General features: G+C 68.0%; 396 protein-coding genes, 1 tRNA gene, 1 pseudogene and 2 riboswitches (2 of these 400 running past the window's edge). Of the genes and pseudogenes, 227 read left to right on the top strand and 171 right to left on the bottom strand.

Features of this window, described 5'->3' with window-relative positions:
* From ACVCL3_RS08410 to ACVCL3_RS08400, 3 genes are all read left to right on the top strand, one after another.
* A protein-coding gene (locus ACVCL3_RS08410; RefSeq protein WP_447100992.1) for a LysM peptidoglycan-binding domain-containing protein crosses the window boundary here: on the top strand, positions 1-23 show its final stretch. Its footprint begins 292 nt before the window's first position; the window shows 23 of its 315 coding nt (coding positions 293-315); its start codon lies beyond the left edge, outside the window; its stop codon occupies positions 21-23.
* Positions 24-280: 257 nt separating this feature from the next.
* Positions 281-811 carry a hypothetical protein gene (locus ACVCL3_RS08405; RefSeq protein WP_447100991.1) on the top strand — a complete coding sequence of 177 codons (531 nt, stop codon included), beginning with the start codon at positions 281-283 and terminating at the stop codon, positions 809-811.
* 235 nt (positions 812-1,046) lie between these two features.
* A complete protein-coding gene (locus tag ACVCL3_RS08400) occupies positions 1,047-3,272 on the top strand; it encodes an NADP-dependent isocitrate dehydrogenase (RefSeq protein WP_447100990.1) in 2,226 nt (741 codons plus the stop codon).
* Positions 3,273-3,290: 18 nt separating this feature from the next.
* On the opposite strand, the gene ACVCL3_RS08395 is transcribed toward ACVCL3_RS08400, so the two are convergent.
* Together ACVCL3_RS08395 and ACVCL3_RS08390 are read right to left on the bottom strand one after the other, a co-directional pair.
* A complete protein-coding gene (locus ACVCL3_RS08395) occupies positions 3,291-4,235 on the bottom strand; it encodes an aldo/keto reductase (RefSeq protein ID WP_447097256.1) in 945 nt (314 codons plus the stop codon).
* Between the two features lie 102 nt (positions 4,236-4,337).
* On the bottom strand, positions 4,338-4,535 hold the full coding sequence (locus tag ACVCL3_RS08390) for a hypothetical protein (RefSeq protein WP_447100989.1): 198 nt from the start codon (positions 4,533-4,535) through the stop codon (positions 4,338-4,340).
* Between the two features lie 108 nt (positions 4,536-4,643).
* Between ACVCL3_RS08390 and ACVCL3_RS08385 the strand changes: the two genes are divergently transcribed.
* From ACVCL3_RS08385 to ACVCL3_RS08370, 4 genes are all read left to right on the top strand, one after another.
* Entirely contained in the window at positions 4,644-5,564 is a 921-nt protein-coding gene (locus ACVCL3_RS08385) for a LysR substrate-binding domain-containing protein (RefSeq protein WP_395116321.1), read from the top strand.
* Positions 5,565-5,637: 73 nt separating this feature from the next.
* Positions 5,638-6,750, top strand: a complete 1,113-nt coding sequence (locus ACVCL3_RS08380) for an S-(hydroxymethyl)glutathione dehydrogenase/class III alcohol dehydrogenase (protein ID WP_447100988.1) — start codon at positions 5,638-5,640, stop codon at positions 6,748-6,750.
* Positions 6,751-6,984: 234 nt separating this feature from the next.
* Positions 6,985-7,944, top strand: a complete 960-nt coding sequence (locus ACVCL3_RS08375; RefSeq protein ID WP_395116324.1) for a class I SAM-dependent methyltransferase — start codon at positions 6,985-6,987, stop codon at positions 7,942-7,944.
* Between the two features lie 23 nt (positions 7,945-7,967).
* On the top strand, positions 7,968-8,504 hold the full coding sequence (locus tag ACVCL3_RS08370) for a pseudouridine synthase (protein WP_447097251.1): 537 nt from the start codon (positions 7,968-7,970) through the stop codon (positions 8,502-8,504).
* A 61-nt stretch (positions 8,505-8,565) separates the two neighbouring features.
* On the opposite strand, the gene ACVCL3_RS08365 is transcribed toward ACVCL3_RS08370, so the two are convergent.
* The gene (locus ACVCL3_RS08365) at positions 8,566-9,363 is read right to left on the bottom strand and encodes a TatD family hydrolase (RefSeq protein ID WP_447100987.1); all 798 of its coding nucleotides are present in this window, start codon (positions 9,361-9,363) and stop codon (positions 8,566-8,568) included.
* Positions 9,364-9,567: 204 nt separating this feature from the next.
* On the opposite strand from ACVCL3_RS08365, the gene ACVCL3_RS08360 reads away from it, so the two are divergent.
* The 13 genes from ACVCL3_RS08360 (at position 9,568) to gspD (ending at position 25,351) form a co-directional block, all read left to right on the top strand.
* Positions 9,568-11,160: a M4 family metallopeptidase gene (locus tag ACVCL3_RS08360; RefSeq protein ID WP_447100986.1), complete on the top strand. Its 1,593-nt coding sequence runs from the start codon at positions 9,568-9,570 to the stop codon at positions 11,158-11,160.
* 134 nt (positions 11,161-11,294) lie between these two features.
* The gene (locus ACVCL3_RS08355) at positions 11,295-13,745 is read left to right on the top strand and encodes an ESPR-type extended signal peptide-containing protein (protein WP_447100985.1); all 2,451 of its coding nucleotides are present in this window, start codon (positions 11,295-11,297) and stop codon (positions 13,743-13,745) included.
* Positions 13,746-13,894: 149 nt separating this feature from the next.
* Positions 13,895-15,625: a type II secretion system ATPase GspE gene (gene gspE / locus ACVCL3_RS08350; RefSeq protein WP_447100984.1), complete on the top strand. Its 1,731-nt coding sequence runs from the start codon at positions 13,895-13,897 to the stop codon at positions 15,623-15,625.
* Between the two features lie 114 nt (positions 15,626-15,739).
* Positions 15,740-16,957: a type II secretion system inner membrane protein GspF gene (gene gspF / locus ACVCL3_RS08345; protein WP_447100983.1), complete on the top strand. Its 1,218-nt coding sequence runs from the start codon at positions 15,740-15,742 to the stop codon at positions 16,955-16,957.
* Positions 16,958-17,314: 357 nt separating this feature from the next.
* On the top strand, positions 17,315-17,683 hold the full coding sequence (locus ACVCL3_RS08340) for a type II secretion system protein GspG (RefSeq protein WP_246031223.1): 369 nt from the start codon (positions 17,315-17,317) through the stop codon (positions 17,681-17,683).
* A 134-nt stretch (positions 17,684-17,817) separates the two neighbouring features.
* Positions 17,818-18,228: a GspH/FimT family pseudopilin gene (locus ACVCL3_RS08335; protein ID WP_447099537.1), complete on the top strand. Its 411-nt coding sequence runs from the start codon at positions 17,818-17,820 to the stop codon at positions 18,226-18,228.
* Between the two features lie 140 nt (positions 18,229-18,368).
* Positions 18,369-18,737 (top strand): type II secretion system protein, encoded by a 369-nt coding sequence (locus ACVCL3_RS08330; protein WP_447099538.1) that lies wholly within the window; start codon positions 18,369-18,371, stop codon positions 18,735-18,737.
* Positions 18,734-19,396 (top strand): prepilin-type N-terminal cleavage/methylation domain-containing protein, encoded by a 663-nt coding sequence (locus tag ACVCL3_RS08325; RefSeq protein ID WP_447100982.1) that lies wholly within the window; start codon positions 18,734-18,736, stop codon positions 19,394-19,396. The genes ACVCL3_RS08330 and ACVCL3_RS08325 overlap by 4 nt, the downstream gene beginning before the upstream one ends.
* On the top strand, positions 19,393-20,265 hold the full coding sequence (locus ACVCL3_RS08320) for a general secretion pathway protein GspK (RefSeq protein WP_447097245.1): 873 nt from the start codon (positions 19,393-19,395) through the stop codon (positions 20,263-20,265). The genes ACVCL3_RS08325 and ACVCL3_RS08320 overlap by 4 nt, the downstream gene beginning before the upstream one ends.
* On the top strand, positions 20,262-21,416 hold the full coding sequence (locus tag ACVCL3_RS08315; protein WP_447100981.1) for a type II secretion system protein GspL: 1,155 nt from the start codon (positions 20,262-20,264) through the stop codon (positions 21,414-21,416). Before ACVCL3_RS08320 ends, ACVCL3_RS08315 begins: the two co-directional genes overlap by 4 nt.
* Entirely contained in the window at positions 21,413-22,051 is a 639-nt protein-coding gene (gene gspM, locus ACVCL3_RS08310; RefSeq protein WP_447097243.1) for a type II secretion system protein GspM, read from the top strand. Before ACVCL3_RS08315 ends, gspM begins: the two co-directional genes overlap by 4 nt.
* Positions 22,048-22,770 carry a hypothetical protein gene (locus tag ACVCL3_RS08305; protein ID WP_395116344.1) on the top strand — a complete coding sequence of 241 codons (723 nt, stop codon included), beginning with the start codon at positions 22,048-22,050 and terminating at the stop codon, positions 22,768-22,770. The genes gspM and ACVCL3_RS08305 overlap by 4 nt, the downstream gene beginning before the upstream one ends.
* Before the next feature lie 4 nt (positions 22,771-22,774).
* Positions 22,775-25,351 carry a type II secretion system secretin GspD gene (gspD, locus tag ACVCL3_RS08300; protein ID WP_447097242.1) on the top strand — a complete coding sequence of 859 codons (2,577 nt, stop codon included), beginning with the start codon at positions 22,775-22,777 and terminating at the stop codon, positions 25,349-25,351.
* 71 nt (positions 25,352-25,422) lie between these two features.
* On the opposite strand, the gene ACVCL3_RS08295 is transcribed toward gspD, so the two are convergent.
* Complete coding sequence (locus ACVCL3_RS08295) at positions 25,423-28,554, bottom strand: diguanylate cyclase (RefSeq protein WP_447101509.1); 3,132 nt, start codon at positions 28,552-28,554, stop codon at positions 25,423-25,425.
* Positions 28,555-28,765: 211 nt separating this feature from the next.
* Between ACVCL3_RS08295 and hrpB the strand changes: the two genes are divergently transcribed.
* The 13 genes from hrpB (at position 28,766) to fabB (ending at position 46,368) form a co-directional block, all read left to right on the top strand.
* A complete protein-coding gene (gene hrpB / locus ACVCL3_RS08290; RefSeq protein ID WP_447100980.1) occupies positions 28,766-31,390 on the top strand; it encodes an ATP-dependent helicase HrpB in 2,625 nt (874 codons plus the stop codon).
* Positions 31,391-31,630: 240 nt separating this feature from the next.
* On the top strand, positions 31,631-34,243 hold the full coding sequence (locus ACVCL3_RS08285) for a bifunctional diguanylate cyclase/phosphodiesterase (RefSeq protein WP_447100979.1): 2,613 nt from the start codon (positions 31,631-31,633) through the stop codon (positions 34,241-34,243).
* Between the two features lie 90 nt (positions 34,244-34,333).
* Positions 34,334-35,575: an NnrS family protein gene (locus ACVCL3_RS08280; RefSeq protein WP_395116352.1), complete on the top strand. Its 1,242-nt coding sequence runs from the start codon at positions 34,334-34,336 to the stop codon at positions 35,573-35,575.
* Between the two features lie 303 nt (positions 35,576-35,878).
* A complete protein-coding gene (gene nirK / locus ACVCL3_RS08275; protein ID WP_447100978.1) occupies positions 35,879-37,393 on the top strand; it encodes a copper-containing nitrite reductase in 1,515 nt (504 codons plus the stop codon).
* A gap of 2 nt (positions 37,394-37,395) precedes the next feature.
* The gene (locus ACVCL3_RS08270) at positions 37,396-38,160 is read left to right on the top strand and encodes a formylglycine-generating enzyme family protein (protein ID WP_447100977.1); all 765 of its coding nucleotides are present in this window, start codon (positions 37,396-37,398) and stop codon (positions 38,158-38,160) included.
* Between the two features lie 10 nt (positions 38,161-38,170).
* Entirely contained in the window at positions 38,171-38,743 is a 573-nt protein-coding gene (locus ACVCL3_RS08265) for an SCO family protein (protein ID WP_447100976.1), read from the top strand.
* Between the two features lie 189 nt (positions 38,744-38,932).
* Complete coding sequence (locus ACVCL3_RS08260; RefSeq protein WP_447100975.1) at positions 38,933-40,180, top strand: alginate export family protein; 1,248 nt, start codon at positions 38,933-38,935, stop codon at positions 40,178-40,180.
* Between the two features lie 68 nt (positions 40,181-40,248).
* Entirely contained in the window at positions 40,249-40,539 is a 291-nt protein-coding gene (locus tag ACVCL3_RS08255; protein ID WP_395116363.1) for a DUF2249 domain-containing protein, read from the top strand.
* Positions 40,520-41,773 (top strand): hypothetical protein, encoded by a 1,254-nt coding sequence (locus tag ACVCL3_RS08250; RefSeq protein ID WP_447100974.1) that lies wholly within the window; start codon positions 40,520-40,522, stop codon positions 41,771-41,773. The genes ACVCL3_RS08255 and ACVCL3_RS08250 overlap by 20 nt, the downstream gene beginning before the upstream one ends.
* A gap of 274 nt (positions 41,774-42,047) precedes the next feature.
* Complete coding sequence (gene nadA, locus ACVCL3_RS08245) at positions 42,048-43,073, top strand: quinolinate synthase NadA (RefSeq protein ID WP_447100973.1); 1,026 nt, start codon at positions 42,048-42,050, stop codon at positions 43,071-43,073.
* A complete protein-coding gene (locus tag ACVCL3_RS08240) occupies positions 43,070-44,518 on the top strand; it encodes an FAD-binding protein (protein ID WP_447097233.1) in 1,449 nt (482 codons plus the stop codon). Before nadA ends, ACVCL3_RS08240 begins: the two co-directional genes overlap by 4 nt.
* Positions 44,519-44,642: 124 nt before the next feature.
* Positions 44,643-45,158 carry a 3-hydroxyacyl-[acyl-carrier-protein] dehydratase FabA gene (gene fabA, locus ACVCL3_RS08235; RefSeq protein ID WP_395116372.1) on the top strand — a complete coding sequence of 172 codons (516 nt, stop codon included), beginning with the start codon at positions 44,643-44,645 and terminating at the stop codon, positions 45,156-45,158.
* Between the two features lies 1 nt (position 45,159).
* Positions 45,160-46,368, top strand: coding sequence for a beta-ketoacyl-ACP synthase I (gene fabB, locus ACVCL3_RS08230; protein ID WP_447100972.1), 1,209 nt, complete (start codon positions 45,160-45,162; stop codon positions 46,366-46,368).
* A 122-nt stretch (positions 46,369-46,490) separates the two neighbouring features.
* Here the strand turns inward: fabB and ACVCL3_RS08225 are convergent, their stop codons facing one another.
* Entirely contained in the window at positions 46,491-46,856 is a 366-nt protein-coding gene (locus ACVCL3_RS08225) for an ArsR/SmtB family transcription factor (protein ID WP_447100971.1), read from the bottom strand.
* A gap of 127 nt (positions 46,857-46,983) precedes the next feature.
* Between ACVCL3_RS08225 and ACVCL3_RS08220 the strand changes: the two genes are divergently transcribed.
* From ACVCL3_RS08220 to ACVCL3_RS08195, 6 genes are all read left to right on the top strand, one after another.
* Positions 46,984-47,190 carry a YgaP family membrane protein gene (locus ACVCL3_RS08220; protein ID WP_447097230.1) on the top strand — a complete coding sequence of 69 codons (207 nt, stop codon included), beginning with the start codon at positions 46,984-46,986 and terminating at the stop codon, positions 47,188-47,190.
* Between the two features lie 18 nt (positions 47,191-47,208).
* Complete coding sequence (locus tag ACVCL3_RS08215) at positions 47,209-47,592, top strand: DUF302 domain-containing protein (RefSeq protein WP_447100970.1); 384 nt, start codon at positions 47,209-47,211, stop codon at positions 47,590-47,592.
* A gap of 95 nt (positions 47,593-47,687) precedes the next feature.
* Positions 47,688-48,977, top strand: a complete 1,290-nt coding sequence (locus ACVCL3_RS08210; protein WP_447100969.1) for an NAD(P)/FAD-dependent oxidoreductase — start codon at positions 47,688-47,690, stop codon at positions 48,975-48,977.
* Positions 48,978-49,081: 104 nt separating this feature from the next.
* Positions 49,082-50,167, top strand: a complete 1,086-nt coding sequence (locus ACVCL3_RS08205; RefSeq protein ID WP_447101508.1) for an efflux RND transporter periplasmic adaptor subunit — start codon at positions 49,082-49,084, stop codon at positions 50,165-50,167.
* Positions 50,164-53,427 carry an efflux RND transporter permease subunit gene (locus ACVCL3_RS08200; RefSeq protein ID WP_447100968.1) on the top strand — a complete coding sequence of 1,088 codons (3,264 nt, stop codon included), beginning with the start codon at positions 50,164-50,166 and terminating at the stop codon, positions 53,425-53,427. Before ACVCL3_RS08205 ends, ACVCL3_RS08200 begins: the two co-directional genes overlap by 4 nt.
* An 83-nt stretch (positions 53,428-53,510) precedes the next feature.
* A complete protein-coding gene (locus ACVCL3_RS08195) occupies positions 53,511-54,008 on the top strand; it encodes a DnrO protein (RefSeq protein ID WP_447100967.1) in 498 nt (165 codons plus the stop codon).
* 20 nt (positions 54,009-54,028) lie between these two features.
* Here the strand turns inward: ACVCL3_RS08195 and ACVCL3_RS08190 are convergent, their stop codons facing one another.
* The 4 genes from ACVCL3_RS08190 to ACVCL3_RS08175 form a co-directional block, all read right to left on the bottom strand.
* Entirely contained in the window at positions 54,029-55,228 is a 1,200-nt protein-coding gene (locus tag ACVCL3_RS08190) for an acetate/propionate family kinase (RefSeq protein ID WP_447100966.1), read from the bottom strand.
* Between the two features lie 10 nt (positions 55,229-55,238).
* Positions 55,239-56,210 (bottom strand): bifunctional enoyl-CoA hydratase/phosphate acetyltransferase, encoded by a 972-nt coding sequence (locus ACVCL3_RS08185; protein ID WP_447100965.1) that lies wholly within the window; start codon positions 56,208-56,210, stop codon positions 55,239-55,241.
* Between the two features lie 102 nt (positions 56,211-56,312).
* On the bottom strand, positions 56,313-57,113 hold the full coding sequence (locus tag ACVCL3_RS08180; protein ID WP_447100964.1) for a universal stress protein: 801 nt from the start codon (positions 57,111-57,113) through the stop codon (positions 56,313-56,315).
* A 138-nt stretch (positions 57,114-57,251) separates the two neighbouring features.
* Positions 57,252-57,986 carry a cyclic nucleotide-binding domain-containing protein gene (locus tag ACVCL3_RS08175; protein WP_447100963.1) on the bottom strand — a complete coding sequence of 245 codons (735 nt, stop codon included), beginning with the start codon at positions 57,984-57,986 and terminating at the stop codon, positions 57,252-57,254.
* 227 nt (positions 57,987-58,213) lie between these two features.
* On the opposite strand from ACVCL3_RS08175, the gene ACVCL3_RS08170 reads away from it, so the two are divergent.
* On the top strand, positions 58,214-58,501 hold the full coding sequence (locus tag ACVCL3_RS08170; RefSeq protein ID WP_447100962.1) for a toxin-antitoxin system TumE family protein: 288 nt from the start codon (positions 58,214-58,216) through the stop codon (positions 58,499-58,501).
* A complete protein-coding gene (locus tag ACVCL3_RS08165) occupies positions 58,498-58,836 on the top strand; it encodes an HVO_A0114 family putative DNA-binding protein (protein ID WP_447100961.1) in 339 nt (112 codons plus the stop codon). Before ACVCL3_RS08170 ends, ACVCL3_RS08165 begins: the two co-directional genes overlap by 4 nt.
* 89 nt (positions 58,837-58,925) lie before the next feature.
* Here ACVCL3_RS08165 and ACVCL3_RS08160 read toward each other — a convergent pair whose 3' ends face one another.
* The 4 genes from ACVCL3_RS08160 to ACVCL3_RS08145 form a co-directional block, all read right to left on the bottom strand.
* Positions 58,926-59,708, bottom strand: a complete 783-nt coding sequence (locus ACVCL3_RS08160; protein WP_447100960.1) for a prephenate dehydrogenase/arogenate dehydrogenase family protein — start codon at positions 59,706-59,708, stop codon at positions 58,926-58,928.
* Positions 59,705-61,660, bottom strand: coding sequence for a pyridoxal phosphate-dependent decarboxylase family protein (locus tag ACVCL3_RS08155; protein ID WP_447100959.1), 1,956 nt, complete (start codon positions 61,658-61,660; stop codon positions 59,705-59,707). The genes ACVCL3_RS08160 and ACVCL3_RS08155 overlap by 4 nt, the downstream gene beginning before the upstream one ends.
* On the bottom strand, positions 61,657-62,061 hold the full coding sequence (locus ACVCL3_RS08150) for a SirB2 family protein (RefSeq protein ID WP_447097219.1): 405 nt from the start codon (positions 62,059-62,061) through the stop codon (positions 61,657-61,659). The genes ACVCL3_RS08155 and ACVCL3_RS08150 overlap by 4 nt, the downstream gene beginning before the upstream one ends.
* 73 nt (positions 62,062-62,134) lie before the next feature.
* Entirely contained in the window at positions 62,135-64,417 is a 2,283-nt protein-coding gene (locus ACVCL3_RS08145; RefSeq protein ID WP_447100958.1) for a nitric-oxide reductase large subunit, read from the bottom strand.
* 165 nt (positions 64,418-64,582) lie between these two features.
* Between ACVCL3_RS08145 and ACVCL3_RS08140 the strand changes: the two genes are divergently transcribed.
* Positions 64,583-65,248, top strand: a complete 666-nt coding sequence (locus tag ACVCL3_RS08140) for a DUF2238 domain-containing protein (protein WP_447097217.1) — start codon at positions 64,583-64,585, stop codon at positions 65,246-65,248.
* A 28-nt stretch (positions 65,249-65,276) separates the two neighbouring features.
* Here the strand turns inward: ACVCL3_RS08140 and ACVCL3_RS08135 are convergent, their stop codons facing one another.
* Together ACVCL3_RS08135 and ACVCL3_RS08130 are read right to left on the bottom strand one after the other, a co-directional pair.
* Positions 65,277-66,125 (bottom strand): universal stress protein, encoded by an 849-nt coding sequence (locus tag ACVCL3_RS08135; RefSeq protein WP_447100957.1) that lies wholly within the window; start codon positions 66,123-66,125, stop codon positions 65,277-65,279.
* Between the two features lie 27 nt (positions 66,126-66,152).
* The gene (locus ACVCL3_RS08130; RefSeq protein ID WP_447100956.1) at positions 66,153-66,725 is read right to left on the bottom strand and encodes an N-acetyltransferase family protein; all 573 of its coding nucleotides are present in this window, start codon (positions 66,723-66,725) and stop codon (positions 66,153-66,155) included.
* A 269-nt stretch (positions 66,726-66,994) separates the two neighbouring features.
* Here ACVCL3_RS08130 and ACVCL3_RS08125 point away from each other — a divergent pair, with 269 nt between their 5' ends.
* Both ACVCL3_RS08125 and ACVCL3_RS08120 read left to right on the top strand, forming a co-directional pair.
* On the top strand, positions 66,995-67,558 hold the full coding sequence (locus tag ACVCL3_RS08125) for a cytochrome b (protein WP_447100955.1): 564 nt from the start codon (positions 66,995-66,997) through the stop codon (positions 67,556-67,558).
* A gap of 264 nt (positions 67,559-67,822) precedes the next feature.
* Positions 67,823-69,010 carry a ferredoxin reductase family protein gene (locus ACVCL3_RS08120; RefSeq protein WP_447107251.1) on the top strand — a complete coding sequence of 396 codons (1,188 nt, stop codon included), beginning with the start codon at positions 67,823-67,825 and terminating at the stop codon, positions 69,008-69,010.
* 142 nt (positions 69,011-69,152) lie between these two features.
* Here the strand turns inward: ACVCL3_RS08120 and ACVCL3_RS08115 are convergent, their stop codons facing one another.
* The 6 genes from ACVCL3_RS08115 to ACVCL3_RS08090 form a co-directional block, all read right to left on the bottom strand.
* Complete coding sequence (locus ACVCL3_RS08115; protein WP_447100953.1) at positions 69,153-70,841, bottom strand: cbb3-type cytochrome c oxidase subunit I; 1,689 nt, start codon at positions 70,839-70,841, stop codon at positions 69,153-69,155.
* Complete coding sequence (locus tag ACVCL3_RS08110) at positions 70,841-71,800, bottom strand: c-type cytochrome (RefSeq protein WP_447100952.1); 960 nt, start codon at positions 71,798-71,800, stop codon at positions 70,841-70,843. The genes ACVCL3_RS08115 and ACVCL3_RS08110 overlap by 1 nt, the downstream gene beginning before the upstream one ends.
* Complete coding sequence (locus ACVCL3_RS08105) at positions 71,797-72,048, bottom strand: hypothetical protein (protein ID WP_447100951.1); 252 nt, start codon at positions 72,046-72,048, stop codon at positions 71,797-71,799. Before ACVCL3_RS08105 ends, ACVCL3_RS08110 begins: the two co-directional genes overlap by 4 nt.
* Positions 72,049-72,243: 195 nt before the next feature.
* On the bottom strand, positions 72,244-72,747 hold the full coding sequence (locus ACVCL3_RS08100; RefSeq protein ID WP_447100950.1) for a hypothetical protein: 504 nt from the start codon (positions 72,745-72,747) through the stop codon (positions 72,244-72,246).
* A 52-nt stretch (positions 72,748-72,799) separates the two neighbouring features.
* Positions 72,800-74,137 carry a hypothetical protein gene (locus ACVCL3_RS08095; protein WP_447100949.1) on the bottom strand — a complete coding sequence of 446 codons (1,338 nt, stop codon included), beginning with the start codon at positions 74,135-74,137 and terminating at the stop codon, positions 72,800-72,802.
* Between the two features lie 207 nt (positions 74,138-74,344).
* A complete protein-coding gene (locus tag ACVCL3_RS08090; RefSeq protein ID WP_447100948.1) occupies positions 74,345-75,736 on the bottom strand; it encodes an MBL fold metallo-hydrolase in 1,392 nt (463 codons plus the stop codon).
* Positions 75,737-75,886: 150 nt separating this feature from the next.
* Here ACVCL3_RS08090 and ACVCL3_RS08085 point away from each other — a divergent pair, with 150 nt between their 5' ends.
* From ACVCL3_RS08085 to ACVCL3_RS08060, 6 genes are all read left to right on the top strand, one after another.
* Positions 75,887-77,305 carry a diguanylate cyclase gene (locus tag ACVCL3_RS08085; protein ID WP_447100947.1) on the top strand — a complete coding sequence of 473 codons (1,419 nt, stop codon included), beginning with the start codon at positions 75,887-75,889 and terminating at the stop codon, positions 77,303-77,305.
* Between the two features lie 66 nt (positions 77,306-77,371).
* Positions 77,372-77,644 carry a PepSY domain-containing protein gene (locus ACVCL3_RS08080; protein ID WP_447100946.1) on the top strand — a complete coding sequence of 91 codons (273 nt, stop codon included), beginning with the start codon at positions 77,372-77,374 and terminating at the stop codon, positions 77,642-77,644.
* A 30-nt stretch (positions 77,645-77,674) separates the two neighbouring features.
* Positions 77,675-78,271, top strand: a complete 597-nt coding sequence (locus ACVCL3_RS08075) for a cytochrome b/b6 domain-containing protein (RefSeq protein WP_447100945.1) — start codon at positions 77,675-77,677, stop codon at positions 78,269-78,271.
* Positions 78,272-78,275: 4 nt separating this feature from the next.
* Positions 78,276-78,950, top strand: coding sequence for a winged helix-turn-helix domain-containing protein (locus ACVCL3_RS08070; protein WP_447100944.1), 675 nt, complete (start codon positions 78,276-78,278; stop codon positions 78,948-78,950).
* On the top strand, positions 78,947-80,326 hold the full coding sequence (locus ACVCL3_RS08065; RefSeq protein ID WP_447100943.1) for an ATP-binding protein: 1,380 nt from the start codon (positions 78,947-78,949) through the stop codon (positions 80,324-80,326). Before ACVCL3_RS08070 ends, ACVCL3_RS08065 begins: the two co-directional genes overlap by 4 nt.
* Positions 80,327-80,357: 31 nt before the next feature.
* Positions 80,358-80,780: an OsmC family protein gene (locus ACVCL3_RS08060; RefSeq protein WP_447097206.1), complete on the top strand. Its 423-nt coding sequence runs from the start codon at positions 80,358-80,360 to the stop codon at positions 80,778-80,780.
* A gap of 195 nt (positions 80,781-80,975) precedes the next feature.
* Here the strand turns inward: ACVCL3_RS08060 and ACVCL3_RS08055 are convergent, their stop codons facing one another.
* The 15 genes from ACVCL3_RS08055 to ACVCL3_RS07985 form a co-directional block, all read right to left on the bottom strand.
* Positions 80,976-81,449, bottom strand: coding sequence for a cytochrome c (locus ACVCL3_RS08055; RefSeq protein WP_447097205.1), 474 nt, complete (start codon positions 81,447-81,449; stop codon positions 80,976-80,978).
* A gap of 63 nt (positions 81,450-81,512) precedes the next feature.
* The gene (locus tag ACVCL3_RS08050) at positions 81,513-82,367 is read right to left on the bottom strand and encodes an LOG family protein (RefSeq protein ID WP_447097204.1); all 855 of its coding nucleotides are present in this window, start codon (positions 82,365-82,367) and stop codon (positions 81,513-81,515) included.
* The gene (locus tag ACVCL3_RS08045; RefSeq protein ID WP_447097203.1) at positions 82,364-83,779 is read right to left on the bottom strand and encodes an MBL fold metallo-hydrolase RNA specificity domain-containing protein; all 1,416 of its coding nucleotides are present in this window, start codon (positions 83,777-83,779) and stop codon (positions 82,364-82,366) included. Before ACVCL3_RS08045 ends, ACVCL3_RS08050 begins: the two co-directional genes overlap by 4 nt.
* 72 nt (positions 83,780-83,851) lie before the next feature.
* Positions 83,852-84,334, bottom strand: a complete 483-nt coding sequence (locus ACVCL3_RS08040) for a hypothetical protein (protein WP_447097202.1) — start codon at positions 84,332-84,334, stop codon at positions 83,852-83,854.
* 85 nt (positions 84,335-84,419) lie between these two features.
* Positions 84,420-85,937: an efflux transporter outer membrane subunit gene (locus ACVCL3_RS08035; RefSeq protein WP_447097201.1), complete on the bottom strand. Its 1,518-nt coding sequence runs from the start codon at positions 85,935-85,937 to the stop codon at positions 84,420-84,422.
* A 30-nt stretch (positions 85,938-85,967) separates the two neighbouring features.
* Positions 85,968-87,086 (bottom strand): ABC transporter permease, encoded by a 1,119-nt coding sequence (locus ACVCL3_RS08030; RefSeq protein ID WP_447100942.1) that lies wholly within the window; start codon positions 87,084-87,086, stop codon positions 85,968-85,970.
* A gap of 5 nt (positions 87,087-87,091) precedes the next feature.
* Positions 87,092-88,258, bottom strand: coding sequence for an ABC transporter permease (locus tag ACVCL3_RS08025; RefSeq protein WP_447097199.1), 1,167 nt, complete (start codon positions 88,256-88,258; stop codon positions 87,092-87,094).
* Positions 88,255-90,024 carry an ATP-binding cassette domain-containing protein gene (locus ACVCL3_RS08020; RefSeq protein ID WP_447100941.1) on the bottom strand — a complete coding sequence of 590 codons (1,770 nt, stop codon included), beginning with the start codon at positions 90,022-90,024 and terminating at the stop codon, positions 88,255-88,257. The genes ACVCL3_RS08025 and ACVCL3_RS08020 overlap by 4 nt, the downstream gene beginning before the upstream one ends.
* Before the next feature lies 1 nt (position 90,025).
* Positions 90,026-91,051, bottom strand: a complete 1,026-nt coding sequence (hlyD, locus tag ACVCL3_RS08015) for a secretion protein HlyD (protein ID WP_447100940.1) — start codon at positions 91,049-91,051, stop codon at positions 90,026-90,028.
* 31 nt (positions 91,052-91,082) lie between these two features.
* The gene (locus ACVCL3_RS08010) at positions 91,083-91,508 is read right to left on the bottom strand and encodes a hypothetical protein (protein WP_447097196.1); all 426 of its coding nucleotides are present in this window, start codon (positions 91,506-91,508) and stop codon (positions 91,083-91,085) included.
* Between the two features lie 49 nt (positions 91,509-91,557).
* The gene (locus ACVCL3_RS08005) at positions 91,558-92,166 is read right to left on the bottom strand and encodes a TetR/AcrR family transcriptional regulator (RefSeq protein WP_447100939.1); all 609 of its coding nucleotides are present in this window, start codon (positions 92,164-92,166) and stop codon (positions 91,558-91,560) included.
* 211 nt (positions 92,167-92,377) lie between these two features.
* Positions 92,378-94,903 carry a cation-translocating P-type ATPase gene (locus ACVCL3_RS08000; protein WP_447100938.1) on the bottom strand — a complete coding sequence of 842 codons (2,526 nt, stop codon included), beginning with the start codon at positions 94,901-94,903 and terminating at the stop codon, positions 92,378-92,380.
* Between the two features lie 22 nt (positions 94,904-94,925).
* A complete protein-coding gene (locus tag ACVCL3_RS07995; RefSeq protein ID WP_395116436.1) occupies positions 94,926-95,363 on the bottom strand; it encodes a universal stress protein in 438 nt (145 codons plus the stop codon).
* A gap of 25 nt (positions 95,364-95,388) precedes the next feature.
* Positions 95,389-96,150, bottom strand: coding sequence for a glucose 1-dehydrogenase (locus ACVCL3_RS07990; RefSeq protein WP_447100937.1), 762 nt, complete (start codon positions 96,148-96,150; stop codon positions 95,389-95,391).
* A 108-nt stretch (positions 96,151-96,258) separates the two neighbouring features.
* Positions 96,259-97,377, bottom strand: a complete 1,119-nt coding sequence (locus ACVCL3_RS07985) for a PLP-dependent cysteine synthase family protein (RefSeq protein WP_395116440.1) — start codon at positions 97,375-97,377, stop codon at positions 96,259-96,261.
* 242 nt (positions 97,378-97,619) lie between these two features.
* Here ACVCL3_RS07985 and ACVCL3_RS07980 point away from each other — a divergent pair, with 242 nt between their 5' ends.
* Both ACVCL3_RS07980 and tpx read left to right on the top strand, forming a co-directional pair.
* Positions 97,620-98,057 carry a CopD family copper resistance protein gene (locus tag ACVCL3_RS07980; RefSeq protein WP_395116442.1) on the top strand — a complete coding sequence of 146 codons (438 nt, stop codon included), beginning with the start codon at positions 97,620-97,622 and terminating at the stop codon, positions 98,055-98,057.
* A 25-nt stretch (positions 98,058-98,082) separates the two neighbouring features.
* A complete protein-coding gene (gene tpx, locus ACVCL3_RS07975) occupies positions 98,083-98,583 on the top strand; it encodes a thiol peroxidase (RefSeq protein WP_395116444.1) in 501 nt (166 codons plus the stop codon).
* A gap of 194 nt (positions 98,584-98,777) precedes the next feature.
* Here tpx and ACVCL3_RS07970 read toward each other — a convergent pair whose 3' ends face one another.
* Together ACVCL3_RS07970 and azu (ACVCL3_RS07965) are read right to left on the bottom strand one after the other, a co-directional pair.
* Positions 98,778-99,185 (bottom strand): group III truncated hemoglobin, encoded by a 408-nt coding sequence (locus ACVCL3_RS07970; protein ID WP_395116446.1) that lies wholly within the window; start codon positions 99,183-99,185, stop codon positions 98,778-98,780.
* 88 nt (positions 99,186-99,273) lie between these two features.
* Positions 99,274-99,720, bottom strand: coding sequence for an azurin (gene azu / locus ACVCL3_RS07965; RefSeq protein WP_395116448.1), 447 nt, complete (start codon positions 99,718-99,720; stop codon positions 99,274-99,276).
* Between the two features lie 141 nt (positions 99,721-99,861).
* On the opposite strand from azu (ACVCL3_RS07965), the gene fdxA reads away from it, so the two are divergent.
* Both fdxA and ACVCL3_RS07955 read left to right on the top strand, forming a co-directional pair.
* Entirely contained in the window at positions 99,862-100,185 is a 324-nt protein-coding gene (fdxA, locus tag ACVCL3_RS07960) for a ferredoxin FdxA (protein ID WP_395121338.1), read from the top strand.
* 187 nt (positions 100,186-100,372) lie between these two features.
* Entirely contained in the window at positions 100,373-102,682 is a 2,310-nt protein-coding gene (locus tag ACVCL3_RS07955; RefSeq protein ID WP_447100936.1) for a nitric-oxide reductase large subunit, read from the top strand.
* Positions 102,683-102,753: 71 nt separating this feature from the next.
* Here the strand turns inward: ACVCL3_RS07955 and gap are convergent, their stop codons facing one another.
* Entirely contained in the window at positions 102,754-103,755 is a 1,002-nt protein-coding gene (gene gap / locus ACVCL3_RS07950) for a type I glyceraldehyde-3-phosphate dehydrogenase (protein ID WP_447100935.1), read from the bottom strand.
* Positions 103,756-103,927: 172 nt separating this feature from the next.
* Between gap and ACVCL3_RS07945 the strand changes: the two genes are divergently transcribed.
* The 4 genes from ACVCL3_RS07945 to ACVCL3_RS07930 all read left to right on the top strand — a co-directional run bounded on the left by ACVCL3_RS07945 (position 103,928) and on the right by ACVCL3_RS07930 (position 107,971).
* Complete coding sequence (locus ACVCL3_RS07945) at positions 103,928-104,758, top strand: S1/P1 nuclease (RefSeq protein WP_447100934.1); 831 nt, start codon at positions 103,928-103,930, stop codon at positions 104,756-104,758.
* 45 nt (positions 104,759-104,803) lie between these two features.
* Complete coding sequence (gene pyk, locus ACVCL3_RS07940) at positions 104,804-106,276, top strand: pyruvate kinase (protein ID WP_395116456.1); 1,473 nt, start codon at positions 104,804-104,806, stop codon at positions 106,274-106,276.
* 94 nt (positions 106,277-106,370) lie between these two features.
* Positions 106,371-106,811: an energy transducer TonB gene (locus ACVCL3_RS07935; RefSeq protein WP_395116458.1), complete on the top strand. Its 441-nt coding sequence runs from the start codon at positions 106,371-106,373 to the stop codon at positions 106,809-106,811.
* Between the two features lie 155 nt (positions 106,812-106,966).
* Positions 106,967-107,971 (top strand): class I fructose-bisphosphate aldolase, encoded by a 1,005-nt coding sequence (locus ACVCL3_RS07930; RefSeq protein ID WP_395116460.1) that lies wholly within the window; start codon positions 106,967-106,969, stop codon positions 107,969-107,971.
* A gap of 96 nt (positions 107,972-108,067) precedes the next feature.
* Here the strand turns inward: ACVCL3_RS07930 and ACVCL3_RS07925 are convergent, their stop codons facing one another.
* Positions 108,068-108,646, bottom strand: a complete 579-nt coding sequence (locus ACVCL3_RS07925; protein ID WP_447100933.1) for an outer membrane protein — start codon at positions 108,644-108,646, stop codon at positions 108,068-108,070.
* A gap of 181 nt (positions 108,647-108,827) precedes the next feature.
* Positions 108,828-109,427, bottom strand: coding sequence for an outer membrane protein (locus ACVCL3_RS07920; RefSeq protein WP_395116464.1), 600 nt, complete (start codon positions 109,425-109,427; stop codon positions 108,828-108,830).
* A gap of 255 nt (positions 109,428-109,682) precedes the next feature.
* On the opposite strand from ACVCL3_RS07920, the gene tkt reads away from it, so the two are divergent.
* Positions 109,683-111,692: a transketolase gene (gene tkt, locus ACVCL3_RS07915; protein ID WP_447100932.1), complete on the top strand. Its 2,010-nt coding sequence runs from the start codon at positions 109,683-109,685 to the stop codon at positions 111,690-111,692.
* Positions 111,693-111,821: 129 nt separating this feature from the next.
* On the opposite strand, the gene ACVCL3_RS07910 is transcribed toward tkt, so the two are convergent.
* Both ACVCL3_RS07910 and ACVCL3_RS07905 read right to left on the bottom strand, forming a co-directional pair.
* Positions 111,822-112,475, bottom strand: a complete 654-nt coding sequence (locus tag ACVCL3_RS07910) for an HAD hydrolase-like protein (RefSeq protein ID WP_447097186.1) — start codon at positions 112,473-112,475, stop codon at positions 111,822-111,824.
* Complete coding sequence (locus ACVCL3_RS07905; RefSeq protein WP_395116470.1) at positions 112,475-113,659, bottom strand: phosphoglycerate kinase; 1,185 nt, start codon at positions 113,657-113,659, stop codon at positions 112,475-112,477. The genes ACVCL3_RS07910 and ACVCL3_RS07905 overlap by 1 nt, the downstream gene beginning before the upstream one ends.
* A 181-nt stretch (positions 113,660-113,840) precedes the next feature.
* On the opposite strand from ACVCL3_RS07905, the gene maiA reads away from it, so the two are divergent.
* Entirely contained in the window at positions 113,841-114,503 is a 663-nt protein-coding gene (gene maiA / locus ACVCL3_RS07900) for a maleylacetoacetate isomerase (protein ID WP_395116473.1), read from the top strand.
* A 122-nt stretch (positions 114,504-114,625) separates the two neighbouring features.
* Here maiA and ACVCL3_RS07895 read toward each other — a convergent pair whose 3' ends face one another.
* Entirely contained in the window at positions 114,626-115,738 is a 1,113-nt protein-coding gene (locus tag ACVCL3_RS07895) for a PilT/PilU family type 4a pilus ATPase (RefSeq protein ID WP_395116475.1), read from the bottom strand.
* Between the two features lie 72 nt (positions 115,739-115,810).
* On the opposite strand from ACVCL3_RS07895, the gene ACVCL3_RS07890 reads away from it, so the two are divergent.
* The 5 genes from ACVCL3_RS07890 to glmS all read left to right on the top strand — a co-directional run bounded on the left by ACVCL3_RS07890 (position 115,811) and on the right by glmS (position 121,030).
* On the top strand, positions 115,811-116,395 hold the full coding sequence (locus ACVCL3_RS07890; protein ID WP_395116477.1) for a DUF4398 domain-containing protein: 585 nt from the start codon (positions 115,811-115,813) through the stop codon (positions 116,393-116,395).
* Positions 116,392-117,051, top strand: coding sequence for a hypothetical protein (locus ACVCL3_RS07885; protein ID WP_395116479.1), 660 nt, complete (start codon positions 116,392-116,394; stop codon positions 117,049-117,051). The genes ACVCL3_RS07890 and ACVCL3_RS07885 overlap by 4 nt, the downstream gene beginning before the upstream one ends.
* A gap of 332 nt (positions 117,052-117,383) precedes the next feature.
* Positions 117,384-117,611, top strand: a complete 228-nt coding sequence (locus ACVCL3_RS07880; protein ID WP_136257589.1) for a YdcH family protein — start codon at positions 117,384-117,386, stop codon at positions 117,609-117,611.
* Between the two features lie 151 nt (positions 117,612-117,762).
* A complete protein-coding gene (locus ACVCL3_RS07875; protein ID WP_447097185.1) occupies positions 117,763-119,133 on the top strand; it encodes a pyridoxal-phosphate dependent enzyme in 1,371 nt (456 codons plus the stop codon).
* 67 nt (positions 119,134-119,200) lie between these two features.
* On the top strand, positions 119,201-121,030 hold the full coding sequence (gene glmS / locus ACVCL3_RS07870) for a glutamine--fructose-6-phosphate transaminase (isomerizing) (RefSeq protein WP_447100931.1): 1,830 nt from the start codon (positions 119,201-119,203) through the stop codon (positions 121,028-121,030).
* Here glmS and ACVCL3_RS07865 read toward each other — a convergent pair.
* The 4 genes from ACVCL3_RS07865 to ACVCL3_RS07850 all read right to left on the bottom strand — a co-directional run bounded on the left by ACVCL3_RS07865 (position 121,017) and on the right by ACVCL3_RS07850 (position 129,705).
* A complete protein-coding gene (locus ACVCL3_RS07865) occupies positions 121,017-122,597 on the bottom strand; it encodes a glycoside hydrolase family 30 protein (RefSeq protein ID WP_447100930.1) in 1,581 nt (526 codons plus the stop codon). The two genes, glmS and ACVCL3_RS07865, sit on opposite strands and share 14 nt — an antisense overlap.
* A gap of 54 nt (positions 122,598-122,651) precedes the next feature.
* Entirely contained in the window at positions 122,652-124,679 is a 2,028-nt protein-coding gene (locus tag ACVCL3_RS07860) for a glycoside hydrolase family 3 protein (RefSeq protein WP_447100929.1), read from the bottom strand.
* A gap of 407 nt (positions 124,680-125,086) precedes the next feature.
* Positions 125,087-127,609 carry a TonB-dependent receptor gene (locus tag ACVCL3_RS07855; RefSeq protein WP_447107250.1) on the bottom strand — a complete coding sequence of 841 codons (2,523 nt, stop codon included), beginning with the start codon at positions 127,607-127,609 and terminating at the stop codon, positions 125,087-125,089.
* A gap of 77 nt (positions 127,610-127,686) precedes the next feature.
* Positions 127,687-129,705: a tetratricopeptide repeat-containing sulfotransferase family protein gene (locus ACVCL3_RS07850; RefSeq protein ID WP_447100927.1), complete on the bottom strand. Its 2,019-nt coding sequence runs from the start codon at positions 129,703-129,705 to the stop codon at positions 127,687-127,689.
* Positions 129,706-129,994: 289 nt separating this feature from the next.
* Here ACVCL3_RS07850 and ACVCL3_RS07845 point away from each other — a divergent pair, with 289 nt between their 5' ends.
* The 3 genes from ACVCL3_RS07845 to ACVCL3_RS07835 are packed head-to-tail and all read left to right on the top strand — an operon-like array spanning position 129,995 to position 134,484.
* Positions 129,995-131,065, top strand: coding sequence for an aromatic ring-hydroxylating oxygenase subunit alpha (locus ACVCL3_RS07845; protein ID WP_395116493.1), 1,071 nt, complete (start codon positions 129,995-129,997; stop codon positions 131,063-131,065).
* 43 nt (positions 131,066-131,108) lie between these two features.
* Positions 131,109-132,419: an APC family permease gene (locus ACVCL3_RS07840; protein WP_447107249.1), complete on the top strand. Its 1,311-nt coding sequence runs from the start codon at positions 131,109-131,111 to the stop codon at positions 132,417-132,419.
* A 4-nt stretch (positions 132,420-132,423) separates the two neighbouring features.
* Positions 132,424-134,484, top strand: a complete 2,061-nt coding sequence (locus ACVCL3_RS07835) for an oxidoreductase (RefSeq protein ID WP_447100925.1) — start codon at positions 132,424-132,426, stop codon at positions 134,482-134,484.
* A gap of 84 nt (positions 134,485-134,568) precedes the next feature.
* On the opposite strand, the gene ACVCL3_RS07830 is transcribed toward ACVCL3_RS07835, so the two are convergent.
* The 5 genes from ACVCL3_RS07830 to rfbB all read right to left on the bottom strand — a co-directional run bounded on the left by ACVCL3_RS07830 (position 134,569) and on the right by rfbB (position 139,667).
* Entirely contained in the window at positions 134,569-135,981 is a 1,413-nt protein-coding gene (locus ACVCL3_RS07830; RefSeq protein WP_447100924.1) for a mannose-1-phosphate guanylyltransferase/mannose-6-phosphate isomerase, read from the bottom strand.
* A gap of 248 nt (positions 135,982-136,229) precedes the next feature.
* Positions 136,230-137,180 carry a dTDP-4-dehydrorhamnose reductase gene (rfbD, locus tag ACVCL3_RS07825; RefSeq protein ID WP_447100923.1) on the bottom strand — a complete coding sequence of 317 codons (951 nt, stop codon included), beginning with the start codon at positions 137,178-137,180 and terminating at the stop codon, positions 136,230-136,232.
* Positions 137,177-137,734, bottom strand: a complete 558-nt coding sequence (gene rfbC / locus ACVCL3_RS07820; RefSeq protein ID WP_447100922.1) for a dTDP-4-dehydrorhamnose 3,5-epimerase — start codon at positions 137,732-137,734, stop codon at positions 137,177-137,179. Before rfbC ends, rfbD begins: the two co-directional genes overlap by 4 nt.
* Positions 137,731-138,621, bottom strand: a complete 891-nt coding sequence (rfbA, locus tag ACVCL3_RS07815) for a glucose-1-phosphate thymidylyltransferase RfbA (RefSeq protein WP_447100921.1) — start codon at positions 138,619-138,621, stop codon at positions 137,731-137,733. Before rfbA ends, rfbC begins: the two co-directional genes overlap by 4 nt.
* Positions 138,618-139,667: a dTDP-glucose 4,6-dehydratase gene (gene rfbB, locus ACVCL3_RS07810; RefSeq protein WP_447100920.1), complete on the bottom strand. Its 1,050-nt coding sequence runs from the start codon at positions 139,665-139,667 to the stop codon at positions 138,618-138,620. The genes rfbA and rfbB overlap by 4 nt, the downstream gene beginning before the upstream one ends.
* Before the next feature lie 179 nt (positions 139,668-139,846).
* Here rfbB and ACVCL3_RS07805 point away from each other — a divergent pair, with 179 nt between their 5' ends.
* The 9 genes from ACVCL3_RS07805 to ACVCL3_RS07765 all read left to right on the top strand — a co-directional run bounded on the left by ACVCL3_RS07805 (position 139,847) and on the right by ACVCL3_RS07765 (position 152,601).
* Positions 139,847-141,013: a cystathionine gamma-synthase gene (locus ACVCL3_RS07805; protein WP_447100919.1), complete on the top strand. Its 1,167-nt coding sequence runs from the start codon at positions 139,847-139,849 to the stop codon at positions 141,011-141,013.
* Positions 141,006-141,860 (top strand): ABC transporter permease, encoded by an 855-nt coding sequence (locus tag ACVCL3_RS07800; protein WP_447100918.1) that lies wholly within the window; start codon positions 141,006-141,008, stop codon positions 141,858-141,860. Before ACVCL3_RS07805 ends, ACVCL3_RS07800 begins: the two co-directional genes overlap by 8 nt.
* Positions 141,850-143,178 carry an ABC transporter ATP-binding protein gene (locus ACVCL3_RS07795; protein WP_447100917.1) on the top strand — a complete coding sequence of 443 codons (1,329 nt, stop codon included), beginning with the start codon at positions 141,850-141,852 and terminating at the stop codon, positions 143,176-143,178. Before ACVCL3_RS07800 ends, ACVCL3_RS07795 begins: the two co-directional genes overlap by 11 nt.
* Positions 143,178-145,454, top strand: a complete 2,277-nt coding sequence (locus tag ACVCL3_RS07790; RefSeq protein ID WP_447100916.1) for a GT99 family glycosyltransferase N-terminal domain-containing protein — start codon at positions 143,178-143,180, stop codon at positions 145,452-145,454. Before ACVCL3_RS07795 ends, ACVCL3_RS07790 begins: the two co-directional genes overlap by 1 nt.
* 13 nt (positions 145,455-145,467) lie before the next feature.
* A complete protein-coding gene (locus ACVCL3_RS07785) occupies positions 145,468-146,214 on the top strand; it encodes a glycosyltransferase (RefSeq protein WP_447100915.1) in 747 nt (248 codons plus the stop codon).
* Positions 146,215-146,217: 3 nt separating this feature from the next.
* Positions 146,218-147,741 carry a glycosyltransferase family 4 protein gene (locus ACVCL3_RS07780; protein WP_447100914.1) on the top strand — a complete coding sequence of 508 codons (1,524 nt, stop codon included), beginning with the start codon at positions 146,218-146,220 and terminating at the stop codon, positions 147,739-147,741.
* A gap of 289 nt (positions 147,742-148,030) precedes the next feature.
* Positions 148,031-150,181, top strand: coding sequence for a glycosyltransferase (locus ACVCL3_RS07775; RefSeq protein ID WP_447100913.1), 2,151 nt, complete (start codon positions 148,031-148,033; stop codon positions 150,179-150,181).
* On the top strand, positions 150,178-151,224 hold the full coding sequence (locus ACVCL3_RS07770) for a hypothetical protein (RefSeq protein ID WP_447100912.1): 1,047 nt from the start codon (positions 150,178-150,180) through the stop codon (positions 151,222-151,224). The genes ACVCL3_RS07775 and ACVCL3_RS07770 overlap by 4 nt, the downstream gene beginning before the upstream one ends.
* Before the next feature lie 564 nt (positions 151,225-151,788).
* Positions 151,789-152,601, top strand: a complete 813-nt coding sequence (locus ACVCL3_RS07765) for an FkbM family methyltransferase (RefSeq protein WP_447100911.1) — start codon at positions 151,789-151,791, stop codon at positions 152,599-152,601.
* 179 nt (positions 152,602-152,780) lie between these two features.
* On the opposite strand, the gene galE is transcribed toward ACVCL3_RS07765, so the two are convergent.
* Entirely contained in the window at positions 152,781-153,794 is a 1,014-nt protein-coding gene (galE, locus tag ACVCL3_RS07760) for a UDP-glucose 4-epimerase GalE (RefSeq protein WP_447100910.1), read from the bottom strand.
* A gap of 465 nt (positions 153,795-154,259) precedes the next feature.
* Between galE and ACVCL3_RS07755 the strand changes: the two genes are divergently transcribed.
* Positions 154,260-154,790 (top strand): hypothetical protein, encoded by a 531-nt coding sequence (locus ACVCL3_RS07755; protein WP_447100909.1) that lies wholly within the window; start codon positions 154,260-154,262, stop codon positions 154,788-154,790.
* Between the two features lie 81 nt (positions 154,791-154,871).
* On the opposite strand, the gene ACVCL3_RS07750 is transcribed toward ACVCL3_RS07755, so the two are convergent.
* The 12 genes from ACVCL3_RS07750 to ACVCL3_RS07695 all read right to left on the bottom strand — a co-directional run bounded on the left by ACVCL3_RS07750 (position 154,872) and on the right by ACVCL3_RS07695 (position 166,719).
* A complete protein-coding gene (locus ACVCL3_RS07750) occupies positions 154,872-156,650 on the bottom strand; it encodes a hypothetical protein (RefSeq protein WP_447100908.1) in 1,779 nt (592 codons plus the stop codon).
* Positions 156,651-156,811: 161 nt separating this feature from the next.
* Positions 156,812-157,945, bottom strand: coding sequence for a dTDP-4-amino-4,6-dideoxygalactose transaminase (rffA, locus tag ACVCL3_RS07745; protein ID WP_447100907.1), 1,134 nt, complete (start codon positions 157,943-157,945; stop codon positions 156,812-156,814).
* Between the two features lie 34 nt (positions 157,946-157,979).
* Positions 157,980-158,345 (bottom strand): EamA family transporter, encoded by a 366-nt coding sequence (locus ACVCL3_RS07740; RefSeq protein WP_447100906.1) that lies wholly within the window; start codon positions 158,343-158,345, stop codon positions 157,980-157,982.
* Position 158,346: 1 nt separating this feature from the next.
* Positions 158,347-159,573 carry an acyl-CoA reductase gene (locus ACVCL3_RS07735; protein WP_447100905.1) on the bottom strand — a complete coding sequence of 409 codons (1,227 nt, stop codon included), beginning with the start codon at positions 159,571-159,573 and terminating at the stop codon, positions 158,347-158,349.
* Entirely contained in the window at positions 159,570-160,658 is a 1,089-nt protein-coding gene (locus ACVCL3_RS07730) for a LuxE/PaaK family acyltransferase (RefSeq protein ID WP_447100904.1), read from the bottom strand. The genes ACVCL3_RS07735 and ACVCL3_RS07730 overlap by 4 nt, the downstream gene beginning before the upstream one ends.
* On the bottom strand, positions 160,655-162,079 hold the full coding sequence (locus ACVCL3_RS07725) for an AMP-binding protein (RefSeq protein WP_447100903.1): 1,425 nt from the start codon (positions 162,077-162,079) through the stop codon (positions 160,655-160,657). The genes ACVCL3_RS07730 and ACVCL3_RS07725 overlap by 4 nt, the downstream gene beginning before the upstream one ends.
* 2 nt (positions 162,080-162,081) lie before the next feature.
* Positions 162,082-162,825, bottom strand: coding sequence for an SDR family NAD(P)-dependent oxidoreductase (locus tag ACVCL3_RS07720; protein ID WP_447100902.1), 744 nt, complete (start codon positions 162,823-162,825; stop codon positions 162,082-162,084).
* A 2-nt stretch (positions 162,826-162,827) separates the two neighbouring features.
* Entirely contained in the window at positions 162,828-163,064 is a 237-nt protein-coding gene (locus ACVCL3_RS07715; RefSeq protein ID WP_447100901.1) for an acyl carrier protein, read from the bottom strand.
* Positions 163,065-163,072: 8 nt separating this feature from the next.
* Positions 163,073-163,840, bottom strand: coding sequence for a GNAT family N-acetyltransferase (locus ACVCL3_RS07710; RefSeq protein WP_447100900.1), 768 nt, complete (start codon positions 163,838-163,840; stop codon positions 163,073-163,075).
* Positions 163,837-164,814, bottom strand: a complete 978-nt coding sequence (locus tag ACVCL3_RS07705) for a glycosyltransferase family 2 protein (protein ID WP_447100899.1) — start codon at positions 164,812-164,814, stop codon at positions 163,837-163,839. Before ACVCL3_RS07705 ends, ACVCL3_RS07710 begins: the two co-directional genes overlap by 4 nt.
* 40 nt (positions 164,815-164,854) lie before the next feature.
* On the bottom strand, positions 164,855-165,799 hold the full coding sequence (locus tag ACVCL3_RS07700; protein ID WP_447100898.1) for an electron transfer flavoprotein subunit alpha/FixB family protein: 945 nt from the start codon (positions 165,797-165,799) through the stop codon (positions 164,855-164,857).
* A 173-nt stretch (positions 165,800-165,972) separates the two neighbouring features.
* Positions 165,973-166,719, bottom strand: a complete 747-nt coding sequence (locus tag ACVCL3_RS07695; RefSeq protein ID WP_447100897.1) for an electron transfer flavoprotein subunit beta/FixA family protein — start codon at positions 166,717-166,719, stop codon at positions 165,973-165,975.
* 291 nt (positions 166,720-167,010) lie between these two features.
* Here ACVCL3_RS07695 and ACVCL3_RS07690 point away from each other — a divergent pair, with 291 nt between their 5' ends.
* Positions 167,011-167,997 (top strand): glycosyltransferase, encoded by a 987-nt coding sequence (locus ACVCL3_RS07690; protein WP_447100896.1) that lies wholly within the window; start codon positions 167,011-167,013, stop codon positions 167,995-167,997.
* The gene (locus ACVCL3_RS07685; RefSeq protein WP_447100895.1) at positions 167,990-168,922 is read left to right on the top strand and encodes a glycosyltransferase family 2 protein; all 933 of its coding nucleotides are present in this window, start codon (positions 167,990-167,992) and stop codon (positions 168,920-168,922) included. Before ACVCL3_RS07690 ends, ACVCL3_RS07685 begins: the two co-directional genes overlap by 8 nt.
* A 160-nt stretch (positions 168,923-169,082) precedes the next feature.
* On the opposite strand, the gene ACVCL3_RS07680 is transcribed toward ACVCL3_RS07685, so the two are convergent.
* On the bottom strand, positions 169,083-170,693 hold the full coding sequence (locus ACVCL3_RS07680; protein ID WP_447100894.1) for a 4Fe-4S dicluster domain-containing protein: 1,611 nt from the start codon (positions 170,691-170,693) through the stop codon (positions 169,083-169,085).
* A 336-nt stretch (positions 170,694-171,029) separates the two neighbouring features.
* Here ACVCL3_RS07680 and ACVCL3_RS07675 point away from each other — a divergent pair, with 336 nt between their 5' ends.
* The 8 genes from ACVCL3_RS07675 (at position 171,030) to ACVCL3_RS07640 (ending at position 179,629) form a co-directional block, all read left to right on the top strand.
* A complete protein-coding gene (locus tag ACVCL3_RS07675) occupies positions 171,030-172,430 on the top strand; it encodes an amidase (protein ID WP_395116538.1) in 1,401 nt (466 codons plus the stop codon).
* Positions 172,431-172,677: 247 nt separating this feature from the next.
* The gene (cysD, locus tag ACVCL3_RS07670) at positions 172,678-173,589 is read left to right on the top strand and encodes a sulfate adenylyltransferase subunit CysD (RefSeq protein WP_447100893.1); all 912 of its coding nucleotides are present in this window, start codon (positions 172,678-172,680) and stop codon (positions 173,587-173,589) included.
* Positions 173,589-175,457 carry a sulfate adenylyltransferase subunit CysN gene (gene cysN / locus ACVCL3_RS07665; RefSeq protein WP_447100892.1) on the top strand — a complete coding sequence of 623 codons (1,869 nt, stop codon included), beginning with the start codon at positions 173,589-173,591 and terminating at the stop codon, positions 175,455-175,457. Before cysD (ACVCL3_RS07670) ends, cysN begins: the two co-directional genes overlap by 1 nt.
* Before the next feature lie 79 nt (positions 175,458-175,536).
* Positions 175,537-176,637, top strand: coding sequence for a glycine cleavage system aminomethyltransferase GcvT (gene gcvT / locus ACVCL3_RS07660; RefSeq protein ID WP_447100891.1), 1,101 nt, complete (start codon positions 175,537-175,539; stop codon positions 176,635-176,637).
* Between the two features lie 84 nt (positions 176,638-176,721).
* Positions 176,722-177,117, top strand: coding sequence for a glycine cleavage system protein GcvH (gcvH, locus tag ACVCL3_RS07655; protein ID WP_395116546.1), 396 nt, complete (start codon positions 176,722-176,724; stop codon positions 177,115-177,117).
* Positions 177,118-177,246: 129 nt separating this feature from the next.
* Complete coding sequence (locus ACVCL3_RS07650) at positions 177,247-177,543, top strand: hypothetical protein (RefSeq protein ID WP_447100890.1); 297 nt, start codon at positions 177,247-177,249, stop codon at positions 177,541-177,543.
* A gap of 183 nt (positions 177,544-177,726) precedes the next feature.
* Positions 177,727-178,278 carry a met regulon transcriptional regulator MetJ gene (metJ, locus tag ACVCL3_RS07645; RefSeq protein WP_395116550.1) on the top strand — a complete coding sequence of 184 codons (552 nt, stop codon included), beginning with the start codon at positions 177,727-177,729 and terminating at the stop codon, positions 178,276-178,278.
* Between the two features lie 331 nt (positions 178,279-178,609).
* On the top strand, positions 178,610-179,629 hold the full coding sequence (locus tag ACVCL3_RS07640; RefSeq protein WP_447100889.1) for an energy transducer TonB: 1,020 nt from the start codon (positions 178,610-178,612) through the stop codon (positions 179,627-179,629).
* A gap of 276 nt (positions 179,630-179,905) precedes the next feature.
* On the opposite strand, the gene ACVCL3_RS07635 is transcribed toward ACVCL3_RS07640, so the two are convergent.
* A complete protein-coding gene (locus ACVCL3_RS07635) occupies positions 179,906-181,186 on the bottom strand; it encodes a serine hydrolase domain-containing protein (RefSeq protein WP_395116554.1) in 1,281 nt (426 codons plus the stop codon).
* 55 nt (positions 181,187-181,241) lie between these two features.
* Here ACVCL3_RS07635 and ACVCL3_RS07630 point away from each other — a divergent pair, with 55 nt between their 5' ends.
* Both ACVCL3_RS07630 and ACVCL3_RS07625 read left to right on the top strand, forming a co-directional pair.
* Positions 181,242-181,829 carry a LemA family protein gene (locus ACVCL3_RS07630; RefSeq protein ID WP_447097150.1) on the top strand — a complete coding sequence of 196 codons (588 nt, stop codon included), beginning with the start codon at positions 181,242-181,244 and terminating at the stop codon, positions 181,827-181,829.
* A 50-nt stretch (positions 181,830-181,879) separates the two neighbouring features.
* Positions 181,880-183,757, top strand: a complete 1,878-nt coding sequence (locus ACVCL3_RS07625) for a M48 family metallopeptidase (RefSeq protein WP_447100888.1) — start codon at positions 181,880-181,882, stop codon at positions 183,755-183,757.
* Positions 183,758-183,866: 109 nt separating this feature from the next.
* Here ACVCL3_RS07625 and ACVCL3_RS07620 read toward each other — a convergent pair whose 3' ends face one another.
* Positions 183,867-185,489, bottom strand: coding sequence for a GMC family oxidoreductase (locus ACVCL3_RS07620; RefSeq protein ID WP_447100887.1), 1,623 nt, complete (start codon positions 185,487-185,489; stop codon positions 183,867-183,869).
* 79 nt (positions 185,490-185,568) lie between these two features.
* On the opposite strand from ACVCL3_RS07620, the gene ACVCL3_RS07615 reads away from it, so the two are divergent.
* Complete coding sequence (locus tag ACVCL3_RS07615; protein ID WP_447101507.1) at positions 185,569-186,834, top strand: NTP/NDP exchange transporter; 1,266 nt, start codon at positions 185,569-185,571, stop codon at positions 186,832-186,834.
* A 28-nt stretch (positions 186,835-186,862) separates the two neighbouring features.
* Here ACVCL3_RS07615 and ACVCL3_RS07610 read toward each other — a convergent pair whose 3' ends face one another.
* Positions 186,863-187,291: a CBS domain-containing protein gene (locus tag ACVCL3_RS07610; RefSeq protein WP_395116563.1), complete on the bottom strand. Its 429-nt coding sequence runs from the start codon at positions 187,289-187,291 to the stop codon at positions 186,863-186,865.
* Between the two features lie 84 nt (positions 187,292-187,375).
* Entirely contained in the window at positions 187,376-188,104 is a 729-nt protein-coding gene (gene mtgA / locus ACVCL3_RS07605) for a monofunctional biosynthetic peptidoglycan transglycosylase (RefSeq protein ID WP_447100886.1), read from the bottom strand.
* 83 nt (positions 188,105-188,187) lie between these two features.
* Here mtgA and hslO point away from each other — a divergent pair, with 83 nt between their 5' ends.
* A complete protein-coding gene (hslO, locus tag ACVCL3_RS07600) occupies positions 188,188-189,087 on the top strand; it encodes an Hsp33 family molecular chaperone HslO (RefSeq protein WP_395116567.1) in 900 nt (299 codons plus the stop codon).
* A 9-nt stretch (positions 189,088-189,096) separates the two neighbouring features.
* On the opposite strand, the gene ACVCL3_RS07595 is transcribed toward hslO, so the two are convergent.
* On the bottom strand, positions 189,097-191,997 hold the full coding sequence (locus ACVCL3_RS07595; protein WP_447097144.1) for a bifunctional diguanylate cyclase/phosphodiesterase: 2,901 nt from the start codon (positions 191,995-191,997) through the stop codon (positions 189,097-189,099).
* Positions 191,998-192,272: 275 nt separating this feature from the next.
* Here ACVCL3_RS07595 and ACVCL3_RS07590 point away from each other — a divergent pair, with 275 nt between their 5' ends.
* On the top strand, positions 192,273-193,193 hold the full coding sequence (locus ACVCL3_RS07590; RefSeq protein ID WP_395116571.1) for a hypothetical protein: 921 nt from the start codon (positions 192,273-192,275) through the stop codon (positions 193,191-193,193).
* A gap of 125 nt (positions 193,194-193,318) precedes the next feature.
* Here the strand turns inward: ACVCL3_RS07590 and ACVCL3_RS07585 are convergent, their stop codons facing one another.
* The 5 genes from ACVCL3_RS07585 to ACVCL3_RS07565 all read right to left on the bottom strand — a co-directional run bounded on the left by ACVCL3_RS07585 (position 193,319) and on the right by ACVCL3_RS07565 (position 197,879).
* Positions 193,319-194,227: a DUF4097 family beta strand repeat-containing protein gene (locus tag ACVCL3_RS07585; RefSeq protein ID WP_447100885.1), complete on the bottom strand. Its 909-nt coding sequence runs from the start codon at positions 194,225-194,227 to the stop codon at positions 193,319-193,321.
* 20 nt (positions 194,228-194,247) lie between these two features.
* Positions 194,248-194,676 carry a hypothetical protein gene (locus tag ACVCL3_RS07580; protein ID WP_395116575.1) on the bottom strand — a complete coding sequence of 143 codons (429 nt, stop codon included), beginning with the start codon at positions 194,674-194,676 and terminating at the stop codon, positions 194,248-194,250.
* Entirely contained in the window at positions 194,673-195,218 is a 546-nt protein-coding gene (locus ACVCL3_RS07575) for an RNA polymerase sigma factor (RefSeq protein ID WP_395116577.1), read from the bottom strand. The genes ACVCL3_RS07580 and ACVCL3_RS07575 overlap by 4 nt, the downstream gene beginning before the upstream one ends.
* A 175-nt stretch (positions 195,219-195,393) precedes the next feature.
* The gene (locus ACVCL3_RS07570; protein WP_447100884.1) at positions 195,394-197,178 is read right to left on the bottom strand and encodes a phosphoenolpyruvate carboxykinase (GTP); all 1,785 of its coding nucleotides are present in this window, start codon (positions 197,176-197,178) and stop codon (positions 195,394-195,396) included.
* 122 nt (positions 197,179-197,300) lie between these two features.
* Positions 197,301-197,879 carry a TetR/AcrR family transcriptional regulator gene (locus ACVCL3_RS07565; RefSeq protein ID WP_395116579.1) on the bottom strand — a complete coding sequence of 193 codons (579 nt, stop codon included), beginning with the start codon at positions 197,877-197,879 and terminating at the stop codon, positions 197,301-197,303.
* 113 nt (positions 197,880-197,992) lie between these two features.
* Here ACVCL3_RS07565 and ACVCL3_RS07560 point away from each other — a divergent pair, with 113 nt between their 5' ends.
* The 3 genes from ACVCL3_RS07560 to ACVCL3_RS07550 are packed head-to-tail and all read left to right on the top strand — an operon-like array spanning position 197,993 to position 201,869.
* Positions 197,993-198,892, top strand: a complete 900-nt coding sequence (locus tag ACVCL3_RS07560; RefSeq protein WP_447100883.1) for an alpha/beta fold hydrolase — start codon at positions 197,993-197,995, stop codon at positions 198,890-198,892.
* Between the two features lie 17 nt (positions 198,893-198,909).
* On the top strand, positions 198,910-201,360 hold the full coding sequence (locus tag ACVCL3_RS07555; protein WP_447100882.1) for an acyl-CoA dehydrogenase: 2,451 nt from the start codon (positions 198,910-198,912) through the stop codon (positions 201,358-201,360).
* 35 nt (positions 201,361-201,395) lie between these two features.
* Complete coding sequence (locus tag ACVCL3_RS07550) at positions 201,396-201,869, top strand: hotdog fold domain-containing protein (RefSeq protein ID WP_447100881.1); 474 nt, start codon at positions 201,396-201,398, stop codon at positions 201,867-201,869.
* 3 nt (positions 201,870-201,872) lie between these two features.
* Here the strand turns inward: ACVCL3_RS07550 and ACVCL3_RS07545 are convergent, their stop codons facing one another.
* From ACVCL3_RS07545 to ACVCL3_RS07520, 6 genes are all read right to left on the bottom strand, one after another.
* Positions 201,873-202,778, bottom strand: coding sequence for a CPBP family intramembrane glutamic endopeptidase (locus tag ACVCL3_RS07545; protein WP_447100880.1), 906 nt, complete (start codon positions 202,776-202,778; stop codon positions 201,873-201,875).
* A 77-nt stretch (positions 202,779-202,855) separates the two neighbouring features.
* Positions 202,856-204,457, bottom strand: a complete 1,602-nt coding sequence (locus ACVCL3_RS07540; protein ID WP_447100879.1) for a peptide chain release factor 3 — start codon at positions 204,455-204,457, stop codon at positions 202,856-202,858.
* Positions 204,458-205,015: 558 nt separating this feature from the next.
* Positions 205,016-205,756 (bottom strand): hypothetical protein, encoded by a 741-nt coding sequence (locus tag ACVCL3_RS07535; protein ID WP_447100878.1) that lies wholly within the window; start codon positions 205,754-205,756, stop codon positions 205,016-205,018.
* Entirely contained in the window at positions 205,749-206,297 is a 549-nt protein-coding gene (locus tag ACVCL3_RS07530) for a hypothetical protein (protein ID WP_447100877.1), read from the bottom strand. Before ACVCL3_RS07530 ends, ACVCL3_RS07535 begins: the two co-directional genes overlap by 8 nt.
* A gap of 246 nt (positions 206,298-206,543) precedes the next feature.
* The gene (locus ACVCL3_RS07525; RefSeq protein ID WP_447100876.1) at positions 206,544-206,894 is read right to left on the bottom strand and encodes an HVO_A0114 family putative DNA-binding protein; all 351 of its coding nucleotides are present in this window, start codon (positions 206,892-206,894) and stop codon (positions 206,544-206,546) included.
* Between the two features lie 138 nt (positions 206,895-207,032).
* Entirely contained in the window at positions 207,033-208,436 is a 1,404-nt protein-coding gene (locus ACVCL3_RS07520; protein ID WP_447100875.1) for a M20/M25/M40 family metallo-hydrolase, read from the bottom strand.
* A gap of 131 nt (positions 208,437-208,567) precedes the next feature.
* A riboswitch (yybP-ykoY riboswitch) is annotated at positions 208,568-208,706 on the top strand.
* A gap of 33 nt (positions 208,707-208,739) precedes the next feature.
* Here ACVCL3_RS07520 and ACVCL3_RS07515 point away from each other — a divergent pair.
* On the top strand, positions 208,740-209,306 hold the full coding sequence (locus ACVCL3_RS07515) for a manganese efflux pump MntP (protein WP_447100874.1): 567 nt from the start codon (positions 208,740-208,742) through the stop codon (positions 209,304-209,306).
* Between the two features lie 39 nt (positions 209,307-209,345).
* Here ACVCL3_RS07515 and ACVCL3_RS07510 read toward each other — a convergent pair whose 3' ends face one another.
* The 9 genes and pseudogenes from ACVCL3_RS07510 to ACVCL3_RS07470 all read right to left on the bottom strand — a co-directional run bounded on the left by ACVCL3_RS07510 (position 209,346) and on the right by ACVCL3_RS07470 (position 220,045).
* Positions 209,346-210,734 (bottom strand): M20/M25/M40 family metallo-hydrolase, encoded by a 1,389-nt coding sequence (locus ACVCL3_RS07510; protein WP_447100873.1) that lies wholly within the window; start codon positions 210,732-210,734, stop codon positions 209,346-209,348.
* Positions 210,735-210,812: 78 nt separating this feature from the next.
* Complete coding sequence (locus ACVCL3_RS07505; RefSeq protein WP_447099594.1) at positions 210,813-211,493, bottom strand: winged helix-turn-helix domain-containing protein; 681 nt, start codon at positions 211,491-211,493, stop codon at positions 210,813-210,815.
* 38 nt (positions 211,494-211,531) lie between these two features.
* Positions 211,532-212,917 (bottom strand): annotated as a pseudogene (locus ACVCL3_RS07500) (sensor histidine kinase); the annotation flags it as partial.
* Between the two features lie 99 nt (positions 212,918-213,016).
* Positions 213,017-214,894 (bottom strand): potassium transporter Kup, encoded by a 1,878-nt coding sequence (locus tag ACVCL3_RS07495; RefSeq protein ID WP_447100871.1) that lies wholly within the window; start codon positions 214,892-214,894, stop codon positions 213,017-213,019.
* 268 nt (positions 214,895-215,162) lie between these two features.
* A complete protein-coding gene (gene fusA, locus ACVCL3_RS07490; protein ID WP_447100870.1) occupies positions 215,163-217,292 on the bottom strand; it encodes an elongation factor G in 2,130 nt (709 codons plus the stop codon).
* Between the two features lie 235 nt (positions 217,293-217,527).
* Entirely contained in the window at positions 217,528-217,974 is a 447-nt protein-coding gene (locus ACVCL3_RS07485) for a hypothetical protein (RefSeq protein WP_395116610.1), read from the bottom strand.
* A 211-nt stretch (positions 217,975-218,185) separates the two neighbouring features.
* Positions 218,186-218,869: a M24 family metallopeptidase gene (locus tag ACVCL3_RS07480; RefSeq protein ID WP_447097127.1), complete on the bottom strand. Its 684-nt coding sequence runs from the start codon at positions 218,867-218,869 to the stop codon at positions 218,186-218,188.
* The gene (locus ACVCL3_RS07475; RefSeq protein WP_447097126.1) at positions 218,866-219,219 is read right to left on the bottom strand and encodes a DUF1304 domain-containing protein; all 354 of its coding nucleotides are present in this window, start codon (positions 219,217-219,219) and stop codon (positions 218,866-218,868) included. The genes ACVCL3_RS07480 and ACVCL3_RS07475 overlap by 4 nt, the downstream gene beginning before the upstream one ends.
* 79 nt (positions 219,220-219,298) lie before the next feature.
* Complete coding sequence (locus tag ACVCL3_RS07470; RefSeq protein WP_395116616.1) at positions 219,299-220,045, bottom strand: 2OG-Fe dioxygenase family protein; 747 nt, start codon at positions 220,043-220,045, stop codon at positions 219,299-219,301.
* A gap of 178 nt (positions 220,046-220,223) precedes the next feature.
* Positions 220,224-220,340, top strand: a riboswitch (SAM riboswitch).
* An 86-nt stretch (positions 220,341-220,426) separates the two neighbouring features.
* Between ACVCL3_RS07470 and metX the strand changes: the two genes are divergently transcribed.
* The 3 genes from metX to ACVCL3_RS07455 all read left to right on the top strand — a co-directional run bounded on the left by metX (position 220,427) and on the right by ACVCL3_RS07455 (position 223,799).
* Positions 220,427-221,437, top strand: a complete 1,011-nt coding sequence (metX, locus tag ACVCL3_RS07465) for a homoserine O-succinyltransferase MetX (RefSeq protein ID WP_447100869.1) — start codon at positions 220,427-220,429, stop codon at positions 221,435-221,437.
* 92 nt (positions 221,438-221,529) lie between these two features.
* Positions 221,530-222,720, top strand: a complete 1,191-nt coding sequence (gene metB, locus ACVCL3_RS07460; protein WP_447100868.1) for a cystathionine gamma-synthase — start codon at positions 221,530-221,532, stop codon at positions 222,718-222,720.
* Complete coding sequence (locus tag ACVCL3_RS07455; protein WP_395116620.1) at positions 222,717-223,799, top strand: homoserine dehydrogenase; 1,083 nt, start codon at positions 222,717-222,719, stop codon at positions 223,797-223,799. The genes metB and ACVCL3_RS07455 overlap by 4 nt, the downstream gene beginning before the upstream one ends.
* A 9-nt stretch (positions 223,800-223,808) precedes the next feature.
* Here the strand turns inward: ACVCL3_RS07455 and ACVCL3_RS07450 are convergent, their stop codons facing one another.
* From ACVCL3_RS07450 to ACVCL3_RS07440, 3 genes are all read right to left on the bottom strand, one after another.
* Positions 223,809-224,396 carry a YceI family protein gene (locus ACVCL3_RS07450; RefSeq protein WP_447097122.1) on the bottom strand — a complete coding sequence of 196 codons (588 nt, stop codon included), beginning with the start codon at positions 224,394-224,396 and terminating at the stop codon, positions 223,809-223,811.
* A 145-nt stretch (positions 224,397-224,541) separates the two neighbouring features.
* A complete protein-coding gene (locus ACVCL3_RS07445; RefSeq protein ID WP_395116624.1) occupies positions 224,542-226,206 on the bottom strand; it encodes an APC family permease in 1,665 nt (554 codons plus the stop codon).
* Positions 226,207-226,443: 237 nt separating this feature from the next.
* Complete coding sequence (locus ACVCL3_RS07440; RefSeq protein WP_447100867.1) at positions 226,444-227,826, bottom strand: L-serine ammonia-lyase; 1,383 nt, start codon at positions 227,824-227,826, stop codon at positions 226,444-226,446.
* Between the two features lie 67 nt (positions 227,827-227,893).
* Here ACVCL3_RS07440 and ACVCL3_RS07435 point away from each other — a divergent pair, with 67 nt between their 5' ends.
* Entirely contained in the window at positions 227,894-228,127 is a 234-nt protein-coding gene (locus ACVCL3_RS07435; protein ID WP_447100866.1) for a glutaredoxin family protein, read from the top strand.
* A 101-nt stretch (positions 228,128-228,228) separates the two neighbouring features.
* On the opposite strand, the gene ACVCL3_RS07430 is transcribed toward ACVCL3_RS07435, so the two are convergent.
* The 5 genes from ACVCL3_RS07430 to ACVCL3_RS07410 form a co-directional block, all read right to left on the bottom strand.
* On the bottom strand, positions 228,229-229,590 hold the full coding sequence (locus ACVCL3_RS07430; protein WP_447097115.1) for a DUF697 domain-containing protein: 1,362 nt from the start codon (positions 229,588-229,590) through the stop codon (positions 228,229-228,231).
* 8 nt (positions 229,591-229,598) lie between these two features.
* Positions 229,599-230,147, bottom strand: coding sequence for a YceI family protein (locus ACVCL3_RS07425; protein ID WP_136257514.1), 549 nt, complete (start codon positions 230,145-230,147; stop codon positions 229,599-229,601).
* Positions 230,144-230,722: a cytochrome b gene (locus ACVCL3_RS07420; RefSeq protein WP_447100865.1), complete on the bottom strand. Its 579-nt coding sequence runs from the start codon at positions 230,720-230,722 to the stop codon at positions 230,144-230,146. Before ACVCL3_RS07420 ends, ACVCL3_RS07425 begins: the two co-directional genes overlap by 4 nt.
* The gene (locus ACVCL3_RS07415; protein WP_447100864.1) at positions 230,719-231,330 is read right to left on the bottom strand and encodes a YceI family protein; all 612 of its coding nucleotides are present in this window, start codon (positions 231,328-231,330) and stop codon (positions 230,719-230,721) included. Before ACVCL3_RS07415 ends, ACVCL3_RS07420 begins: the two co-directional genes overlap by 4 nt.
* Before the next feature lie 185 nt (positions 231,331-231,515).
* A complete protein-coding gene (locus tag ACVCL3_RS07410; protein WP_447100863.1) occupies positions 231,516-232,517 on the bottom strand; it encodes a polyprenyl synthetase family protein in 1,002 nt (333 codons plus the stop codon).
* Positions 232,518-232,649: 132 nt separating this feature from the next.
* Between ACVCL3_RS07410 and ACVCL3_RS07405 the strand changes: the two genes are divergently transcribed.
* The 3 genes from ACVCL3_RS07405 to ssb all read left to right on the top strand — a co-directional run bounded on the left by ACVCL3_RS07405 (position 232,650) and on the right by ssb (position 235,660).
* Positions 232,650-233,852 (top strand): MFS transporter, encoded by a 1,203-nt coding sequence (locus ACVCL3_RS07405; protein ID WP_447097110.1) that lies wholly within the window; start codon positions 232,650-232,652, stop codon positions 233,850-233,852.
* Between the two features lie 148 nt (positions 233,853-234,000).
* A complete protein-coding gene (locus ACVCL3_RS07400; protein ID WP_447097109.1) occupies positions 234,001-234,987 on the top strand; it encodes a DedA family protein/thiosulfate sulfurtransferase GlpE in 987 nt (328 codons plus the stop codon).
* Positions 234,988-235,150: 163 nt separating this feature from the next.
* Complete coding sequence (gene ssb / locus ACVCL3_RS07395; protein WP_447100862.1) at positions 235,151-235,660, top strand: single-stranded DNA-binding protein; 510 nt, start codon at positions 235,151-235,153, stop codon at positions 235,658-235,660.
* A gap of 57 nt (positions 235,661-235,717) precedes the next feature.
* On the opposite strand, the gene ACVCL3_RS07390 is transcribed toward ssb, so the two are convergent.
* The 5 genes from ACVCL3_RS07390 to ACVCL3_RS07370 form a co-directional block, all read right to left on the bottom strand.
* A complete protein-coding gene (locus ACVCL3_RS07390) occupies positions 235,718-237,022 on the bottom strand; it encodes a S8 family serine peptidase (protein WP_447100861.1) in 1,305 nt (434 codons plus the stop codon).
* Positions 237,019-237,654, bottom strand: a complete 636-nt coding sequence (locus ACVCL3_RS07385) for a zf-HC2 domain-containing protein (RefSeq protein WP_447100860.1) — start codon at positions 237,652-237,654, stop codon at positions 237,019-237,021. Before ACVCL3_RS07385 ends, ACVCL3_RS07390 begins: the two co-directional genes overlap by 4 nt.
* A complete protein-coding gene (locus tag ACVCL3_RS07380) occupies positions 237,651-238,235 on the bottom strand; it encodes an RNA polymerase sigma factor (RefSeq protein ID WP_395116689.1) in 585 nt (194 codons plus the stop codon). Before ACVCL3_RS07380 ends, ACVCL3_RS07385 begins: the two co-directional genes overlap by 4 nt.
* 76 nt (positions 238,236-238,311) lie before the next feature.
* Complete coding sequence (locus tag ACVCL3_RS07375; protein ID WP_447100859.1) at positions 238,312-239,124, bottom strand: hypothetical protein; 813 nt, start codon at positions 239,122-239,124, stop codon at positions 238,312-238,314.
* Positions 239,125-239,404: 280 nt separating this feature from the next.
* Positions 239,405-240,763 carry a cytochrome C gene (locus tag ACVCL3_RS07370; RefSeq protein ID WP_447100858.1) on the bottom strand — a complete coding sequence of 453 codons (1,359 nt, stop codon included), beginning with the start codon at positions 240,761-240,763 and terminating at the stop codon, positions 239,405-239,407.
* Between the two features lie 226 nt (positions 240,764-240,989).
* On the opposite strand from ACVCL3_RS07370, the gene ACVCL3_RS07365 reads away from it, so the two are divergent.
* The 15 genes from ACVCL3_RS07365 (at position 240,990) to ACVCL3_RS07295 (ending at position 256,053) form a co-directional block, all read left to right on the top strand.
* Positions 240,990-241,427, top strand: a complete 438-nt coding sequence (locus tag ACVCL3_RS07365; RefSeq protein ID WP_447100857.1) for a sugar 3,4-ketoisomerase — start codon at positions 240,990-240,992, stop codon at positions 241,425-241,427.
* Positions 241,412-242,077 carry an acetyltransferase gene (locus ACVCL3_RS07360; RefSeq protein WP_395116697.1) on the top strand — a complete coding sequence of 222 codons (666 nt, stop codon included), beginning with the start codon at positions 241,412-241,414 and terminating at the stop codon, positions 242,075-242,077. The genes ACVCL3_RS07365 and ACVCL3_RS07360 overlap by 16 nt, the downstream gene beginning before the upstream one ends.
* 6 nt (positions 242,078-242,083) lie before the next feature.
* On the top strand, positions 242,084-243,037 hold the full coding sequence (locus ACVCL3_RS07355; RefSeq protein ID WP_447100856.1) for a hypothetical protein: 954 nt from the start codon (positions 242,084-242,086) through the stop codon (positions 243,035-243,037).
* Positions 243,024-243,956, top strand: coding sequence for a GNAT family N-acetyltransferase (locus tag ACVCL3_RS07350; RefSeq protein WP_447100855.1), 933 nt, complete (start codon positions 243,024-243,026; stop codon positions 243,954-243,956). The genes ACVCL3_RS07355 and ACVCL3_RS07350 overlap by 14 nt, the downstream gene beginning before the upstream one ends.
* On the top strand, positions 243,956-245,113 hold the full coding sequence (locus tag ACVCL3_RS07345; protein WP_447101575.1) for a DegT/DnrJ/EryC1/StrS family aminotransferase: 1,158 nt from the start codon (positions 243,956-243,958) through the stop codon (positions 245,111-245,113). The genes ACVCL3_RS07350 and ACVCL3_RS07345 overlap by 1 nt, the downstream gene beginning before the upstream one ends.
* Entirely contained in the window at positions 245,110-246,363 is a 1,254-nt protein-coding gene (locus tag ACVCL3_RS07340) for an O-antigen translocase (RefSeq protein WP_447100854.1), read from the top strand. Before ACVCL3_RS07345 ends, ACVCL3_RS07340 begins: the two co-directional genes overlap by 4 nt.
* Positions 246,360-247,289 (top strand): glycosyltransferase, encoded by a 930-nt coding sequence (locus tag ACVCL3_RS07335; RefSeq protein WP_447100853.1) that lies wholly within the window; start codon positions 246,360-246,362, stop codon positions 247,287-247,289. Before ACVCL3_RS07340 ends, ACVCL3_RS07335 begins: the two co-directional genes overlap by 4 nt.
* Positions 247,286-248,446 (top strand): hypothetical protein, encoded by a 1,161-nt coding sequence (locus ACVCL3_RS07330; RefSeq protein WP_447100852.1) that lies wholly within the window; start codon positions 247,286-247,288, stop codon positions 248,444-248,446. Before ACVCL3_RS07335 ends, ACVCL3_RS07330 begins: the two co-directional genes overlap by 4 nt.
* A gap of 10 nt (positions 248,447-248,456) precedes the next feature.
* A complete protein-coding gene (locus tag ACVCL3_RS07325) occupies positions 248,457-249,275 on the top strand; it encodes a Wzz/FepE/Etk N-terminal domain-containing protein (protein WP_447100851.1) in 819 nt (272 codons plus the stop codon).
* Positions 249,276-249,419: 144 nt separating this feature from the next.
* A complete protein-coding gene (locus ACVCL3_RS07320) occupies positions 249,420-250,304 on the top strand; it encodes a class I SAM-dependent methyltransferase (protein ID WP_395116711.1) in 885 nt (294 codons plus the stop codon).
* Positions 250,305-250,308: 4 nt separating this feature from the next.
* A complete protein-coding gene (locus ACVCL3_RS07315) occupies positions 250,309-251,529 on the top strand; it encodes an amidohydrolase family protein (protein ID WP_447100850.1) in 1,221 nt (406 codons plus the stop codon).
* 2 nt (positions 251,530-251,531) lie between these two features.
* Positions 251,532-252,233, top strand: coding sequence for a class I SAM-dependent methyltransferase (locus ACVCL3_RS07310; protein ID WP_395116715.1), 702 nt, complete (start codon positions 251,532-251,534; stop codon positions 252,231-252,233).
* Positions 252,234-252,258: 25 nt separating this feature from the next.
* On the top strand, positions 252,259-253,776 hold the full coding sequence (locus tag ACVCL3_RS07305) for a B12-binding domain-containing radical SAM protein (protein ID WP_447100849.1): 1,518 nt from the start codon (positions 252,259-252,261) through the stop codon (positions 253,774-253,776).
* A 4-nt stretch (positions 253,777-253,780) separates the two neighbouring features.
* Complete coding sequence (locus tag ACVCL3_RS07300) at positions 253,781-254,917, top strand: glycosyltransferase family 4 protein (RefSeq protein ID WP_447100848.1); 1,137 nt, start codon at positions 253,781-253,783, stop codon at positions 254,915-254,917.
* Positions 254,914-256,053, top strand: coding sequence for a glycosyltransferase family 4 protein (locus ACVCL3_RS07295; RefSeq protein ID WP_447100847.1), 1,140 nt, complete (start codon positions 254,914-254,916; stop codon positions 256,051-256,053). The genes ACVCL3_RS07300 and ACVCL3_RS07295 overlap by 4 nt, the downstream gene beginning before the upstream one ends.
* Here ACVCL3_RS07295 and ACVCL3_RS07290 read toward each other — a convergent pair.
* From ACVCL3_RS07290 to ACVCL3_RS07280, 3 genes are read right to left on the bottom strand one after another with little or no spacing between them, the layout of a single operon-like run.
* Entirely contained in the window at positions 256,015-256,953 is a 939-nt protein-coding gene (locus ACVCL3_RS07290) for a methyltransferase domain-containing protein (protein ID WP_447100846.1), read from the bottom strand. The two genes, ACVCL3_RS07295 and ACVCL3_RS07290, sit on opposite strands and share 39 nt — an antisense overlap.
* Before the next feature lie 30 nt (positions 256,954-256,983).
* Positions 256,984-258,201, bottom strand: a complete 1,218-nt coding sequence (locus ACVCL3_RS07285; protein WP_447100845.1) for a nucleotidyltransferase family protein — start codon at positions 258,199-258,201, stop codon at positions 256,984-256,986.
* A complete protein-coding gene (locus ACVCL3_RS07280; RefSeq protein ID WP_447100844.1) occupies positions 258,176-259,690 on the bottom strand; it encodes a B12-binding domain-containing radical SAM protein in 1,515 nt (504 codons plus the stop codon). Before ACVCL3_RS07280 ends, ACVCL3_RS07285 begins: the two co-directional genes overlap by 26 nt.
* 236 nt (positions 259,691-259,926) lie before the next feature.
* Between ACVCL3_RS07280 and ACVCL3_RS07275 the strand changes: the two genes are divergently transcribed.
* From ACVCL3_RS07275 to ACVCL3_RS07265, 3 genes are all read left to right on the top strand, one after another.
* A complete protein-coding gene (locus ACVCL3_RS07275; protein WP_447100843.1) occupies positions 259,927-260,949 on the top strand; it encodes a serine kinase in 1,023 nt (340 codons plus the stop codon).
* A gap of 106 nt (positions 260,950-261,055) precedes the next feature.
* Positions 261,056-261,667, top strand: a complete 612-nt coding sequence (locus ACVCL3_RS07270; protein ID WP_447100842.1) for a peroxiredoxin — start codon at positions 261,056-261,058, stop codon at positions 261,665-261,667.
* Between the two features lie 188 nt (positions 261,668-261,855).
* The gene (locus ACVCL3_RS07265; protein ID WP_447100841.1) at positions 261,856-263,607 is read left to right on the top strand and encodes an ATP-binding cassette domain-containing protein; all 1,752 of its coding nucleotides are present in this window, start codon (positions 261,856-261,858) and stop codon (positions 263,605-263,607) included.
* Between the two features lie 179 nt (positions 263,608-263,786).
* Here ACVCL3_RS07265 and ACVCL3_RS07260 read toward each other — a convergent pair whose 3' ends face one another.
* On the bottom strand, positions 263,787-263,972 hold the full coding sequence (locus tag ACVCL3_RS07260; protein ID WP_447100840.1) for a hypothetical protein: 186 nt from the start codon (positions 263,970-263,972) through the stop codon (positions 263,787-263,789).
* Between the two features lie 606 nt (positions 263,973-264,578).
* Between ACVCL3_RS07260 and ACVCL3_RS07255 the strand changes: the two genes are divergently transcribed.
* Both ACVCL3_RS07255 and ACVCL3_RS07250 read left to right on the top strand, forming a co-directional pair.
* Positions 264,579-265,400 carry a hypothetical protein gene (locus tag ACVCL3_RS07255; protein ID WP_447100839.1) on the top strand — a complete coding sequence of 274 codons (822 nt, stop codon included), beginning with the start codon at positions 264,579-264,581 and terminating at the stop codon, positions 265,398-265,400.
* 17 nt (positions 265,401-265,417) lie between these two features.
* Complete coding sequence (locus tag ACVCL3_RS07250) at positions 265,418-266,143, top strand: hypothetical protein (protein WP_447100838.1); 726 nt, start codon at positions 265,418-265,420, stop codon at positions 266,141-266,143.
* Positions 266,144-266,289: 146 nt separating this feature from the next.
* On the opposite strand, the gene ACVCL3_RS07245 is transcribed toward ACVCL3_RS07250, so the two are convergent.
* From ACVCL3_RS07245 to fucP, 5 genes are all read right to left on the bottom strand, one after another.
* Positions 266,290-268,272: a M1 family aminopeptidase gene (locus tag ACVCL3_RS07245; RefSeq protein ID WP_447100837.1), complete on the bottom strand. Its 1,983-nt coding sequence runs from the start codon at positions 268,270-268,272 to the stop codon at positions 266,290-266,292.
* A 73-nt stretch (positions 268,273-268,345) separates the two neighbouring features.
* Positions 268,346-270,739, bottom strand: coding sequence for a GH92 family glycosyl hydrolase (locus tag ACVCL3_RS07240; RefSeq protein WP_447100836.1), 2,394 nt, complete (start codon positions 270,737-270,739; stop codon positions 268,346-268,348).
* Between the two features lie 21 nt (positions 270,740-270,760).
* On the bottom strand, positions 270,761-271,960 hold the full coding sequence (locus tag ACVCL3_RS07235; protein WP_447100835.1) for an AGE family epimerase/isomerase: 1,200 nt from the start codon (positions 271,958-271,960) through the stop codon (positions 270,761-270,763).
* Positions 271,957-272,949 carry a carbohydrate kinase family protein gene (locus ACVCL3_RS07230; RefSeq protein ID WP_447100834.1) on the bottom strand — a complete coding sequence of 331 codons (993 nt, stop codon included), beginning with the start codon at positions 272,947-272,949 and terminating at the stop codon, positions 271,957-271,959. The genes ACVCL3_RS07235 and ACVCL3_RS07230 overlap by 4 nt, the downstream gene beginning before the upstream one ends.
* A complete protein-coding gene (fucP, locus tag ACVCL3_RS07225; RefSeq protein ID WP_447100833.1) occupies positions 272,939-274,258 on the bottom strand; it encodes an L-fucose:H+ symporter permease in 1,320 nt (439 codons plus the stop codon). Before fucP ends, ACVCL3_RS07230 begins: the two co-directional genes overlap by 11 nt.
* Positions 274,259-274,412: 154 nt before the next feature.
* Between fucP and ACVCL3_RS07220 the strand changes: the two genes are divergently transcribed.
* The 4 genes from ACVCL3_RS07220 (at position 274,413) to ACVCL3_RS07205 (ending at position 280,652) form a co-directional block, all read left to right on the top strand.
* Positions 274,413-276,710, top strand: coding sequence for a GH92 family glycosyl hydrolase (locus ACVCL3_RS07220; RefSeq protein WP_447100832.1), 2,298 nt, complete (start codon positions 274,413-274,415; stop codon positions 276,708-276,710).
* A 66-nt stretch (positions 276,711-276,776) separates the two neighbouring features.
* A complete protein-coding gene (locus ACVCL3_RS07215; protein WP_447097098.1) occupies positions 276,777-278,573 on the top strand; it encodes a sensor histidine kinase in 1,797 nt (598 codons plus the stop codon).
* Positions 278,570-279,016, top strand: a complete 447-nt coding sequence (locus ACVCL3_RS07210; protein ID WP_395116774.1) for a response regulator — start codon at positions 278,570-278,572, stop codon at positions 279,014-279,016. The genes ACVCL3_RS07215 and ACVCL3_RS07210 overlap by 4 nt, the downstream gene beginning before the upstream one ends.
* A gap of 76 nt (positions 279,017-279,092) precedes the next feature.
* Entirely contained in the window at positions 279,093-280,652 is a 1,560-nt protein-coding gene (locus ACVCL3_RS07205) for a response regulator (protein WP_395116776.1), read from the top strand.
* Between the two features lie 150 nt (positions 280,653-280,802).
* On the opposite strand, the gene ACVCL3_RS07200 is transcribed toward ACVCL3_RS07205, so the two are convergent.
* On the bottom strand, positions 280,803-282,197 hold the full coding sequence (locus tag ACVCL3_RS07200; RefSeq protein WP_395116778.1) for a sigma-54-dependent transcriptional regulator: 1,395 nt from the start codon (positions 282,195-282,197) through the stop codon (positions 280,803-280,805).
* 91 nt (positions 282,198-282,288) lie between these two features.
* Positions 282,289-283,932, bottom strand: a complete 1,644-nt coding sequence (locus ACVCL3_RS07195) for a sensor histidine kinase (protein WP_395116780.1) — start codon at positions 283,930-283,932, stop codon at positions 282,289-282,291.
* Between the two features lie 299 nt (positions 283,933-284,231).
* On the opposite strand from ACVCL3_RS07195, the gene sucC reads away from it, so the two are divergent.
* From sucC to ACVCL3_RS07180, 3 genes are all read left to right on the top strand, one after another.
* Positions 284,232-285,395 (top strand): ADP-forming succinate--CoA ligase subunit beta, encoded by a 1,164-nt coding sequence (gene sucC, locus ACVCL3_RS07190; protein WP_447099541.1) that lies wholly within the window; start codon positions 284,232-284,234, stop codon positions 285,393-285,395.
* A gap of 14 nt (positions 285,396-285,409) precedes the next feature.
* Positions 285,410-286,282, top strand: a complete 873-nt coding sequence (gene sucD, locus ACVCL3_RS07185; protein WP_395116784.1) for a succinate--CoA ligase subunit alpha — start codon at positions 285,410-285,412, stop codon at positions 286,280-286,282.
* 183 nt (positions 286,283-286,465) lie between these two features.
* The gene (locus ACVCL3_RS07180; RefSeq protein ID WP_447100830.1) at positions 286,466-288,136 is read left to right on the top strand and encodes an NAD+ synthase; all 1,671 of its coding nucleotides are present in this window, start codon (positions 286,466-286,468) and stop codon (positions 288,134-288,136) included.
* Between the two features lie 88 nt (positions 288,137-288,224).
* Here the strand turns inward: ACVCL3_RS07180 and ACVCL3_RS07175 are convergent, their stop codons facing one another.
* Positions 288,225-289,091, bottom strand: a complete 867-nt coding sequence (locus tag ACVCL3_RS07175) for an outer membrane protein assembly factor BamD (RefSeq protein ID WP_447100829.1) — start codon at positions 289,089-289,091, stop codon at positions 288,225-288,227.
* A gap of 70 nt (positions 289,092-289,161) precedes the next feature.
* Here ACVCL3_RS07175 and rluD point away from each other — a divergent pair, with 70 nt between their 5' ends.
* On the top strand, positions 289,162-290,136 hold the full coding sequence (gene rluD / locus ACVCL3_RS07170; protein WP_447097095.1) for a 23S rRNA pseudouridine(1911/1915/1917) synthase RluD: 975 nt from the start codon (positions 289,162-289,164) through the stop codon (positions 290,134-290,136).
* 74 nt (positions 290,137-290,210) lie between these two features.
* On the top strand, positions 290,211-290,960 hold the full coding sequence (pgeF, locus tag ACVCL3_RS07165) for a peptidoglycan editing factor PgeF (RefSeq protein ID WP_447100828.1): 750 nt from the start codon (positions 290,211-290,213) through the stop codon (positions 290,958-290,960).
* Here the strand turns inward: pgeF and otsA are convergent.
* The 3 genes from otsA to otsB are packed head-to-tail and all read right to left on the bottom strand — an operon-like array spanning position 290,951 to position 294,964.
* On the bottom strand, positions 290,951-292,360 hold the full coding sequence (gene otsA, locus ACVCL3_RS07160; protein ID WP_447097093.1) for an alpha,alpha-trehalose-phosphate synthase (UDP-forming): 1,410 nt from the start codon (positions 292,358-292,360) through the stop codon (positions 290,951-290,953). The two genes, pgeF and otsA, sit on opposite strands and share 10 nt — an antisense overlap.
* Positions 292,360-294,165, bottom strand: a complete 1,806-nt coding sequence (locus ACVCL3_RS07155; RefSeq protein WP_395116796.1) for a glycoside hydrolase family 15 protein — start codon at positions 294,163-294,165, stop codon at positions 292,360-292,362. The genes otsA and ACVCL3_RS07155 overlap by 1 nt, the downstream gene beginning before the upstream one ends.
* Entirely contained in the window at positions 294,125-294,964 is an 840-nt protein-coding gene (gene otsB / locus ACVCL3_RS07150; protein ID WP_447100827.1) for a trehalose-phosphatase, read from the bottom strand. Before otsB ends, ACVCL3_RS07155 begins: the two co-directional genes overlap by 41 nt.
* A 160-nt stretch (positions 294,965-295,124) precedes the next feature.
* Here otsB and clpB point away from each other — a divergent pair, with 160 nt between their 5' ends.
* Positions 295,125-297,710: an ATP-dependent chaperone ClpB gene (gene clpB, locus ACVCL3_RS07145; protein WP_395116800.1), complete on the top strand. Its 2,586-nt coding sequence runs from the start codon at positions 295,125-295,127 to the stop codon at positions 297,708-297,710.
* A 113-nt stretch (positions 297,711-297,823) separates the two neighbouring features.
* Here clpB and ACVCL3_RS07140 read toward each other — a convergent pair whose 3' ends face one another.
* Positions 297,824-300,244, bottom strand: a complete 2,421-nt coding sequence (locus ACVCL3_RS07140; RefSeq protein WP_447100826.1) for a TonB-dependent receptor plug domain-containing protein — start codon at positions 300,242-300,244, stop codon at positions 297,824-297,826.
* Positions 300,245-300,593: 349 nt separating this feature from the next.
* The gene (locus ACVCL3_RS07135; protein WP_395116804.1) at positions 300,594-301,322 is read right to left on the bottom strand and encodes a CsgG/HfaB family protein; all 729 of its coding nucleotides are present in this window, start codon (positions 301,320-301,322) and stop codon (positions 300,594-300,596) included.
* A 425-nt stretch (positions 301,323-301,747) separates the two neighbouring features.
* On the opposite strand from ACVCL3_RS07135, the gene ACVCL3_RS07130 reads away from it, so the two are divergent.
* From ACVCL3_RS07130 to ACVCL3_RS07045, 18 genes are all read left to right on the top strand, one after another.
* The gene (locus ACVCL3_RS07130; RefSeq protein ID WP_447097089.1) at positions 301,748-302,071 is read left to right on the top strand and encodes an FmdB family zinc ribbon protein; all 324 of its coding nucleotides are present in this window, start codon (positions 301,748-301,750) and stop codon (positions 302,069-302,071) included.
* A 128-nt stretch (positions 302,072-302,199) separates the two neighbouring features.
* Complete coding sequence (gene aspS / locus ACVCL3_RS07125) at positions 302,200-303,963, top strand: aspartate--tRNA ligase (protein WP_447100825.1); 1,764 nt, start codon at positions 302,200-302,202, stop codon at positions 303,961-303,963.
* A gap of 49 nt (positions 303,964-304,012) precedes the next feature.
* Positions 304,013-304,711 carry an esterase/lipase family protein gene (locus ACVCL3_RS07120; protein ID WP_447097087.1) on the top strand — a complete coding sequence of 233 codons (699 nt, stop codon included), beginning with the start codon at positions 304,013-304,015 and terminating at the stop codon, positions 304,709-304,711.
* Between the two features lie 39 nt (positions 304,712-304,750).
* Complete coding sequence (locus ACVCL3_RS07115) at positions 304,751-305,485, top strand: YebC/PmpR family DNA-binding transcriptional regulator (protein ID WP_395116812.1); 735 nt, start codon at positions 304,751-304,753, stop codon at positions 305,483-305,485.
* A gap of 33 nt (positions 305,486-305,518) precedes the next feature.
* The gene (gene ruvC, locus ACVCL3_RS07110; protein WP_395121347.1) at positions 305,519-306,040 is read left to right on the top strand and encodes a crossover junction endodeoxyribonuclease RuvC; all 522 of its coding nucleotides are present in this window, start codon (positions 305,519-305,521) and stop codon (positions 306,038-306,040) included.
* Entirely contained in the window at positions 306,037-306,633 is a 597-nt protein-coding gene (gene ruvA, locus ACVCL3_RS07105) for a Holliday junction branch migration protein RuvA (RefSeq protein WP_447097085.1), read from the top strand. The genes ruvC and ruvA overlap by 4 nt, the downstream gene beginning before the upstream one ends.
* Before the next feature lie 15 nt (positions 306,634-306,648).
* Positions 306,649-308,565, top strand: coding sequence for a potassium transporter Kup (locus ACVCL3_RS07100; RefSeq protein WP_447100824.1), 1,917 nt, complete (start codon positions 306,649-306,651; stop codon positions 308,563-308,565).
* Positions 308,566-308,666: 101 nt separating this feature from the next.
* Complete coding sequence (ruvB, locus tag ACVCL3_RS07095) at positions 308,667-309,716, top strand: Holliday junction branch migration DNA helicase RuvB (RefSeq protein WP_447100823.1); 1,050 nt, start codon at positions 308,667-308,669, stop codon at positions 309,714-309,716.
* On the top strand, positions 309,709-310,128 hold the full coding sequence (gene ybgC / locus ACVCL3_RS07090) for a tol-pal system-associated acyl-CoA thioesterase (RefSeq protein ID WP_447097083.1): 420 nt from the start codon (positions 309,709-309,711) through the stop codon (positions 310,126-310,128). Before ruvB ends, ybgC begins: the two co-directional genes overlap by 8 nt.
* Positions 310,129-310,168: 40 nt before the next feature.
* Positions 310,169-310,852 (top strand): protein TolQ, encoded by a 684-nt coding sequence (gene tolQ / locus ACVCL3_RS07085; protein ID WP_136260021.1) that lies wholly within the window; start codon positions 310,169-310,171, stop codon positions 310,850-310,852.
* Between the two features lie 13 nt (positions 310,853-310,865).
* Positions 310,866-311,318, top strand: a complete 453-nt coding sequence (gene tolR, locus ACVCL3_RS07080) for a protein TolR (RefSeq protein WP_447100822.1) — start codon at positions 310,866-310,868, stop codon at positions 311,316-311,318.
* Complete coding sequence (tolA, locus tag ACVCL3_RS07075) at positions 311,305-312,246, top strand: cell envelope integrity protein TolA (RefSeq protein WP_447100821.1); 942 nt, start codon at positions 311,305-311,307, stop codon at positions 312,244-312,246. Before tolR ends, tolA begins: the two co-directional genes overlap by 14 nt.
* Positions 312,243-313,571, top strand: a complete 1,329-nt coding sequence (gene tolB / locus ACVCL3_RS07070) for a Tol-Pal system beta propeller repeat protein TolB (RefSeq protein WP_395116824.1) — start codon at positions 312,243-312,245, stop codon at positions 313,569-313,571. Before tolA ends, tolB begins: the two co-directional genes overlap by 4 nt.
* Positions 313,572-313,820: 249 nt before the next feature.
* On the top strand, positions 313,821-314,330 hold the full coding sequence (gene pal / locus ACVCL3_RS07065; protein WP_395116826.1) for a peptidoglycan-associated lipoprotein Pal: 510 nt from the start codon (positions 313,821-313,823) through the stop codon (positions 314,328-314,330).
* Positions 314,330-315,169, top strand: coding sequence for a tol-pal system protein YbgF (ybgF, locus tag ACVCL3_RS07060; protein ID WP_395135990.1), 840 nt, complete (start codon positions 314,330-314,332; stop codon positions 315,167-315,169). Before pal ends, ybgF begins: the two co-directional genes overlap by 1 nt.
* A gap of 7 nt (positions 315,170-315,176) precedes the next feature.
* A complete protein-coding gene (queE, locus tag ACVCL3_RS07055; protein ID WP_447097079.1) occupies positions 315,177-315,869 on the top strand; it encodes a 7-carboxy-7-deazaguanine synthase QueE in 693 nt (230 codons plus the stop codon).
* A 103-nt stretch (positions 315,870-315,972) separates the two neighbouring features.
* Entirely contained in the window at positions 315,973-316,659 is a 687-nt protein-coding gene (queC, locus tag ACVCL3_RS07050) for a 7-cyano-7-deazaguanine synthase QueC (RefSeq protein ID WP_447100820.1), read from the top strand.
* A gap of 76 nt (positions 316,660-316,735) precedes the next feature.
* A tRNA-Lys gene (locus ACVCL3_RS07045) sits at positions 316,736-316,811 on the top strand.
* A 37-nt stretch (positions 316,812-316,848) separates the two neighbouring features.
* On the opposite strand, the gene ACVCL3_RS07040 is transcribed toward ACVCL3_RS07045, so the two are convergent.
* From ACVCL3_RS07040 to ACVCL3_RS07025, 4 genes are all read right to left on the bottom strand, one after another.
* A complete protein-coding gene (locus ACVCL3_RS07040; protein WP_447100819.1) occupies positions 316,849-318,747 on the bottom strand; it encodes an ATP-binding protein in 1,899 nt (632 codons plus the stop codon).
* A 126-nt stretch (positions 318,748-318,873) separates the two neighbouring features.
* On the bottom strand, positions 318,874-319,584 hold the full coding sequence (locus ACVCL3_RS07035) for a TVP38/TMEM64 family protein (RefSeq protein ID WP_395116836.1): 711 nt from the start codon (positions 319,582-319,584) through the stop codon (positions 318,874-318,876).
* Positions 319,581-320,141, bottom strand: a complete 561-nt coding sequence (locus ACVCL3_RS07030) for a nucleoside deaminase (protein WP_395116838.1) — start codon at positions 320,139-320,141, stop codon at positions 319,581-319,583. Before ACVCL3_RS07030 ends, ACVCL3_RS07035 begins: the two co-directional genes overlap by 4 nt.
* Positions 320,142-320,151: 10 nt before the next feature.
* Complete coding sequence (locus ACVCL3_RS07025; protein WP_447100818.1) at positions 320,152-321,900, bottom strand: glutamine--tRNA ligase/YqeY domain fusion protein; 1,749 nt, start codon at positions 321,898-321,900, stop codon at positions 320,152-320,154.
* A gap of 113 nt (positions 321,901-322,013) precedes the next feature.
* Here ACVCL3_RS07025 and ACVCL3_RS07020 point away from each other — a divergent pair, with 113 nt between their 5' ends.
* From ACVCL3_RS07020 to folE, 14 genes are all read left to right on the top strand, one after another.
* Complete coding sequence (locus tag ACVCL3_RS07020) at positions 322,014-322,283, top strand: putative signal transducing protein (RefSeq protein ID WP_395116842.1); 270 nt, start codon at positions 322,014-322,016, stop codon at positions 322,281-322,283.
* 100 nt (positions 322,284-322,383) lie between these two features.
* Complete coding sequence (gene ldcA / locus ACVCL3_RS07015; protein ID WP_447100817.1) at positions 322,384-323,334, top strand: muramoyltetrapeptide carboxypeptidase; 951 nt, start codon at positions 322,384-322,386, stop codon at positions 323,332-323,334.
* Positions 323,335-323,373: 39 nt separating this feature from the next.
* A complete protein-coding gene (ribH, locus tag ACVCL3_RS07010) occupies positions 323,374-323,838 on the top strand; it encodes a 6,7-dimethyl-8-ribityllumazine synthase (protein ID WP_136259631.1) in 465 nt (154 codons plus the stop codon).
* A complete protein-coding gene (nusB, locus tag ACVCL3_RS07005; protein ID WP_447097073.1) occupies positions 323,835-324,281 on the top strand; it encodes a transcription antitermination factor NusB in 447 nt (148 codons plus the stop codon). The genes ribH and nusB overlap by 4 nt, the downstream gene beginning before the upstream one ends.
* On the top strand, positions 324,281-324,826 hold the full coding sequence (locus ACVCL3_RS07000; protein WP_395116848.1) for a GNAT family N-acetyltransferase: 546 nt from the start codon (positions 324,281-324,283) through the stop codon (positions 324,824-324,826). Before nusB ends, ACVCL3_RS07000 begins: the two co-directional genes overlap by 1 nt.
* 30 nt (positions 324,827-324,856) lie before the next feature.
* On the top strand, positions 324,857-325,825 hold the full coding sequence (gene thiL, locus ACVCL3_RS06995; RefSeq protein WP_395116850.1) for a thiamine-phosphate kinase: 969 nt from the start codon (positions 324,857-324,859) through the stop codon (positions 325,823-325,825).
* Positions 325,822-326,343 carry a phosphatidylglycerophosphatase A family protein gene (locus tag ACVCL3_RS06990; protein ID WP_395116852.1) on the top strand — a complete coding sequence of 174 codons (522 nt, stop codon included), beginning with the start codon at positions 325,822-325,824 and terminating at the stop codon, positions 326,341-326,343. The genes thiL and ACVCL3_RS06990 overlap by 4 nt, the downstream gene beginning before the upstream one ends.
* A gap of 246 nt (positions 326,344-326,589) precedes the next feature.
* Entirely contained in the window at positions 326,590-327,699 is a 1,110-nt protein-coding gene (locus ACVCL3_RS06985; protein WP_447100816.1) for a catalase family peroxidase, read from the top strand.
* Entirely contained in the window at positions 327,696-328,262 is a 567-nt protein-coding gene (locus ACVCL3_RS06980) for a cytochrome b (protein ID WP_447097070.1), read from the top strand. The genes ACVCL3_RS06985 and ACVCL3_RS06980 overlap by 4 nt, the downstream gene beginning before the upstream one ends.
* A 103-nt stretch (positions 328,263-328,365) precedes the next feature.
* Entirely contained in the window at positions 328,366-328,944 is a 579-nt protein-coding gene (locus ACVCL3_RS06975; protein ID WP_447100815.1) for a lipocalin family protein, read from the top strand.
* A complete protein-coding gene (locus tag ACVCL3_RS06970; RefSeq protein ID WP_447100814.1) occupies positions 328,941-329,702 on the top strand; it encodes a hypothetical protein in 762 nt (253 codons plus the stop codon). The genes ACVCL3_RS06975 and ACVCL3_RS06970 overlap by 4 nt, the downstream gene beginning before the upstream one ends.
* Positions 329,703-329,720: 18 nt before the next feature.
* Entirely contained in the window at positions 329,721-331,250 is a 1,530-nt protein-coding gene (locus ACVCL3_RS06965) for a cryptochrome/photolyase family protein (protein WP_447100813.1), read from the top strand.
* Between the two features lie 49 nt (positions 331,251-331,299).
* Positions 331,300-332,334 carry a ferrochelatase gene (hemH, locus tag ACVCL3_RS06960; protein ID WP_447100812.1) on the top strand — a complete coding sequence of 345 codons (1,035 nt, stop codon included), beginning with the start codon at positions 331,300-331,302 and terminating at the stop codon, positions 332,332-332,334.
* A 177-nt stretch (positions 332,335-332,511) separates the two neighbouring features.
* Positions 332,512-333,183: a GTP cyclohydrolase I gene (gene folE / locus ACVCL3_RS06955; RefSeq protein ID WP_447100811.1), complete on the top strand. Its 672-nt coding sequence runs from the start codon at positions 332,512-332,514 to the stop codon at positions 333,181-333,183.
* Positions 333,184-333,257: 74 nt separating this feature from the next.
* Here folE and ACVCL3_RS06950 read toward each other — a convergent pair whose 3' ends face one another.
* Both ACVCL3_RS06950 and ACVCL3_RS06945 read right to left on the bottom strand, forming a co-directional pair.
* Positions 333,258-333,926 carry an oxidoreductase gene (locus ACVCL3_RS06950; RefSeq protein WP_447100810.1) on the bottom strand — a complete coding sequence of 223 codons (669 nt, stop codon included), beginning with the start codon at positions 333,924-333,926 and terminating at the stop codon, positions 333,258-333,260.
* Between the two features lie 163 nt (positions 333,927-334,089).
* Positions 334,090-334,815: an SDR family NAD(P)-dependent oxidoreductase gene (locus ACVCL3_RS06945; RefSeq protein WP_395116868.1), complete on the bottom strand. Its 726-nt coding sequence runs from the start codon at positions 334,813-334,815 to the stop codon at positions 334,090-334,092.
* Positions 334,816-335,050: 235 nt separating this feature from the next.
* Between ACVCL3_RS06945 and ACVCL3_RS06940 the strand changes: the two genes are divergently transcribed.
* Positions 335,051-335,818 carry a MipA/OmpV family protein gene (locus ACVCL3_RS06940; RefSeq protein ID WP_447100809.1) on the top strand — a complete coding sequence of 256 codons (768 nt, stop codon included), beginning with the start codon at positions 335,051-335,053 and terminating at the stop codon, positions 335,816-335,818.
* Between the two features lie 90 nt (positions 335,819-335,908).
* Here ACVCL3_RS06940 and ACVCL3_RS06935 read toward each other — a convergent pair whose 3' ends face one another.
* Positions 335,909-336,805: a LysR family transcriptional regulator gene (locus ACVCL3_RS06935; protein WP_447100808.1), complete on the bottom strand. Its 897-nt coding sequence runs from the start codon at positions 336,803-336,805 to the stop codon at positions 335,909-335,911.
* A 104-nt stretch (positions 336,806-336,909) separates the two neighbouring features.
* On the opposite strand from ACVCL3_RS06935, the gene ACVCL3_RS06930 reads away from it, so the two are divergent.
* The 8 genes from ACVCL3_RS06930 (at position 336,910) to azu (ACVCL3_RS06895) (ending at position 345,679) form a co-directional block, all read left to right on the top strand.
* Positions 336,910-338,496 (top strand): proton-conducting transporter transmembrane domain-containing protein, encoded by a 1,587-nt coding sequence (locus tag ACVCL3_RS06930; RefSeq protein WP_447100807.1) that lies wholly within the window; start codon positions 336,910-336,912, stop codon positions 338,494-338,496.
* Positions 338,497-338,506: 10 nt separating this feature from the next.
* A complete protein-coding gene (locus ACVCL3_RS06925) occupies positions 338,507-341,023 on the top strand; it encodes a YbcC family protein (protein ID WP_447100806.1) in 2,517 nt (838 codons plus the stop codon).
* Positions 341,020-342,024, top strand: a complete 1,005-nt coding sequence (locus ACVCL3_RS06920) for an L-threonylcarbamoyladenylate synthase (RefSeq protein WP_447100805.1) — start codon at positions 341,020-341,022, stop codon at positions 342,022-342,024. The genes ACVCL3_RS06925 and ACVCL3_RS06920 overlap by 4 nt, the downstream gene beginning before the upstream one ends.
* Positions 341,969-342,937, top strand: a complete 969-nt coding sequence (gene cysD, locus ACVCL3_RS06915) for a sulfate adenylyltransferase subunit CysD (protein WP_447100804.1) — start codon at positions 341,969-341,971, stop codon at positions 342,935-342,937. Before ACVCL3_RS06920 ends, cysD (ACVCL3_RS06915) begins: the two co-directional genes overlap by 56 nt.
* Positions 342,938-342,954: 17 nt before the next feature.
* Entirely contained in the window at positions 342,955-343,779 is an 825-nt protein-coding gene (locus ACVCL3_RS06910) for a DUF6671 family protein (protein ID WP_447100803.1), read from the top strand.
* A 360-nt stretch (positions 343,780-344,139) separates the two neighbouring features.
* Positions 344,140-344,766, top strand: coding sequence for an OmpW/AlkL family protein (locus ACVCL3_RS06905; protein WP_447100802.1), 627 nt, complete (start codon positions 344,140-344,142; stop codon positions 344,764-344,766).
* 62 nt (positions 344,767-344,828) lie between these two features.
* Positions 344,829-345,035 carry a hypothetical protein gene (locus ACVCL3_RS06900; RefSeq protein WP_447100801.1) on the top strand — a complete coding sequence of 69 codons (207 nt, stop codon included), beginning with the start codon at positions 344,829-344,831 and terminating at the stop codon, positions 345,033-345,035.
* Positions 345,036-345,064: 29 nt separating this feature from the next.
* Positions 345,065-345,679: an azurin gene (gene azu / locus ACVCL3_RS06895; protein ID WP_447100800.1), complete on the top strand. Its 615-nt coding sequence runs from the start codon at positions 345,065-345,067 to the stop codon at positions 345,677-345,679.
* A gap of 36 nt (positions 345,680-345,715) precedes the next feature.
* Here azu (ACVCL3_RS06895) and aroB read toward each other — a convergent pair whose 3' ends face one another.
* Positions 345,716-346,834: a 3-dehydroquinate synthase gene (aroB, locus tag ACVCL3_RS06890; protein WP_447100799.1), complete on the bottom strand. Its 1,119-nt coding sequence runs from the start codon at positions 346,832-346,834 to the stop codon at positions 345,716-345,718.
* Positions 346,831-347,388, bottom strand: coding sequence for a shikimate kinase (locus tag ACVCL3_RS06885; RefSeq protein WP_447100798.1), 558 nt, complete (start codon positions 347,386-347,388; stop codon positions 346,831-346,833). The genes aroB and ACVCL3_RS06885 overlap by 4 nt, the downstream gene beginning before the upstream one ends.
* A 35-nt stretch (positions 347,389-347,423) precedes the next feature.
* On the opposite strand from ACVCL3_RS06885, the gene ACVCL3_RS06880 reads away from it, so the two are divergent.
* From ACVCL3_RS06880 to ACVCL3_RS06870, 3 genes are all read left to right on the top strand, one after another.
* The gene (locus ACVCL3_RS06880; protein ID WP_447100797.1) at positions 347,424-348,257 is read left to right on the top strand and encodes an NAD-dependent epimerase/dehydratase family protein; all 834 of its coding nucleotides are present in this window, start codon (positions 347,424-347,426) and stop codon (positions 348,255-348,257) included.
* 32 nt (positions 348,258-348,289) lie between these two features.
* A complete protein-coding gene (locus ACVCL3_RS06875; RefSeq protein WP_395116893.1) occupies positions 348,290-348,631 on the top strand; it encodes a YbjQ family protein in 342 nt (113 codons plus the stop codon).
* Between the two features lie 109 nt (positions 348,632-348,740).
* Positions 348,741-348,944, top strand: a complete 204-nt coding sequence (locus ACVCL3_RS06870) for a dodecin family protein (RefSeq protein ID WP_395116895.1) — start codon at positions 348,741-348,743, stop codon at positions 348,942-348,944.
* Positions 348,945-348,983: 39 nt separating this feature from the next.
* Here ACVCL3_RS06870 and ACVCL3_RS06865 read toward each other — a convergent pair whose 3' ends face one another.
* Positions 348,984-349,814 (bottom strand): kinase, encoded by an 831-nt coding sequence (locus ACVCL3_RS06865; protein ID WP_395116897.1) that lies wholly within the window; start codon positions 349,812-349,814, stop codon positions 348,984-348,986.
* A 212-nt stretch (positions 349,815-350,026) separates the two neighbouring features.
* Between ACVCL3_RS06865 and pdxH the strand changes: the two genes are divergently transcribed.
* Positions 350,027-350,614, top strand: coding sequence for a pyridoxamine 5'-phosphate oxidase (pdxH, locus tag ACVCL3_RS06860; protein ID WP_395116899.1), 588 nt, complete (start codon positions 350,027-350,029; stop codon positions 350,612-350,614).
* A complete protein-coding gene (locus ACVCL3_RS06855; RefSeq protein WP_447097050.1) occupies positions 350,611-351,054 on the top strand; it encodes a secondary thiamine-phosphate synthase enzyme YjbQ in 444 nt (147 codons plus the stop codon). Before pdxH ends, ACVCL3_RS06855 begins: the two co-directional genes overlap by 4 nt.
* Positions 351,055-351,060: 6 nt before the next feature.
* Here ACVCL3_RS06855 and ACVCL3_RS06850 read toward each other — a convergent pair whose 3' ends face one another.
* The 6 genes from ACVCL3_RS06850 to ACVCL3_RS06825 form a co-directional block, all read right to left on the bottom strand.
* Entirely contained in the window at positions 351,061-353,328 is a 2,268-nt protein-coding gene (locus tag ACVCL3_RS06850; RefSeq protein ID WP_447100796.1) for a molybdopterin cofactor-binding domain-containing protein, read from the bottom strand.
* Entirely contained in the window at positions 353,325-353,855 is a 531-nt protein-coding gene (locus ACVCL3_RS06845) for a (2Fe-2S)-binding protein (protein ID WP_447097048.1), read from the bottom strand. Before ACVCL3_RS06845 ends, ACVCL3_RS06850 begins: the two co-directional genes overlap by 4 nt.
* Positions 353,856-353,968: 113 nt before the next feature.
* Positions 353,969-355,297 (bottom strand): APC family permease, encoded by a 1,329-nt coding sequence (locus ACVCL3_RS06840; RefSeq protein WP_447100795.1) that lies wholly within the window; start codon positions 355,295-355,297, stop codon positions 353,969-353,971.
* Between the two features lie 69 nt (positions 355,298-355,366).
* Positions 355,367-356,254 (bottom strand): PhzF family phenazine biosynthesis protein, encoded by an 888-nt coding sequence (locus tag ACVCL3_RS06835; protein ID WP_447100794.1) that lies wholly within the window; start codon positions 356,252-356,254, stop codon positions 355,367-355,369.
* A gap of 101 nt (positions 356,255-356,355) precedes the next feature.
* On the bottom strand, positions 356,356-358,260 hold the full coding sequence (locus ACVCL3_RS06830) for a S53 family peptidase (protein ID WP_447097045.1): 1,905 nt from the start codon (positions 358,258-358,260) through the stop codon (positions 356,356-356,358).
* 89 nt (positions 358,261-358,349) lie between these two features.
* Positions 358,350-358,580 carry a hypothetical protein gene (locus tag ACVCL3_RS06825; RefSeq protein WP_447097044.1) on the bottom strand — a complete coding sequence of 77 codons (231 nt, stop codon included), beginning with the start codon at positions 358,578-358,580 and terminating at the stop codon, positions 358,350-358,352.
* On the opposite strand from ACVCL3_RS06825, the gene ACVCL3_RS06820 reads away from it, so the two are divergent.
* The 4 genes from ACVCL3_RS06820 (at position 358,579) to murD (ending at position 365,800) form a co-directional block, all read left to right on the top strand.
* Positions 358,579-360,096, top strand: coding sequence for a fumarate hydratase (locus tag ACVCL3_RS06820; protein WP_447100793.1), 1,518 nt, complete (start codon positions 358,579-358,581; stop codon positions 360,094-360,096). The two genes, ACVCL3_RS06825 and ACVCL3_RS06820, sit on opposite strands and share 2 nt — an antisense overlap.
* Positions 360,097-360,429: 333 nt before the next feature.
* The gene (locus ACVCL3_RS06815) at positions 360,430-362,994 is read left to right on the top strand and encodes a bifunctional aspartate kinase/diaminopimelate decarboxylase (RefSeq protein ID WP_447107256.1); all 2,565 of its coding nucleotides are present in this window, start codon (positions 360,430-360,432) and stop codon (positions 362,992-362,994) included.
* A gap of 122 nt (positions 362,995-363,116) precedes the next feature.
* Positions 363,117-364,445: a UDP-N-acetyl-alpha-D-muramoyl-L-alanyl-L-glutamate epimerase gene (gene murL, locus ACVCL3_RS06810; RefSeq protein ID WP_447101574.1), complete on the top strand. Its 1,329-nt coding sequence runs from the start codon at positions 363,117-363,119 to the stop codon at positions 364,443-364,445.
* A complete protein-coding gene (gene murD / locus ACVCL3_RS06805) occupies positions 364,445-365,800 on the top strand; it encodes a UDP-N-acetylmuramoyl-L-alanine--D-glutamate ligase (RefSeq protein ID WP_447100791.1) in 1,356 nt (451 codons plus the stop codon). The genes murL and murD overlap by 1 nt, the downstream gene beginning before the upstream one ends.
* A gap of 413 nt (positions 365,801-366,213) precedes the next feature.
* On the opposite strand, the gene ACVCL3_RS06800 is transcribed toward murD, so the two are convergent.
* Together ACVCL3_RS06800 and ACVCL3_RS06795 are read right to left on the bottom strand one after the other, a co-directional pair.
* Positions 366,214-366,642, bottom strand: a complete 429-nt coding sequence (locus ACVCL3_RS06800) for a type II toxin-antitoxin system death-on-curing family toxin (RefSeq protein WP_447100790.1) — start codon at positions 366,640-366,642, stop codon at positions 366,214-366,216.
* Between the two features lie 9 nt (positions 366,643-366,651).
* The gene (locus ACVCL3_RS06795) at positions 366,652-366,873 is read right to left on the bottom strand and encodes an AbrB/MazE/SpoVT family DNA-binding domain-containing protein (RefSeq protein ID WP_447097039.1); all 222 of its coding nucleotides are present in this window, start codon (positions 366,871-366,873) and stop codon (positions 366,652-366,654) included.
* A gap of 208 nt (positions 366,874-367,081) precedes the next feature.
* Here ACVCL3_RS06795 and ACVCL3_RS06790 point away from each other — a divergent pair, with 208 nt between their 5' ends.
* The 17 genes from ACVCL3_RS06790 (at position 367,082) to ACVCL3_RS06710 (ending at position 387,409) form a co-directional block, all read left to right on the top strand.
* Positions 367,082-368,053, top strand: coding sequence for a potassium channel beta subunit family protein (locus tag ACVCL3_RS06790; RefSeq protein ID WP_447100789.1), 972 nt, complete (start codon positions 367,082-367,084; stop codon positions 368,051-368,053).
* Between the two features lie 85 nt (positions 368,054-368,138).
* Positions 368,139-368,339, top strand: coding sequence for a hemin uptake protein HemP (gene hemP / locus ACVCL3_RS06785; RefSeq protein ID WP_447100788.1), 201 nt, complete (start codon positions 368,139-368,141; stop codon positions 368,337-368,339).
* Between the two features lie 2 nt (positions 368,340-368,341).
* Positions 368,342-368,947: a hypothetical protein gene (locus ACVCL3_RS06780; RefSeq protein WP_447100787.1), complete on the top strand. Its 606-nt coding sequence runs from the start codon at positions 368,342-368,344 to the stop codon at positions 368,945-368,947.
* Positions 368,948-369,129: 182 nt separating this feature from the next.
* Complete coding sequence (locus tag ACVCL3_RS06775; protein ID WP_447100786.1) at positions 369,130-370,401, top strand: efflux RND transporter periplasmic adaptor subunit; 1,272 nt, start codon at positions 369,130-369,132, stop codon at positions 370,399-370,401.
* A gap of 126 nt (positions 370,402-370,527) precedes the next feature.
* Positions 370,528-371,238 (top strand): ABC transporter ATP-binding protein, encoded by a 711-nt coding sequence (locus ACVCL3_RS06770; RefSeq protein WP_447097033.1) that lies wholly within the window; start codon positions 370,528-370,530, stop codon positions 371,236-371,238.
* Positions 371,239-371,309: 71 nt separating this feature from the next.
* Positions 371,310-372,620 carry an ABC transporter permease gene (locus ACVCL3_RS06765; protein ID WP_447100785.1) on the top strand — a complete coding sequence of 437 codons (1,311 nt, stop codon included), beginning with the start codon at positions 371,310-371,312 and terminating at the stop codon, positions 372,618-372,620.
* Positions 372,621-372,630: 10 nt separating this feature from the next.
* The gene (locus ACVCL3_RS06760) at positions 372,631-373,872 is read left to right on the top strand and encodes an ABC transporter permease (protein WP_447100784.1); all 1,242 of its coding nucleotides are present in this window, start codon (positions 372,631-372,633) and stop codon (positions 373,870-373,872) included.
* 49 nt (positions 373,873-373,921) lie between these two features.
* Entirely contained in the window at positions 373,922-375,238 is a 1,317-nt protein-coding gene (locus ACVCL3_RS06755) for an ABC transporter permease (protein WP_447100783.1), read from the top strand.
* A 90-nt stretch (positions 375,239-375,328) separates the two neighbouring features.
* Positions 375,329-376,585: an ABC transporter permease gene (locus tag ACVCL3_RS06750; RefSeq protein WP_447097029.1), complete on the top strand. Its 1,257-nt coding sequence runs from the start codon at positions 375,329-375,331 to the stop codon at positions 376,583-376,585.
* A gap of 116 nt (positions 376,586-376,701) precedes the next feature.
* The gene (locus ACVCL3_RS06745; RefSeq protein WP_447100782.1) at positions 376,702-378,009 is read left to right on the top strand and encodes an ABC transporter permease; all 1,308 of its coding nucleotides are present in this window, start codon (positions 376,702-376,704) and stop codon (positions 378,007-378,009) included.
* Positions 378,010-378,020: 11 nt separating this feature from the next.
* Positions 378,021-379,250: an ABC transporter permease gene (locus tag ACVCL3_RS06740; RefSeq protein WP_136256885.1), complete on the top strand. Its 1,230-nt coding sequence runs from the start codon at positions 378,021-378,023 to the stop codon at positions 379,248-379,250.
* Positions 379,251-379,367: 117 nt separating this feature from the next.
* Positions 379,368-380,690, top strand: a complete 1,323-nt coding sequence (locus ACVCL3_RS06735) for an ABC transporter permease (protein ID WP_447100781.1) — start codon at positions 379,368-379,370, stop codon at positions 380,688-380,690.
* An 86-nt stretch (positions 380,691-380,776) separates the two neighbouring features.
* Positions 380,777-381,988 (top strand): ABC transporter permease, encoded by a 1,212-nt coding sequence (locus ACVCL3_RS06730; protein ID WP_447100780.1) that lies wholly within the window; start codon positions 380,777-380,779, stop codon positions 381,986-381,988.
* 180 nt (positions 381,989-382,168) lie between these two features.
* Positions 382,169-383,995: a DUF885 domain-containing protein gene (locus tag ACVCL3_RS06725; protein ID WP_447100779.1), complete on the top strand. Its 1,827-nt coding sequence runs from the start codon at positions 382,169-382,171 to the stop codon at positions 383,993-383,995.
* A gap of 184 nt (positions 383,996-384,179) precedes the next feature.
* A complete protein-coding gene (locus ACVCL3_RS06720; RefSeq protein ID WP_447100778.1) occupies positions 384,180-385,523 on the top strand; it encodes a sigma-54-dependent transcriptional regulator in 1,344 nt (447 codons plus the stop codon).
* A 67-nt stretch (positions 385,524-385,590) separates the two neighbouring features.
* Positions 385,591-385,926, top strand: coding sequence for a hypothetical protein (locus tag ACVCL3_RS06715; protein ID WP_395116949.1), 336 nt, complete (start codon positions 385,591-385,593; stop codon positions 385,924-385,926).
* A gap of 64 nt (positions 385,927-385,990) precedes the next feature.
* Positions 385,991-387,409 (top strand): sensor histidine kinase, encoded by a 1,419-nt coding sequence (locus ACVCL3_RS06710; protein WP_447100777.1) that lies wholly within the window; start codon positions 385,991-385,993, stop codon positions 387,407-387,409.
* Here ACVCL3_RS06710 and phoU read toward each other — a convergent pair whose 3' ends face one another.
* The 5 genes from phoU to pstS form a co-directional block, all read right to left on the bottom strand.
* On the bottom strand, positions 387,410-388,156 hold the full coding sequence (phoU, locus tag ACVCL3_RS06705) for a phosphate signaling complex protein PhoU (protein ID WP_395116953.1): 747 nt from the start codon (positions 388,154-388,156) through the stop codon (positions 387,410-387,412).
* Between the two features lie 143 nt (positions 388,157-388,299).
* Positions 388,300-389,094 carry a phosphate ABC transporter ATP-binding protein PstB gene (gene pstB / locus ACVCL3_RS06700; protein ID WP_395116955.1) on the bottom strand — a complete coding sequence of 265 codons (795 nt, stop codon included), beginning with the start codon at positions 389,092-389,094 and terminating at the stop codon, positions 388,300-388,302.
* Positions 389,087-389,953, bottom strand: a complete 867-nt coding sequence (gene pstA, locus ACVCL3_RS06695) for a phosphate ABC transporter permease PstA (protein WP_136256896.1) — start codon at positions 389,951-389,953, stop codon at positions 389,087-389,089. Before pstA ends, pstB begins: the two co-directional genes overlap by 8 nt.
* Positions 389,953-390,960 (bottom strand): phosphate ABC transporter permease subunit PstC, encoded by a 1,008-nt coding sequence (pstC, locus tag ACVCL3_RS06690; RefSeq protein WP_395116957.1) that lies wholly within the window; start codon positions 390,958-390,960, stop codon positions 389,953-389,955. The genes pstA and pstC overlap by 1 nt, the downstream gene beginning before the upstream one ends.
* Before the next feature lie 146 nt (positions 390,961-391,106).
* On the bottom strand, positions 391,107-392,141 hold the full coding sequence (gene pstS / locus ACVCL3_RS06685) for a phosphate ABC transporter substrate-binding protein PstS (RefSeq protein ID WP_395116959.1): 1,035 nt from the start codon (positions 392,139-392,141) through the stop codon (positions 391,107-391,109).
* 260 nt (positions 392,142-392,401) lie between these two features.
* Here pstS and ACVCL3_RS06680 point away from each other — a divergent pair, with 260 nt between their 5' ends.
* A complete protein-coding gene (locus ACVCL3_RS06680) occupies positions 392,402-393,655 on the top strand; it encodes a porin (protein WP_447100776.1) in 1,254 nt (417 codons plus the stop codon).
* Positions 393,656-393,813: 158 nt separating this feature from the next.
* Here ACVCL3_RS06680 and ppk1 read toward each other — a convergent pair whose 3' ends face one another.
* The 5 genes from ppk1 to phoB form a co-directional block, all read right to left on the bottom strand.
* Positions 393,814-395,922: a polyphosphate kinase 1 gene (gene ppk1, locus ACVCL3_RS06675; protein ID WP_447100775.1), complete on the bottom strand. Its 2,109-nt coding sequence runs from the start codon at positions 395,920-395,922 to the stop codon at positions 393,814-393,816.
* Between the two features lie 28 nt (positions 395,923-395,950).
* Positions 395,951-396,514: a phosphatase PAP2 family protein gene (locus ACVCL3_RS06670; protein WP_447100774.1), complete on the bottom strand. Its 564-nt coding sequence runs from the start codon at positions 396,512-396,514 to the stop codon at positions 395,951-395,953.
* Complete coding sequence (locus tag ACVCL3_RS06665) at positions 396,489-397,634, bottom strand: glycosyltransferase family 4 protein (RefSeq protein WP_447100773.1); 1,146 nt, start codon at positions 397,632-397,634, stop codon at positions 396,489-396,491. Before ACVCL3_RS06665 ends, ACVCL3_RS06670 begins: the two co-directional genes overlap by 26 nt.
* Positions 397,635-397,947: 313 nt before the next feature.
* The gene (gene phoR, locus ACVCL3_RS06660; RefSeq protein WP_447100772.1) at positions 397,948-399,228 is read right to left on the bottom strand and encodes a phosphate regulon sensor histidine kinase PhoR; all 1,281 of its coding nucleotides are present in this window, start codon (positions 399,226-399,228) and stop codon (positions 397,948-397,950) included.
* Positions 399,229-399,245: 17 nt separating this feature from the next.
* A complete protein-coding gene (gene phoB / locus ACVCL3_RS06655) occupies positions 399,246-399,950 on the bottom strand; it encodes a phosphate regulon transcriptional regulator PhoB (RefSeq protein WP_395116970.1) in 705 nt (234 codons plus the stop codon).
* Between the two features lie 173 nt (positions 399,951-400,123).
* On the opposite strand from phoB, the gene ACVCL3_RS06650 reads away from it, so the two are divergent.
* Genes ACVCL3_RS06650 through ACVCL3_RS06640 form a run of 3 tightly spaced genes read left to right on the top strand, consistent with a single transcriptional unit; the run spans position 400,124 to position 402,810 of the window.
* Positions 400,124-401,077, top strand: coding sequence for an SPFH domain-containing protein (locus ACVCL3_RS06650; RefSeq protein WP_210772072.1), 954 nt, complete (start codon positions 400,124-400,126; stop codon positions 401,075-401,077).
* 15 nt (positions 401,078-401,092) lie between these two features.
* Entirely contained in the window at positions 401,093-401,539 is a 447-nt protein-coding gene (locus ACVCL3_RS06645; RefSeq protein WP_447099432.1) for an NfeD family protein, read from the top strand.
* The gene (locus ACVCL3_RS06640) at positions 401,536-402,810 is read left to right on the top strand and encodes a threonine/serine exporter family protein (protein ID WP_395116974.1); all 1,275 of its coding nucleotides are present in this window, start codon (positions 401,536-401,538) and stop codon (positions 402,808-402,810) included. Before ACVCL3_RS06645 ends, ACVCL3_RS06640 begins: the two co-directional genes overlap by 4 nt.
* Positions 402,811-403,080: 270 nt before the next feature.
* Here the strand turns inward: ACVCL3_RS06640 and ACVCL3_RS06635 are convergent, their stop codons facing one another.
* The 3 genes from ACVCL3_RS06635 to ACVCL3_RS06625 all read right to left on the bottom strand — a co-directional run bounded on the left by ACVCL3_RS06635 (position 403,081) and on the right by ACVCL3_RS06625 (position 405,816).
* On the bottom strand, positions 403,081-403,401 hold the full coding sequence (locus ACVCL3_RS06635) for an H-NS histone family protein (RefSeq protein WP_395116976.1): 321 nt from the start codon (positions 403,399-403,401) through the stop codon (positions 403,081-403,083).
* 213 nt (positions 403,402-403,614) lie between these two features.
* Positions 403,615-405,315, bottom strand: a complete 1,701-nt coding sequence (locus ACVCL3_RS06630) for a proline--tRNA ligase (RefSeq protein ID WP_447100771.1) — start codon at positions 405,313-405,315, stop codon at positions 403,615-403,617.
* A gap of 69 nt (positions 405,316-405,384) precedes the next feature.
* Positions 405,385-405,816, bottom strand: a complete 432-nt coding sequence (locus ACVCL3_RS06625; RefSeq protein WP_395116980.1) for a DUF4124 domain-containing protein — start codon at positions 405,814-405,816, stop codon at positions 405,385-405,387.
* 109 nt (positions 405,817-405,925) lie between these two features.
* On the opposite strand from ACVCL3_RS06625, the gene ACVCL3_RS06620 reads away from it, so the two are divergent.
* From ACVCL3_RS06620 to rimI, 3 genes are read left to right on the top strand one after another with little or no spacing between them, the layout of a single operon-like run.
* Complete coding sequence (locus tag ACVCL3_RS06620) at positions 405,926-406,708, top strand: CDP-alcohol phosphatidyltransferase family protein (RefSeq protein ID WP_447100770.1); 783 nt, start codon at positions 405,926-405,928, stop codon at positions 406,706-406,708.
* The gene (locus tag ACVCL3_RS06615) at positions 406,705-407,172 is read left to right on the top strand and encodes a hypothetical protein (RefSeq protein ID WP_447100769.1); all 468 of its coding nucleotides are present in this window, start codon (positions 406,705-406,707) and stop codon (positions 407,170-407,172) included. Before ACVCL3_RS06620 ends, ACVCL3_RS06615 begins: the two co-directional genes overlap by 4 nt.
* A 3-nt stretch (positions 407,173-407,175) precedes the next feature.
* The gene (rimI, locus tag ACVCL3_RS06610) at positions 407,176-407,658 is read left to right on the top strand and encodes a ribosomal protein S18-alanine N-acetyltransferase (protein WP_447100768.1); all 483 of its coding nucleotides are present in this window, start codon (positions 407,176-407,178) and stop codon (positions 407,656-407,658) included.
* Between the two features lie 114 nt (positions 407,659-407,772).
* Here the strand turns inward: rimI and ACVCL3_RS06605 are convergent, their stop codons facing one another.
* From ACVCL3_RS06605 to proC, 4 genes are all read right to left on the bottom strand, one after another.
* Positions 407,773-410,640 carry a valine--tRNA ligase gene (locus ACVCL3_RS06605; protein ID WP_447100767.1) on the bottom strand — a complete coding sequence of 956 codons (2,868 nt, stop codon included), beginning with the start codon at positions 410,638-410,640 and terminating at the stop codon, positions 407,773-407,775.
* A 115-nt stretch (positions 410,641-410,755) separates the two neighbouring features.
* Positions 410,756-412,291, bottom strand: coding sequence for a hypothetical protein (locus tag ACVCL3_RS06600; protein ID WP_447100766.1), 1,536 nt, complete (start codon positions 412,289-412,291; stop codon positions 410,756-410,758).
* A gap of 580 nt (positions 412,292-412,871) precedes the next feature.
* Complete coding sequence (locus tag ACVCL3_RS06595) at positions 412,872-413,447, bottom strand: YggT family protein (protein WP_447100765.1); 576 nt, start codon at positions 413,445-413,447, stop codon at positions 412,872-412,874.
* Positions 413,444-414,268, bottom strand: a complete 825-nt coding sequence (gene proC / locus ACVCL3_RS06590) for a pyrroline-5-carboxylate reductase (protein WP_447100764.1) — start codon at positions 414,266-414,268, stop codon at positions 413,444-413,446. Before proC ends, ACVCL3_RS06595 begins: the two co-directional genes overlap by 4 nt.
* A 352-nt stretch (positions 414,269-414,620) precedes the next feature.
* On the opposite strand from proC, the gene ACVCL3_RS06585 reads away from it, so the two are divergent.
* Both ACVCL3_RS06585 and ACVCL3_RS06580 read left to right on the top strand, forming a co-directional pair.
* Positions 414,621-415,658 carry a type IV pilus twitching motility protein PilT gene (locus ACVCL3_RS06585; RefSeq protein ID WP_395135988.1) on the top strand — a complete coding sequence of 346 codons (1,038 nt, stop codon included), beginning with the start codon at positions 414,621-414,623 and terminating at the stop codon, positions 415,656-415,658.
* A gap of 154 nt (positions 415,659-415,812) precedes the next feature.
* The gene (locus ACVCL3_RS06580) at positions 415,813-416,982 is read left to right on the top strand and encodes a PilT/PilU family type 4a pilus ATPase (protein ID WP_136256917.1); all 1,170 of its coding nucleotides are present in this window, start codon (positions 415,813-415,815) and stop codon (positions 416,980-416,982) included.
* Positions 416,983-417,050: 68 nt separating this feature from the next.
* On the opposite strand, the gene ACVCL3_RS06575 is transcribed toward ACVCL3_RS06580, so the two are convergent.
* From ACVCL3_RS06575 to gshB, 7 genes are all read right to left on the bottom strand, one after another.
* On the bottom strand, positions 417,051-417,461 hold the full coding sequence (locus ACVCL3_RS06575) for a BON domain-containing protein (RefSeq protein WP_395116995.1): 411 nt from the start codon (positions 417,459-417,461) through the stop codon (positions 417,051-417,053).
* A 249-nt stretch (positions 417,462-417,710) separates the two neighbouring features.
* A complete protein-coding gene (locus tag ACVCL3_RS06570; protein ID WP_447100763.1) occupies positions 417,711-419,495 on the bottom strand; it encodes a hypothetical protein in 1,785 nt (594 codons plus the stop codon).
* Positions 419,496-419,767: 272 nt separating this feature from the next.
* Positions 419,768-420,694 carry an aspartate carbamoyltransferase catalytic subunit gene (locus ACVCL3_RS06565; RefSeq protein WP_447099427.1) on the bottom strand — a complete coding sequence of 309 codons (927 nt, stop codon included), beginning with the start codon at positions 420,692-420,694 and terminating at the stop codon, positions 419,768-419,770.
* A gap of 32 nt (positions 420,695-420,726) precedes the next feature.
* Entirely contained in the window at positions 420,727-421,176 is a 450-nt protein-coding gene (ruvX, locus tag ACVCL3_RS06560; protein ID WP_447100762.1) for a Holliday junction resolvase RuvX, read from the bottom strand.
* Positions 421,173-421,742: a YqgE/AlgH family protein gene (locus ACVCL3_RS06555; protein ID WP_447100761.1), complete on the bottom strand. Its 570-nt coding sequence runs from the start codon at positions 421,740-421,742 to the stop codon at positions 421,173-421,175. Before ACVCL3_RS06555 ends, ruvX begins: the two co-directional genes overlap by 4 nt.
* Before the next feature lie 35 nt (positions 421,743-421,777).
* Positions 421,778-422,647 carry a TonB family protein gene (locus ACVCL3_RS06550; RefSeq protein WP_447099425.1) on the bottom strand — a complete coding sequence of 290 codons (870 nt, stop codon included), beginning with the start codon at positions 422,645-422,647 and terminating at the stop codon, positions 421,778-421,780.
* The gene (gene gshB / locus ACVCL3_RS06545) at positions 422,644-423,621 is read right to left on the bottom strand and encodes a glutathione synthase (RefSeq protein ID WP_447099424.1); all 978 of its coding nucleotides are present in this window, start codon (positions 423,619-423,621) and stop codon (positions 422,644-422,646) included. Before gshB ends, ACVCL3_RS06550 begins: the two co-directional genes overlap by 4 nt.
* A gap of 385 nt (positions 423,622-424,006) precedes the next feature.
* On the opposite strand from gshB, the gene pilG reads away from it, so the two are divergent.
* The 8 genes from pilG (at position 424,007) to ACVCL3_RS06505 (ending at position 438,816) form a co-directional block, all read left to right on the top strand.
* A complete protein-coding gene (pilG, locus tag ACVCL3_RS06540; protein ID WP_395121350.1) occupies positions 424,007-424,372 on the top strand; it encodes a twitching motility response regulator PilG in 366 nt (121 codons plus the stop codon).
* 22 nt (positions 424,373-424,394) lie between these two features.
* Positions 424,395-424,766, top strand: a complete 372-nt coding sequence (locus ACVCL3_RS06535; protein WP_395117009.1) for a response regulator — start codon at positions 424,395-424,397, stop codon at positions 424,764-424,766.
* Positions 424,763-425,302: a chemotaxis protein CheW gene (locus ACVCL3_RS06530; protein ID WP_395117011.1), complete on the top strand. Its 540-nt coding sequence runs from the start codon at positions 424,763-424,765 to the stop codon at positions 425,300-425,302. Before ACVCL3_RS06535 ends, ACVCL3_RS06530 begins: the two co-directional genes overlap by 4 nt.
* A gap of 134 nt (positions 425,303-425,436) precedes the next feature.
* On the top strand, positions 425,437-427,467 hold the full coding sequence (locus ACVCL3_RS06525) for a methyl-accepting chemotaxis protein (RefSeq protein WP_395117013.1): 2,031 nt from the start codon (positions 425,437-425,439) through the stop codon (positions 427,465-427,467).
* A gap of 103 nt (positions 427,468-427,570) precedes the next feature.
* Positions 427,571-433,432, top strand: coding sequence for an Hpt domain-containing protein (locus tag ACVCL3_RS06520; RefSeq protein WP_447100760.1), 5,862 nt, complete (start codon positions 427,571-427,573; stop codon positions 433,430-433,432).
* Positions 433,425-435,206: a chemotaxis protein CheB gene (locus tag ACVCL3_RS06515; RefSeq protein WP_447100759.1), complete on the top strand. Its 1,782-nt coding sequence runs from the start codon at positions 433,425-433,427 to the stop codon at positions 435,204-435,206. The genes ACVCL3_RS06520 and ACVCL3_RS06515 overlap by 8 nt, the downstream gene beginning before the upstream one ends.
* Complete coding sequence (locus tag ACVCL3_RS06510; protein ID WP_395117019.1) at positions 435,203-435,736, top strand: chemotaxis protein CheW; 534 nt, start codon at positions 435,203-435,205, stop codon at positions 435,734-435,736. The genes ACVCL3_RS06515 and ACVCL3_RS06510 overlap by 4 nt, the downstream gene beginning before the upstream one ends.
* A 182-nt stretch (positions 435,737-435,918) precedes the next feature.
* Positions 435,919-438,816 carry a TonB-dependent receptor gene (locus ACVCL3_RS06505; protein ID WP_447099421.1) on the top strand — a complete coding sequence of 966 codons (2,898 nt, stop codon included), beginning with the start codon at positions 435,919-435,921 and terminating at the stop codon, positions 438,814-438,816.
* Positions 438,817-438,822: 6 nt separating this feature from the next.
* On the opposite strand, the gene ACVCL3_RS06500 is transcribed toward ACVCL3_RS06505, so the two are convergent.
* Entirely contained in the window at positions 438,823-439,572 is a 750-nt protein-coding gene (locus ACVCL3_RS06500) for a 16S rRNA (uracil(1498)-N(3))-methyltransferase (RefSeq protein WP_447100758.1), read from the bottom strand.
* 51 nt (positions 439,573-439,623) lie between these two features.
* Entirely contained in the window at positions 439,624-440,994 is a 1,371-nt protein-coding gene (locus ACVCL3_RS06495) for an adenosylmethionine--8-amino-7-oxononanoate transaminase (protein ID WP_447100757.1), read from the bottom strand.
* A 65-nt stretch (positions 440,995-441,059) separates the two neighbouring features.
* On the opposite strand from ACVCL3_RS06495, the gene ACVCL3_RS06490 reads away from it, so the two are divergent.
* From ACVCL3_RS06490 to mazG, 5 genes are all read left to right on the top strand, one after another.
* The gene (locus ACVCL3_RS06490; protein WP_395117027.1) at positions 441,060-441,857 is read left to right on the top strand and encodes a type II secretion system protein N; all 798 of its coding nucleotides are present in this window, start codon (positions 441,060-441,062) and stop codon (positions 441,855-441,857) included.
* A complete protein-coding gene (locus ACVCL3_RS06485) occupies positions 441,854-442,630 on the top strand; it encodes an inositol monophosphatase family protein (protein ID WP_395117029.1) in 777 nt (258 codons plus the stop codon). The genes ACVCL3_RS06490 and ACVCL3_RS06485 overlap by 4 nt, the downstream gene beginning before the upstream one ends.
* Before the next feature lie 23 nt (positions 442,631-442,653).
* Positions 442,654-443,211 carry an ADP compounds hydrolase NudE gene (gene nudE / locus ACVCL3_RS06480; RefSeq protein WP_395117031.1) on the top strand — a complete coding sequence of 186 codons (558 nt, stop codon included), beginning with the start codon at positions 442,654-442,656 and terminating at the stop codon, positions 443,209-443,211.
* A gap of 2 nt (positions 443,212-443,213) precedes the next feature.
* On the top strand, positions 443,214-444,020 hold the full coding sequence (cysQ, locus tag ACVCL3_RS06475) for a 3'(2'),5'-bisphosphate nucleotidase CysQ (protein WP_447100756.1): 807 nt from the start codon (positions 443,214-443,216) through the stop codon (positions 444,018-444,020).
* Positions 444,021-444,114: 94 nt separating this feature from the next.
* Complete coding sequence (mazG, locus tag ACVCL3_RS06470; RefSeq protein WP_447100755.1) at positions 444,115-444,918, top strand: nucleoside triphosphate pyrophosphohydrolase; 804 nt, start codon at positions 444,115-444,117, stop codon at positions 444,916-444,918.
* A 49-nt stretch (positions 444,919-444,967) separates the two neighbouring features.
* Here mazG and ACVCL3_RS06465 read toward each other — a convergent pair whose 3' ends face one another.
* Positions 444,968-445,462 carry a hypothetical protein gene (locus ACVCL3_RS06465; RefSeq protein ID WP_395117037.1) on the bottom strand — a complete coding sequence of 165 codons (495 nt, stop codon included), beginning with the start codon at positions 445,460-445,462 and terminating at the stop codon, positions 444,968-444,970.
* Between the two features lie 138 nt (positions 445,463-445,600).
* On the opposite strand from ACVCL3_RS06465, the gene ACVCL3_RS06460 reads away from it, so the two are divergent.
* Positions 445,601-446,380: a DUF4097 family beta strand repeat-containing protein gene (locus ACVCL3_RS06460; RefSeq protein WP_447100754.1), complete on the top strand. Its 780-nt coding sequence runs from the start codon at positions 445,601-445,603 to the stop codon at positions 446,378-446,380.
* A gap of 132 nt (positions 446,381-446,512) precedes the next feature.
* Here the strand turns inward: ACVCL3_RS06460 and ACVCL3_RS06455 are convergent, their stop codons facing one another.
* The 3 genes from ACVCL3_RS06455 to ACVCL3_RS06445 are packed head-to-tail and all read right to left on the bottom strand — an operon-like array spanning position 446,513 to position 450,843.
* Positions 446,513-447,652: an SLC13 family permease gene (locus ACVCL3_RS06455; protein WP_447100753.1), complete on the bottom strand. Its 1,140-nt coding sequence runs from the start codon at positions 447,650-447,652 to the stop codon at positions 446,513-446,515.
* Between the two features lie 6 nt (positions 447,653-447,658).
* On the bottom strand, positions 447,659-450,145 hold the full coding sequence (locus ACVCL3_RS06450; protein ID WP_447100752.1) for an ABC transporter permease: 2,487 nt from the start codon (positions 450,143-450,145) through the stop codon (positions 447,659-447,661).
* Positions 450,142-450,843 carry an ABC transporter ATP-binding protein gene (locus ACVCL3_RS06445; RefSeq protein WP_447099413.1) on the bottom strand — a complete coding sequence of 234 codons (702 nt, stop codon included), beginning with the start codon at positions 450,841-450,843 and terminating at the stop codon, positions 450,142-450,144. Before ACVCL3_RS06445 ends, ACVCL3_RS06450 begins: the two co-directional genes overlap by 4 nt.
* Between ACVCL3_RS06445 and ACVCL3_RS06440 the strand changes: the two genes are divergently transcribed.
* From ACVCL3_RS06440 to ACVCL3_RS06430, 3 genes are all read left to right on the top strand, one after another.
* Entirely contained in the window at positions 450,842-451,468 is a 627-nt protein-coding gene (locus ACVCL3_RS06440; protein WP_395117046.1) for an arylesterase, read from the top strand. The two genes, ACVCL3_RS06445 and ACVCL3_RS06440, sit on opposite strands and share 2 nt — an antisense overlap.
* A gap of 87 nt (positions 451,469-451,555) precedes the next feature.
* Complete coding sequence (locus tag ACVCL3_RS06435) at positions 451,556-452,287, top strand: response regulator transcription factor (RefSeq protein ID WP_395117047.1); 732 nt, start codon at positions 451,556-451,558, stop codon at positions 452,285-452,287.
* A 19-nt stretch (positions 452,288-452,306) separates the two neighbouring features.
* On the top strand, positions 452,307-453,335 hold the full coding sequence (locus tag ACVCL3_RS06430) for a sensor histidine kinase (protein WP_447100751.1): 1,029 nt from the start codon (positions 452,307-452,309) through the stop codon (positions 453,333-453,335).
* A 69-nt stretch (positions 453,336-453,404) separates the two neighbouring features.
* On the opposite strand, the gene ACVCL3_RS06425 is transcribed toward ACVCL3_RS06430, so the two are convergent.
* Positions 453,405-454,244 carry the 3' portion of a 3-oxoacid CoA-transferase subunit B gene (locus ACVCL3_RS06425; protein ID WP_447099411.1) on the bottom strand. 522 nt of this gene lie beyond the right edge of the window, so 840 of the gene's 1,362 nt are visible here — the last part of the coding sequence; its start codon lies beyond the right edge, outside the window; its stop codon occupies positions 453,405-453,407.

The following is a 454,244-nucleotide window of genomic DNA, read 5'->3' as shown; positions in this document are numbered from 1 at the left end:
TGAAGATTCCGGCGAAGCCGTGATCCTCACGCGGCCAAGGCGACGCGCCGACATCGCGCGTTCAGCTGGCCGCCTCAAGCTGAACGGCGCACCGCGGTGCTGATGGCCTGCTCACGAGCCGTTTACCGCGCCGCCGTTACCTCTGGTCGCCAGCTTCCCGCAGTGCCTTGGTGAAGTCTCGTGTTCGACGCGCTTGGCGACGAACTCCCAACCCGGATCGGACCCAAGCCAGACGGGTCCGTGCAACCCCGGGCTTTCAGCGATGAAAAGAGGTGCCCCCATGAAAACTACCCGACAACCCCTGATGCTTGCCGCGTCGCTGGCCGCAGCACTGGCGCTGAGCGCGTGCGGCAAGAGTGAGCCGGCCTCGCCGGTGCCCTCCAGTCCGCCGCCGAGCGGAACGGCAGCGTCCACCTCGCCGGAGCCACCGGCATTTCCGCCCCCGGCCACCAGCACGGGCTTGGCCAATGAGAGCGCCGTCGCGGCCGTGAGCTTCGCCTCGCTTGAAGTGGGTTCGAGCGTCGACGCCAACCACAAGGTCGTGGCCACGGCCACCAGCTTCGCGCCGAAGGACACCATCTACGCGTCGGTCGAGACCACGGGTTCGGGCCACGCCACGCTGACGGCCCGGTGGCTCGGCCCGCGGGACCAGGCCTTGCACGAGGACAGCAAGGAGCTCGATGCGTCCGGCCCGGAAACGACGGCCTTCATGATCAGCCAGCCGGAGGGCTTCCCGCAGGGCGACTACAAGATCGAGATCTCGCTGGACGGGCAGCCGGTGGCGAGCAAGGACTTTTCCGTGAAGCCATGACGCTCCCTGCGTCTGGCCGCCGAAAGGGACGCGCTCGCCGCGTCCCTTTCGTTTTGCGGTGGAAAGGTCGGCGGGCATGACGACATGAAGGCGGCGCGCTTTCCCGTGGCACGCTAAAACGCGACAATGGGCAGATTGCACGCGCGATGATCGGGTCTTTCGCCGCCGCGATGACGCCGAGCGTGCAACGACATCCATCCCGCGCCACGCGGCAGCAGAGAGGTTCACTCATACCATGTCCACGTCGTCCAAGATCATCTACACGCTGACCGACGAAGCCCCGTTCCTCGCCACGCAGTCGCTGCTGCCGATCATCGCTGCCTTCGCCGGCACCGCCGGCATCGCGGTGGAGACGCGCGACATCTCGCTGGCCGGGCGCATCATCGCGCTGTTCCCCGAGCGCCTGCGCGAGGACCAGCGCATCGCCGACGACCTCGCCGAGCTGGGCCGTCTGGCCACCACGCCGGAGGCGAACATCATCAAGCTGCCCAACATCAGCGCCTCGATGCCGCAGCTGAAGGCCGCGATCAGGGAATTGCAGGGCCAAGGCTACGCGCTGCCGGATTATCCCGACGAGCCGAAGGACGCCGACGAGAAAGACATCAAGGCGCGCTACGACCGGGTCAAGGGCAGCGCGGTGAACCCGGTGCTGCGCGAGGGCAACTCCGACCGCCGCGCGCCGGTTTCCGTGAAGAACTACGCGCGCAAGCATCCGCACCGGATGGGCGCGTGGAGCACGGATTCGAAGACCCGCGTGGCGCACATGGACGGCGGCGATTTCTACGGCAGCGAGAAATCCGTGACCGTGGAGCATGCCGGCAGCGTGCGCATCGAGTGGTTCGGCAAGGACGGCAGCCAGGTCGTGCTGAAGCCGAAGACGACGCTGCTTGCCGGCGAGATCATCGACGCGGCGGTGGTGTCGCGCCGCGCGCTGGCCGCGTTCATCGACGCGCAGATCGCCGATGCAAAGAAGCAGGGCGTATTGTTCTCGCTGCACCTCAAGGCGACCATGATGAAGGTCTCCGACCCGATCATGTTCGGCGTGGCGGTGGGCGAGTTCTACAAGGACGTGCTGGTCAAGCATGCCGACGCGCTGAAGCAGACCGGCTTCAACCCGAACAACGGCATCGGCGACCTGTACGCGCGCCTCGGCAGTCTGCCGGAGGCGACCCAGGCGGCGATCAGGGCCGACCTCGATGCCGAGTACGCGCAGCGTCCTGCGCTGGCGATGGTGAACTCCGACAAGGGCATCACCAACCTGCACGTGCCCAGCGACGTGATCATCGACGCCTCGATGCCGGCGATGATCCGCGACTCCGGCAAGATGTGGAACGCGAAGGGCGAGCTGCAGGACATCGTGGCGGTGATCCCCGACCGCAGCTACGCCGGCGTCTACCAGGCCACCATCGAGGACTGCAAGGCGCATGGCGCGTTCGATCCGGCCACCATGGGCAGCGTGCCGAACGTGGGCCTGATGGCGCAGGCGGCCGAGGAATACGGCTCGCACGACAAGACCTTCCAGATCGCTGGCGACGGCGTGGTGAAGGTGATCGACGAGGCCGGCAAGGTGCTGCTGCAGCATGACGTGGAAGCCGGCGACATCTGGCGCATGTGCCAGACGAAAGATGCGCCGATCCAGGACTGGGTGAAGCTGGCGGTGAGCCGCGCGCGGCACACGCCGGCGGTGTTCTGGCTGGACCCGCAGCGTGCGCACGACCGCCAGGTGATCGCCAAGGTCGAGCGCTACCTGAAGGACCACGACACCAGCGGCCTGGACATCCGCATCATGGATCCGGTGGCGGCCACGAAGTTTTCGCTCGAGCGCATCCGCCAGGGTCTGGACACGATCTCGGTCACCGGCAACGTGCTGCGCGACTACCTCACCGACCTGTTCCCGATCATGGAGCTGGGCACCAGCGCGAAGATGCTGTCGATCGTGCCGCTGATGGCCGGCGGCGGCCTGTTCGAGACCGGTGCCGGCGGCTCGGCACCGAAGCACGTGCAGCAGTTCCTGGAAGAGAACTACCTGCGCTGGGATTCGCTCGGCGAGTTCCTCGCGCTGGCCGCCTCGCTGGAACACCTCGGCAACCGCCACGGCAACGCCGAGGTGGACGTGCTGGCCAAGACGCTGGACCAGGCCAACGGCAAATTCCTCGACACCGACAAGTCGCCCTCGCGCAAGGTCGGCGGCATCGACAACCGCGGCAGCCACTTCTACCTCGCCATGTACTGGGCACAGGCACTGGCGGCGCAGGACGTGAGCGCCGCGCTGAAGGCGAGGTTCGCGCCGCTGGCCAAGGCGCTGACGGAGAACGAGGCGACCATCGTCGACGAGCTCGCCCGCGTGCAGGGCAAGCCGGTCGACATCGGCGGCTATTACCACCCGGACCGGATGAAGGCCGGCGCGGCGATGCGGCCCAGCGCCACGCTCAACACGGCGCTGGGGTTGTTGTCCGCGTGATGGCGTGATCGCGGCGGATCAGGCGCTGGCCTGATCCAGCGCCGCGATCTCGTCGGCGCGCAGCGAGAGCTGCAAGGCGCCGAGCAGTTCGTTCAATTGCGTCACGCTGGTGGCGCTGGCGATCGGCGCACTGATGCCCGGGCGCGCCATCAGCCAGGCCAACGCCACCTGGGCCGGCGTGGCGTGATGGGCGGCGGCCACCGCGTCCAGCGCAGCCAGCACGCCGAGTCCGCGCGGATTGAGGTGGGCGCGCACGCCACCGCTGCGTGCCGGATGGCCGGCGAGGTCGGCCGCCTGGCGGTACTTGCCGCTGAGGAAACCGCTGGCCAACGCGTAGTAGCAGATCACGCCGATGTTTTCGCGGCGGATCAGCGGTTCCAGTTCGGCCTCGTAGCCGCGGCGGCTGACCAGGTTGTATTCCGGCTGCAGCACGTCGTAGCGCGGCAGGTTGTGCTGCCTGGATACGGCCAGTGCGTCGGCGAAGCGTTCGGCGCTGTAGTTGGAGGCGCCGATCGCGCGCACCTTGCCCTGCTCGATGAGTCGCGCGAAGCCGCCCAGGGTGTCGGCCAGCAGCACGCTGGCGTCGTCCTCGTGCGCGAAATACAGGTCGATGTGATCGGTCTGCAGCCGCTGCAGCGAACCCTCCACCGCCTGCTGCAGGTTCACTGGCGCCAGCCCGCGGTGCCGCGTCCATTTGCCGACCTTGCTGGCGATCACCACCTGGTCGCGCTTGCCGCTGCGCCGCAGCCACTTGCCGATGATGGTCTCCGACTCGCCGCCGTGGTTGCCCGGCACCCATGCCGGGTAGACGTCGGCGGTGTCGATCAGGTTGCCGCCGCCATCGACGAAGGCGTCCAGCAGCTCGAACGCGCGCGGCTCGTCCACCGTCCAGCCGAAGACGTTGCTGCCGAAGGCAAGCGGCGCGATCGAAAGGGAGGTGCCGCCGAGTGACCGCTGTTGCATGGAACGCCTCTCCTGGTAACGAGCATGGAAAAAGGCGCGCGACGGTTGTCGCGCACCTTCATTCACATGGTGCATTCCAGACCGCATTCAAGCCGCGGATGGCTAGTGCGGCGCCACGATGCGCGGCCACACGGCGGCGCAGCAGGCCAGTGCCGCGGCCTTGGCGTCGCGGCTGGCGGGTGCTGCGGGGGCCTCGGTATCGGTCGTGTCGGCGGCCGGGGTTTCCGCGCGCCATTCGAGGTCGTCCTTGTGCAGCAGGTGGCCGTGCAGGAACAGCAGATCTTTCCAGATCGAGCTCATGGGGTGCCTCCTCGGGAGGGTGTCAGGCTTGGGGTGTGCTCAAGATACGCGCGCGGACAAGCGCCAAAAAGCGATATATTCGCAAGCCAGACTTGAGAGATATTCAAGATGGGCAAGCTGCCGCTGGGACTGCTGCAACAGTTCGTGCTGATCGCCCGCCAGGGCAATCTGTCGCGCGCGGCGCGCGAGGCGAACCTCACCGTCAGCGCGCTCAGCCATCAGATGAAACAGCTGGAGGAGCGGCTGGATCGGCGCCTGTTCGAGCGCGGGCCGCGCGGGGTGACGCTGACCGTCGACGGCAACTGTTTGCTGGAAGCGGTGGGCGAGCACGTCGACGGCATCGAGCACGCGCTCGGCGCCTATCGCACGCGCCACCACGACGCGCTCACGCTCAGCGCCAGCCCCGGCATCATGTCGAGCTGGCTGGTGCCGCGGTTGCCGAAACTGGTCGCTGCGTATCCGGAGCTGGAGCTCAGCCTGCAATCCGGTTCGACCCTGGTGAACTTCGCGCGCGAACCGGTGGACGTGGCGCTGCGTTACGGCCGCGGCCAGTGGCCGGAGCTCCTCTGCGAAAGGCTGTTCGGCGAATGGATCGCACCGGTGGCCGCGCCCGCACTGGTCGCGCGGATGGCCGGCGTCGATCCGCACGATTTGTCGCGCTGGCCGCTGCTCGGCGAGCCCGGCGAATCGACCCGCTGGAGCGACTGGTTCGGCCGCACCGGCGGCACGCCGCCGAAACGCTACGTGGCGCAGTTCGACAGCCTCGACGCGCTGCGCCATGCGGCGCTGGAGGGTCTCGGCGTGGCGCTGGGGCGGATGGTGACGTCGAAGTCGCTGATCGACGCCGGCCGCCTGCAGGTGCTGGGCAACAGCTACCTGGCGGTGAAGGAGGCCTATTGGCTGGTGTATCCGCCGCGCTCGCAGGAGCACCGCGGCCTGCAGCGCTTCCGCGACTGGCTGCTGGCGGAGGCGGCCGAATACCGGGGGCAGATGTCGAGCTTCCGGCCCGACGACCTGGCGGTCGATTGACGCAGTTGCGCAAAGTGGCTGAAAACAGGCCATCATCGCGGCTCGTTGCCGATCCATTGCGAGGAGTCGAACCATGAAATCACGTGCCGCCGTCGCCTGGGCCGCCGGCCAGCCGCTCTCCATCGAACAGGTCGACGTGGCCAGCCCGAAGGCGGGCGAGGTGCTGGTGCGCATCGTCGCCACCGGCGTGTGCCACACCGATGCGTTCACCTTGTCCGGCGACGATCCGGAAGGGCAGTTCCCGGTGATCCTCGGCCACGAGGGCGGCGGCATCGTCGAGGAAGTCGGCGCGGGCGTGACCTCGCTCAAGGTCGGCGACCACGTGATTCCGCTGTACACGCCCGAATGCGGCGAGTGCAAGTTCTGCCGCTCGGGCAAGACCAACCTGTGCCAGAAGATCCGCGTCACCCAGGGCCGGGGCCTGATGCCCGACGGCACCTCGCGGTTCTCGCTCGACGGCAAGCCGCTGCTGCACTACATGGGCACCAGCACGTTCAGCGAGTACACCGTGCTGCCGGAAATCTCGCTGGCGAAGATCAACAAGGCCGCGCCGCTGGAAAAGGTCTGCCTGCTCGGCTGCGGCATCACCACCGGCATCGGCGCGGTGCTCAATACGGCGAAAGTGGAACCCGGCGCCTCCGTCGCGGTGTTCGGCCTGGGCGGCATCGGCCTGTCGGTGGTGCAGGGCGCGGTGATGGCCAAGGCCGGACGCATCATCGCGATCGACCGCCACCCGGAAAAGTTCGCGATGGCCAAGGCGCTTGGCGCCACCGACTGCATCAACGTGGCCGACTACCCCGACACGCCGATCCAGCAGGTCATCGTCGAGCTCACCGATGGCGGCGTGGACTACTCGTTCGAGTGCATCGGCAACGTGCACGTGATGCGCTCGGCGCTGGAGTGCTGCCACAAGGGCTGGGGCGAGTCGATCATCATCGGCGTGGCCGGCGCGGGCCAGGAGATCAGCACGCGGCCGTTCCAGCTGGTCACCGGCCGGGTGTGGCGCGGCTCGGCGTTCGGCGGCGTCAAGGGTCGCTCGCAACTGCCCGGCTACGTCGACCGCTACCTGGCTGGCGAGATCCACATCGACGAGATGATCAGCCAGGTGCTGCCGCTGGAGCGCATCAACGAGGCGTTCGAGCTGATGCACGGCGGCAAGGTGATCCGCTCGGTGATCCAGTACTGAGCCGTTCTTGCGGGCTGCGGGATGCCGTAGAATGGGTGCGCGAGAGGGGCGGGCGCACGGCTCGCTTCCACCTGTCCACCTGGTCTGCACGGTCTTTCCGCCATATTGGCCGCCATCAACCGCTTTGTGCTCCACCTGCCCCGCGACGGCCTCGGCCGGAGGCGGGCAGTCGCGTGGCGCATTCGAACCACCACTGCATCGCGTCCGGACGGCCTGCGGGCCAGGGAGTCAACGATGAACCAAGCGAATCCTGCCAACTCTTCGTCCCGCGCACGATCGCGGCCGCGTTTCGCCTGGCTGCTGATCGCCGCGCTGGCGCTGCCGGCATGTGCGCAACAGGTGGCGCCGGGCGCCTCCACCGAAGCGGACCAGCCGGCCGATGCGCTGGTGCCGCCGACCAGCGCCAGCGATTTCACTGCCTCGCAACTGGACCAGGTGCTGGCGGGCAGCTGGCGTTCGCCGGCCAACCGTGCGCGTGACGTCTATCGCCATCCCAAGGCGACCTTGCAGTTCTTCGGCGTGCAGCCGGACCAGACGGTGATCGAGATCACCCCCGGCGGTGGCTGGTACAGCGAGATCCTGGCGCCGCTGCTCAACGACAACGGCCACTACATCGCCGCAGTGACGGCGCCGCGACGTGACGCCGAGGCGCGCCGCGACGACAGTGCGCTGCATCGCCTGTTCGCCGCCGATCCGGCGCACTACGGCAACGCGAAAATCATCGAGTTCGATCCGCACGCGCCGGTGTTCGGCCCGCCCGCCTCGGCGGACACGGTGCTGACCTTCCGCAATGTTCACAACTGGGTCCAGGCAGGTACCGCGCCGGCCATGTTCAAGGCGTTCTTCGCGGTGCTGCGGCCCGGCGGCGTGCTGGGCGTGGCCGACCATCGCGCCGCGCCGGGTGCCAGCCTCGAATCGGTGAAGGGCAGCGGCTACCTGCCCACCGACTACGTGGTGAAGCTGGCCGTCGAGGCTGGTTTCGTGCTCGACGGCAGCAGCGAGGTCAACGCCAATCCGCAGGACACGCACGACCATCCCAAGGGCGTGTGGACGCTGCCGCCCACGCTGACCCTGGGCGAGCAGGATCGGGCGAAGTACCAGGCCATCGGCGAGTCGGATCGCATGACGCTGCGCTTCGTCAAGCCGACCGCGCCGACGAGTGCCGCCACTGCCGCCGCCACGTCCGCCCGGTAATCCGGGCGGTCGCTGCACCCGTCATGCTGCTGGCGCTCAACAAGCCGTACGGCGTGCTCTGCCAGTTCACCGACCGCGAAGGCCGCGCCACGCTGGCCGATTACGTCGCGCAAACGGACGTCTATGCGGCTGGACGGCTGGATCGCGACAGTGAAGGTCTGCTGCTGCTCACCGACGACGGCGCACTCGCACACCGGCTCACCGACCCGCGCCACAAGCAGGCCAAGACCTATCTGGCCCAGGTCGAAGGTTGCATCGACGAAGCCGCGCTGGCCGCGCTGCGCCGTGGCGTGAGGTTGAACGACGGCCCGACCCTGCCGGCCGAGGCCGCCTTCGCCGCCGAACCGGACTGGCTGTGGCCGCGCGACCCGCCGGTGCGCTTCCGCCAGGCGATCCCCACCAGCTGGCTCAGCCTCACCCTGCGCGAAGGCCGCAACCGTCAGGTGCGTCGCATGACCGCCGCGGTCGGCTTTCCGACCTTGCGGCTGATCCGCGTGCGCGTCGGCGACCACACGCTGGATGGCCTGGCCCCCGGCGAGTCGCGCGTGCTGACGGTGTAGGGCGGGCGCTGCCCGCCGCTCTTCACTCTTCGGGACGCGGAATCCGGCGGGCAGTGCCGCCCTACGCCAGCGGCGGCAATCCGAAGAACGCCTCGGCGGTCGCCGTGCTGTTCGCGGCGGTGACTTCCGGACTCTCGCCGCGATCGCGGGCGATCTCCTCGCAGATGTGCCTCAGGTACATCGGCTCGTTGCGCCGATGCACCGGCGACGGACGCACCGTGCGTGGCAGCAGGTAGGGCGCGTCGGTCTCGATCATCAGGCGGTGCGCGGGGATCTCGCGCACCAGCTCGCGCAGGTGGGTGCCGCGGCGTTCGTCGCAGATCCAGCCGGTGATCCCGATGTGGCAATCCAGTGCGAGGTAGTCGCGCAGCGCCTCGCCGGTGTCGGTGAAGCAGTGCACCACCGCGCCGGGCACCTTGTCGCGCCAGCGCCGCAGCAGCGCGACGAAATCGTCGTGCGCATCGCGCTGATGCAGGAACAGCGGCTTGTGCACATCCGCCGCGACCCGCAGTTGGCGCTCGAACACGGCCAGCTGGACCTCGCGCGGCGAGTAGTTGCGGTTGTAGTCCAGTCCGGTTTCGCCGACCGCGCGCACCGCCGGGTCGCGCGCCAGCTCGCGCAGCAGCGCCTCGGTGGCGTCGTCGAAGTCGATCGCGTGGTGCGGATGCACGCCGGCGGTGGCGAACAGGCGGCCGGCGTGGTCGTGTGCCAGGGCCAGCGCGTGGCGGCTGCCGTCGGCAGAGGCGCCGGTCACGATCATCCGGCTCACGCCGTGCTCCTGCGCACGCGCCAGCATGGCGTCGAAGTCGTGCCGGAACGATTCGTGGCCGAGATTGGCGCCGATGTCGATGAGCTGCATGAAAGGCCTGCGGGAAGCGTGAAGCGGGCGACGAAAAACACCAGTGTGGACAGGTTCTCGGAATTTTTCCAATTGACGGGCCGTGCGCCACTCTCCTACGGTCGCCGATTCGCCGCTCCGGGGAGGGCGGCGGAATCCAGCTGACCGTGCTGCGGCGCCTGCGCACCGCCACGGCAGATCGTCTGAATGTTTTGGGGGATGGAAATGCTCAACAAGAAACTCGTCGCTGCCCTGGTCCTGGCTTTGGGTGGCGCCACCGCCGCGTCGTGCATGGCCGCAACGCCGCTGCACATTCGCGCCGGTGCGATGGGCCGGATCGCGCCTGCAACGCTGGCGAACCGACTGGGCCTGGGGACGGACGCCTCGTTCCAGGCGGATCGCCAGCTGCGCACCGCGCACGGCACGCTGAAATCGCGCGAGCGACAGACCTGGCGTGGCGTGCCGGTTTACGGCCGCAGCGTGGTGGTGGAACGCGACACGCGCGGCGCGGTGCTGTCGGTGGCGGGCTCGGCCGAGCGCGACATCGGCGCGCAACTCGCTTCGGCGCAGCCGCGGCTGACGGCCGCCGCCGCTACCGCCGCGCTGCGCCGGCACATGGGCGATACCGGCCTGGCGGCACGCAATGTCGACAGCGAGTTGTTCGTCTATCCGCAGGCCGGTCGCGCGCCGCGGTTGACCTATCGCGTGTCCTACGTGCTGGACAACCACGGTCAGCCATCGCGGCCGACCGCGATCGTCGACGCCGACACCGGCGCCGTGCTCAAGCAGTGGGACGGGCTCGCCCACGGCCGGCGTCCGCCGGGCGGCGGCAGCACGCCGGTCGCGGTCACCGCCACCGGCCCGGGCGGCAACGCGCTGACCGGCTCGTACAACTACGACAACTCCGGCCCGGGTCGCGAGCGCCTCGATGCGGTGCGCATCGGCAGCGTGTGCTACCTGCAGGACGCCGACGTGGCCACCTACAACCTGGCCGGCGGCCAGCGCGTCACGCAGTGGTCGTTCGGCTGTGCCGGCAGCAATCCGGCGCTGTGGGTGAGCCAGGGCGACGCGATCAACGGCGCATATTCGCCGATCAACGATGCGCATCATTTCGGCGGCGTGGTGCACGACATGTACTCGACCTGGTTCGGCGAGCCACCGCTGAAGAACACCGACGGCTCGGCGATGCAGCTGTCGATGTGGGTGCACTACGGCACCAACTACGAGAACGCGTTCTGGGACGGCCGCGAGATGGTGTTCGGCGACGGCGACCAGTACTTCTTCCCCTTCGTGGTGCTGGACGTGACCGGGCACGAGATCAGCCACGGCTTCACCGAGCAGCATTCGGGGCTTGAATACACCGGCCAGTCCGGCGGCATGAACGAGGCGTTCTCCGACATGGCCGGCGAGGCGGTGAAGTACTTCGACCGCGGCAGCAACGACTTCATGGTCGGCGCGGACATGGTCAAGCCGGCCACGGTGCCGCTGCTGGGCATGGCGGCGCTGCGCGACATGTGCACGCCGAGCAACGATGGTGCGTCCATCGACAGCGCGCGTGATTACAACGACTCGCTCGACGTTCATTACAGCAGCGGCGTGTACAACCGCGCGTTCTGCCTGCTGGCCAAGACCAGCGGCTGGAACACGCGCAAGGCGTTCGAGGTGTTCCACGACGCCAATGCGCTGTACTGGAGCCCGGCCGAAACCTTCGACGGCGGCGCCTGCGGAGTGGAACAGGCCGCCACCGACCGTGGCTATGCCGAGGCCGACGTGGCCGCTGCCTTCAACGCAGTGGACGTGGCCTGCGCCGCACCCTGAACCGGCCCGTTCGGGCCGAATCCGCCACCGGGCGTGACCGGCGCAAGCCGCACGCCCCGGTGGCTGCACATCACACGCCAGGCACCGCCACGCGCATCGTCGCGCGGGCGGCGCCGCACAGGAATCTCAAAATCATGAACACGATCTACAGCAAGATCTGGAATGCCGCGCTGGGCGCGGTGGTGGTGGTATCGGAGCTGGCCTCGCGGCGCGGCCGTCGCGGCGGTTCGCGCCTGCGCCTGGTCGCCGCCGGCGTGCTGGCACTGGCGCTGGCGCCGCTGACGATCCACGCGCAGACCGCAGCCGCGAGCTGCACCTACACCGTCGACGGCGTCACCACCACGGTGCCGGCCACGCCCACCGGCGACGGCGCCTTCGTCTGCGGCGTGGATGCGGTCGCCAGCGGCGACAACGCCAGCGCATTCGGCTCCCACGCCAGCGCCACCGATGGTTCCGCCACGGCGGTGGGCGGCGACTATGTCGATACCGACGGCACGGTCTACAGCACCGAGGCGAGTGCCTATGGCGCGACCGCGTTGGGCGCCGGCGGCGGCGCGGACGGCGTCGACAGCACCGCGGTCGGCTCGCTGGCGTACGCCACCGGGCAGGGCGCGTTCGCCGGCGGCGCCAACTCCGGCGCGGATGGCTACAACAGCGTGGCGCTCGGCGCCAACGCGCAGGCATCGGACCGCGGCGGCATCGCGATTGGCGGCGGCGATCCGGACCCGGCCAATGGCTTCCTCGCCACCGAAGCCCAGGGTGAGGGTTCCATCGCCGTCGGTTCGCTGGCGGCTGCCGAAGGGCGCGGCGCGATCGCGCTGGGCTACCAGACCGTCGGCGTCGGCGACAACGCCACCGCCACCGGCAACGGTGCCTGGGCGCAGGGCGCCGGCGCAACCTCGGTCGGCGGCGCGGCCTACACCGGCGCCGACGCGGCCACCGCGGTAGGCAACAACGCCACCGCGCTGGCGCAAGGCGCGTTGGCACTGGGCGCAGACAGCCATGCCGAAGGCGTGTTCTCGATCGGCATGGGTACGCAGGACAGCAACGGCTACGGCGGCGCCATTGGCGAACAATCGCTGGCGCTGGGCTACGACAGCGGCGCGCTGAATGCCGGCACGGTCGCGCTGGGCGGCTACAGCGTTGCGCCGGGCTTCCTGGGCACGGCGCTGGGCTACAACTCGATGGCCATCGGTGACTACTCCCTGGCCAGCGGCACGGGTGCAGCGGCCAGTGGCGCCAGCAGCGTGGCGGTGGGCGAGAACTCGGCGGCCAGCGGCGACGAGAGCGTGGCCGTGGGTGGCAGCGCCGTCGGCGGGCAGTTCTTCACCGAGGCATCGGGCGTCGGCGCGACCGCGCTGGGCGCCGGCAGTTACGCCACCGGCGACTATGCCGCGGCGTTCGGCTGGCTGGCCGGCGCCGACGCGGTCAACGGCACCGCGCTGGGTTCGGGCGCGTGGGTGCAGTCCACCGCCGACAACGCGGTGGCGCTGGGCGCGCAGTCGCTGGCCGATCGCGCCGACACGGTGTCGGTGGGCAGCGCCGGCTTCGAGCGCCAGATCACCAACGTGGCCGCCGGTACCCAGGGCACCGATGCGGTGAATCTGGATCAGCTCAATGCGCTGCAGGCGCAACTCGACCTGACCGGCGCCGCGCTGGGCGACAATACCGCCGCGATCACCACCAACACCGCGGCGATCGGCGCGTTGGACGGCCGCGTCACCACCATCGAGGGGCAGATCGGCGATCTGCGGCAGAGCACGATGGAGCTGGGCGCGGTGGCGATCGATACGGTCGGCGACGGCAGCGACGACGCCAACGTGCTGGCCGGCTCCAGGGGCCTGGCGATCGGTTCGGCAGCCTCCGCCGGTGGCGATCATGCCACCGCGATCGGCGGTGACAGCCTGGCCGCCGGCGCGAACGACACCGCGATCGGCGGCAATGCCAGGGTGAACGCCGACGGCAGCACCGCCGTGGGCGCCAACAGCACGGTCGCGGCGAGCGCCACCAACGCGGTGGCGCTGGGCGAAGGCGCCTCGGTGACCGCTTCCGGCGCCGTCGCGCTGGGCCAGGGTTCGCTGGCCGATCGCGCCAACACGGTGTCGGTGGGCACGGCCGCGAACAACCGCCAGGTCACCAACGTGGCGGCCGGCAGCCAGGCCACCGACGCGGTCAACGTGGGCCAGGTCGAGCAGGCGCTGGTGACGGCCAAGAGCTACACCGACGCCAACGCGCAGCAGACCCTGCGCAGCGCCAACGCCTATGCCGACGCCAAGTTCGCCAACGTCGCCTCCACCGCCGACGTGAACGGCTTGCGCGACCAGATGAACGACCGCTTCCACGGCGTCGACAAGCGCATGGACCAGGTCGGCGCGATGGGCACGGCGATGGCGCAGATGGCGTTCAGCACGCAGGGCATCAACACGCCCAACCGGCTGGGCGTGGGTGTGGGCGGCTACCGCGGTGAAGCGGCGTTGTCGGTCGGTTATTCGCGGCAGCTGTCGCCGCGCGCCAACCTGACCTTCGGCGCGGCGGTGAGCGGCAACGAGGCATCCGGCGGCGTGGGTGTCGGCTTCGGCTGGTGACACGGTGGGGACGGCGGGCGGTCTGATGCCCGTCGTCCCCGTTTCGCGGTGGGTAATGCCCCGCAGGCTCCGTTGTGATACCAATGGCGTTTTCCGCGCGGTGTCGGGGGGCGCCGCGTATCGGGCATGCATTGAACGTGAGGTGACGGATGTCGGCAGCCATCGAGCCGGCGGGTGGCGGGGCAGGCGTGGGCGATGACCGCGAGGCCGCTGTCTGCGCCTGGCTGGTCGCGCGCGGCCGGCTGAAGGATTCCGACCTGGGCCGCGCACGGCGCCTGCACGAGGAATCCACCGAAGGTACGCTCACCACGCTGATGGCGCGGTTGGGGCTGGTTTCCGAACGCGACCTGGCCGAGGCCTGGGCCGAACTGCTGCAGGTGCCGCTGCTGGCCGCGCGCGACGCGCCGGAATTGCCGCCGGCCGAGCTGGAACTCTCGTTGCGCTTTCTCAAGCAGCAGCACGTGGTGCCCGTGCAGGAAGGCAGCGACGGGCTGGCCCTGCTGGTGGCCGATCCGGCCGATCCGTATCCGCTGCACGCGGTCGAGCTGGCCGCCGGACGCCCTGTCGCACTGCGCGTGGGGCTGCGTTCGGAGATCGACGGCCTGATCGAGCGCTATTACGGCTCCGGCCGCTCGGCGATGGGCACCATCGTGGAGAACCTCGACGGCAGCGCCGCCGAGGAGGACGACGTCGAGCACCTGCGCGACCTCGCCTCCGAGGCCCCGGTGATCCGGCTGGTCAACCTGATCCTGCAGCGCGCGGTGGAGCAGCGCGCCTCGGACGTGCACATCGAGCCGTTCGAGAACCGGCTGAAGGTGCGTTACCGCATCGACGGCGTATTGCATGAAGTGGAGGCGCCGCCGTCGTCGTCGACCGCGGCGGTGATCTCGCGCGTGAAGATCATGGCGCGCCTCAACATCGCCGAGCGCCGCCTGCCGCAGGATGGCCGCATCCAGCTGCGCGTGCAGGGCAAGGAGCTGGACCTGCGCGTGTCCACCGTGCCGACCAGCTTCGGCGAGTCGGTGGTGATGCGCATCCTGGACCGCGAATCGGTGGTGTTCGATTTCGAGTCGCTGGGTTTCACCGACAGCTTCAAGCAGCGCTTCGTCGAGGTGCTGAACAAGCCGCACGGCATCCTGCTGGTCACCGGCCCCACGGGCTCCGGCAAGACCACCACGCTGTACACCGCGCTGAGCCAGATCAATACCAACGACGTGAAGATCATCACCGTCGAGGACCCGGTCGAATACCAGCTCGAAGGCATCAACCAGATCCAGGTGAAGCCGCAGATCGGGCTGGATTTCTCCGGCGCCCTGCGCTCGATCATGCGCCAGGACCCGGACGTGATCATGATCGGCGAAATGCGCGACCTGGAAACCTGCCGCATCGCGATCCAGTCCGCGCTTACCGGCCACCTGGTGCTGTCCACGCTGCACACCAACTCGGCCGCCGGCGGCGTCACCCGACTGCTCGACATGGGCGTGGAGGATTACCTGCTCGGCTCCACCATCAACGGCATCCTGGCGCAGCGCCTGGTGCGCCGGCTCGATCCGGAAACTGCGATTGCCTACGAGGCCTTGCCCGAGGTGATCGCGCAGTTCGAACTGGAGAAATACACCGACGAACGCCCGATCCGCCTGTGGAAACCCGGCACCAGCGCGACCAACCCCAGCGGCTACCGCGGCCGCCGCGCGATCATGGAGTTCCTCACCATGAGCGACCCGCTGCGTCGCCTGGTGATGCAGCGCGCCAGCGAGGGCGAGATCGAGAAACAGGCCCGCGCCGAAGGCATGCGCACCATGTACGAGGACGGCATCGCCAAGGCCGTCGCCGGCATCACCACGCTGGAGGAGGTGATGCGTGTCACGCAGGAGGGCTGAGAATCGGGAATCGGGAATAGGGAATAGGAAGAGCAGGGGCCGCAAACTCGCGGCGACCCGCTTTTCCCATTCCCTATTCCCTATTCCCCATTCCCGGCTGGCGGAGCCAGCCAAGTGAGCCAGTTCCGCTACAAGGCCGTCAACGACGCCGGCGAAACGCTGCAGGGCCAGATGGAAGCGGGCAGCGTCGACGAGGTGATCGCACGGCTGCAGGACCAGGGGCACACGCCGCTGGAGGCGCGCTCGGCGGAGGGCGCGGCGACCGGCAGTGGCTTGGCCGGCATGTTCAAGCGCGGGCCGTTCACCGGCGACCAGCTGGCGCTGTTCACCCATCAGCTGGCGACCCTGCTCGGCGCGGGCCAGCCGCTGGACCGCGCGCTGACCATCCTGCTCGACCTGCCCGAGGGCGAATCGGCGAAAAAGCTGATCGAGCGGGTACGCGACCGCGTGCGCGGCGGCACCACGCTGTCCGCGGCGCTGGACGAGGAGCACGGCGTATTCCCGCGTCTGTACATCAGCCTGGTGCGCGCCGGCGAGGCGGGCGGTTCGCTGGAGGAAACCCTGCGCCGGCTGGCCGACTACCTGGAGCGCGCGCAGGCCTTGCGCGGCAGCATCACCAACGCGCTGATCTATCCGGCGTTCCTGATGGTCGGCGTGCTCGGTTCGCTGGTGCTGCTGCTGGCCTACGTGGTGCCGCAGTTCGTGCCGATCTTCCAGGACATGCAGGTGCCGATCCCGTGGATCACCTCGGCCGTGCTGGCGCTGGGCAACCTGCTGGCGGACTGGTGGTGGCTGATCGCGGTACTGCTGATCGGCGGCGGGCTGGTGTGGCGCGCGCGGCTGCGCGATCCGGCGGTGCGGCTGGCCTGGCACACGCGCCTGCTGGGGCTGCGCGTGATCGGCCCGCTGCTGCTCAAGGTCGAGACCGCGCGCATCGCCCGCACCCTGGGCACCTTGCTGCGCAACGGCGTGCCGCTGCTCGGCGCGCTGACCATCGCGCGCCAGGTCACCGGCAACGTTGCGCTGGACGCGGCGCTCGGTGCGGCGCACGAACAGGTCAAGGGCGGTGCCGGCCTGAGCCTCGCGCTGGGCCAGTCGAAACTGTTCCCGCGCCTCGCGCTGCAGATGGTGCAGGTGGGCGAGGAAGCCGGCCAGCTCGACGGCATGCTGCTGAAAGTGGCCGACACCTTCGAACTGGAATCGCGCCGCTCGATCGACCGCCTGCTCGCCGCGCTGGTACCCGCGCTGACCATCGTGATGACCGTGCTGGTGGGCATCATCATGGCCGCCATCCTGCTGCCGCTGCTGAGCATGACCAGCAGTATTCAGTGATTGAGAGCAGGGAATAGGGAATGGGGAATAGGGAATAGGGAATGGGGAATAGGGAATAGGGAATAGGGAATGGGGAATAGGGAATAGGGAATAGGGAATAGGGAATAGGGAATAGGGAATAGGGAATAGGGAATAGGGAATAGGGGAGTACGAAGCAGTTGGGTTTTTCGATTCAGTGATGGAGAGAACGTGATGGTGATGTCTTTGGTGTCGATGGAACGGAGAGTTGGAGATCGGGAGCGGGGAGGCGGGAATGCGGCAGGCTCCCGAGCGCGCCCTATTCCCTATTCCCCATTCCCTATTCCCGGGCGAAGCCGCGGGCGCACGCAGCGCGCCGGCGGCTTCACCCTCCTCGAAATGCTCGCCGTAATCGCGCTGATCGGCATCGTGGCGGTGGCGGTGATCACCAAGGTCATCCCCAGTTTCGACAAGGGCAAGTACAAGACCGGCAAGATCCAGTTGAGCACGCTGTCGCAGGACATCGACAACTACATGCTCGACAACGGCACGCCGCCGCAGCAGCTGGTCGACCTGGTGAAAAAGCCCGGCAACGCGCCCAACTGGCAGGGCCCGTACGCCAAGGAGTCGCAGCTGAAGGACCCCTACGGCCACGACTACGGCTACCAGTACCCCGGCCAGCACGGCAAATACGACCTCGTCTTCTACGGCGAGGATGGCAAGCCCGGCGGCGACGGGCTGAATGCGGATGCCGGGAACTGGCAATGAAGCCGGGAATAGGGAATAGGGAATGGGGAATGGGAAGAGCGACGTGCTCGAGCGCTCTTCCCATTCCCTATTCCCCATTCCCTATTCCCTGCCGTGGGCGCGCGCAGCGCGCCACCGGCTTCACCCTCCTCGAAATGCTCGTGGTCATCGTGCTGATCGGGTTGGCGGCGGTGGCGGTGTCGGTGTCGGTGACGCGGGGGCTGGCCGGGGCGCGGGTGCGCGCGGCCAGCAGCGAACTGGCCGGGGCGTTGCGCGCGACGCGGGCGCAGGCGATCGTGCATGCCGACGAGCAGGTCTTCGACGTCGATACCCGCGCCAACAGCTACCAGGGTGCCAGCCATCGCGACGTCGCCCTGCCCAAGGGCCTCAAGGTCAGCATCACCAGCGCAAAGGAAGACCGCCCCGACGACCATACCGGCCGCATCCGCTTCTTTCCCGACGGCAGCTCCACCGGCGGCCGCATCACCTTGAAAGCCGGCCAGCGCGAATGGCACGTCAACGTGTCGTGGCTGACTGGCGAGGTGCGGGTGGTGGATCAGCCATGAGGGCGGGGAACAGGGAATCGGGAATAGGGAATAGGCAAAGCAAGTTGCCGCGGGGCCGTGGCTGTTGCTCTTCCCATTCCCTATTCCCTATTCCCCATTCCCGGCGCGCTCCGCGCGCCAACGGCTTCACCCTCCTCGAAGTGATCGCCGCGATCGCCCTGCTGGCGATCGCGTTCACCGTGTTGATGCGGGTGGCGGGCGGCTCGATCCGCCTGAGCGAGAATGCCGCCGACCACAGCGAGGCGGCGTTGTGGGCGCGCAGCCTGCTCGACACGGCGTTCACCAACGAGCCGGTGCGGCCGGGCAGCACGTCCGGGCGGTTCGACCAGCGCTTTCGCTGGCAGTTGAACGTGGCGCCGTGGCGTCCGGGCTCGACGCCGGCGCAGGCACCGCTGCAGCTCTATCAGCTCGATCTGGAAGTCAGCTGGGGTCCGGCGGTCCATCCGCAGGTGGCCCATTTCCGCACCCTGCGGCTGGCCGCGGCGGAGCCGGCGCAGGCGCAGCCATGAAGAAGTGCGCCGCCGGCTTCACCCTGCTGGAAATTCTCGCCGCGCTGGTGCTGCTGGCGCTGCTGCTGCTGGGCGTGTACTCGGGCATCGCCAGCGCCAGTCGCAGCGTGCGCTCGGGCACCGCCGCGATCGAGCGGATGGACCAGCTGCGCGCGGCACAACAGTTCCTGCGTCGCGAACTGGCGCAAAGCCTGGCTGCGCCGATCAGCCGCACCGATCGTGGCGAGCCGGTCTATTTCCAGGGCGACGCGCACGAGATGCGTTATGTCGCGCCGCTGCCGGGCTACCTCGGCAAGCTCGGGCCGCAATTGCAGCAGTTGCAACTGGTCGACGACGGCGCCGGCGGCCTGCGCCTGGAGCTGCGCCTGGCCCTGCTGCCGCCCGATGGCGGCCCGCCGCAGGCGCTGGGTGAGCCGCAGGTGCTGTTCGACCACATTCGCGCAGGCGGCTTCCACTACCTGGGCACCGATGCCGACGGCAGCGCCTTGCCGTGGGCAGGCGAGTGGACGGCCGACCGCTCGCTGCCGCAAGTGGTGCGCATCGAGCTGCAGCCGCAGGGCCGCGCCAGCTGGCCGCGGCTGGACATCCCGCTGCGCATCGAACCGCTCGACGCCGGCGGGCCGTTGCGCATCCACGTACTGCGACGTACCCTGCCATGAGCGGCCGTCTGGAAAACGCGTCCAGCCAGCGCGGGGTCGCCCTGCTGCTGGTGCTGTGGGCGTGCACCTTGCTGGCGATCCTGCTCGGCGGTTACGCCGCGCTGGCACGCACCGAGGGCTTGCAGGCGCGCTACCAGTTCGCCGGCACGCAGGCGCACTACGCCGCGGAGGCCGGTCTGATGCGCGCGATCTACGGTCTGCAGGACCCGCGCATCAAGCAGCGCTGGATCGGCGACGGGCGGCCTTACCCGTTCACCTACGACCACGCCAGCGTGGTGGTGCGTGCGATCGACGAGGACGGCAAGGTCGATCTCAACAGCGCCACGCCGGAGGTGCTGCAGGGCCTGCTGCATGCCGCCGGCTTGCGGCCGCGCGAGGCCGGCGAACTGGTCCGCCACATCGTCGACTGGCGCAGCCCGCCCAGCCTCGCCGGTGAAGTGGACAGCCAGCGCGCCGCCTATGCCGCCGCCGGTCGCGACTACGGCCCGCGCCACGGCCCGTTCGTCACCGTGGAGGAGCTGCAACTGGTGCTGGGCATGACCCCGGCGCTGTACCGCCAGCTGGCGCCGGTGCTGACGATCTGGTCCGGCAGCCCCAGCCCCAACCCGAACACCGCGCCGCCGCTGGCGCTGGAGGCGATTCCCGGGATGACTCCGCAGCAACTGGCCGCGATCCGCGCCACCCGGGCGAAAAACGCCAGCGATCCGAGTCTGGCTCTCAACAACGGAACCACGCATAGTATCGAGTCCGTCGCCACCCTGGCCGACGGGACGAGCGCGGTGTTGCGCGCGACGATCCGCATGCAGCCGGGGCAGGCTGGCGAGAAGCCTTACGCCGTGTTGCGCTGGCAGGAGGGAAAGTCCGAATGAGTACGGCGATGCCGTCGCTGCAGCCGGGTTGGGAGCGCGTTCGCCGCCAGTGGCGCGCCTCGCCGCTGCCGGGCTTTCTTGCCTGGTGGGGCGGCGAACTGCGCGCGCTGCTGCCGCCGCGCTGGCGCAGCTGGTTCGGCAGCGGCGCAGACTGGTATCTGCTGCAGGTCGAGGGCGAGACCTGGTCGCTGCGCCGGCGTGGCCATGCCGAGGTGCTGGCGCAGTGGAACGAGGCGGTCGAGGATCTGCCCGGGCGCAGCTTCGGCGCGGCGCTGGCACAGGTCGATCGCGAGGATCTGCGCGTCGCCCTGCTGCTGCCGTCCGCCCAGGTGCTGCGCCGCAGCCTGTCGTTGCCGCTGGCCGCGCGCGACAACCTGCACCAGGTGGTCGGTTTCGAGATGGATCGGCAGACCCCGTTCGGCGTGGCGCAGGTGTATTACGCCGTGCGCGAACTGAACGCGACGGCCGCCGGGCGCTGCCAGGTGGAACTGGTCGCGGCGGCCCGCGCCGGCGTCGATCCGCTGCTCGCGCGCCTGCGCACGCAGGGCATCGCGGTCGATGCGGTGGACGTGGCCGCGGCCGACGGTCGCCTCGGCGTGAACCTGTTGCCGCCGGAGCAGCGCCCGCGCCGCGCGCATCCGCGGCGACGGCTCAACCTGATCCTTGCTGCCGGCGTGGTGTTGCTGTTGCTGCTGGCCGGCCTCGAATGGCGGCACAACCGCGAGGTCGCGCTGGCCACCATGCAGGACCAGGTCGCCGCGATGCGCGGCGAGGCGGCGCAGGTCGCCTCGCTGCGCCAGCAACTGCAGGACAACGCCGGCGCCGCCGGTTTCCTCGCCCAACGCAAGAAGAACACCGTCGGCATGCTGGAGCTGCTGCGCGATGCCACCGCGCGCCTGCCCGATGGCACCTGGCTGGAGCGCCTGAGTGTCGATGCCACCGGCCAGATCGGCATGCAGGGGCAGAGTCAGCAGGCGGCCAAGCTGCTCGACGCCTTGAAGGATTCCAGCGTGATCACCGATGCCGGCTTCCAGGGCAGCATCCAGCCCGACGCCGCCACCGGCAAGGAGCGCTTCTACCTCACCGCGCGCATCAGGCAGGCCGCGGCGGCCAGGCCCGCGCCGACCGCCGACGGCGGGGACACGCCATGACGCGCCCGACCCTCGCGCCGCGCGAACGCCGCATCGTTGCGGTGGCGCTGCTGCTGCTGGCGGTCGCGCTGGCTTACCTGGTGCTGCTGCACTGGTGGTTCGTCGCGCCGCTGCGGCAGATCCACGAGGAGATGGCGCACCTGCGCGACACGCACAGCCGCTACGCCGCCGCGATCGCGGAGAAGCCGGCGCTGCAGCGCCGGCTGGACGAGATGGGCGCGGGCCAGGCCGCCAGCGACGCGTTCCTTGCCGCCAGCGATCCGAACAATGCCGCCGCCGACCTGATGCAGCAGGTGGTTGACGTGGTCGGCCGCAACACCGGGCGCGGGCGCTGCGTGGTGAGCCAGAAGATGCCGTTGCCGACGCCGCCGACGTCGGCCGGCGAGCCGTATCGCAAGGCCGCCGTCAGCATCAGCCTGAGTTGCGACATCGAACCGCTGGCGGCGGTGCTGCAGGCGCTGGAGCAGGGCCGGCCGTACCTGTTCGTCGACGACCTCAGCATCTATCGCAACCCGGTCGCCGCACAGCGCGAGCAGGGCGCGCCGCTGGAAGTGCAGTTCACGCTCTCCGGTTACGTGCGCCCCTCGGCCGGCGCGCCGATGCCCGCCGATGCCGATGCCGGAGCCGCGCCATGAACGCCGCCCAGCAACGTCGACTCACTCCCGTGCTGGCCGGCGTGGCCGTGCTGTTGGGCGTGCTGCTGCTGATGCTGCTCGGCGGGGTCGGCCGCGCCATTCGCTGGACGGCGCCGCGCACGCTGTCGCCGCTGCCGCCGGCCGGCAGCGCCGACCTGCCGCAAGCCGTGCCGCTGCAGCAGTTCAGCGTGGTGTGGAGCAAGCCGCTGTTCAATCCCGACCGCAAGCCGGTGGCGCATGCCAGCGAGGGCGGCAGCAACCTGGGCGACCTGGAGCTGACCGGCATCATCATCACCCCCAGCCTGCGCATGGCGCTGCTGCACGACAAAAACGGCAACCACGAGATCCGCCTGCGCCAGGGCGAGAGCCTGCCCGACGGCAGCGTGACCCTGGTCGAGGTGCAACAGCGTTCGGCGGTGTTCGATTCGGCCGCCGGCCGCACCGAACTGAAACTGCCGGCCGGCGCGCCGATCGACCAGGTTCGCGGCGACGCCGCACCGGATCGCGACCGACCGCCGGCGGCGGGCGCCTCGATGCTGCACCCGCAGCCCGATGCCTCGGCGCGACCGCACTTCGAATCCGGTCCCGGGCCCGCCCGCTCGTCCATGGCGCCGGCCGCCTCGAACAGCCCATCCCGGTCGACGCTGGAACAACTGCGTCGCACCATCGAAAAACGTCGTGCGGAACGCGCTGCCGCGTCCCACGAAGGAGAGCACTGAACCCATGCCTCGCCGATTCCTCATGCGCACCGCGCGCACCGCCATCCTGGCCGCCGTGGTCGCACTCGCCGGCTGCGCCAGCCTCCCGCAGCCGCGCGACGACGGCGCGCTGCAACGCGAAGCGATGGCCGGCACGCACGCCCCGGTGCCTGCGCCGCTGCCGCTCAACCGCGACCTGGCCGCGCCCACCGCCGCGCCGCCGGCGGCCACCATCAGCGCCGGCAGCGGGCAGTTCGTGCGGCCCTCCGCACTGGTCACGCCGCGCAAGAGCGCCACCGGCAAGGATGCGGTCACCTTCAACTTCGAGAACCAGCCGGTGCAGGCGGTGGTCAAGGCGATCCTCGGCGACCTGCTCAAGCAGAACTACACCATCGTGCCGGGCGTGGAGGGCAACATCTCCTTCTCCACCGCCGAGCCGGTCGAGCAGGAGCAGGCGCTGCCGATCCTGGAAACCCTGCTGGGCTGGACCCACAACGCGCTGGTCAAGCGCGCGGGCGGTTACGTGGTGTTGCCGGAGAAGGATGCCGTCGCCGGCAACCTGGTGCCCAGCCTCGGCGCGGCCGCGCCCGGCGGCGGCCTGCAGGCGCGGCTGTTCCCGCTGCGCTACATCTCCGCCACCGAGATGCAGAAGCTGGTCAAGCCGTTCGTGCGCAAGGATGCGGTGCTGCTGGTCGATCCCTCGCGCAACCTGATCGTGCTGGCCGGCACGCCGCAGGAGCTGGCCGACGACGAGCGCATGATCCGCACCTTCGACGTGGACTGGTTGCGCGGCACCTCGGTGGGGGTGTTCAACCTGCAGTACGCCCGCGTCGCCGAGCTGATGCCCAAGCTGGATGCGTTGTTCGGCGAACACGGCAGCACGCCGCTGGCCGGCATGCTGCGCTTCATCCCGATCGAGCGCACCAATGCACTGGTGGTCATCAGCACCCAGCCCGACTACCTGCGCGAAGTGGGCGAGTGGGTCGCCAAGATCGATGCCGGCGGCGGCAACCAGCCGCAGCTGTTCGTCTACGACGTGCGCAATCTCAAGGCCTCCGACCTGGCCCGTTACCTGGCGCAGATCTACACCAACGGCGCCGGCAGCGGTGGCGACAACGGCGGCCAGGTCGGGCCGGGCCTGAGCAGCGGCACGCTGGGCAGCGCCGACAACGTCAACGCCAACCCGCTGGGCAGCACCGCCGGCAGCTTCGGCAACACCGGCACCGGCGCGGTCGGCGGCGGCGCGATGAACGGCGCCGGCAGCGGCGGCTTCAACAGCGGCGGCGAGAGTCGCGACGGCAGCGGCAACGGCCAGCCGGGCGCGATGTCCGGCGGCATGGCGACCAGCTTCGGCAACAGCGGCGGCAACGCGGAAACCAGCCAGCAATATGCCTCCAGCGACGGCAGCGTGCGGATCAGCTCGGTAGACAGCAACAACCAGTTGCTGATCCGCGCCCGCCCCTCGCAGTGGGAGGAGATCAAGCGCGCGATCGACAAGCTCGACAACGTGCCGCTGCAGGTGCAGATCGAGACGCGCATCCTGGAAGTCAGGCTCACCGGCGCGTTCCAGTTCGGCGTGCAGTGGTACCTGAAGGGTTTCGTCGGCAGCACCGTCGACAACAACGGCAACTTCATCCCCGGCTCCACCACCGCCAGCCAGTACGGCGCGCTGGGAGTGGGCGGGCCGGCGTACGGCGGCCAGCCGTTCTTCTACTCCTTCCTCAACTCCAACATGCAGGTCGCCGTGCGCGCGATGGAGACCAGCGGCAACACCAAGACGCTGTCGGCGCCCTCGATGGTGGTGATGAACAACCAGGTCGGCGCGATCCAGGTGGGCGACAGCATTCCGATCAACCAGACCACGGTCAACACCGGTATCGGCACGGGCACCAGCTACAACTCGGTGGACTATCTCAACACCGGCGTCATCCTCAAGGTTCGCCCGCGGATCAATCCCGGCGGCTTGGTCTACATGGACGTCAGCCAGCAGGTCAGCCAGCGCGATTCCTCGCAGCAATTGGTCAACGGCAACCCGTCGATCTCGCAGCGCGCGCTGTCCACCCAGGTCGCGGTGCAGAGCGGCCAGACCGTGCTGCTCGGCGGCCTGATCCAGCAGGACGAGGGCGTCACCAACACCGGCATCCCCGGCCTCAACCGCATCCCCGTCATCGGCCGGTTGTTCGGCAACACCAACCGCAACCGCGACCGCACCGAACTGATCGTGCTGATCACCCCGCGCATCATCCGCAACAGCGACGAGGCCAAGCAGGTCACCGACGAGTACCAGGAGAAGTTCGAGTCGCTGGCGCCGCTGCGCCAGGGCGGCGAGGCGAGCGCCGCGAGCGTGACGCCGGTGGCTGCCGCACCCGCGCCGAGCTGGCCCGAGCAGTTGCAGCAACATGCCGAGCTTGCGCTGGGCAAGGCCGACTACGCGAACGCGGAGCGCCTCGCGATGCAGTCGTGGCAGCAGGGCACGCGCCAGGGCAGCCTGTGCGAGCGCAACTGGCAGGTGATCGCCCAGGTGCGCCAGCACAACCAGGATGCCGCCGGTGCGCAGACTGCACGCCAGAGCCAGCAAGCCTGCCGCCAGCCGTCGCCCTGAGAGCGTGTGAAAAAATCCCCCGCCTGCTGCGGACATCGCCGAACGCCCCTGGCGGGGGCCGCGCCGTTGAATCAGCCTGGGGCGGCCACGTCATCGAGCGACAGGACGGACAGGTAGCCTTTGGCGACCAGCACGTCCAGATCCACCGTGATTTCCCCTGGGTCGGTGGCCAAGGCCGCATCCGTCGGGACAACCCCGACCCAGCGGTTGCGGCCATCGCGTTTGGCCCGATACAGGCACTGATCGGCCAGGTTGACCACGTCCTCCCAGCCAAAGTTGTGCTTCGATGCGGCAAACACCGGGTACGAGGCAAAGCCGACCGAACATGTGCGGTGTATCGTCAAGCCGTTGCCGAGGTCGAAGGGATGATCGGCGACCATGGTGCGGATCCGGTCGGCAACGACGGGGCCGAAGGCATTGTTGGCGAAGCGCGCGACGATGAGGAACTCCTCGCCGCCCCAGCGTACCGGGGTGTCCGTCTCGCGCGTCGCCGCGACAAGAATGTCCCGCAGCTGCGCCAGGACGCGGTCGCCGGCAGCGTGCCCGTAGCGATCGTTGACCTCCTTGAAGTGGTCAAGATCCATCATCAGGAACAGCAGATTGATGTTGGCGTCGGCGTGATCGGCATAGCCCAGGGCGAGGTTCCGGTAGTTGCGCTGAACCGTGGCGATGTCCTTGTCGACATGGTCGATGACGTAACGCCGGTTTCTGAGTCCGGTCAGTGCGTCGGTAATCGTCTGATCGACCAGCGCGGAGTTGGCGCACTCCAGCGCTTCGGTACGTTCCTCCACCAGCTTTGTGAGCGCCTGGTTTCGTCGACGCAGCGTGCGCAGACGCCAGCGCATGGCCCCCTTGGCGACAAGCAATAGCAGGGCGCACCACGTCAGGTAAGCCCACCAGCTGCGATACCAGGGCGGCAACACGCGAAAGCTGAAGTTTGCCTCGCTGCCGAGACCGCCATAGGCGTCGCGCGCGCGAACGCGAAAACGATAGGTACCCTCGGGCAGGTTGGTGTAGTCGCGATAAGTTTCGTTGGTCCACGCCGACCAAGTGTTATCCATGCCCTCGAGCATGACTTGGTATCGCTCGGCAGCACCCATTTCGAAGTCGGGTTGCGCGTAGTCGAAGCGCAAGCTGTTCTCGCGCCAATCCAGCTCGGCGGGGGCAACCCTGCCGGCCCCGCCCCAGAGCAGTTTCCCGCCGTGCGTGGCGACGTTCCGCAGCAGCGTCGCGGCAGGTGTCGCGTAGTCTTTTTGCCTGTGGGGATCGTGGCGATAGAGACCGTCGTTCGTGCCCACCCAGATCACGCCATCCGGTTCCGACGTCAGGGCGAACACCGTCTTTCCCGACAACGCCTGCAAGGGGCGCTCCTGCCAGTGATAGCGGCCTTGGGCGTCGGCCACGGCGACACCCAGCGCCTTGAGGTGGCGGGCAGGGTCGACCGTGTACATCCACACGCTGCCGAACGCATCCTGCTCAAACTTCCAGACTTGCCGGGTGCCGGACCCGAACAACCCGGAGAAGCGTTCGTCCGGCACCAGCGCGCGCCCGCTCGCGTCGAGTTTTTGAATGCCTGAGGCCGTACCGAATCGGATGTCGCCGTTGACAAGGCCAAGAGTGACGAAACGAGGTTCCTCCGGATGGGTCACACTCGGCTGGAGCCTTTCCATCCGGGGTGATGTTGCTGGCCGCGCCTGTCCGGAGAGATCAAGCCTTGCCGCACCTTCATCCATGAAGCCGATCCACAAGGTGCCGGCGGCGTCCGCGAGCAGCGAATGGATTTCGCCCGCCACGACCTTGCCCTCGTCGACCAGCCTGCCCGATGCAAACCGCATCGACAGCAAACCGTCACGCTGGCCTGCCAGCAAACGGTCATCGTGCGGGGCAACGCGCGCCAGGGTGAAGGAAAACTCTCGCGAGAGTTGCCGCGCCGCACGGTTCCCATCGACCTCGAAAAGACCTTGCGCGCTGGCAACCAGCAAGGACCCATCCATGTCCAGGATGTCCCAGACCTGGCCATGGATGCCCGCAACCCGAGTGAACCGGGCCTTCGTCTCGTCGAGTCGGAACAGACCCTTGGCCGTGCCTGCGTACAAGGTGCGTCCATGGCGGTGGATCGCCATGACCGAACCGTCCAGGCCGCTCATGCGGGTGAAACGGGTCAGCGGCGAACCCACTTCGACCCGCGCCAGGCCATTGTCCAGCGCGAGCCAGAGCCCGGCGTCGCGATCCTGGGTCATGCCGTAGACGGTGTCGCCGATGAGACCTTCTGCCATGCCGATACGGCCCACTTCGTCGCCCTGGCGGTCGAGCAGCATCACGCCACCCTGCAGCGTGGCAACGGCGAGCCGGCCGTCGGCAAGCCACTGCGCGCCGTAGATCTGATCGGCTTTGAGCGCTTCGGCGTTGCGGGTGGACCAGGGACGGTAGGCATGCCCGTCGAAGATCGACCATCCGGCCTGCCGGCTTCCGATCAGGATGGACGCGGGTTTTCCCGCCTCGGCCCAGGGAACCATGGCGTAGATCCTGTCGGTCGCGAATCGCGCGCCGCCCTCGACCCGTTCCAGCCGACCGGCCACCAGCTTCTCCAGCCCCTGGTCCATTTGCTGGATGTACAACTGGTGATCCAGGTAATAGGCGAGGTGGAACTCGGTTTGTGCCTTCCACACCCGTACCTTGCCGGAGGCCAGATGGAACAGCCGGCTGCTGGTCGCAAAGTAGATTCCATCGTCGCCAGGCAGTACGTTCCACACGTCGGCGAAATCGTTATCCTCCGGCGGTATCCGATCGAGCAGCGACACGTAGTGCATGCGACCCGCGGCGTCCGGCGCGAGATATCCGAAATCGCCAACGCAGCCGACGTAGACGCGTCCCCGCGCATCGGTGGCCAGTGAGCGCACCGTGCTCTGGCGGGGAACCGCGATGTGCCGCCACTGGGTGCCATCGAACTCCAGCACGCCATCGTCGCCATTCCCGACGTAGATGATTCCCCGTGCGTCCTGCACCACGGCCCAGTTCTGCGGGTAGCCGCCGTAGTCCTCGGGATTGAAGTTCTTCAGCAGCGGCAGGCCGATCGGGCGTGCGGACAGAGGCGCGACATCAGGCGCCGGGGGCGCGGCCCAGGCTGCGGCTGCGAAAACCCAAAGGCCCCCAAACAGGCAACGCAGGAAGCGAAGGCGCCGCCCCTTGCTGGATGGTGGCATGGTGAACAATCGGGATACTCCTGGTTCCATGAAAACGTGTGGCGACCCATGAGCGGTTAGCCCAATCAGTACATCGGCCACCTGAAGCCACGCTTGAGGCCAGCTCGCGGGCAGTACCCCTGCTCTCGCGAATCCCGAATCCCGACGCGGGAGCATCGCTCGCGAGCGGCTCCTGGCTGTCCTGGTGGGGCGGGCCTTTATCATGCAGCGGATGACTGCGCCCGATTTCCCGATCCTCCCGTTGCTGCCCGAGATCCGCGCCGCGCTCGCGGCAAATCCGCGGCTGGTGCTGGAGGCGCCGCCCGGCGCCGGCAAGACCACTCAGGTGCCGCTGGCCCTGCTCGATGCGCCGTGGCTGGCCGGCCGCAGGATCGTGATGCTGGAACCGCGCCGTCTCGCCGCGCGCGCCGCCGCGCAGTTCATGGCGACGCAGCTCGGCGAGCCGGTCGGGCAGACGGTGGGCTACCGCATTCGCTTCGAGTCGAAGGTGAGCGCTGCCACCCGCGTCGAGGTGGTCACCGAAGGCATCCTCACCCGGCTGATCCAGGCCGATCCCGAACTGGTCGGCATCGGCGCGATCATCTTCGACGAGTTCCACGAGCGCCACCTGGCCGGCGACCTCGGCGCCGTGCTCGCGCTCGACGTGCAAGCCACCTTGCGGCCGGACCTGCGCCTGCTGCTGATGTCGGCCACGCTGGATGGCGAGCGCATCGCCGGCTGGCTCGACGCGCCGCGCCTTTCCAGCCCCGGGCGCAGCTTCCCGATACGCATCGAACATCCGCCGGCGCGCGCGCAGGAAAGCGCCGAGCAGCATCTCGCCCGCACCGTGCGCCAGGCGCTCGATGAAACCGACGGCGACGTGCTGGTCTTCCTGCCCGGTCGGCGCGAGATCGCGCGAACGCAGGCGCTGCTGGAGAGAATGCTCCCCTCCCCCTTCGGGGGAGGGGTTGGGGGAGAGGGTGCGGTCGGAGCCGAGCGCCCCGCTCCGCCCGTACCCTCTCCCGCCCCTAAAGGGGCACCCTCTCCCGGAGGGAGAGGGGAACAAATCGACATCGTGCCCCTGCACGGCGAGCTGTCCCTCACCGAGCAGCAATACGCCCTGGCCCCGGCCGAACCCGGCACGCGCCGCATCGTGCTGGCCACCAACGTGGCCGAATCGAGCATCACCTTGCCCGGCATCCGCGCGGTGGTCGACAGCGGCCTGGCGCGCGAGCCGCGCTTCGATCCGCACTCCGGCTTCACCCGGCTGGAGACGGTCACCATCTCGCAGGCCTCGGCCGATCAGCGCGCCGGCCGCGCCGGTCGCGTCGCGGCGGGCGTGGCGTATCGGCTGTGGCCGCAGAGCCGCTGGCTGGAGCGCAGCCGTGGCGCGGAGATCGCACAGGCGGAGCTGTCCGGCCTGGCGCTGGAGCTGGCGGCCTGGGGTGTCACGGCGGCGGATGGCGGCGACCTGGCCTGGCTCGACCCGCCGCCGCCCGGCGCGCTGGCCCAGGCGCGCGAACTGCTGCAGGCACTCGATGCGCTCGACCGCGACGCATGCATCACCGCGCTGGGTCGGCGCATGCTGGAGCTGGGCGCCAGCCCGCGGCTGGCCGCCGCGGCGCTGCGCGCGCCGCACGAACAACGCGCCGTGGTCGCCGACCTGCTGGCCCTGCTGGAGGCGCGCTCGCCGTTGCGCGGGGCGCAGGCGCGCAACGACGATCTGCGCGTGCGCGTGGCCGCCTTGCACGCCTGGCGCGACCGCCGCGGCGGCGCGCCGCGCGGCGAGGTCGACGCCGGCGCGCTGGCCGCGATCGAGCAGGCCAGCAAGGGCTGGCGCAGACGTCTGGACGTCCGAACCGCGGCCACCGGCGTACCCGACAGCCACGCCGTGGGCGACCTGCTGGCGCACGCCTTCCCCGACCGCGTCGCCCATCGCGATGGCGACGATCCGCGCCGCTACGTGCTGGCCAACGGCCGCGGCGCCCGCCTGCACGAACACACGGCGCTGCTCGGCGAACCCTGGCTGGTGGTGACCGACCTGCGGCTGGAGTCGCGCGACAGCCTGGTGTTCAGCGCCGCGCCGCTGGACCCGCGCACGCTGGAGCGCGACTTCCCCGCGCATTTCACCCGCGAACGCACGCTGCGCTGGAACGAGCAGCGCGGCGCGGCCGAGGCGTTCGAGGAAAGCCGCTTCGGCGCCATCGTGCTGAGCCGCCACAGCGTGCCGGTGCGCCCGGCCGATGCCTTGCCGGCCATGCTGGCGGCGATCCGCGCGCGCGGCCTGGACGCGCTGCCGTGGAGCGACCACGCCCGCCGCCTGCGCGCGCGCATGCAGGCCTTGCGCGCATGGCTGCCCGAGCGTGGGCTGCCCGACGTGTCCGACGCAAACCTGCTGGTCACGCTGGAACAGTGGCTGGCGCCGTACCTGCATGGCAAGCACCGACTCGACGCCCTGGGCGCGGAGGAGTTGTCGCAGGCGCTGGCGTCGCTGTTCGACCATTCGCAGCGCCAGCTGCTGGACGCCCAGGCACCGGAACAAGTCGTGGTGCCCAGCGGCCAGTCACGCCGCCTGGAATACGCCGGCGCCGACTCGCCGGTGCTGGCCGTGAAACTGCAGGAACTGTTCGGCCTGGCCGACACTCCGCGCGTCGGCGGCGGCCGCATCCCGGTCACCCTGCACCTGCTCTCCCCCGCCGGCCGCCCGATCCAGGTCACCCAGGACCTGCGCGGCTTCTGGGAACGCACCTACCCCGAGGTGAAAAAGGAACTCAAGGGCCGCTACCCCCGCCACCCCTGGCCCGACGATCCATGGACGGCGCAGGCCACGCATCGGGCCAAGCCGCGGGGAAGGTGAGGCCGGCCAGCAACAGCTCAATCATCCGCCCCTGCGGCCGATAGCCGGGAAGGGGGAGATTCCGCCGGTCGACATGGGCGGGGACCCTGCGGCCGTGCGCTTTTCATCTGGCGCGCGCATTCTGCTCCTGTAGCATCGAACACACTGGACCCCATGGCAGCGGAATTGCCACAGCTTATGGATCTCCACGAGCTCCATCCAACGCGAACGGATCGCCGGACCGGCGGTGCGTTCGAGCCCGTGGCTGTGGCAGCTTCGGGCTGGCGCCGCAGCGCCCTGTGGTGGAGCTTGCTCGCCTTGCTGGCGGGCCTGGCGCTGGCCTTCGCGGCCCACCTGCAACAGCAGCGGCGGCATCTCACCGAGCAGTCGCTGGTGCGTGGCGAGATGGCGGGCAAGACCTATGCAGCCCTGCTGAACCGCCTGCACGAGTCCGAATCGCTGCTGCGCGCGGTGCAGACGCTGTTCCTCTCCTCGGACGAAGTCAGCGAGACCGAGTTCACCAACTTCTACGACAACATGCGCCCGCACGTGCAGTTCCCCGGCCTGCTGGCGCTGGCCTACGCGCAGCGCGAGAGCGGCCCGCAGGGCGAGCATTTCATCACTAGCTGGGTGCAGCCGCGCAAGGGCAACGAGGCCGTGGTCGGCCTCGACGTCGCGGCGCAACCGAGCAACCTGGCTGGGCTGCTGGCGTCGCGCGACAGCGGCGAGGTGGCGTTGTCCGCGCCGTTCCGCCCGGTACAGCAGACCGGCGCCGGCGCACCGGACGGGTTCACCATGCGCCTGCCGGTGTTCAGCCCGGGCGATCCGCCGCGCACCATGGCGCAGCGCCGCGAGCGCATGCGCGGCTCGATCGCGGTGTCGTTTCGCATCAGCAAGCTGCTTGGCAACGTGCTGCAGCCGGACGTGGGGCGGCAGCTGCGGCTGACCTTGCACGACGTCACCGACCCGGCGCGCGCAGTGCCGATGTTCGATTCCGCGCCCGCGGCGGCGACCGGCGACGACTTCCGCTTCGAGCGCCGGCTCGCCTATGGAGGGCGCGTGCTGGACGTGGTGATGCGCTCGCGCCCGATGCGCCCGACGGCGTTCGACTGGAGCCAGTCGGCGCTGCCGGTGGGCGTGCTGGCCAGCGTGCTGCTGGCCATGCTGGTGTACTCCATGGTCAACACGCGGCAGCGCGCGCTGGAACTGGGCTGGCAGATGAGCCGGCGCTACCGCGAGAGCGAGGAGCGTTTTCGCGCGCTCAACGAGTTGTTGCCGGCGCTGGTGATGCTGGCCGATGCCGACGGCGGGCGCATCACCTACGCCAATCAGGCGTCGCGCAATCGCCTCGGCGACCGCATCATCGATCAGCGCCTGCCCGAACTGTTCGACGACGACGACCTGCACCGGCAACTGCAGGCGCGCGACACCAGCGGCTGCGGCCGGATGGAGGCGCAGTTGCGGGACGCCGGCGGCGAGCGCTTCTGGGCCAGCGTGGCGGTTTCGCGGGTGGAGCTGGGCGGCCACGCCAAGCTGCTGCTGGTGGCCAGTGACATCAGCGAGGAGCGCCAGCTCAACCAGTTGCTGAGCTACCAGGCCAGCCACGACGTGCTGACCGACCTGTACAACCGCCGCGAGTTCGAGCACCAGCTGCAGGCGCTGCTGGCGGCCGGGTCGTTCGCCTCGCCGGTCGCCGCCCTGCTGTACGTGGACCTGGATCAGTTCAAGCTGGTCAACGACACCTCCGGCCACCCCGCCGGCGACCAGCTGCTCACCCAGCTGGCGATCGTGATGCGCCGGCAGCTGGGCACGGGCGACGTGCTGGCGCGGCTCGGCGGCGACGAGTTCGGCGTGCTGCTGACCGGCGTGGCCGACCGCGAGGAGGCCGAGCGCAGCGCCGAGCGCATCCGTCGCTGCATCGACGGTTACGTGTTCATCTGGGAGCAGACCAGCTACATGGTCAGCGCCAGCATCGGCGGGGTGGTGATCGACCACTCCGGCGTGTCGGCCCGCGACCTGCTCGCCCAGGCCGACACCGCCTGCTACATGGCCAAGGAGATGGGCCGCAACCGCGCGCATTTCTACTCCGGGCGCGACGACCAGACCGTGCGCCGGCGCAGCGAGATGGACTGGGCCAACCGCCTGCGCTGGGCGATCGACGAGCGCCGCCTGCAGCTGGCCTACCAGGAGGTGTGGCCGCTGCCGCCCGGCAGTGGCCGGCCGGGCATCGAGATGCTGCTGCGCTTCCGCGAGGAATCAGGCGAACTGATACTGCCCGGCGTGTTCGTGCCGGCGGCCGAGCGCTACGGACTGATGCCGCTGGTCGATCGCTGGGTGATCGAGACCACGCTGGCGAATTTCGACCGGCTGCATCCGGACGGCAGCGCGATGGAGATGGTGGCGATCAATCTCTCCGGCGCCAGCATCGAGGACACCGCCCTGGTCGAGGACATCATCGACTGGTTGCGCCGCTACCGCGTGGAGCCCGCGCAGGTGTGCTTCGAGATCACCGAGACGGTGGCCGCGCGCAGCCTCTCGGCGGTGGCGCGCTGCATGGCGCAGCTGCGCGCCGCCGGCTGCCGCATCGCGCTGGACGACTTCGGCGCCGGCATGTCCTCGTTCACCTATTTGAAGCACCTGCCGCTGGACATCATCAAGATCGACGGCAGTTTCGTGCGCGACATGCTGACCGATCCGGTCAGCCACCTGATGGTCAAGGCGGTCACCGACATCGGCCACCGGCTGGGGCTGGAAGTGGTCGCCGAGTGGGTCACCGACACGCCTACCGTGCAGGCGCTGACCGCGCTGGGCGTGAATCGCGTGCAGGGCTTCGGCCTGCACCGGCCGGAGCTGGCGCTGTTCCAGCGCGAGTGAGGGCGTCGGGCCGGGGCTGATGCAGGTCATGGGGCCGGCATGCATGGCTGTGGCACGATGGAAAGTCATTCGCATTCGCGGGATCACGCCATGTCCGACCAGCCCTCCACCTCGTCGCCGCTTGCCGACATTCCCCGGCTGCTGGCGGCGGCGCCGCACCGGCCGCTGTTCCTCGCCGGCACCGTCGCGGTGATGTTGAGCATGGCGTGGTGGGCGCTGGAGCTGACCTCGCTGCGGTTCGGCCTGGCTGGCTGGCCGCAGCCGTCGATCCCGCCGCTGTATGCGCACGGCGTGCTGATCCAGTACGGCCTGTTCCCGCTGTTCATGTTCGGCTTCCTGATGACCACCTTCCCGCGCTGGCTGGGTCGCCCGGACCTGCCGCGCACGCGGTTCCTGCCGGTGGCCGGCTGCCTGTTCGGCGGCTACGTGCTGGCGCACGTGGGTCTGCTGGCGCTGCCGCGCGTGCTGGAGCTGGGCGTGCTGCTGATGCTGCTCGGCTACGCGATCGGCGTGTGGACGCTGGCCGGCGTGCTGCGTGCCTCGGTGGCCGAGCGCAAGGGGCATGCGCGCTCGTGCCTGGCGGCGCTGTCGCTCGGCACGCTGGGGCTGGCGATCTTCCTCGCCTACCTGTTCGGCGCGCCGGCGGAGTGCGCGCTGCTGGCGGTCAGGATCGGCACCTTCGGCCTGCTGCTGCCGATCTATTTCACGGTGATGCATCGCATGCTGCCGTTCTTCACCGGCAACATGGTCAAGGGCTATGCGGTGGTGCGCCCGGACTGGAGCATGCCGGTGGTGTGGATGCTGCTGCTGGCGCACCTCGTGCTGTCGTGGCGCGGCGTGCTGGGCTGGCTGTACATGGTCGACGTGCCGCTGGCGCTGGTGTTCGCCTGGCACTCGCTTACCTGGCGGCCGTGGCGGGCGATGCACCCGGGCCTGCTGGCGGTGCTGCACCTGGCATTCGCGTGGCTGCCGGTGGCGTTCGTGCTGTTCGCGGTGCAGGACGTGGTCTACGCCACCAGTGGCCAGTTCATCCTCGGCCGCGCGCCGCTGCATGCGCTGGGCATCGGCTTCTTCGGCTCGATGCTGGTGGCGATGGTGACCCGCGTGACCATGGGCCACTCCGGCCGGCCGCTGCAGATGGGCGCGGTGCCGTGGCTGTGCTTCGTGCTGCTGCAGGTGGTGGCCTTGCTGCGCATTCGCGCCGAACTGGGTGGCGACATGTACCTGTGGCTGGTGATCGCCGCCTACGGCTGGCTGCTCGCCTTCCTGCCGTGGGTGCTGCGCTCGGCGTGGATCTATCTGACCCCGCGGGTGGACGGCAAGGCGGGGTGATGGCGGAGCGCGGGCTGCGGCCTTCGCTTCGCGAGGTCGGCGAGCCTTCCCGGTTTCTGCAGGTTCTCCATGCCGTACCGCTCGCCCGCCGGTTGCCGCAATTCTCCCCGCCGTCATTCCCGCTTTTGCGGGAATGACGGCGTCGGGGATACGGCGATTCTTGCGGGTCAGGCGCGTCGGCTGAAACCGATGTGGCGCGGTGACGCAGCGGGCGGGTTTCGGGGAGTCTTTTGACGCCGGTCAAATGGCGGCGGGTTTTGCCGGGCATGCTTCGCGCAGGCACAACCAACGGGAAGATCCCCCATGTCGCGTCCGCTGTCCACCGTTCTTGCCGCTCTCGCCGTGTTCGCGCTGGCGGCCTGCTCCGACAAGCCCCCGGCGTCGCCCGCCGCGGCCACCCCACCGGCCAGCACCTCGGTGGCTTCCCAGCGCGGCGATTTCGGTCCGCCGCAGGGTGAGCCAATCAAGGCGGTGCTGACCAGCCCGCCGCACGTGCCGCCACCGATCCATCGCAACTACCCGGCGAAGGTCATCGTCGAGCTGGAGGTGATCGAGAAGGAGATGCCGATTTCCGAAGGCGTCAGCTACACGTTCTGGACCTTCGGCGGCACCGTGCCGGGCAGCTTCATCCGCGTGCGCCAGGGCGACACGGTGGAGTTCCACCTGAAGAACGCGCCGGACAGCAAGATGCCGCACAACATCGACCTGCATGGCGTGACCGGGCCGGGCGGTGGCGCGGCGTCCAGCTTCACCGCGCCGGGGCATGCCTCGCAGTTCACCTTCAAGGCGCTGAACCAGGGCATCTACGTCTACCACTGCGCCACCGCGCCGGTCGGCATGCACATCGCCAACGGCATGTACGGGCTGATCCTGGTCGAGCCGCCGGAGGGCCTCGCCCCGGTCGATCACGAGTACTACGTGATGCAGGGCGATTTCTACACCACCGGCAAGTACCGCCAGAAGGGCCTGCAGCCGTTCGACATGGAGAAGGCGATCGACGAGCACCCGACCTACGTGCTGTTCAACGGCAAGGAAGGCGCGCTCACCGGCGACAACGCCCTGACCGCCAAGACCAACGAGACGGTGCGCCTGTTCATCGGCAACGGCGGTCCCAACCTGGTCTCCAGCTTCCACGTGATCGGCGAGATCTTCGACAAGGTGCAGCCCGAAGGCGGCACGGAGGCCCAGCACAACGTGCAGACCACGCTGATCCCCGCCGGCGGCGCGGCCACGGTGGAGTTCCACACCGACGTGCCGGGCAGCTACGTGCTGGTCGACCACTCGATCTTCCGCGCGTTCAACAAGGGCGCGCTGGGCATCCTCAAGGTCGATGGCCCGGAGAACAAGCTGGTCTACTCGGGCAAGGAGGTCGACTACGTCTACCTGGGCGACCGCTCGGAGCCGAACCTCAAGGCGGTGAGCGTCGCGGCCAAGGCACATGCGGCCGGCACGCTGACCAAGGAGGAGCAGATCGCCGCCGGCAAGCAGTTGTTCACCGGCACCTGCTCGGTCTGCCACCAGGCGAATGGTGAAGGTCTGGCCAACGTGTTTCCGCCGCTGGCGAAATCGGATTACCTGGCGGCTGACCCGAAACGCGCCATGACCATCGTGACCCACGGCCTGACCGGCAAGATCACCGTCAACGGCCACGAGTACGACTCGGTGATGCCGCCGATGGCGCAGCTGACTGACGACGAGGTGGCCAACATCCTCACCTACGTGATCAACAGCTGGGACAATCCGGGCGGCCAGTACAGCAAGGAAGACGTGGCCAAGGCGCGTGCCGAAGCCGGTCCGCAGTCGGCCCCGGAGCACTGAGCATGCGCACGCGGCTGGCCCTGGCATGGCTCGGCCTGATGCTGGCACTCCCGGCAGCGGCGGCGGAGTACGCCGCACTGCCGGGAGGCACGTTCACCAGCGTGCTGCCGGCCGACGGCAAGGCGGCCGCGGCGCAGGTCGCACCGTTCCGCCTGCGCACCGAGCTGGTCACCAACGGCGAGTACCTGGCCTTCGTGCAGACGCACCCCGAATGGCGACGCGACAAGGTTGCCGGCATCCTCGCCGACGCGCGCTACCTGACCCAGTGGGCCGGTGCCGACGAACTTGGCGAGCAGGCACTCCCGCGCCAGCCGGTGACGCGGGTGAGCTGGTTCGCCGCGCAGGCGTATTGCGAAAGCGAAGGCGCGCGGCTGCCGAGCTGGTACGAGTGGGAGTTTGCCGCGGCGGCGGACGCCAGCCGTCGCGACGCGCGGGCCGACCCGGCCTGGCGCGAGAACATCCTGGGCTGGTATTCGCGGCCATCGAACGCCGCGCTGCCCGCCGTCGGCGGTACGGCCAACGTCTACGGCGTGCGCGACATGAACGGCCTGGTGTGGGAGTGGGTCGACGATTTCAACGCGCTGATGGTGGCCAGCGACAGCCGCCAGCAGGGCGATCCCGACCTGCTGAAGTTCTGCGGCGCCGGCGCGATCAGCCTGCAGGAGAAGGAGAACTACGCGGTGCTGATGCGCATCGCGATGCTCTCCGCGCTGAAGGCCGCCGATACCACCAACAACCTTGGCTTCCGCTGCGCGAAGTCGAACTGAAGGAGCGGCGATGAAACATCTTCTGCCCGTGCTGGCCCTGCTGGCCGTGCTGTTCGGCGGCCGCGCCGAGGCCGCCCCGCCGCTGCCCGGCGACTCGGTCTACAACCTGCCGGTGCAGCTGACCACGCAGGACGGCCGGCAGCAGATGCTGGCCGAACGCCGCGGCCGGCCGCAGCTGGTCACCATGTTCTACACCTCGTGCCAGATGGTCTGCCCGATGATCATCGACAGCCTGCGCCTGACCCGCAATGCGCTCGACCCGGCCACGCGCGCGAAGATCGACCTGCTCGCGGTGAGCTTCGACCCGGCGAAGGACGACGTGGCCACGCTCAAGACCTATGCCGAGAAGCGCAAGCTGGACCCGCGCATCTGGACCCTGGCCCGCGCCGAGCCGGCGCAGGTGCGCCAGCTCTCCGGCGTGCTCGGCCTGCAGTACCGGCAGTTGCCCGACGGCGAGTTCAACCACTCCAGCGAACTGATCCTGCTCGACGCCGAGGGCCGCATCGCGGCGCGCACCACGGTGATCGGCCGGCTCGATCCGGCCTTCGTCAAGGCGATCGGGGAGACGGTGGACAAACCCTGAGGCGACGATCATCGGTGGACGTCCAGACGTCCATCCTTCACCGGAAACGCCGCCGTCATGGCGGCGTTTTCGAGTGATTGCGCGGCGTGTTGTCACAGTCGCCCCTTTCCGGATGCAGACCTGACCGCGGTCAACGGATCGCCGCGTCGCGGTCGGCAGACTGCGCGCATCCACCAAGGGGAACACACGATGAGAACGACGAGCCGAATGCTTTGCGCCAGCGGCCTGCTGGCGGCCGCGATCGCCATGCCCGCCGCCGGGGCCGCCATCACCCCGACGCCGCCGGCGGCGGCGCCGCTGCAGCTGGAATGGGATGCGCGACTGCGCCACGAACAGGTCGACGACGACGCCTTCAGCCGCGATGCGAACGCCACCACCTTGCGCCTGCGGCTGGGCCTGCGCGCCAGCTTCGGGGAAGGCTGGAGTGCGCTGCTGGAAGGTGCCGGCGTGGCCGCGGCCAACGAGCACTACAACAGCGGCGCGAACGGCCGCACGCAGTATCCGGCGATCACCGACCCGCGTGGCAGCGAACTCGACCAGGCCTGGCTGGCATGGCAAGGCGACGTGTTCGGCGCCACGCTGGGGCGCCAGCGACTGCTGCTGGACAGCCAGCGCTGGGTCGGCAACAGCGGCTGGCGCCAGCACGAGCAGACCTTCGATGCGCTGGCGCTGCAATGGCAACCGCTGGACAGCGTGACCGTGCGCTACGACTGGCTCGATCGCGTGCATCGGGTGGCCGGCCGCGACGCGCTCAATCCGCTGGCGCGCGAGCGCGCTCTGGACACGCACCTGCTCAACGCCGCATGGGTCCGCGGCGCGCAGCAATGGGTCGGCTATGCCTACCTGCACGAGGACCGCGACGTGGCCAGCGCATCGAGCGCCACCTGGGGCGCGCGCTGGAGCGGCAAGGCGCTGCACGACGGCAACGGCGCGGGCTGGACGCTGGAAGCGGCGCGGCAGCGCGACTACGCCAACAATCCGCTGCATTTCGCGCACAACTACTGGCTGCTGGAACCGACCTGGACGCAGGGCGGCATCACCGCGAAGCTGGGCTGGGAACATCTGGGCGGCAACGGCCAGCATGCGTTGCAGACGCCGCTGGCGACACTGCACGCGTTCAACGGCTGGGACGATCAGTTCAACGTGACGCCCGCCGGCGGCCTGGAGGATCGCTACGTCGGCGCCGCCGGCAAGTTCGGTCGCAGCGGGCTGGCCGGCAAGCTGGCCTGGGTGGTGGCCTACCACGACTACCGCGCGGATCGCGGCGGCCGCTACGGCAGCGAGTGGAACGCATCGCTGAGCCTTCCGCTGATCGCCGGCCTCGACGCCATGCTCAAGCTGGCCGACTATCGCGCCGATGGTCTCGGTCGCGACAATGCGCGGGTGTGGCTGCAGCTGGAATGGCGCGGTCGGCAGGCGCTGGCGGGCGCGCGTTGAGCGTCGCTGGCGCGGCTGCGTTGACCCAGGTCAGCGCGCCCGCGCCCCTGCTGCGTTGAGATGGCCGCATGCCTGTCTCTCCACCGCCGGCCCACCACGACCACGCCACCGACGATGGCACCACCATCGCGCTCGACCTGCGCGCGCTGCCGGCGCCGGAGCCGATGATGCGTGCGCTGGAGGCAGCCGATGCGTTGGCGCCGGGGCAGACGCTCGAGCTGCTCACCCCGCTGCTGCCGACACCGCTGCTCGACCTGCTGTCCGGTCGCCGTCTGCATGTCCGTGCGGAGATGCTGCCCGCCGGCGGCGCGCGCGTGCGGATCCATCGCCCGGACGACGATGGCCCGACTGGCGCTTGACCAGGCGCCGCCGGCATCGTTGCCGCGGCGGTTCCTGCTGAGTGCGCCGCTGTGGGGCGTGCTCGCCGGCGTGCTGCTGCTCGTCGACGGCGACGTTGCGCTGCGCACGCGCTGGCAGCCGGCCACGCTGGCGCTGGTGCACGTGTTCACCCTGGGCGTGTTCGGCAACGTGATGTTCGGCAGCGTGCTGCAATTCCTGCCTGCCGCCGCCGGCGTGCGGGTGCGTGGCGGCGCGCGGCTGGGGCGATTGCTGCACGCCGTGTTCAACCTCGGCGTGCTGTTGCTGGTGGCCGGCCTGCACGAAGGCTGGCGCGGCGCGCTGCGCGGCGGTGCCGTGCTGTTGCCGCTGGCGTTCGCGACGTTGGCCGGGATGACCATGCCCGGCCTGTGTGTCGCCGCGGGTCAGCGGCTGCTGCGCGCGGGCATCGGCGCGGCGATCGGCTTCGGCGTGCTGACCGCGCTGCTCGGCGCGCTGTTGGCGCTCGCGCTGGTCGACGGCACGACGCTGTCGATGGCGGCGCTGGTGGACGTGCACGCCAGCTGGGGCGTGCTGGGCTGGATCGTGCTGCTGCTGGCCAGCGTGGCGCGGATCGTGATGCCGATGTTCCAGGGCACGACGGCGATGCCGGAGCGGGCGCAGACCCTGTGGCTGGCCAGCGTGCTGCTGATGCTGCCGGCCGCGGCATGGTGGCGCTGGGCCCGCGACGACGGCCGCTGGCTGCTCGCCACCGTGGCGGTGCACGTCGCGCTGTTCGCCGGCGCTGCGTTGTGGCTGCAGTGGCGCTCGCCGCGCGTGCGTCGCGCACCTTTGCTGTGGAGTTGGCGCGGCGGCCTGATCGTGCTGGCGCTGGCCGCCGTGCTGCTGACCGGAGGCGCTCGCACCGCCGTGCTGGCGGCGACGCTGGGGCTGGGCATCGCGCTGCCGCTGCTGCTTGCCGGCATGGCGCTGGAGATCGTTCCCTTCATCGGCTGGATCGACCTGCACCGACGCTGCGGCCGCGGCCTGCAGTTGCCCGGCGTGCAGCGGTTGCTGCCCGACAGCGACAAGCTCGGCGTGCTGCTGGCGCAATGGCCGCTGCTGCTGTTGCCAGCCGCGGTGCTGTGGCCGTCGCCGTGGCTGGCGCGTGCGGCCGGCGTGGCGCTGGCGTGCGCGTGGCTGGGCACGTGGTCGGCGTTGCGCGGCGTGCACCGGCGCGCCGAGGCATTCGTGGCGGCGTTGCCGCAGCACCCGTGAGCGGAAAGCGTCCGACGTCATCGCGGTGGTGCGTCGGTTGCGGTTGACCTCGATCAAGGCGCGCCCGCGCGGTTGCCGGCGATGATGCGCGCCATCATGCCAAGCCTCTCGTTGCGTCGCTCCGTTCTCCCGCGCCTGCGGCCGCCGCCATCGCGGTTCGTCTCGCGCCCGCACATCGGGTTGCACTGCCTTGCGCGCATCGCGGCTCGTCGGGCGGACTGAACCGGCCAGCTGCGCCCTCGGATACTTCGCCCACCCTCCACCGCGGATCGCCATGCACGACCTCGCCGCCGTCCCCGTGCCTGTCTGGCGCGATGAACTCGAACACGAATACGCCGCGCTTGCCGAGCGGCTCGAACCGCTGGTGCCGTGCCTGGAGATCCCGCTGCACCTGCCGTGGATCGACGCGATCAACAAGCTGAAAAAGCAGCGCGGCGCGGTGATCATGGCGCACAGCTACCAGTCGCCGGAGATCTTCCACGGTGTGGCCGACATCACCGGCGACTCGCTCGGCCTGGCCCAGGCCGCGGCCGAGTGCGAAGCCGAGCTGATCGTGCTGTGCGGCGTGCACTTCATGGCCGAGACCGCGAAGATCCTGGCGCCGCACAAGACCGTGCTGCTGCCCGATCTCGAAGCGGGCTGCTCGCTGGCCTCCTCGATCACCGCCGCCGACGTGCGCGCATTGCGCGCGCAGCACCCCGGCGTGCCGGTGGTGAGCTACGCCAATACCTCCGCCGCGGTGAAGGCGGAGTCCGATGCGATCTGCACCTCGGCGAACGCGGTGCAGGTGGTGGAGGCGATGGGCGCGCCGAAGGTGATCTTCCTGCCTGACGAATTCCTCGGCCGCCACGTGGCCAAACAGACGGCGGTGGAAATCATCCTGTGGCACGGCCGCTGCGAAGTGCACGAGCGCTTCACCGCGCAGGAAGTGCGGCACGTGCGCGAGCAGTTCGGCACCCGGGTGGTGGCGCATCCGGAATGTTCGCCCGAGGTGCTGGCCGAGGCCGACTTCGTCGGCTCCACCACCGCCATGGGCAAGTGGCTGGCGCGCGAGAAGCCGGCCCGGGTGGCGATGGTCACCGAGTGTTCGATGGCCGACAACCTCAAGTCGCAGTTCCCGCAGACCGAGTTCATCAAGCCGTGCAACCTGTGCCCGCACATGCAGCGGATCACCTTGCAGAACATCTACGCCTGCCTGCGCGACCTGCGCCACGCGATCGAGATTCCCGCGGACGTGAGCGTGCGTGCCCGCGCGGCGCTGGAACGCATGCTCGTCGTCGGCCGGCGCGAACGCGTGTGAGGCGAGCGCACCTGCCGATCGTGGTGGTGGGCGGCGGCGTGGCCGGGCTGGCGACCGCGCTGGCCGCGGCGCCCGCGCCGGTGCGCCTGCTGTGCCGCGCCCACGACGGTTGCGGCAGCGCCACGGCGCTGGCCCAGGGCGGCATCGCCGCGGCGCTCGATCCGCATGACAGCGCCGCCGCCCACGCTGCCGACACGCTCGCCGCGGGCGCGCAGCACAACGACGCGGCGATGGTCGCGTGGCTGACCGCCGCGGCACCGGCGGCGATCGACTGGCTGCAGGCGCAGGGCGTGGTCTTCGATCGGACGGCGGATGGCGCGCTGCAACTGGGTCGCGAAGGCGGCCATGCAACCGCCCGCATCGTGCACGCCGGCGGCGATGCCAGTGGCGCGGCGGTGTTCTGCGCCTTGCGCGAGCAGGCGCAGGCGGCCAGCCACGTGCAGTGGCGCGGCGGCGTCGATGTCGATGGCTTGTTGCTGCGCGGCGGTCGCGTGGTCGGCGTGCGCACGTGCGACGAGCGCGGCCGCCACGAACAGGTCGAGGCGGCGGCGGTGGTGCTGGCCACCGGCGGCATCGGCGCCCTGTACGCGCGCACCAGCAATCCGCCGGGTGCCGATGGCGCGGGCCTCGCGCTCGGCCTGGCCGCCGGCGCGGCGGCGCGCGACCTCGAGTTCGTGCAATTCCATCCCACCGCGCTCGACGTGCCCGGCCACTGCCTGCCGCTGCTCACCGAGGCGCTGCGCGGCGCCGGTGCGCGATTGCACGACGATACGGGCACTGCGCTGATGGCCGGCGTGCATCCGCTCGGCGACCTGGCGCCGCGCGACGTGGTGTCGCGGCGCGTGGCTGCGGCGCAGGCCGCCGGTGGCCGCGCCTGGCTTGACGCGACGGCGGTGGAGGGCGCCTGGGAGCAGCGTTTTCCCACCGTGCTGGCCGCGTGCCTGGCGCATGGCATCGATCCGCGCCGGCAGGCGTTGCCGGTGACGCCGGCGGCGCACTTCCACATGGGCGGGCTGGCCACCGATGCGGACGGACGCACCAGCGTGCCGGGTCTGTACGCCGTGGGCGAGGTGGCCTGCAATGGCGTGCACGGCGCCAACCGGCTGGCCAGCAATTCGCTGCTCGAAGGCGTGCTCTGCGGACAGCGGCTGGGTCACGGCTTGCGTGCGGCTGCCGCCGCGGACGTCGGCGTCGGCCCGCTGCGCGTGATCGAACGCGGCGCCAGCCTGCCGCCGGCAGAGCTTGCCGGTTTGCGTGCGCTGCTGTGGCACGCGGCCGGTCCGCGGCGCGAGGCGGGTGCATTGCGCGACGCCTGGCGGATCGGCGCGGCGCTGGCCGACTCCGGCTGGCAGGCACGCCTGGCCAAGGCGCTGCTGCGCGCGATGCGCCTGCGTCGACGCTCGCTCGGCGCACACTGGCGTGAAGATCGCGGCTGCCCGTCCTGATGCCTGCGGACGTCGTCGCGAAGGCTTCACGATGCGCTGGCGTACGGCCGTCGCACGCGTCGCACGTCAAGACAGGACGGCGTCCAACTGGCACACTTGGCATTCCCCCACCCCCGAGCATTTCATGACACGTCCTTCCTCTTTCGACTACGAGCAGCTGCGCGCCTGCGGGCGCGGCGAACTGTTCGGCGACGACAACGCGCGGCTGCCTTCGCCGCCGATGCTGATGTTCGATCGCATCACGCACATTTCCGAAGAGGGCGGCAGCCACGGCAAGGGCTGCATCCGCGCCGAAATGGACATCCATCCGGACCTTTGGTTTTTCGGTTGCCACTTCATCGGCGACCCGGTGATGCCCGGCTGCCTGGGCCTGGATGCCATGTGGCAGCTCAGCGGTTTCTACCTGCCGTGGCTGGGCGAACCCGGCCGCGGCCGCGCGCTCGGCGTGGGCAACGTGAAGTTCTCCGGCCAGGTGATGCCCACCGCCAAGCTGGTGCGCTACGAGATCGACATCCGTCGCGTGATGCGCGGCAAGTTGCGGCTGGTGATCGCCGACGGCAAGACCTTCGTCGACGACCGCCTGATCTACGAGGCCAGCGACATGCGCGTGGGCCTGTTCCAATCCACCGAGGGTTTTTGACATGCGTCGCGTGGTGGTGACGGGCATGGGCATCGTCTCGTGCCTTGGCAACGATCTGGAAACGGTGGCTGGCGCCTTGCGCGACAGCCGCAGCGGTATCCGCGCGATGCCCGAATATGCCGAGCTGGGCATGCGCAGCCATGTGGCGGGCGTGCCGAACATCGACCTGGAGGCGGTGATCGATCGCAAGCTGAAGCGCTTCATGGGCGACGCGGCGGCGTATGCGTACGTGTCGATGCGTTCGGCGATGGCCGATGCCGGGCTGGATGCCGATCAGGTGCGCAACCCGCGCATCGGCGCGATCGCCGGCTCCGGCGGCGGTTCGCCGCGCTGGCAGATCGAGACCGGCGACCTGCTGCGCAACAAGGGCGTGCGCAAGATCGGCCCGTACATGGTGCCGCGCACGATGTGCTCCACGGTGTCGGCCACGCTGGCCACCACCTTCGGCATCCTGGGCCTGAGCTATTCCATCTCCGCCGCCTGCGCCACCTCGGCGCACTGCATCGGCGCGGCCGCCGACCTGATCCGCCACGGCGCGCAGGACGTGGTGTTCGCCGGCGGCGGCGAAGAGGAACACTGGGGCATGACCTCGCAGTTCGACGCGATGGGCGCGCTGTCCAGCCACCACAACGACACCCCGGCCAGCGCCTCGCGTCCCTACGACACCACCCGCGACGGCTTCGTCATCGCCGGTGGCGGCGGCATGCTGGTGCTGGAGGAGTACGAGCACGCCAAGGCACGCGGTGCGCGCATCCACGCCGAGCTGGTTGGCTACGGCGTCACCTCCGACGGCGCCGAGATGGTCGCGCCGTCCGGCGAGGGCGCGGTGCGCTGCATGCAGATGGCGCTGGCCGACGTCAAGGCGCCGGTCGACTACCTCAACACCCATGGCACCGCCACGCCGCTGGGCGACATCGTGGAACTCGACGCCGTGCGCGCCGTGTTCGGCGACGCGGTGCCGCCGCTGTCCTCGACCAAGGCGCTGACCGGCCACTCGCTCGGTGCTGCCAGCGTGCACGAGGCGATCTACAGCCTGCTGATGCTCAAGGACGGTTTCGTCGCCGGCTCGGCCCACATCACCGACCTCGACCCCCGCGCCGAAGGCTTCCCGATCCTGCGCGAAAGCCGCGACGCCACGCTGAACACGGTGATGTCCAACAGCTTCGGCTTCGGCGGCACCAACGGCACGCTGGTGTTCGCCAGGGTCTAGACAGCTCTGCTCGCCCCTCTGCCCGGCTGATGGAGGGTGGCGAGCGAGGAAAGTTCTTCTTGAGGCGAGCCGGGGCAGGGCGCATGCCCCGCATTGGGAGCATTCTTTTCCCCGCGCACGCTTCAGCGACGCCGCGCCGTGCCGCCTCGTTTCTTCGCCGCCTTGCGCGCCGCGGGGGCGCAATAGATCCCGTACAGCGTGCCGATGACCGCCTGCGCCGGGCCCGGCGGCAGCGAGTACCACACGGTCTGCGCTTCGCGCCGGGTGTCGACCAGGCCTTCCTCGCGCAGCCGCGCCAGGTGCTGCGACAGCGCCGACTGGCTCAGCTCCGGCAATTGCTCGTTGATCTGGCCGACCGACAGTTCGCCGTCGGCGAGCAGGCACAGCATGCGCAGGCGTTGCGCGTTGCCCAGCGTCTTGAGCAGGCGCGACGCCTCCTCGGCATTGGCCTGCATCAGTGTCATGTCGGTGCGGGAAGACGTGTCCATGGGGATTCGGGTCCGCTGCAGTTTGGCGGCTTGACTTTACCACGCCATACTAATTAAGCTATTTCTAATTTAGAAATAGTTGTTGATTCGCGATGTTCGCGGACAACCGCCAACCGAGGAGTTCAACATGAATGTCGATCGCATCGTGATGGGGTTCGCCGGCAGCGTGGTGCTGGCCGGTATCGCGCTGGCGCATTTCGTGGCGCCGGGCTGGATCTGGCTGTCGGTGTTCGTCGGCGCCAACCTGCTGCAGTCCTCGTTCACCGGCTTCTGCCCGCTGGCGATGATCTTGCGCAAGCTGGGGCTGAAGCCCGGCTGCGCGTTTCCTTCCTGACCCGAGCGAGGCCACGCCATGTACCACATCGTCGAGACATCCAAGGGCTTCGAGCAGGCCGCGGCGGATCTGGCCACCGCCGTCGCCGCGCACGGCTTCGGCGTGCTGCACGTGCACGACCTGGGCGGCACCTTGCGCGGCAAGGGCGCGGAGTTCGGCCACGAGTGCAAGGTGTTCGAGGTGTGCAACCCGCGCCAGGCCGGCCGCGTGCTGGCCAACGACCTGCGGCTGAACATGGCGCTGCCGTGCCGGGTGTCGGTCTACACGGAGGAGGGCAAGACCTGGATCGGCATGATCCGGCCGACGCCGATGCTCGGCATGCTCTCCAGCGATCCCGCGCTGGCGGCAATCGCGCGCGAAGTGGAGCAGACCCTGGTGAACGTCATCGCCGAGGCGGCGTAGCGCCGGCGAAGCGGCCTTTGAATTGACCAGGCTCAAATCCCTTGCGGTGCCGCCGGCGCAAGCTGTCGGCACCCTCAATGCAGGAGTTAGTCACCATGAGCGACGTCGTCATCCTGGGGTCGGGCCTGGGCGGCACCAGTGCCGCCTATGAGATCAAGGCTGCACTGGGCGATGCCCACCGCGTCACCGTGGTCGGCGAAGGGCGCCTGTTCTCCTTCACGCCATCCAACCCGTGGGTCGGCATCGGCTGGCGGCAACCGGCCGACGTGCAGCTCGATGCGGCCGCGGCGATGGCACGGCACGACATCGCCTTCATCGATTCGCCGGCCAGCGCGGTGCGCCCGGCCGACAACCTCGTGGTGCTGGCTGACGGCCGCGAACTGAGGTACGACTACCTCGTCGTCACCACCGGCCCGCGGCTGGCGTTCGACGAGATCCCCGGGCTGGGCCCGGTCGACGGCTACACGCAGTCGGTCTGCACCACGCCGCACGCGACCGCCGCGTGGCAGGCGTACCGGCAGTTCCTGGAGAACCCCGGCCCGGTGGTGGTCGGCGCGGCGCAGGGCGCCAGCTGTTTCGGCCCGGCCTACGAGTTCGCGCTGATCCTCGACACCGACCTGCGCCGGCGCAAGTTGCGCGACCGCGTGCCGATGACCTTCGTCACCAGCGAGCCGTACATCGGCCACATGGGCCTGGGCGGGATCGGCGATTCCCGCGGCCTGCTGGAGCGTCAGTTGCGCCAGCGTCACATCAAGTGGATCTGCAATGCGCGGATCGACAAGGTGGAGGACGGCAGCATGCACGTCAGCGAGGCCGACGCGCATGGCCAGACAGCGGAGCAGCACGTGCTGGCATTCCGCTACGCGATGGTGATCCCCGCCTTCACCGGCGTGGCCGCCGTGCGCGGCGTCGAGGGTCTGGTCAATCCGCGCGGCTTCGTGCTGATCGACAAGCACCAGCGCAACCCCACCTTCCGCAACGTGTTCTCCGCCGGCGTGTGCGTGGCGATCCCGCCGGTGGAGGCTACCCCGGTGCCCACCGGCGCGCCGAAGACCGGTTTCATGATCGAGTCGATGGTCAGCACCCTGACCGAGAACATCAAGGCGGACATCGAGCACCGGCCGGCCACGGCGGAAGCGACCTGGAACGCGGTGTGCCTGGCCGACATGGGCGACAGCGGCGCGGCGTTCGTGGCACTGCCGCAGATCCCGCCGCGCAACCTGACCTGGGCGAAGGAGGGCAAGTGGGTACATCTGGCCAAGGTGGCATTCGAGAAATACTTCATGCACAAGATCCGCACCGGCAATACCACGCCGGTCTACGAGAAGTACGTTATGAAGGCGCTGGGCATCGCGCGCATCCGGCCCGGCACGGGCGGCGAATGAGTACTCCCCGCGAACCGCTGACGGAAGCACGCGATGCAAACCCGCCATCCCGCCTGGCGTGTCGCGCGCGCCCACGCCGACCCGCGTTGCGAGGTCGCGTCGTGATGCGCGCGCTGCGCCCGGCCATGCTTGCGCTCGCGCTGGCCGCGCTGGCCGCGCTGGCCGCGTGCGGGCGCACGCCGGCGCCGCCGGCTGCCACGGCACCGCCGCCGCTGGCCGCGCTGACCGTGCACCTCGAAACAACGCACGACGAGCAGGCCTGGGATGGCGTGGTCGAGGCGGTGCACGAGGCGGTGATCTCCGCGCAGACCAATGCGCGGGTGGTCGAGTTGCCGCATGACGTCGGCGATGCCGTGCGCAAGGGCGACGTGCTGGTGCGTTTCAGCGACGTCGAGCAGAAGTCCGCAGGGCGCGCCGCGCAGGCGCAGATCGCCGCGGCGCAGGCGGCGTATACCGAGGCGGATACGTCCTACCGGCGCTTCGCCGGGATATTCGAGAAAGGCTTCGTTTCCAAGGCGCAGCTCGACGCCGAGCGTGCCCGTCGCGACGCCGCGCTGGCGGCGCTGCAGTCGGCCCGCGCGCAGTCCAGCCAGGTCGGCCAGCAGCTCGATTACACGGTGCTGCGCGCGCCGTACGACGGCATCGTCACCCGCCGCTACGTGCAGGTGGGTGAGGCGGTGCAGTCGGGGCCGCCGGCGCCGCAGCCGCTGATCGCGCTGGCCTCGCTGCAGGATCTGCGGGTCGGCGTGCAGGTGCCGCAGAGCGCGATCGCCGCGATCCGCCGCTACCACGCCGCCGAGGTGGTGCTCGACGACGGCCGCCGCGTGGCGGCCGGCAAGCTCACCGTGTTTCCCTATGCCGACCCGCAGACGCACAGCTTCCGCGTGCGACTGGAACTGCCCGGCGACGGTGCCGGCCTGGTGCCGGGCATGACGGTGAAGGTCGCCTTCGCCAGCGGCGAGGCGAAGCGATTGCTGCTGCCGATGAGCGCGCTGGTGCAACGTGGCGAGCTGGTCGGCGCGTACGTGCTGGGCGCGCATGACGTGACGCTGCACCAGTTGCGCCTTGGCCATCGCCACGGCGATCGCGTGGAGGTGCTGGCCGGGCTGGACGACGGCGAGCGCGTCGCCACCGATCCGGCCGCGGCGGCGCGCTGGCTGGTCGCGCAGCGACGCGGGGACGCGCCGTGAGCGGGCCTCGGCTCGGCTTCTCCGGCCGTATCGCGCGCGCGTTCCAGGATTCGCCGCTGACCCCGATCCTGGCGATCGCGGCGCTGCTGCTGGGGCTGGTCGCGGTGATGATCACGCCGCGCGAGGAAGAGCCGCAGATCGACGTGACCATGGCCAACGTGATGGTGCCGTTCCCCGGCGCCGACGTGCGCGACGTGGAGAACCTGGTGGCGTTCCCGCTGGAGCAGAAGCTGGCGGAGATCGAGGGTGTCAAGCACGTCTATTCGCTGAGCCGGCCCGGCATGGCGGTGATGACGGTGGAGTTCCAGGTCGGCGTGCCGCGGCAGGCGGCGATCGTGCGGCTGTACAACCAGGTGTTCCAGAACCAGGGCCTCGTGCCGCCCGGCCTCGGCGTCGGTCCGCCGCTGGTGCGGCCGATGGGCATCGACGACGTGCCGGTGATGGCGCTCACGCTGTGGAGCGACGACCCCGCGCAAGGCCCGGTGCAGCTGGCCGAGGTGGCGCATGCTCTGGAGACCGAATTGAAGCGCGTGCCCGGCACGCGCGACGTCTACACCATCGGCGCGCCGACCCGCGCGGTGGTGGTGCAGCTGGACGCGGCGAAACTGGCTGCCTACGGCATGACCGCGGGCGACCTGTCCGGTGTGCTGAGGGCAGCCAACACGGTGACCCAGGCGGGCGACCGGGTGAGCGGCGACCGCGATGTGCCGGTGACCGCCGGGCGTTTCCTCGCCGACGCGGCGGAGGTGTCGCAGCTGGTGATCGGCCTGAAGAACGGCCAGCCGGTGTTCCTCTCCGACGTGGCCACGGTTCGTCCGGGCGCGGACCTGCCCGACAGCTACGCCTGGTTCGGCGCGCCGGCGGGCCGGGCCGGGCCGGCCACCGGCCACGCGCCGGCCGTGACCATCGCGGTGGCGAAGAAGCCCGGCACCAACGCCGCCGACATCACCGGCGCGATCCGCCAGCGGCTGGCCGCGCTGCGCAACGTGGCGATTCCCGCCGACGTGCACGTGGTGGTCACCCGCGACTACGGCCAGACCGCCACCGACAAGGCGGACAAGCTGATCCACAAGCTGATCTTCGCCACCTTGTCGGTGGTGCTGCTGGTGCTGCTGGCATTGAGCTGGCGCGCGGCGGTGGTGGTCGGCAGCGCGGTGATCGTCACCCTGGCGCTGACCCTGTTCGCCTCGTGGGCGATGGGCTTCACCATCAACCGCGTCTCGCTGTTCGCGCTGATCTTCTCGATCGGCATCCTGGTCGACGACGCCATCGTGGTGGTGGAGAACATCCACCGGCACATGGCCGGATCGGAGACGACTCGGGGCGGACGCACCTTGCGCGAGGCGATCCCCGAGGCGGTCGGCGAGGTCGGCGGGCCGACCATCCTGGCCACCTTCACGGTGATCGCCGCGCTGCTGCCGATGGCCTTCGTGTCCGGCCTGATGGGGCCGTACATGCGGCCGATCCCGATCAACGCCTCGGCCGGCATGCTGCTGTCGCTGGCCGTCGCGCTGGTGGTCACGCCGTGGCTGGCGCTGAAACTGCTCGGCCACCAGCCGCATGCCGAGGCCGCGCCGGCGGGCGCCGACGGCGCGCACGACACGCGCCTGCACCGCACGTTCCGACGGCTGATGCTGCCCTTCCTCGATGGCCCCCGCGCGCCGCGCCGACGGCACCTGCTGTTCGCCGCGATGGGCGCACTGGTGCTGGGGGCGGTGGGGCTGGTGGTGGTCAAGGCGGTGGTGCTGAAGATGCTGCCGTTCGACAACAAGTCCGAGTTCCAGGTGGTGGTGGACATGCCCGAGGGCAGCACGCTGGAGCGCACCAACCGTTTGCTCGGCGAGCTGGCGCAGGCGGTGGCCAAGCTGCCCGAGGTGAAGGACTGGCAGGGCTATGCCGGCACCGCGTCGCCGATCACGTTCAACGGACTGGTGCGCCAGTACTACCTGCGCAGCGGCCCGATCGTGGGCGACCTGCAGGTGAACCTGGTCGACAAGCACGAGCGTTCGCGGCAGAGCCACGCCATTGCGCTGGCGGTGCGCCCGGCGCTGGCGCAGATCGGCGCGCGCTACGGCGCCTCGGTAAAGGTGGTCGAGGTGCCGCCCGGGCCGCCGGTGCTGGCGCCGATCGTGGCCGAGGTCTACGGCCCGGACTACGCCACCGTGCGCAAGGTGGCGCTGGGGCTGGAACAGGATTTCAGGGCCAACCCGGACATCGTCGACGTCGACACCAGCGTGGAGGCGGATGCGCCGCGCGACGTGCTGGTGGTCGATCGCGCCCGCGCGGCGCGGCTGGGGCTGGATCAGGCGAGCATCGCGCAGGCGCTGCGCACCGCCTTGTCCGGCGACGACGCCACCTGGCTCATGGACGGCCAGGCGAAGTACGCGGTGCCGATCCGCCTGCGCCTGGGCGCGGGCGACCAGGCGTCGATGGAGCAGCTGCTGGCGCTGCGCGTGCGTGCGGCCGGCGGTGCGCTGGTGCCGTTGTCCGAGGTGGTCCGCGTGCAGCCGGCGCAGCGCGAGCAGGCGATCTGGCACAAGGACCTGCTGCCCTATGCCACCGTTACCGGCGACGACGCCGGCAGCACCGACAGCCCGCTGTACGGCATGTTCTCGCTGGTCGGCAAGCTCGGCCACGACAAGGTGGCGGGGCAACTGCTGCAGCAGCACTTCATCGCGCAGCCGACCGATACCACCGACGCCGCGGTGAAGTGGGATGGCGAGTGGCAGATCACCTACGAGACGTTCCGCGACATGGGCCTGGCCTATTCGGCGGGCCTGCTGCTGATCTACCTGCTGGTGGTCGGCCAGTTCAAGAGCTACCTGGTGCCGCTGATCATCATGGCGCCGATCCCGCTGACCGTGATCGGCGTGATGCCCGGGCATGCGCTGGTGGGTGCGCAGTACACCGCCACCTCGATGATCGGCATGATCGCGCTGGCCGGCATCATCGTGCGCAACTCGATCCTGCTGATCGACTTCATCAACCACGCGCTGGCTGCCGGCAGTCCGTTGCGCGAGGCGGTGGTCGAAGCCGCGGCGGTGCGCGCCAAGCCCATCATGCTGACCGGGCTGGCGGCGATGATCGGCGGCTTCTTCATCATCGACGATCCGATCTTCCAGGGCCTGGCGGTGTCGCTGATCTTCGGCATCCTGGTCTCCACCGCGCTGACCCTGCTGGTGATCCCGCTGCTGTACTACGCCTGGCTGCAGCGGCGCGCCGGGCCGGATGGCCGATTGTCGCAGGCGCCGCCGGCTTGACCCCGGTCAGGCCGGAGTGCGGGCGCCGGGCGCTAGCATGCATGTGTCCGCGGCGTCCGCGCCGCCAAGCCGGAGATATCCGCATGAAAGCTGCACGCATTCTTCTCGCCAGCGCCTGTGCGCTCGGCCTTGCCACTGCGGCCCAGGCCGGTCCGCAACACGCCCACGCCGAGCACGACAGCCACGCGGCACACGCCGCCACGCAGGTGCCGGCGCAGCGCTGGACGCCGGATGCCCCGCTGCGCGCGGGCATGCGCCGCGCGCACACCGCGGTGGCCGAGCTGGCCCACTACGAGATGGGCCACATGAGCGCGCCGATGGCGGTCGATCGCGCCACCGAGGTGGAGAGCGCGGTGACCTACATGTTTGCCAACTGCAAGCTGTCGGCCGAGCCCGATGCCGCGCTGCACGGCATCCTGGTGCCGCTGCTCACCGCCGCGCAGGCGTTGAAGGCCGACCCGGCGAAGGTGTCCGCGGTGGCCGACATGCGCGCGGCGATCGCGCATTACCCGCAGTATTTCGACGATCCCGGCTGGGACAAGCCGGTGCCGGCCGAGCACGTGATGCACGACGAGCCCTGACCGTCGCGCGACGCCTGTAGTCAGCCGATGCTGCCGAGTACCGCGGCGGCATCGCGCGCGGCGATCCATTCCTCGTTGGTCGGCTCGACGCCGACGATCACGCGACTGCCGTCGGCGGAGACGATCGGCGCGTGCGCGGTGTTGCGGTCCTCGTCCAGCGCGACGCCGAGGAAGGCGAGATCGCGGCACACGCGTTCGCGCACGAAGGCGTTGTGCTCGCCCACGCCGGCGGTGAACACCAGCAGGTCGAGTCCGCCAAGCACGGCTGCCAACGCGCCGACCTCGCGCACGATGCGGCGCACGTAGAGTGCAAGCGCCAGGCGCGCGCGTTCGCCGGGCTCGCCGTCGTCAGCTTCGTGCTGCACGATCACGCGCGGCTCGGCGGAAATGCCGGAGACGCCGAGCAGGCCGCTGCGGTGGTAGAGCAGGTGGCCCACCTGTTCGAGCGAGAGCTGCTCGATCTCCATCAGGTACAGCAGCGCGCCGGGGTCGAGCGCGCCGGTGCGCGTGCCCATCATCAGGCCGTCGAGCGCGGAGAAGCCCATCGTGGTGGCGACGCTCTCGAGGTTGCGCATCGCGCACAGGCTGGCGCCGCTGCCCAGGTGCGCGACGATGGTGCGCCCGCGTGCGGCCTCGCCGTGGCGTTCGGCCAGCGCGGTCGCCATGAACGCATACGACAGGCCGTGGAAACCGTAGCGGCGCAGGCCGCGCTGCCAGGCATCCCACGGCAGCGGCAGGATCTGCTCGACCGTCGGCATGGTGTGATGGAAGCCGGTGTCGAAACAGGCCACCTGCGGCAGCTCGGGCGACTCGCGCAGCAGGATCTCGATCGCCTCCAGCGCGAACGGCTGGTGCAGCGGCGCCAGCGGCACGTAGCCCGCCAGGTCGGCCAGCACGCCGGCATCGATCCGCGTGGGCTCGAAGTAGCGGCTGCCGCCGTGCACCACGCGATGCGCGACCGCGGCGAGGCGACGGCCGTCGAGGCGCGCGTCCACGCGCTGCAGGATCAGCGTGAGCGCCGCGCGGTAGGGATGGGCCTCGTCGAGGGCAATCGCGAACGGCGCGACGCCGGTTTCGCCGAAGTCCGGCGCCGGGCCGCCGATGCCCTGCACCTTGCCATTCCACAGCGGCTGGCGCGGCAGCGGATCGGTCGCGGCGTCGAACAGCGCGAACTTGATGCTCGACGAGCCGCAGTTGAGGACCAGGATCAGGGGCGTCATGGCGGACGGCTCAGGGCGGAGCGGTGCGGTAGTGGTGCGCCAGCATCAGCGCGATGGCGCACGAGGCAAGCCGCGAGCGGCGCGAATCGGAGCGGCTGGTGAGCACGATCGGCACGCGCGCGCCCAGCACGATGCCGGCGCTGTCGGCATGGCCCATGTATTCCAGCTGCTTGGCCAGCATGTTGCCGCTTTCCAGATCAGGCACCACCAGGATGTCGGCCCGGCCCGCCACGGCCGAGACGATGCCCTTCACGCGCGCGGCCTCGGGCGAGACCGCGTTGTCGAACGCCAGCGGGCCATCCAGCAGGCCGCCGCTGATCTGGCCGCGGTCGGCCATCTTGCACAGCGCCGCCGCATCCAGCGTGGAGGGCATGCGCGGGTTGACGGTTTCCACGGCGGCCAGGATCGCCACCTTCGGCTCGGCCACGCCGAGGACGTGGGCGAGGTCGATCGCGTTGCGCACGATGTCGGCCTTGTCCTCCAGCGTCGGCGCGATGTTGATGGCCGCGTCGGTGATGATGAACGGGCGCGGATAGGCGGGCGTTTCCATCACGAAGCAGTGGGTGATGCGCCGCTTGGTGCGCAGCCCGGCGGCGCTCGGCACGATCGCGGCCATCAGCTCGTCCGAATGCAGGCTGCCCTTCATCAGCGCATCCACCTCGCCGCGGCAGGCCATCGCCGCGGCTTCGGCCGCGGCGGCGTGGCTGTGCGGCACGTCGATGCACTGGATGCCGTCCAGGTCGATCCCGGCTGCCGCGGCAGCGGCCTGCAGCCTGGCGCGCGGGGCGACCAGCACCGGCCGGATGATGCCGGCATCGCGCGCGTCGATCGCGCCGGCGAGGCTGAGTGCGTCGCAGGGATGGACGACCGCCATGCGCACCGGCTCCATCGCCTGCACGTGGGCAATCAGGCGTTCGACCCCGCGCAGCACGGGCTGCGCCGACGGCGCATGAACGGTGCTGGCAGGCTGGCTGCGGCTCATGGTGTGTCCCTGGGTTTTGGCGTCGACGATCGGCTTGCGGCACCGATGCATGGACGCTAGCTGAAGAGGCGCGGCGCGCGCAAACCGGCCTGGACCGGCGATTCAGTGCGCGAGGAACAGCGGCAGGCTCGCGTTCCTGAGCATCCAGCGCGTGACGCCGCCCATGGCCAGCTCGCTGAGGCGCGAGCGGCCCCAGGCGCCCATCACCAGCAGGTCGGCATCGAATGCCCGGGCGGCGGCCAGCAGCGCGGGGCCTTCGTCGTGTTCGGCCGGGAACGGCTGCCATTGGGCCTCGATGCCGTGGCGCGCGAACCAGCCGCGCAGCGGCAGCGGCGGCGGACTGATGCCGGGCAGGCCGCCGCGCTCGCCGTCGAGCACCCGCACGGCGGATGCCTGCGCCAGCAGCGGCAGCGCCGCCTTCACCGCCTGCGCGGCTTCGCCGGAGCCGTTCCATGCGATGACGATGCGCTGCGCCTGCAGCGTGTGGCTGCCGAGGTCGGGCACCAGCAGCATCGGTGAGCTGCGGGCGAACAACGCGCGGGTGACATCGTCGCCACCGAGCGCGGCATCCGGGTCGCCGACCTTCAGTTCGCCGATCATGAAGTCGGCCAGCCGCGAGCGCTTGGCCAGTGCCTGCGCGGAGATGCCGCGCATCACTTCCCATTCGCCCTCGACGACCGCGCTTCGGCACTGCTGCAGCCACCAGTCGCGTCGGGCCAGCGCCGCCTGTTCCTCGGCGGCCAGCACGTCGATCACGTCCGGTATCGCCATCAGCGAAGGGCACACCGCGACCACCTGCAGCCCGGTGACGAAGGCGCTTTGGCGCTTGGCCAGCGCCAGCGCCGCGCCCGGCCACGACGGGTTGTCCGAGGTTCCGCCCACGTTGACGATGATGTCCAGCACGATCTCTCCCGCACCGGCCGTGATGGCCGGGCACGCTGGCATGCTCTGGCCGATGGCGCCGCGCGGTTTTGACCGTGGTCAAACCCCGGCACGAAAGCGGCGTGACCGGGCCGGTGGCGCGCCGCGGGACCCGACGGCCTACGCCATGTCGATGTCGCCGCCGCAAAGTTCGTCGAGCAGGTCGCGGCGCAGGATCTGCACCGACTTGCGATTCACCGAGAGGATGCCGGCCGATTCCATCTTGCCGAACAGCCGGCTGACCGTCTCCAGCGCCAGCCCGAGATAGTTGGCGATGTCCTCGCGCGACATCGGCAGGATCAGCGCCAGCGGGTCGCGCGACAGGCGCGCATAGCGGTCGGACATGCGCCGGATGAAGAACGCCAGCCGCCGCTGCGCCTGCTGCTTGCCCATCAGCACCAGGTGGCTCTGCTCGTTGACCAGCGCGCCGCTGATCACCCGCATCAGCTGGTGGTTCAGCGCCGGCAGGTTGGCGGTGGCCTCCTGCAACTGGGCGTAGCGCAGTTCGCACACGCTGGAGCGTTCCAGCGTCTGGGCGGTGCACGGGTAGTGCTCGTTGATGAGGCCGCCGATGCCCATGATGTCGCCGGGCAGGTGGAAACCGAGGATCTGCACGTCGCCTTCGGAACCTTCCACGAAGGTCTTAAGCGCACCGGCACGCACCACGTACAACGCGCTGAACTTGCGCCCCTGCGGGAACAGCGTCTGCCCGCGATCGAGCGGCAGCATGTCGTGCGCGGAGGCGTTGAGCGTGTGCAGGTCGCCCGCGCTGAGTCCCACCGGCAGCTGGAAATCGTGGATCGCGCAGTAGCCGCAGTTGCGCCTGAGCTCGTCAAGATCTGGATCTGATGTCATGCCGTTCGACGCCATCACGCGTTCATTCGCCCTCCGGCCCGCACGTGGAACCGACCCTGCCGCGCCATCTCGGGTGGCGGACGGCTCAGGTTAACCGTTCCCGCGGCCAGGCGTGCACATGGCAATCAGTCGCACCCGGGAAGCAAGGCCCGCGCGGCTTCCGTCGCGCGATGCAGTGGCGTTGGAGCAATTGCCAACATTGTTCCGGTGTTGGTACTCTGGCCAACATGAAGGCCGAATTGCTGTTGCGCGAACGCCAGGCGTTGGCGACCACGGCCTTCGTGGAAATGGTGGTGTGGCGTCTGCGGCAGCCCGTTCCGGGCAGCACCCATCTTTTCAAGTACAGGCTGGCGCTGATCACAAACGGTGCTTGTGTGTTGCGTTACGACAACGAGAGCGGCAAGGGCGATCACAAGCACGTCGATGGGCGTGAAGTGGCCTGTCGCTATCGCGACCTGGCGGCCTTGCAGGAAGATTTCTGGCGGGATGTGGAGGCATGGGAGTCCGAATCATGAAAACCGTCACCCTGGGTGTTTCGTCACGTGCCGCCAGCAAGCGGCGGCTCGCAGGCGCCCTGGCCGGGCAGGCGCAAGGCGAGTTCATCGCCTTCGCCTCGGTCGAGCTGCTGTGGAAGGTGCTTACCGCCAAGCGCTGGGAGATCCTGCGCGCCTTGACCGGGCAAGGCGAACTGTCCATCCGCGAGGTTGCCCGTCGCGTGGGGCGCGACGTGAAAAGTGTGCACGGCGACGTGACGGCGCTGATCGACGCCGGCGTATTGGATCGCGGCAAGCAGGGCGTGTGCTTCCCCTATGACGCGGTGCATGTGGAGTTCACCTTGAAAGCCGCCTGACGCAAGCCCCCACGAAATCCATCAGTCAATGAGCGTGGCCAGCTGTCGCCGCCTGGCGTGCGGATACCTTGTTCATGAACAACGCCGACTCAACCGGGTGGCGCAGCGATGGCCAAGGTGTCGGGATCGTCGTCTGCCAGCAGCTGCCGGTGGATGCGCTCCAGTTCGCGCAGCAGGCTTTCGCGCGCTTCGGCGGCGTACGGATTTTCTCGCTGGATCGCGCCGAACAGGTGGCCGGCATCGCCGCGCACCGCCTCCAGCATGCGCTGCAGGCCCTGGAACGACGGCGGCGCCATCGCCATGCCCTCGTCCACGCCCATGCCGATCAGCCCCTTGGCGATGAAGAACGCCAGCGCGTGCGTGCCGGCCATGGCGCGGTCGTGGCTTGCCGGGTCCTGCACGATGACCTCGCAGTCCAGCGCGCGGAACAGTTCGCCGGCGCGCGCGGCAGCTTGCGGGTGTGCCGCGGCGGGGCACAGCACCACGCGGCGCGGGTGGTCGCCACGGGCCAGGCTGATCGGACCGAACAGGGGATGCGTGCCGAGGTGCGGGATGTCCATGCCGAGCAGCTCGTCCATCAGCGCGCAGGGATGCAGCTTGACGCTGCCCACGTCAAACACGGTCTGCCCGGCGTGCAGCAACGGGCGCAATGCCAGCAGCGCGGCGCGCAGCTGCGGCACCGGCATGGCCAGCACGATCCAGCTGGCGTCGGCAGTTGCCGCGACCAGCGAGGGTGCCGCCAGCTCCGCCGGCACCGTCGCATGCGGGTCGAACACCTGCACCGGATGGCCGGCCTGCAGCAGCAGTTCGGCGAAGGCCTTGCCGAAGCGGCCGTAGCCGAGCACGGCCACGCGCGGCAGCGCGGCGCTCACGGCGGCGCGACCGGCGTCGCAAGCAGGCTGCGCACGCGGCGGGCGAGGAAGTCGAAATAGCGGTCGATGTAGCTGATGCCGTTCTCGTGGTCGAGCAGGAACGGGTTCATCAGCGTATGGCGCAGGATCAGCAGGCGGTCGTCGTCGGCGACGAAGCTGGCCGAGTCCAGCCCGAGTGCGGCAAAGATGCGTGCGGTCTGCGCCGTGCCGAGCATGTCCGCACGCAGGCTGGTCACCGAGCCGAAGAACTCCTTGGTCTGCAGTGGCTGGCGCGGATCGCAGCGCAGTTCGTCGTGCAGCGCGCGCACGAAGGAGTTGGCCGTCGCCACCGACGTGTTGCCGCGCGGGTTGAGCGCGAGGCAGACCAGGTTGCTGTCCGGCGCGAACGGCACCAGCGCGTGCACGCCGTCGGCCAGCTCCAGCGCGAAGCGCTGCGCACGCGCGTGGAAGGTCTCGGCGGCGCGCACGGTGGCACGCGGCAGGGCGCCGAAGTGGGCATGGTCCAGCGGCAGCACCTTGTGCGTCACGTACACCGCGGCCGCCGCGGCGCCGGATTTGGAACCTTCCGGGATGAACTGGCCGAGGCTGCGGTAACGCGCCAGGTAATCCTTCGGCGTGCCGCCGTGGAATACGTAATCCGCCCGTTCTGCCAGCAGCGCCATCGCGCGGTGGTCGCGGCAGACGAAGGCACCCGAGCCGTAGGGCAGGTAGCCGAGCTTGTGCGGGTCGACGGTGGCCGAGTCGGTATCGCCCAGCGCGGCGAAGGCGGCGTGCACTGCCGGCGTGGGGAACTGCACGTAGTCGGCGGCCATCTCATCGCGTGTGCGCAACGAGCCGTCCTCGTGGCGGAACACGGTGGCCAGGTAGCCGCCCCAGGCGGCGTCGACGTGCACGGCGAAGTCCAGCCCGCGCCCGCGTGACGCCTGCCGTGCGGCCAGCACGGCGTCGATCGGGTCGATGGTGCCGTACTCGGTGCCGCCGAGCACGGCCACGCACATCAGCACACTCTGGCGTTCGCGCGCGCAGCGTTCCAGCGTGTCGCACAAGGCGGCGCCGTCCAGCCGCATGCCGTCGGTGGGCAGCAGTTCGAGCTGGTCGCGGCCGAGGCCGAGCAGCTTCAGCCCCTTGCTCCACGAGTAGTGCGCGGTGACCGGCGCCAGCACCAGCGGGACCTTCAGCTGCACATGCGCGGCGAAGAAGCCGACCAGGCCGCGCTGTTCGATGCGCTCGCGCTCGACGCGCCGCAGCCAGCGCGAACGTTCGACCGGCGTCTGCGCGGCGAGCCAGGCTTGCCACGCCGTCAGCAAGGCGATGCTGTCGGCCTGGGTGAGGTTGAAGGCGCTCCAGTCGTCCGTCGGCAGGTCGAGATCCGGCACCTGCGCCGCGCGCAGCGCCACCGGGCATGCCTTCAGCGCCAGCGCCAGGCGCAGCGCCTGGTAGTTGGCCAGGGTGCCGCCGGAGGTGAGATGGCCGAACGCGCAGGCGTCCTGCGCCGGATCGTGCGGGTAGCCGAGCATGCGCGCCAGCTGCAGGCCGGCCTGCACCTCCATGTCGACGGTGACCGGGGCGGCGTCCTCGCTGACGTTGTTGGGGTTGTACGGCAGCGTGAGCATCTGCGCGGCCAGCCCCGGCAGCAGCAGGTCGCTGGCCATGTGCCCGATGTAGCGCGGGCTGTGGAACGGCACCGACTTCTTCAGCGCGGCGGAGAGCTGGTGCAACTCGCGGCGCATGCGCGATTCGAAGGCGAGGTAGTCCGGGTGGTGCGCGGCGCCGGTGCCGATCGCCGGCGGATCTTCGGGGTGGAAATTGCGCCGCCAGTACACGTGGTCGCGCAGGAACTCCACCAGCATCTTCTCCAGCAGCGTGTCGTTCTCGCCGTAGGGGCCGAGGAAGCACGCGTCCAGCGTGTGGTCGCGCGAGACGTCGTGGTTGAACGGCTGGGCCGCGCTCATGCCAGCCATCCGTGCAGCCAGCCCAGCGGGTGGTGCATGCGCGCGACGCCGAGCATCCAGGTATAGGTGGCCAATGCAGCCACGTAGAAGATCATTCGGGCGCGCGGCGCATGCACGCGCTTCATCGCCAGCATGGCCAGCGCAACGTAGGCAAGCAGCAGGATCAGCTTGACCGTGAGCCAGCCGTTGGCGAACAGCGCACCGGGCAGGATCGATACCAGCATCAGCGCGGCGGTCAGCAAGACGGTGTCGATGGTGTAGCTGAGCAGGCGCAACGGCGCGCCCTGCGCCACGCCGGCCAGCCGCGTCTGTGCCATCAGCCCGCGCAGCGCGAACAGGCCGCCGCTGAGCAGCACGCAGAGGATGTGGACGGCCTTGATCTGGGGGTAGAACTCGATCATTTCGGCGCCGGGATTCGTGATTCGGGACTTGGACAAGCATCAGGGCGCGCCATGTGGCGCGCCCTGATGTGGGTCATGCGCTCTCGGACGCTGCGTCCGGCAGCGGCGTGGCGGCGACCCGTCGTTTCGGCCACAGCCACAGCGAGGCGACGAAGCCGGCGATCAGCATGGCGCCGATGGCGAACACGGTGTCGCCGGGCACGCGCATCCACACCAGCAGGTGGATCAGCGGACGGTCCATGAACTCGGCCGAGCGGGCGAACCAGTAGCCGTGCTCCAGCACCGCCTTCAGTTGCAGGATGCCCAGCGGCAGCAGGGTCAGCACGGCCATCAGGCCCAGGCCGAGGTTGAGTGTCCAGAACGAACCCTTCAGCCAGCCCTCGCGCCATTCGGCCTGCGGCTTGATGCCGCGCAGGCAGAACAGCATCAGGCCCATGCCGAGCATGCCGTAGACGCCGAACAGCGCGGTGTGGCCGTGCGCGGCGGTGAGGTTGAGGCCCTGCATGAAGTACAGCGCGATCGGCGTGTTGACCAGGAAACCGAGCAGGCCGGCGCCGACCAGGTTCCAGAAGCTCACCGCCACGAAGAACATGATCGGCCAGCGGTAGCGCGCCATCCACGGCGCGGCGTGCTGCTTCTTCCAGGTGTCCCAGGCTTCCAGCCCGATCAGCGCCAGCGGCACCACTTCCAGCGCCGAGAAGCTGGCGCCGAGCGCGATCACCGCGGTGGTGGTGCCGCTGAAGTATAGGTGGTGCAGCGTGCCCAGCACGCCGCCGGCCATGAACACGATGGTGGCGAACAGCACGCTGGTGGTCGCCGTGCCCACGCGCAGCAGGCCGAGGCGCACGAACAGGTAGCTGATCACCGCGGTGGCGAACACCTCGAAGAAGCCTTCCACCCACAGGTGCACCACCCACCAGCGCCAGTACTCGACCATCGCGATGTGGGTGTGCTCGCCCCACATCAGGCCGGCGCCGTAGAGCAGGCCGATCGCCACGGTGGAGAGAAACAGCAGGCCCACGATGGAGGCGCCTTCCCTGCCGCCGCGCATCGCCGGCCACAGCGCGCGGCCGACCAGGAACAGCCACAGCATCAGGCCGATGAACAGGAAGATCTGCCAGAAGCGGCCGAGGTCGACGTATTCCCAGCCCTGGTGGCCGAACCAGAAGTTCTTCGACAGGTCCATCTTGTCCATCACCGCCATCCACTGGCCGGCAAACGAGCCGACCACGATGACCAGCAGGCACACCCACAGGAAGTTCACCCCGAGCCGCTGGTATTTCGGCTCGTGGCCGGAGATCAGCGGCGCGATGTACAGGCCGGTGGCCAGCCACGCGGTGGCGATCCACAGCACGGCCAGTTCGGTATGCCAGGTGCGGGTGAGGGCGTAGGGCAGGTAATTCGCCAGCGCGAAACCGTAGGCCTGCTGGCCTTCCACCTGGTAGTGCGCGGTGGTGGCGCCGAGCAGGATCTGCACCAGGAACAGGCCGATCACCGTCCAGAAATACTTGGCGGTGGCCTTCATCGACGGCGTGGGTTTCAACTCGGTGAGCGGATCGCGCGCGGGGATCGGCGGCAGCGGCTCATGGCTCACCTGGCGCGCGTGGTGCCAGCCGAGCAGGCCGATGCCGAGGATCAGGAACAGCACGCTGAACACCGACCACATGAAGTTGGCCGCGGTCGGCGTGTTGCCGGCCAGCGTGTCGTGCGGCCAGTTCTGCGTGTAGCTGATGGCGCTGCCCGGGCGTTCGGCCGCGGTGGCCCAGCTGGCCCACCAGAAGAACGCGGTGACTGCGCGGCGCTGGTCAAGCTCGGCGATGGTGTTGTCGCGCATCGCGTAGGTTTCGCGCAGCTTGGCGGTGGCCGGGTCGTTGCTGAACAGGCTCATGTAATGCGCGCCGACCACCAGCATCGCCTGCGCGCGCAGCGGGGAGACGTAGATGGTGCCCTTGGCCGGGTCCCAGGTGTTGGTGCGCAGCTCGCGCTGCACGCGCGAGCGCAGTGCGGCCTGTTGCGGCGCGTCGAGTTCGGCGTAGGAGCCGGCGCCTTCGTCGCGCGCCAGCAATTCCAGCATGGCCACGCCTTCGCGGTGCAGCCAGTCGGCGCTCCAGTCCGGCGCGAGCAGCGCGCCGTGGCCCCAGATCGAACCCAGCTGCTGGCCGCCGATGCGCTGCCAGACCTGCTTGCCCAGCTCGATGTCGTCGCCGGTGAACAGGGTCTCGTTGCCGCTGGTGACCACCGCCTGCGGCAGTGGCGGTGCGTACTGGTGCACCTGGTCACCCACCCACAACAGCACGCCAAACGAGGCGATCAGCAAGGCCGCCAACCCCAGCCAGAGTTTTCGAGTACTGCTCATTGCGCGACTCCCTGAAAGATGCGCGCATGCTCATTGACGGCTGCCGGATCGCTCTTGATGCAGGTCAAGCGGTCCAGCGCTCGCCGTGCGCGAATTGTCGCGGCCGGCGCCCGGGCGCGTGGCATCATCGGCACGACGCATGACGCGGAGGGATGGCACACAGCAATGAACGAACGACCCGGATCGAAGGACGCCCGTTTTCCACTGCTGCTGCTGGCCGCCTTCCTGGTCGTGGCGGTGGCGCTTGCCATCGCGCCGCACTATCGCCAGGACTGGTTGCTGGAGAACCTGCTGGTGATGCTGGCGTTGCCGGCGCTGGTGCTGGGGTTCCGCCGGCTGCGCTTTTCCGATGCCAGCTACGCGGCGCTGTTCGTGTTCCTCGTGCTGCACGAGATCGGCGCCCACTACACCTATGCCGAAGTGCCGTGGGATCGCTGGTTTGCCGCGCTGTCCGGCTTCTCGCTGCACGACGCGCTGGGCTTGTCGCGCAATCCTTTCGACCGCGCCATCCATTTCGCCTACGGCCTGCTGCTGACGCCGGCGGTGGTGGAACTGGTCGCTGCGCGCACGGTGTCGCCGGGCGCGTGGCGCTGGATCGTGCCAGTCAGCATGGTCACCGCCAGCTCCGCCTTGTTCGAGCTGTTCGAATGGGCTGCGGCGGTGTGGTTCGGCGGCGACCTGGGCGTCGCCTACCTCGGCACCCAGGGCGATCCGTGGGATGCGCAGCAGGACATGCTCCTCGCCCTGCTGGGCAGTGTCGTCACCGTGGTCGTGCTGGCGGTCGTGAGCGAGCATCGCCGCCGGCGGGCCGCTGCATCCGCCAACCAATAGCGCCTGCGCCGCTGCGGCGGCACGTCGGCTAGTGCTGCATCAGCACCGGGATGGTGGCTTCCTCCAGCACGCGCCGGGTGGCGCCGCCGAACACGCGTTCACGCATGCGCGAATGGCCGTAGGCACCCATCACCAGCAGGTCGGCGTCGATGTTGCCGGCTTCCTGCAGCAGGATTTCCCCGGCCATCGCCGAGGAGGCGCGGACGTAGCTGGGCCGGGGCGTGATGCCGTGACGCAGCAGGTAGACGAACGGGTCGAAGCGCGGATACGCATCGTCGCCGTTGCCCGGGTCGCCGTCGACCAGGGTCACCTGTTTCGCCACCTTGAGGAACGGCAGCGCGGCGTGGATTGCGCGGATCGCCTCGGTGCTGCCGTTGCAGCCGATCACGATGCGTTTGAAGCGGATCTCCCGCCGCCACTGCGGAGGCAGGACCAGGCACGGCACGCCGCAGGACAGGATCGCTTCACCGAGAATGTCGAGCAGGCCCGATGCGTGCACCATGTCGCGTTCGATCACCGCCAGGTCGTGCCGTGCGCCGAGCCGGCGCAAGGTCGACGCGATGTCGGTCCGGGCGATGACCCAGTCGGCGTTGCGCAAGCCGGACTGGCGTGCAAAGGCTGCGAAGGCGGCGTGCTCGTCGGCGGATTCGATGCGCGGTTCGAGCAGCAGGCCGAGCACGGTGGGCTCGCTGCCGGCTTTGCCGCCGGCGGGTTTGCGCAGCGCCGGGTCGATGAAGCATCCGGTCAGGTTGGCCTCCCAGCGCAAGGCGATGGCGATGGCGGCGACGGCAGCCGGGCTCCACGGCTCGGTCGCGGTCACCAGCGCGAGGATGTCGCCCGGGCGCGTCGTGCGCGGTATTTGTTCGGTGCTTGTCATGGCGATGCGGCCCGGGTTCGGCGTCGTTCAAAGATCCAGGGTGTGGATCACCTGCGTGCCGTCGTCCGGGTCGAGCCGGCGCTGGAAGCCGAGGTAGCCGGCCAGTTCGCGCATCGGTTCGTTCTCGGCGGCATCGATCGAGAGCATGGTGCGGAAGCCGTTCTTGCGCGCAATGTCGATCAGGCGCCGCATCAACAGCACGGCGAGGCCGCGCTGGCGCCAGTCGTCGGCCACCGTCACCGCGCATTCGCACTGCTTCTCGTCGCCGCTGGCGCCGTAGCGGCTGACGCCGACCATGCGCAGTTCGCCGTTGTCGTGGGCGAGCGCGACGAAGGCCATGCGGCTGCGCTGGTCGACGTCCATCAGCTGGTCGAGCAGGGCCGGGCTGGCTTCCTTCAATTTGCCCAGAAAGCGGAAGCGGCAAGCCTGCTCCGACAGGCGCTTGATGAAAGCCGTTTCGCGTTGGCGATCCTCCGGGCGCAGCGGGCGGATCAGCACCGGGCTGCCGTCGTTCAGGGTCTCGATCCAGTGGGTGCCTTCGATGGCGCCGAACGGCGTGGCGGAAGCGGTGTGGTGGTCGTCGGAACGGATCTCGGACATGGGTGGCTCCCGGTGGTGCAAGGTGATGCTCATTCGTGCCGGATGGACGGCCACTCGGCGCAGCCTTGCCGAATCAGTTCTACGCCGGGTCGTGCGGGTCCGAGTTGACCGCGGTCAATTTGGACAGGCGCGCGGGCATGCGGCAATCGGCCGCTGCCGTGGCGCTTTTCGTGCGCATTTGACCGGGATCAAACCACGCTGACGCCGTTCATCGCAGGCTGCGGGCATCGGCCAGATCGAGGCCGCCGAAACAACCTGCGGAGATCGCCATGAACTGGAAGAACACCACCGACCGTTACGGCTCGCTGTCGATCGGCATGCATTGGCTGATGCTGCTGTTGCTGGTTGCCGTGTACGCATGCATCGAACTGCGCGAGCTCTACCCGCGCGGCAGCGACCTGCGCGAGGGGCTGAAGACCTGGCATTTCATGCTGGGCCTGTGCGTGCTCGCGCTGGTCTTCGTGCGGCTGGCGATCCGCCTGGTGTCGGGCCCGATCCCGCCGATCCGGCCGGCACCGCCGGTGTGGCAGGAGCGCCTGGCCGCGCTGATGCACCTGGCGCTGTACGCCTTCCTGATCGCGATGCCGCTGCTCGGCTGGCTCACCCTCAGCGCTTCGGGCAAGCCGATCCCGTTCTTCGGACTGCAGCTGCCGGCGCTGGTGGGTGCGGACAAGGCGCTTGCCGATTCGCTGAAGGAGATCCACGAAACGATCGGCACGATCGGCTACTACCTGGTCGGCCTGCATGCGGTGGCCGCGCTGGTGCACCACTACGTGAATCGCGACGACACCTTGCGACGCATGCTGCCAGGACGGGGCGGACAGGCCTCGTGAGGCCATGCGCCGACGCCGCCGGCCCCGGCGGCGGACACGGCACGCGGCGAGCGTCGGCGGCCTGCGAAGTACTCCTGCATCGCGACGGCTGCAAGGGGCCACATGCGTAACCTCAAGCGTGCATTCTGGGGGACGCTCGCCTTCCTGGTCCTGCCGTGGCTCGTCGTCGAGCCCACCATGTTCCGCTCGGGCACCTTCTTCGGCCTGCGCGACGCGATGGTGCAACTGACGGGTTTCGTGGCGATCGGGTGCATGAGCCTGGCGATGGTCCTGGCGCTGCGGCCGCGATGGCCCGAGCAGTGGCTGGGCGGCCTCGACAAGATGTACCGCATGCACAAATGGCTCGGCATCGCCGCGCTGGTCGTTGCCATCATCCATTGGCTGTGGGCGCAGGCGCCGAAATGGGCGGTGGGTTGGGGCTGGCTGGAACGCCCGGCGCGTGGCATGCGGGGCAAGCCCGACAACCCGGTGGCGTCCCTGCTGTCGAGCCAGCGCGGCGCCGCGGAGAGCGTGGGCGAATGGGTTTTCTACGTCGTCGTCGTGCTGATCGTGCTGGCCCTGATCCGGCGTTTTCCGTATCACTGGTTCTACCGGACGCATCGCCTGCTTGCCGGCGGCTGGCTTGCCCTGGTCTTCCATGCAGTCGTGCTGTTGAAGTTCGGCTACTGGGCGACGCCGCTCGGCTGGCTGACTGCGGTGTTGCTCGCCTGCGGCAGCTGGGCGGCCATCGTGGTGCTGTTGCGCCGGGTGGGCACGCGCTCGCAGGTGGAGGGGAGGATCACCTTGTTGCACCATTTCGACGGGGTGGATGCGCTCGAAATCGAAACCGAGGTGCAGGGGTGGCCGGGCCACAAGCCGGGCCAGTTCGCCTTCGTCACCGCGGACCCCGCCGATGGCGCGCACCCCTACACCATTGCCTCCGGCTGGCGGAAGGAAATCCCCAGGATCACCTTCGTGGTCAAGGATCTGGGCGACCATACGCATCGCCTGCACGAGAGGCTGCGCGTGGAGCAGGCCGTGAAGGTCGAGGGTCCGTATGGGTGTTTCACGTTCGACGACGGCCGCCCGCGCCAGATCTGGGTCGGCGGCGGCATCGGCATCACCCCTTTCATCGGGCGCATGAAGCACATGGCGTGGCAGAAAGAGGATCGGGATTGGCCCGAAGGCCAGAAGATCGATCTCTTCCACAGCACCGCGGATGTCGATGAGGAAGCACTCGACCGGCTGGCGGGTGACGCCCGCTCCGCCAACGTGCGGCTGCACGTGCTGATCGACGCGCGCGACGGCTACCTGACGGGCGAGCGCATACGGGCCGCCGTGCCCGAATGGCGCGAGGCGAGCATCTGGTTCTGCGGGCCGACAGGCTTCGGCGACGCATTGAAGCGCGATCTGGCCGGGCAGGGATTTCCGGTGGAGCGGCATTTCCACCGGGAGTTTTTCGCGATGCGCTAGGTCGCCACCGCCACCGCTGTCGGTGCGATGGCGCCGGTGAACGTGCGGCGGAAGGCGGTGACCGGGACCAAGGGAAAAGGCCGCGGGGTCTCCCCCGACGGCCTTCCCCATTGCTCCTTGCCACCGTTTCCGGTGTCAGCGCTCAGCCCTGCGCCGGCAGTACCCGCAGTAGCGGCGACATCGCCGGTGCGCTGGCCCGCGCTTCCAGCGAGGCGAGGAAGCGCCACACGAACAGCAGGGTCACCAGCAGCAGCCCCGGGTAGCCTACGCCGGCCAGCACGTAGGGCAGGGTGGGGTCGCCCGCCACGCGCACGTGCGGCAGGTTGAAGCTGAGCAGGCCGAGCGTGATGATCGTGCCGAACAGCCACATCAGCATCAGCCAGATGCCCGCTTCGAAGCCGGTCAGTGGCCGCCGCCAACCGGTGGCCGGGCGTGCGACGGACTCGGCGTCGATGGCGACCTGCGTGCGCACGCGCCGGCCCAGGGTGAACAGGTCGTAGGCGAGCACCCCGGCGCCGGTGGTCAGCACCAGGCCGAACAGCGGCAGCATGACCTTGTAGGTGGTCATCGCACGGTTGACGTCGCCGCCGAACCAGTCCAGCCCCAGGATGCGGTAGACATACACCTGCACCGTGCCACCGATGGCGAAGGCGAAACCCATGCCCAGCACGCCGATGAACACCAGCCAGAAACCGAGCTTGCCCAAGCGCTGGTCGAAGTTCGTCACCTTGCGCAGGATCGGCGTGGCGTAATACGCCGCGGCGATGCCGAGCATGCCGAAGGTGCCGAACAGCGCCAGGTGCGCGTGCCCGGCGGTGACCCAGGTGCCGTGCGACCACACGTTGGTCAGCGCGAAGGTCATCACGAAGCCGAGGATGCCCGCGCCGACCAGCTCCAGCACGGTCGAGCCGAGCAGGAAGTAGAACGCCGGCGCGTTCTCCAGCGGGCGCTTGTTGGTGTGCGCGTCCAGGTAGATGTGCCAGAAGCAGAACACCAGCGGCAGCGGCTCCAGCGCGCTGAACAGCGAGCCCCAGAACTGCCAGAACTCCGGCGTGCCGATCCAGAAGTAGTGGTGCGCGTTGCCGATCAGCCCGGACAGCCACACCAGCGCGATGCCCCAGAACACCGCGAAGCCCACCGACTTCACGTCGGCCTTGAACATCAGCACCAGGAAGTAGCCGATCAGGCTGATGTGGATCACCTCCCACACGCCTTCCACCCAGTAGTGCACCACGAACCAGCGGAAGTATTCCTGCAGGTCCAGCCGCGCCACGTAGAACAGGCCGAACACCCACACCACCGCCAGCGCGCCGACGCCCAGGCCCAGGCCCCAGTGCACCTCGTTCCATTCACGCACGCGCGGGAACGTGCGCAGCACCACGAAGGCCAGGATCAGGAAGCCGACCAGGATCAGCAGCCCGGCGATGCGCCCGGCCTCGAGATACTCCAACCCCTGCTGCAGCCACGGTTGCCCCAGCCACCAGCCGGCGATGCCGCGCTCGGCCAGGAACTGGGTGAAGAAGTTCCAGATCACGATGCCGATGACCGCGTAGAACAGGAACTTGATCAGCCACGGCGCCACCATCTCGCGCTTGGCCAGCAGCGGCCCGACGAACAGGATCGCGCCGATGAAGCCGCAGACGATCCACATGATGCCGAGGTTCAGGTGCTCGGCGCGGGCGACGTTGAAGTTGAGCCAGCCCTGCAGGATGGTCGGGTCGACATGCTGCGCGGCCAGGATCATGCCGTAGATGACCTGCACCACGAACAGCACCAGCATCAGCATGAAGAAGCGCAGGCTCAGTCGTTGGGTTTGGTATTCGATCTGCATCACTGCTTCTCCAGCGTGTGGAGGTAGGCCACGATGGCGTCGACTTCATCGCTCTTGAGCAAACTGTCGTAGGCCGGCATGACGCCCGGCGGGTAGCCCGCCACGATCTTCGCGTCCGGCTGGCGGATCGACTCGGCCAGGTAGGCATCGTCGGCGGTGACCTTGCTGCCGTCGGCCAGGCTGACGCTGGACCCATGCAAGCCACCCCAGCCCGGGCCCACCAGCTTCTTGTCGTCGCTGGCATGGCAGGCCACGCAGCCGTAGTCCTTGACCAGTTGCGCGCCGAGCGCGGCGGGGTCGCTGGCCGCTGCCGGCGTGGCCGCCGCGGCGGGCGCGGCCTGCGCCAGTGCGACGGTGCCGTGCGCCAACTGCAGGCGGTGGTCCAGTGCGCCGGCTTCGACCTTCGGTGGCCAGCCCTCGGTATTCATCGCCGAGGTGTACTTGAGGTAGGCGATCAGCTGGCCGATCTCGTCCTTGCTCAGCGGCAGGTTCGGCATCAGCGTGGTACCGCCACCGCGCCGCTCGATGCGCGTCGCCGCGCCGGGATATTTCTGCAGGTAGGCGTCGATGGCGTCGGTACCGGTATCGGCAACCTGGTTCGGATCGAGCAGCTGCGCACGCACCGCTGCCTCGGTCGGCCAGCCGCCGGCCGACGGCAGGAACGCCGCCAGCCATGCCGGCCCGGCATGCTTGTACACCTCGGTGAGGTCCGGCCCCAGGTAGGCGCCGTTGCCGACCATGGTGTGGCAGCCCATGCAGTTGTAGGCCTGGAACACGCGTTTGCCGTCGTTGGCCTGGTACGACCCGAACGTTACCGTGTCGGGAACCGCCTGGCCGCGCGAAGGCAGGAAGGAGAACACCGACAAGGCGATGAAGACCAGCGCCATGATGCCCAGCAAAACCAGCGCGCCGCGGCGCCGTGGCTTTTCGCAACTGCTGTCGCCTGATCCGCAGCTCATGGCCGGCCTCCCTTGTCGTCGACGGAAGGCGGCGTGGCCTGGGTGTCATGCAGGAACAGGATGCGCAGGCTGCCGATGAACACGTAGAACACGTACACCGCCAGCACGAAGCCGACGGCGAAGTAGATCCACCAGGCGAGCTGCGATTCGGGCCAGTACTCGAAGTCGCGCCAGAATGGCCAGGACAGCCAGAACGCCGCCACGCAGGCCAGCACCGAAAGCGTCAGATCCGAAATCCGCTGCGACATGCGATTCTCCCCCACGGTCGGTTCGAGCCTTGCCGGGAAATCTCGTACACCGCGCGTTCCTCCCCCGAGGACTCCGCGTCAGTCGTGCCGACTATAGGAAGGGCGGCAGGCGCCGCCTTTGATCCAGGTCAAGCGAAGCGGCGTTTGCATGCCGCAGTGGCTGGAATCGGGAATCGAAAATCACGGGAGCGCTACTCAGTCGCCTGGCTCCGTGCCGCTGCCGGACTGCAGGATGCGTCGACGCACGCGCTGTTCTTCCGCCGGGCTGATCAGCCCTTCGTCCAGCAACTCCTGCAGCACTTGCAGCTGACGCAGGCGTCGTTGCGGCAAGGTTTGCGGCGACGCGGGGGGCTGCGCCGCCGTTGGTGCCGAAGTCGGTGCCGGGCGCGGCACCGGCGCCGTTCTTGCGGCGACGCAATCCAGGCGCAGGTGCAGATCCTGCTTGAGATCGCCCAGTGTCACGCGGTGCTGCAGCGGTTCGCAGCCGGCGTGGCGCAGCGTGACCGTGCCGTAGAGCGCGGCGCGCGCATCCGGGTAGTTGTTCGGGTAGATGTCGCGCTCGCTGACGGTCAGCGGCGTGGTGCCGGCAATGCCGCCGATCAGTTCGACCTCGGCCGCCGAGGGTGTCGACTCGATGCGCAGCGTGCCGACCTGCAGCGCCTGCGCGTGCACGCCGGCACTGGCGGCAAACAGCAGCACGGCCGCGCCGGCGTGTGCGCGTGATCGTATCGGGTGGCCGTGGGCGTGCATGTCAGAACGCGGTGTCGAAGCCGAAGAGGATGTAGTTTTCGCGGCTCAAGTGGCCGGTGAAGTAGGGGCCGGTCGGCTGGGTCTTGTTCTTGAAATCGACGTTGAGCTCGATGATGCCCTTGACGTTGCGCATGAAGTAGTACGACGCGGTCAGGCTCAGGCTGTTGATGTCGATGCCTTCGTAGATGGTGTTGGTGCGCGCGAGGTCGCCGGCGCTGGCGCGGTTGTACAGTGCCGAGAACGCCCAGCGGTCATTGGGAATCCAGTCCACGCCGGCGAAGCCGCCGCTCCAGCGATAGTTGCGTGTGGGATCGGCATCGAGAAAACCGTCCCAGCTGTTCCACAGGTACTGCGCGTACCAGTGGATATCGGCACCGGTGTCGCCGGACGCGTCGAGGCCGACGATGCGTTTGTCGGTGTTGCGCTGGCTCGTGTCCATGCCGGCCGGGCCGGCGGCGCCGTGCTGCTTGCCCACGGCGCCGAAGACGCCCACGGCCACCGGGCCGATGTCGGTACCGATGTGGGCGAAGGTGGTTTTGGAGCTGTCGTTGTCGAACATCCGATCCGGCCGCGAATAGCCGGCGCCGTTGATCTTGAAGTTGTCGGTGATGCCGTTGCCGTTGGTGAAGCCGAGGTCGATGCCGAACGGCCCGACGTCACGGTCGAACAGCACGCCGCGATCGTAAGTGATGCCAGCCATGCGGTAGACCATGTAGTCCTGGAACGGCAGGCGGATCTCGCGCGGGAACATCGAGTCGGACAGCGAGAACTGGCCGAGCATCATGCCGATACCGCTGCCGAGGATGTCGGCGTGGCGGAACCAGGCGTCCTCCACCACGACCTCGCCGTTGCCGCCCTTCTCCGCCATGATCGCGTAGAAGTAGTAGGTGATGTTCTTGCTCAGTGGCGCGCTGGACAGCAGCTTGAGCAGGTACGGTGACTGGAAGTCCGTCGCCGCGGACTGGCGGGCGCCGCTGATCGGGTCGATCGCCTTGCCTTGGCGGCCCTGCACGTAGGCCTGGGCGCGGATGGCCAGCGGCACGTGGTCGGGCAGGGCGAGCCGGTCATCGCCGAGCTGGGCGGCGGTTTCCATCCAGTTCGGCAGGCGCATGTTGTTCTTGGCGAAGACCTCGCCGAACTTGTTGAGGCGAGGGAAGGCGGAGTGACAGGCGGCGCAACTCAAGTTGTAGCGACGCGCGAACTCCGGCATCGCCGAGGCATTCCGCGTCGGCAGGATGGCCAGCCACGCACCCAGCAGCAGCCACGGCACGGCGCGCCACGCGGATCGGATCGGCTGCGCGCGCACGACGTCATGGCCGGGCGCTGGAACATGCACCATGGCACGGAGGTCATGGCGCGCAGGGAGGCGCGGGAGATGGATCCGCTTCATCATGATTTGCCCTCGAAGCCGTCGGGACGGCCGCCTTCCCCTCGGATCGACAGGCGGCGGATACAGTCTGTGCGGATACAGCCGGCGTCTCTTTGACCAGCGTCAACTGCGCGGCATGTCGTGGCGTCGCACATCCATGCCGGCGGTCTGCGGAACTCAGTCGATCTTGATCGGCTCGTGCGGCCCGGGCAGTTGGCAGACGATGCCGCGCGCGCCCAGCGCGTCCTGCATCGCGTGCATGCCGCGGCCGTATTCGCCATGCACCAGGAACACCTTGCGCCGCGGCGCTTCGCCCAGCCAGTCCAGCAGGGTGGGCTGGTCGGCGTGGGCGGAGAAGCCGTTGATCGTCCACACCTGCGCGCGCACCGGGATCTCCTCGTTGAACACGCGCACGCTGGCGGCGCCGTCGATGATCCGCCGCGCCAGCGTGCCCTCCGCGGCGTAGCCGACGAACACCACGCTGCTGCGCTCGCGCCACAGGTTGTGCTTGAGGTGGTGGCGCACGCGGCCGCCGTTGCACATGCCCGAGCCGGCCAGGATGATCGCGCCGCCGTCGACGTTGTTGATCGCCATCGACTCGGCCGTCTCGCGGGTGAAATGCAGGCCGGGCATGGCGAACGGATCGCCGTGCCGCAGTTCGTCCAGGAAGCCGTCGTCGAAGCATTCCGGGTGGCGGCGGAAAATCTCGGTGGCGGAGATCGCCATCGGCGAATCGAGGAACACCCGCACGTGCCGCGGGATCTCGCCGTCGCGGATGCCGCGGTGCAGGTAGTAGAGGATTTCCTGGGTGCGCTCCAGCGCAAAGGTGGGGATCACCACGTTGCCGCGCCGGTTCACCGTGTCGCGGATGGCACGGTACATCTCGTCCACTGAATCGGGCACCGAGCGGTGCGGGCGGTCGCCGTAGGTGCACTCCATCACCACGTAGTCGGCCGGCGGCGCAGGCGTCGGGTCGCGCAGCAGCGGGCGGCCCGGGTTGCCGAGGTCGCCGGAGAACAGCATGCGGCGCTGCTGCCTGCCGTCGTCCAGTTCGAGCAGGATCGAGGCCGAGCCGAGGATGTGGCCGGCGTCGAGGAAGCGCGCGCTGACGCCCTCGACGACGGGCACGGTGTCACCGTAGCCGACATCCGGACCGAAGAAATCCAGCGCGTGCAGCGCGTCGTCCAGCGTGTACAGCGGCGGCGCCACTTCTTCGCCGCGGCGGTTGTTGCGCTGGGCGCGGCGGGCGTCCTCTTCCTGGATGCCCGCCGAATCGAGCATCACCACCCGTGCCAGTTCGCGGGTGGCGGCGGTGGCGAGGATGCGGCCGCGAAAGCCCTGGCGCACCAGCAGCGGGATGCGCCCGCAGTGGTCGAGGTGGGCGTGGGTGAGCAGCAGCACGTCGATGCCGGCCGGGTCGAAGCCGAACGGTTCGGCATTGGCCCGTTCGACCTCCTCGCTGCCTTGGAACATGCCGCAGTCGATCAGCACGCGGCGGTCGTTGCAGGTGACCAGGTGGCAGGAGCCGGTGACCTGCTTGGCGGCACCGTGGCAGCTGTAAATGAGCATGATTTCCTCGACGGTGCGGGCGGCTGGCGCAGACTCTGGCAGGCCAGGCCAGTCGTCGGATTGATCGTCGTCAAATCGGGTGCCTGCCGACTATGCCATGGTCGGTCCGGTGCCGGCGTACTGCCGAGCTTGCGGAAGGCTCGCCGGAGTATGGGGGTGACGATGTTCACCGTGCCGTTCCATCACGATCTCGCTGTCGTACGGGGGTTCCTGAGCTTCTCGCGTGCATCTGCGCTGCTGGTCTGCGGGGCCGCGCTGATCGTGCTGGCCGGCTGGTGGTCGCAGCGTCCGCTGCTGACCACGATGTGGCCGGGACAGCCGGCGATGAGCGCGACTGCGGCGGTCGGATTCGTGTTGTGCGGAGGCTCGCTGCTGCTCAGCCACCATCCGGTGCCGTCGTGGTCCGGCATGGGCCGCTGGCTGTCGTTGGGCGTGCTGGCGCTCGGCGCGGCGACTCTGGCGGAGTATCTGTGGCTGGTCGACTTGCGTATCGATCGCCTGCTTGGCGAGCTGTCGGCTCGCGACTCCGGGCGCATGGCCGAACCGGTTGCGGCGGGCTTCGTGCTGCTCGGTGCGCTGGGCCTGCTGCCGGCGCAACGCTGGCCGCGCCTGCGCGACGCGCTGGCCCTGGTCGCGTTGGTCATCGCGATGAGCGGGCTGGCCTCCTATGGCATTGCGCTGGCCGGCAAGGGCGCCACGCCGTTCGGGCGCATGCCGCTGCACTCCACTTTGTTGCTGCTGCTGGCGACGCTCGGCTGGCTGTGCGCCTCGCCCACGCTCGGGCTGACCCGCGTGGCCACCGCCGACACGCTGGGCGGCGCCCTGGCGCGGCGGCTGCTGCTGCCGGCCTTGCTGCTGCCGGCGGTGTTCGCGTTCGTGTTCGAGTTGCTGCAGTCCTGGCTGGGCCTGCCCGAAGCGCTGGCCTTCGTGTTCGTGGCGCTGTTCAGCGGCGGTGCCGTGGCCGGCCTGGTGTGGTGGGTGGCCACCCTGTTCGACAAGCTGGAACGCCAGCGCCGCGAAAGCATCGCGTTGCGCAACGATGCCGGCACCGACATCCTCACCGGGCTGCCCAACCGGCGCGCGCTCGACGAGGCGCTGGCCGGCCTGCTGCGCGGGCAGCGCGAGCACGACACGACGTTCTCGCTGCTGATGCTCGATCTGGACCGCTTCAAGACCTTCAACGACGACTTCGGCCACCTGGCCGGCGACCAGGTGCTGCGCATCACCGGCCACCTGCTGCGCGCGGCGCTGCGCCCGGCGGACATGGCCGCGCGCTACGGCGGCGAGGAGTTCGTGCTGCTGTTGCCGGGTGCCGACGTGGACGGAGCCAGCGACGTGGCGGCGCGCCTGCTCGACGCGTTCCGCGATTTCGCGTGGCCGCATCGCAAGGTGACGGTCAGCATCGGCGTGGCGCAGGCGGTCGCTGGCGACGCCGCGGAGGATCTGATCCGGCGCGCCGACTCCGCGCTCTACGATGCCAAACGCGGGGGACGCGACCGTGTGGTGGCCCTCGCGCTGCCGCCGGCGTCGCGCGCAGGAACCTACCCGCGCGCCGCCTTGGGTCCTTAAGACCCACGTAAGCCTTCCCGGTTGCAATGCTCCCCAAGGCAATCCTGCCGATACCGGAGACACACCATGAAGCGCATCGTCATCGCCCCGTTGTTCCTCGCCGCCGCCGTGCTGTCGGCGTCCGCCTTCGCCGCGCCCCAGTGCACCACCGCGCCGCGCGCGCAGTGGCTGACCGAAGCGGCCATGAAGCAGAAGGTGCTCGACCAGGGCTACACCATCAAAGTGTTCCAGGTCTCGGGCAACTGCTACGAGATCTACGGCAAGGACAAGGCGGGCAGGAACGTGGAGATCTACTTCGACCCCACCGACGGCCGCATCGTCAAGAAGAAGGGCGGTTGATCATCACCTGACTCGAGCGAGGACAAGTCCATGCATGCCACGGTCAAGGTCTGGGACCCGCTGGTACGGGTGTTTCACTGGTCGCTGGCGGGCTTGTTCCTCGCCAACTTTTTCACCGAGGACGGCGAGCTGGTCCACCGCGGGATCGGCTACGCCGTGCTGGTCCTGCTCGCCGTGCGTTTCGTGTGGGGTTGGGTCGGCACGCGGCACGCGCGCTTCAGCGACTGGGTGCGCGGCCCGCGTCGCGTGCGTGATTACCTGCGCGAACGCCTGGCCGGTCGCTCGCGGCGGCAGCTGGGACACAACCCGGCAGCCGCGGTGATGATCCTGGCGCTGCTGGCCGGCGTTCTGCTGGTCGGCGTCACCGGCTGGCTGCAGACGACGGATGCCTTCTTCGGCACGCCGTGGCTGGAGGAGCTGCACGAGGCGCTGGCCTGGGGCGTGCTGGGGCTGGTCGTGCTGCACGTGCTGGCCGCGCTGGGCGAGAGCGTGCATTACGGCGAAAACCTGGTCGCCGCGATGATCCACGGCCGCAAGCGCGCGCTGGGGCAGGATGCCGCAGCCGACGAAAAGACGGCGCCAGTTGCCGCAAGTCAAATGAGCGGACCCAGCGCGCGACAAGAATGAGGCCATGCGCATCCTGCTAGCCGAAGACGACCGGGCACTGGGGCAGGCGCTGGCCGACGGCCTGCGCCAGCTCGGCCATGTGGTGGACTGGATCACCGACGGCACCCAGGCGGCTGCCGCCCTGAGCGACACCGCGTATGCCGCCGCGATACTCGACTGGAACCTGCCGCGCAGCAGCGGCCCGGCGATCATCGCCGACATGCGCCGCCGCCAGGACGCCACCCCGGTGCTGCTGCTGACCGCGCGCGACGAACTGGCCGACCGCGTCGCCGGGCTGGATGCCGGCGCCGACGATTACGTGGTCAAGCCGGTGCATCTGGACGAACTGGCCGCCCGCCTGCGCGCCTTGCTGCGGCGGGCCGACGGCCAGGTCGAGCCGGCGATCCGCGTGGGCGCGCTGGAAGTCACCCCGGCCGCGCGCAGCGCCACGCTTGCCGACGCGCCGCTGGAGCTGACCGCCCGCGAGTACGCGTTGCTGGAAATGCTGGTGCGCCATCCCGGGCGGGCGTATTCCCGCGAGCAACTGGAAGACGCGCTGTACGGCTGGGACCGCGAAGTGGCCAGCAACGCGGTGGAAGTGCACATCCATCACCTGCGCCACAAGCTGGGACCGGGCTGGATTCGCACCCTGCGCGGCATCGGCTATGCCATCAACCCGCCCGGCGGGGTCGCCGCGTGATCCGCCCCTCGCTCAACCGGCGGCTGGTGCTGCGGCTGCTGGCCGGCATCGTGCTGGTGTGGTGCGCCGCCGTCGGCTGGCTGGGCTGGCGCAGCCTGCACGAGGTCGACGAAATCTTCGACCAGATGCTGGTGCGCACCGCCGCCAGCGTGTTTGCGGTGATGCCCGACGACATCGCCCGCGGCGGCGCGGTGCGTCTGCCGGACAAGCCGCTGCTCGACTCGGACGACACCGCCCAGCGCCCGGCCATCGTGCTGCGCGATGCGCGCGGCGAACTGCTGGTCGAGAGCGCCGAGCTGCCGCTGCTGCGTTTCGATCCGGGCGACGCGCATTTCCATTCGGTCGTGCACGACGACCGACGCTGGCGGGTGTTCCAGCGCTGGGATGCGCAGCATCGGTACTGGGTCCAGGTCGGCGCGCCGCTGGACGAGCGCGACGAGCTGCTGCGCAAGCTGCTGGCGCCGGCGCTGCTGGCCTTGCTCGCGCTGCTGGTGCTGGTGCCGCCGATCGTGTTCGCCGGTTTGCGCAGCGGGCTGAAACCGCTGCGCCGGCTGGCGCGCGGCCTTTCCGCCGGCGCCGATCCGGCCGCCGCCTCGCTCACCGACGCGCGGGTGCCGGTCGAACTGGCGCCGTTCACCGAGGCGATCGACAAGCTGGTCGATCGCCTGCGGCGCAGCCTGGAACACGAGCGCCGCTTCACCGCCGACGCCGCGCACGAATTGCGCCACCCGCTGGCAGCGCTGCGGCTGGAACTGGACCTGGCCGGGCGCGGCGACGATGTGCCCGCGCGCGCGCAGCACCTGCAGCGCGCGCAGGAGGCGCTGGACCGCATGCAGCGACTGGTGGCCCAGCTGCTGATGCTGGCGCGGGTCGAGAAGCTGGCCGAGCTGGCCGACGCCGGCCCGCTGCGCCTGGCGAGCGTGGCCGAAGCGGCCTTGCGCGACGCCAGCGAGCGCGCGGCGGCACGTTCCATCGAGCTGTCGCTGGACCACGACGGCAACGATTTCGTGCTGGGCAGCCGCAGCCTGCTCGACATCCTGGTGCAGAACCTGCTGGACAACGCGCTGCGCCACGTGCCCGAGCACGGCCAGGTGAACGTGCGTGTCGGCGGACGCGACGAACAGGTGACGCTGGAGGTGAACGACAACGGCGGCGGCTTCGCGGACGCCGCCGTGGCACGACTGGGCGAGCGTTTCCACCGCCCCGAAGGCAGCATCGGCGAGGGCAGCGGCCTGGGGCTGTCGATCGCCTGGGCGATCGCCCGCCTGCACCACGGCGAGCTGGCCTTCGGCCGCTCCGCGCTGGGCGGCGCGCAAGTCAGTTTCAGCCTGCCGCGCGTGGCAACCGACGCGGCGCATGCGCCCGGCTACGTTTGATCCATCGGCCGTCTCATTCCGGAGAACTCCCATGACCGAACCCGCTGGCAAGCTGAGCTTCCACGTCATTGCCCATCGCCTCGATGCCCACGGCAGCGTCGCCCGCTGCAAGAGCGCCGAACTGTCGCTGGACACGGCTCTGTCCGGTCGCCTCGATGCGTTCAACCCGGCCGAACTGCTGCTGGCCGCCTTGTCGGCCTGCATGATCAAGAGCATCGAGCGGGTCACGCCGATACTGAAGTTCCAGTGGCGCGGGGTCGAGGTGCGCGTGCACGGCGTGCGCCAGGACGTGCCGCCACGGCTGGAATCGATCGACTACGAGATCCTGGTGGACAGCGACGAGAGCGAGCAGCGGCTGGCTCTGCTGCACGACAACGTGCGCAAATACGGCACCGTGTTCAACACGGTGGCGCCGGGTACCCGTCTCGCCGGCGTGCTGCGACGGGCCGGCTGAAGCGCGGACCCGTCGCCGTTGTTGTCCTGCGCTCGGTCGCCCGGTGCCGCCGGCGGCAACCACGGTCGACAGCGTAACGAGTTCGGCCGTATGGACGTCTGTTTGCTGCGTCGTCGGCGGCCTGCGGCCGGTCCGGCCGGGCAACCGGCCAGCAGCGTCGCCGGCATGGCGGTGGACAGGGCCCGTGCGGGCCGCTCAGCGTTGACCGTGGAAGTGCTCGCGGAACGGCTGGCGGAATTGCCGGTGGCAGCCCAGGCAGGCGCCCTGCACGTTGGCGAACGCCGCGATCGTCGCAGAGCCGTCCTGCCGTTGTGCGGCCTGTGCCAGCTGCTGCGCGGCGTCGTGGGCCTGGCGGTCGTAGTCGCGGAAGTGGCCGGCGTCCTTGCCCATGAAGGCGAGGATGCGCAGCTTCTCCGCCAGCGGCGGTTGCGGATGGTCGGCGATGCGCGCGGCCCGTTGCGCCACCGCCGGCCAGTCCTCGCGCGCGATGCCGTCGGTGACGCCCTGCATGTCCTTGCCCAAGTCCTGCATGATCGTGGTCAGCGCCAGCGGCGTGGCCTGCTTCGGCGTATCGGCCGCACTGGCCGGCGGCGGCAGACTGCCGGCCAGCAGCGCCAGCAGGGCGACGGCGGCGGCATGGGGCATCGTGGTGCGTGGCGTGAAAGGCATGGGCGGTCTCCTTCGGGGGTTGGATGTTGGGCATCGGCATGGCGCCGGTCGCGCTGGCCGCGCTCAGGCCGGCGGTTCGCCGCCGTAGAACGCATGGATGGCAGCCACGGCCTGTTCGGCGTTTTCCACCACGCTGAGCAGTTCGGTGTCGTGGGGGTCGAGCATGCCCTGTTCGACCAGGAACTCGAGGTCGCAGGCGCGGCGCCAGAAGGCGCCGCCGACCAGCACGATCGGCAGACGCGGCATCTTGCCGGTTTGCACCAGGGTCAGCACTTCGAACAATTCGTCCAGCGTGCCGAAGCCGCCGGGAAAAGCGACGAGCGCCTTCGCGCGAAGCATGAAGTGCATCTTGCGCACGGCGAAATAATGGAAGCGGAAGGCCAGCTCCGGGGTGATCCAGCTGTTGGGCCGCTGTTCGTGCGGCAGCGTGATGTTGAGTCCGATCGAGCGGGCGCCCGCCTCGCAGGCGCCGCGGTTGGCCGCTTCCATGATGCCCGGCCCGCCGCCGGTCACCACCACGAAATCGCGGCGACCCTCGCACTGGAAACGGCACGAGACGATTTCCGCGAAGCGGCGCGCTTCCTCGTAGTAGCGGGCGCCGGCCAGCCGGCGGCGGGCGGCGGCGAGTTCGCGCGCCAGCTCCGGCTCGTCCGGATGGGCCTGCGCGTGGGCCGCGAGCCGCACCACGTCGGCCTGGGCCTGCTCGGGCGAACAGGTGCGTGAGCTGCCGAGGACCACGACAGTGGAACGGATGGCGTGTCCGTGCAGCGCGATTTCCGGCTTGAGCAGTTCCAGTTGCAGGCGCACGCCGCGCAGCTCGTCGCTGGCGAGGAACGCGACGTCTTCCTGCGCCAGCCGGTAGGCCTCGCCGTGCACGATCGCCTCTTGCCGCCGCTTGCTCTCGTCGCTGCCGTTCATGCCGGGACTCCGCTGCCGTGCCAGTGCACCTGCTGGCCCGCCGCAGGGACGGTCACGTTCCAGCCGGGGCGCACACGCAGCCCGCTGGCCAGCGCCTGCGCCGCCGTCTCCTCGCCATGCACCACGAAGGTCTGCGCCGGCGCCCGCGCGAAGCCGGCGGCCCAGGCCAGCAGCGCGTGCCGGTCGGCATGCGCGGACAAGCCGCCGACGGTATGGACCGAGGCGCGCACCGGGATGTCCTCGCCGAAGATCCGCACCTGGCTGGCGCCGTCTACCAGCCGCCGGCCCAGCGTGCCCTGGGCCTGGAAGCCGGTGATCAGCACGCTGCATTCGGCCCGCCCGAGGTTGTGCCGCAGGTGGTGCTTGATGCGGCCGGCGGTGCACATGCCACTGGCGGAGATGATGATGGCGCCGGAGCGGATATGGTTGAGCGCGATGGATTCCTCCACGCTGGCGGTGAAGTCGAGATAGGGCAGATCCTTGCCGAGCGCGTGCCAGTGGGCGAGGCGGGTGGCGTTCTCGTCGAACAGGTCCAGGTGTCGCCGGGTGATCCGGGTGGCCTCGGCGGCCATCGGCGAGTCGACGAAGATGCGCAGGTCGCGCAACCTTCCGTCCCGGCTCAGCCGGTGCAGGTGGTAGAGCACCTCCTGGGTGCGGCCCACCGCGAAGGCCGGCACGATCACGTTGCCGCGGGCAAGGGTGCGCTCGACCACCCCGACCAGCTCGTCCTGGGTGGCGGCAAGTTCCTTGTGCAGGCGGTCGCCGTAGGTCGATTCGACGAACAGCAGATCCGCTTCGGCGATCGGCGTCGGGTCGCGCAGGATCGCCCGGCCGGGTTGCCCGAGGTCGCCGCTGAACACCAGCTTGGTGGTCCGCTCGCCTTCGCTGATCCAGACCTCGAGGATCGCCGAACCCAGGATGTGGCCGGCATCGCGGAAGCGGCAGCGGACATCCGCGTGTGGCCGCAACTCGCGCCCGTAGCCGTGGGGCTGCACTTGGCGCAGGCAGGCGTCGGCGTCGCGCAGGGTGTACAGCGGTGCGACGATGGCCTGCGCGTCGCGCGCGCCGCGGGCGCCACGCTGCGCGCGCAGCGCCTCCATTTCCTGGATGTGGGCGCTGTCCGGCAACATCACCTGCAGCAGGTCGGCGGTGGCGGCGGTGGCATGGATCGTGCCGCGGAAGCCGGCGCGCGTCAGTTTCGGCAGCAGGCCGCTGTGGTCGATATGCGCGTGCGTCAGCAGGACGAAATCGATCGTCGACGGTTCGAACCCGAACGCTTGCTGGTTGCGCCGGGCGGCTTCGCGTCCGCCCTGGAACATGCCGCAGTCGACCAGGAAGCTCGTCGTTGCGGTCTCCACCAGGAAGCATGAGCCGGTGACCTCGCGGGCGGCGCCGAGAAAGGTGATCTGCATGGAGGCGGTTCTCCGGATTCGTTCAGTCGCGCCGGCGGCAAGGCTGCCCGGTGGTAGCCGGCGATCGGGCGGTCAGGGTGGCGTGGCCTGGGTGGATGCCTGGTCGGGTGATCCCCGGTCGGCGGCTGGGTTGGCTGTCAGCGGCTGCCAGTCCGGGTCCGCGAAGTAGCGCGGGTACAGTTCGAGCGCGTCGAGCAGTTGCGGCAACCCGTCGGCGGCGAGCACGCGGCCGAGCAGCAGGCGCAGGTTGGCGTCCACGCCGTCGCCGCGCGGAGGGTGGTCGACGATGGCGGCCACGCTGTCCTCGATCGATGCGGTGGCGGCGCGGGATTGCCGGGCCGACAGCGAACCCTCGGCCTGCGCCTGCTGCATCCACAGTGCGACGGCGCGGATGCGCCGCATGCCTTCGCGCAACGCGGCATCGGCAGGCCAGCGCTGGCCGTGGTCGAGCTGGAGCTGGCGCCGGGCGGTAGCTTCGGCGTAGTGCGCGTCGCCGGCCACCGCCTGCGCGAAGGAGGGCGGGGCCCCGGCCAGCGCCGTGAGCAGCAAGGGCACGAGCAGGGTCCTTTGCGAATGGCCGTCCGTCCGGCATGCACCGTCGCGGCGCCGGCAGTATCCGCGCAGGTGTCGCGGTTGCCTGTCACCCATGGGGCGGCACCTCCTGCCGTGCCGGCGACCGCGGCGCGGCCTTGCCCTGGCTGCGGCTGCCGGCATCGCCGGCGGCGGGGTCCCAGCCGCCGCCCAGCGCCTTGAACAGCGCCACCAGGTCGACGGCGGCAGCGGTATGCGTGCGCGCATAGCCGTCCTCGGCGTCGCGCAGCACGCGCTCTTCGGCCAGCAGGTCGGTCAGCGCGATGTCGCCGGCGGCGTAGCGTGCCTGCGCGTGGGCGTAGCTGCGCCGCGCGGCCTCGAGGGCGGTCCGCTGCAGCCGTACCGCCTCCACGCCGAGCCGGTAGTCGCCGAGCGCGCGCTCCGCGTCGCCCAGCGCGGTCAGCACGGCCTTCTCGTAGGCGAGCGCGGCCTGCTGCTCGCGTGCCTCGCTGGCTCGGATCTGCGCGCGCACGCGGCCGCCATCGAACACGCGCCAGGAGATCAGCGGCATGATCGAGAAGCGCTGGCTGGCCGAGTCGAACAGCTGGCCCGCCTGCAGCGCCTGGAAGCCGCCGCTGGCGCCGATCGACAGCTTCGGGAACAGCTCCGCCGTCGCCACGCCGATGTCGGCAGTGCGTGCGGCCAGGCGTCGCTCGGCCGCACGCACATCCGGCCGGCGGCGCAGGATGTCGGCGCGCTGGCCGACCGGGATCGGCGCCAGCGTGATCGGTGCCGCGGCGGTATCGAGCAGGGCCAGCTCGCGCTCGGGTGGCGCACCCAGCAACACGCCCAGGCCCAGCGCCGCGGCACGCGCGCGCGCCTGGATGGCAGGCAGGCCGGCTGAGGCGGCGTCCAGCCGCGCCTGCGCGGCATCGACATCGGCCTGCGCCGCGTCGCCCGCACGGAAGCGTTGGCCGACCAGGTCCGCCGCCTGCGCGAGCGCCTGCACCGAAGCTTCGCGCGCGGCCAGCTCGCGTTGCGCGCCGCGCAGGGTAAGGTAGCTGCGCGCCACTTCCGCGGCGACGCTGATGCGTACGCCGGCGGCATCCTCCTGCGCGGCCTGCATGCTGGCCGCGGCGCTCTGCACGGCGCGCCGGGTGGCGCCGAAAAGGTCAATCTCCCAGCCGGCGTCGAAGCCGGCGTCGTGGATGGTCTGGTCCCGCGCCAGTCCGGGAATGGCGCCGATCGGCAGCGGACCGTTCTTGCTCTGCCGGCGCCGGGTCACGCTGGCGCCAGCGCCGACGGTCGGCGCGTAACCGCCGGCCGCGCGATCGCGCAGGGCGCGTTCCTCGGCGATGCGCGCCAGCGCCTGGCGCAGGTCGGGATTGTCCGACAGCGCGGTGGCGACCAGCCGGTCCAGCGTCGGGTCGCCCAGCGTCGTCCACCAGGTCGACAGGCCAGTCGGTGCTTGCGCGCCGGCGACCGGCTGCGTCCAGCCGCGGCCGGTGTCCACCTTCGGCGGCCCGCGGTAGTCGGGGCCTGCCGCGCACGCGCCGAGCAGCAGCGTGCCCAGCGCGATGGCTGCCGCGCGTGGTGCGCCGTAGCGGCGATTCGATGAGCGGGTCATGGCAACTCCTTCATGCATGGCTTGGGGTGGTCACTGCAGGCGGCTGCGCACCAGCGCCGTGGCCAGGGTCAGCGTGACCAGCGCGATCACCGCCAGCGGCCAGAGGTTGGCGAGGACGTCCGCCGCCGGCATCGCCTTGAGGAAGGTGCCTTCGACGATGACCAGGAAGTGGGTGAGCGGGATGGCCTGCGCCATCCATTGCAGCGCCGCCGGCATGTTCTCCACCGGCGTGGCGAAGCCCGACATCAGCACCGCCGGCACGCCGATGGCGAAGGCGCCGAGGATGGCCTGCTGCTGCGTCGCGCTGACCGCGGAAATCATCAGTCCGATGCCGACCACCGACAGGATGAACAGCATCAGGCTCGCCAGCAGCAGGGCGAACGAGCCGGTAAAGGGGATGCCGAACAGGAACACGCCGGCGCTGATCATGAACAGGCCGAGCAAGGTGCCGATCGCCAGTGCCGGCAGCGATTTGGAAATGATGATTTCCGGCGTCGAAGTGGGCGATACCAGCAACTGGTCGAACGTGCCCAGCTCGCGCTCGCGCGCGATCGACAGCGAGGTGATCAAGAGCGCGCTGAACAGCGCCAGGATGCCGGTCAGGCCCGGCACGATGAACCAGCGGTAGACCAGGTTCGGGTTGAACCAGTGGCGCACGACCACCGGCGTCGGCGCCTGCGTGCCCGGCACGACGGCGGCGCCGACTTCGGCGGCGATGGTCGAGAGATAGGCCACGGTGATCTGGCCGGAGTTGCTGCGCCGGCCGTCGACCAGCACCTGCGCACGGCCGCTGCCGCCGGCGGCGATCGTGCGCGAGAAATCCGCCGGGATGGCCAGCGCCGCGATGATCTCGCCGCGGTCGATCAGTTCGTGCAGCTGCCGCTGGCTGTCCGCGTGCCGGACGTGGCTGATGAAGCGGGCGCTGTCCAGCCGCTGCATCAGCTCGAGCGACCAGCGGCCGGCGTCCTGGTTGTAGACGGCGATATCGACGTTGCGCACTTCGAGCGTGGCGGCGAAGGCGAACACCAGCAGCTGCAGGATCGGCGGCACGAATACCACCATGCGGCTGCGCGGGTCGCGCAGGATGCTCAGGATTTCCTTGACGAACTGCGCGCGCAGGCGGGTGAAGCTGAGCAGGGAGCCGGACATGGGCGCTACTCCAGGTTCTTGCGCGTGGCGCGCTTGGCCAGCACGAAGAACACCGCGCCGATGGCCGCCATGGCCAGCAGGTTGGGCACGAATACCGCCCAGATGTCGCCGGCGAGGAACACCGTCTTCAGCGATTCGACGAAATAGCGCGCCGGGATCAGATGGGTGACGGCGCGGATCGGCGCCGGCATGGCGTCGATCTCGTACAAAAAGCCCGACAGCATGAAGGCCGGCAGGAAGCCGGTGAACAGTGCAATCTGTGCCGCCAGGAACTGGTTGCGCGCCAGCGACGAGATCAGCAGACCCTGCCCCAGCGCCGGCACCATGAACACCGCCGACAACAGCAGCAACGCCGCCAGCGAGCCGCGCAGCGGCACACCGAAGGCGTACACCGCCAGCGCCGCGGCGCCCAGCGTGGACAGCATGCCGAGCACGAAATAGGGCAGGAGCTTGCCGATCAGGATCTCGACCACCGACGCGGGCGTGGACAGCACCGCCTCCATCGTGCCGCGCTCCCACTCGCGCGCCACCACCAGCGCCGTGAGCATGGTGCCGATGATGGTCATGACGATGGCGATGGCGCCGGGGATCAGCGCGCGGCGGCTTTCCAGCTCGGGGTTGAACCAGTAGCGCGGCTCCAGCGCCACGGCCTGCGCGGGCGAGGCGGCGCCGCGCCCGGCGCGCCACGACTGCACCACGCCACGGGCGTAGTTCTCCACGTAGTTGGCGGTGTTGGGGTAGGAGCCGTCGGTGATGATCTGCACCAGCGGCTCGCGGCCGCGCCGGGCCAGGCGCTGCTCGAAATCCTGCGGGATCACCACGTAGCCGCGCAGCGCGCCGGAGACCAGCTGGTCGGCCACCTCGCGCCGGTCGTGCGCGAAATGCACGTCGAGGAAACGGGTGCCCGAAAAAGCCGCGGCCAGGGACTGCGCGGAGGCGCCGGGAGATTCCAGCACCACGCCGACGCGCACCTGTTTGGCGTCCAGCGACACCGCATAGGCGAACAGCAACAGCAGCACCACCGGCAGCACGAACGCGATCAGCAGCGTCGAGGGGTCGCGCAAGGCCTGATGGCTTTCCTTGACCACCAGGGCCATCAGCCGCCGCCGGTCGAAACGCCGCGAGCCGGCCGGCAGCGCGCCATCCCCGAGTTTGTGCCTGGCGGCGTTCATGCGGCCGCCTCCGTTTCGCGTTCGGCCGATTCCACCAGATGGATGAAGGCATCCTCCATGGTCGGGTCCGGCCGCTGCGGGGTGATCGCCATGCGCTTGAGCGCGTCGGGCGTGTCCAGCGCGATCAGGCGCGCACGCGAGAGCATGGCCACCCGGTCGCAGTATTCGGCCTCGTCCATGAAGTGGGTGGTGACCATGATGGTCACGCCTTTGCGTGCCAGCCCGTTGATGTGGGTCCAGAACTCGCGCCGGGTGATCGGGTCCACGCCCGAGGTGGGCTCGTCCAGGAACAGCACGGGCGGGCGGTGCATCAGCGAACAGGCCAGCGCCAGGCGCTGCTTGTGCCCGAGCGGCAGCGAGTCGGGCGTGGCGGACAGCCAGCCGCCGAGATCGAAGGTGGCAATCATCTCCTCGATGCGCTGGCGTCGCGTGTCGCCTTCCAGCTGGTACACGCCGGCCGAGAACTCCAGGTTCTGCCGTACCGAGAGCAGGCCGTAGAGCGAGAACTTCTGCGCCATGTAGCCGAGGCGGCTCTTGGCCGCGCCGGTGGCGCGGCGCAGGTCGAGGCCCACCACGTGCGCCTCGCCCGCGCTCGGCTTGAGCAGGCCGCACAGCATCTTGAAGGTGGTCGATTTGCCGGCGCCGTTGGGACCGAGCAGGCCGAAGATCTCGCCCTTGTGCACCTCGAAGCTGACGTCGTCGGTGGCGGTGAAGGCGCCGAAGCGCTTGGTGAGGTGGCGGCAGGAGACGGCGATGTCGGAGCCCAGTTCGACCGGCGGCAGCCGCTCGGCCAAGGTCGAGGTGCCGCCGGGGCCGCCGCCGAGCAGGTCGATGAAGGCGTCCTCGAAGCGCGCCGGCACCGGCGCCAGTTCCACCCGCGAGCGCTCGGCCAGCGCCTGCACCTGCTGCGCGCCGGCGCCTGCGCGCAGCACCACGCGCACGCCGGCGCCCTGGATCACGCCATCGCTCACGCTGGGCAGGTCGAGCGCCTCGGTCAGTACCGCGCGGCGCTCGGCGCCGACGTTCTCGAGGCGGAAGCTGCGACCTTCGAGCTGCGCGGTCAGTTCCTGCGGCGGCCCGTCGAACAGCAGCTGTCCCTGGTTCAGCAGCAGCACGCTCTCGCAGCGCTCTGCCTCGTCGAGGTAGGCGGTGGACCAGACCACCGCCATGCCCTCGTCGGTCAGCGCCTGCACCATGCGCCACAGATCCTGCCGGCTGACCGGGTCGACGCCCACCCCCGGCTCGTCCAGCAGCAGCACCTTGGGCCGCGCCATCAGCGCGCAGGCCAGGCCGAGTTTTTGTTTCATGCCGCCGGAAAGCTTGCCGGCCAGGCGCGCGGTGAAGGGCCCCAGCCGGGTGAATTCGAGCAGCTCGTCGAACAGCTCGGTGTTGTGCTCTGCGTCCATGCCGCGCAGGCGCGCATAGAGGCGCATGTTCTCCATCACGGTCAGGTCTTCGTATAGGCCGAAGCGCTGCGGCATGTAGCCGCTGGCGACGTGGATGGCGTCGTTGTCCTTGACCACGTCGAAACCGGCCAGGGTGACGCTGCCGGCGTCGGGGACCAGCAGCCCGGTCATGATCCGCATCAACGTGGTCTTGCCGGCACCGTCGGGGCCGACCAGGCCGGTGAGGCGGCCGTAGCGGATCGTGGCGCTGAGGCCGCGCAGCGCCTGGACCTCACCGAAGCGCTTGCCGACGCCGTCGATCACCACCGCGGCATCGTGCTTGCCGGGTTGCGAGGCAACGCTGGCAGGCTGCGGACCCATCTCAGTGCCCCCGCGCGGGCTGGCTGGCGGTGTCGACGTCGACCGTCACCGGCATGCCTTGGCGCAGGCCCTCGTCGGCGTCGGACACCACCACGCGCAGGCGGTAGACCAGGTCGGTGCGCAGGTCGGCGGTCTCCACCGTCTTTGGGGTGAATTCCGCGCGCGGCGAGATGAAGCCGATCTGGCCGTGATAGACGGTCGCCGAGGAATCGGTGTGCACGCGCACTTTTGTGCCCGATGCGATGCGGCCCAGGTCCGCCTCGCCGACATACGCGCGCAGGTACACCGGGTCGCGCAGGCTCAGGCTGTACACCGGCATGCCGCTGGCCACCATGCTGCCCGGTTCGCGCACGCGGGCGATCACGATGCCGTTGCTGGGCGCGATCAGCGTCGCATCGGCCACCGCGGTGCGCGCCTGGCTCAGGGCGGCGGCGGCCGCGGCCACGCGCGCCTTGCCGGCGGCGATGTCCTCGCTGCGGAAGCCGGCGCTGGCCAGCGCCAGCGCCGCCTGCGCGGCGGCCAGCTTGGCGGCGGACTGGTCGCGGGTGGCGCGCGCGGCGTCGGCGGCGCGCTGGCTGCTGGCGCCCGATTCGAGCAAGGTGCGCTGGCGCTTGAAGTTGCGCTCGGCCTCGGTGGCGCTGGCCTGCGCCTGGCGCACCTGCTCGCGCACTTGGGCGATTTCCTGCGGTCGGTTGCCGCGATGCAGCTTGTCCAGTTGGGCCTGCGCGGCCTGGAGTTCGGCTTCGGCCGCCGCCAGCTTCTCGCGGTAAGGCGTGGCGTCGAGCTGCGCCATGACGGCGCCGGCGGTGATGGTGTCGCCTTCGTCAAAGGCCATGTCAGTCAGGCGGCCGGACTGACGAAAGGCCAGCTCCACCTCGCGGATGTCGACGTTGCCGTACAGGCGCAACACGTTCGGATTGCCGCGGTCGCGCAGCAGCCAGAACGCCAGGATGCCGCCCAGCGCGATCACCATGACGGCGATGGCGATCCAGCGGGTTTTTCCAGTGGGAAGGCTCGGAGTTTTCATCGCGACGGTTTTTCCACGTGAGAAGAGGTGTTCAGTGCGCGTGCGCCACCGGCGCCGCGCTCACCGACAGACGCCGGGCCAGCACCGCAATGCCGAGCCACACCAGCGTGCGCAAGGTCATGGCGACCGGCGTGCGACGCTCCCACGCGCCGCCCAGGGCCACATGCAAGCCGAAAGCGAGGAAGACCAGCGCCGTCGCCAGCGCGATGGCGAGCGCCAGCCATGCCGCCCAGCGCCGGCATCGCCACAGTCCGATCCCGGCGACGACGTAGGCAAACCCGGCCAGGAAATTGAACCAGAGCACGAACGGCACGTAGTGGCCGGCGGCCTGGCGCGCGGCGCCGTCGACGAACAGCACTGCCGCACCTTCCCTGAGGGTCAACAGGCCGAAGCCGATGGCGAGCAGGGAAAGCAGCCAGGTCCAGATGCCGCGGTGCTGGTGGGTAGTCATGGTCATGGCTCTCGGTTCGTGGGGGGGAACGTTCGCTTGCAGGAGGGGGATCGCTTCAGTCGGCGCGCGCGATGCCGCGGCGGTAGATCGCAAACGCGCCCGCCGCTTCCTTGCGCATGTGGCGGGTGTCGCCGGCCAGCAGGGCCTGCATCACCAGGCCCTGGATGCTGCCGATGAACAGCGTGGCCGCCGCGGCCGGGTCCAACTGCGGATCCAGTTCGCCGGCGGCTTGGCCATCCTCGATCAGGGCACGCAGGCGCTCGCCGTAGCGGCGGATCATGGTCTGGACCATGCGCTTGGCGGCGGTGCTCTCGGCCCGCTGCAGTTCGCCGAACAGCATGCGCGGCACGCCGGCGTGTTCGGCGACGAACGCGATATGCGCCATGAACATGGCTTCCAGCGCGGCCAGCGGGCTGGCCGCGTTGCGCGCGGCGCGCTCGACCCGTGCCAGCAGGTGGTCGGCCACCCACTCCATCGCCGCCTGCCAAATCGCGTCCTTGTTCGGGAAGTGGCGGAACAGCGCACCCTGGGTCAGCTTCATCGAGCTGGCGATCGCCGCGGTGGTGATCTCGCTGGGGTTCTGCTCGGCCGCCAGCTTGATGACCGCCTCGACGGTGACTGCGCGGCGCTCGTCGGCAGGCAGGTGCTTGCGCTGAATGTCCATCGTGCTGGCTCGCCAGAAGTAAGTGAGTAATTACTATCTTATTGCGACCGGGATCGTTGTCAAGCGCTGTCGGTGCGGGCTTCGCGGCTTGAGTGTTCGCCGGGGCGACGGCCTTGCGGCGGACCGCCGGCGCATCGCGTGCCGGCGGTCCGGAGGCTGGCGATGGCGAGCGGCGTTCGGCCGTTGGCGACGCCGGGCGCAAGCGCCCGCTTCAGCGCACCGCTGCCTGGCGCAGCCTTCCGCGCGCCGTGCGACGCAGCAGTTCCAGCCAGGCAATGGTGGCGGCCAGCATGGCGGCACTGGCGAGCAGCATGGGGACGCCTGGTGCCGCCAGCCCCATCACGCCGCGGAAGAACGGCACGCCGATCACGCTCGCCAGCATCAGCGCCACGGCACCGAACATCCGCGGCAGCCAGGGGTTGCGCGCCGGCATGCGGCTCAGCGCCGGGCGGGACAGGTCGCGGTTGGCCAGGGTCAGCAGGAACAGCCCGACCACCAGCGCGACGAACACCGCGCTGCGGCAGGAGGCTGCGTCCAGGCCCTGGCCCAGCAGCAGGCCATAGCCGAGCAGCAGGATGCCGGCGAAGCCGAAGCCCTGGATCACCGCGTAGCGCAGGTTGGCGGCGGCGAACGGGGAGTCCGATGGCGCGCGCGGCGGCCGCTGCATGATGTCGTCGGCGGCGGGGTCGGCCTCGTACACCACCGAGCAGGCCGGGTCGATCAGCAGTTCCAGCAGCACGATGTGCACCGGCATCAGCAACACCGGCCAGTGCAGCAGGGTCGGCACCAGCGCCAGCGCGATGATCGGCATGTGCACGGCGAACACGAAGCGGGTGGCCTTGGTGATGTTGTCGTAGATGCGCCGGCCCTGGCGGATCGCGTTGACGATGCTGGCGAAGCTGTCGTCCAGCAGCACCAGCGCGGCCGCCTCGCGTGCCACGTCGGTGCCGCGCTCGCCCATCGCCACGCCGACGTCGGCGGCCTTCAGCGCGGGCGCGTCGTTGACGCCGTCGCCGGTCATCGCCACCACCTCGCCGCCTTCGCGCAGCAGCTGCACCAGGCGCAGTTTCTGCTCCGGCTTGAGCCGCGCGCACAGGTCGACGCAATGCAGGCGTTCGCGCAACGCGGCGTCGTCCAGTGCAGCCATTTCCACGCCGGTGATCACCTCGGCGCGCTCGCTCAAGCCCACCTCGCACGCGATCGCCCGCGCGGTGGCCGGGTGGTCGCCGGTCATCATGACGATGCGGATGCCGGCGCTGCGGCATTCGGCGATCGCCGCCGGCACTTCCGGCCGTGGCGGGTCGACGAAGCCGAGCAGGCCGAGGAAGCGGAAGTCGAAGTCGTGCTGGCTTTGCGGCCACGCTTCGCCGTGCCACTCGCCGCGGGCCACGCCGAGCACGCGCAGGCCGCGCTCGGCCATCCCCTCGACCTGGCGCAGGATGGCCGCCGCGTCAGTGGCGGCCAGATGGCACAGGTCGATCACCGCTTCCGGCGCGCCCTTGGTCGCCAGCAGGTGCGTGCCGCGCGCGTCGCCGCGGAACACGTGGGTCATCGCCAGGATCTCCGGCGACAGCGCGTACTCGAATTCCGGCGCCCACTCGGCGTGCACGTGCTCGGTATCGGTGAGCCAGTGCAGCCCGAACTGCTGGATCGCCTTCTCCATCGGGTCGAACGGGTCGGCCGGCGTCGCCAGCATGGCGAACTCGACCAGCGCATGAAACGGCTCGGGCAGCTCGTGCGCGTCCTGGTCGTGCGTGCTGCTGTCGATCAGGCGCATTTCGGCGACCTGCATGCGGTTCTGGGTCAGCGTGCCGGTCTTGTCCACCGCCAGTACCGAGATCGCGCCCAGCGCTTCCACCGCGGGCACGCGGCGCGTCAGCACCTTGTGCCTGGAGATCCGCCACGCGCCCAGCGCCAGGAACACGGTGAGGATCACCGGGATCTCTTCCGGCAGGATCGCCATGGTCAGCGCGATGCCGGCGAGCACGCTCTGGAGCAGGCCGTGGCCGTCCCACAGCCAGCCGAGCAACGCGTACGCTGCGGCCAGCAGCAGGCCGCCGACGGTGAGGTTGCGGATCAGCCGGCGCGAGGCCTGTTGCAGGCCGGACACCGGTTCGACGGTGTCAGCCAGCGCCTGACCGATGCGGCCGACTGCGGTGGCACTGGCGATGGCGCGGACCTCGGCGACACCGACGCCCTTGGTCGCCACGGTGCTGGCGAACAGCTGGCCGGTATCCTCGCCGGGGAGCTTGGTGACCGGCACCGCCTCGCCGGTGAGCAGCGATTCGTTGACGTCGAGATGGCCGTCCAGCAGCACCGCGTCGGCGGCGATGCGATCGCCCTCGTGCAGCACCAGCAAGTCGCCCACCACCACTTCGCGGCCGGGAATGCGCTTTTCCTCGCCGCCGCGGATCACCAGCGCGCGCGGTGCGGACAGCTCGCGCAACGACTCCAGCGCCCGCTGGGTCTTGCGCTCCTGCGCCAGCGTGATGCCGATCACCACGAACACGAACGACAGCAGGAACGCTGCCTCGGCGCGGTCGCCCAACGCCAGATACAGGCCGCCGGCAACCAGCAGCATCAGGAACATCGGCTCGGTCAGCACGCCGCCGACGATCGCGAGCATGCTCCTGGGGGCGCTGCCCGGCAGCAGGTTCGGGCCGTGTGCCGCCAATCGGCGCGCCGCCTCGGCCGGGTCGAGGCCGCGGCGGGCGGGCGGCGCTGTCTTCCCGTTCACGCCGCGGCCCGCCGGCCGTTGCTCAACGGCAAACCAGCACCGGCACGTCGCCGTTCAAGATCACCTTGTGCGTCTCGCTGCCCAGCAACAGCCGGTCGAAGCCGCGCCAGCCGTGCGAGGCCATCACGATCAGGTCGCACTGCTGCTTGCGCGCGGCGCCGACGATGGCCGAGTAGGGACGCGCATCGATTTCGTGGCTGCCTTCGCAGGCAACGCCGGCGGCCTGCGCCCGCCCGCGCACGTCGGCCAGGTAGCGTTCGGCGTTGGCGATCGCCTCGCGGGTATAGCCCGGCTCGTTGGCCACGACGAACTCGGCGAAGTAGACCGAGGCGGGGAAGGGCGCGATGACGTGGAATGCGTATACGCGGGCGCCGAGTCTGGCAGCCAGTTCGATACCGGTGTCGACCGCCCGCAGCGACAGCTCGGACCCGTCGGTGGGCAGCAAAATGTGCTTGAACATGGTGGAGTCCTCCAGCAGTGGATGGTCAGTGGCAGGTGTAGCCGCCGTCGATGACCAGCTCGCTGCCGGTCACGAATTTCGATTCGTCGGACGCCAGGTAGACCACGCCCCAGGCGATGTCGTCCGGCTCGCCCATGTGGCCCAGCGGGTGCAGCGCGCCGACCTCGCGCCGGTGTTCGGCCGGGTCGCCGCCCATCGAGGCGATGTGCTGCTCCACCATCGGCGTCCAGATGAAGCCGGGATGGATCGAGTTGACCCGGATGCGGTCGGCAGCGTACAGCATCGCGTCGGTCTTGCTCATCAGCCGCACCGCGCCCTTGGACGCGTGGTAGGGCGGTGAATCCGGCGCGCCGACCAGGCCGTAGATCGACGACAGGTTGATGATGCTGCCGCCGCCGGCCGCGCGCAGCGGCGCGATCGCGTGCTTGGTGCAGAAGAACACGCCCTTCACGTTGATCGCCTGCACCCGGTCCCACTCGGCTTCGGTGATTTCGTGAGTCGGCTTGTTCGCGCCGGCGATGCCGGCGTTGTTGACCAGGACGTCCAGACGTCCAAACGCCGCGACCGTGCCGGCTATCGCCGCGGCCACCTCGGCCTCTACCGCCACGTCGGCGTGGAAATAGCGCGCGCCCTCGCCGAGTTCCGCGGCCAGCTGCTGGCCCGGCCCGTCCTGCATGTCGACCAGCGCCACTTTCGCGCCGGCTTCCAGCAGCCGGCGCGCGCAGGCGGCGCCGATGCCCACGGCGGCGCCGGTCACCAGTGCCACCTTGCCGCTCAGTCTGCCCATCGCCGTGTCTCCCGTGAAATATGGAAGCCAGCATGGGCCGGCTGCGGGTGGCCGGTGTTGACCATGGTCAAATCGGCCCGGCGGTGCCTGCGGCGGATTGGCGCGGCGTCAGGCGGAGGCTGTCCGGCGCAGCGGCGCGCAGCCGGTCTCGATGCTGTGGCGCAGCGACGCCTCGCTGTGCGAGCGGTCGATGCCGTGCGCGGTCAACCAGTGCGGGTCGAACAGGGTTTCGGCGTAGCGCTCGCCGCGATCGCACAGCAGGCTGACGATGCTGCCGCGCTGGCCTTCGGCGCGCATCGTGGCCGCCAGGGTCAGGCAGGCGACGAAGTTGGTGCCCGAGGAGCCGCCGTAGCGATGCCCGAACAGCTCGCCGAGCAGCCACGCGCCGGCGATGGAGGCTTCGTCCGGCACGCCGATCACGTGGTCCACCACCTCGAACACGAAGCCCGGCTCGACCCGCGGCCGGCCGATGCCTTCGATCAGGGTGGGGCGGCTGGCCACGGCGCTGCGGTCGTTGCTTTGCCAGCCGCACACGAAACCGCTGCCGACGGGGTCGGCGATGCACAGCCGGGTGTGCAGGCGGCGATAGCGCAGGTAGCGGCCGATGGTGGCCGAGGTGCCGCCGGTGCCCGCACCGCAGACGATCCAGTGCGGCTCGGGCGAGCGCTCACGGGCGAGCTGGCCGATGATCGACTCGGCGATGTTGTTGTTGCCGCGCCAGTCGGTGGCGCGCTCGGCCAGGCCGAACTGATCCAGGTGACAGGCGCCGCGCGCCGCGTGCTCGGCGGCGCGCGCATGCACCTTGGCGGGGTCGTCCACCAGGTCGACCTCGCCGCCCAGCGCCTGCACGTCGCGGATTTTCCCCGGCGCGGTGCACGCCGGCATCACCGCGACGAAACGCAGGCCGAGCAGGCGCGCGAACCAGGCCTCGGAGATCGCGGTGCTGCCGGAGGAGGCGTCGACCACCGTCTGGTCCGGGCCGAGCCGGCCGTTGCACAGCGCGTACAGGTACAGCGAGCGCGCCAGCCGGTGCTTGAGGCTGCCGCTGGGATGGCTCGCCTCGTCCTTGAAGTAGAAGTCGATGCCGTGGAAGCCGGGGAAGTTGAGTTTCAGCAGGTGCGTGTCGGCCGAGCGCGCGGCTTCCTGGGCCAGACATTCGAGTGCTTCGTGGACCCAGCGCCGCCCGGTGTGGCGCAACGGATGGATGAGCGGGACGACACTGTTCACGCGGAGCCTCGACTTGCCATGGGTGGCGAAAGAACGCGAATGCCGACAATCGGCAGGGGACATGCTCGCGGCGGCGCGCGGCGGCGGCCCTGATGCAGGTCAACCGCGATGGCGGCGACGCGGGGCGGATTGTCACAGACCGGTGCAGCGGCTGCGCCGCCGGCACCGGTTGATGCAGGTCATGGCCGGCGCCGCCTGGGCGGCGGATGCTGGGCGTTGGTTCTTTCTCATGGCCAACGCGCATGCTTGCCTGGTATCCGTGGATCGTCCTGCTGCACCTGGCCTGCGCCATCGTGTTCGTCGGTGCGGTGGCGTTCGAGGTGATCGTGGTGGAGTCGCTGCACAAGCACTTCGACATCGTCACCATGCAGCGCATCGAGCAGGCGGTGATGGCGCGGGTACGGCGCTACATGCCGGTGGTGGTAGTGCTGCTGTTCGCCAGCGGTTTCATGCTGTTCGACATCCGCTGCGACGGCTTTGCCTGCGTCGGCTCGCGCTTCGGCAACTGGCTGCTGCTCAAGGTGGTACTGGCGTTTGGCGTACTGGGCGTGTTCGTCAACGCGATGTGGGCCATGCGCCACGGGAAGATGGACGTCTGCCGGTTCAAGCACACCCACCGCATCGTGCTGGCGCTGATGGTCGGCATCGTGTTTCTGGCCAAGACCATGTTCTACTTGTAGCCTTTCACAAAGCAGGAGTCGCACCATGTCCACAGTTACCCTCCACGGCAAGCCGGTTCGCGTCGACGGCAGCTTTCCCGCGGTCGGCGCGGCCGCACCGGCGTTTTCGCTGGTGGCGGGCGACCTTTCCGACGCCGGGCTGTCGCGTTTCGCCGGCAAGCGCAAGGTGCTCAACATCTTCCCCAGCGTCGACACGCCGACCTGCGCGGCCTCGGTGCGCCACTTCAACGAGGCCGCGGGCAAGCTCGACAACACCGTGGTGCTGTGCATTTCCGCCGACCTGCCGTTTGCGCAGAAGCGGTTCTGCGGCGCGGAAGGGCTGGACCAGGTGGTCAACCTGTCGATGATGCGCGGCCGCGCATTCCTCGCCGATTACGGCGTGGCGATCGCCGACGGCCCGCTGGCCGGCCTTGCCGCCCGGGCAGTGGTGGTGCTGGACGAGCACGACAAGGTGCTGCACACCGAGCTGGTGGGCGAGATCGGCGACGAGCCGGATTACGCCGCCGCGCTGAAAGCGCTGGGCTGAGCAGGACTTTCGCTTGCCTGTGAGTAGGGCGGGCACTGCCCGCCGAGGCTGGCCGCGCATCTTGTCGAAGAGCCGGCGGGCAATGCCCGCCCTACGCTGAATGCTGTAGCGCACCCTGTGCGCGATGCTCCTGGTAGACGTCGCGCAGAGGGTGCGCTCCTGCAATGGCCTTGCGCGAATCGGGGTGTGGCCGATCAGCGATGGATGCCGATCACAGGCACACCGAACGGCTTCGCTTCGGGATGCAGGCCCAGGCCGTACTTCAAACTGCGGCCGATGCGCTGGGCGTACTCCAGCATGTGCTCGGCGTGGACCGGATCGAGTTCCTCGCCGCAGGTTTCACGCCACAGTGCCAGCCAGCGATCGAAATGCTCGGCGCGGATCGGGTGCGGGCGGTGTGCTGCCATCGGGTTGCCGCGATAGCTGCCCGCACGCAGCGCCACCGAACACCAGAACGAGGTCAGCAGGCGCTTGTGCTCGTCCCAGTCGTGCACGGCTGCATTGAACACCGGGCCGATCTCCGGATCGCGCCGCACCTTCTCGTAGAAGTGGTCGACCAGCGTGGCGATGGCGGTTTCGTTGAAGGGCTCGGCTGGGCTCATGTCGGGGCAGGGTGCACGAAACGGACGCATGACGCAGAAAAGGCGCACCCGGCCATCTCGGCCGGGCGCGCTGCCGTTGCGGCAAAGCTTACTTGCCGAGGCTCAGCGTGCCCTTCATCAGGGCGGCATGGCCGGGGAAGGTGCAGAAGAACGCGTACTGCTCGCCGGCCTTGAGCTTGGCCACGTTGATCGTGGCGGTGTCGCTCTCGCCGGCGCCGATCAGCTTGGTGTGGGCGATGATACGGCTGTCACCGGGCTTCTCGTAGCTGTTGGCCGCGCCGGCCTTCATGCCGTCGGCGACCACGCCGGCTTCATCCGAGGCGTGCGACAGCACCCAGTTGTGGCCCATCGCGGTGACCGGCAGCTTGCCGGTGTGCTTGAGCGTGACCTTGAAGGTCTTGCAGGTACTCGGCACGGTGATGGTCTTCTTGTTGAACTGCATCGCATCGCTGCCCTCGATGGTGGTGGCGCACTCGGCAGCCATCAGCGGAGTGGAGAGCAGCCCGAGCAGGGCAACGGCAATCAGTTTGCGCATGGTGTCGCTCCTTGGGGAAGATGAGGAATCGGAAGGATTCTGCGTGGGCGGCGACCGTGGCACACTGATCTGGATCATGGTCACGGCAGCAGTTGCCGCGGACACTGTAGTTACCGCGGCGAGGCTGCGGAAGGAGGCATGATGACGCACGTCGTCACCGACAACTGCATCAACTGCAAGCACACCGACTGCGTCGAGGTGTGCCCGGTCGATTGCTTCCACGCCGGGCCCAATTTCCTGGTGATCGATCCCGACGAATGCATCGACTGCACGTTGTGCGTGGAGGAGTGTCCGGTCGGCGCGATCTTCCCCGAGCTCGACGTACCGGCCGGGCAGGAGATCTACATGTCGATCAATGCGGAGCTGGCGAAGGAATGGCCGGTGCTGACCAGCAAGATCCCGTCGATGGAAGACGCCGACAAGTGGGACGGCGTACCGAACAAGCTGCCGCTGCTCAAGCGCTGAGTCCACCCGGCACGTCGCCCTGCTGCGGGGGAGCAAAAAGGTTTATGGTAGGCGGGCGATGCGTTGACGGGGGAACCAGAACCACCGCATCGATCCGCGCGAGCCGGTTCGACACGCAGGGCGGGAGCGTTTCGCCGCCTGGTTGCGCCACAGGCTTGCGCGCACTCATCTTGCCGGAGGAGCGACGATGAACGAGGCAGCGCAACCCTTGACCGACGACGATACCGAACTGTCACCATGGTGGCTGCGAACGGTGGCGATCGTGCTGGTGTTCGGCTTTGCCGGATTGCTGGCGATCACCTCGCTGGCCTATCGCAACGCGCCACCGATTCCCGCGCAGGTGGTCGATGCCCAGGGCACGGCCCTGTTCAGCGGTGACGACATCCGCGACGGCCAGGCGGTCTTTCTCAAATACGGCCTGATGGACAACGGCAGCATCTGGGGACATGGCGCGTACCTCGGGCCGGATTACTCCGCCGAGGCACTGCACCGGCTGGGCGTGGACACCGCGGCGGCGATCGCCGGCAAGCAGTACGGCAAGCCTCCGGGCGAGCTGGATGCCCAGCAACTGGCGGCGGTGCGTGGGCAAACGGCGGTGGTCCTGAAGACCAACCGCTACGATGCGCAAACCGGCGTGCTGCAGCTGACCGATGCCGAAGCCGTCGCCTACCGGCAGCAGATCGGCTACTGGACGGACTATTTCAAGGACCCGACGAAAAACGGGGGACTCAAGCCGGGCCTGATCAGCGATCCGGTGGAGTTGCACCAGTTCACCGCCTTCGTGACCTGGGCGGCGTGGGCCTCGGTGGCGACGCGGCCGGGCACGGAGGCGTCGTATACCAACAACTTCCCCTACGACCCCAGCGTCGGCAACGTGGCCACCGGCAGTGCCTTGCTGTGGAGCGCGCTGAGCCTGCTGGTGCTGCTGGCCGGCATCGCGACCGTGCTGCTGGCGTTCGGCAAGTTCGACTACCTGGGCTGGATCAGCCGCGGCCACCACGTGCACCCGCAGCTGTTGCCGGGGCAGGTCGGCGCGGGCCAGCGGGCGCTGATGAAGTTCTTCGTGGTGGTGGCCTTGCTGTTCCTGATGCAGACCCTGGTCGGCGGCGGCGTGGCCCACTTCCGCGCCGACCCGGGCAGTTTCTACGGCTTCCAGCTGGAGAACATCTTTCCCAGCAACCTGCTGCGCACCTGGCATCTGCAGACGGCGATCTTCTGGATCGCCACCGCGTATGTCGCCGCCGCCCTGTTCCTCGGCCGCTCGCTGCGTGCGCCGGATGACGAGCCGCGCTGGCTCGCCGGCTGGGTGCACCTGCTGTTTGCCGCCTTCGTGGTGGTGATCGGCGGCAGCCTGCTCGGCGTGTGGGCCGGCATCGAACAGAAGCTGGGCCATCTGTGGTTCTGGTTCGGCGACCAGGGCTGGGAGTACCTGGAACTGGGCCGGTTCTGGCAGTACCTGCTGGTGGTCGGCCTGCTGGCCTGGTTCGTCATCCTGTGGATGCTGGCACGCCCGCGTGCGGTGGCCAACGAGGCGGCACGCCCGCTGGCGAAGATGTTCATGTTCGCGGCCGTCGCCATTCCGGTGTTCTACGTGCCGGCGCTGTTCTTCGGCGCGAAGACCAACTACACGGTGGTCGATACCTGGCGCTTCTGGATCATCCACCTGTGGGTGGAAGGCTTCTTCGAGTTCTTCGCCACCACGGTGGTGGCGCTGACCTTCTACCAACTGGGCCTGACCCGACGCAACGTGGCGCTGCGGGTGATCTACCTGGATGCGATCCTGTATTTCCTCGGCGGCCTGATCGGCACCGGGCACCACTGGTACTTCACCGGCCACACGAACTTCAACATGGCCTTGTCGGCCCTGTTCTCGGTGCTCGAGGTGGTGCCGTTGACCCTGCTGACGCTGGATGCCTGGGATTTCGTGCGTACCACCCGCGGCGACTGCGCCGTGTGCGGCAAGTCGGTCAGGGTGCCGCACAAGTGGACGTTCTACTTCCTGATGGCGGTGGGCTTCTGGAACTTCGTCGGCGCGGGCATGTTCGGCTTCTTCCTCAACCTGCCGATCGTCAGCTACTACGAAGTGGGCACCCAGGTCACGCCGACCCATGGCCATGCGGCACTGATGGGCGTGTTCGGCATGCTGGCGATCGCGCTGATGGTGTTCTGCCTGCGCCAGGTCAGCAGCGACGCGCGCTGGCCGGGCATCGAGAAGTACGTCAAGGTGGCCTTCTGGGGGACCAATATCGGCCTGATGCTGATGATCCTGATGAGCCTGTTCCCCAGCGGGGTGATGCAGCTGTGGGACGTGGTCGAGCACGGCTACTGGCACGCGCGCAGCGTGGAGTACATGGCCACGTCGCGTTCGCACCTGGTGGAGTGGCTGCGCCTGCCCGGCGACCTGATCTTCATCGGCTTCGGCGCGATTCCGCTGGTGATCGCCTCGGTCAAGGGCTGGCTCGGCGTGCGGGCGGACGCCCGGGCACAAGCGCGCTGAGCCGCCGCCGCACATGAAAAAGCCCGCGCCGACGATGTCGGCGCGGGCCTCGCGGATCGCGTGGGAGGCGACTACTTCGCGACGACGCGCACCATCTCCAGGCACTTGTTGGAGTAGCCCCACTCGTTGTCGTACCAGCTGACCAGCTTGACGAAGCTGTCGTCCAGCGCGATGCCGGCGTCGGCGTCGAAGATCGAGGTGCGCGCGTCGCCGCGGAAATCGGTGGCCACCACCTTCTCCTCGGTGTAGCCCAGGATGCCCTTCAGCGCGCCTTCGCTCTGCGCCTTCATCTCGGCCTTGATTTCCTCGTAGGTCGCCGGCTTCTCCAGCTCCACCGTGAGATCGACCACCGACACGTCGGAGGTCGGCACGCGGAAGCTCATGCCGGTGAGCTTCTTGTTGAGCTCGGGGATCACCACGCCGACCGCCTTGGCCGCGCCGGTGGACGACGGGATGATGTTCTCCAGGATGCCGCGGCCGCCGCGCCAGTCCTTGTTGCTCGGGCCGTCGACGGTCTTCTGCGTCGCGGTGGCGGCGTGCACGGTGGTCATCAGGCCGCGCTTGATGCCCCATTTGTCGTTGAGCACCTTGGCCACCGGCGCCAGGCAGTTGGTGGTGCAGCTGGCGTTGGAGATGATCGCTTCGCCCTTGTAGGTCTTGTCGTTGACGCCGTAGACGAACATCGGCGTGGCGTCCTTCGACGGCGCGGACAGGATCACCTTCTTCGCGCCGGCGTCGATGTGTTTCTGCGCCGATTCCTTGGTCAGGAACAGGCCGGTGGATTCGATCACCACTTCGGCGTTCACCTCGTTCCACTTCAGGTTGGCCGGGTCGCGCTCCCGGGTCAGGCGGATGCGCTTGCCGTTGACCACCAGGTGGTTGCCGTCGACCTCCACGTCGCCATCGAAGCGGCCGTGCACGGAGTCGTGCTTCAGCATGTAGGCCAGGTAATCGGGCTCCAGCAGGTCGTTGATCGCCACGATCTCGATGTCGTTGCCGAAGTTCTCCACGGCGGCGCGCAGCACGTTGCGACCGATGCGGCCGAAGCCGTTGATGCCGACCTTGATGGTCATGAGGGAACGTCCTCCTGAAGGATGCCGCGAGCGCGGCGGAAAGAACGCCGATTTTACCGCCATTTCCGGGTGCCTGCCTGCCCCGCGGGCCGTGGTGCGCGCCGGCGGCGGCAAAAAGCCGCAGTGCTCTGTGGCAGACTGCGGCGATCCCTCCCTTGCCGGAATGACTCGCATGAGCTTCGCCCGTCGCGCCACCACCGCCGTGCTCGCCTGCCTGCTGGTTACGCCGGCGCTGGCGTGGGGGCCGCTCGGCCACAGCGTGGTCGCCGAGCTGGCGCAGCGGCACTTGAGCCCCGCTGCGGAAGCCGAGGTCCAGCGCCTGCTGGCGCCGGAGCATACCGATTCGCTGGGCGACGTCGCCAACTGGGCCGACCAGATGCAGGACGATCCGGCCATGGCGAATCTGTGGAGGCAGACACGCAGCCAGCACTACATCAATTTCCGCGGTGGCCCCTCGTGCGACTACGTGCCGCCGCGCGATTGCCGCGACGGTCGCTGCGTGGTGGCGACGCTGCAGTACTACGTGGGTGTGCTGGGCGACCGCAGCAAGCCGGACGCCGTGCGCCGCCAGGCGCTGAAGTTCGTGGTGCATTTCGTCGGCGACGTCCACCAGCCCTTGCATGCCGGCTATCGCGAGGACAAGGGCGGCAACACCTATCAGGTGCAGTTCGACGGCAAGGGCAGCAACCTGCACCGGGTGTGGGACTCCGGCATGCTCTACACCCGTGGTCTGGACTGGCAGCAGTACGCGCAGCGCCTGGATTCGGCGGTGCCGGTGCCGTTGCCGGCGCCGAGTGCGCCGCTGGACAACCCCTACGCGCAGTGGGCGCAGGAGTCGTGCCGGATCACCGCCGAGGCCGGCTTCTACCCCGTCGGCCACAAGATCACCCCGGGCTACGTGTCGACCTGGCTGCCTGTGGCCGACCGCCGCCTGCGCGAAGCCGGCCGTCGCCTCGCGCAAGTGCTCAACCTGGCGCTCGGCGCCGGTTCCGCTGCGCGTTGAGCGTGGACCGGCGGCGCGGCGTGACGATTCTGCTAGGCTCAGCTGATGCTCATTTCCAAAATCCGCCGCACCAAGATCGTCGCCACCCTCGGCCCGGCCACTGACGCACCGGGCGCGCTGCGCAAGCTCATCGACGAAGGCGTCGACGTCGTGCGCCTCAACCTCTCGCACGGCGCGCCCGATGATCACCGCGCCCGCGCGCGGGCGGTGCGCGAAGCGGCCGAGGCTGCGGGCCGCGAGGTCGGCGTGCTGGCCGATCTGCAGGGGCCGAAGATCCGCATCGAGACCTTCGCCGACGGCCCGGTGCAGCTGGTCGAAGGTGCCAGCTTCGTGCTCGATTGCCGCCCCGGCGTGCCGCCCGGCGACGCCACCCGCGTGGGCGTGAGCTATTACGGCTTGCCCGATGACGTGAGCGCCGGTGACGTGCTGTTGCTGGACGACGGCCTGGTGGGGCTCACCGTGCGCGAGGTGGTCGGCAGCGAAGTGCGCTGCGAGGTGCTGGTGGCCGGCAAGCTGTCCAACCGCAAGGGGCTCAACCGGCAGGGCGGCGGGCTTTCCGTCGACGCGCTGTCGGACAAGGACAAGGCGGACATCCAGCTGGCCGCCGAGATCGGCGCGGATTTCCTCGCCGTGTCCTTCGTGCGTTCGGCCGACGACATGCACCAGGCCCGCCGCCTGCTCAAGCTGGCCGGCGGGCGTGCCGCGCTGGTGGCCAAGATCGAGCGCGCCGACGCCATCCCGGTACTGGGCGAGATCATCGACGCCTCCGACGTGGTGATGGTGGCGCGCGGCGACCTGGGCGTGGAGATCGGCGATGCCGAGCTGCCCGGCCTGCAGAAGAAGATCATCCGCGAGGCAGTGCAGCGCAATCGCGCGGTGATCACCGCCACCCAGATGCTGCAGTCGATGGTGCGCTCGCCGATCCCGACCCGCGCCGAAGTGCTCGACGTGGCCAATGCCGTGATCGACGGCACCGATGCGGTGATGCTGTCGGAGGAAACCGCCGCCGGCGCGCATCCGGACAAGGCGGTGGCCGCGATGACGCGGATCTGCCTCGGCGCCGAGCGCCAGTTCGAGCCCAAGGACGACCTCTCCGCCGGCGGCCACCGGCTCGACCGCACCGACCAGGCGATCGCGCTGGCCGCGATGATGCTGGCCGGCCAGCTCGGCGTACGGGCGATCGTGGCACTGACCGAATCCGGCGCCACCGCGCAATGGCTGTCGCGCTACCGCAGCGCGGTGCCGATCTACGGCATGTCGCCGTCGGCCTCCGCACGGCGGCGCATGCAGCTGCTGCGCGACGTGCAGCCGGTGGAGTTCAGCCACGGCGAGAAGCAGAGCATGGCCGCTTCCACCCGCGCCGCGGTGCGCCTGCTGTTCGAACAGGACAGGCTGGTCCAGGGTGACAGCGTGGTGATCACCTACGGCGACCGCGTCGGCCACGTCGGCGGCACCAACACGCTGAAGCTGCTCGCGGTCGGCCCCGACGGCACCATCGACAGCCTGCGCGACCTGTGAAGCCTGAACCGGCCGCGTCGCCGCGACATCGTTGACGCTGGCGCGGCGTGCAGGCAGCTACACTGTGGCCATCGACACGTTGCCGGAGCCTGCCATGAACATCCCGTTTTCCTCCGTGTGCCGCGGCGTGCTGTTCGCGCTCGCCCTGGGCGCCGCAGCGCCGGTGCTGGCGCAGACGGTCAAGATCGACCAGCAGGACTTGTACCGCTACTGGATCCTGCTCAACACCCAGGTGCAGATGGATGCGCCCAACAGCGGCCTCAACCTGGACAAGCCCGGTTGCGTGGCGGTGACCTACACCATCGGTTCCGATGGCGTGCCGATGGACGTGCAGGTGGCCAAGGTGGAGCCGAAGAGCGACCTCGGCCCGATGGCGCGCAGCGCAGTGGCCAATTTCCGCTACGGCCCGTCGCTGAACAACAACATCCACCAGCCGGTGGCCACGTATTACATCGTGGTGTTCAACGGTCCCAAGGACCCGGCCGCGCGCGCCCAGCTGATGGCCCCGTGCAAGCTGCCCGGCTACCCGGCCTGAGCTGAGCCGGCAGTGCCTGCGGGGTGCGGCGTCGTTTCGGCCCGTCGTGGCCCGGATCTGGCCTATAATCGACGTTTTTCACCATGCCGCTTCGTTCTCGAGGCGGCGCCCACCATGGGTGGCCGGGCATCGCCCCCACCATCGCGGAGTCACCAATGAGCATTGAAGATCTCGAAAGCGTCGCCCTGGCGATGGTTGCGCCCGGCAAGGGCATCATCGCGATCGACGAGTCGACCAACACCATCCGCAAGCGCTTCGAGGCCGTCGGCATCGAGAACACCGAGGAGAACCGGCGCGCCTACCGCGAGTTGCTGCTGACCACGCCGGGCCTGTCCGAGCACATCTCCGGCGCGATCCTGTTCGACGAGACGATCCGCCAGTCCACCAAGGACGGCGTGCCGTTCACCCAGGTGATGAAGAAGAACGGCATCATCCCCGGCATCAAGGTCGACAAGGGCCCGCAGCCGCTGGCCGGTTTCCCCGGCGACGTGGTCACCGAAGGCCTCGACGGCCTGCGCGAACGCCTGCAGGAATACGCGAAGCTGGGCGCCCAGTTCGCCAAGTGGCGCGCGGTGATCAACATCTCCGAGGAAAACCCCAGCTCCACCGCGATCGAGGCGAACTGCCACGTGCTGGCTCGTTACGCCGCGCTGTGCCAGGAGGCCGGCCTGGTGCCGATGGTCGAGCCCGAAGTGATCATGGACGGCGACCACACCATCGAAGTCAGCTACGAAGTGCACGAAGCCGTGCTGCGCAGCCTGTTCAATGCGCTGTACGAGCAGAACGTGATGCTGGAAGGCACCATCCTGAAGGTCAGCATGGTCATCCCCGGCAAGGATTGCGAGGAGCAGGCCGAGATCGGTGAAGTAGCCGAGGCCACCGTGCGCGTGCTCAAGTCCACCGTGCCGGCAGCGCTGCCGGGCATCGTGTTCCTTTCCGGTGGCCAGAGCGACCAGCAGTCCACTGCACACCTCAACGCGATGAACCAGATCGGCCCGCACCCGTGGCCGCTGTCGTTCTCCTACGGCCGCGCGATGCAGCAGGCCGCGCTGCAGTTGTGGTCGAAGGACCTGAAGGGCAATGTCGCCGACGCGCAGAAGATCGTTCACGCCCGCGCCAGGGACAATGGCCTGGCGGCGCTGGGGCAGTGGAACGGCTGATTGCCTTTCAGGCGGGGAATAGGGAATAGGGAACAGGGAATCGGCAGAGAAGAAAAGGGCGCCTTGCGGCGCCCTTTTTGCGTCACGCGATGGAGTTCAGAAGCGGTACTCGGCGCTCACCGTGTAGATGCGGTTGCCGATGTCCAGGCCCTGCTTGGAGATGCTGTAGTAATCGAAGTTGGCGCCGATGCTCCAGCTCTTGTTGATGTCGTAGCCGGTGCCGACGCCGGCATACCAGCCCAGCGACTGCCTGCTGGCCTTCTCGTTGAACGAGTTGGCCGGATCGCTGGACTGCGCCGTGCCGTGCAGCTTCCACACGAAGGCGCCGCCGCGCGCGGAGATGTACCAGGCGTCGGTCGGGTTGAAGTGACCGTTGATGCCTGCGGTCCAGCCGTCACCCGAGAGTTTGGCGTAGGTGGTGCCATCGCGGCTGCTGATGCTGCCGAGGTCGGTGTAGCCCGCCTCGAAGCCGATGAACTGGGTGCGGTAGCCGGCGTTGAGAATGACGGCCGTGCCGTGTTCGCTGCCGAGGTCGTAGTTGTCCAACGTGGCGTGGTAGCTCACGCGACCGGCGCCGAGGTTGACGAAACCGCCGGTGAGATCCTTTGCCTGCACGCTGGCCGTGGCCAACGTCGCACCGGCCAGAGCGGCCAGCGTCAAGAGTGAGTTTTTCATTTGAAATCCCCTGTTGTGGTGTTTCCCGATCTTTCCTGTCGCAGTCCTGCGCGTCGGGACGCAAGGCGCCAACCACGTATTTTATATGTGGCGCAGTTCGCATAAAGAAAGAGAGCGCCCTCAGGCGCCCTCTTCTTGTAGGTGAACATCCCGACGCGATGTCGGAATCAACCTCTGCGGATCAGAAGCGGTATTCGGCGCTGGCCGAGACCATGTCCGTGCTGAGGTTCACGTGGTCCTTGCTGGCGTCGAAGTAGTCGTAGTTCACGCCCACGCTGAGCTGCGGGGTGATGTTGTAGCCGATGCCTGCGCCGGCGTACCAGCTGTTGTCGTCCAGGCTCTTGCGGATCGGGTTCACGTCGTTGTTCATGCCGTGACCGGTCCAGCTGTACAGGCCCGCGCGACCGCTGAGGTACCAGTTCGGGGTCATGTCCAGCCGGGCGTTGGCGCCCACCGTCCAGCCGTGCAGCTGCGACTTGTTGTCGGCGATCACCGGGTCGCTGTTGAAGATGTTCTTGGCGTGGATGTTGCCCAGGTCGTTGTAGCCCACCTCGGCGCCCAGCGCGAAGTTCGGCGCCAGCGACCAACGGTAGCCGCCGTTCAAGGCATAGCCGGTGTCATGGCCGTCGTACGGCCCATGGTTGATCGCGGTGCGGCCGATGTTGCCGTTGACGAACCAGCCGGCGTTGTCGGCGGGCGCGTTCTGCGCGAAGGCGGCGGGGACGGCCACCAGGCCGGCAGAGACGAGAGCGAGGGCGAGCAGTGTTTTCTTGGTTTTCATGGATGAGGCTCCAATGGTCAGGACAGTTGGCCCCGGATGGGGAGGGCCGTTTGTCGAATGCGCCCCGCCCAAGACGGGCGGCGACACGAAGACTTAGATGGGTGGTGCCCCGAAAGATTCAATACTCATTAGTTCAGTATTAAGCGCAGATTAAGCCGGCCGAATGTGGGCCGTGCCTCGGGCCGTGTCCGGCGCGCGACACCGCGCGACCGGATCGGCGACAATGGACGCTTTTGCACCCTCCGGAGACGCCTGATGACCACCCGCCGCGAACTCGCCAACGCCGTGCGAGCCCTTGCCATGGACGCCGTGGAAGCGGCCAAGTCCGGTCATCCGGGCATGCCGATGGGCATGGCCGACCTCGCCGAGGTGCTGTGGAACGACTTCCTGCAGTTCAATCCGGCCAACCCGAAGTGGCCCAACCGCGACCGCTTCGTGCTGTCCAACGGCCACGGCTCGATGCTGCAGTACGCGCTGCTGCACCTGACCGGCTTCGACCTGCCGATGGACCAGCTCAAGCGCTTCCGCCAGCTGCATTCGAAGACCGCCGGCCACCCGGAAGCCAGCGAAACGCCGGGCGTGGAGACCACCACCGGTCCGCTCGGCCAGGGCCTGGCGAATGCGGTCGGCTTTGCGCTGGCCGAGAAGGTACTGGCGGCGCATTTCAACCGTCCGGGCCACGATGTGGTCGATCACCACACCTACGTCTTCCTTGGCGACGGCTGCCTGATGGAAGGCATTTCGCACGAAGCTGCCTCGCTGGCCGGCACCTGGCAGCTCGGCAAGCTGGTGGCGATCTACGACGACAACGGCATCTCCATCGACGGCGAAGTGCACGGCTGGTTCACCGACGACACCTCGGCGCGCTTCGAGGCCTACGGCTGGAACGTGATCCGCGGCGTGGACGGGCACGATGCCGAAGCGATCAAACAGGCGATCGCCAAGGCCACCGTACAGCACGACAAGCCCACCCTGATCTGCGCGAAAACCGTCATCGGCTTCGGTGCGCCGCACAAGCAGGGCAAGGAGGAAAGTCACGGCGCGCCGCTGGGCAAGGACGAGATCGCCGCCGCGCGCGAGCAGCTGGGCTGGAAGTACCCACCGTTCGAGATACCGGCCGAGATCTATGCCGGCTGGGATCACAAGGCCAAGGGCGCCGCCGCGGAGCAGGCGTGGAACGACGCCTTCGCGCAGTACGCCGCCGCGCATCCGCAGCTGGCCGCCGAATTCGAGCGCCGCATGCGCGGCGAGCTGCCGGCCGACTGGGCCGCGAAGTCGCAGGCGTTCATCGACAAGCTGCAGGCCGACGGTCCCGAAGTGGCCTCGCGCAAGGCTTCGCAGATGAGCATCGAAGCGTTCGCGCCGCTGCTGCCGGAGCTGATCGGCGGCTCGGCCGACCTGGCCGGCTCCAACCTGACCAAGTGGAAGGGCAGCCTCGACGCCGCCACCGGCGACAGCGCGGACGGCAAGGGCAACTACGTCTATTACGGCGTGCGCGAGTTCGGCATGACCGCGATCGCCAACGGCGTGGCGCTGCATGGCGGCTTCATCCCGTACGACGCGACGTTCCTGGTGTTCTCCGACTACGCGCGCAATGCGGTGCGCATGAGTGCGCTGATCCCGGCGCATGCGATCCACGTTTACACGCACGACTCGATCGGCCTGGGCGAGGACGGCCCGACCCATCAGCCGGTGGAGCACATGGCGAGCCTGCGCTACATCCCGAACAACCAGCTGTGGCGTCCGTGCGATGCGGTGGAATCGGCGGCGTCGTGGAAGGCGGCGATCGAGCGCAAGGGCGCGCCGTCGTGCCTGATCTTCTCGCGGCAGAACCTCAGGCACCAGCAGCGCAGCGCACAGCAGGTGGCCGACATCCTGCGCGGCGGCTACGTGCTGTCCGATCCGCTGGACACGAAGTTCCAGGCGATCCTGATCGCCACCGGTTCGGAAGTGGAACTGGCGATGGAGGCGTCGCGCGCGCTGGCGCAGCAGGGCGTGGCCGTGCGCGTGGTGTCGATGCCGTGCACCGAGGTGTTCGACGCGCAGCCGCTGGAATACCGCGAAGGCGTGCTGCCGCTCTGGTGCCGCGCGCGCGTGGCGGTGGAAGCGGCCACCGCCGATTTCTGGCGCAAGTACGTGGGCCTGGACGGCGAAGTGGTCGGCATGACCACGTTCGGCGCCTCGGCGCCGGCGCCGCAGCTGTTCGAGCACTTCGGCTTCACCGTGGCGCACGTGGTCGACGCGGTGAAGCGCGTCGTCAAATAAGGCTACTCGCGGTCGCCTCCCGGTGATCGCGGGAATGCCTGTGCGAGCGCCTCATTCGGTAGGGCGGGCACTGCCCGCCGTTCTGCCTTATCCAGCGACCGAAACAAAAGCCGGCGGGCGGTGCCCGCCCTACGGAGCGGCCGCCGGGATTTCCAGCAAGGCGGCCAGTTCGTCCGGCGTTGCCGCAATGGCGTGGGCGCCGGCCTGTTCCAGTTCCGCGCGGCTGCCGAAGCCCCAGAGCACACCGAAGCCACGCACGCGGTTGGCGACGGCGCCGTCGATGTCGAAGTGGCGGTCGCCGATCATCACCGTGTCGGCCGGGTCGGCGCCGAAGTCGGCCAGTGCCTCGCTGATCATCGTGGCCTTCTCGCTGTGCGCGCTGTCCGGGTGCGGGCCGTACAGGCGCAGGAACGCGTCGCCGAACGGCAGGTGGGCGAGGATCGGCGCGGCGTGGCGGTGCGGCTTGCTGGTGACCACGGCGAGCTGGTGGCCGGCGCCGCGCAGCCGCTCGATCAGCAGCTCGATGCCCGGATAGATCTCGTGCTCGCGCCAGCCGAGCGTGTTGAAGCGCTCGTGGTAGTACGCCACCGCCGCCTCGATGCGTTCGGCGTCGTGGTCCAGGAGCGGCGCGAAGCTGTGCCGCAGCGGCGGGCCGATCCAGCGGCGCAGTTCCGCATGTGCCGGCGCGGGCACGTCCAGCCGTGCCAGCGCATGCTTCACGCAGGCGGTGATGCCGTGCTCGGAATCGATCAGGGTGCCGTCGAGATCGAACAGGCAGAGCATTACTTCGCGGCTCGCGCCTTCAACGCGGTGACCGCCGGCAGTTCCTTGCCTTCGAGGAATTCCAGGAACGCGCCGCCGCCGGTGGAGATGTAGGAGACCTGGTCGGCGATGCCGTACTTGTCGACCGCGGCCAGCGTGTCGCCGCCGCCGGCGATCGAGAACGCGTTCGACGCCGCGATCGCGCGCGCCAGCGTTTCGGTGCCCTTGCCGAACGCGTCGAACTCGAACACGCCGACCGGGCCGTTCCACACCACGGTGCCGGCCTTGGCGATCAGGGCGGCGTAGAGTTCGGCGGTCTGCGGGCCGATGTCGAGGATCATCTCGTCCGCACCGACCTGGTCGACCGGCTTGATCGTGGCCGGGGCCTGCGCGGAGAACGCCGGCGCCACCACCACGTCGATCGGCATCGGCACTTCGGCGCCGCGTCGTTTGGCGTCGGCCAGCACCTTCTTCGCCGCGTCGAGCAGATCCATCTCCACCAGCGAGTTGCCGACCGAGTGTCCCATCGCGGCGATGAAGGTGTTGGCGATGCCGCCGCCGACGATGAGCTGGTCGACCTTGCCGATCAGGTTGTCCAGCAGAGTCAGCTTGGTCGACACCTTGGAGCCGGCCACGATCGCCAGCAGCGGATGCGCCGGGTGCTCCAGCGCCTTGCCCAGCGCATCCAGCTCGGCGCACAGCAACGGGCCGGCGGCGGCGACCGGGGCGTACCTGATCACGCCGTGGGTCGAGGCTTGTGCGCGATGCGCGGTGCCGAACGCGTCCATCACGAAGATGTCGCACAGCGCGGCATATTTCTTCGCCAGCGTGTCGTCGTCCTTGCCCTCGCCGACGTTCATGCGGCAGTTTTCCAGCAGCACCACCTCGCCGGCGGCCACCTCCACCCCGTTGACCAGGTAGTCGGCCACCAGCCGCACCGGCTGGTCGAGTTTGCTGCTCAGCCACAGCGCCACCGGCGCCAGCGAGGATTCGGCGTCGAACTGGCCTTCCTTGGGCCGGCCCAGGTGCGACATCACCATCACCTTCGCGCCGGCGTCGCGGGCGGCCAGGATCGTCGGGAGGGCGGCGTCGAGGCGCTGGGTCGAGGTGATCCGGCCCTGTTCGTCGATCGGCACGTTGAGATCTTCGCGGATCAGCACGCGCTGGTTGCGCAGGTCGAGGTCGCTCATGCGGATGACGGACACGGCACAACTCCGTTGGATGGTGGGGGCTAGCCAGAACCGGCTGCAACCGCCTATTGTCCGGTGGCCGCGGCAGTGATGCAAACGCGGCCTGGCGAGGCACGCCGGGCCGACGACACGCGGGCGCGCGCAACGGCTGCACTTGTGGCTAAACTGCAGGCTATCCACGCAGGGGGGACCGCTCATGGCGACCGGCTTGGTGCTCTACAGCTACTGGCGTTCCAGTGCTGCCTATCGCGTGCGCATCGCGCTGAACCTGAAGGGCCTGGACTACGAGACGCGTCCGGTGCACCTCGTGCGCGACGGCGGCGAGCAGCACACGGCGCAATACCAGGCGCTGAACCCGCTCGAATCCGTGCCGGTGCTGTGCGACGGCGACCGTGTGCTGACCCAGTCACTGGCGATCATGGAATACCTGGACGAGATGCACCCGGAGCTGGAGACCGCGCTGCTGCCGGTCGACGCCCGCGGCCGCGCCCAGGTGCGCGCGCTGGCCATGGCGGTGTGCTGCGACATTCACCCGCTGGGCAACCTGCGCGTGCTGCAGCATCTGGAGAAGGAGTTCGGCGCCAGCGAGGAGCAGCGGGCAGCCTGGTCGCGGCACTGGATCGATGCCGGCTTCAAGGCGATCGAAGCCATGCTGGCGGAGAGCGCCGCCACCGGCCGCTACTGCCACGGCGAAACCCCGAGCATGGCCGATGCCTGCCTGATCCCGCAGGTCTACAACGCCATTCGCTGGAAACTGCCGCTCGACGACTACCCCACCATTACGCGCATCCACGCCGCCTGCAACGAGCTGGAAGCGTTTCAGCGTGCGGCGCCGGAGGCGCAACCCGACGCACCGTAAGCCGGGAATAGGGAATGGGGAATAGGGAATAGGAACTGCAAGAGCAGGAGCCGCGCTCCGCGCTTGGTTTTTCCGATTCCCGATTCCCGATTCCCTATTCCCTATTCCCTATTCCCGGCCCTTCAGAACCCCATCCCGTACGGGTCGTTGCCGGCCAGTTCGGCGCTGCTGTTGCCGCCTTCGGCGAGGCGGATCTTGAGGGCGAGGCCATCGCGGGAGTCGGATTTGCTGAGGGCCTCGTCCAGTTCCACGCGGCCTTCCTTGTACAGCTTGTACAGCGACTGGTCGAAGGTCTGCATGCCTTCCTGCAGGCTGCGATCCATGGCGTCCTTGATCTCGTGGATCTGGCCGCGGCGGATCATGTCGCGGATCAGCGGCGTGTTCAGCAGCACCTCGGCGGCCGGGATGCGGCGGCCGTCCTTGCCGATCACCAGGCGCTGGCTGATCACCGCGCGCAGGTTCAGCGCCAGGTTCATCAGCACGTTCTTGTGCGCCGATTCGGGGAAGAAGTTGAGGATGCGCTCCAGCGTCTGGTCGGAGTTGTTGGAGTGCAGCGTGGCCAGGCACAGGTGGCCGGTCTCGGAGAAGGCAATGGCCGCCTCCATCGTGTCGGTGTCGCGGATCTCGCCGATCATGATGACGTCCGGCGCCTCGCGCATCGCGTTCTTCAGCGCCTCGTGGTAGCTGTGCGTGTCCAGCCCGACCTCGCGCTGGTTGACGATCGAGCGCTTGTGCCGGTGCAGGTATTCGATCGGGTCCTCGATGGTGAGGATGTGCCCGGGCGACTGCGAGTTGCGCTGGTCGATCATCGCCGCCAGCGTGGTCGACTTGCCCGAGCCGGTGGCGCCCACCACCAGGATCAGTCCGCGCGGCTCCATGATCAGGTCGCGGAAGATCGGCGGCAGCTGCAGCTGCTCGATCGAGGGGATCTCGCTCTTGATCGCGCGGATCACCATGCCCACTTCGCCGCGCTGCTTGAAGACGTTGATGCGGAAGCGGCCGGCTTCCTTCACCGCCAATGCCATGTTCAGTTCGAGGTTGCGCTCGAACTGCGGCACCTGGCCCTCGTCCATCAGCGAATAGGCGATCTTCTTGACCATGCCGCTCGGCAGGCCGGTATTGCCCAGCGGATAAAGCTTGCCCTCGACCTTGATGTTCACCGGGGCACCGGTGGACAGGAACATGTCCGACGCGCCCTTGTCTACCATGAGCTTGAGGAAGTAGCCGATGTCCACGTTTTACCCCTGGGTTCCCGATGTACATTGCATTGCACGATTATGCCTGCCCACAATACGCTGCAACACACCATGAGGACTGTGATGTACTTCTTTTCCCCATCGGCCGCGCTCGCGCGCCGCATGCGCGCGGCGGCCACCATGCTGGCGCTGACCCTGGCCGTGGCCGGTTGCGCCACGGCGCCGCCGCCGAATGACGCGATGAACCTGGCCCAATACCAGCTGCAGGCCGCCCGCGACGCCGGCGCGGCGGATTACGCGCCGGTCGACCTCGGTTTCGCGCAGGACAAGTTCCAGCAGGCGCAGGAGGCGATGGCGGCGCGCAAGTTTGCCGATGCCGCGAACCTCGCCGAGGAATCCGGCGCCGATGCCGAACTGGCGCGGGTCAAGGCGCGGCTGGGCGCGGCCCGTGCCGAGATGCAGGGCAAGCTGCAGGAAAACACCCGCCTGCGCAGCGAGGGCGAGCAACTGGCCGCCCGGCAGCAGCAGATGGAACAGGCGATCCCGGCACCCGCCGCCGACTCTTCCGCGCCGTTGCCGGTGGGCGACATGCCGGCGCCTTCGGCCTCGGTGCTCTCCGCGCCGGTCGACGGCACGCCGATCCCCGGCAATGACGATCCCGCGGCCGCCAGCAGCATTCCCGGAGGCCAGCCATGAAGCGCCTTGCCCAACTGCTCGCTGGCGCCGGCCTGGCGCTGGCCCTGGTCGGTGCCGCGCAGGCACGCCAGGACGACATCGACATCAACCGCCTGCGCGGCAGCCTGGACCAGCTTGCCAACGATCCCGGCCTCGGCCATTACGCCCTGTCCGAACAGGCGCGAGCCCGCGAGGCGATCCGCGCGCTGGAGGAGGCCGGACGTGGCGACCGGCCGCATGCCTTGTACCTCGCCGAGCGCCGCGTCGACCTGGCCAAGACCGCCGCGCAGTTGCAGGACGCCCAGGTCAAGCTGAACCAGCTCGATCGCGAACACGACCAGATCCTGCTCGCCAACAGCCGCCGCGAGGCGGACATGGCCCGGCTGGAGCTGGCCCGGCAGCGCCTGCAGAACCAGTTGGCGCAGGAGGAGGCCGCGCGCCTGCAGCAGCAGGGCATCGAATATTCGCAGCAGGCCGAGCAGGCGCGGGCCGAAGCCGAGCGGGCCAAGAAGCTGGCCGCGGCACAGAGCAAGGTGGCGCGGGCGGCCCGCCGCGAGGCGGCGCTGGCGGCGCAGGCGGCCAAGGCGATGCGCGCGCAGATGGACGATGGAAACACCCCGCCACCGGCTCCCGCCGAGCAGAAAAAGCCCACCCGCAAGCACTCCGCGGGGCACTGAAACGGCGCCGGGCGGCGCTTTGCCGCGGCGCCTCCACGGGCTGCGGCCAGCCGCCGCCCAATGCCTGCAAAACACTGTTTTGACAGGTATTTAATGCACCGACCGAAGTGTGATCCGACGCCTTGCGCCGGCCAGATCGGCGGAGTAGGGTCAAAGCCCCGGGAGGCATCCAGGCCACCGGGGTCAACGACCTGAATCATGCGCCCATCCCACGTTCAGATCCCCACCTGCGTTCCGGTTGACCGGCGTGGGTCGCGGGTGTGCGCCGATTCAGCTGTCGGCGGTCCGCCAACGTGGCGGCAACCGTCCGTTCACTCGCAGGAGGTCGGATCATGTTCGAAAACCAGCAGCGCGATGATGTCGAGGCATTGATGAAGGCGGACGCGGAGTTCCGCCGGCTTTATCAGCACCATCGGGAGCTCGACAGCAAGGTGCACGACGCCGATATCGGCGTGCTTCCCATCGACGACGCCACCCTCGCCGGCATGAAGAAGGAGAAACTGCTGGCCAAGGCGCGGCTTGAACGCATGTGGGCCGACAGGGCGCACCTCATCCACTGACGCAACGGTTCGCTGGCGCGGCCCCGGGTCTTCCCTGAAACAGTCATCGGGAAGATTGCCGGGGCCGCAGCGTATCCGGCGGCTCGGTTATCATGGGGGTTCTGCGGCCACGGCTTTGCGCCGACGCCGCCACGCCAGCGACGGAGCCCCCATGACGGTTCACCAGAGTGTCCTCGAACTGATCGGACACACCCCGATGGTTCGCGCGAGGCGCCTCGATACGGGTGCGTGCGAATTGTTCCTGAAACTCGAGAGCGCCAACCCCGGCGGCTCGATCAAGGACCGCATCGGCCTGTCGATGATCGAGGGCGCCGAGAAGGACGGCCGCATCCGCCCGGGCGACATCCTGGTCGAGGGCACCGCCGGCAACACCGGCCTGGGCCTGGCCCTGGTCGCGCAGCAGAAAGGCTACCGCCTGATCCTGGTGGTGCCGGACAAGATGAGCCGCGAGAAGATCTTCAACCTCAAGGCGATGGGCGCCGAGGTGGTGCTGACCCGCTCCGACGTGGCCAAGGGACACCCCGAGTACTACCAGGACATGGCCGAGCGGATTGCCCGCGAAACGCCCGGCGCCTACTTCATCAACCAGTTCGGCAACCCCGACAACCCGGCCGCGCACATCGCCAGCACCGGGCCGGAAATCCTCGAACAGATGGACGGCAAGGTGGATGCGGTGGTGGTCGGCTGCGGCTCGTCCGGCACGCTGAGCGGGCTGTCGAAGTTCTTCGCCGAACACTCGCCGCAGACCGAGCTGATCCTGGCCGATCCGGTCGGCTCGATCCTGGCGCAGTACATCAACGAGGGCACGCTCTCGACCAAGTCGGCGAGCTGGATGGTCGAAGGCATCGGCGAGGATTTCCTGCCCTCGATCAGTGACTTCACCCGGGTGAAGAAGGCCTACGCGATCTCCGACAAGGAGAGCTTCCTGACCGCGCGTGAGCTGCTGGCGAAGGAAGGCATCCTGGGCGGCTCGTCGACCGGCACTCTGCTTGCCGCGGCGCTGCGCTACTGCCGCGAACAGACCACGCCGAAACGCGTGGTGACCCTGGTTTGCGACACCGGCAACAAGTATCTTTCCAAGCTGTACAACGACTACTGGATGCTCGACAACGGCTTCATCGAGCGCGAGCAGCACGGCGACCTGCGCGACCTTCTGCTGCGCCCGTTCGCCCAGCGCGACACCGTGGTGGTCGGCCCCAACGAGCTGCTGATCACCGCCTACAACCGCATGAAGCTGTACGACGTGTCGCAGTTGCCGGTGATGGACGGCCGCAAGCTGGTCGGCATCGTCGACGAGTCCGACGTGCTGATGCACGTGCACGCCGACGAGACGCGCTTCCGCGACCCGGTGTCCACCGCGATGATCGCCGACCTGCACCGGCTCGACGTGCGCTCGCCGATCGAGTCGCTGCTGCCGGTGTTCGAGCGCGGCCACGTGGCCATCGTGGTCGACGGCGACGATTTCCTCGGCCTGATCACCCGCATCGACCTGCTGAACTGGCTGCGCCGCAAGGTGAATTGACCGGCCGCGCCAGGCACTTTCAAAACAGCCCGGGGCGACCCGGGCCAGAACCGAAGGAAGCTTCGCCATGTGTGGAATCGTTGCCGCCGTAGCCCAACGCGATGTCGCCCCGCTGCTTATCGCCGGCCTGAAAGCGCTCGAATACCGGGGCTACGACTCCTCCGGCGTGGCCGTGCTCGACCACGGCGCGATCCGCCGCGTGCGCGCCAAGGGCAAGGTGCGCGAGATGGAGGCGCTGTACCTGGCCGACCCGCTGTCCGGCGGCACCGGCATCGCGCATACCCGCTGGGCCACGCATGGCGTGCCGAACGAGGCGAACGCGCACCCGCACATCGCCGGCCGGGTGGCGATCGTGCACAACGGCATCATCGAGAACTACGCCGGCCTGCGCGCCGAGCTGCAGGCCGCCGGCCACGTGTTCACTTCGGAAACCGACACCGAGGTGATGGCCGCGCTGATCGACCGACGCATCGGCCAGGGCCAGAACCTGCGCGAGGCGGTGCTGGCCACCGTGCGTGAACTGGAGGGCGCCTATGCGATCGCCGTGCTCAGCAGCGAGGAGCCCGACCGCGTGGTCGGTGCGCGCCGCGGCGCGCCGCTGCTGGTGGGCGTCGGCATCGGCGAGAACTTCCTCGGCTCCGATGCGCAGGCGCTGATCCAGGTCACCAACCGCATGCTCCACCTCGACGAGGACGACGTGGTCGAGATCACCCGCGACAGCGTGCAGGTGTTCGCGCTGGACGGCACGCCGGTCGAGCGCAAGGTGTACGAGAGCGAGCTGTCCACCGACGCGGTCGAGCGCGGCGAGTACCGCCACTACATGCAGAAGGAGATCTTCGAGCAGCCGCGCGCGGTGGCCGACACGCTTGAAGCGCGCATCGGCCCGCACGGCGTGCTGCCGAACATCTTCGGCATCGACAGCGAGGCGCTGCTCGCCGCCACCCGCGGCGTGCACATCATCGCCTGCGGCACCAGCTACCACGCCGGCCTCGTCGCCAAGTACTGGATCGAGGAATTCGCGCGCCTGCCGGTCGCGGTGGAGGTGGCCAGCGAGTACCGCTACCGCGAGACCGTGGTGCCGCCCGGCACGCTGTTCCTGGCAATCTCGCAGTCGGGCGAAACCGCCGACACGCTGGCCGCGATGCGCGAGTCGCGCCGACGCGGCTACCTCGGCACCCTGGTCATCTGCAACTCGCCGGAGTCGTCGCTGGTGCGCGAGGCCGACCTCAAGCTGATGACCCGCGCCGGCCCCGAGATCGGCGTGGCCTCGACCAAGGCGTTCACCACGCAGCTGGCCGGCCTGGCGCTATTGGCGCTGGAGCTGGCGCGCCGCAACGGCCTCGACGCGTCGCGCTACGCGGCGCTGTGCGAGGAGCTGCAGCGCCTGCCGCGCGCGATCGAGAACGCACTGAAGCTGGAGCCGGCGATCATCGACCTGGCCGGCGATTTCATCCATCGCCAGCATGCGCTGTTCCTCGGCCGCGGCGCGCACTACCCGGTGGCGCTGGAAGGTTCGCTCAAGCTCAAGGAAATCTCCTACATCCACGCCGAGGCCTACCCCGCCGGCGAGCTCAAGCACGGCCCGCTGGCGCTGGTCGACGAGAACATGCCGGTGGTGGCGGTGGCGCCGAACGGACCGCTGCTGGACAAGCTGAAATCCAACCTGCAGGAAGTACGCGCCCGCGGCGGTCGCCTGATCGTGTTCGCCGACGGCTCCGCCGGCATGGACGACACCGCCGGCAACGGCGTGACCCTGCGCGTGGAATCCGGCGGCAACTTCATCGCCCCCGCCGTGTTCACCGTGCCGCTGCAACTGCTCGCCTACCACGTCGCCGTGCTGCGCGGCACGGACGTGGATCAACCGCGCAACCTGGCCAAGTCGGTCACCGTGGAGTAGGGCCCGATCCGCCGGCGCTGCCCGGCGTGGCGGGTGGCGTGATCGTGGCAGCCGTGGCCGGCTTGGCCGCGACGGCTCCCGGTTGCCACACGAAGGTCGCCACGCTTTCCGCCGGCATGGTGTAGCGGAAGTCGAGCCCGCCCTGCTGCACGGAGACTTCGTGCGGCACGGTCTTGCCGTTGACCAGTACCAGCACGATCGATCCGCCGTCTGGGTTGCGGAAGGCGACGTTCTTGATGTCGTTGCCGGTGTCGGTGGACCAGATGCGCACCGCGCCGGGGTGGATGAAGCGGCTGTAATGGGCGAACGCGTAGTACTCGTCGTTGCGGCTCACCGCGCCGCTGCGCGAGTCGATCGTGACGATGCCCTTGCAGGTGTCGCAGCCGCCGAAGTGCGGGCCGTAGTTTTCGTCCAGCGCAAGGTTCCAGTACACCACGCCGCGCGCCCAGTTGCGCAGGCCGCCGAGCAGCAGGTCGCGCGCGAACCAGAGCAGTTCGCCGTGCTTGCTGGATTCCCAGTCGCCGCCGGAACACTCGGTGATGTAGGCGTCCTTGCGCGGAAAGGAGTGGTGCACGTCGCTCTGCGCGCCGGGCGTGCCGCGGTAGCAGTGCCAGGCGATGCCGTCCAGGTAGCGGGCGGCCTCGGCGTCGTAGAGCACGTCCAGCGGTTGCTGCGGTTCGTCCCAGTTGTGGTCCCAGCCGAAGATGTGCGTGGGCGGCTTGCGCCCGGCCAGCGCGGGGCCCAGGTACTGCGCGATGATGCGCGCGCGCTGCCCGGCGGAGAGCAGCATGCCGGGGTAGGTCAGCGGCACGAAGCCGGGCTCGTTCTGCAGGGTCAGCGCGAAGATCGGGATGCCGTAGCTGCGGTAGGTGTCGACGTACTTCACCAGGTACTGCGCATAGGCCGCCTCGTACTCTTCGAGCAGGCTGCCGCCGATCAGGTTGGCGCTGGTCTTCATCCACGCCGGCGCGCTCCACGGCGAGGCGATGATGCGCAGCTGCGGGTCGATCGCCAGCGTCTCCTGCACGGTGGGGATGAGGTAGGGCACGTTGGCCGCGACGTTGAAATGCTGCAGCTCGGGGTCGACCTCGCCGGCGGGCATGTCGTCCAGCGTGTACGGTTGCAGCGAGAAATCCGAGGCGCCGATGGTCAGCCGGACCATGTTGAAATCGAGCCCGGGCGGCGGGCCGAACAGTTCGAGCAGCAGCGCGTGGCGCGCCGGTGCGCTCAGCTTGTTCTGCAGCAGCCAGGCCGAGGCGTCGGTCAGTGCCGCGCCGAAGCCGACGATGGACTGGTAGGTCTTGCTGGTGTCGATGACCACGTCGGCAGGCGTCGATGTCGCGTTGCTGGCCGGCACGTCGGCCTGCCGCGCCAGCCGCAGGCGGCGATCCTGCGTGCTCAGCCACAGCTCGATGCCGGGGCCGCTCGGTTGCGCGACCGGCGCGGCGGGGAGGACGATCGGCGCTGCCGGGCGCTGCGCCACCCGCAGCGCGAGCAGCGCCAGCAGCGAGATCAGCGCGAACGACGCGATGGCGAACCAGCGCGGGACACCGCGAGCGTCATCCATGCAGCATGCCGGCCGGAGGCGTGGTCTGGGGCGGCATGGGGGAGACGCCGGTCGTCACGGCGTGCCCGGCTTGGCACAGGCGTGGATCGCCGACCAGGTGGGCAGCGTTTCCACCTCGTGCGCCGCCGCGTAGCGCAGCCCGTAGCCGGGAGCGAACAGCCAGGCCCGGTCGTGGTCGGCGCTCTGGTACGGGCAGGGCAGGCCGGGCCAGGGCATCGGCAGCGTGCCGTGGAAATCGTGCGGCCCTGCGCCACCGGCGTGGGCGAACAGCACGTCCGCCACGCCGCCGCCTTCGGTGCCCGGCAGCCACGCTGCGACGAAGGCATCGGACAGGTTGAGCAGGTCGTTGACGAACAGCGGTCGCCCGGACACGAACACCGTCACCACCGGCTTGTGCGCCTTGGCCACGGCCTGCAGCACGGCGAGATCCTCCGGGTAGCGATCGCTGTGGCGCAGCGTGGCCGGCAACGTGATGTCGCCTTTCATCTCCGCGTACGGGGTTTCCCCGATCACCGCCACGATGGCGTCGAAGGGTGCAAGGTCGATGCCGGCGGCGGTCGGGCTGTAGCTGACGTTCGCGGCGCCGTCGGCGGCGCGGATGCCGGCCAGGATCGTCTCGCCGTGCGGGAAGTCGGCGTTGCCGTTGTCGTTGCCTTGCCAGCTCAGCGACCAGCCGCCGGCCTGATTCGGCAGGCTGTCGGCGCTCTTGCCGACCACCAGGATCTTCGCGCCGGCCCGCAGCGGCAGCGCGCGGTGGTTGTTCTTCAGCAGCACCAGCGATTCGCGTACCGCGCGGCGCGCCAGCTCGCGATGCTGCAGGGCGGTGGCGTCGCCGGCGCCTTGGCGCTGCGAGGGCCGCTTGCCGAACAGGCCCATGCGCAGCTTGGCGCGCACGATCCGGCTGACCGCGTCGTCGATGCGGCTGATCGGGATCTGGCCGTCCTCGACCTGCCGGGTGGTGTTGGAGATGAAGGCCTGCCAGTCGTCGGGCACCATCACCATGTCGATGCCGGCGTTGATCGCCTGCGCGCAGCTGGCGTTGTTGCAGCCGGGCAGCTGGCCGATCGCGTTCCAGTCGGATACCACGAAGCCGTCGAAGCCCATCTTCTCCTTGAGCACGCCGGTGAGCAGCGCGCGGGCGCCGGACATCTTGCCGTAGTCGATCCCGTCGGCCACGTCGTCCCAGCTGTTGTAGGACGCCATCACGCTGAGCACGCCGGCGCGCAGCGCGCCGAAGTAGCCGGCGCCGTGCACGTTGATCATGTCCTGCCGGCTGACCCGGGCCTGGCCCTCGTCGACGCCGTTCCAGGTGGCGCCGTCGCCGATGAAGTGCTTGGCGGTGGCCATCACGTGGTGATCGTCGAAGTCGCCCTGCAGCCCGGTGACATAGGCGCGCGCGTACTCGCGCACCAGCGGCGCCTCGCTGGAAAAGCTCTCGTAGGTGCGGCCCCAGCGCACGTTCTGCGCCACCGCCAGGGTCGGCGCGAAGGCCCAGTCGATGCCGGTGGCGCGCACCGCCCTGGCGGTGGCCCGGCCGATCGCCTCGACCAGCGCCGGGTCGTGCGCCGCGCCCAGGCCGATGTTGTGCGGGAACAGGGTGGCGCCGAACACGTTGTTGTCGCCATGCACCGCGTCGGTGCCCCAGACCACCGGGATCTGCACCTTCGCATCGGTGGCCATCGAGGCGTCGCGGTAACGGTCGGCCAGGGCGAGCCAGTCGCCGACGCCGGCGTGCTTGTTCTTCCCCGGCCAGGAACCGCCGCCGTTGAGCACCGAGCCGATGTAGTACTGCTTCACCTGCGCCGGCGTGATCGACTTGATCTCGGCCTGGGTCATCTGGCCGATCTTCTGCGCCAGCGTCATGCCGGCCACGATCGCGCGCACGCGCTGCTCCAGCGCCGGGTCGGCACCCGACGGGCCGCGTATCGACGGCCAGTCCCGGTAATGGGTCGGGCCGGGCGGGGCGTCGGCGACCGGCGCCTGATGCGCTGGCGAGGGGCCGGTATCGGCGGCGGGGGCGCTGCCGGCGCAGGCCAGCAGCAGGGGCAGGGAGAAAAACCACGGGCAGCGGATACGAACCATGGGAAAGCCTCATCGCGTGGACCATCGCCCGGCAAGATCCTCGCGCGCGCGGCGCAGGCAGGGGAACGATGTCGTCAGCGCCACTTTAGCGCGCTCGCGGATCGACGGATTCGACGCTGCGTCACATCAGGCGCGCCCGATGGCGCAAGCAGGGCGCCGCCGGTGCGCGGCCGGTCACGCGCCATCGCCGCACCGACACGGCCGGTGCCCGGCATGAGCGGGGCACCGGTGTGTCGCGGATGGCTTGCGGAAGGCCTGGGCCACCGGCTTCTTGCTCGTCATTCCTGTGAAGGCAGGAATCCAGTGCCTTGACGCCGCATGGCTCGGATGCACTGGATCCCGGCTTGACCGGCCCTTCGGCCGTTGAAAAGCGCCTCGCCGGGATGACGAGCAAGATCAGGGCGTCCTCAGAAGTCCTGCTTGAAGCGGATGCCGATGGTGCGCGGCAGGCTGTAGCCGGTGTAGACCTGACCGTTCGGGTACTGCGCCACCACGCCGTGCGCGCCGCAGACGTCGACGCCGCACTCGGTGTACTTGTATTGCGCGGCGCGCTTGTCGAAGGCGTTGTTGATGTAGACGTCGGCCGACCAGCTGCCTTTCTGCACGCCGGCGGACAGGTCCAGCGTGTTGTACGCGGGCAGGTCGCCGAGCAGCGCGCGTTCGCTCAGGCGAAGGTCGGTCGTGCGCTTGCCGACGTGGACCAGCGCCGCCTGCACGAACGCATCGCTGTCACCGAGGGTGAAGCTGTAGTGCGCGATCAGGTTGCCCTTGAACTTCGGCGTGATCGGCAGCTGGGTGCCCTTGGGTGCCAGTGGCCCGGACACCACGCTGCCGTCCTGCGGATTGAGCGAGCCGGGCGGGCAGTCGGTGATCGGGCGTCCGCTGGCGTCGGTGAAGCCGCAATAGTTGGCGGTGAGTCGCGCGCGGTACAGCGCCCAGCCGGCGGTCAGCTGCAGGTTGTAGGTGGCCTGCCAGTTCAGTTGCGACTCGAGGCCTTCGATGCGCGCGGAGTTGGCGTTCTTGATTTCGGTGAGGCCGTTCGCGCCCAGGATCGGGAACTGGAAATCGTTCCAGGTTTCGCGGAACACCGCACCGTTGAAGGACACCCGGTTGTCCAGCCACGAGGTCTTCCAGCCCAGCTCCTGGTTGATCAGGAAATCGGCATGGTACGGCAGCAGGGTGCCGCGCCGGTTGACGCCGCCGGGGCGGAAGCCTTCCGAGCGGGTGGCGTAGATCATCTTGGTGTCGCTGATGTTCCAGGTCAGGTTGAACTTGGTGAGGTTGCCGCTCTCCTTCACCCGCTTGTCGAAGTCCAGGCACGGCGCGCCCATGAACGGCTCGGGCGACACGCAGGCGGCCTCGCCCTGGCTGGAGGAGAAGCCCGCGCCGTAGCCGAAGTAGCCGTACAGCTGGTTGCTGGTGCGGTAGTAGCGCTCGCCCACGGTGCCGGTGAGCACGTCGGGGATGAAATCCCACGACAGTTCGCCGAACAGCGCCTCGTCGCGGTCGTAACGCATCTGCCGGGTCAGCCAGATGGTGTCGCTCCAGCCGGTGACGGAGATCGCGTCGGCCAGGCCGTCGACCTGGTAGTTCTGCAGGATGTCGTGCTTCTGCTTCTGCCAGAAGGCGCCGGCGACCAGGCGCAGGCGATCGTCCGCCGGCGAGACCAGGCGCAGCTCGTGGCTGCTGTTGGTGTAGCCGTCGCGGTCGCTGATGTGCTGCGAAGGATTGACCAGCGCGCCGTTGTTGTCATAGAAGGACGCGCCGGAGCCGTACAGCGCGTCGTACCAGAAGCCGTAGTCGCTGTAGTCGGTCTGTTCCTCCTGGTTGCGCTTGAGGTGCGCGTAGGCATAGGTCAGGTCGAAGTTGCCGATCTTGCCCTGCACGGTCAGCGCACCCTGCCACCAGCGGTCGTTGACGCGCTCGGGGTAGAAGTGCGTGACCGCCAGGTCGCCCACCGCCGGGTCGCTGGCGAAGTTGCCGTGCGAGATGGTCTGCTGCCCCATCAGCATCGGCGTGATCGACCAGTTGTCGTCGAGGTCGACCTTCAGCGCGGCGCGCGCGCCGGTGATGTTGGCGTCGTTGTAATTGTCCTTGGCATGGCCGACGCACTGGAACGCCGACGAGGGCGAGGTTCCGCTCGCCGTGCAGTCGGGCGCGTTGCTGATGGTGATGCCCGAGGTGGGGAAGGTGCGCGAGCCGGCCTTGTTGTCGATGTAGCCGGCGTCGTGCTCGCGCCAGCCGACCAGGCGGATCGCGGCCTTCGAGTTGATCGGCAGGTTGAGCATGCCCTCGGCCGTGTAGCCGATGCCGCCGTGCGCGAGCGTGTCCACGCCCAGGCTGTAGCTGGCCGCGTAACCGCTGGGGTCGGGCTTGTTGGTGATGATGCGCAAGGCGCCGGCCTCGGCGCTGGCGCCGTACAGCGTGCCCTGCGGGCCGGCCAGCACCTCGATGCGGGCGATGTCGTACATGTGGATGTCGAGCGGACCCTGGATCGTCGTCACCGGCTGGTCGTCGAGGTACACGCCCACGCTCGGCTGCGAGCCGGAGTGGTTGGTATTGCCGCCGCTGGTCACGCCGCGCATGTAGATCGAGACGAAACCGGGGCCGGTGGCGATGCCGCCGCCGCCCTGCTGGAACGTCACGCTGGGCAGGTACTTCACGTAGTCGTCGAAGCTCTTCACGTGCAGCGCTTCGAGCTGGTCGGTGGCCAGCACGTCCATGCTGATCGGCACCTTCTGCAGGTTCTCCGTGCGCTTCTGCGCGGTCACCGTGACCACGCCGAGCGTGGTGGTTTTCTGTTTTGCCGATGACGTGGTGTCGGGCGGCGTGGACTGCCCGGTGTCCTGCGCCACGGCGGGTGCCGCCATGGCGAGGCAGATGGCGGCTGCCAGCGGCAACCGGATCAACGTCGCCCGCCGGGCGTTCATGACCTGTCTGGACCTGCTTGTGTGCATGCGATCTCCCCTTGTCCGGTGAACGGCAAACCAACCAAACCCCCAACCTTTCAGATGAACCCTGGCACCTCGGGATAGCTGTGCAGCACCGGCCCGAGGGCGCGTTCCAGCGGTCCCAACCACGGCGCAAACCGGCGCCAGTGGTCCACGCCTTCGCGATAGATCGGTCGGCGCACCTGCTCCGAACTGGCGGTGTGCACCGGCCGCGGGTTCTCGAAGAAGCGCAGGCACGCGTCCTCGAACGGCAGGCCGCAATAATCGAGCAGGCGGCGAACCTCGCCCTCGGTGTCCGCCACCATGCGCTCGTAGAACACGCGGTGGATGCGCCCGGGCAGCACCGTGTCGAAGTGCGCCATCAGGCGGACATAGTCGCGGTAGTAGCGCCCGACATCCTCGAGGTCGTAGCTGAAACTCTGCCCGCGCGCGAAGTGCTGCTTGAACGCCGAGAAGCAGCACGCCTGCGGATGCCGGCGCGCGTCGATGATCTTTGCATTCGGCAGCATGAGGTGGATCAGGCCGACGTGCATGAAGTTGTTCGGCATCTTGTCGATGAACAGCGGTGCCGCGGTCTTGCGCTGGATGCGGGTGTGCGCGAGGTAGTGCTCGCCGAGCGCGCGCAGCGCGTCGGCGTCGAGCGCGGCCAGCGCATCGTGGTAGGGCGTCGCGCTGTCGCCCTCGCCCTGCCGGCGCAGGCTGCGGGAGATCGAGGCGACTTCGGGCAGCTCCATCGTGCCTTCGACCTGGCTGTGGCTGGACAGGATCTGCTCGATCAGGGTGGAGCCGGCGCGCGGCAGCCCGACCACGAAGATCGGATCGCGCGCCGGGCAACCCATGCCCGCGCGCGTGGCAAAGAACTCGCCGGTGTAGTGCGCGCAGGCGCGGGTCACCCGTGCGCTGGTCTCGTCCGCGCTGTAGTGCAGTTGCGCGCGGCGGATCGCGTTGCCGCGGGCGTAGTGGGCGAACGACTCCGCGCAGGCGTCGGCGTCCTCGCGCGCCTTGCCCATGGCGAACTCCAGGTGCAGGCGGTCCTCGTCCGACAGGTCGCTGCGCGCCAGCTGGTCGCTCATCGTGGCGAGGTCGGCCGCGCTGAAGCGGAAGGTCTTGAGGTTGGCCAGGCTCCACCAGACTTCGCCGAAGGAGGGCAGGCGTTCCACGCTGTGCCGGTAGGCGGCGATCGCGCGGTCGCCGAAGCCGGCGGTCTTCAGCGCGTGGCCGTAGCTCATCCACAGGCGCGGGTTGTCGGGGTAGCGCTGCACCAGGTCGGCGTAGATCGCGATGGCCGGCTCGTAATCGCCGATGCGGCACAACACCACCGCCTTGAGGTTGCGGTAGGCCGGGTGCTGCGGGTCGTTCGCCAGCAGGTGTTCGATCTGCGCCAGTGCCTGCTCGGGCTGGTTGCTGCGATGCAGGACCATGGCGTAGTGCTGACGTGCGGCGTCGAAACCGGGGGCCAGTTCGAGGCAGCGTGCGAGCAGGTTCAGCGCATCCTCGTTGCGGCCCACGCGGGCGGCGACTTCGGCGAACATGCGGATCGCCGCGACGTCGGTGGGCGCCTGTTTGAGATGCTCGCGCAGCAGCGCCTCGGCCTGCGGGATGCGGCCTTCGGCGAGCGCCACAGCGGCGCCCATCAGGCGCGGGTCGTGGGTGGAATGCAGCACGTGCCGGGCGTAGGCGGCGTCGGCCGCGTCCTGCTCGCCGGCTGCCATCAGGTGGTCGCCGAGTTCGCGCCAGGCTTGCGGCAGGTCGGGTTTCAGGGCGACCGCGCGGCGCAGCGCGGCGATCGCCTCCTCGCCGCGGCCGAGCCGGCCCAGCACCACGCCCAGGTCGAGCTGCAGCGCCGCCCATGTCGGTTGCGACGGCGCCAGCGGAAGCAGGATGTCGAGCGCGGCCTGGGCATCGCCCTGGCGCAAGTGCGCGGCTGCCAGCAGTTGCAGCGCCAACGGATGCGCGCCGGCCACTTGCAGGATCTCCTCCAACTGCTCCACTGCCAGCGCGGGGTCGCGTTGCAGCAGCCGCTCCGCGTGCGCCAGCGCCTGTTCCAGCGTGCCGCTGGCCGACGCCGCGATCATGCGTCGCCTCGTCGCGGCGACGAAAACGGCCCACGCGGTGCGATGGGGCGAAGTGGCGACAGCAGTACGGCGCCTGGCATGGACGGCAGCGGCTTCTCGCAGGTTTCACCGCAATCTACAACCGAATCCGGCCGGTAGATAGGGGTGCCGGATCGTACCGGCCGGCCGGGCGTCAGTGCGGTTGCCGCCGGTTCGGCACAAGCGCTAGGCTCAGCGGGGCGCCCCTGCCGGGACGGGCGGGCGGCGCCGGCCGGGTTGTTTGCGGCCATCCAACCGGGGACAGCAATCCATGCACACCGACACCGTCGCTGAACCGCTCGACCGCGCGCACGCCTTGCCCGCGCGCTACTACGCGGGGGAGGCGATGCTGGCGATGGAGCAGCGCGCGGTGTTCGCGCGCAGCTGGCAACTGGTCGCGCAGCAGGGGCAGCTGGCCGGGCCCGGTGACCACGCGGTCGAACAGGTCGCCGGCGTGCCGTTGCTGCTGGTGCGCGGCGAGGACGGCGTGCTGCGTGCCTTCCCCAATGTCTGCCGCCACCGCGCCGGTCCGCTGGCGCTGTGCGACGGCAAGGGCGCGCGGGCGCTGCACTGCAAGTACCACGGCTGGACCTACACCCTCGACGGCCAGCTGCGCAGCGCGCCGGAAATGCAGGGCGCCGCCGATTTCCGCGTGGAGGACATCCGCCTGCCGCCGTACCGCGTGCACGAGTGGCAGGGGCTGGTGTTCGTCGCGCTGGACGAGGAGGTGCCGCCGTTCGAGCAGGTCTATGGCGGCATCGCCGAGCGCATCGCGCCGATCGACCTGGCGGCGATGCGCTACCTGCGCCGCGACACCTACGACATCGACTGCAACTGGAAGGTCTATGTCGACAACTTCCTCGAGGGTTACCACCTGCCGCACGTGCATCCGGGCCTGTCGAAGGTGCTGGACTATCGCGCCTACGACACCGAGCTGTTCGCGTGGCACTCGCTGCAGTCCTCGCCATTGCGCAACAGCACCGACATCTACGGCGACGGCGAGGCGTTCTATTACTTCGTCTACCCCAACGTGATGCTCAACATCATGCCCGGCCGGCTGCAGACCAACCGCATCCTGCCGCTGGGTCCGGATCGCTGCCGCATCGTGTTCGACTACTACTACGCGCAGGACGCCGCGGCGCAGGCGCGCATGGAGGCCGACCGCAGCTTCAGCGACGAGGTGCAGAACGAGGACATCGGCATCTGCGAAGCGGTGCAGCGCGGGCTGGCTTCCGGCGCCTACCGTCCGGGCCGGCTCAACCCGAAGCGCGAGAGCGGCGTGTGGCATTTCCAGAACCTGTTGCGCGCGGCATACGCGGGACCGGCCGGCGAGTCGGCATGAGCGCGCCGGCCGTGGCGGTGGCGGGATGGAGCAGCTAGCCGCCATGCACGATCGCCAGCGGATCGGCTTCTGGACCTGTACCGCGCTGGTGGTCGGCAACGTGATCGGCATGGGCATCTTCCTGCTGCCGTCCTCGCTGGCGCCGTACGGGTTCAACGCGCTGATCGGCTGGGGCATCACCCTGCTCGGTTGTCTCACCCTGGCGCGGGTGTTCGCGCACCTTTCCGCGGCGCTGCCGGGCGCGGACGGTCCCTACGGCTACGTGCGCGAGACGCTCGGGGACCTGCCAGCCTACATGGCGATGTGGGCCTACTGGGTTTCGCTGTGGCTGACCAATGCCGCGCTGGCCACCGGCGTGGTCGGCTACCTCACCGTGGTGGTGCCCGGCCTCGCGGAGGTGCCGTCGATGGCGTTCGCACTGGCGCTGGTGTGGCTGTTCGTGCTGGTCAACCTGCTCGGCGTGCGCACCGGCGGCGTGGTGCAGATCGTCACCACGGCGCTGAAATTGCTGCCGATGCTGGCGATCGCCGCGCTCGGCGGCTGGGTGCTGCTCAGCTCGCCGGGCAGCTACGTGGCGCATCCGCCGACCACGCCGGTGAGCTTCGGCGGCGTGATGGCGGCCTCCACCATCGCGCTGTTCGCGATGCTCGGCATCGAATCGGCCAGCATTCCGGCCGAGCGCGTCGACGACCCCGGTCGCACGATTCCGCGCGCGACGATGGCCGGCGCGGTGGTGGTCGCGGCAATCTACCTGGTGGTCTGCGCGGTGCCGCTGCTGCTGATCCGGCAGGACGTGCTGGCCAGCGCCGGCGCGCCGTTCGCGTTGTTGATGGAACAGTTCGGCGCGGCCGGCTCCGGCCGCTGGCTGGCACTGTTCGTGGTGGTCAGCGGGCTCGGTGCGCTGAACGGATGGACCCTGCTGGCCGGCCAGCTGACCCGCACCATGGCTGCCAACGGCGTGCTGCCGTCGCTGCTCATGCGCGGCAACCGGCACGGTGCACCGACGACCGCGCTGGTGGTCACCGGCGTGCTTGCCTCCGTGATGGTGTGGATGAGCTACAGCAGTTCGCTGGTGGCCGCGTTCACCTTCATCACGCTGCTGGTGACCGCAGCGAACCTGCCGCTGTACCTGGCCTGCGCGCTGGCGCTCGCGGTGTTGTGGCGGCGTGGTGCCGCGCCGTGCCGCGGGCGTGGCGTGCTGCTGGTCGCCCTGATCGCCACGCTGTACGTGGTCTATGCCTTCATCGGCATCGGCGGGGCGCCGTTCGTCTACGCCCTTGGCCTGATCGCGGCCGGGTTGCCCCTGTATTTTTTCATGCGACGTCGTGGCGCGACCGCGGCGACCAAGGCCTGAACCCATGCGCGACCCGCGTTACGACCCCCTGTTCACCCCGCTCAAGATCGGTCCGGTGACCGCGAAGAACCGCTTCTTCCAGGTGCCGCATTGCAACGGCATGGGCCACGCGATGCCGCTGGCGCATGCGGCGATGCGCGAGGTGAAGGCCGAGGGCGGCTGGGCGGTGGTCTCCACCGAGGAGTGCGAGATCCACCCCAGCGGCGATCTCACCCCGTACGTCGAGGCGCGGCTGTGGGACGACCGCGACATCCCCGCGCTGGCGCTGATGTGCGACAAGGTGCATGCGCACGGCGCGCTGGCCGCGCTGGAACTCACCCACAACGGACCCACCGCCTCCAACCTCTATTCGCGCGAGGTGCTGATCGCGCCGTCGCACCAGCCGACCAAGTACGGCTACCCGCACCAGGCGCGGGCGATGACGCAACACGACATCCGCGAGTACCGCCGCTGGCATCGCGAGGCGGCGATTCGTGGCCGGCGCGCGGGCATGGACATCATCTACGTCTATGCCGCGCACGACCTGTCACTGGCCATGCACTTCCTGCAGCGCCGGCGCAACCAGCGCAGCGACGCATACGGTGGCTCGCTGGAGAACCGCGTACGGCTGCTGCGCGAAGTGCTGGTGGATACGAAGGAAGCGGTCGGCGACACCTGCGCCGTGGCGCTGCGCTTCGCCACCGAGGAACTGCTGGGGCCGGGCGGCGTCGAACTGGCCGAGGCGAAGGAGATCGTCGCCATGCTGGCCGAGCTGCCCGACCTGTGGGACGTGAACCTTGCCGCCTGGTACAACGACTCGGTGCCCTCGCGCTTTGCCGCGGAGGGCGCGCAGGAGCCGTTCATCGACTTCGTGAAGCAAACCACCAGCAAGCCGGTGGTGGGCGTGGGCCGCTTCACCTCCCCCGACACCATGGTGTCGCAACTCAAGCGCGGCGTGCTGGACCTGATCGGCTGCGCGCGCCCGTCGATCGCCGACCCGTTCCTGCCGCGCAAGATCGAGGAAGGTCGCGTCGACGATATCCGCGAATGCATCGGCTGCAACATCTGCGTCTCCGGCGACATGACCATCTCGCCGATCCGCTGCACGCAGAATCCGACCATGGGTGAGGAGTGGCGCAAGGACTGGCACCCGGAACGCATCGCGCCGAAACGCTCGGCGGCGCGCGTGCTGGTGGTCGGCGCCGGCCCTGCCGGGCTGGAAGCGGCGCGTGCGTTGGGCCAGCGCGGCTACGAGGTGAGCCTGGCCGAGGCGCGCAAGGAACTCGGCGGCCGCGTCACCCGCGAATCGCGCATGCCGGGCCTGGCCGAATGGGCGCGCGTGCGCGACTGGCGCGTCGGCCAGATCCGCAAGCTGGCGAATGTGGCCGTCTATCTCGATTCCGCACTCACGGCGCAAGACGTGCTCGACTTCGGCGCCGACCACGTGGTGCTGGCCACCGGCTGCCACTGGCGCCGCGACGGCTACGGCCGCAGCCACGGCGCGGTCATCGACGGCTTCCCCGACAACCCGCGCGTGTTCACGCCCGACGACCTGATGGACGGCCGTCTGCCCGAGGGCCGTGTGGTGGTGTTCGACGACGACGGTTTCTACTACGCGGGCATCGCCGCCGAAACCTTGCGCCTGCGCGGTTGCGAGGTGACGTATCTGACGCCGGAAGACAGCGTCGCGCCGTGGAGCCAGCACACGCTGGACTACCGGCATATCCGCAAACGGATGGCCAAACTCGGCATCGAGGCGATCGTGTCGCACGACATCGTCGGCTACGCCGGCTGCACGCTCAGCGTCGAAAACGTGTGGGACCACCAGTGCCGCGACCTGGCCTGCGACGCCATCGTCACCGTGACCGCCCGCCTGCCGGACGATGCGCTGTACCAGCAACTGCGGGAACGCGAAGCGGAATGGCCCACCGCCGGGTTGCACTCGCTGCGCTGCATCGGCGACGCCGAGGCCCCCGGCCTGATCGCCCATGCGGTCTACGCCGGCCACCGCTACGCGCGCGAACTGGAAGAACCTGTTGCCGCCGGCGTCCCGTTCAAGCGGCACTTCCACGTCGCAGAGACATAGGGGCGCACTTTGTGCGCGTTGCCTTTGCGCACGTGACGAGGAGCATCGCGCACAAGGCGCGATCCTGCAGAGTCCTGGGTGCCCTCACGCCCGGCCGTAGACGTCGTCGTAGCGCACGATGTCGTCTTCGCCGAGATAACTGCCGGATTGCACCTCGATCAGTTCCAGCGTCACCTTGCCCGGATTGCGCAGACGGTGCTTGCTGCCCAGCGGAATGTAGGTGCTCTGGTTTTCGCCGAGCAGGAACACCTTGTCGTCGCAGGTGACCTCGGCAGTGCCGGAGACCACGATCCAGTGTTCGGCGCGATGGTGGTGCTTCTGCAGGCTCAGCGAGGCGCCGGGCTTGACCTGGATGCGCTTGACCTGGAAGCGTTCGCCCGCCTCCAGCGAGTCGTAATTGCCCCACGGGCGATGCACCACGCGATGCAGCGAATGCTCGCTGCGGCCGGCGGCCTTGAGCTGTTCGACGATCTTCTTCACGTCCTGTGCGGCGTCACGGTGCGCCACCAGGGTGGCGTCCGGCGTGGTCACCACGATCAGGTCGTCGACACCGACGGTGGCAAGCAAGTGGCGATCGTGCGAGCGGAGCAGCGAGTTGCGCGTGTCCACGGTCAGCGTGTCGCCCTCGCGCAGGTTGCCCGCGGCGTCCTTGTCGCCGGTGAGCCACAGCGCCGACCACGAGCCGATGTCGCTCCATCCGCAGCTGACCGGTACCACCGCGGCGCGCGCGGTCTTTTCCATCACCGCGTAGTCGATCGAATTGTCCGGCACCTGTGCGAACGCGTCGCGATCGATGCGCACGAAGTCGAGATCGGCCGTGGCCTTGGCATGTGCTGCGCGCACGGCCTCCAGCATCGCCGGCGCGTGTGCGGCCAGCTCCTCCAGATAGCGTGACGCCCTGAACAGGAACATGCCCGAGTTCCAGTCGTAGCCGCCGTCGGCGAGGTAGGACTCGGCCTTGGCGAGACTGGGCTTTTCGACGAACTGCCCGACGCGGAAACCATGCCCGTCGATCGCCTCGGCACGGCGGATGTAGCCGAAGCCGGTCTCCGGGCGATCCGGGCGGATGCCGAACGTGGCCAGCCAGCCGTCCTTCGCCAATGGCATTGCCTGCGCCACCGCAGCGGTGAATGCGGCGGTGTCGCCGATCAGGTGATCGGCCGGCAGCACCAGCAGCAATGCGTCGGGATCGTGCTGCAGTGCCTGCAGCGCGCCCAGCGCGATCGCCGGCGCGGTGTTCCGTGCCAGCGGTTCCAGCATGATCGTGGCGCCTTCGATGCCTGCTTCCAGCAACTGGTCGGCGGCGAGAAAGCGGTGATCCTCGCTGGCCACCACGATCGGCGCGGCCACCTCCGGCAGCGCGCGGGTGCGCGCGACGGTCTGCTGGAACAACGTGCCCTTGCCGGCCAGTTCGAGGAACTGCTTGGGCAGGTTCTTCCGCGATACCGGCCACAACCGGGTGCCGCTGCCGCCGCTGAGGATCAGGGGAATCAACATGAGTTCGACGTTCCTGGCCGGATGTTACGTGTAGGAGCGCACCCTGTGCGCGATGTATCTTCATCACGTCACGAAAAGCGTCGCGCACAGGATGCGCTCCTACGCAGGGAGAGCTGTGCGGATTGCTCATTATGCCGCAACGTTCCCGCCGCGTAGGGCGGACACTGCCCGCCGGCAGGCCTTCGCGGGCCTGCGCGAAAGCGGCGGACAATGTCCGCCCTACGCGACAACGCGCGACAGCAATCGGATTACGGCGACCGGGGACCGTCGAACTTGCTGCCGAGCTGATCCATCACCCGGAGCATGCCGTCGCGCCAGTCTGGCAGCGGCGAGGCAAACCGCCGCTGAAAATCGGTGTTGTCCAGCAACGACCACGCCGGACGCACCGCCGGCGTCGGGTAGTCGGTGGTGGCGATCGCCACTACGCGCGGCGGATTTGGAAGCAGCCCGCGTACTCGCGCTGCGTCGAAGATTGCACTGGCGAAACCGTGCCATGTCGTCGCGCCGCTGGCGACCAGATGATGCGTGCCGATGAGCGATTCACGTGCCGCGCGATCCGACGTCATCCAGCGATCCAGCGCGGCGAGCGTGCCGTCGACGATCAGCCCGGTATCGGTCGGTGCGCCGTGCTGGTCGGCAACCACGCGCAGCTCGTCGCGCTCGGCTCCGAGGCGCAGCATGGTGCGCAGGAAATTGTGCCCGTGCGCCGCGTAGACCCACGCGGTGCGGAAGATGAAATGGTCGGCACCGCTTTCCTGCAACGCCCGTTCGCCCGCCAGCTTGCTGCGGCCGTAGGCGCCGAGCGGGCCGGCGGGCGCGTCGACGGCGTAGGGTTGCGACTGGTGGCCGTCGAACACGTAGTCGGTGGAGTAGTGGATCACCAGCGCACCATGCGCTGCCGCCCAGCTGCCGAGCACGCCGACCGCCTCGCCGTTGACGCGAGTGGCCAGCGCTTCTTCCTGTTCGGCACGATCCACCGCGGTATAGGCCGCGGCGTTGACGATGACGTCAGGGCGCAGGCGGTCGAGCACGGCGGGGAGCGATGCGGGGTCCGACAGGTCGGCGATCTTGCCGAGGCCGCCGGTCGTCAACACGCCATCACGGCATGCCGCGGCCAGCTCGCCGCGCGCGGCCAAACCGCCTTGATCGAGGAACGTACGGCCCAACTGGCCGTTGGCGCCGAGCAGCAGAATCTTCATGACACGTAGACCGGCAACCGCTCCGGCGGCACATCGGCAAGCAGCGGCGTCTTGCCGTCCTTGTCCGACAGCAAGGGCGCGCTGACCGGCCAGTCGATGGCCAGCGCCGCATCGTTCCAACGGATGCCGGCGTCGGCCTTCGGGTCGTACAGCGCGGTGCACTGATAGGTGAATGTGGCGAAGTCGGAGACCACGCAGAAGCCGTGCGCGAAACCTTCCGGTATCCAGAAGTGGCGGTGGTTGTCGGCGGTGAGCATCACGCCGACCGATTGTCCGAACGTGGGCGAGCCGCGGCGGATGTCCACCGCCACGTCGTAGACCTCGCCCTCGAGCACACTGACCAGCTTGGCTTGCGGGTTTGGCCATTGGTAGTGCAGGCCGCGCAATACGCCGCGTGCCGAGCGCGATACGTTGGATTGCACGAAATCGACGTCGATGCCGGCGTCTGCCCAGCGGGCCTTGTTGTAGCTCTCGTAGAAGAAGCCGCGGGCGTCGCCGAATACCTGGGGTTCCAGGATCAGTGCGCCGGGCAAGGCCGTCTCGATCACTTTCATCGTATGGACGCTTGCCGAGTCAATTGCTGCAGGTACTGTCCGTAGCCGGTCTTGGCCAGCGGCGCGGCCAGCGCCAGCAACTGCTCGGCATTGATCCAGCCGTTAAGGTAGGCGATTTCCTCTGGACAGCACACCTTGAGGCCCTGCCGGTTCTCGATCGTCTCGATGTAGTTGCCCGCCTCCATCAGCGACTCATGCGTGCCGGTGTCCAGCCAGGCGAAGCCGCGGCCCAGCTGCTCCAGGTGCAGCGAGCCGTCCTCGAGGTAGCAGCGGTTGAGATCGGTGATCTCCAGTTCGCCGCGCGGTGAGGGTTTCAGCGCGGCGGCGTAGTCGCACACCCGCGCGTCGTAGAAGTACAGGCCGGTCACCGCGTAATGCGATTTCGGCTGGGCAGGCTTCTCTTCCAGGCCCACGACCTTGCCGGTGGTGTCGAACTCGGCCACGCCATAGCGCTCGGGGTCTTTAACCCAGTAACCGAACACCGTGGCGCCGTGCTCGCGCGCGGCGGCACGCTTCAGGCGCTCGGTGAAGCCGTGGCCGTAGAAGATGTTGTCGCCCAGCACCAGGCAGCTCGGCTTGCCGTCGATGAAGTCGCGGCCGATGGTGAACGCCTGCGCCAAGCCGTCCGGCGAGGGCTGCACCGCGTAGCGGATGTCCAGTCCCCACTGTGAACCGTCACCGAGCAGGCGCTGGAACATCTCCTGCTCGTGCGGCGTATTGATGATCAACACCTCGCGGATGCCGGCCAGCATCAACGTGGCCAGCGGGTAGTAGATCATCGGCTTGTCGTACACCGGCAGCAGTTGCTTGCTCACGGCGCGGGTGATCGGGTGCAGCCGGGTGCCGGAGCCGCCGGCGAGGATGATGCCTTTCTGCGAGTTGCTCATGAGCCGAGACGCTCCATCCGGTAGCTGCCGTCGAGCACGCGCTGTACCCATGGCTGATGCGAGAGATACCAGTCGACCGTTTGCGCGATGCCGCTTTCGAAGGTCTGCGACGGTTTCCAGCCCAGTTCGCCCTGCAACTTGCTGGAGTCGATCGCGTAACGGCGGTCGTGGCCGGGACGGTCCTTGACGTAGGTGATCAGCGACTCGCGCGCGCGACCGTCGGCCAGTGGCCGGCGCGCATCGAGCAGGGCGCAGATCGTCTTCACCACGGCGATGTTTTCGCGCTCGGCATTGCCGCCCACGTTGTAGGTTTCGCCTACCCGGCCCGCCTCAAGCACGCGCCGGATCGCGCTGCAGTGGTCCCCCACGAACAGCCAGTCGCGGATGTTCCTGCCGTCGCCGTAGACCGGCAGGGGCTCGCCGGCCAGCGCCTTCTGGATCACCAGCGGGATGAGCTTCTCCGGGAACTGGTACGGCCCGTAGTTGTTCGAGCAGTTGGTGGTCAGCACCGGCAGCCCGTAGGTGTGGTGGAACGCGCGTACCAGGTGGTCTGAGGCAGCCTTCGAGGCGGAGTACGGCGAGTTCGGCGCGTACGGCGTGGTTTCGGTGAACTTGCCCTCGGCGCCCAGCGAGCCGTACACCTCGTCGGTGGATACGTGCAGGACGCGAAACGCCTCGCGCGCCGCGCCTTCGAGCGAGCGCCAGTAGTCGCGTGCGCACTCGAGCAAGCCCAGCGTGCCGACCACATTGGTCTGCACGAATTCGGCGGGGCCGTCGATGGAACGGTCCACGTGCGACTCGGCGGCAAAATTGATGATCGCGTCGGGCCGGTGTTCGACCAGCAGCCTGGCCACCAGCGCGCGGTCGCCGATGTCGCCGTGCACGAACAGGTGGCGGTCATTGCCCTGCAGCGAGGCCAGCGTATCCGGGTTGCCGGCGTAGGTGAGCTTGTCCAGATTGACCACGCGCAAGCCGTCGGCCACCGCCTGCAGCACGAAATTCGCACCGATGAAACCGGCGCCTCCGGTGACGAGCAGGGTTTTCATGAATCACGCATTCCCTTGGTGAGGAAGCGTCTATTGTGTCATGGCGACCGTGCCCGCCGACATGCCGCGCGGCGGCAGGCCGGCCAACGTTAAGGCAAAGCGCGGCCGCGCAGGTACAATACGCGATCCCTCACGCGGCACCGGCCTTCGCCGGCGCTGCCCTGCCTGCGATGCCTGCCATGCCCAAGATGACGCCTGTTACCCCCCACGGACTCGGAACACGCGCGATCCACGCTGGCCAGCATCCCGATCCCAGCACCGGCGCCATCATGACGCCGATCTACGCCACTTCCACCTACGTGCAGGAAAGCCCGGGCAAGCACAAGGGCTACGAATACTCGCGCACGCAGAACCCCACGCGCATGGCCTACGAGCGTTGCGTGGCGGATCTGGAAGGCGGCGTGGCCGGTTTCGCCTTCGCCTCCGGCCTGGCGGCGGCGGCAACCGTGCTGGATCTGCTCGACTCCGGCAGCCACGTGATCGCGATGGACGACCTCTACGGCGGCACCTATCGCCTGTTCGAGCGGGTGCGCCGGCGTTCGGCCGGGCTGGATTTCAGCTTCGTCGACCTGAACGACACGGCCGCGCTGAAAGCGGCGCTCAAGCCCAACACCCGCATGATCTGGGCCGAAACCCCGACCAATCCAATGCTGAAGCTGGTCGACCTGGCCAAGGTCGCCGCGTTCGCAAAGAAGCACGGCCTGATCCTGGTGGTGGACAACACCTTCTGCTCGCCGATGGTGCAGCGGCCGCTGGAATACGGCGCCGACCTGGTGCTGCATTCGGCCACCAAGTACATCAACGGCCACTCCGACATGGTTGGCGGCATTGTCGTGGCCGGCAGCAAGGAACTGGCCACCCAGATGGCCTTCCTGCAGAACTCGGTCGGCGCAGTGGCTGGCCCGTTCGATGCCTTCCTCGCCATGCGCGGCCTGAAGACGCTGCACCTGCGCATGCGCGAGCACTGCGCCAGCGCACTGGAACTTGCCACCTGGCTGCAGAAGCACCCGGCGATTGAGCGGGTGATCTACCCCGGCCTGAAAAGCCATCCGCAGCACGCGCTGGCCAAGCGCCAGATGCATGGCTTTGGCGGCATCGTCACGATCGAGGTGAAGGGCGGCCTGAAGAAGGCACGGCGCATGCTGGAGCGCTGCGAGCTGTTCGCGCTGGCCGAGTCGCTCGGCGGCGTCGAGAGCCTGATCGAGCACCCCGCCATCATGACCCACGCCTCGGTGCCAGTGGCCATCCGGCGACGACTGGGAATTAGTGATGGATTGGTGCGGCTCTCTGTCGGCGTCGAAGACATCGAAGACCTGAAAGCTGAATTGGAGCAAGCACTTGCCTGATCTTTCTCAAATTCCGCCACCAAGTCGTCGATCAAGCTGGTCATTGCCGATGCCTTGGCAGATATTCAGGCCGTTGCGGCATCATCGCTATTTGCTTCAGCAACTCGTGCAGAAGGAAATATACGGCAGGTACCGTCGATCAAGATTCGGCCTCCTGTGGATACTGGGGCAACCCCTGTTGTTGCTGCTTGGCTACACGTTGGTATTTGGCGTGTTCCTGAAGGCTCGTTGGGGCGGTGCCGGCAACAGTAGCGAGTTCGCACTGGTGCTTTTCTCGGGTTTGATCTTCTACAACTTCTTCGCTGAGGTGATTTCCCGATCCACCGGGTTGATAAATGGCAACATCTCATTTGTAAAGAAAATGGTATTCCCTTTGGAAACATTGAATTGGTCGGTGGCGTTGGCAGGCGCCGTCCATGCTGGTTTCAGCATGCTGGTCTGGATTGTCTTCAGCTTGATCATCCATGGTTCCGTCCCGCTGACCACACTGTGGGTTCCGGTAATCTTCGTGCCTGTGTTTCTGTTTTCATTAGGTTGCGGCTGGTTACTGGCCGGTTACAGCGTGTTTCATCCAGATACCGAACACATTGTGCCTGTGTTGCTGCTATTGCTTATGTTTCTGTCTCCACTTTTCTATTCCGTTGAAACGCTGCCGGCGAAATTCCACATCGTGATGGATCTCAATCCGCTTACCTATGTGTTCGAGCAGGCGCGCAGGGTGATGATTGCCGGAAAGGCGCCGGAATTTCGCGTAATGGGTATAGGGACGCTTGTTTCCATTGGCGTCGCCTGGTTGGGGTTGATTTCGTTCATGGGTAACCGGGAGAAGTTTGCCGATGCCATCTGACGCCATCATCTCCGTCAAGGGATTGAGCAAACGCTACTATTTTTCACATACCCACCAATGGTCGTTGTTGGGGCGAAGTGCTCCTCCGGCACGACAGGAAACGGGCTACCAGGCGCTGCACGACATAAACTTCGAAGTGCGCGCCGGCGAGTCAGTAGGGGTGATTGGGCGTAATGGCGCTGGCAAGAGCACGCTGCTACAGATTCTTACTGGAACGCTTCAGCCCACCGACGGGAAAGTCAGGGTTCAAGGGCGCGTGTCGGCGCTTCTCGAGCTTGGTGCCGGTTTCAATCCTGACTTCACGGGGCGCGAGAACGTGTTCTTGACGGGTGCGGTTCTGGGCATGTCGCGTGTAGAAGTCCAGCGCAAGTTCAAGACCATCGTCGACTTTGCTGACATCGGCGAATTCATTGACCATCCGGTAAGGACGTACTCGAGCGGCATGTTGGTACGGCTTGCGTTTGCTCTGCAGGTACACGTCGACCCGGACATTCTCATTGTAGACGAGGCGCTGAGCGTCGGGGACATCTTTTTTCAGCAGAAGTGCATCAACAAGATTCGCGAAATCCTCAGCAGGGGTGTGACCCTGTTTTTCGTTTCTCACGGATTGAATTCAGTCAAGAGTCTGTGTGGTCGCGCGATCTATCTTGATCATGGTCGGATGATCGCAGACGGGCCAGCGGACGAAGTTTGCGATCAGTACCAGAATTCTCTGACCAGCTACTCGCGGCGCGACTGGGAGCAGGCGGTGGCGGTAGCACGCATGGAAGGAGGCGACCATCCCATCGAACTACAGCGGATCGGAGAGGAAAACTCGCTTGCTGACCATGACTTCGAATCGCGCCTGTCGCAACGGTCCGGGTCCGGCGAAGTTCGCTTCGTCGGCATGCGTGTGTTTGACCACCAGGACCAGGCGATCTTGTCCTTGGAGCAAGGTGGCCCGGTTCGAATTCGCGCAGAATTGCATGCCTTTGAAGATATTCCCGAGGGCGCGACGATTGGCATCCTGTTGCGTGACGCCAATGGCATTGACTTGATTGCCTTCAACTCGAATTTCTATCGGCAGCGACTGCCGGCGCTACGCGCGGATGGTCGCTATATCTGGGAGATCGACGTGGACCTGCCGCTTGCACGCGGCTATTACTCCTTGCACACCGGTATCAAGCCCGATGCAGCCAGTGGCTATTTCTATGATCGCTGCTTCAATGCCGCAGTGCTGGAGATCCGCGGGAATCCCGTTACATGGGGTGACTACGGCGGCCGCCTGATTCATTCTCCCTCCACGACACGGATGTTGGAACTCGGACTGGTCGACTGATGTTCGTCTCATTTCTACTTCCGAAAATCGATCGTGGCGCTGGCCCGCTATATCACTGGGTGATGTTGGCGCAGATGTCCCGTTTCCGGCCAGACGAAATCGTTTTCCTTGGTGACGAACAGTACTTCGACGAATCGGTTGTCCCCTTTGGTGAGACGCTGCAGATCAGTGGCTTTCGTTTTCGTTGCCCAGACAAGGAGGAGTTTGCCAGCTATCAGAAAGTAAGCCTTGATTCCGCGCGTCTGGACAGTCTTTACGACCATGATCGCAGCCATCTTGACGTTTTTCGCGAGGTGCTGTGCGAACCACAGCAGGTCCTGATTGAGTGCATTGAGGATGGCTTGTCCAAACTTCGCGGGGGCGCAGGTGGCGAGGTGGAGGCATTTCTGAGTTGGTGCAATTGCCCTTCGCTTGGTCGCGTGGCCGAAGCGCGAGGTGTGCCCGTGATCCACAATGAGCTGGGTCCTTTGCGCCTTCCGTTGTATCACAACACTGCATACTTTGATTTCGAAGGGGTCAATGGCAATACCAGTGCGTCTCGTTGGGTCGATAGTCATTGGCTGAGCGAGCAGATGCGCGGTGCCGAATTGCTGGAGCCTGATGCGCTGCGAGGCCTGCTTGTGCGAGATGTGCCGCGTGCACAGGACTTTATTGGTTCTTCCGAACGTTTTCGGATCGGCGTGGCGCTGCAGGTCCAGGATGACTCCAATTGCATTGCGTTCAATCAGGGTTGGAATGAACTGCGTCTGATCTACGACGCCATAACCAGGTGTCCACCGGACCAAGTCCTGATTCGTCCGCATCCGCATGCACGCTTTGTGTATCACGGCGGACTCGGCGTTACTGACAGCTCGAGTGACTCTCTGGAGTTTCTCGGCAAAATCGACCGATTGCTGGCGATAAATTCGAGCGTGCTGGCCGAGGCGGCGCTCTGGGGCGTTCCGTTTGAGGCAAAAGGTGACAGTCCGGTAGTCCGCCTGGGGCAGGGTGGGCCAGATGGCGAATTGATCGCCCCAGCCGATCGTACCTTGTGGATGAACGCTTTCTTCCTGGCCTACCTTGTTCCCGCCGAAGCGCTGTTTGATCGGGACTATTATCGGTGGCGACTCGCGGCGCCGAGGACCCTTGGCGAGTGCCATCAACGCCATTTGCAATATCTTGACGCGTCAAAGCGGGTGCAATTGCCCGCACTCGCTGCATCGATGGATGTGGATGAATCGCGGCACAGCCCGGTACGCATGCCCGCTGCCTGGACTCAGCAAGCCAGTTTGGACGCTCGTGCGACCCGTGCGGAGCTTGAGCTTTCCCGGTTGCATGAAGAGATCAGGCAGGCTGGTAGTCGATATGAGCAGCTTGAAAAAGGCTATGTGGAACGAGGGGACCGGTGCGTCGAATTGGAGACGCGCTGTGGGGCATTGGAACTGGACCATCGCGCACTGCAGGACGAGCTTGCCGCTCTGAAAGACCACAACAGGCAGCTGGAGGAGGACCATCGTGCGTTCGTAGATGCCAATGGTGATCGTCAAGATCGCTGCCTGGAGTTGGAGAAAGAATGCAGGGATCTGCAGCAGCGGAATTCCGACCTTCAAGGTGAGCAAGCTGAATTGAAGGAGCGCAATGGAGAACTGGAGGAAAAGCTCGCTGCATTGGCCAAGACTCACGCCGAGCTCCACATTCGGTGTTCGCAGCTGGATGAGCAGTGCAAGGGTCTGCGCGCAACACACGGCGACCTCCAGCGTGAACATGCAGGCGTTGTGGCGCGTCATGAGCAACTGAAACGCGAATATGGATCGCTGGAAGCGGGCCATGCCGATTTGGATCGTTGCTACACGGACCTGAAAGGTCAGCACGGGGAGCTGCAGAAGTCGCAGATCGAACTGCAGGGTAGCTATGCGTTGCTGGAAAATCGCCTGGCTGCGGAGCGGTCCTGGCGGAGTGAGGCCGAGCGCATCTGGGATGAGCACGAATGGATGCGGAACCGGGTTGGTGATCTGGAACGATCAATGGGCCAGAGCCAGGGTCAGCTGGAGGCGGTCAATCGCGAACGGGACAACCTCGTCAATGAGTTGAACAAGCTGAGGCAATCGCGTGACGAGTTGATTCAACACTGCGCCGTGACAGACCAGCGTCGGCGAGAGATGGAGGCGGAATTGGCGGAGATCGAAGGAAAGTATGCCGGTGTGGAAATCCAGCTGTCCAAGCTCAAGGAACAACTTCACAACATGCCGTTGTCGCTTCGAGATCGCCTGCGTGGACGGTTGAGCCACTTGTTCTGAAGGAGAGCTGCCAATGATTGGCGCCGCAGCAAGTTCAACACAATCAGACGTGTGTGCGGTGATCACATTTCACCAGGAAGGCGTGCTTGCCCACCAGACCTTGCTATCGATCGAGCGTTGCCGGCGGTATGCCGAGCGTTCTGGTATATCGGTAGAGTTCGTGATTACCCTGGATACGGCTGATGCCGAGACGGTGCGTGTTGTAACCAGTCATCCGGCCCTGCGTGCGTGCGACGAGATTCATCACGTGAGCTATGGAGATCTTTCAACGTGTCGCAATCATGCAATTGCGCATTCCCGCAGCCGTTACGTGGGCACTTTCGACGGAGATGACTATTTTTCCGAAAATTGGATCAAGCATTGCGTGCGAATGCTTCGGGCCGGCGGTGAGAACAACATACTCCACCCGGAAATAATCGTTGCGTTTGGAGCATGGAATGCGTTTTGGCGGCAGATTGATCAAACCAGCGAGTTCTTTCGTCCGGGAGCACTGCTCACTTCAAACTACTGGAATGCTTGCGCTTTCGCGGCACGACGGGTATTTGAAACGTGTCCCTACCATGTGTCCCGGGTTGGTGAGGCGGGCTTTGGTTTCGAAGACTGGCATTGGAATTGTGAAACCATCGCGCATGGCTTCGTTCATCGTCTGGCGTCCGGGACGGTGCGATTCGAACGCCGCAAACGCGGTGGGTCATTGAACGTGGCGCATCAGCAGGCCAGTGCTGTTATTCGGCCATCTGCATTTTTTGACCAGCTGTAAGCCATGTATCGTCAGTTCCGCGCTGCATACCATTTTGTCGACAAGCTGCTGTTGTCGCGCATGTCTGTGCGTCGGCAACTGGCTCTCAAAGGGCGCGTGCTGAAGTGGGCTCGCGCCATGTTCCCGGCGCGGAGTCTGGTGCAGCACCCCGGGCAGTTGATTGAACGCCATGGAACGGACGGAATGGGGCCGTCCTGGCGATCGCCGGCGTTGCCAGCCTGGGTAAAGAAAGAGATGTTGGCACTTGCTGATATCGACCCTTCGCTGCATCCCGATGGGCCGCTCTTGGGTCATGTCTCGTTCTATTCGGCAGCCTGGTGCTATGACGAGCCAGGGCAGATATACACCGAGCTCAGGAATGCGATTCAGAGCGCTGTCGACATCGTGATTGCGGTGCCTTGGCTCAAGACGGGCGGCGCGGACCTGGGTGCGCTCCACGTGGCCAATACGCTGGCGGACGATCTGGGGCAACGGGTGCTTGTGCTTGCGACGGAAGACGCCACTTCACCATGGGCCGGCCGTCTTTCGCCAAGAGTTCAGTTCTTGTCCATGGGTGGCAGGCTGAACGGGATTGATGCCGGACATCAGATAGATGTCCTTGTTCGCCTGCTCCTGCAGCTGAGGCCTTCGGTATTTCATGTGATGAACTCCCGACTCGCATGGGATGCCGTGGCTCGCAACGGGTTGGCGCTGCGCCAGCAGATGAAACTCTACGCGTCTTTGTACTGCGATGATTTTGATGAGAGCGGCATGCCGGTAGGCTATGCACGCGCCTACTTGCCACGGTGTCACTCAATGCTGGAGGCCGTCGTCACCGACAACCAGAGGACCTGGCGCACCTGGGTCGCCGAGATGGCTGTGCCTGAGTCCTTGTTCAGGGTGCTGCCGTATCCGGCGCCCCATTCCGTGCACGAGGGCGGCATCGCCGGTTCTGCGCAAGGCAAGGCTCTTTTGTGGGCTGGTCGTCTTGACAGGCAGAAACGTCCCGACGTGCTGGCGCGCATTGCCCAGGCACTACCGAGCTACCGATTTGATGTTTACGGCGCAAGTGTCTGGCAGCCCGCTGACATAGCGGATTTGCACAACCTGCCAAACGTTTGTCTGCACGGACATTACGAGTGCTTCGATGACCTCGTCAGGCCCGATCACGTGGCGTTTATCTACACCAGCGAGTGGGACGGCATGCCCAACATTCTCATGGAGGCTGCTGCCGCCGGCTTGCCTGTCATAGCGCCTAATGTAGGTGGCATTCCGGATTTCATTGATGAATCAGCGCTGGTAGAGTCTTGCGAAGATGCGGCAGGATACGTAGCTGCCATCCAGCGTTTCGTCGCGAACCCATCGCTGCGCGCGTCAGCTGTCGCAGCGATGCGCGAGAACATCACCAGGACACGACGCAGAGAAGCCTTTGTCGCCAGATTGTCTGAGCTGATGGACCTCGCGACCAAAGCGGACGAAAATGGCGATGGGCCGACCACTGATGGGGGCGTGGCAGGAACTGAAGGAGATGTGCCCGTGAGCGGCTAGTGTCGCTGAACGCGTGAAATGCATGGGGAAATTGCCGAGTGCATGCGTTCAGCGGAAACGTGAAGATCGGCGGTGGTCGCGCACGTCGTGCGCGTTTTCGTTGAACACGAGTCCCGCGCCCGCAGCGAACATGCGAGCGTGATGGCGTTCAATGACGCCGTCGAGCTACTTGGACGTCATTGCCCATACATGTGGATGAAGTCGCTGTGAGCGTCCAGTGATTGGCAGGCCAAATGTTGGCAGGCATCGGGAAGCTGACGTTGTTAAGGATCAGAATGGATGAATTACGATGGATGGAATAGAAATGGGCCCAATAGATGTCACTGTAGTTCTCAATATGCATCGAGAGGCGCTTCTGCTTGCGCCGACCCTGCACTCGCTGCAGCGGTGCGCTGAGACGGCCCGATTGCGCGGCATCAGTGTGGAACTTGTGGCAGTTTTCGACCGCGCGGATGACGCCACTCGCGAGGTGTTTCATTCTGTCGAGCTTCCGGCCTTCTGTCGCGTCGAGGTGGTGGAGGTTTCCGTAGGTTCCCTCGGCCTTGCCAGAAATGCAGGTATAGCTTGTGCCCGTGGCGAGTTCGTCTGGACGTCGGATGGTGACGATCTGGTGTCGCCCAACTGCATTGTGGCGTTGCTGGATACGGCGCGGTCGCATGCGCATGGCAAGGTGGCGGTTTTCCTGGAATATCTGTGTGCGTTCGGCGACAACTACTTCAACTGTCGCTACGTAGGTTCCGAATACCTGACTGCTGCGGATTTTGCGTATCAACACCCATACGTGTCGCGAATCTTCGTAAACCGTGCGGTCTTCGAGTTGATTGGCTACGACGATCTGCCCGTGACATCGGGATTCGCCTACGAAGACTGGTACATGAATTGTGAGTTGCGCGCCATGGGGTATGACATGGCAGTTGCTCCGGGCACGGCATTCTTCTACCGGCAACGTGCGGGGAGCCTGTTGCGTCAGGCGGATGCAGCTTCGGCACGGTTGATTCCGCCCAGCCGCCTGTTCGACGTGCCGCACTTTCTGGCCGATATGCGGGCAAGTCGTGAAAGGGCCGGGGATTGGCACAAGTTCATGGACCGCCGTCAACAAGTCTTCGACAGCGACAATACCAGGAGCTTCTTCCAGTCCAGGGTCCTGATTGAATATCTCCGGGAGGCAGCTTCCCTGGAACCGGAAATAGAGCCAGCGAGGGTGGAGTCGGCGCACAGCTATTGTCCGTTGCCGTGGAATCGCAAGCATTGGGGCATGCAGCTGGAGAGTTTCTACCGAATGCTGGGCAGCGAACAATTTACCGATATTGTGCTGTTGCCGTGGCTGAAGCCGGGCGGAGCGGAAAAGTACATCCTGCATATCCTGGATGAAATTGCAGAGCAACAGCCAGACGCAAAGATGTTGGTGATCGCAGGCGAGTCCACCAACGGTCATGAGTGGGCGACAAAGCTCCCCTTGTCTGCCGTTTTCGTTGACGTCTACAATGCTTTTCCGCTGCTTGACGATTCTTGCCGCGATGCGATGGTGATGAGGGCCATGCTTGCCGTGTCGGTGGAGGGGGCCCGGCTGCATATCAAGTCGTCGGTGTTCGGGCACCGCCTGTTCGATGCGTATGCCTCCGTGCTTGCGGGCAGGTTCAGGCCCATCTACTACCGTTTTTGCGACGACATCACGCAGTGGCGAGGCAGGTCTTTCCGCGGTCCGTGGGGTATCAAGGTCATGCGTCGACACCTTCCGAGTTATTGGAAAGTGGTGAGCGACTGTGTTGCCACCGTGCGGGCTGATGAGCTGGTTCTGGGGACGCTGCAATCCAAGTACGAAACGGTCTATACACGCTGTGAAACGACTTCTTCGCCCAAGGAACCGACTGGGCCGCGGCGTCGATTGCTCTGGGCATCGCGTATCTGTCCGCAAAAGTGCCCGGAGCTGCTTCCGTCCATTGCCCGGCTCCTGAAGGAGCGAGGCCTGGACGTCGCCATTGATGCATACGGCAGTCCGGACGCGGGTATTGATCCCGAGGCCGTATTTCAGACTGAGTCGTCCGGCATCAAGTACCGCGGAAGTTTTGCCGGGTTCCATGAGCTTCCCGTCGGGTCGTACGATGCATTTCTGTACACCAGCGGTTACGACGGCCTCCCCAACATCCTGCTCGAAGCCTTGGCTGCGGGCTTGCCGGTTATCGCCCCGAATGTCGGAGGCATTGGAGAAGCCGTCAAGACCGACGTCACCGGCTGGTTGATCGAAGGAGGCGACGAGCACTGTCTTGTGCATGGATATGCCCGCGCAGTGAGCGAGCTCTATGAAAACCGGGAGGCGGCTGCACTGATGTCGGCCAACGGTCGCCGGCTTGTCGACACCCAGCATGGAGCAGCAGCCTTTTCGGCACGTGTGGCCGAAGTCTTTGCTCTGTGCAAGGCCGGGGCAAGGGAGCTCGCTTGAACTCCATGCAAGTCTATCTGTACGCAGACGACACGAGCGCCGAACTGCTTGCGGCGGCACGTCCGAAAGCACTGGTGATGGGCGGAGATTTCGACCATGGACAGCTCGATGAGACCGGTCCGCGTGTCGGCCCGGTTTCAGGGGGCAAGGCAATGAGTGCGCCCGCGACCGTCGCATTGTGTGCAGTGGACGTGGCTTCCATGAGGAGGGAAGTACCGGCGCTCCGCCTGAAACAAAATGCTGACGCTCTGGTCTTTGCCACCAAGTCTCCGATACCCCCGGATCTGAGCCGGGAACTGGGACTGTGTTTGGTTGGTGACTTGGGGCGACTCTCGCGCATAAGCGTTCACGGAAACGGGTGTCTCGACACGGTCTTTGGTGATTTCATCGTGACGCTCGTCGCCAGACGGTGGCAGCTTGATGAGGCGTGCAACGGCACAGTCGGGGAAGTTGACTTGCGCCGTCACGCCTCCGACGAGCGGGCCTCCACGACAGGTAAACATGCGGATCAGGATGGCAGGGGAGGCGTTCAGTCCTCCTTCGCCACGTTGGGTCCGTTGGCACAAGTGCGCGCGTTGTCCCTGCGACTGCAAGCTTGCAATGACCGACTGAGCATCGTCGGTCAGGACGCTCGTTATTTCCGCGGTCAGTTGGCCCGAGTCGACGCAGATCTGCAAGCAGCCTTGTCTCGTGAGCGGGACTTGTCCGAACGCCTACAGGCCCATAGTGAACAACTTACTGTCGTGGGCAATGACGCACGCTACTTTCGTGACGAATGCTTGCGGGCACAAGCGGCACTGCTGGACCTCTCGGCGCGGGAAAATGAACTTGCCACGCGCATGCAGGACGTGTTGCGCAGCCGCTCCTGGCGCTGGACGCGGTTGTTCAGAGGCGTTGCCCGTTTCGTCAAGACCGGTCGTTTCAATTCGGCGGGAACGGTGGGACTCTTCGGCGCCGCGCAGACAATAGGACGCAAAGTACCCATGCCACAGTCATGGCGTTCGCTTCTCGGGCGGCTGCTCGCAAAATTCCGGCGACGTTGAGGCATGTCGGGATAGAACAGTCATGGCTGGCCATCACGACCGACCGTCACGTTCGCGCCGCCGCTGCGATGCTAACGGTACTGGGCCGGTATCCTATGGCCCTGTCCCCAAGTTTTGGCCGACATAAGCTCGCCAGCATTTGGCTAGGTCAATGCCGGTGAGTGAGCCAACAAGTGGTGGAGTCGAGCGGGTCGTGCGTGGCGCACACCTGCGGCGCCGCGACTACAGACGCGGAGGTGCGAGCGAGTCGACTGATCAGCGGCGATCGAGACGATCTTTGACATATCGAATACGCTGAACCACCGTTCTGCGCACTCTCTCACGAAAAATTCGTTTTGGTTCGGGAGACAAGCCGTCGCGTGCCCACATGAGCGGCGACTGGTTCCAGACGAAATGAAATCGGGGGGGGCGCCGGAGTTATCGGTGGCTTGACCGCTGGTGCGGCCGCTGGTCTCGGATCCGCGTCGCCAGGAACACATCGTAAGTCCGCCCGCTCACGCCGTTTCCTGAAACGCAGGTGCGGCAACGGATAATTGCAGCACCCTTTGGCCCAGCGAGTGAACAATGCACATCGACGATCTTCAGCCCTTTCTGCGCCAAACGGGATATGTCACGTTCGATTTCCCGGGCTCAAGCATCGTCCTTGACCTGAGAAACAGGCATGAACGGTGCTATGCGGCAAAGTTGCTGATGAACGTTCGTTACCCACAGTCGGACATTGACAGCGAGATCTTCCGGGTGCTCGTTCATGAGGGTGACCGCGTCCTGGATGCTGGCGCGAACATCGGCTTCACGGCACTGGAACTCATCCAGGTGGGGGCGTCCAAGGTACTGGCCGTGGAACCCGTGCCAGAACTCTTCGATCGCCTGAAGAAACTGGGGCTCCCCTCGATCGAACCTATCCAGTCTGCCATTTCGGCCAAAGCCGGGCGCACCAGCATCACCGTCTCGGCAACACACAATCAAGGGTCAAGCATCAAGCCCGAAATGATTGCCCTGTTTCCGGGAGTATTTGGAGACATTCCGGCGACACACGAGGTCGAAGTCTGCACTATTGACGACCTGAGCGACGCCCATGGTGCTACGGATATCTGGAAACTGGATATCGAGGGTGCAGAGATCGATGCTCTGGAAGGAGCTTGTGCGACGCTTCTACAATCACCCCCGCGCGCCATTGTCGTGGAGCTTTACGACCAGTTTTTGTCGGAGTTCGCGGCGCGAATCAGTCCAACGCATCCGTTCGGTTATCGGGCGTTCTTGCGACGTGATGACTACCGGCTGGTTTTCATGCCTGTCGACCATCCGCCGGGCGAGCAGTTCGAGAACACGAGCCCGATGTATGTATTCACCCGCCAGCGGCTGGATGCGGCCGATTAGCCAAAGCGAATCGGTAGCTCTGCGCACGCACCCACGATGCAGAGCGACGTCACGCTTCGCGGTGCGATTTCAGCGCACGCGTGAGTTTCGCCTGGATTCTGGCCCAGCCCGCCGTTTGTGCCCGGTGAACCTGGTCGAGGCCGTTCGGCATCTGCAGTTTGAGCCAGGCTCTCCCGTTGTCAGCTTGGCTTGCCGTGCGCGCGGAAGTTTTGCCAGCGCCAGGCATCGGCACACATCTGGCCGAGATCGCGCTCGGCCCGCCAACCCAGCAAGAGATGGGCCCGTGCAGGATCGGCGTAGCAAGTCGCGACATCACCCTGGCGGCGTGCAACGATCCGCGTGGGCACTGGTCGACCACTGGCAGCTTCGAACGCCCTCACAACTTCCAGGACGCTGCATCCCTGTCCTGTGCCGAGGTTCACGGTAAGGCTCTGCTGTTCTCGACAGAGGTAATCCAGCGCGTCGACGTGGGCAATGGCCAGATCGACAACGTGGATATAGTCGCGTACGCCGGTGCCATCGCAGGTGGGATAGTCGTTTCCGAAGACCTGGAGATACTCGCGTTGGCCGGCAGCGACCTGGGCGACATATGGCATCAAATTGTTGGGGATGCCGGCGGGATCTTCGCCGATCAGGCCGGACGGATGGGCTCCCACCGGATTGAAATAGCGCAGGGTTGCCGCATGAAAGTCTGGATCTGCCGACGTCAAGTCAGATATGAGTTGCTCGCAGACAAGTTTGGTGCGGCCATAAGGATTGGTAACGCGGGTGGCCGCTGTTTCGGGAATGGGGCAGGCATCCGGTTCACCATAGACCGTCGCCGAAGAGCTGAACACAAAATGTTTGGTGCCGGTGGCCTGCATGGCCTGGAGCAGGCCCAAAGTCCCACTGATGTTGTTGTCGAAATAACGCAAAGGTTGCTCACAGGACTCACCCACTGCTTTCAGTGCAGCGAAATGGATAACTGCCTCAATGCGTGCACTGCTCAGGAGCTGACCCACCGCTTCCTTGTCACGAATGTCACCGATCGTGAGTTGCGGCTTGCGACCGCTGATATGGGCAATCCGCTCAATCACGTCGGCTTTGCTGTTCGACAGGTTGTCGAGAATGAACACCTCATGGCCACGTTCGAGCAGCTCGACGCAGGTATGCGACCCGATGAAGCCGGTGCCCCCAGTGACCAGAACTTTCATTCATTTCTCCACGATGATATGACCTTGCTCGTCGACAAGGTTCAGGTGTTTTCAATCAGGATCGCGTCTGCGCGGGCACTCGAGATAACCAATGCGCCGTGTTCAAAGCTTACAAGTACGGCAGAGCTGGCGGTTGCTTCGGTGGGGAAGCGGATGGGTTCGATTTCGTTCAGATCTACCCGACAGATTTGCCCCCAAAAGCGCTACGATAACCGGCCTGTACGAGGTCCAAATGGTAATTGTCGACATGACCGAGAATTATGCGGTGCATCCCGTGTCAACGCAACGCGACTCGATGGCGGTGCTGCCAGCGGCCCGTGTCCTACATCAAGCGGCTTCTTTCGTACCTCGAACACCACGCGGCATGATTCGCGCAATGCACTGCATCGGTGTATTGGCTTGTTCGCATTGACCAATTTACGGCGACCAGAGCTTGGTTGCCATCATCACTCCAGGAGATCAGGCATGAACGGTTCCATCAAGTCAGTTGTTGCGCTCGCCGCATTGACAGTCGGCCTCGCTGCTTGCAGCGGTGGCCAGGAGGCGCCGGCGGGTGGCGGCCCTGCTGATGCACATTCCAGTGCAGCTGCAGTGCAAGCGGCGCCGATAGCTCAAGGTGCGGTCCAGAGGGATTATCCGTCCGCGAGCGAAGAGGCGGCAATGAAGTTGGACTATCCCGTGTTCCTGGCCTACGGACCGGATTCAGCGCGTATCACCGCGTTCTTTCCTGGTGCCAGCACTCGCCCGGTGTCAGTCAAGTTGGCGCCGAACGAGCCCGGATATGGCCTGACGTCCGAAGGCACTGAATGTGCGTTCCCCATCGACTACGCGTTGAGGTCGGCTGATGGTCAGGAATTGGTGAGCGGCGAGTACAAGGGAGAGGCTATGACGCTGGCTGGCTGGGGCGCAGACAAAGGTGTGGCGGTGCTGAGCTTGCACATGAGCGATAGTGCGAAGAATAACTTTGGTTGCAATATTGTCGTCAAAAAGAAATAACATTCACTTCTTGATCTGGAAGGTAGAGTGATCTGCGACTTCTGATGTTCAGCGATGGCGGCCCTGCTACGTGAGCTCGCTTCACCTTCTCGTGACGACGACGTTACAAGCGTAGTTGTTCGTGGCGCCCTTAGCCATCCGCAAACTAAGTATGCCTATACCCGCGATTGAGGTCCATTGTGGTAGTTCAACTGCGGCAGGTTCCTGAAATTCACCAGTAGCCAATCGTTCTCCGGACTTGCCTACGAGCCGGTACTCCACTGGAAATGCACAGGTGGTTCCCTCGAATCTTAGGGTATATCCGGCGTTGTTTGGCGCCAGCTTCACGGATACGGGTGATTTACTGGTCTCAGGAAAAAATGGAGTAATTCGTACCGAATCAGCTCCATAGGGAAGAAACAGTGGGTAACTGAGCTTGAGCGCAGATTCTTCGGCAGCGGTAGGGTAGTTCCGTTCGTAATAGCCGCCAGTACCATTGCGATCAAATACCAACGCTAGTTTACCGTCCAGTACAAGAAGTGGGGTTGGTTGAATGTCATTAGACTCCAGGTATCTCTGAATCCTTTCGCAAAATTCCATGGAGCATTCGTTTATCTTGATACCGTAACGCTTCAGCATAGACATTCTGAATGCTGGCATTGCATTTTGCGGCCAAAGGCTGTGTAAATCGTGAACTCGGCGCGGGTCACCTACGACAGTGACTTCGGAGATGTTTGTCATGGCTTGGTATTGCTGGATCCACGCGGCCAAGTGCGCTTGGTACTCAGCCGCGGGCTGGTTTTGACGGTAGAGGTTCCACCAGCTGGTCCCTCCCGCGAATACCAGTACAGCTAAAAGAACCGATCCGGCGTATCGGTGGAAAAGTGGTGCCTCCCCAGCGAGCAGTGCGCAAAGGAGGCAAGTGGAAAGCCATAACCAGATCGCCGACCGGGTTGGCATTGCGGTGCCTGAGACCAGGGTGATACCAAGTTCGATACCGCAGATCAAGACGATGGCGAGCAGAATCGAAATTGCTTTACTTCGAGTTGTTTCCTTGTACAACAGTGTGAGTGCGGCGAACCCTCCGCAAATGATACTCAGCCAATAGCTATGGAGTAATTCAGTCCAATATTGAATGTACAGCGTCAAGTTGGCGAGCAGGTCAGTCAAGTCGTGGAGTGGGCGAGGGTTTCGCCAAGAGGCAACCTTGACTCCAAAGTAGTCATGAAAAATAAAGTTCAGGATGAAAATAAGGATAGATCCAGCAGCAAAGCCGGATACATAGGCTGTACCTATATAGACTTTTCCACGAATGGAGGCGTCGGACGTTTTTAGCGCAGCCGTTAGTAGCACAACAGCTGCGAGTGGCGGGTATGTCAGAACGAGGAGGATAGTCGCTACAAAGAGGACGCCGATAGCAAAACGCGCCTCGGCACGTGTGATTATCCATGATGCCAGTCCGCAGAGTAAAACGCTGCAAACCATGCCGGTAGGCCAAAGCGAAAGTTGGCCTAGCATTGGCGAGAAAAAAATAGCCAGTCCGCACAAAGCGAACGTGCGTGGCTTGGCGGTGCGCCAAGTCACAGAACAAGCGAGAAAAAAATAGCAAACGATAAAAAATAAATACGAACTTTTGGGCGTGAGAAGGACACTTGCTTGGTACCACAAATAACTCAACCATCGACCCTCAGTCAGAGTCTTATCCCAAGGCGTCGAGTATGCTAGCCCCCAGCTTGAAGGAGCCAAAAAGTCCCAGTCGTCATGGCTGATATAGGGCGCGCTTAGTTGCGATGTGGCGTAAAGGAAAACGAAAAGAACAAGCGCGAAAACCAATATTTGTGTGGTCAACTCTGGGGTTTTTGATCGCATTGGCTCGCTCATATGGAGTTTTTGTCGAGTTGCCATTATCAGTGGAGAGATAAATTGCTTGGTGAGTTAGACAAGCAAAGATCGGCCGGCAACTTCAAATGCATACGCAGAGAAGCCCGCGCCACGTGTCAACGGAGTGTGCCGAGAATGTACTCAAGTGTGGTTTGTGGTCGTCAACTACTACTGGTGAGCGCCTTGTCGGCCGCCTCCATCACCTGGTCCATATATGGCTCCAGACCAAGCCAGAGCGGCAATCTGACCAAGCGGTCGCTGATGTCGTCGGTTACATTCATATGAGTGGCGGTCCGCCCAAGCTGCTGCCCCGCGGGCGAGGAGTGAAGGGGAATGTAGTGAAAGACACATTGAACGCCTTGCTCGCGCATGTTGGCAATGAACTGCGTTCGTGATTCAAGATTCGGCAACAAGATGTAGTACATGTGCGCATTGTGGAGGCAATGTGAAGGGACGGTAGGGCGACGTAGCATCTCGTTGTCTTCATACGGTTTCGCCCATTCGTGGTAGCGATCCCATATGGCGAGTCGTTGCTCAGTCATACTCTCGGCCATTTCGACTTGTGCGGCTAGGAAGGCTGCGGTGATTTCGCCAGGAAGATAGGAGGAACCAAGGTCAATCCAAGTGTATTTGTCCACCTGGCCGCGGAAGAAGCGGCTGCGATTGGTGCCCTTTTCGCGAACAATTTCTGCCTGCTCGGCGAAATGTCGATCTCGACATAGCAGAGCGCCACCTTCGCCCGCGATAACATTCTTCGTTTCATGGAAGCTATAGGCGCCGAGGTCACCGATGGATCCGAGCGGCCTGCCCTTGTAGCTGGACATGATGCCTTGTGCTGCGTCCTCGACTACTCTCAGTCCGTGTTTGGCGGCGAGTGCGAGAATTGCGTCCATCTCGCACGCGACGCCCGCATAATGCACCACGCAAATGGCTTTGGTTCGAGGCGTAATGGCTGATTCGATCTTTGTTTCATCGATGTTGAGTGTGTCGGCACGAATGTCCACGAACACGGGTATGGCACCACGCATTGCGAAGGCGCTGGCAGTTGTCACGAACGTATATGAAGGCAGAATGACTTCATCGCCCGGTTGTAGTCGCAGTAGAAGCGCCGCCATTTCCAGCGCGGCCGTGCACGAGTGCGTCAAAAGTGCCATGTGTGCGCCACTCTGATCGCGCAGCCACTGATGGCACTTCTTCGTGAATGGACCATCTCCGGACAAGTGCCCATTCGCGTGCGCCTGAGAGATGTACCAGAGTTCGCGGCCTGTCATGTAGGGTTTGTTGAACGGGATCAAGGTGAGCCTCGGAAGAATGGTGAACAATTTGATTTCAGGTGGCTGAACGCGACAGTACGACCACACCAAGCATAATGATGGCGGTTCCGACGATTTTGTAGCTGTCAATTCGTTCGTGGAAAAATGCACTAGCCAGCAAGGCAACCAGGAAAAAGTTGATCGCCATGTACGGGTAGGCTCGACTGATAGGGAGCTTGTTGATCGCTGCTATCCAGCAAATCGAGGCACCAAATGCCGCGACGAACGCGGAAATTACCCAAGGCTTGAGGAGCAGGATAACTACATTGAGCGGCTTTATCGGTGTAGCCAGCAGCTGAGAGTTCAGATCAACCTGCCACTTGAGTATCAATTGGCCGTAGACGGTCAAAAGAATTGTAAGCGCAATGAATAAGTAGGCCATATCAGCGTGTTGGGCAGACGATTCGGCGGGTGAGTGTACCCAATAGGTCGGTACCATCCCAGACGTGATGGAAATCCAGCGCTCGACCCAGCGGAACGATGCGATCAATTGCGCGATTGTGTAGGGCGCAAACGAATTGGCGCAATTGCTCTGGATCAAATCCATGGTGTACCAAGGTCTGATCGCGATCATCGAGTTGTGGAGCTAGCGCGGATAGTTCTGGCAAGGCAACTTCTATCAACAGACCGTGACCAGACTGTTTCTCCCGCATCTTGTCGTCCGCCCAAGGGGCCGACAGGCGTAAGGGGAACTGACTGAGTGATCCAGACAGCTTCAGCGGAATGCCTTGGGCCGCCATCATGTGCGCGTCGGTTGCACGAGCCATGAGAGCCGCGGGTTCGTCGTCATGGCTGGTAGCGGCGTTGTTCACTTTCGGCCAGAACCGTGTCTGCGCTACTTCCACTGCCGCCGGCTCGCCAATCCAATATACCGTCCTCGGTGAAGAGCAAGCTTGTTGACCAAACCATAGAGTGTCATTGCAGAAGCGGCGCGCGAGTTCCGCCAATTCATCTTCGCCCAAGTCTGCAAAGCATCGAGCATTGAACGCAGCGACGCCGAACCGATCTGGGAAGGCGAGTTCCACTGCGAGTGGCGCTAGTGGGATGGAGCGAATATGGGTGACGGTCTGGTCACCGCCCCAGATAATCCGGGCATGACAGCAGAGCGACAGCGAGGCTGTGATCTTGTCGTCATGTGGATAGGTGAGCAGGACGGTACGGTCGAGGACTTGCTCATGTCCGCCGTTGGTGCACATGTCGCGCAGGATACGGATCAGCGCATCCCGCTGCGCACTGGGCTTTTGTGAAAGGCGCGCAAGGTTTCCATTGCCGGACAGCACGGACATCAGCCACGCGTAAGCGAACAATACGTCGACGTTGGCAGGGGCCAGGTGGAATACGAGACCGCGGGCGAGGGTGACATCCTGGTCCCTGCCGGCCACTGCTAGTCGGGATAGGTGTTCGATTGCCGCTGGACGGAACCAATGCGCCAACGTGGCCAATTCAGGGAATTGGCGGAGCTCGGGTAGTTGCAAGATGCGCCGCGAGAATTCGCGAACGAAGTCGATAGTGTGGGGGGCGAACGGCGACAGCGGTGATAGCTCTCGAAGGCGCTTTACTTGGCGTGCGAGGTCATGATCCGGGGAAGTGGTAAACAGTAGAGTCGTCATGCGCCAGGTACCGTGCGAGTGTCACTGCACCCGCGAATTTCTACATTCTTGAGTCGACCCAAGACACTGAAGTGTTTGCCGAGGCGGCCGCAGGCGCAATCGTCCTCACCGTGAATGATGCCGAGATCCTCGGTCAACAAGCTGTGCCCGGGATAGCTCCGTGGGAGCAGACTCAAAACCTGCAGGACGCCTTCCATGCCAAACGGTGCCGGAAGCAAAGTCATTGGGTCGCGAGTAATAACATCGGCATATGCTGGGGCATGGAGGTGGCCGTGCTCGCACTCAAAAAACACCGACCCGACTTGTTCGACCATGCCGTAGTAATTATGTACCCTTTCAATGCCGAACGTTTCCTGCAATGCAGCCTTGAACGCATGGTTGTCGACCTTGCGCTCTTCCATTTTTTTCCAACCGCCACCGTGGACAAGGATACTGCCGGCGGGGAAACCGAAGGTCCGACCATCAGCACGAGCGGCCATGACCAGCGACTGCCACAAAATGAAGGTGAACCCGAACAGAAAAATAGGTTGCTCCTCGTGAGCAGCGAGCCAGTTATCGAGGGCATCCCAGTTCGGCCTCAGATCTTGATCCAGCAGGTAGAAGTGGTCCCGCCCGAAGTTCGAGAACCCGAGGATGCCTGCTGCACGGGCGTTAAAACGTTTGCGGTCGCGCAGGAACCCATCTTCATCGACCACCAGCATCGGCATCCGCTTGTTACCAGCAAAATGGCCAAAGATTCGCGTCAGTGCTTTGGCCTGCTGTCGGGCGGTATCTGCGTCGAGGATGATGCGGGACACCGCCGCACCTGTGGTACCGCTCGAAACCAGCGTGCGACTTATCGATTCAGTAGGTATGCTCTTCAAATCCAGATGCTTGAACAGTTGCACCGGCAGCCAAGGCAAGTGCTCAATGTCTGAAGCGTCCCCACCACTCGACCAGAGTGCGTCCATCATTCGAGCGTATTCGGGGCACTTCTCACAGTGGACCTCATGAAGTTCACGCAATCCTTGAAATAGCCATGGGCGCTTGCTTGCGCGATCAAGTTCGAATACGCCAGTATCCAATGGGTCTGTGCGAGTCGTCATGTCGAGCTCCGCTTCTGACTCTTCTCGCGCAAGGATGCGTAATCGATCTTTCCTGTGCTCATCAAAGGCAACTCTTCCAGACTCAATACGCGGATATGGCTGTGGAAGAGCTTGTAACGTTGTTGAATCAATTGTTTGACCATATTGGGGTCAGTCACGCTGTCAATGGTCGTAAACACCACAAGGTCGTCGTCGCCGCCGGAGCAGGCGAATAGCTTACTTAGTTCACGCGCCAGCATGACTTCGACTTCATCCAGATTGATCCTGTTTCCTGAAATCTTGATGAAGCGCTTGGCGCGTCCGGTCAGATAGAAAAAGCCGTCGCCGTCCACGCGCGCTAGATCTCCTGTGTGCAGCGTACCGTCTTGGCAGTCGCCCAACGCGAGATCTGCGCGTTGCTCGGCGTAACCCAACATCACATTGGGGCCACGATAAAGCAGCTCTCCAGTTTCCGCGTCCACTTTCAGCTCTCCCCCGGGTACCGGAACTCCGATGCTGCCTATCTTCCCGGCCAATCGTTTGGGGGGAACATAACTGATGCGGGGCGCGGCTTCAGTTTGGCCGTACATCACGAAGAAGGAAAGGTTCAACTGACGTGCAAGCTGGTCAAAATGTTCCACCAAGGCTTCGCGTAGCCGGCCACCGGCTTGGGTCAACGTTCGGAGCTTCTTCAGTCGTTGTCTGGGTAGATCGAGTCTACGTAGCATTTCAAATGTGGCGGGGACACCGGACAACGAAGTGATGTCGCTTTCGCGGGCCAAGTTCCAGAATTCGCGGCTCACGACCGCATGATCGTTGAGAACGAGACTGGCGCCGGCTTGCAGATGGCTGTTCAGTATGGACATTCCGAAAGAATAGGCCAGCGGCATGGTAGTGATCGCGCGGTCACCCGCGTTTAGCTCCAGGTACTCGACAATGGACGTCGCATTGGCGGCGATAGCTTCGGCGCTATGTCGCACCAATTTGGAAGAGCCCGTGCTGCCCGAGGTGTTCAGTAGCAACGCGAGTTGGTCTGCGGGTGGAATTAGTGACCTGTCCCCGTCGCGCTGATAAAGAATCAAACCGGCTTTGGGGCCCTCCTCTTTCACAGGGAGTGGGGAGTAGTTCGGCGGCGCCTTTTGTTCCCGCGAGAGTGCCAGCCAATCAGGTTCGTAGTGCGCCGCCAGTCTCGCGAGAAGATCCGAATGAAGGTCGGGTTGCAGCAACAGGGGGACGTGACGGTGACTGCGGAGGGCTCCCAGGTACAACGCCACGGAGTCAACCTCATTGGGCATGGACAAGAAGCCAAACGTACGGTGGCTCGGCAGACGTGTTGACGCAGCATCAGATAGAACGATCAGTTCGCCATAGCTGACCGGCCGCATTTCGTGCAGCAACGCCACAGCCTCGGCTGGGTGTTGTTCGAGATCCCAAAAGGCCATCTTTAAAGCACCATTTGTCCGTCGATGCCGATGACTTGGCCAGTGAGATAGGTCGACTTGTCGGAAAGAAGGAAGCAAACCAGCTCTGCAACTTCCTTAGGCGCTCCCGCGCGCCCCATGCCTATCGATTCGAGGCGCGATTGGTAGGCGGCTTCCGGCAGCGTTCTGGTCATATCAGTAGCGATGAAGCCTGGGGATATGGCGTTCACTCGAATTCCCTTTGAAGCCATCTCCTTCGACGCCGACAACGTTGCTCCAACCAACGCAGCCTTGCTGGCAGCGTAGAGGGACAATCCCGGTGCTCCACGTTCGCCCATGATCGAGGCTACGTTGACGACACTGCCGGCCTTGCGACGGCTCATCAAGCGGGTGGCATATTGGATCATCATCAAAGGCGCTTTGACATTGATTGAGAGGACCCGGTCGATGTCGTCAGGCCTGATCATTCCGAGTAGTGCTTCGTGCATTACGCCGGCATTGTTGACCAGACCGTCGAGACGACCAAAACGCTTGAAAACCTCTTGGAACAAGGGAGGAATGCCATCACATCTTTCAAGGTCAAGACCAATGAGATGGGGCTCCGGGGCATCCAGCGCGCGAATATCCTCCACTACTGCCGTCAGTGAATCCAGGCTGCGGGCGCACAGGACGGTTTGCCAACCTTCCGCCGCGCATTGGGACGCAATGGCTCGGCCAATGCCTCGCGATGCGCCTGTTATGAGTACAACGGGAATTTCGTTGGGCATTTTTAGGCGGCGGACTGGTACTTCTTGATGATTTCACGAGCCTTCCCCACGGAATTCATGTCTATCACGTCATCCATGTCAATCATGATCCCGAATTGCTCTTCCAGAGCGGAGATCACCGACATGTGAGCAATCGAGTCCCACTGGGGAATGCTTGCGTAGCGAAGGTCATCGGCAATTTGTTCCTGCGAAATACCCAGAACCTGAGAAAACGCAAGTACGACTTTGTCAGTGGTCATTACATCGTTCATAGAAACTTCCTATATCCAAACAGGGTTGAGTCGTAGCGGAATCCAAGTTTCGCATACAGATTCACGACTCCAGTGTTGGCGGCTGAAACCAAGGTGGAGCAGCCTTGAATGCGACGTTCGGCAAGCTGTTCCAGTGCGCGCACCCAGAGCGGCACGGCAAGCATCGCGTAGCGCCCGGCGACGCCAGTCAGAATCAGGTTGGCGTGTGTTGCATCTTCCGAAATTCGCTCAGCGTGGAAGCCAACTATTCGGTTGTCGGACTCCGCTGTTTGAAGCAATCCTTGGTCAAGCAGATCGCCCACCCAATTGACCGTACGCCTAACTGCCTGCGCCCGGTCGATGGCTGGATCTTCGAGGAATCGGCCATGATGGAAATCTTGATTGGCGATAGATTGTAGATCAGGTAAGTCGTGGCGGCAGGCTGGGCGTAGTTGGGGGCGCATACGAGCCGGGATTGACGGAAGCCCCGCGAATCCGGAACGCGACAACGTGAGCGAGCACTCCACCATTGCGTGACCTTGGTCAGACAAGGCACGACGCACGTGGTAGGCATCGGCGGGAACACGTCCGAATAGATAACGCACGTTGTTTGCCCGAGCCCAAAGTTCGGCGCGTTCCAGCAAGGCGGTGGCGCCATCGATCGAGTCTGCGCGCAACGTGGTCAATTCGGCGGTCACGATGCCGAGCGCCCGTTGATCCCACGGAGTGAGGCGAGCGGTTATGGAATCACTGCCGCTATTGTGTTGAAAGCCGGACAAGTTCATCGCGAGGTATCCTCCGCGATGACGTAGTACGGACGACCCTGTACATTCCGAAACACCTGCCCCACGTAGAGTCCGACAACACCTACACTGAATAGCAGAAGCCCTCCGACCAGCCAGATAGAGGCTAGTAAGCTCGTGTAACCAGCAACCTGAATGTTGCCTTCATGCCACGACCAGATGGCAGCGGCAACCATGGCGAAAGAGATCATGGCGCATACGATGCCGCTGCCAGCAACCAGCTTCAGCGGCTTTTCGGAATAGCCCAGCGCGATGTTGGTCGCCAAGCGCAGGAGTTTTCGCAACGTATAGCCACTCGCACCACTTGTCCGGGGAGCATGTTCGATCTGAAGAAGACCGCGCTTGAAGCCTGCCCATTTCACCATCAATGGGAACGACCGGTCTCGTTCAGGCATCCTGCAAACTGAGGTGATGACGCGTCGATGAAAAATGCCGTAGTTGGCGGTTGATGCGTCTTGAGGTGTTCCCGTCAGCCAACTCAAAAGATGGAAGAACAGCCACGAAGAGAATCGCTTCAACCAGCGGTCCTTGCGATTTCGCCTCTGCGCGAAAACCACGTCGAGGTTTTCAGCCTGCGCTTTGGCGTAAAGGTCGGGAATAGCGCTGGGCGGGTCCTGTAGGTCGCAGTCCATCACGATAACCCACTCGCCACGTACGTGTTCAATACCGGCCGAGATGGCAGAATGCTGGCCGAAGTTGCGAGCAAGGCGAATTCCCCGTAGCCAGGGCCTGATGCTTGTGAGTTCGAGGATGCGTGGCCATGCGTCATCTGGACTGGCGTCGTCAACAAGAATGATTTCGAAGCTGAGCCCCATGCTTGATATCACTGCATCAAGCTGGTCGACGAGTTCTTCCAGACAGCCGATGCAACCGTAAACTGGCGAAACCACCGAAATTACGGGTGAGTCCGGTGCAATGGTTTTTGGAGTGGACATAGGGTTGTTGTTTCGGATCATGAGACCGGCAAGTCGGGAGATATAAATGCCTTCGCTTCGATCAGCCGATCGCAGCTTCCAGTTCCGGAACAATCTTGAACAAATCCCCCACCAGTCCAAAATCGGCAACCTCGAAGATCGGCGCCTCGCCATCCTTGTTGATCGCCACGATGGTGCCGGCGTCCTTGATGCCGGTGAGGTGCTGGATGGCGCCGGAGATACCGATGGCCATGTACAGCTCGGGGGCGATGATCTTGCCGGTCTGGCCGACCTGCATTTCGTTGGGGCAGTAGCCTGCATCGACGGCGGCGCGCGAGGCGCCGACGGCGGCGCCGATCTTGTCGGCGAACTTGTAGATGATGTCGAAGTTTTCCTTCGAGCCCACGCCGCGGCCACCGGACACGACCTTGCGGGCGCTCTGCAGGTCGGGGCGGTCGCTCTTGCCCTGCTGCAGTTCGACGAAGCGGGTGTGGGTGGGCAGCGCGGTGTCGACGGTGATGGCCTCGACCGGCGCACTGTTGCTGGCGCTGACAGCGGCGGACCACGACGCGGTGCGGATGGTGGCGACCACGGTGTGTGCCGGGTCGGCTTCGACCGTGATGATCGCGTTGCCCGCGTAGATCGGCCGCTTGAAGGTGTGCGGGGCTTCCACGCTCATCACATCGCTGACCTGGGCCACGCCGAGCAGGGCGGCCACGCGCGGCGCGAGATCCTTGCCGAAGGTGGTGGAGGGTACGAACACGTGACTGTAGCCGGCGGCGGCCTTGGCGATCTGCGGCGCCAGCACGGCGGCCAGCGGGTGTGCGTTCTCGGCGCGGGCGACGGTGAGTACGCGGCTGACGCCGTCAATCTTCGCCGCCTCGGCGGCGATCGCGTCGACGCTGTCGGCCAGTACCAGCACGTCGATCGCTTCGCCTTTCACCGCAGCGGCGGCGCTTACGGCGCGCGCGGTGGAGGAGTTGAGTTTGCCGCCGAGGTGTTCGGCGATGACGAGGATCTTGCTCATGTGTGTCTCCGAAGCTCTTTTGTAGGAGCCCGCTTGCGGGCGATGCTTCTGCTCTGCGTCTCGAAAGAAGGGGCATCGCCCGCAAGCGGGCTCCTACCGTTCTTGTAGGGCGGGCAATGCCCGCCGGATTTTCGTCTTTGCGGCGCGATGGCGGGCGGTGCCCGCCCTACGCGTCACAGCAGGCCTTTCTGCTTCAGCGCGGCAACCAGCTCGGCTGCGTCCTTCACCATCACGCCCTTGCTGCGCTTGGCCGGCGCGGCGTAGTGCGTGGTCTTCAGGTGGTCGTTCGCTTCCACGCCGAGCGAGCCGAACTCGATCGTGTCGATCGGCTTGGACTTCGCCTTCATGATGTCGGGCAGCTTGATGAAGCGCGGCTCGTTGAGGCGCAGGTCGGTGGTGATCACCGCGGGCAACTCGGCCTCGATCACTTCCAGGCCCGCATCGACCTCGCGGGTCACCGTGGCCTTGCCGTCGGCGATCTCGACCTTGCTGGCGAAGGTGGCCTGCGGGCGATCCCACAGCGCGGCGAGCATCTGGCCGGTCTGGTTGGCGTCGTCGTCGATCGCCTGCTTGCCCAGGATCACCAGCCCCGGCTGCTCCTTCTCGATCAGCTTGAGGAACACGCGGGCAGCGGTCAGCGGCTGCACGGCGTCGCCGGTGACCACGTGGATGGCGCGGTTCGCGCCCATCGCCAGGCCGTTGCGCAGGTGCGCGGTGAGATCGGCCGGGCCGATGCCGACCACGATGACTTCCTCGGCCACGCCTTTCTCGCGCAGGCGCAGCGCCTCTTCCAGCGCGATGTCGTCGAACGGGTTGGCGGACAACTTGACGCCGTCGGTGACCACGCCGCTGCCGTCGGGTTTGACCTGGATGCGCACGTTGTAATCCACGACGCGCTTGTAGCCCACCAGAATTTTCATCAGCTGTTCCTTTGAATTGCAGGGCGCCGAGAGGCCGGGCGCGATGGATCAGTCCGGCATTCTAACCTGTCCGGGCTATCCATGCGGCAGCGTACGGAACGGGCGGGTTATGCCTTGCTCCGTGAACCACGCAGCCCGCCCGTGGAGCCGGGCGAGGCTCATGAAAGATCGCGGCGCATCGACACTATAGAATGCATGTATCCCCGGGCTGTGGGCCTGCCGGCAATGAAGGTGCTCGCAACGCGGCATCGCTTTCGCTGTCCGCCTGGCTTTCCGCGCCAACGAGCGACCATGACGCGATTGCGACTTTCCATCGTGCTTTGCACCTACAACGGCACCGTCTATCTGCAGCCGCAGTTGGACAGCCTGTTGGCACAGACGCGCCTGCCCGACGAGATCGTGATCGGCGACGACGGTTCGACCGATGCCAGCGTGGCCATGCTGCAGGCGTTTGCGGCGCGGGCACGGGATGCCGGCATCGAGGTGCAGCTATTGTGCCACCGGGAGAACCTGGGTTACGTCGACAATTTCTCGGCGGGACTGCGTGCGGCGCAGGGCGACGTGCTGTTCCTGTGCGACCAGGACGATGTGTGGCGGGCCGACAAGCTGGCGCTGATGGCCGAACGTTTCGAGCAAGACCCGTCATTGCTTCTGCTGCATGGCGATGCGCGGCTGGTGGATGCCGGGGGCCATTCGCTGGGCTGCTCGCTGTTCGAGGCGTTGCAGATGACGGCGCAAGAGCGGAAAGCCATCCACGACGGGCACGCGTTCGACGTGGTCCTGCGCCGCAGCTTCGTGACCGGCGCGACGGCCGCACTGCGGCGCGATCTGGTGGCAACGGCGCTGCCCGTGGCCCCCGGCTGGATCCATGACGAATGGCTGGCCGCGGTGGCGGCCGCGGTCGGCCGGGTCGATTCCATCGATCTGCCCTTGATCGACTACCGCCAGCACGGCGCCAACCAGATCGGCATGCGCAAGCGCACCTTGGCGATGAAGTGGCGGGATCTGCTGCTCTCGCGCGGGCGCTTGCTGGCTGATGAGGCAGAGCGCCTGCGGCGGTTGGAGGACTTTCTCGTGCAGGCGAAATTTCACGGCAGTCGCGACCGTGCCGCGCAGGTGCGTGACAAGCGAACCCACTTCGAGCGGCGGGTGGCGATCGGCCGCTTGCCGCGCTGGCGTCGGTGGTTGCCCGTGCTGCGGGAGGCGCGCGGCGGTTTTTATCGTCGTTACGGTACCGGCATCCGATCGGTGCTGCGGGATCTGCTGCGCCATGACTGATGCGACCGTCGGCGACGTGTGCGCGGTGGTGGTGAGCTACCGCCCTGAACCGGACGCGATGGTGCGACTGGTAGACGCGGTCGTGCCGCAGGTCGGTGCGGTGGTTCTGGTCGACAACGCCAGTGATGGGGACTGGAACCAGGTGCTGGGCCGGCGCTTGTCTGCGCAAGGCGGAGCGATGCTGAGCCAATCGCGCAACCTCGGTCTCGCCGCCGCGCAGAACGTCGGCATCGCGTGGGCGCGCGATCACGGTTTTCGCCACGTCTTGCTGCTGGATCAGGACAGCGAGCCGGCTGAAGGGATGGTGGTCGCGCTGCTGCGCGCGCTGCAGGAGTTGTCGTTGGCCGGACCGGTGGCGGCGGTGGGGCCGCGCTTCCACGACATGCGCGAGCGTCGCGCCGCGCCGTTCGTGCGCATCGGGTTTCCGTTCAATCGCAAGCTGTGGTGCGATGGTTCGACGCCAACCATCGCCTGCGATTTCCTGATCAGCTCGGGCATGCTGATTCCGCTGGCCGCGCTCGACCGGATCGGCACGATGGATGCGGGCCTGTTCATCGACAACGTCGACCTGGAATGGAGCTTCCGCGCGCGCGCGCGGGGCTACTCGTTGCACGGCGTTTGCGCGTCCACCATGCGCCATCGCCTCGGCGACACCCGCCGCGCCTTGCCGCTCGGGCTGGGCCAGGTGGTGGTGCATGGGCCGCTGCGCCTGTATTACATGATGCGCAACCGGGTGCGGCTGTACCGGATGGCGCACACGCCGCGGGCGTGGGTCGCGCAGGACGTGCCGCGGGTGGTGGTCAAGCTGTTCCTGTTCGGCGTGCTGATCGGGCCGCGTCGGCGCAACCTGCATTGCATGCTGCGCGGCTTGGTCGACGGCATGCGCGGTCGTCAAGGCGAAGCACCGGTCGACCTTCCTGGCTGATCCCGTGTGTTGTCGGCTCTTGATCGAATGTCGAGACAAGAGCGGCGGGCCGTGCCCGCCCTACGATTGTCGCGCGGCCTTATATCGTGATCGCCGTAGGGCGGGCACTGCCCGCCGGCTCTTCTGATCGGGTGCGACCGGATTACCCCCGGGTCCGCGCCTACAGGTTCTGGTAATTCGGCCCCGAGCCGCCCTCCGGCGTGACCCAGGTGATGATCTCGTACGGGTCCTTGATGTCGCAGGTCTTGCAGTGCACGCAGTTGGCGGAGTTGATCTGCAGGCGCTTGCCGTGTGGCTGGGTTTCGTCGGCCACCATCTCGTAGACGTTGGCGGGACAGAAGCGGGTGCAGGGGTTGTCGTATTCCTCCACGCAGCGCGTGGCGCAGATGTCGGTGTCGGCCACGTGCAGATGGACCGGCTGATCCTCGTCGTGTTCGGTGGCCGCGAAGTAGACGCCGGCGAGGCGGTCGCGCGGCGGCAGCGTGCGCTGCACGTAGTCGCGCTTCGGCTCTTCGCATTCGCCGAGCTTGTGCAGGGTGGACCAGTCGGCCTTGTTCTTCAGCGTCCACGGCGACAGGCCGGCGGTGACGGTTTCCCAGGCGGCGTTGAGCAGGCCGAACCACAGGCCCTTCTTGAAGCCGGGCTTGACGTTGCGCACTTTCTTCAGCTCGGCCATCACCTCGGAGTCGCGCAGTTTCGCGTCGAAGCCGGTGGCGTCGAGACCGCTGGCGGCGAGGTGTTCGGCGGCCAGCATGCCGCTCTTCAGCGCCTGGTGGGTACCCTTGATCTTCGGCACGTTGAGCAGGCCGGCGGTGTCGCCGATCAGGATGGCGCCCGGCATCTCGCACTTCGGCAGCGACTGCCAGCCGCCGGTGACGATGGCGCGCGCACCGGCCGAGAGGATGGTGCCGCCTTCCAGCAGCGATTTCACGCTCGGGTGGTTCTTCCATTGCTGGAACGCTTCCCACGGCTGGTACTTCGGGTCGCTGTAGTCGAGGCCGCTGATGTAGCCCAGCGCGATGCGGTCCTTGTCCAGGTGGTAGAGGAAGCTGCCGCCATAGGTATGCGTGTCGGCGGGCCAGCCGATGCTGTGCACGATCTTGCCGGGCGTGACGCGCCCGGCGGGTAGCTGCCACAGCTCCTTGATGCCGATCGAATAGCCCTGCGGATCGCTGCCGGCATCGAGCCCGAAGCGCTTGACCAGCTGCTTGGTAAGGCTGCCGCGGGCGCCTTCGGCCAGCACGGTGAGCTTGGCCTTGATGTCGATGCCCTCGGTGTAGCCGGGCTTGTGCGTGCCGTCCTTCGCCACGCCCATGTCGCCGATGCGCACGCCGGCGACCGAACCGTCCTCGTTGTAGATGTTGTCGGCGGCGGCGAAGCCGGGGAACACGTCCACGCCCAGCGCCTCGGCCTGCGGGGCCAGCCACGCGCACAGCGCGCCCAGCGAGACGATGAAGTTGCCGTGGTTGCGCATGCCGGGCGGCACCGGCAGCCGGGTGCCGCCGGTTTTCGACAGCAGCCAGAACTCGTCCTTGCCGGCCGGCACGCAGATCGGCGGCGGGTTGTCGCGCCAGCCGGGCAGCAGGGCATCCAGCGGCTGCGGCTCGATCACCGCGCCGGAGAGGATCTGCGCGCCGATGGTCGATGACTTCTCGATCACGCACACGCTCGTGTCCGGCTTCAGCTGCTTCAGGCGGATCGCGAATGCCAGGCCGGCAGGGCCGGCACCGACCACGACGACGTCGTATTCCATGGTTTCGCGCTCGCTCATGGCGAACTCCTGCAGTGCGGGAAAGGGTGGCGTCTTCGATGCGTCATCGACGCACGATACCCTGCCGCATTGTCCGGGTTCGGGCCATGCAGGGCAACGCGTGCTGCGCCACCGCTTGCAATCGTCGCGGGTCGGGCGGTGATAATCGCAACCGTATTGCCAAGGAGCGTGGGTGGCAGAAATCTTCCGGGCTGCAAAAGCGGCTGCGTGGTCCGTATTTCCGCCGGTTCTTGACCCATGGAACCACCATGGGCCCGCGAACCGTCGAAAATCCGTCCTTGCGCATCCACTTTTTCGCCTCGGAAGTTTCTACCACCCACGCTCCTAGGAGAGTTCATGAATTCGATGCCGCCGATCGCCGATATCGACCTGCGCCGCGCATCGCTGTGCCAACTGCTGCACTGGCTCGCCACGGGCAGGGTACGGCCGGAAGCCCTGGCCGATGTCTACCAGCAGGCCATCGAGCGGCTCGATCCCCGGCTCAACTGCTACGTCGACCAGCGCCCCGGGCTGATGCAGGAACAGGCGCACATGGCCGATCGGCGTCGCCGCGACGGCGTGATCGGCCGGCTCGACGGCATCCCGCTGGCGCTGAAGGACAACCTCGACATGGCCGGCTGGCCGACTCGCGCCGGCCTGCCCGGGCGGCGCAAGCCGGCGGCGAACGATGCCCACGTGGTGGCACGGTTGCGCGCGTCCGGCGCGGTGGTGATCGGCAAGACCAACATGGACGAGGGCGCGCTGGGCGCGGCCACCGACAACCCGCATTTCGGCGCCACGCACAACCCGCATCGCCATGGCTACAGTGCGGGCGGCTCTTCCGGCGGCGCTGCCGCGGCGGTGGCCGCGGGCCTGGCGGTGGCGGCGGTGGGTTCGGACAGCCTCGGCTCCATCCGCATCCCGGCGAGTTACTGCGGTATCTACGGGCTGAAGCCCACGCACGGCGAGATCTCCGCCCGCGGCCTGGTGCCGGCTGCGCGTCGGCTCGATTCGGTGGGCCTGCTGGCGCGCAGCGTCGAGGACCTCACCGTACTGCTGCAGGTGCTCGCCGGTTACGACGCCGACGATGCGCGCTCGCGTCGCCGCCGCGTGGCGTTCGCGTTGCCGGACTGGGACCCGGGCCACCTGCGCGCGGGCCTGCTGCCGGATCTGGCGGCGGTCGGCGTGCAGCCGGAGGTGGTCGAGCTGTTCGAGTCCGCGCTGGCCCGGTTGCCGCACGCGCTGAGCGACCGCCGCACGGTCGACTTCGACGACTGGAACTTCGCCCGCACCCGCCGCGCCGGCTTGCTGCTGATGGAGGCGGAAATGCTCGGCACGTTCGCCGAGGATCTTTCGCCTGACGCGAAGCATCCCGTGTCCGACCGCTTCCGGCGCATGCTCGGCTACGCCGCCGGCAAGAGCGCCGCGGATTACGCCACGGCCGACCGCGTGCTGGACGCGGCCACGTTGAAGATGCGCCGGCTGTTCGCCCAAGTCGACGTGCTGGTGCTGCCGACCACGCCGCAAGGCGCGTTTCCGCTGGATGGCCCGGCTCCGGATTCAGCCGCCGACCTCACCAGCTTCGCCAGCCTCGCCGGTTGTCCGGCGGTGAGCCTGCCGATGGGCAAGCTCTCCGATGGCCTGCCGGTGGGCCTCCAATTGGTCGGCCCGCGCGGCTCCGACCTGCGCCTGCTGGAGCTGGCCGCCGCCTGCGCCGCAACGCTGGATGCCGAGCCGGCTTACCCGGTGCTGGAGTGACGCGCGGGTAGGGCGGGCACTGCCCGCCATTTGCCGTCCGTGGCCGGCGGGCAGTGCCCGCCCTACAACTAATGCAGGGGCGCTGTACCTCAGGGGTATGGCCGGCACGCCATGTCGATATGCGAACTCCTTTGGCCGTTCGTCAGGGGACCGGTGTTCGCGCGATCTATACTGCGAGTTTCCAGGATGTCGTTCGCCCGGCGGGCGACGTCGTTTCAGCCCTGCCTGCTGCCGAGTTCGCTACCCCATGACGGCTACTGCACCGCGTTCCCATCTCGACGATCTCGAGGCCGAAAGCATCCACATCTTCCGCGAAGTGCAGGCGGCGTTCCGTCATCCGGTGATGCTGTATTCGATCGGCAAGGATTCCTCGGTGCTGCTGCACCTGTTGCGCAAGGCGTTCTATCCGGCGAAGCCGCCGATGCCGCTGCTGCATGTCGACACCACCTGGAAGTTCCGCGAGATGATCGCGTTCCGCGAGCAGGTGGCTGCGGCGGGTGACGTGGAGGTGCTGGTGCACATCAACCAGGATGGCGTGCGCCAGGGCATCTCGCCGCTCACCCACGGCGCGGCCGTGCATACCGACGTGATGAAGACGCAGTCGCTGAAGCAGGCGCTGGACCAGCACGGTTTCGACGCCGCCATCGGCGGCGCGCGCCGCGACGAGGAGAAGTCGCGGGCGAAGGAGCGCGTGTTCTCCTTCCGCAACGCGCAGCATCGCTGGGACCCGAAGAACCAGCGGCCGGAGCTGTGGCGCAACTACAACACCTTCGTGCGCCAGGGCGAGAGCGTGCGCGTGTTTCCGCTGTCCAACTGGACCGAGATGGACGTGTGGCTGTACATCCAGCGCGAGAACATCCCGCTGGTGCCGCTGTACTTCGCCAAACCCCGCCCGGTGGTGGAGCGCGACGGCGCGCTGATCATGGTCGACGACGACCGCTTCACCCTGCGCGAGGGCGAGAGCGTGCGAATGCGCGAGGTACGCTTTCGCACGCTGGGCTGCTACCCGCTGACCGGCGCGGTGGAGTCGTCCGCCGACACCTTGCAGAAGATCATCGACGAGATGGCCGCCTCGCGCACCTCCGAGCGGCAGGGCCGGGTGATCGACCACGATCCCTCCGCGTCGATGGAGCACAAGAAGCAGGAGGGTTACTTCTGATGGCCGCACCGGAGAAGGGACTGCTGCGCTTCATCACCTGCGGCAGCGTGGACGACGGCAAGAGCACCCTGCTCGGTCGCCTGCTGTATGACGCCGGCATGCTGCCGGACGACCAGCTGGCGGCGCTGGCGCGTGAAAGCCGCCGGCTGCATGCCGATGCCGACGAGGGCGTGCTCGATTTCGCCCTGCTCACCGATGGCCTGGACGCCGAGCGCGAGCAGGGCATCACCATCGACGTGGCCTACCGCTATTTCCACACCGCGCGGCGCAGCTTCATCGTGGCTGACTGCCCGGGCCATGAGCAGTACACCCGCAACATGGCCACCGGCGCCTCCAACGCGGAGCTGGCGGTGGTGCTGGTCGACGCGCGCAAGGGCGTGCTGACGCAGACGCGCCGGCACACTTATATATGCGGCCTGCTCGGCATCCGCCACGTGCTGCTGGCGGTCAACAAGATGGATCTGGTCGATTACCGCCAGGACGTGCACGAGGCGATCGCCGCCGAGTATCGCGAGCTGGCCCGCAGCCTGGGCATCGAACACGTGCATTGCCTGCCGGTGTCCGCCCTGAATGGCGACAACGTCGGCAGCCGCTCGCCGCGCATGCCCTGGTACGACGGCGGCAGCCTGCTGGAGCGGCTGGAGACCGCAGAAGTCGCGCGCTTCCGCGCCGCCGACTTCCGCATGCCGGTGCAATGGGTGAACCGCCCGGACCAGTCGTTCCGCGGCTACGCCGGTACCATCTGCGGCGGCAGCGTGGCGCGCGGCGACGAGATCGTGGTGCAGCCGGGCGTGCAGCGCGCGCGCATCGAGCGCATCGTGACCTTCGACGGCGACCTGGAGCGTGCCGACGAAGGCCAGGCGGTGACGCTGTGCCTGGATCGCGAACTCGACGCCAGCCGCGGCGACGTGATCGCCGACGCGCTGCGCCCGGCGCCGGTGGCCGACCAGTTCACCTGCCACCTCTTGTGGATGGGCGACGGCAACCTGCTGCCCAACCGCACCTACCGGCTGAAGATCGGCACGCGCACGGTCAACGCGCGGATCATGTCGATCAAGCACAAGGTCGACGTGAACAGCCAGGCTCAGCTGGCGGCACGTCATCTCGAACTCAACGAGGTCGGTTACTGCACCGTGGGCCTGGACGACGCGGTCGCGTTCGAGTCGTATGCGACCAATCGCGATCTCGGCGGCTTCATCCTGATCGATCGCCAGAGCAACGCCACCGTGGCCTGCGGCATGCTCGACTTCGCGCTGGGCCGCTCCAGCAACGTGCACTGGCAGCACGTGGACATCGACAAGCGCGTGCGCGCCGCCAGCAAGGGGCAGCACCCGCTGTGTCTTTGGTTCACCGGCCTGTCCGGCGCCGGCAAGTCCACCATCGCCAACCTGGTCGAGCGCAAGCTGCACGCGCTGGGTTACCACACCTACCTGCTGGACGGCGACAACGTGCGCCACGGCATCAACAAGGACCTGGGCTTCACCCCCGCCGACCGCGTCGAGAACATCCGGCGCATCGCCGAGGTCGCCCACCTGATGGTGGATGCCGGGCTGATCGTGCTGGTCAGCGCGATCTCGCCGTATCGCAGCGAGCGGCGCTCGGCGCGCGAGCTGTTCGGCAGCGGGGAGTTCGTCGAGGTGTTCGTCGACGCGCCGCTGGAGGAGTGCGAGCGGCGCGACCCGAAAGGTCTCTACCGCAAGGCGCGCGCTGGCGAGATCCGCAACTTCACCGGTGTCGACGCACCGTACGAGCCCCCGCTGTCGCCGGATGTGCACCTGCTCAGCGGCGGCCAGCGCGCCGAACAACTAGCCGAGCAGCTCACCGCGGAACTGCTGGCGGGCATCGACCGCAGCGGCGCCGGCGACTGAGCGTTTTGCCGCACGGCTTGGATTGCCCTGTGCCGACGGCGATAATGGCCCATTCCCCAATCAGCAGGGCGCCGCCGCGATGACCGAGAAGACCGTACTCAACGCCACCCATCGCGCGCTCGGCGCGCGGATGGTCGATTTCGGCGGCTGGGACATGCCGATCAACTACGGCTCGCAGATCGAGGAGCATCACGCCGTGCGCCGCGACGCCGGCATGTTCGACGTCTCGCACATGACCGTGGTCGACCTGCACGGCGCCCGCACGCGCGAATTCCTGCGCCACCTGCTGGCGAACAACGTCGGCAAGCTGAAGGTGCACGGCAAGGCGTTGTACTCGTGCATGCTCAACGAGCGCGGCGGGGTGATCGACGACCTGATCGTGTACTACCTCGGCGAGGAGTTCTTCCGGCTGGTCGTCAATGCCGCCACCCGCGCCAAGGACCTGGCCTGGATCGAGCGCCAGGCAAAGGCGTTCGACGTGCAGGTGAAGGAGCGCCCCGACTTCGCGATGATCGCCGTGCAGGGGCCGCAGGCGCGCGCGAAGGTGCTCGGCCTGCTGCATGAGGTCGACCGCCCGCGCATCGAGAAGCTGGGCAAGTTCGCCGCGGCCGCGGCGCAGGGCCCCGGCGGCATGCCGTTGTTCGTGGCGCGCACCGGCTACACCGGCGAGGACGGGTTCGAGATCATGCTGCCGGCAGAGCATGCAGTGGCGCTGTGGGAAGCGTTGCTAGCCGCCGGCGTGAAGCCGGCCGGGCTGGGCGCGCGCGACACCCTGCGCCTGGAAGCGGGCATGAACCTGTACGGCCAGGACATGGACGAGGACGTGACGCCGTGGGAGGCCAACCTGGGCTGGACGGTGTCGCTGGACGAGGGCCGCGACTTCATCGGCCGCGCCGCACTGGAGCAGCAGCAGGCCGCCGGCGTGCCGCGCGTGATGATCGGCGTGGTGCTCGACGAGAAGGGCGTGCTGCGCCACGGCCAGAAGGTGCTGGCGGCGAACGGCGAGGGCGAGATCCTCTCCGGCAGCTTCGCCCCCACCCTGGACAAGGCGATTGCCTTCGCACGCGTGCCGGCCGGCGACAGCGGCGCGCTGCACGTGGACATCCGCGGCCGCGAGGTGGCGGTGCGCCAGGTGAAATATCCCTTCGTGCGCGACGGCAAGCCCTGCGACGGCATCTGATCGCGCGTTGCCCTTTCCCTTACGGCGAATGCCGCTAGAATCCCCACCCGTAACCGCATTTCCACCCAACCACTGGACCCGACCATGAGCGAGATTCCCGGCGATCTGAAGTTCCTCAAATCCCACGAATGGGCCCGCGTGGAAGATGACGGCCTGGTCCGGGTGGGCATTTCCGACCATGCCCAGGGCCAGTTGGGCGACCTGGTCTACGTGGAGCTGCCGGAGATCGGCGCCGCGGTGAAGGCCGGCACCGGCACCGCCGTGGTGGAATCGGTCAAGGCCGCTTCGGACATCTATTCGCCGGTGTCGGGCGAGATCGTCGAAGTCAACGAGCTGCTCAACGACAAGCCCGAGACGATCAACGAGGACGCCTTCGGCGACGGCTGGATCTTCCTCGTGCGTCCCAGCGATCGTGCCGAACTGGACGAGTTGCTCGATGCCAACGATTACCAGGAACTGATCGAGAACGACGATCACTGACCCGTCCGCTTCGAACCGCGTCGAATGCTCCGGCCGCCATGTGCGGCCGGTTGCATTTCTGGAGCTCGCCTCGGCGTTCGGTGATGTCGATGGAGTGCTCTTTCGGGCGATGCATCGAACTGTCGGATCGTGTTTTCGGGCAAGCGGATGAGCTCGCCTTCGCGTCGCCCGTCGCGAGCATCGGTCGATGCGTTTCGTCTTCGCCCGTCGCGCTTCGGCGCGGCGATCGCCGCGATCGCGGTCATCGGCGCCACCGCCGGGCTCCCCTCGGTCGTGTTCCGTTCATTTGCCGGAGACGGCCGGGTCGGGTGGCAATCGAGTGCCTTGGCGGCACTGCGTTCGTCGGCGCAGTGCATTCGGCAGATAACGCCGCGATTTGCAAATATCGCCTGTTTCACGCGGTTTGAAGCGTGTTTCTTGAAATGAGCGATTGAATGGATGGACGTCTAGACGTCCGATGTTGAATATGGTCCTTGTCGGCGCGGCCTTGCCGGCTGCGGCCTGCCGCGGCCATGGCCGTTCGGGGTGCCGCCGACGCGTGGCGAAAATCAATTGACAGTTGAAATCTTCGGGGATAGCTTTCGCAGCAGATCACGGGGAATGCGTTTTATGGCGACAACGAAATTCATCAAGCCCTATGTCGAGCACGGTGAAAAAGCCAATGCAGTTCGCAAGATCACTGTCTCGATTCCGCTGCATGTCCTGCGACGGCTTTCTGATTTGCGCACCCACCGACAGGTGAACAATCTTCGGCACGCGACGAACAGCGACTTGCTGGTTGAAGCGTTCCTGCATGCTTTTACTGGGCAACCACTGCCAACTGATGAGGAGCTGAGACGAACCATGGCCACTGCCAAGAAATCCGCTGCAAAGAAACCGGCTGCCAAGAAGGCCGCTGCCAAGAAACCGGCTGCCAAGAAGGTTGCCGCCAAGAAGCCGGCGGCCAAGAAGCCGGCGGCCAAGAAGCCGGCCGCCAAGAAGGCTGCCGCGAAGAAAGCCGTCCGCAAGCCGGCGGCTGCCAAGAAAGCCGCGGTGAAGAAGGTCGCGGTGAAGAAGGTCGCCAAGAAGCCGGCGAAGAAAGCTGCACCGAAGAAGGCTGCGGCGGCGAAGGTGGTCAAGGCCACCAAGACCGCAAAGCCGAAGGCCAAGACCAAGAAGTAAGCCACACGCAACACGCAACAAGGCGACACCCACAACAAGATATGCCATCGACTTCTCCCCCCGCGGTGCCCAGCGCGGGGGGAGCACTTCGAGAAAGTTCGTCCCGGCCTGGCCGGGACGCTTCATTTCCGGGGTACGCAATGAGGCGGGCGACCGTGTCGCCGCCCCTGCCATCTTCGCCGCGCCGACGCGCGCCCACCCGGGGACGCGGCATTGCCGTGCTGCGCCATTGGAGTTACCTTCTGCACATCCGCGCCGCGGCGTATCCGGGGGATCGCCGCTCCTACAGGGGGAAAAAGCGCGGGTATCTGTCGACACTCAGTGAGAGACCATGGATACCCGATATTCACTTCAGACGCGCCGGCGCGCGCGTGGGGCCGTCCGGCCGACCTACATCGCGATCATTGCCGTCTTTGTGCTGCTGGCCATCGGCGCGTGGTTTCTCATCCTCAAGCCGCATCAGGAACTGATGCTGGCCGATTCGGGCGGGCATCCGTCGACGCCGGTCACCGCAGTGACGCGGGCGACGCCGCCGCCGGTCAACGTGGCGGGGATGGACATCAACCAGCTGGTGGATGAAGCGCGTTCGGCCATGGGCCAGCAGCGTTATCTGGCGCCGGCCGGCAACAACGCATTCGAGTTCTACCTGCGCGTGCTGGAGAAGGAGCCGGGCAACAAGGTGGCCTCCGATGCGCTGCGCGAGACCTTCCCGTTCGCGGCCAACCAGGCCGAGCAGGCGATCAACTCGCGCGACTTCGGCGAAGCGCAGCGCGAGATCGATCTGCTCTCCAAGGCCGATCCGACCAACTTCACGCTGACCATCCTGCGCTCCAAGCTCGACGCCCAGCGCAAGACGCTGGATCAGCAACAGCAGCAGGCGCTGGATCAGCAGAAGGCTGCCGCGCTGGCGGCGCAGAAGGCCGCCGCCGACAAGGCCGCCGCCGAGCAGCTCGCGCAGCAGCAGGCAGCCCAGGCGGCCCAGCAACAGGCAGCGCAGACGACACAGGCCAAGCCGGCGCCAGGCACGGCGCCGTCGAGCAACAACGCCTCGGCGGAGACGGCCGCAGCGGCGCCCACGGGCCAGACCTCCGAAGCAGTGCTGGTGAAGGCCATCGCCCCGCACTATCCACCTTCGGCCGTGCGTGCGCGGCAGCAAGGTTGGGTCGTGGTGGCGTTCCAGATCGACGCGGATGGCACCACCAGCGACATCAAGGTGGTCGACTCCGAACCGCGGCGCATCTTCGACCGGGCGGCCATGGAAGCCGTGGCGCGCTACCAGTTCACGCCGGCGATGCGAAATGGCGTGCCGGTGGCCAGCCAGCGTACGCAGCGGATCGAATTCAAGCTCTGAGAGGCGGCAAGCCTTTCAGCCTCGAAGCCGGGCGTCACACGCGCGAGCACAGCTCCTCCCCCTGCTTGCAGGGGGAGCCTGGCAACCGAGGGAAGTTCCCCGCGTGAGGGCAAAGTTCTTGTCCTTGTTGCTGGCCTGGTCGTAGTTCCTGGCCTGGTCGGAGCGACCCCATCCGGATTCTCCCCGGCGAGCATGAGAGGGACACAAGCTTCAGGACGTGAGTCGCCCTGCGCGGTCGGGCGCGTTCGACGCGATGCGCTGCCTGCCTGACGTGATTCAGTGCCGCCGGTGCGTCGCCTTGCGAACCTTCCTGCGCGGCGTGGCTTTCTTCGGCGGGCTCTCGATCTGCGCCCAGTCCACGTGCGGCAGGCCGAGCAGATCGTCGAACACCATCGGCATCAGGCCGCTGGGCGTCGGGCCGGTGGAGTTCCACAGGGTGACCACGCCGACGTTGTACTTCGGGAAGAAGCCGATCATGGTGCGATAACCGGCCACTGCACCGGCGTGATAGATCAGGGTTTCGCCGCCGTAGCGGTAGACGCGCCAGCCGAGCGCGTAGTGCGCGTCGGTCAGCCGCGCGCGGCGCCACGGGGAGGAGTGCAGTTCGCTGGGCGTGCTGACGCCGGGTGCGTGCAGCACGTCGAGCAGCGAGCCAGGCAGCACGTCCGGTCGCCCGCCCATCTGCGCGATCAGCCATTTCTCCATGTCGCGCAGGCTGGCGTTGACGCCGGCCGCCGGCGCCACGCGGTAGTAGGTTTCGTTCGGTTCGAACGGTACCCAGCCGTGGCGCGACGCATGGTGTGGACGCGCCCAGCTCTTGCTCGACTCCAGTCCGGCGCGACCGTAGGTGGCCGTGGTCATGCCCAACGGGTAGAACAGGCGTTTGTCGACCAGGTGGTAGAAGAAGTCGCCGGTGCGCGCGAGCACCACGTCGCCGATCATGCTGAAGGCGACGTTCTGGTAGCCGTAGCATTGGCCGACGCCGCAGGTCATGTCCACCTCGTCCAGCTTGCGCACCAGTTCCTGGTAGGGAATGTCACCCTCGAGCATGTTGTCGAAGGTGTTGCGCGGCAGGCCGATCTTCTGCCCGAGAATGTCGCTGACCGTGGCCTGGTCAGCCTCCTGCATGTTCTTGAGCTTGAAGTAGGGCAGCACGTCGATCAGGCGGGTGTCCCAATCGAGCTTGCCGTCGTCCACCAGCAGGCCGGTGATCGCGGTGGCGAAGGCCTTGGACAGCGAGGCCAGTCGGAACACCGTGGTTGGCGTCACCGGTTCGCGCGTGGCGGCATCGGCGTAGCCGACGGTGCCTTCGAACACCACTTTGTCGTCGACCACCACGGCGGTGACCAGGCCGGCGACGGCGTCGCGCTGGCCCAGCAGATTGAGCCACCGCTTGTAGTCGTCCAGGGTTTTCCGGATGCGTGCCGGCGGCAGCGTCGTCGTGCCCGCCGATGGCGCCGGCGCGGTGGCGGGCATGGCGGTGAGCGGGCGGCAGAAGAGCGCGCAGGACAGGCCGAGGCCGCCGGCGATCACGAGGAAGATCTTGCGAAACGGCATGGTATTCTGGCGGTGTTCCGGCGTGGGGATACGCCTCTGGGTGGAGAACTTGTCGATGGGCCTGATCATTTTTCTGGTTGTCGTCGTCCTGATTGTCTTGTACTTCGTGGCGATCTACAACGGACTGGTTACCTCGCGCAACAGCTACAAGAACGCCTTCGCGCAGATCGACGTGCAGTTGACCCGCCGGCACGACCTGATCCCGAACCTGGTCGAGACCGCCAAGGGCTATCTCGCGCACGAGCGCGGCACGCTCGAGGCGGTGGTGCAGGCTCGCAATGCGGCGGTCAACGGCCTGGCCGGCGCCAAGGCCAATCCCGGCGATCCGGCGGCGATGCAGCAACTGGCCAGCAGCGAGAACGCGCTGACCCAGACCCTGGGCCATCTGTTCGCCTTGCAGGAGGCCTATCCGGACCTGAAGGCCAACCAGACCATGATGCAACTCTCCGAGGAACTCACCTCGACGGAGAACCGCGTGGCGTTCGCGCGACAGGCGTACAACGATTCGGTGCTGACCTACAACAACAAGCGCGAGGTGTTCCCCGCGTCGTTCGTGGCCAACAGCTTCGGGTTTGCCGCCGCCGAGCCGCTGAAGATCGAAGACCCCGCCGTGCGCGAAGTGCCAAAGGTGTCGTTCAGCTGATCGTCGCGGCATCGCGGCCGCGACGCCGCTGACCGTCCGTCGGAGCCTCCATGGATTTCTTCGCCCAACAGGCGCGCGTGCGCGGCAGCAGCCGGCGGCTGGTGATCCTGTTCGTGCTGGCGGTGATCGCCATCGTGGTGGCGATCGACGCGGTGGTCTGGTTTGCGCTGGGTCGGCATCCGGCGCCCGGTGAGCCGCCCGCGTCCAACCTGAACCTGCTGCTGGGCAGCAGCGTGATCGTGCTGGCCGGCATCGGGCTCAGTTCGCTGTTCCGCATCATGAGCCTGTCGGGTGGCGGCAAGAGCGTGGCCGAAAGCATGGGCGCGACGGTGGTGCCGCCGGACACGTCTGATCCCGCGCTGCGCCGGCTGCGCAACGTGATAGAGGAAGTGGCCATCGCCGCCGGCGTGCCGGTGCCGGACATCTACCTGATGGCCGACGAGCCGGGCATCAACGCCTTCGCTGCAGGCTACTCCGCCTCCGATGCGGCGGTGTGCGTGACGCAGGGTTGCCTGGACAACCTCACGCGTGACGAACTGCAGGGCGTGATCGCGCACGAGTTCAGCCACGTGCTCAATGGCGACATGCGGCTGAACATCCGCCTGATGGGCTTGCTGTTCGGCATCCTGGTATTGGCGGTCGTGGGGCGCCGGGTGATCTGGTTCGGCGGTGGCCGCAGCAATCGCCGCGGTGGCGGACAGGTGTGGATGATCGGCCTGGCGCTGATCGTGGTCGGCTACATCGGTTATTTCTTCGGGCGGCTGATCCAGGCCGCGGTGGCGCGCTCGCGCGAGTCGCTGGCCGACGCATCGGCCGTGCAGTTCACCCGCCAGGCCGACGGCATCGCCGGCGCGCTGAAAAAGATCGCGATCCTCAGCGAGGGTTCGCAACTGCAGGCAGCCAACAAGCAGGAGGTGGCGCACATGCTGTTCGGCGAGGCCGGCAGTTTCAACGCGCTGTTCGCCACCCATCCGCCGCTGCTCGAGCGCATCCGCGCGCTGGAACCAGGCTTCAAGGAGGCCGACCTGGCGCGCATGGCGGCGGGGATGCAGCGCGAAGCGGCGTCGCCGCCGGCGAGCGCACCGACCGCCGCCTCGGGCGTGCCGGGGTTGTCGTTGCCGCCGGTGCTGACCGGCGTGCTGGCCGGCGGCGTGGCGGCGGCTGCTCCGGCCTTCCAGCGTGCCGCGGCCGTGCAGCAGGCGATGCCGGCGAGTTTGAACGATGCCGTGCAGCAGCCGGAATCCGCGCTCGCGGTGATGCTGGCGCTGGCGCTGTCACCAGCGGCCGAGTTGCAGCCCGCGCAGCGCCGGATCGTCGCCGATGCGTTCGGCGATGACGTACAGCGCGCCGTGCAGGCGCAGGCTTCCGCCGTGGCCGCACTGGCGCCGATCGCCCGCCTGCCGCTGGTTTCGCTGGCGTTTCCCGCGCTCAGGCAACTGCCCGACGGGCGCCAGCAGACCCTGGTGCGCACGCTCGACGATCTGGTCAAGGTGGATGGCCGTGTCGACATCAACGAGTACTGCCTGGCGCGGCTGCTGCGCATTCAGCTGAGCGAGGCACGCGCGCCGCGCAGCGCGCCGGTCGATGGCGTGAAGAAACTGCCGGCCGCGCGTGACAGCGTGATCCTGGTGTGCACCGTTGTCGCCGCAGCCGGCTGCTCGGACGAGGCCGGCGCAAGGCGCGCGTGGCTGTTCGCGATGCAGCAGGCGTTTCCCGGCGAGGCGATCGAGTGGGTGCCGCCACCGGCGGCCTGGCAGGCGTCGTTCGAGCGCGCGCTGGACGATCTGGACGGCCTGAGCCCGATGGCCAAGGAACTGGTGATCCAGGCCTTGCTGCGCGCGGTCCATGCCGACGGCCAGATCAGCGTGGAGGAGGCGGAACTGCTGCGGGTGATCTGCGCCAGCCTGCATTGCCCGCTGCCGTTGTAGGGACGCGCCGACGCGCGCGATGCCCGTTGCCTTTGCAGGAGCGCGCTTGCGCGCGATGCCCTTCGTCACGTGACGGAAAGCATCGCGCACAAGCGCGCTCCTGCAGTGCTCAGCGGAGGATCAACGCGCTGGCGCGCTCGGCGATCATGATGGTGGGTGCGTTGGTGTTGCCGGTCGGCAGGGTGGGCATCACCGAGGCGTCGACCACGCGCAACCCATCCACGCCGCGCACGCGCAGCTCGCTGTCGACCACGGCGCGATCGTCCTTGCCCATGCGGCAGGTACCGACCGGGTGGTAGATGGTTTCGGCCTTGCGCCGGATGAAGTCGGCGTATTCCTCGTCGGTGTGGATGCGTCGCTCGGGGAACACCGGCGCGCCGCGGTGCGCGGCGAACGCCGGCTGGTCGAGGATCTCGCGCGACAGCCGTGCTGCCTCGATCATCATTTTCAGATCGTGGCCTTCCGCGTCGCCGAGGTAGTTGGCGTGGATCGCGATCGGTTGTGCGGGATCGGCCGAGTGCAGGCGCAGTCGGCCGCGGCTGCGCGGGTGCAGATGGCATGCATGCAACGTGTAGCCGTAGCCGGGCAGGCGGTGGCGGCCATGGTCGTCGAGCAACGCCGGCACGAAATGGAACTGCAGGTCGCAGCGCGCGTCGACGGCGAAGCGGCTGCGCACGAAGCCGCCGGCCTCGGCCACGTTGGAGCTGCCCGGTCCGTCGCGGTGGCGCAGCCAGCGCCAGCCGGCGGACAGTTCGTTGAGATGGTCGTAGCTGAGCTTGCCGGGGTTGCCGTCCAGCGTGCAGATATCCAGGTGATCCTGCAGGTTGGCGCCGACGCCGGGCAGGTCGGCGTGCACCGCGATGCCGTGCTCGCGCAGGTGATCGGCGGGGCCGACGCCGGACAGCATCAGCAGCTGCGGCGAATTGATCGCACCGGCGGCCAGGATCAACTCGCCAGCTTCGATCCGCTCCGCTTCGTGCCGGCCCTGGCGCAGTTGCACGCCGACCGCGCGTCCATGGTCCAGCAGCACGCGCTCGACCAGCACGCCGGTACGCACATGCAGGTTCGTCCGCTGGCGCACCGGTTTCAGGAACGCCGCGGCACTCGAGCAGCGCGCGCCGTTGCGCTGGGTCACCTGGTACAGGCCAAAGCCGGCCAACTGCTCGCCGTTGAAGTCGTCGTTGCGCGGATAGCCGGCGCTGCTCGCCGCATCGATCAGCGCGATGGACAACTCGTTGCGATGGCGCAGATCGGACACCCCCAGCGGGCCGCCGGTTCCGTGCAACTCGCTGGCGCCGCGGCTGTTGTCCTCGCTGTGCAGGAACCACGGCAGCACCTCGCGCCACGACCAGCGCGGATCGCCGCTGGCTTCGGCCCAGCCGTCGTAGTCGGCTGCCACGCCGCGGATGTAGCACATCGCATTGATCGAACTGGAACCGCCGAGGGTCTTGCCGCGCGGCCACCACAAGCGGCGCTGGTTGAGCGCGGGCTCCGGTTCGGTGCGGTAGTTCCAGTTCAAGGCGCGGTTGTTGGCCAGCCGCGCGATGCCTGCCGGCATGTGGATCAGCGGGTGCCAGTCCGTCGGCCCGGCTTCCAGCAGCAGCACGCGCTTGCCCGGGTCGGCGCTGAGCCGGTTGGCCAGTACGCAACCGGCCGAACCGGCGCCGGCGATGATGAAGTCGTAATGGTCCAAGTCTTCCCCCTGCGCCTGCCTGGCGATGCGCGATCGCATGCTAGGCTTGCCGCGCCCCACGCTGGATGTGCCCGTGAGTTTGCCCCGCCAAGCCGTTGTGGAACAAGCCGCCGCGCCGCTGCTGTCCGCGCTGGCGTTCTTCTTCGTGATGACGTCGTATTACATCATCCGGCCAGTCAGGGACCAGCTGAGCGGCGCCGTGGGTTCGCAGTCGCTGCCGCTTTTCTACGGCGCGGTGCTCGTGGTGATGCTGCTGATCACGCCGGTGTTCGGCATGCTGGTGGCGCGCTTCCGCCGCCGTTCGCTGCTGGCGTGGAGCTACAGCTTCTTCATCGCCTGCCTGCTCGCGTTCGTGCCCGCGTTCATGGCGCAGGCGCAGATCGGCGCGCGCACGTTGGGCGTGGTGTTCTTTGTCTGGGTCAGCGTGTTCAACCTGTTCGTGGTGTCGCTGTTCTGGAGCTTCATGGCCGACATCTTCTCCAGCGGCCGGGCGCGCCGGGTGTTTTCGCTGATCGCGCTGGGCGGTATGGCGGGCGCCATCTTCGGGCCGCTGGTCACCAAGTTGCTGGTGCACCTGGTGGGGGTGGCGCCCTTGCTGGTGGTGTCGTCGCTGGCACTGGGCGTGTCGCTGATCCTGCTGTTGCGGATCTCCGACAGTCACGATCGCCGACCCGGCAGCGACGGCAACGAGGTGATCGGCGGGTCGCTGTGGGCAGGCATTCGCCAGCTCTGGTCGCAACCTTTCCTGCGCTACATGGCCTTGCTGATGCTGTTCGGCGACGGCATCGGCACGCTGGCCTACGCGCTGGTGGCCGATTACGCGAAGGCCAACTTCGCCGACGCGGTGGCGCGGACCGCGTTCTACAACAACCTGGATCTCGCCACCAACCTGCTCGGTGCCGCCTTGCAGCTGAGCGTGACGCCGTGGCTGCTGGTCCGTCGCGGCGCCGGCTGGGGCTTGGTGCTGCCCGCGCTGGTGAACGTGGCGCTGCTGGGTGCGGTGGCGCTGATCGGCAGCGGCAGTGTCTCGTTCTTCGGTCACAGCCTGCCGCTGCTGCTGGCGGTGATGCTGGTGATCACCCGCGGCTTTGCCTACGGCATGACCAAGCCGGCGGTGGATGCCCTGTACACGCGGGTGCCGCGCGAGATGCGCTACAAGGGCAAGAATTTCGTCGAGACCGCGGTGTGGCGCTTCGGCGATCTGGTGGTGACCAGCGCGGTGAACGGTCTGCGTGCGCTGGGCCTGGGCGTGAGCGGCCTGGCTTTGGCCGGCGCCGGCGTGGCCGCGCTGGCTACCATCGTGGCGCGCCGTGCCGGCTGGTCGCCGGACCTGGCGCCGGACGACCAGGCACCCGTGGAGAAGGCGGCGAAAGCGCCGGCGTGAGTCGATGCTTTCCCCACAACCCCGGCGTTCAGCCCGTGATATAGCGCTCCAGATGCTCGATCTGCTCGGCCTGCGCGTCGATCACCGCCTTGACCAGGTCGCCGATCGAGATCACGCCGACCAGCTTGCCGTCCTCGACCACCGGCAGGTGGCGGATGCGACGGTCGGTGCACAGGCGCATGCAGTCGAACACGTCGGTGTCCGGGCCGACCGTGATCGGCGTGCCGGACATGATGTCCGACACGGCGGTCTGCGAGGAGGACTTGCCCTGCAGGATCACCTTGCGCGCGTAATCGCGTTCGGAGACCACGCCGACCAGTTCGCCGTTGGCCAGCACCAGCAACGCGCCGATGCGGTGTTCGGCCATCTGCTTGATCGCCTCCAGCACCGGGGCATCGGGTGCCACGCTGAAGATGGTGCTGCCCTTGGTTTGCAGCAGGTGCCTGACTTGACTCATCTCGGGTCTCCTGGCGGTGGCCTTCGGTTGTCCGGGTCGAGTCTATCGCGCGGCGGCGTTGGCGTGTAGTGACGGGCCCTGGCGCTATTTCGGCGGCGGCGCGTCGAGGTAGTCCGGCCCGCCCAGTTGCTGCATCTGCTGCTCGATCCATGCGGTGCGGCGCTGCACGTACGCGCTCGGGCGGTCGACGTGCAGCCGGCGCGGGCTGGGCAGCACCGCCGCCAGGCGTGCGGCCTGCGCCGGCCCCAGGCGCGCGGGCGAGGTATGGTAGTAAGCCTCGCTGGCCGCGCCCACGCCGTAGATGCCGTTGCCCAGCTCGGCGATGTTCATGTACACCTCGAGGATGCGCTGCTTCGGCCAGGTCAGCTCGATCAGCACGGTGAAGTACGCCTCCAGTCCCTTGCGCACGAAGCTGCGGCCGTTCCACAGGAACAGGTTCTTGGCGGTCTGCTGGCTGATCGTGCTGGCGCCGCGCAGGCGCTTGCCGTCGTCGGCCGCGTCGATCGCCTTGTTGATGGAGTCGAAATCGAAACCGTGGTGGTAGGGAAACTTCTGGTCCTCGCCGGCCACCATCGCCAGCGGCACCCAGGGCGAGACCCGCTTCCACGGCACCCAGTGCTGGCGCAGGCGGAAACTCATGTCCCCGTGCAGCCATGCGCCGACTTGGCGCTCGACCATCACCGCCGAGGTCAGCGGCGGCACGAAGCGCAGGATCAGCACCGCCAGCCAGGTCGATCCCAGCCACGCCATGGCGAGGATGCCCAGCCAGCGAAGCAGCTTGCGCCATCGGAGTCGGCGTGACGGTGAAGACATGGCTGCAGTATACGAGGCGTTGTACCGGTGCCGTGCCGACCCCATCTGTGCCGTTTCCCTGCCTGCCTCCGCGAGAACCGATCATGCCCGTGCCGTCCGACGACGACGTGATGTACCGCTTCCTGCTGCCGCGTGCCGGCGTGCGCGGCGCGCTGGTGCGCCTGGGCGCGTCATGGCGCGAGGTGGCGGGCCGTGCCGACTATCCGACGGCGTTGCGGGCGCTGCTGGGCGAGACGCTGGTGGCCAGCGCGCTGCTCACCGGCAACATCAAGCTCGATGGCGCGTTGTCGATCGAATTGAAGAGTGCGTCCGCACTGCGCCTGCTGTTCGCCGAGTGCGACGACGCCGGACGCCTGCGCGGGCTGGCACGCTGGCGCGAGCCGCTGCCCCAGCCGCTGGCGCTGAACGACCTGGCCGAGGCGATCATGGCGATCACCATGGGCAACGTCGAGCGCGGCCAGCGTTACCAGGGCCTGGTCGAACTGCGCGACGCCGGCCTGGCCGCGTCGCTGGAGAACTACTTCCGGCAGTCCGAACAGTTGCCCGCGCGATTCCTGCTGGCCAGCGATGCGACGCAGGCGGTCGGCCTGATGCTGCAGAAGATGCCCGACGAGGGCGGCCACGCCGCGGACATCGACGAGGACGCCTGGAACCGCGTGCTGCAGCTGACCGCGACGCTGGGCGTCGACGAGCTGCTGGCCACCCCGGCCGAGCCGCTGCTGTTTCGCCTGTACCACGAGGAGTCCGCGCGCCTGCTCGAAAGGCGCGCGCTGGCGTTCGGTTGCAGCTGCAGCCGCGAACGGGTCAGCGCCATGCTGCGTTCGCTCGGGCGCGACGAAGTGGAGGCCGCGCTGGCCGCGCGTGACGGCGAGATCGAGGTGGTCTGCGAGTTCTGCGCGCAGCGCTATGCGTTCGACCGCATCGACGCCGAGCACCTGCTGAGCGACAGCGCCGCCCCCGGCGCGCCGGGCACGGCGCAGTAAGGACTCCGCTCAGGCCGGCAGCAGCGGGCTGTTGGCGGCCAGCCAGGTGCTGGCCGGCTGCGGCGAGGCGAACAGGAAGCCCTGGCCGTAGCGGCAGCCGACCCGCAGCAGCGCCTGGCGCTGCGACTCCTGCTCGATGCCCTCGGCGATCACCTTCATGTGCAGCGAATCGGCCAGCACCTGGATGGCGCGCACCAGGGCCAGGCCTTGGGTGTCGCTGTCGTCCGGCGGCAGCTCGACGATGAAGGAGCGGTCGATCTTCAGGCTCTCGAACGGGTACTGGTGGAGATAGCTCAGCGAGGAATAGCCGGTGCCGAAATCGTCCAGCGCGATGCCCACGCCGTGGTTGCGCAGGTTTTTCAGGATGCGCTTCACCTGGGTGGGGTTTTCCAGCAGCGCATGCTCGGTGACTTCGATGCGGATGCAGTGGCTGGGCACGGCGTACTGGTCGAACAGCGCGAGCAGGCGCTGGTCGAGGTCGACCGAACGGAAGTGCCGCCCGGACACGTTGATGCTGATGAAACCCTCGGTGCCGATCAGGCGCACCGCCTGGATGCACACCTGCTCGAAGATCTGCCAGTCGATCGCCTCGGCGCAGCCGCATTCCTCGGCGATCAGCAGGAAGTCGTGCGGCGGCAGCAGGCCGCGCTGCGGATGGTGCCAGCGCAGCAGCGCCTCGTAGCCGACGATGCGGCCGTCGGAGAGCTCGACGATCGGCTGGTAGTACGGTTCGAACTCGTTGCGGCCCAGCGCGTGGCGCAGGTCGCTCTCCATGTCCAGCAGGGACAGTGCCTCGCGGCGCAGGCGGTCGTCGAACATCGCCGCGCGATGGCGGCCACCGTCCTTGGCGTTGTACATCGCCGCGTCGGCGTCGCGCAGCAGTTCCTCCGGCTGGCGATAGTGCGGGGCGGCAAGCGCGATGCCGATCGAGGCGGAGGTGAAGATCTCCTTGGTGCCCAGCCGGAACGGCGTCTGCAGCTCGTGGATGATGCGTTCGGCGATCAGCGAGGCCTTGTCGGTCTCGGTAATGCCCTCCAGCAGCACGGCAAACTCGTCCCCGCCCAGCCGCGCGACCACGTCGCGGGTCTTCAGGCAGGCGCGGATGCGGCCGCCGACCTGGAACAGCAGGTCGTCGCCGATCAGATGGCCGACCGAGTCGTTGATGACCTTGAAGCGGTCCAGGTCGATGAACAGCACCGCGAACCGCTCGTCACGGTTGGCCGCGTAGCGCTGCATCGCCTGTTCCAGCCGCTGCAGCAGCAAGGTGCGATTGGGCAGGCCGGTAAGCGAGTCGTGCAGGGTCTCGTACTTCAGCCGGCGCTCGACCCGCTCGCGTTCGGCGATCTGTTCGCGCAGGTCGCGGTTGGCCAGCGCCAGCGCGCGGGTGCGCTCGGTGACGCGGCGCTCGAGCCCGGCGTTGGCCTGCTTGAGCGAATGGGCCGCCTGCTTGCGCTGCAGCGCGTTGGCCACGTGGTAGCTGACGAAGGTCAGCAGCTCCTGGTCGCGCTCGCTGTAGTTGTGCGCCGGCGAATAGCTCTGCAGGGTAAGCACGCCCTTGGCCTTGCCGCCCCAGATCAGCGGCACGCCCAGCCAGCACACCGATGGCGCGCCGAAGTGGGCGATCTCGCCTGCGGCGTGCAGCTTGTCGATCAGCTCGGGGGTGGCCAGCAGCGGGCGGGCGGTGCGCAATACGTACTCGGTGGCGCCGCGGCCGTGCACGCGCGCCGGGCGCACGCGATCGACCTCGTCGACCGAATAGGGGAACGTCAGCTGGTCGGTCTCCTCGTCCAGCAGCGCGATGTAGAAGTTGCGCGCGTACAGCAGGCCGCTGATGACCTGGTGCACGGCGGCGTAGAACTTGTCCAGGCTTTCCGAGGTGCTGGCCAGTTCGGCGATGCGAAACAGTGCCGCCTGCAGGCGCTCGCCGCGCTGGCGCTGCAGCACCTGCTGGCGCAGCACGCGATTGGCCTCGCGCAGTGCCGCGGTGCGGTCGGTGACGCGGCGGCCCAGCTCCAGGTGCGCCTCGCGCCGTTCCAGCGCGGTCTGCACGTGTTGCGCCACGTAGTTGAGCAGCTCCATGTCGTGCCGCGAGTAATGCGTGTCCGAGCGGTAGCTCTGCACCACGATGCCGCCCGCCACGTGCCCGTCGCGCAGCATGGGCACGCCCAGCCAGTCCTCGCAGCGCGCGCCGAACAGGCGGAAACGATCGCCGATCTGCTGTACCAGGTCGTCGAGCGAACCCATCATCGGACGCCCTTGGCGCAGCAGGTTCCAGGTCAGGCTGTATTCCATCTCCTGCAGCGGCATCGGCTGGTTGAGCACGGGAAGGTCGGTGTCGACGATGTCCACGCAGTAGGTGAAGCGGATCTGGTCGGTGGCCGGGTCGTACAGCACGATGTAGAAGTTTTCCGCGTACATCAGGCTGCTGACGATCGCGTGCAGCGAGCGCATCATCTGCGGCATGTCGTGCTCGGCGCTGGCCTGGTCGGCGATCGCGTACAGCGCGCGCTGCAGGCGTTCGGCCAGCGCCAGGCGGGAGATCGCCTCGTACAGGCGGCTGGTCTCGGCCAGCTGGCGCAGGCGGATGTCCGCCAGGCGGCCCAGCCATAGCAGCGAGTCGCGCGCAGCGGGAGACGGCGGGGTCTCGTCCCATGTCATCGACAAGGTGCGCGTGGCCTGCGGGTCTTCGGCCAGGTCCAGCCATTTCTCGTCGGGGGCGCCATCTTCGTCGCGGGCGCGCCAGTGCAGGCGGCCGCGGATGCCGAGCTGGTCCAGCATCAGCTCGCAGATTTCCATCACCCCGGTGGCGTCGACTGCCTCGAACAGGCGTTCCACGGCGCCGTTCAGGGTCGCGACATCCCGGGCCGCGTGCGGCGGCTGGGAGGGTCGGATCGTCGGGCTGGCGCTCATGGCTGGTGGTCGATTCCGGAACGATTTGACGCGTCGACGTCAAAAGGCCTTTATACAGGGTGGGCCGCCGCTCCTGCCAGCGGGATCATAGCGGGAACCTGGCCCGGTCGAACGGGTCAAAGCTTGACACAGCAACCCATGCAACTGTGCGCTGGGGCGGGTTTTGGGCTGTTAGCAAAACGTAAAATGCGCTACCATCCCGATCGCACGACATCATCAACGCGAGCCGTGTTCGGATGATGGTTCCATCAGTCCTGGAGTTTCGTTCAAAAGCCATGCGTCGCCTGCCTGCCATGCTGTCGATTTTCCTGCTGCCGCTTGCGGCCGCCGGGCAATCCGTGGGCGGCGATGCGGCGCAGGCCGCGCAGTTGCTGGCGCAGCCGCAGAACGGGGCGCAGTTGACGAATGCCGACCCGGCCAGTTCCGGCGTGAACGTCCCGTTGTGGCGTGACAGCCATGGCCGCATGCTGATGCTCAAGGCCGATCGCGGCACCACGAACGACTCCGCCACGTCCCTGTATTCGCCGCTGTTGCTGCAGCCGCTCGATGCCGGCAACGCGATGGCCGCCGGCCTGCAGTACGGCGTCGGCCCGTTGCAGGCGCATGCGCAGGTGAGCCAGCGCTCGTGGCTCAACCACGGCACGCGGGTGTTCGGCAGCGAAGTGGGTGCCACCTACGACGCCGGCGATTACAGCGTCGGCGTGAGCGTGGGCGCCACCAGCACGCCCCACCGCAATGCGCCGCTGCCGCGCGTGCTGCCGGGTGCGGCGCCGGGCGGCCTGTACAGTTTCGACAGCAGCAACCAGCTCAATGCACGGGGCCGGCTGGCCCTGGGCAAGCAGACCGGCATCGACCTCGGCGCCAGCGTGGGCCGTGTGCATCTGCTGCCGGGCAACCTGCTGGGTGTCAACGTGCTCGACCAGAAGGCGCTGAGTTTCGGCGTCGACCACGGCCCGTTGAGCGGCATGCTCACCGGTCGCACCATGCAGCCCGAAGCCGGCGTGCCCGGCAGCCTGTACGGCGATCGGCGCTGGAACAGCATCGACCTGGGCGTAACTTGGCGCCTGCCGTGGCGCGGCTCGTTGAGCGTCGGAGCGCAGAACCTGTGGTCGTCCGGCACGCCGGCGAACACGCCGGTCGGCCCGGAGCCGGACCAGTCGCGCACGCCTTACGTGCAATATCACCAGGATCTCTGAGGCAGGAGTGAGCGGAGAGGAGTGAGAAACGAGAGAAATGCGCGCAAGCTGCAGCTCTTCTCTCACTTCTCACTTTTCACTTCTCACTTCTCACTTCTCACTTCTCACTTCTCACTCCTATCCGCTCACTCCTGCTTCTTGACGCGCAGGTCGCCGCTGAAGGTCTCGAGGTGGATCTTGCCGTCGCCGGCGCCGATGCTCGTGTCGAGCGAACTGCCGGGGCCGCGCTCGGCTTCGACCGGCTTGCCGAAGTCGCTGCGCAGGTCGCCGCTGAAACTGCTGGCGTGAAGCTTGGCCGAGGTGTCGGCCGGCAGGCGCAACTGCACATCGCCGCTCATGCTGTCGATGTCGATGCTGCCGCCGGCGGCCAGCTTGCCGGACAGCTGCACGTCGCCGGAGACGGTGCTCAGGGTGAGCGTCTGCCACGGCCCGCCGCCGGCCTGGATGTGGCCGGAGATGGTTTCCAGCTTGGCCGTGCGGCCCAGGGCCGGGGCCAGGATCTCGCCGCTCACGGTTTGCAGTGCGGCCTTGTCGGCCTGTCCGGAAAGCTCGATGCCGCCGCTGACACTGTCGACGTCCAGCGCAGGCGTGTTCGCGTGGATGCGGGCGTTGCCGCTGATCGTGTTGACCTTGATGTCGCCGCCGGCAAGGCCGTCGATCACCAGCGGCGCGCTGATCACCTTGACGTCCAGCGATGCGCCGCGCGGCACGTGCAGTTCCAGCGTGGTGGGCGCCATGCGGCTGTCGCCGCCGAAGTTGAACCAGCCCGAGCCCGAACCGCCGCGCGGCTCGACCTTGATCGACAGCCGGTCGTTGTCGCCGGTGATCTGCAGCGGCTTGGCGCCGTCGCCGAGTTCGCCGCCGACCTGGACTTCGTTGCGATCCCAGGCGGTGACATTCACCGAGCCGGCGATATTGCTGATGCTGATCCGCGTATTGGCGCTGGCGGCGTGCTGCAGTTGGATCGGCGTGCCGGCCAGTGCATCGCCGATGCACAGGCACAACAGCAGGGGCAGGCAGTGGGCGGTTTTCATGGGTTCTCCTCGGATGGTCATCAGCCGGCGCGGTCGGCCAGCTGGCGCAATTGCGCCTGTTGTCGTTCGGTGTGGCGCAGGAGCCGTTGCAGTGCCGCGGAATCCGGTGCCTGTTCGATCGCCAGCTGCAGTTCGAGGCGGGCGGCGTCCAGTTCGATGGCGGCGCCGGCCAGGCGCGGATCGGCGGGCTTCCAGCTGGCCTGGCGGGTCGTGCCGGCCGATTCGGCAGGTGCGGTGGGTGTGAACCACTGATGCCAAGCCATACCCACGACCAGCAGCAGCGATGCCGCCACGGCAGCGCCCGCCAGCATGCGCCGCCATGTCGCCCGGGCGGGCGGATCGGCGACGGCCTGGTCCAGCGCCGCGTCGATCGCAGGCCACAGGTCGCGGCGCGGCACATGCGGTTGCTGCAGCTCGCGCATCTGGCGGCGCCATTCGAATTCGTTCATGCGTTTTCTCCCAGCGTCTTGCGCAGCAGCTGGCGTGCGCGATGCAGTTGAGCCTTCGAGGTGCCCACCGCCATGCCCAGTTCGTCGCCGATGTCCTCGTGCCGCCAGCCTTCGATGTCGTGCAGTACCAGTACGGCGCGGGCGCGCGGCGGCAGCCTGCCGATGGCTTGTTCCAGTTCGTGTCGCTCGGCCGCGCAGAACGGCGTCTCGCCACTGTCGGGCAGGTGCTCGTCGTCCACTACGCGCACCGGATCGGCGCCGCGCGCGCGGATGTCCATCAGCGCCACGTTGACCGCCAGGCGATACAGCCAGGTGCCGAAGGAGCTTTCGTGGCGGAAGCCGGGCAATTTCTGCCAGGCGCGGATGAAGGCGTCCTGGGTGAGATCCTCCGCCCGCGCGTGGTCGTAGCCGGCCAGCCGGTGCAGCGCGCCGTAGACGCGGCCGACGTGCAGCGCGTACAGGCGCTGGAAGGCGCGACGGTCGCCCGCGGCTGCGGCGCGCACGTCGTCGCCGTCATGCGCGGCGCTGGAGACAGGCGGCATCAGGCTTCCGGAGGCAGGACAGGCGGCGATCATCTTGCCAGCTTGGATGCCGCGGGGTGCGAAAGGGTTTGAAGCGGACGGGCCGCGCGGGCCCGTCCCTCGGGAGCGGCGAGGAAAACCACGAGCGTGGTTTTCCCGGTCGCGAGTCCGGTACGTGCCCGGACTCGCGCGTGCATCAGGACACGGCGGCCCGCCGCGCCGGCTTGGCGGTATCGGCCTGCAGCGCCTGCGCCACGCGTTGCTGCTCGCGGCGCAACCGCTCCGGCAGGCGCGGCGCGAAGGTTTGCAGGTAGGTGTCGATGGCTTCCAGCTCCGCCTGCCATCCGGCTACGTCGACCGCGAGCAATTCGTCCAGTCGCGCAGGCTCCAGCGCCAGTCCTTCCAGCTTCAGTTCGCCGGCCGCCGGCACGATGCCGATCGGGGTCTCGACGCCTTGGACATGGCCTTCGGCGCGGTCGATCATCCACTCCAGCACGCGCAGGTTCTCGCCGAAGCCCGGCCACAGGAACTTGCCGTCGGCGCCCTTGCGGAACCAGTTGACGTGGAACACCTTCGGCAGCTTCGCGCCGGGCCGGTCGAACGACAGCCAGTGCGCGAAGTAGTCGCCGTAGTGATAGCCGCAGAACGGCTTCATCGCCATCGAGTCGCGACGCAGCACGCCGACCGCGCCGGTGGCGGCAGCGGTGGTTTCCGAGCCCATCGCGGCGCCCATCAGCACGCCGTGGCTCCAGTCGCGCGCCTCCATCACCAGCGGCAGCAGCGAAGGGCGGCGGCCGCCGAACACGATCGCGCTGATCGGCACGCCTTGCGCGGCTTCAGCCATCTCCGACCAGGTCGGGCACTGCTTCGCGCTGACCGTGAAACGCGAGTTCGGGTGCGCGGCCGGGCCGTTGGCCGGGTCGTACGGACGTCCCTGCCAGTCGGTGACCGGGGTGCCGGGCAGGCCTTCCCACCACGGCTGGTTGTCGGCGGTGACGGCGACATTGGTGAAGATGGTGTCGTGCGAGATGCTCTGCATGGCATTGTGGTTGGTGGCGTCGCTGGTGCCCGGCGCCACGCCGAAGAAGCCGGCTTCCGGGTTGATCGCGTACAGCCGCCCGTCCGCGCCGGGGTGCATCCAGCAGATGTCGTCGCCCACCGTCCACGCCTTCCAGCCGTCTCGCCGGTAGCCTTCCGGCGGAATCAGCATCGACAGGTTGGTCTTGCCGCAGGCGGAGGGGAACGCGGCGGCGACGTAGTGCGTCTCGCCGCGCGGGTTCTCGATGCCGACGATCAGCATGTGTTCGGCCAGCCAGCCTTCCGTGCGCGCCTGGTTGCTGGCGATGCGCAGCGCGTGGCACTTCTTGCCCAGCAGCGCGTTGCCGCCGTAGCCGGAGCCGTAGGACTTGATCGAGAGTTCGGCGGGGAAGTGCATGATCCAGCGACGCTCGGGATCGAGCTCACCGACCGAATGCAGCCCCTTCACGAACGTACCTTCGCGCTCGATCCGCGCCTGCGCGGCGGCGCCCATGCGGGTCATGATCTTCATGTTGGCGACCACGTACGGGCCGTCGGTGATCTCCACCCCGCAACGCGACAGCGGCGAGTCGATCGGGCCCATGCAATACGGGATCACGTACATCGTGCGGCCTTCCATGCAGCCGTCGAACAGCGCGTCGATCTTGGCGTGCGCCTCGGCCGGGTCCATCCAGTGGTTGTTCGGGCCGGCGTCCTCGCGCTTGGGGTGGCAGACCAGGGTCAGCTGCTCGACGCGGGCCACGTCCTTCGGATCGGAGCGGTGCAGGTAGCACCCCGGATGGGTGGTCTGGTTCAGTTCGATCAGGGTGCCGTCGGCCAGCATCTGCTGCACCAGCGACTGATATTCGTCCTGCGACCCGTCACACCAGTGAATCCGCGCCGGGCGGGTCAGTGCCGCCACCTGGTCGACCCATTGGGTAAGCGCTTCCAGCTTGCTGGTCATCATGTCCCTCGAAAGGCTTGTTGAAAAACGGAAGCGGCACGGTAGTTTGCGTGCACTGGTATTGCAAGGATGGGCGCAGCAACGGCAGCGCCGGAGGGCGCCGCGTGGCCGTTTGCGCAGGGCTACACCGGGGTGAGCGTGGCGATCATGTGTTCGACGTAGGCGTCGAACTCCTCGTGACTCAGGCGCGGCAGGCCCAGGGTGAAGTTCAGTTGCAGGAAGCCGACGTAGGCGGCATAGGTCAGCCGCGCGCGGTTCAGTGCCTGCGCCGGCGGCAGGCCGGCCTCGCGATACACGGTGGTGAGGAACTCCATGCGTCGCTGCGAGACGCGGGCCATCACCGGCACCACCTGCGGATGGTCCAGTGCCTTGAGCAGCGCGGCATAGACGCGATGCGGCTGCAATTCGTGCGCGACCCGGCGGAACAGCTCGGGCAGGCGCTGGCGCGGGTCGGCGATCTGCTCGATCTGGCCGATGATCTCGCGTTCGCCGTACTGTTCCCAGCGTTCCATGGCCGCATTGAGCAGCGCTTCGCGGGTACGGAAATGCCAGTAGAAGCTGCCCTTGGTCACCCCGAGCTGGCGCGCGAGGGCTTCCACTGCCAAAGCTCCGACGCCCTGGTCGGCGATCATCTGCAGGGCGGCCAGTTCCCAATCTTCGGCCGACAGGCGCGTGCGTTCCGGCTTGCTGCTGACATTCATGTCCGTATGGTAGCGACAGCCCGGGCATTTGTAATGGGGCGGCGTCGATCGGCGTGCGCCGCGGCCCGGCGAGCGGTTGACGGCCATCGCACAGGCAATCCATACTCTACCGTATGGTCAATCCGATCCCGATGCCCCATACCGTCGAACGCGTCGCTGCAGGCGACCTGCGCCTGGCGGTGGAAACCTGGAACCCGCAGGGGACGCCGGGCCTGCTGTTCGCGCACGGCTTCGGCCAGACCCGCGGGGCGTGGAACGCCGCCGCCGCGGCGCTCGCCCGGACGGGTTGCCGCTGCGTCACGTTCGACGCCCGCGGTCATGGCGAGAGCGATCGCGTGGACGCCGCGACCGGCTATCACATGGACCAGTTCGCCGACGACCTGTTGCGCCTGGCCGCCGCGCAGCCGCAGCCACCGATCCTGGTGGGCGCCTCGATGGGTGGCCTGCTCGGCATCGTGCTGGCCGGCGAACGGCGACCCTCACTGTTCCGTGCGCTGGTGCTGGTCGACATCACGCCGCGCTGGGAAACCGCAGGCGTGCAACGCATCCTGGCCTTCATGCAGGCACACCCGGACGGCTTCGCCAACTATGCCGACGCGGCCGAGCAGGTAGCCGCCTACCTGCCGCAGCGGCGCGAGCGCAAGAGCGCCGAGCAATTGCGGCCGCTGCTGCGCGAGGGTGCCGACGGCCGGCTGCGCTGGCATTGGGACCCGGCGTTGCTGGCCGGCGACCTGGTGCAGGAAAGCGAGCGCTACCAGCCGCGCCTGCTCGCGGCGGCGGCGAAGATCGACGTGCCGGTCCTGCTGCTTTCCGGCGGCCGCAGCGACGTCGTCTCGCGCGGCACCGTGGACGAGTTCCTGCAGCTGGTGCCGCAGGCGCGCCATGTCGAGCTGGCGCACGCCACGCACATGGTGGCCGGCGACGCCAATGATGCCTTTGCCAATGAAGTGATCCACTACGTGCACCACCTTGAAATCCCCGTGACGCCGCGTACCGCCGGCGCCGCCCCCTGACCCTGAGAGGTGTCGAGATGTCCGTGTTGCTTACCTTGCTGGCGGCGTTGATTGCCTCCGGCGTCTGCGCCTATCACCGCACCAGCCTGCGTACCTGGGCCATCGTCACCGTCGTCGCCACTCTCGTGGTGGGTCTGCTGGTGCGCGCGCCGGCCACGATGGTGATCCTGCTCCTCATCGAGCTGGCGATCGCGCTGCCGCTGCTGATGGTGGACTTCCGCCGCAAGCAGATCAGCGCGCCGCTGCTGAAAATGTTCGCGAAAGTCACGCCGAAGCTTTCCGAAACGGAACAGACCGCGCTGGAAGCCGGCACCGTGGGTTTCGAGGGCGAGCTGTTCTCCGGCAAGCCGGACTGGCATGAACTGCTGAAGCAGCCCAGGCCCGAGCTCTCCGTGGAGGAGCAGGCCTTCATGGACGGCCCGGTGGAAGAGCTGTGCGCGATGATCGACGACTGGCAGATCACGCACGAACTGGCCGACCTGCCGCCGAACGTGTGGGAGTTCATCAAGAAGAACAAGTTCTTCGGCATGATCATCCCGAAGCAGTACGGCGGCCTGCAGTTCTCCGCGCTGGCGCACTCGGCGGTGCTGCAGAAGCTGTCCACGATGTCGGCCACGGTGTCTTCGACCGTGGCGGTGCCGAACTCGCTGGGCCCGGCCGAGCTGCTGCTGCACTACGGCACCGACGAGCAGAAAAACCACTACCTGCCGCGCCTCGCCGTCGGCGAGGAAATCCCCTGTTTCGCGCTGACCGGGCCGTATGCGGGCTCTGATGCCACCTCGATTCCCGACGTGGGCATCGTCTGCAAGCAGATGGTCGACGGCGTGGAAACGCTGGGACTCAAGCTCACCTTCGACAAGCGCTACATCACGCTGGCGCCGATCGCCACGGTGGTCGGCCTTGCGTTCCGCATGTACGACCCCGAGCACCTGCTGGGTGAAGAAGAGGATCTGGGCATCAGCCTGGCGCTGCTGCCGCGCTCGACGCCGGGGCTGCAGATCGGCCGCCGCCATTTCCCGCTGAACATTCCGTTCCAGAACGGCCCGGTGCACGGCAAGGATGTGTTCGCGCCGCTGTCGGTGCTGATCGGCGGACCGAAGATGGCGGGCCACGGCTGGCGCATGCTGGTCGAGGTGCTGTCGGTGGGCCGCGCGATCTCGCTGCCGTCCAACGCCACCGGTGGCATGCGCGCCTCGGCGCTGGCCACCGGCACCTACGCGCGCATGCGCAAGCAGTTCGGCCTGGCGGTGGCGCGCTTCGAGGGTGTCGAGGAGGCGCTGGCGCGCATCGGCGGCCTGGCTTACGCCACCGCCGCGCTGTCGCGCGCCACGGCGGCGGCGGTCGATCGCGGCGAGAAGCCGGCGGTCACCTCGGCGATTGCCAAGTACCACGCCACCGAGTGGGCGCGCCAGGTGGCGGCCGACACGATGGACGTGCACGGCGGCAAGGCGGTGCAGCTCGGGCCGAAGAACTACGCCGGCCGCGGCTGGTCGGCGGTGCCGATCGCGATCACGGTGGAAGGCGCCAACATCATGACGCGCAGCCTGATGATCTTCGGCCAGGGCGCGATCCGCTGCCATCCGTACGTGCTGAAGGAAATGCAGGCGCTGTCGATCGCCGACCGCGGCGAGCAGCTGAAGACGTTCGACCGGCTGCTGTTCGGCCACCTCGGCTTCGGCATCTCCAACGCGGTGCGCAGCTTCGCGATGGGACTCTCCGGCGCGCGCATCGGCGAGGCCGCCGGCGATGCCTACACCCGCCGCTACTACCGCAAGCTCGATCGCTACTCCGCCGCGCTGGCGCTGTGCGCCGACGTGTTCATGGGCGTGCTCGGCGGCAAGCTGAAGTTCAAGGAGAAGCTGTCGGCCCGCCTGGGCGACGTGCTGAGCTACCTGTACATCGCCAGCGCCATGCTCAAGCAGTACGAGGACAACGGCCGGCCGGAAGCCGACCGCCCGTTCCTGGCCTGGGGTTTCCACGAGTGCATGTGGCTGATCCAGAATGCGCTGGACGGCGCGATCCGCAATTTCCCGGTGCGCCCGGTGGCGTGGCTGCTGCGCGTCCTGGTGTTCCCGCTGGGCCGCCGCGAGGTGCCGCCGTCCGATCGTCTGGGCCGCCGCGTCGCCGCGCTGCTCACCGCGCCGAACGAGGCGCTCGACCGCCTCACCGACTGGGTCTACACCACGCCCACGCCGAACAACACGATCGGCCGCATGAAGGCGCTGCTGCCGGACGTGATCGCCGCCGAGCCGGTCGACCGCAAGTTCGGCAAGGCGCTCAAGTCCGGTCAGTTCAGCTCGCACGACTATCTTGACCAGCTCGTCGAAGCACAGCAGGCCGGGGTGATTTCCGAAGCGGAGGCGGAGCTGCTCAGGCGCGTGCGCGAGGGCGTGTTCGAGTTCATCTCGGTCGACGATTTCGATACCGACGAGATGCGTGCGTTCAAGACGCGCGCGGACGCCGGGTGAGCCGTGCGGACCGGTTCCATTCTGGAGGGTGACCGGTGAGCGCCTCGGTGCTGTCGCTGTATCGGCGCATCACGCGCTGGCCCGCGGGCCACTGGCTCTTCTCGCGGCTGATCTGTCTGAAGGCGCCGTATTTCACCACCATCGCGCCGCGCTTTGTGACATTGCAGCCGGGCCGCTGCGAGGTACGCATCCGCGATCGCCGGCGCGTGCACAACCACATCGGCACGGTGCACGCGATCGCGCTGTGCAACCTGGCCGAGCTCGCTGCCGGCATGATGGCCGAGGCGACCGTGCCGGCGGACATGCGCTGGATACCCAAGGGCATGAGCGTCGAGTACCTGAAGAAGGCGGTCGGCTCGATGCACGGCACGGCGACCCCGGAGGCGGCCGCGCCGCTGGCGGGTGCGAGCGGGGAATGGCCGGTCAGGGTAGAGGTGGTCGATGGCGCGGGCGACACGGTGTTCCGCGCACGCGTGCTGATGTGGTTGTCCCCGCGCAAGCGCGGCTGAACCTCACGGGCTCCGGCGCCGCCAGCACGGCGGCACGATGCTGCCGCGGCGCAGGGCGACGGCGAGCAGGCCCAGCGAACACAGCGTGCACAGGCTCAGCGCCACCACCGACGCCTCGGCGCCGAACACGCCGCCGCTGAGCCAGTCCGGACCGGGGCGGCTGGAAACCAGCCAGCCTTCCGCCTGCGAGCCCGACACCGGGATGCCAAAGATCGTGCCCTGGGCGAAGTTCCACGCCGCGTGCACGCCCATGCACACCGGCAGCGAGCGCGTCACGTGGTAGAGCAGGCCGAACAGCAGGCCCGCCTCGATCGCGATTGCCGCCGAGCTCCACAGCGTGGCGCCGGGGTTGGCGATGTGCACCGCGCCGAACAACAGGGCCGAGATGGCCAGGGCCAACCACGTTCCCAGGCCTTCCTCGACGATGCGAAACAGCACGCCGCGGAACATGATCTCCTCGCCGATACCGGCGCCCAGCCCCACGACCAGCAGCGCACCCAGCCAGGGCGCGTCAGCGCGGATGGCCTCCACGTGGTAGCTGCCGGCCAGCCACAAGGCCGCCACCACGGCGCTGAACAGGACCAGCCCGATCAGCACGCCAAGCAGGCCTTGCGGCAACAGCGTGCGCGGGGCCAGCTCGGCGAGCGGCCGGCGTTCGATCAGCCTCACCAGGATCAGATATGCCGCCAGCGGTACCAGCGCACGCAGGACGAACTGCGCCAGGTCGCGCTGCAACACCGGCGTGTCCTTGTCCAGGCCGAGTGCGAAGAAGGCGAACTGCACCGCCACCATGAGACCCGCCAGCCAGGCCACGAAGATCGCGATCCGCGCCGGTGGGGAAAACAGCAGCCAACGCTGCCACCGAGGTGCCGCGGCCGGTGTGGAAAACGCCAACGTCTGTTGTTGCATGCAGCCTCCCCTTGTGCGAACGCCCAAGGTAGCGGCGTGCCGGCGCGCTGGCCAGTGGGCCGGGTGCCCGGCTTTGCTCAGGCTTCCACGGAGGCGGCATGCTCGCGGGTGGCGGCGAAGCGCACCTGCGGCCAGCGCTCCTGCGCCAGCTGCAGGTTGACCCGCGTCGGCGCGATGTAGACCAGCTCGCCGGCACCGTCGATGGCCAGGTGCATCGCGTTCTTCTCGCGAAACTCATCCATCTTTTTCTCGTCGTCGCAATGCACCCAGCGCGCGGTGCTCACGCCGACCGGCTCGAAGCTGGCGTCGACGTTGTATTCGTCCTTCAGTCGGTACGCCACGACCTCGAACTGCAGCACGCCGACCGCGCCGAGGATCAGGTCGTTCGACATCAGCGGGCGGAAGAACTGCGTGGCGCCTTCCTCGGAAAGCTGCGCCAGGCCCTTCTGCAGCGCCTTCATCTTCAGCGGGTCGCGCAGCCGCGCGCGGCGGAACAGCTCGGGCGCGAAGTTCGGGATGCCGGTGAAGGTGACCAGCTCGCCCTCGGTGAAGGTGTCGCCGATGGTGATGGTGCCGTGGTTGTGCAGGCCGATCACGTCGCCCGGGTAAGCCGTCTCGACGATCTCGCGGTCGCTGGCCATGAAGGTCAGCGCGTTGGCGATGCGCACCTCCTTGCTGGTGCGCGTCTGGATCATCTTCATGCCGGCGTTGTAGGTGCCCGAGCACACGCGCATGAACGCGACGCGGTCGCGGTGCGCCGGGTCCATGTTGGCCTGGATCTTGAACACGAAGCCGGACAGCTTCTCCTCCTCCGGCTGGATCTCGCGCGTGGTGGTGGCGCGCGGGCGCGGGCTGGGCGCGTGCTCGACGAAGAAGTCCAGCAGCAGCTGCACGCCGAAATTGTTCACCGCCGAGCCGAAGAACACCGGCGTCTGCCGGCCGGCCAGGTACTCGTCGATATCGAAGGAGGGCGCGGCGCCCTGCACCAGCTCCAGTTCCTCGCGCAGCTCGCGCATCGCCTCCGCACCGATCTTCTCTTCCAGCCCCGGTGCATCCAGGCCCTTGAAGATGGTCGAGTCCTGCCGCGTGAAGTTCTTGCCCGCCTCGAAGATGTGCACCTCGTCCAGCGCCAGGTGGTACACGCCCTTCAGCCGCTTGCCCATGCCGATCGGCCAGGTCAGCGGCGCGCAGGCGATGCCCAGCACCGACTCCACCTCGTCCAGCAGTTCGATCGGCGAGCGGCCTTCGCGGTCGAGCTTGTTGATGAAGGTCATGATCGGCGTGTCGCGCAGCCGGCAGACTTCCATCAGCTTGATCGTGCGCTCCTCCACGCCCTTGGCGCAGTCGATCACCATCAGCGCCGAATCCACCGCGGTCAGCACGCGGTAGGTGTCCTCGGAGAAATCCGCGTGTCCCGGTGTGTCGAGCAGGTTGACGATCTTGCCGTCGTACGGGAACTGCATCACCGACGAGGTCACCGAAATCCCGCGCTCCTTCTCCAGCGCCATCCAGTCCGAGGTGGCGCTGCGCGACGTCTTGCGACTCTTCACCGAGCCGGCCATCTGGATCGCGCCACCGAACAGCAGAAGTTTCTCGGTCAGCGTGGTCTTGCCCGCGTCCGGGTGGCTGACGATGGCGAAGGTGCGGCGGCGGCGGGTTTCTTGGAGATGGGTGGGCATGGGGTGCGGGTCGGCGAGAGCGCGAACCGGTAATTGTAGCGTGGATCAGCCGTTGGCCCGGGTTGGCCGCCTCCGCCGCGCCGGCTGCCGGGCAGCGGAACGTGCCTGACGGTGCACTCTGGCCGCATCGTTTCGACCTGCCGGCTCGTCACCCCAGCGAACGCTGGGGTCCAGCGCCTTTGGCGGTTTCGTGGGTTGTCCAGCGGCCCGGAAGGCAAAGGCTTTCGTGCGCCTGCGGCGCCCGAGTTACTTTCTCTTTGCGTGGCCAAAGAGAAAGTAACCAAAGAGAAAGGCCACCCCGCTTGGCGCTTGCCGGGCATCCTGCCCGGCAAGTCCGTGAGCCGGGGCCGGGCTTTTCGAACGGGCATCCTGCCCGTGCGAAAAGGAGTCGACGTCCTGTCGACTCCCGCTGCGCGGCCTGTCGACCCCGCCTCACCGCCGCACAGGGGCCCCGGGTAGAGCAGCGCGCCATCCTGGCGCGCACTCGGTGCGCCACCGCTGCGCGGTGGCGGACGAGCCGGTTGCCAGGGTCGCTGTTTTGAGTGTCCTATCCTCTGTTCACGACAGTGCCTTGATCTCCGCAATAGCGGCAGCGTAGCCAGCTTGTGTGAGGCGATAGCCCGACTTGGCGTCGCCGTGAGCGAGCTTTCCCGCGTGGAGATCGCGAAGCTTGTTGCGGACTGTTCCCGCGTTTCGGCGGCTGAGACTTCTAACAACCGATTCCACAGATACGGCATCGGGGTAGTGGCTATGTAGCAGGATTAGTATCTCAGCACGCACCGAAACCTCCGCGTGAATGAGTCTGGTGCCGTCAATCTCTTCGACGAGTGTTCCTGCGGGGGCCTGCACCAACTCGATCAACGCACCAGCCTCTTGCATCGAAACGCCGGTCGCGTGACGGAGTAGCTCGGCTGTAATCCACGCGGCGCCTTGGTGCGTGAATGCCAGATCGTGAGTGTTTGTGTCGACGTCGTTCTTATGGGCGATGTTCCGCTTGTTGCGGAAGGTGTATATCGAACGTGCCACGCGAGCAGCGCAGATGCGGAGCCCCTCGGGAAGCGAGGTATTTTCGATCTTCTTTCCGAGGTAGTCGTCAACACTCGGCTTCGTTTCGTAGGTTCCAGTATCGATATGCTGGAGGCACTGCACGAAGGTCTCGACGAACTTGCCAGGCGCAGCACGCTCTAGCGTCCTCGTCGCGCAGTCGCGCCTGATCTTCACTAGATCGGCCGCCAAGTCAGTGGCCAACTTCGGGTCAAGAAGCGCTGACAGGGCGGCCGCTAGGCGCGCCTCATCCATGCAGCATCTCCACGACGCGCTTCACTCCCTCGTAGCTGACCTTGTACAGCTTGCGAGCCTGTCGGCTAGTTCCGCTCTTCTTGAGCTGCAGGATGAGCATCGGCTTCTGACTCTTCATCGTATCGATTGCGTCAGTGATGTTCGCAACCTTGTGACCAAGGTGAGTCAGCTCCTTATTAGCCGCCGCCGCAGTAAAGCTCTCCGCAGCTTGGCACACTTGGAACCAGTAGCCAGCGACGAGGGCCTTCTCGCCGTTGGTGCTCGGGTCTGCCGCCGCGTAGAGTTCAGCGAAACTCGAGAAAGTCTGCGCCCCCTTACCCGCCCCACTTGCGGCCTCAGGCTCGTTCTCATCGTCGTCATTATTGTCATCGCCACTATCATCGACCGCTGCCGCGCCGCGACCACCCACGATCTTGCTATTCATCCCTAACAAGCTGGCGATGTACGTCAGGACGCGCGTGCGCCCTTCCCCGTCCAGCGGCGCAAGAGCGTCGTGAACGGCCCTGATTGCCTCGAATTCCTGAGTAGCCTGATCCGCCATGACTAATGACTCCATATGGACTCATTCGCATCATATCACGATTTTACTTGAGCTAAAGGCTCATGTGTGGCGCGCATAGAATGCGAAATGAGAGCCAAAAGAATTGGACTGGCTGAGGCTGGGGAAAAGTGTCTGGGACAATTGCCGGCACTGACACCTTCTCGCCTTTGGCTCCTTTTGCGGGCCGGGTGTTCGCGGAGGCTTGGTTGTTTGTTGGCCCCGAAAGTAAACGCTTCTCTGCGCCTGTTACGCCGCCTGAATCACGAATTCGCTGGCCGTGGCGATGGGCTGTACGTTGCGCAATGTGCGGCGCATCTCGACCAGGCCGTAGCGTTCCATCGTCTTGAGCGTTCGCGAAAGATCGCTGGGCGCGCGGCCGGTGAGTTCCGCGAGCTGACTCAGTGACGTGGGCTTCTGTTCCCGGATGATGCGCAGCAACGCGCGGTTGTCGTCGGACAACACTTCGGCCAGCGAGCGCATCGAGGTGAACCAGACCTTCGGCTCGCCGGGGCGTGGCCGATGATCGCCGCGTGCAACGGCCAGTGCGCGGGCGCGGATGGCTTGCTGGGAGGCGATGCCGATGACCAGCTTTTTCATGACTTCATTTCCTCAAGTACGCGGTCGACTTCGTTGAAGAAATCCTCTGGCAGTTGCTGTGAGAAACCCGGGTCAGGGTGAATTTTCGAGTGTTCGCTACGGTCGGGAGCCGACATTACGCCAGCTCTGCTATCTACCTCACTTCGCCAGCTGCGTCAGCACCCGATGCCAGAACTCCAGCCCCGCCTCGACCTCCGAAGCCGGCAGCCTTTCGTTGAGTCCATGCGCGAAGGTGTCGTCGGGTTTGGTGAAGGCGGCATCGATGCCGTAGCTGGGGACGCCGGCGGCGCGGAAGTGCTTGCTGTCGGTGGCGCCGGCGGACATGCTCGGCACCACGTCCACGCCCTGGAAACGTTGGTGCACGGCGGCGGTGACGGCGGCGATCACGTCCGGGCGCAGCGGCGAGGCGGCGTTGGGCACCGGCGGAGTGGAGACCCGGGTCACGCTGGCGGACTTGTCGTCGATCACCTTGACCAGGGTGTCGCGCACGCTGTCGACCGAGGTGCCCGGGAAGATGCGGCAGTTGATGTTGACGCTGGCGCTCTGCGGCAGCGCGTTGAGCGCGTGGCCGCCGTTGAGCATGGTGGCCACGCAGGTGGTGCGGATCTGGCCGACGTAGGCGGGGTCGGCGGAGATGGTGGCTGCCGCCGCGGCGTCGTCGGGGTGGGCCGCGAACTGCGTCATCGCCGCGCCGAGCGGGCCGGGGATGTGGGCGCCGAGTGCGCGCAGCGAGGCGAGCGTGATCTCGTTGCTCTGCGGCGGAAACTGGTGCGCGGCGACGCGGTCGATGATGCGCGCCAACCGGTAGATCGCATTGTCCGCGTTGGGCTCGCTGGAATGCCCGCCGGCCGAGGTGAGGGCGATCTGGAAGTCCGCATAGGTCTTCTCGGCGGCCTGGATCTGGTACAGCAAGGGCTTGCCGGTCTTGGGGTCGAGGGTGCCGCCGCCGGCGTCGGCGTTGAGCAAGAATTCGGCGTCGTGATAGCGCTTCGCCAACTCGATGGTGGAAGCCATGGCGGTCTCTTCGTCGCCGGACAGCAACAGGATCAGGTCGTGGCGCGGCTTGAAGCCTTCGCGCTTGAAGCGGATCAGTGTCTCGACCAGCGCCACCGCCGCGGCTTTCATGTCCGCCACGCCACGGCCGTAGAGGTAGCCGTTCTCCTCGACCAGGGTGAACGGGTCGCGGGTCCAGTCCTCGCGCTTCGCCGCCACCACGTCCATGTGCCCGGACAGCAGGATCGGCCGGCCTTCGCCGGTGCCGCGATAGCGCGCCACCAGCGCGGCGGTGTGGTCCACCGGAATGATTTCGACGTCGCCGTCGGCAAAGCCGGCGGCCTTGAGTTTGTCGGCCAGGTACGCGGCCAGCACCGGCACCTGGCGTTCGCCATCGACCGTGCGGATGCTGACGGCATGTTTCAGCATGGCCATGGTCTCGGGCAGTGCCCCGGTGGCGGTGGCGGTGTCGGCGCGGGCCAGCCCGATGCCGGCGCAGAAGACCAGGGAGGCCGCCGCGGCGGAACCGAGCGTTCGTGATGCTCTCATTCGGGATCCCCTTGCATGCCTTGAACGAAGCCCGAGTATGCGCGACGGCTCGCGTGCCTGCCATGCCGGGTTGGCTACGGCGCTGTGCTAACCTTGCCGCCGCGCTGCGGGCTTTGCCGGCAGCGCAACATCCCTTGGGGAGTAGCCTGCCTCGCTGCGGCGAGGCGTCTTCGTCAACATGCTCGGCGTCCATCCGCCGTGGCGAAGACACCGATCCTGGTTGGCGAGACCAACGGCTCACGGCGCCACTGCGGTCGGGCGCGTCGTGGTGCCGTTGCGCCTGGCCCGACCGAATGGCTGCTCATGAACCCCGTCTCCATCCTGTTGCTTGGCTTTGCCATGTCCACCGATGCGTTTGCCGCGGCGATCGGCAAGGGCGCGGCGATGACGCGTCCGCGGCTGTCCCAGGCGCTGCGTGCCGGCGCGATCTTCGGCGTGATCGAGGCGATCACACCGGTCGTCGGCTGGCTGCTGGGCAAGGGCGCTTCGCGCTACATCGAGGCCTGGGACCACTGGGCCGCGTTTGGCCTGCTGCTGGCACTGGGCCTGCACATGATCTGGAACGGGCTCAAGCCCGAGCCGGACGAGCCGGTCGATGAAGCGAAGCGGCACGGTTTCGTCGGGCTGGCCATCACCGGCCTGTCCACCAGCATCGACGCGCTGGCGGTGGGCGTGGGGCTGGCCTTCGTCGATACGCCGATCGCGGTGGTCGCGGTGGTGATCGGCCTGTGCACCTTCAGCATGGTCACGCTGGGCATCATGCTTGGTCGCGCGCTGGGCGAGGTGGTGGGCAAGCGCGCGGAGATGATCGGCGGTTTCATCCTGATCGGGGTGGGCGTGGTGATCCTGTACGAGCACCTGGCCGGGTGAGGCGACGCCCACTCCGCTGGCACGGTCGCGCCGTGCGGTCTACTTCGCCAGTTTCGTCAGCAGGCTGTGCCAGAAATCCAGCGCGGCCGGGACCTCGGAGGCCAGCAGTTTTTCGTTGAGGCCGTGGGCGAAGCTGTCGCCGGGTTTGCCGAAGTTGGGCGAGACGCCGTAGCTGGGCACGCCGGCGTTGCGGAAGTGCAGGCTGTCGGAGGCGCCGGCGGACATGCCGGGCACCACGTCCAGCCCCGGGAAGCGCTCGTGCACGGTGGCGGTGACGGCGGCCACGATGTCCTCGCGCAGCGGCGAAGCCGGGCTTTGCACGGGCGGCGGTTGTTGCACGGTGATCTTCACGCTGGGGTCGGCCACCACCTGGTGGAGCGTGGCCTCGACGGCGGCGACGCTGGTGCCGGGGAAGATGCGGCAGTTGATGTTGGCGCTGGCGCGTTGCGGCAAGGCGTTGAGTGCGTGGCCGCCGTCGAGCATGGTCGCCACGCAGGTGGTGCGCAGCTGGCCGACGTAGGCGGGGTCGGCCGAGATGACCGCGGCGGCCCGGGCGTCGTCGGGGTGGGCGCTGAACTGCAGCATGGCCTGCGCCAGCGGGCCGTGGCTGTGTTCGCCCACCGCCTTCAGCGAGGCCAGGGTGATCTCGTTGTGCTGCACCGGGAAGGCGTAGCCGGCGACGCGATCGAGCGCCTGGGCCAGCCGGTAGATCGCGTTGTCGGGCGTCGGTTCGCTGGAATGGCCGCCGGGCGAGGTGACGGTGAGCAGGAAGTCCGCATAGGTCTTCTCGGCGGCCTGGATTTCATAGTCCACCGGCTTCAGTCGGTCGTCGAAGGTGCCGCCGCCGGCATCCGCGTTGAGCAGGAACTCGGCGTCGTGGTAGCGCCTGGCCAGCTCGCGGGTGGAAGCCATCGCGGTCTCCTCATCGCCGGAGAACACCAGGATCATCTCGTGGCCGGGCACGAAGCCCTCGCGCTTGAAGCGCATCATCGTGGCGACCAGGGTGACCAGGTTGGTCTTCATGTCGGCGGTGCCGCGGCCGTACAGGTAGCCGTTCTCCTCGATCAGCGTGAACGGGTCGCGGCTCCAGTCCTTCGGGTTGGCCGCCACCACGTCCATGTGCGCCGAGAGCAGGATCGGCTTGCCCTTGCCGCTGCCGCGGTAGTGCGCGACCAGCGCGGCGGTCTCGCCGACCGGGATGACCTCGATGTCCGACTTGGCGAAGCCGGCCGATTCCAGCTTGCCGGCGAGATAGCGCGCGAATGCCGGCACCTGGCCCTTGCCTTCCACCGTCTGCGCGGCGATGGCATGGCGCAGCATGGCCATGGTTTCGGGCATCAGCTGTGCGGTGGTTTCGGCGCCTGCGCTGGAAGGTAGCGCAAGCGCCAACGCGAGGCCGACACAGGGCAGCAAGTGGCGCATCGACATGGCGGCATTCCAGGCAGTGGTGTTGAATGCCGAGTATATCCGCCAGTGCACGCCCATCAGCCAGTGGCGGCAAGGATTTCAGCTGGGTGCGGATTCGTCGCCGCTGCCGTCCAGGAAACGGTAGCCTATGCCCGGCTCGGTCTTCAGCCAGCGTGGCGCGGCGGGATCGTCGCCCAGCTTCTGGCGCAGGCGGCCCAGCACGATGCGCAGGTAATGCGTGTCCTGCACATGCGTCGCCCCCCACACCTCGCGCAGCAATTGCTGCTGGCTGATCACGCGGCCGGCATGGCGCAGCAGCAGGGAGAGCACGGCGTACTCCTTGCGGGTCAGCGCGATCTGTTTGCCATCGAGGCTGACTTCGCGACGGGCCAGGTCGATCGCCAGATGGCCGTCGTCATACCGCGGCGGCACGTCGGCCGCGCCGGTGGCGGGATGGTGGCGCAGCAGGGCACGCAGCCTGGCCATCAGTTCCTGCATGCCGAACGGCTTGGTCACGTAGTCGTTGGCGCCGTTGTCCAGCGCGCGCACCTTCTCGCTCTCGGCGCTGCGCACGGACAGCATCAGCACCGGCACCGAGCTCCATTGGCGCAATTCGGCCAGCACTTCATGGCCTTCGCGGTCGGGCAGGCCCAAGTCGAGGATGACCAGATCGGGCGATTGGGTAGCGGCCAGGGCCAGGCCTTCGGCAGCGTTGGCCGCCTGCAGTACCTGATAACCCCCGGCACGCAGGCCGATGTCGAGGAAGCGACGGATCTGCATCTCGTCGTCTATCACCAGCACGCGTGGCGCGGAAGTGTTCAAGCGCTGCTCTCCGGTGCGGGTGGCAGGGGCAGGGTGATGCGGATGGTGGTGCCGCCGCCAGCGGTGGCCAGCGCTTCCACGCTGCCGCCGTGCGCGCCGATCATGCCGCGACAGATCGACAGGCCCAACCCGGTGCCGTTGTTGCCGCGATCGCCACGCGAGACCGAATGGAACATGTCGAAGATGCGCGCCCGCTCATCCGGCGGAATGCCCGGCCCGTGATCGATCACCTCGATCTGCAGCTGTTCGCCGATCACCGCCGCCTCCAGGCGCACGGCCTCGTCGGGCGGCGAGAAGTGTGCGGCGTTTTCCAGCACGTTGAACAGCGCCTGCTCTATCAGCGCCGGGTGCACATAGAGCAGTACCGTCTCCTGCGGCAGCGCGGTCTGCACGGCGAGCGCCGGGAAGAACCGGCGCAGCCTGTCGGTGGCGGTCACCAGCACTTCGGTCGCATCGACCCAGTCGCGATGCAGCTTGAGCGCGCCATGGCCGAGCCGGGTCATGTCCAGCAGGTTCTGGATGTAGCGGTCCAGCCGCTGGCCCTCATGCACGATCGACTGCAGCAGCTCCTGCCGTTCGTCCCGCGGCAGCTGCGTTTCGTACATGGCTAGGGTGTCGGCGGCGCCGATCATCGAAGCCAGCGGCGAGCGCAGGTCGTGCGAGACGGAGGAGAGCAGGGCATTGCGTAGCCGCTCGGTTTCGCCCTGCACGCGGGCCTGCTCGAGCTCGTGCGCCAGGCGGGCGCGTTCCAGTGCCAGTGCGATGTCCTGGCTCATCGCGAGGGCCAGCTCGCGCCGCTCGGCATCGGGTTCGTCCGAACCTCGCGTGGCAAACACCACCGTGCCGTGGCCGTGGGTGCCGACGGTCAGCGGAACCACCCACTCGCCGCCGGACTCACCGTTTCGATCGACGGCGGATGCTTGCTCGGCAGGGTTGATGTGGGCGGTTGCGCCGACCGCCTGCGTCAATGCGCGAGCGCCGACCTCGCGAATCGCCGCGGCACCGGCGGCGGTGGCCAGTTGCCTGCCCAGCTGCAACAGCGTGCGCGTGCGCTGCTGCGCTATCCGCAGGGAGGCGATCTGGTCGGAGAGCCGGGTGGCCATGCGGCTGCAGACGAGCGCGACGATCAGGAACAGCACGATCGCCAGCACGTCGTCGCCGTTGGCGATGGCCAGCGTGTACCGCGGGCGGGTGAAGAAGAAGTTGTAGCCGAGGAAACACAATACGGCCGTATAGACGGCTACCGCCATGCGCTTGCGTACCGCGACGGCGAGCACGCCGGTCAGAAGGATCAGCGAGAGATTGGCGATCGACAGGTAGCGGTCGGCAACGAAAGTCAGCGCAAAAGCCGCCAGCGTGACCGCGGTGGCGAAAAGGTAGTCGGCCGCGGCCGCGGCCGCGGCCGCGTCGTGCGGGCGGCGTGGCGCCGGCTCATGCATGCGACGGGAGTTCCCGGCGATGGGTCGATGGCCGATGTGGTGTCATATCTCCACCTCCGATCCCAGTTCGATGCGCCGGTTGCCGGGAATCCGGAAGAACGCGGTCGCGGACAGCGCATTGTGCGCCATGAAGGCGAACAGGCGGTCACGCCAAGCCGCCATGCCGTGGGCATGCCGGCCGGCCACGACGGTCTCGCGGGACAGGAAGAAGGTGGTATCCATCATGTCGAACGGCAGGCCGTGATGGCCGCACTGTGCCAGTCGCAGCGGTATGTCCGGGTCCTCGCTGAAACCGAAACGCAGGCGCAACCGGGTGAAGCCCTGGCCCAGCGCAGTCCATGCAAGTCGTTCCGGAGGTTCGGCTCGGGGCGTATCCAGTGTCTCGACGGTAAGCAGCACATTGCGCTCGTGCAGCACCTTGTTGTGTTTGAGATTGTGCAGCAACGAGCTGGGAATCGCCTCGGCATTGGCGGTCAGGAACACCGCGGTGCCCGGCACGCGCACCAGCGGATGATCCGCCAGGTTGCGGATGAACGGCGCCAACGCCACGCCGCCTTGCTGGATTTCCCGTACCACCAGTTCGCGTCCGCGGCGCCAGGTCGTCATCACCGCGAACACGCACAGGCCCAGCGCCAGCGGAAACCAGCCGCCGTGTTCCACCTTGACCAGGTTGGCGCTGAAGAAGGCGACGTCCACCGTGAGAAGGGCAGTGCCCGTGGCGATCACGGCCGGCAGGCGCCAGCGCCACTGGTAGCGCGCCACCACCAGTGCCAGCAGGGTGGTGGTGACCATGGTGCCGGTGACGGCGATGCCATAGGCAGCGCCCAGGTTGTCCGACGAGCGGAAGCCGAGCACGGCCGCCACGATCAGGATCAACAGGATTCGGTTGATCCACGGCACATAGATCTGGCCGGCCATCTCCGACGAGGTGTGCACCACCCGCATGCGCGGCATGTAGCCCAGCTGCATCGCCTCGCGCGTCATCGAAAACGCGCCGGAGATCACCGCCTGCGAGGCAACCACGGTGGCGGTCGTGGCCAGCGCGATCATCGGATACAGCATGAAGCGCGGCACCAGGTGATAGAACGGATTGGCCACCGCGGCGGGGTCGTGCAGGATCAGCGCGCCCTGGCCGAAGTAGTTCAGCACCAGTGCCGGCAGCACGAAGTTGAACCAGGCCAACTGGATCGGGCGCCTGCCGAAGTGGCCCATGTCCGCATACAGCGCCTCGGTGCCGGTAACCGCCAGCACCACTGCCCCGAGCGCGAAGAACGCCTCGGCGTGGTTGCGCAGGAAGAAGTCGATGCCGTAGGTCGGGCTGAGCGCCCGCAGAACCTCCGGATGGCGCGCGATGCCCAGCACGCCGAGGCCGGCGATGCTGATGAACCAGATCACGCAGACCGGGCCGAACACGGCGCCGATCCGATGCGTGCCGTGCTTCTGCAGCCAGAGCAGCCCGATGATCACCCCGACGGTGATCGGCAGCACCCAGGGCTCCAGCCGCGGTGCGGCGACCTTCAGCCCCTCGACCGCCGACAGTACCGATATCGCCGGCGTGATCACGCCGTCACCATAGAACAGGGCGGCACCGAACAGGCCGAGCACGATCAGGCCCATGCGCAGATACGGCACGTCGCGCGCGCTGCGCTGGGCCAGCGCCAGCAAGGCCATGATGCCGCCTTCGCCGTTGTTGTCGGCGCGCATGATGAACAGCACGTACTTGATCGACACCACGATGATCAGCGACCAGAACACCAGGCTCAGCGCGCCCAGCACGTTCGCCGGCGTGACCGGTACGCCATGCTCGCCGAACACTTCCTTCAACGTGTAGAGCGGGCTGGTGCCGATGTCGCCGTAGACCACGCCCACGGCGCCCAGTGCCAGGGCGGCGAGCCGGCGCCTTTGCGACGGGTTGTTCATGCGCCATGGCCGATGGCGATGGGCCCGGCGGATGCCGGTGCGACGGGAAGAACGACGAGGTGAAACATCTGCACTGCCTGGAATGGATCAGGCGCGCAGTCTGGGCGCCGGGCCGTAACAGCGGCATAGCGCCACGCGCTGACGGCATAAAATTCGCGTAAAAAGTGCCGTGGTCGCCGCGGGCAGTCACCAGCGAAAAGGCCCGGGATGCCAGCTCCCGGGCCTGCTCCATGTGTCGCGGTGGTTCTCGTCGCAGCGGCTGTCGGACCTACTTCGCTTCCTTCTCCATCAGCTTCTCCACCATGCTGGCGGGCACTTCCTGGTAGTGGTCGAAGATCATGCTGAAGTTGCCGCGGCCGCTGGTGGCCGAGCGCAGGAAGTTGATGTAGCCGAACATCTCCGACAGCGGCACGAAACCCTGCACGAAGGCCGACGTGCCTTTCTGGCCCTGGTCGGAGATGCTGCCGCGGCGACGGTTGATGTCGCCGATGATGTCGCCGAGGTAGCTCGCCTCGGTGACCACCTCCAGGCTCATGATCGGTTCGAGCAGCTTCGGCTTGCTGAGCTTCTGCGCCTCGCGGAAGCAGGCGCGCCCGGCGATCTCGAAGGCCAGTGCGGAGGAGTCCACGTCGTGGTACTTGCCGTCGATCAGGCGCGCCTTGAAATCCACCACCTCGTAGCCGGCCACCTGGCCCTGGCGCGATTCGACCTCGATCGCGTGCTGCACCGCGGGGATGTATTCGCGCGGCACCCGGCCGCCGACCACCTCGTCGGAGAACACCACGCCCGAGCCCGGCTCGCCCGGCTCGAAGATGATCGTCACCTCGGCGAACTGGCCGGAGCCGCCGGACTGCTTCTTGTGCGTGTAGGTGTGCTCCACCGTCTGCCCGAACGCCTCGCGGAAGCTGACCTTGGGCTTGCCCATGTTCGCTTCCACGCCCAGCTCGGTGCGCATGCGGTCGATGGTGATTTCCAGGTGCAGCTCGCCCATGCCCTTGAGCACGGTCTGGCCGGTTTCCTGGTCCACCTCCATGCGCAGCGAGGGGTCGGCCTTGACCATCTTGTAGAGCGCGGTGGAGAGCTTGTCGACGTCGTTGCGGTTCTTCGGCTCCACCGACACGCTGATCACCGGGTCGGGGAAGCGCATGCGTTCGAGCAGGGCCGGGTGCGCCGGGTCGCTCAGCGAGTCGCCGGTCTCGGTCTCCTTCATCGAGACGAAGGCGCAGATGTCGCCGGCGCGGGTCTCGTCGATCTCGCGGGTGTGGTCGGCCTGCACCTCGACGATGCGGCCCACGCGCTCCTTCTTGCCGCGGGTGACGTTGAGCAGGGTGTCGCCCTTCCGGATCACGCCGGAGTAGATGCGGCAGAAGGTCAGCGTGCCGAACTGGTCGTTGATGACCTTGAACGCCAGCGCGCGCGCGGGCGCATCGTCGGTGACCGGCTGTTCGCCGATGGCGTTGCCGTCCTCGTCGACGATGGAGATGCCGCCGTTCTCGCCCGGGTAGGGCATGTAGTCGACCACGGCATCCAGCAGCTGCTGCACGCCCTTGTTCTTGTACGAGGAGCCGCACAGCACCGGCACCAGCTTGCCGCTGACGCAGCCCGTGCGGATGCACTTCTTCAGCACTTCCGGGTCGTGCTCGCCGGTTTCGATCAGGCGCTCGAAGGCGTCATCGTCCATCGCCAGCGCGTGTTCGAGCAGCTCCTGGCGCAGCGCGGGCAGTTGCGAGAGCCACTCGTTGTCGGCGGCCGCGGCGAACTTCAGGCGCTGCTGCGCCTCCTCGAAAGAGACAGTTTCCCACTTGCTGTCCTTGTCGTCCGACTGCCAGATCAGCGCCACGCCGGCGACCAGGTCGGCCATGCCGCAGAACTCGTCGCTGCTGCCCAGCGGCACCTGGCACAGCAGCGCCGGCGCGTTCAGGCGTTCGCGGATGCCCTTCACGCAGTGCGCGAAGTTGGCGCCGATGCGGTCCATCTTGTTGACGTAGCACAGCCGCGGCACGTGGTACTGGTCGGCCAGGCGCCAGTTGGTCTCGGTCTGCGGCTCCACGCCGGCGACGCCGTCGAACACGACCACGGCGCCGTCCAGCACGCGCAGCGAGCGGTTCACCTCGATGGTGAAATCGACGTGGCCCGGGGTATCGATCAGGTTGATCTGATGGCCCTTCCACTCCGTGGTCACCGCCGCCGACTGGATCGTGATGCCACGCTTGCGCTCCTGCTCCATGTAGTCGGTGGTGGTGGAGCCCTTGCCGTCCTTGGTCTCGTGCGTGTTGACGATCTGGTGCTTGCGGCCGGTGTAGTACAGCACGCGCTCGGTCGTCGTGGTCTTGCCCGCGTCGATGTGCGCGATGATGCCGATGTTGCGGAAACGTTGCAGGGGTTTGCTGCGAGCCATGACGCGCGTCCATTGGAGAGGGCCGGAAGCGCAGGATGCGACCGGCGATCCGCCCATTGTAGCGAGGAGGGACGTGCAGGGATCAGGGCGTGGCCGGGCGCGGGTGGCGGTGCGCCACGCGCTGCCGCTCCCCCGGGGATGGGGAGGGTGAGGGGATGAGGTTCTTGTTCTCGCTCCTCGTTTGCCGGGAGCGAGCCACCCGACCCTCCCCGCAAGCCGGGGAGGGGGCGCAGGCTCAGCCCGCGACGATGCCGTAGTGCGGGTCGTTGCGCGCCGGTTCGCCCAGTTGGCTGAGCAGGATCGCGGTGCGGATGGTGAAGTCGTTCCAGCTCGGCAGCGCGGCCAGTTCCAGCCAGTCGGTCCACTCGGGCGCGAGTGAGCTGTCGTTGCGCCGTGCGGCGGCCTTGCGGCCGTCCAGGATGGCGTCGCGGATCGCCGGCATGCACGACATGAAGTGGCGCATGGTGTCCTTCTCCGTCACGGACAACCGGCTTGCCGGCGACTCCACCAGCCAGGTGCCGGCGGCTTCCATTTCCCACTGGTATTCGCCGGCCAGGAACCAGGTGAACACGTCGCCCTCGGCTTCGCCGGCGGCGACCGCGCGGGCGTGCTCCATGAAGCGGCGCACGGTCTGGTCGTGTCGATCTGACGTATCGGCGGAGTCGGTTGTAGTGGCCAGCATGTGCGTGTCCTCGTTCCCCAGTGGCGACGACCCGGCGAATGGGGCGCGTCGCGTTGCCTGCCTTGGCTCATGCACGAGCGGTGCCAAAAGTCTTGTCCACGCCGCCGGCCGCGCCAGCGCGGGCAGCGCCGGCCCAGGCTGCGCCTGCCTCGGCCGGTCGCGCTGCCGGCGGCCAGCGACGCGATGCGTCAGCTTGTGACCGGCGCGACCCTCAGCTCAGGCGGTTGCCCTCGAGCAGGTCTTCGTGGAAGGCGCCGAAGGGTTCGCTCGGGTGGGCGAGCTGGATCTCCAGTATCCACAGGCCGCTGGCCGGCACGCGGTCGAGGTCGCCGAGGTCGCCGCCGTGGTGGATCGCATGCGGAAAATCGCTGACCCGGTGGCCCTTGATCGCCTGGTTGAAACGCCAGCCCATGGCCGCGGCGCGTTGGGCGGCGAAGGCGTACAGGGCGCGGCCGCTCAGGCCGTCGTGGCGCCAGGCGTCGGCCACCTGCCGGAACAGGGCGCGCGCCGCGTCGGCGCAGGCCTGGCGTTGCGGCGCGTGACCGACCACGAAGGTATCGCCCACGTCGCCTTCGTGGCCGTCGAAGACCAGTCCGAGGTCGATGAAGTAGCTGTCGTTCTCGCCCAGCCGCACGCCCGGCTCGGAAGGTTCGCGGAACCCCTTGGTGGTGTTGCGGCCGATGCGGATCAGCGGCCGGTGCCACAACCGCTCGCTGCCGAGTTCGGCGAACACCTCGTGGGCGAGCGCCACCGCCTCGGGTTCGCTGATGCCCGGTTGCATGCGCGCGCGAATCGCCTGCAGCGCCGCCCAGCTGCGCTCGCGGGCGCGCAGCATCAGCGCCGGATCAAAGCGCGCCCCCACCGCTTCCCGGGTGGTGCCCTGCGCGCGGCTCAAGCGAGCACCAGCAGCAACGCGACCGCGGCCGGCAGTGCCTGGAACCAGAGGATCTTGCGCGCCGCGGTGAGCCCGCCGAACACGCCCGCGGCGAGCACGCAGCCAAGGAAGAACACCTTGATGGCGAACCCGTCCGGACCCAGCCACACGCCCCAGATCAGCCCGGCGACGAGGAAGCCGTTGTACAGCCCCTGGTTGGCCGCCAGCGCACGCGACTGTTCGGCGAACTCCTCGCTGAGGCCGAACGCGCGGCGACCGGAAGGTCGCGTCCACAGGAACATCTCGAGGATCAGGAACCACAGGTGCAGCAGCGCGATCAGGACGATCAGGAGGTTGGCGACGAGGGGCATGGCGTGCTCGCGATGAGGCCGTTCGGTGATTGTCGCAGCGGCCGATTCGATGGCGCAAATGGCCGCCGGCGAGGTGCGCTCAGGCGCCGGGGGACGCCGGCGCCGCAGCGCGAAAGGTCACCACCAGCACGTCGCGATGCGACGCTTGCGCCGGGTCGATCGGGGTGACCGCGGTGACGCCATGGCTGACGCGGGCGTCGATGACCATGGCCGCGTCCAGCGGATGGGCCAGGGTGAAACTGCCCAGCAGCGCGCCGTCATCGGCGTGGATGGTGGTGGTGCCGCTCTCGATGTTCTGGCGGTCGATCAGCAGCACCAGCACGTAGTCGACGCCGTCGTGGTGGACGCCCTCCGGGGTGGGCTCGCCAGGCTCGTCGGCGCGCGCCTCGATGCGGAACTGGTGCGTCTCGACATGCCAGCGGCGCGGCCCGCCGGCCGCCATCGGGGCGAACAGCGCATGCGCAAACTGCAGGATGCAGCGCATGCTGGCGCCACCGGCCAGCGCCGGCCGGATCGGCAGGAACCAGCGCTGGATGTCGCCCTGCAACGGGTTGTAGCGCGCGCTCTGCCAGTGCGGCTGGTGCGGCTGGCGCTGCAGCGTGCCGTCCGGCTCGATCGCGAACGTGGCGTGGCGCCGGCTGCGATGCCGACCTACCGCCGCCAGGTAGGTGTCGGGTGCCAGGTCGTTCCAGCTGGCGCGAAAGGCCGGCCAGTCGTCCATCTCCGGCATCGGCAGCAACTGGCGCATGTGTTCGGCGGTGACGAAGGCGAAGCCGTCGCGATGCAGGCGGGCCTGCAAGGCGGGGCGGTCGAGAGGGGGAGTCATGGGGCGACACGGTAGCAGCATCCCCCGCAGCCGGACAGTGCGCCGATCGCGCAACCCGTAGGGCGGGCACTGCCCGCCGCCATCGCTCGAAAATGCGACGGAATGTCACCCACCCATATAAACGTTTAGATGTTTAGACGTCTATTGACACAAGGCGTTCCAGGCGCCACCATCCGCCCACTCATCGAGACCGGCTGAGGGACAGGCCCTTTGAAGCCGGGGCAACCTGCGGAGCGTTTCCGTCAAGGTGCCAACTCCTGCGGAGGTGCGCGGTGCACCTGCCGGTAGATGGGCGTCACCCGTTTCGCGGCCTGCGCCGCCGAGTCACGGGCGGCGGCCACTCCGGTCCCCCGCGGGGCGATGCCGACCGGAGCCACTGGCATGACCTTGCAGTCCCAAGCCCGATGTATCGACACCCCGCACGACGCGTTCGTGCCGTCGGGGGAACCGTGCCTGCGCCTGGCCGCCCGGCGCGACAGCCGCCGGCTGATCCTGCAGCCGAAGTACGGCAGCGGCCCGCGCGAAGTCGAGGTTGGCTACGCGTGGCACGGCGCGGTGGGCGGACCCACGGTGATCGTGCAGGGCGGCATCTCGGCCGATTGCGATGTCAGCGGTGCGGCCGGCTGGTGGCGGGAGTTGGCCAACGACGGCGCGGCGATCGACCTGACCCGTTGCCGGGTGCTGTCGATCGACTGGCTGGATAGCGCGCAACTCGGCGCCGAGGCAGTCTCCAGCGAGGACCAGGCCGATGCGCTGGCTGGCCTGCTGCGCGTGCTGGGCATCGCCCGCGCGCATGCCTTCGTCGGCTCGTCCTACGGTGCGATGGTGGCGCTGGCCTTCGCCGCCCGCCATCCGCGTGCGGCAGACCGACTCGTGCTGCTGGCCGGTGCCCACCGGCCGCACCCGCTCAGCACCGCCCAGCGCAGCGTGCAGCGCGGCATCGTGCGGCTGGGCCAGGCCAGCGGCCATGTCGACGAGGCGCTGGCGCTGGCGCGGCAGCTGGCGATCACCACCTATCGCGGCAGCGCCGAATTCGGACGCCGCTTCGCCGGCGCGCCCGAGCAGCGCGCGGAACGCTTCCATTTCCCGGTCGAGGATTACCTGGAGCACCAGGGCCGGCGTTTCGTCGAGCGCTTCGATGCCGATCGCTTCCTCGCCCTTTCCGAATCGATCGACCTGCACCAGCTCGAGCCCGAGCAGGTGGCCGCGCCGGCGACGCTGATCGGCTTTCCGTCCGACCGGCTGGTGCCGCTGGCCGACCTGTGCGAGTTGCAGCGCCGCCTGCGCGGCCCGGCCACGCTCGAAGTGGTCGAGTCGCCCTACGGCCACGACGCCTTCCTGAAAGAACCCGAACAACTCGCGCCGCTGCTGCGCGAGGCGCTAGCCCTGTAGGGCGGGCACTGCCCGCCATTCGCCCGGCACCGGCGGCGGGCGGTGCCCGCCCTACGACCAGAAGACACGACGAAGAAGACCCGGAGAACGACATGAGCGCCACCCCCGCCCCCTGTACCCGCGCCGTGCGCGCCGGCATCGAAAGCGACACCCAGCACGGCGCGGTGGTGCCGGCGCTGCACCTGTCGACCAACTACAGCTTCGAGGGCTTCGGTCGCAAGCGCGCATACGACTATTCGCGCAGCGGCAATCCCACCCGCGACCTGCTGGCCGAGGCGCTGGCGGAGCTGGAGCAGGGCGCCGGCGCAGTGGTCACTTCCAGCGGCATGTCGGCGGTGGCGCTGGCGCTGGAACTGGTGCCGCCCGGCGCCACCGTGCTGGCGGCGCACGATTGCTACGGCGGCAGCTGGCGCCTGCTGGATGCGTGGGCGAAGAAGGGGCGCTTCGCGGTCGAGTTCGCCGACCTCACCGACAACGTGGCACTGGCCGCGGCGCTGGCGCGCAAGCCGGCGCTGGTATGGGTGGAGACGCCATCCAATCCGCTGCTGCGGATCACCGACATCCGCCACGTCGCGCAAGCCGCGCATGCGGCCGGCGCGCTGCTGGTGGTCGACAACACCTTCCTGTCGCCGGCGCTGCAGCAGCCCTTGCTGCTCGGCGCGGACGTGGTGGTGCACTCGACCACCAAGTACATCAACGGCCACAGCGACGTGGTCGGCGGCGCGGTGGTGGCGCGCGACGCGGCGGTGGCCGAGCAGCTGAAATGGTGGGCCAACTGCACCGGGCTCACCGGCGCGCCGTTCGACAGCTACCTCACCCTGCGCGGCCTGCGCACGCTGGGCGTGCGCCTGCGCCAGCACCAGGAGAACGCGGCGCGCCTGGCCGAGCGGCTGGACGGCCATGCTGCCGTGCGCAAGGTCTACTACCCGGGCCTGGCCGGCCACCCCGGCCATGTGCTGGCGGCGCGCCAGCAGCTCGGCTTCGGCGCCATGCTCAGCTTCGAACTGGACGGCGACGTGCCGCAGATCGAGGCCTTCGTCGATGGACTGGAATATTTCTCGCTGGCCGAATCGCTGGGCGGCGTGGAAAGCCTGATTGCGCACCCGGCGACCATGACGCACGCCTCGATGGCGCCGGAGGCGCGGCGCACGGCGGGCATTTCCGACAGCCTGCTGCGCGTGTCGGTGGGCATCGAGGACGGCGACGACCTGCTGCGCGACGTCGACGCCGCACTGGCCCGCGCCGAAGCGGTACGGACGTCCAAACGCCGGGTGCCCGCATGAGCGCGGTGCTGGCCGAGCACGCGCTCCACGCGCGCGGCGCGGCGGCGTCGACCACGGCGATCGTGCTGCTCGGCACCGGCGTGGTGGGTGGTGCCTTGCTGAAGCTGCTCAACACCGACGCGGCCCGTTCGCTGCGCCTGGTCGGTGCGGCGAACTCGCGGCGCCAGCAGACCGATCCGGACCGGCTGGCCCGGCGCGGCCTGCGCGAGCAGCTCAACCAGCACGGCGCGCCGCGCGACAACGCCAGCCTGCTCGCGGCACTGGACGCCAGCGAGGCGGCGACGAAAGTGATCGTCGACGCCACCGCCAGCGCGACGCTGGCCGCGCGCCACGCCGAGTGGCTGGCGCACGGCTACCACGTGGTCACCGCGAACAAGGCGCTGGCCGGCGGTGAACTCTCCGGCTGGCGCGCGCTGCAGGCGGCGCTGGGCAGTGGCGGCAGTTATGGTGATTCGGCGACGGTCGGCGCGGGCCTGCCGGTGCTGTCCACGCTGCGTCGGCTGCGCGCATGCGGCGATCACCTGCTCACGCTGGAGGGCGTGTTCTCCGGCTCGCTGTCGTGGTTGTTCAACCAGTACGACGGCAGCCGGCCGTTTTCCGAGCTGCTGCGCGAGGCGCGTCGGCTGGGCTACACCGAGCCCGATCCACGCTCGGACCTGTCCGGCGAGGACGTGGCGCGCAAGCTGCTGATCCTCGCGCGCAACGCCGGCTTCTCGCTGGGCAGCGACGAGGTGCAGGTGGAGGGCCTGGTGCCCGAGGCGCTGCGTGCGCTCGATGCCGACACGTTCCTGGCGCGACTGGGCGAGCTGGATGCGCCGCTCGCCGCGCGTCACGCGGCCGCCGCCTCGCGCGGTTGCGTGCTGCGCTTCCTCGCCCGCCTCAACCAGCGCGGCCTGGCTCGCGTGGGCCTGGCCGAAGTGCCGCTGACCCATCCGGCCGCGCGCCTGTACGGCACCGACAACCAGTTCGCCCTCACCACCACCCGCTACAACACCCAGCCGCTGGTGATCCAGGGTCCGGGCGCCGGCCCGGAAGTGACGGCGCAGGCGTTGCTGGGGGATGTGCTGGCGCTGGGGTGAGGGCGCGTCTCACTTGGCCGCAATCGCCTCGACCTGGATGCGCAGCGTCACGTCCATGCCGAAGCCGTAATCCTTGCCGGCATCGATGCCGAAGGTGTCGCGCCGGAACGTGGCCAGCGCATCGGCGCCACAGACTTCGCGCTTGAACACCGGGTGCTGCATGCACTTGAAGCTGTCGATCTTCAGGTCCAGCGGATGCGTGACGCCGTGCAGGGTCAGCTTGCCCGTGACCCGGGTCGGCGCACCATTGACGAAGTCGACGAGCTTGCCGGTGTACCGGGCCTGCGGATACTTCGCCGTCTCGAACAAATCCTTGCCCCGCGCGCCCTTGTTGAGTTGCTCCTGGCCGAAATCGGCGCTGGTCATGTCGACGGTGACGTCCACCGTGCCGAGGCCGGCCGCCTTGTCCAGCGTCACCGTGCCGCGAGTGTGGTTGAACTTGCCGCGCCATACCGACAGCCCGCCCATGTGATCGGCCTCGAAGCTGGGGTAGGTGTGATCCGGATCGATCCGGTACGTCGTGGCGGCGGCGAGGGCGCTGCCGCTGGCGGCGAGCAGGAACACGGTGGTGGCGACGGCGGTGCGGTTGGAAAACATGGGCGACTCCCGTTCGAAATGCGCAGCCGAAGATGGATGCATGTCCGGGCGACGAACGGGCCTCCGCGTTATCGACACGGCCAGGCACGCATGAACGAAAACGCACGGCCTGGGCCGTGCGTCTCGTCGATCGAATGGGGCGCGCTCAGCGGCCGGTGATGCGCTCGGCGCTCTCTTCGTCCGGCGGCACCTGCAGTTCGCCCGGATGCTCGTGCGCCTCGATCCGGATCGCTTCCACCGACGGCGTGCGCCAGCCGGATTTCACGCCCCACAGGTAGAACGCCAGGCCGATCACCGCCACCAGCGCCAGATCCCAGCCGTAGGCAAGGTAGCCCTTGCCGCCGAACATCGGGCTGCCGGCCCACGACACCAGCGCCAGCGTGGGCAGGTAGCAGACCAGCCACCAGGCGCCCTTCATCTGCCGACCGAAATCATGCCAGCCGGCCTTGGCCTGGTAGTAGAAGTACACCGGCAACGCGACCACCATCAGCACGATGATCTCGCCGGTCAGCGGCCACTTCGCCCAGTACAGCAACTCGGTGGACATGATGAAGGCGACCCCGGCGAGCACCGGCAGGCCGGCCAGCCGGAACGGGCGGTTCAGCTCCGGCGCGGTGCGGCGCAAGGTCATCACGCTGACCGGGCCGGTGAGGTAGGAGATGATCGTCGCCACCGAGATCACCGCCGCCAGTGCGCCCCAGCCGCGGAAGAAGAACAGGAACAGGAACGACACCGCCAGGTTCACCCACATCGCAGGCCGCGGCACGCCCCACTTCGGATGCACGGTACCGAGGATCTTCGGCAAGGTGCCGTTGCGCTCCATGCCATACAGCATGCGCGCGGTGGTGGCGGTGTAGGTCATGCCGGTGCCGCTGGGGCTGATCACCGCGTCGATGAACAGCAGCGTGGCCAGCCATTGCAGGCCGAGGATGATCGCGAGATCCGCGAACGGCGATGAGAAGTCGATGCCGTGCCAGCCCACGTTGGCCAGCATCTCGCGCGGCACCGCGCCGATGAACGCGACCTGCAGCAGCACGTAGACGATCGTGGCCAGCGCGATCGCGCAGACGATCGCGAACGGGATGCTGCGGCCGGGGTTGCGTGCCTCGCCGGCCAGGTTCACCGGGCTCTGGAAACCGTTGAAGCTGAACACGATGCCGGCGATCGCCACCGCGGTGAGGATCGAGGGGAAGTCCGTCTTGTGCAGTTCGCCGTGGATGCCGACGGAGAAGTTCTCCGGATGGAAGCCGCTCATCATCAGCAGCACCGCGGTGAGCGCGGGGATCACCAGCTTGAACAGCGTGATCGCGGTGTTGGAGCGCGCGAACAGCTTCACGCTCCAGAAGTTGAACAGGAAGTACACGATCACCAGCGCTGCGGCGATCAGCAGGCCGGTGGTGCTCAGCTCGCCATGGCTGCCAGGAACCTGGTGATAGAGATCCTTCGCCCAATCCCACTTCCACGACGACATGTACTGCGCCGACGCTTCCGCTTCGACCGAGATCACCGAGACGATCGCGATCCAGTTCGCCCACGCCGCGATGAAGCCGACCAGCGAGCCGTGCGAGTAGTGCCCGTAGCGCACCATGCCGCCGGATTCGGGAAACATCGCGCCCAACTCGGCGTAGGTCAGCGCGATCGCCATGATGACCACCGCGCCGATCACCCACGCCCAGATCGCCCCCGGTCCTGCGATCTGCGCCGCGCGCCATGCGCCGAACAACCAGCCCGAGCCGATGATCGAGCCCAGGCCGGTAAGCATCAGGGCGAACGGGCCGACATCGCGGCGGATCGCGCGTTCTTGGGTCATGCGAGGTTCCCGTAGCGGCGCGAAGCGCGCCGTGAAGGGGCCGATGGTTGCAGAATTGACCGCCCCATGTCACCCCGCAGAAGTCACCCCGGGTCAAGCCCCACCCGCAGGAGCCCGCTCGCAGGCGATGCTTTTCCATAGTTCGACAAGAGCATCGCCCGCGAGCGGGCTCCTGCGGCTGAGGCTCAGCATTGCAAGGTAGGCATCGCCCGCGAGCGGGCTCCTACAGGGGGGGGCTCAGCACTCGATGACGTTGACTGCGAGGCCGCCGCGCGAGGTTTCCTTGTACTTGTCCTTCATGTCCCGCCCGGTGTCACGCATGGTCTTGATCACCTTGTCGAGGCTGACGCGATGCTTGCCGTCGCTCTTCAGCGCCATGCGGCTGGCGTTGATGGCTTTCACCGAACCCATCGCGTTGCGTTCGATGCAGGGGATCTGCACCAGGCCGCCGATCGGGTCGCAGGTGAGGCCGAGGTTGTGTTCCATGCCGATCTCGGCCGCGTTCTCGACCTGCATCACGTTGCCGCCGAGCGCGGCGGTGAGGCCGCCGGCAGCCATCGAGCAGGCCACCCCGACTTCGCCCTGGCAGCCGACTTCGGCGCCGGAGATCGAGGCGTTTTCCTTGTACAGGATGCCGATGGCGGCGGCGGTGAGCAGGTACTCGATGATGCCTTCGTCGTCGGCCTTGGGACAGAAGCGCAGGTAGTAGTGGCCGACGGCGGGGATGATGCCGGCCGCGCCGTTGGTGGGTGCGGTGACCACGCGGCCGCCGGCGGCGTTTTCCTCGTTGACGGCCAGTGCGTAGAGATTGACCCAGTCGAGGATGGTCAGCGGATCCTTCAGCGCGGCCTCGGGCTGATTGCGCAGGTCGTCCAGCATTGCGGGGGCGCGACGCGTCACTTTCAGTCCGCCGGGCAGGGTGCCGGGTGAACGCAGGCCGCGTTCGACGCAGTCCTTCATCGCCTGCCAGATGGTGAGCAGACCGGCGCGGGTTTCCGCCTCGGGGCGCCACACGCTTTCGTTGGCCATCATCAACTGCGCGATGGTCAGGTGGTGCTGCTTGCACAGCGCCAGCATCTCGTCGCCGGTGTTGAACGCATAGGGCTGGGCGGTGGTGTCGGCGACGATGCGATCCTCCGCCGCCTCGTCGGTGTTGACCACGAAGCCGCCGCCGACCGAGTAGTAGTCGCGCGTGGCCAGTTCGTTGCCGTCGGCATCGTAGGCGGAGAAGCGCATGCCGTTGGTGTGGAACGGCAGCTTCTGTCGCTTGTTGAAGACCAGGTCGGCCTTCTCGTCGAAGGTTATCTCGTGCCTGCCGAGTAGACGGATGCGGCCCGTGCCGCGGATGCGCTCGAGCGTGGCGGGAATCTGGTCGGGATCGACGGTGTCCGGATGCTGGCCCTCGAAGCCCAGCAGCACGGCCTTGTCGGTGCCGTGGCCGCGGCCGGTCATGGCCAGCGAGCCGTACAGCTCGGCACGCACGCGGGCGACGCGGTCGAGCACGCCCTTTTCCTCCAGCCAGCGTTCGGCGAAGCGCGCGGCGGCGCGCATCGGGCCGACCGTGTGCGAGGAGGACGGACCGATGCCGATCTTGAACAGGTCGAATACGCTGACGGCCATGGATGCGCTGCGAGGTGAAGGATTGAACCAGCTATTCTACGCGGCGCCCCGATCCATTCGCAGCAGCATGTCCGACCTCATCCTCTACCAGCGCGATTACTGCCACCTGTGCGACAAGGCCCTCGCCGTGATGGCCGAGGGGCGCGCGCCGGATTTCGACAGCGAGTGGGTGGACGATTCGCCTGAGCTCGAGCAGCGCTATGGCACCCGCGTGCCGGTATTGCGCGATGCGCGCGACGGGCGCGAGCTGGATTGGCCGTTCGACGCCGCGGCGGTGCGCGCGTTCCTGGGTCTGCCGTAGGGCGGGCACCGCCCGCCGGCTTTTCGACAGGGTGCAAGGTTGGGCAAGGGCGGCGGGCAGTGCCCGCCCTACGCGGTCCGTAGGGTGTCCCGTTGTTGCGATCAGCGGGAGCGCGACTTCAACCGCTTGAGGATTTCCTCGCGCGCCTCGCGCAGGATCGAATCGCGATCCAGGCTGGCGACGACATCGGCGACGGCGCGCTTGGCGCCGGCTTCGCCCCAGGACTTGCCGCCGACCAGGTAGCGTTCGGCGGCGCGGCCGATCAGCACGGTGGCATACCAGCCCAGCGCGCCCTGCGCGGCGGCGGTGACCACCACGGAGAGGCCGGCACTGATGCCCTTCAGTGCGGAAGCGACCAGCTGCATGCCCCAGATCGCGCCCATCAGTGCGGCCAGCTGCGCCGAGATCACCGCCACCAGCCGGCCGGACTCGGCGCGGGTCAGCGGCAGGCCGTAGATGCGCGAGAGCTGCACCACCATCGCCGCGTCCAGCCCGGCGGCGGCGAGCAGGTCGGCCACCGGGATCGGGTTGAGCGCCACGGCGACGCCCTTGGCGATGCAGTAGTTGTGGATCAGTTTCGCCGCCACGGCCTTGCGGGTCTGCGCGATGCGCGCGCTGACCTGGTCGGTGAGGCGGCCGGCGTAGAGGCCGGCATTGATCGCCGAGAGCGCCTTGCCTTCGCGTGCGGCGATCGCCAGCAGGCGTTCGCGCAGCACCGCGACATCCGCCACGCGGGGTTGTTCGTGGACGTGCTCCTGGCCGCGCGCGTCGACTTCCACCACACGCTGCGGGGTCGGGTGCGCGGCGACGGCCAGCACGTCCTCGGTGCGGACGAGGCCGGCGGTGCGCTGGCGCAGGTGGTCGAGCAGGCCGTCGCGTTCGTCGGCGCCGTAGCGATCGGCCTTGTTCAGCGCCAGCAGCAGCGGACGCTGGGTGGCGGCCAGCGTCTTCAGCGCGTCGAGTTCCTCGCGGGTGAGGTCGCCGTCGCAGACGAAGATCACCAGGTCGCTGACCTCGGCGACGTCGAACGCCAGCTTCTCGCGCGCCTCGCCGTCGAGCTCGTTGATGCCGGGCGTGTCGATCAGCACCAGGCCGTCGTGCTGCGCCTCGTCGAGCACGGCGTGTTCGGCGTCCGTGGTGGTGCCGTGCAGGACGCCGACGCGGAACGCCTCGCGCCCGAGCAGGGCGTTGCCCAGCGCCGACTTGCCGGCGGAGACGCGACCGAACACCGCCACGTGCAGCTCGCCGCGTTCGAGCCGGGCCAGCATGCTTTCGATGCGGCGGAATTCGCCGGCCAGCTCGCTGCGCACCGAAGGCGGGATCGCCGGGTCGTCGAGCAGGCTGCGCAGGCTGTCGGCGACGCGGCTGGAACCGTCATCGACGCGTGCGGTGGGTGCGGTCCCGCGCGCCGGTTCGTGCCGGAGCCGGCTGCGCAGGCGCCGCCACCAGGACGCGTCGCTCATCGAGGGGTCTACTTCGCGGCCAACTGCAGGTGCGCGGTGATCTTCACCTCGGCACCGATCACCGAGGTGTCGGCGTACTCGCCCGAGCCCACGCCGAAATCAAGCCGCTGCACCGTGCCGCTCACGTCCAGCGTGGCGCCGCTCCCTTGCGGGGCGAAGTTCACCTGCAGGCTCACCGGCTTGCTCACGCCGCGCAGGGTGAGCGTGCCGTCGGCGACTACCTGGTTGCCGCTCTTGCGGAAGCCGGTGGTGACGAAATGGGCATCGGGATACTTCGCCACGTCGAAAAACGCCTCGCCGGGCAGCGCCGAATCGCGGTCGCTGTCGCCGGTCTGCACGCTGGCCGTGTGCACGGTCACGTCGAATTTCGATGCGGCCAGGTTGGCCGGGTCGTAGCTGATCGCGGCGCTCCACTGGCCGAAATGGCCCTGGAACGTTTCGCCCTGGAAGGTGCTGCTGAAGCCGAGCGTGCTCGACGCCGGCTGCACGGTGTAGTCCGCCGCGGCGGCCAGGCCGGGCAGGGCGAGGGCAAGCAGAAGAGTGGCGAGGCGTTTCATCGGCGGTCTCCTTCGGGCGGGTTCGCGCGCAGTCGGCCGAACGGAAGCATCCGGCGCAGCACGTTGTCCTGGTCGAACACATGATGCTTCAGCGCGCCGCCGACGTGGGCCAGCAGCAGCAGGACGAGAAACCAGAACAGGTACTCGTGAACGCCGTGCGCGAAGTGGCGCAGCGCGTCGTTCTTTTCCGCCAGCGCCGGCAGGTTGAACTGCTTGAACCATTGCAGCGGCTTGCCGGTGACCGAGTTGAACCACCAGCCGCTGAGCGGGATTGCCAGGATCACCACGTACAGCACGGCATGCATCGCGTGCGCCGCCAGCGCCTGCCAGCGCGGCATCGGTTCGTCCGGCGGGCGGCGGTCGAAGGCGAGCCACACGATGCGCAACAGCACCAGCGCCAGCACGGTGAGTCCGATCGACTTGTGCAGCGCCAGCCAGTTGAGCTTGCGCATCGGCGAGCCGGCCAGGTCCATCATCAGGCCGAAGATGCCGTTGCCGATGATCGCCAGCGCGATGATCCAGTGGAAGAACTTGCTGACCGCGCCCCATTGGCGATCGTTGTTGCGCAGGCTCATGGCTGATCCTTTGTCGACGGTTGCTCGCGGGCGGCTTCCAGCTCCAGCCACACGCTGACATGGGTACCGATGGAGTTGGGGAAGGCGGTGATGCCGAAGTCGTTGCGATCCAGGCTGGTCGTGGCCGAGAAACCGGCCACCTCGTGCAGTTCGTAGATGGTCCGGGCGGCGCGGTTGAAAGTGAAGGCCAGGTCCACCGGGCGGGTGACGCCGCGCAGGGTCAGCTCGCCGTGCAGCACGCCATGGTGCTCGTCGTTGCCCGTCACGCCGGTGCTGCGGAAGTGCGCGTAGCGATGCGTGGTGCAGTCGAGCAGCGCCGGCTTGCATACGGCCTTGTTCCAGTCGGCGTCGCCCATGTCGAGGCTGGCCAGGTCGATGTCCAGTTCGGTCGCCGCCGTGCTCCAGTCATCGGGGTCGAAGCGCAACCAGCCACGCGCGATGTGCAGCCGCCCGAACGGCCGCGAGTAGCCGTTGTGGCTGATGCTGAAGACGATCTGGCTGTGCACGGTGTCGTAGCGCCAGGTGTTCTCGGCCGCATGCGCCGCTGCCAGCGGCAACAGCATTGCCGCGAGACTCCACAGCCAGCGGGTTGGACGCAGACGGAACATGCACCGAAGTCTGGCCGATCGACGGCCCGACTGCCAGCGCCGGGGGCTGAACGATGGGTTTCCGTGGTTGATTCAATGAGGGAGCGGTTGATCTCGACCTCTGCTCCCTTTTGAGATTGGGCTTTTTGCTCGCCCGCTCCTGCACATACGCGCGGACGGCCACGTCCGCGCCAAGGGCAAAACGTTCAGAACGTGCGCTGCACCGAGTAGTCGGCCAGCGTGGCCAATGCATCGCGATGCGTCGAAGGCGGCAGGGTGGCGAGGGCTTCACGCGCGGCCTGGGCATGCCGCAGGGCGCGGTCGCCGGTGCGTTCCAGGGCGCCGGAGTCGCGGATCGAGGCGATGATGCGTTCCAGCGAGTCGAGTCCGCCGTGTTCGATCGCGTGGCGCAGCGACTGCGCCTGTTCCGGGCTCGCCTTTTCCAGCGCATAGATCAGCGGCAGGGTCGGCTTGCCCTCGGCGAGGTCGTCGCCGATGTTCTTGCCCAGGGTGCCGGCGTCGCTGGTGTAGTCGAGCAGGTCGTCGGCGATCTGGAACGCGTAGCCCAGTTCCATGCCGTAGTGGCGCAGCGCGGCCACCTGGTCCTCGGGCAGGCCGCCGAGGATGCCGCCCAGTTCGGTGGCGGCGGCGAACAGCACGGCGGTCTTGCGTTCGATCACGGCGAGATAGGCCGCCTCGCTGACGTCGGCGTTGCCGATGTTGAGCAGCTGCAGCACTTCGCCTTCGGCGATGGTGTTGGTGGTGTCGGCGAGGATGCGCATGATGCGCATGTCGTCCAGTTCCACCATCAGCTGGAACGAGCGCGAGTAGAGGAAGTCGCCGACCAGCACGCTGGCGGCGTTGCCCCACAGCGCGTTGGCGGTCTTGCGGCCGCGACGCAGGTCGGACTCGTCGACCACGTCGTCGTGCAGCAGGGTGGAGGTGTGGATGAACTCGATGATCGCGGCGAGCTTGATGTGGTGCTCGCCGCGGTAGCCGGCGGCACCGGCGGCCAGCACGTGCAGCATCGGGCGCAGCCGCTTGCCGCCGGAGGCGATGATGTGGTCGGCGATCTGGTTGATCAGCACCACGTCGGAGGACAGCCGGCGGCGAATCAGTGCGTCGACGCGCTGCATGTCGGCGGCGGCGAGGTCGCGCACCTGGGCGAAGTCGGCGGGGCGGTTGGCGTCGGCAGGCATCGAATTCATGGGTGCATCGCAGCGGCGTAAGGCGCGATTATAGGGTCTGCAGGAACTTGCGCCGCGACATGTCGCCGCAAACGGCAGCGCGGGACTCGCCCCTATAATGCGGGCCATGCCCGTCCCGACACCTCTTTCCCGGTGAGCAAACTCTCCAGCCTCGAACGACGCAGTGCGTTGACGCTGGCCTGCGTGATCAGCCTGCGCCTGTTCGGGCTGTTCCTGATCATGCCGGTGTTTTCGCTGTACGCGAAAGCGATGCCCGACGCGACCGGCTTCATGATCGGCCTGGCGCTGGGCGTCTACGGCATCGGCCAGGTGCTGCTGCAGATTCCGCTGGGGCTGCTGTCGGACCGGATCGGGCGCAAGCCGGCGATCACCATCGGCTTGATCCTGTTCGCCATCGGCGGACTGATCGCGGCCATGTCGCATACGCTGGCCGGCATCGTGGTCGGCCGCGCGGTGCAGGGCATGGGCGCGGTGGCCGGCGCCGGCATCGCGCTGGCGGCGGACCTCACCGCCGAGGAAAACCGCGGCAAGGCGATGGGCATCATCGGCGTGTCGATCGGCCTGGCGTTCCTGCTGGCGCTGATCCTGGGGCCGCCGCTGGAGGCGGTCGCCGGCTTGCCCGGGCTGTTCGCCGCCACCTCGATCCTGGCGCTGGTTTCGCTGGCGCTGCTGTGGCTGATCGTGCCCACGCCGGCGCGCGCCCAGGCGCCGGCGGCGGCGGGTTTCGGGGCCGTGCTGGCCATGCTGCGCGACGGCCGCATGCTGGTGCTGAACGGTTCGGTGTTCTTCCTGCACGCGCTGCTCACCGCCAGCTTCGTCGGCCTGCCGCTGCTGCTGGCGAACACCTTGCACCTGCCGGTGAACCGGCACTGGGAGCTGTACCTGCCGGTGATGACGGTCGCCGCGTTCGTGATGGGCGCGAGCCTGCACCACATGCGCGAGGTGGCGCAGAGCCTGCGCATCGTGACGGTCTGCGTGGTGGCGATCGGGCTGGCGCTGCTCGGCTTTGCGCTGTCCGGCAGCCACCTGGCCGCGTTCGGCGTGGCCGCGGCGGTGTTCTTCTCCGCCTTCAACCTGCTGGAGGCCGCGCTGCCCAGCCTGGTCTCGCGGCTGGCGCCGGGGCATCTGCGCGGCGCGGCGATGGGCGCGTATTCGACCAGCCAGTTCATCGGCGCCTTCGTCGGCGGCGCGCTCGGCGGCATTGCACTGGGGCGGCTCGGCCCGGATGGCGTGTTTGCCTGCGCCGCCGCGTTCACCTTGCTGTGGTTGCCGCTGGTGATCGTCGGCTCGCGCCGGATCGGTCGCCAGGCCGCCGGCGAAGCCCAGATCGCGTAGAGCGGGCACCGCCCGCCAGCTCTTCGTGATCCGGCAAACGGCGGGCGGTGCCCGCCCTACGCGATGGACTCGCGCCGGGGTTTGCATTCGCCGATGGGCGGGCCAATGATGGGGACTCGGCGGCTTCGCTGCATCGAGTACGGCTCCGATGGCTCACGAAATCATCGCGCTGATGGCGCAGTACGGCGTGCTGCTGGTGTTCCTCAACGTGCTGGTGACCCAGTTGGGCGCGCCGCTGCCGGCCGTGCCCACGCTGGTGGTGGCCGGTTCGCTGGCGGCCGCCGGCGGGCCGCTGGCGCTGGCCGGCACGATGGCCGCGGTGGTGGCGGGCTGCCTGCTCGGCGATTCGTTCTGGTACGTCGCCGGCCGGCGCTACGGTGCCGGGGTGATGCGCCTGCTGTGCCGCATCTCGCTGTCGCCGGACTCCTGCGTGCAACGCTCGGAACTGCGTTTCCAGCGCTGGCGCGGGCAGGTGTTGCTGGTCGCCAAGTTCGTGCCGGGGCTGTCGACCGTGGGGTCGTCGCTGGTGGGCGCGATGAGGCTGCGCTGGCCTGCGTTCATGCTGTTCGACGGGCTGGGGTCGCTGCTGTGGGCCGCGCTGTGGACCGGGCTGGGCTACACCTTTGCCGCGAGCGTCGACCGCGTGCTGTCCGCTGTCGCCAGCGCCGGCACGCTGGCGATCCAGCTGCTGCTGGCGCTGCTGGTCCTGTACGTGCTGGCGCGCTGGTGGCAACGGCGCCGGCTGCTGCACACATTGCGGATGGCGCGCATCACGGTCGACGAGTTGCACCAGGCGATGCGTACCGAGCGCGCCCCGGTGGTGGTCGACGTGCGGCCCGAGGCCTCGCGCCAGCTCGACACCCGCGTCGTGCCCGGCGCGCTGCTGGTCGATGCGCAGGGCATCGATCGCACCGTCCACGACATCCCGCTCGACCGCGAGCTGGTGCTCTACTGCAACTGCCCGAACGAGGTATCCGCCGCGCGCGCGGCAAAGGTACTGATCGCCCAGGGTTACCGCCGGGTGCGGCCGCTGCTCGGCGGACTGGAGGCATGGGACGCCGCCGGCTACGGCGTCGAACACGTGCCGGTCGCGGGCGATGCGGTGGACCGGCAGGCGGCAGGTACGCTGGCCTGAGGCGTCGACAGGTACGCACGGCAGACCGGGCCGATACCCACGCTCGTTTCCGCTCCCGGCCGCTGGACTGAGCCCCTCTCGCGGTTATGATAGCCAGCCAGTTTCACCACTCCGGTCGCAACCCCTCGCAGAATTTGCGACCGGCTCAACCGAGGACACATCCATGGCACGTGGCGTCAACAAAGTCATCCTGATCGGCAACCTGGGCTCGGACCCCGAGGTACGCAGCACCGGCAGCGGCACTACCGTATGCAGCTTCAGCCTGGCCACCTCCGAGTCGTGGACCGACAAGCAGAGCGGCGAAAAGCAGGAACGCACCGAGTGGCACCGCATCAAGATCTTCGGCCGCCTCGGCGAGATCGCCGGCGAGTACCTGAAAAAGGGCCGCCAAGTCTATATTGAAGGCTCCATCCGCACCGACAAGTTCACCGGCAAGGATGGCGTGGAAAAGTATTTCACCGACATCATCGCCAACGAGATGCAGATGCTCGGCAGCAATGAGGGCGGCGGCGGTGGCGGCGGCTACCAGCGCGAACGTCCGCAGGGCGGCCAGCGCCAGGGCGGCGGCAACTACGGCGGCCAGTCCCGCGGCAACGACGATCGCGGCTCCTCGCGCCCGTCCTCGCCGGCCCCGGCCGACAACGGCTTCACGGACGACGAGATTCCGTTCTAGGACACGCCCGCCGAGGCGGTTGCCCCCGACAGCCCGCCCTCCGGCGGGCTGTTCTCGTCAGGGCCCGCCTTTTTCCTCGTTGCGCAGGCGCGCGACGGCCGACGCGGCATTCACCTGCAGCGTGCCGTCGGAAACCCGGCTGCTCTGCAGCAGCAGGTCATGCACCGAACGCGCGTCCAGTCCGGGCGCCATCGACAGCAGCAAGGCGGCGATGCCGCTCACGTGCGCGGCGGCCATGGACGACCCGGAGGTGAAGTCGTAGCCGCCGTCCGGCTGGGTGGTGAGGATGTCGTTGCCCGGGGCGCTCAGTACGCCGGGTGGCGCCCGCGACGCGTTGCTGGTGCGCACGACGATGACGCCCGGCGCGCTGTCGGGAAAGCCGCCGACGTTTCCGTCCGGCGGCATCGCCGCGATCACGATGCGGCCCTGCTCCAGCAGCCGTGCAAGCAGCTCATTGAGCAGCGGGTCGGCCGGGCCACCCAGGCTCAGGTTGATGATGCGCGTATCGGTATCGATGATCGCGGCCAGTGCCTTGGCCAGGGTGAAGGTGTTGCAGCGTGCGCCGGCGTGGGACGCCGGCGGATACCAGCACGCCTTGTAGACGCTGAGGAAGGCCTTGGGTGCGATCCCCACGATGCCCTGCCGGTTGTTGGCGTCGGCGGCGATGATGCCGGCCACTTCGGTACCGTGGTTGTCGCGGTCGAATGCCGTGCGGTTCGCGTCGACCAGGTTGCGCGTGTCGCGGATGCGCCCGTGCAGGTCGGGATGCGCCAGGTCGGCACCCGTGTCGACGATCGCGACCTCGACCCCGGCGCCCTGGCTGAGGTTGTGCGCGAGCGCGGCATCGGTTTCGACAAAGCCGCGCTGCAGGCCGGCATAGGGATCGTTGTAGCGCGGCGCATCCCGCGGCGGCGGGTTGGCGTAGACGGAATAGTCCTGCAGCGGCTCGACAAGCCGCACCCGGGCGTCGGCGGCCAGGGCCTTGAGCAGGGCGTCGCGGGGCATGCCGGCCGGCGGCGTCAGCACGATGCAGTACAGGTCCAGCGCCTTGACCGGCCAGCCGGCCACCTCCTGCCATCCGTAGGTTTTCTTCAGCGCGGCGAGTGTCGACGCCGCCCGCTGGCCGATGCCGTAATTTCCCGACGAGACATAACCGAGCACACTGGAACCGGCATGCGTGGCGGGGGGCACCAGCGGGTTGGCGACGGCCAGCACGATATCGCGCCGGCTGTCCATGGAAGACACGCCGGCGACGGCTGGGCGCCCGGCGCGAACCGGGTCGTCGCCGGCTGGCGCGGGCCGCAAGTGTGCGCAGGCACTCAGCGCCATCGCGGCGGCGAGGGCGAGGATGCCGACCTTCATGGCGTGCTGGTGACGGGCTCGGCCAGGCGGATGCCGTGGGCGGCGCGCAGTTGCTGCAGCACGTGTTGCTCGGTCGAGGTGGAGTCCTGCGGCACGACCGTGTAGGCACCGACGTCGTTGGGGCCACCCACCACCTGCAAGCCGATGGCGTGCAGCAGTGCGTCCCAGTCGGCCAGTTTCATGCTGGCGTCGGGCACGACGCGGATCGAACCCGTGGGGGCGGGTTGGGCCGTTTCGCTGAGGGTGCGATAGCGTGGGAGGCTGCCTTCCGACCACAGCTTCATGCCCAGCACGCCGATGCCGAGCGCCTGGACCAGCACCGCGGCGACCAGGGCGCGAGTCAGCCAGCTGGCCGTCCGCGAACGGCCGGGGGCTTCCTGCGGCGCCGGTGCATCGAGGCGGCCCAGCAAGTGTTTCAGCCCCACGTTGGCGTCGAGAGGCACATCGGAGGGCAGCGACATCGCCAGCTGCAGCCGGCTCTGCCGCGCAAACTCGGCGCGACACTCCTCGCAGTGCACGAGGTGGCTCATCAGCGCCTGGCCCTGCTCGCGCGGGGCACTGCCCTGCAGCACCCAGGGCATGGCTTCCCAGGCCTGGGCGCAGTCCCGATCGGGATTCGTCTGGAATGTCATGGCACGTTCTCCTCGCGCATCGGCGAGTCTCCAGCCAGAGAGGGAAGGACGTTGCGCAGCTTCACGCGCGCATGGAACAGCCGCGCCTTCACCGTGCCGACCGGACATTGCATGATCGCGGCAACGTCATCCAGCGAGTGTCCCACGCCGTAGACCAGCTCGATCACCACTCGCTGATCCACCGAGAGGTGGACGAGGCCCTTGCCCAGCCAGTCGCGCAATTCGCGGTCCTCATCCGGGTTGTGGGCCGGAACGCGGCTTTCCGGCACGGCATCCTCGGCGACGGGTTCGTCGCCATGCTGGCGCAGTGCCTTCAACCCGCAGCGGTAGGCGATGCCCATGATCCAGGTCGAAACGCGCGAATCGCCGTGGAAGTTGCCTGCTTTCTGCCAGGCGATCCAGAAGCAGTCGTTGATGACCTCTTCGATGATGTCGGGACGCCGGGTCAGGCGGGACAGGAAGCGGCACAACCTGCCGTGGTAGCCGCGATACAGCACCGCCAGTGCGGCGCGGTCGCCCGTCGACATGCGCTGGAGCAGCATGCGGTCGGTGGCATCAGCGTCGGTATCAGCGTCGTTCATGGCTTCGCCGGAGGTGGTTGGAACGCGGTCGGTCGGTGCGTGCGTGCCGTTTCGGCCGCAAAAGGTTGCCGGTGCATCAGAACGATCGCGAGATCGTGGCCATCCAGGGCTGCGCTTTCACGTATCCGGTCGATTGCCACGATCCCAGGTCGGTCACGACACGATCGAGCTCCAGCCGCCATGGCCCGTTGACCCACATCAGGCCGATCTGGCCATAGCGGTAGAAGCCGTCGCGATCGTAGCTCCGGTAATGCCCATGACGGCGGTAGCGCGCCGGCGGGACGTGGGCGACGCCGGCGCCCGCGGAGAGGAAGGCATGCTCCGTCAACGGCCAATGGAAATCGAGGTCGGCGGCGGCACGCGTCCGCCGGTCGCCGGAGCCGATGAAGCGGCTGGCTGACAGGCCAAACGCCAGGGTGTCCCGGTACAGCCAGTGGACCCCGACTTCGCCGCGGTCGTGGACGGCCGCGCCGACACCCCCGGCGTAGTGGTAATAGAGCAGGCCGGCCTGCATCTGCCAGTCGGCGGAGAGCGACCAGTGGCGCGCCCCCTGGAGCAGGGTCTGGGCGATGCGCCCCGGCGAACGGGCTTCGGCACTCCCGGACAGGCCCACCGACCAGCCGGTCGACGAGGTCCACGAGGCGGCCGCCTGGACGACGGGCGTGGCCGGCGTGATCGCCAGCCCACGGTCGACCAGCTGCGAGCTGAGCGCGACCGTGCCGGTGGTCCCTGGCGCCGACTGGGCGTGCAGCAGCGCGGGATGGCAGGCGACCACCGCCAGCGCAAGCCAGGCCAGCCCGGTGCGGGCGAGGTGCCCGCCGCGGCGGCCGAACCCGGTGCGGCATCGGTGCAACGCGATGCTTGCGTGTCGTGGGCAACCTGCGGCCATGGGATCTATCTGGTGTCCAGGTGCATCGCTGCCGTGCGGTGGACGTGCGCAGCGACGATGCGCAGCGTCGGAAGACCTGGCCGGGAGGCCATCGGGCCACATCGCTTCATTGTTCGACTGACCGGGCATGGCTGCCTTGCATGGCCTGCTCGCGCCACGAAAGGCGCGCGCCCGTTATAGCCGATCCGCACGGTGAAGAGAGGGCCCGTCGGCGGAGTCGGCCCTGAAGGCCCGCCCGCCCGGCAGCGCGGGCCCCGCGTGCCGGCGTCCGTGCACGTCTTCAGAATGCCGCGCTCGCGGAAATCGTGAACGCGCCCAGATCCGCCGCATCGGTCTTCGGTGCCCCGGGCGGCGCGCCGAAGACGTTCGTGCGGGCCCCGTTGAACCGGCTGAAACGGAACCAGGTGGCGTAGATCCTGAAGTTGGCCAGCGAGCTGAAGGACTCCTTGCCGAATGGCACCCAGAACACGCTGACCAGGTTGCTGGTGCTGTCGGGGCTGCCGTAGGGCACATAGCGGGCGGGGTCGCGCGAGCCGGTGCTCACCATGTGGGACACGGCGATGCCGTAGCTTTGCCTGAAGGTGTAGATGGCGGTCGCGATCTGGTCGCGGGCGGAACCCTGCGGCAAGGCGAGCAGGCCCGGCACGACGGGACTGGGCGGCGTACTGCCGTAATCGCGCTTCTCGAAGATGTTCACGTAGCTGAGCTGCAGGATGTTCTGCCGGTTGCCCAGGTACTGGTAGCTCAGGTCGTAACCCAGGTCGGTCACGTCGTCGGCCAGCCCTTGCCGGGGCCGCTGGCGTTTGGTCGACAGGCCCACTACGCCGGCCGAGACGAACTGGGTCTTGAACTCTTTCATGTAGGCGAAGCGGAAGTATCCCGTGTCGCTCAACTTGCCCGGATCGCCGCCGGTCGAATAGCCCAGGCGATCCTGCACCGAGGGCTGCATCGAGTTGTACGTGCCGACCTCGCCGTACCAGTTCGAGTCGAACAATGCGTAGACCGTGGCGCCGATGACGCGGTTGGCCGGTGCCGCGGGGCTGGAAAGGTTGAGCAAGGTGCCGGTGACGCCCGGCGGGCCCAGGTTCGATGCCGCAGGAAGGACGGCCAGCGGGTCGTTGAAGCCGGGACTGTTGTTGACGCTCACGCCGAGGGTCAGGTCCTTGCCGATGAACTTGAGCGTCCTGGCGACGAAGCGCAGGTCGAGGTTGCGCAGCCGGGTGTTGTATTTGCCGTCGCCGACGTTGTCGGCCTCGATCTTGACGAAGCCGCCCACGTGGTCGGTGAGTCGTCCGGCCAGGTAGAGGTCCGCCTCGCTCAGCCGGGTCTGGCTGTCGCCGCGCAGCGGGTTGGTGTGCGCCAGCGTGACCTGCGCGGCCAGCGGCAGGGCGCCGCTGATGTTCGCCTCGGTATAGCCGCCGAGCTTGAAGCGCATGCCGGCCGGCGTCAGCGCCGGTCCGTTGTCGCCGCCGCCGTACGCACTGGAGTGGCAGACCGCGCAGACGTAACCGGTCTGCCGCGCAAACGCGGGAACGGCTTGGGCAGCGCCGCTGGCGAGCAACAGCAGCAGCGCGAGGCCATACCACGGGTATCGGGTTCCGGATCGGCGAATCGCGGGTCGGTGCGGGAAAGGCAGCATGGGGTTTCCTTCGTCTTGAACGGATGCGGCAGCCGCTCAGCGGCCGTGAGCCCGTCGGCGATGCCGCCCGGCCGTGCCGGTGCGTCGCCGCAAGATGCGGGTAAGTGCCGCACGGGCCGCGAAAGGTTGTGCCGACCCTTCGCGCGCTTCGACGCAACCTTCGGCCGGCCAGGCGGCACTCAGCCATGTAAGTCGCCATCCCATGATTTGCAGCCGGATCCGACCCATGGAAATCCAACGCGTCCCCTTGCTCAAGCATGGCGACCACCGCGGCATGCTCGTCGCGCTGGAACAGGGCGGCAACGTGCCTTTCGCGATCCGGCGCGTGTACTACATCTTCGCCACGAAGGACGGCGTGCACCGCGGTCGGCACGCGCACCGTCACCTCACCCAGCTGGCGGTGGCGGTGCGCGGTTCGGTGACCTTCCTGCTGGATGACGGCAGCGGCGCGGTCGAGGTCGTGCTCGATGATCCTGCCCAGGGCCTGCTGCTCGGCAACATGGTATGGCGCGAGCTCTACGATTTCAGCGACGACTGCGTGCTGATGGTGCTGGCCGATCACCTGTTCGATCCGGACGATTACATCACCGACTACGCCGACTTCATGCGTGAGGTCAGCGGCAGCATGCAACTGGCGGACATGACAGCATGCCAAGGCCGCTAGTCCTGGTCGGCGCCGGCGAGTTCGCGCAGATCGCCTGCGAGTACTTCGAACACGACAGCGACCACGACGTGGTGGCCTTCAGTGTCGAGCGCGACTACCTGGTGCAGCCGACGCTGGCGGGGCGTCCGGTGGTCGCCTTCGAAACACTCGAAGCGGATTACCCACCGGCCGACGTGGACGTGTTCGTCGCCGTCCCGTCCAGCCAGCTCAACCGCTTGCGCACGCGCCTTTACCGGGAGGCGAAGCGTCGCGGGTACCGGCTTGCCACCTATGTCAGCACGCGTGCCTTCGTGTGGCGCAATGCCGAGGTGGGCGAGAACAGCTTCATCTTCGAGGGCAACGTGATCCAGCCGTTCGTGCGTGTCGGCAGCAACTGCATCCTGTGGAGCGGCAACCACGTAGGGCATCGCACGGTGGTGCGCGACAACGTGTTCATCGCCTCGCACGCGGTCATTTCCGGTTACTGCGAAATCGGCGAGAGCAGCTTCGTCGGGGTGAACACCACCTTCAACGACCACGTCAAGGTGGCACCTGACAACGTGATCGGCGCCGGCGCGCTGGTGACGCGCGATACCGAGCCGGGCCGGATCTACGTCGGCTCGCCTGCGCGCGCCGTGCCGGACAAGTCCAGCTTCGACGTGAAGCTCTGAATGCGCATGTTCGAGTGGACCAAAAAGGGGCTGGTGTTCGAGACCGCGCGGCATGGCGTGGGCGGCTGGATGCGCCACTCGGCGCTCACGCCCACGCCGTATCGCCTCGACGAGGAGTGCATCCGCGTCTACGCGGGCTTTCGCGATGGCGACGGCGTCAGCCGCATCGGCTATGTCGACGTGCGGGCGGATGATCCGGCGACGATCGTGCGCGTCAGCGCCGAGCCGGTGCTCGACATCGGCCGGGGCGGCTGCTTTGACGACAACGGCATGATCCTCGGCGACGTGGTCGACGGACCGGGCGGCCTGCACCTGTTCTACGTCGGCTTCCAGCATGTGGCCAAGGCCAAGTTCCTGGCCTTCACCGGCCTGGCGCTGTCGACCGACGGCGGCGAACACTTTCGACGCGTGCAGGAAACGCCGATCCTCGATCGCGCGCCCGGTCGCAGCACCATCGGTGCGGTGCATTCGGCGCTCCACGAGGGTGGTCGCTGGCGCCTGTGGTACGCCGTGGGCGACGACTGGGAAATCATCGGCGGCCAGCCGTTTCCGCGTTACCACATCCGCTGTGCACAGACCAATGATCTGCGCGTCATGCCGCGCGAGGACCAGGTCTGCCTGCTGCCGCGCGGCAGCGAGTACCGGATCGGGCGGCCGCGCGTGTACCGCTTCGACGGCAAGTACGTCATGTATTTCACCCGCGGCAATCTCGGCGGCGAATACTTTCCCGGCATGGCGTGCAGCGACGATGGCGTCCACTGGGAGCGCCGCGACGAGTCGCTGGGCCTGACACTCTCCGCCAGCGGCTGGGATGCGCGAACCCTCTGCTACCCCGCGCTTGTCCGCCAGCGCGACAAGCTGCTGATGTTCTACAACGGCAACGACATGGGCGTGGACGGCTTCGGCGTGGCCGAAGCCCCCGCGTCGCACCTCGACGGTGGCGCCGATGCTCGCGGTTAGGCCTTACGTGGCTGCCGATGCCGGCGCCTGGGATGCCGTGGTCGAACACTCGCGCAACGGCAATCTGCTGCATCGGCGCGGCTACATGGATTACCACGCCGACCGCTTCATCGACGCCTCGCTGATGATCGAGCGCCGCGGAGAGGCCGCGGCGGTGTTTCCGGCGAGCAGGCTGGGCGACGTGGTGACCAGCCATGGCGGGCTCACCTATGCCGGCCTGATCAGCAGCCACGCCCTGCGCGCCGAATCGACGCTCGCCGTGTTCGAGCAGATGGCCGGCTGGTATCGCGCGCATGGCGTGCAGCGCATCGTCTACAAGGCGGTGCCGCACGTATTCCACGCGTATCCGGCGGAGGAGGATCTGTACGCCCTGCAGCGCATGGGTGCGCGCCTGGTGCGCCGCGACCTGTCGTCCGTCATCGCGCTGCAGGAGCCGTTCCGCTTCACCGAGCCGCGGCGCCGCGCGATCAGGAAGGCTGGGCGGGCAGGCATCGAGCTGCACGTGGACACCGATCCGGCATCGTTCCACGCGCTGCTGTCGGACGTGCTGCGCAAGCATCAGGTGACGCCGACCCACAGCCTGGCGGAACTGCGCCTGCTGCAGGCGCGCTTTCCGCGCCGGATCGTGCTGCACGAGGCGCACAGGCAGGGTGTGCTGCTGGCCGGTGCCCTCGTCTACGATTTCGGCCGCGTGGTGCATACCCAGTACCTGGCCGCCTCCGAGGAGGGGCGGCAGCTCGATGCGCTCAGCTTCCTGCTCGCCGCGCTGATCGGCAGCACGTATGCGGGCCGGCAGTATTTCTCCTTCGGGGTATCCACCGAGCAGGCCGGGACGGTGCTCAACAGCGGGTTGGTCGCGCAGAAGGAATACTTCGGCGCGCGCGGGATCGCGCACGATTTCTACGAGTGGCCGCTGTGATGGGCTCCGTCGTGATGAAGAACGGACCGGCAGGCGCTGCCTCGGGCGACGTCCCGTTCCTGAACCTCGGTGAGGTCAATGCGCGGTACGCCGACGAGTTGAAGGCTGCGGCGGCGCGCGTCATCGATTCGGGCTGGTATGTGCTGGGCGACGAACTGAAGGCCTTCGAGCGGGAGTTCGCCGCCTGGTGCGGCGTGCGCCATGCCGTGGGCACGGGCAACGGGCTGGATGCGCTGTCGCTGATCCTGCGCGGCTACAAGGAGCTCGGCGTTCTCGCCGAGGGCGACGAGGTCATCGTGCCCGGCAATACATTCATCGCCAGCTTCCTGGCGATCAGCGAGAACCGCCTGGTGCCGGTGCCGGTGGAACCCGACGCGGCGATGTTCAACCTCGATCCGGCCTGTGTGGCGGCAGCGATCGGGCCGCGCACGCGCGCGATCATGGCGGTGCATCTGTATGGCCAGCTGGCCGACATGCCGGCGCTGCAGGCGCTGGCCCGGCGGCACGGCTTGCTGCTGATCGAGGACGCGGCACAGGCGCATGGCGCCGCACGTGACGGGCGCAAAGCCGGTGCGTTCGGCGACGCGGCCGCCTTCAGCTTCTTCCCGGCCAAGAATCTCGGCGCGCTGGGCGACGGCGGCGCGGTGGTGACCGACGACGACGCGCTGGCGCAGCGCATCGCGGCGCTGCGCAACTACGGCTCCGACGTGAAATACCACCATCTGTTCCAGGGTGTGAACTCGCGCCTGGATGACATGCAGGCGGCGCTGCTGCGGGTAAAGCTGAGGTATCTCGATGCGGACGTGGCATGGCGTCGCCGGGTGGCGCGCCGCTATCGCGATGGCATCCGCCATCCGCAGATCCGGCTGCCGGACGTGGCCCGCGAGGAGCAGCACGCCTGGCATCTGTTCGTGGTGCGCTGCGCACGGCGCGATGCGCTGCAGCGGCATCTGCACGTCCACGGTATCCAGACCCAGGTGCACTATCCGGTGCCGGCGCATCGGCAGCCGGCGTATCCCGCGCTGCGGGATTGCCGCCTGCCGCGGACCGAACGACTGTGCGATGAGGTGCTGAGCCTGCCGCTGGGGCCGACCTTGCGCGATGGCGACGTGGAGCGGGTGATCGATGCGTGCAACGCGTTCGGGCGTGGCGCATGAACATCGTCCGCACCGGTTTCTACACCAGCATCGCCACCGCCGCGCGGCTGCTCGCCGGGCTGGTGGCGATCAAGCTGGTGGCATGGTTCGCCGGGCCCGAGGGCGTGGGCAAGCTCGGCCAGTTCATGAGCCTGATGTCGCTGCTGGCGGTGCTGGCCGGCGGCGGCATCAGCTCGGCCATCGTCAAGTACGTCGCCGAGTACCGCGACGATCCGCAGCGGCTGTCGCGCCTGCTGTCCGCCGCGCTGTGGTACGCGTTCCTTGCCTCCTGCCTGATGGGCGGTCTTGCCCTGTTGCTGAGCCGGCAGCTCGCGCTGTGGCTGCTGGACGATGCGGGCTATGCCGGCCTGATCCGCGTGCTCGCCGTCGCGCAGCTCGGCATTGCGCTGCTCAACTACATTCTCGCGGTGGTCAACGGCTTCATGGACGTGCGCCGGCTGGCCCTGATCCAGGTGAGCGGATCGGTGATCGGCATCGTGATGATGGTCTGGCTGGCGCGCTGGCTGCATCTGTACGGCGCGCTGCTGGCGCTGGTGCTGAGCCAGGTGCTGTGGCTGGTCGTCGGCGTGCCGGCGTGGTGGCGCAGCTCGTACTTCCGCCGCGGCATGCTGCGGCTGCGCTACGACCGTGAAATGACCTTGCGGCTGGCGACGTTCTCGGTGATGACTCTCACGTCCGCGCTGCTGCCGCCGCTGGTCAACATCGCCATTCGGGACCACCTCGCGCTGCAGTTCGGCTGGAGCCAAGTCGGCTACTGGCAGGCGGTGGGCAAGGTGTCGGATGCCTATCTGCTGTTTCTCACCGCGGCGATCAATATCTACTACCTGCCCAAGCTGGCATCCACGCACGGACGCGAGGCGCTGCTGGCCGAGCTGCGCACCGCCTGCCGCTACGTCCTGCCGGCGGTGGTGGTGCTGGCGGCCATGGTGTACGTGCTGCGCGAGTGGGTGACCTGGCTGCTGTTCACGCCGGATTTCGCCGCCGCCAACGCGCTGTATGGCCCGCAGCTGGTCGGCGACGTCATCAAGATCGCCTCCTTCGTACTTTCCTACCTGATGCTGGCCAAGGCGATGACGAAACTGTTCGTCATCTCCGAATGCGTGTTCGCGGCCAGCTATCTCGCGCTGGTCTGGGTGCTGGCGGCGCGCTTCGGCGTGGTCGGGGCGATCTACGCGTTCGCGGCGAACTATGTGCTGTATCTGGTCTTCAATCTGCTGGTGGCCCGGCGTTACCTGGGAGGGCTGCGATGATGAGCGACGACGTGCCGCTGGTATCCGTGCTGATACCGGCGTTCAACCACGAGCGTTTCGTGCAGCGCTGCCTGGACAGTGTGCTGCAGGACCCGTATCCGGCCAAGGAGCTCATCGTCATCGACGACGGCTCCACCGATGGCACCGCCGAGCGGATCGCCGACTGGGTCGCGACGCACTGCATGGATATCCCGATCGAGTACGTGCGGCGGGAGAACCGCGGCATCGCGGCGACGCTGAACGAGCTGGCGGCGCGCGCGAGCGGCGAGTTCCTGCGTCCCGGCGCTAGCGATGACTACCTGCTGCCCGGCGGGCTCGATGCGCAGGTGCGCTACCTGCTGGCGCATCCGGACAAGGGCGCAGTGATCGGCGATTCGATCGTCGTCGACCAGGACGACAACAAGCTGCATGACAGCGGCATGGGCCTGCTGCACGGCGGCAGCAAGACGCTGTACCGGTCCGACGACGGCATCCGCCGCGCCATCATCAGCCACTGGGCGATCGGCGGGCCGGTGGCGCTGATGCGGCGGAGCGCGCTGGACACCGTCGACCGCTGGAGCGAGGGCCTGCGCATCGAGGACTGGGACATGTTCCTGCGCCTGGCGGCCCGCGATGCGCTCGGCTTCATCGACGTCGGCGTGTGCGCCTACCGCATCCACGGCACCAACCTGAGCCGGACGCGGCACACCGCCACACGGATCGGCAACCTCGCCGAGTCGCGCCAGGTCGCGCTGCGCCGGGCGTGCCTGTTCGACGAGCCGTACCGGACCCTGCTGCGGGCGCAGGCGCACTACATCGGCGCCAAGATCGCGTTCCTGCAGGGTCAGTCGTGGTCGCTGGCGCGGCATCTGCTCGCCTGGTCCTGGTTGCGGTTGCTGTCGAGGCTGCGGCCTTCATCCGGCCACCGCGGCGCGGAGGCGACATGAAACGGTTGCCGTGTCTGCCCTCGGCGTATCTCGCACTGCCGCTGCTGCTGGCGTGCGCGCTGACCCTGCTGACCTACGATCTTCCCGTCGACTACCTGTCGGGCCTGTTGCTGCTGGCGGTGGTCGCCGCGGCGATCCTGCTGTTCGATGTCCAGGCGGGGATCAGGATTCCGTCGCCCGCGCGGTTTCGCGCGCGCAGCTACGTCGGCACCCGCGATGCGTTCGTCGCGCTCGCCTTCGCGGGCGTCGTCGCGTTGTTCTGCGTGCTCGACCTGGCGCTGTTCCCGATACCGCTGTTCAACAATCCCTCGTCCTATGCCGCGATGGGGGACGGGCGCGAACATGTCCGGCACGTGTCGGACATCTGCTGGGTACTGCCGCCGATCGGGCTGCTGTGCGCCAGGAGCCGGTGGTTGCGCACCACGCTCGTCGCCATCGGTTTCCTGTTTCCGATCCTGGTGATCGACCGCAACCGGGTGTTCGCGACGGTGTTCTCGTTCGCGCTGGTGATCCTGCTGCGCCGGGACGAGGCCAGGCCCTTGCCGTGGAGGGCCGTCGGCCTGCTCGGCTTTGCCGGCGTCAGTGTCTTCTCGGTACTCGGCATGTTGCGGTCCGGGACGCTGGCTTACATCACCCTGCCGTTCAGCGCGATGTATCGCGCGGTGCCGGAAGGCGTCAAGTGGCTGCTGCTCTACGCCAGCGCCGGGCCCTACAACTTCAGCGCGATCCTGGCCAAGGGCTACGTCAACACCAGCTTCCTCACCCATCAGGTCGTTCCGCTGAGCGGGTCCGTCGCGACGGCCGGCACCGGCATTCCGCTGGACGCGCCGACCATCAACGTGGGCACGGAGTTCTTTCCGTTCCTGATGGCGTGGGGGCCGATCGGCGCGGTGGCTGCCATCGTCGTGCTCTACGCGATGCTGCGCTGGAGCGTGCAGCGCCTGCGGGCCTCGGTATCGCTGTTCGCGCTGCTGATCTTCCTGCGCGTGTCCTACGTTTGCGTGATGGCGCCGTTCGCGCCGCAGGCCTACACGTGGACGAACGCCGGCTTCATCGGCCTGTGCCTGCTCATGCAGGCGTTCGCGGCCTGGCTGCCGAATCGGCGAGCGGCAGCGTCGGGCACCGCGCGAATCGCGTCTCCCCCCTCCACCCAGTGAGTGCCCAACCATGGAACAAGACGAAATCTATCTGATCGACCTCTGGCGGATCTTCACCCGCGGATGGATCTGGTTCGCGGGCGTGCTGATCCTGGTCCTGGTCTGCACCTATGTCTTCGCGCACACGGTGAAGCGCCAGTGGGAGGCGACTGCGTGGATCCAGATCGGGCAGGTCGGGCAAGTGCTGTCGGGCCAGGACCCCAAGGTGGAGCCACTGCTGCGCGTGATCGAACGGCTGGAACTGGTGCCGTTCGAGAACGAGGTCCTGCAAGGCGCCGGCTACGCGCGCGATTCGTCGGTGGCAAAGCTCTATCGCAGCAGCCTGAAGCTGGAGCCGCTGCCCTATGCCGGCCCGTTGATCCGCCTGCGGGTGCGCGCCTATTCCCGCGAGCAGGCCGCCGAGTTGGCCACGGCGACGGTGGCCCGGTTGGGTGCGATCCACCAGCGCCTGGAAGAGGTGCCGCTGAAGGCGGCGCGTGAGCGCCTGGCCCGCAACGAGGTCGAACTGCGGACCGCCGAGGCCGACCGGGACCGTTATCGGCAGGCGGCTGTGCCGGGCAGCAAGGACGCCCAGGGCCCGGTGCTCGCCAGCCTGCTGCTGGCGAACAAGAACGAGGAGATCCGCGGCTTGCGGCAAGTGAGGATGGATCTCATGGAACGCCTCGGCCCGACCTACACCTACCAGACCTCGATGGTGTGGCCGGTCTACGTGCCCGACAGGCAGGCGTTTCCGAATCCCGAGCTGACCTGGGGCATCGGCCTCCTGCTGGGTCTGTTCCTCGGCGCATGCGCGGCCGTGGCGAAGGCCGGCCGGCGACGGATCGCCTGAACGTTTGCCGGTGCGTTCAACCAAAACGGCATCTGCATGCACTCACCGGTCAGGCCCGTGACGTGTCGCGGGCGACCCTGGCTGCACCCGAAGGTGTCGTGCTGAAGGAAAACCGGCGTCATGGCGGGACGGAGTTCGTTCGATATGCGTGGAGTGCACAAGCAGGAATCCGGGCACCGCGCCACGCCCGCCGGCAGCGTCCGCCGTCCCCCGCGGCGCGCGCCGCTGGACGAGGCGCAGCTGCTCGACACGCAGCGCGCGTTCGACAGCGTGGCCGCCGACTACGACGGGCCGCGCGGCAACAACGAACTGATCCAGCGCATGCGCACGACCTTGTGGGATGTCGTGCACAGCGAGGTGCAACCCGGCGCCCGCCTGCTCGACCTGGGCTGCGGCACCGGCATCGACGCACTCGAGTTCGCCCGGCGCGGCTTTCGCGTCGTCGCCACCGACTGGTCGCCGCTGATGGTCGAGCGCACGCGGGCGCGCGCGGCGGGTGCGGCCATGCAGTCGCGCGTCACCGTCGCCCACCTCGGCGTGCAGCAACTCGATCGGCTCGACGGCGAGTTCGACGGCATCTATTCCAACTTCGGCCCGCTGAACTGCGCGCCGGATCTCGCTGCCGTCGCCGCCGAATGCGCGCGCCTGCTGCGCCCCGGCGGCAGCCTCGTCTTCTCGGTGATGGGCCGGATCTGTCCGTGGGAGCTGGGCCACTACGCGCTGCGCGGCCGCTTCAGGCGGGCCGGCGTGCGCGCCGCGCGCGGCGCGACGGCGGTGGGCATGAACCACCACACGATCTGGACCTGCTACTACCTGCCGCGCGAGTTCTACCGCGCCTTCGCCGGGCACTTTTCGCTGGCGGGCTATCGCGCGCTGAGCCTGTTCATGCCGCCGCCGTACCTGGTGGACTGCTACCGTCGCCGGCGCCGCTGGTACGAACGGCTGGGCCGGCTTGACGACCGCCTCGGCGCGCTGCCGTTGCTGCGCGACATGGGCGACCATTTCCTGATCGTGATGCGGCGGCGCTGAGCGCATGGACTTCCTGCAGGCCGCGATGGACGTCAGCTTGTGCCGGGCCGTTTCGGTCACCGCGGAGGCCAGTTCGCGCGTGCCGCTGCCGATCCGCGCCGGACGGATCGGTTCCTCGCTGGCCGCGCGGGCGTACCGGATCGACCTGCGCGACCATCTGGTCTTCCCCGGCCTGATCAACGCGCACGATCATCTGCACGTCAACGCCGTGCCGCCGCTGCAAGCCTGCGCGCCGTTTCCCAACAGTTATGCGTGGATCGCCGCCTTCCGGACGCATTTCGGGGAGCCGGCGGTGATCGCCGCGCTGCAGGTGCCGAAGGCCTTGCGGCTGCGCCACGGCGCGCTGAAGAACCTGCTTGCCGGCACCACCTGCGTGGCGCATCACGACCCCTGGCATGCGGCGCTCGACGAGCCGGATTTCCCGGTTGCGGTGCTGCGCGACTACGGCTGGAGCTATGCGCTGGGCTGGCCCGATTACGGCCCGCCGATCCGGCAGAGTTTCGCCGCCACGCCCGCCGACCGGCCCTGGCTGATCCACCTCGCCGAAGGCACCGACGCGATCGCGCAGGCGGAACTGGCCCGGCTCGACGCGATGGGCTGCCTGGCGGCGAACAGCGTGCTGGTCCACGGTGTCGGCCTGAGCGAGCGGGACACCGATCGGGTGATCGAGCGCGGCGCGGCGGTGGTCTGGTGTCCGACCAGCAATCGCAACCTGCTCGGGCGCTCGCTGGACCCGCGGCGCCTGTGCGCGGCGGGCCGGCTTGCCCTGGGCAGCGACTCGCGGCTCAGCGGTGCCCGCGACCTGCTCGATGAAATGCGCGGCATCGCCGCGCGCGGCGAGCTGAGCCCGGGCCATCTGCTCGGCCTGGCCACCAGCCAGGCCGCGCGCATCCTGCGGCTGTCCGCGGTCGGCAGCCTGGCGCCGGGCGCGCCGGCGGACCTGGTGATCGTCGAGGATCGCGGCGGCGACGAACGCTGCGGCTTGGTCGGCATCTCGCGCAGCGAGATCCGGGCGGTGGTGCGCCACGGCGTGCCGCGCATCGCCGATCCGGATTTCGCCGAATGGTTCGACGTCGCCGGCATGGACACCGTCCCGGTGACGCTGGACGGCAGACCGAAACTGCTGGCCAGGCCGCTGGCCGAAGCGGCGCTGGTGGCGCTCGAACCCGGCCTCGAACTGGTAGCCGCGCACCACGCGCGCGATCTCGTCATGGAGGCCGGCTAGCCATGCTGCCGCGTTTGCCGATGCTGATGCCGGCCGAGGCGTATGCCTTGTGGGCATCCAGTTATCCCGCCCGCGCCCACAACCCGGTGATGCAGGCGGAGGAGCGCGCCATGCTCGCGCTGATGCCGGACCTGCTGCAGGGAGCGGCCGTGCTCGATGTCGGCTGCGGCAGCGGACGCTACATGCTGCACGCGCTGCGACGTGGCGCGGCGCGCGTGATCGGCGTGGATCTGTCGGCGCCGATGCTCGCGCGCGCCGGCACCGAGCTGGCCCGGTGGCAGGCCGCCGCGGACATCGACCTGGTTCAAGGCAGCCTCGAAGCACTGCCGATACCCGATGCGCGGGCCAACCTGACGCTCTGCGGCCTGGTCGTCGGCCATCTCGACAATCTGCAGCGATCGCTCGCCGAGCTGCGCCGGGTGACCCGGCCCGGCGGCACGCTGTTGTGCAGCGACGTGCATCCGATCGGGCACGCGCTGGGCTGGCTGCGCGATTTCAAGTCGGACGGCCGGCACTACGCCGTGCAGCACACGCAGCACCTGTACAGCCACTGGCACGCGGCCTGCGCCGCGCTCGGGCTGCGCATCGAACAGGTACTGGAACCGATGCTCGACCCGGCCGGCATCCCCGCCGATGCGCGCTTCGACCGCACCGCGCTGGAGGTTCCCGTGGCACTGGTGTTCCAGCTGCGGCGCGAGCCGTGACTCCCCGAATTCGCAGGCTCCTGCCATGACCCTTGCCTCACGCACCTTGCTGATCAACCCGACCATCACCTCGCGGCGCAGCGCGCGCTTTCCGCTGTCGCTGCTGCACCTGTCGGCGGCGCTGGAGCGCAACGGCCACGACAGCCAGATCATCGACGGCAACGTCGACCGCGATTTCGTCAGCGACACCTTGCGCGCGATGGAACAGGACGCCTTCGACGCCGTCGGCGTCAGCGTCATGGGCGGCCCGCAACTGGCGCCGGCAATCGCCGTGTCCGGTGCGATCCGCGCACGCTTCCCGGCGGTGCCGATCATCTGGGGCGGCTATTTCCCCACGCTCAACCCCGACGCCGCGTTGGCTGCGCCCTACGTCGACTACGCGGTGCGCGGGCAGGCCGAGGAAACCCTGCCCGAGCTGATTGCCGCGCTGGACGGCAAGGCCGACGCGAAGCTGGCGACCATCGGCGGGCTGTCGTGGAAGCGCGGCGGCGCGGTCGTGCACAACCCGAATCGCCGTTTCAGCCTGGCCGACCACGGCATGGTGCTGCCCTACGACAAGCTCGGCGACCCGCGGCGCTACCTGGCGCGCACCTACCTCGGTCGCCGCACCGTCGCGCACCAGGCGTCGATCGGTTGCCGGTTCCGCTGCACCTTCTGCGGCGTGGCCGCGATGTTCGGCGGCACCACCGTGCTGCCGGCGGCGGAACAACTCGAGCGCGACCTGGGCTATCTCAAGCACGAGCTGGGCGCGGATTCGGTGCAGTACTTCGACAACAATTTCTTCGACCGCGAGCGGGACATGCTGCCGCTGCTCGAAGTGATGGCCAGGTTCGAGATGCCCTGGTGGTGTTTCGCCCGCGCCGACGCGCTGCTCAACCTGTCGGAGGAGGCGTGGAGGCTGGTGCGCAAGAGCCGCTTGCGGATGGCGTACATCGGCGCGGAATCACCGAACGGCCAGATGCTCAAGGAGATCCGCAAGGGCACGCGGCCGGATCAGACGATGGCGGTGGTCGAGTTGTGCCGCCGGCACGGCGTGATCCCCGAGTTGTCCTTCATGGTCGCACCGCCGGAGAACACCGAGGAGGAGACCGAGCACACCTTCGAGTTCATCCGCGCGCTGAAGCGGATCAATCCGCAGTCCGAGATCGTCATCTACGTCTACACGCCGTTGCCGGAGAACAGCCGGCACGAGCAGGACCGCGCGAGGCGGCCGGGCAAGCCGCTGCTGGACCTCCGTGGCGCGCCGGTGGTGTTCCCGACGACGGCGGAGGAATGGGCGCAGCCGCGCTGGGTCGACTACACCTGCCACGCGGACGCGCCCTGGCTCGACGACCGGCTGCGCCGGCGCATCCGGGATTTCGTCACCGTGCTGCGCTGCCGCTTTCCCACCGTGCAGGACCTGCGCTCGCCGCCGTGGGCCAAGCGCAGCCTGAGCGCGATGGCGCTCTGGCGCTATCGCTACGGCAGGTACGATCGGCCGTGGGAACTGGAGCTGGTCAACCGCCTGGTGCGTCTGCGCATGCCGCAGGTGTCGGGCCTCTAGCGGGGTGCGCGCCGTGCACGTCGCGCAGCTCAATTTCCTGCCCGCGCCGGCGGGACTCGCGCCGGCCGAGGTGCTGGAGCGGTGGCACTCGCTGGCGGACATCGCCGAGGCGGCCGCCAGCGCCGGCACCCGCGTGTCGGTGATCCAGGCGGCGGCGCGCGAGGAGCGGATCACGCGTGGCGGCATCGACTACCACTTCGTCGACATCCGCGGACTGGAAACGGCGACCAACCGGGGCCGCCGCTTCGCCAGCCTGCTCGGCGACATCCGGGCCGACGTGCTGCACGGGCACAGCCTGGGTTTTGCCGAGGACGCCTTCGCGATCGCGCAGTGCCTGCCGCAGCTGCCGATCATCCTGCAGGACCACGCCGACCGGGCACCGCGCTGGTGGCGCCGCCGGCGCTGGCGGCGCTGGTATGCGGCCGCCACGGGGGTTGCCTTCACCGCGCGCGAGCAGGCGCAGGCGTTCGCCGTCGCCGGCATGTTCGGGCCGCGCATGCGGGTGTTCGCGATACCGGAATCCAGCAGCCGCTTCACGCCTGGCGACCGCGCCGTGGCCCGCGCCGAAACCGGCCTTCACGGCGAGCCCTGCGTGCTGTGGGTCGGCCACTTGAACCGCAACAAGGACCCGCTGACCGTGCTCGAGGGCGTGGCGCGAGCGGCGGCGCGCTTGCCCGGCCTGCAACTGTGGTGCGTGTTCGGCCATGCGCCGCTGCTGGAGGACGTGCGCCAGCGCATCGTTGGCGATCCGCGGCTCGCCGGCCGCGTGCATCTGCTGGGCAAGGTGACGCATGCGCAAGTCGAGCAGCTGATGCAGGCGGCCGACGTGTTCGTCTCGGGCAGCCATGCCGAAGGCAGCGGCTACGCCCTGCTGGAGGCGCTGGCCTGCGGCGTCGTGCCGGTGGTCACCGACATCCCGTCGTTCCGCGCGCTGACCGATGGCGGCCGCATCGGCAAGCTGTGGCCTTGCGGCGACGCGGCGGGGCTCGCCGCGGCCCTGCTCGACGTCGGGTCGAGCCGGATGCCGCCGGCACGGGTGCGCGCGCATTTCGACGCCGCGCTGTCGTTCGCCGCCGTGGGCCGGCAATGGGCCGAGGCGTACGCGCAAGTGCGCGAGGACCGGCGCCGGGGCGCGTCGTGAAACTCGCGCTGGTGGTGCCGGGCGGGGTGGATCGCGGCGGCGAGTTCCGCGTGATCCCCGCCTTGCTGGCGCTGATCGAACGACTGGCGCGCATGCATGAGGTGCATGTCTTCGCGCTGCAACAGGAAGCGGTGGCCGGTCGCTGGGAACTCGCCGGCGCCACCGTGCACAACATCGGCACCGGCTGGACGCGCCTGCGCGCGATCGCGGCAGTCCGCGCCGAGCATCGCCGCGCGCCGTTCGGCCTGGTCCACGCGATCTTCTCAGGCTCGTGCAGCCTGGTTGCCGTCGCCGCGGCGAAATGGCTGCGGCTGCCCAGCCTGGTGCATGTCGCCGGCGGCGAACTGGTTGCGTTGCACGCGATCGGCTACGGCGGGCGCCGAAAGTGGAAGGGCAGGCTGCGCGAGGCGTGCGTGCTGCGCGCCGCCGATGTCGTCACCGCGGCCAGCGCGCCGATCATCGACGCATTGCGGGTGCTCGGCATCGAGGCGCAACGTGTGCCGCTCGGCGTCGACCTGCGAGCCTGGCCGCCGCTCGCGCCGCGTGCGCGCCGCGTCGGCCCGGCGCGGCTGATCCATGTGGCCAGCCTCAACCGGGTGAAGGATCAGCCGACCCTGCTGCGTGCCCTGGCCATGCTGCGCGACGACGGCCCGGCCTTCCGCATGGCCATCGTCGGCGTGGATACCTTGCGTGGCGAGACGCAGCGTCTGGCGCGCCAGCTCGGGCTGCAACACTGCGTGGATTTTCTCGGCTTCAAGACGCAACGCGAATTGCGTCCGTGGCTGGAAGCAGCCGACCTGCTGGTGATGTCGTCGCAGCATGAAGCCGGCCCGCTGGTGTTGCTGGAGGCCGCGGTGGCCGGCGTGCCGGCGGTGGGCACGGCGGTCGGACACTTCGTGGAGTGGTCGCCCGCGGCGGCGTGCAGCGTGCCTGTCGGTGACGCGGGCGCGCTGGCCGATGGCATCCGGCAGCTGCTTGCCGACGAACCACGGCGGCAGCGCATGGCCGCGGCCGCGCAGTGCCTGGCGCTGGCGGAGGACGCCGACTGCACCGCGCGCCTGTTCGAAGCGCTGTACCGGCGCGTCCGTGGACACGGATCACGCGGGCTTGCGTGCGAGGTAAAGCCGGAACCGTGAAGGCTCGCGGCGGCCGCGAAGTTTCGCCATGAGCGGGCGCATTGCCCAGCGCGGGCCGTACCACGGGCGATGCACCTCCCACCGGATCGACAGCGCATCCGCCAGACGGCGCAGCCGCTCGTCGGTGAGGTAGCCCAGGCTGGCGATGGCATCCGCCGCGATGCCGTGGCGGCGCAGGAACACCTCGCGACGCTCGGTGAGCATGCGCCGGCCGCTTTCATCGCGGGCGTACCACGGCGTGTCGGCGATGATCACCGTGCCGCCGGCTTTCACGCAGCGCAGTGCTTCGCGCAGGCAGGCCTCGCCGTCTTCGGCGTAGTGGAACGAGGCGTTGAACACGGCCGTGTCGAACTGCGCGTCGGCGAACGGCAGGCGGCGCATCTCAGCCTGGAAGCGCGGGAACAGCGCCGGCAGCCGCGCCCGGTAATGCCGGGCCGCGCCCAGCCCGTCGCGGTCATGGGCAAGCAGGTCGACCGCCACCGGCCGGTAGCCGGCCAGGGCCAGGCGATAGCTCATCCAGCCGTTGCCGGCGCCGAGATCGAGCACGCGATTGCCTTCCAGCAGATGCCGCACGATGTAGTCGTAGCTGCGCGCGCGCATCCGCCATTGGTCGCGATCCGTTCCGCCGGTGTCGCGGTAGGGCAGGGCGAGGTAGAACGCCTCGCTTTCGCTGCCACGGCCCTCCGCCATCCTGATCCGCTCGTAATCCGCGATGAAGCGTGCCAGGTGCGCGGCCGATTCCGGCGGCAGCGCACGGGCGATGCCGTTCTCGACGGCGACGACGAAGCCGCATGCCGGGCAAGCCAGCATGTCGATCGAGGTCCTGCAGCGGGGGCAGTGCAGGCGCAGCTCCGCCAGCGCCGCCGCGTCCGCGGCATGGCGGGCGGGCGAGGCGTCCATCGCTGGCTGCGTTCGCGGCATCGGCGGCTGCTACGGCGCGTGGAGCGGTGGTTCCAGCGCTGCGCGCACCGCGAACATGGTGTCCATCCGCGGCACCGGCCGGGTGAGCCAGGCGAGGATGCGCCGCCGCTGCGACAGGCCGGCCCAGGCCGGGCCCTGCTGCAGCCACAGCTGCGTGCGCACCATGTCGGCCCGTTCGCGGCTGGCTTCCGGCGTGGGCCTGATCCGCTGGCGGAGGCAGCGCGCGAGTTCGCCGAGGGAGCGCGACCACTCCATGCCGTGAAGCGCATGCAGCCACAGCTCCGAAGAGGAAACGCGGGTCAGCGTCTGGCGGCGCGAGACCATCCGCAACAGCGGATGGCAGTCGACGGCGAGTCGTGCAAGCGCATCTGGCGGAACCACATCGCCGTAGTAGCGCGCAGCCAGCAGCAGCGGCGGCAGCGCATACCAGGGCGCGTCGGCGTGCTCGTCCCACAGCACGTCCCAGTCGCGCGCGGACAGGCGCGCCGACAGCAGCGCGATGTCGTGCAGATGGAGCAGGCGCAGGCTGCGGTTGCAGAGGTTGCCCGCGGCGTGCAGCAGCAGGTGGTTCATCAGCGCGCCGGGCGACGGGTAGGGGTTCAGCCCGGGCTGCGGCTGCGGCGGACGGATGCGCACGGTGATGTCGACCGCAGTGACCGGCAGCCGCTCCTGGATGCGCGTGTGCAGCTCGATGTTGACCGGCGTGTCGCGGTGCTCGCCCAGGCCGGCAAAGGGCGCGCCGGTCGCCGGCTTGAACACCCGGTGCTTCCACGCGGCGAACGACTCCACGTAGCCGAGTTCCTGCAGCAGCCCGATCGCCGGCGCGACATCGTCCTCGCGAACCAGCAGGTCGATGTCGGCCATCGGCCGCTCGCCGGCCGCGTAGATGCCCAGCGCGTGCAGGGCGCAACCCTTCAGCGCGACGATGGCGATGCCGCTGGCACGGGCGCCGACATCGATGCCCTGCAGCAGCGTCTCGATGCGCCGATGGCGATGCTCGACATGCGCGCGCTGCTCTGCCAGGAACGCCTGCCATGGCGGGTGCCGCCACGCGGAGAGACTGGATAGCAGTGGCGACACGCCGTGCACGGCAGCGGCGGCGGCGGCCAGCTGCCATTCGAGATCGCTCCACGGCGGCGTGGCGCCGCCGGGCCGCGCCAGCTCCGCGGCAAGCGTCTCGGTGGTGCGGCGCAGGCCGGCCCTAACGACGTTGAGCGGTGGCAGCATGAGGCAGCAGCCGGATGTCGATTCGCGGGGCCTGGGACGGCGAGGGCGTGGCGTCGTCGCAACGATGCGCCCGTTCGGACGCGACCAGCGCGTCCCATTTGGCGTCCAGTGCCGCGCTCGCCTGCCGGTGATGCTCCAGCGAGTCGATTGCCTTCAATTGCTGCAGCGTGACCTGCTCGTGCAGCAGGTCGCGTACGCTGCGGTAGAAATCCGAGTCGTAGGCGCCGTGGAACATCATGGCCAGGTCGCCGCTGTCCCGCCAATGCGTCTTGTCGCCAAGCTGGGCCTTGACCTTGTCGTAGAACCTGGTTCCCGGCAGCGGATAGGAGACGCTCACGCCGATGTCGTCGGGCGCGGCCTGCGCCACCAGCTCGCGGGTGGCCAGCAAGTCGTCCAGCTGCTCGCCCAGATAACCGAGCTGGATGAAGAAGCCCACGCGGATGCCACGCTGGCCCAGCCGCACCCGCGCCGCAATCAGGTCGGCGACCCGGGTGCCCTTGGACATGCTGTCCAGCACGCGTTGGCTGCCGCTTTCCGCGCCCAGCCACGCCTCCGCGCAGCCGGCCTGTTCAAGCGCGTCGGTCATGCGCTCGCTCATCAGGTCGGCACGGGTCTGGATGGTGAACGGAACCGATCCGCCGGCGGCGCGAAGGCGAGCCCCGAACTGCGCGACCCAGTCGACATGGAAGCCGAAGATGTCGTCCGCCATCCAGATGTGGTCGGGTTTGAACGCCTGCTTCAGGTGGATCATTTCCGCCGCCACGTCGTCGGCGCTGCGCTGCTTGTAGTGGTTGCCCCAGATCGGCTTGGCGCACCAGTTGCAGCGGAACGGGCAGCCGCGCGACGCGGCCATGTTGAGGCTGAAGTAGCCGTGCCGCTCGTGCCACAGGTTCCGGTAGCGTTCGACGTCCACCAGGTCCCAGGCGGGGCGGCCGATCAGCCGGGGATCCGGCGGCATCGCGCCCATGCGTCGCGCCTGGGTCGTGCCGTCCACCCGCGTCGCGATGCCGGCGACGCCGTCGAGCCAGGGGCGGTCGTCGATGGCCGGGTCGCGCGCCAGCCGCCCGGTCAGTTCGAGCAGCGCCGCAATCCCTTCGCCCATCAACACGGCGTCCGCGCCGGCGTCGAGAAACGGGTCCGGCTGGTCGGAGGCGTCGGAACCGGCGACGATCACGCGGGCCCCGCGCGCACGCGCCTGGGCGATCATCCGGCACGCCGCCTCGCGCATGCGGCCCAGGCACATCTTGGTCAGGTAATTGAAGTTGTCCTCGTAGAGAACCACGACGTCAGGTTGCGCGGCGCGCACGGCATCTTCGTAATCCTCGACGCCATCGGCGAGCATCGCGTCGAACAGCGTGACCTCGTGACCCATCTGCCGGAGGAGTGCGGCAATCTGGATCGTGGCGAGCGGGGGATAGGGCTTGCCGCGTTCCCATTGCTTGGGGTCGTACCTCAGGAAATAGGAGTGACCGACCTGGATCTTCAGCATTGCGAAAGGGCCTCGAACGTCGCCGCGGAATTCAGCATCGACGGCGGAGGAACCGGCCCCGTCGTCGATGCTGCCGGCAGGTGAGTGCCGCGGCGTGCGGCTTCGGTTGCCCTGCGGGGCGAAGCTGGTTGGCGTGCAACCTTTCCGCGGCGACTGCGCACTCAGCAGCAGACCACCGCCATCGGATTCGCCGCACCGTGCAACTCCCCCCGCGCCGGGCAACTCGTTCGATGGCGATGGCATCGACTTTCCATGGCGCTGATGCCGGCGCCGACCCGTTCGGCGAGCGATCGGTCGGTCGCCGTGTCGTGCGCCGGCGGATACTCGGCGGGCGTTTCTGTTTCGGCAGCGCCAGCGAGGCACTGCTGCATCTGGTCGAGGCCGCTTATGGCGGCCTGCCGCGGCACCGCGTGTCGATGGCGATACCCGAGTTCCGCATCGAGTTGCGCCTGTCGCCGCCGCGGGCTTCGCCGCCCGTGGGCGAGCCGCCGCCGGTGCAGATGCAGTCGGGCGCGGGGGTGATCTGCGGCGTGATGGACGCCTCGAACTACGTCGTGCTGGCGCCCGCGCAGCAGCGGGCGCTGGTGGTGGCATCCGTCGACATGCTGGAGCGGCCCTACCATCTTCGCTACGAACTCATCGAGTTCGCCGTTTTCACGTTGGCCACGCGCGGGCAGGGACTGGTTCCGCTGCACGGTGCCTGCGTGGGGTGGCAAGGCCGGGGCATTTTGCTGCTGGGAGCCAGCGGCTCGGGCAAGTCGACGCTGGCCCTGCAGGCCTTGCTGCAGGGTCTGGATTTTCTCGCCGAGGACGCGGTGTTCGTGGCGCCGCAAGACATGCTCGCCACCGGCGTGGCCAACTACCTGCACGTGCAGGCCGATGCACTGCGATTCGTCGAGGACGCCCGCGCCCGGCGCTGGATCGGCGAGGCGCCGGTCATCTGCCGCCGCAGCGGGGTGCAGAAGTTCGAGGCCGACCTGCGGCTCGGGCCCGGCCGGCTCGCCACGGCTCCGCTGCAACTGGTCGGTGCCGTGCTGGTTTGCGGCGAGCCTGCCGCCGACCGCGCCGCGGTGCTGCGTGCCGTGCCGGCGGCGGAGGTCGCCGCGCGATTGGCCGCCACCCAGCCGTATGCGTCCGGGCAGCCGGGCTGGGCCCGCTTCGAACAGAAGATGGCGGCGCTGGGCGTGCATGAGCTGCGCCGCACCGACCATCCGCGGGATGGCGTGGCGGCGTTGCGCCGATTGCTGGGCGACGGGTGACCGCCTTGCGCCACCGACCGCCGACGCGGCGGCGAGTAAGCTGGGGTTTCCCCGGGCTCACGTTCCACCTCCGGCAGACCACGAACCCCTCACGAGGACTACGACCATGAAGATGCATTTCGCGGGATCGATGGCAGTGGCCGCGCTGTTCGCGCTGGCTTCGGCGACGGCGACCGCCGCCGCGCTCGCCCCCGGCACCATCGCGCCGACCTTCACCGCCCAGGCCAGCCAGGCCGGCAAGCAGTTCACCTTCTCGCTGGCCGACGCGCTGAAGAAGGGGCCGGTGGTGGTGTATTTCTATCCCTCGGCCTATACCAGCGGCTGCGACCTCGAAGCGCACACGTTTGCGGTCAACCGGGACAAGTTCGATGCCGCCGGTGCGACCATCATCGGCGTGTCGGCCGACAGCATCGACCGGCTCGACGTGTTTTCGGCCGACCCGGACTACTGCGCCGGCAAGTTCCCGGTCGCGTCGGATGCCGAGGTCAAGGTCGCGCTTTCCTACGGCCTGGAGGCGATGAAGGCACGCCCGGGCATGAAGGACGTGCGTGGCATGGCCATCGACCACGCCTTCATCCCGCGCACGACCTTCGTCATCGCCGGCGACGGCAAGATCGTCGCCACGCTTTCCTCGGAGGCCGATCATCTGCGCCCCGACGAGCACGTGAAAGAGGCACTGGCCATCGTGCAGAAACTGCACGCCGGCAAGGCGCCGTAAGCGGAACCCCGGCGCGCAGGGAATGACCTGCGCGCCGACCTGATCGGGTGACGATGCAACCGTGTGCGTGCCGGAGGGCACTCACCGCCATCGCGGTCGCCCGCGGTGACGAGGCGCTGCCGTCGATCGTGACGGAGCGCTCCCGCAACCGCGGCGCGCTCGCGGGCCATCCACCCGGATCAGCAGCGATGCCTGACGAACCCTCGGCGCCCGGCCGCACGCTCGACCTGCTGCGTTCGCTCGCCCGCACGCTCACGGCGGATGACGTCGCGGAGATCGTCGCCTATGTCGTGCTGTCGCTGGCGGCGGCACTGGCCGGCAGCCTCGCCGCGGTGCTGCTGGTGCCGCTGGTGCAGCCGGGGCATCCCCTGCAACTGGCGGGCGGCATGTTCGACGCCGGTGGTGGCGTCGAGAGGCGGGCCACCGCGTTTGCGGCGGCCACCGCGGCTTTCGCCGTGCTGCGCTGGCTGGTCGCGTGGCTCGGTGCGCGGCTGACCAGCCGTTACGGCGTGGCCCGGCGGCGTCTGGTGCATGCGCGGCTGGTCGATGCGCCACTCGCCTCGCTGGCCGACTCGACCTCCGCCGAAATCGCGAACGTCCTGACCTACAACGTCGAGTTCCTCACCCAGGGCTTCGCCGCGCTGCTGCAGCTGCTGGTCGCCGGGGTCACCACGGTCGTCAGCCTGGCCTTCGCGTTCTGGGTGTCGCCGCCGCTGATGCTGGCGGCACCCCTGCTGGTCGGTTTCGCGCTGGTCGCGTCGCGCAGCTTCGGCCGCGAACAGTCGCAGGTCGGCCGTCGCTATGTCGCCGACATGACGCGGCTGTTCTGGCTGAGCGAGGATTTTCCGCGGCGCCTGCGCCACATCCGTTCGTTCGAGCGCGCGGATGCGGAGAAGGAGAGTTACGGTGCCATTTCCGCAGCGCTGGGCCATGGCTACCGGCGCCAGCTGGAGCTGGTGGCGGCCGGCCGGCTGGTGCTCGAACTGCTGGCGGCGGTGGTGATCGCCGCCGTCTTCGTGCTCGCCTGGCGCTGGCACGGCGTCGACCAGTCGTCGCTGATCGCGGTGTGCCTGCTGCTCGGGCGCCTGTTGCCCTACCTGGTATCGACGCGGCAGTGCTTCCAGCAATTGCGTTCGGCCGTTCCGGCGTTCGCGCTGTGGCAGCGCTACATGAGTCTGGACGCGGTGCGTGCGCCGGCAGCGCCATCGCCGGCCACGCCGTCGGCGCGGAACGCGCTGCACGTCGAGCGGATGCAGCTGGCGCCGCCGCTGGCCGGCATCGACGTCCGTCACCTGAGTCTGCGGCCCGGCGAACTGACCCTGGTCTGCGGCGACTCCGGCATCGGCAAGAGCAGTCTGGTCGACGTGCTGGCCGGCATGAGCATGCCCGGCGCTTTTGCCGCGCGCGTGGATGGACGCGCCATCGACTTCGGCGAATACCGGGAACTCGTGCGGCATGGCGCCTATGTCAGCCAGAGCGTGCGGCCGTGGCAGCACTCGGTGCGCGAATGCCTGCGCTGGGCCGCGCCCGAGGCCGATGACGCGGCGATGCAAGCCGCGCTGCGGGACGTCGGCCTCGGCCCGCGACTGGCCGCTTCGCCGCAAGGGCTGGACACCGCGCTGCACGACGCATCGAGCCGGCTCTCCGGCGGCGAGCTGCAGCGACTGCTGCTCGCCCAGGTGATCCTGCGCCAACCTTTCCTGGCCGTGCTCGACGAAGCAACCAGCGCGCTCGACGCCGCCGCCGAAATCCACGTGCTTGCCGCCATCAAACGCCGGCTGCCGCAGACGATACTCGTCGTGGTGTCGCACCGGGCCAGCGTGGCGGAGCTGGCCGACCAGTGCCTGGCCATCGACGCGGATCTCGTGGCGACGATCGCCCGCAACGCTCCGCGCGACGCCATGCCGCACGAGCCCGGCAGGCGCGCGCACCCGGCCTGAGCCGCTCTCTCCGTTGGTCCCGTGCTTGCCCCAATCGTTCTGCACTACCCGACGGCGTGAGTGGGTCGGCCTTGATGGTTTGGCCGGGTTTGCAGCGTGCAGGTGTGTCGGGAAGTGAACCTGACCCCGTTTTTGGGGGTTTCGGGTTGCGGGTGAGCCAATGGGCCCTGGCTGCTGAGTCAACGGTCAGGACGCTTGCGTGGCTGGAATTGCCCTGACACTTTCTCCCTCTTAACTACCTCCGTCCCCTTATCCGCGCGGTCATAGGTGCTGCGCTCGGCCAGCGGCTTGGTCTGCGTGTTCAGCACGATGGTGAGGCGGGTGATCTCCGCGCCGTAGTGAGCCAGCTCGTCGGCGTTGAACACCTACTTGAGCTTGATGAAGCCGTCGCGCCGATAGTCGGCGATTTGCTGCGCCGAAAGCGGGTAGGGGCGGTCGAGGTCGATGGGCATGTTGGATTCCTGTCGTGTCACGCAAACCGCTTCGTGATCGCGGGGTTGTCTGACTTGCACCATGGTAAGAATCGGAAGTGCCGCAGGCATCTGCAGTACTTGTCCAATCGCTGCAGGAAGCTGTCGTATTCATGACCCATGGGACGGGCGTCCTGCGTCGACAGCGATCGGCGGTTCCCCTATGCGCGGTGACTTGACTGCATCCGCCCTTTTGCGCCTAGCTACCGCTCCCTTTCCCGGGCCAGCTCAACCTGACCCGTTTTAAGCCCTGCGACGCCCCTTCCGATCGGAAACCGTGGCCTTCCGAGACAATACAAGTTCGCTGACTTTGACAATCCGCTGATCTAGGCCTAAACTAAACGCAATCTCTCGCTCTGGCCTGAGACTGCGAGAGGGTTGTCTAGCGGCCCGGCCAAGCCAAGACGCCGTGGGTTACGTCAGATTTGTGAGTAATCCCGCGATTCCGAATAAAGCAAAGGCTCGCCAAGTTTTGGTGGGCCTTTTGCTATGGGGATGACCATGGAATTGTCGGAAGCAGTTTCTGCTGTGTCTGCCTTGGTTCGTGATGCCGGCGACATCACGGGCGCGCAGTTGAGCCGCGCGCTCAAGGGCCGTCTACCGGACTTCAATCCGCGCAATTATCAAGCGGCAAGCCTAAGGCTATTCATCGCCCAGCACGTGCCTTCTGTGGTGGAGGTCGGGCGAGCCGGCCTTGACCTCATCTACCGATGCCCGCCGATTGCGCTGCAGCCCACATCGTGTGCCCGGGCCAATTTGTGGCAGACCTGGGTCAGCCCCAATGCCCCGTTTGTTTTGGTCATCGACCGAGACCAAGGTGAGGTGACGGCCTGTGCCCGCGGCACCAACCCAGCAGCTGGCGTGGTGCATTTGGCTCCCCCTTCGGTTGGTTTCCATCGACAGATGGCTTTGGACTTTCTCAATCAGCAGCCACACACGGGCGACATCGATGCCCTCCGCGAATTGGCCCAGGATGAGCAGCGGGCGACTTGGTGGCAGCCGTGGTTTGCCGCGGTGCGCAAGATGGGGCTCGGAAAAGCCTGGAATACCTACCGCGCCGTCCGACTTCGCAATGAGTTGGAGTGCCAGCTAGATCAGGCCGCGTTGCCCCACCGTGCCGTCGAGAAAGCTCTGTCAGTCATCCATGCGCCTACACAACATTCGACCTCAGAGCAGGTGGCTGTCGCCACCGTTGACCACGGAGAGGGCTCGGCGTTGCAGCGCGTCGCGATTGCCACGGTTTTGCGGATGTCTGACGACGAATTGCGCGAGCTGAAACTCCCGTTGGGACTAGTGCTGGACGCTGCAGGCGCGTCGCGGTAACGGCCTGGGACGAGGTCGTGCGATACCTCTTCGTCTACCAACATTTTGCCATCCAAGCCCGAGAGTTGGTCGCTCGAACTGGGGCAACGGATGTGGAAGTGGTGTTGGTAAAAAAAGGCGAAGATCGGCCCGACGACCATCTCTTCGGGCGGCTGGACACGATCAAACCGATGTGCGCGACCTGTCAGGTCGTGCGTGGGTATCGTCGGGCTGTGGAAGCAGTGACGACGGTGGAGTATTGCGCCAAGACCTTTCGGGTCGACGATCAACAGCTTATCGCCTGGCTGCAAGCCACCAAACCAGCAGCCGCCCAAGCGGTGATCTGCCCGACCGCGGCGTTCCGCGCATGTGTGGCGCAATGCGACCACTTGGTGCTAGCCGCCGGGGCGCTAACACGCGCCGATGAGACTGATCGGCTGCGCTGGCCCTTCATTCAACGCGCCGCCAATATCCTGACGCGCAAAGCCCAAGGCGAGGATCTAGGACCCATGCGCGAGTGGAAGGCGCGCCATGGGGTGGACTATGCCGCCCACAGTAAAGTGGGATTTAAAGGTGGGCCGGCGCAGCAAAAGAAAACATCATCGTGGCACCTAAAGGATGGCGATCACACCACAGCGGAAGCAGCGGCACGCGTGTATTTCGACTGTCTGGAGCGCCATGGCCAATCAATCGTGGTCGTGTTCTATGTGGGGCCGCATCCTCCGGACAAGGTTTACGATTGGGTGTTCGAAGGTGAGGAGTAAGTGTTGCGCTTGCCATTCGCGACTTGGGCTTTTTTGTTAAGAAAGCCCGCTGAGGGAGGCCGCGGAAAGGGTGTTAGTGACAATGCGTGGCCAGCTTCCAGAGGAAAATTGTCCCTGACACCATGGTTCCGACACCATGGTTCCGCTCACGGCATCGCGAAGCTGTTGTTGCCGCGATCGCTGTCCGGCAGCGCCAACGCCGGGTCGAGCGTGGCGGATTTCAGTTTGCGCGTGCCGTCGACGTGGATCACGTAGCTGCGGTGCTGCATCCAGGTTTCCCAGGGCACGCGCACGTCCTGTTTGCTGCCGTCGTCGTAGACGAGTTGCAGCGTGGCGGGCAGTACGAGCTGGTCGAGGTTGGCCACGGTGACGTCGACGCCCTTGCGGTAGTCGCCGTCGGTGTAGGCGGCCTTCTGCACGGCCATGTCGAATTGCCAGTTGTGTTCGAACCAGCCGCGCCAGAACCAGCCGAGGTCTTCGCCGGTGTCGCTTTCGATGAAGCGGAAGAAGTCGGACGGGCTGGGGTGCCTGTAGGCCCAGGTGGCGATGTAGCGGCGGAAGGCGGGGTCGAAGCGTTGCGGGCCGATGATCTCCTCGCGCAGCAGCACCAGGCCGAAGGCGGCCTTGAAGTAGGTGATCGGGTGGCGGTATTTCTCGGCGATCGCGTCGGCGTAGGTCAGCGGCGGCGGCGCGTCGGCATCCTTCAGGATGGCGGCGATCTGTTCGGCCGGGGTGCCCTTGCCGGGGGCGTATTCGCTGTCGCGCTTGGGCGCGTACTTGCCGCCGTCGAAGGCCTCGGCTTCGTACACGTCGACGAAGGTGTTGAAGCCTTCGTCCATCCACGCGTCGCGCCGCTCGTTGCTGCCCACGATCATCGGGAACCAGCTGTGGCCGATCTCGTGGGCGATCAGCATCTGCAGGTTCTTGCCCGCGGCCTTCTTGTGGTCGAAGGTGATGCCCGGGTATTCCATGCCGCCGGCGGTGCCGGCTTCGTTGATGGCGACGGGGTACGGATACGGGTAGTAGGTGCGCGAGAAGAACTCGACCGACTTTTTCAGGTTCTGCGTGGCCACGCCCCAGGCCTGGTCGCCGGCGCTTTCCACCGGATAGGCCGACATCGCCAGCGCGGTCTTGCCGTCGGGCAGGTTGATGCGCGCAGCGTCCCAGATGTACGCCTTGGACGCGCCGAAGGCCACGTCGCGGGTGTTCTTCATGGCGAAGTGCCAGGTCAGCGTGCCGCCCTGTTTCGGGCGGCTGGCCGGGTCGCCGACTTCGGCGGCGCTGCGGATCATCACCGTCGCGTCGCTGTGGCGGGCCTGGTCCAGGCGCCTGCGCTCGGTGGCGGTCAGCACGTCCTGCGGGTTGAGCAGTTCGCCGGAGCCGACCACCAGCATGTCCGCGGGCACGGTGACGCGATAGTCGAAGTCGCCGTATTCGAGGTAGAACTCGCTGTTGAGGTAGGGCTGGGTGTCCCAGCCGCGCAGGTCGTCATAGACGGCCATGCGCGGATACCACTGCGCCATCTCGAAGATCTCGCCCTGCCTGTTCGCGTTGACGTCGGTGCGCCCGCCGAACTCGCCGGGCACGGTGTAATCCCAGCTGATGTGCAGCTTGAGCCGGCCGCCGTGACCCTTGAGCGCGGTGGGCAGGGTGACCTGCATGCGGGTGTCGCTGATCACCCAGTGCGCCTTCTGCTTGCGGCCGCCGGCGTCCTCCACCTCGACCGAGCGGATGTGTTCGCCGCTGGTGAACTCGGTGGGGAACTTGGCGCCGCCGAACGCGCCGCGGGCGTCCTTGCGGTAGCGGTTCTGTTCGATCTGCAGCCACAGCACCGGCAACGCGTCGGGGCTGTGGTTGGTGTAGCTGATCACTTCGCTGCCGCTGAGCTTGCGCGTCGACGGATCCAGCGTCGCCTCGATGCGGTAGTCGGCGCGGTTCTGCCAGAACGCCGGGCCGGGCTTGCCGCTGGCATCGCGCATGGCGTTGGCCGGCTGCGGGTAGGTGTACGGGGCGAAGGTCTGCAGCGGGTTGAAGCCGTGCTTCGGCGCGTCCGCCGCGTGTGCGGAGAGCGCCGCGCCGAGCAGCAGCGCGAGGCTCGTGGCCAGTCGTTTCGTCAGTGCCTTTGCCATGTGTCCGGTTCCCCATTCTCGAAATGTGCGATGAAACGGCCGCGACCGTTCCCTGACCTTGCGCGACTGCGTATCAACCATGCGGCGGTGGAAATGATGGTGGTTCGCCGGCATCGCCTGCGCCCCACGAGGTATTGGCCTTTGCGCCCAGCGCGTAGCGCAACGTGCCGCCGTGGGCGACCAGCGCCGGTGTCAGCCAAGGTGCGTCGTGCGGCTTGCCGTCCACGGTGAGCGACTGCACGAATGGTGTCTGTGCCGAGGCGCCGGGGGCGTCGATGATCACGTCGCCGCCGCTGCCGTGCACCACGGCGTGCGGAAACAGCGGGCTGCCCAGCAGCAGTTCGGCGCGCCCGGGGATTTCGGGATACATGCCCAGCGCGGCCCAGACGTACCAGGAGGACATCTCGCCGAGATCGTCGTTGCCGGGGATGCCGTCGGGCGCGTTCTTCCAGATCGTGTTGGCGACGATGCGCACCGCCTCCTGGGTCTTCCACGGTTGTCCGGCGTAGTCGTAGAGCCAGGGCGTGGCCACCGATGGTTCGTTGTCCAGCTCGGCGTGCAGCGGGCCGGCCCCGGTCAACGCCCACTTGCCGTCGGGCGTGTGGAAGAACGCATCCAGTCGCCGGGTGGCAGTGGCCTTGCCGCCCAACGTGTCGAACAGGCCGTGCACGTCGAACGGCACCATCCAGAGGTAGACCGCGGCACTGCCTTCGACGAAGCCTTCGTCGGTGACCGGCTGGAAGGCCGGCCAGCTGCCGTCGGCGTTGCGGTTCTGGATGTAGCCGGCCTTCGGCGTGGCGCTGGGGTTGAACAGGTTGCGCCAGTAGCCGGCGCGGGTCAGGAACCGGGCGCGGCCGCTGGCGTCGCCCACCTGGCGGGCGAGTTCGGAAAGCGCGAAATCGGCGGTGCTGTCTTCCAGCGTCTCGCCGGCGCCGCCCCACGCATGCGACTTGCTGGCGATGTAGTGCAGGTCGAGCCACTGGTCCAGCGACGGACGCTGGCCGACGCACTCGACGTTGCAGCCGTCATCGGAGAGATCGTTGGCGGTGACCACCGTGGCTGCCTTCACCAGCGAGGCATAGGCGCCGTGCAGGTCGAAGTCGCGGCCGCCGAACGCCACGATGTCGGCCAGCGCGGGCACTGCCGGGTCGCCGCTCATCACGTGGGTGCCGCCGGAGTTGTGCGTCCAGCGATCCCATTCGCCGTGGTTCTGCCGCGCCTGGTTGTAGAGCGACTGCGCGATGTCGCTGCCGCGCTTCGGGTCGAGCCAGCTGACCAGTTGCAGGTGCGAGCGGTAGATGTCCCAGCCGGAGAAGTTGGCGTACTGCATCGCCTGCCGGCCTTCGACCGTGTGCGTGCGCTGGTCGAAGCCGCGGTACTGTCCGTTGACGTCGCTGTAGACGTTCGGATGCATCATCACGTGGTACAGCGCGGTGTAGAAGGTGGTGCGCTGGTCCGGCGTGCCGCCGTCGACGGCGATGCGGCCGAGATCCCGGTTCCATGCCTGGACGGCCTTCTCGCGCACGCTGGCGAACGTCGTGCGCTGCGAAATTTCCGCTTTCAGGTTGGCGCGCGCATTGGCGAGGCTGACGTAGGAAATGCCCACGCGCAGGCCGACCTTCGCGCCGTGTTTGCCGAAGTCGAGCCACGCGCCGGAACCCTTGCCGATGGCAAAGAAACCGTTATCGCCATAGCCGGTGCCGCCGCTGGCAGTGCGCGCGCCAGCGCGCACCTGGCCATCCACCCAGGTGCCGCCGGCGCGGAACGGCTGGTCGAACTCGGCGACGAAATACAGCGTGTAGTAGCTCTTGCGGTCCGCCTCGGCGAGATAGCCGCAGAAGTTGCCGCTGGTGACCGAGCCGGTGACCGTGCGCGTGGCCGGATCAACGCGCACGTCGGCGGCGCTGCTGCCGACCTCGGAGTCGGAGGTGCGGATCAGCAGGTTGGCTGGCTTGCCGGCGGGGAAGTCGATGGTGGCGATGCCGCTGTGCATCGCGGCGGTGAGTTCAACGGAGCTGCCGTTGGCCAGCGCCACCCGGTAGTAGCCGGCCTTGGCTGTTTCCTCGGCGTGGGAGAAATCGCTGGCGTAGACGCTGTCCGTGGCATCGGCCGAGGGTGAGCTGGTCACGGCCGTGGTGATCGGCATGAACGGGATGTCGCCGCTGGCGCCGGCACAGCCGGTGCCGGACAGATGGGTCAGGGCGAAGCCGCGCACGCGCGGGTGGTCGTAGGCGTAGCCACCCGGCGCGGCGGTGCGATTGTGCTTGCCGCGGGTCGTCTCCGGGCTCCACTGCAGCATGCCGAACGGCAGCATCGGACCGGGAAAGGTGTTGCCGCCGTTGCTGCTGCCGATCAGCGGGTTGACCGCGGCGGCCGGCGAGCCCTCAGCCGCCTGCGCGAAGGCGAGCGGCGCGACCAGCAACAGCGGGGTCGCGAGCGCGAGGCGAGCGGGCAAACGTCGGATCATGAGGGCTTCCCTTGACAGGGTTCAACGCGCGAGCAAGGCGAGCACTTCGTGACACGCGCCCATGGTGTGGTAGTCGGTCTTGCCGGCCGGGCTTTTTTCGTCGCTGATCTTGCGGTTGTCGGGGGTGAGGATGCGGTACCAGGCGCCATGCCGGTGATCCACGAAATGCTCCCACGCGTAGGTCCACAGGCGCCTGTACCAGTCGTCATAGACGGCCTCGCCGGTACGCGCGTGCAGCAGGGCGGCGGCGGCCAGCGACTCGGCCTGCACCCAGAAATATTTTTCGTCGTCGCAGATGCTGCCATCCGGCGCGAAGCCGTAGCAGATGCCACCGTGTTCGTCGTCCCAGGCGTGGGCCAGGGCGCGGTCGAACAGTTCCTTCGCGCGCGGCAGCAGCCAGTCCTGCGGCGTGCCGCGCGCAGCCAGCAGCGGCTCCATGATCAGCAGCAGCTTGGCCCATTCGGTCTGGTGGCCGGGCTGGAAGCCCCACGGCTTGAACAGGTTCTTCGGGTCGTCGCGGTTGAATTCGCGGTCGATGTTCCAGTGGCGATCGTAGTGTTCCCATACCAGGCCATCGGCCTTGGCGGCCTGGTCGCGGGTCATGCGGTCAGCGAGGGTGAACGCGCGATCGAGGTAGCGCGGCTCACGGGTGGCCTGGTAGGCGGCGATCATCGCCTCGCACATGTGCATGTTGGCGTTCTGGCCGCGGTAATCGCTGAAATGCCAGTCGGCATCGGCCTCGTCGCGGTACAGCCGCGCGTCGGCCTCCCAGTAGCGTTGCTCGAGCAGGTTCCAGGTCTCGGTCATCCAGCCGCGGGCTTCCTCGATGCCGGCCTTCAGCGCGGTGGCGTAGGCCAGCAGCACGAAGGCGACGCCGTAGGCCTGGTTGGAGCTGTCTTCCGGCCGGCCGTCGCGGATGGTCCAGTGATAGCCGCCGTTGGCGGGGTTGCGATGGACCTCGCGCAGGTAGCGCAGGCCGTGCCGCGTGGCCTCCAGGTATTCGGGGTTGCCGAAGGCCAACCATGCCATCGCGTAGTTGAATACGAAGCGCGTGCTGCTGACCAGGTGGCGATGACTGCGGTCGTAGATCGTGCCGTCGTCCTTGAAGTAGTGGAAGAAGCCGCCTTTCGGATCGATCGCGCGCGGATGGTAGAACGCCATCGTCTGCGCGATGTGGCTGCGCAGGAAGTCAGGCGAGCGGAAATCGGGTGCGGCAGTCATGCCTGCTTCTCCATGAAGTCGAGCACCTCGGCGCCACTGGGCATCGCGGCGAACGAGCCCTGGCGGGTGACCGTGAGCGCGCCGCAGGCGGCGGCGAAACGCAGCATCGCGTGCAGCTGCGGCAGCTGGCTCACCAGGTGGTCGAGCCGGTCGGGCGTCGCGTCGAGTTCGGCCAGGCGGCACAGCAGGCCGCCGACGAAGGCGTCGCCGGCGGCGGTGCTGTCGACCACGGTCACGGCGTAGCCCGGCAGCTCCCCTTCGGCATCCGGATGGAACCAGCGCATGGGCCGCGCGCCGTCGGTGACCACCAGCAGCCGGGCGCGACCGCGCCACAGGCGGTCCAGCGCGGCCTGCTCGCCGTCCGGTGCCAGCCACGCGAATTCCTCGGCCGAGAGTTTCACCACGTCGGCCAGATGCAGCGCCGGCCACACCTGCGTCAGTGCATCGGCGCCGGCCGGCCACAACGCAGGGCGCAGGTTGAGGTCCATGCTGACCAGCGCGCCGGCGCCGTGCGCGCGCTGCATGCCTTCGCGAGTCGCGTCGGCGATGGCCGGCCCGGTCAGGCAGTTGGAGCAGACGTGGAACACCGCCACGCCGTCGAATGCCCCGGCGCGGAAATCGGCAACGCGGAATTGCAGGTCGGCCGTGCGCTCGCGATGGAAGATGAAGCTGCGCTCGCCCGAGGCATCCAGCGTGACCAGCGCGAGCGCGGTGGGTGCGGCCGTGCGTGACACGTCCGCCGTGCCCACGCCGGCGCGTTGCAGGCCATCCAGCAGGAAGTCGCCGAAGCGGTCGGTAGAGAGCATCCCGGCGAAGCGCGCGTTGCCGCCCAGGCGCGCCACCGCCACCGCGACGTTCGCCGGCGCGCCGCCGGCGAACGGAACGAAGCTGGCGGCGAAGCCGTGCGCGTCGACGCCGCTGGCGTGCAGGTCGATCAGCGCCTCGCCGAAACAGAGAATCGGCCGGGGCGGGGCGGGATCAGTCGACACTGCTGCGGATCTTCGAGCCGCTGATGCCGTAGAACACGATGTACAGGTAGCACAGCAGCGGCAGGAAGAACGCGTGCTGCAGGCCGATGTGGTCGGCCAGCACACCCTGCAGCTGCGGGATCACCGCGCCGCCGACGATGGCCATGATCAGCAGGCTCGATGCCTTGCTGGTCATCGGGCCAAGCCGCTCGATGCCGAGCGCGAAGATGGTCGGGAACATGATCGAGTTGAACAGGCCGATCGCGATGATGCTGTACATCGCCGTGGTGCCGCTGCTCAGCATGGTGGTCAGCACCAGCAGCGCGTTGATCGCGGCGAACGTGGCCAGCAGCTTGCGCGGCGAGATCCTGGCCATCAACGCCGAGCCGACGAAACGGCCGAGCATGGCACCGCCCCAGTACCACGAGACGTACTTCGCCGCCTGCTGCTCGCTCATGTGGCCGATGTCGGGCATCGACAGGTAGTTGACCATGAAGCTGCCGATCGACACCTCGGCGCCGACGTAGAAGAAGATGCCCAGCACGCCGAACAGCACGTGCGGGTGGCGCAGCACGTCGGCGAAGCCATGGCGGCCGTGATCGTCATTGTCGGTGGACTCGGTCAATGCCGGCAGCCGGAACATCCACACGAACAGCGCCAGCAGGAACAGCACCACCGCCAGCCCGATGTACGGGAACTGCACCGCCTGCGCCTGCTGGGTGTCGTAGAGCAGGCGTTGCGCCGGTTCCAGCGCGGCGAGTTCCTCCGGGTTCTTGACCACGTTGGAGAGAATCAGCAGGCCGCCGAACAGCGGCGCCAGCGTGGTGCCGAGCGAGTTCAGCGCCTGTGCCAGGGTGAGCCGGCTGGAGCTGGTCTTCTCCGGGCCGAGCAGGGCCACGTACGGATTGGCGGCCACCTGCAACACCGTGATGCCGGTGGCCAGCACGAACAGCGCGCCGAGGAAGGCCGGGTAGAGATGCAGCGCCGCGGCCGGCCAGAAGCCCAGCGCGCCGATGCCGGCGATCGCCAGCCCGGCCACGATGCCCTTCTTGTAGCCCAGTGCCGCGACCATGCGCCCGGCCGGCATGCCCATCAGGAAATACGCACCGAAAAAGGTGAGCTGCACCAGGATCGCCTGCGCGTAGTTGAGCTGGAAGATCGACTTCAGGTGCGGGATCAGGATGTCGTTGAGGCAGGTGAGGAAGCCCCACATGAAGAAGATCGTGGTGAGCACGCCCAGCGCCAGCCAGCTGCTGGTGTAGGGCGCGCGGGGCGCACCGTGGTCCGGCGCGAGGGGAGTGGGGCGGGGCGGCGTAACGACAGGGGCCATGGCGATTCCGGTACGGGAGGCGGTCGGGCGTGTGTCGCTCGGCGGGCAAGCAACCGGGGCAATGTAACCGTTTCCATGCGCCGACCGATCACGCGCTGCAACATGCCCGCGCGGGTGCTACTTTCGCAGCTTGCCCCGCTGCGCCGAGATCGCCATGACCCTCCGCACCCCGATGTTGTTCGCCCTGCTGGCCTGTGCCGCCTGTCCGTCCGCACTGGCCGCGAGCGGCCACGCCGGCAATGTCGATCCCCGCATCGGCACCGGCGGCGACGGCCACACCTTCCCCGGCGCCACCGTGCCCTTCGGCATGATCCAGCTCTCGCCCGACACCGCGATGCCGGACTTCAAGCACGCCTACAAGTGGGCCGCCGGCTACCAGTACGGCGACAGCAGCATCATGGGTTTCTCGCACACGCATTTCTCCGGCTCCGGGCATTCGGACCTGGGCGACGTGCTGGTGATGCCGATCGCCGGCGACGTGCGGCTGGAACCGGGCGATCCGGCCACACCGGGCAGCGGTTATCGCTCGCGCTTCTCGCACGACAGCGAAGTGGTGCAGGCCGGCTATTACGCGGTGACGTTGAGCGACTACGGCATCCGCGCCGAACTCACCGCCGGCCGCCGCGTGGGCTGGCATCGCTACACCTTTCCGAAGGGCAAGCCCGCGCACCTGCTGCTCGACCTGCGCCCGAGCATCTACGACTACCCCGGCAAGGTGCTGTGGTCGAAGCTGCAGGTGGCCGACGACGGCACCGTCACCGGTTGCCGCACCACCCGCGGCTGGGCGCCGGGACGCGAGCTGTGCTTCGCCATGCGCTTCAACCAGCCGATGACGTCGCGCGCGTTGTACGACCGCGAGAGCGACGTCCTCTACAAGGGCTTCAAGGGCCCCGGCAACCAGCCGGTGGACCACGACGCGCAGAACGGCCGCGCGCTGGTCGCCGTGTTCGACTTCGGTGCGCTGAAGCAGCCGCTGGAGGTGAAGGTGGCGATCTCGCCGGTCAGCGCCGCCAACGCGGTGGCCAATCTCGATGCCGATGGCCAGGGCTGGGATTTCGACGCCCGCCGCGCGCAGGCAAGGGCCGCGTGGGATCGGGCGCTGGCGGTGGTCGACGTCGATGCCTCCGCCACCGTGCGCAAGCAGTTCTACACCGCGCTCTACCACGCCATGCTGTCGCCCACGCTGAGCATGGACGTCAATGGCGAATACCGTGGCCCCGACCATGCCGTGCACAAGGCGGACGGCTACGAGTTCTACTCGACCTGGTCGCTGTGGGACGTCTACCGCGCGCAGCAGCCGCTGATGGTGCTGCTCAATCCCGAACGCAGCACCGACTTCATCCGCTCGCTGATCGCCGCGCGCGAGGCGAGCCCGTTCGGCATCCTGCCGGTGTGGGCGTACCAGGGCCTGGAGACCTGGTGCATGATCGGCTACCACGCCGTGCCGGTGATCGCCGATGCCTGGATCAAGGGCGTGCGCGGCTTCGATGCGGACAAGGCGCTGCAGGCCATGGTCGCCAGCGCCACCTACGCGCCCTACGGCGACCTGGCCGACTACATGAAGCTCGGCTACGTGCCGATCGACAAGGAGCCGGAGGGCGCCTCCAAGACGCTCGAATACGCCTACGACGACTGGTCGCTGGCGCAGATGGCGAAGGCGATGGGCAAGAACGACGTTGCCGCCACCTTCGGCAGGCGCGCCGGCAACTGGAAGAACGCGTGGGACCCGAAGACCGGTTTCATGCGCGCGCGGCTGGCCAACGGCGCGTTCCGCGAACCGTTCGACCCCACCGCCGCCGGCTACGGCAGCGACTTCACCGAAGGCAACGCCTGGCAGTATTCGTGGTACGTGCCGCAGGACGTGGCGGGCCTGATCGAGGCGATGGGCGGAGCCGCGAAGTTCGTGGCGAAGCTGGACGCGTTGTTCGACGCGAAGGTCGACCCGGCGCACTTCAAGCACGTCGAGGACATCACCGGCCTGATCGGCTGGTACGCGCACGGCAACGAGCCCAGCCACCACATCGCCTATCTCTACGACTACGCCGGCGCGCCGTGGAAGACGCAGGAGAGGCTGAAGCAGATCATGGACAGCCAGTACGCCGCGCGGCCGGACGGACTCTCGGGCAACGACGACCTGGGCCAGATGTCGGCCTGGTACGTGTTCACCGCGCTGGGCTTTTACCCGGTCACGCCGGCCAGCGACGTCTACGCCATCGGTCGGCCGTTCGTCGGGCGTGCCACGCTGCACCTGACCGACGGCAAGGACTTCACCGTCAGCGCCGCGCCGCTGGATGACGCGCACCCTTACGTCGGCGAGGTCACGCTCAACGGCAAGCCGCTGGCCGCCCCCTTCCTGCATCACGCGCAGATCCTCGCCGGTGGCGAGCTGCACTTCCGCATGCAGGCCACGCCCAACCGCCACTGGGGCGTGGGCGCCCCGCCGCAGGGATGATGATCCGCCGGGTCGTGCCAGAATGGGGCGGGCGTTGATGCTGGCCGTCGCGGAGGGCTGGATCGAATGAATTTCCGCAGCTTCATGAGTTGGCGGGTCGCCGGACTGCTGTCGGCCATGCTGATCATCGTCGGCCTGCCGTACGTGGTGACCCGGCTGAACACGCAGGACACCGTGCTGGCCAACAGCTGGGTCACCCACTCGACCGAAGTGCGCTCGGTCGCCTATCGCATCGCCTACCTGATCCGCAGCAGCGAGGCGGCGACCTACCGCATGCTGGTCGGGGACGTCGGCGCCGAGACGCGCGCCGAGGCCGAGAGCGCCGCGGCACAGGTGCCGCAACTGCTGCAGCGGCTGCGTGCGATGACCCGCGACAACCCGGCCCAGCAGGCCCTGATCGGCGCGCTGGAAAACAGCGTTACCGGTCGCCTCACCCTGATGGCTCGTGCGCGCGAGCTGCAGCGGCGCGGCGACGTGGGCCGCGCCGGACAAGCGATGGGCGAGGCCACCGACCTGTTTCCGTTCGCCACCAAGATCGACGGCATCGTCGCCAACGAGGATGAGTTGCTGACCGCCCGCAAGCAGGCCGCCCACCACCGCGAGTTCAACGGCCAGCTGGTGCAGGGCATTACCGCGCTGGCGCAGTTGGTGCTGCTGGCGATCATCGTGATCGCCTCGGAACGGCAGATTCGCCAGCGGCGCCGGGCCGAGACGCGCGAGGGCCGCGCGGTGCTGCGTTCGCGGCTGATCCTGCAATCGGTGCGCGAGCCGATCGCGTTGTTCGACGCGAATCTCAACAGCCTGCTGGTGAACAACGCTTTCGGCGACCTGTACGGCGAGGACCCGCAGCAACCGTCGCGCACGCTCGTCGAGATCGGCGGCGGCGTGTGGAACGACAGCGCACTGCTGCAGCGTTTCCGCGACGTGCTGCTGAGCGACCGCGAGCTGTGGGACTACGACCTGGTGCAGCGCACCGCCGACGGCGAGCAGCGCCACATCGTGGTCAACGCGCGTCGGCTGCAGCAGGATCTCACCGACGAACCGGCGCTGCTGCTCACGGTCAGCGACGTCACCGTGCGCGCGCTGACCGAGGAGAAGGTGATCGAGCTCAATCGCCAGCTCGAGGGCAAGATCAACCAGATCTCCGACATCAACCGCGAGCTGGAGGCGTTCAGCTACTCCGTCTCGCATGACCTGCGCGCGCCGCTGCGCCACGTGGCGGGCTTCGTGCGCAAGCTGGAGCACCACCTGGCCGGCCAGCTCGACGACAAGGCCAGCCACTACATCGGCGTGATCGACAGCGCGGCCCAGCGCATGGCGCTGCTGATCGACGACCTGCTGGTGTTCTCGCGCCTGGGCCGCGGCCCGCTGCGGTTGCAGGCGGTGGACATGCAGTCGCTGGTGGAGGAGGCACGGGCACTGGCCGAATCCTCGGCGGAGGGCCGGCGCATCGTGTGGACGATCGGGCCCTTGCCGATGGTCATCGGCGACGCCAACATGTTGCGTACGGTGTGGCAGAACCTGCTCGGCAACGCGGTGAAATACACCGGGCGCCGTGAGGTGGCGCGCATCGAGGTCAGCGCCGGGCGCAGCAGCCGCGGCGATTACGAGTTCGAAGTGGCCGACAACGGCGCCGGCTTCGACATGCAGTACGCGGACAAGCTGTTCGGCGTGTTCCAGCGCCTGCACCGCGCCTCGGATTTCCCGGGCAACGGCATCGGCCTGGCCAACGTGCGGCGCATCATCACGCGCCACGGCGGCAAGGTCTGGGCCGAGGCCGTACCGGACCAGGGCGCCACGTTCCACTTCTCGCTGCCGGCCATCGACGTGGCCGGGGCGCAAAACGGAGAGTCAGCGGCATGAACAAGAAAGAACTGCGCACCGTGCTGCTGGTCGAGGACAGCCTGGCGGACGCCGAGATGGCGATGGACGCGCTGGCCGAAGCCCACCTGGCCAATCCGGTGGTGCACGTCGAGGATGGCGTGGAATGCCTCGACTACCTGCATTGCACCGGCGCCTGGGCCGGGCGCGATCCGGGCGACCCGGCGGTGGTGCTGCTGGACATCAAGATGCCGCGCATGGACGGGCTGGAAGTGCTCACCCGCATGCGCCACGACGAGCACCTGCGGCGCGTACCGGTGGTGATCCTGTCCTCCTCGCGCGAGGAGAGCGACCTGGCGCGCAGTTGGGACCTCGGCGCCAACGCCTACGTGATCAAGCCGGTGGACGTGGACCAGTTCTTCGAGGCCGTGCGCACGCTGGGCCGGTTCTGGGCGGTGCTGAACGAGGCGCCCGAGGCGAATTGACGCATGAACAGACGCGCCCGGGCGGTCGCCCGCGGTGTAGACAACGATGGCCGCACGGCCAGTGACGGAGAACCCCATGCCCAACCGGCAGATCAAGTCGATGCCGACGATACGGGTGCTGCAAGTGGAGGACAGCGAGCTCGACGCCGAGCTGGTGCTGGCCGAGCTGGACGCCGACGGCATCCCGCACGAGGCGCGGCTGGTCGACGATGAAGCCGGCTACCTGGCCGCGCTGGACGAGTTCGCCCCGCATATCGTGCTGTCCGACCTGAGCGTGCCGGGTTTCTCCGGGCAGCGCGCGCTGGAGCTGCTGCGCGAGCGCGACGAGGACCTGCCCTTCATCTTCGTTTCCGCGACGCTGGGCGAGGATGCCGCCATCGAGGCGCTGCGCAACGGCGCGACCGACTACATCCTCAAGCAGAACCCCGTGCGCCTGGCCAGTGCGGTGCGTCGGGCGCTGGTCGAGGCGGATGCGCGCAAGGCCAACCGCCGCGCCGAGGCCGACCTGATCCGCGCGCAGCGGTTCGAGAGCCTGGCGATGCTTGCCGGCGGCCTCAGCCACGACCTGCGCAACCTGCTGCAGCCGCTGTTGCTGGCCGGTGACAGCCTGCGCGACTACCAGGACGACCCGCGGCTGATGCGGCTGGGCAACCTGGTGCGCGATTGCGGCAAGCGCGGGCTGGAGATGGTGCACTCGATGCTTTCCTTCGCGCGCGGCGCCCGCCGCGCCGAGCGCGTGCGCGTGGGCACCCTGATGAGCGCGTTCGGCCTGCTGATGCAGGGCAGCGTGCCCCGTTCGGTGGTGATGGACCTGGCCATCGACGACCCCGAGCTGGCCTTCGAGGGCAACCACACCGAGCTGCAGCAATGCCTGCTCAACCTCTGCCTCAACGCGATCCAGGCGATGCCCGACGGCGGCAACCTGCGCATCGAGACCAGCCAGCAGCGGCTGGCCGACGACTTCTTCCTGCCCGAGGAGGTGCCGCACACCGGCTGCTACCTGCGCATCAGCGTGATCGACTCCGGGCCAGGCATGGACCAGGCCGTGCTGGAGCACCTGTTCGAACCGTTCTTCACCACCAAGGACGCCGGCACCGGCCTGGGCCTGATCTCGTGCAAGCGCATCGTGGCCAGCCACGGCGGCGTGATGCGGGTGGACAGCAAACCCGGCAGCGGCACCCGTTTCGACCTCTACATCCCGCTGGACGAAATGGAAGCCGACGCCGAGGCGATGGACGACATGCAGAGCCTTGAAGGCGCCGCCGAACGCGTGCTGGTGGTGGTGGAGGAGGCCGGCCAGCTGTCGCTGCTGTCCGATACGCTCGATGCCTACGGCTACCAGGCGCACGCCAGCCAGAGCGGCACCGCCGCGCTGCAGTGGATCGAGGCCGGCGGCCTGCCCGACCTGGTGCTGCTCGACGCCGACATGAACCTGTTCACCGGCGTGCGCACGCTGGCCGCGCTGGTCGAACAGGGTTACCAGGGCGGCGTCGTGCTGCTCGCCCGCCCGGACGCGCCACCGGACCCGCAGGAACTGCCCCCGCTGGACAACCTGCAAATCGTGGACAAGCCGGTCAGCACCGCGGCCCTCCTGCGCGCGCTGCGCAAGGGATTGGAGGGCGACGACTCCGCGTAGGCCAGGCACGGCGCGCCGCTTTGCGTTCCACGTGGCCGGAGCCGGCGGTTGCCGCCCTGCGCGGCGGTCGCGGGACATTCCCCGTGCGAACGCCTTCCCTCGTTGCGCGGCGGAAAGCCGTCGCGCGCAGGGAGGCGTCGGGTTGCGCCTTCAGTCGATGCCGAGCTTCTTCAGCTTGTAGCGCAGGGCGCGGAAGGTGATGCCGAGTTTGCGGGCGGCGGCGGTCTTGTTGTAGCGCGATTCTTCCAGCGCCTTGACGATGGCGGTGCGCTCGATGTTGCTGATGTAGTCGTCCAGCCCGCCATCGGCGCTGGGTGCCGCGGCGGCGGCAGCGGCCGGAGCGCCGGCAGTGGCGGCGACCTCCGTCGGCGCCGGGCGCGCGCCGCGCTGGGGCAGCATCAGGTCGGAGGCCTCGATGCTGGCGCCGTCGCTCATCGCCATGGCGCGTTCGAGGATGTTCTCCAGCTCGCGCACGTTGCCGGGGAAGTCGTAGGCTTCCAGCGCGTCGAGCGCGGCCGGCGTCAGCCGCCCGACTTCCTGGCCGCTCTTGCCGGCCAGCGACTTGAGGATGAACGCGGCCAGCTGCGGCACGTCGCCGCGGCGTTCGCGCAGCGGCGGCACGCGCAGCTCGATCACGTTGATGCGGTAGAACAGGTCCTGGCGGAACTGGCCCTGCTCGACCAGTTGGCCGAGGTTCTTGTGGGTGGCCGAGAGGATGCGCACGTCCACCGGGATCTCGTCGCGGCCGCCGATCGGGCGCACCGCTTTTTCCTGGATCGCGCGCAGCAGCTTGACCTGCATGTGCAGCGGCAGTTCGGCCACCTCGTCGAGGAACAGCGTGCCGCCCTGGGCGGCCTGGAACAGGCCTTCCTTGTCCGCGCTGGCGCCGGTGAAACTGCCCTTGCGATGACCGAAGAACTCGCTTTCCATCAGCTCGGACGGGATCGCGCCGCAGTTGACCGGCACGAACGGGCCGCCCGCGCGCGGACCGCGCTCGTGGATCAGCCGCGCGACCAGCTCCTTGCCTACGCCCGATTCACCGGCGATGTAGACCGGCGCCTGGTTGCGTGCCAGCTTGGCGATGGTGGCGCGCACCTGTTCCATCGCCGGCGAGTCGCCGATCAGGCGGTCGCCGGAGCCGCCGGCCTTGGCGGCGCCGCCGCCTTCGCGCTTCTCCTCGGCCAGCCGCAGCGCGGTGCGCACCAGGCCTCGCAGCATCTGGATGTCGACCGGCTTGGAGACGAAGTCGAACGCGCCGGCCTTGAGCGCGTTCACCGCCGCGTCGACGTTGCCGTAGGCGGTAATCATCGCCACCGGCGTGTCCGGGCAGGTTTCGGCGATCAGCTCGATGATCTCCTGGCCGTTGCCGTCGGGCAGGCGCATGTCGGTGAAGCAGAGGTCGTAGCTGTTTTCGCTCAGCGCGCGGCGGGCGTCGGCGACGGTGCCGACGGCTTCGACCTGCAGGTCCATGCGCCCGAGGGTGATGGTGAGCAGCTCGCGGATATCGCGTTCATCGTCGATGACCAGGACGGTCTGGAGGCTCATGGCATGTCGCGAGGGGAGGGTGGCTCAAGAATAACCGCGGCCCAAGTCAAGAGCAAAGCCGGCGCGCGGCGTCGGCGGCCTGCCGGAGCGTTCAGGCTTCGGGCTCGCCGTCGCCGGCGCCGCGGTTCATCTGCGCCGGCGTCAGGGTAAGCCGGAAGCAGCTGCCACCGCCGGCCACGCGCACGTACTCCAGCGCGGCCTGGTTGGCCTCGCTCATCTGCTTGGCCAGGTACAGGCCCAGGCCGGTGCCGTATTCGTGGGTGGTGTAGAACGGCTCGAAGATCTGTGCGGCCACCTTGGGCGCGATGCCGGGGCCGCGGTCGATCACCTCGAGGATCGGCACGCCATGCTCGCCCTGGCGTGCGACCACCATCACCCGCGCCGGCTCGCCGGGCAGGCGGCCGTAGCGCAGCGCGTTCTGCACCAGGTTCCACACCACCTGTTGCAGCTGCTGCGGATCGGCCAGCGCGACCACCGCCACGCCGGTGCTGGCGATCGCGCGCAGCGAGTCGGCGCCGAGGTCGTTGCCCTGGCGGTATTCCTCCACGAAATCCTGCGCCCAGTCGCCCAGGTCCAGCGCTTCCGGGCGCGAACGCTCGCGGCGCGACAGCTGCAGGATGTTCTCGATGATCTCGTTGAGCCGCACGCAGTGGTTGTTGATGATCTCGACCATGCGCTGGTCGGCGCCGTCCATGGTGCGCGATTCGGCCAGCAGCTGCGCCGAGTAGCGGATCGCCGCCAGCGGGTTGCGGATCTCGTGGGCGATCGAGGCCGACAGCCGGCCGAGCGAGCTGAGCGTGAGCTCCTCCGCGCGGCGCGACAGCAGCGAGGTGTCGTCGAGGAAGATCAATACGTGCGAGTCGTCGTTCGGCGCCAGCCGGGTGAAGCGCGGCACCACTTCCGGGACGCCGTCGGCGAGCTGGGTGGCGGTTTCGTCGAGCTTGCCCGAGGTCATCCAGTGGTACAGCCGGCGCGACAGCTCCGGCGCCAGCAGCCCGAGGTCGCGCTGGTCGGCGCCGGGATTGCCCAGCAGCATCCAGGCCGATTCGTTGATCTGGTGGATGCGGTTGGCGTCGTCCACCAGCAGCACGCCGGTCTTCATGCGGCGGATGATCAGTTCGTTGATCTGCGACAGGTTAGCCAGGTCGGTGCTGCGCTGCTCGGCCAGCGCCTCGGTGGCGCGCAGCTGCTGGCCCAGCACGCTGCACAGGGCGGTGGTGGCGAAATAGGCCAGGCCGAACAGCGCCGCTTCGAGCAGGTCGCGGTCACCGGCGTGGGGCGACAGCGACCAGCCGAACAGCGAGATGCCCAGCATGCCCAGCGTCGCCAGCGCGGCGAAGAAACCGGACATGCGCAGCGGCAGGATCAGCGCGCCGGCGCAGAGGTTGACCGCCAGCATCATCGCGATACCGATGCGCGCATCGTGCATCGCCACGATCGCCAGCACCGCGGCGACGACGTCGACCACCAGGGTGGCGGCCACGGCGGTCTTTGCGTGGGCCATGCTGCGCCGGTTCAGCAGCAGCGCCAGCAGCGCGAAGATCAGGTACAGCGTGGCCAGCGTGCGCGCGAAGCCCGGCGCGGCCAGCTGCGGCCAGCCCATGCCGGGCGGGCTGAATGCCAGGGCGACGTACACCAGCGCCTGCACCAGCCTGAAAACATTGAGGAACGACAGCTCGTGGCGGATCGTGGCCGTCCCTGCGCGCGGATCGTTTAACGTAGCTAGGGTAGACACGTAGGCTGCGATTCCGGTGCGGTTGCGGTCGAGTATATGACGCCCCGGGCAAGCCCGGGCGGGGGCCGCGCCACCTTCGTGGAGGCCGGAAAATCGCCGCCCGGCCGGTCGCGATGCGGTTGCGCCCTTTCCATTGCGGCCCGCTTCCGCGAAAATGGGCGGCCGTTTGCTGCGGTTCGGCCCGTGTCCGGCCCTTGTGCCGCGACCGGGTCGTGTGTGATTCCACCGCCGATCCCCTGACCCACGCCTTTCTTCATGCGTGCGGCCGTCATCGTTTCTCCGTTCGCTCGAGGTATCGAATGAATTTCCACGAATACCAGGCCAAAGAACTGTTCGCGCAGTACGGCATCGCCGTGCCGCCGGGCAAGGTCGCCAACTCCCCCGACGCCGCCGTCGATGCCGCCAAGGCGCTCGGTGGCACGCAATGGATGGTCAAGGCGCAGATCCACGCCGGCGGCCGCGGCAAGTCCGGCGGCGTCAAGTTCTGCAAGAGCTTCGACGACGTGCGCGCCGCCGCCAAGGGCATGCTCGGCACCAACATGGCAACCTACCAGTCGGCCGGGCGTGCGCTGCCGGTGAACCTGGTGCTGGTGACCGACGCCACCGACATCGCCCGCGAGCTGTACCTGTCGATCCTGGTGGACCGCGATTCCAAGGCCATCTCGTTCATCGCCTCCAAGCATGGCGGCGTGGACATCGAGCAGGTGGCGCGCGACACGCCCGAAGACATCCACACCATCGTGGTCGATTTCGTCGAAGGGCTGCAGCCGTACCAGTGCCGCCAGCTCGGCTTCGCGATGGACCTCAACAACAAGCAGGTCAACCAGCTGACCAAGATCATGCTGGGCCTGTACAAGCTGTTCAACGAGCAGGACCTGGCCCTGGTCGAGCTGAACCCGCTGGCCGTGCTGGAAGACGGCAACCTCGCTGCGCTGGATGGCAAGGTCAACTCCGACGACAACGCGGAGTTCCGTCATCCGAACCTGGCCGCGATGCGCGACCTGACCCAGGAAGACGCCGCCGAAGCCGCCGCGCAGCAGAGCAACCTCAACTACGTGACGATGGACGGCAACATCGGCTGCATGGTCAACGGCGCCGGCCTGGCGATGGCCACCATGGACGTGATCAAGCTGGCGGGCGGCGAGCCGGCCAACTTCCTCGACGTCGGCGGCGGCGCCACCAAGGAGCGGGTGACCGAGGCGTTCAAGCTGATCACCTCCTCGGACAAGGTCAACTGCATCCTGGTCAACATCTTCGGCGGCATCGTCCGCTGCGACATGATCGCCGAGGGCATCATCGCCGCGGTCAAGGAAGTGGGCCTGAAGATTCCCGTGGTGGTGCGCCTGCAGGGCACCAATGTCGATCAGGGCCGCGAACTGCTGGCCAACTCCGGCCTGGCGATCACGCCGGCGGATGATCTCAACGACGCGGCGCAGAAAGCCGTGGCTGCGGCCAAGGCCTGAGGAGCAATCGAAACATGAGCGTTCTCGTAAACAAAGACACCAAGGTGCTGGTGCAGGGCTTCACCGGCCAGCAGGGCACCTTCCACGCACAGCAGTGCATCGACTACGGCACCAAAGTCGTCGGTGGCGTGACCCCGGGCAAGGGCGGTTCGGAGCACATCGGCCTGCCCGTGTTCAACTCGGTCGATGAAGCGGTGCTGGAAACCGGCGCCGACGCCTCCGTCATCTTCGTGCCGCCGCCGTTCGCGGCGGACTCGATCCTCGAGGCGATCGACGCGGGCATCAAGACCATCGTGGCGATCACCGAAGGCATCCCGGTGCTGGACATGCTGCGCGTGAAGAACGTGCTGCAGCAGCATCCGGAGATCGTGCTGATCGGGCCGAACTGCCCCGGCATCATCACCCCCGGCGAATGCAAGATCGGCATCATGCCCGGCCACATCCACAGCAAGGGCAGGGTCGGCGTGGTCTCGCGCTCCGGCACGCTCACCTATGAGGCGGTGTTCCAGACCACCAACGAAGGCCTCGGCCAGAGCACGGTGATCGGCATCGGCGGCGACCCGATCAACGGCCTGAACTTCATCGACTGCCTCAAGCTGTTCCAGGACGATCCGCAGACCGAAGGCATCATCATGGTCGGCGAGATCGGCGGCAGCGCCGAGGAAGACGCCGCCGAGTTCATCGGCGAATACGTGAAGAAGCCGGTGGTCTCGTTCATCGCCGGCGCCTCGGCTCCGGCGGGCAAGCGCATGGGTCATGCCGGCGCGATCATCTCCGGCGGCAAGGGCACCGCCGCGGCGAAGTTCGCCGCGCTGGAGAAGGCCGGCGTCACCACGGTGAAGTCGCCGGCCGACCTGGGCAAGGCGCTCGCCAAGCTGATGAAGTAGGCGTTGGCGCAGGAGAACAAGGGCCGCGCATTGCGCGGCCTTTTTTTTGGCTTCGGCGCCGTCACGCGCCGGCAACGATCCGCCGCACGATCGGCGGATCTGAATGCAGCGCCCGCGTGGACGGGCCACCCGGCGCGGCATTCCACTACCATTCGCCGATTGAATCCAAGGAATGCTGCGTCCATGGCAAAGCTGCGACTGGCGCTGGCCCAACACGATTTTGCCGTCGGCGCGGTGGCGGCCAATGCCGCCAAGGCGGCAGGACTGATGGCGCAGGCGCGCGAAGGCGGCGCCGCGCTGGTGGCCTTTCCCGAGCTGACCCTGAGCGGCTATCCGCCGGAGGATCTGCTGCTGCGGCCGAGCTTTCTCGCCGCCTGCGAGCGCGAGCTGTGCGCGCTGGCCTGCGCGGCGCAGGGCGTCGCGGCGCTGGTCGGCCATCCGCACAGCGCCGGCGAGGTCTACAACGGCGCCAGCCTGCTGCGCGAGGGGCGGATCGAGTGCACCGCGCACAAGCAGGCGCTGCCCAACTATGGCGTGTTCGACGACCTGCGCTATTTCCGCCCCGGCAACGGCACCACGACGCGCGTGATCGAGGGCGTGAGCGTGGGCCTGCTGATCTGCGAGGACGTGTGGCAGCCCGAGCCGGCCGCGCAGGCCGCGGCTGCGGGCGCGCAGCTGATCGTGGTGATCAATGCGTCGCCGTGGGACGACCGCAAGCAGGCCGAGCGCGAGGTCGTGCTGGCGGCGCGGGCGCGCGAAACCGGCTGCGCGATCGCCTACCTCAACCTGGTCGGCGGCCAGGACGAGGTGGTCTACGACGGCGCCTCGATCCTGGTCAACGGCGACGGGTCGATCGCGGCACGGGCGCCGGCCTTCGTCGACGCGCTGCTGTGGGCCGAGTTCGACCCGGCCACGCGCACGCTCGCGGCGATCGACTGGCCGGTGCCGGCCGACTCGTCGATGGAGGCGACGCTGTACGCGGCGCTGGTCCGCGGCGTGCGCGACTACATCGACAAGAACCGCTTCGACGGCGTGCTGCTGGGCCTTTCCGGCGGCATCGACTCGGCGCTGACGCTGGCGCTGGCGGTCGACGCGCTGGGCGCCCGGCGCGTCACCGCGGTGATGATGCCCACCCGCTACACCTCGCAGCTCTCGCTCGACGGTGCCCGCGCGCAGGCCGAGCAGCTGGGCGTGGACTACCACGTGATCCCGATCCAGGCGACGTACCAGTCGTTCATGGATGCGCTCACTCCCGCCTTCGCCGGCAAGGCCGCCGACACCACCGAGGAGAACCTGCAGTCGCGCACGCGCGGCGTGATGCTGATGGCGCTGTCCAACAAGCACGGCCGCCTGCTGCTCGCCACCGGCAACAAGAGTGAAATGGCCGTGGGTTACGCCACCCTGTACGGTGACATGTGCGGCGCCTACGCGCCGCTCAAGGACGTGTACAAGACGGTGGTGTATCGGCTGGCGCGGTGGCGCAATGGAGCCGGTAACCGGGAACGCATGTCCTCGCCGACATCCGGCTCTTCGACGATGCACGATTCCCGATTGCCGATTCCCCCCGAGGTCATCGCCCGTCCACCCTCGGCCGAGCTGCGCGACAACCAGGTCGACCAGGATTCGCTGCCGCCGTACGACGAGCTGGATGCGATTCTCGAACGCTTCATCGAGGGTGAGCAGTCGCAGGCGGAGATCGTGGCCGCGGGCCACGATGCCGCGACGGTGCAGCGGGTGGCGCGGCTGGTGTTGCTCAACGAGTTCAAACGCCGCCAGTCCGCCCCCGGCCCCCGCGTCACCACGCGCGCCTTCGGCCGCGAACGCCGTTACCCGATCACGTCAGGGTGGCGTTGAATCGGGACTCCGGGGGGGGGCGCCCGACGCTCCTGCGCCTGCTTTTCCTATTCCCCATTCCCCATTCCCGGCCGCGCAGCGGCCAAACTCAATGATGCCCGGAGAACGGAATCATCTTGCGCACCAGCGAGGGTGCGTGCGGCCACTTGGGATCGGTGAGATAGGGGTGGTTCGGATAGTTCAGCGCCAGCACTTCGCGGGTCTGCGCAGCCAGTTCCTTGCGGTCCAGCGCCAGGTAGCTGCGGGCGAGGATGGCCAGCGCGTCGCCGGTCTGCGGCGCCTGCTGGTAGTGCTCGATCACGTACTGCGAGCGGTCGGCCGCCGCGATGTAGGCCTTGTTCTGCAGGTAGAACTCGGCCACGTTGATCTCGTACTGCGCCAGCAGGTTGCGCAGGTAGATCATGCGCTGGCGCGCGTCGGCGGTGTAGGCGCTGTCGGGGAAGCGCCGCGACAGTTCGGAGAAATCGTCGAACGCCTGCAGGTTGTAGCCCTGGTCGCGGCGAGTCAGCCCGCCGGCGCGCTTGGTGAAGCGCTCGATGAAGCCGCTGGTGCGGTCGAAATTGATCAGGCCGCGCAGGTAATAGGCATAATCGACGTGTTTGTTGGCCGGATAGGTCTTGATGAAGCGGTTGATGGTGGACAATGCCTCGTCCGGCTGGTTGTCCTTGAATTGCGCATAGGCCAGCTCAAGCTGGGCCTGCTCGCTGTACGGACCGGACGGGAAGCGCGCGATCAGGCGCTGGAACGCCCGCACCGCGCCGGAGTAATTGCCCGCCTCCAGGAAGCTGTGGGAGCGGTTGTACAGCGGCTCCAGCGGCATCGTGTCGATGGTGTTGCCCTTGCGGCCGAACATCGAACAGGCGCCAAGCACGGCCACCAGGGCGACCACGGCGAGCAGCCTGGCGGCGTGCAGCGGGAACAACGATGGCGTGGTCGAGCCACTGGATGGGCGCATAGGAATGAATTCGGATGTCGGAACGAACAGGCATGATAACTGAAACCGGTTGCCGCCCGCGGGGGCTGGCATGACCACCATACGGCAGCAGGCGGAGGTTCCGCTGAGTGCAGCAGGCCGTCGCTTCGACCAGGCTTTGGCCGAGATGTTCCCCGCCTATTCGCGTTCGCGGCTCAGCGGCTGGATCAAGGCCGGCGCGGCGACCCTGGATGGCGCCCCGGCTGCGCCGCGGCAACTGCTGCGCGGCGGCGAGCGGGTCGAGCTGGATGTCGAACTGGAAACGGAAGTGCACAGCCAGCCCGAGGCGATTGCGCTGACGATCGTGTACGAGGATGCCGACCTGCTGGTGCTGGACAAGCCCGCCGGACTGGTGGTGCATCCCGGCGCCGGCAACCCGGCCGGCACGCTGCTCAACGGCTTGCTGCACCACGACCCGCAGCTGGCCGAGCTGCCGCGCGCCGGCATCGTGCATCGGCTGGACAAGGACACCTCCGGCCTGATGGTGGTGGCCAGGACGCTGTCCACCCATACCGCGCTGGTCGATCTGCTCTCGCGGCACGAAGTGGAACGCCAGTACGAAGCCGTGGTGATGGGCACGATGGTGGCCGGCGGCACGGTGGACCAGCCGATCGGCCGCAGCATGGGCGACCGCCTGCGCCAGGCCGTGCGTGACGAGGAGGACGGCAAGCGCGCGGTGACCCATTACCGCGTGCGCGAGCGCTTCCGCGCGCACAGCCTGCTGCAATGCCAGCTGGAAACCGGCCGCACCCACCAGATCCGCGTGCACCTGGCGCACATCGGCCACCCGCTGATCGGCGACCCGTTGTACGGCGGCGGCCTCAAGTTGCCCAAGGGCGCCAGTGACGGTCTGGTCGCCGCCTTGCGCGGCTTCCGCCGGCAGGCGCTGCACGCGGAGAAACTCTCGTTCGTGCATCCGGTCACCGGCGAGGCGCTGTCGTTCACGGCCGAACGCCCCGCCGATCAATTGGCCCTGATCGAGGCGCTGCGTGCGGATCTGGCCGAACACGGTCCGGACCCGTATTGATGGGTCGGTACGCGCCGCCGCCAGCCGTGCGATGCTTGGGGAATCCCCGATCCCCGATCTCCAATCCCGGCCCCATGACTGAAAGCTGGATCTTTCCCGACTGGCCCGCGCCGCCGCAAGTCCACGCGGCCGTCACCACGCGGCTGGGACCGGGCGTGTCTTCCGCGCCGTTCGAGCGCTTCAACCTCGGCCTGCGCTGCGGTGATGCGGCCGAGGCCGTGATGGCGAACCGCGGCGCGCTGCAGCAGGCGCTGCGACTGCCGGCCGCGCCGCGCTGGTTGCATCAGGTGCACGGTTGCGGCGTGGCCGAACTCGGCCCGCTGCCCAGCGCACACGAGCCGCAGGCGGATGCGGCGGTCTCGCACATTCCCGGCACGGTGCTGGCGATCCTCACCGCCGATTGCCTGCCGGTGCTTTTGTGCAGCGAGGATGGCGGCGAGATCGGTGCGGCCCATGCCGGCTGGCGCGGTCTCGCCGCCGGCGTGCTGGAGGCCACCCTGGCGCAGATGGTCAGCCCGCCGGCGCGCGTGCTGGCGTGGCTGGGCCCGTGCATCGGCGCGCCGTCGTACGAGGTGGGCGAGGAAGTGCGCGCCGCGTTCGTCGCGCGCGACGCGGCTGCCGCGGCGTGCTTCGAGGCCACGCGCCCGGGCCACTGGCGCTGCGACCTGGTCGCACTGGCGCGGCAGCGCCTGGCGCGCGCGGGCGTGACGCGCGTCTACGGCGGCGGCGACGATACCCATGCCGACCCGCGTTTCTACTCGTACCGGCGCGACGGCGCCGCCAGCGGCCGCTTCGCCAGCCTGATCTGGCTCGCTCAGGGCTGATCCGGCGCGGGTTTCCCGGGCGCGCGCAACGCCTCCAGGAAACTGGTGCGCCAATGCGTGATGTCGTTGTGGCGCAGTACCCGCATCATCGCCTTCCAGCGCCGGCGCCGTTCGGTCAGCGGCATGTGCAGCGCCTGCTCCAGGGCGTCGGCGACCTCTTCGGTGTCGGCCGGGTTGACCAGCAAGGCATCGCCCAGCTCCAGCGCGGCTCCGGCGAAACGCGAGAGCACCAGCACGCCGGGGTCTTCCGGGTCCTGGCAGGCCACGTACTCCTTCGCCACCAGGTTCATGCCGTCGCGCAGCGGCGTGACCAGGCCCACGCGCGCGCTGCGGTAGTAGCCGGCGAGCAGGCGGTGCGGGAACGACTTGTTGATGTAGCGGATCGGCACCCAGTCCGGCGCGGCGTACTTGCCGTTGATGTGGCCGGCGCTGCGCTCCAGCTCGCGGCGGATCGCGCGGTACTCCAGCACCGCGCCACGCGAGGGCGGCGCGATCTGCATGAAGGTGACGTGGCGGTGCAGCTCCGGGTCGCGTTCGAGCAGCCGCGCGTAGCCCTGGAAGCGATGTGGCAGGCCCTTTGAATAGTCCAGCCGGTCGACCCCGATGATCAGCGCGATGCCGCGGGTGCTTTCGCGCAGCTGCACGATTTCCTTCAGCCCCACGGCCTTCTGCGCGATCCCGGCGATGTGTTCGGTGTCGATGCTGATCGGGAAGGCGCCGGCGCGGAATTCGCGCCCGCCGGGCATGCGCATGCGCCCGCCCAGGCGCATCACCGCACCGGCCTCGTGCAGGAAATAATCCTCCAGCGCGCGCAGGTCGCGATGGGTGTGCACGCCGATCAGGTCGTAACTGGCCAGTGTTTCCAGCAGCTCGTGGTGGTTGGGCAGGGCAATCAGCAGGCCGGCGGCGGGCAGCGGCGTATGCAGGAAGAAGCCGATGCGGTTCTTCACGCCGAGCTTGCGCAGCATGGCGGCCAGCGGGATCAGGTGGTAGTCGTGGACCCAGATCGTGTCGTCCGGGCCGATCAGCGGACGCAGGCGCTCGGCGAAGATCCGGTTGACCCGCAGATAGCCGTCCAGATGGCTGCGCTGGTAGTCGACCAGGTCCGGCCGGTAGTGCAGCAGCGGCCATAGCGCGCCATTGGAAAAGCCGGCGTAGAACGCGTCGTGGTCGGCGCGCGAGAAGTCCACGGTGGCGTAGTCGATGCCGTGGTCGCTGGCCTGGTGCAGTTCGGCGCCGGTCTCGGCGGCGCTCACCTTGCCGCTCCAGCCGAACCACAGCCCGCCGTTTTCGGCCAGCGCCGCGCGCAGGGCCGAGGCGAGCCCGCCAGCGGCGGTCTGGTGGGGCAGTGCGACGCGGTTGGAGACCACGATGAGCCGGCCGGGAGTCTTGCGCGCCATCACATGGCGTCCTCCCAGCGGCGGGACAGGCGCATCGCCGACTGGATCAGCCCCACCAGCGAATAGGTCTGCGGGAAGTTTCCCCACGGCTCGCCCGTCTTCGGCGCGATGTCCTCCGAGAGCAGGCCCAGCGTGGTGCGCTGGGCGAGCATGTTCTCGAAGGTGGTGCGGGCGCGCTTCTCGCGGCCGGTGGCGGCAAGCGCGTCGATGTACCAGAACGTGCAGATGTTGAAGCTGGTTTCCGGCGCGCCGAAGTCGTCCGGCGCGATGTAGCGGAACATGTAGTCGCCATGGCCGAGCTTGTCGCCGATCGCGTCGACGGTGGCGACGAAGCGGGGGTCGCTCGCCTGGACGAACCCGATGTCGGCCAGCAGCAGCAGGCTGGCGTCCAGCCGCTCGCCGTCGTAGGCGTCGACGAAATGGCCAAGCTTTTCGTTCCAGGTGCGCGCTTCGATGCGCCCGTGCAGCGCGGCCGCCTCGTCATGCCACCAGCGCGCGCGGTCCTCCAGCCCCAGCTCGGTGGCGATGTGCGCCAGACGGTCGCACGCGGCCCAGCACATCGCCGCCGAGTAGGTGTGCACGGCCATGCGCCCGCGGTACTCCCACAGGCCGGCATCGGGTTCTTCGGCCATGCGCAGTGCGGTCTTGCCCAGCTGCTCCAGCCGCTCGAAAGTCACCTTGTCGCCGCGATGCTGCAGGCGCTGGTCGAAGAACAGTTGTGCCGAGGCCAGCAGCACCGAGCCGTAGACATCGTTCTGGCGCTGCTGCCATGCGTCGTTGCCCACGCGTACCGGCCCGTCGCCGCGGTAGCCGGCCAGCGTGTCGACCTGCCGCTCGGGCAATTGCTCGGCAAAGGTGATCCCGAACACCGGGCCGAGTTCGGCCTGCCCGCGGTTGGCGACCAGGTTGAAGGCGTAGCGGATGTACTCCTCCATCGAGCGCGTGGCGCCCAGCCGGTTGAGGCCGCGCACGGTGAAGGCGGCGTCGCGCAGCCAGCAGTAGCGGTAATCCCAGGTGCGCCCGCTGCCGGGCGACTCCGGGATCGAGGTGGTCAACGCCGCCACGATCGCGCCGGTGGCCTCGTACTGGCACAGCTTCAGCGTGATCGCGGCGCGGATCACCGCCTCCTGCCACTCGAACGGGATGGACAGGTAGCGGGTCCATTCGCGCCAGTAGTCCAGCGTGCGTTCCAGTGCCAGGTGGATGAAGTCCGACACGTTGCCTTCCAGCGTCTCATCCGGACCGAACAGGAAGTGCGCGGGCTGCTCCAGGCCGAATGGCAGGCCGCGTTCGACCATCAGCGGCGCCACGTCGCAGGTCAGTCGCTGGATGGTGTCGCTCAGCAGGTAGCGGATGTGGTTGCTGCCGGAGGTGGTCTGCGGCGTGCGCGCGCCATAGTCGCACAGCGGGCGCATGCGGACGCGGATGCGCGGCGAACCGGAGATCGGCGCCACGCGCCGCGCCAGCATTTCGGGATGGTAGAGCCGGCCGGAGGCGCGGTGGCGCGGGGCGAAGTCGGTGATCTCGATCGCGCCGCCCTGGCGGTCGAACAGCCGCGTGACCAGCACCGCGGTGTTGCGCAGGTAGAACTGCTCGGCATGGTCGAAGTGCTCCAGCTCGATGGCCCAGTCCCCGCCGGGGAGGGTCGGCGAGAGCAGGCTGCAGAAGCTGGCGTCGGCATCGAACCGCGGCAGACAACACCAGACGATGCGCGCGTGGCTGTCGACCAGCGCGGCCACGCTGCCGTTGCCGATCACGCCCAGTTCAAGACTGGCGCGAGGTTTCTCGTTCGGATGGTCGGGCATGGGTGGGGGCTCCTTGCATCAGTGCGCCCAGGACGCGGGCCAGCCAGGCGATCGTGGCGACCGGATCGGGCAGGGTGAAGCGCGCGGCGCTGGGATGGCGGTCACCGACGCGGACACTGAGTCCGTGCGCGCGATTGACCGCGTCGAAGGCGTGCTCGTCGGTGAGGTCGTCGCCGAGGTAGACCGGCAGCCGGCCCTTGAACGGTTCGCCTTGCAGCAGTTCGGCGACGGCGCGGCCCTTGTCCATGCCGCCTGGCTTGAACTCCAGCACGCGGCGACCGGCCTGCAGTTCGTAGCCGGGCAGATGGGCGATCGCGCCGATGGCCGCCTCGCGCAACTGTTGCCACTCGTCCGACGACCCGCGGCAGTGCAGCGCGACCGCCTGCTGCTTGTTTTCCAGCTGCACGCCGGCAAAGCGCGCGGCCAGCGCCTGCGCCTCGTGTTGCATGCGCGCCTGTTGCAGCGGCATCACCACGTGGCGGCGCAGTTCGCCGGTAGCCGCGCGCAGCTCCACTCCGTGCAGGCCGATGGCGGCCCGGTGCGGGCGCTCGAACAGGCGGTCGATGTCGTCCAGCCGGCGCCCGCTGACCAGCGCCAGCGCGCCGTCGGTCGCCCCGTGCAGCGCGTCGAGCAGGGCGAGCAGCTCGTTGTCTACGCGCACCGCATGCGGGTCATCAGCGAAGTCGAGCAAGGTGCCGTCCACGTCCAGCAACAGCGCCCAGGCAGTGTCTGCGGTGGGCAGCGGCGGAGGGGGAAGCGGCGCGTGGGTCGTGGCGTTGGCGGGGCGTGGCGTGGACATCGGGCCGCACCGTAACAGGGTGAATGTGAAGAGCCGGCCATGCGCCGCGTGCGGCCACGGTGAACGGCGATCGGCGGACCGGGCCAGCTTGAATCGGTGCATTCCGGCCACACGTTTGCGCCGTGGCGATTGCCGCCCTACCGATGCGGGGATTCTCGACATGCGAATGGACAAACTCACCTCGCGGTTCCAGCAGGCGCTGGCCGACGCGCAGTCGCTGGCCGTGGGCCGCGACAACAACATGCTCGAACCGGCGCACGTGATGGCCGCGCTGCTCAACCAGCAGGGTGGCTCGACCGGCCCGCTGCTGACCCAGGCGCAGGTCAACGTGCCGATGCTCATGCAGCGCGTGAACGAGTTGCTCGATCGCCTGCCGCAGGTCCGCGGGCAGGAGGGCAACATCAATCTCGGCAACGACCTCAACCGCCTGCTCAACCTCACCGACAAGCTGGCGCAGCAGCGCGGCGACCAGTTCATCGCCAGCGAACTGTTCGTGCTCGCGGCGCTGGAGGACAAGGGCGAACTGGGCGCGGCACTGAAGGCCGCCGGGGCGACCAGGGCGCATCTCGAAGCGGCGATCGAGAAGCTGCGCGGCGGCGAGAAGGTGCAGAGCGAGAACGCCGAGGAACAGCGTCAGGCGCTGGACAAGTACTGCATCGATCTCACCGAGCGCGCCGAGCGCAACAAGCTCGACCCGGTGATCGGCCGCGACGAGGAAATCCGCCGCACCATCCAGGTGCTGCAGCGGCGCACCAAGAACAACCCGGTGCTGATCGGCGAGCCCGGCGTGGGCAAGACCGCGATCGTCGAAGGCCTGGCCCAGCGCATCATCAAGGACGAAGTGCCCGAGGGCTTGCGCGGTCGCCGGGTGCTGGCGCTGGACATGGGTGCGCTGATCGCCGGCGCCAAATTCCGCGGCGAGTTCGAGGAACGGCTCAAGGCCGTGCTCAACGACCTGGCCAAGCAGGAAGGCCGGGTGATCCTGTTCATCGACGAATTGCACACCATGGTCGGCGCCGGCAAGGGTGAGGGCGCGATGGATGCCGGCAACATGCTCAAGCCGGCCCTGGCGCGCGGCGAGCTGCACTGCATCGGCGCCACCACGCTGGACGAATACCGCCAGTACATCGAGAAGGACGCCGCGCTGGAGCGGCGCTTCCAGAAGGTGTTCGTGGGCGAGCCATCGGTGGAGGACACCATCGCGATCCTGCGTGGCCTGAAGGAGCGCTATGCCGTGCACCACGGCGTGGAGATCACCGACCCGGCGATCGTCGCCGCCGCGACCTTGTCGAACCGCTACATCGCCGACCGCCAGCTGCCGGACAAGGCGATCGACCTGATGGACGAGGCCGCCAGCCGCATTCGCATGGAGATCGACTCCAAGCCGGAGGAACTGGACCGGCTCGAACGTCGGCTGATCCAGCTCAAGATCCAGCGCGAGATGCTGAAGAAGGAGAAGGACAGCGAATCGAAGCAGCGCCTGGCCGACCTGGAAGCCGACATCGAGAAGCTCGAACGCGAGTTCTCCGACCTCAACGAGGTGTGGAAATCCGAGAAGGCCGCGCTGCAGGGCACGACCAAGGTCAAGGAGCAGATCGAACAGGCCAACCAGGATCTGGAAGCGGCGCGGCGCGCGCAGGATTACGCGCGGATGAGCGAGATCCAGTACGGCAAGTTGCCCGAACTGGAAAAGCAGCTCGCCGCGGCGCAGGCCGCCGAGACGCAGGATTTCAAGCTGGTGCAGACGCGCGTCACCGCCGACGAAATCGCCGAAGTGGTGTCGCGCTGGACGGGCATCCCGGTCAGCAAGATGCTGGAAGGCGAGCGCGACAAGCTGTTGAAGATGGAAGACGAGCTGCACAAGCGCGTGGTCGGCCAGGACGAGGCCGTGCACGCCGTGGCCGACGCGATCCGCCGCTCGCGCGCCGGCCTGTCCGATCCGAACCGGCCGAACGGCTCGTTCCTGTTCCTGGGCCCCACCGGCGTGGGCAAGACCGAGCTGTGCAAGGCGCTGGCCGAATTCATGTTCGACACCACCGACGCGATGGTGCGCATCGACATGAGCGAGTTCATGGAGAAACACTCCGTCTCGCGCCTGGTCGGCGCGCCCCCGGGCTACGTCGGCTACGAGGAAGGCGGCTATCTGACCGAAGCCGTGCGGCGCCGGCCGTACAGCGTGATCCTGCTCGACGAGGTGGAGAAGGCGCACCCGGACGTGTTCAACATCCTGCTGCAGGTGCTGGACGACGGCCGCCTCACCGACGGCCAGGGCCGCACCGTGGACTTCCGCAACACCGTCATCGTGATGACCTCGAACCTCGGCTCGCAGATGATCCAGGACGCGGCGGAAAGCGGCGGCGACGCGGAGGAGCAGTACACCCAGATGAAGGCCTCGGTGATGGGCGTGGTGCAGGCGCACTTCCGCCCCGAGTTCATCAACCGGCTCGACGAGATCGTGGTGTTCCGGCCGCTGGACAAGAACCAGATCCGCGCCATCGCGAAGATCCAGCTCGAATACCTGGAGAAGCGCCTGGCCGAGCGGCAGCTCAAGCTGGACGTGGGCGACGACGCGCTGACCCTGCTCGGCAACGTCGGCTTCGATCCGGTCTACGGCGCACGGCCGCTGAAGCGGGCGATCCAGCAGCAACTGGAGAATCCGCTCGCGCGGCAGATCCTGGAGGGTCGTTTCCAGGGCGGCGACACCATCCACGTGTCGACCGCCGGCGGCCAGCTGGTGTTCCGGTAGCCGCGGGTCAACCCGGCGCGGCGGATGCTTCCGGCGCGCCGGGTTCGGTGTCGGTTCCCGTGTGGAGGCCGCAGCGCAGATCCCGCGCGTCGACCTTGCCCCAGCCGATCAGCTCACCAGTGATAGGCCACCGTGCCGTAGTAGTACGCGCCGCTGAAGCCGAACGGCGACGAGCCCGAGTAGGTCAGGATGCCGTGGAAGTTGTTGGCGGCGCTGCTGCGTTCGGGGTAGGCGTTGTTGAGGTCGTTGGCGCCCACGGTGAAGGTCCAGTTGTTCCATGCGTAGTTCGCGTTGGCATCGAGCACGAAGCGTGCGCCGTAGGTCTGGTCCGTGGCCGGGTTGTTGCCCAGCGTGGTGAACTGGCCGTAGCGGGTCAGCTGGCCGTGGAAGCTCCAGTTGCCGACGTTCCAGTCGGTGGCGAGGAACGCCTTGGTGCGCGGGGCACCCTTGGTGATGCGGCCCTGTTCGGTGCGGTCGATGATCGGCAAGGTCAGCCCGACCAGGCCCAGTTGCGGCGGGTTCGGCGCGATCGCGCGGATGTCGGTCTTGTTGTAGTTCACTCCGCCGGTGAACTTCAGCGCGGAGTGTTCCAGCTGCAGCGGCCAGGTGGCCACCAGGTCGACGCCGCGCGTGCGCGTGTCGACCGCGTTGGTGAAGAAGCGGCCGCCGCTGACGAACGGAATGCCCACCGAGGTGAGGTAATCCTGCACGGGCGTTCCGACCAGGTTGCCGCTGAGGATGATCCGGTGGTCGATGTCGATCTGGTAGAAATCCAGTGTGGTGTACAAGCCGCTGGAAGGGGTCAGCACCAGGCCGAGGCTGTAGTTGCGCGATTTCTCCGGCTTCAGTGCCTGCGCACCCAGCGCCTGCGCGGCGGGGTTGCTGACCGGGAAGGTACGGATCGTGTACGGGATCAGGTTGCCGCTGCCGTCGGCGACGAAGTTGATCGCGGTGCTGGAGTAGTACTCCTGCTGCAGCGACGGCGCGCGGAAACCGTTCGACACGGTGCCGCGCAGGGCCAGCGTGTCGGTCAACGCGAAACGCCCGGACAACTTGGCCGAGGTGGTGCCGCCGAAATCGCTGTAATGCTCGCGGCGCACCGCCAGCCCGGCAGAGAGCTTGTCGGTGAGGTCGCTCTCCAGGTCCACGTAAAGCGCGCGGCTTTTGCGCGAGTGCGAGCCGGCGTCGCCGGGCTGGTAGCCGGGGAACACCTGCGCGCCGGAGCCGGCGTACGAGGCCGCGTCGCCCTGCTTGAGGGTGAACTCCTCGCGGCGGTATTCCAGGCCCCAGGCCACGGACAATCCGTTCGGCAGCATGGCGGGCTGGAAGTCGCGGCTGAAGTCGGCGTTGTAGACATCCTGCCGGTTGGTCAGGGTGCCGATGTAGAAGCCGGTGGGCGAATCCGGGTCCAGCGAGTAGTTGTAGGTGTCGCTGGTGTGCAGCTTCCAGTGGTTGCCGCCGGTGTTGGCGCTGAGGTCGTAATGCCAGCCGGCCACCGTGCCGCGCAAGCCGAGCACTTCGCTGTCGTCGCGGATCGCGCTGTTCTCGATCGGCAGATAGCCGTCCGGATAGACCGCCGCCGCGCCGGGGTAGCTGCCGGCATAGGTCGACAGCGAACGGAAGAAGCCGCCGGCGCTGACGTCGCGCTTGTTGAACAGGCTGAAGGCGTAGAGCTGCGCGTTCGGGGTGAAGTCGTACTGCAGGTTGATCGCCGCCTGCCTGGCCCGCACCAGCGGGATGCCGTAGTGGAAGGTGACTTGCCCGTAGCTGGGATCACCCGGGTAGCGCACGTCGGCACCGGCACGATTGGTCGGGTCCTGGTGGCTGGCGTTCGCGCTCAGGTGCACCCAGCCCTTGTCGCCGAGTTTGAAGCCGCCATCGGCGCCGCCCTGCCAGGTGGTGCCGTCACCCTTGCTGTACTGGCCGCCGGTGAGGCTGAGCGAGCCGTGTTGCGCGCCACCCTTGAGGATGATGTTGATCACGCCGGCGATCGCGTCCGAACCGTATTGCGCCGCGGCGCCGTCGCGCAGTACCTCGACGCGCTCGATCGCGTTGACCGGGATCGCGTTGATGTCCACCGGCGAGGAGCCGCGGCCCAGTGAGCCGTTGACGTTGACGATCGCGGTGGTGTGCTGGCGCTTGCCGTTGATCAGCACCAGCGTCTGGTCCGGCGAGAGCCCGCGCAGTTGCGCGGGCTGGATCGCGTCGGTGGCGTCAGTCACCGAGGGCTGCGGAAAGTTGAACGAGGGCAGCAGCACGCGCAGCGCGGTGGCCAGGTCGGTGGCACCGGTACCGACCAGGTCCTTCGGCGTCAGCACGTCGATCGGCGCCAGCGAGGTGGCTTCGGTGCGGTCGAACACGCGGGTGCCGGTGACCACCACCGCCTGCAGTGCGGTGACATCCTTGGCGGCAGGCTTGTCCGGCGCGGCGCCGGGGTCCTGGGCGCGCGCGGGCAGGGAGAGGGCAAACGAGGACAGGACGAGGGCGATGGCGGCGGCGAGGCCGCCCCGGATCGGGAATGATTTGGCTTGCATGCGCGAACCCCGGGCAATGGCGAGCATGTAGTCGGCGGGTCCATGACTACGACGTGGCACGCGCATTCGCTCGGGGATGTGGTGTCGTGCGTCCCTGACGGGCTCGAACTTAGGTTGCTGCAGAATGACCTGTCAAGCGCGGCGCCGTCGGCGCGGCGAAGGAACTTGCGAGGGGTTTGCGCCATCCTCCGCACGAGCGCCTCGCGAACGCATCATGGCGCCATCGGTGCCACGCAAACGGCGACATGATGCAGGCGTGGCTGCGCTCGCGCGGATCGGGCACCGGTGTGCCCGATCCGCATCCGGTGGTGCGCGGCCGGGCTTCGACATCGAGAACCCGGCGACCTCTTCAGTCGAGATCCAGCGAATCGCGGTCGCCCTGGCGACGCTTCTGTTCCTTCTGCTCGTAGCGGGCCTCGCAGCCGTCGCGCTTGACCATGGCGCAGTCGAGATAATCGGTGGCCTCGATCAGCGCGGCGCGCACCGCCTTGCTGGCCGGCGTCTTCTCCTTGTGGCCGAAGTCGCCGCCGACGCCGCGGGTGTAGCCGCTCAGGCGAATCGCCTTGTCGGTGCTGCGCCCTTCCACCGTGCGCGAGAACACGACCTCCGAGGTTTCCGCGTCGATCACGCGCAGGTCGATCGCCACATAGGCCTTGGCCTGGCCGCCGCCGACGTGGAAGCCGGCGAAGCTGAGGCCGCCGCCGGTGTTGGAGGTGTCTTCCGTGTACGAGGCGACGCTGCCGGTGATCAGGTACTGCGCACCGGTGATGTTGCCGGTGTGCGGACTGCTGCCCGGGCGCATGCGGTAGGAGCTGGCCAGATCCTGCTCGGCCAGCACGGCGTTGATCTTCTGCCGCTCGATCACCTTGAAGTCGCCGGTGGCGCTGAGTTCGTTGCTGAGCACGTCAGCCAGTTGCGAGCCGACGCCGCCGTGCCACCAGGCGACGGAGTCACTGTTGTTGGTGAAGTCGACCACCGCGACGGTCAAGGTCGGTGCTTCGCGGGCCATGGCGGCGCCACTCGCCAGCACGGCAAGCGCCAGCATGGTGCCGGTGGCAAATCGTCGTGTTCGTTTCATCGTTGTCCCCTCCGCTTGATGGAGCGCTGATAACCCCCTGATTGCCGGCCCTCGCGCCGGCAAGCCGCGGCGCCGACGGCGTGGCCGACGCCGTGGCGGCGCCCACCCGGCTGCACCGCGTGCGGCGCAGGCCATAGTGGCCGTTTTTCGGCTCCCTGTTCAAGCGTGGCGCGCCGTGGACGTGTAGGCGCCGGCCGTGAAACCCTGTCCGCGGGATTCCGCCGGCCAGGTCGTCGCCCCTCCCGCGGCCGCCGGGAACCGCCGCCGCCCGCGGATCTGGCGACCACCCGGTGGCGCCGCTACGATGACGCCCTGTGCGTGCCGGCCCCGCGGCCCGGTCGCGCCGCCCGCGTTGAAATCGGCGCCGGCCCACCCGATATTGCGACCAGTCCCGCTCCATCCTGGTCCGGAGTCCAGAAACCACCATGCCCATCTACGAATTTGAATGCAGCGGCTGCGGCCATCGTTTTGATCGCCTGCAGAAGCTGTCCGATGCCGATCCCACCGTCTGCCCCGCCTGCGCGGCAGCCAAACTGCACCGCCGGGTCAGTGCGCCGGCGTTCCGCCTGGCCGGCAGCGGCTGGTACGAGACCGATTTCAAGAAGGACGGCGAGAAGAAGCACAATCTCGCCGGCACCACGGCGGGCGAGGGCAGCAAGCCGGCCCCGGAAGGCAAGCCGGCGGCGGCGCCGGAGGCGTCCACCGCCAAGCCCGCTGCACCCGCCAAGGCGGCCGCGGCGGCGGATTGAGTCCGCCCGCGCGTCCTCCCGTTCGGCTCCAGCCGCGGCGGCCCGGCGTTTGCCGGAAGGCCGGCGATGCTAAGATTCCGGGTCTTTTCCCCCGTTCATGCCGCCAGTCGGCCCGGAGTTTCCAGCGCATGCGCACGCATTACTGCGGCCTCGTCAACGAGGCCCTGATCGACCAGACCGTCACCCTCTGCGGCTGGGTCAACACGATCCGCCTGCAGGCGCACGTGGCTTTCGTCGACCTGCGTGATCACGAGGGCGTGGCGCAGGTGGTGATCGAGCGCGACAACGTCGCGGCGTTCGCCATCGCCGGCGAGATCGGCAATGAGTACTGCCTGCGTGTCACCGGCACGCTGCGTCGCCGCCTGGCGGCGAACGACAAGCTCAAGACCGGCACGGTCGAGCTGCTCGCCGACACCGTGGAGGTCCTCAACCCGGCGAGGGACCTGCCGTTCGCGCTGCACGAGAATCCCAACGAGGACATGCGGATGACCTACCGCTACCTCGACCTGCGCCGCCCCGAGATGCAGGCGATGCTGCGCAAGCGCACACGGCTGGTGCAGACGCTGCGGCGCTACCTCGACGCGCGCGGTTTCCAGGACATCGAGACGCCGATCCTGACCAAGGCCACGCCCGAGGGCGCGCGCGACTACCTGGTGCCCAGCCGCGTGCATCCGGGCCAGTTCTACGCGCTGCCGCAGTCGCCGCAGCTGTTCAAGCAGATCCTGATGATGGCCGGCTTCGACCGCTACTACCAGATCGCGCGCTGCTTCCGCGACGAGGACCTGCGCGCCGATCGCCAGCCGGAATTCACCCAGCTCGACATGGAGTTCGCCTTCGTCGAGGAGAAGGACGTGCAGGACATGGTGGAGGACCTGATCCGCCACGTGTTCCGCGAGGTGCAGGGTGTGGAGCTCGATGCGAGCTTCCCGCGCATGACCTGGGCCGAAGCCATGCGCCGCTTCGGTTCGGACAAGCCGGACCTGCGCATCGCTCTGGAACTGGTCGACGTGGCCGACGCGCTGAAGGGCGTGGAGTTCAAGGTGTTCGCCGAACCGGCCAACGATCCGGCCGGCCGCGTGGCCGCGCTGCGCGTGCCCGGCGCTGCGGCGCTGTCGCGCAAGGACATCGACGGGCTCACCGAGTACGTCGCCCGCTACGGCGCCAGGGGGCTGGCCTGGATCAAGGTCGAGGATCGCGCGAAGGGCCGCGAGGGCATCAGCTCGCCGGTGGCCAAGTTCCTCGATGACATGGCGCTCGATGCCGTGCTCGATGCGACCGGCGCGCAATCCGGCGACATCGTGTTCGTCGGTGCGGGCAAGTGGAAGACCGTCACCGACTTCATGGGCGCGCTGCGGCTCAAGGTCGGCAAGGATCGTTCCCTGGTCGAGGAGGGCTGGAAGCCGCTGTGGGTTACCGACTTCCCGATGTTCGAGTACGACGAGGACGAGCAGCGCTACGTGGCCCTGCATCATCCGTTCACCGCGCCGAAGATCGACGACATCGCCGACCTGAAGAGCCATGCCGCCACCGCGGTCAGCCGCGGCTACGACATGGTGCTCAACGGCAACGAGATCGGCGGCGGCTCGATCCGCATCCATCGCCCGGAGATGCAGAGCGCGGTGTTCGGCCTGCTGGGCATCGGCGCCGGCGAAGCGGAGGCCAAGTTCGGCTTCCTGCTCAAGGCACTGAAGTTCGGCGCGCCGCCGCACGGCGGCATCGCCTTCGGCATCGACCGCATCGCCGCGTTGATGGCCGGCACCGAGTCGATCCGCGACGTGATCGCCTTCCCCAAGACCACCAGCGCGCAGGACTTGATGACCGACGCACCGTCGCCGGTATCCGCCGCCCAGCTGAAGGAGTTGTCGGTGGCGACCGTCGAGGGCAAGCCCTGAGGCGCGAGGCGCGTACCCTTGCCGACAGCCGGTGGTGGCGAGACGCGTGATGACCGAATCCCGAAACCCCGATCCCGAGTCCCGGCTGCAGGCCCACGTGATCCTGCTGCACGGCCTGTGGATGCGCGGGTTCGCGCTGTCCATGCTGCATCACCGGTTGATGGAGGCCGGCTTTCGCGTGCACCGCTTCGATTACCTGAGCGTGGCCGCCAGCCAGCAGCACATCCTGGATCGCCTGCACCAGCGCATCGCCACGCTGGCCGGCGAGGCCGACGCGGTGCACCTGGTCGGCCACAGCCTGGGCGGGCTGCTCGCGCTGCGGGCCTGCAGCGACGGCAAGGCGCTGCCGCCGGGACGCATCGTCTGCCTCGGCTCGCCACTGCGCGGCAGTGCCGCCGCGCGCGGTTTTGCCCGCTGGGGTCGCGGCGGCGAGCTGTTGCTGGGACACAACCGCCAACTGCTGGAAGAAGGGTTCGAGCGCTGGGATGGCGAGCGCGAGGTGGGCGTGATCGCCGGCCGCGTCGCGCTGGGGCTGGGCGCCGTGCTGGGTCAGCTGGAGGGCGAGCACGACGGCACCGTGGCGGTGGCCGAGACGCGCCTGCCGGGGTTGGCCGACCATTGCGTGGTCGAATCGAGCCACACCAGTCTGCTGTTCTCGCCGGAGGTGGCGCGGCGGGTGGCCTGTTTCCTGCGCGAGGGGCGATTTGCCGCGGAGCCGGGCGCCGGCACACCTGCCGATTTCAGGTAAAATTGCCCGCTTGTCCAATCGCTTCATGCAGGAATCGCCATGGGTAGAGGCCCGTCCATCGAAGGTCGCAAGAACGCCGAGGACGCCAAGCGCGCCAAGGTGTTCACCAAGCTGATCCGCGAGATCACCGTGGCTACCCGCGCGGGCGTCGCGGACCCTGGCGGCAACCCGCGCCTGCGCGCGGCGGTGGACAAGGCGCTGTCGGCCAACATGACCAAGGACACCATCGAGCGCGCGATCAAGCGCGGCTCCGGTGCCGACGGCGGCGCCGACATGCAGGAGCTGCGCTACGAGGGCTACGGCCCGGCCGGCATCGCGCTGATCATCGACTGCTTCACCGACAACCCCACCCGCACCGTGGCCGACGTGCGCTACGCGCTGACCAAGCACGGCGGCAACCTGGGCACGTCCGGTTCGGTGGCATTCCAGTTCACCCGCTGCGGCGAACTGGTGTTCGCCACCGACAACGACGCCAGCGCCGAGGAGTTCGTGCTCGATTCGGCGCTGGAAGCGGGCGCCGACGACGTGATCAACGAGCACGGCGAGAGCATCGTGCTGTGCGCGCCGGAGCACTTCGAGGCGGTGCAGCAGGCCCTGATCGACGCCGGCCTCAACGCCGTGCACGCCGGCGTGGTGATGCGCCCGAACAATCGCGTCGAGGTGCCGGCGGAAGCGCTGGAGCCGCTGCTCGACCTGCTCGAGAAGCTCGATGCGCTGGACGACGTGAGCGAGGTCTCGCACAACGCCCTGCTGCCCGCCGGGACGGCCGAATAAGTCGGAGGCCTCGCGCCTTCGCATCGCATCGTGATGATCCGCATCATCGGCATCGATCCCGGCAGTCAGCGCACCGGCGTGGGCATCATCGACGTGGACGAGGCGGGCCGGCTCGCCCATGTCTTCCATGGCGCGCTGGCGGTGGCCGGCGAGGCCAGCTTCCCGCTGCGCCTGAAACGCATCTTTGACGAACTGTGTGACATCATCGCCGCCCATCACCCGGTCGAGTGCGGCATCGAGCGCGTGTTCATGGCGCGCAATGCGGATTCCGCGCTGAAACTGGGGCAGGCACGCGGCGCCGCGATCTGCGCGGTGGTCAGTCGGGGGATCGTGGTGCACGAATACGCGGCAACCGAGGTCAAGCAGTCCGTGGTCGGCAGTGGCCGCGCCGACAAGGCGCAGGTGCAGCACATGATCGGCGTGCTGCTCGGCCTCAAGGGCCCGCTGCAGGCCGACGCCGCCGATGCATTGGCCATCGCGGTGGCGCACGCGCACACCCGCGCCAGCCTGGCCCGCGTCGGCATCCCGCGCACGGCGTGGAGGCGGCGCCGGTGATCGGCCGACTGCGTGGCACCCTGGTTTCCCGCCAGCCGCCCTCGCTGCTGGTGGAGGTGGCCGGCGTCGGCTACGAGGTCGAGGCGCCGATGTCCACGATCTACGACCTGCCCGCCACCGGCACCGAAGTGACCTTGCTGATCCATCACGCGGTGAAGGAGGACAGCGTCGCGCTGTACGGTTTCCTGCGCGAGAACGAACGCACGCTGTTCCGCAGCCTGCTCAAGGTCAGCGGCATCGGCGCGAAGATCGCGCTGGCGGTGCTGTCGGGGGTTTCCACCGATCACTTCGCCCGGCTGGTGCATGCCGGCGACGTAGTGGCGCTGACCAAGATCCCCGGCATCGGCAAGAAGACCGCCGAGCGCATCGTGGTGGAGCTGCGCGACCGCGTCGACGGCTTGTCCACTCCCGGCGGCGTATCCCTGCCCGGTGCCGCCGCGGCGCTGGACGCGGCGGGCGAGGCCACGGTGGCGCTGCAGCAGCTCGGCTACAAGCCGGCCGAGGTGAGCCGGCTGGTGCAGAAGGTCGCCGCCGACGGCGACAGCGCCGAGGCCATCATCCGCAAGGCCTTGCGCGCTGCGTTGGGCAACTAGGCCGGCAGGATTTCCATGAGCGAACAAGTGCACGACCAGGCGCCCGCTTCCAGCGGCACCGACAACGGCCACGGCGCCAAGTCGGCCTTGATCCTCGGGGCGCTGGGCGTGGTGTTCGGCGACATCGGCACCAGCCCGCTGTACACGATGCACGAGACCTTCCTGCCCGACCACGGCCTGCACCCGCACCCGAGCACGGTGCTGGGCATCCTGTCGCTGGTCACCTGGTCGTTGATCATGGTGGTGGCGGTGAAGTACGTCAGCCTGGTGATGCGCGCCGACAACAAGGGCGAGGGCGGCATCATGGCGTTGATGACCCTGGCCCAGCGCGCGGCCGGCAAGTCGGTGCGTGCACGGCGGGCGATCATGCTGATGGCCTTGCTCGGCGCCGCGCTGTTCTTCGGCGATGGCGTGATCACGCCGTCGATCTCGGTGCTCTCGGCGGTCGAGGGCCTGCAGGTGGCCGCGCCGGCGCTGTCGCACTACGTGGTGCCGATCACGGTGGCGATCCTGCTCGGCCTGTTCTGGCTGCAGCGCCACGGCACCGCGCGCATCGGGGTGCTGTTCGGGCCGATCATGGTGTTGTGGTTCCTGGCGCTGGCGGTGATCGGCGTGCACAACATCATCAAGGCGCCGGGCGTGCTGTGGGCACTCAATCCGTACCATGCGGTGCAGTTCTTCATGAGCCATGGGGCGGCGTCGTTCCTGGCGCTGGGTTCGGTGGTGCTGTGCGTGACCGGCGCCGAGGCGCTGTATACCGACATGGGCCACTTCGGCCGCTACCCGATCCGCGCGGCGTGGTTCGGTTTCGTGATGCCGGCGCTGCTGCTGAACTACTACGGGCAGGGTGGCTTGCTGCTCAACCACCCCGAGGCGATCGCCAACCCGTTCTACCATTCGGTGCCGGGCTGGGCGTTGTACCCGATGATCGGGCTGGCCACGCTGGCTACCGTGATCGCCTCGCAGGCGGTGATCTCCGGCGCGTTCACCGTGTGCCGGCAGGCGATCCAGCTCGGCTTCCTGCCACGCATGCAGGTGGTGCACACCTCGCGCGAGGCGATCGGGCAGATCTTCCTGCCGTGGGTCAACCGCGGCCTGATGGTGGCGGTGATCGCCACTGTGATCGGCTTCCAGTCCTCCAATGCGCTGGCCGGCGCGTACGGCATCGCGGTGACCGGCACCATGGCGATCGATACCGTGCTGACCATGATCGTGGCGCGCCGCATGTGGCAGTGGAACCGCACCGTGGTGATCCTCACCGGAGCGCTGTTGCTGGTGATCGACCTGAGCTACTTCGGCGCCAACACGCTGAAGATTCCCGACGGCGGCTGGTTCCCGCTGGTGCTCGGCGTGCTGCTGTTCACCGTGATGACCACCTGGCGCCGCGGCCGCGAGCTGGTGGTGCGCGAGATCAAGCAGGGCGGCCTGGCGCTGGCGCCGTTCATCGAGAACATGACCGAGCATCCGCCGATGCGGGTACCGGGCACGGCAGTGTTCCTGACCGCCAACCAAGAGGCCGTGCCGCATGCGCTGCTGCACAACCTGAAGCACAACAAGGTGCTGCATGAGCGCAACGTGCTGCTCACCGTGGCAATCCTGGAGACGCCGGTGGCCGATGCCGAGGAGCGCATCCACATCAGCCGGCTGAGCGACGATTTCTACAGCCTGGAGCTGCGCTTCGGTTTCGCCGAGGACCCCAACATCCCGCTGGCACTGTCGCGCTGCACCCGCGAAGGGCTCGGTTTCGACATGATGGATACCACCTTCTTCCTGTCGCGCGAGAGCATCGTTTCCAGCGAGCGGCGCCCCGGCATGGCGCCGTGGCGCGACAAGCTGTTCGCCTTCATGGCGCGCAATGCGCTGCCCGCTACCGCCTTCTTCCAGATCCCCGGCAACCGGCTGATCGAGCTGGGGGCGCAGGTGGAGATCTGAATTGCCGGGAATAGGGAATGGGGAATAGGGAATAGTAGAATCGCCGGGGACTTGGAGGTTTTTTCCGATTCCCCATTCCCTATTCCCCATTCCCGGCCCTCATGACCGAACCCCGCATCATCACCGCCGCCGCCCAGCTCGACGACGAGGCGCTGGAAGCCACCATCCGGCCCAGGCGGCTGGCCGAATACCTGGGCCAGCAGGCGGTGCGCGAGCAGCTCTCGATCTACATCGAGGCGGCGAAGAAGCGCGGCGGCGCGCTGGACCACGTGCTGGTGTTCGGTCCGCCGGGCCTGGGCAAGACCACGCTGAGCCACGTGATCGCCAACGAGCTGGGCGTGAACCTGCGCTCCACCTCCGGCCCGGTGCTGGAACGCGCCGGCGACCTCGCCGCGCTGCTGACCAACCTGGAGGCGAACGACGTGCTGTTCGTCGACGAGATCCACCGCCTGTCGCCGGTGGTCGAGGAGGTGCTCTATCCGGCGATGGAGGATTTCCAGATCGACATCATGATCGGTGAAGGCCCCGCCGCGCGCTCGATCAAGCTCGACCTGCCGCCGTTCACCCTGATCGGCGCCACCACCCGCGCCGGCATGCTCACCGCCCCGCTGCGCGATCGCTTCGGCATCGTGCAGCGGCTGGAGTTCTACACCACCGACGAGCTCACCGCGATCGTGCGGCGGGCGGCGAGAATTCTCGGCATCGTGTGCGCGGCGGACGGCGCGCAGGAGATCGCCCGCCGGTCGCGCGGCACGCCGCGCATCGCCAACCGCCTGCTGCGTCGGGTGCGCGACTACGCCGAGGTGCGCGCCGGCGGCGAGATCACCCTGGCAGCGGCGCAGGCGGCGCTGGACATGCTGAAGATCGATCCGCAGGGTTTCGACGAACTGGACCGACGCCTGCTTGCCCTGATCATCGAGAACTTCGACGGCGGCCCGGTCGGGGTGGAATCGCTGGCCGCCGCCCTGAGCGAGGACCGCGGCACGCTGGAAGACGTGGTCGAGCCGTACCTGATCCAGCAAGGCTACCTGGTACGCACCGCCCGCGGCCGCATGGTCAGCGCCAGGGGCTGGCGCCATCTGGGGCTGACCCCGCCGCCGCGGCAGGCGCAGGCGGCCGACCTGTTCGACGGCGGGGCCGACAATGCCTGAGCTTGCCGCGGAGCCCCCCTTCAGCTGGAAGGTGCGCGTCTATTGGGAAGACACCGACGCCGGCGGCGTGGTCTACCACGCCGGCTACCTGCGTTTCATGGAACGCGCCCGCAGCGAGTGGATGCGCGCGCTGGGCGTGGACCAGATGGCCTACAAGCAGGCTACCGGGCTGGCCTTCATGGTGCGCGACATGCACATCGACTTCCTGCGTCCCGCCCTGCTGGATGATGAACTGTCGGTAACGGTGGAAGTCAAAGAACGCCGCGCTGCCAGTATCCTGTTCGCCCAGACGATCATGAAGGCGGACGGCAAGTGCCTGGTTCGCGCCAGCGTGCGCGTGGCGTGCGTGGAGCTGGAACGCATGCGGCCGGCGGCGATACCGCCGGATCTGATCCCGCAACCCGAAGCCTGACACCCGTCCCTCGTCGAAATCCGCGGAGTACCTGCAAGCCATGAATGGTGGACTGAACATTTTCACGCTGGTGGCCGATTCGAGCCTGCCGGTGCAACTGGTGCTGCTTATCCTGCTGGTGTTCTCGTTCCTGTCGTGGGTGATCATCATCCGCAAGTACACCCAGACCAAGGCAGCGCTGGAAGACGCCGAGGCGTTCGAGGAGCGCTTCTGGTCCGGCGGCGACCTGGCCCAGCTGTTTCGCGAGGTCAGCAACCGCGGCGACAGCGGCGGCATCGAGAACATCTTCGAATCGGGTTTCCGCGAGTTCGCCCGCCAGCGCCAGCGCAAGACGCACGACGCACGCGCGGCGATCGAGGGCTCCGAGCGCGCGATGCAGGTGGCCGGCACCCGCGAGATCGGCCTGCTCGAGCGCAACCTGGAGTTTCTCGCCAACGTCGGCTCGATCAGCCCGTACGTGGGCCTGTTCGGCACGGTGTGGGGCATCATGGGCGCGTTCCAGGGCCTGGGCGACATGAAGGACGTGACCATCGCCGTGGTGGCGCCGCACATCTCCGAGGCGCTGATCGCCACCGCCATGGGCCTGTTCGCCGCGATTCCGGCGCAGTGGGCGTACAACCGCTACGCCACCAAGGTCGAGCGCATTGCCTCGCGCTACGACGTATTCCAGGAGGAGTTCTCCTCCGTGCTGCAGCGGCAGATCCAGACCGACGACGCAGCCTGAGCGGAGAGCGATCATGCGAACCTCCGGGCGCCACAAGCGCTACAAGCTGAAGTCCGAGATCAACGTCGTGCCCTACATCGACGTGATGCTGGTGTTGCTGATCATCTTCATGGTCACCACGCCGATGATGAAGTCCAACGTCGACGTCAACTTGCCGCAGGCCGACGCGAAGTCGCTGCAGCAGAAGAAAGATCCCGTCGTGGTTACCGTTCGACAGGATGGGCAGCTTTTCCTGACGCTGCCGGGCACCGAGAAGGAATCGCTGGACGCCGATGCGCTCAAGCTCAAGGTCGGCGCCTTCGTGCGTGAGAATCCCGAGGTGAACGTGCTGGTGGCAGGCGACGACCAGGGGCATTACGGTGGCGTGGTCCAGGTCTTGGCCGAACTGCAGCAGGTGGGCGTGTCCAAGGTCGGTTTGATGGCTCAGCCGGTGCAGGACAAGGGCACGTCCCATGGACGAAAGTAGGGCGACGCCGAAGGCGGTCGTGCTGTCCGCCGTCCTGCATATCGGCATCGTGGGCTTTCTGTTCCTCGCCGTGCTGCCGTGCGCGTCGTACGAGAGCTTCTTCAACGCGTTGCACCTGCCGTCGTGGATGAACCCGATCACCTGCACGGTGCCGTTGAAGCTGCAGGGCCCGATCATCGAGGCCACCCTGATCGGCCCCACCGGCAGCCCGCCGCCGAAGGCGGTCAAGGTCAAGCCGGTGCCGAACACGGTGCCGCCGCCGCCCACCGTGACCCCGCCCAAGCCGACGCCGGAGAAGCCGGCGGTGAGCCAGTTGCCGCCGCCGCCGAAGCATCCGGACACGGTCGACCAGGAACGCGTGGTCGAGGACGCCGCACAGAAGGCCGAAGAGGCCAAGAAAGTGCAGGAGGAGAAGGAACGCCAGCGCCAGGCCGAACTGGACGCCCAGGCGGCCAAAAAGAAGGAGGAGGAGCGCAAGAAGCTCGACGCGATCTTCGCCAAGATGGCGGCCGCCTCGGCGCAGACCCGGCAGCTGGACAACAAGGCCAAACAGGCCCAGCAGCAGCTGGCCGACCTGAAAAACGCCCAGGACAACGCCCGTCCCGACCTGCCGGCCACCGACCAGCTGCAGAGCGGCAACAACAGTCCGGACAGCGATCTGAGCAGCGAGTACGCAGCGGCCATTCAGAATGCGGTCACACCGAACTGGCTGCGTCCGGATAACATGCCCGAGGCTCCCTGCGATGTTCACATCGTGCAATCACCCGGTGGTGACGTCCTGAGCGCCACAGTCGACTCCAGCTGCCCGTACGACGAGGCCGGAAGGCGCTCGGTGGAAAACGCCGTGCTGCGCACCAAGACCTTGCCGTACAAGGGTTTCGAAAAAGTGTTCCGGCGCAATCTCACCTTCACCTTCAGGCCGCAATGACCAAGCCCACGCGAAAGTTCAGCCTAGGCATCGCCCTACTCATGGTGGCCGCGGCCGCGCTGTTTGCCGGCCCGGTGGTGGCCCAGTCGCCGCTGACGGTGGACATCATCGGCGGCGTCAAGACCGCCACGCCGATCGTGGTGGTGCCGTTCGCCCAGCAGGGCGGTGCGCCGCTGTCGACCGACGTGGCCGACGTGATGCGCAGCGATTTCAACCGCTCCGGCAAGTTCCGCTCGCTGGCCAGGAGCGACATCGTGGAGACGCCGGCGCAGGGTTCGGAGATCAAGTTCGCCACTTGGCGGCTGCTCAAGCAGGATTACATCGTGGTGGGGCGTATCGCGGATGCCGGCAACGGCACGCTCACCGTCACCTACGAGCTGTGGGACGTCAACAAGCAGCAGGAACTGCTCGGCGGCACCTTCACCACGCCGGCCGGCGACCTGCGCGGCGTGGCGCACCGGATGGCCGACAAGGTCTACGAGAAGATCACCGGCGTGCGCGGCGCGTTCTGGACGCGCATCGCCTACGTCACCTCGGTGGGGCTGGGCAACAGCACGACCTATTCGCTGATCGTCGCCGATTCGGATGGCTACAACCCGCAGGTGGCGGTGCGCTCGCGCGAGTCGCTGCTGTCGCCGGCGTGGTCGCCGGACGGCTCCAGCATCGCCTATGTCTCGTTCGAGGACGGCAACTCCTCGATCCGCATCCAGAACATCCTCACCGGCGCGCGCCAGCTGGTATCGGCCCGCAAGGGCATCAACGGCGCGCCGTCGTGGTCGCCGGACGGGAAGAAGCTGGCGGTGTCGCTGTCCTATGTCGGCAACCCGGAGATCTTCGTGATCGACCTGGCCAGCCGCCAGGCCACCCGGTTGACCAACAGCCTGTCGATCGACACCGAGCCGGTCTGGGCGCCGGACGGCCAGAGCATCTACTTCACCTCCGACCGGTCCGGCCGGCCGCAGATCTACCAGGTCCCGGTCGCCGGGGGCACGCCGCAGCGGATCACCTTCCAGGGGCAGTACAACGCCAAGGCCTCGGTGAGCTACGACGGCAAGCAGATCGCGATGGTGCAGGGCGGCGGGAACGTGTATCGTATTGTCATTCAGGATCAGAGTCTGGGCGGGCAGCAGCGGTTCATTTCGCCGGGCCCGCTGGACGACTCGGTCAGCTTCGCACCCAATGCCAGCATGCTGCTGTATTCAGCCACCGAAGGTAGTCGTGGAGTCCTGTATTCCGTGTCCAGCGACGGCATGGTGCGTGATCGCCTGCGCCTCGCCGAGGGCAACGTGCAGGAACCCGCCTGGGGGCCTTATCGGGAACCTTGAATTTTCATGTCGCCGTGCGGTCAGCCGCACGGCGGCATGATGCCCATGGAACGGGCCCGGACGGCGCCATCGGCGCGTTTCGGTTTCGGGTGGGACGCAGTTGCGGACCCGCCGGGCAGAGCGGCATGCAGCGTCACGCATCGTCGATCTTTCGCATGTGAAAATAACAGCCGGTCAACCGGCGGCCAGCGTTTGTAACCTCCTCGTCATCTGTTTGTCGGAACTCAACTCGTTATAAGGAACGTCACCATGAACAAAACCGTTCGCATTGCCCTGGTTGCCTTGCTCTGCGTGGGTGCAGCAGCGTGCAGCAAGAAGCAGGAAGTCAAGCCGCAGCCGCCGGTCGAGCAGACCGCACCGGCGCCGACCGCGCCCGCGTCCGATGGCAAGTACACCCCCGCCGACCTCGATACCGATGCCTGCCTGCGTCAGCGCGTCGTGTACTTCGACTTCGACAAGTCCGAGATCAAGCCGGAGTTCCAGCAGATCATGGCGTGCCACGCCAAGTACCTGCAGGATCGCCCGAGCGCCCAGCTGCGTCTGGAAGGCAACACCGACGAGCGCGGCACCCGCGAGTACAACCTGGGCCTCGGCGAGCGTCGTGCCAATGCCGTCGACAGCGCGCTGCAGGCCAACGGTGCCTCGGCCAGCCAGATGACGGTCATCAGCTACGGCAAGGAAAAGCCGGTCTGCCGCGAGCACAATGAAGACTGCTGGAGCAAGAACCGCCGCGTCGAGATCGTCTACACGGCGCAGTAATGATGAAGCGACTGGCTAAGGGTTTTTCGGCCAGGATCAGCATGGCGGGCGCCTTGGCGTCCGCCATGCTGTTCGCGTTCCCGGTACTGGCCCAGGACGCCCGGCTCAGCCTGGCGGATCGTGTCAGCCGGCTGGAGCAGCAGACGCAGAATCGCGACCAGAGCGGCACCGGCCTGGTCAACCAGATCCAGCAACTGAGCTCGCAGGTACGCCAGATGCAAGGTCAGATCGAGGAGCTGCAGCATCAGTTGCAGGTGCTCGAGGACAAGAACAAGGCCCAGTACGGCGACCTCGACGCGCGCCTGGCGCGCCTCGAAGGCGGCGGTGCGGGCAATCCGCCGGCGCCATCCGGCACCCCGGCAGCGGCAGCGGCGACGACAGCGGCGACTTCCGCCAGCGCGTCGAGCGCGCCAGCGCCGGCATCGAGCAGCGCTGCCACGGCCGATCCGGCCGCGGCACAGGCAGCTTACGACACGGCATTCCAGTCGATCCGCGGTGGCAATTACGCGGCGGCCTCGCGGCAGTTCCGTGCCTTCATCCAGCAGTATCCGAACCATGCGCTGGTGCCCAATGCCTGGTACTGGCTGGGGCAATCGTATTTCGTCACCACCAACTACGGCGTGGCGCTGGATGCGTTCAAGCAACTGGTCGGGCAGTTCCCGCAGAGCGACAAGACCCCCGACGCGCTGCTCAAGATCGGCTATTGCCAGATCGAGTTGAAGCAGGTCGACGCGGCCAAGGCCACGCTGAAGCAGGTCATTGCCAAGTATCCCGGGTCGGACTCGGCGAGCCTGGCGCAGGAGCGCCTGCAGCGCCTGCAAGTCCAAGCCGGCGGTTGAGGCGGCGGTGAGCGGTGACGATACGCGCGTGGCCTCCGCCACGCCTGCGACGGCAGTTGCCGAGCGCCTGCGCATCACCGAGATCTTCCACTCGATCCAGGGCGAAGCCGACGCCATCGGCTGGCGCACCGTGTTCGTGCGCCTCACCGGTTGCCCGCTGCGCTGCGTGTGGTGCGACACCGAGTATTCGTTCCACGGCGGCGACTGGCACGCGATCGACGACATCATGGCCGAGGTCGCGCGGCACGGCGCGAAGCATGTCTGCGTCACCGGCGGCGAGCCGCTGGCGCAGAAGCGCTGCCTGATCCTGCTGCGCAAGCTGTGCGACGCCGGCTATGAGGTGTCGCTGGAGACTTCCGGCGCGCTGGACGTGTCCGCCGTGGACGCGCGCGTGCACAAGGTGATGGACCTGAAGGCGCCCGATTCCGGCGAGAGCGGCCGCAACCTGTGGTCCAACCTGGATCATCTGCTGCCGCACGACCAGATCAAGATCGTGCTCGCCAGCCGCGGTGACTACGAGTGGGCGCGCGCCATGCTGACCGAGCACGCCCTGACCGGTCGCTGCATGGTGCTGTTCTCCCCGGTGCACGGCGCGGTCGAACCGCGCGAACTGGCCGAGTGGATCCTCGCCGACAAGCTCGACGTGCGGTTCCAGCTGCAGCTGCACAAGCTGCTGTGGAACGACGCGAAAGGCAAGTAGAGGAAGCGAGAAGTGAGAGAACAGCGGCGAGCAACGCCTTTTCCCACTTCTCACTCCTCTTCACTTGCTTCTCGCCGTTTTTCTTTTTCCATGGATGCAAACCATGCCTGACCCACAATCCCGCAAGGCCGTCGTACTCGTTTCCGGCGGCATGGATTCGGCCGTCACCATCGCGATCGCCCGCGAGCGGGGCTACCAGGTGCACGCGTTGAGCGTGGCCTATGGCCAGCGCCACCGTTCCGAGCTGGCGGCATCCGATCGGGTGGCGAGCATGCTCGGTGCGGTCGAGCACAAGACCGTGGCGGTCGACCTGCGCAGCATCGGCGGGTCGGCCCTCACCGCCGACATCGAGGTGCCGCTGGATGCGGGCGACAGCAGCGAGATCCCGGTGACCTACGTGCCGGCACGCAACACGATCATGCTGTCGATCGCGCTGGGCTGGGCCGAGGTGCTCGGCTCCAGCGACATCTGGTGTGGCGTCAACGCGGTCGACTACTCGGGCTATCCGGATTGCCGGCCTGCCTTCGTCGCGGCGTTCGAAGCGCTGGCCAACGTGGCCACGAAGGCCGGGGTCGAGGGGGCGGGTATCCGCGTGCACGCGCCGCTGATGCACATGAGCAAGGCCGACATCGCGCGCGAAGGTCGTCGCCTCGGCGTCGACTTTTCGGCCACGGTCAGCTGCTACCGCGCCGATGACGAGGGTCGCGCCTGCGGCCACTGCGACGCCTGCCGGCTGCGCGCGCAGGGCTTCCGCGAAGCGGGCATGGCCGATCCCACGCGCTACGCCTGAGCGCGCGTTTGCTTGTGCCATCATGGAGCACACCGTAAAATCGAAGGCTTGCCCGGCCACGGCCGGGCGCTTGCACGGGTCGTTAGCTCAGTTGGTAGAGCAGTAGACTTTTAATCTATTGGTCCCGGGTTCGAATCCCGGACGACCCACCAACTCCCCACGCGCCGCCGTTCGCGAATCCAGGCGGCGTCACGCCCCGTCACGGGCGGCCAGCGCGGCCAGCATCGCACTGCGCAAGCGCTGCGGCGAGACCGGTTTGTACAGCACCGTCAGCTTGTCGGCGAGCACCTCCTGCAGGCGCTCGGCGCGCGTCTCGCCGGTCACCAGCAGACGCGCGAAGCGCGCTTCGCCGTCGCGTTGGTAGAGGCGGTCGAGTTCCGCGAACAGGTCGATGCCGCGCTCGCCCGAGCGCAGGTGCAGGTCGCAGATCACGATGTCGACCGGCGCCGGCCAGTTCTCGATCGCCTCCTGCGCCTGCTGATGATCTTCGGCCACCGCCACGTCGCAGCCCCAGCTGCGCAGCAGGAAGCGGATGCCGGAGAGGATCGCCGGATCGTCGTCGAGCACCAGCACCCGGCGGCCAGCCAGGTCGCCGGCGGGCTCTTCCTCCGCCTCCGTCGGCGGCGGCAACATCTGCGCGCTGGCCAGCGGCAGCTCGAAGTGGAACATGCTGCCGCGGCCGGGGCGCGAGTCCACCCCGACCACGGTGTCGAGCAGTTGCGCCAGGCGCTGTACCGTGGCCAGGCCCAGGCCGAGGCCCGACTGGGAGCCGTCGGCGAGCCCGGGGTCGCTGTGGTCGTCGATGCGGTAGAACTCGTCGAACACGTGCGCCAGGTGTTCGGCGGCGATGCCGCTGCCGGTATCCCACACCTCGATGCGCAGGCGGTCGCCGCCGCAGCGGCGCGCACCGATCAGGGCGCCGCCGCGGCGGGTGAAGCGCAAGGCGTTGCTGACCAGATTGTTGAGCATGCGCGTGAGCATCGTGCGGTCGCTGCGTACCCAGTCGCGCACGGGGTGGAGGCGCAGCACCAACCCGCGTTGCTCGGCCACCATGCTGAAGGTGCGGCTGACCGCGGCGAACACCTGGTTGAGCGGAAATTCGCTGATCTCGACCTGCACCGCGCCGGCTTCCAGCCGCGACAGGTCCAGCAGCTCGCCGAACAGATGGTCGAGCGAGTGCACGCATTCCTGGATGTGTGCGATGCGGTCCAGCCGCTGCGGGTCGTGTTCGTCGAGCGCCAGCGCGGCCGAGAACAGGGTCAGCGCGTACAGCGGCTGGCGCAGGTCGTGCGCGGCGGCGGCGAGGAAACGCGAACGGGCCTCGCTGGCCGCTTCCAGCGCGGCATTCTTGTGTTCCAGTTCGAGCGTGGCCTCCTCGATGCGCTCGCGCAGGCCGCGGCGACTCTCGAACAGCGCGGCGGCAGCGTGGTTGAAGCCCCGCTGCAGCTCGCCGATCTCGGTGTGATCGGTCACCGGCACGCTGGCGGGCTGGTCGTCCCGACCCAATTGCCCCACCGCGCCGGCCAGGCGCCGCAGCGGTGCGCTGATCCAGCGCGCCGCCTGCCAGCCGATCACGCCGGCCACCAGCAGGCTCAGCAGCAGCGCGATCAAGGCGTGGCGCAGCGTGGCCCGTTGCGCGGCGACGGCGTCGCGCAGGCTCACGTTGACCAGTACCGAGCCCAGCACCTGGGGCGTCGCCTGCGCGGTGTCGACGACCTCGCGCACCACGCTGGTGACGTCGTGGCCGTCGTCGGCGGCGCGATGATCGGCCAGGATCTGGCCGTCCGCGGTGCGGATCTGCACGCGTGTCACATGGGGCAGTTCACCGATCGAATCGGCGATGCGCAGCAGTTCGCGCAGCCGCATCGTCCGCAGAGGCTGCACGCACACCGATGCGGTCTGGGTGGCGATGGCGTTGGCGTTGCCGCGCGCCATCTGATGCAGGGTGTCCAGTTGCCGCTGGGTGAGCAGGGTCACCAGCAATGCAGCCGTGATCAGGGTGGGCACCAGCGCCACGAAGGCCATGCGCTGGACCAGCGACGTGTGGTGCCACAACCTTGCCAGCCACGAGTTGCCCGCCAGATCCATCGTCTGCCCGCCCCGTCGGAACACCCCGCCGATACCCCGGTACCGCCGCGGGATGCGTCGTGCACGCCGGGCGCCGTTGCCGGGAATGTAGCGCAACCCCGCGCAAAGGGAAGCGCCGGCGCGCGCTTACTCCCCCGTGCGGCGACGCCGGCGGCGGGCCAGCCGCTCGAACAGCAGCGGCAGCAGGGCGAGCAGGGCGATCGCGCCCAGCGGCAGCAGGACTTCGCGGTGCATGAACAGGCCCAGGCCGATGCGGTCGCTCTCGCTCATCGCGTCGGCCAGGCCGGCGCCAACCGACGTCTCGAACACCAGCGACACCGTGCCGCCCAGCCAGCTGGCGCCGAGGAACAGCCACAGCGGACAGCGCAGCCAGGCCAGTGCCACGGTGACCGCGCCGAACGGCAGTACCGGCACGAAGCGCAGGAACAGGGTGTAGCTGACCGGATGGCGTTCGAAGCCGTGGTGCAGCCGCGCGACCAGCGGCGGCGGCTGCGCGCTGCCCGGGCCGAACGCCTGGCGGCTGGCGAGATACAGGATCAGCGCGCCAAGGGTGAGCCCGAGCGACGAGGTCAGTGTCGCGTCGACCACGCCGAAGGCGAAGCCGCCGGCCAGGATGATCACGATGGTGCCGGGGATGCCGGTAGCCACGCCGAGGGTCAGCAGGCCGACGTAGGCCAGCCGGGCCAGCCACGGGTGTTGCTCGATCAGGGCGTGCAGCTCGGCCTGGTGGGCCAGCAACTGGCGCGGGGTCAGCGCGTGCAGCGAGCCCGAGGCGAACAGCAGCACGCCTGCCAGCAACAGCAGGGCCAGCGGCAGCGCGGCGCGCCAGCGGCTCAATACGGCGTGCCGGTGGCGCCGTAGCTGGCGAGCACGTCACGGGCCTGGTCGCGCAGGATGTCGCGGCGCACGGCGATATGGCGGCGGGCCAGTTCGCCGATCCAGTCCGCCGGCAGCGGGCCTTCGTCGAACTGGGTGAGCTCCTCCACGTCTTCCGCGCGTGCGCCGATCAGCAACTCGTCGATGCCTGCCCACACGCTGGCGCCGTAGCACTGGCAGCACGGCTGCGAGCTGGTGGCCAGCGCGTATTGGCTGCCGTCCTCGTTGAGGCGGTGCCGGCTGAGCCGCTGCTGGGCGATCATGATCGCCATCATCTCGGCGTGGGCGACCGAGCAGCCTTGCGGCACCACGCGGTTGACGCCGACGGCGACCAGCCGCCCGCTGTGGTTGTTGAACACGGCCGCGCCGAACGGCCCGCCGCCGCCGCGCTCCACGTTCTGCCGGGACAGCTCGATCGCCAGCCCCACGCGCTCCTCGTCGCTGTGGTAGCGCTTGTTGGTATCGGCCACGTCGCCGATCCAGGGCGGCAGGGTCAGGTGGATCTGCAGCGGCAGCATCGCGGTCTTCCTACTGGCCGGCCGCGCGCGCCCAGACGTCGCGCAGGGTCACGGTGCGGTTGAACACCGGCGCGTCGGCGCGGTGGTCGTGGCGATCGGCGACGAAGTAGCCCAACCGCTCGAACTGGAAACGTTGCTCGGGGTCGACGTTCGCGGCGGCCGGCTCCAGCCAGCCGCTGACCACGCGCTTGGCCTCGGGGTTGATGTGCTCCAGCCAGCTCTTGCCATCGTCCTCGCCATCGGGCGCGGGCACGCTGAACAGGCGGTCGTACAGGCGCACCTCGGCGGCCACCGCGTGCTTCGCGCTGACCCAGTGGATCGTGCCCTTCACCTTGCGGTCCGCGCCGGGCAGGCCGTGGCGCGTGTCCGGATCGAGCGTGCCGTGCAGTTCGGTCACGTTGCCCGCGGCATCCTTGACGACTTCGGTGCACTTGACGATGCCGACGCCGCGCAGGCGCACCTCGCCGTCCGGCTTCAGCCGGTGGAAGCCCTTCGGCGGCACCTCGGCGAAATCGTCGCGCTCGATCCATACCTCACGGGCAAACGGCACCTGACGGGTGCCGAAGCTTTCGTCCTTGGGATGGTTGGGGAAGGTCAGGGTTTCCTCATGGCCCGCGGGCAGGTTGGTCAGCACCAGCTTGAGCGGGTCGAGCACCGCCATGCGCCGCGCGGCCGTGGCGTCCAGGTCCTCGCGGATGCAACCTTCCAGCACGGCGTAGTCGATCACGCTGTTCTGCTTGGAGACGCCCACGCGCTCGACCAGCAGGCGCAGCCCGGCCGGGGTGAAGCCGCGCCGGCGCAGGCCGCGCAAGGTGTTCATGCGCGGGTCGTCCCAGCCGTCGACGAAGTTCTCGCTGACCAGCTGCGCCAGCTTGCGCTTGCTGGTGATGCAGTAGCTGAGGTTGAGCCGGGAAAACTCGATCTGCCGCGGCTTGGCCGGCGCAGCCGTGAGCCCGGCCTCGACCACCGACTGCCACAGCGACGGGTTCGCGGGCAGGTCGACGTTGTCCACGCACCAGTCGTACAGCGGCCGGTGATCCTCGAACTCCAGCGTGCACAGCGAGTGGGTGATGCCTTCCATCGCGTCGGACAGCGCGTGCGCGTAGTCGTACATCGGGTAGATCGGCCACGCGTCGCCGGTGTTCTGGTGGGCGATCTTGCGGATGCGGTAAAGCGCGGGATCGCGCAGGTTGATGTTGCCGGCGGCCATGTCGATCTTCGCGCGCAGGGTCTTGCTGCCGTCGGCGAATTCGCCGGCGCGCATGCGCTTGAACAGGTCGAGATTCTCTTCGATCGAGCGCGTGCGATACGGCGAGTCGCGGCCCGGCTCGGTCAGCGTGCCGCGATAGGCACGCACCTGCTCGGCGTCGAGGTCGTCGACGTAGGCCTTGCCGTCCTCGATCAGCTTGAGCGCGCCGCGATAGAACACGTCGAAGTAGTCCGACGCGTGGCGCAGCTCGTGCCACCGGAAGCCGAGCCAGCGCACGTCCTCCTTGATGCCTTCGACGAACTCGGGGTCTTCCCTGCCGGGGTTGGTGTCGTCCAGGCGCAGGTTGCACCAGCCGTCGAACTCGCGGGCGATACCGAAGGAGAGGCAGATCGCCTTCGCGTGGCCGATGTGCAGGTAGCCGTTGGGCTCCGGTGGAAAGCGGGTATGGATCTCCACGTGCTTGCCCGAGGCCAGGTCGTCGCGCACGATCTGCCGGATGAAGTCCTGCGGCGCGGAGGCGGGGATGGGGGCGGGGTGGTCGGTCGGCATCGAGTGACGCTCGCGCGCGGTGGTGGAAACCGCAAAGTTTACCCCGTCGCCCGGACCGGGCGAAGAACGCCGTGGCCTTGCCCCGCGCCGCGCCGCGGGGTAGCTTGCCGCTCATGCACACCGTCTACCGCGCGCAGAACCTGTTCGACGCCCATCTGGTCAAGGATGCGCTGGAGGCGGCCGAGATTCCGGCGTTCATCGCCGGCGAGTACCTCACCGGCGGCGTCGGCCAGTTGCCGGCGATGGATTTCATCGCGGTGATGGTGCCCGAAGCGGGGCTGGCACGGGCGCAGGACGTGGTGCGAGAGGTCGAGGCGGTGCTGGGCGAAGCCCGCCACGCGATCGACGAGATGCCCGACGATCCGCTGGCCGTACCCTGCTGAGCGGCGTGCGCCCGAACCGCCGAACCGCCCTGCGGTTGCCCCTGCGCCGCCCGGTCGTGCGCGGGATACTTGCCGGCATTCCTGTCGCCGAGAGCTTGCGATGCATCCCGCCCACATTCGCCTGATCGCCCCCTCGGGCCATGCGCATGATCCTGTCGCCATGGCGCGCGGCGTGGCGCGCCTGCGCGAGGCGGGCTGCACGGTCGACGGCGAGGAGGTGCTGGCGCGTTTCACGCAGCGTTTCGCCGGCAGCGACGCCGAGCGGGCGGCCGACATCAACGCGCTGGCGACGGCGGCGGTGCTGCCGGACATCGCGCTGACCACGCGCGGTGGCTACGGCGCGGCGCGCTTGTTGCCGCAGCTCGACTACCCTGCGCTGCGCGAGCGCCTGCACGGCGCACCGATCGCGCTGGTCGGCCACAGCGATTTCACCGCGCTGCAACTGGCCCTGCATGCGAAGAGCGGCCTGTGCACGTTCAGTGGCCCGCTGCTGGCCGACCTCGGCGCCGAGGTGCCGGATGACTTCAGCTGGCGCCAGTTCTGGGCCACGCTGACCGCGCCGACGGCGCAGGTGTCCTGGGCGACTTCCGCCCGCGCCGAGCTCGACCTGCACGGCCCGCTGTGGGGCGGCAACCTGGCGATGCTGTGCAGCCTGCTCGGCACGCCGTACTTCCCCGTCATCGACGACGGCATCCTGTTCGTCGAGGACGTCGGCGAGGCGCCGTACCGGGTGGAGCGCATGCTGTACCAACTGCATCTGTCCGGCGTGCTGGGGCGGCAGCAGGCGTTGCTGCTGGGCAGCTTCAGCCAGTGCGCGCCCGGCCATCGCGACAACGGCTACGAATTGCGCGACGCGTTCGCCCAGATCCGCGCCGTCGCCGGCGTGCCGCTGGTCGACGGCCTGCCGCACGGCCATGGCGCCGAACAGCTCACGTTGCCGTTCGGCGCGCCTGCGCGCCTGCGCGTCGAGGACGGCCGCGCGCGGCTGGAAATCGGCGGCTATCCCCACCTCGATTGCGCCAACCCGGCCGGCCCGCCCGAAAAGCCGTAAAATGGCCGGCCCGCACGGGCTTGCTCCCAGGAACAGACCATGAAGACCATCGAAGGCGATTTCGCCACGCCCAACGGCCGCTTTGCCATCGTCGCCGGACGCTTCAACGGTTTCGTGGTGGAGCCGCTGGTTGCCGGCGCCCGCGACGCGCTGCTGCGCCATGGCGTGGCGGATGACGCGATCGAGCTGGTGCGCGTGCCCGGCGCCTGGGAAATCGCGCTGGTCGCGCACAAGCTGGCGCATTCGGGTGAGTACGCGGCGGTGATCGCGCTCGGCGCGGTGATCCGCGGCGCCACCCCCCATTTCGATTTCGTCGCCGGCGAATGCGCCAAGGGCCTGGCCTCGGCCGCGCTCGGCTCCGGCGTGCCGGTGGCGTTCGGCGTGCTCACCACCGACTCCATCGAACAGGCGATCGAGCGCGCCGGCACCAAGGCCGGCAACAAGGGCGCCGACGCCGCCTTGGCGGCGCTGGAGATGGCCAACCTCTACCGGAAACTCGGATGAGCGCGCGCGTCCACGGCCTCGACCTGCAGGCGCGCTCGCGGGCACGCCGCCGTGCTTTGCAGGCGCTGTACGCATGGCAGCTCAGCGGCAGCCACATGAATGCGGTGATCGAGCAGTTCCGCCACGAACAGGACATGGAAGTGGCCGACCTGGAGTATTTCGAGGACCTGCTGCACGGCGTCGAGCAGCACGTCGACGAGCTCGATGCCTGCCTGCGTCCGCACCTGGATCGCGAGGTGGCGCAGGTCGATCCGATCGAACGCGCCGCGCTGCGGCTGGCCGCCTACGAACTGAAGCATCGGCCCGACGTGCCTTACCGCGTGGTGCTGAACGAGGCGATCGAAGTGACCAAGCGCTTCGGCGCCGATCACGGTCACAGCTACGTCAACGGCGTGCTGGACAAGCTGGCCGCCGAGTTGCGCGCGCTCGAGAAGGGCGCTTGATGCAGCCCGCCGTCGTGCCTGCGGGCATCGATCCGGTGCCTCCGCTCGAAACCGCGCGCCTGCGCCTGCGCGGCCATCGCGCCGACGACCACGACGCCCTGCTGGCGATCTGGTCCGATCCGGTCGTGGTGCGTTACATCGGCGGTCGCCCGTCCACGCGGCAGGAAGCCTGGTTGCGGCTGCTGCGCTATCCGGGCCTGTGGTGCGTGCTCGGCTACGGCTACTGGGCGATCGAGGAGAAATCCAGCGGTCGCTGCATCGGCGACATCGGCTACGCCGATTTCCGGCGCGAGATCGAACCCTCGCTCGAAGGCATGCCCGAACTCGGCTGGGTGCTGGCCGCGGACAGTCACGGCAAGGGTTACGCCAGCGAAGCGCTGGCGGCGGTGCTGGCCTGGGGCCAGGCGCATCTGGGCGACCACACCGCGGTATGCATCATCGATCCGGACAACGCCGCCTCGATCCGCCTTGCCGAAAAGGCCGGCTTTGCGCTGCGCCAGCAGACCACCTACATGGGCGACCCGGTGCTGCTGTTCACGCGCTGACGGGCCCGGCAACAGAGGCGAGCGACGCTGATGGAATTCGACCTGATCGAGCTGATCCGGCAGCGCACCGTGCAGGCGCGCGACGACGTGCGGCTGGGCATCGGCGACGACGCGGCCGTGCTCGCCGTGCCCGCCGGGCAGGAGCTGGCGGTGGCGATCGACACGCTGGTCGAAGGCGTGCATTTTCCGCGCGGTACCGATCCGGCCGACATCGGCTGGAAGGCGCTGGCGGTGAACCTCTCCGACCTGGCGGCGATGGGTGCCACGCCGGCCTGGGCGCTGCTGGGACTGACCCTGCCGCAGGCGGATCGCGCCTTCGTCGAAGGCTTCGTCGACGGATTTTCGCGGCTGGCCGCTGTGCACCGGCTGGCGCTGGTCGGTGGCGATACCACGCGCGGCCCGCTGACCGTGAGCGTCGCGGTGCACGGCTTCGTGCCGCCGGGCAAGGCATTGACCCGGGCCGGTGCGCGCGTGGGCGACGCGGTGCTGGTCACCGGCACGCTGGGCGATGCCGCCGCCGGCCTGAACGTGCTGCAGCAATGGCGCCGTGAAGAGGATGATCGCGGCCAGTTGCGCGACTACCTCGTCGAACGGCTGAACCGGCCGACGCCGCGGCTGGCCGCCGGTGTCGCGCTGCGTGGGCAGGCGCATGCCTGCGTCGACGTTTCCGACGGCCTGCTCGCCGACCTGGGCCACATCTGCGCCGCCAGCGGCGTGGGTGCCGAGATCGACGCCGCGCTGCTGCCGCGCTCGTCGGCGCTCTTGGGCCTCTACGACGACGCCACCGCGCTGCACTTTGCGCTGGGCGGCGGCGACGATTACGAGTTGTGCTTCTGCGTGCCGCCCGACCGGTTGAGCCAGGTGCAGGCCGACCTGTCGCGGCTCGGCTGCGGTGCCACTCGCATCGGCCGGATCGTGGCCGGCACCGGGGTGCGCGTACGTGGCCACGACGGTGGCTGGATGGAGCCCGGCACGCCGGGCTGGGAGCATTTCGCGTGAATGACAGAAAACGCCTGAGCGCCACGCAAAGGCGTGCCCTGCTGGCCACGCCGTGGGGCTGGCTCGCCTGCGGGTTTGGTTCCGGCCTGGCGCCGCTGGCGCAGGGCACGTTCGGTTCGCTGGCCGCGCTGCTGCCGTGGCTGGTCCTGCGCGGCCTGCCCGCGTGGGGCTACGTGCTGGTGCTGCTGACGGGCTTCGCCGTCGGCGTGCGTGCCTGCGACATCGCCGGCCGCGCGCTGGGCGTGGACGATCATCGCAGCCTGGTCTGGGACGAGTTCATCGGCCAGTGGCTGGCGCTGCTGCCGCTGCTGGGCGCGCTGCTTCCCGCCGATGGCCTCGCGTGGTGGATGCCGGTGGCCGGTTTCGCGCTGTTCCGCCTGTTCGACGTCTGGAAGCCGTGGCCGATCCGCTGGCTGGACCGGCGCGTGAAGGGCGGTTTCGGCGTGATGGTCGACGACGTGATCGCCGGCGTGTTCGCCGCGATCGCGCTGGCCGCGCTGCTGCGCATCCTGGCCTGAGTCCCGCCGGCCTCGGGCATTCGGCCCGGGCCGGGATGCACAACCGCGTGCGCATGGGACGAAGCGATGTTCCGGCACGGCGGTTAGCCGGCGCCGATGGTCGATCAGGGGCAGTCGCGGCAGCAGGCGCCGGACGCGTACGCGGCGTCTCCGGCCGGCGCCGGCGGCGCATCGGGGTAACCGCGGCCGTCGTACCAGCGAAAGGAACCAGGCACCCTCGTTTCATCTCCATTGACCGGAGGCTCCATGCTTGATTCCGATCCCGCCGCCATTCCCGCCAGCCGTCGGCGTGCGACCTTGGCATGGCTTGCCATCGCGCTGATCGTCGCCGCCGTCGCCCTTGCGTTCGCATGGGTCGGCGGCTGGCTGGGTTCCAGCCGTCTCACGTCGCAACGTTTCACCAACGCGATCGAAACCGCCAACGGCCAGGTCTGGCGCGGGTTTCGCCGGGCTCACGCCAAGGGCGTCTGCGTGGCCGGCTACTTCGAGGGCAACGGGCAGGGAACGGCGCTGTCGAGCGCGCGATTGCTCGCACCAGTGCGCACGCCGTTCGTCGGCAGGTTGTCGATCGGCGGCGGCTCGCCCTACGGGCTGGACGCCAGGGCGCGCGTGCGCAGCATGGCGCTCAAGCTCGACAGCGACGACGGCCAGCAATGGCGCATGGCGATGAACAGCTTTCCGTTCTTCGGCGTGTCCTCGGTCGAGGCCTTCTATGAGCAGACCCGCGCCAACACGCCCGATCCGGTCACCGGCAAGCCCGATCCGGCGCGCCAGGCGGCGTTCGCCAAGGCGCATCCGGAATTCGCCCGCTTCGCCGATTGGGCCGCGCACGCGCCGTGGTCCACCAGCTGGGCCAACACCACGTTCAACGGCGTCGACACCTTCCGCTTCGTCAACCGCGCGGGCGAGGTGCGCAACGTGCGCTGGTCGATGCAGCCGCAAACCCCGTTTGCCGAGATGACGCCGGAACAGCGCAACCGGGCCGATGCCGATTACCTGGCCGAGGATCTCGCGGCGCGGCTGGCGAAGGGCGAACTGCGCTGGGACATGGTGGTGACGCTGGCGCAGGCCGACGATCCGGTGAACCCCTCGCAGAGCTGGCCGGAGGATCGCCCGCGGGTCACGGTCGGCACCGTGGTGGTGGAAAGCAGCAGCGCGCAGGCCACCGGCGCCTGCCGCGACATCAACTACGATCCGCTGGTGCTGCCCACCGGCGTGGAGGCTTCCGACGATCCGATCCTGGCGGCGCGTTCGGCCGTCTATTCGGTGTCGTTCAACCGCCGCGAGCACGACATCGCCAGCGGCGAGGCCGGCGCCGCCACCGGCCACGCCGCGACACCGGAGTCGGACCGATGAACCGCGCCGGCAGCTCCGCCCATTTCAACCTGCTCGCCCGCGTGCTGCACTGGACGATGGCGCTGGCGATCCTGGCGATGCTCTTCGTCGGCGTCGGCATGGTCGCCTCGCTGAGCCTGCGTCCCGCCCTGGTGAGCCTGCATCGCCCGCTGGGCATCGCGATCCTCCTGCTGGCGGTGGTGCGCCTGGCCAATCGCCTGCGCCATCCGCCACCGGCGTTGCCGGCCGACCTGCCGGCCATCCAGAAGGCTGCAGCCGGGGCCTCGCACATCCTGCTGTACGCCTTGATGTTCGCCATGCCGCTGGTGGGCTGGGCCATGGTCTCGGCTGGCGGCTATCCGGTGACCATGCCCGGCGGGGTCAGCCTGCCGGCGATCGCACCGCACGACCCGACGGTGTACGCCGTGCTGCGCACGGCCCATACCTGGCTGGCGCTGCTGCTGTTCGCCGTCGTGCTCATGCATCTGGCGGCGGCGCTGTACCACGCCTGGATACGCCGCGATGGCGTGTTCGCCAGCATGGCAAGGGGAGCGGGGCGGCACCGGAGCGATATCGGTTCCTAGGCCGCCGACGCCGCGCCTGGTGGCGACAGGGCATCCAAATGCGAACGTGCGCCGTATGAGCTGCATGTAGCGGTCCTGATCGCAGCAGACGAGGTTGCCCCGGGTGAAACGCTTGCTCATCCTGACGCTCCTCGCCGTGTGGGTGCTGCCCACGCCGGCGGCGCGTGCGCGTCAGTTCGACCCGATCCGGCCGGTGCACACCGCGGATGTGGGTCGCTACCTGGGGCGCTGGCATGTCCTCGCTGCCATCACGCCCCGTTTCGAGCGCGACAGCTACAACGCGGTGGAAACCTTCCGGCGCAACGACGACGGCTCACTCTGCATCTGGCTGCGCCAGCGCCACGGGGGTTTCGACGCGCCGGCAAGGCTGTTCAAGTCGACCGCGAGCGTGGTCGAGGGCAGCGGCCATGGCGAATGGCGCGTACGCTTCTTTGCCTTCCTGAGCGCCCGGTATCTGGTCGGCTGGCTGAAGGCCGACGGCACCCAGGCGATGGTGGTGCGCGATGCGCGCGACTATCTGTGGTTCCTTTCCCGTACGCCCACCGTGTCGGAGGCCGACTACGCCGCCATGCTCGATCGGGCCTCCGCCATGGGTTACGACCCGACCGCGATCCGCCGAGTGCCCCAGCGCTGGCCCGAGCTTGGCGCCGGCAGCGATCGTTTTGCCGGAGCATGCCCATGAAGTATCTCGTCGCCTTTCTCGCCTGGGCGATGCCCGTCGTCGCCTGGCTGTCCAACACCGGCGCGTTCGGGCCGACCAATGGCGAAATCTCGGATCGCTATCCCACCCTGATCGTGGCCGCCGGCTACGCGTTCGCCATCTGGGGGCCGATCTTCGTGCTGGACGCGATCTTCGGCACGCGACAGCTGTTCGAGCGGCACGCCACGGCGGCGCTGCGCCGCATCCGGGGGTTGACGGCGGCCGGCTTCGCGCTGACCTCGGCATGGATGATCGTGTTCTCGCAGCAGTGGTTCTGGCTCGCGCTGTTCGTCATCTGGGCCAGCCTGGCGTGCCTGCTCGCAGCCGCCTGGCAGGCGTCGCACACCGCCGGCCACGCGCGCGGGCCGTGGTGGCAGTGGGTCCCGCTGTCGCTGCACGCCGGCTGGGTGTCGCTGGCGGTGTTCCTCAACCTGGCCCAGGTGATCGTGGCGTTCCGCCTGTTGCCGGTGGCGGACATGCTGGCGTGGACGCTGGTGCTGTTCGCGCTGGCGGCGGCGCTGGTACTGACCATGATCGTGCGCATGCGCGGCAATCCCTGGTATGCGCTGGCGGCGCTGTGGGGCCTGCTGGGGGTATGCGTGAAACAGCGCAGCGCCGGCCTGGCCGGCGCGGATGCGGCCGCCAGCGTGGCCCTGCTGCTGGCCGTGGCGGTGCTCCTGGTGTCGCTGGTCTCGACGCTGCGCCAGCGCCGGGCGGCGACTTCGCCCACGGCGCGCTGAACCGGACGGCCACGCCCCATGACCATGCTGCGTCTGCTGCTGGGAGACCAGCTCGACCCCGGACATTCCTGGTTCGCGGCCAGCGATCCCGACGTGCTTTACGTGCTGATGGAAGTCCGCCAGGAAACGGATTACGCCCTCCACCACGCGCAGAAGATCCTGGCGATCTTCGCCGCCATGCGCGACTTCGCCCGCGGGCTGGAGGCGAGCGGCCATCGCGTGCGCTACTTCGCGATCGACGACGTCGCCAACCGTCAGTCGATCACCGCCAACCTCGACCAGCTGATCCGGGAGTACCGCGTGCGCACGTTCGAGTACCAGGCACCGGACGAGTGGCGCCTGGACCGGCAGCTGGCGGAGTACGCGCAGCACTTGCGCATCCCCGCACGGAAGGTGGACAGCGAGCACTTCCTGACCCGCCGCGACGAGGTGGCGACGTTCTTTGCCGGCCGGCGGCGCTGGAAGATGGAGCTGTTCTACCGGCACATGCGCGCGAAGCACCAGGTGTTGCTGGACAGGCAAGGGCGGCCGGTGGGCGGCCAATGGAACTTCGATGCCGACAACCGCAAGCGCTGGCCGGGTACGCCGAGCGAACCGGCCGATGCCCGACCGTCGCACGACCACCGCGCGCTGTGGCGGCGCATCGTGGCGGCGGGCGTGCAAAGCTTCGGCACGCCCGCGGCCGGGACGTTCCGCTGGCCGCTCAACCGGGACGAGGCGCTGCTCCAGCTCGATGCCTTCCTGCGCCACGGGCTCGCCGATTTCGGCGACTACCAGGACGCGATGAGCACGCAGGCGACGCGCCTGTTCCATTCACTGATCTCGTTCGCGCTCAACGTCAAGATGCTTTCGCCAGGCGAGGTGATCGAACGCGCCGAAGCGTGCTGGCGCGAGGGTCGCGCGCCGCTGGCGGCGGTCGAGGGTTTCATCCGCCAGATCCTCGGCTGGCGCGAGTACGTGCGCGGCGTGTACTGGGCGCGCATGCCCGCATACGCCGAGGCCAACTTCTTCGGCCACCGGCGCGATCTGCCGGCCTGGTTCTGGACCGGCGCCACCGGCATGAACTGCCTGCACCAGGCCATCACGCAGTCGCTGGAGCATGCCCACGCGCACCACATCCAGCGGTTGATGGTGATCGGCAACTTCGCGCTGCTGGCCGGCCTGGACCCCGGACAGGTGCACCGCTGGTATCTCGGCATCTACGTCGATGCCTTCGAGTGGGTGGAGTTGCCCAACACGCTGGGCATGAGCCAGTTCGCCGATGGCGGCCTGCTGGCGACCAAACCCTACGTTTCGTCGGCGAACTACATCCACAGGATGAGCGATTACTGCGCCGGCTGCCGCTACCGGCACGATCAGCGCACCGGCGAACGCGCCTGTCCGTTCAACGCGTTGTACTGGGATTTCCTGGCACGCCATCGCCGCGCACTGGCATCCCATCCGCGCCTCGGCATGGCCCTGCGCCAGCTCGAGCGCATGCCGCCCGCACAACGCGCCGAAGTGCTGCGGCGGGCCGAGGTCGTGCTCGGCGATCTCGACGCCTTGTGACCGGCAACGCACCTCGCACCCGCTTCCTGCCTCCACCGGAAAACCATCGATGCCCGACCAAGCCCTGATCCTGGTGAACCTCGGCTCCACGCCCTCCACCGACGTCGCCGACGTGCGGCGTTATCTCGACCAGTTCCTGATGGATCGCCACGTCATCGACGTGCCGTGGCCGCTGCGCCGGCTGATCGTCTCGCTGGTGTTGCGCACGCGTCCGGCGGCATCGGCCGCGGCCTATCGCTCGATCTGGTGGGACGAAGGCTCGCCGCTGCTGGTGATCGGCCGACGCCTGCAGGCGCGGGTGGCCGAACGCTGGCACGGCGCGCCGGTGGAACTGGCGATGCGCTACGGCGAACCCTCCATCGAGAAGGTGCTGTGCGACCTCGCCCGCCGCGGCATCCAACGCGCGACCCTGCTGCCGCTGTATCCGCAGTTTGCCGACAGCACCGTCACCACGGTCCTGGAAGAGGCGCGGCAGACCCTGCAGCGCCATCGCCTGCGGCTGCAGCTGGATCTGGTTGCGCCGTTCCATGACCGGCCGGAGTACCTGTCCGCGCTCGGCGCCAGCATGCGGCCCTATCTGGCGCAGCCGCACGACCATCTGCTGCTGAGCTATCACGGCCTGCCCGAGCGTCACATCCGCAAGGCGGACCCGACCGGCCGGCACTGCCTGTGCGGTCCGTCGTGCTGCCTAGAGCCTCCGGCAAACGTGCTGGAGCGCTGCTATCGCGCCCAATGCGTGCGCACCAGCGAGCGCCTGACCGCCGCACTCGGCATCCCGCACGAGCGCTGGTCGCTGGCGTTCCAGTCGCGGCTGGGCCGCGCGAAGTGGATCGAACCGCATACCGACGTCGTGCTCAAGGAGCTGGCTGCGCAGGGCGTACGCCGGTTGCTCGTGGCCTGCCCGGCGTTCGTGGCCGATTGCATCGAGACCCTGGAGGAGATCGGGATCCGCGGACGCGAAACCTTCCTCGCCGCCGGCGGCGAGGAGCTCACCCTGATCCCGTGCCTCAATGACCAGCCACAGTGGGCCGATGCCGTCGCGGCGCTGTGCCGACAGCCTTCGGGCCAGACCCTGGCCGCCTGAATCCGTCGATGGACGGCAAGCATGCATCCGGATGGCCCGGTGCTGCGTATGAGCTGATGGTGCATGCCGGGCATTCGGGTTCGACAGCGCACGACGCCATCCGCCGCTGCCAAAGGCCTGATCATGCAAACAGCACCCTCCGATGTGGCATCCATTCGCCATGCCGATGCCACCGCCATGTCGGACCGCATCCGCCACCGCCTGGGCGAGGCCGGCGCACGGTTCCACGCCAACGACAACGTGGCGGAGTTCATCCGGCCCGGCGAGCTGGACGAACTGCAACGGGAGGTAGAGGACAAGGCGGACGCGCTGCTGCGCGCCCTGGTGATCGACGTCGAGCACGACCACAACACCCGCGAGACCGCAAAGCGGCTGGCCAAGATGTTCGTGCGCGAGGTCTTCGCGGGCCGCTATCGGGCCGCGCCCGAGGTCACCGAGTTTCCCAACGTGCAGCATCTGAACGAGCTGATGATCGTCGGGCCGATGCGCGTGCGCAGCGCCTGTTCGCACCACCTGTGCCCGATCATGGGACGCGTGTGGGTGGGCGTGATGCCCCATGCCGCATCCAACCTGATCGGCTTGTCCAAGTACGCGCGACTGATCGACTGGGTGATGAGCCGGCCGCAGATCCAGGAGGAAGCGGTGGTGCAGATCGCCGACCTGCTCGAATCACGCCTGCGGCCCGACGGCCTCGCCGTGGTGCTGGAAGCCGATCATTACTGCATGCACTGGCGCGGCGTGAAGGACGATGGCGCCAGGATGGTGAACAGCGTGATGCGCGGATCCTTCCTCGAGGACACCTCGTTGCGAAAGGAATTCCTGAGCCTGTTGGCCGAGCGCAGGGCTTGAGCCTCGCCGTCGTGCATGGCCGCTCGGCTGCACGAAACTTGCCGGGTGCTCCGCGCTAACCACCTCGGGCCCGATCAGGGCGCGGCGAATGTGTTGATCTGCCTGTTCTCGACCACGACCATCCCGGTCCCTGAGGTCTCGGCCCTCGCCATGGCCAGCATGCACCTTCCCACGGCCGCGCTCGTGGTGAAGCTGCCGGGCATCAGGCGCACCGCCACGGACAGCACGGGACCGGCCAGCGCATAGAGTGCCCGCCGCGCGCGATGCGGAGACCGCTCGCCCTGCACGGGGCGGATGGCACCGGGCCGCAGTACCGTGGTGGCCAGCGCGAAGCGGCCGGGCACCTGCTCGGCCTCGCCCTTGATCCGCAACGGCATCAAGCGGCTGCGGATGTCGGCGCCGGCGCCGGAGACATAGATCATCCGTCCTCGCGGATTGGCGCGCGCAAAGGCCCGCGACACACACTCGAGGGTGGCCACCGTCGCCTCGCGATAGGCCGCTTCCGAGAGAAGCAGGGGCAACGGCCCGGCGCAGTACAGGCAGGCATCGATGCCGCCAAGGTCGAGTCCTTCCAGTGCCTTGTCGCGGAGTTCCGGTACTTGCAGCACGCGCACTCCCTGCGGCACGTCTGGCGACCGGCGGCGGACCAGCAACGTCACCCCGGGCTGCTCGGCGTCCTGCAGCAGCACCTTGAGGACGCCTTGTCCGACCAGTCCGCTCGCTCCGACCAGCAGTATCTTCATGGGTGACCTCCCGGGCAGGCCCGCCATCGACAGCGCCTGGACCAGTATTCCACCCCGGCCGGCCCGCGTGCCCATCTTCCGCACCCGTGGACCCCGCGGCGAGGGTGCACGCCAGGCTTGCCAGGCAACTCGCGATTGCTGCGCATTGCGCTGCCTGCTCCGGTCACTTTCCGGCAATGGCCGCGCGCCCGCCATCCACGCCGATCACTTGCCCGGTCATCCAGCCGGAGCGCGGCCAGAGCAGGTGGGCGGCAAGTTGGGCGATGTCTTCGGGTTCTCCCAGGCGGCCCAGGGGATGGGCTGCGGCGAACGCCTCGCGAAGCTTCGGGTTGGCCACCATGCGTGCGGCCAGCGGCGTCCGGATGAGCGATGGCGCAATCGCGTTGACCCGCACCGCGGGTGCCAGTTCGGCGGCAAGCGACCGGGTCAGACCCTCTACCGCCGCCTTGGCCATGGCGATGGACGCATGCGACGGAAAGCCGCGCGATGCTGCTACGGAGGAAAACAGCACCACGGACGCACCGGTGGTGCTTTTGCGCAGCGACGGCAGGGCCGCCCGGACGGCCAGCGCGGCGCCGATCGCGTTCAGCCGGTAATCGTGGGCCAGGTCAGCTTCGGAGACGCGCGAGATCGGCTTCACCGCGATGTTGCCGACCGCATAGACCAGGCCGTCGAGGCTCGCGGGCGCAGCCTCGGTCACCGCCGCAAAGGATGCTTCATCCAGTACGTCGGCCACCGTCCATGTCGCCCCCAGGGATTGCGCCAATGGTCGCAACGTCTCCTCATGGCGCGCCACCAGGTGCAACTGCGATCCCGTATCGGCGAGTAGCCGGGCCAGGCATGCGCCGACGCCGCCCGTGGCGCCGTAGATGAGTATGGATGAGGACATGGCCAGAGCCTGTGGGTGCCTGATTACAGGTACGGAGATCCGGTGCGAATGGATGCAAGGCTTTCGGCAGCGCCGGCGGAGAAGCACGGGGAACGATCAGCGTCGCGGACGTCCTTCATCGCCGGTGAATGCGCATCCGCCGGTGGACGCGCTCCGTATGGATGGATATGCCCTTCTGCGTGGCAACGTCTGCAGGCGAGCGTTGCCTTCCCCCATTCGACCGGAGTGCCGACCCATGCTTCCCCCCTTCCTCTGGATCGTTGTTGCCGGGTTGCTCTGCGCGTGCTGCTCGGAGGCCTTCGCCGCCGGGGAGACGGCCTCGCGCCGGGTACAGCGAGGCTGGCAAGCCGGTGCCATCGCGCTGGTCAGCAACGGTGGCTATGCCGGTTCCTCCCGTCGCCAGCTGGTGGTTCCCGCGGCGGCTTACGAAGGCGAGCACGCCTTCCTGCGCGGCCTGCAACTCGGCTGGCATGCCTGGCAACGCGACGACTGGCGGCTGGACCTGGTGGCGCAGGCACGGCTCGACGGATTCGATGCCGACGACATTCCCCTGGACGGTCTTCGGGACCGGCGCCGGAGCATGGATGTCGGCGCCGTGTTGACCCGCTCCGGCAGGCTGGGAAACCTGCAGCTGACCGTGCTGACCGATGCCTTGTCGCGAAGCCGCGGGCAGGAGCTCGCCATGCAGTACGGCTACCCGCTGCGGTTCGGCAAATGGCGCGTCACGCCCGGCCTGGGTGTGCGCTGGTGGTCGCCCCGGCTCGCCGACTACTACTACGGCATCCGCCCCTCCGAGGCAGCCAACGGCGCACCGGGGCCCTATGCCGTTCGCGGCGTGCTGGTGCCGGAAGCCAGCCTCGGCGCGGTGGCTCCGATGGGTCGCCGCTGGACGTTCTGGAGTGCCCTGAAGTACCAGCGGCTGCCTCGCGCGATCACCGACAGTCCGCTGGTGGAGCGCTCCTCGGCAAGCACCGTGCTGGCGGGTTTCGTCTACGCCTTCTGAGGCCGAACAGATTCCGTTGCCGGCGGATGGCGGCACATGCACGACGGCGTGGCGGTCGATGTCCCTCGGGTCGCCCGGCGGACGCCCGCGCTAATCGGCGAGCTCAAGCGCCGTACGTGGACGGATCAGCTCGCGCAACAGCGGATTGGGAAAACGCCGCTTCATGGTGACGGCAAAAAAGGTCTCGCTGAGCTGCGGCAACTGGTGAACCTCCACCAGGCGGCCGCTGCTCAATTCATCCTTGACCACGATCGGCGGAACCACCGCCAGGCCGACGTCCTCCCGGGCGATCAGTCGCAGCATCGCCATGTCGTCGATCTCCGCGGCCACCCGCACTTTCCAGCCCATGCGTTCGACCAGCGCGTCGAATCCAATGCGCACGCTGCTCTCCATCGTCGGCAGCACGAGGGGTTGCCTGGTCAGCAGTGTCTTCAGCGTGCCGCCCTTGCCGATGCGTTTCGGCGTTCCGATCAGGCTGACGGGTTGTTCGGCAATGGCGTGGGAAACCCAGGGAGTGGCCGCATCGCGGGCGGGCGCGACATTGACCAGCGCCACGTCCAGCCGGTGTGCTTCCAGGCTTTGCAACAGGAAGGCGGTGGTGCCCGAGCGAACGATGACCTCGACATTCCGGCGTCCCAGCAATGGCCGCAGGAAACCGATCTGGAAATTGCGCGACAGCGTGGCCAATGCCCCGACCCTGAGAATCGCACGCCGGCCGCCGGAGCGCTGCTTGAGCGTGGCGAGCAGGTCGCCACCGGTGGCGAAGATCGATTCCGCGTGGTCGAAGGCGATGCGCCCGGCCTCGGTCAGCACGAGTTGCCGACCGCTGCGTTCGAACAGGTCCTGCCCCAGCTGAGCCTCGAGCTTCTTGATCTGGATCGACAGCGCCGACTGCGAGACCAACAGCTTCTCCGCGGCGCGTGTGAGGTTTCCCTCGCGGGCAACCGCCCAGAAGTAGCGCAAGTGGTTGTAGTTCAGTGCGGCCATGCAATCATTCTATTTTGTATATCGGCAGGTTTCGTTAAATGAATTTTTTAGAATGATGCGCGAAGCGTAGGCTTGCCGCGGCTCACCTGACCGCGGAGTGATTGATGTTGCCTGCCCTTGCGACGCTGTTTCTGCTTGCCCCCGCCAGCCTGTTGTTGGCGACCCTGTTTCCTTCACGGCCGGGACCTCGTCGGCCGCACGCCATGCTTCTCGCAAGCCGCCTGGCGACGTGGTTTTGCCTGGTGCTCGCGGTGCTGGCCTGCCTGCTGACCGCGTGGGAAGGCCCGGCCACCAGCGGGTTGCTGGGAGACAATGGCATCGGCTTGTCGGTCAGGCTGGATGCCATCAGTTGCACCATGTTCCTGCTGGTCGCCTTCGTCGGCGTCGTCGTGGTCCAGTACAGCCGCAACTACATGGACGGCGAGCCGCGCCAGGGCGCCTTCATGGCCGGCCTGTGCCGGACGCTGGCAGCCGTGACGCTGCTGGTCTTCGCGGGCAACCTCGTGCAGCTGGTGGTTGCGTGGGTGGCGATGAGCCTCTCCCTGCACCGCTTGCTGGTGTTCTACCCGGAGCGCCGACCCGCAAGGATCGCCGCCCGCAAGAAGTTCCTCGCCGCCCGCCTCGGTGATGCGTGCATGCTCGGTGCCGCCGCCCTGCTGGTGACCACGTTCGGCACGACCGACCTGGCCACCGTGCTGGCCCGGGCGCAGGCCATCGCCGCCGACGCCGCGCCGCCCGCACTCTCGCTGGCGGCCTTGCTGCTGGGTGTCGCGGCGCTCATGAAGTCGGCGCAGTTCCCCACCCACGGCTGGCTGCCGGAGGTGATGGACACGCCGACGCCGGTGTCGGCCCTGTTGCATGCGGGCATCATCAATGCGGGTGGATTCCTGTTGATCCGCTTTGCCGACGTGATGGTGCTCTCGATGCCGACGCTGCACGGCGTTGCCATCGTGGGCGGCTTCACCGCCTTGTTCGGCGGCGTGGTGATGCTGACCCAGACCAGCGTGAAAGGATCGCTGGCTTTCTCGACCGTGGCGCAGATGGGTTTCATGACACTGCAATGCGGGCTCGGCGCGTTCGCGATCGCGCTGCTTCACCTGGTCGCCCATTCGCTGTACAAGGCCCACGCCTTCCTCTCGGCCGGGGGCGTGGTGGAAACCGAGACGCTGCCGCGTTTCGCCAGGCCGCGCCTGCGCCCCGTCCTGCTGAGCCTGTTGCTGGCGACCGCGATCTACGTGCTGTTTGCCTGGGTATTCGGAACCTTCGTGCGGGCGGAGCCTGCCGTGCTGACCCTGGGCGCGATCCTGGTGATGGGCGTCAGCATGCTGCTGGCATCGTCACTGCAAGGGGCCACCACTTCCCGCCTGGTTGTGCAGACCCTGCTCGGGGCCGCCGGAACCACGCTGGCCTATTTCATCCTGGAAACCGCCTTCACGCGGCTGACCGCCGGCAGCCTGCCGGCGATTCCCCGGCCCGACGGCACGGGCCTGCTGATCATGGGACTGGCCATCGCATCGTTCACCGCGGTGACCGTGCTGCAAAGCCTGGTCGTGCTGTGCAACCAGCGGCCGCTCTGGCGGGCGGCACGCGTCCACCTGGCCAACGGCCTCTACGTCAACGCCATCTTCAATCGCCTGGTGGGTGCCTTGCGTCGGGAAGACGCGCGCCATCACGCCCGGACCATCGCCTGAGGAGCCGCCCATGAACGCCATCGCATTGAAGATCAGGGAACAAGCCGATCCCATCCCACCTTCCTCCGACATCGGGGCAGGGCGTGCATGTGAAGCCGCGCAGCGCGCGTGTGGACGCATCGCGCCACTGTGGCCGCTGAAGAATTTCGTGGCCGTCAATCCCTTCCTCGGCATGGCCGACCGCCGCTTCGGCGAGGTCGCGCGCGTCATGGCCGAGGTGGCAGGCGCCCGCATGACCATGCCGCGCGCGTTCTACCGCGACGCCATCGCCCAGGGTCGCATCACCGACCGGGATCTTGGCCAGGCCCTGCTGCGCAAGGGAAGTGCCGCCCCTCGCACCCTCGACGTCGCGGCGCTGCGCCGCCAGCTGCAGACCGAGGACATGGCGGCACGCACACCGCTGCCGACCGTTGCCGACGTCGCCGGCAAGCTGACCGGACGGGACTGGGCCAGCTTTGCCGGCGAGCGGATCTCGCTGTGGGCGGCCGGCTACTTCGACGCGGGGCAGGCGCTGTGGCCAACGTCGACACGGCACCTGGGTCCCTATGCGGCCTGGCTTGAGGAGGCCGCCATCGATCGCACGCCCCAGGTCATGGGGCTCGCCGGATTCCACCGCGCCATCGGCGCGCTTCCTGCCACGGCCGAAGCGATGATCGCCCAGGGGGCCGTCCGCCTGCAGATGGGCGAGCCGGGCCTTGCCGATTATTTCCACCGGCTGCTGATGAGCGTCGGCGGCTGGGCCGGCTACGCCCGCTACCAGGTCTGGCAAAGCGAGCTGGCGGGGCGCCGCGACGACACCTTGCTCGAACTGCTGGCGATACGGCTGACTTTCGAGGTGGCGCTGCTGGAAACGTGCCAGCCGGTCGCCGCACTGGCGGCCGGATGGGAGCAGGCCCGCGCCTGTTTCGCTGCATCGGCCCGCGAAAACGAGCCGGCCGCGCCGACGCTGGAAGAAATCCTGCAGGATGCCTACGAAATCGCCTGGCAGCGATCCTTCCTCGCCAAGCTCGCCGCACCGCGGCCATCCGTGATCGCCATGCGTCCGGCGGTGCAGGCGGCCTTCTGCATCGACGTACGCTCCGAAACCTTCCGGCGCGCGCTGGAGAAAGTGGCACCCGGCGTGGAGACGCTGGGCATGGCCGGCTTTTTCGGCATGCCGATGGAGTATGTGCCGCTCGGTCGGGGCCAGGGTGGTCCCCGCTGCCCGGTGTTGCTGGCACCCGGCCTGTCGGTGCACGAGACCGTCAAGGGCGCGACGGCGCAGGAGCAAGCCGACATCGCCACGCGGCGGCGGCGGCGGCTTCGCGCCATCGGCCAATGGCGCTGGTTCAAGCTGGCCGCGGTGTCGTCGTTCACCTTCGTCGAAGCGATGGGGTGGAAGTTCGCCGGCAAGCTCATCGCCGACAGCCTGGGCTTCACCCGGCCCGAAGCGCACCCGGCGAAGCGCGGTATCGACGACGCGGCACTCGCGCGCCTGGCGCCGGACATCACGCCCTCGACCGCGAACGACCGCGCCACCGGCATGCCGCTGGAAACCAGGGTCGCGCTGGCAGAGGGCGCCCTGCGCGCCATGTCGCTGCGGCAGCAGTTCGCGCGCGTGGTGCTGTTCGTCGGGCACGGCGCCAGCTCGGTCAACAACCCGCATGCCAGCGGCCTGGATTGCGGGGCTTGCGGTGGGCACGCGGGCGACGCCAATGCGCGGGTGGCGGCTGCGGTGCTGAACGACCGCCAGGTGCGCCAGGCCCTGGCAGAACGCGGCACGGTGATTCCCGACGAGACGCATTTCCTCGGCGCGCTGCACGACACCACCACCGACCAGGTGACGATCTTCGACACCGACGGCTTGCCGGCGACGCATGCCGACGACCTGGCCCGACTGCAGGCAGCGCTGGCCGAGGCCGGCCGGGTGACCCGGCAGGAACGTGCCGCCATCCTTACCTTGCACGACCGGCGCCCGGTCGAGCGCCAGCTCCTGGCGCGCAGCAGGGACTGGAGCGAGGTGCGGCCGGAGTGGGGCCTGGCCGGCTGCGCGGCCTACATCATCGCCCCGCGCAGCCGCACCGCGGGCCTCGACCTGGCGGGGCGTGCCTTCCTCAATTCCTACGACTGGCAGCGCGATGACGGCTTCAAGACCCTGGAATCCATCATGACCGCGCCGATGATCGTGGGCGCGTGGATCAGCCTGCAGTATTACGGCTCGGCGGTGGACAACCGGGTCTTCGGAAGCGGCAACAAGACGCTCCACAACGTGGTCGGCAAGCTGGGCGTGCTGGAGGGCAATGGCGGCGACCTGCGCACCGGCTTGCCATGGCAGTCGCTGCATGACGGCAAGCGCTATGTCCATGAGCCGCTGCGGCTGTCCGTCGTCATCGCCGCTCCGCTGGACGCCATCAACGCCATCGTCGCCAGGCATGAAGCCGTGCGGCACCTGTTCGACCACGGCTGGGCCCACCTGTTCGCCTTCGGCGACAAGCCAGGGTCCATGCATCGCTACACCGGCCATCTGACCTGGGAGGACGCGGCATGAACATCAAGGATCGGGAAGACATCAGGCTCTCCGGGAGTGCTGGCGTGCGCGACGCGGTGGATGCGCTGCGCCGCGGCGCCTTGATCGGCCTGCCGACCGAGACGGTCTACGGACTGGGCGCGGATGCCGGCAACCCCGCCGCGGTCGCGAAGATCTTCGCGGCCAAGCAGCGCCCCGCAGACCATCCGCTCATCGTGCACCTGCATCGGGCCGCCCAGTTGGCGCAGTGGGCGCGGGACATTCCCGCGCTCGCATGGGATCTTGCCGAAGCCTTCTGGCCTGGCCCGCTCACGCTGGTGTTGCCCCGCGCCGCCACGGTGAGCGACGGCGTGACGGGCGGCCTGGATACGGTGGCGCTGCGCGTGCCCGCGCACCCGCTGGCGCTGGACGTGCTGGAAGCGTTCGGCGGGGGAATCGCCGCGCCCTCCGCCAACCGGCACAAGAAGATCAGCCCGACCACCGCCCGGCACGTCCGGGAAGAGCTTGGCGACGCGGTCGAGGTGCTGCTGGATGGCGGCCCTTGCCGCGTGGGCATCGAATCGACCATCGTCGATCTTTCCACCGGTCTGCCGCGGCTGCTCCGGCCCGGTGCGATCACCGAGCAGGACCTGGAACGGGTGACCGGCAAACCGGTCGAGTCGCCGGTGGACACCGCGATACGCAGCCCCGGCCGCATGAAGCTTCACTACGCCCCCAACGCCCGCGTGGTGCTGGCATCGATGGAACAGGTGCCCGAGCGCATCGCCGAATATGCCGCGCTCAGCGCTCGCGTGGGCGTGCTCTCCGCGCGGCGTGCCGAGAGCTGGCCGGCACAGGTGCCCTGGTTGTCCATGGGTCATTCTCCGGACCAGCAGGCGCAGCAGCTGTACCGGCGGCTGCGCGAAGCAGACGACATGGATCTCGCCGTGCTGATCGTGGTGCCGCCGGATGGCCGCGGACTGAACCATGCCCTGCGCGACCGGTTGTGGCGAGCGGCGGGCCTCGGCCATGCACTCGCGTGACGAGGATGCCTTCCCGGACACCAGCCATCTCGCACACCTGGAGAACGAGGCCGTTTTCATCCTGCGCGAGGCCGTGGCGCAGGCACGCAAGCCGGTGCTCCTGTTTTCCGGAGGCAAGGATTCCACCGTGCTCGCCCATCTCGCGCTGCGCGCCTTCCACCCCGCGCCGCCACCCCTGCCGCTGCTCCACGTCGACTCCACCTGGGAGTTTCGCGAGGTGCTCGCATTCCGCGACAGCTTTGCGCGCAAGCATGGGTTCCAACTGCACGTACACGCCAATGAACAGGGCCGCGCCGCCGGCGTGAATCCCTTCGACCATGGCGATGCCTACACCACGGCCATGCGCACGGATGCGCTGAAGCAGGCGCTGGACGACGGCGGGTACGACGTGGTCTTCGGCGGGGCGCGCCGCGACGAGGAAAAATCCCGGGCAAAGGAACGCGTGTTCTCGCTGCGCGAGCGTGGGCACACATGGAACCCTCGCCGGCAGCGGCCGGAGTTGTGGAACCTCTACAACACCCGGTTGGCCGAGGGGCAGTCGTTGCGCGTCTATCCGTTGTCCAACTGGACGGAAGCGGACGTCTGGCATTACGCCATGCTGAGGAAGGTCGAGCTGGTGCCTCTGTATTTCGCGGCCTGGCGACCGGTGGTTCAACGCGATGGCGTGCTCATCGTGGTGGACGAACCCGAGCGCATGCGCTTCCTGGCCGGCGAGACGACGAGTCGCCGCCACGTGCGTTTCCGTACCCTGGGTTGCTGGCCGGTGACCGGCGCCATCGAATCGACTGCGGCGGACCCAGCGGCCGTGTTGGCCGAAACCCTTGCTTCATCTGCATCCGAACGCCAGGGTCGGCTGGGTGGCCAGGATCCGGGTGCAAGCCTGGAAAGGCAGAAGCGCGAGGGTTACTTCTGATGCCGCCGGATCGCGTCGTGATCGCCACCATGCACGGCAAGGAGGCGGTGATTGCTCCTCTGTTGCAGCGGGCCCTGGGTCTGCAGCCACTCTTGCCGGCCGGATTCGATACGGACCGGTTCGGCACCTTCAGCCGAGACATTCCCCGCCTCGATTCCCCGCATGCAACGGCAAGGGCCAAGATCGCGGCAGCCCTGGAGTGCGTGCCCGAGGCGCATGCCGGTGTTGCCAGCGAGGGCAGCTTCGGCCCCCATCCACAAATCCCGTTCGTGCCGATCGACAGCGAGCTGGTGATGCTTGTGGATCGTCGCGATGGCGTCGAAATCGTCGGAACGCATGTCACGCCGCGCACCAATTACGCCCAGCGCGTGGTGGCGGATGCGCGCCTGGCCGTCGCCTTCGCCGAAGGCATCGGCTTTCCCCGGCATGGAGTGATCGTGACGGCTGCGGTTGACGGCAAGTCCCACCCGGCGCTCTTGCTGCGCAAGGACAACCTGAGCCGGGCGCAATTGCTGGCCAATGTCGCCGATGCCATTGCCATCAGCGGCGCGGCCTGCGTGGAAACGGACATGCGCGCATGCAGCAACCCGACGCGGATGCGTGCCATCAAACGCGCGACCATCGATCTCGTGCGGCGCTACCGATCCTGTTGCCCGCAATGCGGACGACGCGGATTCGTGCCCACCGAACGCATCGCCGGCCTGCCGTGCGGGGCCTGTCACGCACCCACCGACATGATCCGTGGCGTGGTCGCGATCTGCGCGGGCTGTGGTCATCGCCGCGAGCAATCGTTCGAGGCGGCGTGGGCCGATCCCGGGCGCTGCGATTTCTGCAATCCGTGACCCGCCACCCGGAGGTCGATGATCCGGAACGTGGCCTCTGGTGATGGCTTCTCCCGCATCCGGCCTGCTCGTGCCGTGGCGGGGATCAGCGCAATTCCTTCCTGCATCGCCGCAGGCATCCCTGAGGACTGGGGTGAGTTCAGCCCCCTCACGACCACGCCGGCATGCCCACGCCCGGAGCGATCCGCTTTTCACGAGCATGTCGCGCGATCCACAGCGTGCACATCGGTTCCGCACAAATTCAATCCAAAACTCGCGGCCAACCGTATAGACACTCGCGTCGGGGCATTTCCCAGCGCGAAGCAGGACTCTCTGCCCGAGGGTCTCGAACCGGTTTGTCCCCCTATTGGAGATGCCAACATGAAAGCTTTCCCCCTGATCGTCGCCGCTTGCGCCTTGGCTGTTGCCGGTGCCGGCAGTGCCCGGGCCCAGGATTACAGCGCGCCAGGCTTCTACGGCGCGGTGGGTTACAGCGGTGTCGCACCCAAGAGCAACAACGGCGTGCTGGCGGGCGCCTTCCAGTCCAGCATCGGCGATGACTGGGAGCCGACCCTCACGCTGGGCTATCGCTTCGCGCCGAACTGGGGCGCCGAGCTGTGGCTGCCGTTCGTGAAGTTCGAGCACGACGTGAAGCTCGATGGCGCGAAGTCCGCCACCATCAAGCACATGCCGCTGCTGCTCACCGCCCAGTACCACTTCCTCGCCGACCAGACGTGGCAGCCCTTTGTCGGCCTGGGCTATGGCTGGGTGAACGTGAGCGACGAGCGCACCACGGGCCCCATCGCGGGCACGAACCTGGACGTGAAGGACGGCAGCGGTGTCGTCGGGCAGCTGGGCCTGGATTTCCACGCCACGTCGAACGTGTTCGTGCGTGCCGATGCGAAGTACTTCAACTGGAGCAGCGACGTGAGGCTCAACGGGGCGGGCATCGGCAAGGCGAAGGTAGACCCCTGGATCTACGGCATCAGCGTGGGCTACAGCTTCTGACGGTTCCGCTGCACGAAACCGCTCGACCCTGCACGCGCGGTGCACGCGAACGCACGTGGGGCATGGCCCGCACGCCGACCATCTCGCCGGCCGACTCCGACGCGCTGGTCGTCCGCGTCGTGCCGGCGGGCCGTTCCGGCGCGCAAATCCGCAAGCTGCCGCCGTCGCGGCCCGACAGCGCACCCGCAACGCCAGGTCGTCGTCGGCGAATCGACGCCGACCTGGTGCGGGCCCGTCTTCACGGGATGCAGAGCCTCGCCGGCCGATGATGCAATTTTGCAACGGAGGAGAACTGTCGATGAACGTGAAATTGAGTCTGCTTGCGGCTGCCTGTGCGCTGGCGCTGGCCGCCTGCAGCGACAACTCGTCCTCGCCGAAGGCACCCGAATCGACTCCGACGCCGTCCGCCACCACGGCCCCGGGCGAGGCACCGGTGACGATGGCGCCCGCGCCGGCGGCGACCGCCGGCATGGCCGCAGCGCCCGCCGTGTCCGCGATGGACACCAGCAAGGGCGCTGCGGTGGTCACCGATTGCGCCACCGAGATCGAGGGTTCGGATGCGATGCAGTACAACGTGTCGTCCATCGTGGTGCCGTCGTCGTGCAAGGACTTCAAGATCACCCTCAAGCACACCGGCACCATGCCGGTCACTGCGATGGGCCATGACGTGGTGATCGCCAGGCAGTCGGACCTGCAGGCCGTGGATGCCGACGGCGTGGCCGCGGGCGCAGCCGCCGGTTACGTCAAGGAAGGCGACTCGCGCGTGATCGCGCACACCAAGCTGATCGGCGGTGGCGAAACCACCTCGGTGAGTTTCCCGGTCAGCAAGATCCAGAGTGGCGGCCCGTACGCGTTCTTCTGCAGTTTCCCGGGTCACTCGGCGCTGATGAAGGGCACGATCAGCGTGCAGTGACGTGTCTGCGCCGGGTTCCGTGCGAACCCGGCGCGGTCAGCTCGCAGGGACTTGCCGCCCGTTCGCCATGGCGGCGTCCAGCGTCAGCGCGACCTCGCGTTCCGGCACCGCGCCGACGATCTCCGCGCGGCCGATGCCGCGCCACAGGATCAGGCGCAACTGGCCGGCCGTGTTCTTCTTGTCCAGCCGCATCCACTGCAGCAACTGCTCCGTATCCATGTCCGGCGGGATCGCCAGCGGCAGGCCGAGTGCGTGCAGCAGGCGTTGCAGCCGCGCGGTGTCGCGCGGCTCGCTCATGCCGGAACGTTCGGACAATTGCGCGGCCAGCAGCATGCCGATCGCCACCGCCTCGCCGTGCAGCAGGCTGGTGTAGTGGCCCGCGGTTTCCAGCGCGTGGCCGAAGGTGTGGCCGAAGTTGAGCAGGGCGCGTTCACCCTGCTCGGTCTCGTCGCGCGCCACCACGCCGGCCTTGTACTGCACCTTGCGCGCGATGGCTTCCAGCACGGTGTCGACGTCGCGCGCGGCCAGCGCCTCGGCGTGCTGCTCCAGCCACACGAAGAACGCCTCGTCGCCGATCGCCGCGCCCTTGACCACCTCCGCGAGGCCGGCGCGGTACTCGCGCGCGGGCAGGGTGGCGAGCGTGTCGATGTCGGCGATCACCGCGCGCGGCTGGTGGAAGGCGCCGGCCAGGTTCTTGCCCACCGGCAGGTTCACCCCGGTCTTGCCGCCGACCGAGGAGTCGACCATCGCCAGCAAGGTGGTCGGCATCTGGATGAAGTCGATGCCGCGCATCCAGCAGGCGGCACTGAAGCCGGCGAGGTCGCCGACCACGCCGCCGCCCAGTGCGATCACGCAGGCGTCGCGGGTGGCGCCGAGCTGGCCCAGCGCGTCCAGCACGCGGCCGACGTTGGCGAAGCTCTTGTGCACCTCGCCGTCGTCCAGCAGGAACGACGACCAGTGCAAACCCTCCAGCCCCGACTCGACCCGCGGCAGGTACAGCGGCGCCACCGTGGTATTGCTGACCACCAGCGCATGGCGCCCGCGCAGCAACGGGCGCCAGCGCGCGGGATCGTCGAGCAGGCCGCTGCCGATCCATACCGGGTAGCTGCGCAGGCCGAGCGAGACGTTGATGCTGTGCAGGGGCGGCTTGTTCATGCGTGGTGCGGGGGACAGGAAAGAGGGGCGCGTTGCCAGTGCGCATCGATCAGGGCAATGCAGCGCTCGCTGGCGGCGCCGACACTGCCATGGTGGCCGGGCACGGCGAGGTCGGCAAGTTCGCGGTAGATCGGCTCGCGCACGCCGGCCATCGCCTGCAGGCGCGCGAGGCGGTCGGGCACGGCCAGCAGCGGGCGACGATGGTCGCGTTCGAGGCGTTCGAGTTGCTGCTCCACGCTGGCCTGCAGCCACACCACGAAACCGCGCTGGCTCAGCCAGCGGCGGTTGTCGCTCGCCAGCACGGCACCCGCGCCGGTCGCCAGCAGCATGCCGCAGCGCTGGCTCAGCGCGTCGAGCTGCGCGCTCTCGCGCTGGCGGAAGCCGGTTTCGCCCTCGACCTCGAACACGGTGCTCACGTCCACGCCGCAATGCTGCTCGACCTCCTGGTCGAGATCGATGAACGAGAGCCCATAATGCACGGCGAGCCGCCTGCCGACCGAGGTCTTGCCGGCACCGGTCGGACCGACGATGAACAGGTTGCACGACGGATTCATGGCTTGATGCTAACAGGCGCCGGAGGAGGGCTGCGGTGAGCGAAAGGGTACTGCTGGCCGGTTGTGGCGATCTCGGTCTGCGCGTGGCGCAGCGGCTGCGCGGGCGCGGTGACGAGGTATGGGCATTGCGCCGGCACCCGCCTGTGGCAGGGGGCCCGGGCATCCGCTGGCTGCAGGCGGACCTCACCCGGCCGGACAGCCTCGCCGCCTTGCCGCGCGCATTCACGCAGCTGGTTTACCTGCCCACGCCGGACCACCGCGACGCGGCAGCCTATCGCGCGACTTTCGTCGACGGGCTGCGCCATCTGCTGGCCGCGCTCGACGATGGCAGGTTGCAGCGTGTGCTGCTGGTTTCCTCCAGCGCGGTGTACGGCGCGCACGACGGCGACTGGGTGGATGAGGACACGCCGCCCGCCCCACCCGGTTTCAACGGCGCCACCTTGCTCGAGGCGGAGCACTGGCTGGCCGCGCAACCGGTGTGCTCGGTGGTGCTGCGCCTGGCCGGGCTGTACGGGCCGGGGCGAACCCAGCTGTTCGAGCGCCTGCGCGCCGGCACGGTGCAGGTGCCGCGGGCCGCGCCGCACTGGGCCAATCGCATCCATGTGGACGATGCGGCCGCGGCGATCGCGCACCTGCTGGCGCTGCCCGATCCGCAGGCGTGCTATCTCGGCGTGGACGACACCCCGCTGCCGCTCGACGTGCTGCACGATCATCTGGCGCGACTGCTCGGCGTACCCCCGCCGGCCGCCGGCGCGCCGCCGCCGGGTATCGGCAGCAAGCGGCTGAGCAATGCGCGGCTGCGCGCCAGCGGCTTCGCGCCGCGCTGGCCGGATGCGCGCCTCGGCTACGCCGCGCTGCTCGACAGCTGATCTTCGTTCCACCCGCCATCCAGGAGAGCGCCATGACTGCATCCATCCCGCATCACCAGGTCAGCACCGGCAACGACATCCCCGGTTGCCGCATCGTGCGCTCGTTCGGCATCGTGCGCGGCATTACCGTGCGTTCGCGCAGCGTGGTCGGCAACCTCGGCGCCGCGTTGCAGACCATCGTCGGCGGCAATATCTCCATCTACACGGAACTGTGCGAGAAGGCGCGCGAGGAAGCCTTCGAACTGATGCTGCAGCATGCCGCCGCGATGGGCGCCAACGCCGTGGTGGCGATGCGCTACGACGCCAACGACGTGGCCCAGGGCGTCACCGAAGTGCTGGCCTATGGCACCGCCGTGCAGGTGCAGCCCGCCTGAATGCATGACGCGGTGCGGCTTGTGCCGCGTCGTGCGTGCGGGCCAGACTCGGGCTTCGGGACAGGGAGCGCCGCGTGCCGCTTGCACGCCCGGACGGGAGGTTCACGCCATGTCAGTAGCCAAGGTCATCGAGATCAACGCGTCGTCGAAGCAGGGCATCGAGGATGCCGTGCAGCACGGGTTGCGCAAGGCCGGGGAATCGGTGAAGAAGATCAAGGGAGCCTGGATCAACGAGATCAAGGTGGTCACCGCCGACGACGGCAGCGTCACCGAGTGGCGCGTCAACATGAAGGTCAACTTCGTCGTCGACTGAGGGCGCGCGGCGTCAGGGCGGCGCCTCGACGCTGCCCTGTCAGCCGTGCGTGAGGCCGGTCACGTGGCGGTCGTCGTCGTACTCCACCACCGTGTCGGCCAGCGCCGGCAGCGTCGCCAATGCGTGGCGGCTGAGGCGTTCGAAGTGCATCAGGAAGCGGCCCATGCTGGCCGCGTCCATCGCCAGCGGGGCGTGGCGTGCGACCAGTTCCTCCTCCTGCTCGCCGCGCCAGCGGCGCACGATGTCCCAGTTCGGTGCCTGCAGCACGATCAGCGCGTCGAACTTGCGCCATAGCGGCTGGTAGCCGCGCAACTGCTTGTTGACCCAGCGCCGCCAGGCGCCGTCCGGATCCTCGTCGCGTTCCAGTGCATTGATCGGCCGGGCCAGCGCCGTCAGCGGCTGCGGCCGGATGCCCAGCGCCCAACCTTCCACGATCACCAGCGCGGGTCGCTTGGTGATCCGCGGCCAGCGCGAGGGCGGCAGGCGCGTGTCGCGGCCCTTGTCGAAGCGCGGATGGGTCACCGCCAGCCGGGCGGAGGCGTGCGGCACCGCCGCCAGCACCGACAGCAGCAGCTCGATCTCGTGGGTGCCCGGCACGCCGCGCGAACGCAGCAGCGGGTGCACGTCGCGCGCCAGGGCCTCGCGCTCGCTGCGGGCGTAGTAGAAATCGTCCAGCGAGAGCACCTCGGTGTCCCAGCCGCGCGCCTTGGCCTGCGCCTTCATGACTCGCGCCAGGGTGCTCTTGCCGCTGCCCTGCAGGCCCGACAGGCCCAGGATGTAGGGCCTGCGCGAGCGCGCAATGCGCCCGGCGTACTGGTCCAGAAGGTGTCCGGCCAGCGCCTCGTTCTGCTGCTGCGCCAGCGACATCATCGGCGGCGACTCCCGGCCTGGCCCGGGCCGGCACGACGGCAGGCTGGCGCATGGCCATTGCCGCCATTTTCACCTTGCGTGGAGAAGCATCGCGCCGTTGCCGCCGGGGGCGGGATGCGGGGTGCGGGGATCATTGCACTATCATCGGACAGTTTCATTCGCTCCATGATGGCGCGCTTTGGCCACGACGCAAAAGGGAAGTTTCACACATCATGCTCAAACCTGAAATCCTGGACACTTTCATCCGGCTGCTGGACGAGGCCAAGGCCAGCGGCGACCCCGAACCCACGGCGATGAACCTGGCCACCGCGGAAAGCGCCGGCCGGGTCGCCTCGCGCATCGTGCTCCTGAAGGGCGTCGACGAGCGCGGCTTTCGCTTTTTCAGCAACTACCAGAGCGACAAGGGCGGCCAATTGGAGGCGCACGCGCAGGTCGCGCTGTGCTTCCACTGGAAACACGTGCGCCAGGGCGTGCAGGTGCGCGTCGAGGGAGTCGCGCGGAAACTGCAGGAGGAGGAGTCCGACGCCTACTTCGCCAGCCGCCCGCGCGGCAGCCAGATCGGCGCCTGGGCCTCGCTGCAGTCGCAGACCCTGCCCGACCGCGAGACCTTCGAGCGGCGCGTGCAGCACTACGAGGAGGAGTTCGCCGGGCGCAACGTCAGCCGGCCGCCGCACTGGGGCGGTTACCTGGTGGAGCCGGACATGATCGAGTTCTGGTATGGCGCCGAGTTCCGCCTGCACGAGCGCGTGCGCTGGAGCCGCCACGGGCAGACCTGGACGTCCCGGATGCTGTACCCGTGAGCGCGTCGGCGGTGGTGGTGGCGCAGCGCGAGTTCGTGGTCGACACCCGCGGCCGCGGCTTCCACGACATCACCGCCGAAGTCGCCGATGCGGTCGCGGCCAGCGCAGTGCGCATCGGCACCGCGCTGGTGTTCACGCCGCACACCAGTTGCTCGCTGCTGCTCGGCGAGAATGCCGACCCCGCCGTGCGCGCCGACCTCGAGCGCTGGTTCGCCCGCGCGGTGCCGGACGGCGATCCGCTCTTCCGGCATGACGCCGAAGGCCCCGACGACATGCCCGCGCACGTGCGCTCGATCCTCACCGGGGTCAGCCTCGGCGTGCCGGTGCGCAACGCCGCGCCGACGCTCGGCACCTGGCAGGGCATCTACCTGTGGGAACACCGCCACGCCGCGCACCGGCGCCGGGTGGTGGTGACCGTGACGGGCATGCCGACGGACTGATCTCGCTCAGAGCAGCCGCATCAGTTCCTTCATCAGCGGCAACCGGCGCACGCGCACGGCGCTGGCGCGGAACACGGCGTTGGCCAGCGCGGGCGCGACGCTGGGCATCGCCAGGAAGCTCGCGCCACTGGGGTCGCGGTCGCCGGGCACGGTGATCACTTCCACCTCGCGCGGCAGTTCGGTCATGGTGGCCAGCGGGTAATCCTTGTAGCCGTGCTGCTGGACCTGGCCATCCTTGAAGGTGATCGCCGGGTGCAGCGCGAGCGACAAGGCGTCCAGCGTGGCGCCGGCGATCTGTCCTTCCAGGCCCAGCGGATTCACCACGCGACCCACGTCGACGGCGCAGGCCACGCGGCGGACCACCAGCGTCTGGCCTTGCAGCGCGACCTCGATGGCGTGCGCCACGTAGGCGCCGTCGACGTGCCAGCAGGCGAGGCCCAGGCCGTTGATGCTGTGCAGCCAGTTCTTCCACACGATGCGGTCGGCGACCAGTTGCAGCACGTTGCGAAGGCGGCCGACGTCGAGCACGGCGTCGCCGCCCAACGGCAGCTGGCGCGGTTCGCCGAGGATGCGCAGCCGCGTCTTCAGCGGATCTTCGCGCAGCTGGTGGGCGATCTCGTCGATGAAGCTTTCCACCGCGAACGCGTTGCTGAGATGCGGCATGCCGCGGAACGGTCCGCGCGGCATCGCCGAGGCCTGCGCGTACCAGTCGCTGCGGTAGTTCGGCACCAGGCCGGCGGGCAACTGGTCGGCGCGCAGCTCGGAGCGCCACAGTCGATCTTCCGGCACGCCGCGCAGGCTCGCCGCCGAGGCGCTGACCATGCGTTGGTTCCAGCCGATCAGCCGGCGCTTGCGGTCGACGACGGCGTTTAGCTGGTGCACGCAGCCGGAGCGGTAGAAGTCGTGGCTGAAATCCTCGTCGCGGGTCCACAGCAGGCGTATCGGCTTGCCGACCGCCTGCGCCAGGATCACCGCCTCGGCGACGAAATCGTGGTCCAGCCGGCGACCGTAACCGCCGCCCACGCGCGGCACGCGGATGTCGATCTGCGCCGGCTGCAGCCCGGTCAGGCGCTGCACCACCGCCCAGGCTTTCTGCGGCGCCTGGGTCGGCACCACCAGGCTGGCGCGATCCTTGTCCAGCCGCACCAGGCAGTTCATCGGCTCGGCGGTGGCGTGGGCCAGCCAGGGCTGCACGTAGGTGGCCTGCAGGCGGCGCGCGGCTTTCTTGCCGGCGGCGTCGACGTCGCCGTCGTCGCGCACGCGCGTGGTCGGCGCATCGGTGCCGGCGAGCGTGGCCAGCGCCTGTTGCTCCAGCGCGCTGCTGCTCTCCCCGCCGCCTGCGCCGGGCTTCCATTCGAGCTTGAGCTTGGCGCGGCCCCGCAGCGCAGCCCAGGTGTCGGTGGCCAGCACGGCGACGGCCGGGGCAATCACCGTCATGCCGCGCGGCTGGCCCGGCTCGGGCTTGAGCTGGATCACCTTGACCACGCCGGGCTGCGCCAGCGCGTCGCCGGTGTCGATGCGCGCCAGCGTGCCGTCCGGCCACGGGCAGTGCACCAGCACGGCGACCAGTGCATCGCCGAGATGCTCGTCGATCGCGTAGCGCGCCTGGCCGGTGACGATGGCATGCGCGTCCACGTCGCCGGCGGGCCGGCCGATCAGCTGGTAGCTGCTGGCGGCTTTCACCGGCGGCGCCTGCGTGGGCAGCGCGACCTGGCTGGCGTCGGCGGCGAGACTGCCGTAGGTGGCCCGGCGCCCGTCGGGCGCGATCACGGTGCCCGCATCGCAGCGCAGCCGGCTGGCGGAAACGCCGAGCCGTCGCGCCGCCGCCTGCAACAGCAGCCAGCGCGCCAGCGCGCCGACCTGGCGCAGGTCGCGCCACGCGGCCGGGATGGAATTGCCGGTACCGCCCACCTGGTGGCCGTAGGTCCACTTCGGCCGGCCGTTGTCGTTGCTGACGCCCAGCCCCAACGCAACCACGCGGACCCGCTCCCAGTCGGCGTCGAGTTCGTCGGCGATGATCCGCGGCAAGGCCGTGGCCACGCCGGTGCCGGTATCCGGGTCGCGCGCACCGATCAGCACCAGGTCGTCGGCGTCGATGCGCACATAGGCGCCGAGGTCGTGGAAATCGTTGCCGAGCAGCGCTGGCGGCAACGGAGCGTCGGCGGCGTCGGCCAGGCGGATGCCGACCACCAGCGCACCGGCGGTGCCGGCCAGCACCTGCAGGAATCGACGGCGATCGAGGCGGATCGTGGAGTTGCCGCCCTCGCTGCTCACGACTGGCCCGCCTTGCCGGCCGCCGCCCGCTTGATCGCGCGGCGCACGCGGGTCTGGCAGCCGCAGCGGCACAGATTGGGCAACTGGTCGATGTCGTCGTCGCTCGGCTTGGGCTTGCGCCGCAGCAGCGCCACGCCGGCGATCAGCCAGCCCGGCGTGCAGTAGCCGCAGCCGATCGCGTCCTCGTCGATGAAGGCCTGCTGCAGCGGATGCAGGCTGTCGTCGCCGCCGGCCAGCCCCTCCACCGTGGTGATCGACTTGCCGGCCAGCGTCTGCATCGGCGCCGTGACCGCGGAAACCGCCGCGTCCGCCACCAGCACGAGGTCGGCGCCGTTCTCGCCGTGCGCGCCGCCGTACTTGGTGCCGGTCAGCCGCAACACGTCGCGCAGGTACCACAGCAGCGGCATCTGCGGGTCGCCGGTGTGCCGGTAATGCTCGCCGTTGATCTGCACATCGATGCCCTCGCGTGCCTTCTCCGGCACGATGGCGCTGGCCGGTTCGGCCGGCAGGATGTGGGATTGGAGCATCGGGACTTCTCCGCGGATCGTCTGCCTATTGTGGCATTGCCGTGTGGCCGCAGCAGCCCCGCAGCCACATGCCGTTCATCGTCGACGGCGGCGAGCGGTGCGCCGGGCCGGCGTCACGCGCCGCGGTGCTGCTTGCCCAGGCGGCGCCAGATGCCGTACACCGGGATGCCCGCGGCCATGATCAGCAGGCCCATGCCCGCGTTGCGCGGGTTGTCGAGCAGGGTGGCCACCACCACCGCCCCAACCGTCGCGATGAACAGCCACGGCAGCCACGGGTAGCCGGGCACGCGGAAGCCGGGGTTGGCCGGATCGTGCCGGCGATACCAGAACAGCGTGGCCACGCCCACCGCGCAGGCCAGCCAGTCGCCGAAGGTGGCGTAGTCCAGCAACTGGCCGTAGCCGCCCGAAAGGGCCAGCACGATGGCCCAGCCGGTCAGCAGCAGCAGCGCGGTGTTCGGCGTGCGCCAGCGCGGATGCAGCCGCGCCACCGCGCGGAAGAACAGCCCGTCCTCGCCCATCACCTGCAGCACCCGCGCACCGGCAACCAGGGTGATATTGCAGAAGCCGAGGGTGGAGATCGCCACGCCCAGCGCGATCACCTTCGCGCCGACCGGGCCGGCCACCTGCTGCATCACGTCCGCCGCCGGCGCACTGCTGGCGGCGAGCCCGGCGTGACCGAGCACGGCGAGGTAGGCCACGTTGACCAGCGCGTAGGCGCCGATCACCAGCAGCATGCCCAGGGTCAGCGCGCGCGGCAGCGTGCGCTGCGGGTCGCGCACTTCGCCGGCCAGGTTGTTGAGGTAGGTGAAGCCGGAGTACGCGAACAGCACCGGCAGCGCCGCGCTGATGAAGCCGACGCCGTGGCGCGCCGGATCGGCGGCCAGCACCTGGCCGTGGCCGGCGCCGGCGAGGAACAGGCCGCACACCACCAGCACCGCCACCGCCAGCAGCTTGAGCAGGGCGAACAGGTTCTGGATCTGCGCGCCGAGGCGGATGCCGAACAGGTTGATGCCGCCGACGAAGACCAGCGCGCCGACGGTCAGCGGCAGCGCCCAGGCCGGCGGCAGCCCGAACAGCGAAGCGGCGTAGCTGGCGAAGATCGTCGCCACCGCCGCGCTGGAGCCGGAGTAGATCACCAGCAGCATGGTCCAGCCGAACAGGAAGCCGGCCAGCGGCCCGAACGCCTCGCGCAGGTAGACGTAGGTGCCGCCCGCGTGTGGCCGGCGCGCGCCGAGCTCGGCGTAGCACAGCGCGCCGATCAGGGTGAGCACGCCGGCGGCCACCCACATCAGCAGCAGCGCCAGCCCCGACTCGGTGCGCTGCGCCACGATGCCGGGGTTGAGGAAGATCCCGCCGCCGATGATGCCGCCGACCACGATCAGGGCGGCGTCCCATGGGCGCAGGCTGCGCAGGTAGCTGCCGGAGGGATGGGCTGAGGGCATCGGTCGGGTCATGTGGATGGCGGCGCGACAGCATGGCGGCGCGCCGCGCGTTCGGCAAGGCGGCGGTGATCAGTCCGCGGCCGGAAACAGCAGTTCGCCGCGCACGCCGATGACGCAGGCTCCGCCGATGGTGACGGCGCCGGTGGCGTCGTCGCGCGCCACATCGACCAGGCCGTCGCGACCCACCTCGCGCCCCTGGCTGGCGCGATAGTTCAGGCCATGGCCGTCACGATCGCCGCGCGCGCCGAGCCAGGCCATGATCGCCGCATTGGCGCTGCCGGTGACCGGGTCCTCCGGGATGCCGTCGGCGGGACAGAAGGCGCGCACCGCCATGGCCGCGACACCGGAACGTTCATGCCCGAACACACTGACGCCGACCGCGTCGTGCCGGAGGCACAGTGCCGCCAGCGCCGCCATGTCCGGCGTCAGCGCGCGCACCGGTGCCGCCTCGCCCAGGTTGCACAGGATCCAGTGCGGTCCGTTGTCGACCAGGACGACGTCGTCGCGCGCAAGTTCCACCCGCAATGCAGATGCGAGCTGCGCGCGCAGGGCATCATCGATCTCGCCCAACCGGGCCGGCGGCGCCTGCACGTGGATGATCCGTGCCGGGCCGTCGCCGACCACCTGCACCGGCAGCAGGCCGGCCTCGCACTGCTGGGTCAGTCTGCGCTTGCCGGCATCGACCAGCCCCGCCTCGATCGCTGCATACGCGCTGCCCACACTGGGGTGGCCGGCGAACGGCAACTCCTGGCGCGGCGTGAAGATGCGCACGCGGTAGTCCGCCTGCGGCTCGGTAGGCGGCAGCAGGAAACTGGTTTCGGAGAGGTTGGTCCAGCGCGCGATGCGTTGCATCGCTGCGCCATCCAGCCCCTCGGCGTCCACCACGACGGCCAGCGGGTTGCCGTTGAGCAGACGGTCGGCGAAAACGTCCAGTTGCAGGAAACGGCGTGCTGGCATGGCGGTTCCGGGGGAGGGAGTCGCCGGAAGATCGCATTGATGGCGTTCGCCGACAAGCCGGCGAACCGGCCCGCGCATTCGGCGCGGGCCGGGGCGTTCGCTCAGAAGCCCACGCGCAGGAACGTGTCGAAATTGGCCACGTCCAGGGTGCCGATGCCGGCGCCCGGGTTGTAACGGCCATTGCCGGCGTAGAACCAGTTGTCGCCGGCACTGATGCGGTTGAACGCCGACCACTTCCCGTAGCCGAAGAGGTTCTGCAGCAGGTACATGTGCGGGTTCCACAGGCCGATGCGATGGCCCGTGCTCTGCCGCAACAGCGCGGTGATGCCGTTCAACTGCGGTGCGACGAAGCTGGTGCCGCCGGAGCTGTACAGGCCGCCCTGGAACACCAGCAGGTAGCCGGTTTCCGGATCCGCGTTGAGCGAGATGTCCGGCAGGTTGCGACCCTTGAAGTTGCCGGGCAGCTTCAGGTAGGTGTACGGGCCGGTGGCCGGATCGTTGTAGGTCAGCTCCTGGTTTTTCTCGCTGCGCTCCATGCCGCTGGTGAAGAGCTGGTACATCGGCTGGCGCCAGTAGACGCTGACGCCACCGCCGCCGCCGACCGAGAACACATAGTCGCGACTGGGCACGAACGGCAGCAGGTAATCCCAGCCCCACACGCTCTCCTGGTCGATCGACAGCACCACCTGGCCGGAGGAGTTGACGAACTTCACCGGCACCGTGGTGCCGCCGGCAGCGGTGATGTACGGATCAGACGCCGGGGCATCGACGGTGAGCGGTGCGCTGAACTCGCCCGGTCCGTCACCGGTGCCGAGGGCGCGTACCGTGTCGTAGGCGCCGGAGTCGCCGCTGGCGGCGAACATCGACTGCCCCTGCGCGGCCGCCTCCAGGAAAATCTGGTGATAGGCACGCAGGTCGCCGACGTCGGTGGTGTCGGTGTTGCGCGCGCCGTCCACGTTCAGCGCCGCGAAGTTGAAGATCTCGCCCAGACCCCAACTGGCCGAGATGCTGTCCGCCCGGTTGTCGGAGACCGCGCGGGCGAACGCGTCGACGAAGCCGGAGCCGGCGTTCGGCGCGTCGTAGACGATGATGTTGGCCTGCGGCGCCAGCCCGCCGGCCTGCTGCACGTCGAGCGTGGTCTCGTCCGCGCCGTTGGTGCCGCCGCCGCCGTCGACATGCACCTGGGTGATGCGGTTCGGCTTGGTGTCCAGCCCGATCGCGGTCCAGTAATCCTCCGCGTCAGACGGGTCGAAGGTGGCCAGGGTGACGATCGCCAGGGTCGAACCCTTGCCGGTGATGCCGCGCCGGTACAGCGGGTTGATGTTGTACAGGTTGGCCACGTCGCCCACGGTGTACTGGCCAGGCACCCCGGTGGCGGTGGGGTTGCCGGTCGCTGCCGCACGCGCCTGCGCCGACAGCGTGGTCGGCGGGTTGGCCAGCCGCAGGTTGGTCACCGGCAGCTTCGACGTGTGGTGCGGCACGTAGTGCCACTCGTTGCTGAGGCCGCTGGCCAGGATCACGTTGTCGCCCAGGCCGACCGGCATCACCAGCGGACGCGCCGGGCGATGGAAGCGCTGGCCCGTCTTGCGCGACACGTAGTTGTGCACCGGCGTGCCGAACAGCTGGCTGAACTGGCCGATCGTGCCGCGCACACTGATTACCAGGTGGCTGTCCAGCAGCTCGCCCTGCAGCCCATGCTGGCTCAGGTAGCCCTGCACTTTGGCGATTTGCGCATCGGTGGCGCCGTAGCGCTCGGCGAACTGCGCCGTGGTGAGGAACTTCTGGAAGTTCGCGCTGCCGGGCGTGGCCGTCTGACGAACGTAGTTTTCAAGCTCGGCCTCGTGGCGCAATCGCAGCACGAGGCTGACGGTGACGCTCTGGTCGGTGGGTGCCAGGCCCTGGTCGGTGACGGCCTGCAAACCCGCGGCGGAGACCGAGGTGGCCACACCGGCCAGCATGGTCGCGAGGCTGATGGCGAGAACTTTCCTGCGCAATTTGAAGTGCATGAGTGCTTCTCCCTGGAGTGGACAGGGCTGGCTGGAAAGCGGATGCACTTTCGGCAGGCAACGAACGGAAGGTGGCGGCGCTTTGAAGCTCAGCCCTGCGTTTCACGTGCGAATTGCAACTTCCCCAGCGACGTCGTCAGTTCCCCCTGACGACCGGCGTTGCGCCGCTCGCGCGAGATTAGTACCAAGTGCCTGCCGAGATAAAGACGCCCGGGTGCCTTCGTCGGCAGGCCGGCCCGCACTGCACCCGGTCGGGTTTTGCCGCCGGTGGCCGGTGCGGCACAATGGCGGTTTTCCCGGTCTGCCCACAGCGAATCCATGGCCTCCATCAAGCAAGAAGACCTGATCCAGTCCGTCGCCGACGCGCTGCAGTACATCAGCTACTACCACCCGGTCGACTACATCAAGAGCCTGGCCGCCGCGTACGAGCGCGAGGAGTCGCCCGCCGCGAAGGACGCCATGGCGCAGATCCTGATCAACTCGCGCATGGCCGCCGAAGGCCACCGGCCGCTGTGCCAGGACACCGGCATCGTCACCGTGTTCCTCAAGGTGGGCATGAACGTGCGCTGGGACGACGCCACCATGTCGCTGGAGGACATGGCCAACGAGGGCGTGCGCCGCGCGTACCTGGACCCGGACAACAAGCTGCGCGCCAGCGTGCTGGCCGACCCGGCCGGCAAGCGCATCAACACGAAGGACAACACGCCGTCGGTGGTCAACATGTCGATCGTGCCCGGCGACACCGTCGAGGTGATCGTGGCGGCCAAGGGCGGCGGCTCCGAGGCGAAGTCGAAGTTCGCCATGCTCAATCCGTCCGACTCGATCGTCGACTGGGTGCTGAAGACCGTGCCCACGATGGGCGCCGGCTGGTGTCCGCCGGGCATGCTCGGCATCGGCATCGGCGGCACCGCCGAGAAGGCGATGCTGATGGCGAAGGAGGCGCTGATGGAGTCGATCGACATCCAGGAGCTGATCGCGCGCGGCCCCGCCAATCGCGCCGAGGAGCTGCGCATCGAGCTGTTCGAGAAGGTCAACGCGCTGGGCATCGGCGCGCAGGGCCTGGGCGGCCTCACCACCGTGCTCGACGTCAAGGTGAAGGATTTCCCGACCCACGCGGCGAACCTGCCGGTGGCGCTGATCCCCAACTGCGCCGCCACCCGCCACGCGCACTTCGTGCTGGACGGCTCCGGCCCGGTGATGCTCGACCCGCCGTCGCTGGAAGACTGGCCCAAGCTCACCTACGACGCCTCCAAGGGCCGCCGGGTGAACCTCGACACGGTGACGCGCGAGGAAGTGGCAAGCTGGAAGCCGGGCGAGACGCTGCTGCTCAACGGCAAGCTGCTAACCGGCCGCGACGCCGCGCACAAGCGCATGGTCGAGATGCTCAACCGGGGCGAGCCGCTGCCGGTGGATTTCAGCGGCCGCTTCATCTACTACGTCGGCCCGGTCGATCCGGTGCGCGAGGAAGTGGTCGGCCCGGCCGGCCCCACCACCGCCACCCGCATGGACAAGTTCACCGAGCAGGTGCTGGCGCAGACCGGCCTGCTCGGCATGGTCGGCAAGGCCGAGCGCGGCCCCGCCGCGATCGAGGCGATCAGGAAGCACCGCTCGGTGTACCTGATGGCGGTGGGTGGCGCCGCGTACCTGGTCTCCAAGGCGATCAAGGCCTCGCGCGTCGTCGGTTTCGCCGACCTGGGCATGGAGGCGATCTACGAATTCACCGTCGAGGACATGCCGGTCACCGTGGCGGTCGACTCGGGCGGCAGCTCGGTGCACCAGACCGGTCCGCGCGAGTGGCAGGCGAGGATCGGCAAGATCCCCGTCTTCATGCAGTAAAAGCAGTGCGCGAGCGCACGCGTTTGCCTCCTCCCCCTCCGGGGGAGGATTGAGGAGAGGGAGTTTCAGGATCACCTCAGCTCTCCATCGAAAACCCGAACACCCCGCAGGGCGGGCACTGCCCGCCGCCCCGCACGAGGCAAGGAAGGGCCGGAGGGTACTGCCCGCATACGGCAAACAGCAGTCTAGACGTCCAAACGAGTCGTCCTCGAAAAACCATTTGCAATTCCAATGCCGCAGCGCAACACTGACTGAATAACCATCCCCTGACAGCGAACTCCCGTGACCTCGCCAACCTCCGCGCCGCTGCCCGCCGACGCCCCCTGGATCGTGATGAAGTTCGGCGGCACCAGCGTCGCCACGCTTCCGCGCTGGCAGAACATCCGTGAGCTGGTCGCCAGCCGCCGCGCCGAAGGCGCGCGCGTGCTGGTCGTCGTTTCCGCGCTGACCGGCATCACCGACGCGCTGAAACAACTGTGCGGCGAGGGCGGGCAGGACAAGCGCAAGGCGGCGGCCGGCGCGATCGCGCAACGCCACTACGACCTGCTGGAGCACATGCAGCTGGCCTTGCCGGACACGCTCGGCGAGCGGCTGGGCGAGCTGGCGCGGCTGGCCGAGGACGGCCCCGCGGCGCGCGGCGAGCTGGCCTGGCAGGCGCAGGTGCAGGCGCACGGCGAGCTGATGTCCAGCGCGCTCGGCGCGGCGTTCCTCAGCCATAGCGGCCTGCCCACGCAGTGGCTGGACGCGCGCGACTGCCTGGCGGCGGTGGCGTTGCCGAACCAGAACGAGCGCACCCGGCTGCTGTCGGCCATGGTCGAGGCAAAGCCCGACCCGACCTTGAACGCGCGCCTGGCCGCGCTCGGCGAGGTGTTCATCACCCAGGGCTTCATCGCGCGCGAAACGCATGGCCGCACCGTGCTGCTCGGGCGGGGCGGTTCGGATACCTCGGCGGCGTACTTCGGCGCGCTGCTGAAGGCGGCGCGGGTGGAGATCTGGACCGACGTGGCCGGCATGTTCACCGCCAACCCGCGCCAGGTGCCGGGCGCGCGCCTGCTGCAGCGACTGGATTACGAGGAGGCGCAGGAAATCGCCTCCACCGGCGCCAAGGTGCTGCATCCGCGCTGCCTGTCGCCGCTGCGCGAGCCGCGTGTGCCGCTGCTGATCAAGGACACCAACCGGCCCGAACTCGACGGCACCGTGATCGGCCCGGAGGTGCGCGCGCATGCACCCAGCGTCAAGGCGATCAGCGCGCGCAAGGGCATCACCCTGGTCTCGATGGAGTCGGTCGGCATGTGGCAACAGGTCGGCTTCCTCGCCGACGTGTTCGCGCATTTCAAGCAGCACGGCCTGTCGGTGGACCTGATCGGTTCGGCCGAGACCAACGTCACCGTGTCGCTCGATCCCACCGAGAACCTGCTCGACTCCGACGCGATCGCCGCGCTGGCCAGCGACCTGGCCAAGGTGTGCCGGGTCAAGGTGATCGCGCCGTGCGCGGCGATCACCCTGGTCGGCCGCGGCATGCGCTCGCTGCTGCACACCTTGTCCGGCGTGCTGGCCGAGTTCGGCCAGCTGCGCGTGCACATGATTTCGCAGTCGTCGAACAACCTGAACCTGACGTTCGTGGTGGACGAGGAAGTGGTCGATGCGCTGCTGCCGCATCTGCACGACTTGCTGATTGGCGCCGGCGCCCTGCGCACGGACGACAGCGCGCTGTTCGGCCCCAGCTGGCAGATGCTGTATGGCGGCGGCGAAATCGTTCCCGCCGTGCCGGCATGGTGGCGCCAGGCGCAGCGTCCGCGCCTGCTGGAACTGGCCGCCGAAGCCACGCCGCGCTACGTCTACCACCTGCCCACGGTGCGCCAGCAGGCGCGCGAGCTGAAGTCGCTGGCGGCGGTGGATCGGCTGCACTACGCGGTGAAGGCGAACACGCATCCGGCGATCCTGCGCGCGCTGGCGGCGGAGGGCTTCGCGTTCGAGTGCGTGTCGCCGGGTGAATTGAAAGCGGTCGCCGCGGTGGTGGCGGAATCGGTGCCGCTGCTGTTCACGCCGAACTTCGCGCCGCGCGAGGATTACGTCCATGCGCTGGGCACCCGCGCCAGCGTCACGCTGGACGCGTTGCATCCGCTGCAGCACTGGGGCGAGCTGTTCCGCGGTCGCGAGATCGTGTTGCGGGTCGACCTTGGCCGCGGCCTGGGCCACCACGAAAAAGTGCGTACCGGTGGCAGCGCCAGCAAGTTCGGCCTGCCGCTGGACCAGTTGCCGACATTTCTGCAGCTGGCCGATGCGCATGGCGTGGCCGTGCGCGGCCTGCACGCGCATCTTGGCTCGGGCGTGCTCGACGCCGCGCATTGGGGCGAGGTGTATGCGCAGTTGGCCAGCCTGGCCGAGCGCATCGCCAGCGTGGTGTTCCTCAACATCGGCGGTGGCCTCGGCGTGCCGGCGCACCCGGGCGAGGCGCCGCTGGACATCGCCGCGCTCGACCGTGCGCTGCGCGAGGTCAAGGCGGTCTATCCGCAATACCAGCTGTGGATGGAGCCGGGCCGTTACCTGGTCGCCGACGCCGGCGTGCTGCTGACGCGGGTGACCCAGCTGAAGGACAAGGGCGGCTTCCGCTACCTCGGCGTGGACACCGGCATGAACAGCCTGATCCGCCCCGCGCTGTACGACGCCTGGCACAAGATCGTCAACCTCAGCCGGCTTGGCGAGCCGGCCACCGCGCTGTACCAGGTGGTCGGCCCGATCTGCGAGTCGGGCGACGTGCTGGGCACCGACCGCCGACTGCAGGAGGCGGCCGAGGGCGACGTGATCCTGATCGCGCAGGCCGGTGCCTACGGCAAGGTGATGTCCTCGCATTACAACCTGCGCGACGAGGCCGACGAGGTGGTGATCGACGACTGATCCGGAGCGCGCCTGTCCCGCTCTTTGGCCGGCGAAAGCCATCGAACGGGCACCGCCTGAAGCTAGAATCAGCCTGTTCGCTCCCGACGATGCGGGCGATGGAGAAAGATGTGAGCAACACGATGCAACCGCGCCTCACCCGGGTCTTCCGCTTCGTGCGTGCGAGCTACACCGACGGCGTGGCCGAGCTGGCGTATGCGTTCGACGACGGCGAGGAACTGGTCGAGACGATCCGCTTTCCGCAGGCGCCGGCGGTTCCCGCCGAGCGGCGCGCGGCGTTCGATGCGGCGCTGAAACTGCTGCACCTGGTCGCCGGCGTCAGCTACTACAAGGCCGGCGTGCCGCCGAAGATCGAGCTGGCCGATGGTCCGCTCGACGATGCCACCGCCGAACTGCTGGAACAGCTGTACCTGCACGGGCTGGCCGAGTTCGCCTATCGCAACGGGCTGGACCTGCGCGGGCGGATCAACTTCCCGCGTGGCGGCAGCACGCCCACGGTCGGCGCGCTGGAGTTGCCCAAACGCACCCTGGTGCCCATCGGCGGCGGCAAGGATTCGCTGGTGGCGGTGGAGGCGATCAAGTCCATCGGCGGCGAGGCGACTGCGGCATGGGTCGGCAGCTCCGCGCTGATCGCCGGGTGCGCCGAGCGGACCGGCCTGCCCACGCTGAACATCGAGCGCGAGCTGGCGCCGGGCCTGTTCGAGCTGAACCGGCTCGGCGCGTGGAACGGGCACATTCCGGTGACCGCGGTGAATTCGGCGATCCTCGCCGTCGCCGCGGTCCTGTACGGCTACGATTCGATCGCGTTCGCCAACGAGCGTTCCGCCTCGGCTGCCACCTTGGAATACGACGGCCAGCAGGTGAACCACCAGTGGAGCAAGAGCCTCGCGTTCGAGACGCTGCTGGGCGACTGGCTGCACACGCACGTGGCCAGCGACCTCGACTACTGCTCGCTGCTGCGGCCGTACTCTGAGCTGGCGATCACCCATGCGTTCGCGAAGCTGACGCCGTACTTCGACGTGTTCTCCAGCTGCAACCGCAACTTCAAGCTGCTCGGCCCGAAGCCGGTCGACCGCTGGTGCGGGCAGTGCCCGAAATGCCACTTCGTGTTCCTCGCGCTGGCGCCGTTCCTGCCCAAGCCGCGGCTGCTGGCGATCTTCGGCCGCAACCTGCTGGATGACGAAAACCAGGCCGCCGGCTTCGACGCGCTGCTGGAATACCAGGACCACAAGCCGTTCGAGTGCGTGGGCGAGGGCGCCGAGGCGCGCGCGGCGATGCATGCGCTGAGCCAGCGGCCGGAGTGGCAGGAAGATGCGCTGGTCGAACGCTTCCGCAGCGAAATCCTGCCGCAGCTCGACGCAACGCAGCTGGCGCTGGAGCCGTGGCTGCAGCCGTCGCCCGAACACCGCGTGCCGGCACGCCTGCAGGCGGCGCTGGCGGCGATCGGTTGATGCGCTTCGACGAGCTTCGCGATCGCCGCGTGGCGATCTGGGGTTTCGGCCGGGAGGGCCATGCGGTGATCAAGGCCTTGCGCACGCGCCTGCCGGAACAGGCGCTGACCTTGTTCTGCAGCGCCGCCGAAGTCGAGGCCGCGCGTGCGTTCGACGCGGCGCTGGACATCATCGTCGGCGAGCCGGATGCGGTGGCGCTGGCCCGCTTCGACGTGGTGGTGAAGTCGCCCGGCATCTCCGCCTACAAGCCGGCGTTGCTGGCCGCGCAGGCGCAGGGCACGCGGTTCACTTCCGGTACCGCGCTTTGGTTTGGCGAGCATCCGGATGCGCGCGTGATCGCGGTCACCGGCACCAAGGGCAAGAGCACCACCAGCGCGCTGCTCGCGCACCTGGCGCGCGCACTCGGCGTGCGCACCGCACTGGCCGGCAACATCGGCCTGCCGTTGCCGGAGCTGCTCGACCAGCACGCGGACCTGTGGGTGATCGAACTGTCCAGCTTCCAGACCGGTGAAGCCGGTCCGCTGGAACTGGGCGTGGTCACCAGCCTGTACGAGGAACACCTGGACTGGCACGGCTCGCGCGAGCGCTACGTGGCCGACAAACTGAAGCTGGCCGACGTGTCGCGCACGCTGCTGGTCAACGGCCTGCAGCCGAATCTGCTGCAGTACACCGCCGCGCATCCGCATCGCCTGGTGTTCGGCACGCCGGAAGGCTGGCACGTGCGCGATGGCATGGTCTGCCGCGGTGCGCAGCCGGTATTCGACAGCGTCGCGCTGGCGGCGCCCGGCCTGCACAACGCGCTCAACGCCTGCGCCGCGCTGGCCGCGCTGGAAACGATCGGCATGGACGCGCTCGCCGCCGCGCCGGCACTGGCCACCTTCCGCCCGCTGCCGCACCGGCTGCAGCCGCTGGGCGAACACGATGGCTGGCACTGGGTCAACGACTCGATCAGCACCACGCCGCTGGCCACGCTGGCTGCGCTGGAAAGCCTGCATGGCCGCACAGTGACCGTGCTGGTCGGCGGCCACGACCGCGGCCTGGACTGGACGCCGTTCGTCGAGGCGATGCGCAGTGCGCCCGCGCACGCGATCGTCTGCATGGGCGCCAACGGCGCGCGCATCGAGGCGGCGCTGCGCGAGGCGGAAGTACGTTGTCCGATCCTGCCTGTCGACGACCTCGCCGGCGCCGTCGCCGAGGCGAAGACGCACACCCCGCGTGGTGGCGTGATCCTGCTCTCTCCGGGCGCGCCGAGCTTCGACCAGTTCAAGGACTACGCCGAACGCGGCCGTCGCTTCGCCGCGCTCGCCGGGTTCGATGTGGCCATCACTGGCATCGAAGGCCTGGGCATCGACTGAGCCGGCCCACCAACCGCGTGGCATGTCGTGAAGGGCACCGGCCGACTTGTCGCGTCTGCAGGTGTCTGCCATTCGACCCGCTGCGCATGTCTCATGGATGACCTGCGCGGGGGAAACCGATGCAGAGGGGCGGGAGCAGGGAATTCACGATGGCCGTCCGTGGCGCGGCGGATGTGTACAAGGGCTGGCATTTCGGCCTGACTGGCCCGCGCCGATCGGCGAGCGGCGATTCGCCGAGTCGGTGTCGGGGCGTTCTGAAATACTGCCGAGGGCAGGTGACACCTGGGCGCAGTCATCCCCGCGAGTTGTTCGACAACGAGGCTGGACAAGCTGGGACAGTGTTTCGGTTCGACCCGAGAATGATCGAGGACATCGGATTCCCACTTTCGCGGGAATGACGGAAAAGCGGGGCTTCAGCGCGCGCAGCGCGTACGCGGCTCGTTCACGCGCTTCTTGCCGTCGAGCTTGATGTGCTGGCGCAGCCAGGCGGCGAACTCGGTTTCGGCCAAGCTGCCTTCGGCGAGGGCGATCATGGCGACGTACTTGTCTTCGTCACTGGCGACGAGATCGGCGTCGTTGAGTGCAAGGAAGACCCGGTAGCAGACATGCGCCGTGCGTTTGTTACCGTCGACGAAGGGATGGTTGCGTGCCAGCCCGTAGGCGAGGCTGGCGGCGAGGTCGGCAAGGTCCGGTGGCGGACCGACGTAGGCATGCAATTGTCGGGGGCGTGCAAGTGCTGAATCCAGCAGATGGTCGTCGCGCACGCCGGTGCCGCCGCCATGTTCGGCCAACTGGCGTTCGTGGATGGCGATGGCGAGCGGCCTTTCGATCCAGACGATCATGGCTGCCACCTATTGCGCCAGCTTGTGCAGGACGTTGCGGTCCTTGCGCATGACCTCCTCCGCCACCTCCATCTGCCTGGCCAAGGCGGGGTCGTAGGTAGTGAGGCGGATGCCGTCGGGGGTTTCCAGCGCAAACAGCTCGTCGCCTTTCTCCAGCCGCAGGCGGGCCAGCAGTTCGCGCGGCAGGATGACACCGGCGGAGTTGCCGATGGTGGTGATCTTCAGTTTCATGGCGGCCTCCGGAATGGTTATAACGTATGTTATACGCTCGATTTCCCGGCTGCAACGCGTGGCACGTTGCGGCGCAGCCGCATTGCCGCCAGCGCGCGAGAATGCGGACTTGGCATGACAGGCATCGTTGCCGACCTTGCCGTGACGTCCGCCATGCCATGCTCGGGTATTTCCCGCTCATTCCGTTCCTGATCTAAGGAGTCATCCCATGCAATACCGTCGCCTCGGCCGATCCGGCCTGCAGTTGTCCGCGTTGTCGTTCGGCGCCTGGGTCACCTTCGGCAGGCAGGTCGGGCGCAGCGAGGCGCGCGACATGCTGGCGCTGGCGCACGATCGCGGGGTGAACTACTTCGACAACGCCGAGACCTACAACAACGGCGTGGCCGAGCAGGTGATGGGTGACGTGCTGGCCGATCTGCGCTTTCCGCGCGACAGCTACTGCGTGTCCAGCAAGGTGTTCTTCGGCGCGGTGGATGAGCCGCGGCCGACCCAGCGCGGCCTGTCGCGCAAGCATGTGATCGAGGCCTGCCATCAGGCGCTGCAGCGCCTGCGCGTGGACTACCTGGACCTGTACTTCTGCCACCGACCCGATCCGGACACCCCGGTCGACGAAACCGTGGCGGCGATGGATACGCTGATTCGCCAGGGCAAGGTGCTGTACTGGGGCACCAGCGAATGGCCGGCCGAGGCGATCGAAGAGGCCCATCGGGTGGCGCGCGAGAATCATTTCTACGCGCCGGTGATGGAGCAGCCCCAGTACAACCTGCTGCACCGCGAGCGGGTGGAGCGCGAATATGCGCCGCTGTACGAGAAGTACGGCATGGGCACCACGATCTGGTCGCCGCTGGCTTCGGGCCTGCTGAGCGGCAAGTACGACCGGGGCATCCCCGCCGACTCGCGGCTCGCGCAGCCGGGCTACGAATGGTTGCGCAAGAGCGTGCTGGGCGAGGGCGACGAGCGCCTGGTGCAGGTGCGCGCGCTGCAGCCGATAGCCGACGAGCTGGGCACCAGCCTGGCGCAACTGGCGATCGCCTGGTGCCTGCTGAACCCGCACGTATCCACCGTGATGCTGGGTGCGAGCAAGCGCGAGCAGCTGGCGCAAAACCTGGACGCGCTGGAGCTGCTGCCGCGACTGGATGCGGCGCTCGCCGGGCGCATGCGGCAGGCGGTGGGTGGCTGACCCGTCGCGCGTGGAGTCCGCGAGGGTGGTTGACTCTCAAATGAGAATGATTATTATTTGAGTACCCGCCACCGCAGGAACTCCGATGCCCGTCCTCTCCTTGCGTCCGTCCCCGTTTCCCCCTTCTGCCGTGCACCGCGGCGCGGCGCCGCGGCTCGCCACCGCCACGCGCCGGGTCGCCAGCGATCTGCTGCTGGCCGGCGGGCGCGAGCTGGTGATCCAGCATCAGGGCAGCGAGTACCACCTGCGCCTGACCCGCAACGACAAACTGATCCTGACCAAATAGCCATGGGCATGCGGCTGGATCGTGCCGCCCTGTTGCGGCGGATGGCGGCGCAGTTCGCCACAGGCAGGCGAACCGGCATCTGCGGCTCGGAGGAGGCCGCCGCCACGTGCAGGTCGTGGTTGTGCCTGTCCACCGCGCGATGGCTGGCCGGACTGCCGGCGCTGGGCAACGTGTTGTATGCGCCGAGTGCGATGCCCCGCATGTTGCGCGGCAGGCCGTTGCCGGGCTTGCTGGTCGAATCCGCCGATCTCGCGCCGTTGCTGCATACGCGCACCCTGGCGTTCGCCAGCGCAGTCACTGCCGATGGCCCGCGCGAGTGGATGGAATGCCGCGATGCGCAAGAGTGCCTGCTCGCCCGGCTCTACCTGTTGCCGGATACCGACTATCTGGCCTGGGACGCCTTGTGCGCCGGTGCCGACATCGCGGCGGCCGGCGCTCGCGCGGACGCGTTCGCATCGCCGCCGGCCGCGGTGCGGGTGCTGCGTTTCCGATTGCGCCGCTTTGCCGCCGGCCTGAAATTGCTGGGCGCAGATGCCGTGGCGTCCGCCTCGCCGCTGGGGCGCGACGTGGCAGCGCGCATCGCCCGCGACGCGGCCACGCTCCGCTGAACCCGCCGGTCGTCGCCAGCGGCGGCGTCCGGCTGTCCGTGCACTGTCCGCGGACACTGCGCCACCGCCACGGGTGCGTCGCAACACATTGAAAAAACGGTGTTTTCTAGGCATCGCGTCGATGGCATGCGGATTGCTCTGTCTCCTGCGTAGCCGCCCTGCACGCGGCCGGGAACGACACGATGATTCGCGACACATCGGCACAGGACAAACTGGTAGAGGTCAAACCCAATCGCAAGCGGCAGCTGATCCTCGCTGCCGTCGGCGTGCTCGTGATCGGCCTGCTGGCCTGGCTGGCGCCGGGGATCGGCCGGCTGTTCTCCGCCTCCGGTTCGGTGAGCACCTCGCGGCTGTCGTTCGCCACCGTCGAGCGCGGCCCGTTCGTGCGCGACATCGCCGCCGAGGGCAAGGTGGTGGCCGCGGTCAGCCCCACCTTGTACGCGACCTCCGGCGGCGCGGTGACGCTGCAGGTGCACGCCGGCGACACGGTGAAGAAAGGCCAGGTGCTGGCCACCATCGACAGCCCCGAGCTGACCAACAAGCTGGCGCAGGAACAGAGCAACGCCGACGCGATGCAGGTCGACTACCTGCGTGCTCAGGTCGACGCGCGCAAGCAGCGCTCCGCCCTGCAGAAGGCGTACGACAACGCCAAGATCGACCTGCAGACCGCGCAGCGCGATCTCGCCCGCTACCAGAAGGCGTTCGCCCGCGGTGCCGTGCCCAGCATGGACGTCGACCGCGCCAAGGACACCCTGGACAAGGCCAACATCGCCCTGGAACACGCGCGCAGCGACCTGGGCATGGACAACGCCAGTCTCAACTTCGACATCCAGTCCAAGAAGCTGGCGCATGACCGCCAGCTGCTGCTGGTGGCCGACCTCAAGCGCCAGGTCGACGACCTCCATGTGAAGTCGCCGGTGGATGGCCAGGTCGGCCAGCTGTTCATCGCCGAAAAGGCCACCGTGGCCAAGGATGCGCAGCTGCTCAGCGTGGTCGACCTGTCCGCACTGCAGGTGGAGATGCAGGTGCCGGAGAGTTTCGCCCGCGACCTCGGCATCGGCATGACCGGCGAGATCAGCGGCAACGGCCACACCTGGAAGGGCATCGTCAGCGCGATCTCGCCCGAAGTGGTCAACGGCCAGGTCGCCGCGCGGCTGCGCTTCGACGGCACCACGCCGAACCAGCTGCGCCAGAACCAGCGCCTGTCGGTGCGCGTGCTGCTGGACAAGCGCGACAACGTGCTCACCGTGCAGCGCGGCTCCTTCGTCGACGAATCCGGCGGCAGCTACGCCTACCTGGTGCACGACGGCATCGCCACGAAAACCCCGATCCGCATCGGCGCCTCCAGCATCGACAAGGTGGAGATCCTCGAAGGCCTGAAGGAAGGCGACAAGATCGTGATCTCCGGCACCGACAGCTTCAAGGGCGCGGCGAAGGTTGCCATCTCGCAATAGCGAGATGGCAGCCGGGAATAGGGAATAGGGAATAGGGAATCGGAAAACTCGCGATCCCACGCCTCTGCTCTCTATTCCCGATTCTCTATTCCCTATTCCCACTACACCAACCACCGAGGAACCAGCATGCTCAAGATGACCCACCTGTCCAAGGTCTACCGCACCGAAGTGGTGGAGACCTATGCGCTGCGCGATTTCAACATCGACGTGAAGGAGGGCGAGTTCGTGGCCGTGACCGGGCCGTCCGGTTCGGGCAAGACCACCTTCCTGACCATCGCCGGCCTGCTGGAGACGTTCACCGGCGGCGAGTACCACCTCGACGGCGTGGAGGTGAGCAACCTCAACGACAACGCCCGCTCGAAGATCCGCAACGAGAAGATCGGCTTCATTTTCCAGGCGTTCAACCTGATCCCCGACCTCAACGTGTTCGACAACATCGAGGTGCCGCTGCGCTATCGCGGCATGAAGTCGGCCGAGCGCAAGCAGCGGATCATGGACTCGCTGGAACGCGTGGGCCTGGCCTCGCGCGCCAAGCACTACCCCGCCGAACTCTCCGGCGGCCAGCAGCAGCGCGTGGCGATCGCCCGCGCGCTGGCCGGCTCGCCGCGTCTGCTGCTGGCGGATGAGCCCACCGGCAACCTCGACACCCAGATGGCCCGCGGCGTGATGGAGCTGCTGGAGGAGATCCACCGCGACGGCGCCACCATCGTGATGGTCACGCATGATCCGGAGCTGGCCGCCCGCGCCCAGCGCAACGTGCACATCATCGACGGCCAGGTGGTGGATCTGGCCGAGGAGCCGCGCTTCCATGCCGTGAAGGCAGGGAATAGGGAGTAGGGAATAGGGAATCGGAAGGGCATCGGCCTTTCCGAATCGCGAATTACGAATCCCGTATCCCGGAACCAGAGATGTTTGCCTACTACCTCCAGCTCGGACTGCGCAGCCTGCGCCGCAACCCCGCCCTCACCGCGCTGATGGTGATGGCGATCGGTTTCGGCGTGGCCGCGTCGATGATCACGTACTCCGTGTTCCGGGCCGTGTCCGGCAACCCGATACCTGGCAAGTCGGCGCAGCTGTTCACGCCGCAGGTGGACGGCTGGGGGCCGCAGCAGAACCTGAAGGGCGAGCCGGCCGAAGCACTGGCTTACATCGACGCGATGGCGCTGATGCGGGCGCACGAGGCGAAGCGCCAGACCCTGTTGTATCCGGTGCAACTCTCGGTGATGCCGGGCGGCAACCGCGACCTTCCCCTGAACGCCAACGGCTATGCCGTCACCGCCGACTTCTTCACCATGTTCGAGGTGCCGTTCCGCTTCGGCAGCGGCTGGAGTGCGCAGGACGACGACGCGCGAGCCAGCGCCGTCGTCATCAGCGGCGAACTCAACCGGAAGCTGTTCGGCGGCGCCAACAGCGTGGGGCGCACGTTCAACCTTGGCGGGCATGACTACCACGTGGTGGGCGTCACCAGCCACTGGAATCCGCGCCCGCGTTTCTACGACCTGTTCAGCACCAGCGGGTTTGCCGACGAGCCGGACATCTACATGGTGTTCAACCGTGCACTGGACTTGCAGATGCGCTCGGGCGGCCGCAACAGTTGCCGCGGTTCGATCACCTACACGAGCTGGCAGGGTTATCTGCAGAGCAACTGCGTGTGGATCACGCCGTGGGTGGAACTGGACAGCGCCGCCGAAGTCGCCGCCTATCGCCGTTTCCTCACCAACTATGCCGCCGACCAGCAGCGCGCCGGTCGCTTCGGCTGGGCCGCCAACGTGCGTCTGCGCGACGTGATGCAGTGGCTCGAATACGAACACGTGGTGCCGCCGGAAAGCCGCATCTCGCTGGCGGTGGCGCTGGGCTTTTTCCTGATCTGCCTGGTCAACACCATCGGCCTGCTGCTGGCGAAGTTCATGCGCCGCGCCGGCGAGATCGGCGTGCGCCGCGCCCTGGGCGCAACGCGGCGCGAGATCTACACCCAGTATCTGGTCGAGGCTGCCACGGTAGGCCTGGCCGGTGGCGTGCTGGGCTTGCTGCTCACGGCCGCGGGCGTGTCCGGCGTGGGCATCCTGTTCCAGCCGGAGATCGCCCGGCTGGCCCGGCTCGATCTCTCACTGGTGGGCCTGACGTTCGTCGTCGCCATCATCGCCACCGTGCTGGCGGCGTTCTACCCGGCGTGGCGCGCGGCACACGTGCAACCCGCCTGGCAACTGAAATCGAGCTGAGGAGAGCGCCATGAATTTTCAGGTCAGGCCCATCCTCACCGCACTGCGCCAGCACAAGGCAGGCACCTTGCTGATCGCGCTGCAGATCGCGTTGACGCTGGCCATCGTGTGCAACGCGCTGTTCATCATCCACCAGCGACTGGGCAACCTCTCCGCGAGCAGCGGCGTGGACGAGGCCAACGTGTTCGTCATCACCAACATGTGGGCCGACATGGGCCAGTCGACGTCCCAGGTCGATGCGCAGGTGCGCGCGGACCTGATCGCGCTGCGGCAGTTGCCCGCCGTGCGCGACGCCACGCCGGCCAGCGGGTATCCGCTCAGGGGCGGCGGCTGGGACAACTTCGTCACCATGACGCCCGAGCAGGTCAAGCCGACCACGGATGCCGCGGTGTACACCGGCGACGAGCACTTCATCGACACGCTGGGCCTGAATCTCGTCGCGGGCCGCAACTTCCGCCCCGATGAGGTGATGGTGATGGGCACCCAGGAAGCCGTCACCCCGCCGACGGTGATCGTGAGCAAGGTGCTGGCCGATCGCCTGTTTCCCGACGGCGACGCGCTGGGCAAGAGTTTCTATGCGATGGGCGCCACGCCGACCACCATTGTCGGCATCGTCGATCCGCTGCACCGGCAGGGCGTGGACTCGTGGAGCAACGGCTATGCCGGCCAGGCGCTGATCTGGCCGTTGCGGGCGGATGATTCGCGCGGCGTGTTCTACATCGTGCGCGCCAGGCCCGGCCAGCTTGCCGACGCCATGCGCGAGGCGCCCAAGGCGCTGTACGCGCAGAATCGCCTGCGCATCATCGATTCGAAGGACGGCATCCAGGACTACGCCACCATCCGTCACAAGGTCTACGACCGCGACCGTGGCATGGCGATCCTGATGGGCATCATCAGCGTGGTGCTGCTGGCGATCACCGCGGCCGGCATCGTGGGCCTGACCAGCTTCTGGGTCGGCCAGCGCCGCAAGCAGATCGGCGTGCGCCGCGCCCTGGGTGCCCGGCAGCGCGACATCCTCGCCTATTTCCTCACCGAGAACTTCCTGATCAGCGTGTCGGGCACGGTGCTGGGCATCGTGCTGGGCTTCGCCTTCAACTTGTGGACGGTGACCCGCTTCGCGATGGACCGGATGTCGCTGGCCTACGTGGGCGCGGGCGTGCTGGTGCTGGTGCTGCTCGGCCAGGCCGCCACGCTGGCGCCGGCGCTGCGCGCCTCGCGCGTGTCGCCGGTGGAGGCGACGCGGAGCGTGTGATTTTTCCCCTCTCCCTCCGGGAGAGGGGCTCAAACGACGGAGAGACAGAATGTTTGCCTACTACCTCGAACTGGCGATGCGCAGCCTGAAACGCAGCCCTGGCCTCACCATACTGATGGTGCTGGCGATCGGCTTCGGCGTGGCTGCGTCGATGACCTCGTGGTCGGTGTTCCGTGCGGTGTCGGGCGACCCGATTCCGTGGAAGTCGTCCAAACTCTTCGTGCCGCAGATCGACATGTGGGGGCCGAACGGCCGCAGTCCCGACGGCGAGCCGCCGAACGCGATGGACTACACCGACGCGGTGGCCCTGATGCGCGATCACCGCGCCAAGCGGCAGTCGGCGATGTACCAGATCTCGCCCTCGATCGTGCCGACCGACGCCAGCAAACATCCACTCAACGTCAGCGGGCATGCCGTGTATGGCGAGTTCTTTCCGATGCTGGACGTGCCGTTCCGGTATGGCCGCGGCTGGAGCGCCAGCGACGACAGCAACCGCGCGCAGGTCGTGGTGATCAGCAGCAAGCTCAACCAGAAGCTGTTCGGCGGTATCGACAGCGTCGGCCGCATCGTCAATGTCGAAGGCCGCGATTACCGGGTGGTTGGCGTGCTCGACCAGTGGAACCCGCAGCCGCGCTTCTACGACGTGGTCAACAGCGGTGGCTTCTCCACCACCGACGCCGACGTGTTCCTGCCGTTCCAGACCGCGATCCAGACGGGCATCACCAACGACGGCAATACCAACTGCAACGCGGTGCCGGACGAACCGGGCTTCGTCGGCCTGCAGCATTCGCCCTGCGCGTGGATCGCGTTCATGGCCGAACTGGACGATGCCGCGGCGGTGACGGCGTATCGCGCCTATCTCGACGGCTATGCCAAGGATCAGCAATCCGCCGGGCGCTTCCGCTGGGCGCCGAACAACCGCCTGCGCGACGTGCCGGCGTGGCTGGAAAACCAGCACGTGGTGCCCAGCGACACCAGGGTGTCGTTGCTGGTGGCACTCGGCCTGCTGCTGGTGTGCCTGGTCAATACGGTGGGCCTGCTGCTGGCCAAGTTCCTGCGCCGCAGCAGCGAGATCGGCGTGCGTCGCGCACTCGGCGCGCCGCGTGCGGCGATCTACACGCAGTTCCTGGTCGAGGCGGGCATCGTCGGTGCGGCCGGCGGCGTGCTCGGCTTGCTGCTGACCGGCGCCGGCGTGGCCAGCGTGGGCTGGGTGTTGCCGCGCGACATCGCCTCGCTGGCGCGGATCGACGTGTCGCTGCTGGTGCTGACCCTGCTGGTGGCGGTGGTCGCCACGATGCTGGCCGGCCTGTATCCCACCTATCGGGCTTCGCGGGTGCAGCCCGCCTGGCAACTGAAGAGCAACTAATGCGCTCTCCCTGCGCGAGAAAGCGGCCATCCATGGCCGCACTCCTCAAGGAAACCCGTTCCATTTGACGGTGCGACAAGGAACTACATCATGAAACTGCATCCCATCCTCGCCGCCCTGCGCAAGCACAAGGCCGGCACCGTGCTCATCTCGCTGCAGATCGCGCTGACCCTGGCGATCGTGTGCAATGCGATCTTCATCATCGGCCAGCGCATCGAGCGGGTGAACCGGCCCACCGGGCTGGACGAGAGCAACCTGTTCCTGGTCACCCAGCAATGGGTGGGCGCGCCCAGCGCCGACACCGCCGACGGCGTGGAGAAGCTCGACGCGATGCAGCGCGAGGATCTCGCCGCGTTGCGCAACCTGCCCGGCGTGACGTCGGTGGCGCCGATCAATTCGCTGCCGCTGCTCAACTCGTCGTGGACGGGCTCGATGTCGCACGATCCGGGCGCCAAGCTCGGCGGCAAGGACAACACCCGCACGGCGTACTACTTCACCGACGACCAGGCGCTGGATACGTTGGGCCTGAAGCTGGTGGCCGGCCGCGCGTTCACCGCCGGCGACGTGCAGCACCAGGGCTTTCGCGACCAGCCGCCGCGTCCCATCGCGATCATCACCAAGGCGCTGGCCGACAAGCTGTTCCCGAACGGCGGCGCGGTGGGCAAGGTGATCTACAGCGACGGCAGCAATGCGCCGACCACCATCATCGGCGTGGTCGAGCGCATGCAGACGCCCGCCAGCGGCAGCTGGGGCAACGATTTCGCGTGGTACTCGACGCTGATCCCGACCCGGCTCGACGCCAACTTTGCCCGCTACGCCGTGCGTACGCGGCCGGGCCAGCTCGACACGGCGATGCGCGCGGTGACGCCGCTGCTGTACAAGGTCAACCCGCTGCGCGTGCTCGATGACGACAGCGTCAGGCCCTTCAGCGAGATCCGCGCCAAGGCGTATCGCGCCGACGTGGGCATGGCGATCCTGATGGGGGTGATCTGCCTGATCCTGGTCGCGGTCACTGCCGCCGGCATCGTGGGTCTGACCAGCTTCTGGGTCGGCCAGCGTCATCGCCAGATCGGCGTGCGCCGCGCGCTGGGCGCACGCAAGATCGACATCCTGCATTACTTCCAGATCGAGAACCTGCTGATTGCCGGCATCGGCGTACTGCTCGGCATCGCGCTGGCGATAGCCCTGAACCTGTGGCTGATGACGCGCTACGAGATGACCCGCCTGCCGGTGTCCTACGTGCTCGTCGGCGTGCTGGCCATGCTGGTGATCGGCCAGGCCGCCGTGTTCGTGCCCGCGCGGCGCGCGTCCAACGTGCCGCCGGTGTCGGCGACGCGGGCGGCTTGAAGCCGGGAATCGGGAATCGGGAACAGGGAATCGTCAAAGGCAAAAGCCGCGCGCTTTGGTGGTTCCTATTCCCCATTCTCCATTCCCTGTTCCCTCCTCCGAAGGAGACACCGAACGTGCTTGCCTACTACCTCGACCTGGCCCTGCGCAGCCTCAAGCGCAACAAGGCGCTCACCGCGCTGATGGTGCTGGCGATCGCGCTGGGCATCGGTGCGTCGATGACCACGCTCACGGTGCTGCACGTGCTGTCGGGCGACCCGCTGCCGGGGCGCAGCGGCACGCTGTACTACCCGCAGATCGACCCGCGCGACAACAGTGGCCAGCTGCCCGGGGTCGAGCCGCCGGAGCAGGTCACCCTGACCGATGGCCTGAACCTGCTGCACGCCGGGCGCGCCGATCGCCAGGCGCTGATGACCGGCGGCTCCGTGCCGATCCAGCCCGACTCCTCGGCCGTGGACCCGTTCTACGTGGAGTCGCGTTACACCACTGCCGACTTCTTCCCGATGTTCGGCACGCGGTTTCGCTATGGCCGCGGCTGGAACGCCGCCGACGACGAGGCCAAGGCGCGCGAGGTGGTGATCAACGGCGAGCTCAACGAGCGCCTGTTCGGCGGCGCCGACAGCGTGGGCCGCAACCTGCGCATCGCCGACGCCAGCTTCCGCATCGTCGGCGTGCTCGACGACTGGGAGCCCACCCCGCACTTCTACGATCTCAACACCGGCTCCTACGGCCGCGCCGAGCAGGTATTCGTGCCGTTGCAGACGGCGCTGGATCTGAAGATGGAGCACAACGGCTCAAACGACTGCTGGGGCAGGGGCGCCGGTGGCGTAGGCCGGATCTACCCTTCGGAAAGCTGCGTGTGGCTGCAGTTCTGGGTGCAGCTGGACAGCTCGTCCAAGGCGGCCGATTACCAGCAGTTCCTGGTGCATTACTCGCAGGAGCAGAAGGCGCTGGGGCGTTTCGCGAAGGCGCCGAACGTGCGCCTGCGCAACGTGATGCAGTGGCTGGCCCATGAACGGGTGGTGCCCGACGACGTGCGCCTGCAGACCGGTCTGGCGTTCGGCTTCCTGCTGGTGTGCCTGGTCAACACGGTCGGGCTGATGCTGGCCAAGTTCATGCGGCGCGCCGGCGACCTCGGCGTGCGGCGCGCGCTGGGCGCCTCCAAACGCTCGCTGTTCGGACAACTGCTGGTCGAGTCTGGCGTGATCGGCGTGGTGGGCGGCGTGGGCGGCCTGCTGCTGGCGGGACTGGGCCTGTGGGTGGTGCGCCAGCGTCCCTCCAGCTATGCCGCGTTGGCGCACCTGGACGGCACGATGCTGCTGACCACCTTCGCGCTGGCGCTGGGTTCGACCCTGCTGGCCGGCATGCTGCCGGCGTGGCGCGCCTGCCAGGTGCCGCCGGCCCTGCAGCTCAAGAGCAACTGAGGGTTACCGACATGGAACTGCGACCGATCCTCTCCACGCTGCGGCGGCACAAGACCACCGCCTGGCTGCTGATCCTGGAGATCGCGCTGACCTGCGCGATCGTGTGCAACGCGGTGTTCATGATCAACCACCGCCTGCAGCACATGGAGATGCCCACCGGCATCGACGAACATGCGCTGGTGCAGATCCAGCTGGCTGAGGTGACGCCATCGCCGGACATCTACGCGCGGGCAAGGGAGGATCTTGCCGTGATCCGGCAAGTGCCCGGCGTGCTGGACGTGGCGCTGGTCAACCAGTTGCCGCTGGGCGGCTCCTCGTCCAATGCCAGCATCAAGCTGGACCCGGAGCAACGCCAGCCGACCCTCAGCGCCGGCACCTATTTCGGCGGGAACCTGGCGCAGACGATGGGTCTGCGCCTGCTGGCGGGGCGCCACCTGCAGCCCGACGAGGTGCTCGACGCCGACGTGGTGCTCAAGGCGCTGGCCACCGGCGACACCAAGGTCATCGCACCGGTCACGGTCATCACGCAGGCCATGGCGCAACGGCTGTGGCCGGGCGCCGACGCGCTCGGCAAGACGATCTACGTCGGCCCGGTCGGCGTGCGCGTGGTCGGCGTGGTCGCCGACCTGGCGCGCGCCAATGCCTACGATGACGCGACCGCGCACTACTCGATGATCCTGCCGATGTTCATGGGCGCCGGCAAGGACCAGAGCTACCTGATCCGCACGCGCCCGCAGGATCGCCAGGCCGTGCTGAAAGCCGCCGTGGCGGCGCTGAAGAAAGCCGACCCGCGGCGGGTGGTGACCGAGCAGCGCACCTACGACGAAGTGCGCGACAAGTTCTTCGAGAACGACCGCTCGATGGCCGGCATCCTGGTGGGCGCGATCGCCGCGCTGCTGATCGTCACCGCGCTGGGCATCGTCGGCCTGGCCAGCTTCTGGGTCGCGCAGCGGCGGCGCACGATCGGTGTGCGCCGTGCGCTGGGCGCCACCCGGCGCAACATCCTCAATTATTTCCAGACCGAGAACCTGCTGCTGGCCACGATCGGCATCGTGCTCGGCATGGTGCTGGCCTACGCCATCAACCTGTTCCTGATGCTGCACTACGAGCTGCCGCGATTGCCGGCGATCTATTTCCCGGTGGGCGCGATCGCGCTGTGGCTGATCGGCCAACTCGCCGTGCTCGGTCCGGCGCTGCGCGCCGCGGCGGTGCCACCTGTCGTGGCAACGAGGTCGGTGTGACGCAGGAGCCCGCTCGCGGGCGATGCCCTTGATTTGATCTGCGTCGCGCATTTGAGCAGGAGCATCGTCCGCGAGCGGGCTCCTGCGAAAGAACGAGTCAACAGGAGTAATTCGGACGTGTTCACCTATTACCTCGATCTCGCCCTGCGCAGCCTCAAGCGCAACAAGGTGCTCACCGCGCTGATGGTCATCGCCATCGCGGTGGGCATCGGCGCCAGCATGACCACGTTGACGGTGATGCATCTGCTCTCCGGCGACCCGGTGCCCACGCGCAGCGGCACGCTGTTCTATCCGCAGGTGGACGGCAACCCGACGCCCGGCGATTTCAAGCAGCCGCTGGACGTGATGGATTACCAGTCGGCAGTGGACCTGTGGGGCGCGCATCGGGCCGATGCCCAGACGCTGGTGGTGGACAGCCCGGTGCGGCTGAGCGCGCCGGGGGTCAACCTGCCGACCTTGATGCCGAGCATGCTGTCCACCACCAGCGACTTCTTCCCGATGTTCGACGTGCCGTTCCGCTACGGCAGCGGCTGGAGCGCGGATGACGATGCCCGGCACGCGCGGGTGGCGGTGATCTCCGACGATCTCAACCACAAGCTGTTCGGCGGCCGCGACAGTGTCGGCCAGGTGCTGCGCCTGCGCGACACGGACGTGCGCATCGTCGGCGTGCTGCGTCCATGGCGCCCGTCGCCGGTGTTCTACACCGTGGCCGGCGGCCGCTTTGCCAATGGCGACACCGCGGACTTCTACGGCAAGACGCAGGACGTGTTCACGCCGTTCTTCACCGGTCTCGAACTCAACGACGGCAACTTCCAGCAGTTCACCTGCTGGCACATGCCCGAGCGGCCCGGCCATCTGCAGAACTCGCCGTGTGCGTGGGTGCGCCTGTGGGTGCAGCTTGGCGACGCCGGCAAGGTCGCCGCGTACAAGCAGTTCCTGGATGGCTACGCGGCGCAGCAGGCCTCGCTGGGACGCATCGTGCGGCCGCAGAACACGCGCCTGCGCAGCCTGATGCAATGGCTGGACTACAACGGCGTGGTGCCCGGCGACGTGCGACTGCAGACCTGGCTGGCGTTTGCGTTTCTCGCCATCTGCCTGTTCAACATGATCGGCCTGCTGCTGGCGAAGTTCCTGCGCCGCAGCGGCGAGATCGGCGTGCGTCGCGCGCTCGGCGCCAGCCGCGGCGCGGTGTTCGCGCAATGCCTGGTGGAGGCCGGGCTGGTCGGCCTGATCGGCGGCATCGGTGGCCTGGGCCTGACCCTGCTCGGCCTGTGGCTGGTTCGCCGGCAGCCGGTGGCGTACGCCGATCTGGCGCACCTGGACGTGTCGATGTTCGTCGCCACCTTCGTCACCGCGATCGCCGCCAGCCTGCTGGCCGGGGTCCTGCCGGCGTTCCGCGCCAGCCGGGTGGCGCCGGGCCTTCAGCTAAAGACTTTGTAGTGCGCTGTTCCTGCGCAGGAGCCCGGCCATCCCTGGCCGGACATCTCAGACAGGCACCGTTTTCACCAGGCATCAGGTAACGAGACATGCAGATTCGACCCATCCTCGCCGCGTTGCGCCGCCATCGCATGGCCACCGTGCTGATCGCGCTGGAGATCGCGCTGGCCTGCGCGGTGCTGTGCAACGCCTGTTTCCTGATCGCTGGCCGGATCGACGCGATCCAGGTCGACAGCGGCGTCGACGAGGCCTCGCTGGCGACGGTGCAACTGGCCGGCTACGAGAACGCGCACGCGGTCGACCTCAACGCCCGGGTGCTGGCCGGGCTGGGCAGCATTGCGGGCGTGCAGTCGGTGAGCCTGCTCAACTCCATCCCGTTCGGCGCGCGCCGCGGCACCGCGGGCATCACCACGGACATGGCCGGCAAGCACTTCGGCGGCGTGGTCGAGTTCTACGTCGGTGGCCCGGGCAGCCTTTCGGCATTGGGCACGCGGCTGGTTGCCGGGCGCAATCCGCAGCCCGACGATTTCCGTCCGTTCACCGCCTTGATGCCGGACGACGCCTCGGTACAGGTGACGCGGGCACTCGCCGAGCACCTGTGGCCGGGCGTCGATCCGCTGGGCAAGGAGTTCTGGCTGGACAAGTCGCACTTTCGCGTGGTCGGCGTGATCGACCACCTGGTGCGACCCGACCCGGGCGGCTGGCCCGGCGACAGCCGCGACTGGTCGGTGTTCGTGCCGGCGCAGTCGAGCGTCTATCTCTCCGGCAGCTACCTGCTGCGCGCCGCGCCGACGGACCTGCCGCGGGTGTTGCGCGATGCCCGCGCCGCGATCGCGAAGATCGCCCCGGATGCCGTGCTCGACCAGGACGGCACGCAGACCCTCGGCGACCTGCGCACCCGCAGTTTCCAGAAGGACCGCGCGATGATCGGCATGCTGGTGGGCGTGATCGTGGCGCTGCTGCTGGTCACCGCCCTGGGCATCGTCGGCCTGGCCAGTTTCTGGGTGGCGCAGCGGCGCCGGCAGATCGGCATCCGCCGCGCCATCGGCGCCACCCGCCGCGACATCCTGCACTACTTCCAGACCGAGAACTTCCTGATCGTCAGCTTCGGCATCGTGCTGGGCATGGTGCTGGCCTATGCACTCAATCTGTTGCTGATGACGCACTACGAACTGCCGCGCCTGCCGCTGGCCTACCTGCCGATCGGCGCCGTCGCACTGTGGCTGCTCGGCCAGCTCGCCGTGCTCGGCCCCGCGCTGCGCGCCGCGGCCGTGCCGCCGGTGGTGGCGACGAGGGGGTAGCGGTGCCGGGAATGGAGGGTCGGCAATGGGAAACGGGAAAGACCAGAGCGTGAAGCGTCACGGCCTTGCGATTCCCCGATTCTCCCCTCCCGGCTCCGTGCATTCCGGCACGGGCTGACCGCCCCTCGACGCGATCACAATCCACCGTATCGATTCACCACGACCCAAAGGACGCTGCCGATGAAAACCCTGCCGTTGTTGATCTGTCTGGCCCTCGCGGGCTCGGTGACCCTGGCCGCTCCGCTGCAGGCGGCGCCCGCGGCGCAGTCCGTCGCCAAGGGCGACGTGGCCAGTCGCGTGCAGGCGCTCAACGCGCTGCTGGCGGAGCAATGGGAGTACACGCTGAAGAACAGCCCCGAGTTCGCCACCATCCTGGGCGACTTGCGCTACAACGATCATTGGAGCGATGTCTCGCTGGCGCACATGCGCGCGGACCATCAGGCGACGCAGGATTTCCTCAAGCGCTTCGAGGCGATCGACACCAGCGGTTTTCCCGACAGCGACAAGCTCAACCAGCAGTTGATGGTGCGCCAGCTGAAGGATTCGCTGCGTTCCTACGACCTCAAGCTCTACGAGATGCCGCTGGACCAGATGAGCGGCGTGCACATCGCGCTGGCCGGCTTCGTCAGCTCGATCCCGTTCAACAGCACCAGGGAATACGACGACTACCTGGCGCGCCTGAAGGCAGTGCCGAAGCTGTTCGACCAGGTCACCGCGGTGGCGCGGCAGGGCATGGCCGACAAGATGATGCCGCCGAAGTACCTGCTGGAAAAAGTGGTCAAGCAGATCGCCAGCATCGAGCAGCCGGCCGGCATGGACAGCGTGTTCGCCGAGCCGCTGAAGCATTTTCCCAAGTCGGTCTCGGCGGCCGACCAGAAGCGCCTGCATGACGCCATCGTCGCCGCGATCGACCACGACGTGCGCCCGGCCTACGCAAAGCTGGGCAAGTTCGTGGCCGACGACTACGCCCCGCACGGGCGCAGCCAGCCCGGCGTGTGGGATCTGCCCAACGGCGAGGCGATCTACCGCTTCCAGGTCGAGCAGATGACCACTACCAGGGAAACCCCGCAGCAGATCCACGAGATCGGCCTGGCCGAGGTCAAGCGCATCGAGGGCGAAATGACGAAGATTGCCCACGCGCAGGGCTTCAAGGACCTGGCCAGTTTCCGCGCCTCGCTGAAGACCAACCCGAAGACGCACGCCACCTCGCGCGAGGACATCCTCAATCGCTATCGCGGCTACATCGCCGGCATGGAGCCGGAGCTGCCCAAACTGTTCGGGCGCCTGCCCAAGACCGAGGTGGTGGTCAAGCCGGTTGAGAAGTTCCGCGAGAAGGAGGCCGCGGCGGCCGAATACCATCAGGGCACGCCGGACGGCTCGCGGCCCGGGCAGATCTTCGTCAACACCGGCGATTTCGCCAACCGCAGCGTGCTGACCATCGAATCCACCGCCTACCACGAGGGCATCCCGGGCCATCACCTGCAGATCTCGATCGCGCAGAGCCTGCCCAAGCTGCCGCCGTTCCGCCAGCAGGCCGGCTACACCGCCTATGTCGAGGGCTGGGCGCTGTACGCCGAGCAGCTGGGCAAGGAGGTGGGCTTCTACAAGGACCCGCTGTCCGACTACGGCCGCCTGTCCGATGAGCTGCTGCGCGCCGATCGCCTGGTGCTCGACACCGGCGTGCACTACAAGCACTGGACGCGCCAGCAGATGGTCGATTTCTTCCACGCCCATTCCAGCGAGGACGAGCCCGACGTGCAGGCCGAGACCGACCGCTACATCACCTGGCCCGGGCAGGCGCTGGCGTACAAGACCGGCGAGCTGAAGATCCTGGCGTTGCGCGCGCGAGCCAAGCAGGCGTTGGGCGACCAGTTCGACATCCGCGCCTTCCACGACGAGATCCTCGGCGGCGGCGCGCTGCCGCTGGACGTGCTGGAGGACCGCGTCAACGACTGGATCGCCGCGGTGAAGGCCGGCAAGGCGCCGGCGCATCCGGCGGCGATCTAGCCGGTTGGCCCCTTGTAGGGCGGGCACCGCCCGCCATCGTCCCGCTGTGGAATAGCCGGCGGGCGGTGCCCGCCCTACACGCTAGCCGGGCCGGTCGATGACGCCATCGGGGCTTGCATAGCCCGATGGTCATGGCAACCTTGCGGACACGAGCGGCATCCATGTCCGCATGTGCAGAAAACGAATGACCCGAACCGTACTCATCATCGACGACAATCCCGCCGTGGGCGAGGCGCTCTCGCTGGCGCTGTCGCTGCACGAGATCCTCCCGCTGACCGCGCTGACCCCGGAAGACGGCCTGGCCATGCTGGAGCGCGACACCGTCGACGTGGTGATCCAGGACATGAACTTCACCGCCGACACCACCTCGGGCGAGGAGGGCGTGGAGCTGTTCCGCGCCATCCGCGAGCGCCATCCCGACCTGCCGGTGATCCTGCTCACCGCCTGGACGCACCTGGAAACCGCGGTGGAGCTGGTCAAGGCCGGCGCGGCCGATTACCTGGCCAAGCCCTGGGACGACCACAAGCTGCTGGCCACGGTGGAGAACCTGCTGGAGTTGTCCGAATCCAGCCGCGAGCTGACCCGCAGCCGGCGCGAGCGGCGCCAGCGGCGCGAGCACCTGCGCAGCAAGTACGACCTCGACGGGCTGGTATTCGCTTCCGAGGCAATGGGGCGCACGCTCAACCTGGCCTGCCAGGTGGCGCGTTCCGACGTGCCGGTGCTGATCACCGGCCCCAACGGCAGCGGCAAGGAGCGCATCGCGGCGATCGTGCACGCGAACTCCGCGGTGAAGCGCGGGCCGTTCGTGGCGGTCAATTGCGGCGCACTGCCGGGCGAGCTGATCGAAGCCGAGCTGTTCGGTGCCGAGGCCGGCGCCTATACCGGCGCCAACAAGGCGCGCGAGGGCCGCTTCGAGCTGGCCGACGGCGGGACCCTGTTCCTCGACGAGATCGGCAACCTGCCGCTGCCCGGCCAGATGAAGCTGCTGCGCGTGCTGGAAACCGGCCAGTTCGAGCGGCTCGGTTCGGGCAAGACGCGCCACGCCAAGGTGCGCGTGCTCAGCGCCACCAACGCCGACCTCAAGGCGATGATCCAGGCCGGTACCTTTCGCGAGGACCTGTACTACCGGCTCAACGTGATCGAGGTGAACCTGCCGCCGCTCACCGAGCGCACCGACGACATCCTGCCGCTGGCGGAATTCTTCCTCGACGGCCGCGCGGAACTGGGCGACGCCGCGCGCGAGGCGATGCAGAGCTATCCGTGGCCGGGCAACGTGCGCGAGCTGAAGAACGCGATCGAGCGCGCCGCCCTGCTGGCGGGCGGCAACCCGATCACGCCGGAGCTGCTCAACCTGCCGCAACATGCGGCAGCGAGCAACCGCAACCTGGACGAACCCAGCCGCGACGCCGTGGAGGACGCCTTGCAGCATGCCGGCGGCGTGGTCAGTCGCGCCGCGCAGCAGCTTGGCCTGTCGCGCCAGGCGCTGTATCGGCGGATGGAGCGCTACGGGCTGGCCACCTCGGGCTGACCGGAGCGGGCTTGCCGCCGCGCGTGCGGCGGACAAAGATGCGCGATCGAGAAGGCGGAGGTGTGCGATGAAGTTTCGAGGTCTGTTGATCCCTTGCGCGATGTTGCTGGCCGGCGCCGTGGCCGCGCAGTCGGCCGCGCCGCAGAGCGACTCCCGCGACGATCGCTGGGATGCTGCACCGCCGGCGGCCGGCTCGACGAATTACCGCAGCGTACCGGTGCTGCCCGGCAACGACGCCCATGGCGTGTTCCAGTTCAGGCAGGCGAAGCATCAGGGTCCCGCCTATGAGCCGCCGCCGCAGGCCAACGACAAGGCCGCCGTGATGGGCAAGTCGCGACCGTGGCAGAACGGCCGGCCGCCACTCGATTGCGCGATGCATCCGAGGGCGCCGGGATGCCGCTGATGCGGTGGACGCGCGGGCCGGGGTCGGTGCCTGCCGCCGTGCGCAGCGGCCGGAGCGGTGCCCCATGTGGCAACTGCTGAACTCGCTGCGCGCGCGGCTGAGTCTGCTGCTGGTCGCCGCCGGCGTGGTCGGCGCACTGATCCTCGTCGGCGTCACCCGCTGGCCACTGCCGCAACTGCTCGCGTGGTTGCATGGCGGCGCGGCCGGCGCCGGCGAGGCTGCATCGGCCGCGGTCACCGCGACGCCGCCGCCGCAGGATGTCTACATCGCACTGGCCGTGGGGCTGGTGTTGCTGATGCTGGCCGCGATCTGGCTGGCCGGGCGCGCGCTGGACCCGGTGAGCCGTCTGCTGCGGGCGCTGGAAGGCGCGGTGGCCAGTTATCGCGACGGTGATTTCAGCTTCTCCATCGCAGCCAACCGCCGCGACGAACTGGGCAAGCTGATCCGCATGCACAACGAGCTGGGCCACACCTTGCGCGAGCAGCGCCAGCACCTGGCGCAACGCGAGCTGCTGCTGGACACGGTGGTGCAGAACACGCCGGTGGCGCTGGTGCTCACCGATGCCGCGGGCCGCGTGGCCTACGCCAACATCGCCTCAAGGCACCTGTTCAATGAGGGGCGCAGCCTGGCCGGGCTGGATTTCGCCGAACTGCTGGCCGAGGCGCCGCAGGTGCTGCGCCAGGCGGTGGAGAGCGGCGAGGATGCGCTGCTCACGGTGGACATGGACGGCAGCGACGAAACCTTCCACCTGTCGCAGCGTGCGTTCCGCCTGCAGGGGCGGCCGCATCGCCTGCATTCGTTCCGGCGCATGACGCGCGAGCTCTCGCGGCAGGAGGTGGCGACCTGGAAGCGGGTGATCCGGGTGATCAGCCACGAGCTCAACAACTCGCTGGCGCCGATCTCCTCGCTGGCGCACTCTGGCGCGGAGCTGGCGCGGCGCGGCGACGTCGATCGCCTGCCCAGCGTGTTCGCCACCATCGGCGAACGTGCCCGCCACCTGCACGGCTTCATCGCCGGCTATGCCAGCTTCGCCAAGCTGCCGACACCGCGACCGGTCGCGGTGGAGTGGGCGGCCTTTCTGGAAGGCCTGTCGCTGCACTGCCGCTATCGTCTGGCCTCGGCCGTTCCGGAGCGGCCGGGCTGGTTCGACGCCGCGCAGGTCGAGCAGGTGTTGATCAACCTCATCAAGAACGCGCACGAAGCCGGCGGCCCGGACGACGAGGTCACGCTGTCGATCCACGATGTCGGCGCCGAGATGCGCGTGGAGGTGGCCGACCGTGGCCCGGGCATGAGCGAAACGGTGCTGGCGCAGGCGCTGCTGCCGTTCTATTCGACCAAGCGCTCCGGCACCGGCCTGGGCCTGGCGCTGGCGCGCGAGATCGCCGAGGCGCACGGCGGGCGCGTGTTGCTGGCCAACCGCGAGGGCGGTGGCCTGCGCGTGACCTTGCTGTTGCCGACCGCCAAGGCGCCGCCGCGCGGCTGATCAAGGGCGCGCGGGCTTGTCCCCCGATCCGGCCAGGCCGGAGAAGTCCGCGCTGGAGGTCTGGTCGAGTTTCCTGCGCTGCGATTGCAGCGGTTCGCCGGTGACCTGGAACCACACGTTCTCGGCGATGTTGGTGGCATGGTCGCCGATGCGCTCGATGTTCTTGGCCATGAACAGCAGGTGCGTGCATGGGGTGATGTTGCGCGGGTCTTCCATCATGTAGGTCAGCAGCTGGCGGAAGTAGCCGGTATAGGCCTCGTCCAGCACGGTGTCGTTCTTCCACACCGCGTGCGCGCGCTCGGCATCGCGCTCCTGGTAGGCCGCGAGCACCTCGCGCACGCCGGTGGCCGCCAGCCGCGCCAGGTGTTCCAGGCCCCTGGCCGGCTGCACCGGGGCCACCATCGACAGGGGGATCGAGCGTTTGGCCACGTTGGCGGCGTAATCGCCGATGCGCTCGATGTCGGCCGCCGTGCGCAGCGCCGCGAACACGTTGCGCAGGTCGCCGGCCATCGGCGCGCGCAAGGCCAGCAGACGCACCACGTCGTGGCTGATGTCGTGCTCCATCTGGTCGATCGTGTCGTCGTTGTCGACCACGCGCTGGGCGGCGCGCTCGTCGCGCCGCTCGACCACGTCGATCGCCGCCTCCAGCTGTTTCACCGACAACTCGCCCATGCGCACGATCTCGGCGGTGAGCCGGCTCAGTTCGGTGTCGTAGCTCTTGATGATGTGGTCTGTGCCAGTGCTCATGATGCGCCTCTGCTTGTTCCTTCTGCCTTTGGGAGAAGGTGCCCCGAAGGGGCGGATGAGGGTTCGGGCGGAGCGGGGCGCCGAGGCCCCGCCCGTACCCTCACCCCACCCCCTCTCCCGAAGGGAGAGGGGCTTTCAATCGTCTAGCCGAATCGCCCGGTGATGTAATCCTCGGTCTGCTTCTTGTCCGGCTTGGTGAAGATTTTCTCGGTCTTGTCGAACTCGATCAGCTCGCCCAGGTACATGAAGGCGGTGAGGTCGGAGACGCGGGCGGCCTGCTGCATGTTGTGGGTGACGATGACGATGGTGAACTGGCTTTTCAGTTCCTCCACCAATTGCTCGATGCGGCCGGTGGCGATCGGGTCGAGCGCCGAGGTGGGTTCGTCCAGCAACAGCACTTCGGGTTTCAGCGCGATCGCGCGGGCGATGCACAGGCGCTGCTGCTGGCCGCCGGAGAGGCCGAGCGCGTTGTGCTTGAGCTTGTCCTTCACCTCGTCCCACAGCGCCGAACTGCGCAGTGCCTGCTCGACGCGGCCTTCCATGTCGGACCTGGACAGCTTCTCATGGTGGCGGATGCCGTAGGCGACGTTCTCGAAGATCGTCATCGGGAACGGCACCGGCTTCTGGAACACCATGCCGATCTTGCTGCGCAGGCGGTTCATCGAATAGCGCGGGTCGAGGATGTTCTCGCCGTCGAGCAGGATCGAGCCGGTGGCCCGCAGCTTGGGGTAGATGGCGTAGATGCGGTTGAAGATGCGCAGCAAGGTGGACTTGCCGCAACCGGATGGCCCGATGATCGCAGTGACCTGCTTCTCGGGGATATCCATGTCGATGCCTTTCAGCGCATGGAAATCGCCGTAGTGGAAGTGCAGGTCGCGCACGGTGAACTTGGGCGACGCCACCGGCAACGGCCGGGCGGCGAGGGCGGGATCAGTCATGGGACACCTTGGTGCGGGAAAGGATCAGGCGCGAGGCCAGGCTCAGCAGCAGCACGAACATGGTGATCACGAACGCGCCGGCCCACGCCAGCGCGTGCATCGATTCGCCCGGGTCGTTGGCGTACTGGTAGATGATCTGCGGCAGGCTGGACATCTTCTCCATTGGGTTGATGGCCATGTAGTTGTTGCCGAACGCGGTGAACAGCAGCGGCGCGGTCTCGCCGCTGATCCGCGCCAGCGCCAGCAGCACGCCGGTGATGATGCCCGAGCGCGCCGCGCGGATCAGGATCTGCACGGTCAGCTTCCACTGCGGCACGCCCAGCGACAGCGCGGCTTCGCGCAAGGTGGAGGGCACCAGCCGCAACATCTCGTCGGTGGTGCGCACGATCACCGGCAACGCGATCAGCGCCAGCGCCACGCCGCCGGCGAAGCCGGAGAAGGTGGTGTTGCCGTGGGTCAGCGCCGTGCTGGGCAGCACGATGATGGTGTAGACGAACAGGCCCATCACGATCGACGGCGCCGACAGCAGGATGTCGTTGAGGAAGCGGATCGACTCCCCCAGCTTCGTGCGGTTGGCGTACTCGGCCAGCCAGGTGCCGGCCAGCACGCCGATCGGCGTGGCGATGCCGATGCCGATGAAGTTGATCACCAGGCTGCCGACCATCGAGTTCAGCAGGCCGCCGTCCTCGCCGTAGGCGGTGATTTTCGTGAACAGCTTCAGGTCCAGCGCGCTGATGCCCTGGCGCAGCGTTTCCCAGAGAATCCAGGCGAGGAAGGCCAGCCCCACCAGCGTGGCCAGCATGCTCATGGTCATGGCCAGCGCATTGGTGATCCGCCGGCGCAGGTAGAGCGCGTTCATCAACGACCCTCCTTGCTCGCCAGGCGGCGCAGCATCAGGCGGGCGATCAGCAGCACGATGAAGGTGACCACGAACAACAGGAAGGCCAGCGCCATCAGTGCGGACTTCTGCAGGCCGGCGGCTTCGCTGAACTGGTTGGCGATGGTCGAGGCAATCGAGGTGCCAGGGTCGAGCAGCGAGGCCGACAGCTGCATCGCGTTGCCCAGCACGAAGGTCACCGCCATCGTCTCGCCCAGCGCGCGGCCGAGGCCGAGGAAGATGCCGCCGATCACCGCCGAGCGGGTGTACGGCAGCACGATGTCCCACGACACCTCCCAGGTGCTGGAACCCAGCGCATAGGCCGATTCCTTCAGCCGCGTCGGCACGGTCTGGAACACCTCGCGCATCACCGAGGAGATGAACGGGATGATCATGATCGCCAGCACGATGCCGGCGACCAGGATGCTGGCGCCGAACGGATAGCTGCTGCCGAACAGCTTGCCCACGAAGGGCACGTGCTCGGCCACCCACGACAGCTGGCCGTCGTCGGGCTGGTTGCCGAGGTTGTTGGTCAGCCACGGCTTGACGTGTTCGGCGAAGAACGGGGCGAAGATGAAAAGCCCCCACATGCCGTAGATGATCGAGGGGATGCCGGCCAGCAGTTCGATGGCCGAGGCCACCGGCGTGCGCAGCCAGGCCGGCGCCACTTCGGAGAGATAGACCGCGATGCCGAAACTCACCGGCACGGCGATCAGCAAGGCGATGAAGGAGGTGGCCAGGGTGCCGTACACCGGCACCAGGGCACCGTAGACCTCGTTGCCCGGGTCCCATTCGGAGCTGACCAGGAAGTGCCAGCCGAACGTGGCGAACGCGTCGCGCCCGCCCCACAGGGTGGCCGCGGCGGCGCCGAGCAGGGATGCCAGCACCAGCAGCGCGCAGGCCTTCAACAGCCAGCGGAACAGCCGCTCGTGACGGGCGTCACGGCGGCTGCGCTGTTCCAGGATGTCGGTGGTGATGGCTGTCGTCATGCGGGACTCGGTGACCGGCTTGTGATTGAACAAACCCCGTTCGCCCCGAGCGTAGCGCAGCGGAGCCGAAGGGCAGTCTCCTTCGGCTCCGACCCTGCGCCACGCGCTCGGGGCGAACGGGGCGGGCGGCGGCTTCGATCAAGCCATCAATGCTTGAACTCGGACGTCCAGTACGCCTCGATCTGGCTGACCAGCGACGCCGGCAGCGGCACGTAGTCGAGTTCGCTGGCGGCTTGCTGGCCATGCTCCAGCGCGTACTTGAAGAAGTCGAAGGCGACCTTGCTGTTGCCCGCGTTCTTCGGCGACTTGTACATGATGATCCAGGTGGTGGCGGTGATCGGCCACGCCTTGGCGCCCGGCGCGTTGGTCATGATCAGGTTGAAGTCCTTGGCGCTGGCCCAGTCGGCGGTAGCTGCGGCGGCCGCGAAGCTCTCCGCTTCCGGCGCAATCACGTTGCCGGCGGCGTTCTTCATGTTCACCCAGCTGATCTTGTTCTTCACCGCGTAGGCGTATTCGACGTAGCCGATCGAGCCCTTGATCTGGCGCACGTACTGCGACACGCCCTCGTTGCCCTTGCCGCCCACGCCGGTCGGCCATTCCACGGCGGTGCCGAACTTGACCTTGCCGGCCCACTCCGGGCTGACCTTGGACAGGTAGTTGGTGAAGTTGAACGAGGTGCCCGAACCGTCCGAGCGATGCACCACGGTGATCTTGCCGGCCGGCAGGGCCAGGCCTGCGTTCAGCGCGGCGATCTTCGGATCGTTCCAGTTCCTGATCTTGCCCAGGAAGATGTCGGCCAGGGTAGCGCCGTCCAGCTTGATCTGGCCGGCCTGCACGCCGGCGATGTTGACCACCGGCACGATGCCGCCGACCACGATCGGGAACTGGCCCAGGCCGTACTTCTTCAGGTCCTCGGCCTTCATCGGCGCGTCGGAGGCGCCGAAGTCGATGGTGCCTTCCTTGATCTGCGCGATGCCGGCGCCGGAACCGATCGACTGGTAGTTGAGGCGGTTGCCGGTCTTCTCGGCATACGCGGCCGACCACTTGGACATGACCGGGTAGACGAAGCTGGAACCGGCGCCGGTGATGTCGGTGGCGTGGGCGGCCACGCCGAAGGTCGAGGCCACGGCGAACGTGGCGACGGCGGCGAGCCGGACTGGCAGTTTGCGGAGGGTCAACATGGAAGCTCCTTTCGAGTGGGGTCGGATGCGACCCCGCCATTTCAGGCTTTTCGTGTTGCCATTGAATGAAATGAATGTTGCAGCAAGATGACAGCCCCTGCGACAGTGCCGGCGGGCCGCGCGCGGGAGTGTCTCGAATCTGTCATGTCAGTGGCATCCAGCCGTAAAAGTCCGTCTGCAAACTTTTGACCAATCGCCGGCCAGGCCCCTCCGGTTCGGGCGGCGACCCAGCGATTTCCCACCCACTTGCGGAGAAAGACATGCGTTCCAAACTGATTGCGGTGGCGATTGCCGCCGGCCTCGGGGTTGCCAGCTTCACGGCCGCGGCCGCGCCGCAGAACCGGACGTCGGCGACCACCAGCGCCGAGGTCGAGTCGCTGAAGGCCCAGCTCGCCGCACTGCAGGCCAAGGTGAACGAACTGGAACAGCGCACCGATGCGCAGTCCGACATCAACGTCAGCACCGGCCAGGCGGTGGAGAAGGCGACGGCGGTGACCACCGCCAGCGACAAGAAACTCGAGTCGCTGGAGAAGCTGGTCAACAACACCAAGTTGTCCGGCCGCATGTACTTCGACTTCACCAACATCGACCAGAAGGACAGCGACAGCGGCAAGACCGACAAGTCCGGCATCGGCATGGACGTCAAGCGCTTCTACCTCGGCGTCGACCACAAGTTCAACGACATCTGGTCGATGAACCTGACCACCGATTTCAACTATTCCAGCAGCGACGGCCAGACCAGCCTGTTCGTCAAGAAGGCCTACGTGCAGGGCAAGTTCGACGACGCGGCGGTGCTGCGCATCGGTTCGACCGACATGCCGTGGATTCCGTTCGCCGAGCAGTACTACGGTTTCCGCTACGTCGAGAACACCATCACCGACCGCCTGAAGTACGGCAACTCGGCGGACTGGGGCCTGCACCTGGGTGGCGAGCTGGGCGCCGGCAAGTCGTTCAACTACGCGGTGTCGGTGGTCAACGGCAACGGCTACAAGAATCCGGGCCGCAGCAAGGGCGTGGATGTCGAGGGCCGCCTCGGCTTCGTGCCGCTCGAGAACATGGTGGTGGCGATCGGCGGCTACCGCGGCCATCGCGGCCAGGAGACCGAGAACGTCAACGCCGTGAACACGGCCGAGCGCGGCGACATCATGGTCGCCTATGCCAGCGACGCGTTCCGTCTCGGCGCCGAGTACTTCACGGCGAAGAACTGGAACAACGTGCTCACCACGGCCACCGACAAGGCCGACGGTTACTCGCTGTGGGGCAGCGTGGCGGTGGCCGACGACGTGAGCCTGTTCGCCCGCTACGACAACGCCAAGCTCAGCAAGACGCTGGATGGCGCCAACAAGAACGTCTACTACAACGCCGGCGTCGAGTACCAGGTGACCAAGGGCTTCAAGCTGGCCGGCGTGTGGAAGCACGAGAAGGCCGACAAGTCCGTCAGCACGCCGGTACCGCCGCACGTGCGCAACGTGAAGACCAACGAGATCGGCGTGTTCGGCGAAGTGCGCTTCTGAACCCCGTGCCGCCGCGGCAGTCCGCGGCGGCGCGGCGGGGCAAACGGTTATCGTGAGGGAGTTCCACCCAGGGATGGAGAGCGGCGGGCCAGGATGCCCGCCGTTTCTTTTTTTGCGCGGATGATGGCGATGACGCTGCGCGCGCGTCCGCCGAGGCGTCAGGTCTTGTACCGGTCCAGCAGCCAGCCCTGCGCCGCATGCGCCGGTGCGTCGCCCGGCGTGGCGCGGCGATAGTGCCCATCGGCGTCCAGCAGCCAGGCCTGCACGTTGTCGTCCAGGTAGTTCTGCAGCGTCTCGCGGAAGACACGCGCCGCGATGCGCGGGTCGCGTATCGGGAAGCATGCCTCGACCCGGCGCAGCAGATTGCGCTCCATCCAGTCGGCCGAGGAGCCGTAGATCTCGGCGCGGCCGTCGTTGGCGAACCAGTACACGCGGCTGTGCTCGAGAAAGCGGCCCAGCACCGACCGCACGCGGATGCGCTCGGAGACCCCGGGCAGGCCTGGGCGCAGGATGCATGCGCCGCGCACGATCAAGTCGATCTCGACGCCGGCGCAGGAGGCGCGGTAGAGCGCGGCGACCATGGAGGGTTCGTTCAGCGCGTTCATGCGCGCGATGATCCGCGCCGGCTTGCCGGCGCATGCGTGCGTGATCTCGCGCTCGACCAGGGCGAGCAGGCCGCGATGCAGGCTGAAGGGCGACTGCAGCACGTGCTCCAGCTCCACCGCCGGTCCGAGGCTGCACAGCTGCTGGAAGATCCGGCCCACGTCGGCGCAGATGCCCGGGTCGCGGGTCATCAGGCCGATGTCGGTGTAGAGCCGGCTGGTGGCCAGGTGGTAGTTGCCGGTGGACAGGTGCGCGTAGCGGCACAGCACGCCCCGTTCGCGGCGCACGATCAGCAGCATCTTGGCGTGGGTCTTGTAGCCGACGACGCCGTACACGACCTGCACGCCGGCCTCCTGCAGACGGTCGGCCAGGCGGATGTTCGCCTCCTCGTCGAAGCGGGCGCGCAACTCGATGACCGCCGTCACCTCCTTGCCGGAGCGGGCCGCATCGGCAAGGTAGCCGACCAGCGGCGAGTCCTCGCCGACCCGGTACAGCGTCTGCCGGATCGCCAGTACGTCGGCGTCCGTGCTGGCCTGGCGCAGCAGTTCGAGCACGGGCGTGAACGAATCGAACGGGTGATGCAGCAGCAGGTCGCCCTGGCTGATGGTATCGAACATGCCGGCGTCCGCCGTGAAGGCGCGAGGCACGGCCGGCACGAACGGCGGATATTTCAGATCCGGGCGATCGACCATGTCATAGACCGCCGACGCGCGATGCAGGTTGACCGGGCCGCTGCACAGGTACACGTCGGCATCGGTCAGGCCGAAGTTCACCAGCAGCATCTGCCGCACCTCGGGCGTGCAGCCCTCGCCGAGTTCCAGCCGCACCGCGTCGGCGTAAGCCCGCTCGCGCAGTTCCATGCTCAGCACGCGCGCCAGGTTCTCGGTGTCGCCTTCTTCCAGCTCCAGTTCGGAATCGCGCGTCACGCGGAACTGGCAGGCGCCGCGGATCGTCATGCCGGGGAACATCGCGTCGGCGAAGCGCTCCAGCAGCGTGGAGAGGAACACGAACTGGTGTGGCGCGCCGGCGACCTCCGGCGGCAGGCGGATCACGCGCGGCAGCGAGCGCGGCGCGCGCACGACCGCGACATGGCCCTCGCGACCGAAGGCGTCCTCGCCGTCCAGCACCACCGCGACATTGAGGCTCTTGTTGAGTATCCGCGGGAACGGGTGGGCCGAGTTCAAGCCCAGCGGCGAGAGCACCGGCAGGATCTCGCGCTCGAAGTGCGTGCGCGCCCAGCGCGTCTGTGCGGGCGACCAGGGCGCGCCGTCGATGAACACGATGCCCTCGCGCGCCAGCGCCGGGCGCAGCTCGTCGTGCCACGTTTCGTACTGGGTGTGCATCAGCCGGGTGGCGTTGTCGCGCACCTGCGCGAGCACCTCGGCCAGGGGCATGCCGTCCGGGCCCGGGCGCGCGTCGCCGTAGGCGATCCAGTGCCTGAGGCTGGCCACGCGCACCTCGAAAAACTCGTCGAGGTTGCGCACCGAGATGCACAGGAAGTGCAGCCGTTCCAGCAGCGGTACCGTGGCGTCGCGCGCCTGGGCCAGCACGCGGGCATTGAATTGGAGCGCCGAAAGTTCGTGGTTGAGGCAGAGGTTCGCCGCGCGGAAACCGACGCTGGCCGGCTCCGGCTCGACGTGCTGCGGCGCGCTTGCGATGGTCATGGGCGGAGGGTCGGCGGGTGAGGGCGGTTCAACCCGCCAGGGTGCCGACGAGTGCGGCGTCGAGCCCGCGCGAGGCGAGGCCGAGCGCCGCGCCGAGTGCGGCACCGGCGAGCACGTCGCTGGGGTAGTGCAGGCCCAGCACCACGCGCGACATCGCCACCAGCACGGCGAACAGCGCCAGCGGAAGGGCCAGCACGGGAAACCAGCCGGCGGCGACGATGCCGAAGCTCACCGCGTGCAGCGTATGCCCCGACGGGAAGCTGAACTCGTCCAGCGGCGGTGCGCGCGCGATCACTTCGCGGTGCACGCGGAACGGCCGCGGGCGACGCGTGCGGCGCTTCAGCGTGCGGTAGAGCAACCACGCCACGATGCCGGTGCCGGCCATCTGCAGTGCGGCGTGCCGACCGCAGTCACCGCCGCCGATGGCCAACGCGGCGATCAGGCCGTACCAGAGCCAGCCATCGCCGAGGCGGCTGGCCGCGCCGAAGATCCGTTGCACCGCGCGACGCGCGCCCCAGCGGCTGGCCGCGCGACACAGCAGCGCGTCCAGCGACAGAGTTGCCGGTTCAGGCGACGGCGCGGAGACGGTCATCGGGATGGCCATGCAGCAGCGAGACCAGCAAAGTCTCGAATTCCGCGATCACCATGTCCGGCGGGCACCGCAGCGCGGCGCGCCGCGCATGGGCGCCGAGCCTGCGGCGGGTCGTCGGGTCGACGCCGAGCTGATAGGCCGAGGTGATGAAACTGCGCGCGTCCGAGGGCGGCACAATGCGCCCGGAGATGCCGTCGACGACGTGCTCCTGCGCCGCGGCATGGTCGAACGCGACCAGCGCCAGCCCCGAGGCCATCGCTTCCAGTACCACGTTGCCGAAGGTTTCCGACAGGCTCGGGAACAGGAACACGTCCGCGCTGGCGTAGTGCGCGGCCAGATCCGCGCCGTGCCTGGTGCCGACGAACAAGGCCTCGGGGCAGGCGCTGGCGAGCGCCGCGCGTTGCGGACCGTCGCCGACCATCACCAGGCGCGCGGCGGGCGTGCGTGCCTGCAACGCGCGGAAAGCCTGCACGGCGAGGCCCAGGTTTTTCTCCGCAGCGATCCGTCCGACGCACAGCAGCACGGGCGTCTCGTCATCCACGCCCCAGCTGCGGCGCAGCGCCGGATCGCGCCGCTCCGGCGAGAACAGCCGGACATCGACGCCGCGGCGCAGCTTGCGCACGTGGTCGACACCGGCATCCGTCAGTTCGGCGTGCAGCGCGTTGGTCGGCACCAGGGTCATCTGCGCGCGACGGTGGAAGCCGAGCAGGTGGTTGCGTACCAGCGGCGCCAGCAGGCCGACGCCATAGTGGGCGGCGTAGTCGTGGAAGCGCGTGTGGAACCCGCTCACCACCGGGACCTGCAGCGCGTTGGCCACGCGCAGCGCCGACGCGCCCAGCGGACCTTCCGTGGCGATGTACACCGCATCGGGCCGCTTCGCATGCCAGCGCCGGCGCAGCGCACTGCCGGCGGGCAGGCCGAACTGCATGCCCGGGTAGCGCGGCAGCGCCACGCCGCGTGCGCGAACCAGTTCGACCTCGCCGTCGCGGCCGTCGCCGCCGGGGCGGACCACGTCGACGCCCAGCCCCCGTGCGGCCAGCCCGGCGGCAAGCGTGCGCACGGTGAGGGCGACACCGTTCACCTGGGGCGGCCAGGTTTCCGTGACGAAGCTGACGCGCATCGCTGTTCTCCGATCGGAACTGGCACCGATCGTGGCGCCGCCCTGTTGCACGCGAACGACGGCTGCATGACGCTTGTGTGCTTGCCGACTTGCGCGCGCCGCGGGAGGGCGTCGCGCCCAGCCGTCGTGACAAAAAGGCGAGCCCCGCATGTCATCGGCTTGTCACGCGGCGTTGCGACAATGCCTGCGCCTGCCAGGCACTCCCCTCCATGGCAGGCATCTTCGAGATGCCGCTCCCCCTCCTGAATCGGCTCCCGGCGTGGATTTTCTCCACGCCGTTTTTTTTGCGACAAGGGGGTTGCGCGCAGGCGGTTCAGTTGGCCGGGGTCTCGGCGCGGAAGATGCCGCCGCGATCCGGCGGCAGCACGCGCGAGGCTTCCATCACGCAGGAGAAGGTCGAGCCGCGGCCGGGCTCGCTCTCGATCACCAGGCGCCCCTGGTGCAGGTTCAGCACGTGCTTGACGATGGACAGGCCCAGGCCGGTGCCGCCGGACTCGCGCGAGCGGCTGGACGACACGCGGTAGAAGCGCTCGGTGAGTCGCACCAGGTGTTCGGCGGAGATGCCCAGCCCGCTGTCGCGCACGGAGAAGATCGCGCCGCCATCGGCGGTCTGCCGCCAGCCGATCACGATCTCGCCGCCGCTGGGCGTATAGCGCACGGCGTTGCTGGTCAGGTTGGAGAACGCGCTGTGCAGGTGATGGATCGAGCCGCGCAGGCGCACCGCAGTGGTCGCCTCCACGCTGATGCGGTGCCGGCCCTGGCTGAGCGCCACCGCCTCGCGCCGCAGCGTCTCCAGCAGCGGAATCATGGCCACTTCCTCGTCCGGCAGGGCCTCGCGCGTTTCCAGCCGCGACAGGGTCAGCAGATCCTCGACGATCTGCTGCATCCGCTGCGACTGCATGCGCATCTCGCCGAGCACCGGCGCCAGCTCGGGCACGTCCACGGGGTCCAGCAGTTCCAGATAGCCGTGGATCACTGTCAGCGGCGTGCGCAGCTCATGCGAGACGTTGGCCACGAAATCGCGGCGCACCTGCTCCAGCCGGATCAGCGTGCTGATGTCACGCGCCAGCAGCACCTTCAGCTGCTGGCCGAAGGGGATGATCGTCGCGGCCAGGCGCAGCGACGCATCCGCCGGCGCCGGCAGGTCGGCGGCCGGCTGCGTGGCATTCGTGCGCAGCCACGTGCCCAGCTCGCTGCCGTCGAGCCATTGCGCGAGCGGCTGCCCGACGTGTTCGCGCCGCACGCCGAGCAGACGGGTAGCGGCCGCGTTGAACCAGCGCACGCGCCCCTGATCGTCGAACAGCACCACGGCATCGGCCAGTGCGCCCACCGCGTCGCGCACGTCGTGCAACTGCGCGCGCAGGCGCGACTGGCGCAAGGCGCGTGCGGCGCGGAGTTGGCCAGGTGTATCGGGTCGCGTCCGGCGTGCACGGCGTGCGCGCAGCCACCACCCCAGCGCGACGGCTTCACCGCCCAGGGCGACGCCGAGCGCCCACCATGGCGACGCCCACAGCGCGGCGACGATCGCGCCGGTCATCGAGCCGATCACGATGACGAGGAAGCCGGTGTCGAAGGAGGTGCGGATGCTGCGCATGCGCCGGCCGGAGCTGCTCAGGGCCGCACGGGTGCGGGCTGGGCGGAGAAGCGGTAACCGGTGCCGCGCACTGTCTGGATCAGGGCATCCAGGCCCCATGCCTCCAGGGTCTTGCGCAGGCGCCGGATGTGCACGTCGACGGTGCGCTCCTCCACGTAGACGCTGCCGCCCCAGACATGATCGAGCAGTTGCGCGCGGGAATACACGCGCTCGCTGTGGCTCATGAAGAAGTGCAACAGGCGGTATTCGGTGGGGCCCAGGTGCACCGGCTCGTCGCCGGCGAACACCCGGTGCGCCTGGCCGTCCAGACGCAGCCCGCCCAGCTCGATCATGCCGGCGCCGTCCTCGCCCTGGCTGCGGCGCAGCACCGCCTTGATCCGCGCCACCAGCTCGCGGGTGGAAAACGGCTTGACCACGTAGTCGTCCACGCCGGCATCCAGGCCGGCCACGCGGTCGGTCTCCTCGCCGCGGGCGGTCAGCATGATGATCGGCAGGTCGCGGGTCAGCTCCTCGCGGCGCAGTCGCCGGGCCAGGTCCATGCCGCTGATGCCCGGCAGCATCCAGTCGAGCAGGATCAGGTCGGGCACCGCCTCGGCGATGGCCAGCTGCGCTTCACCGGCATCGGCGGCGCAGACCGGCAGCATCTCTGCGCGGCGCAGCGCGAACGCCACCATGTCGCGGATCGGCGCCTCGTCTTCGATGATCAGGATGCGTTTTTGCATGCATATGCCCAGTGGCAGCCGGCGCCATGGAATCACGGCCATGTTACGCGACGATGACAGCGCCGGGCTGCCCGGCCGCGGTCGTGATGATCGTTCCATGACGCCATGGTCCGGCCCGCTCGACGGCGCTGCGCTCGCCTATACTGACATCTTCACGGAAAGGGGAGAGCTTCATGGGTATCGCACAACTGCTGGCGCTGGTCATCCTGGTCGTGGTCGTCATCGGCATCGTCAAGCTGGTGCGCATCGTGCCGCAGGGTTACGAATGGACGGTGGAGACGTTCGGCAAGTACACCGGCACGTTGAGCCCGGGGCTGCATTTCCTGATCCCGATCTACCAGGCGATCGGGCACAAGATGAACATGATGGAGCAGGTGCTGGACGTGCCCTCGCAGGACGTCATCACCAAGGACAACGCGGTGGTGCGTGTCGACGGCGTGGTGTTCTACCAGGTGCTGGATGCGGCCAAGGCGGCCTATGAAGTGGCCAATCTGGAGCAGGCCTCGCTGGCGCTGGTGATGACCAACATCCGCACCGTGCTCGGCTCGATGGATCTGGACGAAAGCCTGAGCAAGCGCGACGAGATCAACGCCCGCCTGTTGCGCGTGGTGGACGAGGCGACCCACCCGTGGGGCGTCAAGGTCAACCGCATCGAGATCAAGGACATCTCGCCGCCGCGCGACCTGATCGACGCGATGGCACGGCAGATGAAGGCCGAGCGCGAGAAGCGCGCCAACATCCTCGACGCCGAGGGCTTCCGCCAGGCGGCGATTCTCAAGGCCGAGGGCGAGAAGCAGTCGGCGATCCTCTCTGCCGAGGGTGAGAAGGAGGCCGCGTTCCGCGCCGCCGAGGCGCGTGAGCGCACCGCCGAGGCCGAGGCCAAGGCCACCACGATGGTCTCCGACGCGATCGCCGGCGGCAACATCAATGCGCTGAACTATTTCGTCGCCAACAACTACATCGGCGCGCTGAAGGAAATGGCCAATTCGCCCAACCAGAAGATGCTGCTGCTGCCGATCGAGGCCACCGGCGTGATCGGCGCGATGGCCGGCATCGCCGAACTGGCCAAGGAATCCCTCACCCAGCAGCAGCGCCCGGCGGCCGCGCCGGTGCCGCCGCTGCGCTGAGTGGAGTCCTCGACCATGTGGCAACTTGCCGTGCATTACCTGTGGTGGATCCTGGCGCTGCTGCTGATTGCCGGCGAGCTGCTGCTGCCGGGCTATTTCCTGCTGTGGATCGGCCTGGCCGCGGCGGCGATGGGCGTGCTGCTGTGGGCCGTGCCGACGCTGGGCCTGCTGGCGCAGGCGATCGTGTTCGGCCTGCTCGCATTCGCCTTCTGCGTGGCCTACGCGCGCTGGCTGCGGCCGAAGCTGGAGCGTCGCGTGCCGGGCAGCGAACGCCTCAACCGTCGCGCCGAGCAGATGATCGGCCAGCGTTATGAGCTGATCGAGGCGATCGTCAATGGTCGCGGCAAGGCCCGCGTGGGCGACGGCCAGTGGCTGGTCAACGGACCGGACCTGCCGCTGGGCGCCATCGTGGAAGTGGTTGCCGTCGATGGTTCCACCCTGCAGGTGCGCGCGGTGGCATGAGCGGCACCATCAGCCAGCAGCAATTCGCCACCACCGCGCTGAACACGCGCATGGCGTTCGTGCTGGAGCTGGCGCGGCGCCTGCACCAGTACGGCACCACCGCGCCGCGACTGGAGATGGCCGTGGCCGGCGTGGCGCAGCGGCTGGGCTTGTCCGCCGACGTGTGGTCCAGCCCTACCGCGGTCATCATTTCCTTCGCCGACCTCGCCCAGGGCGAGGAGCGCGTGGCGACGACCACCCAGGTGGTGCGGCTGCCGCCGGGCGAGGTGAACCTGGAACGGCTGTGCCAGGCCGACGACATCGCCGACCGCGCGATCGCCGGCGAGCTGGGCCTGCGCGAAGGCTTTCGCCTGCTGCGCGAGCTGGGTCGGCCGGACAGCCGACGCGAGAAAATCGGCCTGATCGCCAGCTACGGCTTGTCCGCTGCTTCGATTGCGGCGCTGTTCCTGCACAGCTCGTGGGTGGACCTGGTGGTCGCGGCGGTGATCGGCACGATCATCGGCTGCATCACCCTGGCGGCTGCCGTGCGGCCGCAGCTGGCGGCGGCCAGCGATGCAATCAGTGCGCTGGTGGCGACCATGGTGGCGATCCTGGTCAGCGCCTTCATCGTGCCGCTGGCGATCAAGTCGGTGGTGCTGGCCAGCCTGATCATCCTGATCCCCGGCATGTCGCTGACCACCGCCGTGCGCGAGATCTCCAGCCAGCACCTGGTTTCCGGCATGGCGCGCATGGGCGGCGCGATGGCGACCCTGCTCAAGCTCACTTTCGGGGTCATCGCCGCGACCGAGTTGTGCAGCGCACTCGGCATCACTGCGCGCGATTTCGCCTTGCCGCCGCTGCCGTCATGGACCGATTACCCGGTGCTGCTGGTCGCCGCGATCGCCTTCGCGATCCTGTTCCGCGCCGCCCGACGCGACTGGCCTGCAGTGATCGCGGCGGTGGTGGTGGGTTATCTGGCCACGCGCTGGGGTGGCGAGATCTCCACCTCGTTGCCGGGCGCGCCGGTAGGCGTGTTCCTGGGCGGCTTGTTGCTGGGCGCGCTGGCCAACGTCTACGCGCGCTATGCGCATCGGCCCGGCGCGGTAATCCGCGAACCGGGCATCCTGTTGCTGGTGCCGGGCAGCGTGGGCTTCCGCAGCATGTCGTTCCTGCTCGAACGCGACACCTCGCTCGGCCTGGACGCCGGCTTGCTGCTGGTCACCCTGCTGGTGTCGCTGGTGGCGGGGCTGATGTTCGGCGACTTGCTGATTTCGCCGCGGCGCTCTCTGTAAAACAAAAGCGACCGGGCTAGCCGGACTTCACGCCACCCGGTTCATCACGGGAGACGAACCCGCGCGGCACCTTCGCCTCCTCCCCTTTGAAGCAGGGGAGGATTGAGGAAGGTGCTCCTGGCCCCGGCAAGATCAAGAGCCGCGCCTTCCTGACCTCCCTTTGCGTTGCGTCCGCATGAGCCTTGCGCGGCGAATGGACGTCGCATGGTTCAAGCCAAAAAAAAGCGCCGGCGCGAGGCCGGCGCTGTTTCCATGGCGTGGGGACGGCGATCAGATCGTCAGGTCCTTTTCCTTCTTGCCCGCCTTCAGCGCGTCGTTGAACCAGTGCGGACGCTTGCCGCGGCCGGACCAGGTCTGCGCCGGGTTGGCCGGGTTGCGATACTTCGGGGCAACCTTGGCGCCGGCGCGCTTGCTCTTGCGGGCACCGCCGAAAATGTCCTCGAACGAATAACCCTCGGCCTTGATCAGCGCGTGGACCTTCTCGCGCAGCTTGACGACCTTCTCCTTGCGCAATTCGTCCTGACGGATTTGTGCCTTGCTGATGAGATCGTTGAGCTGATTGTGGTTGAGATTCTTGATATCGACGGCCATGGACGGACTCCGGTGAGGGTGACGAATCATGCCCCATTATCGAGGCAATGCGGGCATTGGTGAATGCCGGCCAGTGGGGATTCTCCATGATCGGACAAACATTTGTAAAGCGCCAAACTCCCCGATGCGCGTCACAGTTCATATTCGAAACGATTATGAAACAGGGTTGCACGGGCAAATGTGCCGATATTCGAAACCCGCCGGTTTCATTAATCAGGCCAGCAGTGCGAACAACTCATCCTGGCTCAACGTGCGGCTCTCGCTGTCCTCGCGGCCGCGATATTCCAGCGTGCCGGCGGCCAGCCCGCGTTCGCTCACCACCACGCGATGGGGGATGCCGATCAACTCCATGTCGGCGAACATGTTGCCGGGACGCAGGCCGCGATCGTCCAGCACGGTTTCGATGCCGCGCTGGACGAGTGCCTGGTACAGCGTCTCGGCGGCCTCGTTGACCGCGGCGGAGGCGTTCTTCGGGTTGATCACGCACACCGCCACCCGCCACGGCGCCATCGCCTCGGGCCAGATGATGCCCGCGTCGTCATGGCGCTGCTCGATGGCGGCGGCGACGATGCGGCTGATCCCGATGCCGTAGCAACCCATGGCCATCACCTGGGCCTTGCCGCCTTCGTCGATCACGGTGGCGCGCAGGGCGTCGGCATATTTCGTCCCCAGCTGGAACACGTGGCCCACTTCGATGCCGCGGGCCAGGTGCAGTTCGCCGTGGCCGTCGGGCGAGGCATCGCCCTCGACCACGTTGCGCAGGTCGGCGATGCGGCTGATGCGCGCGTCGCGCTCCCAGTTGGCGCCGGTGCAGTGCACGCCGTCGGCATTGCCGCCGCAGACGAAACCGGCCAGTACGGCAGCGTCGCGATCGACGATCACCGGGATGGAATCGGGCAGGCCGACCGGGCCGATGAACCCCGGGCGCGTGCCGCAGGCGGCGCGGATTTCCTCTTCGCCGGCCAGCACCATCTCGCCCGGCAGCTCGGCCAGCTTGCCGGCCTTGACCTCGTTGAGTTCGTGGTCGCCGCGCAGGCACAGCGCGACCAGCCCTTCGACGCCGCGCACCAGCAGGGTCTTCACGCATTGCCGCGGTTCCACTTTCAGGAAGGCGGCGACGTCGGCGATGGTTTTCTGGGTCGGCGTGTCCGCGCGCTGCAGGCCGGCGGCGGGCGCAGGGCGTTCGACGGACGGGGGCAGCGCTTCGGCTTTCTCGAGGTTGGCGGCATAGTCGGAGCCGTCGGAAAAAGCGATCGCGTCCTCGCCCGAATCGGCCAGCACCTGGAATTCATGGCTGGCATTGCCGCCGATGGCGCCGGTGTCGGCCTGCACCGCGCGGAAGCTCAGGCCGAGGCGGGTGAAAATGCGCACATAGGCCTGGTACATCGCGGCGTAGGTTTCCGCCAGCGACTCCTGCCCGAGATGGAATGAATAGGCATCCTTCATAAGGAATTCGCGCGCGCGCATCACGCCGAAACGCGGGCGGATCTCGTCGCGGAACTTGGTCTGGATCTGGTAGAAATTGACCGGCAGCTGCTTGTAGCTTTTCAGCTCGTTGCGGGCGTAATCGGTAATCACTTCCTCGGCGGTCGGCGCATAGCAGAATTCCTGCTCCTTGCGGTCGCGGATCTTCAGCAGCTGCGGGCCGAATTTCGCCCAGCGACCGGTTTCCTCCCAGAGTTCACGCGGCTGGATGGTCGGCATCAGCAATTCGATCGCGCCGGCGCGATCCATTTCCTCGCGCACGATGCGCTCGACCTTGCGCAACACGCGCAGGCCCAGCGGACTCCAGGTGTACAGGCCGGAGGCCAGCCGGCGGATCATGCCGGCGCGCAGCATCAGGCGATGGCTGGCGATCTCGGCGTCGGCAGGGACTTCCTTGACGGTGGCCAGGTGGAATTGGCTGAGGCGCATGCGGGCGATTCCGGCGTGTAAAGCGCCCATTGTAGCGGCGCCACCGCCGCCGGAGTGCGGCCCGGGGGCTTACTTGCCCTGGCAGTACTGGTCGTACTGGGCCTGGGCGGTGGCGATCTGTTGCTGGCGTTGCGAGGCGTCCAGTGCGTTGGGCTTGCCATCCTTCTCCATCACCACTGGACCGCTGCCCTGCAGGGTCGCCAGGTTGGACTGCAGCGAGGCGCACAGCGATTTGCGGTTCTCCGGGGTGTCGGCCATGGTCTTCGGCGCGACGGCGGGCTCGTTGCTGCCGCCCGCGACGTCCTCCGGATTGCTTCGTTCGGCCGGCTTGACCAGCGGCTCCACCGTGCCGGTCGTGGTGACCTTGCTGTACTTGACCCCCTGCGTCGGCGGCGCCTCGGAGTAGTGCACGGTGCCGCTGGCGTCGGTCCACTTGTAGACCTGCGCGGCACACAACGGGGCAAACAGCAGCAGTGCCACGACAATCAGCGAACGGCGCATGGGGGTCTCCGGACAGGGGAAAATCAGTCGTTCCTTGTTATCACTCCGGCGCCCCGGACTCAAGCAGGCAATGGTTTACACTGCGCCTACTCCGTCACGATCCTGCTTCATGAGTCCACCCATGCCCGTTCAACCGCCCCGGCACCGCGGCATTTACCTGTTGCCGAACCTGTTCACCACGGCGGCGATGTTCGCCGGGTTCTACGCGATCATTTCCAGCATCGGCGGCCATTACGTCGAGGCGGCCATCGCGGTGTTCCTGGCGGCGGTGCTCGACGGCATGGATGGGCGCGTGGCGCGCATGACCGGCACGCAGACCGAGTTCGGCGTGCAATACGACTCCTTGTCGGACCTGGTCAGCTTCGGCCTCGCGCCGGCGCTGGTGATGTACACGTGGTCGCTGTCGGCGCTGCGCGACGTGGGGCCGCTGTGGGGCAAGCTGGGCTGGGCGTGCGCGTTCATCTATGCCGCCTGCGCCGCGCTGCGGCTGGCGCGCTTCAATACCCAGGCAGGGGTGGCCGACAAGCGCTATTTCCAGGGCCTAGCCAGTCCGGCCGCGGCGGCGGTGAACATGTCGTTCGTGTGGACCATGGAGAAGGCCGGCTGGAGCGGCGCCGAGCTGGCCTTCGCCAGCGCGGCGATCGTGGTGGTCACCGGCCTGCTGATGGTCAGCCGCTTCCGCTATTTCAGTTTCAAGTCGCTGCCGATGGGCGAGCGCGGCAACGTGCCGTTCGCCTGGATGGTGGTGGCGGTGCTGCTGCTTGCCTTGCTGTATCTGGCGCCGGCGCGGGTGCTGCTGGCGGGTTTCACTGTGTACCTGTTGTCCGGGCCGGTGTGGACCATCGCGGCGCGGATCACCCACCGGCGCCGTGCGCGGCGGGCCGCGAGATGAATGCGGCCGCGCAAGCCGCCCATCGCGCCCGCGTCCTGCACGCGCTGGGGCTGACGCCCTGGGTCCGTCGTACCGCGACGGGCATCGAGCAGACACCGGCCGCGGCGGAACCGGTGGCGGACGGCGTGGCGTGTGTGGTGGTGCTGCCGGCGTCCTGCAATGCACGCGAACTCGACCTGCTGGGCCGCGCGCTGCACGCCGGCGGTGCCGTGCTGGCGCGCGCCGCGCGGCTCACCGTGCATGGCGGCCAGCTGACGGCGGTGCCGGCGGCACGCGCCTACCTGGTGTTCGGCGATGCCCAGGCCCATGCGCTCGGCCGGGCCTTGCCGGCGGCGGTGATGAGCCAGGCGCAGATCGTGTTGGCTGACGAGCCGGGCCAGGTACTGGCCGACGCGGCGGCCAAGCGCCGGCTGTGGAACGCGCTGCGCAGCGTGCGTCGCGCCCTGGTCGGCGCGGGGGGCTGAGCGATGGTCGCCGTACCGAGGGCATCGATCCAGGTGCGCGGCATGTACCTGGACGATCTGCCGGCGGTCAGCGCGCTGGAGAACGCCTCGTACGAATTCCCGTGGTCGCCCGGCATCTTCGGCGACTGCGTGCGGGCAGGGCACTCATGCTGGGTGCTGTGCGTGGATGGCACCGTGGCCGGCTACGGCATTCTTTCGACCGGCGCCGACGAGGCGCACCTGCTGAACCTGTGCATCGGCCCGGACCATCGCGGCTGCGGACTCGGCCGGCATCTGCTGATGCGGCTGCTCGACGTGGCGCGTTGGAACCGGGCTGAGCGGGTGTTCCTCGAAGTGCGCCCGTCCAATCCGGGGGCGAAGGCGCTGTACGAATCGGTCGGCTTTCGCGAGATCGGCAGGCGGCCGCGTTATTACCCGGCCCGCGACGGGCGCGAGGATGCGATCGTGATGGCGCTCGATATGGCCGCAGGCCATATCGAGAAATAAGCAAAAGCCCGCTCGCCAGGAAGCCCGAAGTGGCGCAGGGCGGGCAACGCCAGCCGGTTTTCGATACGCCACGGCGGCCAGGCCCGCCAGAAAGGTCGGCGGGCCGTGCCCGCGCTACAGCTTGCCGGCCTGCTCGCGCAGTGCGGCCAGCGTGGTGTTCCAGTCCACGATGCGCTGGCGCTCCTGCGCCACCACTTCGGCCGGCGCGTTGGCGACGAAGTTCGCGTTGCCGAGCTTGCCTTCGCACTTCCTGATCTCGACCTCGATGCGCGCGATCTCCTTGGCGAGGCGGGCCTTCTCCGCGTCCAGGTCGATCAGCCCGGCCAGCGGAATCATCACCCGCAGCGAGCCGACCACGGCCGCGGCCGCTGCCGGTTCATCGGCGCCGGCCTCGATCCACTGCGGCGCTTCGGTGCGGGCCAGGAAGCTGATCTGCGCGGCGAACTTGGCCACCCGCGCGCGATCGCCCGCATCGCCATCGGCGAACAGCAGCGGGATCGTCTTGCCCGGCGAGATATTCATTTCCGAACGGATCCGGCGGATGCCGGACAGCACGCTCTTGAACCACTCGATCTCCGCCGTCGCCTCGTCGTCCGCTTCGTAATCGCTCGCGCGTGGATAAGCGCATTCGAGGATGATTTGCTCCTTTGAAGAGTCCGGCATGGATGCCGGTTTGTTCTTTGCGGTCAGGGAGGAGCGCACAGGCAACTCCCCCCGGATCTCCTCGGTGATGAACGGGATCACCGGATGCAGCGCGCGCAGCACCGATTCCAGCACCACCAGCAAGGTGTGGCGGGTCGATGCCGCGGCGGCCGCGTCGTCGCCGCTCAACGCCGGCTTGGACAGTTCCAGGAACCAGTCGCAGTACTCGTTCCACACGAACTCGTACAAGGCCTGCGCCAGATGGTCGAAACGGTAGCTGGCGAAGTGCTGCTCGACCTCGGCCAGCGTCTGCTTCAGGCGCGTCAGGATCCACCGCTCCGCCTCGGTCACCGGCTTTTCCGAATCCCGAATCCCGAATCCCGAATCCCCGACGTTCATCAACACGAACCGCGCGGCATTCCACAACTTGTTGCAGAACGCCTTGTAGCCCTCGGCGCGCTTGATGTCGAAATTGATGGTGCGGCTGTAGCTGGCCAGCGCGGCGAAAGTGAAGCGCAGCGCATCGGTGCCGATCGCGGGGATGCCGGCGGGGTAATCCTTGCGGATGCGCTTCTCGACCTTGGCGCGTACCTGCGGGATCAGCAGCGACCTGGTGGATTTCTCCACCAGCGGCTCCAGCGCGATGCCGTCGATCAGGTCCAGCGGGTCCAGCGTGTTGCCCTTGGACTTGGACATCTTCTGGCCTTCCGCATCGCGCACGATGGCGTTGATGTAGACCTCGCGGAACGGGATCTGGCCGGTGAAGTATTTGGTCGCCATCACCATGCGCGCGACCCAGAAGAAAATGATGTCGAAGCCGGTGACCAGCACGGCGCTGGGCAGGAAGACCTTGTCCTGCGCCCAGTTGGCGACCACCTCGCCACGCTCGTTCTTCACCGGGCCGTCGGCCGGCCAGCCGAGCGTGGAGAACGGCCACAGCGCGGAGGAGAACCAGGTGTCCAGCACGTCGTCGTCCTGGCGCAGCGCGCCCACCGGCGCGGTGGTGGCGCTGGCGCGCGCGTCGGCCTCGTCCTCGCCGACGAAGATGTTGCCGGCCTCGTCGTACCACGCCGGAATGCGATGACCCCACCACAGCTGGCGGCTGATGCACCAGTCCTGGATGTTGTCCAGCCACTGCGTGTACGTGTTGGCCCAGTTCTCCGGCACGAACCTGATCTGGCCCGAGCGCACGGCATCGAGCGCCGGTTCGGTGATGGCCTTGCGGCCGCCCGGGCGGCCATCGGCCAAGGTCTCCGAGGTGAGATCGACGAACCACTGGTCGGTCAGCATCGGCTCGATCACCGCGTCCGAACGCTGGCTCACCGGCACCTGCAGCTTGTGCGCCCTGGTTTCGACCAGCAGGCCGGAGGCTTCGAGGTCGCCCAGCACGGCCTTGCGCGCGTCGTAGCGATCCAGCCCGCGATACTTCTCCGGCGCGTTGTCGTTGACCTTGGCGTCCAGCGTGAAGATGGTGATCGGCGCCAGCTTGTGGCGCTGGCCGATTGCGTAGTCGTTGAAGTCGTGCGCGGGGGTGATCTTCACGCAGCCGGTGCCGAACTCGCGGTCGACGTAGTCGTCGGCGATCACCGGAATCTGCCGCCCGGTCAACGGCAGGTGCAGCATCTGGCCGATCAGGTGCGCGTAGCGCTCGTCCTCGGGATGCACTGCCACGGCGACGTCGCCGAGCATGGTTTCAGGCCGGGTGGTGGCGACCACCAGCGACGCGGCGCCGTCGACGGTCATGTAGCGGATCGACCACATGTGGCCATCGCGCTCGACGTTGTTCACTTCGAGGTCGGAAACGGCCGTGCCCAGCACCGGATCCCAGTTCACCAGGCGGTTGCCCCGATAGATCAGCCCGGCGCGATACCAGTCGATGAACACCTTGCGCACGGCGGCGGAGAGGCCTTCGTCCATGGTGAAGCGCTCGCGCGACCAGTCGGTGGCGGCGCCGAGGCGGCGCATCTGGCGGGTGATGGTGGAGCCGGATTCCTCCTTCCACTTCCACACCCGCTCGACGAAGGCGTCGCGGCCCAGGTCGTGGCGGGTCTTGTCCTCGGTGGCGAGCTGGTTCTCCACGATCTTCTGCGTGGCGATGCCGGCGTGGTCGGTACCGACCTGCCACAGCGTGTTCATCCCGCGCATGCGCTGGTGGCGCACCAGCATGTCCATCACCGTCTGCTGGAACGCGTGGCCCATGTGCAGCGTGCCGGTGACGTTCGGCGGCGGCAGCAGGATGCAGTACGGCTCGCCCTGGCCGCTCGGCTTGAACGCGCCGCGGGCTTCCCAGCGCGCATACCACGTCGACTCGATCTGGGCGGGTTCGAAGCTCTTTTCCATCGGCATTGCGCTCGGTCACGCGCGCAGGGTGCGCGCTTCGTCATGGGTGAACCGGTGATTGTACGGGGCGGGGGCTGGGCTGCCAAAACGCCATGCGGCGCGCTTCCGCCAAGACTCATTCACGCACGAACGGCGGCAGGCTGGGGTAACCCGCGGCAAGCTGGCGCAACCGCGAGCGTTGCGCCGCGCTCATGTCGACCCGCGCGATTGCGTCATCGAGGCTGTCGAAGCCCTTTTTCCGGCGTTCGGCGACGATGGCCTGCGCCAGCGCCCGGTTGCCCGCAAACAGCCATTCGAGGGCGGATTCGTCCGCCGTGTTGAGGTCCACCACCAACGGCAACGTGGAGCGTTTGGCCCACAACTGGGCCGGAATCCGGATCGACGGATCCGCCAGCCACAACGGCCGGTGCAGGGCGCCATCGAGCGCGGCGCGTCCGGCCGTCACCGCATCGACCAGCCGATCCATGGTTGCCCGATAGGCCTTCAATGCCGGCAGGAACGCCTGCAGGGATCCGGTCGCCCCAAGGCACGACAGCGATTGCGCCTGCCGGCGCACGGCCGCCGAGCTGGTGGCGCCGTAGGTGGTCTCCAGGAACAGACGGGTGACCTGCTGGCGCTCTTGCGGATAGCGCTCGCCCCACGCCCGCACCAGCGCGATCAGTGGCGGCGTGTCTTGCGGCCAGCGACCGAGATGGGCCAGCACCGTCGCCAACTGCTCGTAGCGGCCCGCGAGTGCGGCGCGATCTCTGCCGCCGTCGAGCAGCCGGTACAGGAATGTGGCGGCCACCCCTTCGGAGGCCATCATGGCGTCGCCGCTCTTGAGGTGGCAGCGATCGTCGGGCAGCGCCGTCTCCGCCGCGCGCCAGCGCTCGATGCCATGCATATCCGCGGCGGGCGGCAGCGCCTCGAAAGCGAAGTCGCCATGCGGCACCGCGCTCTCGCGCAGCCGAGTCTCGCGCCGGCTCAGCCAGAAGTCCGCCGGCGACGCAGCCGCCGTCCCCTCCGCACGCTGCCGGAATCCGGGGGTGGCGGTGAGCCTCGCCGCCAGCGGTTGCAGGCTGATGCCGAAACCCTCGTCGAACGCGGTGACCGGATCGGTAATGGCAAACACCGAGTGCGGATTGCGCGTCGGCGTCGGTGGCACCGGCCCGAGCAGGCGGCGCAAAAACACGTGGCCGAACTCGTGCGTCAGCACCTCCTCCCATTCGCCGTTGGCGAGCGAGGCGTCGTCGACGGTGAGATCAACGAAGTAGTCGGCGCAGAGCGCCGGTTGGTCCGGGACGCCGACGAACAGATCCTTGCGTGCGAAACCGCCATCCTCGTCGGACAGGTAGATGGCGATGCCGCTGCGCCATGCCGGGCAGTCGATTGCGCGTCGCGATGCCTTGCGCGCGGCCCTGTCCAGCGCCGGCAGTATTGCCGGCGCGCCCGTGGCGAGCACTGCGCGCAGGCGTTCAGTCAGGGTGGCGTCGGCCAGCGTGCGCGCGAGCGGGACCATGCGGCCATCGGGGCTGCGCTGTTCGCGTGCAAGACTGGCCGCGTCGCGCTGCGGCTCAAGCAGATGCCAGTCTCCGACAGTCGATCCGCCCGCCGTCGCCCTCCATGGCAGGGCGATGAGTGCGCAGACGATCATGCTGGCCATGCGTTTCACGGATCAATCTTCCTCGAATCAATGATGGACTCTCATCGCCCACTTGGATCGTGGCCGCAGGACAGTGCCCGATGACGCATGCTCGCGTGGCCCGTGGCAGGCTCGCCAGTGCTGTTTGTAACAAGGCTGCATGGGTGTGAGGCAGGCAACGGCTTGGGCGCATCGCCGGAAACGGCGCCTCGTGTCTGCGTTCAAGCGGATCCGGCACGCACGCGGCGGTGGTTCCCGACGGGAGCGCGGCGGACCGGGTGTCGCAACTTGGCGCTTGTGCCACTGGCGAGTGTCCCGTCAAATGCCGGCGATGCCGGTTGCAGCGGCGGCGCTGCCGCCGCGGCAGGCTTGAGTGGCGTCCCAGGCGGCAAGGTGGCACTCATTTGTCACTGCCTGCGTCCACACGCGCTGAGCCGTAGGCAGGTGAAAGCTCTTCACTCTGAATCATTCGCTCTGGACGAAGCAGGAGTGTCGCGCGCAAGCGTGTTCCTGCAGGGACGCGCCAGAGCCAGAGTGACTCGGTTGCCGCAAAGGGGGCGAGAGCGCTTACTTGAACCTCTCGTTCCCTGTCCGCCACCTGAGTGAAAACTCAGGTGCCAAGCGCCAATCGCGCCCCCAGATCCAGCAGCGGCGCGGCGATCAGCATGCGGGCGAGGAACAGCACGATGATCACCGCCATCGGCGCGAAGTCGATCTGGCCGAACACCAGCTTGCCGTCCAGCGGCCGCAGCAGCGGGGCGACGATCTTCTCCACCAGCCGCAGCAACGGTTGGCGGCGGTCGACCGAAAACATGCTCAGCAGCGACCAGCCGAAGATCAGCACGATGTAGAACAGCAAGGCGAAATCGAACAGCTCGGCCAGCGACCGCACCAGCAGGCCGGCAAGGCTCGGCATCGTCCCGAGCAGGGCGAACAGCAGCAGGCGCTTGAGCAGCATCGCCAGCCACGCCAGCAGCAGGCCGGCGAGGTTGATCCGGCGCCAGTTCGGCAGCACGCGCCGGATCGGCGCCAGCACCGGGTTGGTGGTGCGGTAGATGAACTGGCTGAGCGGGTTGTTGAAATCGGCGCGGCAGGCTTCGGCCGCCACCCGCAGCAGGAACAGGATCACCACGGCATCGAACGCCAGGCCGATCAGCATCGCGAGTGCGTTGAACAGGTAGCTCACGGCTGCGCGTCCAGTTCGGCGGCGAGCTCGGCGCCGCGGCGGGTGGCGGCGGCGACGGCCCTGGCCACGATGCGCGGCAGTCCGTCGGCGCCGAAACTTTCCAGCGCGGCCTGGGTGGTGCCGTGCGGCGAGGTTACCCGCTGGCGCAGCACGGCCGGATCCTCGCCGCCTTCGGTCAGCATGCGGCCGGCGCCGAAACAGGTTTGCGCGGCCAGTGCGCGCGCGGTGTCGCGCGGCAGGCCCTGGGCCACGGCGGCTTCTTCCAGCGCTTCCACCAGGGCGAAGAAATAAGCCGGCGCCGAACCGGAGATCGCGGTGACGGTGTCCATCAGGGCTTCGTCGTCGATCCAGCGGGTGAGTCCGGCAGCGTCCAGAATGTGCTGCGCCTGCGCCTTCTGCGCGGGGCTGACGCGCGCGTTGGCGCACAGACCCGTGGCGCCGGCGCCGATCAGCGCAGGCGTGTTCGGCATGCAGCGCACGATCGGCAGGCTCGCGCCGAACCAGCGTTCGAGCTGGTCCAGCCGCACGCCGGCGGCGATCGAGATCAGCAACGGGCGCTGGCGCTGCAGGATGTCCTGCAACTCGCCATGGACGGAGGGCAGCACCTGCGGCTTGACCGCCAGCACGATCACCTCGGCCTCGGCCGCCGCCAGCCGGTTCTCCGCGTAGCAGGCGACGCCGAAATCGCGGCCCAGCTCCTGGCGCCCCTCGGCGCGGGGCTCGGCGACGCTGATCGTGGCGGGGGCGACGCCCGTCTTCAGCAGGCCGCCGATCAGGCTGCGCGCCATGTTGCCGCCGCCGATGAAGGCTAGTCGTGTCATGCAGGGCTCCTCGATCGTTGCAGCCGCCTACCTTACTGCAAGCCGGTGCATGGGCGCCGGCCATGCACCCGGGCGGCGGCCGTGCGTCCGCGGGGCCGCCAGCGGGCAAATCCGCGTTTTTCGACGGGATGCGCAAATCCCCCCGACGGTTCCGGCATGATAGGGGCAAAGGCTGGCCGCACAGCCGCTTGCGCGAGTAGTATCGACGCGGCTACAGGGGGATTCGGGTTGCCGGTCCGCAGGGTTCCAGGGGCAGCGGTTGCGCGCCCGGGCGGCGGCTGGCGGCGACGGTCCGGACCCCTGTGCATCCGCATTCATGCCACCAGACGATCGGTTGAGGGGAAACGACTTCATGGACATTGCCGAACTGCTTGCCTTCTCGGTGAAGAACAAGGCCTCGGACCTGCACTTGTCCGCCGGCCTGCCGCCGATGATCCGCGTTGACGGCGACGTCCGCCGGATCAACATCCCCGCGCTCGAGCACAAGCAGGTGCACTCGCTGATCTACGACATCATGTCGGACAAGCAGCGGCGCGACTACGAGGAGTTCTTCGAGACCGATTTCTCGTTCGAGATCCCCGGCCTGGCGCGCTTCCGCGTCAACGCGTTCACCCAGAACCGCGGCGCCGGCGCAGTGTTCCGCACGATTCCGTCCGAGGTGCTGACGCTGGAAGACCTGGGCGCGCCGCGCGTGTTCAAGGAGCTGATCGAGCAGCCGCAAGGCCTGATCCTGGTGACCGGCCCGACCGGCTCGGGCAAGTCGACCACGCTGGCGGCGATGGTCGACCACATCAACAAGAACGAATACGGGCACATGCTCACGATCGAGGACCCGATCGAGTTCGTGCACACCTCGCAGAAGTGCCTGGTCAACCAGCGCGAGGTGCATCGCGACACGCATGGCTTCAACGAGGCGCTGCGCTCGGCGCTGCGCGAGGACCCGGACTACATCCTGGTCGGCGAGCTGCGCGACCTGGAAACCATCCGCCTGGCGCTGACCGCCGCGGAAACCGGCCATCTGGTGTTCGCCACCGTGCATACAAGTTCGGCGGCCAAGACCATCGACCGCATCATCGACGTGTTCCCCGCCGGCGAGAAGCCGATGGTGCGCTCGATGCTGTCCGAAAGCCTGCGCGCGGTGATTTCGCAGTCGCTGCTGAAGAAGGTCGGCGGCGGCCGCATCGCGGCGCACGAGATCATGGTCGGCATCCCGGCCATCCGCAACCTGATCCGCGAGGACAAGGTGGCGCAGATGTACTCGTCGATCCAGACCGGCCAGCAGTTCGGCATGCAGACCCTGGACCAGTGCCTGCTGGACCTGGTCAAGCGTGGCGTCGTGACGCGCCAGCAGGCGCAGGGCTACGCCAAGAACAAGGACAGTTTCAAGTGAAGCAGGGAATAGGGAATGGGGAATCGGGAATGGTTGAGAAGCGCACAGCGGCACCGGCTCTCGGCTTGAACGTCTCGGCTTCCCGCGGCGGATTTGCAGCGTGCCTCAAACCCCTATTCCCTATTCCCCATTCCCTATTCCCGGACCCAAAGCCATGAGCGACTTCGATTTCACCTCGTTCCTGAAACTGATGGTGCACAAGAAGGCATCGGATCTTTTCATCACGGCCGGCGTGGCGCCGTCGATGAAGGTGCAGGGGCGCATCGTGCCGATCACGCAGAGCCCGCTCAGCGTGCAGCAGGCGCGCGACATGGTGCTCAACGTGATGACGCCGGGCCAGCGCGAGGAGTTCGAGAAGACCCACGAGTGCCAGTTCGCGATTTCCGCGCAGGGCGTGGGCCGTTTCCGCGTGTCGTGCTTCTACCAGCGCAACTGCGTGGGCATGGTGTTGCGCCGGATCGAGTCGAAGATCCCCACCACCGAGGAGCTGAACCTGCCGCCGGTGATCAAGCAGCTGGCGATGACCAAGCGCGGCATCATCATCTTCGTCGGCGCCACCGGTTCGGGCAAATCGACCTCGCTGGCGGCGATGGTCGGCTACCGCAACCTCAACTCGACAGGGCACATCATCACGATCGAGGACCCGATCGAGTACGTGCACAAGCACGAGGGCTGCATCATCACCCAGCGCGAGGTCGGCATCGACACCGACAGCTGGGACGCTGCCCTGAAAAACACCCTGCGCCAGGCACCCGACGTGATCATGATCGGCGAAATCCGCACCCGCGAGGGCATGGACCACGCCATCGCGTTCGCCGAGACCGGCCACCTTGTGCTGTGCACGCTGCATGCGAACAACGCCAACCAGGCGATGGACCGCATCCTGCATTTCTTCCCGGAGGATCGCCGCCAGCAGTTGCTGATGGACCTGTCGCTGAACCTCAAGGGCATCGTGGCGCAGATGCTGATTCCGACGCCGGACGGCAAGGCGCGTCGGGTCGCGGTGGAAGTGCTGCTGGGCACGCCGCTGGCGCAGGACTACATCCGCCAGGGCGAGATCCACAAGCTGAAGGAGCTGATGAAGGAGTCGACCCTGCTCGGCATGAAGACCTTCGACCAGGCGCTGGTCGAGCTCTACCACGCCGGCGAGATCAGCTACGAGGATGCGCTGCGCTACGCGGACAGCTCCAACGAGGTGCGCCTGCGCATCAAGCTGGCCCAGGGTGGCGACGCGCACACCTTGTCGCAGGGGCTGGACGGCGTCGAACTGGAAGAAGACCCCAACGACAAGAGCTTCGGCGGCAGCAACCTGCTCAACCGCTGAGCAGATCCCGCGGCAAGGAAAAAGGAGCCTCGCGGCTCCTTTTTCCGTTCACGGGTTGTCGCGATCGATCAGTGGCTGCTCATGCTGGACGAGGGCCGGTCGTGGTGTTTCGTGGCGGCGGGGGTGATAGCCAGCGCGGAGGCGTCGACGCTCTTAACGCCCTTGACGCCCTGCGCCACGCGCACCGCGTTCATCTTCTCGCTGGCGCTGCCGACGTTGCCGGTCAGGGTTACCACGCCATCGTTGGTGGTCACGTTGATGTCGGTGGCGCTCACGCCCTTGGTGGTGCCGAATTCGGTCTTCACCTTGGTGGTGATCCATGCGTCGGCGGCCTTGTCCGGCACCGTCTGGTTGTCCGATGCCTGCGCGGCGGCCTCGCTGCTCTGCGCTGCCACGGCCTGGCTGAGTGGCACGGCAGCGAAGGCGAGCGTCAGGGCGGCGGCGATCATGCTGCGGCGAATCACGGGATGGTTGTGCATGGCAATCTCCTTGGAGAAGGGGTTGTCGGTGGTGACAACGGGGTCGCCGGGTTTGCGATCCTTGTGGCCATGACAGCAGCGGCGGAGTGAACGCCATGTGCGCAGGCGCCGCCGCGATTCAGGTGCCGCCACGGTTTGCGAAGGCGAGGTCACGAGCATGTTGGCGGTACGTTGCGTGCGCAAAAAAAGGCCGGGGTGCGCGCGGCGCCCCGGCCTGGAGTGGAACGACTTGCCCTGGCGTCGCTTATGTCACTTCAGCGTCGTCTGGCTGGTGATCACCATGCCGCCGGCCTCGACATGCATCTCGGCGTGGATGTCTTCCACGCGCTGCGCCTGCTGCTTCATCGCCTCGAACTGCGCCTTGGAACGCGCCGCCGCCTCTGCCGCCTGGGCGGCGCTGTCGTCGGGCTTGTCCGCCGATGCATCACCGCTGTTGTTCATCGCGCTGGCCGCGGCGGTGAGCGCGTCGACCTTGTCCTGCATCAGCTGCACCCAGGACAGGTACATCGCGCCGCTCAGGTGCATCCGCGCCATCTGGCCCGCGTTGCCGCCGGCTTCCTTCAGGGTGTCGGCCAGCTTGGCGTCCTCGCCGGCGCCCACGCCCAGCGCCAGCGCCTTGTCGCTCATCGCCACCCAGCCGGGCTGGCCGAGCATGCCGGCCATCTGCTGCGGCAGCGCCACCGGCTTGCCGTCATTGGTCAGCTTCAGCTGCGCCAGCGCGGGCACCATCATCTGGCCCATCGCCAGCAGGCCGGTCGGGTTGCTGGTGGCCAGCACCAGCCGGCCACTGAAGGTGGGCAGGCTGGAGGTGGGGTTGTCAGTGAGCGTATCCAGCGCCAGGCGCACGCCCAGCAGGTCGCCGAACGGCGGGATCGCGGCTTTCTGCGTGGCCGGGCCGAGCTTGGCGAAGCCCTCGTTGAGATCGCTCAGCGCCGGGCAGGTGAACGGCTTGGCCGCCACTGCATCGGCCTGGGCCATCCAGAACGTGCGCAGGTTCGCGATCGGCAGCGCCAGGCTCACGTCGAATGGCGCGGTACCGGCCTGACCCAGCCCGGGCAGTTCGACCTTGAGCCCGGAGAACGCCTTGCTGATGTCCTCGGCCAGCGCGATGTCGAGGCGGCCGTCCTGATGACCGGCGTCGAGCCGGGTGTAGCCGAAGCTGATCGTCGGCACCCGTGCGGCGATGCGAGCGGCATCGGTGCTGCACGACGGCGGGACCTGCAACTGATTGGCCACCGGCTCGCCGGTCTTGGCCGACTCGGCCACCGCGTGCGCCTTGCGCATCGCATTGGCCAGTGCGTCCGTGCCGCCGATTGCCAACGGCAGCACGCGGGTCAGGTCGAGTTCGCCGACCAGCCACTTCTTGTAACCGTTGGCCTTGGCCAGGTCGGCCAGGCGACCGTCGTCCTGCATGCTCTTCTGCGGCCGATCCAGTCCCAGCGCCTCGCGCAGCATGGTTTTCGGCGCGTCGATCGGCAGCAGCGCTGCCACCGCCTGCTTGTCCACCGTGGCCAGGATCACCTCGGTGCCCGATTCGGTGGACGCGTAGCGGCGGTAGCTCTGCTTGCCTTCGCTGGCCACCTCGAACTTCTTGCCGTAGGCGGTCTCCAGGCGGCCCACGAACGCGTCGAAGGCGGCCGCGTCGGCGAGCTGGAAGCGCAGCACGGGCGCCAGGCCCAGGCCGTAGAGGGCCGAGTAGCCCTTCAGGTCGAGGCCGGCGGACTGGGCGAAGCCCTCCACCGTCTTGCCGTTGAACTCGGCGCGCAGCGCGCGCAGCAGGCGGGCGCCGTCAGGGTCCTTCTCGGCGAGCCGGTCGGCCGCGGCGTCCATCTGTTCCAGTTGCGACGGCAACTGGGCGTCGGCCTGGGCCAGCAGCGCCTTGCGGGTGTCGTCGTCGAGCACGTCCAGGTTGGCCACGACGTACGGCGTATCGGCCGGCACGAACGCCAGCGGTGCATCCTTGTCCTTGTGCGAACAGGCAGCCAGCAGGACGCTGGCCAGTCCCATCGCGAGATAGCGGGTTGTCGCGCGCATGTTGATCCCCGTGGTGAGCAGCAGCGGCCATTATGCCCGCTGGGAGCGTGGGCGGCAGAAACTTCGGAGACGAAAAAAAGCTGCGCGAGGACGGGGTATCGACGGTTCGCCGACCCATGGTGGTTCCATGGCTCAAGAAGCGGCGAAGCGCTTTACAACAGCGAAGCTGGTCGAATGCGGACCGCGCAGCCGCTTTTGCAGCCCGGAAGATCTGCGCCGTCGCTCCCGGGTTGCGTCCGTGGCGGGCGCGGCGCCGGCGCTGCAGCGGGCATTCAGCGCGCAAGCACCTCGTTGAGCACGGCCATGCGCACGAACACCCCGTTGCCGACCTGTTCGAGGATGCGTGACTGCGCGCCGTCGGCCACCTCCGAGGCGATCTCGATGCCCCGGTTGATCGGCCCCGGATGCATGACCAGGCAACCCTTGGCCGCGCGCGCGAGGCGGCGACGGTCCAACCCGTAGCGGGTGAAGTAGGCGGCCTCGTCGGGCAGTTCGATGCGCGCCATGCGCTCCTTCTGCAGGCGCAGCATCACCACCGCATCGGCGCCTTCGATGGCCTGGTCGAAGTCGGTGAAGCGTTGGCCTTCGACGACTTCGTCGGTGGCCGGCATCAGCTCGGGCGGGGCGCACAGGCGGATCTCCTTCACGCCCAGCGCGGTGAAGGCATTGACGTCCGAGCGGGCCACCCGCGAGTGGCTGATGTCGCCGCAGATCACCACCGTCAGATTCTCGAAATCGGGCCGGTGTTGGCGAATGGTGAGCGCATCCAGCAGGCCCTGGGTGGGATGCGCGTGGTTGCCGTCGCCGGCGTTGATCACCGACACGCCGCTCATTGCATGGCGTACCAGTTCGTCCGGCGTGCCGGACTGCTTGTGGCGCACGATGATCGCGTCCAGGTGCATCGCCTCGAGCGTATGCAGGGTGTCGAACAGCTCCTCGCCCTTGCTGGTGGAGGACAGCCCGATGTCGAAGTTGACCACGTCCGCACCGAGCCGCCGCGCCGCCAGTTCGAACGAGGTGCGGGTGCGCGTGGACGGTTCGAAGAACAGGTTCAGCACGGTGCGCCCGGCCAGCACGTCCAGCTTGCGGGTGCCGTGGGCGCAGGCATCGCGCAGCGCCTCGGCGCGGTCGAGCAGGCGCTCGATGGTCTCGCGCGGCAGGTTTTCCAGGGTGGTCAGGTGGCGCAGGCGAGGGCTCATGGGGGTTCGCGGATTGGGGAGGAAGGTGCTGATCAGTGCGGGGTGGCGTCGTGCGGGATCACGGCGACCTCGAGCAGCCAGCGTTCGAGGATCACTGCCGCCGCCTCGGCGTCGATGGCGGCGCCTTCGCGGCGTCGCCGCAGGCCGGCGGCGCGTCCGGCGGCGAAACGTTCGGCAGCTTCGTGCGAGCTGTGGCGTTCGTCGACCAGCACCACCGGCAGGCGGTAGCGCTCGGTCAGCTTGCCGGCGAAGGCGCGTGCGCGCCGACTGGCGGGTTGTTCGGCGCCATCGAGGGTCAAGGGCAGGCCGACCACCAGGGTGTCGGGCTGCCACTCGCGCTGCAGGGCGTCGAGCCGGTCCCAGTCGGGCCGATCGTCGCGGACGGCGACCACGGCGAGCGCGCGCGCGGTGGCGGTCAGGCGGTTGCCGATGGCCACGCCGGTGAGGCGGCTGCCGACATCGAAGCCGAGCACACAGCTCATGCGTGGCCCGCGTAGCCGGACAACTGGCGCGGGTCCACCCCGACCAGGCCGGCGGCGGCGCTCCAGCGATCCTCCAGCGGCGTGTCGAAGACGACCCGGCCGTTGGCTTCGGCGGTGAGCCAGGCGTTGGCCATCAGTTCCTGTTCCAGCTGGCCGGCATCCCAGCCGGCGTAGCCGAGCACCATGATGGCCTGGCGCGGGCCTTCGCCGGCGGCCATTGCCACCAGGATGTCACGCGAGGTCGTCACCGACCACTCGGCGTTGATGCGGTAGGTCGATTCCCAGTCGCCCGGTTCGTGGTGCAGCACGAAGCCGCGCTCCTGCTGTACCGGGCCGCCGATCAGCACCGGTGCGTCAGCCAGGTCGGCGTCGGCGCATTCGAGCTTCATCTGCGCCAGCACGTCGCCGAAGCGGTATTCGGACAGCTGGTTCACCAGCAAGCCGACCGCGCCGTCCTCGTCGTGCTGGCACAGCAGCGCCACGCCGCGCGAGAACGGCGGCTCGGCCAGGCCCGGCATGGCGATCAGGAAGTGACCGGTGAGGGTCGCGGGTTGCATGGCAGCCATGGCGCCATTGTAGTCGCAGCCGAATCGCGGCGCTCCTAGCGCGTCTGCAGCACGTTGTTGGGCTGGAACTGCCAGGTGCGGGTGATGTTCAGCTCGTCGACGTGCTCGCCGGCCCGCGGTGCCGGCGGAAACGGTGCGGCCAGGCGCACGATGCGTTCGGCCGCGGCGTCGAGCACCGGCTGGCCGGAACTCTGGATCACGTCGATGCTCTTGATGCTGCCGTCGAGGTTGAGCACCACGGTGAGCAGCACGTTGCCGTGCAGGCCGCGGCGACGCGCCTCCTCGGGATAGTTCAGGTTGCCGACCCGCTCCACCCGATCCGACCATCCGCGCATGTAGGCGGCATAGGCGTATTCACGGGTGCTGGCGGTGAGGTATTTCACCTTCGGCCGCTTGGCGTAATCCACCTTCTTGCGACGCAGTTCGGCGGCGAGCTGGGCGATCGCCTGCTGGCGCTTCAGTTCGGCCGCGGTGGGCGTGGCGTGTTGCGGGTCGACTTCGGTCTGCGCGGTATCGCTGGCGACGCTGAAATCGCTGCGGCCGCTGGTGGTGACCATGCGCGCGGGGGTGGCCGGGTGCGGCAGCGGCGTGGATTCCTGCACCGGTTGCGCCGCGACCCCGGGATCAGGTCGGGGCAACGCGCCGGAGAACAGCTGCGAGGGGCGCGCGGCACGGTCACTCTGGCCGCCGCCGCGGTTGTTGGCCTGGGCCAGGAAATCGGCCTTGTCCGGCGCCTCCTGGTTGGCCACGTTGACCAGCGCGACGTCGAGCGTGGGCAGGCTTGGATCAGGCTTGGCAAAGTGGAAGGTGATGCCCAGCAGCAGCACGCCGTGCAGCAGCAGCGAGAACAGCATGGTGGCGCCGATCGGCTCGGGTCGGGCGGTAACGGTTGCGGTTGCACTCACGCAGGACGATTTCCACTGGCGTGCCGCTCGATGACGTCGAACAGCTGGCCTGCAATGTTAAGCCCGAACTGTGCGTCGAGTTCACGGACGCAGGTCGGGGATGTGACGTTGATCTCGGTCAGGTAGTCGCCGATCACGTCCAGGCCGGTGAACAGCAGTCCGCGGCGACGCAGTTCCGGTGCCACCTGTGCCACGATCCAGCGGTCGCGGTCGGACAGCGGCACGCCCTCGCCGCGACCGCCGGCGGCGAGGTTGCCGCGAAAATCGCTGCCCTGCGGAATGCGCGCGAGCGCGTACGGCACCGGTTCGCCGTCCACGACGAGGATGCGCTTGTCGCCGGCGCTGATCTCCGGCAGGTATTTCTGGGCGATCGTCAGTTGCCGGTGCGCGCCATGGCCGTCGCCACCGAGCAGGGTTTCCAGCATCGAGTTCAGGTTGCTGTCGCCGTGGCGCACGCGGAAGATGCCGCGCCCGCCCATGCCGTCGAGCGGCTTGAGCACCACCTCGCCGTGTTCGGCGGCGAACCGGCGCAGTTCGGCCGGGTCGCGTGCCACCAGGGTGGGCGCGATGCACTGCGGAAACTCGAGCGCGAACAGCTTCTCGTTGCAGTCGCGCAGCGAACGCGGATCGTTCACCACCAGCACGCCGCCGCGCTGGGCCGCTTCCAGCACCATGGTGTCGTAGACGAACTGCGCGTCGACCGGCGGGTCCTTGCGCATCAGCACCATGTCCAGCTCGCGCAGGTCGTGCCAGCGCGGCTGGCCCAGCGTGTACCAGTCGCGCGGATCGTCGCGCACCTCAAGCGGGGCGCTGCGCACCCACGGCGCGCCGTCGCGCAGGGCGAGGTCGCCCTGTTCGAAATAATGCAGGGCGTGGCCGCGTCGGGCGGCCTCCAGCAGCATCGCCAGGGTGGTGTCCTTGGCCACTTTGATGGCGTCGATGGGGTCCATCAGGACGCCGACGGAGAAGGTCATGCGGGGTGCTCCGCGGATTGCCGGGTTTGTGCGGTCGCGCCGGCAGGGGCGCGACGACTGCCGGCTATACTAGCCGCGTCGTTCATGTTGTGCCGGTCGTGGTGCGCGCGGCATGAGGTGCCAATATGCGTCAATTAGTGCGATCGGCGGGCATCGCGTCGCGGCGGTCGCTTGACAGTTTCGACGGGCAGGCAGTAAACAGCAAAGCTTCGGGGATGCCGCCACGGTGCGGGTTTGCAGCAGCCGGATCACCGGGATTTCCACACGCGTACCATTGGGCACAACAGTTGCATGTCCTGATACTTGTCCTGAGCTCGTGGCGAGCCACAGGGGGGAGTGAGTGAATTTGAACGTGAGCGTTACCGATTTGGCGGGCCTCAAGGTCATGGTGATCGATGACTCCAAGACCATCCGCCGCACCGCCGAGACCCTGCTGAAGAAAGAGGGCTGCGAGGTGCTGACCGCGGTCGACGGGTTCGAGGCGCTGGCCAAGATTTCCGACCAGAAGCCGGCGATCATCTTCGTCGACATCATGATGCCCCGCCTCGACGGCTATCAGACCTGCGCCCTGATCAAGAACAACCCCGAGTTCCGCGCCACGCCCGTGATCATGCTCAGCTCCAAGGACGGACTCTTCGACAAGGCGCGCGGCCGCATCGTCGGCGCCGAACAATACCTGACCAAGCCGTTCACCCGTGACGAGCTGCTTGGCGCAATCCATCGACATGTCAGTACTGCAGCAAGTCACTGACTGCAGACCCTGAGGGGGAGCTGTGGCAAACATTCTCATCATCGACGACTCACCCACCGACGTACGCGTGTTCACCACGCTGCTCGAGCGGGCCGGGCACCACGTGGCAGCCGTGAGCACGGCCGAGGAGGGCATCGAGCGCGTGCGCGCCGAACAGCCTGACCTGGTCATCATGGACGTCATCATGCCCGGCATGAACGGCTTCCAGGCCACCCGTACGCTCACCCGCGACCCCAAGACCCAGCACGTGCCGGTGGTGATGATCACCACCAAGTCGATGGAAACCGATCGCGTCTGGGGCATGCGCCAGGGCGCGCGCGCCTTCATCACCAAGCCGGTGAACGAAAAAGACCTGCTGGCCTGCATCAACGATCTGCTGTCGAGCGGCTCATGAACCAGAGCGCCAACCGTACCCCGTTCGAGATTCTGGCGCGCTACGAGCGGCTGTCGCTGGCGCATGCCTCCGATACCCAGGACAAGTTCGAGGCACCGGGCCTGTGGCGCGGCATCGGTTTCCGGGTCGGTTCCAGGCTGCTGGTCAGCGGCATCGACGAGATCAACGAGCTGCTCGCCGTGCCGGTGCTGACCCCGGTGCCTGGCACCCAGCCATGGCTGCTCGGCGTGGCCAACGTGCGCGGCAACCTGGTGCCGGTGGTGGACATCGGGCGCTTCCTGTTCGGCGAACGCACCCAGCATTCCGATCGGAGCCGGTTGCTGGTGGTGCGCCAGGGCGGCGGCAGCGTCGCCTTGCTGGTGGACGAGGTGCTCGGCCAGCGCACGGTGGACGCGGAGCAGCGCCAGCAGGCGCAGGAAGAAGCCGATCCGCGGCTGGCGCGTTTCGTGGACAACCGGGTGGGCGAGCAGCAACTGGCGATTTTCAGCATGAACCGGCTCGTGCGTGCACCGGATTTCCGTCAGGCGGCTGCCTGACGACCGGGTGAAGCCGGCAGGGGATGCCGTGCGGTTGGAGCGGGGAGACCGGAAGGCCGGCACCCGCTTCGGGGCAGCGCGGCAGGGGCCGGTGCGTATGGGCGGCACATATCAGTTAGACCGATGAGGTGAACATGAGTACTACAGGGGGCGTCAGCCGGGAACGCGGATATACCGCACTCATTGTCCTGCTGCTGATCGCGATCGGTTTCGCGGCACTCGACTTCTTCATGCTCAACCAGAAGAACGGCGAGGATCGCCAGGCGGTCGCGCTGACCACGCAGATCCAGGTGCTGTCGCAGCAGACGGCGAAGTTCGCGCTGGAATCCGCCGACGGCAACGTGGACTCCTTCAAGGAACTCGAGTCCACCCGCAATGCCATCGACTCGGCGGTCAAGCGACTGGACAAGGGTGACCCCGACAGCGGCATGCAAGCCTATGCCGACGGCAACAAGTCGCCGGCCGGCCGTGCCGTGACCGCGCTGGACGCGGCCTGGGCGCAGCTCGACGCCGATATCGGCAAGATCCTTTCGAACAAGGCGGTGGTGCTCGACTCGGGCCAGCGCGCGGCGACGATTTCGCAGCAGATGCCGCTGCTCAACTCCAGCATGGAGCAGGTGGTCAACATCCTGCAGCAGCGCAACGGCAGTTCCGAACAGATGCTCGGTACCTCGCGCCAGATGCTGTCCGCCGACCGCATCATCCGCCGCGTGCAGGAGGTGCTTCAGGGCGGCGACAACGCCCAGTCCGCGGCCGACGGTCTGTCGCGCGACGCGCAGTTGTACGGCAGCGTGCTCAAGGGCCTGATCGAGGGCAACCCGGACAGCGGCGTGCGGCCGATCTCCGACGCCAATGCGCGCAAGATCCTTACCGAGATGGACGCCAGCTGGACGAAGCTGGCCGACCCGGTGGCCAAGCTGTCCGCCGCTGCCGCCAACATCGCCGACGTGAAGCGCGCCGGCAACCAGGCCTCGCTGGATTCGCAGACCGTCCTGCTGCGCGCCAACGACCTGTCCGACCAGATCGGCAAGCTGCCGCTGCGCCGGTTGTTCCCGAACGTGTGGTGGGGCCTGTTCGGCGCCATCGCCGCGGTCGCCTTCGCCCTGCTGCTGGTCATCGCCCTGGTCACCGACCAGCGCAAGCGTTTCGCCCAGAGTACCGAGCTGAACCAGCGCAACCAGGAGGCGATCATGCGCCTGCTGGACGAGATGGGTTCGCTGGCCGAAGGCGACCTGACGGTGAAGACCACGGTGTCGGAGGACATCACCGGCGCCATTGCCGACTCGGTGAACTACGCCATCGACGAGCTGCGATCGCTGGTGACCACCATCAACGAGACTTCCGAGCAGGTGTCGTCCTCGGCGCAGGAAACCCAGACCACCGCCCGCCACCTGGCCAACGCGGCCGAGCAGCAGGCGCAGCAGATCACCTCGGCGACCTCGGCGATCAACCAGATCGTGAGCTCGATGGACGTGGTGTCCAAGGATTCCGCCGAATCCGCCGACGTGGCCGAGCGTTCGGTGAAGATCGCCTCGCGCGGCGCCGAGGTGGTGCGCGAGACGATCTCCGGCATGGACTCCATCCGCGACCAGATCCAGGAGACCTCCAAGCGCATCAAGCGCCTGGGCGAATCCTCGCAGGAGATCGGCTCGATCGTGGAACTGATCAATGACATCGCCGAGCAGACCAACATCCTGGCCTTGAACGCGGCCATCCAGGCGGCCTCGGCCGGCGAGGCGGGTCGCGGTTTCGCGGTCGTGGCGGACGAAGTGCAGCGACTGGCCGAACGCTCCACCAGCGCGACCAAGCGCATCGAGACGCTGGTGCAGACGATTCAGTCCGATACCAACGAAGCGGTGAACTCGATGGAGCAGACCACCGCCGAGGTGGTCGCCGGTGCGCGACTGGCCGAGGACGCCGGCAGCGCGCTGGGCGACATCGAGCGCGTCTCGCACGATCTGTCCGCGCTGATTCAGAACATCTCCACCGCGGCGCGCGAGCAGTCCGCGGCGGCAACCGATATCTCGGTGTCGATGAACGCGATCCAGGAAATTACCTCGCAGACCTCGCAGGGCGCGAGCCAGACGGCCGACTCGATCGGTACCCTGGCGCAACTGGCAAGCGACCTGCGGCGTTCCGTGGCCCACTTCAAGCTGCCGGGATGATTTTGCTCGACGTGGGCAGCAGCCGGATGAATACACGCACAGTACGGGGGGCAGTCTCGCTGGTTTCGCAATGCCCGCATGGCGTGACCGCTGAGAGAGGCGCATGAGACTTCAAGACCACATCGATTTCACCACGCTGCAGTGGGTCAAGCCGGAACTCGACGACACCTTGTCGATCGCCCGCGAGGCACTGGAGTCGTACGTCGACAATCCGGGGAAGCGCGATTTCATGCGCACCTGCACGGATCATCTGCATCAGGTGCACGGCACGCTGAAGATGGTCGAGCTGTACGGCGCGGCGGCGGTCACCGCGGAGATGGAGGCCCTGGTCGGCGCGCTGTTGAACGACCAGGTGCTCCAGCGCGAGGAAGCCTACGCCGCCCTGATGCGTGGCTTGATGCAGCTGCCGGACTACCTGGAACGGCTGTCCAGCGGCCATCGCGACGTGCCGGTGGTGCTGCTGCCGCTGCTGAACGATCTGCGTGCCACCCGCGGGCTGGAGCCGCTGCCCGAGTCGTCGATGTTCCATCCGAACCTCGACGCCTTCCTGCCGGAGCAGGCTCCGGCGGCGATGAGCGAGGCTTATGCCGCGGCGCACCGCGTGGAGCTGGCCGGTTTGCGCCTGCGTTTCCAGCAGCAGTTGCTGGCGTGGTTCCGCGGCCAGGATGCGGCCCAGCAACTGGTCGCCATGCGCAAGACCCTGCTGGCGATCACTGCGCGTTGTTATCACGTGCATGGCCGGCGCCTGTGGTGGATCGCCGCCGGGGTGCTGGAAGGTCTCGAACAAGGCATGCTCAGGGGGCACGCCCCCGAAGTGCGCCAGCTGATCGGCAAGGTGGATCGCAACATCCGCCTGCTGATCGAACATGGCGAGAACAGCCTGCGCGCGAGCGATGCCGACGAGGTGGCCTGCAAGCTGCTCTACATCGTGGCCCAGGCCAAGCAGCGCAGCCCGCACATGGAGCTGTTGCGCAGCACCTACGCGCTGGACAGCCTGCTGCCCGATGCCGGTGAACTGGAACACGCCCGCGGCTCGATGGCCGGGCACAACCGCGCCCTGCTCGATTCGGTGTCGCGCGCGCTCAAGGACGACCTGCTGCGCGTCAAGGAAGCGCTGGACCTGTTCCTGCGCGAGCAGGACGGCGATCCGGCCCAGCTTGCCGCCCAGGGCGAAGTGCTCGAACGGGTCGGCGACACGCTGGGCATGCTGGCGCTGGCGGTGCCGCGCCGCGTGGTCGGCGAGCAGCGCCGCGTGCTCGACGAAATCGCCAACCGCCTGCGTCCTGCCGACGAGGAAACGCTGCTGGATGTCGCCGGCGCGCTGCTCTACGTGGAGGCGTCGCTGGACGACCACATCGAGAGCCTCGGCTCCGAAGGCGAACCTGCCGCTGCCGCCGACCCCACGCAGGGGCTGCCGCGCAGCGAAGCGCTCGGCGTGGTCTCCACCCTGATGCAGGAAGCGATCGGCAACACCGGCAAGGTGAAGGACGCGATCGTTGCCTTCGTGGAGTCGGGCTGGCAGCACGATCGCCTGGCCGGTGCGCCGCCGTTGATGGACGAGGTGGCCGGCGCCATGCGCATGCTGTCCTCGCCGCGCCCGGCCGAACTGGCCCAGGGCGTGGGCCGGTTCATCGACTACGAATTGCTGCAGGACCGTCGCGTGCCCAGCGGTGCGCAGATGGATCACCTGGCCGACGCGCTGGCCGCGCTGGAGTACTACCTGGAGGCGGCGCGCGAGCACCGTGGCGGCCTCGAACACATCCTCGACGTGGCCGAGCACAGCCTGGCCCAGCTTGGCTACTGGCCGGTCCCGGCGCAGCGCGCGGCCGTGGAGGAGCCCGCGCCGGTCGCCGAGGCACCGGCTTCCGTTTCGCTCGAAGCCGAGCAGCACCCCGACCTCTCCGAGTCCGTCAGCCTGCTGCCCGGCGCCGATCTCGGCAGCCTGTTCGTCGGCGACGCGCAGGCTTCGCCCGAACCCACGCATGACCTCGACGGGCTGCGACTGGCGGAGACCGGCGCACCGGCGAGCCCGGCCAGCGCCGTCGGCGAGGACTGGGTCGAGATCGAGGAGCAGGTCACCGAACAGGTGCCCGTCGCCGATCCGCTGGCGGCAAACACCCGCTTCAACGCCGATGCCGAAGGCATCGACGACGACATCCGCGACATCTTCCTGGAGGAAATGCAGGAGGAGATCGACAACCTCGCGGTGGCCCAGAAGGATTGGCTGGCCGACCCGGCGCAGACGCCGGCGCTGGTCGGCATCCGCCGCTCGTTCCACACCCTGAAGGGCTCCGGCCGCCTGGTCGGCGCCGGCGTGCTGGGCGAGTTCGCGTGGAAGGTGGAGGACATGCTCAACCGCGTCCTCGACCATACGATCGAGCCGGACCAGAACGTGCAGGACGTGGTCCGCCACGCCATCGACGCGCTGCCGCAACTGCTGGCTGCGCTCAAGGGCGAGGGCGATCCGCAGGTGCCGCTCAGCGCGATCATGCAGGCCGCCGAGCGGCTGGCCGCGGGCCAGCCGGCACGAGTGGAAGACTTCATGCAGCGCGGTACCGAAACGGTCACCCGCACGGTGGTCCGCCGCGTGCCGCGCGCCACCGTCGACGCGGCCGACGTGCCGCGGGCCAGCCTTACCGATGCCGACGTGGCAAGCGCGGCCGCCGCCGAGCCCGTGCCGGCCGAGCCGGAACCGCTGGTGGACATGCCGGCGATGCCGCCGATCGATCCGGTGCTGCTGGAGATCCTGCGCAGCGAAGTTGCCCAGTACCTGCAGACCATCCGCACCGCGATCCAGCGCAGCGAAGGCGCGTTGCCGGTCAGCGAGGAGCTGCTGCGGGCCGTGCACACCTTGCACGGCGCGATCGCGATGGTCGACATCCCGCTGCTGACACAGTTGCTGTCGCCGCTGGAAGGCCTGTTCAAGCGCCTGCGCGCATCCGGCCAGCCGCTGCCCGCGTCGGGCGTGCGCCTGCTCGGCCAGGCGGCCGACGTGGTCGACCAGGTAATGGCCCAGTTCGACGCCCCGGCGTTGCCGTTGCCCAACGTCGACGCGCTCACCGCGCAGATCACCGAGATGCGCGACGACTACCCCGAGTCGCAAGTCGCGCATGTGATATTCGAGCCGCAAGCGGGCGATGATGCGGTGGACGAGCCGGCCATCGAGGCCGACACCGCCCGCGAGTCGACTCCGACCCTCGCCGAGCCGTCCGCGCCGGAAGGCGTCGATGCGGAAACCGGTCACGACGAGCACATGGATGCCGCTGCCGAGATGACCGCTGCGCTGCGCGCCTTCGAGCCCGACGCGGCCATCGCCGCGGCCAACGCCGCCGCCAACGCCGCCGCCGAAGCTGCTCGCCAGGCCGCTGCCGAGCAAGCTGCGCAGGAGGAGGCCGCACGCGAGCGGGCGGCTGCCGAACAAGCTGCCGCGGAACAAGCCGCGGCAGAGCAGGCGGAACAACTGGCGGCGGCGCAGGCCGCCGCGGAACAGGCGGCAGCCGAACAAGCTGCGGCCGAGCAGGCTGCCAAGCAGGCCGCCGCCAGGGCCGCCGCGACTCGGGTGGAACCGGCGCCCGCGTTCGTGCTGCCCGACGGTAGCCGCATCGACGCCGACCTGCTCGAAGTGTTCATCGACGAGGCGCGCGAGATTCTCGACAGCGCCGACGGCGTGCTCGCCAAGTGGCACGCCGATCCCGCCGATACGTCCTGCGTCGGCGAACTGCAGCGCGACCTGCACACGCTCAAGGGCGGTGCGCGCATCGCAGGCCTGGTGTCGGTGGGCGACCTCGCCCACGCGATCGAGACGGTGCTGGAAAAACCCATCCGCGACGCCGACAAGACCGGCACGCTGATCAGTGCGCTCGAGGCGAGCTTCGACCAGCTCAACACGATGGTCCAGCGCGTGTCGCAGGGCCACATGCCGGAGTATCCGCAGGCCGCGATCGACCACCTGCTGCAGCTTGCCGGCGCCACCGCGCTGGTCGGCGAGGCCGAACCCGCGACGGACGCGTCGCACGCGCCGGTGGAGGAGGCGCCGCAACCCGTCGCCCATGAGGACGAGCACAGCCTGCCCGAGCTGCTGCCCGAGACGGCGCGCGAGACGCACTCGCCGCAGGAGCAGATCCGCGTCCGCGCCGACCTGCTGGACAACCTGGTCAACCATGCCGGCGAAGTGGCGATCTACCGCTCGCGACTGGAACAGCAGGTGGCCGGCTACCGCTTCAACCTGGTCGAGCTGGAACAGACCGTGGCACGCCTGCGCAGCCAGCTGCGCATGCTGGAAATCGAGACCGAGGCGCAGATCATCGCGCGCTTCCAGCGCGAGCATCGCGAGGCGGGCCTGACCGCGTTCGATCCGCTCGAGCTCGATCGCTACTCGCAACTGCAGCAGTACTCGCGAGCGCTGGCCGAGTCGGTGTCCGATCTGGTGTCCATCCAGAACATGCTGGATGAGCTGACCCGCCAGGCCGAAACCTTGCTGATCCAGCAGTCGCGGGTCAGCACCGAACTGCAGGACGGCCTGCTGCGCACGCGCATGCTGCCGTTCGACACGATGGTGCCCAATCTGCGCCGCACCCTGCGCCAGGCCGCGCAGGAAGAGCACAAGCAGGCCCAGCTCTACGTCGACGGCGCGCACGGCGAAATGGACCGCAACCTGCTCGACCGCATCAAGGCACCGTTCGAGCACATGCTGCGCAACGCCATCGCGCACGGCATCGAGAGTCCGGCCGAGCGGCGCAAGCTGGGCAAGCCGGCCGAGGGCGCGGTGCGCATCAAGGTGGCTCGCGAGGCGACCGAGGTGGTGGTGCGGGTCAGCGACGACGGTCGCGGCCTCAATCGCGAGGCTATCCGCAAGCGCGGCATCGAGCGCGGCATGCTGCGTCCGGAAACGCGGCCTACCGACAATCAGCTGCTGTCGCTGATCACCCAGCCCGGCTTCTCCACCGCCAGTCAGGTCACCCAGCTGGCCGGTCGCGGCGTCGGCATGGACGTGGTCGCCAACGAGATCAAGCAGCTCGGCGGTTCGCTGTCGATCGAGTCGGAGGAAGGCCAGGGCACCACCTTCGTGCTGCGCCTGCCGTTCACCCTCGCCGTCACCCAGGCCATCCTGGTGCGCATCGGCGAGGCCACGTTCGCGATCCCGATGACCTCGGTACAGGGCGTGGCGCGAGTCAATCCGGAAGACCTGGCCGCACTGCTGGCCACCGACGAGCCATCGTTCCAGTACGGCAACGAGGACTACGGCGTCCACGACCTGGCCGAGCTGCTCGGCCTGCCGCCCGGCCTCGCCACCGAGGACGAACAGCAGCCGCTGCTGCTGACCCGCGCGGGCGACCTGCGCGCGGCCATCCGCATCGACGCCGTGCTCGGTTCGCGCGAGATCGTGGTCAAGTCGGTCGGCCCGCAGATCAGCTCGGTGCCGGGCCTGCTCGGTGCGACCATCATGGGCGATGGTTCGGTGCTGATCATTCTCGACCTGGCGCCGCTCGTACGTCACGGCATGATCCGCCGCGAGCAGCGCCTGGCCGAAGGCCTCAGCGCGGTCAAGGCGCCGGTCATCGAGGAGGTGCTGGTACGTCCGCTGGTGATGGTGGTCGACGACTCGATCACCATGCGCAAGGTCACGGGTCGCGTGCTGGAACGCCACGAGTACGAGGTCAGCACCGCCAAGGACGGTGTCGACGCGCTGGAGAAGCTGCACGAGCGCGTACCCGACCTGATGCTGCTGGACATCGAGATGCCGCGCATGGACGGCTACGAGCTGGCCACTCACATGAAGGCCGACCCGCGGTTGCGCGACGTGCCGATCATCATGATCACCTCGCGCAGCGGCGACAAGCACCGCCAGCGCGCGTTCGACATCGGCGTGGATCGATACCTCGGAAAGCCCTACCAGGAGGCGGAACTGCTGCTGCAGATCGCCGAGGTGCTGGAGCAACGTGCCGCGGAGCCGATTCATGACTGATACGCCACCCGCGGTCGCGCTGCTGTTCGACGACAGCGAACTCGGTGGGCATTTGCGCGATGCGCTGCACGAGCGCGGCGCGCGGATCGTCCACGAGGGCGGCCTGGCCGGGCTGAACCGCGAACTGCTGCAGCAGGTGGGCGCGGATGTACTGGTGATCAACCTGGACGACGACGCCGACGATGCGCTCGACCAGTTGTACGACATCATCGACGGCGACCGGCCGCGGGTGGTGTTCAACGATGCCCAGGCCAGCCGCGCGCTGTCCGGCTGGGATCGTGCGCGCTGGGCGCGCCACCTGGCGGTGAAAGTGCTGGCGATGGGCGACATCGACCCGCCGCGGCCCGAGGATGCGCGCGAGGTGCAGGTCGCGCCTGCGCTGGTCGCAGCGGTTGCGCCGGTGGTGACGGAGACCCTTGGTCGCGACGCGGTCGACGAGCCCGCGACCTTCGCCACGCCGGCAGAAGACGATCTGGCAGCGCCGATCGCGCAGGACGCGGCGACGCCGGTGATGGCAGACGAGCCGCCGCCGGACCTGCCCGCCGACGAGCCGCTGCAGACCGCGGCCAACGAAGACGACGCTCCCGGCGCTGCGTTCGATGCGCACGCCGGCATTCCGTTCGATGACGAGATCGAGCCGGCGGCCGACCCCGGCATCACCGCCGAATCGGATGACCTGGCTGCCGAACTCGAGGCGCTGCTCGCCTCCGGCGAATTGCCGGACGAAGAGGACGAGCAGACGGTCGGCGCGGGCTTGCGCTTCACCGGCGACGAGGAACTGCCGCCGTTGCACGACGGCGACTTCGGCGTGGTGGAACTGGCCGATTCCGACGACGACCGCATCGCACTGGACGAAAGCGCGCCGTCACCCGCGGTCGATGAGCTGGACTTTTCGGCGCTGGATGCCCCGGACCTGACCGCCGAGGCGATGGATGCCGCTGCGTCGGTCGTGCCCGCCGCACCCGAGACGCCGGTGCGCGCGCCGGACAACTGGGCCTTGCTCGACGAGGAGGCGCCGGTCGAATCAAATGACAAGCCCGACGCCGCCGCGTTCGGCATCGAGAAACTCAGCGCCGCGGAATTCCTGGCGCCCGACGTGGAGCCGGTCGCCGCCGATCTGCAGCCGACCATGAGCCTGGAACTGGTCTCGATGGAAGAGGCGATTGCGCCGCAGGCCTTCGTGCCGGATCACGAGATGGTGCTGGACGAACTCGGCTCGGCGCTGAGCCGGATCGTGTTGCTCGGCGCGGCGGTCGATGGCGTCGACTCGGTGTGCGAGTTCATGCGCAGCTTGCCCGCCAGCACTCGCCTGACGTTCCTGCTGACCCAGCACCTGGGCAGCCACACCGAGCAGGAAATGCTCGCGCGGCTCGCCGAAAAGAGCCCGCTGCCGGTACGCGTGGCCGAAGCCGGCCGTCGCGTCGGCATGGGCGAGGTGCTGATGGTGCCCGCCGGCCAACAGGTTCGCCTGCGTCGCGACGGCAGCGTGGAGCTGCTTGCCGACGCCGCGCCGGAACCGTCGATCGACGCCAGCCTGAGCATGGCCGCGAACGGCTTCGGCCGCGATGCGGTGGCGATCGTCTTTGCCGGGCGCGGCAACGACGCGATCGCCGGCTCGCAGGCGATCCATGATCGAGGCGGCCAGGTCTGGGTCGAATCGTCGTCCGGGGATCATTTCGCCGACATGGTCAGCGGGATCTTCGCCGAGCGACTGGTCAGTTTCTCCGGTACGCCGTCCGAACTGGCGGCGCACCTGATCGAGGTGTTTCCATGAGTGATCCGTTGCCGCGTGAAATCCGCTGCGTGCTGGTGCCGGTCGGCGAAGCGCGCATGCTGCTGCCCAATGCCACGATCGCGGAGGTGGTGACGTACAGCGCGCCCGAGCCGGTCGAGGGCGCGCCGCACTGGCTGCTTGGCCGCATCGCCTGGCGTGGCTGGCGCGTGCCGCTGGTGTCGTTCACGCAGCTCGCCGGCACCGCCGAGGGCGACAGCGAGCTGGTGGTGCGCGTGGCCGTGCTCAAGGCGCTGGGCGGCGATCCGCGCCTGCCGTTCATCGCGGTGCAGACCCAGGGTTTCCCGCGCCTGACCACGCTCAATGCCGAGCTGATCATCCCCACCCACGACGGCAAGGGCTTGCCCGACGGCGTGCGCGCGCACGTGCTGGTACGCGACGACGTGGCGATGATCCCCGATCTGGAGTGGATCGAGGCGCATCTGCTCGACCTGCTCGATGCCGGCCAGGATGACGCTGCCGCCGGCGAGATGCCGCCGGACGCACCCGGCGCGGCCGACATCCTGCACTGAGTCCACGGCATCGGCGCGACTGCGCGTCGGTGGCGGGCCGTGTACATCCCGGCCCGCAACATCCGGATGGCGAAATTTGACGCGTTGTGCACCTTGTTGGGGTGATCGTTCGCCCCGGCGAACTCGCTCGGGCCACCGGGCAGGGGGCTCGCCTGTGGGGTCCACTTCGAGGAGCCGTTGCCATGCCGAGTTCGTGCCTGTCGTTTCCTGCTGCTTTGCGTCTGGCCCGCCGTCACCCGGCGGGCCTGCTTTTGGCGGCCTTGACCTTCGCGCTGACGCCACTGCCTGCCGGCGCCGCGACGCCGCAGGACAGCGCCGGGCCGGCCAGCGCATCGAGCACGCCGCCACCGGCGGATGCGACGAACCCGCGCCTGCCGGTGAAGAACCTGCAGCGCGTCGTCGTCACCGGCATTCGCGGCAGCATCGAGAAATCGCTGCAGGTCAAGCAGCAGTCCAACGAGATCGTGGAGGTCGTCTCGGCCGAGGACATCGGCAAGCTGCCCGACCCGAGCATCGCCGACAGCCTGTCGCGCCTGTCCGGCCTGGCCACCCAGCGCGGGCTGGACGGGCAGGCCAACCAGATCTCGATTCGCGGCCTGTCGCCGGACTTCACCGCCACGCTGTTGAACGGCCATGAACAGGCCTCGACGGGCGAGAACCGCGGCGTGGAATTCAACCAGTATCCGGCCGAGCTGATCAACCAGGTGGTGGTCTACAAGACACCCGATGCCAGCCTGCTGGGCCAGGGGCTGGCCGGCACCGTCGACATGCACACCATCAAGCCGCTGGACTTCGATGGCATGAAGCTGGCCGCGAACCTGCGCGGGCAACGCGGCAGCAACGGCTCGCTCAACCCCGGCTCCGGCGTGGGCGACTGGGGGAACCGCTTCAGCCTGTCCTGGATCGACCAGTTCTTCGACCACACGCTGGGCATCGCGCTCGGCGCGGCGCGCGAGGACGCGCCGATCCAGCAGCGGCAGTACCAGGCGTGGTGGTGGAGCGTGGACAACGGCACGGCCGGCATCGACCAGAACTGGGGCGGGCCGCATACGCCGGGCATGCCCGACAACGTGATCTCGCAGGAAGGCATGCAGTTGCGCGCGCTGTCGCAGGACCAGGTGCGCGACGGCGTGATGGGCGTGCTGGAGTGGGCGCCGAACGACACCTACTACTCGACGCTGAATCTGTTCTACTCCCGCTTCGACAAGCGCTCGTACAAGAACGGCCTGCAGTGGTCCAGCAGCCCGTACGACAACGTGTCCTACGCCAACGTCGGCACCGTGCCGCTGCAGCCCTATCCGCTGGTTACCTCGGGCACGCTCATGGGCATCGCGCCGATCCTGCAGAACGGCTACAACCGCGAGCGGGATTACCTGTTCTCCGCGGACTGGAGCAACCAGATCCATTTCGGCGATGACTGGGTCGTCAGCGGCGACGTGGCCTATTCCTCGGCGCGGGTGAAGCTGCTCGATGCCTACACCTTCACCGGCCTGCCCGGCGGTGCGCTCGGCGACGTGCAGTTCACCACGCCGCGCGATTTCGGTTTCCCCGACTTCCGCACCTCGTTCAACCCCGGTGACCCGGCCAGCCTGGTGTTCACCGACCCGGACAACTACAGCTACAACGGCCGCCAGGAATTCGACCGGCAGAAGGACCACCTGAAATCCGCGCGGCTGGCGATCTCCCATCCGCTGGGCTGGATCTTCTCCAGCGTCGAGGCCGGCATCGCCTGGTCCGACCGCGAGAAGACCAAGCAGGCCGACGTGTTCTTCGCCTACCTCAACGGCAACGGTTCCGACCCCGGCACCTACGACCACGCCTACGGCGTGCCGATCGACCCGGCGGTGCTGCGCGGCAGCACCTCGCTTGGCTATGGCGGCATCGGCCCGATCGTGGACTACGACGTGCTGGCCGCGCTGGAGCGGCAGTTCTACCTTACCCAGCGCAACGGCGCTGGCGACTACGACCGCAACTACACGGTACGCGAGAAAGTGCCGGTGGCCTACCTGAAGTTCAACCTGGACACCACGCTGGGCAGCATTCCCCTGCGCGGCAACGCGGGCGTGCAGGTGGTGCGCACCGAACAATCCTCGCAGGCATTCCAGACCACCGGTGACGACAAGGTCGGCACGCTCACCGGCGGCGCCACGTACACCAAGGTGCTGCCCAGCCTCAACCTGGTGGCCGAGCTGGGCGACAAGCAGTACCTGCGCTTCGGCTTCGCCAAGACGCTGACCCGCGGGCGCATCGACGACGAAAAGGTGGCTTCGTCCGCCTCGGTCTCCGAAGTCCAGAACGGTCCGGGTGCCGGCCAGGTGCGCTGGTCGGGCAGCGGCGGCAACCCGAAGCTGCGCCCGTACATCGCCGTCGGCACCGACCTGGCGTGGGAGAAGTATTTCGACGACGCCACCTATGTCGGCATCGACGTGTTCAACAAGAACATCCTCAATTACATCTACACCCGCACCGTGGCCGATTACGATTTCAGCGGCTACACCAACAACAACCCGCTGCTGACGCCGAGCAGCAATATCGGTACGTTCTCCACCCCGCAGAACGGCACCGGCGGCCGCATGCAGGGCGTCGAGCTGGAAGGGGCGCTGTCCGGGGCGCGGCTGTCGCCGGCACTGGCCGGCTTCGGCGTGCAGGCCAATTTCGCGCTGACCAACAGCACCATCCCCGACAGCACCATCTCGAACATTCCAGGTGGGCCGAAATCGTTGCCGGGCCTGTCGCGCAAGACCGCCAACCTGCAGATCTACTACGAGGCCCACGGTTTCGCGCTGCGGGTGGCCGAGCGCTACCGCTCCAGTTTCACTGGCGAGGCCGTGGCGCTGTTCGACCAGATCGGCTACACGCGCATCCGCGCCAACAAGGAGACCGACCTGCAGGCCAGCTACGAGTTTCCGGACGGACGGCTGAAGGGTTTGTCGCTGCTGCTGCAGGTGTCCAACCTGACCAACGAACCGTTCGAGTCGGAACAGGTCAGCGGCCTGCCCAACGGCGTGGAAGTCGCCCGCCCGCTGGAGTACGACACCTGGGGTCGCACCGTGCTGCTCGGCGTCAACTACGCCTTGTAGCACGGCTCACGCGCCGGCGATCGCCAGATCGCCGTGGCAGGCCTGCAAGGCGCTGAGCGCCGCCAGGCCTGCCGTCTCGGTGCGCAGGATGCGTGGGCCCAGGCGCAGGCCGAGGAAGCCGTGCTGCGCCAGTGCGCGGGTGTCGGCTTCACCCAGGCCACCTTCCGGCCCGATCACCAGCACGCCGCCGGCGGCACCGAAGCGCAGCGCGCCGATCGTCTTCTCGGCGCCCGGCAGCAAGGCCAGTCGCAGCGCGCCATCGTCAGCCAACCCGCCCAGCCATGCCGCCAGCGGCTGGATCGGCGCGATGCGCGGAATGCGTGCGCGGCCGCTCTGCTCGCAGGCGCTGACCGCCACCGACTGCCAATGCGCCAGCCGCTTGGCGGCCCGTTCCGCGTCCAGGCGCACTTCCGATCGTTCGGTCAGCAGCGGCACGATGCCGGTCGCGCCCAGCTCGGTGGCCTTCTGCACGATCAGGTCCATCTTGTCGCCGCGCGCGATGCCCTGGGCGAGCAGCAGCGGCAGTGGCGACTCGTTGTACACGGGGCTGCACGCCGTCACCTGTACCCGCACCGCGCGCTTGTCGATGCTGCCGATGGTGGCCGCGTAGTCGCAGCCGTCGCCGTTGAACAGCACCACCGGCGCGCCTGCGGGCAGCCGCAGCACCCGCGTGGCGTGCTCGGCCGCGTCGGGCGGCAGCACCAGGTCGGCGCCCACGGCAAGCGGCAGGTCGGCGTGGAATCGGATGGTGCGCATGCGTCAGGGCCGCAAAAATCCAAGCATAACGGAGCGCGTGGACGGTGTCGGTCAACCGGCCACGGCGTGCTCGATGCCCTGGATGGCGGTATCCACCAGCAGGTCGATCTCCTGCTCGGTGACCACGTACGGCGGCATGAAATAGACGACATTGCCCAGCGGGCGCAGCAGCACGCCGTGCTGCAGGCCGTGCAGGTAGACGCGCAGGCCGCGCCGCTCGTCCGCGGGGTACGGGCGTCGGCTGGCCTTGTCGGCGACCAGCTCGACGGCCGCGATCATGCCGGTCTGGCGCACGTCGGCGACCTGCGGATGCTCGCGCAGCGGCGCCAGCCGGCGCGCCATGTGCGTGGCCAGCTGCCGGTTGCGTTCCAGTACCGGCTCGTCGCGGAAGATCGCCAGCGTCTCCAGCGCCACCCGGCAGCCCAGCGGATTGCCGGTGTAGCTGTGCGAATGCAGGAAGGCCTTGCCGGCACGGTACTCGGCGTAGAACGCGGCATAGACCTCGTCGGTGGTGAGCACCGCCGACAGCGGCATGAAGCCGGCGGTGAGTCCCTTGGACAGGCACATGAAGTCCGGCGACACGTGGCCCTGCTCGCAGGCGAACAGCGTGCCGGTGCGGCCGAAACCCACCGCGATCTCGTCGGCGATGAAGTGCACCGCGAACTCGTCGCACAAGGCGCGCAGCCCGGTCAGGTAATCCGGGTGATACATGCGCATGCCGCCGGCGCACTGCACCAGCGGCTCGACGATCACCGCGCAGGTTTCGCGGGCGTGGCGTTCCAGCAGCGTGCGCAGCTCGGCGAGCCGGCGCGCCGCTATCTGTGCCGGTGTCTCGCCCGGTTCGCCTTCATAGGTGTCCGGCGAGGGCGCCAGCAGCGGGGTCAGCAGCAGCGGTGCGTAGGTCTTGCGATACAGCGCCACGTCGCTGACCGACAGCGCACCCAGGGTTTCGCCGTGATAGCTGCCGCTGAGCGCGATGAAGCGGGTCTTCTCGCCGTGACCGCGGTTGAGCCAGTAGTGGAAGCTCATCTTCAGCGCCACTTCGATCGCGGACGAGCCGTTGTCGGCGTAGAACACGCGCTCCAGTGCGGGCGGCGTGATACGCACCAGTTCCTCGGCCAGCCGGATCGCCGGTTCGTGGGTGAAACCGGCAAAGATCACCTGTTCCAGCGTGCGGGCCTGGTCGGCCAGTGCGGCGGCAATGCGCGCATTGGCGTGGCCGAACAGGTTGACCCACCACGAGCTGACGCCGTCGAGATAGCGCCGGCCCTCGGCATCGACCAGCCAGGCGCCTTCGCCGCGCACGATCGGCAGCATCGGCACCGCGCCTTCGCCGTGGTCGTGCATCTGCGTGCATGGATGCCAGACGTGCCTGAGATCGCGCTCGGCAAGCGCGGCGTTGTTGTTTGCTGGAATGGTCATCCGGCTATGATCGACGCTGCGCCCGGGATGCTCAAGCGGTGCGCGGGACATTCGGAACTGGACGCTTGATTCGACTTCGAAAAATTCTCGTCGCCCTGGCGGTGCTCGCGGCAGTCGTGCTGGTGCTGGCGTGGTTTCTGCCGGCGCGCTGGGTGATGCCGTGGGTCGAGCCGCAGTTGCACGGGCTGCGGCTGCAGCAGGTGCAAGGCACGGTTTGGAACGGTGCTGCCGGTAACGTCTTGGATGCCGATGGGCGACGGTTGGGACAGGTGCGCTGGCAGTTGTCGCGCCGCGCGCTGCTCGGCCGGCTGCAGATGCAGCTGGCCTTCGACGGACCGCAGGCGGATTTCTCCGGAACCGTGCGGCGCACAGCGCAGGGGCGCGTCGAGGGCGAAGGCTGGCGGCTGCATGCCGATCTCGCCGCGACGGATGTTCCGCTTCCGGTCGACTGGGGCGCGCCGCTGGGCGAGCTGCAACTGACGGTCGATCATGTACTGCTGCAAGGCGGCTGGCCGCTGCAGTTGCAGGCGCAGGGCCGGTGGCAGCGGGCCGCCGTGCACACGACCGAAGGCGAGCTGGCGCTGGGTGAATTGCAGGGAAGCGCGCAGGCGCAGGGCGGCGTGATCCACGCGCAATGGCACGATCAGGGCGACGGGCCGCTGCAGGTGCGCGGCGAATTGCAGCTGAGCCCGCTGGGCTGGCGTCTGGACAGCACGCTGCGCGCCCGCCATGGCGATCCGGCGTTGCAGCGCTGGCTGGCCCGGCTCGGGCCGGTCGCGCCGGACGGCAGCGTGCACATCCGGCAGGCCGGTGGCCTGGCCGCCAACCCTCCATCGAACCGCCAGGACGCCACGCTGCCATGAACCCCGAGACTACCGCCGTCGCGCTGGCCGCGGCACGCGAGGCTGCCGCCGCCGCCGCCGAAATCATCACGCACTACTGGCGTCGCGGCGTCGAGGTGGAGCTGAAGGCCGATGCCACGCCGGTGACGGTGGCCGATCGCGAGGCCGAGCAGGCGATTCGCCGCGTGCTGCAGGCCGCGCTGCCGCAGGCGGCGATCTACGGCGAGGAGTTTGGCCTGCAGGGCGAACGAGACGCTTTGCTGTGGCTGGTCGATCCGCTCGATGGCACCAAGAGCTTCGTGCGCCGCACGCCGTTCTTTTCCACCCAGATCGCGTTGATGGACCGCCACGAACTGGTGCTGGGCGTATCCAGTGCGCCGATCTACGGCGAGACGATGTGGGCCAGCGCCGGCGGCGGCGCCTGGTTCGAGGGCGAACGCGTGCGCGTGGCGGACACCACCGACATGGCGCAGGCGGCGATCTCGACCGGCAACATCAGGACGCTCGCCGGCGATGCCCGCTGGGCGGCGCTGGGCGGGCTGATCCGTGACAGCAACCGCATCCGCGGCTACGGCGATTTCTGCCACTACCACCTGCTGGCGCGCGGCAGCCTGGACCTGGTGATCGAGTCGGACGTGAACATCCTCGACATCGCCGCGCTCGCGGTGATCGTGCGCGAAGCGGGCGGTGTGTTCACCGATCTCGACGGCGCCCCGCCGACGCTGGATACCACCAGTGTGCTGGCCGGCACGCCGGCGCTCCACGCGCAGGCCTTGCAACGCCTGCGGCGCTGAGGCGCAAAGGTTAGAATCGCCGGATGCGCAAACTGCCGATCATCCACGCCATCCGCGACGTCACCGACAGCCGATTCCTGCAGGTCGAGCAGCTGGACCTGGAATTCTCCAACGGCGTGCGGCGCACCTACGAACGACTCAAGGGCAGCGGCCTGGGCGCCGTGATCATCGTGCCGATGCTCGATGACGAGACCGTGCTGCTGGTGCGCGAGTACGGCGGCGGCGTCGGTCGCTACGAGCTGGGCCTGCCCAAGGGCCGGCTCGACCAGGACGAAACCGCCGAGCAGGGCGCCGAACGCGAGATGAAGGAAGAAATCGGCTACGGTGCGCGCAAGCTGAAGATCCTGCACAACCTGTCGCTGTCGCCGTCGTACATGACGCACATGGCGCACGTGGTGCTGGCGCAGGATCTGTATCCGGAGAAACTCGCCGGCGACGAACCGGAGGAACTCGAAGTGGTGCCGTGGAAGATGTCCGAGCTGCACACCCTGCTCGGTCGCGACGACGTCACCGAGGGGCGCTCGATCGCTGCGTTGTTCATGGCCCGCGAATACCTCGCCGGGCGCTTCCAGAGGACCTGAGCTTGCCCCCCGAATTGGCACGGCAGGTGGGCGCGATTGCCCGCGCGGCGGCGGCGGCGATCCTGCAGGTGTACCACGGCGACTTCGCCGTGCAGACCAAGGGCGACGACTCGCCGTTGACCGCCGCCGATCTCGCCGCGCAGCGGGTGATCGTGGCCGGCCTGGCCACGCTGCAGGAGCAACTGCCGGTGCTGTCGGAAGAGGCCAAGGCCCTGCCCTGGTCCGAGCGCCGGCACTGGACGCGCTACTGGCTGGTCGACCCGCTCGACGGCACCCGCGAGTTCGTCAAGCGCAATGGCGAGTTCACCGTCAACATCGCGCTCATCGACGACCACCGCAGCGTGCTGGGCGTGGTGCTGGCCCCGGTCACCGGCGAGCTGTACGCCGCCGCTCAGGGCCAGGGTGCGTGGCTGCAGGAGCGCGAGGGTGGCCCGTGGCGGCGCATCCGCACGCGGCCGCTGGGCGATCCGCCGCGGGTGGTCGGCAGCCGTTCGCATGGCGGCGCGCAGGGTGGGCTGCTCGAACAATTGATCGGCAACGACTACGACCATGTGCCGCTCGGCTCCTCGCTGAAGTTCTGCCTGATCGCGCGCGGCGAGGCGGACATCTACCTGCGCCTTGGCCTCACCAGCGAATGGGACACGGCCGCGGCGCAATGCGTGCTGGACGAAGCCGGGGGCGCGGTGCTCGATCTCGCCGGCCGACCGTTCCGCTACAACCGCGGCGAGTCCCTGTTGAATCCGGAGTTCGTCGCAGTCGGCGACCTCTCGATCGACTGGACCGCGCGACTGACCAGGAGCGAGGAGTGAGTGAAGAGGAGTGAGAGATGAGAGGGGGTCGTCCTCCGCCCGCTCCACCCGCGCACGCTCCTGCTTTCTCTCACTTCTCATTCCTCTCCACTTTATGACCCGACACAGTCTCGACGACCTCCTCGCCATCATGGCGCGCCTGCGCGATCCGCAGCATGGCTGCCCGTGGGACGTGCGGCAGGATTTTTCCTCGATCGCCGCCTACACGATCGAAGAGGCGTACGAGGTCGCCGATGCGATCGACCGGCGCGACTGGACCGATCTGTGCGACGAACTCGGCGACCTGCTGCTGCAGGTGGTGTTCCACGCGCAGATGGCCGCCGAGCAGGGCCTGTTCGAATTCGCCGACGTCGCCCACGCCATCAGCGCGAAGATGCTGCGCCGCCATCCGCACGTGTTCGGCGACACGCGTTACGCCGACCTGACCGAGCAGATGCAGGCGTGGGAGCAGATCAAGTCCGCCGAGCGCGTGGCGAAGGGCCGGACCGCCGATGACAGCGCGCTGGCCGGCGTCTCCACCGGGCTGCCGGAGTGGAAACGCGCCCACAAGTTGCAGCAGCGCGCTGCCGCCACCGGTTTCGAGTGGCCCGGCCCGCAGCCGGTGCTGGAGAAGCTGGCCGAGGAAGTGGAGGAGGTGCGCGTCGAGTTTACCCACGGGGCCGACCCGGCGCGCCTCGAGGACGAGATCGGCGACGTGCTGTTCGTGATGGTGAACCTCGCACGCCATGCCGGCGTCGATTTCTCGCAGGCGCTGCGGCATGCCAACGCGAAGTTCGAACGACGCTTCCGCCGCATGGAGCAACTGGCTGCGGCCGATGGCGCGGCGTTTGCCGGGCGCACGCTGGAGGAGCAGGAACAGTTGTGGCGGCGCGCCAAGCAGGACGAGGCCGGCCACTGACAGACGCGGCGGCCGTGGCCGCCGCGTCATCCCGTTTTTGCTGTCGCGACTACTTCGCTGGAGCTGTCGCGTCGCTGGCGGCGCGCGGCTGCCATGCCGCACGCATCTTCTCGCGCTCGGCGCGCATCTTCGCCTCGTTGGCCAGGTTTTCGTCCAGCCCCTTGCGCAGCGTGGCGATCGCCTGGTCGACATTGGTCGGCTGTGCCTGCAGGCGGGCCAGTCGCTGGTAGACGTAGTCGCGCACGCGCGGGTCCTGCGACTTGGCCAGCACGTCGTTGTAGACCGCCGCCATGTCCTTGCTGCGGCCGGCCTGCTGGTACAGCCGTTCCAGCGCGCGCAGGTCGCCGATCACGCCGCTGCGCTGGTGGTGCATGTGATGGCCCGCCATGCCGTGGTCGCGGTCGCCGGGAAGGATGCGTGCCTGCTTGGTGACGACCATGTGCGGATTGGCGGGCGACGCCGGCGCGTTCTGGGCCATCGCGAACGTGGCCGACCCGGCCAGCAGGGCGACGAGGGCGGAGGCGAGGAGGGTCTTGCGTTGCATGGGCTGTCTCCGTGGGTAGTGGGATGATCAACGCGCCGGCCGCGCAGGAGTTGACTGCGGTGTTCAGACTGCTGTCATCCTTGCAACCCTTTTGCGATCCGCTGCATCCAAGCCTGACCGACTACCGAGGAGAGTCCCATGCGCCGTCTTTTCATCGCCGCCATGCTGTGTGCCCCGTTCGCCGCGTTTGCCGCCGGATCGTGCGAGTTCGAGGCCCCGCGCAACCTGCAACTGGACCTGGCTGGCGTCCGCAGCGTGCAGATCGACGTCAACAGCCACGACCTGCACCTGATCGGCGGCGCCGACACCAGGGGCCTGACCCTGGTCGGACGCGCCTGTGCGTCGAAGAAAGCCGCGCTGGACAAGCTCACGGTCACCCAGCGACGCGACGGCGACCAGCTGTTGATCGACATCGGCGGCGACCACCAGGGTTTCAATTTCAACCTGTTCGGCGGCAACGTCAGCATGAGCCTGGACGTCACCGTGAACCTGCCGGCGAACGTGCCGGTCACCGTGCGCGTGGGCTCCGGCGACGCCGACGTGCGCGGCGTGCAGGAGCTGCGCAGCACGGTCGGTTCCGGCGACCTGCACGTGCGCCAGATCGCCGGCAAGTTCGCCACCAGCGTGGGCTCGGGCGATGTCGACGCCAGCGATGTCGGCAGCCTGCAGCTGGGTTCGGTGAGCTCGGGTGATTTCAAGATCGATGGCGTCAAGGGCGACGCCAGCATCGGCAGCATCGGTTCGGGCGACGTCACGCTGCGCAACGTCGGCGGCAGCGTGCACGCTGACACGCTGGGCTCCGGCGACCTCACCGTGCACGATGTCGGCGGCGATCTCACGCTCGGCGCCAAGGGCAGCGGCGATGTCGACCACTCCGGCATCAAGGGCAAGGTCAGCGTGCCGCACGACGACGATTGATTCCGCCACAAGCCGGCATCCCGTAGGGCGGGCACTGCCCGCCGCTCTTGATCGCGTGCATCACCGAAAGGCATGGCGGGCAGTGCCCGCCCTACGAAGCTGGAGCGAACAACATCGGGCACTTCGGTGCGTCTACGGCTGAATTCCGCGCCAGACCAGATACACCAACGGCGCGCACACCAGCAGGAACGGGATCGACACCCGGTGCAACTGCCGCAGGGCCTGCGGCTGCCGGGCCAGGCGCAGGGCGATCAGGTTGGCCAGCGAACCGATCGCCACGCCGAAGCCGCCCACATTGACCGCCACCGCCAGCGCGATGGCATCCGGCGCTCGCTCGAGCAGCAGCACGGTCGCCGGCACGTTGCTGATCAGCTGCGCGGCGACAATGCCGCTGGCGAACAGCACCATCGGTTGATCGAGATGGAGCCCGTCGAGCACGCGCTGCATCAGCGGCAGCTCGGCGAAGTGGCCGAGGCCGAGGAAGATCGCGGCGAAGGTGAGCAGCAACAGCCAGTCGATCCGCACCAGCGAGGCGCGGGCCAGCGCCCCGAACAGCACCAGCAGCGCCACGGCGCCCAGCGGCGCCAGATCGTATTCCATCGCCACCACCATGCCGACCAGCGCAATCATCGACCACGCGCCGAGGCGGCCCGAGTGCACCGCGCCGTCGATGTGCCGGGGGCTCAATGCCACCCGATCGCGCGGCAGCCAGTACCAGGTGAACGCCGCCACCAGTGCCAGCATGACGGCCGCGGCCGGCAGCATCGCCAGCGCGAAATCGAAGAACGACAGCCGCGAGTGCTGCCACAACAGCAGGTTCTGCGGGTTGCCGATCGGGCTGAGCGTGGAGCCGGCGTTCACCGCCAGCGCCTCCAGCACCACCATGCGCAGCACCGGCAGGTTGGAGATCGCGCCGATGGACACGGTCAGCGGCACGATCAGGAACAGGCTCACGTCGTTGGTCAGCACCATCGAGAGCAGCGCGCTGGCGGCCACCAGCAACAGCCCCAGGCCGCGCAGCGAGTGCGCCCGCGCCAGCGAAGCGGCCGCTGCGTGCTGCACCAGGCCGCTGTCGCGGATGCCCTGGATCGCGATCAGCAGGCCGGTCAGGCCGGCCAGCGTGGGCAGTTGCAGCCAGTGCCGATAATCGTCGACCGGACGCGGATCGAGCAGCGCCAGCAACAGCACCAGCGCGGCGAACACCAGCAGCAGCCATTCGTGCTGCAGGCGTTTGCGCCAGCCGGTGGCGGGTGACGACGCGGCAGGTTCCACGCGCGCTCAGCCCTCGCGCAGCAGGCGCATAGGTGGCGTGCGGCTGACCCGGCGCGTGCCGGCCAGCCCCAGCAGCATCACCACCAGCGCGGCGGCGGCGGCGCTGGCGACCAGCGGCCACGCCGGCGGCACGAAGCCCTCGATGTGGAACACCGCCCGACCCAGCCACCAGCCGCCGCCGGCGGCACCCAGCGCGGCGGTCAGGCCGGCGACCAGGCCCAGCATGGCGAATTCGCAGGCGGCGGCCACGCGCAGCTGTGCACGGCGCGCGCCCAGCGTGCGCAGCAGCGCGGCCTCGTGGCGCCGCTCGGCCGCGCTGGCGGCCAGCGCCGCGGCCAGCACCAGGATGCCGGCCAGCAGGCTGAAGCCGAGGATCCAGCGCACCGCGCTGCCCACGCGGTCGATGATCTCGCGCACCCGATCGAGCAGCGAGTCGACGTCGACCAGGCTGAGGTTGCCGTATTCGCGCGACAGTTGCGCCAGTTCCGCCGCGTGTCCGGACGACAGGTGGAAGCTGGCCAGCCAGGTGTGCGGCAGCTCGCTGGCGTGGGCCGGGTCGAGCAGCAGGAAGAAGTTGACCCGGAACGAGCTCCAGTCGACCTTGCGGATGCTGCCCACCCGCGCCTCCAGGCTGCCTTCGCCGACGTCGAAGCGCATCGTGTCGCCGAGCTTCAGGCCGAACATGTCGCGCCACATGGTGTCGATCGACACCTCGGGCCGATCCGGCGCAGCCCCATGCCAGTGGCCGGCCACCACCTCGTTCGCCGGCGGCAGCGCGGCGGACCACGACAGCCGCAGCTGGCGATCGGTCCACTCCTTCGCGCGCGGGTCGGCGAACTGCAACTGGTCGATGGCGTGGCCATTGATCGCGGTGAGCTTGCCCACCGCCAGCGGCAGCATGTTGAGCTGGTCGGCGCCGATCCGCGCCAGCGATTGCGAAAAGCCGGCGCGCTGGTCGCTTTGCAGGTTCAGGGCGAACCAGTTGGGCGTATCCGCCGGCAATTCCTGGCGCCAGCCTTGCAGCAACGCCGGTGCCACCACCGCAAGCAGCAACAACGCGCACAGACCCAGGCTGAGCGCGGTCGCCTGGATCACGCTCAGCGCCGGTCGTCGCGCCAGCGCGGCCAGGCCCAGCCGCAACGCCGGATGCGCGCCCGGCGCAATGCGCCGGGCCAGCCACAGCAGCGCGCCGGCCAGCAGCGCCGCGAGCACGCTCACGCCGAGCAGGCTGCCGGCGAGGATACCGGCCAGCTGCAGCGAGCCGCTCTGGCCCCAGATCAGGCCCAGCGCCACCAGCGCGGGGATCAGGTACAGCGCGTCGAAGCGCCGCACGCGCCGCGACAGACTCTGCCGGAACACTGCCACCGGCGGCACTTCGGCCAGCCGTGCCAGCGGCGGCAGCGCGAAGCCCACCAGCACCGCGATGCCCATGGCCGCGGCAGCGAATGCCGGCGCCAGCGGCAAGACCGTGGGCACGTTGCCGAACAGCTGACTGGCCAGCAACCACGCCAGCTGCGCCATTCCCAATGCCAGCGCGACGCCCAGTGCCGCCGCCGGCACGGCGAGCGCACCCAGGGTGCCCAGCAGCAGGCCGAGCACGCGCCGACGCGAGGTGCCCAGCGCGCGCAGCAAGGCCACTTCGGCAGTCTTGCGCCGCGCGTAGCGCTGGGCGGAAAGGGCGATCGCGATGCCGGCGAGCAGGGCCGACAGCAGCGCAGTCAGCCGCAGGAATGAACCGGCGCGGTCGAACGCACTGCGCATGCGCTCCCGGGTCTGCTCCGGCGTAATCAGTTGCGCACCCGAGGGCAGCGCGGTCGTCTCGGCCCAGTCGCGCCAGGCGCGCACCGCATCCGGCGAGCCGGCCAGCAACAGCCGATGGCGCGCGCGGCTGCCGCGCCCGAGCAAGCCGGCCTGCTCGGCATCGGCCAGGCTCATCAGCGCGCGCGGCGCCAGCGCGAGCAATTCGCCGCCGTCGGGCTGGCGCAGCAGTTCGGCGCCGATGGTGAGCGTGCGCCCGCCCAGTTGCAGGCGGTCGCCCACCGCGAGGCCCAGCGCGACCAGCGCGCGATGATCCAGATAGACCTCGCCGGCGACCGGCGCGCGGCTCGGCGGCAGCGCATGGCCGTTGCGATCGCGCAGCTCCAGCGTGCCGCGCAGCGGATAGTGCGCATCCACTGCCTGCACGTCGAGCAGTTGGGTGCGTTCGTGGGCGAACGCCACGCTGGGAAAGCCGGCGGTGCGCGTCAGCTGCAGGCCGTCCTGGCGTGCCTTGTCGGCGAAGGCGGCAGGCAGGGCCTGCGGCGCGGATACGCCGATGTCCCCGCCGATCAACTCCGCGGCGCTGGCCAGCATGCCACGCTCGATCCGGCTCGCCAGCGTGGCGACCACGCCCAGCGCCACCACCGCCAGCACCAGCGAGGCGGCCAGCGTGCGCAGTTCAGGCAGGTGCCATTCGCGACGCAGGCTGCGCAGCGACAAGCGCAGCAGGCTCATGCCGGCACGCCCGCGTCGGTCGACGCCACGCGCCCTTCCTCCAGCTCGATGCGGCGATCGCAGCGCGCGGCCAGGCCGGCGTCGTGGGTGACCAGCACCAGGGTGGTGCGGTGGTCGCGGTTGAGCGCGAACAGCAGGTCGCAGATGTGGTGGCCGGTGCGCTGGTCGAGGTTGCCGGTGGGCTCGTCGGCGAACAGCACGCGCGGGCCGTGCACGAAGGCGCGGGCGATCGCCACGCGTTGCTGCTCGCCGCCGGAAAGCTGCGCGGGGTAGTGCCGCCGCCGCGCGCTCAGGCCCACCGCCTCGAGCGCCTCCCGCGCACGGCTGCGCGCCGCGCTGCTGCCCTCCAGTTCCAGCGGCAGCATCACGTTCTCCTCGGCAGTGAGCGCCGGCAGCAGGTGGAACGACTGGAACACGAAGCCGACCAGTCGCCGCCGCAGTTCGGCGCGGGCTTCCTCGTCCAGCTGCTCCAGCGCGTGGCCGTCGAGGGAGATGCTGCCGCGGTCGGGCGTGTCCAGCCCGGCCAGCAGGCCGAGCAGGGTGGTCTTGCCCGAGCCGGAAGCGCCCACGATGGCGAAGCTCTCGCCGGGCATCACGCGCAGGTCCACGCCGTCGAGGATGTCGAGCCGCCCCTCGGGGCCGTTGACCGACTTGCTAACATCACGGGCTTCGAGGACGGGACGGGAAGAATCATTCATGCGGCGCTGCCTGTGGTTGCTGGTTCTGCTCTGCGGTTTCGGCGTCGCCCACGCGGCGGCGCCGAAGACCGTCCTGGTGCTGGGCGACTCGCTGTCCGCCGCGCACAACATTCCGGTCGAAGCCGGCTGGGTGCATCTGCTGGATGTCCGTCTGGGCAAGATGGTGCCGAAGTGGCGTGCGGTCAATGCCAGCATCAGCGGCGAAACCTCGCTGAGCGGCCGACACCGCTTGCCCGCCTTGCTGCAGACCTACCAGCCGGCGGTGCTGGTGATCGAACTGGGCGCCAATGACGGCCTGCGCGGGTTGCCGCTGCCGGCCTTGCGCGACAACCTGACGGCGATGATCGAGCTGGCGCAAAAGCACAAGACACGCGTGCTGCTGCTGGGCATCGAGCTGCCGGTGAACTACGGCCCGCAGTACCGCGACGGCTTGCGTGCGATCTACGCCGACCTGGCGCGCCAGCGGAAGGTCGCGCTGCTGCCGTTCCTGCTCGACGGCGTCGCGCTGGACCCCGGCCTCATGCAGGCCGACGGCCTGCACCCGGTGGCCGCCGCCGAGCCGCGCGTGCTGGAAAACGTGTGGAAGGTGCTGCAACCGCTGCTGCAAGCGCCCAACGTCCACTGAACGGCGCCGCGGCCAGTTCACGCCGTCGTCACCGTGGCTCCGGGTATACCTTCACAAATGTGAAACCGGACCACAGCGAGGCAAGACATGACGACTCATGACGAGCAAGCGGGCCTGATCCTGCTGGTTGAAGACAACCGCCAGATCGCCGAGATGGTGGGCGAGTTCCTTGAAATGCGGGGTTATTCCGTCGATTACGCGGCCGACGGCGTGAGCGGGTTGCACTTGGCCGTATCCAACAGTTACGACGTGATCGTGCTGGACCTGATGCTGCCCGGGCTGGACGGCCTGGAGCTGTGCCGCAAACTGCGCAAGGAGGCGAAGAAGTCCACGCCCGTGCTGATGCTCACCGCGCGCGACACGCTGGAAGACAAGCTGGTCGGCCTGGAGGCCGGCGCCGACGACTACCTGGTCAAGCCGTTCGAGGTGCGCGAACTGGTGGCGCGCCTGCGCGCGCTGATCCGCCGCGACCGCCGCCAGGTATCCACCGAAGTGCTCACCGTGGGCGACATGACGCTGGACACCGCCACGCTGCGGCTGACCCGCGAGGGCCAGGATCTGGTGGTGTCGCCGATCGGCCTGAAACTGCTCGCGATCCTGATGCGCGAATCGCCACGCGTGGTCAGCCGGCGCGACATCGAGCGCGAGATCTGGGGCGACACGCTGCCCGATTCGGACACGCTGCGCTCGCACCTGTACAACTTGCGCCGCGTCATCGACAAACCCTTCGCACGACCTTTGCTACATACCATCCATTCCGCTGGCTACCGGCTGGCCGACCTGGAATCGGAAATGGCGTCGGCGCAGCAACCTGCGTGATGGCGAGGCGGCGAGGGCAATGAACAGCAGGGTGTCGAACGCGATCACATTCCGCACGGGAGCCTTCAAGCGACGCATCGCCTGGGTGTTCGGCCTGCAGTTCGTGGCCCTGCTGATCATCGGCGCGATGGGCATTTTCAACGTCGCGCCGTGGGAAGCGGTGATCGTGCTGATCCTCATCACCACCGTGCTGGCGTGCCTGGCCGCCCAGCACGAGTGGGTGCAGATCCGCTCGCTGGCGCGATTGATGGCCGGCTGGAACGATGCCCGGCCCGACCCGGAAGCGTTCCACCCGCAACGCCTGTCACGCCGCACGGATGCGGACGTGGCGTCGCTGGCGCGCGGCCTGCACGGCTTCGCCACGCGCATCGCCGGTTACGGTCAGCGCGAGCGCAACTTCACCCGCGACGCCAGCCACGAACTGCGCAGTCCGCTGACGGTGATCCGCATGTCGGTCGACATGCTGGTCGACGAGCAGGGCCTGAGCGATTTCGGCTCGCGCTCGGTGCGCCGGATCAAGCGTGCCTCGCGCGAACTGGAAATGCTGGTCGAGGCGCTGCTGGTGCTCGCACGCGACGCCGGCACGCCGGTGGATACCGAGCGCTTCGTGGTGAACGACGTGCTGCAGGGCGAACTTCAGGCCGCGCGCGAAATGCTCTGCGGCCGGCCGATCGAGTTGCGCCTGGAACAGCCGGCGACCTTTGCGCTGGACAGCTCGCCACGGGTGTTCTCGGTGCTGTGCTGGCAGCTTCTGCGCAATGCCTGCCAGCAGGCCGAGCGCGGCAGCGTGGTGGTCAGCGTCGAACCCGGCATGGTAAGCGTGCGCAACCTCGCCCCGGCGAAAGGCGCTGGCGATGCCGATGCCGTTGCCGATGCGGGCGCGCCCGGTGCCGATCGGCACGGATTCGAGCTGGCGATCGCGCGGCAGATCAGCGACCGCTTCGGCTGGCCGCTGGAGCTGCAGACGCATGCAGGAGGCGAAAGCATCGCGCGCATCCGTTTTCCCGACGCCCTGCCGGCCGACGCCACGTCGCGACCCGCTCCGTAGGGCGGGCACTGCCCGCCGGTTCTTTCGGTTCCGGAGCAAAACGGCGGACAGTGCCCGCCCTACCATCAATCAGCCCGCTTGCAGCGCCGGCGCCACGGCGAACGCGCAGCCGGTCTTCGCCTTCACGTCGCCCAGGCTCACGCCGTCGTTGAGCTCGATCAGGGTCAGGCCCTTGCCCTTCTCCACCGAGAACACGCACAGGTCGGTGATGACGAGGTCCACGCATTCCTTGCCGGTGATCGGCAACTCGCATTGCTGCTTGATCTTCGGCGAGCCGTCCTTCGCGCAGTGCTCCATCAACACCACCACGCGGCGCACGCCGCTGACCAGGTCCATCGCGCCGCCCGGGCCCTTGACCATCTTGCCGGGTACCATCCAGTTGGCGAGATCGCCGGTGGCGGAGACTTCCATGCCGCCGAGGATCGACAGGTCGATGTGGCCGCCGCGGATCATCGCGAAGGAATCGGCGCTGGAGAAGAACGCTGAGCCGGGCAGGGTGGTGATGGTCTGCTTGCCGGCGTTGATCAGGTCGGGGTCGACCTGATCCTCGGTGGGGAACGGGCCGATGCCGAGCAGGCCGTTCTCCGACTGCAGCACCACGTTCACGCCGGCCGGGATGTGGTTGGCCACGAGGGTGGGGATGCCGATGCCGAGGTTCACGTAGTAACCGTCGCGCAATTCCTTCGCGGCGCGCTGTGCCATCGCGGTGCGCGTCGGGTTTTCCTTGCCGGTGTTGGCGCCGGCGAGGGTGCGGATCTCGATGCGCTTCTCGTACTTCTCGCCCTGCACGATGCGGTCGACGTAGATGCCCGGCACGTGGATGTTGTTCGGGTCCAGCTCGCCCACCGGCACCAGGTGCTCCACCTCGGCCACGCAGACCTTGCCGCAGGTGGCGATCATCGGGTTGAA

The organism is Rhodanobacter sp. UC4437_H4 (assembly GCF_052978425.1).
The sequence above is the reverse complement of the archived record's forward strand: the minus strand, read 5'-3'. Positions and strand labels throughout refer to the sequence as shown.

Excerpts from the sequence above, each read along its gene's own strand:
- ACVCL3_RS08405 (WP_447100991.1), top strand. The coding sequence starts at position 281 with ATGAAAACTACCCGACAACCCCTGATGCTTGCCGCGTCGCTGGCCGCA.
- ACVCL3_RS08400 (WP_447100990.1), top strand. The coding sequence starts at position 1,047 with ATGTCCACGTCGTCCAAGATCATCTACACGCTGACCGACGAAGCCCCG.
- ACVCL3_RS08395 (WP_447097256.1), bottom strand. The coding sequence starts at position 4,235 with ATGCAACAGCGGTCACTCGGCGGCACCTCCCTTTCGATCGCGCCGCTT.
- ACVCL3_RS08390 (WP_447100989.1), bottom strand. The coding sequence starts at position 4,535 with ATGAGCTCGATCTGGAAAGATCTGCTGTTCCTGCACGGCCACCTGCTG.
- ACVCL3_RS08385 (WP_395116321.1), top strand. The coding sequence starts at position 4,644 with ATGGGCAAGCTGCCGCTGGGACTGCTGCAACAGTTCGTGCTGATCGCC.
- ACVCL3_RS08380 (WP_447100988.1), top strand. The coding sequence starts at position 5,638 with ATGAAATCACGTGCCGCCGTCGCCTGGGCCGCCGGCCAGCCGCTCTCC.
- ACVCL3_RS08375 (WP_395116324.1), top strand. The coding sequence starts at position 6,985 with ATGAACCAAGCGAATCCTGCCAACTCTTCGTCCCGCGCACGATCGCGG.
- ACVCL3_RS08370 (WP_447097251.1), top strand. The coding sequence starts at position 7,968 with ATGCTGCTGGCGCTCAACAAGCCGTACGGCGTGCTCTGCCAGTTCACC.
- ACVCL3_RS08365 (WP_447100987.1), bottom strand. The coding sequence starts at position 9,363 with ATGCAGCTCATCGACATCGGCGCCAATCTCGGCCACGAATCGTTCCGG.
- ACVCL3_RS08360 (WP_447100986.1), top strand. The coding sequence starts at position 9,568 with ATGCTCAACAAGAAACTCGTCGCTGCCCTGGTCCTGGCTTTGGGTGGC.
- ACVCL3_RS08355 (WP_447100985.1), top strand. The coding sequence starts at position 11,295 with ATGAACACGATCTACAGCAAGATCTGGAATGCCGCGCTGGGCGCGGTG.
- gspE (WP_447100984.1), top strand. The coding sequence starts at position 13,895 with ATGTCGGCAGCCATCGAGCCGGCGGGTGGCGGGGCAGGCGTGGGCGAT.
- ACVCL3_RS08340 (WP_246031223.1), top strand. The coding sequence starts at position 17,315 with ATGCTCGCCGTAATCGCGCTGATCGGCATCGTGGCGGTGGCGGTGATC.
- ACVCL3_RS08335 (WP_447099537.1), top strand. The coding sequence starts at position 17,818 with ATGCTCGTGGTCATCGTGCTGATCGGGTTGGCGGCGGTGGCGGTGTCG.
- ACVCL3_RS08325 (WP_447100982.1), top strand. The coding sequence starts at position 18,734 with ATGAAGAAGTGCGCCGCCGGCTTCACCCTGCTGGAAATTCTCGCCGCG.
- ACVCL3_RS08320 (WP_447097245.1), top strand. The coding sequence starts at position 19,393 with ATGAGCGGCCGTCTGGAAAACGCGTCCAGCCAGCGCGGGGTCGCCCTG.
- ACVCL3_RS08315 (WP_447100981.1), top strand. The coding sequence starts at position 20,262 with ATGAGTACGGCGATGCCGTCGCTGCAGCCGGGTTGGGAGCGCGTTCGC.
- gspM (WP_447097243.1), top strand. The coding sequence starts at position 21,413 with ATGACGCGCCCGACCCTCGCGCCGCGCGAACGCCGCATCGTTGCGGTG.
- ACVCL3_RS08305 (WP_395116344.1), top strand. The coding sequence starts at position 22,048 with ATGAACGCCGCCCAGCAACGTCGACTCACTCCCGTGCTGGCCGGCGTG.
- gspD (WP_447097242.1), top strand. The coding sequence starts at position 22,775 with ATGCCTCGCCGATTCCTCATGCGCACCGCGCGCACCGCCATCCTGGCC.
- ACVCL3_RS08295 (WP_447101509.1), bottom strand. The coding sequence starts at position 28,554 with ATGCCACCATCCAGCAAGGGGCGGCGCCTTCGCTTCCTGCGTTGCCTG.
- hrpB (WP_447100980.1), top strand. The coding sequence starts at position 28,766 with ATGACTGCGCCCGATTTCCCGATCCTCCCGTTGCTGCCCGAGATCCGC.
- ACVCL3_RS08280 (WP_395116352.1), top strand. The coding sequence starts at position 34,334 with ATGTCCGACCAGCCCTCCACCTCGTCGCCGCTTGCCGACATTCCCCGG.
- nirK (WP_447100978.1), top strand. The coding sequence starts at position 35,879 with ATGTCGCGTCCGCTGTCCACCGTTCTTGCCGCTCTCGCCGTGTTCGCG.
- ACVCL3_RS08270 (WP_447100977.1), top strand. The coding sequence starts at position 37,396 with ATGCGCACGCGGCTGGCCCTGGCATGGCTCGGCCTGATGCTGGCACTC.
- ACVCL3_RS08265 (WP_447100976.1), top strand. The coding sequence starts at position 38,171 with ATGAAACATCTTCTGCCCGTGCTGGCCCTGCTGGCCGTGCTGTTCGGC.
- ACVCL3_RS08260 (WP_447100975.1), top strand. The coding sequence starts at position 38,933 with ATGAGAACGACGAGCCGAATGCTTTGCGCCAGCGGCCTGCTGGCGGCC.
- ACVCL3_RS08255 (WP_395116363.1), top strand. The coding sequence starts at position 40,249 with ATGCCTGTCTCTCCACCGCCGGCCCACCACGACCACGCCACCGACGAT.
- ACVCL3_RS08250 (WP_447100974.1), top strand. The coding sequence starts at position 40,520 with ATGGCCCGACTGGCGCTTGACCAGGCGCCGCCGGCATCGTTGCCGCGG.
- nadA (WP_447100973.1), top strand. The coding sequence starts at position 42,048 with ATGCACGACCTCGCCGCCGTCCCCGTGCCTGTCTGGCGCGATGAACTC.
- fabA (WP_395116372.1), top strand. The coding sequence starts at position 44,643 with ATGACACGTCCTTCCTCTTTCGACTACGAGCAGCTGCGCGCCTGCGGG.
- fabB (WP_447100972.1), top strand. The coding sequence starts at position 45,160 with ATGCGTCGCGTGGTGGTGACGGGCATGGGCATCGTCTCGTGCCTTGGC.
- ACVCL3_RS08225 (WP_447100971.1), bottom strand. The coding sequence starts at position 46,856 with ATGGACACGTCTTCCCGCACCGACATGACACTGATGCAGGCCAATGCC.
- ACVCL3_RS08220 (WP_447097230.1), top strand. The coding sequence starts at position 46,984 with ATGAATGTCGATCGCATCGTGATGGGGTTCGCCGGCAGCGTGGTGCTG.
- ACVCL3_RS08215 (WP_447100970.1), top strand. The coding sequence starts at position 47,209 with ATGTACCACATCGTCGAGACATCCAAGGGCTTCGAGCAGGCCGCGGCG.
- ACVCL3_RS08210 (WP_447100969.1), top strand. The coding sequence starts at position 47,688 with ATGAGCGACGTCGTCATCCTGGGGTCGGGCCTGGGCGGCACCAGTGCC.
- ACVCL3_RS08205 (WP_447101508.1), top strand. The coding sequence starts at position 49,082 with ATGCGCGCGCTGCGCCCGGCCATGCTTGCGCTCGCGCTGGCCGCGCTG.
- ACVCL3_RS08195 (WP_447100967.1), top strand. The coding sequence starts at position 53,511 with ATGAAAGCTGCACGCATTCTTCTCGCCAGCGCCTGTGCGCTCGGCCTT.
- ACVCL3_RS08190 (WP_447100966.1), bottom strand. The coding sequence starts at position 55,228 with ATGACGCCCCTGATCCTGGTCCTCAACTGCGGCTCGTCGAGCATCAAG.
- ACVCL3_RS08185 (WP_447100965.1), bottom strand. The coding sequence starts at position 56,210 with ATGAGCCGCAGCCAGCCTGCCAGCACCGTTCATGCGCCGTCGGCGCAG.
- ACVCL3_RS08175 (WP_447100963.1), bottom strand. The coding sequence starts at position 57,986 with ATGACATCAGATCCAGATCTTGACGAGCTCAGGCGCAACTGCGGCTAC.
- ACVCL3_RS08170 (WP_447100962.1), top strand. The coding sequence starts at position 58,214 with ATGAAGGCCGAATTGCTGTTGCGCGAACGCCAGGCGTTGGCGACCACG.
- ACVCL3_RS08165 (WP_447100961.1), top strand. The coding sequence starts at position 58,498 with ATGAAAACCGTCACCCTGGGTGTTTCGTCACGTGCCGCCAGCAAGCGG.
- ACVCL3_RS08155 (WP_447100959.1), bottom strand. The coding sequence starts at position 61,660 with ATGAGCGCGGCCCAGCCGTTCAACCACGACGTCTCGCGCGACCACACG.
- ACVCL3_RS08150 (WP_447097219.1), bottom strand. The coding sequence starts at position 62,061 with ATGATCGAGTTCTACCCCCAGATCAAGGCCGTCCACATCCTCTGCGTG.
- ACVCL3_RS08145 (WP_447100958.1), bottom strand. The coding sequence starts at position 64,417 with ATGAGCAGTACTCGAAAACTCTGGCTGGGGTTGGCGGCCTTGCTGATC.
- ACVCL3_RS08140 (WP_447097217.1), top strand. The coding sequence starts at position 64,583 with ATGAACGAACGACCCGGATCGAAGGACGCCCGTTTTCCACTGCTGCTG.
- ACVCL3_RS08135 (WP_447100957.1), bottom strand. The coding sequence starts at position 66,125 with ATGACAAGCACCGAACAAATACCGCGCACGACGCGCCCGGGCGACATC.
- ACVCL3_RS08130 (WP_447100956.1), bottom strand. The coding sequence starts at position 66,725 with ATGTCCGAGATCCGTTCCGACGACCACCACACCGCTTCCGCCACGCCG.
- ACVCL3_RS08125 (WP_447100955.1), top strand. The coding sequence starts at position 66,995 with ATGAACTGGAAGAACACCACCGACCGTTACGGCTCGCTGTCGATCGGC.
- ACVCL3_RS08120 (WP_447107251.1), top strand. The coding sequence starts at position 67,823 with ATGGTCCTGGCGCTGCGGCCGCGATGGCCCGAGCAGTGGCTGGGCGGC.
- ACVCL3_RS08115 (WP_447100953.1), bottom strand. The coding sequence starts at position 70,841 with ATGCAGATCGAATACCAAACCCAACGACTGAGCCTGCGCTTCTTCATG.
- ACVCL3_RS08110 (WP_447100952.1), bottom strand. The coding sequence starts at position 71,800 with ATGAGCTGCGGATCAGGCGACAGCAGTTGCGAAAAGCCACGGCGCCGC.
- ACVCL3_RS08105 (WP_447100951.1), bottom strand. The coding sequence starts at position 72,048 with ATGTCGCAGCGGATTTCGGATCTGACGCTTTCGGTGCTGGCCTGCGTG.
- ACVCL3_RS08095 (WP_447100949.1), bottom strand. The coding sequence starts at position 74,137 with ATGGTGCATGTTCCAGCGCCCGGCCATGACGTCGTGCGCGCGCAGCCG.
- ACVCL3_RS08090 (WP_447100948.1), bottom strand. The coding sequence starts at position 75,736 with ATGCTCATTTACAGCTGCCACGGTGCCGCCAAGCAGGTCACCGGCTCC.
- ACVCL3_RS08085 (WP_447100947.1), top strand. The coding sequence starts at position 75,887 with ATGGGGGTGACGATGTTCACCGTGCCGTTCCATCACGATCTCGCTGTC.
- ACVCL3_RS08080 (WP_447100946.1), top strand. The coding sequence starts at position 77,372 with ATGAAGCGCATCGTCATCGCCCCGTTGTTCCTCGCCGCCGCCGTGCTG.
- ACVCL3_RS08075 (WP_447100945.1), top strand. The coding sequence starts at position 77,675 with ATGCATGCCACGGTCAAGGTCTGGGACCCGCTGGTACGGGTGTTTCAC.
- ACVCL3_RS08070 (WP_447100944.1), top strand. The coding sequence starts at position 78,276 with ATGCGCATCCTGCTAGCCGAAGACGACCGGGCACTGGGGCAGGCGCTG.
- ACVCL3_RS08060 (WP_447097206.1), top strand. The coding sequence starts at position 80,358 with ATGACCGAACCCGCTGGCAAGCTGAGCTTCCACGTCATTGCCCATCGC.
- ACVCL3_RS08055 (WP_447097205.1), bottom strand. The coding sequence starts at position 81,449 with ATGCCTTTCACGCCACGCACCACGATGCCCCATGCCGCCGCCGTCGCC.
- ACVCL3_RS08050 (WP_447097204.1), bottom strand. The coding sequence starts at position 82,367 with ATGAACGGCAGCGACGAGAGCAAGCGGCGGCAAGAGGCGATCGTGCAC.
- ACVCL3_RS08045 (WP_447097203.1), bottom strand. The coding sequence starts at position 83,779 with ATGCAGATCACCTTTCTCGGCGCCGCCCGCGAGGTCACCGGCTCATGC.
- ACVCL3_RS08035 (WP_447097201.1), bottom strand. The coding sequence starts at position 85,937 with ATGACCCGCTCATCGAATCGCCGCTACGGCGCACCACGCGCGGCAGCC.
- ACVCL3_RS08030 (WP_447100942.1), bottom strand. The coding sequence starts at position 87,086 with ATGTCCGGCTCCCTGCTCAGCTTCACCCGCCTGCGCGCGCAGTTCGTC.
- ACVCL3_RS08025 (WP_447097199.1), bottom strand. The coding sequence starts at position 88,258 with ATGAACGCCGCCAGGCACAAACTCGGGGATGGCGCGCTGCCGGCCGGC.
- ACVCL3_RS08020 (WP_447100941.1), bottom strand. The coding sequence starts at position 90,024 with ATGGGTCCGCAGCCTGCCAGCGTTGCCTCGCAACCCGGCAAGCACGAT.
- hlyD (WP_447100940.1), bottom strand. The coding sequence starts at position 91,051 with ATGAAAACTCCGAGCCTTCCCACTGGAAAAACCCGCTGGATCGCCATC.
- ACVCL3_RS08010 (WP_447097196.1), bottom strand. The coding sequence starts at position 91,508 with ATGACCATGACTACCCACCAGCACCGCGGCATCTGGACCTGGCTGCTT.
- ACVCL3_RS08005 (WP_447100939.1), bottom strand. The coding sequence starts at position 92,166 with ATGGACATTCAGCGCAAGCACCTGCCTGCCGACGAGCGCCGCGCAGTC.
- ACVCL3_RS07995 (WP_395116436.1), bottom strand. The coding sequence starts at position 95,363 with ATGTTCAAGCACATTTTGCTGCCCACCGACGGGTCCGAGCTGTCGCTG.
- ACVCL3_RS07990 (WP_447100937.1), bottom strand. The coding sequence starts at position 96,150 with ATGGGCAGACTGAGCGGCAAGGTGGCACTGGTGACCGGCGCCGCCGTG.
- ACVCL3_RS07980 (WP_395116442.1), top strand. The coding sequence starts at position 97,620 with ATGCTTGCCTGGTATCCGTGGATCGTCCTGCTGCACCTGGCCTGCGCC.
- tpx (WP_395116444.1), top strand. The coding sequence starts at position 98,083 with ATGTCCACAGTTACCCTCCACGGCAAGCCGGTTCGCGTCGACGGCAGC.
- ACVCL3_RS07970 (WP_395116446.1), bottom strand. The coding sequence starts at position 99,185 with ATGAGCCCAGCCGAGCCCTTCAACGAAACCGCCATCGCCACGCTGGTC.
- azu (WP_395116448.1), bottom strand. The coding sequence starts at position 99,720 with ATGCGCAAACTGATTGCCGTTGCCCTGCTCGGGCTGCTCTCCACTCCG.
- fdxA (WP_395121338.1), top strand. The coding sequence starts at position 99,862 with ATGACGCACGTCGTCACCGACAACTGCATCAACTGCAAGCACACCGAC.
- ACVCL3_RS07955 (WP_447100936.1), top strand. The coding sequence starts at position 100,373 with ATGAACGAGGCAGCGCAACCCTTGACCGACGACGATACCGAACTGTCA.
- gap (WP_447100935.1), bottom strand. The coding sequence starts at position 103,755 with ATGACCATCAAGGTCGGCATCAACGGCTTCGGCCGCATCGGTCGCAAC.
- ACVCL3_RS07945 (WP_447100934.1), top strand. The coding sequence starts at position 103,928 with ATGAGCTTCGCCCGTCGCGCCACCACCGCCGTGCTCGCCTGCCTGCTG.
- pyk (WP_395116456.1), top strand. The coding sequence starts at position 104,804 with ATGCTCATTTCCAAAATCCGCCGCACCAAGATCGTCGCCACCCTCGGC.
- ACVCL3_RS07935 (WP_395116458.1), top strand. The coding sequence starts at position 106,371 with ATGAACATCCCGTTTTCCTCCGTGTGCCGCGGCGTGCTGTTCGCGCTC.
- ACVCL3_RS07930 (WP_395116460.1), top strand. The coding sequence starts at position 106,967 with ATGAGCATTGAAGATCTCGAAAGCGTCGCCCTGGCGATGGTTGCGCCC.
- ACVCL3_RS07925 (WP_447100933.1), bottom strand. The coding sequence starts at position 108,646 with ATGAAAAACTCACTCTTGACGCTGGCCGCTCTGGCCGGTGCGACGTTG.
- ACVCL3_RS07920 (WP_395116464.1), bottom strand. The coding sequence starts at position 109,427 with ATGAAAACCAAGAAAACACTGCTCGCCCTCGCTCTCGTCTCTGCCGGC.
- tkt (WP_447100932.1), top strand. The coding sequence starts at position 109,683 with ATGACCACCCGCCGCGAACTCGCCAACGCCGTGCGAGCCCTTGCCATG.
- ACVCL3_RS07910 (WP_447097186.1), bottom strand. The coding sequence starts at position 112,475 with ATGCTCTGCCTGTTCGATCTCGACGGCACCCTGATCGATTCCGAGCAC.
- maiA (WP_395116473.1), top strand. The coding sequence starts at position 113,841 with ATGGCGACCGGCTTGGTGCTCTACAGCTACTGGCGTTCCAGTGCTGCC.
- ACVCL3_RS07890 (WP_395116477.1), top strand. The coding sequence starts at position 115,811 with ATGAGGACTGTGATGTACTTCTTTTCCCCATCGGCCGCGCTCGCGCGC.
- ACVCL3_RS07885 (WP_395116479.1), top strand. The coding sequence starts at position 116,392 with ATGAAGCGCCTTGCCCAACTGCTCGCTGGCGCCGGCCTGGCGCTGGCC.
- ACVCL3_RS07880 (WP_136257589.1), top strand. The coding sequence starts at position 117,384 with ATGTTCGAAAACCAGCAGCGCGATGATGTCGAGGCATTGATGAAGGCG.
- ACVCL3_RS07875 (WP_447097185.1), top strand. The coding sequence starts at position 117,763 with ATGACGGTTCACCAGAGTGTCCTCGAACTGATCGGACACACCCCGATG.
- glmS (WP_447100931.1), top strand. The coding sequence starts at position 119,201 with ATGTGTGGAATCGTTGCCGCCGTAGCCCAACGCGATGTCGCCCCGCTG.
- ACVCL3_RS07865 (WP_447100930.1), bottom strand. The coding sequence starts at position 122,597 with ATGGATGACGCTCGCGGTGTCCCGCGCTGGTTCGCCATCGCGTCGTTC.
- ACVCL3_RS07860 (WP_447100929.1), bottom strand. The coding sequence starts at position 124,679 with ATGGTTCGTATCCGCTGCCCGTGGTTTTTCTCCCTGCCCCTGCTGCTG.
- ACVCL3_RS07855 (WP_447107250.1), bottom strand. The coding sequence starts at position 127,609 with ATGAACGCCCGGCGGGCGACGTTGATCCGGTTGCCGCTGGCAGCCGCC.
- ACVCL3_RS07850 (WP_447100927.1), bottom strand. The coding sequence starts at position 129,705 with ATGATCGCGGCGTCGGCCAGCGGCACGCTGGAACAGGCGCTGGCGCAC.
- ACVCL3_RS07845 (WP_395116493.1), top strand. The coding sequence starts at position 129,995 with ATGCACACCGACACCGTCGCTGAACCGCTCGACCGCGCGCACGCCTTG.
- ACVCL3_RS07840 (WP_447107249.1), top strand. The coding sequence starts at position 131,109 with ATGCACGATCGCCAGCGGATCGGCTTCTGGACCTGTACCGCGCTGGTG.
- ACVCL3_RS07835 (WP_447100925.1), top strand. The coding sequence starts at position 132,424 with ATGCGCGACCCGCGTTACGACCCCCTGTTCACCCCGCTCAAGATCGGT.
- ACVCL3_RS07830 (WP_447100924.1), bottom strand. The coding sequence starts at position 135,981 with ATGTTGATTCCCCTGATCCTCAGCGGCGGCAGCGGCACCCGGTTGTGG.
- rfbD (WP_447100923.1), bottom strand. The coding sequence starts at position 137,180 with ATGAAGATTCTGCTGCTCGGCGCCAACGGCCAGTTGGGCCGTACGTTC.
- rfbC (WP_447100922.1), bottom strand. The coding sequence starts at position 137,734 with ATGAAAGTGATCGAGACGGCCTTGCCCGGCGCACTGATCCTGGAACCC.
- rfbA (WP_447100921.1), bottom strand. The coding sequence starts at position 138,621 with ATGAGCAACTCGCAGAAAGGCATCATCCTCGCCGGCGGCTCCGGCACC.
- rfbB (WP_447100920.1), bottom strand. The coding sequence starts at position 139,667 with ATGAAAACCCTGCTCGTCACCGGAGGCGCCGGTTTCATCGGTGCGAAT.
- ACVCL3_RS07805 (WP_447100919.1), top strand. The coding sequence starts at position 139,847 with ATGCCCAAGATGACGCCTGTTACCCCCCACGGACTCGGAACACGCGCG.
- ACVCL3_RS07795 (WP_447100917.1), top strand. The coding sequence starts at position 141,850 with ATGCCATCTGACGCCATCATCTCCGTCAAGGGATTGAGCAAACGCTAC.
- ACVCL3_RS07790 (WP_447100916.1), top strand. The coding sequence starts at position 143,178 with ATGTTCGTCTCATTTCTACTTCCGAAAATCGATCGTGGCGCTGGCCCG.
- ACVCL3_RS07785 (WP_447100915.1), top strand. The coding sequence starts at position 145,468 with ATGATTGGCGCCGCAGCAAGTTCAACACAATCAGACGTGTGTGCGGTG.
- ACVCL3_RS07780 (WP_447100914.1), top strand. The coding sequence starts at position 146,218 with ATGTATCGTCAGTTCCGCGCTGCATACCATTTTGTCGACAAGCTGCTG.
- ACVCL3_RS07775 (WP_447100913.1), top strand. The coding sequence starts at position 148,031 with ATGGATGGAATAGAAATGGGCCCAATAGATGTCACTGTAGTTCTCAAT.
- ACVCL3_RS07765 (WP_447100911.1), top strand. The coding sequence starts at position 151,789 with ATGCACATCGACGATCTTCAGCCCTTTCTGCGCCAAACGGGATATGTC.
- galE (WP_447100910.1), bottom strand. The coding sequence starts at position 153,794 with ATGAAAGTTCTGGTCACTGGGGGCACCGGCTTCATCGGGTCGCATACC.
- ACVCL3_RS07755 (WP_447100909.1), top strand. The coding sequence starts at position 154,260 with ATGAACGGTTCCATCAAGTCAGTTGTTGCGCTCGCCGCATTGACAGTC.
- ACVCL3_RS07750 (WP_447100908.1), bottom strand. The coding sequence starts at position 156,650 with ATGAGCGAGCCAATGCGATCAAAAACCCCAGAGTTGACCACACAAATA.
- ACVCL3_RS07740 (WP_447100906.1), bottom strand. The coding sequence starts at position 158,345 with ATGGCCTACTTATTCATTGCGCTTACAATTCTTTTGACCGTCTACGGC.
- ACVCL3_RS07735 (WP_447100905.1), bottom strand. The coding sequence starts at position 159,573 with ATGACGACTCTACTGTTTACCACTTCCCCGGATCATGACCTCGCACGC.
- ACVCL3_RS07730 (WP_447100904.1), bottom strand. The coding sequence starts at position 160,658 with ATGACGACTCGCACAGACCCATTGGATACTGGCGTATTCGAACTTGAT.
- ACVCL3_RS07725 (WP_447100903.1), bottom strand. The coding sequence starts at position 162,079 with ATGGCCTTTTGGGATCTCGAACAACACCCAGCCGAGGCTGTGGCGTTG.
- ACVCL3_RS07720 (WP_447100902.1), bottom strand. The coding sequence starts at position 162,825 with ATGCCCAACGAAATTCCCGTTGTACTCATAACAGGCGCATCGCGAGGC.
- ACVCL3_RS07715 (WP_447100901.1), bottom strand. The coding sequence starts at position 163,064 with ATGACCACTGACAAAGTCGTACTTGCGTTTTCTCAGGTTCTGGGTATT.
- ACVCL3_RS07710 (WP_447100900.1), bottom strand. The coding sequence starts at position 163,840 with ATGAACTTGTCCGGCTTTCAACACAATAGCGGCAGTGATTCCATAACC.
- ACVCL3_RS07705 (WP_447100899.1), bottom strand. The coding sequence starts at position 164,814 with ATGATCCGAAACAACAACCCTATGTCCACTCCAAAAACCATTGCACCG.
- ACVCL3_RS07700 (WP_447100898.1), bottom strand. The coding sequence starts at position 165,799 with ATGAGCAAGATCCTCGTCATCGCCGAACACCTCGGCGGCAAACTCAAC.
- ACVCL3_RS07695 (WP_447100897.1), bottom strand. The coding sequence starts at position 166,719 with ATGAAAATTCTGGTGGGCTACAAGCGCGTCGTGGATTACAACGTGCGC.
- ACVCL3_RS07690 (WP_447100896.1), top strand. The coding sequence starts at position 167,011 with ATGACGCGATTGCGACTTTCCATCGTGCTTTGCACCTACAACGGCACC.
- ACVCL3_RS07685 (WP_447100895.1), top strand. The coding sequence starts at position 167,990 with ATGACTGATGCGACCGTCGGCGACGTGTGCGCGGTGGTGGTGAGCTAC.
- ACVCL3_RS07680 (WP_447100894.1), bottom strand. The coding sequence starts at position 170,693 with ATGAGCGAGCGCGAAACCATGGAATACGACGTCGTCGTGGTCGGTGCC.
- ACVCL3_RS07675 (WP_395116538.1), top strand. The coding sequence starts at position 171,030 with ATGAATTCGATGCCGCCGATCGCCGATATCGACCTGCGCCGCGCATCG.
- cysD (WP_447100893.1), top strand. The coding sequence starts at position 172,678 with ATGACGGCTACTGCACCGCGTTCCCATCTCGACGATCTCGAGGCCGAA.
- cysN (WP_447100892.1), top strand. The coding sequence starts at position 173,589 with ATGGCCGCACCGGAGAAGGGACTGCTGCGCTTCATCACCTGCGGCAGC.
- gcvT (WP_447100891.1), top strand. The coding sequence starts at position 175,537 with ATGACCGAGAAGACCGTACTCAACGCCACCCATCGCGCGCTCGGCGCG.
- gcvH (WP_395116546.1), top strand. The coding sequence starts at position 176,722 with ATGAGCGAGATTCCCGGCGATCTGAAGTTCCTCAAATCCCACGAATGG.
- metJ (WP_395116550.1), top strand. The coding sequence starts at position 177,727 with ATGGCGACAACGAAATTCATCAAGCCCTATGTCGAGCACGGTGAAAAA.
- ACVCL3_RS07640 (WP_447100889.1), top strand. The coding sequence starts at position 178,610 with ATGGATACCCGATATTCACTTCAGACGCGCCGGCGCGCGCGTGGGGCC.
- ACVCL3_RS07635 (WP_395116554.1), bottom strand. The coding sequence starts at position 181,186 with ATGCCGTTTCGCAAGATCTTCCTCGTGATCGCCGGCGGCCTCGGCCTG.
- ACVCL3_RS07630 (WP_447097150.1), top strand. The coding sequence starts at position 181,242 with ATGGGCCTGATCATTTTTCTGGTTGTCGTCGTCCTGATTGTCTTGTAC.
- ACVCL3_RS07625 (WP_447100888.1), top strand. The coding sequence starts at position 181,880 with ATGGATTTCTTCGCCCAACAGGCGCGCGTGCGCGGCAGCAGCCGGCGG.
- ACVCL3_RS07620 (WP_447100887.1), bottom strand. The coding sequence starts at position 185,489 with ATGCGATCGCGCATCGCCAGGCAGGCGCAGGGGGAAGACTTGGACCAT.
- ACVCL3_RS07610 (WP_395116563.1), bottom strand. The coding sequence starts at position 187,291 with ATGAGTCAAGTCAGGCACCTGCTGCAAACCAAGGGCAGCACCATCTTC.
- mtgA (WP_447100886.1), bottom strand. The coding sequence starts at position 188,104 with ATGTCTTCACCGTCACGCCGACTCCGATGGCGCAAGCTGCTTCGCTGG.
- hslO (WP_395116567.1), top strand. The coding sequence starts at position 188,188 with ATGCCCGTGCCGTCCGACGACGACGTGATGTACCGCTTCCTGCTGCCG.
- ACVCL3_RS07595 (WP_447097144.1), bottom strand. The coding sequence starts at position 191,997 with ATGAGCGCCAGCCCGACGATCCGACCCTCCCAGCCGCCGCACGCGGCC.
- ACVCL3_RS07590 (WP_395116571.1), top strand. The coding sequence starts at position 192,273 with ATGCGTCGCCTGCCTGCCATGCTGTCGATTTTCCTGCTGCCGCTTGCG.
- ACVCL3_RS07585 (WP_447100885.1), bottom strand. The coding sequence starts at position 194,227 with ATGAAAACCGCCCACTGCCTGCCCCTGCTGTTGTGCCTGTGCATCGGC.
- ACVCL3_RS07580 (WP_395116575.1), bottom strand. The coding sequence starts at position 194,676 with ATGAACGAATTCGAATGGCGCCGCCAGATGCGCGAGCTGCAGCAACCG.
- ACVCL3_RS07575 (WP_395116577.1), bottom strand. The coding sequence starts at position 195,218 with ATGCCGCCTGTCTCCAGCGCCGCGCATGACGGCGACGACGTGCGCGCC.
- ACVCL3_RS07570 (WP_447100884.1), bottom strand. The coding sequence starts at position 197,178 with ATGACCAGCAAGCTGGAAGCGCTTACCCAATGGGTCGACCAGGTGGCG.
- ACVCL3_RS07565 (WP_395116579.1), bottom strand. The coding sequence starts at position 197,879 with ATGAATGTCAGCAGCAAGCCGGAACGCACGCGCCTGTCGGCCGAAGAT.
- ACVCL3_RS07560 (WP_447100883.1), top strand. The coding sequence starts at position 197,993 with ATGGTCAATCCGATCCCGATGCCCCATACCGTCGAACGCGTCGCTGCA.
- ACVCL3_RS07555 (WP_447100882.1), top strand. The coding sequence starts at position 198,910 with ATGTCCGTGTTGCTTACCTTGCTGGCGGCGTTGATTGCCTCCGGCGTC.
- ACVCL3_RS07545 (WP_447100880.1), bottom strand. The coding sequence starts at position 202,778 with ATGCAACAACAGACGTTGGCGTTTTCCACACCGGCCGCGGCACCTCGG.
- ACVCL3_RS07540 (WP_447100879.1), bottom strand. The coding sequence starts at position 204,457 with ATGCCCACCCATCTCCAAGAAACCCGCCGCCGCCGCACCTTCGCCATC.
- ACVCL3_RS07535 (WP_447100878.1), bottom strand. The coding sequence starts at position 205,756 with ATGGATGAGGCGCGCCTAGCGGCCGCCCTGTCAGCGCTTCTTGACCCG.
- ACVCL3_RS07530 (WP_447100877.1), bottom strand. The coding sequence starts at position 206,297 with ATGGCGGATCAGGCTACTCAGGAATTCGAGGCAATCAGGGCCGTTCAC.
- ACVCL3_RS07525 (WP_447100876.1), bottom strand. The coding sequence starts at position 206,894 with ATGAAAAAGCTGGTCATCGGCATCGCCTCCCAGCAAGCCATCCGCGCC.
- ACVCL3_RS07520 (WP_447100875.1), bottom strand. The coding sequence starts at position 208,436 with ATGAGAGCATCACGAACGCTCGGTTCCGCCGCGGCGGCCTCCCTGGTC.
- ACVCL3_RS07515 (WP_447100874.1), top strand. The coding sequence starts at position 208,740 with ATGAACCCCGTCTCCATCCTGTTGCTTGGCTTTGCCATGTCCACCGAT.
- ACVCL3_RS07510 (WP_447100873.1), bottom strand. The coding sequence starts at position 210,734 with ATGTCGATGCGCCACTTGCTGCCCTGTGTCGGCCTCGCGTTGGCGCTT.
- ACVCL3_RS07505 (WP_447099594.1), bottom strand. The coding sequence starts at position 211,493 with ATGCAGATCCGTCGCTTCCTCGACATCGGCCTGCGTGCCGGGGGTTAT.
- ACVCL3_RS07495 (WP_447100871.1), bottom strand. The coding sequence starts at position 214,894 with ATGAACAACCCGTCGCAAAGGCGCCGGCTCGCCGCCCTGGCACTGGGC.
- fusA (WP_447100870.1), bottom strand. The coding sequence starts at position 217,292 with ATGGCTCGCAGCAAACCCCTGCAACGTTTCCGCAACATCGGCATCATC.
- ACVCL3_RS07485 (WP_395116610.1), bottom strand. The coding sequence starts at position 217,974 with ATGCTGGCCACTACAACCGACTCCGCCGATACGTCAGATCGACACGAC.
- ACVCL3_RS07475 (WP_447097126.1), bottom strand. The coding sequence starts at position 219,219 with ATGCCCCTCGTCGCCAACCTCCTGATCGTCCTGATCGCGCTGCTGCAC.
- ACVCL3_RS07470 (WP_395116616.1), bottom strand. The coding sequence starts at position 220,045 with ATGACTCCCCCTCTCGACCGCCCCGCCTTGCAGGCCCGCCTGCATCGC.
- metX (WP_447100869.1), top strand. The coding sequence starts at position 220,427 with ATGACCTTGCAGTCCCAAGCCCGATGTATCGACACCCCGCACGACGCG.
- metB (WP_447100868.1), top strand. The coding sequence starts at position 221,530 with ATGAGCGCCACCCCCGCCCCCTGTACCCGCGCCGTGCGCGCCGGCATC.
- ACVCL3_RS07455 (WP_395116620.1), top strand. The coding sequence starts at position 222,717 with ATGAGCGCGGTGCTGGCCGAGCACGCGCTCCACGCGCGCGGCGCGGCG.
- ACVCL3_RS07450 (WP_447097122.1), bottom strand. The coding sequence starts at position 224,396 with ATGTTTTCCAACCGCACCGCCGTCGCCACCACCGTGTTCCTGCTCGCC.
- ACVCL3_RS07445 (WP_395116624.1), bottom strand. The coding sequence starts at position 226,206 with ATGACCCAAGAACGCGCGATCCGCCGCGATGTCGGCCCGTTCGCCCTG.
- ACVCL3_RS07440 (WP_447100867.1), bottom strand. The coding sequence starts at position 227,826 with ATGGCCGTCAGCGTATTCGACCTGTTCAAGATCGGCATCGGTCCGTCC.
- ACVCL3_RS07435 (WP_447100866.1), top strand. The coding sequence starts at position 227,894 with ATGTCCGACCTCATCCTCTACCAGCGCGATTACTGCCACCTGTGCGAC.
- ACVCL3_RS07430 (WP_447097115.1), bottom strand. The coding sequence starts at position 229,590 with ATGAGCGACGCGTCCTGGTGGCGGCGCCTGCGCAGCCGGCTCCGGCAC.
- ACVCL3_RS07425 (WP_136257514.1), bottom strand. The coding sequence starts at position 230,147 with ATGAAACGCCTCGCCACTCTTCTGCTTGCCCTCGCCCTGCCCGGCCTG.
- ACVCL3_RS07420 (WP_447100865.1), bottom strand. The coding sequence starts at position 230,722 with ATGAGCCTGCGCAACAACGATCGCCAATGGGGCGCGGTCAGCAAGTTC.
- ACVCL3_RS07415 (WP_447100864.1), bottom strand. The coding sequence starts at position 231,330 with ATGTTCCGTCTGCGTCCAACCCGCTGGCTGTGGAGTCTCGCGGCAATG.
- ACVCL3_RS07410 (WP_447100863.1), bottom strand. The coding sequence starts at position 232,517 with ATGAATTCGATGCCTGCCGACGCCAACCGCCCCGCCGACTTCGCCCAG.
- ACVCL3_RS07400 (WP_447097109.1), top strand. The coding sequence starts at position 234,001 with ATGGCTCACGAAATCATCGCGCTGATGGCGCAGTACGGCGTGCTGCTG.
- ssb (WP_447100862.1), top strand. The coding sequence starts at position 235,151 with ATGGCACGTGGCGTCAACAAAGTCATCCTGATCGGCAACCTGGGCTCG.
- ACVCL3_RS07390 (WP_447100861.1), bottom strand. The coding sequence starts at position 237,022 with ATGAAGGTCGGCATCCTCGCCCTCGCCGCCGCGATGGCGCTGAGTGCC.
- ACVCL3_RS07385 (WP_447100860.1), bottom strand. The coding sequence starts at position 237,654 with ATGACATTCCAGACGAATCCCGATCGGGACTGCGCCCAGGCCTGGGAA.
- ACVCL3_RS07380 (WP_395116689.1), bottom strand. The coding sequence starts at position 238,235 with ATGAACGACGCTGATACCGACGCTGATGCCACCGACCGCATGCTGCTC.
- ACVCL3_RS07375 (WP_447100859.1), bottom strand. The coding sequence starts at position 239,124 with ATGGCCGCAGGTTGCCCACGACACGCAAGCATCGCGTTGCACCGATGC.
- ACVCL3_RS07370 (WP_447100858.1), bottom strand. The coding sequence starts at position 240,763 with ATGCTGCCTTTCCCGCACCGACCCGCGATTCGCCGATCCGGAACCCGA.
- ACVCL3_RS07365 (WP_447100857.1), top strand. The coding sequence starts at position 240,990 with ATGGAAATCCAACGCGTCCCCTTGCTCAAGCATGGCGACCACCGCGGC.
- ACVCL3_RS07360 (WP_395116697.1), top strand. The coding sequence starts at position 241,412 with ATGCCAAGGCCGCTAGTCCTGGTCGGCGCCGGCGAGTTCGCGCAGATC.
- ACVCL3_RS07355 (WP_447100856.1), top strand. The coding sequence starts at position 242,084 with ATGTTCGAGTGGACCAAAAAGGGGCTGGTGTTCGAGACCGCGCGGCAT.
- ACVCL3_RS07350 (WP_447100855.1), top strand. The coding sequence starts at position 243,024 with ATGCTCGCGGTTAGGCCTTACGTGGCTGCCGATGCCGGCGCCTGGGAT.
- ACVCL3_RS07345 (WP_447101575.1), top strand. The coding sequence starts at position 243,956 with ATGGGCTCCGTCGTGATGAAGAACGGACCGGCAGGCGCTGCCTCGGGC.
- ACVCL3_RS07340 (WP_447100854.1), top strand. The coding sequence starts at position 245,110 with ATGAACATCGTCCGCACCGGTTTCTACACCAGCATCGCCACCGCCGCG.
- ACVCL3_RS07335 (WP_447100853.1), top strand. The coding sequence starts at position 246,360 with ATGATGAGCGACGACGTGCCGCTGGTATCCGTGCTGATACCGGCGTTC.
- ACVCL3_RS07330 (WP_447100852.1), top strand. The coding sequence starts at position 247,286 with ATGAAACGGTTGCCGTGTCTGCCCTCGGCGTATCTCGCACTGCCGCTG.
- ACVCL3_RS07325 (WP_447100851.1), top strand. The coding sequence starts at position 248,457 with ATGGAACAAGACGAAATCTATCTGATCGACCTCTGGCGGATCTTCACC.
- ACVCL3_RS07320 (WP_395116711.1), top strand. The coding sequence starts at position 249,420 with ATGCGTGGAGTGCACAAGCAGGAATCCGGGCACCGCGCCACGCCCGCC.
- ACVCL3_RS07315 (WP_447100850.1), top strand. The coding sequence starts at position 250,309 with ATGGACTTCCTGCAGGCCGCGATGGACGTCAGCTTGTGCCGGGCCGTT.
- ACVCL3_RS07310 (WP_395116715.1), top strand. The coding sequence starts at position 251,532 with ATGCTGCCGCGTTTGCCGATGCTGATGCCGGCCGAGGCGTATGCCTTG.
- ACVCL3_RS07305 (WP_447100849.1), top strand. The coding sequence starts at position 252,259 with ATGACCCTTGCCTCACGCACCTTGCTGATCAACCCGACCATCACCTCG.
- ACVCL3_RS07290 (WP_447100846.1), bottom strand. The coding sequence starts at position 256,953 with ATGGACGCCTCGCCCGCCCGCCATGCCGCGGACGCGGCGGCGCTGGCG.
- ACVCL3_RS07285 (WP_447100845.1), bottom strand. The coding sequence starts at position 258,201 with ATGCTGCCACCGCTCAACGTCGTTAGGGCCGGCCTGCGCCGCACCACC.
- ACVCL3_RS07280 (WP_447100844.1), bottom strand. The coding sequence starts at position 259,690 with ATGCTGAAGATCCAGGTCGGTCACTCCTATTTCCTGAGGTACGACCCC.
- ACVCL3_RS07275 (WP_447100843.1), top strand. The coding sequence starts at position 259,927 with ATGGCATCGACTTTCCATGGCGCTGATGCCGGCGCCGACCCGTTCGGC.
- ACVCL3_RS07270 (WP_447100842.1), top strand. The coding sequence starts at position 261,056 with ATGAAGATGCATTTCGCGGGATCGATGGCAGTGGCCGCGCTGTTCGCG.
- ACVCL3_RS07265 (WP_447100841.1), top strand. The coding sequence starts at position 261,856 with ATGCCTGACGAACCCTCGGCGCCCGGCCGCACGCTCGACCTGCTGCGT.
- ACVCL3_RS07255 (WP_447100839.1), top strand. The coding sequence starts at position 264,579 with ATGGAATTGTCGGAAGCAGTTTCTGCTGTGTCTGCCTTGGTTCGTGAT.
- ACVCL3_RS07245 (WP_447100837.1), bottom strand. The coding sequence starts at position 268,272 with ATGGCAAAGGCACTGACGAAACGACTGGCCACGAGCCTCGCGCTGCTG.
- ACVCL3_RS07240 (WP_447100836.1), bottom strand. The coding sequence starts at position 270,739 with ATGATCCGACGTTTGCCCGCTCGCCTCGCGCTCGCGACCCCGCTGTTG.
- ACVCL3_RS07235 (WP_447100835.1), bottom strand. The coding sequence starts at position 271,960 with ATGACTGCCGCACCCGATTTCCGCTCGCCTGACTTCCTGCGCAGCCAC.
- fucP (WP_447100833.1), bottom strand. The coding sequence starts at position 274,258 with ATGGCCCCTGTCGTTACGCCGCCCCGCCCCACTCCCCTCGCGCCGGAC.
- ACVCL3_RS07220 (WP_447100832.1), top strand. The coding sequence starts at position 274,413 with ATGACCCTCCGCACCCCGATGTTGTTCGCCCTGCTGGCCTGTGCCGCC.
- ACVCL3_RS07215 (WP_447097098.1), top strand. The coding sequence starts at position 276,777 with ATGAATTTCCGCAGCTTCATGAGTTGGCGGGTCGCCGGACTGCTGTCG.
- ACVCL3_RS07210 (WP_395116774.1), top strand. The coding sequence starts at position 278,570 with ATGAACAAGAAAGAACTGCGCACCGTGCTGCTGGTCGAGGACAGCCTG.
- ACVCL3_RS07205 (WP_395116776.1), top strand. The coding sequence starts at position 279,093 with ATGCCCAACCGGCAGATCAAGTCGATGCCGACGATACGGGTGCTGCAA.
- ACVCL3_RS07200 (WP_395116778.1), bottom strand. The coding sequence starts at position 282,197 with ATGAGCCTCCAGACCGTCCTGGTCATCGACGATGAACGCGATATCCGC.
- sucC (WP_447099541.1), top strand. The coding sequence starts at position 284,232 with ATGAATTTCCACGAATACCAGGCCAAAGAACTGTTCGCGCAGTACGGC.
- sucD (WP_395116784.1), top strand. The coding sequence starts at position 285,410 with ATGAGCGTTCTCGTAAACAAAGACACCAAGGTGCTGGTGCAGGGCTTC.
- ACVCL3_RS07180 (WP_447100830.1), top strand. The coding sequence starts at position 286,466 with ATGGCAAAGCTGCGACTGGCGCTGGCCCAACACGATTTTGCCGTCGGC.
- ACVCL3_RS07175 (WP_447100829.1), bottom strand. The coding sequence starts at position 289,091 with ATGCGCCCATCCAGTGGCTCGACCACGCCATCGTTGTTCCCGCTGCAC.
- rluD (WP_447097095.1), top strand. The coding sequence starts at position 289,162 with ATGACCACCATACGGCAGCAGGCGGAGGTTCCGCTGAGTGCAGCAGGC.
- pgeF (WP_447100828.1), top strand. The coding sequence starts at position 290,211 with ATGACTGAAAGCTGGATCTTTCCCGACTGGCCCGCGCCGCCGCAAGTC.
- otsA (WP_447097093.1), bottom strand. The coding sequence starts at position 292,360 with ATGGCGCGCAAGACTCCCGGCCGGCTCATCGTGGTCTCCAACCGCGTC.
- ACVCL3_RS07155 (WP_395116796.1), bottom strand. The coding sequence starts at position 294,165 with ATGCCCGACCATCCGAACGAGAAACCTCGCGCCAGTCTTGAACTGGGC.
- otsB (WP_447100827.1), bottom strand. The coding sequence starts at position 294,964 with ATGTCCACGCCACGCCCCGCCAACGCCACGACCCACGCGCCGCTTCCC.
- clpB (WP_395116800.1), top strand. The coding sequence starts at position 295,125 with ATGCGAATGGACAAACTCACCTCGCGGTTCCAGCAGGCGCTGGCCGAC.
- ACVCL3_RS07140 (WP_447100826.1), bottom strand. The coding sequence starts at position 300,244 with ATGCAAGCCAAATCATTCCCGATCCGGGGCGGCCTCGCCGCCGCCATC.
- ACVCL3_RS07135 (WP_395116804.1), bottom strand. The coding sequence starts at position 301,322 with ATGAAACGAACACGACGATTTGCCACCGGCACCATGCTGGCGCTTGCC.
- ACVCL3_RS07130 (WP_447097089.1), top strand. The coding sequence starts at position 301,748 with ATGCCCATCTACGAATTTGAATGCAGCGGCTGCGGCCATCGTTTTGAT.
- aspS (WP_447100825.1), top strand. The coding sequence starts at position 302,200 with ATGCGCACGCATTACTGCGGCCTCGTCAACGAGGCCCTGATCGACCAG.
- ACVCL3_RS07120 (WP_447097087.1), top strand. The coding sequence starts at position 304,013 with ATGACCGAATCCCGAAACCCCGATCCCGAGTCCCGGCTGCAGGCCCAC.
- ACVCL3_RS07115 (WP_395116812.1), top strand. The coding sequence starts at position 304,751 with ATGGGTAGAGGCCCGTCCATCGAAGGTCGCAAGAACGCCGAGGACGCC.
- ruvC (WP_395121347.1), top strand. The coding sequence starts at position 305,519 with ATGATCCGCATCATCGGCATCGATCCCGGCAGTCAGCGCACCGGCGTG.
- ACVCL3_RS07100 (WP_447100824.1), top strand. The coding sequence starts at position 306,649 with ATGAGCGAACAAGTGCACGACCAGGCGCCCGCTTCCAGCGGCACCGAC.
- ruvB (WP_447100823.1), top strand. The coding sequence starts at position 308,667 with ATGACCGAACCCCGCATCATCACCGCCGCCGCCCAGCTCGACGACGAG.
- ybgC (WP_447097083.1), top strand. The coding sequence starts at position 309,709 with ATGCCTGAGCTTGCCGCGGAGCCCCCCTTCAGCTGGAAGGTGCGCGTC.
- tolQ (WP_136260021.1), top strand. The coding sequence starts at position 310,169 with ATGAATGGTGGACTGAACATTTTCACGCTGGTGGCCGATTCGAGCCTG.
- tolR (WP_447100822.1), top strand. The coding sequence starts at position 310,866 with ATGCGAACCTCCGGGCGCCACAAGCGCTACAAGCTGAAGTCCGAGATC.
- tolA (WP_447100821.1), top strand. The coding sequence starts at position 311,305 with ATGGACGAAAGTAGGGCGACGCCGAAGGCGGTCGTGCTGTCCGCCGTC.
- tolB (WP_395116824.1), top strand. The coding sequence starts at position 312,243 with ATGACCAAGCCCACGCGAAAGTTCAGCCTAGGCATCGCCCTACTCATG.
- pal (WP_395116826.1), top strand. The coding sequence starts at position 313,821 with ATGAACAAAACCGTTCGCATTGCCCTGGTTGCCTTGCTCTGCGTGGGT.
- ybgF (WP_395135990.1), top strand. The coding sequence starts at position 314,330 with ATGATGAAGCGACTGGCTAAGGGTTTTTCGGCCAGGATCAGCATGGCG.
- queC (WP_447100820.1), top strand. The coding sequence starts at position 315,973 with ATGCCTGACCCACAATCCCGCAAGGCCGTCGTACTCGTTTCCGGCGGC.
- ACVCL3_RS07040 (WP_447100819.1), bottom strand. The coding sequence starts at position 318,747 with ATGGATCTGGCGGGCAACTCGTGGCTGGCAAGGTTGTGGCACCACACG.
- ACVCL3_RS07030 (WP_395116838.1), bottom strand. The coding sequence starts at position 320,141 with ATGCTGCCGCTGCAGATCCACCTGACCCTGCCGCCCTGGATCGGCGAC.
- ACVCL3_RS07025 (WP_447100818.1), bottom strand. The coding sequence starts at position 321,900 with ATGCCGACCGACCACCCCGCCCCCATCCCCGCCTCCGCGCCGCAGGAC.
- ACVCL3_RS07020 (WP_395116842.1), top strand. The coding sequence starts at position 322,014 with ATGCACACCGTCTACCGCGCGCAGAACCTGTTCGACGCCCATCTGGTC.
- ldcA (WP_447100817.1), top strand. The coding sequence starts at position 322,384 with ATGCATCCCGCCCACATTCGCCTGATCGCCCCCTCGGGCCATGCGCAT.
- ribH (WP_136259631.1), top strand. The coding sequence starts at position 323,374 with ATGAAGACCATCGAAGGCGATTTCGCCACGCCCAACGGCCGCTTTGCC.
- nusB (WP_447097073.1), top strand. The coding sequence starts at position 323,835 with ATGAGCGCGCGCGTCCACGGCCTCGACCTGCAGGCGCGCTCGCGGGCA.
- ACVCL3_RS07000 (WP_395116848.1), top strand. The coding sequence starts at position 324,281 with ATGCAGCCCGCCGTCGTGCCTGCGGGCATCGATCCGGTGCCTCCGCTC.
- thiL (WP_395116850.1), top strand. The coding sequence starts at position 324,857 with ATGGAATTCGACCTGATCGAGCTGATCCGGCAGCGCACCGTGCAGGCG.
- ACVCL3_RS06985 (WP_447100816.1), top strand. The coding sequence starts at position 326,590 with ATGCTTGATTCCGATCCCGCCGCCATTCCCGCCAGCCGTCGGCGTGCG.
- ACVCL3_RS06980 (WP_447097070.1), top strand. The coding sequence starts at position 327,696 with ATGAACCGCGCCGGCAGCTCCGCCCATTTCAACCTGCTCGCCCGCGTG.
- ACVCL3_RS06970 (WP_447100814.1), top strand. The coding sequence starts at position 328,941 with ATGAAGTATCTCGTCGCCTTTCTCGCCTGGGCGATGCCCGTCGTCGCC.
- ACVCL3_RS06965 (WP_447100813.1), top strand. The coding sequence starts at position 329,721 with ATGACCATGCTGCGTCTGCTGCTGGGAGACCAGCTCGACCCCGGACAT.
- hemH (WP_447100812.1), top strand. The coding sequence starts at position 331,300 with ATGCCCGACCAAGCCCTGATCCTGGTGAACCTCGGCTCCACGCCCTCC.
- folE (WP_447100811.1), top strand. The coding sequence starts at position 332,512 with ATGTCGGACCGCATCCGCCACCGCCTGGGCGAGGCCGGCGCACGGTTC.
- ACVCL3_RS06950 (WP_447100810.1), bottom strand. The coding sequence starts at position 333,926 with ATGAAGATACTGCTGGTCGGAGCGAGCGGACTGGTCGGACAAGGCGTC.
- ACVCL3_RS06945 (WP_395116868.1), bottom strand. The coding sequence starts at position 334,815 with ATGTCCTCATCCATACTCATCTACGGCGCCACGGGCGGCGTCGGCGCA.
- ACVCL3_RS06940 (WP_447100809.1), top strand. The coding sequence starts at position 335,051 with ATGCTTCCCCCCTTCCTCTGGATCGTTGTTGCCGGGTTGCTCTGCGCG.
- ACVCL3_RS06935 (WP_447100808.1), bottom strand. The coding sequence starts at position 336,805 with ATGGCCGCACTGAACTACAACCACTTGCGCTACTTCTGGGCGGTTGCC.
- ACVCL3_RS06930 (WP_447100807.1), top strand. The coding sequence starts at position 336,910 with ATGTTGCCTGCCCTTGCGACGCTGTTTCTGCTTGCCCCCGCCAGCCTG.
- ACVCL3_RS06925 (WP_447100806.1), top strand. The coding sequence starts at position 338,507 with ATGAACGCCATCGCATTGAAGATCAGGGAACAAGCCGATCCCATCCCA.
- ACVCL3_RS06920 (WP_447100805.1), top strand. The coding sequence starts at position 341,020 with ATGAACATCAAGGATCGGGAAGACATCAGGCTCTCCGGGAGTGCTGGC.
- cysD (WP_447100804.1), top strand. The coding sequence starts at position 341,969 with ATGCCCTGCGCGACCGGTTGTGGCGAGCGGCGGGCCTCGGCCATGCAC.
- ACVCL3_RS06905 (WP_447100802.1), top strand. The coding sequence starts at position 344,140 with ATGAAAGCTTTCCCCCTGATCGTCGCCGCTTGCGCCTTGGCTGTTGCC.
- ACVCL3_RS06900 (WP_447100801.1), top strand. The coding sequence starts at position 344,829 with ATGGCCCGCACGCCGACCATCTCGCCGGCCGACTCCGACGCGCTGGTC.
- azu (WP_447100800.1), top strand. The coding sequence starts at position 345,065 with ATGAACGTGAAATTGAGTCTGCTTGCGGCTGCCTGTGCGCTGGCGCTG.
- aroB (WP_447100799.1), bottom strand. The coding sequence starts at position 346,834 with ATGAACAAGCCGCCCCTGCACAGCATCAACGTCTCGCTCGGCCTGCGC.
- ACVCL3_RS06885 (WP_447100798.1), bottom strand. The coding sequence starts at position 347,388 with ATGAATCCGTCGTGCAACCTGTTCATCGTCGGTCCGACCGGTGCCGGC.
- ACVCL3_RS06875 (WP_395116893.1), top strand. The coding sequence starts at position 348,290 with ATGACTGCATCCATCCCGCATCACCAGGTCAGCACCGGCAACGACATC.
- ACVCL3_RS06870 (WP_395116895.1), top strand. The coding sequence starts at position 348,741 with ATGTCAGTAGCCAAGGTCATCGAGATCAACGCGTCGTCGAAGCAGGGC.
- ACVCL3_RS06865 (WP_395116897.1), bottom strand. The coding sequence starts at position 349,814 with ATGATGTCGCTGGCGCAGCAGCAGAACGAGGCGCTGGCCGGACACCTT.
- pdxH (WP_395116899.1), top strand. The coding sequence starts at position 350,027 with ATGCTCAAACCTGAAATCCTGGACACTTTCATCCGGCTGCTGGACGAG.
- ACVCL3_RS06845 (WP_447097048.1), bottom strand. The coding sequence starts at position 353,855 with ATGCTCCAATCCCACATCCTGCCGGCCGAACCGGCCAGCGCCATCGTG.
- ACVCL3_RS06840 (WP_447100795.1), bottom strand. The coding sequence starts at position 355,297 with ATGCCCTCAGCCCATCCCTCCGGCAGCTACCTGCGCAGCCTGCGCCCA.
- ACVCL3_RS06835 (WP_447100794.1), bottom strand. The coding sequence starts at position 356,254 with ATGCCAGCACGCCGTTTCCTGCAACTGGACGTTTTCGCCGACCGTCTG.
- ACVCL3_RS06830 (WP_447097045.1), bottom strand. The coding sequence starts at position 358,260 with ATGCACTTCAAATTGCGCAGGAAAGTTCTCGCCATCAGCCTCGCGACC.
- ACVCL3_RS06820 (WP_447100793.1), top strand. The coding sequence starts at position 358,579 with ATGGCCTCCATCAAGCAAGAAGACCTGATCCAGTCCGTCGCCGACGCG.
- ACVCL3_RS06825 (WP_447097044.1), bottom strand. The coding sequence starts at position 358,580 with ATGGATTCGCTGTGGGCAGACCGGGAAAACCGCCATTGTGCCGCACCG.
- ACVCL3_RS06815 (WP_447107256.1), top strand. The coding sequence starts at position 360,430 with ATGAAGTTCGGCGGCACCAGCGTCGCCACGCTTCCGCGCTGGCAGAAC.
- murL (WP_447101574.1), top strand. The coding sequence starts at position 363,117 with ATGCAACCGCGCCTCACCCGGGTCTTCCGCTTCGTGCGTGCGAGCTAC.
- murD (WP_447100791.1), top strand. The coding sequence starts at position 364,445 with ATGCGCTTCGACGAGCTTCGCGATCGCCGCGTGGCGATCTGGGGTTTC.
- ACVCL3_RS06800 (WP_447100790.1), bottom strand. The coding sequence starts at position 366,642 with ATGATCGTCTGGATCGAAAGGCCGCTCGCCATCGCCATCCACGAACGC.
- ACVCL3_RS06795 (WP_447097039.1), bottom strand. The coding sequence starts at position 366,873 with ATGAAACTGAAGATCACCACCATCGGCAACTCCGCCGGTGTCATCCTG.
- ACVCL3_RS06790 (WP_447100789.1), top strand. The coding sequence starts at position 367,082 with ATGCAATACCGTCGCCTCGGCCGATCCGGCCTGCAGTTGTCCGCGTTG.
- hemP (WP_447100788.1), top strand. The coding sequence starts at position 368,139 with ATGCCCGTCCTCTCCTTGCGTCCGTCCCCGTTTCCCCCTTCTGCCGTG.
- ACVCL3_RS06780 (WP_447100787.1), top strand. The coding sequence starts at position 368,342 with ATGGGCATGCGGCTGGATCGTGCCGCCCTGTTGCGGCGGATGGCGGCG.
- ACVCL3_RS06775 (WP_447100786.1), top strand. The coding sequence starts at position 369,130 with ATGATTCGCGACACATCGGCACAGGACAAACTGGTAGAGGTCAAACCC.
- ACVCL3_RS06770 (WP_447097033.1), top strand. The coding sequence starts at position 370,528 with ATGCTCAAGATGACCCACCTGTCCAAGGTCTACCGCACCGAAGTGGTG.
- ACVCL3_RS06765 (WP_447100785.1), top strand. The coding sequence starts at position 371,310 with ATGTTTGCCTACTACCTCCAGCTCGGACTGCGCAGCCTGCGCCGCAAC.
- ACVCL3_RS06760 (WP_447100784.1), top strand. The coding sequence starts at position 372,631 with ATGAATTTTCAGGTCAGGCCCATCCTCACCGCACTGCGCCAGCACAAG.
- ACVCL3_RS06755 (WP_447100783.1), top strand. The coding sequence starts at position 373,922 with ATGTTTGCCTACTACCTCGAACTGGCGATGCGCAGCCTGAAACGCAGC.
- ACVCL3_RS06750 (WP_447097029.1), top strand. The coding sequence starts at position 375,329 with ATGAAACTGCATCCCATCCTCGCCGCCCTGCGCAAGCACAAGGCCGGC.
- ACVCL3_RS06740 (WP_136256885.1), top strand. The coding sequence starts at position 378,021 with ATGGAACTGCGACCGATCCTCTCCACGCTGCGGCGGCACAAGACCACC.
- ACVCL3_RS06730 (WP_447100780.1), top strand. The coding sequence starts at position 380,777 with ATGCAGATTCGACCCATCCTCGCCGCGTTGCGCCGCCATCGCATGGCC.
- ACVCL3_RS06725 (WP_447100779.1), top strand. The coding sequence starts at position 382,169 with ATGAAAACCCTGCCGTTGTTGATCTGTCTGGCCCTCGCGGGCTCGGTG.
- ACVCL3_RS06720 (WP_447100778.1), top strand. The coding sequence starts at position 384,180 with ATGACCCGAACCGTACTCATCATCGACGACAATCCCGCCGTGGGCGAG.
- ACVCL3_RS06715 (WP_395116949.1), top strand. The coding sequence starts at position 385,591 with ATGAAGTTTCGAGGTCTGTTGATCCCTTGCGCGATGTTGCTGGCCGGC.
- ACVCL3_RS06710 (WP_447100777.1), top strand. The coding sequence starts at position 385,991 with ATGTGGCAACTGCTGAACTCGCTGCGCGCGCGGCTGAGTCTGCTGCTG.
- phoU (WP_395116953.1), bottom strand. The coding sequence starts at position 388,156 with ATGAGCACTGGCACAGACCACATCATCAAGAGCTACGACACCGAACTG.
- pstB (WP_395116955.1), bottom strand. The coding sequence starts at position 389,094 with ATGACTGATCCCGCCCTCGCCGCCCGGCCGTTGCCGGTGGCGTCGCCC.
- pstA (WP_136256896.1), bottom strand. The coding sequence starts at position 389,953 with ATGAACGCGCTCTACCTGCGCCGGCGGATCACCAATGCGCTGGCCATG.
- pstC (WP_395116957.1), bottom strand. The coding sequence starts at position 390,960 with ATGACGACAGCCATCACCACCGACATCCTGGAACAGCGCAGCCGCCGT.
- pstS (WP_395116959.1), bottom strand. The coding sequence starts at position 392,141 with ATGTTGACCCTCCGCAAACTGCCAGTCCGGCTCGCCGCCGTCGCCACG.
- ACVCL3_RS06680 (WP_447100776.1), top strand. The coding sequence starts at position 392,402 with ATGCGTTCCAAACTGATTGCGGTGGCGATTGCCGCCGGCCTCGGGGTT.
- ppk1 (WP_447100775.1), bottom strand. The coding sequence starts at position 395,922 with ATGACCATCGCAAGCGCGCCGCAGCACGTCGAGCCGGAGCCGGCCAGC.
- ACVCL3_RS06670 (WP_447100774.1), bottom strand. The coding sequence starts at position 396,514 with ATGACCGTCTCCGCGCCGTCGCCTGAACCGGCAACTCTGTCGCTGGAC.
- ACVCL3_RS06665 (WP_447100773.1), bottom strand. The coding sequence starts at position 397,634 with ATGCGCGTCAGCTTCGTCACGGAAACCTGGCCGCCCCAGGTGAACGGT.
- phoR (WP_447100772.1), bottom strand. The coding sequence starts at position 399,228 with ATGCGCAGCATCCGCACCTCCTTCGACACCGGCTTCCTCGTCATCGTG.
- phoB (WP_395116970.1), bottom strand. The coding sequence starts at position 399,950 with ATGCAAAAACGCATCCTGATCATCGAAGACGAGGCGCCGATCCGCGAC.
- ACVCL3_RS06650 (WP_210772072.1), top strand. The coding sequence starts at position 400,124 with ATGGGTATCGCACAACTGCTGGCGCTGGTCATCCTGGTCGTGGTCGTC.
- ACVCL3_RS06645 (WP_447099432.1), top strand. The coding sequence starts at position 401,093 with ATGTGGCAACTTGCCGTGCATTACCTGTGGTGGATCCTGGCGCTGCTG.
- ACVCL3_RS06640 (WP_395116974.1), top strand. The coding sequence starts at position 401,536 with ATGAGCGGCACCATCAGCCAGCAGCAATTCGCCACCACCGCGCTGAAC.
- ACVCL3_RS06635 (WP_395116976.1), bottom strand. The coding sequence starts at position 403,401 with ATGGCCGTCGATATCAAGAATCTCAACCACAATCAGCTCAACGATCTC.
- ACVCL3_RS06630 (WP_447100771.1), bottom strand. The coding sequence starts at position 405,315 with ATGCGCCTCAGCCAATTCCACCTGGCCACCGTCAAGGAAGTCCCTGCC.
- ACVCL3_RS06625 (WP_395116980.1), bottom strand. The coding sequence starts at position 405,816 with ATGCGCCGTTCGCTGATTGTCGTGGCACTGCTGCTGTTTGCCCCGTTG.
- ACVCL3_RS06620 (WP_447100770.1), top strand. The coding sequence starts at position 405,926 with ATGAGTCCACCCATGCCCGTTCAACCGCCCCGGCACCGCGGCATTTAC.
- ACVCL3_RS06615 (WP_447100769.1), top strand. The coding sequence starts at position 406,705 with ATGAATGCGGCCGCGCAAGCCGCCCATCGCGCCCGCGTCCTGCACGCG.
- rimI (WP_447100768.1), top strand. The coding sequence starts at position 407,176 with ATGGTCGCCGTACCGAGGGCATCGATCCAGGTGCGCGGCATGTACCTG.
- ACVCL3_RS06605 (WP_447100767.1), bottom strand. The coding sequence starts at position 410,640 with ATGGAAAAGAGCTTCGAACCCGCCCAGATCGAGTCGACGTGGTATGCG.
- proC (WP_447100764.1), bottom strand. The coding sequence starts at position 414,268 with ATGACACGACTAGCCTTCATCGGCGGCGGCAACATGGCGCGCAGCCTG.
- ACVCL3_RS06585 (WP_395135988.1), top strand. The coding sequence starts at position 414,621 with ATGGACATTGCCGAACTGCTTGCCTTCTCGGTGAAGAACAAGGCCTCG.
- ACVCL3_RS06580 (WP_136256917.1), top strand. The coding sequence starts at position 415,813 with ATGAGCGACTTCGATTTCACCTCGTTCCTGAAACTGATGGTGCACAAG.
- ACVCL3_RS06575 (WP_395116995.1), bottom strand. The coding sequence starts at position 417,461 with ATGCACAACCATCCCGTGATTCGCCGCAGCATGATCGCCGCCGCCCTG.
- ACVCL3_RS06570 (WP_447100763.1), bottom strand. The coding sequence starts at position 419,495 with ATGCGCGCGACAACCCGCTATCTCGCGATGGGACTGGCCAGCGTCCTG.
- ACVCL3_RS06565 (WP_447099427.1), bottom strand. The coding sequence starts at position 420,694 with ATGAGCCCTCGCCTGCGCCACCTGACCACCCTGGAAAACCTGCCGCGC.
- ruvX (WP_447100762.1), bottom strand. The coding sequence starts at position 421,176 with ATGAGCTGTGTGCTCGGCTTCGATGTCGGCAGCCGCCTCACCGGCGTG.
- ACVCL3_RS06555 (WP_447100761.1), bottom strand. The coding sequence starts at position 421,742 with ATGGCTGCCATGCAACCCGCGACCCTCACCGGTCACTTCCTGATCGCC.
- gshB (WP_447099424.1), bottom strand. The coding sequence starts at position 423,621 with ATGACCTTCTCCGTCGGCGTCCTGATGGACCCCATCGACGCCATCAAA.
- pilG (WP_395121350.1), top strand. The coding sequence starts at position 424,007 with ATGGTGATCGATGACTCCAAGACCATCCGCCGCACCGCCGAGACCCTG.
- ACVCL3_RS06530 (WP_395117011.1), top strand. The coding sequence starts at position 424,763 with ATGAACCAGAGCGCCAACCGTACCCCGTTCGAGATTCTGGCGCGCTAC.
- ACVCL3_RS06525 (WP_395117013.1), top strand. The coding sequence starts at position 425,437 with ATGAGTACTACAGGGGGCGTCAGCCGGGAACGCGGATATACCGCACTC.
- ACVCL3_RS06520 (WP_447100760.1), top strand. The coding sequence starts at position 427,571 with ATGAGACTTCAAGACCACATCGATTTCACCACGCTGCAGTGGGTCAAG.
- ACVCL3_RS06515 (WP_447100759.1), top strand. The coding sequence starts at position 433,425 with ATGACTGATACGCCACCCGCGGTCGCGCTGCTGTTCGACGACAGCGAA.
- ACVCL3_RS06510 (WP_395117019.1), top strand. The coding sequence starts at position 435,203 with ATGAGTGATCCGTTGCCGCGTGAAATCCGCTGCGTGCTGGTGCCGGTC.
- ACVCL3_RS06505 (WP_447099421.1), top strand. The coding sequence starts at position 435,919 with ATGCCGAGTTCGTGCCTGTCGTTTCCTGCTGCTTTGCGTCTGGCCCGC.
- ACVCL3_RS06500 (WP_447100758.1), bottom strand. The coding sequence starts at position 439,572 with ATGCGCACCATCCGATTCCACGCCGACCTGCCGCTTGCCGTGGGCGCC.
- ACVCL3_RS06495 (WP_447100757.1), bottom strand. The coding sequence starts at position 440,994 with ATGACCATTCCAGCAAACAACAACGCCGCGCTTGCCGAGCGCGATCTC.
- ACVCL3_RS06485 (WP_395117029.1), top strand. The coding sequence starts at position 441,854 with ATGAACCCCGAGACTACCGCCGTCGCGCTGGCCGCGGCACGCGAGGCT.
- nudE (WP_395117031.1), top strand. The coding sequence starts at position 442,654 with ATGCGCAAACTGCCGATCATCCACGCCATCCGCGACGTCACCGACAGC.
- mazG (WP_447100755.1), top strand. The coding sequence starts at position 444,115 with ATGACCCGACACAGTCTCGACGACCTCCTCGCCATCATGGCGCGCCTG.
- ACVCL3_RS06465 (WP_395117037.1), bottom strand. The coding sequence starts at position 445,462 with ATGCAACGCAAGACCCTCCTCGCCTCCGCCCTCGTCGCCCTGCTGGCC.
- ACVCL3_RS06460 (WP_447100754.1), top strand. The coding sequence starts at position 445,601 with ATGCGCCGTCTTTTCATCGCCGCCATGCTGTGTGCCCCGTTCGCCGCG.
- ACVCL3_RS06450 (WP_447100752.1), bottom strand. The coding sequence starts at position 450,145 with ATGAGCCTGCTGCGCTTGTCGCTGCGCAGCCTGCGTCGCGAATGGCAC.
- ACVCL3_RS06440 (WP_395117046.1), top strand. The coding sequence starts at position 450,842 with ATGCGGCGCTGCCTGTGGTTGCTGGTTCTGCTCTGCGGTTTCGGCGTC.
- ACVCL3_RS06445 (WP_447099413.1), bottom strand. The coding sequence starts at position 450,843 with ATGAATGATTCTTCCCGTCCCGTCCTCGAAGCCCGTGATGTTAGCAAG.
- ACVCL3_RS06435 (WP_395117047.1), top strand. The coding sequence starts at position 451,556 with ATGACGACTCATGACGAGCAAGCGGGCCTGATCCTGCTGGTTGAAGAC.
- ACVCL3_RS06430 (WP_447100751.1), top strand. The coding sequence starts at position 452,307 with ATGAACAGCAGGGTGTCGAACGCGATCACATTCCGCACGGGAGCCTTC.